434 protein-coding genes, 2 tRNA genes, 3 other RNA genes, 11 pseudogenes and 1 other annotated feature (2 of these 451 running past the window's edge) are annotated in these 461,373 nt (G+C 53.1%); of the genes and pseudogenes, 268 read left to right on the plus strand and 182 right to left on the minus strand.

Features of this window, described 5'->3' with window-relative positions; translation table 11 throughout:
* The 4 genes from HV107_RS22995 to rimL form a co-directional block, all read left to right on the plus strand.
* Positions 1-880, plus strand: the 3' portion of a protein-coding gene (locus HV107_RS22995; protein ID WP_182061056.1) for a pyridoxal phosphate-dependent aminotransferase. It extends 290 nt beyond the left edge of the window; 880 of the gene's 1,170 nt are visible here — the last part of the coding sequence; its start codon lies off the left edge, out of view; it ends in the stop codon at positions 878-880.
* A gap of 10 nt (positions 881-890) precedes the next feature.
* Complete coding sequence (locus HV107_RS23000) at positions 891-1,664, plus strand: ABC transporter substrate-binding protein (RefSeq protein ID WP_182061057.1); 774 nt, start codon at positions 891-893, stop codon at positions 1,662-1,664.
* A 285-nt stretch (positions 1,665-1,949) separates the two neighbouring features.
* On the plus strand, positions 1,950-3,605 hold the full coding sequence (locus tag HV107_RS23005; RefSeq protein ID WP_182061058.1) for a glucan biosynthesis protein D: 1,656 nt from the start codon (positions 1,950-1,952) through the stop codon (positions 3,603-3,605).
* Between the two features lie 65 nt (positions 3,606-3,670).
* Positions 3,671-4,210, plus strand: a complete 540-nt coding sequence (rimL, locus tag HV107_RS23010; RefSeq protein WP_182061059.1) for a 50S ribosomal protein L7/L12-serine acetyltransferase — start codon at positions 3,671-3,673, stop codon at positions 4,208-4,210.
* Here the strand turns inward: rimL and ydcK are convergent.
* Entirely contained in the window at positions 4,205-5,185 is a 981-nt protein-coding gene (gene ydcK / locus HV107_RS23015; RefSeq protein WP_182061060.1) for a YdcK family protein, read from the minus strand. The genes rimL and ydcK overlap by 6 nt on opposite strands.
* Positions 5,186-5,307: 122 nt before the next feature.
* Between ydcK and tehA the strand changes: the two genes are divergently transcribed.
* Together tehA and tehB are read left to right on the plus strand one after the other, a co-directional pair.
* Positions 5,308-6,312: a dicarboxylate transporter/tellurite-resistance protein TehA gene (gene tehA / locus HV107_RS23020; RefSeq protein WP_182061061.1), complete on the plus strand. Its 1,005-nt coding sequence runs from the start codon at positions 5,308-5,310 to the stop codon at positions 6,310-6,312.
* Positions 6,309-6,902 (plus strand): tellurite resistance methyltransferase TehB, encoded by a 594-nt coding sequence (gene tehB, locus HV107_RS23025; RefSeq protein WP_182061062.1) that lies wholly within the window; start codon positions 6,309-6,311, stop codon positions 6,900-6,902. Before tehA ends, tehB begins: the two co-directional genes overlap by 4 nt.
* On the opposite strand, the gene pepT is transcribed toward tehB, so the two are convergent.
* Positions 6,899-8,128, minus strand: a complete 1,230-nt coding sequence (gene pepT / locus HV107_RS23030; protein ID WP_182061063.1) for a peptidase T — start codon at positions 8,126-8,128, stop codon at positions 6,899-6,901. The genes tehB and pepT overlap by 4 nt on opposite strands.
* Positions 8,129-8,239: 111 nt before the next feature.
* On the opposite strand from pepT, the gene HV107_RS23035 reads away from it, so the two are divergent.
* Entirely contained in the window at positions 8,240-9,835 is a 1,596-nt protein-coding gene (locus tag HV107_RS23035) for an ABC transporter substrate-binding protein (protein WP_182061064.1), read from the plus strand.
* A gap of 133 nt (positions 9,836-9,968) precedes the next feature.
* Entirely contained in the window at positions 9,969-10,643 is a 675-nt protein-coding gene (locus tag HV107_RS23040) for a DUF3313 domain-containing protein (protein WP_182061065.1), read from the plus strand.
* 36 nt (positions 10,644-10,679) lie between these two features.
* On the opposite strand, the gene HV107_RS23045 is transcribed toward HV107_RS23040, so the two are convergent.
* On the minus strand, positions 10,680-11,576 hold the full coding sequence (locus tag HV107_RS23045) for a DMT family transporter (protein ID WP_182061066.1): 897 nt from the start codon (positions 11,574-11,576) through the stop codon (positions 10,680-10,682).
* Positions 11,577-11,750: 174 nt separating this feature from the next.
* Between HV107_RS23045 and HV107_RS23050 the strand changes: the two genes are divergently transcribed.
* Positions 11,751-12,623, plus strand: coding sequence for a helix-turn-helix domain-containing protein (locus HV107_RS23050; protein WP_182063576.1), 873 nt, complete (start codon positions 11,751-11,753; stop codon positions 12,621-12,623).
* Here HV107_RS23050 and HV107_RS23055 read toward each other — a convergent pair.
* Positions 12,603-13,790: a benzoate/H(+) symporter BenE family transporter gene (locus tag HV107_RS23055; RefSeq protein WP_259349715.1), complete on the minus strand. Its 1,188-nt coding sequence runs from the start codon at positions 13,788-13,790 to the stop codon at positions 12,603-12,605. The genes HV107_RS23050 and HV107_RS23055 overlap by 21 nt on opposite strands.
* A gap of 71 nt (positions 13,791-13,861) precedes the next feature.
* Between HV107_RS23055 and HV107_RS23060 the strand changes: the two genes are divergently transcribed.
* The gene (locus HV107_RS23060) at positions 13,862-14,389 is read left to right on the plus strand and encodes a helix-turn-helix domain-containing protein (protein ID WP_182061068.1); all 528 of its coding nucleotides are present in this window, start codon (positions 13,862-13,864) and stop codon (positions 14,387-14,389) included.
* A gap of 80 nt (positions 14,390-14,469) precedes the next feature.
* Positions 14,470-16,434, plus strand: coding sequence for a U32 family peptidase (locus HV107_RS23065; RefSeq protein WP_182061069.1), 1,965 nt, complete (start codon positions 14,470-14,472; stop codon positions 16,432-16,434).
* Here HV107_RS23065 and HV107_RS23070 read toward each other — a convergent pair whose 3' ends face one another.
* Together HV107_RS23070 and HV107_RS23075 are read right to left on the minus strand one after the other, a co-directional pair.
* Positions 16,435-16,665, minus strand: coding sequence for a DUF2554 family protein (locus HV107_RS23070; protein ID WP_182061070.1), 231 nt, complete (start codon positions 16,663-16,665; stop codon positions 16,435-16,437).
* Positions 16,666-16,806: 141 nt separating this feature from the next.
* A complete protein-coding gene (locus HV107_RS23075; RefSeq protein WP_182061071.1) occupies positions 16,807-17,112 on the minus strand; it encodes a hypothetical protein in 306 nt (101 codons plus the stop codon).
* 327 nt (positions 17,113-17,439) lie between these two features.
* On the opposite strand from HV107_RS23075, the gene HV107_RS23080 reads away from it, so the two are divergent.
* Positions 17,440-17,817, plus strand: coding sequence for a hypothetical protein (locus HV107_RS23080; protein WP_182061072.1), 378 nt, complete (start codon positions 17,440-17,442; stop codon positions 17,815-17,817).
* Between the two features lie 171 nt (positions 17,818-17,988).
* On the opposite strand, the gene ftrA is transcribed toward HV107_RS23080, so the two are convergent.
* Positions 17,989-18,996: a transcriptional regulator FtrA gene (gene ftrA / locus HV107_RS23085; protein WP_182061073.1), complete on the minus strand. Its 1,008-nt coding sequence runs from the start codon at positions 18,994-18,996 to the stop codon at positions 17,989-17,991.
* A gap of 73 nt (positions 18,997-19,069) precedes the next feature.
* Between ftrA and HV107_RS23090 the strand changes: the two genes are divergently transcribed.
* The 8 genes from HV107_RS23090 (at position 19,070) to zinT (ending at position 27,090) form a co-directional block, all read left to right on the plus strand.
* A complete protein-coding gene (locus HV107_RS23090; protein ID WP_182061074.1) occupies positions 19,070-19,483 on the plus strand; it encodes a rhodanese-like domain-containing protein in 414 nt (137 codons plus the stop codon).
* A 157-nt stretch (positions 19,484-19,640) separates the two neighbouring features.
* Complete coding sequence (locus HV107_RS23095) at positions 19,641-20,744, plus strand: cobalamin-independent methionine synthase II family protein (RefSeq protein ID WP_182061075.1); 1,104 nt, start codon at positions 19,641-19,643, stop codon at positions 20,742-20,744.
* 203 nt (positions 20,745-20,947) lie between these two features.
* A complete protein-coding gene (urtA, locus tag HV107_RS23100) occupies positions 20,948-22,219 on the plus strand; it encodes an urea ABC transporter substrate-binding protein (protein ID WP_182061076.1) in 1,272 nt (423 codons plus the stop codon).
* A gap of 24 nt (positions 22,220-22,243) precedes the next feature.
* Complete coding sequence (gene urtB / locus HV107_RS23105) at positions 22,244-23,818, plus strand: urea ABC transporter permease subunit UrtB (protein WP_182061077.1); 1,575 nt, start codon at positions 22,244-22,246, stop codon at positions 23,816-23,818.
* On the plus strand, positions 23,818-24,891 hold the full coding sequence (urtC, locus tag HV107_RS23110; RefSeq protein WP_182061078.1) for an urea ABC transporter permease subunit UrtC: 1,074 nt from the start codon (positions 23,818-23,820) through the stop codon (positions 24,889-24,891). Before urtB ends, urtC begins: the two co-directional genes overlap by 1 nt.
* Complete coding sequence (gene urtD, locus HV107_RS23115; protein WP_182061079.1) at positions 24,891-25,688, plus strand: urea ABC transporter ATP-binding protein UrtD; 798 nt, start codon at positions 24,891-24,893, stop codon at positions 25,686-25,688. Before urtC ends, urtD begins: the two co-directional genes overlap by 1 nt.
* A 9-nt stretch (positions 25,689-25,697) precedes the next feature.
* Entirely contained in the window at positions 25,698-26,396 is a 699-nt protein-coding gene (gene urtE / locus HV107_RS23120; protein ID WP_182061080.1) for an urea ABC transporter ATP-binding subunit UrtE, read from the plus strand.
* 52 nt (positions 26,397-26,448) lie between these two features.
* Positions 26,449-27,090, plus strand: coding sequence for a metal-binding protein ZinT (gene zinT, locus HV107_RS23125; protein ID WP_182061081.1), 642 nt, complete (start codon positions 26,449-26,451; stop codon positions 27,088-27,090).
* Between the two features lie 23 nt (positions 27,091-27,113).
* On the opposite strand, the gene ydeE is transcribed toward zinT, so the two are convergent.
* Positions 27,114-28,319: an efflux MFS transporter YdeE gene (ydeE, locus tag HV107_RS23130; RefSeq protein ID WP_182061082.1), complete on the minus strand. Its 1,206-nt coding sequence runs from the start codon at positions 28,317-28,319 to the stop codon at positions 27,114-27,116.
* A gap of 191 nt (positions 28,320-28,510) precedes the next feature.
* On the opposite strand from ydeE, the gene eamA reads away from it, so the two are divergent.
* Complete coding sequence (gene eamA / locus HV107_RS23135; protein WP_182061083.1) at positions 28,511-29,410, plus strand: O-acetylserine/cysteine exporter; 900 nt, start codon at positions 28,511-28,513, stop codon at positions 29,408-29,410.
* A gap of 37 nt (positions 29,411-29,447) precedes the next feature.
* On the opposite strand, the gene marB is transcribed toward eamA, so the two are convergent.
* From marB to marR, 3 genes are read right to left on the minus strand one after another with little or no spacing between them, the layout of a single operon-like run.
* A complete protein-coding gene (gene marB, locus HV107_RS23140; protein WP_182061084.1) occupies positions 29,448-29,666 on the minus strand; it encodes a multiple antibiotic resistance protein MarB in 219 nt (72 codons plus the stop codon).
* Between the two features lie 45 nt (positions 29,667-29,711).
* The gene (gene marA / locus HV107_RS23145) at positions 29,712-30,092 is read right to left on the minus strand and encodes an MDR efflux pump AcrAB transcriptional activator MarA (RefSeq protein ID WP_001303241.1); all 381 of its coding nucleotides are present in this window, start codon (positions 30,090-30,092) and stop codon (positions 29,712-29,714) included.
* Between the two features lie 19 nt (positions 30,093-30,111).
* Positions 30,112-30,546 carry a multiple antibiotic resistance transcriptional regulator MarR gene (marR, locus tag HV107_RS23150; RefSeq protein ID WP_014070273.1) on the minus strand — a complete coding sequence of 145 codons (435 nt, stop codon included), beginning with the start codon at positions 30,544-30,546 and terminating at the stop codon, positions 30,112-30,114.
* A gap of 254 nt (positions 30,547-30,800) precedes the next feature.
* Here marR and HV107_RS23155 point away from each other — a divergent pair, with 254 nt between their 5' ends.
* Positions 30,801-31,466 carry a MarC family NAAT transporter gene (locus tag HV107_RS23155; protein WP_182061085.1) on the plus strand — a complete coding sequence of 222 codons (666 nt, stop codon included), beginning with the start codon at positions 30,801-30,803 and terminating at the stop codon, positions 31,464-31,466.
* Between the two features lie 42 nt (positions 31,467-31,508).
* On the opposite strand, the gene HV107_RS23160 is transcribed toward HV107_RS23155, so the two are convergent.
* Positions 31,509-32,705 (minus strand): sugar transporter, encoded by a 1,197-nt coding sequence (locus tag HV107_RS23160; protein WP_182061086.1) that lies wholly within the window; start codon positions 32,703-32,705, stop codon positions 31,509-31,511.
* A 175-nt stretch (positions 32,706-32,880) separates the two neighbouring features.
* Between HV107_RS23160 and HV107_RS23165 the strand changes: the two genes are divergently transcribed.
* Both HV107_RS23165 and HV107_RS23170 read left to right on the plus strand, forming a co-directional pair.
* Entirely contained in the window at positions 32,881-33,669 is a 789-nt protein-coding gene (locus HV107_RS23165; RefSeq protein ID WP_182061087.1) for a PhzF family phenazine biosynthesis protein, read from the plus strand.
* A 27-nt stretch (positions 33,670-33,696) separates the two neighbouring features.
* Positions 33,697-34,488, plus strand: a complete 792-nt coding sequence (locus HV107_RS23170) for a PhzF family phenazine biosynthesis protein (RefSeq protein ID WP_182061088.1) — start codon at positions 33,697-33,699, stop codon at positions 34,486-34,488.
* A gap of 36 nt (positions 34,489-34,524) precedes the next feature.
* Here HV107_RS23170 and HV107_RS23175 read toward each other — a convergent pair whose 3' ends face one another.
* Both HV107_RS23175 and HV107_RS23180 read right to left on the minus strand, forming a co-directional pair.
* Positions 34,525-35,469: an L-lactate dehydrogenase gene (locus HV107_RS23175; RefSeq protein ID WP_182061089.1), complete on the minus strand. Its 945-nt coding sequence runs from the start codon at positions 35,467-35,469 to the stop codon at positions 34,525-34,527.
* A 174-nt stretch (positions 35,470-35,643) separates the two neighbouring features.
* Positions 35,644-36,341 (minus strand): IS1-like element IS1B family transposase gene (locus tag HV107_RS23180; RefSeq protein WP_095033700.1). Its coding sequence is split into 2 segments (ribosomal slippage): positions 35,644-36,092 and positions 36,092-36,341, totalling 699 coding nucleotides; the frame shifts between segments, so codons are not numbered across the junction.
* A 65-nt stretch (positions 36,342-36,406) separates the two neighbouring features.
* On the opposite strand from HV107_RS23180, the gene HV107_RS23185 reads away from it, so the two are divergent.
* Positions 36,407-36,889 carry a GNAT family N-acetyltransferase gene (locus tag HV107_RS23185; RefSeq protein WP_182061090.1) on the plus strand — a complete coding sequence of 161 codons (483 nt, stop codon included), beginning with the start codon at positions 36,407-36,409 and terminating at the stop codon, positions 36,887-36,889.
* On the opposite strand, the gene ptrR is transcribed toward HV107_RS23185, so the two are convergent.
* Positions 36,843-37,721, minus strand: coding sequence for a putrescine utilization regulator PtrR (ptrR, locus tag HV107_RS23190; protein WP_182061091.1), 879 nt, complete (start codon positions 37,719-37,721; stop codon positions 36,843-36,845). The genes HV107_RS23185 and ptrR overlap by 47 nt on opposite strands.
* A 99-nt stretch (positions 37,722-37,820) precedes the next feature.
* Here ptrR and sad point away from each other — a divergent pair, with 99 nt between their 5' ends.
* The 10 genes from sad to HV107_RS23240 all read left to right on the plus strand — a co-directional run bounded on the left by sad (position 37,821) and on the right by HV107_RS23240 (position 49,380).
* Positions 37,821-39,209: a succinate-semialdehyde dehydrogenase gene (gene sad / locus HV107_RS23195; RefSeq protein WP_182061092.1), complete on the plus strand. Its 1,389-nt coding sequence runs from the start codon at positions 37,821-37,823 to the stop codon at positions 39,207-39,209.
* A 139-nt stretch (positions 39,210-39,348) separates the two neighbouring features.
* A complete protein-coding gene (locus tag HV107_RS23200; RefSeq protein WP_182061093.1) occupies positions 39,349-40,938 on the plus strand; it encodes a methyl-accepting chemotaxis protein in 1,590 nt (529 codons plus the stop codon).
* A gap of 62 nt (positions 40,939-41,000) precedes the next feature.
* On the plus strand, positions 41,001-41,927 hold the full coding sequence (glsB, locus tag HV107_RS23205) for a glutaminase B (RefSeq protein WP_182061094.1): 927 nt from the start codon (positions 41,001-41,003) through the stop codon (positions 41,925-41,927).
* A complete protein-coding gene (locus HV107_RS23210) occupies positions 41,927-42,289 on the plus strand; it encodes a DUF4186 domain-containing protein (RefSeq protein ID WP_182061095.1) in 363 nt (120 codons plus the stop codon). Before glsB ends, HV107_RS23210 begins: the two co-directional genes overlap by 1 nt.
* A 108-nt stretch (positions 42,290-42,397) precedes the next feature.
* Entirely contained in the window at positions 42,398-43,843 is a 1,446-nt protein-coding gene (locus HV107_RS23215) for a GGDEF domain-containing protein (protein ID WP_182061096.1), read from the plus strand.
* A 189-nt stretch (positions 43,844-44,032) separates the two neighbouring features.
* Positions 44,033-45,025: a sensor domain-containing diguanylate cyclase gene (locus HV107_RS23220; RefSeq protein WP_182063577.1), complete on the plus strand. Its 993-nt coding sequence runs from the start codon at positions 44,033-44,035 to the stop codon at positions 45,023-45,025.
* 53 nt (positions 45,026-45,078) lie between these two features.
* On the plus strand, positions 45,079-46,044 hold the full coding sequence (locus HV107_RS23225; RefSeq protein WP_182061097.1) for a diguanylate cyclase: 966 nt from the start codon (positions 45,079-45,081) through the stop codon (positions 46,042-46,044).
* 82 nt (positions 46,045-46,126) lie between these two features.
* A complete protein-coding gene (locus HV107_RS23230) occupies positions 46,127-46,654 on the plus strand; it encodes a GNAT family N-acetyltransferase (RefSeq protein WP_182061098.1) in 528 nt (175 codons plus the stop codon).
* Between the two features lie 117 nt (positions 46,655-46,771).
* Positions 46,772-48,223, plus strand: coding sequence for a tagaturonate reductase (locus HV107_RS23235; RefSeq protein ID WP_182061099.1), 1,452 nt, complete (start codon positions 46,772-46,774; stop codon positions 48,221-48,223).
* Between the two features lie 242 nt (positions 48,224-48,465).
* The gene (locus HV107_RS23240; RefSeq protein WP_182061100.1) at positions 48,466-49,380 is read left to right on the plus strand and encodes a bestrophin family protein; all 915 of its coding nucleotides are present in this window, start codon (positions 48,466-48,468) and stop codon (positions 49,378-49,380) included.
* On the opposite strand, the gene HV107_RS23245 is transcribed toward HV107_RS23240, so the two are convergent.
* On the minus strand, positions 49,368-49,916 hold the full coding sequence (locus HV107_RS23245; protein WP_182061101.1) for a GNAT family N-acetyltransferase: 549 nt from the start codon (positions 49,914-49,916) through the stop codon (positions 49,368-49,370). The genes HV107_RS23240 and HV107_RS23245 overlap by 13 nt on opposite strands.
* A gap of 118 nt (positions 49,917-50,034) precedes the next feature.
* Between HV107_RS23245 and HV107_RS23250 the strand changes: the two genes are divergently transcribed.
* The 7 genes from HV107_RS23250 (at position 50,035) to ompC (HV107_RS23280) (ending at position 56,858) form a co-directional block, all read left to right on the plus strand.
* Entirely contained in the window at positions 50,035-50,505 is a 471-nt protein-coding gene (locus HV107_RS23250) for a GNAT family N-acetyltransferase (RefSeq protein WP_182061102.1), read from the plus strand.
* A 12-nt stretch (positions 50,506-50,517) separates the two neighbouring features.
* On the plus strand, positions 50,518-50,958 hold the full coding sequence (locus HV107_RS23255; RefSeq protein WP_182061103.1) for a GNAT family N-acetyltransferase: 441 nt from the start codon (positions 50,518-50,520) through the stop codon (positions 50,956-50,958).
* Positions 50,959-51,109: 151 nt separating this feature from the next.
* Positions 51,110-52,105, plus strand: a complete 996-nt coding sequence (locus HV107_RS23260; RefSeq protein WP_182061104.1) for an alpha/beta fold hydrolase — start codon at positions 51,110-51,112, stop codon at positions 52,103-52,105.
* Positions 52,106-52,149: 44 nt separating this feature from the next.
* Positions 52,150-52,890: a response regulator gene (locus tag HV107_RS23265; protein WP_182061105.1), complete on the plus strand. Its 741-nt coding sequence runs from the start codon at positions 52,150-52,152 to the stop codon at positions 52,888-52,890.
* Positions 52,887-54,185 (plus strand): ATP-binding protein, encoded by a 1,299-nt coding sequence (locus HV107_RS23270; protein WP_182061106.1) that lies wholly within the window; start codon positions 52,887-52,889, stop codon positions 54,183-54,185. Before HV107_RS23265 ends, HV107_RS23270 begins: the two co-directional genes overlap by 4 nt.
* A 137-nt stretch (positions 54,186-54,322) precedes the next feature.
* Entirely contained in the window at positions 54,323-55,513 is a 1,191-nt protein-coding gene (locus HV107_RS23275; RefSeq protein WP_182061107.1) for a cytochrome c biogenesis protein/redoxin, read from the plus strand.
* Positions 55,514-55,730: 217 nt separating this feature from the next.
* On the plus strand, positions 55,731-56,858 hold the full coding sequence (gene ompC, locus HV107_RS23280; protein WP_182061108.1) for a porin OmpC: 1,128 nt from the start codon (positions 55,731-55,733) through the stop codon (positions 56,856-56,858).
* Between the two features lie 8 nt (positions 56,859-56,866).
* On the opposite strand, the gene tam is transcribed toward ompC (HV107_RS23280), so the two are convergent.
* A complete protein-coding gene (gene tam, locus HV107_RS23285) occupies positions 56,867-57,625 on the minus strand; it encodes a trans-aconitate 2-methyltransferase (RefSeq protein ID WP_182061109.1) in 759 nt (252 codons plus the stop codon).
* Between the two features lie 84 nt (positions 57,626-57,709).
* Positions 57,710-58,345 (minus strand): GDP-mannose pyrophosphatase, encoded by a 636-nt coding sequence (locus HV107_RS23290; RefSeq protein ID WP_409050289.1) that lies wholly within the window; start codon positions 58,343-58,345, stop codon positions 57,710-57,712.
* Positions 58,346-58,381: 36 nt separating this feature from the next.
* On the opposite strand from HV107_RS23290, the gene HV107_RS23295 reads away from it, so the two are divergent.
* The gene (locus tag HV107_RS23295) at positions 58,382-59,155 is read left to right on the plus strand and encodes a DeoR/GlpR family DNA-binding transcription regulator (RefSeq protein WP_182061111.1); all 774 of its coding nucleotides are present in this window, start codon (positions 58,382-58,384) and stop codon (positions 59,153-59,155) included.
* Here the strand turns inward: HV107_RS23295 and HV107_RS23300 are convergent.
* The gene (locus HV107_RS23300) at positions 59,127-59,615 is read right to left on the minus strand and encodes an ATP-binding protein (RefSeq protein WP_182061112.1); all 489 of its coding nucleotides are present in this window, start codon (positions 59,613-59,615) and stop codon (positions 59,127-59,129) included. The two genes, HV107_RS23295 and HV107_RS23300, sit on opposite strands and share 29 nt — an antisense overlap.
* Before the next feature lie 101 nt (positions 59,616-59,716).
* Here HV107_RS23300 and HV107_RS23305 point away from each other — a divergent pair, with 101 nt between their 5' ends.
* Complete coding sequence (locus HV107_RS23305) at positions 59,717-60,070, plus strand: hypothetical protein (RefSeq protein WP_182061113.1); 354 nt, start codon at positions 59,717-59,719, stop codon at positions 60,068-60,070.
* Positions 60,071-60,211: 141 nt separating this feature from the next.
* A complete protein-coding gene (locus HV107_RS23310) occupies positions 60,212-61,504 on the plus strand; it encodes a glycoside hydrolase family 28 protein (RefSeq protein ID WP_182061114.1) in 1,293 nt (430 codons plus the stop codon).
* Between the two features lie 21 nt (positions 61,505-61,525).
* On the opposite strand, the gene HV107_RS23315 is transcribed toward HV107_RS23310, so the two are convergent.
* Both HV107_RS23315 and HV107_RS23320 read right to left on the minus strand, forming a co-directional pair.
* Positions 61,526-62,515, minus strand: coding sequence for a zinc-dependent alcohol dehydrogenase family protein (locus HV107_RS23315; RefSeq protein ID WP_182061115.1), 990 nt, complete (start codon positions 62,513-62,515; stop codon positions 61,526-61,528).
* A gap of 116 nt (positions 62,516-62,631) precedes the next feature.
* Positions 62,632-63,534 (minus strand): LysR family transcriptional regulator, encoded by a 903-nt coding sequence (locus HV107_RS23320; RefSeq protein WP_182061116.1) that lies wholly within the window; start codon positions 63,532-63,534, stop codon positions 62,632-62,634.
* 196 nt (positions 63,535-63,730) lie between these two features.
* Here HV107_RS23320 and hipB point away from each other — a divergent pair, with 196 nt between their 5' ends.
* Both hipB and HV107_RS23330 read left to right on the plus strand, forming a co-directional pair.
* Positions 63,731-64,000: a type II toxin-antitoxin system antitoxin HipB gene (gene hipB / locus HV107_RS23325; RefSeq protein ID WP_182061117.1), complete on the plus strand. Its 270-nt coding sequence runs from the start codon at positions 63,731-63,733 to the stop codon at positions 63,998-64,000.
* The gene (locus tag HV107_RS23330) at positions 64,000-65,319 is read left to right on the plus strand and encodes a type II toxin-antitoxin system HipA family toxin (protein ID WP_182061118.1); all 1,320 of its coding nucleotides are present in this window, start codon (positions 64,000-64,002) and stop codon (positions 65,317-65,319) included. Before hipB ends, HV107_RS23330 begins: the two co-directional genes overlap by 1 nt.
* Before the next feature lie 43 nt (positions 65,320-65,362).
* Here HV107_RS23330 and HV107_RS23335 read toward each other — a convergent pair whose 3' ends face one another.
* Positions 65,363-65,725, minus strand: coding sequence for a DUF4406 domain-containing protein (locus tag HV107_RS23335; RefSeq protein WP_182061119.1), 363 nt, complete (start codon positions 65,723-65,725; stop codon positions 65,363-65,365).
* A 349-nt stretch (positions 65,726-66,074) separates the two neighbouring features.
* On the opposite strand from HV107_RS23335, the gene HV107_RS23340 reads away from it, so the two are divergent.
* Genes HV107_RS23340 through HV107_RS23365 form a run of 6 tightly spaced genes read left to right on the plus strand, consistent with a single transcriptional unit; the run spans position 66,075 to position 70,946 of the window.
* The gene (locus tag HV107_RS23340) at positions 66,075-66,509 is read left to right on the plus strand and encodes a nuclear transport factor 2 family protein (RefSeq protein ID WP_182061120.1); all 435 of its coding nucleotides are present in this window, start codon (positions 66,075-66,077) and stop codon (positions 66,507-66,509) included.
* Positions 66,506-67,225, plus strand: a complete 720-nt coding sequence (locus HV107_RS23345; RefSeq protein ID WP_182061121.1) for an SDR family NAD(P)-dependent oxidoreductase — start codon at positions 66,506-66,508, stop codon at positions 67,223-67,225. The genes HV107_RS23340 and HV107_RS23345 overlap by 4 nt, the downstream gene beginning before the upstream one ends.
* Positions 67,222-68,478, plus strand: a complete 1,257-nt coding sequence (locus tag HV107_RS23350) for an NAD(P)/FAD-dependent oxidoreductase (RefSeq protein ID WP_182061122.1) — start codon at positions 67,222-67,224, stop codon at positions 68,476-68,478. The genes HV107_RS23345 and HV107_RS23350 overlap by 4 nt, the downstream gene beginning before the upstream one ends.
* 1 nt (position 68,479) lies before the next feature.
* Positions 68,480-69,196, plus strand: coding sequence for a DUF1365 domain-containing protein (locus HV107_RS23355; RefSeq protein ID WP_182063578.1), 717 nt, complete (start codon positions 68,480-68,482; stop codon positions 69,194-69,196).
* Between the two features lie 2 nt (positions 69,197-69,198).
* Positions 69,199-70,419 (plus strand): cyclopropane-fatty-acyl-phospholipid synthase family protein, encoded by a 1,221-nt coding sequence (locus HV107_RS23360; RefSeq protein ID WP_182061123.1) that lies wholly within the window; start codon positions 69,199-69,201, stop codon positions 70,417-70,419.
* Positions 70,416-70,946, plus strand: coding sequence for a DUF3833 domain-containing protein (locus tag HV107_RS23365; RefSeq protein WP_182061124.1), 531 nt, complete (start codon positions 70,416-70,418; stop codon positions 70,944-70,946). Before HV107_RS23360 ends, HV107_RS23365 begins: the two co-directional genes overlap by 4 nt.
* A gap of 434 nt (positions 70,947-71,380) precedes the next feature.
* On the opposite strand, the gene HV107_RS23370 is transcribed toward HV107_RS23365, so the two are convergent.
* The 4 genes from HV107_RS23370 to HV107_RS23385 all read right to left on the minus strand — a co-directional run bounded on the left by HV107_RS23370 (position 71,381) and on the right by HV107_RS23385 (position 75,471).
* Positions 71,381-72,328, minus strand: a complete 948-nt coding sequence (locus tag HV107_RS23370; protein WP_129942733.1) for a hypothetical protein — start codon at positions 72,326-72,328, stop codon at positions 71,381-71,383.
* 812 nt (positions 72,329-73,140) lie between these two features.
* Positions 73,141-73,500, minus strand: a complete 360-nt coding sequence (locus tag HV107_RS23375; protein ID WP_063078926.1) for a hypothetical protein — start codon at positions 73,498-73,500, stop codon at positions 73,141-73,143.
* A 20-nt stretch (positions 73,501-73,520) separates the two neighbouring features.
* A complete protein-coding gene (locus HV107_RS23380; RefSeq protein WP_072855034.1) occupies positions 73,521-74,456 on the minus strand; it encodes a hypothetical protein in 936 nt (311 codons plus the stop codon).
* A 400-nt stretch (positions 74,457-74,856) separates the two neighbouring features.
* The gene (locus tag HV107_RS23385; RefSeq protein ID WP_044715444.1) at positions 74,857-75,471 is read right to left on the minus strand and encodes a TIR domain-containing protein; all 615 of its coding nucleotides are present in this window, start codon (positions 75,469-75,471) and stop codon (positions 74,857-74,859) included.
* A 218-nt stretch (positions 75,472-75,689) separates the two neighbouring features.
* Here HV107_RS23385 and HV107_RS23390 point away from each other — a divergent pair, with 218 nt between their 5' ends.
* Both HV107_RS23390 and HV107_RS23395 read left to right on the plus strand, forming a co-directional pair.
* Positions 75,690-76,883 (plus strand): toll/interleukin-1 receptor domain-containing protein, encoded by a 1,194-nt coding sequence (locus HV107_RS23390; RefSeq protein ID WP_044715445.1) that lies wholly within the window; start codon positions 75,690-75,692, stop codon positions 76,881-76,883.
* Positions 76,883-77,695, plus strand: a complete 813-nt coding sequence (locus HV107_RS23395; protein WP_044715446.1) for a hypothetical protein — start codon at positions 76,883-76,885, stop codon at positions 77,693-77,695. The genes HV107_RS23390 and HV107_RS23395 overlap by 1 nt, the downstream gene beginning before the upstream one ends.
* 38 nt (positions 77,696-77,733) lie before the next feature.
* On the opposite strand, the gene HV107_RS23400 is transcribed toward HV107_RS23395, so the two are convergent.
* Positions 77,734-78,129 carry a helix-turn-helix domain-containing protein gene (locus HV107_RS23400; RefSeq protein WP_044715447.1) on the minus strand — a complete coding sequence of 132 codons (396 nt, stop codon included), beginning with the start codon at positions 78,127-78,129 and terminating at the stop codon, positions 77,734-77,736.
* Positions 78,130-78,181: 52 nt separating this feature from the next.
* Entirely contained in the window at positions 78,182-79,579 is a 1,398-nt protein-coding gene (locus HV107_RS23405) for an ISNCY family transposase (RefSeq protein ID WP_044715449.1), read from the minus strand.
* Positions 79,580-79,813: 234 nt separating this feature from the next.
* On the opposite strand from HV107_RS23405, the gene HV107_RS23410 reads away from it, so the two are divergent.
* Entirely contained in the window at positions 79,814-80,446 is a 633-nt protein-coding gene (locus HV107_RS23410; RefSeq protein WP_001567369.1) for a DUF6904 family protein, read from the plus strand.
* A 28-nt stretch (positions 80,447-80,474) separates the two neighbouring features.
* On the opposite strand, the gene HV107_RS23415 is transcribed toward HV107_RS23410, so the two are convergent.
* Positions 80,475-81,878 carry an ISNCY-like element ISKpn21 family transposase gene (locus tag HV107_RS23415; RefSeq protein WP_001567368.1) on the minus strand — a complete coding sequence of 468 codons (1,404 nt, stop codon included), beginning with the start codon at positions 81,876-81,878 and terminating at the stop codon, positions 80,475-80,477.
* A 218-nt stretch (positions 81,879-82,096) separates the two neighbouring features.
* Here HV107_RS23415 and HV107_RS23420 point away from each other — a divergent pair, with 218 nt between their 5' ends.
* Positions 82,097-82,729, plus strand: a complete 633-nt coding sequence (locus HV107_RS23420) for a DUF6904 family protein (RefSeq protein WP_001567369.1) — start codon at positions 82,097-82,099, stop codon at positions 82,727-82,729.
* Between the two features lie 28 nt (positions 82,730-82,757).
* Here HV107_RS23420 and HV107_RS23425 read toward each other — a convergent pair whose 3' ends face one another.
* Positions 82,758-84,161: an ISNCY-like element ISKpn21 family transposase gene (locus tag HV107_RS23425; protein WP_001567368.1), complete on the minus strand. Its 1,404-nt coding sequence runs from the start codon at positions 84,159-84,161 to the stop codon at positions 82,758-82,760.
* 218 nt (positions 84,162-84,379) lie between these two features.
* Between HV107_RS23425 and HV107_RS23430 the strand changes: the two genes are divergently transcribed.
* On the plus strand, positions 84,380-85,012 hold the full coding sequence (locus HV107_RS23430) for a DUF6904 family protein (protein WP_001567369.1): 633 nt from the start codon (positions 84,380-84,382) through the stop codon (positions 85,010-85,012).
* Positions 85,013-85,040: 28 nt separating this feature from the next.
* Here the strand turns inward: HV107_RS23430 and HV107_RS23435 are convergent, their stop codons facing one another.
* The 4 genes from HV107_RS23435 to HV107_RS23450 form a co-directional block, all read right to left on the minus strand.
* Positions 85,041-86,444 carry an ISNCY-like element ISKpn21 family transposase gene (locus HV107_RS23435; RefSeq protein WP_001567368.1) on the minus strand — a complete coding sequence of 468 codons (1,404 nt, stop codon included), beginning with the start codon at positions 86,442-86,444 and terminating at the stop codon, positions 85,041-85,043.
* A gap of 323 nt (positions 86,445-86,767) precedes the next feature.
* Positions 86,768-87,139, minus strand: coding sequence for a DUF2255 family protein (locus HV107_RS23440; protein WP_182061125.1), 372 nt, complete (start codon positions 87,137-87,139; stop codon positions 86,768-86,770).
* A 239-nt stretch (positions 87,140-87,378) separates the two neighbouring features.
* Positions 87,379-88,428 (minus strand): NAD(P)-dependent alcohol dehydrogenase, encoded by a 1,050-nt coding sequence (locus tag HV107_RS23445; RefSeq protein WP_182061126.1) that lies wholly within the window; start codon positions 88,426-88,428, stop codon positions 87,379-87,381.
* Between the two features lie 110 nt (positions 88,429-88,538).
* Positions 88,539-89,621 carry an alpha/beta hydrolase gene (locus tag HV107_RS23450; RefSeq protein ID WP_182061127.1) on the minus strand — a complete coding sequence of 361 codons (1,083 nt, stop codon included), beginning with the start codon at positions 89,619-89,621 and terminating at the stop codon, positions 88,539-88,541.
* A gap of 293 nt (positions 89,622-89,914) precedes the next feature.
* Between HV107_RS23450 and HV107_RS23455 the strand changes: the two genes are divergently transcribed.
* Positions 89,915-90,829 carry an AraC family transcriptional regulator gene (locus tag HV107_RS23455; protein WP_182061128.1) on the plus strand — a complete coding sequence of 305 codons (915 nt, stop codon included), beginning with the start codon at positions 89,915-89,917 and terminating at the stop codon, positions 90,827-90,829.
* A gap of 189 nt (positions 90,830-91,018) precedes the next feature.
* Here the strand turns inward: HV107_RS23455 and HV107_RS23460 are convergent, their stop codons facing one another.
* Positions 91,019-92,068 carry an alpha/beta hydrolase gene (locus HV107_RS23460; protein ID WP_182061129.1) on the minus strand — a complete coding sequence of 350 codons (1,050 nt, stop codon included), beginning with the start codon at positions 92,066-92,068 and terminating at the stop codon, positions 91,019-91,021.
* A gap of 262 nt (positions 92,069-92,330) precedes the next feature.
* On the opposite strand from HV107_RS23460, the gene HV107_RS23465 reads away from it, so the two are divergent.
* The 6 genes from HV107_RS23465 to HV107_RS23490 all read left to right on the plus strand — a co-directional run bounded on the left by HV107_RS23465 (position 92,331) and on the right by HV107_RS23490 (position 97,450).
* Positions 92,331-93,011 carry a heavy metal response regulator transcription factor gene (locus HV107_RS23465; protein WP_182061130.1) on the plus strand — a complete coding sequence of 227 codons (681 nt, stop codon included), beginning with the start codon at positions 92,331-92,333 and terminating at the stop codon, positions 93,009-93,011.
* Between the two features lie 15 nt (positions 93,012-93,026).
* Positions 93,027-94,484 (plus strand): heavy metal sensor histidine kinase, encoded by a 1,458-nt coding sequence (locus HV107_RS23470; protein ID WP_182061131.1) that lies wholly within the window; start codon positions 93,027-93,029, stop codon positions 94,482-94,484.
* Positions 94,485-94,549: 65 nt separating this feature from the next.
* Positions 94,550-95,029 (plus strand): cupin domain-containing protein, encoded by a 480-nt coding sequence (locus HV107_RS23475; RefSeq protein WP_182061132.1) that lies wholly within the window; start codon positions 94,550-94,552, stop codon positions 95,027-95,029.
* A complete protein-coding gene (locus tag HV107_RS23480; RefSeq protein ID WP_182061133.1) occupies positions 95,007-95,768 on the plus strand; it encodes a carboxymuconolactone decarboxylase family protein in 762 nt (253 codons plus the stop codon). The genes HV107_RS23475 and HV107_RS23480 overlap by 23 nt, the downstream gene beginning before the upstream one ends.
* Before the next feature lie 9 nt (positions 95,769-95,777).
* Complete coding sequence (locus tag HV107_RS23485; RefSeq protein ID WP_182061134.1) at positions 95,778-96,362, plus strand: flavodoxin; 585 nt, start codon at positions 95,778-95,780, stop codon at positions 96,360-96,362.
* Between the two features lie 23 nt (positions 96,363-96,385).
* Positions 96,386-97,450, plus strand: a complete 1,065-nt coding sequence (locus HV107_RS23490; protein WP_182061135.1) for an alpha/beta fold hydrolase — start codon at positions 96,386-96,388, stop codon at positions 97,448-97,450.
* A gap of 364 nt (positions 97,451-97,814) precedes the next feature.
* Here the strand turns inward: HV107_RS23490 and HV107_RS23495 are convergent, their stop codons facing one another.
* From HV107_RS23495 to HV107_RS23510, 4 genes are all read right to left on the minus strand, one after another.
* Positions 97,815-98,645 carry an oxidoreductase gene (locus HV107_RS23495; protein ID WP_182061136.1) on the minus strand — a complete coding sequence of 277 codons (831 nt, stop codon included), beginning with the start codon at positions 98,643-98,645 and terminating at the stop codon, positions 97,815-97,817.
* Positions 98,646-98,910: 265 nt separating this feature from the next.
* A complete protein-coding gene (locus HV107_RS27135) occupies positions 98,911-99,213 on the minus strand; it encodes a hypothetical protein (protein ID WP_220458421.1) in 303 nt (100 codons plus the stop codon).
* Position 99,214: 1 nt separating this feature from the next.
* Entirely contained in the window at positions 99,215-99,889 is a 675-nt protein-coding gene (locus HV107_RS23505; protein WP_182061137.1) for an NAD(P)H-binding protein, read from the minus strand.
* An 11-nt stretch (positions 99,890-99,900) separates the two neighbouring features.
* Positions 99,901-100,908, minus strand: a complete 1,008-nt coding sequence (locus tag HV107_RS23510) for an AraC family transcriptional regulator (protein ID WP_182061138.1) — start codon at positions 100,906-100,908, stop codon at positions 99,901-99,903.
* 250 nt (positions 100,909-101,158) lie between these two features.
* Here HV107_RS23510 and HV107_RS23515 point away from each other — a divergent pair, with 250 nt between their 5' ends.
* Together HV107_RS23515 and HV107_RS23520 are read left to right on the plus strand one after the other, a co-directional pair.
* Complete coding sequence (locus HV107_RS23515) at positions 101,159-102,010, plus strand: aldo/keto reductase (protein ID WP_182061139.1); 852 nt, start codon at positions 101,159-101,161, stop codon at positions 102,008-102,010.
* A 28-nt stretch (positions 102,011-102,038) separates the two neighbouring features.
* Positions 102,039-103,028 (plus strand): aldo/keto reductase, encoded by a 990-nt coding sequence (locus HV107_RS23520; protein ID WP_182061140.1) that lies wholly within the window; start codon positions 102,039-102,041, stop codon positions 103,026-103,028.
* Positions 103,029-103,062: 34 nt separating this feature from the next.
* Here HV107_RS23520 and HV107_RS23525 read toward each other — a convergent pair whose 3' ends face one another.
* Complete coding sequence (locus tag HV107_RS23525) at positions 103,063-103,956, minus strand: LysR family transcriptional regulator (protein ID WP_182061141.1); 894 nt, start codon at positions 103,954-103,956, stop codon at positions 103,063-103,065.
* A 148-nt stretch (positions 103,957-104,104) separates the two neighbouring features.
* On the opposite strand from HV107_RS23525, the gene HV107_RS23530 reads away from it, so the two are divergent.
* Together HV107_RS23530 and HV107_RS23535 are read left to right on the plus strand one after the other, a co-directional pair.
* Complete coding sequence (locus HV107_RS23530; RefSeq protein ID WP_182061142.1) at positions 104,105-104,896, plus strand: SDR family oxidoreductase; 792 nt, start codon at positions 104,105-104,107, stop codon at positions 104,894-104,896.
* A gap of 125 nt (positions 104,897-105,021) precedes the next feature.
* Positions 105,022-105,273: a DUF1471 domain-containing protein gene (locus tag HV107_RS23535; protein ID WP_182061143.1), complete on the plus strand. Its 252-nt coding sequence runs from the start codon at positions 105,022-105,024 to the stop codon at positions 105,271-105,273.
* A gap of 140 nt (positions 105,274-105,413) precedes the next feature.
* Here the strand turns inward: HV107_RS23535 and HV107_RS23540 are convergent, their stop codons facing one another.
* Complete coding sequence (locus HV107_RS23540) at positions 105,414-106,313, minus strand: LysR family transcriptional regulator (protein WP_182061144.1); 900 nt, start codon at positions 106,311-106,313, stop codon at positions 105,414-105,416.
* 96 nt (positions 106,314-106,409) lie between these two features.
* Here HV107_RS23540 and HV107_RS23545 point away from each other — a divergent pair.
* From HV107_RS23545 to HV107_RS23585, 9 genes and pseudogenes are all read left to right on the plus strand, one after another.
* Positions 106,410-107,834: pseudogene (locus tag HV107_RS23545) on the plus strand (coniferyl aldehyde dehydrogenase); the annotation flags it as partial.
* Positions 107,835-107,872: 38 nt separating this feature from the next.
* Positions 107,873-108,550, plus strand: a complete 678-nt coding sequence (locus tag HV107_RS23550) for a type 1 glutamine amidotransferase domain-containing protein (RefSeq protein WP_182061146.1) — start codon at positions 107,873-107,875, stop codon at positions 108,548-108,550.
* Positions 108,551-108,693: 143 nt separating this feature from the next.
* Entirely contained in the window at positions 108,694-109,434 is a 741-nt protein-coding gene (locus tag HV107_RS23555) for an NADPH-dependent oxidoreductase (RefSeq protein ID WP_182061147.1), read from the plus strand.
* Between the two features lie 429 nt (positions 109,435-109,863).
* Positions 109,864-110,118, plus strand: coding sequence for a DUF1471 domain-containing protein (locus HV107_RS23560; protein ID WP_182061148.1), 255 nt, complete (start codon positions 109,864-109,866; stop codon positions 110,116-110,118).
* Between the two features lie 71 nt (positions 110,119-110,189).
* A complete protein-coding gene (locus HV107_RS23565; RefSeq protein ID WP_182061149.1) occupies positions 110,190-110,531 on the plus strand; it encodes a helix-turn-helix domain-containing protein in 342 nt (113 codons plus the stop codon).
* Between the two features lie 29 nt (positions 110,532-110,560).
* A complete protein-coding gene (locus tag HV107_RS23570; protein WP_182061150.1) occupies positions 110,561-111,736 on the plus strand; it encodes an efflux RND transporter periplasmic adaptor subunit in 1,176 nt (391 codons plus the stop codon).
* Entirely contained in the window at positions 111,736-114,864 is a 3,129-nt protein-coding gene (locus HV107_RS23575) for an efflux RND transporter permease subunit (protein WP_182061151.1), read from the plus strand. The genes HV107_RS23570 and HV107_RS23575 overlap by 1 nt, the downstream gene beginning before the upstream one ends.
* A gap of 135 nt (positions 114,865-114,999) precedes the next feature.
* Positions 115,000-115,287 (plus strand): VF530 family DNA-binding protein, encoded by a 288-nt coding sequence (locus HV107_RS23580; RefSeq protein ID WP_182061152.1) that lies wholly within the window; start codon positions 115,000-115,002, stop codon positions 115,285-115,287.
* Between the two features lie 7 nt (positions 115,288-115,294).
* Positions 115,295-116,587: a glycoside hydrolase family 10 protein gene (locus HV107_RS23585; protein ID WP_182061153.1), complete on the plus strand. Its 1,293-nt coding sequence runs from the start codon at positions 115,295-115,297 to the stop codon at positions 116,585-116,587.
* A gap of 90 nt (positions 116,588-116,677) precedes the next feature.
* Here the strand turns inward: HV107_RS23585 and dsbG are convergent, their stop codons facing one another.
* From dsbG to HV107_RS23620, 7 genes are all read right to left on the minus strand, one after another.
* Positions 116,678-117,439, minus strand: coding sequence for a thiol:disulfide interchange protein DsbG (gene dsbG, locus HV107_RS23590; protein WP_182061154.1), 762 nt, complete (start codon positions 117,437-117,439; stop codon positions 116,678-116,680).
* Between the two features lie 145 nt (positions 117,440-117,584).
* Positions 117,585-118,166 carry a cytochrome b/b6 domain-containing protein gene (locus HV107_RS23595; RefSeq protein ID WP_182063579.1) on the minus strand — a complete coding sequence of 194 codons (582 nt, stop codon included), beginning with the start codon at positions 118,164-118,166 and terminating at the stop codon, positions 117,585-117,587.
* 146 nt (positions 118,167-118,312) lie between these two features.
* Positions 118,313-118,873, minus strand: a complete 561-nt coding sequence (locus HV107_RS23600; RefSeq protein WP_182063580.1) for an RNA polymerase sigma factor — start codon at positions 118,871-118,873, stop codon at positions 118,313-118,315.
* A gap of 5 nt (positions 118,874-118,878) precedes the next feature.
* Positions 118,879-119,292, minus strand: a complete 414-nt coding sequence (locus HV107_RS23605) for a hypothetical protein (protein WP_182061155.1) — start codon at positions 119,290-119,292, stop codon at positions 118,879-118,881.
* A gap of 132 nt (positions 119,293-119,424) precedes the next feature.
* A complete protein-coding gene (locus tag HV107_RS23610) occupies positions 119,425-120,975 on the minus strand; it encodes a methyl-accepting chemotaxis protein (protein WP_182061156.1) in 1,551 nt (516 codons plus the stop codon).
* Positions 120,976-121,169: 194 nt separating this feature from the next.
* Positions 121,170-122,384 carry a diguanylate phosphodiesterase gene (locus HV107_RS23615; RefSeq protein WP_182061157.1) on the minus strand — a complete coding sequence of 405 codons (1,215 nt, stop codon included), beginning with the start codon at positions 122,382-122,384 and terminating at the stop codon, positions 121,170-121,172.
* Between the two features lie 166 nt (positions 122,385-122,550).
* Entirely contained in the window at positions 122,551-124,035 is a 1,485-nt protein-coding gene (locus HV107_RS23620) for a carboxylesterase (protein WP_182061158.1), read from the minus strand.
* A gap of 266 nt (positions 124,036-124,301) precedes the next feature.
* On the opposite strand from HV107_RS23620, the gene HV107_RS23625 reads away from it, so the two are divergent.
* Genes HV107_RS23625 through HV107_RS23660 form a run of 8 tightly spaced genes read left to right on the plus strand, consistent with a single transcriptional unit; the run spans position 124,302 to position 132,113 of the window.
* The gene (locus HV107_RS23625; RefSeq protein ID WP_182061159.1) at positions 124,302-125,156 is read left to right on the plus strand and encodes a MurR/RpiR family transcriptional regulator; all 855 of its coding nucleotides are present in this window, start codon (positions 124,302-124,304) and stop codon (positions 125,154-125,156) included.
* Between the two features lie 12 nt (positions 125,157-125,168).
* Positions 125,169-125,744 carry a D-alanyl-D-alanine dipeptidase gene (gene ddpX / locus HV107_RS23630; protein WP_182061160.1) on the plus strand — a complete coding sequence of 192 codons (576 nt, stop codon included), beginning with the start codon at positions 125,169-125,171 and terminating at the stop codon, positions 125,742-125,744.
* Positions 125,745-125,759: 15 nt separating this feature from the next.
* Positions 125,760-127,292 carry an ABC transporter substrate-binding protein gene (locus HV107_RS23635; protein ID WP_182061161.1) on the plus strand — a complete coding sequence of 511 codons (1,533 nt, stop codon included), beginning with the start codon at positions 125,760-125,762 and terminating at the stop codon, positions 127,290-127,292.
* A gap of 23 nt (positions 127,293-127,315) precedes the next feature.
* Positions 127,316-128,338, plus strand: a complete 1,023-nt coding sequence (locus HV107_RS23640) for an ABC transporter permease (RefSeq protein WP_182061162.1) — start codon at positions 127,316-127,318, stop codon at positions 128,336-128,338.
* Positions 128,335-129,228 carry a D,D-dipeptide ABC transporter permease gene (ddpC, locus tag HV107_RS23645; protein WP_182061163.1) on the plus strand — a complete coding sequence of 298 codons (894 nt, stop codon included), beginning with the start codon at positions 128,335-128,337 and terminating at the stop codon, positions 129,226-129,228. The genes HV107_RS23640 and ddpC overlap by 4 nt, the downstream gene beginning before the upstream one ends.
* On the plus strand, positions 129,228-130,214 hold the full coding sequence (locus HV107_RS23650) for an ABC transporter ATP-binding protein (RefSeq protein WP_014070331.1): 987 nt from the start codon (positions 129,228-129,230) through the stop codon (positions 130,212-130,214). The genes ddpC and HV107_RS23650 overlap by 1 nt, the downstream gene beginning before the upstream one ends.
* Positions 130,207-131,136, plus strand: a complete 930-nt coding sequence (locus HV107_RS23655; protein ID WP_182061164.1) for an ABC transporter ATP-binding protein — start codon at positions 130,207-130,209, stop codon at positions 131,134-131,136. Before HV107_RS23650 ends, HV107_RS23655 begins: the two co-directional genes overlap by 8 nt.
* Positions 131,136-132,113: a mannuronate-specific alginate lyase gene (locus HV107_RS23660; RefSeq protein WP_182061165.1), complete on the plus strand. Its 978-nt coding sequence runs from the start codon at positions 131,136-131,138 to the stop codon at positions 132,111-132,113. The genes HV107_RS23655 and HV107_RS23660 overlap by 1 nt, the downstream gene beginning before the upstream one ends.
* On the opposite strand, the gene HV107_RS23665 is transcribed toward HV107_RS23660, so the two are convergent.
* The gene (locus HV107_RS23665) at positions 132,110-132,859 is read right to left on the minus strand and encodes an SDR family oxidoreductase (protein WP_182061166.1); all 750 of its coding nucleotides are present in this window, start codon (positions 132,857-132,859) and stop codon (positions 132,110-132,112) included. The genes HV107_RS23660 and HV107_RS23665 overlap by 4 nt on opposite strands.
* Positions 132,860-133,016: 157 nt before the next feature.
* On the opposite strand from HV107_RS23665, the gene HV107_RS23670 reads away from it, so the two are divergent.
* The gene (locus HV107_RS23670) at positions 133,017-133,922 is read left to right on the plus strand and encodes a LysR family transcriptional regulator (RefSeq protein ID WP_182061167.1); all 906 of its coding nucleotides are present in this window, start codon (positions 133,017-133,019) and stop codon (positions 133,920-133,922) included.
* Between the two features lie 22 nt (positions 133,923-133,944).
* Here the strand turns inward: HV107_RS23670 and HV107_RS23675 are convergent, their stop codons facing one another.
* The 3 genes from HV107_RS23675 to HV107_RS23685 form a co-directional block, all read right to left on the minus strand.
* Positions 133,945-134,373 (minus strand): OsmC family protein, encoded by a 429-nt coding sequence (locus HV107_RS23675; RefSeq protein ID WP_182061168.1) that lies wholly within the window; start codon positions 134,371-134,373, stop codon positions 133,945-133,947.
* A gap of 133 nt (positions 134,374-134,506) precedes the next feature.
* Positions 134,507-135,553: an NAD(P)-dependent alcohol dehydrogenase gene (locus HV107_RS23680; protein WP_182061169.1), complete on the minus strand. Its 1,047-nt coding sequence runs from the start codon at positions 135,551-135,553 to the stop codon at positions 134,507-134,509.
* A gap of 112 nt (positions 135,554-135,665) precedes the next feature.
* Positions 135,666-136,541: a LysR family transcriptional regulator gene (locus tag HV107_RS23685; protein WP_259349658.1), complete on the minus strand. Its 876-nt coding sequence runs from the start codon at positions 136,539-136,541 to the stop codon at positions 135,666-135,668.
* A gap of 111 nt (positions 136,542-136,652) precedes the next feature.
* Here HV107_RS23685 and HV107_RS23690 point away from each other — a divergent pair, with 111 nt between their 5' ends.
* From HV107_RS23690 to HV107_RS23715, 6 genes are all read left to right on the plus strand, one after another.
* A complete protein-coding gene (locus tag HV107_RS23690; RefSeq protein WP_182063581.1) occupies positions 136,653-137,504 on the plus strand; it encodes a Vmh family MBL fold metallo-hydrolase in 852 nt (283 codons plus the stop codon).
* 100 nt (positions 137,505-137,604) lie between these two features.
* Complete coding sequence (gene sra, locus HV107_RS23695; protein ID WP_182061171.1) at positions 137,605-137,742, plus strand: stationary-phase-induced ribosome-associated protein; 138 nt, start codon at positions 137,605-137,607, stop codon at positions 137,740-137,742.
* A 174-nt stretch (positions 137,743-137,916) separates the two neighbouring features.
* Positions 137,917-139,614: an NAD-dependent malic enzyme gene (locus HV107_RS23700; protein WP_182061172.1), complete on the plus strand. Its 1,698-nt coding sequence runs from the start codon at positions 137,917-137,919 to the stop codon at positions 139,612-139,614.
* 261 nt (positions 139,615-139,875) lie between these two features.
* Positions 139,876-140,361: an Hcp family type VI secretion system effector gene (locus tag HV107_RS23705; RefSeq protein ID WP_182061173.1), complete on the plus strand. Its 486-nt coding sequence runs from the start codon at positions 139,876-139,878 to the stop codon at positions 140,359-140,361.
* On the plus strand, positions 140,358-140,840 hold the full coding sequence (locus tag HV107_RS23710) for a DUF2778 domain-containing protein (RefSeq protein ID WP_182061174.1): 483 nt from the start codon (positions 140,358-140,360) through the stop codon (positions 140,838-140,840). The genes HV107_RS23705 and HV107_RS23710 overlap by 4 nt, the downstream gene beginning before the upstream one ends.
* 631 nt (positions 140,841-141,471) lie before the next feature.
* On the plus strand, positions 141,472-143,181 hold the full coding sequence (locus HV107_RS23715; RefSeq protein ID WP_182061175.1) for an ABC-F family ATP-binding cassette domain-containing protein: 1,710 nt from the start codon (positions 141,472-141,474) through the stop codon (positions 143,179-143,181).
* A 37-nt stretch (positions 143,182-143,218) separates the two neighbouring features.
* Here HV107_RS23715 and HV107_RS23720 read toward each other — a convergent pair whose 3' ends face one another.
* Positions 143,219-143,818, minus strand: a complete 600-nt coding sequence (locus tag HV107_RS23720) for an inorganic diphosphatase (protein WP_182061176.1) — start codon at positions 143,816-143,818, stop codon at positions 143,219-143,221.
* A 276-nt stretch (positions 143,819-144,094) separates the two neighbouring features.
* Between HV107_RS23720 and adhP the strand changes: the two genes are divergently transcribed.
* From adhP to HV107_RS23755, 7 genes are all read left to right on the plus strand, one after another.
* Positions 144,095-145,105 (plus strand): alcohol dehydrogenase AdhP, encoded by a 1,011-nt coding sequence (gene adhP, locus HV107_RS23725; RefSeq protein WP_182061177.1) that lies wholly within the window; start codon positions 144,095-144,097, stop codon positions 145,103-145,105.
* 192 nt (positions 145,106-145,297) lie between these two features.
* Positions 145,298-146,917, plus strand: a complete 1,620-nt coding sequence (locus HV107_RS23730; protein ID WP_182061178.1) for a TIGR04028 family ABC transporter substrate-binding protein — start codon at positions 145,298-145,300, stop codon at positions 146,915-146,917.
* A 10-nt stretch (positions 146,918-146,927) separates the two neighbouring features.
* Entirely contained in the window at positions 146,928-147,872 is a 945-nt protein-coding gene (locus HV107_RS23735) for an ABC transporter permease (RefSeq protein ID WP_182061179.1), read from the plus strand.
* The gene (locus HV107_RS23740; protein WP_182061180.1) at positions 147,869-148,720 is read left to right on the plus strand and encodes an ABC transporter permease; all 852 of its coding nucleotides are present in this window, start codon (positions 147,869-147,871) and stop codon (positions 148,718-148,720) included. Before HV107_RS23735 ends, HV107_RS23740 begins: the two co-directional genes overlap by 4 nt.
* The gene (locus HV107_RS23745; protein WP_182061181.1) at positions 148,717-150,324 is read left to right on the plus strand and encodes an ABC transporter ATP-binding protein; all 1,608 of its coding nucleotides are present in this window, start codon (positions 148,717-148,719) and stop codon (positions 150,322-150,324) included. The genes HV107_RS23740 and HV107_RS23745 overlap by 4 nt, the downstream gene beginning before the upstream one ends.
* Positions 150,321-151,310, plus strand: a complete 990-nt coding sequence (locus HV107_RS23750) for a putative FMN-dependent luciferase-like monooxygenase (protein ID WP_182061182.1) — start codon at positions 150,321-150,323, stop codon at positions 151,308-151,310. Before HV107_RS23745 ends, HV107_RS23750 begins: the two co-directional genes overlap by 4 nt.
* 10 nt (positions 151,311-151,320) lie before the next feature.
* Positions 151,321-152,412 (plus strand): alkylhydroperoxidase domain protein, encoded by a 1,092-nt coding sequence (locus tag HV107_RS23755; protein ID WP_182061183.1) that lies wholly within the window; start codon positions 151,321-151,323, stop codon positions 152,410-152,412.
* Positions 152,413-152,418: 6 nt separating this feature from the next.
* On the opposite strand, the gene araJ is transcribed toward HV107_RS23755, so the two are convergent.
* Positions 152,419-153,594 (minus strand): MFS transporter AraJ, encoded by a 1,176-nt coding sequence (gene araJ, locus HV107_RS23760; protein ID WP_182061184.1) that lies wholly within the window; start codon positions 153,592-153,594, stop codon positions 152,419-152,421.
* Positions 153,595-153,758: 164 nt separating this feature from the next.
* On the opposite strand from araJ, the gene ppk2 reads away from it, so the two are divergent.
* From ppk2 to HV107_RS23795, 7 genes and pseudogenes are all read left to right on the plus strand, one after another.
* On the plus strand, positions 153,759-154,580 hold the full coding sequence (gene ppk2, locus HV107_RS23765; protein WP_182063582.1) for a polyphosphate kinase 2: 822 nt from the start codon (positions 153,759-153,761) through the stop codon (positions 154,578-154,580).
* Between the two features lie 149 nt (positions 154,581-154,729).
* The gene (locus HV107_RS23770) at positions 154,730-154,918 is read left to right on the plus strand and encodes a hypothetical protein (RefSeq protein WP_182061185.1); all 189 of its coding nucleotides are present in this window, start codon (positions 154,730-154,732) and stop codon (positions 154,916-154,918) included.
* Positions 154,918-155,241, plus strand: coding sequence for a CcdB family protein (locus HV107_RS23775; protein ID WP_182061186.1), 324 nt, complete (start codon positions 154,918-154,920; stop codon positions 155,239-155,241). The genes HV107_RS23770 and HV107_RS23775 overlap by 1 nt, the downstream gene beginning before the upstream one ends.
* 58 nt (positions 155,242-155,299) lie before the next feature.
* Positions 155,300-155,997 (plus strand): IS1-like element IS1B family transposase gene (locus tag HV107_RS23780; protein WP_095033700.1). Its coding sequence is split into 2 segments (ribosomal slippage): positions 155,300-155,549 and positions 155,549-155,997, totalling 699 coding nucleotides; the frame shifts between segments, so codons are not numbered across the junction.
* 16 nt (positions 155,998-156,013) lie between these two features.
* Positions 156,014-156,178: pseudogene (locus tag HV107_RS23785) on the plus strand (EamA family transporter); the annotation flags it as partial.
* 627 nt (positions 156,179-156,805) lie between these two features.
* Positions 156,806-157,888 carry a porin OmpC gene (gene ompC, locus HV107_RS23790; RefSeq protein WP_182061187.1) on the plus strand — a complete coding sequence of 361 codons (1,083 nt, stop codon included), beginning with the start codon at positions 156,806-156,808 and terminating at the stop codon, positions 157,886-157,888.
* A 79-nt stretch (positions 157,889-157,967) separates the two neighbouring features.
* The gene (locus HV107_RS23795; protein ID WP_182061188.1) at positions 157,968-158,408 is read left to right on the plus strand and encodes a GFA family protein; all 441 of its coding nucleotides are present in this window, start codon (positions 157,968-157,970) and stop codon (positions 158,406-158,408) included.
* Here the strand turns inward: HV107_RS23795 and HV107_RS23800 are convergent.
* Positions 158,398-159,342, minus strand: coding sequence for a LysR substrate-binding domain-containing protein (locus tag HV107_RS23800; RefSeq protein ID WP_182061189.1), 945 nt, complete (start codon positions 159,340-159,342; stop codon positions 158,398-158,400). The genes HV107_RS23795 and HV107_RS23800 overlap by 11 nt on opposite strands.
* Positions 159,343-159,513: 171 nt before the next feature.
* On the opposite strand from HV107_RS23800, the gene HV107_RS23805 reads away from it, so the two are divergent.
* The 7 genes from HV107_RS23805 to HV107_RS23835 are packed head-to-tail and all read left to right on the plus strand — an operon-like array spanning position 159,514 to position 165,963.
* The gene (locus HV107_RS23805; protein WP_182061190.1) at positions 159,514-160,464 is read left to right on the plus strand and encodes a branched-chain amino acid ABC transporter permease; all 951 of its coding nucleotides are present in this window, start codon (positions 159,514-159,516) and stop codon (positions 160,462-160,464) included.
* A gap of 8 nt (positions 160,465-160,472) precedes the next feature.
* A complete protein-coding gene (locus HV107_RS23810) occupies positions 160,473-161,579 on the plus strand; it encodes a branched-chain amino acid ABC transporter permease (protein WP_182061191.1) in 1,107 nt (368 codons plus the stop codon).
* Positions 161,576-162,343, plus strand: coding sequence for an ABC transporter ATP-binding protein (locus HV107_RS23815; protein ID WP_182061192.1), 768 nt, complete (start codon positions 161,576-161,578; stop codon positions 162,341-162,343). Before HV107_RS23810 ends, HV107_RS23815 begins: the two co-directional genes overlap by 4 nt.
* Positions 162,336-163,055: an ABC transporter ATP-binding protein gene (locus HV107_RS23820; protein ID WP_182061193.1), complete on the plus strand. Its 720-nt coding sequence runs from the start codon at positions 162,336-162,338 to the stop codon at positions 163,053-163,055. The genes HV107_RS23815 and HV107_RS23820 overlap by 8 nt, the downstream gene beginning before the upstream one ends.
* Before the next feature lie 27 nt (positions 163,056-163,082).
* On the plus strand, positions 163,083-164,240 hold the full coding sequence (locus HV107_RS23825; protein WP_182061194.1) for a branched-chain amino acid ABC transporter substrate-binding protein: 1,158 nt from the start codon (positions 163,083-163,085) through the stop codon (positions 164,238-164,240).
* A gap of 17 nt (positions 164,241-164,257) precedes the next feature.
* A complete protein-coding gene (locus HV107_RS23830; RefSeq protein ID WP_182061195.1) occupies positions 164,258-164,740 on the plus strand; it encodes an L-2-amino-thiazoline-4-carboxylic acid hydrolase in 483 nt (160 codons plus the stop codon).
* The gene (locus HV107_RS23835; protein ID WP_182061196.1) at positions 164,737-165,963 is read left to right on the plus strand and encodes a Zn-dependent hydrolase; all 1,227 of its coding nucleotides are present in this window, start codon (positions 164,737-164,739) and stop codon (positions 165,961-165,963) included. The genes HV107_RS23830 and HV107_RS23835 overlap by 4 nt, the downstream gene beginning before the upstream one ends.
* A gap of 39 nt (positions 165,964-166,002) precedes the next feature.
* On the opposite strand, the gene HV107_RS23840 is transcribed toward HV107_RS23835, so the two are convergent.
* Together HV107_RS23840 and HV107_RS23845 are read right to left on the minus strand one after the other, a co-directional pair.
* The gene (locus tag HV107_RS23840) at positions 166,003-167,886 is read right to left on the minus strand and encodes a potassium transporter Kup (protein WP_182061197.1); all 1,884 of its coding nucleotides are present in this window, start codon (positions 167,884-167,886) and stop codon (positions 166,003-166,005) included.
* Between the two features lie 70 nt (positions 167,887-167,956).
* Positions 167,957-169,444 (minus strand): MFS transporter, encoded by a 1,488-nt coding sequence (locus HV107_RS23845; RefSeq protein WP_182061198.1) that lies wholly within the window; start codon positions 169,442-169,444, stop codon positions 167,957-167,959.
* Between the two features lie 116 nt (positions 169,445-169,560).
* Here HV107_RS23845 and HV107_RS23850 point away from each other — a divergent pair, with 116 nt between their 5' ends.
* From HV107_RS23850 to narI (HV107_RS23875), 6 genes are all read left to right on the plus strand, one after another.
* Positions 169,561-170,136, plus strand: coding sequence for a TetR family transcriptional regulator (locus HV107_RS23850; RefSeq protein ID WP_182061199.1), 576 nt, complete (start codon positions 169,561-169,563; stop codon positions 170,134-170,136).
* A 211-nt stretch (positions 170,137-170,347) separates the two neighbouring features.
* Positions 170,348-171,733, plus strand: coding sequence for a NarK family nitrate/nitrite MFS transporter (locus tag HV107_RS23855; protein WP_182061200.1), 1,386 nt, complete (start codon positions 170,348-170,350; stop codon positions 171,731-171,733).
* Positions 171,734-171,800: 67 nt separating this feature from the next.
* Positions 171,801-175,541 carry a nitrate reductase subunit alpha gene (locus HV107_RS23860; RefSeq protein ID WP_182061201.1) on the plus strand — a complete coding sequence of 1,247 codons (3,741 nt, stop codon included), beginning with the start codon at positions 171,801-171,803 and terminating at the stop codon, positions 175,539-175,541.
* Positions 175,538-177,082: a nitrate reductase subunit beta gene (gene narH / locus HV107_RS23865; protein WP_182061202.1), complete on the plus strand. Its 1,545-nt coding sequence runs from the start codon at positions 175,538-175,540 to the stop codon at positions 177,080-177,082. Before HV107_RS23860 ends, narH (HV107_RS23865) begins: the two co-directional genes overlap by 4 nt.
* The gene (narW, locus tag HV107_RS23870) at positions 177,082-177,777 is read left to right on the plus strand and encodes a nitrate reductase molybdenum cofactor assembly chaperone (protein WP_182061203.1); all 696 of its coding nucleotides are present in this window, start codon (positions 177,082-177,084) and stop codon (positions 177,775-177,777) included. Before narH (HV107_RS23865) ends, narW begins: the two co-directional genes overlap by 1 nt.
* The gene (gene narI, locus HV107_RS23875) at positions 177,774-178,454 is read left to right on the plus strand and encodes a respiratory nitrate reductase subunit gamma (protein ID WP_014070379.1); all 681 of its coding nucleotides are present in this window, start codon (positions 177,774-177,776) and stop codon (positions 178,452-178,454) included. Before narW ends, narI (HV107_RS23875) begins: the two co-directional genes overlap by 4 nt.
* A 79-nt stretch (positions 178,455-178,533) precedes the next feature.
* On the opposite strand, the gene nhoA is transcribed toward narI (HV107_RS23875), so the two are convergent.
* From nhoA to HV107_RS23895, 4 genes are all read right to left on the minus strand, one after another.
* Positions 178,534-179,379: an N-hydroxyarylamine O-acetyltransferase gene (nhoA, locus tag HV107_RS23880; protein WP_182061204.1), complete on the minus strand. Its 846-nt coding sequence runs from the start codon at positions 179,377-179,379 to the stop codon at positions 178,534-178,536.
* Between the two features lie 73 nt (positions 179,380-179,452).
* Complete coding sequence (locus tag HV107_RS23885) at positions 179,453-181,108, minus strand: iron ABC transporter permease (protein ID WP_182061205.1); 1,656 nt, start codon at positions 181,106-181,108, stop codon at positions 179,453-179,455.
* 39 nt (positions 181,109-181,147) lie between these two features.
* A complete protein-coding gene (locus HV107_RS23890; protein ID WP_182061206.1) occupies positions 181,148-182,116 on the minus strand; it encodes an ABC transporter substrate-binding protein in 969 nt (322 codons plus the stop codon).
* Positions 182,113-182,805, minus strand: coding sequence for an ABC transporter ATP-binding protein (locus tag HV107_RS23895; protein WP_182061207.1), 693 nt, complete (start codon positions 182,803-182,805; stop codon positions 182,113-182,115). The genes HV107_RS23890 and HV107_RS23895 overlap by 4 nt, the downstream gene beginning before the upstream one ends.
* A 136-nt stretch (positions 182,806-182,941) precedes the next feature.
* Here HV107_RS23895 and HV107_RS23900 point away from each other — a divergent pair, with 136 nt between their 5' ends.
* The 3 genes from HV107_RS23900 to HV107_RS23910 all read left to right on the plus strand — a co-directional run bounded on the left by HV107_RS23900 (position 182,942) and on the right by HV107_RS23910 (position 184,463).
* Positions 182,942-183,514 carry a flavin reductase family protein gene (locus HV107_RS23900; RefSeq protein ID WP_182061208.1) on the plus strand — a complete coding sequence of 191 codons (573 nt, stop codon included), beginning with the start codon at positions 182,942-182,944 and terminating at the stop codon, positions 183,512-183,514.
* 126 nt (positions 183,515-183,640) lie between these two features.
* Positions 183,641-184,003: a CHAP domain-containing protein gene (locus HV107_RS23905; protein WP_182061209.1), complete on the plus strand. Its 363-nt coding sequence runs from the start codon at positions 183,641-183,643 to the stop codon at positions 184,001-184,003.
* Position 184,004: 1 nt separating this feature from the next.
* Positions 184,005-184,463 carry a DUF3828 domain-containing protein gene (locus tag HV107_RS23910; RefSeq protein WP_182061210.1) on the plus strand — a complete coding sequence of 153 codons (459 nt, stop codon included), beginning with the start codon at positions 184,005-184,007 and terminating at the stop codon, positions 184,461-184,463.
* Between the two features lie 110 nt (positions 184,464-184,573).
* On the opposite strand, the gene fusA is transcribed toward HV107_RS23910, so the two are convergent.
* On the minus strand, positions 184,574-186,673 hold the full coding sequence (fusA, locus tag HV107_RS23915; RefSeq protein ID WP_182061211.1) for an elongation factor G: 2,100 nt from the start codon (positions 186,671-186,673) through the stop codon (positions 184,574-184,576).
* Positions 186,674-186,834: 161 nt separating this feature from the next.
* On the opposite strand from fusA, the gene HV107_RS23920 reads away from it, so the two are divergent.
* Both HV107_RS23920 and HV107_RS23925 read left to right on the plus strand, forming a co-directional pair.
* Positions 186,835-187,134: a helix-turn-helix transcriptional regulator gene (locus HV107_RS23920; protein WP_014070388.1), complete on the plus strand. Its 300-nt coding sequence runs from the start codon at positions 186,835-186,837 to the stop codon at positions 187,132-187,134.
* Positions 187,135-187,169: 35 nt separating this feature from the next.
* Positions 187,170-187,538, plus strand: a pseudogene (locus tag HV107_RS23925) (GNAT family N-acetyltransferase); the annotation flags it as partial.
* Between the two features lie 13 nt (positions 187,539-187,551).
* Here HV107_RS23925 and HV107_RS23930 read toward each other — a convergent pair.
* Entirely contained in the window at positions 187,552-188,154 is a 603-nt protein-coding gene (locus HV107_RS23930) for an XRE family transcriptional regulator (RefSeq protein ID WP_182061212.1), read from the minus strand.
* Between the two features lie 43 nt (positions 188,155-188,197).
* Here HV107_RS23930 and HV107_RS23935 point away from each other — a divergent pair, with 43 nt between their 5' ends.
* Both HV107_RS23935 and HV107_RS23940 read left to right on the plus strand, forming a co-directional pair.
* Positions 188,198-188,884, plus strand: coding sequence for a B3/4 domain-containing protein (locus HV107_RS23935; RefSeq protein ID WP_182061213.1), 687 nt, complete (start codon positions 188,198-188,200; stop codon positions 188,882-188,884).
* 27 nt (positions 188,885-188,911) lie between these two features.
* On the plus strand, positions 188,912-189,805 hold the full coding sequence (locus tag HV107_RS23940) for a dihydrodipicolinate synthase family protein (RefSeq protein ID WP_182061214.1): 894 nt from the start codon (positions 188,912-188,914) through the stop codon (positions 189,803-189,805).
* A gap of 10 nt (positions 189,806-189,815) precedes the next feature.
* Here the strand turns inward: HV107_RS23940 and HV107_RS23945 are convergent, their stop codons facing one another.
* Entirely contained in the window at positions 189,816-190,709 is an 894-nt protein-coding gene (locus HV107_RS23945) for a PhzF family phenazine biosynthesis protein (RefSeq protein WP_182061215.1), read from the minus strand.
* A 254-nt stretch (positions 190,710-190,963) separates the two neighbouring features.
* Here HV107_RS23945 and HV107_RS23950 point away from each other — a divergent pair, with 254 nt between their 5' ends.
* Positions 190,964-191,173 carry a YdgH/BhsA/McbA-like domain containing protein gene (locus tag HV107_RS23950; RefSeq protein ID WP_182061216.1) on the plus strand — a complete coding sequence of 70 codons (210 nt, stop codon included), beginning with the start codon at positions 190,964-190,966 and terminating at the stop codon, positions 191,171-191,173.
* A gap of 119 nt (positions 191,174-191,292) precedes the next feature.
* On the opposite strand, the gene HV107_RS23955 is transcribed toward HV107_RS23950, so the two are convergent.
* Positions 191,293-191,982 carry a VIT family protein gene (locus tag HV107_RS23955; RefSeq protein ID WP_182061217.1) on the minus strand — a complete coding sequence of 230 codons (690 nt, stop codon included), beginning with the start codon at positions 191,980-191,982 and terminating at the stop codon, positions 191,293-191,295.
* 157 nt (positions 191,983-192,139) lie between these two features.
* Between HV107_RS23955 and HV107_RS23960 the strand changes: the two genes are divergently transcribed.
* The gene (locus HV107_RS23960) at positions 192,140-193,048 is read left to right on the plus strand and encodes a cation diffusion facilitator family transporter (protein WP_182061218.1); all 909 of its coding nucleotides are present in this window, start codon (positions 192,140-192,142) and stop codon (positions 193,046-193,048) included.
* A 148-nt stretch (positions 193,049-193,196) separates the two neighbouring features.
* Here HV107_RS23960 and HV107_RS23965 read toward each other — a convergent pair whose 3' ends face one another.
* Positions 193,197-193,778 (minus strand): cytochrome b/b6 domain-containing protein, encoded by a 582-nt coding sequence (locus HV107_RS23965; RefSeq protein WP_182063583.1) that lies wholly within the window; start codon positions 193,776-193,778, stop codon positions 193,197-193,199.
* Between the two features lie 250 nt (positions 193,779-194,028).
* On the opposite strand from HV107_RS23965, the gene HV107_RS23970 reads away from it, so the two are divergent.
* From HV107_RS23970 to HV107_RS24000, 7 genes are all read left to right on the plus strand, one after another.
* Positions 194,029-194,946 carry an aminoimidazole riboside kinase gene (locus tag HV107_RS23970; protein WP_182061219.1) on the plus strand — a complete coding sequence of 306 codons (918 nt, stop codon included), beginning with the start codon at positions 194,029-194,031 and terminating at the stop codon, positions 194,944-194,946.
* A gap of 171 nt (positions 194,947-195,117) precedes the next feature.
* Positions 195,118-196,635, plus strand: coding sequence for a carbohydrate porin (locus tag HV107_RS23975; RefSeq protein WP_182061220.1), 1,518 nt, complete (start codon positions 195,118-195,120; stop codon positions 196,633-196,635).
* Between the two features lie 137 nt (positions 196,636-196,772).
* Positions 196,773-198,143, plus strand: a complete 1,371-nt coding sequence (locus HV107_RS23980) for a sucrose-specific PTS transporter subunit IIBC (RefSeq protein WP_182061221.1) — start codon at positions 196,773-196,775, stop codon at positions 198,141-198,143.
* Entirely contained in the window at positions 198,143-199,543 is a 1,401-nt protein-coding gene (locus tag HV107_RS23985; protein WP_182061222.1) for a sucrose-6-phosphate hydrolase, read from the plus strand. The genes HV107_RS23980 and HV107_RS23985 overlap by 1 nt, the downstream gene beginning before the upstream one ends.
* Positions 199,544-199,573: 30 nt before the next feature.
* Positions 199,574-200,578, plus strand: a complete 1,005-nt coding sequence (locus HV107_RS23990) for a LacI family DNA-binding transcriptional regulator (protein ID WP_182061223.1) — start codon at positions 199,574-199,576, stop codon at positions 200,576-200,578.
* Between the two features lie 614 nt (positions 200,579-201,192).
* Positions 201,193-201,471 carry a hypothetical protein gene (locus HV107_RS23995; protein WP_182061224.1) on the plus strand — a complete coding sequence of 93 codons (279 nt, stop codon included), beginning with the start codon at positions 201,193-201,195 and terminating at the stop codon, positions 201,469-201,471.
* A 52-nt stretch (positions 201,472-201,523) separates the two neighbouring features.
* On the plus strand, positions 201,524-201,763 hold the full coding sequence (locus HV107_RS24000; protein WP_259349659.1) for a hypothetical protein: 240 nt from the start codon (positions 201,524-201,526) through the stop codon (positions 201,761-201,763).
* A 92-nt stretch (positions 201,764-201,855) separates the two neighbouring features.
* On the opposite strand, the gene HV107_RS24005 is transcribed toward HV107_RS24000, so the two are convergent.
* Entirely contained in the window at positions 201,856-203,181 is a 1,326-nt protein-coding gene (locus tag HV107_RS24005; protein WP_182061225.1) for a 2-hydroxycarboxylate transporter family protein, read from the minus strand.
* A gap of 452 nt (positions 203,182-203,633) precedes the next feature.
* Here HV107_RS24005 and HV107_RS24010 point away from each other — a divergent pair, with 452 nt between their 5' ends.
* Entirely contained in the window at positions 203,634-204,581 is a 948-nt protein-coding gene (locus HV107_RS24010; protein WP_182061226.1) for an AEC family transporter, read from the plus strand.
* 34 nt (positions 204,582-204,615) lie between these two features.
* On the plus strand, positions 204,616-206,301 hold the full coding sequence (locus HV107_RS24015) for an NAD-dependent malic enzyme (protein WP_182061227.1): 1,686 nt from the start codon (positions 204,616-204,618) through the stop codon (positions 206,299-206,301).
* A gap of 43 nt (positions 206,302-206,344) precedes the next feature.
* Here HV107_RS24015 and pptA read toward each other — a convergent pair whose 3' ends face one another.
* The 10 genes and pseudogenes from pptA to HV107_RS24070 all read right to left on the minus strand — a co-directional run bounded on the left by pptA (position 206,345) and on the right by HV107_RS24070 (position 215,427).
* Positions 206,345-206,575: a tautomerase PptA gene (gene pptA / locus HV107_RS24020; RefSeq protein WP_014070406.1), complete on the minus strand. Its 231-nt coding sequence runs from the start codon at positions 206,573-206,575 to the stop codon at positions 206,345-206,347.
* A gap of 37 nt (positions 206,576-206,612) precedes the next feature.
* Entirely contained in the window at positions 206,613-207,230 is a 618-nt protein-coding gene (locus HV107_RS24025; protein ID WP_182061228.1) for a glutathione S-transferase family protein, read from the minus strand.
* Between the two features lie 39 nt (positions 207,231-207,269).
* Positions 207,270-208,157 (minus strand): transporter substrate-binding domain-containing protein, encoded by an 888-nt coding sequence (locus tag HV107_RS24030; RefSeq protein WP_182061229.1) that lies wholly within the window; start codon positions 208,155-208,157, stop codon positions 207,270-207,272.
* Positions 208,158-208,166: 9 nt separating this feature from the next.
* A complete protein-coding gene (locus tag HV107_RS24035) occupies positions 208,167-208,940 on the minus strand; it encodes an amino acid ABC transporter ATP-binding protein (protein WP_182061230.1) in 774 nt (257 codons plus the stop codon).
* Positions 208,924-209,850, minus strand: a complete 927-nt coding sequence (locus HV107_RS24040) for an amino acid ABC transporter permease (RefSeq protein ID WP_166715394.1) — start codon at positions 209,848-209,850, stop codon at positions 208,924-208,926. Before HV107_RS24040 ends, HV107_RS24035 begins: the two co-directional genes overlap by 17 nt.
* Positions 209,851-209,859: 9 nt before the next feature.
* Positions 209,860-210,369, minus strand: a complete 510-nt coding sequence (locus HV107_RS24045; RefSeq protein ID WP_182061231.1) for a GNAT family N-acetyltransferase — start codon at positions 210,367-210,369, stop codon at positions 209,860-209,862.
* A gap of 9 nt (positions 210,370-210,378) precedes the next feature.
* Positions 210,379-212,642, minus strand: a pseudogene (locus HV107_RS27425) (NtaA/DmoA family FMN-dependent monooxygenase).
* Between the two features lie 15 nt (positions 212,643-212,657).
* Positions 212,658-213,779, minus strand: a complete 1,122-nt coding sequence (locus HV107_RS24060) for an amidohydrolase (protein ID WP_182061234.1) — start codon at positions 213,777-213,779, stop codon at positions 212,658-212,660.
* Entirely contained in the window at positions 213,776-214,777 is a 1,002-nt protein-coding gene (locus HV107_RS24065; RefSeq protein WP_182061235.1) for an MsnO8 family LLM class oxidoreductase, read from the minus strand. Before HV107_RS24065 ends, HV107_RS24060 begins: the two co-directional genes overlap by 4 nt.
* A gap of 65 nt (positions 214,778-214,842) precedes the next feature.
* Positions 214,843-215,427, minus strand: a complete 585-nt coding sequence (locus HV107_RS24070) for an AAA family ATPase (RefSeq protein WP_182061236.1) — start codon at positions 215,425-215,427, stop codon at positions 214,843-214,845.
* 350 nt (positions 215,428-215,777) lie between these two features.
* Here HV107_RS24070 and HV107_RS24075 point away from each other — a divergent pair, with 350 nt between their 5' ends.
* Positions 215,778-217,313 carry a methyl-accepting chemotaxis protein gene (locus tag HV107_RS24075; RefSeq protein WP_182061237.1) on the plus strand — a complete coding sequence of 512 codons (1,536 nt, stop codon included), beginning with the start codon at positions 215,778-215,780 and terminating at the stop codon, positions 217,311-217,313.
* On the opposite strand, the gene HV107_RS24080 is transcribed toward HV107_RS24075, so the two are convergent.
* On the minus strand, positions 217,310-217,708 hold the full coding sequence (locus HV107_RS24080; protein WP_182061238.1) for a cupin domain-containing protein: 399 nt from the start codon (positions 217,706-217,708) through the stop codon (positions 217,310-217,312). The genes HV107_RS24075 and HV107_RS24080 overlap by 4 nt on opposite strands.
* Before the next feature lie 112 nt (positions 217,709-217,820).
* On the opposite strand from HV107_RS24080, the gene HV107_RS24085 reads away from it, so the two are divergent.
* The gene (locus HV107_RS24085; RefSeq protein ID WP_182061239.1) at positions 217,821-218,711 is read left to right on the plus strand and encodes a LysR family transcriptional regulator; all 891 of its coding nucleotides are present in this window, start codon (positions 217,821-217,823) and stop codon (positions 218,709-218,711) included.
* A 375-nt stretch (positions 218,712-219,086) separates the two neighbouring features.
* The gene (gene ansP / locus HV107_RS24090; protein ID WP_182061240.1) at positions 219,087-220,583 is read left to right on the plus strand and encodes an L-asparagine permease; all 1,497 of its coding nucleotides are present in this window, start codon (positions 219,087-219,089) and stop codon (positions 220,581-220,583) included.
* A gap of 68 nt (positions 220,584-220,651) precedes the next feature.
* On the opposite strand, the gene arsC is transcribed toward ansP, so the two are convergent.
* The 4 genes from arsC to HV107_RS24110 form a co-directional block, all read right to left on the minus strand.
* The gene (gene arsC, locus HV107_RS24095) at positions 220,652-221,080 is read right to left on the minus strand and encodes a glutaredoxin-dependent arsenate reductase (RefSeq protein ID WP_182061241.1); all 429 of its coding nucleotides are present in this window, start codon (positions 221,078-221,080) and stop codon (positions 220,652-220,654) included.
* 9 nt (positions 221,081-221,089) lie between these two features.
* Positions 221,090-222,382 (minus strand): arsenic transporter, encoded by a 1,293-nt coding sequence (locus tag HV107_RS24100; protein ID WP_182061242.1) that lies wholly within the window; start codon positions 222,380-222,382, stop codon positions 221,090-221,092.
* A 45-nt stretch (positions 222,383-222,427) separates the two neighbouring features.
* On the minus strand, positions 222,428-222,748 hold the full coding sequence (locus HV107_RS24105) for a metalloregulator ArsR/SmtB family transcription factor (RefSeq protein WP_182061243.1): 321 nt from the start codon (positions 222,746-222,748) through the stop codon (positions 222,428-222,430).
* A 126-nt stretch (positions 222,749-222,874) separates the two neighbouring features.
* The gene (locus HV107_RS24110; RefSeq protein WP_182061244.1) at positions 222,875-223,936 is read right to left on the minus strand and encodes a YncE family protein; all 1,062 of its coding nucleotides are present in this window, start codon (positions 223,934-223,936) and stop codon (positions 222,875-222,877) included.
* A gap of 242 nt (positions 223,937-224,178) precedes the next feature.
* Here HV107_RS24110 and pqqU point away from each other — a divergent pair, with 242 nt between their 5' ends.
* Entirely contained in the window at positions 224,179-226,293 is a 2,115-nt protein-coding gene (gene pqqU, locus HV107_RS24115) for a TonB-dependent receptor PqqU (RefSeq protein ID WP_182061245.1), read from the plus strand.
* 37 nt (positions 226,294-226,330) lie between these two features.
* Here the strand turns inward: pqqU and HV107_RS24120 are convergent, their stop codons facing one another.
* The 4 genes from HV107_RS24120 to HV107_RS24135 form a co-directional block, all read right to left on the minus strand.
* Complete coding sequence (locus HV107_RS24120) at positions 226,331-227,872, minus strand: methyl-accepting chemotaxis protein (RefSeq protein ID WP_182061246.1); 1,542 nt, start codon at positions 227,870-227,872, stop codon at positions 226,331-226,333.
* Between the two features lie 186 nt (positions 227,873-228,058).
* Positions 228,059-228,727: a GntR family transcriptional regulator gene (locus HV107_RS24125; RefSeq protein ID WP_182063585.1), complete on the minus strand. Its 669-nt coding sequence runs from the start codon at positions 228,725-228,727 to the stop codon at positions 228,059-228,061.
* A gap of 248 nt (positions 228,728-228,975) precedes the next feature.
* The gene (locus HV107_RS24130; protein ID WP_182061247.1) at positions 228,976-230,016 is read right to left on the minus strand and encodes an NADP-dependent oxidoreductase; all 1,041 of its coding nucleotides are present in this window, start codon (positions 230,014-230,016) and stop codon (positions 228,976-228,978) included.
* 65 nt (positions 230,017-230,081) lie between these two features.
* Positions 230,082-230,657, minus strand: coding sequence for a helix-turn-helix domain-containing protein (locus HV107_RS24135; protein ID WP_182061248.1), 576 nt, complete (start codon positions 230,655-230,657; stop codon positions 230,082-230,084).
* A 150-nt stretch (positions 230,658-230,807) separates the two neighbouring features.
* On the opposite strand from HV107_RS24135, the gene HV107_RS24140 reads away from it, so the two are divergent.
* Together HV107_RS24140 and HV107_RS24145 are read left to right on the plus strand one after the other, a co-directional pair.
* Positions 230,808-231,326 (plus strand): GNAT family N-acetyltransferase, encoded by a 519-nt coding sequence (locus tag HV107_RS24140; RefSeq protein ID WP_182063586.1) that lies wholly within the window; start codon positions 230,808-230,810, stop codon positions 231,324-231,326.
* Positions 231,323-231,772, plus strand: coding sequence for a DMT family transporter (locus HV107_RS24145; RefSeq protein ID WP_182061249.1), 450 nt, complete (start codon positions 231,323-231,325; stop codon positions 231,770-231,772). Before HV107_RS24140 ends, HV107_RS24145 begins: the two co-directional genes overlap by 4 nt.
* Here HV107_RS24145 and HV107_RS24150 read toward each other — a convergent pair.
* Positions 231,769-232,002, minus strand: a complete 234-nt coding sequence (locus tag HV107_RS24150) for a YdcY family protein (protein ID WP_182061250.1) — start codon at positions 232,000-232,002, stop codon at positions 231,769-231,771. The genes HV107_RS24145 and HV107_RS24150 overlap by 4 nt on opposite strands.
* A 96-nt stretch (positions 232,003-232,098) precedes the next feature.
* Positions 232,099-233,697 (minus strand): ABC transporter substrate-binding protein, encoded by a 1,599-nt coding sequence (locus HV107_RS24155; protein ID WP_182061251.1) that lies wholly within the window; start codon positions 233,695-233,697, stop codon positions 232,099-232,101.
* Positions 233,698-233,980: 283 nt separating this feature from the next.
* On the opposite strand from HV107_RS24155, the gene HV107_RS24160 reads away from it, so the two are divergent.
* The 3 genes from HV107_RS24160 to HV107_RS24170 are packed head-to-tail and all read left to right on the plus strand — an operon-like array spanning position 233,981 to position 240,484.
* Entirely contained in the window at positions 233,981-235,327 is a 1,347-nt protein-coding gene (locus HV107_RS24160) for an SrfA family protein (protein WP_182061252.1), read from the plus strand.
* 4 nt (positions 235,328-235,331) lie between these two features.
* A complete protein-coding gene (locus HV107_RS24165) occupies positions 235,332-238,313 on the plus strand; it encodes a virulence factor SrfB (RefSeq protein WP_182061253.1) in 2,982 nt (993 codons plus the stop codon).
* Positions 238,310-240,484: a virulence factor SrfC family protein gene (locus tag HV107_RS24170; protein ID WP_182061254.1), complete on the plus strand. Its 2,175-nt coding sequence runs from the start codon at positions 238,310-238,312 to the stop codon at positions 240,482-240,484. The genes HV107_RS24165 and HV107_RS24170 overlap by 4 nt, the downstream gene beginning before the upstream one ends.
* A 29-nt stretch (positions 240,485-240,513) precedes the next feature.
* Here the strand turns inward: HV107_RS24170 and HV107_RS24175 are convergent, their stop codons facing one another.
* Together HV107_RS24175 and HV107_RS24180 are read right to left on the minus strand one after the other, a co-directional pair.
* The gene (locus HV107_RS24175; protein WP_182061255.1) at positions 240,514-241,272 is read right to left on the minus strand and encodes an alpha/beta fold hydrolase; all 759 of its coding nucleotides are present in this window, start codon (positions 241,270-241,272) and stop codon (positions 240,514-240,516) included.
* 86 nt (positions 241,273-241,358) lie between these two features.
* Entirely contained in the window at positions 241,359-241,532 is a 174-nt protein-coding gene (locus HV107_RS24180; RefSeq protein WP_182061256.1) for a GhoT/OrtT family toxin, read from the minus strand.
* 206 nt (positions 241,533-241,738) lie between these two features.
* Here HV107_RS24180 and HV107_RS24185 point away from each other — a divergent pair.
* Positions 241,739-241,994: pseudogene (locus HV107_RS24185) on the plus strand (DUF1971 domain-containing protein); the annotation flags it as partial.
* Positions 241,986-242,060 (plus strand): annotated as a pseudogene (locus HV107_RS24190) (DUF1869 domain-containing protein); the annotation flags it as partial. The pseudogenes HV107_RS24185 and HV107_RS24190, both read left to right, overlap by 9 nt.
* 108 nt (positions 242,061-242,168) lie before the next feature.
* Here HV107_RS24190 and HV107_RS24195 read toward each other — a convergent pair.
* The 8 genes from HV107_RS24195 to HV107_RS24230 form a co-directional block, all read right to left on the minus strand.
* Entirely contained in the window at positions 242,169-242,558 is a 390-nt protein-coding gene (locus tag HV107_RS24195) for a hypothetical protein (RefSeq protein ID WP_182063587.1), read from the minus strand.
* A 183-nt stretch (positions 242,559-242,741) separates the two neighbouring features.
* Positions 242,742-244,166 (minus strand): aminobutyraldehyde dehydrogenase, encoded by a 1,425-nt coding sequence (gene patD, locus HV107_RS24200; RefSeq protein ID WP_182061258.1) that lies wholly within the window; start codon positions 244,164-244,166, stop codon positions 242,742-242,744.
* A gap of 24 nt (positions 244,167-244,190) precedes the next feature.
* On the minus strand, positions 244,191-244,997 hold the full coding sequence (locus HV107_RS24205; RefSeq protein ID WP_182061259.1) for an ABC transporter permease: 807 nt from the start codon (positions 244,995-244,997) through the stop codon (positions 244,191-244,193).
* On the minus strand, positions 244,987-245,931 hold the full coding sequence (locus HV107_RS24210) for an ABC transporter permease (RefSeq protein ID WP_182061260.1): 945 nt from the start codon (positions 245,929-245,931) through the stop codon (positions 244,987-244,989). Before HV107_RS24210 ends, HV107_RS24205 begins: the two co-directional genes overlap by 11 nt.
* A 1-nt stretch (position 245,932) precedes the next feature.
* Entirely contained in the window at positions 245,933-246,946 is a 1,014-nt protein-coding gene (locus HV107_RS24215; RefSeq protein WP_182061261.1) for an ABC transporter ATP-binding protein, read from the minus strand.
* A gap of 17 nt (positions 246,947-246,963) precedes the next feature.
* Entirely contained in the window at positions 246,964-248,109 is a 1,146-nt protein-coding gene (gene ydcS / locus HV107_RS24220; RefSeq protein WP_182061262.1) for a putative ABC transporter substrate-binding protein YdcS, read from the minus strand.
* A gap of 303 nt (positions 248,110-248,412) precedes the next feature.
* Complete coding sequence (locus tag HV107_RS24225) at positions 248,413-249,822, minus strand: PLP-dependent aminotransferase family protein (RefSeq protein ID WP_182061263.1); 1,410 nt, start codon at positions 249,820-249,822, stop codon at positions 248,413-248,415.
* A gap of 83 nt (positions 249,823-249,905) precedes the next feature.
* The gene (locus HV107_RS24230; RefSeq protein ID WP_182061264.1) at positions 249,906-250,094 is read right to left on the minus strand and encodes a cold-shock protein; all 189 of its coding nucleotides are present in this window, start codon (positions 250,092-250,094) and stop codon (positions 249,906-249,908) included.
* A 432-nt stretch (positions 250,095-250,526) separates the two neighbouring features.
* Between HV107_RS24230 and HV107_RS24235 the strand changes: the two genes are divergently transcribed.
* The 4 genes from HV107_RS24235 (at position 250,527) to hslJ (ending at position 253,628) form a co-directional block, all read left to right on the plus strand.
* Complete coding sequence (locus HV107_RS24235; protein WP_182061265.1) at positions 250,527-251,924, plus strand: cytochrome ubiquinol oxidase subunit I; 1,398 nt, start codon at positions 250,527-250,529, stop codon at positions 251,922-251,924.
* The gene (gene cydB, locus HV107_RS24240; RefSeq protein WP_182061266.1) at positions 251,924-252,934 is read left to right on the plus strand and encodes a cytochrome d ubiquinol oxidase subunit II; all 1,011 of its coding nucleotides are present in this window, start codon (positions 251,924-251,926) and stop codon (positions 252,932-252,934) included. Before HV107_RS24235 ends, cydB begins: the two co-directional genes overlap by 1 nt.
* Positions 252,934-253,062: a DUF2474 domain-containing protein gene (locus tag HV107_RS24245; RefSeq protein ID WP_182061267.1), complete on the plus strand. Its 129-nt coding sequence runs from the start codon at positions 252,934-252,936 to the stop codon at positions 253,060-253,062. The genes cydB and HV107_RS24245 overlap by 1 nt, the downstream gene beginning before the upstream one ends.
* A 125-nt stretch (positions 253,063-253,187) precedes the next feature.
* Positions 253,188-253,628, plus strand: a complete 441-nt coding sequence (gene hslJ, locus HV107_RS24250; RefSeq protein WP_182061268.1) for a heat shock protein HslJ — start codon at positions 253,188-253,190, stop codon at positions 253,626-253,628.
* Here hslJ and HV107_RS24255 read toward each other — a convergent pair whose 3' ends face one another.
* Positions 253,629-253,895 (minus strand): DUF333 domain-containing protein, encoded by a 267-nt coding sequence (locus HV107_RS24255; protein WP_182061269.1) that lies wholly within the window; start codon positions 253,893-253,895, stop codon positions 253,629-253,631.
* Positions 253,896-254,165: 270 nt separating this feature from the next.
* Here HV107_RS24255 and nifJ (HV107_RS24260) point away from each other — a divergent pair, with 270 nt between their 5' ends.
* The 7 genes and pseudogenes from nifJ (HV107_RS24260) to ttcA all read left to right on the plus strand — a co-directional run bounded on the left by nifJ (HV107_RS24260) (position 254,166) and on the right by ttcA (position 262,854).
* Positions 254,166-257,690 (plus strand): pyruvate:ferredoxin (flavodoxin) oxidoreductase, encoded by a 3,525-nt coding sequence (gene nifJ / locus HV107_RS24260; RefSeq protein ID WP_182061270.1) that lies wholly within the window; start codon positions 254,166-254,168, stop codon positions 257,688-257,690.
* A gap of 410 nt (positions 257,691-258,100) precedes the next feature.
* Positions 258,101-259,210, plus strand: coding sequence for a porin OmpC (gene ompC / locus HV107_RS24265; protein ID WP_182061271.1), 1,110 nt, complete (start codon positions 258,101-258,103; stop codon positions 259,208-259,210).
* Positions 259,211-259,411: 201 nt separating this feature from the next.
* On the plus strand, positions 259,412-259,624 hold the full coding sequence (locus HV107_RS24270; protein WP_182061272.1) for a KTSC domain-containing protein: 213 nt from the start codon (positions 259,412-259,414) through the stop codon (positions 259,622-259,624).
* Positions 259,625-259,658: 34 nt separating this feature from the next.
* Complete coding sequence (locus tag HV107_RS27430; RefSeq protein ID WP_259349660.1) at positions 259,659-259,784, plus strand: hypothetical protein; 126 nt, start codon at positions 259,659-259,661, stop codon at positions 259,782-259,784.
* A 194-nt stretch (positions 259,785-259,978) separates the two neighbouring features.
* Positions 259,979-261,592, plus strand: a complete 1,614-nt coding sequence (locus HV107_RS24275) for a mechanosensitive ion channel family protein (RefSeq protein WP_182061273.1) — start codon at positions 259,979-259,981, stop codon at positions 261,590-261,592.
* Between the two features lie 77 nt (positions 261,593-261,669).
* Positions 261,670-261,912, plus strand: a pseudogene (locus HV107_RS24280) (tyrosine-type recombinase/integrase); the annotation flags it as partial.
* Between the two features lie 6 nt (positions 261,913-261,918).
* Entirely contained in the window at positions 261,919-262,854 is a 936-nt protein-coding gene (ttcA, locus tag HV107_RS24285; RefSeq protein WP_182061274.1) for a tRNA 2-thiocytidine(32) synthetase TtcA, read from the plus strand.
* Between the two features lie 46 nt (positions 262,855-262,900).
* On the opposite strand, the gene dbpA is transcribed toward ttcA, so the two are convergent.
* From dbpA to zntB, 3 genes and pseudogenes are all read right to left on the minus strand, one after another.
* Positions 262,901-264,274: an ATP-dependent RNA helicase DbpA gene (dbpA, locus tag HV107_RS24290; RefSeq protein WP_182061275.1), complete on the minus strand. Its 1,374-nt coding sequence runs from the start codon at positions 264,272-264,274 to the stop codon at positions 262,901-262,903.
* Between the two features lie 27 nt (positions 264,275-264,301).
* Positions 264,302-264,430: pseudogene (locus tag HV107_RS27555) on the minus strand (hypothetical protein); the annotation flags it as partial.
* Positions 264,431-264,758: 328 nt separating this feature from the next.
* Positions 264,759-265,742, minus strand: coding sequence for a zinc transporter ZntB (zntB, locus tag HV107_RS24295; protein ID WP_182061276.1), 984 nt, complete (start codon positions 265,740-265,742; stop codon positions 264,759-264,761).
* A gap of 197 nt (positions 265,743-265,939) precedes the next feature.
* Between zntB and HV107_RS24300 the strand changes: the two genes are divergently transcribed.
* Complete coding sequence (locus tag HV107_RS24300; RefSeq protein ID WP_182061277.1) at positions 265,940-267,067, plus strand: GGDEF domain-containing protein; 1,128 nt, start codon at positions 265,940-265,942, stop codon at positions 267,065-267,067.
* A 34-nt stretch (positions 267,068-267,101) separates the two neighbouring features.
* Here HV107_RS24300 and HV107_RS24305 read toward each other — a convergent pair whose 3' ends face one another.
* Positions 267,102-268,097, minus strand: coding sequence for a methyl-accepting chemotaxis protein (locus HV107_RS24305; RefSeq protein ID WP_409050237.1), 996 nt, complete (start codon positions 268,095-268,097; stop codon positions 267,102-267,104).
* Positions 268,098-268,710: 613 nt separating this feature from the next.
* Between HV107_RS24305 and HV107_RS24310 the strand changes: the two genes are divergently transcribed.
* From HV107_RS24310 to HV107_RS24320, 3 genes are all read left to right on the plus strand, one after another.
* A complete protein-coding gene (locus tag HV107_RS24310) occupies positions 268,711-270,840 on the plus strand; it encodes a bifunctional diguanylate cyclase/phosphodiesterase (protein ID WP_182061279.1) in 2,130 nt (709 codons plus the stop codon).
* Between the two features lie 92 nt (positions 270,841-270,932).
* On the plus strand, positions 270,933-272,165 hold the full coding sequence (locus tag HV107_RS24315) for a sensor domain-containing diguanylate cyclase (RefSeq protein WP_182061280.1): 1,233 nt from the start codon (positions 270,933-270,935) through the stop codon (positions 272,163-272,165).
* Between the two features lie 75 nt (positions 272,166-272,240).
* Positions 272,241-272,381 carry an Ecr family regulatory small membrane protein gene (locus HV107_RS24320; RefSeq protein WP_166715499.1) on the plus strand — a complete coding sequence of 47 codons (141 nt, stop codon included), beginning with the start codon at positions 272,241-272,243 and terminating at the stop codon, positions 272,379-272,381.
* A 205-nt stretch (positions 272,382-272,586) separates the two neighbouring features.
* Here the strand turns inward: HV107_RS24320 and HV107_RS24325 are convergent, their stop codons facing one another.
* Positions 272,587-274,203 (minus strand): ABC transporter substrate-binding protein, encoded by a 1,617-nt coding sequence (locus tag HV107_RS24325; protein ID WP_182061281.1) that lies wholly within the window; start codon positions 274,201-274,203, stop codon positions 272,587-272,589.
* A 181-nt stretch (positions 274,204-274,384) separates the two neighbouring features.
* On the opposite strand from HV107_RS24325, the gene mpaA reads away from it, so the two are divergent.
* Positions 274,385-275,098, plus strand: coding sequence for a murein tripeptide amidase MpaA (gene mpaA / locus HV107_RS24330; RefSeq protein ID WP_182061282.1), 714 nt, complete (start codon positions 274,385-274,387; stop codon positions 275,096-275,098).
* On the opposite strand, the gene ycjG is transcribed toward mpaA, so the two are convergent.
* Positions 275,089-276,054, minus strand: coding sequence for an L-Ala-D/L-Glu epimerase (ycjG, locus tag HV107_RS24335; RefSeq protein WP_182061283.1), 966 nt, complete (start codon positions 276,052-276,054; stop codon positions 275,089-275,091). The genes mpaA and ycjG overlap by 10 nt on opposite strands.
* Positions 276,055-276,162: 108 nt before the next feature.
* Here ycjG and tpx point away from each other — a divergent pair, with 108 nt between their 5' ends.
* Together tpx and HV107_RS24345 are read left to right on the plus strand one after the other, a co-directional pair.
* Entirely contained in the window at positions 276,163-276,669 is a 507-nt protein-coding gene (tpx, locus tag HV107_RS24340) for a thiol peroxidase (RefSeq protein WP_182061284.1), read from the plus strand.
* Between the two features lie 275 nt (positions 276,670-276,944).
* Positions 276,945-278,153, plus strand: a complete 1,209-nt coding sequence (locus HV107_RS24345) for an aldose 1-epimerase family protein (protein WP_182061285.1) — start codon at positions 276,945-276,947, stop codon at positions 278,151-278,153.
* A 71-nt stretch (positions 278,154-278,224) separates the two neighbouring features.
* Here HV107_RS24345 and tyrR read toward each other — a convergent pair whose 3' ends face one another.
* The 7 genes from tyrR to pspA all read right to left on the minus strand — a co-directional run bounded on the left by tyrR (position 278,225) and on the right by pspA (position 283,980).
* The gene (tyrR, locus tag HV107_RS24350) at positions 278,225-279,766 is read right to left on the minus strand and encodes a transcriptional regulator TyrR (protein ID WP_182061286.1); all 1,542 of its coding nucleotides are present in this window, start codon (positions 279,764-279,766) and stop codon (positions 278,225-278,227) included.
* Positions 279,767-279,886: 120 nt separating this feature from the next.
* Complete coding sequence (locus tag HV107_RS24355; protein WP_182061287.1) at positions 279,887-280,933, minus strand: YcjF family protein; 1,047 nt, start codon at positions 280,931-280,933, stop codon at positions 279,887-279,889.
* On the minus strand, positions 280,930-282,327 hold the full coding sequence (locus HV107_RS24360; RefSeq protein ID WP_182061288.1) for a YcjX family protein: 1,398 nt from the start codon (positions 282,325-282,327) through the stop codon (positions 280,930-280,932). Before HV107_RS24360 ends, HV107_RS24355 begins: the two co-directional genes overlap by 4 nt.
* Before the next feature lie 115 nt (positions 282,328-282,442).
* On the minus strand, positions 282,443-282,661 hold the full coding sequence (gene pspD, locus HV107_RS24365; RefSeq protein WP_014070474.1) for a phage shock protein PspD: 219 nt from the start codon (positions 282,659-282,661) through the stop codon (positions 282,443-282,445).
* A 12-nt stretch (positions 282,662-282,673) separates the two neighbouring features.
* A complete protein-coding gene (pspC, locus tag HV107_RS24370; protein WP_166715505.1) occupies positions 282,674-283,033 on the minus strand; it encodes an envelope stress response membrane protein PspC in 360 nt (119 codons plus the stop codon).
* The gene (gene pspB / locus HV107_RS24375) at positions 283,033-283,257 is read right to left on the minus strand and encodes an envelope stress response membrane protein PspB (protein WP_014070476.1); all 225 of its coding nucleotides are present in this window, start codon (positions 283,255-283,257) and stop codon (positions 283,033-283,035) included. Before pspB ends, pspC begins: the two co-directional genes overlap by 1 nt.
* Positions 283,258-283,311: 54 nt before the next feature.
* Positions 283,312-283,980, minus strand: a complete 669-nt coding sequence (pspA, locus tag HV107_RS24380) for a phage shock protein PspA (RefSeq protein ID WP_182061289.1) — start codon at positions 283,978-283,980, stop codon at positions 283,312-283,314.
* 166 nt (positions 283,981-284,146) lie between these two features.
* Between pspA and pspF the strand changes: the two genes are divergently transcribed.
* From pspF to pdeR, 10 genes are all read left to right on the plus strand, one after another.
* Positions 284,147-285,124: a phage shock protein operon transcriptional activator gene (gene pspF / locus HV107_RS24385; protein WP_182061290.1), complete on the plus strand. Its 978-nt coding sequence runs from the start codon at positions 284,147-284,149 to the stop codon at positions 285,122-285,124.
* A gap of 88 nt (positions 285,125-285,212) precedes the next feature.
* Complete coding sequence (gene sapA, locus HV107_RS24390; RefSeq protein ID WP_182061291.1) at positions 285,213-286,853, plus strand: ABC transporter substrate-binding protein SapA; 1,641 nt, start codon at positions 285,213-285,215, stop codon at positions 286,851-286,853.
* Positions 286,850-287,815, plus strand: coding sequence for a putrescine export ABC transporter permease SapB (gene sapB, locus HV107_RS24395; protein WP_182061292.1), 966 nt, complete (start codon positions 286,850-286,852; stop codon positions 287,813-287,815). The genes sapA and sapB overlap by 4 nt, the downstream gene beginning before the upstream one ends.
* Complete coding sequence (sapC, locus tag HV107_RS24400) at positions 287,802-288,692, plus strand: putrescine export ABC transporter permease SapC (RefSeq protein WP_182061293.1); 891 nt, start codon at positions 287,802-287,804, stop codon at positions 288,690-288,692. Before sapB ends, sapC begins: the two co-directional genes overlap by 14 nt.
* On the plus strand, positions 288,692-289,684 hold the full coding sequence (sapD, locus tag HV107_RS24405) for a putrescine export ABC transporter ATP-binding protein SapD (RefSeq protein ID WP_182061294.1): 993 nt from the start codon (positions 288,692-288,694) through the stop codon (positions 289,682-289,684). The genes sapC and sapD overlap by 1 nt, the downstream gene beginning before the upstream one ends.
* A gap of 1 nt (position 289,685) precedes the next feature.
* Positions 289,686-290,492, plus strand: coding sequence for a putrescine export ABC transporter ATP-binding protein SapF (gene sapF / locus HV107_RS24410; RefSeq protein WP_182061295.1), 807 nt, complete (start codon positions 289,686-289,688; stop codon positions 290,490-290,492).
* A 124-nt stretch (positions 290,493-290,616) separates the two neighbouring features.
* The gene (gene fabI / locus HV107_RS24415; protein ID WP_014070484.1) at positions 290,617-291,405 is read left to right on the plus strand and encodes an enoyl-ACP reductase FabI; all 789 of its coding nucleotides are present in this window, start codon (positions 290,617-290,619) and stop codon (positions 291,403-291,405) included.
* Positions 291,406-291,560: 155 nt separating this feature from the next.
* Positions 291,561-292,565 carry a CMD domain-containing protein gene (locus HV107_RS24420; RefSeq protein WP_182061296.1) on the plus strand — a complete coding sequence of 335 codons (1,005 nt, stop codon included), beginning with the start codon at positions 291,561-291,563 and terminating at the stop codon, positions 292,563-292,565.
* An 88-nt stretch (positions 292,566-292,653) separates the two neighbouring features.
* A complete protein-coding gene (locus HV107_RS24425) occupies positions 292,654-294,588 on the plus strand; it encodes an exoribonuclease II (protein ID WP_182061297.1) in 1,935 nt (644 codons plus the stop codon).
* Positions 294,589-294,913: 325 nt separating this feature from the next.
* Complete coding sequence (gene pdeR, locus HV107_RS24430) at positions 294,914-296,905, plus strand: cyclic di-GMP phosphodiesterase (RefSeq protein WP_182061298.1); 1,992 nt, start codon at positions 294,914-294,916, stop codon at positions 296,903-296,905.
* Here the strand turns inward: pdeR and HV107_RS24435 are convergent.
* Complete coding sequence (locus HV107_RS24435) at positions 296,902-297,771, minus strand: crotonase/enoyl-CoA hydratase family protein (protein WP_182061299.1); 870 nt, start codon at positions 297,769-297,771, stop codon at positions 296,902-296,904. The genes pdeR and HV107_RS24435 overlap by 4 nt on opposite strands.
* A 193-nt stretch (positions 297,772-297,964) precedes the next feature.
* Here HV107_RS24435 and HV107_RS24440 point away from each other — a divergent pair, with 193 nt between their 5' ends.
* From HV107_RS24440 to osmB, 3 genes are all read left to right on the plus strand, one after another.
* Positions 297,965-298,147, plus strand: coding sequence for a hypothetical protein (locus HV107_RS24440; RefSeq protein WP_014070489.1), 183 nt, complete (start codon positions 297,965-297,967; stop codon positions 298,145-298,147).
* Between the two features lie 44 nt (positions 298,148-298,191).
* Positions 298,192-298,944: a DNA-binding transcriptional regulator YciT gene (locus tag HV107_RS24445; protein ID WP_182061300.1), complete on the plus strand. Its 753-nt coding sequence runs from the start codon at positions 298,192-298,194 to the stop codon at positions 298,942-298,944.
* 263 nt (positions 298,945-299,207) lie between these two features.
* Positions 299,208-299,426, plus strand: coding sequence for an osmotically-inducible lipoprotein OsmB (osmB, locus tag HV107_RS24450; RefSeq protein ID WP_182061301.1), 219 nt, complete (start codon positions 299,208-299,210; stop codon positions 299,424-299,426).
* Between the two features lie 105 nt (positions 299,427-299,531).
* Here the strand turns inward: osmB and yciH are convergent, their stop codons facing one another.
* The 5 genes from yciH to pgpB all read right to left on the minus strand — a co-directional run bounded on the left by yciH (position 299,532) and on the right by pgpB (position 303,182).
* On the minus strand, positions 299,532-299,858 hold the full coding sequence (yciH, locus tag HV107_RS24455; RefSeq protein WP_182061302.1) for a stress response translation initiation inhibitor YciH: 327 nt from the start codon (positions 299,856-299,858) through the stop codon (positions 299,532-299,534).
* On the minus strand, positions 299,858-300,595 hold the full coding sequence (pyrF, locus tag HV107_RS24460) for an orotidine-5'-phosphate decarboxylase (RefSeq protein ID WP_182061303.1): 738 nt from the start codon (positions 300,593-300,595) through the stop codon (positions 299,858-299,860). The genes yciH and pyrF overlap by 1 nt, the downstream gene beginning before the upstream one ends.
* A gap of 186 nt (positions 300,596-300,781) precedes the next feature.
* The gene (lapB, locus tag HV107_RS24465) at positions 300,782-301,951 is read right to left on the minus strand and encodes a lipopolysaccharide assembly protein LapB (protein WP_182061304.1); all 1,170 of its coding nucleotides are present in this window, start codon (positions 301,949-301,951) and stop codon (positions 300,782-300,784) included.
* Positions 301,952-301,957: 6 nt separating this feature from the next.
* Positions 301,958-302,266 carry a LapA family protein gene (locus tag HV107_RS24470; RefSeq protein ID WP_182061305.1) on the minus strand — a complete coding sequence of 103 codons (309 nt, stop codon included), beginning with the start codon at positions 302,264-302,266 and terminating at the stop codon, positions 301,958-301,960.
* A 148-nt stretch (positions 302,267-302,414) separates the two neighbouring features.
* A complete protein-coding gene (gene pgpB / locus HV107_RS24475; RefSeq protein WP_182063588.1) occupies positions 302,415-303,182 on the minus strand; it encodes a phosphatidylglycerophosphatase B in 768 nt (255 codons plus the stop codon).
* A 197-nt stretch (positions 303,183-303,379) separates the two neighbouring features.
* Between pgpB and ribA the strand changes: the two genes are divergently transcribed.
* A complete protein-coding gene (ribA, locus tag HV107_RS24480; RefSeq protein WP_182061306.1) occupies positions 303,380-303,970 on the plus strand; it encodes a GTP cyclohydrolase II in 591 nt (196 codons plus the stop codon).
* A gap of 43 nt (positions 303,971-304,013) precedes the next feature.
* On the opposite strand, the gene acnA is transcribed toward ribA, so the two are convergent.
* From acnA to topA, 6 genes and pseudogenes are all read right to left on the minus strand, one after another.
* Positions 304,014-306,689 (minus strand): aconitate hydratase AcnA, encoded by a 2,676-nt coding sequence (gene acnA, locus HV107_RS24485; RefSeq protein WP_182061307.1) that lies wholly within the window; start codon positions 306,687-306,689, stop codon positions 304,014-304,016.
* 175 nt (positions 306,690-306,864) lie between these two features.
* Positions 306,865-306,954, minus strand: a pseudogene (gene ymiC, locus HV107_RS27435) (small membrane protein YmiC); the annotation flags it as partial.
* 138 nt (positions 306,955-307,092) lie between these two features.
* Entirely contained in the window at positions 307,093-307,263 is a 171-nt protein-coding gene (locus tag HV107_RS24490; protein WP_182061308.1) for a hypothetical protein, read from the minus strand.
* A gap of 2 nt (positions 307,264-307,265) precedes the next feature.
* The gene (locus HV107_RS24495) at positions 307,266-307,406 is read right to left on the minus strand and encodes a YmiA family putative membrane protein (protein ID WP_220458422.1); all 141 of its coding nucleotides are present in this window, start codon (positions 307,404-307,406) and stop codon (positions 307,266-307,268) included.
* A 338-nt stretch (positions 307,407-307,744) separates the two neighbouring features.
* Positions 307,745-308,719 (minus strand): HTH-type transcriptional regulator CysB, encoded by a 975-nt coding sequence (gene cysB / locus HV107_RS24500; protein WP_006175683.1) that lies wholly within the window; start codon positions 308,717-308,719, stop codon positions 307,745-307,747.
* Positions 308,720-308,906: 187 nt separating this feature from the next.
* Positions 308,907-311,504, minus strand: a complete 2,598-nt coding sequence (gene topA, locus HV107_RS24505; protein WP_182061309.1) for a type I DNA topoisomerase — start codon at positions 311,502-311,504, stop codon at positions 308,907-308,909.
* Positions 311,505-311,903: 399 nt separating this feature from the next.
* Between topA and HV107_RS24510 the strand changes: the two genes are divergently transcribed.
* The gene (locus tag HV107_RS24510; RefSeq protein WP_014070502.1) at positions 311,904-312,155 is read left to right on the plus strand and encodes a YciN family protein; all 252 of its coding nucleotides are present in this window, start codon (positions 311,904-311,906) and stop codon (positions 312,153-312,155) included.
* Between the two features lie 34 nt (positions 312,156-312,189).
* Here HV107_RS24510 and sohB read toward each other — a convergent pair whose 3' ends face one another.
* Complete coding sequence (sohB, locus tag HV107_RS24515; RefSeq protein WP_182061310.1) at positions 312,190-313,236, minus strand: protease SohB; 1,047 nt, start codon at positions 313,234-313,236, stop codon at positions 312,190-312,192.
* Between the two features lie 251 nt (positions 313,237-313,487).
* Between sohB and HV107_RS24520 the strand changes: the two genes are divergently transcribed.
* Positions 313,488-314,249: a YciK family oxidoreductase gene (locus HV107_RS24520; protein WP_182061311.1), complete on the plus strand. Its 762-nt coding sequence runs from the start codon at positions 313,488-313,490 to the stop codon at positions 314,247-314,249.
* Positions 314,246-314,836, plus strand: a complete 591-nt coding sequence (cobO, locus tag HV107_RS24525) for a cob(I)yrinic acid a,c-diamide adenosyltransferase (protein WP_166715519.1) — start codon at positions 314,246-314,248, stop codon at positions 314,834-314,836. Before HV107_RS24520 ends, cobO begins: the two co-directional genes overlap by 4 nt.
* Before the next feature lie 36 nt (positions 314,837-314,872).
* Here the strand turns inward: cobO and rluB are convergent, their stop codons facing one another.
* The 3 genes from rluB to rnm all read right to left on the minus strand — a co-directional run bounded on the left by rluB (position 314,873) and on the right by rnm (position 317,343).
* Positions 314,873-315,748: a 23S rRNA pseudouridine(2605) synthase RluB gene (rluB, locus tag HV107_RS24530; RefSeq protein WP_014070506.1), complete on the minus strand. Its 876-nt coding sequence runs from the start codon at positions 315,746-315,748 to the stop codon at positions 314,873-314,875.
* 96 nt (positions 315,749-315,844) lie between these two features.
* A complete protein-coding gene (locus HV107_RS24535) occupies positions 315,845-316,465 on the minus strand; it encodes an L-threonylcarbamoyladenylate synthase (protein WP_182061312.1) in 621 nt (206 codons plus the stop codon).
* Complete coding sequence (gene rnm, locus HV107_RS24540) at positions 316,462-317,343, minus strand: RNase RNM (RefSeq protein ID WP_182061313.1); 882 nt, start codon at positions 317,341-317,343, stop codon at positions 316,462-316,464. The genes HV107_RS24535 and rnm overlap by 4 nt, the downstream gene beginning before the upstream one ends.
* A gap of 139 nt (positions 317,344-317,482) precedes the next feature.
* On the opposite strand from rnm, the gene trpL reads away from it, so the two are divergent.
* The 6 genes from trpL to trpA all read left to right on the plus strand — a co-directional run bounded on the left by trpL (position 317,483) and on the right by trpA (position 324,156).
* Positions 317,483-317,527, plus strand: coding sequence for a trp operon leader peptide (gene trpL, locus HV107_RS27560; RefSeq protein WP_106993556.1), 45 nt, complete (start codon positions 317,483-317,485; stop codon positions 317,525-317,527).
* Positions 317,504-317,598: a sequence feature (Trp leader region), on the plus strand. Its footprint overlaps the gene before it by 24 nt.
* A gap of 25 nt (positions 317,599-317,623) precedes the next feature.
* On the plus strand, positions 317,624-319,186 hold the full coding sequence (locus HV107_RS24550) for an anthranilate synthase component 1 (protein ID WP_182061314.1): 1,563 nt from the start codon (positions 317,624-317,626) through the stop codon (positions 319,184-319,186).
* On the plus strand, positions 319,186-320,781 hold the full coding sequence (trpD, locus tag HV107_RS24555; RefSeq protein WP_182061315.1) for a bifunctional anthranilate synthase glutamate amidotransferase component TrpG/anthranilate phosphoribosyltransferase TrpD: 1,596 nt from the start codon (positions 319,186-319,188) through the stop codon (positions 320,779-320,781). Before HV107_RS24550 ends, trpD begins: the two co-directional genes overlap by 1 nt.
* Before the next feature lie 3 nt (positions 320,782-320,784).
* On the plus strand, positions 320,785-322,143 hold the full coding sequence (gene trpCF, locus HV107_RS24560; protein WP_182061316.1) for a bifunctional indole-3-glycerol-phosphate synthase TrpC/phosphoribosylanthranilate isomerase TrpF: 1,359 nt from the start codon (positions 320,785-320,787) through the stop codon (positions 322,141-322,143).
* A gap of 10 nt (positions 322,144-322,153) precedes the next feature.
* On the plus strand, positions 322,154-323,347 hold the full coding sequence (gene trpB, locus HV107_RS24565) for a tryptophan synthase subunit beta (RefSeq protein WP_182061317.1): 1,194 nt from the start codon (positions 322,154-322,156) through the stop codon (positions 323,345-323,347).
* Complete coding sequence (gene trpA / locus HV107_RS24570) at positions 323,347-324,156, plus strand: tryptophan synthase subunit alpha (protein ID WP_182061318.1); 810 nt, start codon at positions 323,347-323,349, stop codon at positions 324,154-324,156. Before trpB ends, trpA begins: the two co-directional genes overlap by 1 nt.
* Before the next feature lie 40 nt (positions 324,157-324,196).
* Here the strand turns inward: trpA and HV107_RS24575 are convergent, their stop codons facing one another.
* Complete coding sequence (locus HV107_RS24575; RefSeq protein ID WP_014070514.1) at positions 324,197-324,535, minus strand: SMR family transporter; 339 nt, start codon at positions 324,533-324,535, stop codon at positions 324,197-324,199.
* A 221-nt stretch (positions 324,536-324,756) separates the two neighbouring features.
* Between HV107_RS24575 and HV107_RS24580 the strand changes: the two genes are divergently transcribed.
* From HV107_RS24580 to HV107_RS24595, 4 genes are all read left to right on the plus strand, one after another.
* The gene (locus HV107_RS24580) at positions 324,757-325,092 is read left to right on the plus strand and encodes a colicin E1 family microcin immunity protein (RefSeq protein WP_182061319.1); all 336 of its coding nucleotides are present in this window, start codon (positions 324,757-324,759) and stop codon (positions 325,090-325,092) included.
* 399 nt (positions 325,093-325,491) lie between these two features.
* Positions 325,492-325,788, plus strand: a complete 297-nt coding sequence (locus tag HV107_RS24585) for a chorismate mutase (RefSeq protein ID WP_182061320.1) — start codon at positions 325,492-325,494, stop codon at positions 325,786-325,788.
* A 4-nt stretch (positions 325,789-325,792) separates the two neighbouring features.
* On the plus strand, positions 325,793-326,602 hold the full coding sequence (locus HV107_RS24590; RefSeq protein WP_182063590.1) for an AraC family transcriptional regulator: 810 nt from the start codon (positions 325,793-325,795) through the stop codon (positions 326,600-326,602).
* Between the two features lie 96 nt (positions 326,603-326,698).
* Complete coding sequence (locus HV107_RS24595; protein WP_182063591.1) at positions 326,699-327,313, plus strand: LysE family translocator; 615 nt, start codon at positions 326,699-326,701, stop codon at positions 327,311-327,313.
* A 158-nt stretch (positions 327,314-327,471) separates the two neighbouring features.
* Here the strand turns inward: HV107_RS24595 and HV107_RS24600 are convergent, their stop codons facing one another.
* Entirely contained in the window at positions 327,472-328,404 is a 933-nt protein-coding gene (locus HV107_RS24600; RefSeq protein WP_182061321.1) for a LysR family transcriptional regulator, read from the minus strand.
* Positions 328,405-328,523: 119 nt separating this feature from the next.
* Here HV107_RS24600 and HV107_RS24605 point away from each other — a divergent pair, with 119 nt between their 5' ends.
* The 8 genes from HV107_RS24605 (at position 328,524) to uspF (ending at position 334,363) form a co-directional block, all read left to right on the plus strand.
* Positions 328,524-329,963: an NAD-dependent succinate-semialdehyde dehydrogenase gene (locus HV107_RS24605; RefSeq protein ID WP_182061322.1), complete on the plus strand. Its 1,440-nt coding sequence runs from the start codon at positions 328,524-328,526 to the stop codon at positions 329,961-329,963.
* A 41-nt stretch (positions 329,964-330,004) separates the two neighbouring features.
* A complete protein-coding gene (locus HV107_RS24610) occupies positions 330,005-330,331 on the plus strand; it encodes a carboxymuconolactone decarboxylase family protein (RefSeq protein ID WP_182061323.1) in 327 nt (108 codons plus the stop codon).
* Positions 330,332-330,371: 40 nt separating this feature from the next.
* Complete coding sequence (locus tag HV107_RS24615; RefSeq protein WP_182061324.1) at positions 330,372-331,352, plus strand: NAD(P)H-quinone oxidoreductase; 981 nt, start codon at positions 330,372-330,374, stop codon at positions 331,350-331,352.
* 279 nt (positions 331,353-331,631) lie between these two features.
* Positions 331,632-331,871: a DinI-like family protein gene (locus HV107_RS24620; protein ID WP_182061325.1), complete on the plus strand. Its 240-nt coding sequence runs from the start codon at positions 331,632-331,634 to the stop codon at positions 331,869-331,871.
* Positions 331,872-331,960: 89 nt separating this feature from the next.
* Positions 331,961-332,179, plus strand: coding sequence for a hypothetical protein (locus tag HV107_RS27565; protein ID WP_182061326.1), 219 nt, complete (start codon positions 331,961-331,963; stop codon positions 332,177-332,179).
* A 160-nt stretch (positions 332,180-332,339) separates the two neighbouring features.
* Positions 332,340-333,551, plus strand: a complete 1,212-nt coding sequence (gene yedE / locus HV107_RS24630) for a selenium metabolism membrane protein YedE/FdhT (protein ID WP_182061327.1) — start codon at positions 332,340-332,342, stop codon at positions 333,549-333,551.
* On the plus strand, positions 333,548-333,781 hold the full coding sequence (gene yedF / locus HV107_RS24635; RefSeq protein ID WP_166715534.1) for a sulfurtransferase-like selenium metabolism protein YedF: 234 nt from the start codon (positions 333,548-333,550) through the stop codon (positions 333,779-333,781). The genes yedE and yedF overlap by 4 nt, the downstream gene beginning before the upstream one ends.
* 147 nt (positions 333,782-333,928) lie before the next feature.
* Positions 333,929-334,363, plus strand: a complete 435-nt coding sequence (gene uspF, locus HV107_RS24640) for a universal stress protein UspF (RefSeq protein WP_182061328.1) — start codon at positions 333,929-333,931, stop codon at positions 334,361-334,363.
* A gap of 55 nt (positions 334,364-334,418) precedes the next feature.
* Here the strand turns inward: uspF and ompW are convergent, their stop codons facing one another.
* Positions 334,419-335,054 carry an outer membrane protein OmpW gene (gene ompW, locus HV107_RS24645; RefSeq protein ID WP_182061329.1) on the minus strand — a complete coding sequence of 212 codons (636 nt, stop codon included), beginning with the start codon at positions 335,052-335,054 and terminating at the stop codon, positions 334,419-334,421.
* Between the two features lie 278 nt (positions 335,055-335,332).
* On the opposite strand from ompW, the pseudogene HV107_RS27445 reads away from it, so the two are divergent.
* From HV107_RS27445 to yciA, 4 genes and pseudogenes are all read left to right on the plus strand, one after another.
* Positions 335,333-335,506, plus strand: a pseudogene (locus tag HV107_RS27445) (YkgJ family cysteine cluster protein); the annotation flags it as partial.
* A 25-nt stretch (positions 335,507-335,531) separates the two neighbouring features.
* Entirely contained in the window at positions 335,532-336,275 is a 744-nt protein-coding gene (locus HV107_RS24650) for a YciC family protein (RefSeq protein WP_014070522.1), read from the plus strand.
* Between the two features lie 57 nt (positions 336,276-336,332).
* Positions 336,333-336,872, plus strand: a complete 540-nt coding sequence (locus tag HV107_RS24655) for a septation protein A (RefSeq protein ID WP_014070523.1) — start codon at positions 336,333-336,335, stop codon at positions 336,870-336,872.
* A 105-nt stretch (positions 336,873-336,977) separates the two neighbouring features.
* Positions 336,978-337,373: an acyl-CoA thioester hydrolase YciA gene (yciA, locus tag HV107_RS24660; protein ID WP_014070524.1), complete on the plus strand. Its 396-nt coding sequence runs from the start codon at positions 336,978-336,980 to the stop codon at positions 337,371-337,373.
* A gap of 38 nt (positions 337,374-337,411) precedes the next feature.
* On the opposite strand, the gene tonB is transcribed toward yciA, so the two are convergent.
* On the minus strand, positions 337,412-338,134 hold the full coding sequence (tonB, locus tag HV107_RS24665) for a TonB system transport protein TonB (protein ID WP_259349661.1): 723 nt from the start codon (positions 338,132-338,134) through the stop codon (positions 337,412-337,414).
* Between the two features lie 221 nt (positions 338,135-338,355).
* Between tonB and HV107_RS24670 the strand changes: the two genes are divergently transcribed.
* Both HV107_RS24670 and catA (HV107_RS24675) read left to right on the plus strand, forming a co-directional pair.
* Positions 338,356-338,652 carry a YciI family protein gene (locus HV107_RS24670; RefSeq protein WP_166715541.1) on the plus strand — a complete coding sequence of 99 codons (297 nt, stop codon included), beginning with the start codon at positions 338,356-338,358 and terminating at the stop codon, positions 338,650-338,652.
* Between the two features lie 389 nt (positions 338,653-339,041).
* Complete coding sequence (gene catA, locus HV107_RS24675) at positions 339,042-339,719, plus strand: type A chloramphenicol O-acetyltransferase (protein ID WP_182061331.1); 678 nt, start codon at positions 339,042-339,044, stop codon at positions 339,717-339,719.
* Between the two features lie 39 nt (positions 339,720-339,758).
* Here the strand turns inward: catA (HV107_RS24675) and leuE are convergent, their stop codons facing one another.
* The 4 genes from leuE to HV107_RS24690 form a co-directional block, all read right to left on the minus strand.
* Entirely contained in the window at positions 339,759-340,394 is a 636-nt protein-coding gene (gene leuE / locus HV107_RS24680) for a leucine efflux protein LeuE (protein WP_182061332.1), read from the minus strand.
* 70 nt (positions 340,395-340,464) lie between these two features.
* Positions 340,465-340,875 carry an Exc2 family lipoprotein gene (locus HV107_RS24685; RefSeq protein ID WP_182061333.1) on the minus strand — a complete coding sequence of 137 codons (411 nt, stop codon included), beginning with the start codon at positions 340,873-340,875 and terminating at the stop codon, positions 340,465-340,467.
* Between the two features lie 11 nt (positions 340,876-340,886).
* Positions 340,887-341,015 (minus strand): KPN_01571 family protein, encoded by a 129-nt coding sequence (locus HV107_RS27570; protein WP_210434728.1) that lies wholly within the window; start codon positions 341,013-341,015, stop codon positions 340,887-340,889.
* 117 nt (positions 341,016-341,132) lie between these two features.
* Positions 341,133-341,306, minus strand: coding sequence for a YciY family protein (locus HV107_RS24690; RefSeq protein WP_182061334.1), 174 nt, complete (start codon positions 341,304-341,306; stop codon positions 341,133-341,135).
* A 143-nt stretch (positions 341,307-341,449) separates the two neighbouring features.
* On the opposite strand from HV107_RS24690, the gene cls reads away from it, so the two are divergent.
* Both cls and HV107_RS24700 read left to right on the plus strand, forming a co-directional pair.
* Positions 341,450-342,910 carry a cardiolipin synthase gene (gene cls / locus HV107_RS24695; RefSeq protein ID WP_182061335.1) on the plus strand — a complete coding sequence of 487 codons (1,461 nt, stop codon included), beginning with the start codon at positions 341,450-341,452 and terminating at the stop codon, positions 342,908-342,910.
* 33 nt (positions 342,911-342,943) lie between these two features.
* The gene (locus tag HV107_RS24700) at positions 342,944-343,273 is read left to right on the plus strand and encodes an HI1450 family dsDNA-mimic protein (protein WP_003856748.1); all 330 of its coding nucleotides are present in this window, start codon (positions 342,944-342,946) and stop codon (positions 343,271-343,273) included.
* A 31-nt stretch (positions 343,274-343,304) separates the two neighbouring features.
* Here HV107_RS24700 and HV107_RS24705 read toward each other — a convergent pair whose 3' ends face one another.
* From HV107_RS24705 to HV107_RS24735, 7 genes are all read right to left on the minus strand, one after another.
* Positions 343,305-344,174: an ion transporter gene (locus tag HV107_RS24705; RefSeq protein WP_182061336.1), complete on the minus strand. Its 870-nt coding sequence runs from the start codon at positions 344,172-344,174 to the stop codon at positions 343,305-343,307.
* 14 nt (positions 344,175-344,188) lie between these two features.
* A complete protein-coding gene (gene oppF / locus HV107_RS24710; RefSeq protein WP_182061337.1) occupies positions 344,189-345,193 on the minus strand; it encodes a murein tripeptide/oligopeptide ABC transporter ATP-binding protein OppF in 1,005 nt (334 codons plus the stop codon).
* Entirely contained in the window at positions 345,190-346,203 is a 1,014-nt protein-coding gene (locus HV107_RS24715; protein ID WP_014070537.1) for an ABC transporter ATP-binding protein, read from the minus strand. The genes oppF and HV107_RS24715 overlap by 4 nt, the downstream gene beginning before the upstream one ends.
* An 11-nt stretch (positions 346,204-346,214) precedes the next feature.
* The gene (gene oppC / locus HV107_RS24720) at positions 346,215-347,123 is read right to left on the minus strand and encodes an oligopeptide ABC transporter permease OppC (RefSeq protein WP_182061338.1); all 909 of its coding nucleotides are present in this window, start codon (positions 347,121-347,123) and stop codon (positions 346,215-346,217) included.
* A gap of 14 nt (positions 347,124-347,137) precedes the next feature.
* Positions 347,138-348,058, minus strand: a complete 921-nt coding sequence (gene oppB, locus HV107_RS24725) for an oligopeptide ABC transporter permease OppB (RefSeq protein ID WP_182061339.1) — start codon at positions 348,056-348,058, stop codon at positions 347,138-347,140.
* A 123-nt stretch (positions 348,059-348,181) separates the two neighbouring features.
* Positions 348,182-349,816, minus strand: a complete 1,635-nt coding sequence (oppA, locus tag HV107_RS24730) for an oligopeptide ABC transporter substrate-binding protein OppA (RefSeq protein WP_182061340.1) — start codon at positions 349,814-349,816, stop codon at positions 348,182-348,184.
* 772 nt (positions 349,817-350,588) lie between these two features.
* The gene (locus HV107_RS24735) at positions 350,589-351,236 is read right to left on the minus strand and encodes a YchE family NAAT transporter (protein ID WP_014070541.1); all 648 of its coding nucleotides are present in this window, start codon (positions 351,234-351,236) and stop codon (positions 350,589-350,591) included.
* Positions 351,237-351,716: 480 nt separating this feature from the next.
* On the opposite strand from HV107_RS24735, the gene adhE reads away from it, so the two are divergent.
* Positions 351,717-354,395 (plus strand): bifunctional acetaldehyde-CoA/alcohol dehydrogenase, encoded by a 2,679-nt coding sequence (adhE, locus tag HV107_RS24740; protein WP_182061341.1) that lies wholly within the window; start codon positions 351,717-351,719, stop codon positions 354,393-354,395.
* A gap of 80 nt (positions 354,396-354,475) precedes the next feature.
* Here adhE and tdk read toward each other — a convergent pair whose 3' ends face one another.
* Positions 354,476-355,090, minus strand: a complete 615-nt coding sequence (tdk, locus tag HV107_RS24745; RefSeq protein ID WP_182061342.1) for a thymidine kinase — start codon at positions 355,088-355,090, stop codon at positions 354,476-354,478.
* Between the two features lie 551 nt (positions 355,091-355,641).
* On the opposite strand from tdk, the gene hns reads away from it, so the two are divergent.
* On the plus strand, positions 355,642-356,055 hold the full coding sequence (gene hns / locus HV107_RS24750; RefSeq protein WP_008502781.1) for a histone-like nucleoid-structuring protein H-NS: 414 nt from the start codon (positions 355,642-355,644) through the stop codon (positions 356,053-356,055).
* 205 nt (positions 356,056-356,260) lie between these two features.
* Here the strand turns inward: hns and galU are convergent, their stop codons facing one another.
* The 3 genes from galU to rssA form a co-directional block, all read right to left on the minus strand.
* The gene (gene galU / locus HV107_RS24755; RefSeq protein ID WP_182061343.1) at positions 356,261-357,169 is read right to left on the minus strand and encodes a UTP--glucose-1-phosphate uridylyltransferase GalU; all 909 of its coding nucleotides are present in this window, start codon (positions 357,167-357,169) and stop codon (positions 356,261-356,263) included.
* 197 nt (positions 357,170-357,366) lie between these two features.
* Positions 357,367-358,380, minus strand: coding sequence for a two-component system response regulator RssB (gene rssB, locus HV107_RS24760; RefSeq protein WP_182061344.1), 1,014 nt, complete (start codon positions 358,378-358,380; stop codon positions 357,367-357,369).
* Positions 358,381-358,472: 92 nt separating this feature from the next.
* Complete coding sequence (gene rssA, locus HV107_RS24765) at positions 358,473-359,375, minus strand: patatin-like phospholipase RssA (protein WP_182061345.1); 903 nt, start codon at positions 359,373-359,375, stop codon at positions 358,473-358,475.
* Positions 359,376-359,489: 114 nt separating this feature from the next.
* Here rssA and HV107_RS24770 point away from each other — a divergent pair, with 114 nt between their 5' ends.
* The 7 genes from HV107_RS24770 to HV107_RS24800 all read left to right on the plus strand — a co-directional run bounded on the left by HV107_RS24770 (position 359,490) and on the right by HV107_RS24800 (position 361,727).
* Entirely contained in the window at positions 359,490-359,948 is a 459-nt protein-coding gene (locus tag HV107_RS24770; protein ID WP_182061346.1) for a YchJ family protein, read from the plus strand.
* A gap of 48 nt (positions 359,949-359,996) precedes the next feature.
* Positions 359,997-360,839 (plus strand): formyltetrahydrofolate deformylase, encoded by an 843-nt coding sequence (purU, locus tag HV107_RS24775; RefSeq protein ID WP_182061347.1) that lies wholly within the window; start codon positions 359,997-359,999, stop codon positions 360,837-360,839.
* 156 nt (positions 360,840-360,995) lie between these two features.
* A tRNA-Tyr gene (locus tag HV107_RS24780) sits at positions 360,996-361,080 on the plus strand.
* Between the two features lie 43 nt (positions 361,081-361,123).
* Positions 361,124-361,255, plus strand: a non-coding RNA gene (locus HV107_RS24785) — RtT sRNA.
* Between the two features lie 35 nt (positions 361,256-361,290).
* Positions 361,291-361,375: transfer RNA gene (locus HV107_RS24790), tRNA-Tyr, on the plus strand.
* Positions 361,376-361,420: 45 nt separating this feature from the next.
* Positions 361,421-361,551: non-coding RNA, RtT sRNA (locus HV107_RS24795), on the plus strand.
* 45 nt (positions 361,552-361,596) lie between these two features.
* Positions 361,597-361,727, plus strand: a non-coding RNA gene (locus HV107_RS24800) — RtT sRNA.
* 198 nt (positions 361,728-361,925) lie between these two features.
* Here HV107_RS24800 and HV107_RS24805 read toward each other — a convergent pair.
* A complete protein-coding gene (locus HV107_RS24805) occupies positions 361,926-362,369 on the minus strand; it encodes an Lrp/AsnC family transcriptional regulator (protein WP_182061348.1) in 444 nt (147 codons plus the stop codon).
* Between the two features lie 107 nt (positions 362,370-362,476).
* On the opposite strand from HV107_RS24805, the gene HV107_RS24810 reads away from it, so the two are divergent.
* Entirely contained in the window at positions 362,477-363,373 is an 897-nt protein-coding gene (locus HV107_RS24810; protein WP_182061349.1) for a DMT family transporter, read from the plus strand.
* On the opposite strand, the gene narI (HV107_RS24815) is transcribed toward HV107_RS24810, so the two are convergent.
* Genes narI (HV107_RS24815) through HV107_RS24830 form a run of 4 tightly spaced genes read right to left on the minus strand, consistent with a single transcriptional unit; the run spans position 363,370 to position 370,029 of the window.
* On the minus strand, positions 363,370-364,047 hold the full coding sequence (gene narI, locus HV107_RS24815) for a respiratory nitrate reductase subunit gamma (RefSeq protein ID WP_182061350.1): 678 nt from the start codon (positions 364,045-364,047) through the stop codon (positions 363,370-363,372). The genes HV107_RS24810 and narI (HV107_RS24815) overlap by 4 nt on opposite strands.
* The gene (gene narJ / locus HV107_RS24820) at positions 364,047-364,757 is read right to left on the minus strand and encodes a nitrate reductase molybdenum cofactor assembly chaperone (protein WP_182061351.1); all 711 of its coding nucleotides are present in this window, start codon (positions 364,755-364,757) and stop codon (positions 364,047-364,049) included. The genes narI (HV107_RS24815) and narJ overlap by 1 nt, the downstream gene beginning before the upstream one ends.
* Positions 364,754-366,289 (minus strand): nitrate reductase subunit beta, encoded by a 1,536-nt coding sequence (gene narH / locus HV107_RS24825; RefSeq protein WP_182061352.1) that lies wholly within the window; start codon positions 366,287-366,289, stop codon positions 364,754-364,756. Before narH (HV107_RS24825) ends, narJ begins: the two co-directional genes overlap by 4 nt.
* On the minus strand, positions 366,286-370,029 hold the full coding sequence (locus HV107_RS24830) for a nitrate reductase subunit alpha (RefSeq protein WP_182061353.1): 3,744 nt from the start codon (positions 370,027-370,029) through the stop codon (positions 366,286-366,288). The genes narH (HV107_RS24825) and HV107_RS24830 overlap by 4 nt, the downstream gene beginning before the upstream one ends.
* Before the next feature lie 353 nt (positions 370,030-370,382).
* Here HV107_RS24830 and HV107_RS24835 point away from each other — a divergent pair, with 353 nt between their 5' ends.
* Positions 370,383-372,662, plus strand: a complete 2,280-nt coding sequence (locus HV107_RS24835) for a patatin-like phospholipase family protein (protein ID WP_182061354.1) — start codon at positions 370,383-370,385, stop codon at positions 372,660-372,662.
* Between the two features lie 44 nt (positions 372,663-372,706).
* Here the strand turns inward: HV107_RS24835 and HV107_RS24840 are convergent, their stop codons facing one another.
* Positions 372,707-374,104 (minus strand): NarK family nitrate/nitrite MFS transporter, encoded by a 1,398-nt coding sequence (locus HV107_RS24840; protein WP_182061355.1) that lies wholly within the window; start codon positions 374,102-374,104, stop codon positions 372,707-372,709.
* Between the two features lie 309 nt (positions 374,105-374,413).
* On the opposite strand from HV107_RS24840, the gene narX reads away from it, so the two are divergent.
* Together narX and narL are read left to right on the plus strand one after the other, a co-directional pair.
* A complete protein-coding gene (narX, locus tag HV107_RS24845) occupies positions 374,414-376,210 on the plus strand; it encodes a nitrate/nitrite two-component system sensor histidine kinase NarX (protein ID WP_182061356.1) in 1,797 nt (598 codons plus the stop codon).
* Positions 376,203-376,853 (plus strand): two-component system response regulator NarL, encoded by a 651-nt coding sequence (gene narL, locus HV107_RS24850; RefSeq protein ID WP_003856701.1) that lies wholly within the window; start codon positions 376,203-376,205, stop codon positions 376,851-376,853. The genes narX and narL overlap by 8 nt, the downstream gene beginning before the upstream one ends.
* Positions 376,854-376,855: 2 nt before the next feature.
* Here the strand turns inward: narL and HV107_RS24855 are convergent, their stop codons facing one another.
* From HV107_RS24855 to nasR, 7 genes are all read right to left on the minus strand, one after another.
* Positions 376,856-378,262, minus strand: coding sequence for a YchO/YchP family invasin (locus HV107_RS24855; RefSeq protein ID WP_182061357.1), 1,407 nt, complete (start codon positions 378,260-378,262; stop codon positions 376,856-376,858).
* A 164-nt stretch (positions 378,263-378,426) separates the two neighbouring features.
* Positions 378,427-380,925, minus strand: a complete 2,499-nt coding sequence (locus tag HV107_RS24860; RefSeq protein ID WP_182061358.1) for a nitrate reductase — start codon at positions 380,923-380,925, stop codon at positions 378,427-378,429.
* The gene (gene nirB, locus HV107_RS24865; protein ID WP_182061359.1) at positions 380,922-384,908 is read right to left on the minus strand and encodes a nitrite reductase large subunit NirB; all 3,987 of its coding nucleotides are present in this window, start codon (positions 384,906-384,908) and stop codon (positions 380,922-380,924) included. Before nirB ends, HV107_RS24860 begins: the two co-directional genes overlap by 4 nt.
* 13 nt (positions 384,909-384,921) lie before the next feature.
* A complete protein-coding gene (locus HV107_RS24870) occupies positions 384,922-385,710 on the minus strand; it encodes an ABC transporter ATP-binding protein (protein ID WP_182061360.1) in 789 nt (262 codons plus the stop codon).
* A gap of 9 nt (positions 385,711-385,719) precedes the next feature.
* A complete protein-coding gene (ntrB, locus tag HV107_RS24875; protein ID WP_182061361.1) occupies positions 385,720-386,601 on the minus strand; it encodes a nitrate ABC transporter permease in 882 nt (293 codons plus the stop codon).
* 2 nt (positions 386,602-386,603) lie between these two features.
* Positions 386,604-387,851, minus strand: coding sequence for a CmpA/NrtA family ABC transporter substrate-binding protein (locus HV107_RS24880; protein ID WP_182061362.1), 1,248 nt, complete (start codon positions 387,849-387,851; stop codon positions 386,604-386,606).
* A 229-nt stretch (positions 387,852-388,080) separates the two neighbouring features.
* Positions 388,081-389,265, minus strand: a complete 1,185-nt coding sequence (nasR, locus tag HV107_RS24885) for a nitrate regulatory protein NasR (protein ID WP_182061363.1) — start codon at positions 389,263-389,265, stop codon at positions 388,081-388,083.
* A gap of 73 nt (positions 389,266-389,338) precedes the next feature.
* Here nasR and HV107_RS24890 point away from each other — a divergent pair, with 73 nt between their 5' ends.
* The 3 genes from HV107_RS24890 (at position 389,339) to HV107_RS24900 (ending at position 392,036) form a co-directional block, all read left to right on the plus strand.
* Positions 389,339-389,692, plus strand: a complete 354-nt coding sequence (locus tag HV107_RS24890; protein ID WP_182061364.1) for a DsrE/DsrF/TusD sulfur relay family protein — start codon at positions 389,339-389,341, stop codon at positions 389,690-389,692.
* A gap of 106 nt (positions 389,693-389,798) precedes the next feature.
* Positions 389,799-391,583 (plus strand): methyl-accepting chemotaxis protein, encoded by a 1,785-nt coding sequence (locus HV107_RS24895; protein WP_182061365.1) that lies wholly within the window; start codon positions 389,799-389,801, stop codon positions 391,581-391,583.
* 213 nt (positions 391,584-391,796) lie between these two features.
* Positions 391,797-392,036: a DUF1883 domain-containing protein gene (locus HV107_RS24900; RefSeq protein ID WP_182061366.1), complete on the plus strand. Its 240-nt coding sequence runs from the start codon at positions 391,797-391,799 to the stop codon at positions 392,034-392,036.
* Between the two features lie 42 nt (positions 392,037-392,078).
* On the opposite strand, the gene HV107_RS24905 is transcribed toward HV107_RS24900, so the two are convergent.
* Entirely contained in the window at positions 392,079-392,774 is a 696-nt protein-coding gene (locus tag HV107_RS24905; RefSeq protein WP_182061367.1) for a gamma-glutamylcyclotransferase, read from the minus strand.
* 447 nt (positions 392,775-393,221) lie between these two features.
* Between HV107_RS24905 and chaA the strand changes: the two genes are divergently transcribed.
* Complete coding sequence (gene chaA, locus HV107_RS24910; RefSeq protein ID WP_182061368.1) at positions 393,222-394,322, plus strand: sodium-potassium/proton antiporter ChaA; 1,101 nt, start codon at positions 393,222-393,224, stop codon at positions 394,320-394,322.
* Positions 394,323-394,411: 89 nt separating this feature from the next.
* Here the strand turns inward: chaA and kdsA are convergent, their stop codons facing one another.
* Genes kdsA through hemA form a run of 6 tightly spaced genes read right to left on the minus strand, consistent with a single transcriptional unit; the run spans position 394,412 to position 399,715 of the window.
* Positions 394,412-395,266 (minus strand): 3-deoxy-8-phosphooctulonate synthase, encoded by an 855-nt coding sequence (kdsA, locus tag HV107_RS24915; RefSeq protein WP_148241874.1) that lies wholly within the window; start codon positions 395,264-395,266, stop codon positions 394,412-394,414.
* A gap of 36 nt (positions 395,267-395,302) precedes the next feature.
* A complete protein-coding gene (sirB1, locus tag HV107_RS24920) occupies positions 395,303-396,112 on the minus strand; it encodes an invasion regulator SirB1 (RefSeq protein ID WP_182061369.1) in 810 nt (269 codons plus the stop codon).
* A gap of 3 nt (positions 396,113-396,115) precedes the next feature.
* Positions 396,116-396,508 carry an invasion regulator SirB2 gene (sirB2, locus tag HV107_RS24925; protein WP_182061370.1) on the minus strand — a complete coding sequence of 131 codons (393 nt, stop codon included), beginning with the start codon at positions 396,506-396,508 and terminating at the stop codon, positions 396,116-396,118.
* A complete protein-coding gene (gene prmC / locus HV107_RS24930; RefSeq protein ID WP_182061371.1) occupies positions 396,505-397,335 on the minus strand; it encodes a peptide chain release factor N(5)-glutamine methyltransferase in 831 nt (276 codons plus the stop codon). The genes sirB2 and prmC overlap by 4 nt, the downstream gene beginning before the upstream one ends.
* Positions 397,335-398,417 carry a peptide chain release factor 1 gene (gene prfA / locus HV107_RS24935; protein WP_182061372.1) on the minus strand — a complete coding sequence of 361 codons (1,083 nt, stop codon included), beginning with the start codon at positions 398,415-398,417 and terminating at the stop codon, positions 397,335-397,337. The genes prmC and prfA overlap by 1 nt, the downstream gene beginning before the upstream one ends.
* A gap of 41 nt (positions 398,418-398,458) precedes the next feature.
* Positions 398,459-399,715, minus strand: a complete 1,257-nt coding sequence (gene hemA, locus HV107_RS24940; protein WP_166715684.1) for a glutamyl-tRNA reductase — start codon at positions 399,713-399,715, stop codon at positions 398,459-398,461.
* Between the two features lie 234 nt (positions 399,716-399,949).
* Between hemA and lolB the strand changes: the two genes are divergently transcribed.
* The 4 genes from lolB to dauA all read left to right on the plus strand — a co-directional run bounded on the left by lolB (position 399,950) and on the right by dauA (position 404,318).
* Complete coding sequence (gene lolB / locus HV107_RS24945) at positions 399,950-400,561, plus strand: lipoprotein insertase outer membrane protein LolB (RefSeq protein WP_182061373.1); 612 nt, start codon at positions 399,950-399,952, stop codon at positions 400,559-400,561.
* Positions 400,558-401,427 carry a 4-(cytidine 5'-diphospho)-2-C-methyl-D-erythritol kinase gene (gene ispE, locus HV107_RS24950; protein WP_182061374.1) on the plus strand — a complete coding sequence of 290 codons (870 nt, stop codon included), beginning with the start codon at positions 400,558-400,560 and terminating at the stop codon, positions 401,425-401,427. The genes lolB and ispE overlap by 4 nt, the downstream gene beginning before the upstream one ends.
* A gap of 124 nt (positions 401,428-401,551) precedes the next feature.
* Positions 401,552-402,499, plus strand: a complete 948-nt coding sequence (prs, locus tag HV107_RS24955) for a ribose-phosphate diphosphokinase (protein ID WP_003856663.1) — start codon at positions 401,552-401,554, stop codon at positions 402,497-402,499.
* Positions 402,500-402,623: 124 nt separating this feature from the next.
* Positions 402,624-404,318, plus strand: a complete 1,695-nt coding sequence (gene dauA / locus HV107_RS24960; protein WP_182061375.1) for a C4-dicarboxylic acid transporter DauA — start codon at positions 402,624-402,626, stop codon at positions 404,316-404,318.
* On the opposite strand, the gene HV107_RS24965 is transcribed toward dauA, so the two are convergent.
* Entirely contained in the window at positions 404,301-405,347 is a 1,047-nt protein-coding gene (locus tag HV107_RS24965; RefSeq protein ID WP_182061376.1) for a MerR family transcriptional regulator, read from the minus strand. The genes dauA and HV107_RS24965 overlap by 18 nt on opposite strands.
* A 105-nt stretch (positions 405,348-405,452) precedes the next feature.
* Entirely contained in the window at positions 405,453-405,728 is a 276-nt protein-coding gene (ychH, locus tag HV107_RS24970; RefSeq protein WP_182061377.1) for a stress-induced protein YchH, read from the minus strand.
* Between the two features lie 273 nt (positions 405,729-406,001).
* Here ychH and pth point away from each other — a divergent pair, with 273 nt between their 5' ends.
* Both pth and ychF read left to right on the plus strand, forming a co-directional pair.
* A complete protein-coding gene (gene pth, locus HV107_RS24975) occupies positions 406,002-406,586 on the plus strand; it encodes an aminoacyl-tRNA hydrolase (protein WP_182061378.1) in 585 nt (194 codons plus the stop codon).
* Between the two features lie 126 nt (positions 406,587-406,712).
* On the plus strand, positions 406,713-407,807 hold the full coding sequence (gene ychF, locus HV107_RS24980; protein ID WP_182061379.1) for a redox-regulated ATPase YchF: 1,095 nt from the start codon (positions 406,713-406,715) through the stop codon (positions 407,805-407,807).
* 137 nt (positions 407,808-407,944) lie between these two features.
* Here ychF and HV107_RS24985 read toward each other — a convergent pair.
* Both HV107_RS24985 and nifJ (HV107_RS24990) read right to left on the minus strand, forming a co-directional pair.
* Positions 407,945-408,064 (minus strand): annotated as a pseudogene (locus HV107_RS24985) (IS3 family transposase); the annotation flags it as partial.
* Between the two features lie 103 nt (positions 408,065-408,167).
* Complete coding sequence (gene nifJ, locus HV107_RS24990; protein ID WP_182061380.1) at positions 408,168-411,680, minus strand: pyruvate:ferredoxin (flavodoxin) oxidoreductase; 3,513 nt, start codon at positions 411,678-411,680, stop codon at positions 408,168-408,170.
* Between the two features lie 386 nt (positions 411,681-412,066).
* Between nifJ (HV107_RS24990) and nifH the strand changes: the two genes are divergently transcribed.
* From nifH to nifM, 14 genes are all read left to right on the plus strand, one after another.
* On the plus strand, positions 412,067-412,948 hold the full coding sequence (gene nifH / locus HV107_RS24995) for a nitrogenase iron protein (RefSeq protein ID WP_182061381.1): 882 nt from the start codon (positions 412,067-412,069) through the stop codon (positions 412,946-412,948).
* A 27-nt stretch (positions 412,949-412,975) separates the two neighbouring features.
* On the plus strand, positions 412,976-414,424 hold the full coding sequence (gene nifD, locus HV107_RS25000) for a nitrogenase molybdenum-iron protein alpha chain (protein WP_182061382.1): 1,449 nt from the start codon (positions 412,976-412,978) through the stop codon (positions 414,422-414,424).
* A gap of 55 nt (positions 414,425-414,479) precedes the next feature.
* Positions 414,480-416,042, plus strand: coding sequence for a nitrogenase molybdenum-iron protein subunit beta (nifK, locus tag HV107_RS25005; RefSeq protein ID WP_182061383.1), 1,563 nt, complete (start codon positions 414,480-414,482; stop codon positions 416,040-416,042).
* A 40-nt stretch (positions 416,043-416,082) separates the two neighbouring features.
* Entirely contained in the window at positions 416,083-416,301 is a 219-nt protein-coding gene (gene nifT / locus HV107_RS25010; RefSeq protein ID WP_182061384.1) for a putative nitrogen fixation protein NifT, read from the plus strand.
* Between the two features lie 11 nt (positions 416,302-416,312).
* Entirely contained in the window at positions 416,313-416,975 is a 663-nt protein-coding gene (locus HV107_RS25015; RefSeq protein ID WP_182061385.1) for a NifB/NifX family molybdenum-iron cluster-binding protein, read from the plus strand.
* A gap of 156 nt (positions 416,976-417,131) precedes the next feature.
* Positions 417,132-418,505, plus strand: coding sequence for a nitrogenase iron-molybdenum cofactor biosynthesis protein NifE (gene nifE, locus HV107_RS25020; protein WP_182061386.1), 1,374 nt, complete (start codon positions 417,132-417,134; stop codon positions 418,503-418,505).
* A 10-nt stretch (positions 418,506-418,515) separates the two neighbouring features.
* Complete coding sequence (gene nifN, locus HV107_RS25025; RefSeq protein WP_182061387.1) at positions 418,516-419,901, plus strand: nitrogenase iron-molybdenum cofactor biosynthesis protein NifN; 1,386 nt, start codon at positions 418,516-418,518, stop codon at positions 419,899-419,901.
* Positions 419,888-420,352: a NifB/NifX family molybdenum-iron cluster-binding protein gene (locus tag HV107_RS25030; protein ID WP_182061388.1), complete on the plus strand. Its 465-nt coding sequence runs from the start codon at positions 419,888-419,890 to the stop codon at positions 420,350-420,352. The genes nifN and HV107_RS25030 overlap by 14 nt, the downstream gene beginning before the upstream one ends.
* Positions 420,353-420,559: 207 nt before the next feature.
* On the plus strand, positions 420,560-421,399 hold the full coding sequence (gene nifU, locus HV107_RS25035; RefSeq protein WP_182061389.1) for a Fe-S cluster assembly protein NifU: 840 nt from the start codon (positions 420,560-420,562) through the stop codon (positions 421,397-421,399).
* Positions 421,400-421,414: 15 nt separating this feature from the next.
* Positions 421,415-422,617, plus strand: coding sequence for a cysteine desulfurase NifS (gene nifS / locus HV107_RS25040; protein ID WP_182061390.1), 1,203 nt, complete (start codon positions 421,415-421,417; stop codon positions 422,615-422,617).
* A gap of 10 nt (positions 422,618-422,627) precedes the next feature.
* Entirely contained in the window at positions 422,628-423,767 is a 1,140-nt protein-coding gene (nifV, locus tag HV107_RS25045) for a homocitrate synthase (protein WP_182061391.1), read from the plus strand.
* Between the two features lie 2 nt (positions 423,768-423,769).
* Complete coding sequence (locus tag HV107_RS25050; protein WP_074779443.1) at positions 423,770-424,027, plus strand: nitrogenase-stabilizing/protective protein NifW; 258 nt, start codon at positions 423,770-423,772, stop codon at positions 424,025-424,027.
* On the plus strand, positions 424,024-424,467 hold the full coding sequence (locus tag HV107_RS25055; RefSeq protein WP_182061392.1) for a nitrogen fixation protein NifZ: 444 nt from the start codon (positions 424,024-424,026) through the stop codon (positions 424,465-424,467). The genes HV107_RS25050 and HV107_RS25055 overlap by 4 nt, the downstream gene beginning before the upstream one ends.
* Complete coding sequence (gene nifM, locus HV107_RS25060; protein WP_182061393.1) at positions 424,464-425,258, plus strand: nitrogen fixation protein NifM; 795 nt, start codon at positions 424,464-424,466, stop codon at positions 425,256-425,258. Before HV107_RS25055 ends, nifM begins: the two co-directional genes overlap by 4 nt.
* Before the next feature lie 87 nt (positions 425,259-425,345).
* On the opposite strand, the gene HV107_RS25065 is transcribed toward nifM, so the two are convergent.
* Positions 425,346-425,876 (minus strand): flavodoxin, encoded by a 531-nt coding sequence (locus HV107_RS25065; protein WP_182061394.1) that lies wholly within the window; start codon positions 425,874-425,876, stop codon positions 425,346-425,348.
* 357 nt (positions 425,877-426,233) lie between these two features.
* Here HV107_RS25065 and nifL point away from each other — a divergent pair, with 357 nt between their 5' ends.
* The 14 genes from nifL (at position 426,234) to HV107_RS25135 (ending at position 447,346) form a co-directional block, all read left to right on the plus strand.
* Entirely contained in the window at positions 426,234-427,721 is a 1,488-nt protein-coding gene (gene nifL / locus HV107_RS25070; protein WP_182061395.1) for a nitrogen fixation negative regulator NifL, read from the plus strand.
* On the plus strand, positions 427,718-429,292 hold the full coding sequence (gene nifA / locus HV107_RS25075; RefSeq protein ID WP_182061396.1) for a nif-specific transcriptional activator NifA: 1,575 nt from the start codon (positions 427,718-427,720) through the stop codon (positions 429,290-429,292). Before nifL ends, nifA begins: the two co-directional genes overlap by 4 nt.
* Before the next feature lie 166 nt (positions 429,293-429,458).
* Entirely contained in the window at positions 429,459-430,865 is a 1,407-nt protein-coding gene (gene nifB / locus HV107_RS25080; RefSeq protein ID WP_182061397.1) for a nitrogenase cofactor biosynthesis protein NifB, read from the plus strand.
* Entirely contained in the window at positions 430,865-431,374 is a 510-nt protein-coding gene (locus HV107_RS25085) for a nitrogen fixation protein NifQ (protein ID WP_182061398.1), read from the plus strand. The genes nifB and HV107_RS25085 overlap by 1 nt, the downstream gene beginning before the upstream one ends.
* Positions 431,375-431,956: 582 nt before the next feature.
* Complete coding sequence (gene evgA / locus HV107_RS25090; RefSeq protein WP_182061399.1) at positions 431,957-432,586, plus strand: acid-sensing system DNA-binding response regulator EvgA; 630 nt, start codon at positions 431,957-431,959, stop codon at positions 432,584-432,586.
* A 2-nt stretch (positions 432,587-432,588) separates the two neighbouring features.
* Positions 432,589-435,771, plus strand: coding sequence for a response regulator (locus HV107_RS25095; protein ID WP_182061400.1), 3,183 nt, complete (start codon positions 432,589-432,591; stop codon positions 435,769-435,771).
* Between the two features lie 458 nt (positions 435,772-436,229).
* A complete protein-coding gene (locus tag HV107_RS25100; RefSeq protein ID WP_182061401.1) occupies positions 436,230-436,748 on the plus strand; it encodes a LuxR C-terminal-related transcriptional regulator in 519 nt (172 codons plus the stop codon).
* A 107-nt stretch (positions 436,749-436,855) separates the two neighbouring features.
* Positions 436,856-437,374: a fimbrial protein gene (locus tag HV107_RS25105; protein ID WP_182061402.1), complete on the plus strand. Its 519-nt coding sequence runs from the start codon at positions 436,856-436,858 to the stop codon at positions 437,372-437,374.
* 45 nt (positions 437,375-437,419) lie between these two features.
* Complete coding sequence (locus HV107_RS25110; RefSeq protein WP_182061403.1) at positions 437,420-438,097, plus strand: molecular chaperone; 678 nt, start codon at positions 437,420-437,422, stop codon at positions 438,095-438,097.
* 11 nt (positions 438,098-438,108) lie between these two features.
* The gene (locus HV107_RS25115) at positions 438,109-440,610 is read left to right on the plus strand and encodes a fimbria/pilus outer membrane usher protein (protein ID WP_182061404.1); all 2,502 of its coding nucleotides are present in this window, start codon (positions 438,109-438,111) and stop codon (positions 440,608-440,610) included.
* A 17-nt stretch (positions 440,611-440,627) separates the two neighbouring features.
* Entirely contained in the window at positions 440,628-441,641 is a 1,014-nt protein-coding gene (locus HV107_RS25120; protein WP_182061405.1) for a fimbrial protein, read from the plus strand.
* Positions 441,642-441,836: 195 nt separating this feature from the next.
* Positions 441,837-443,348: an EAL domain-containing protein gene (locus HV107_RS25125; protein ID WP_182061406.1), complete on the plus strand. Its 1,512-nt coding sequence runs from the start codon at positions 441,837-441,839 to the stop codon at positions 443,346-443,348.
* Positions 443,349-444,049: 701 nt separating this feature from the next.
* Positions 444,050-446,338: an FdhF/YdeP family oxidoreductase gene (locus HV107_RS25130; protein ID WP_182061407.1), complete on the plus strand. Its 2,289-nt coding sequence runs from the start codon at positions 444,050-444,052 to the stop codon at positions 446,336-446,338.
* A 105-nt stretch (positions 446,339-446,443) separates the two neighbouring features.
* Positions 446,444-447,346, plus strand: a complete 903-nt coding sequence (locus HV107_RS25135) for a LysR family transcriptional regulator (protein WP_182061408.1) — start codon at positions 446,444-446,446, stop codon at positions 447,344-447,346.
* A 17-nt stretch (positions 447,347-447,363) separates the two neighbouring features.
* Here the strand turns inward: HV107_RS25135 and HV107_RS25140 are convergent, their stop codons facing one another.
* Positions 447,364-447,678: a cupin domain-containing protein gene (locus HV107_RS25140; protein ID WP_182061409.1), complete on the minus strand. Its 315-nt coding sequence runs from the start codon at positions 447,676-447,678 to the stop codon at positions 447,364-447,366.
* Between the two features lie 120 nt (positions 447,679-447,798).
* On the opposite strand from HV107_RS25140, the gene HV107_RS25145 reads away from it, so the two are divergent.
* The 7 genes from HV107_RS25145 (at position 447,799) to HV107_RS25175 (ending at position 454,162) form a co-directional block, all read left to right on the plus strand.
* Positions 447,799-448,539 carry an AzlC family ABC transporter permease gene (locus tag HV107_RS25145; RefSeq protein ID WP_182061410.1) on the plus strand — a complete coding sequence of 247 codons (741 nt, stop codon included), beginning with the start codon at positions 447,799-447,801 and terminating at the stop codon, positions 448,537-448,539.
* Between the two features lies 1 nt (position 448,540).
* Complete coding sequence (locus tag HV107_RS25150) at positions 448,541-448,861, plus strand: AzlD domain-containing protein (protein ID WP_182061411.1); 321 nt, start codon at positions 448,541-448,543, stop codon at positions 448,859-448,861.
* Positions 448,862-449,481: 620 nt separating this feature from the next.
* Positions 449,482-450,570, plus strand: a complete 1,089-nt coding sequence (locus tag HV107_RS25155) for an ABC transporter ATP-binding protein (RefSeq protein ID WP_182061412.1) — start codon at positions 449,482-449,484, stop codon at positions 450,568-450,570.
* Complete coding sequence (locus tag HV107_RS25160) at positions 450,563-451,192, plus strand: ABC transporter permease (RefSeq protein WP_182061413.1); 630 nt, start codon at positions 450,563-450,565, stop codon at positions 451,190-451,192. The genes HV107_RS25155 and HV107_RS25160 overlap by 8 nt, the downstream gene beginning before the upstream one ends.
* Complete coding sequence (locus HV107_RS25165; protein ID WP_182061414.1) at positions 451,192-451,869, plus strand: ABC transporter permease; 678 nt, start codon at positions 451,192-451,194, stop codon at positions 451,867-451,869. The genes HV107_RS25160 and HV107_RS25165 overlap by 1 nt, the downstream gene beginning before the upstream one ends.
* Positions 451,870-451,899: 30 nt before the next feature.
* Positions 451,900-452,790 (plus strand): ABC transporter substrate-binding protein, encoded by an 891-nt coding sequence (locus HV107_RS25170; protein WP_182061415.1) that lies wholly within the window; start codon positions 451,900-451,902, stop codon positions 452,788-452,790.
* A 55-nt stretch (positions 452,791-452,845) separates the two neighbouring features.
* The gene (locus HV107_RS25175) at positions 452,846-454,162 is read left to right on the plus strand and encodes an LLM class flavin-dependent oxidoreductase (RefSeq protein ID WP_182061416.1); all 1,317 of its coding nucleotides are present in this window, start codon (positions 452,846-452,848) and stop codon (positions 454,160-454,162) included.
* A 4-nt stretch (positions 454,163-454,166) separates the two neighbouring features.
* On the opposite strand, the gene HV107_RS25180 is transcribed toward HV107_RS25175, so the two are convergent.
* The 9 genes from HV107_RS25180 to HV107_RS25220 all read right to left on the minus strand — a co-directional run.
* Positions 454,167-454,967: a phosphate/phosphite/phosphonate ABC transporter substrate-binding protein gene (locus HV107_RS25180; RefSeq protein ID WP_182061417.1), complete on the minus strand. Its 801-nt coding sequence runs from the start codon at positions 454,965-454,967 to the stop codon at positions 454,167-454,169.
* Positions 454,960-455,931, minus strand: coding sequence for a fatty acid desaturase (locus tag HV107_RS25185; protein ID WP_182061418.1), 972 nt, complete (start codon positions 455,929-455,931; stop codon positions 454,960-454,962). Before HV107_RS25185 ends, HV107_RS25180 begins: the two co-directional genes overlap by 8 nt.
* Positions 455,932-456,063: 132 nt before the next feature.
* On the minus strand, positions 456,064-456,990 hold the full coding sequence (gene catA, locus HV107_RS25190) for a catechol 1,2-dioxygenase (RefSeq protein WP_182061419.1): 927 nt from the start codon (positions 456,988-456,990) through the stop codon (positions 456,064-456,066).
* A 35-nt stretch (positions 456,991-457,025) separates the two neighbouring features.
* On the minus strand, positions 457,026-457,313 hold the full coding sequence (gene catC, locus HV107_RS25195; RefSeq protein WP_182061420.1) for a muconolactone Delta-isomerase: 288 nt from the start codon (positions 457,311-457,313) through the stop codon (positions 457,026-457,028).
* Positions 457,314-457,322: 9 nt separating this feature from the next.
* Entirely contained in the window at positions 457,323-458,438 is a 1,116-nt protein-coding gene (locus HV107_RS25200) for a muconate cycloisomerase family protein (RefSeq protein WP_182061421.1), read from the minus strand.
* Positions 458,422-459,201, minus strand: coding sequence for a 3-oxoadipate enol-lactonase (gene pcaD / locus HV107_RS25205; RefSeq protein WP_182061422.1), 780 nt, complete (start codon positions 459,199-459,201; stop codon positions 458,422-458,424). The genes HV107_RS25200 and pcaD overlap by 17 nt, the downstream gene beginning before the upstream one ends.
* Before the next feature lie 12 nt (positions 459,202-459,213).
* Entirely contained in the window at positions 459,214-459,876 is a 663-nt protein-coding gene (locus HV107_RS25210) for a 3-oxoacid CoA-transferase subunit B (protein ID WP_182061423.1), read from the minus strand.
* Entirely contained in the window at positions 459,873-460,556 is a 684-nt protein-coding gene (locus HV107_RS25215; protein ID WP_182061424.1) for a 3-oxoacid CoA-transferase subunit A, read from the minus strand. Before HV107_RS25215 ends, HV107_RS25210 begins: the two co-directional genes overlap by 4 nt.
* Positions 460,553-461,373: the 3' portion of an MFS transporter gene (locus HV107_RS25220; RefSeq protein WP_259349662.1), read on the minus strand. Its footprint extends 493 nt past the window's final position; the window shows 821 of its 1,314 coding nt (coding positions 494-1,314); its start codon lies beyond the right edge, outside the window; it ends in the stop codon at positions 460,553-460,555. Before HV107_RS25220 ends, HV107_RS25215 begins: the two co-directional genes overlap by 4 nt.

The raw sequence follows: 461,373 nt of genomic DNA on the forward strand, positions 1-461,373 counted from the left end.
CACGGCCAGCGCCAGCGAAGGGCTGTATTCGGCGATAAGTGGGCTGGTGCATCCGGGTGACGAGGTTATTTACTTTGAACCGTCGTTTGATAGCTACGCGCCTATCGTGCGATTACAGGGTGCAACTCCTGTTGCCATTAAACTGACCGTGCCAGATTTTGCCGTGAACTGGGATGAAGTGCGCGCCGCCATCACCCCGAAAACACGGATGATCATCGTCAATACTCCGCACAACCCAAGCGGGCAGGTCTTCTCTGCGAACGATCTGCAACAGCTGGCGGCAGTCACACGTAATACCGATATCATTATTTTGTCTGACGAAGTGTACGAACACGTCGTCTTTGATGGCGAGCCACATCACGGGATGGCCACACACCCGCAGCTGGCGGAGCGTAGCGTCATTATTTCATCCTTCGGAAAAACCTATCACGTCACCGGATGGCGCGTCGGTTACTGTGTTGCACCGGCAGGGCTGATGGAAGAAATCTGCAAGGTCCATCAATTTTTAATGTTTTCTGCCGATACCCCAATGCAGCACGCATTTGCAGAACACATGACCGATCCGCAAACCTGGCTGTCACTGGCCGCGTTTTATCAGCGTAAACGCGACCTGCTGCAATCGCTGCTTGCAGAATCACCGTTCCGCTTGCTGCCAAGCGCCGGTTCATTCTTCCTGCTGGCGGATTACAGCCATTTTAGTGATGAAAGCGACAGTGACATGGTGAAGCGGTTGATTACCGAGTGCGGTGTTGCAACCATTCCGCTGTCGGCGTTTTATGCTGATGGCACAGATAATAAATTGATCCGTCTCTCTTTTGCGAAAGATGAGGCAACGTTACGGGCAGGTGCCCAGGCCCTGTGTCGGGTTAAACCACGCTAAGGAGTTTTACATGAAATTACGCGCGTTAGTTGTCGGCATGGGATTGCTGTGTACGTTCTCTTCTTTTGCCGCCACGGAGCTGCGTTACGGGCTGGAAGCAGAGTATCCACCGTTTGAAAGCCGTAATGCCTCAGGCGAGCTGGAAGGGTTCGACGTTGAGCTGGGCAATGCCATCTGTAAAGCGGCAGCGCTGAAATGTACCTGGGTTGAAACCTCGTTTGATGCGTTGATCCCGGGCCTTGTGGCGAAAAAATTTGATGCCATCAACTCGGCTATGAACATTACCGAACAACGCCGCAAAAGCATTGATTTTACGCAGCCGATTTATCGCATTCCGTCACAGCTGGTGGGGAAAGCGGGCACGGCGGTAGAAGCAACGCCTGAAGGGCTGAAAGGTAAAACCATCGGGGTGTTGCAGGGCTCTATCCAGGAGACATACGCCAAAGAGCACTGGGAAAAGCAGGGTGTCACCGTGGTGTCTTATAAAGATCAGAACATGGCGTGGGGAGATTTGCTGAATGGCCGTATCGATGCCTCGTTAGTCATGTCCGCGGCCGGGCAGGCAGGTTTCCTGAGCAAGCCTCAGGGGAAAGGGTTTGGCTTTATCGGCAAACCGGTGTCTGACGACACTATCCTGGGCAGTGGGATCGGTTTTGGATTGCGCAAGGGGGATGAGGCCACCCAGAAGCAGCTTAATGCCGCGATTGATAAAGTACGTGCCGATGGCACGATCGCTAAACTCGCTGATAAGTACTTCCCGGGTATCGATGTCAGCGTAAAATAACCGCCTCGTTTTGCCCCGGCTGTCGATGTCCAGCCGGGGCATTTTTCTTCCTGCCACTCTCATTTCCCCTCAGACCTGCCGCCTTGCGTGTTTAATGACGTTACCTTTCTTTACGCCTTTTTCAGGCTGTTCCGGTCGACAGAAAATATTTCTCACTTTGCTCATATAATCACCCGGCAACAATTGGATTCTTAACCGTTTTTGTTTAGGCTGTGCGTTCTTTCTTGCCGTCATTTCGCCGAGTGCGAAACACATTCACACGACCATAAGGACGTTTTTCCAGGCATGAATCGCAGACGTTTTTTAAAAGGTTCGCTGGCAATGGCTGCCCTGAGCGGCACATCAGGCCTTGCTTCACTGTTTTCTAAAGCGGCATTCGCTGCTGACTCTGACATTGCTGACGGTCAGAGCCGACGTTTTGACTACTCCGTACTGCAATCCATGGCACATGACCTGGCAAAAACCCCGTGGGGTGGAGCACCGCGTCCGCTGCCGGAAACGCTGGCGAACATGACCCCGCAGGCGTACAACGCCATTCGCTACGACGAAAAGCAGTCGCTGTGGAACAACATTGAAGGCCGTCAGCTCGACGTGCAGTTCTTCCATATGGGGATGGGTTTCCGCCGCCGTGTGCGTATGTTCTCGCTGGACCCGTCTACGTCTCAGGCGCGTGAGATCCACTTCCGTCCTGAGTTGTTCAGCTATAACGAGACGGACGTCGATACCAAACAGCTGCAAGGGCAGAGCGACCTCGGTTTTGCGGGCTTCCGCGCGTTCAAAGCGCCAGAGCTGGCACGCCGCGATATCGTTTCGTTCCTCGGCGCGAGCTATTTCCGCGCGGTTGACGACACCTACCAGTACGGTCTTTCTGCCCGTGGTCTGGCGGTTGATACCTTTACGGATACGCCGGAAGAGTTCCCGGATTTCACCTCATTCTGGTTTGAAACCGTGAAGCCTGGCGACACCACCTTTACCGTCTATACGCTGCTGGACAGCCCAAGCATTACCGGTGCCTACAAGTTTGTGATCCACTGTGAGAAAAGCCAGGTGATCATGGACGTCGAAAACCACCTCTATGCACGTAAAGACATCAAACAGCTTGGCATCGCCCCGATGACCAGCATGTTCAGCTGTGGGAATAACGAGCGCCGCATGTGCGACACCATTCACCCGCAAATCCATGACTCCGACCGTCTGGCGATGTGGCGTGGTAATGGCGAATGGATCTGCCGCCCGCTGAACAACCCGCAGAAACTGCAGTTCAATGCCTACATGGATAAAAACCCGAAAGGGTTCGGTCTGCTCCAGCTTGACCGCGATTTCTCGCACTATCAGGACATCATGGGCTGGTATAACAAACGCCCAAGCCTGTGGGTAGAGCCGCGTAACAACTGGGGTAAGGGGGCTGTTGGCCTGATGGAGATCCCGACAACCGGTGAAACACTGGATAACGTGGTCTGCTTCTGGCAGCCCGAAAAACCGGTGGAAGCGGGCGATGAGCTGGACTTCAAATATCGCCTGTACTGGAGCGCACAGCCTCCGGTGCGCTCGCCGCTGGCCAACGTCTTCGCGACCCGCACCGGTATGGGTGGGTTCCCTGAAGGCTGGGCACCGGGCGAAAACTACCCGAAAACCTGGGCGCGTCGCTTTGCCATTGATTTTGTCGGTGGCGATCTGAAAGCCGCAGCGCCGAAGGGGATTGAGCCTGTGATTACACTTTCAAACGGTGAAGCGAAGCAGATTGAGATCCTCTACGTTGAGCCGTTCGATGGGTATCGTATCCTGTTTGACTGGTATCCAACGTCCGACTCAACGGAGCCGGTGGATATGCGGATGTTCCTGCGCTGCCAGGGCGATGCTATCAGTGAAACCTGGCTCTACCAGTACTTCCCGCCAGCACCGGATAAACGTAATTACGTTGACGACCGGGTTATGCGTTAGTCCTTGTGGGATTGTGCCGGGTTGCGTTAACGCTTACCCGGCCTACCAGACCATTGAGAGTGATCATGTCTTCTGAAATCATCCCCGTTACCCACAACATCGAGCTTCGTGCCGTCGAAGATCGCTACGCAGCCGAGTTGCACAACCTCGTCATCAAAAATAGAACCTTTCTGCAAACTGCATTCGACTGGGCGCAGCACGTGGGGACTGAAGACGACACCCGGCGCAACGTGCAGAGTAACCAAATGCTGCACGCACGCGGTTACGCCAAAATGTTTCTTATTTTTCAGGACGATATTCTGGTGGGCGTGTTGTCGTTTAATGCCATTGAGCCGACCAACAAAACGGGCTACATCGGTTACTGGCTGGACGAGCATCACCAGAAGCAGGGGATTATTTCCCGGGCGTTACAGGCGTTTATGCACTATTACGCCAGCCGGGGCGAAGTCCGTCGCTTTGTGCTTAAGTGCCGCGTAGACAATGTCAGCAGCAATAAAGTCGCAATACGAAATGGCTTTACGCTTGAAGGTTGTCTGCGAGAGGCGGAATACCTTAATGGCCGCTTTGACGATGTGAACAGCTACGCCAGACTATTCCCGCTATAGCGCGCCCAGAAGCGGCGTGCGGGTAATTCGCTGATTGCCGTTAATCACCTTTTCGCCGCGCAGGTGGATGTTTTCCCCGGCAAAGGCTTCAATCACGGCATCATCGGTTATCTCTATTCGATGCTCGATCAGCACATCTCCGCTGATGCGTACGCGCCCCTGGATAACCACCTTGTCGTCAATCATGATCGGCCCGCCCCGTAACCAGGCCTGGCCGCCGATAAGCACATGATGTTTTATCACGCAGTTGCCTTCGATGACGGCGTTTTCCGCCACCTGCGAGCTGTAGCGCAGCGTGGGGATGGCATCATCGTCTTTACCGGCAATCAGGCGGGCATTGCCGTACACTTTTGCACAGTCGCACACCCAGACGTTATTCAGGTCATTGCCTTCCAGAATGGCGTTTTCAAACACCTCGGCGCGGTGCTCAATGAAGGCGTAATTCACCAGGGCGTCTCCGTAGATTTGCGCCTGATGAACTACCCGGGACTGGCTCACGGTGGCGTTGCCGTAAATCTGTAAAAGCTGATCGTTGTCGGGGGTTAAGCCTTTTGCTGCGATGACCTGGCTGTGATGAAGGACACGGGCATTGCCAAATATGTGGCATTCACCACGAATATCAGAATGCTGAATGGTGACGTTGTCACTTATTCGTGGGCCGTGGCTGATTTGCGCGCCATCGACCCAGCAGTCGCCGCCAATCCAGGCGTTATGGCTTATCACGCAGGGCTGGGTTATCCGCGCATTGCCGAGCACTCTGGCGCCGCCAAAGACCACGCTGTTTTCGTCGTAGATCCAGCAAAGGCCCTCCTGAGCGAGCGCGCGCTCATCGTCGACCCATCCGCCTTTTGTCCCGCTGACGATATCGTTAAAATCAGTGGTCGCGATAATCTGCCGCAGTGGGGTTGTGGTTTTGCTTTCGCCGTTTTGCCATTGCCAGAGGCGGATTTCGTCGCCAAGCCGATACTTTTTCATCGTATTATCCCTGATAAGCGTCTTAACTAAACGTAGCAAAGTTTAGGCGTTTCGAAATGCTGGCGCTCACCGCTTAAACCTCATAAAATGGCATTTAAAATACATTTTATAATTTAAAATAAATGCGTAAAAGTAACAGAACTCAACAAGTCCTTAACTTACCCTCGGGTTACTTCGGTATGGTGCTGGGGACGATTGGTATGGGGTTTGCCTGGCGTTATGCCAGCACTCTCTGGCCAGTGACGCGCTGGCCGGGCGATATTCTGGTCGGGCTGGCGGTGTGTATCTGGTTTTTGCTGACGCTGGCATTTATTACCCGCGCCATTCGTTTTCCGCACAGCATACTGACTGAGATGCGCCACCCGGTGATGAGCAGTTTTGTGAGCCTGTTTCCCGCGACCACTATGCTGGTATCAATTGGATTTGTTCCCTGGTTTCGACCCATTTCGCTGGTGCTTTTCGGCATAGGTGTGGTGATGCAGCTGAGCTACTCTGCCTGGCAGAGTGCCGGTTTATGGCGGGGTAATCACCCTGAAGAGGCCACCACACCAGGGCTCTACCTGCCGACGGTCGCCAACAATTTTATCAGCGCCATGGCCTGTGGCGCGCTGGGATTTACCGATGCCGGTTTGGTGTTCCTGGGGGCGGGCGTTTTTTCATGGCTCAGCCTGGAGCCGGTTATCCTGCAACGCCTGCGCAGTGCCGGGGAGTTACCCTCAGCTCTGCGTACTTCGCTTGGCATTCAACTGGCCCCGGCGCTGGTGGCCTGTAGCGCCTGGTTCAGCGTGAACGGTGGGCAGGCCGATACCTTCGCCAAAATGCTGTTTGGTTACGGGCTGTTGCAGCTGCTGTTTATGCTGCGTCTGATGCCATGGTATCTGTCACAGCCGTTTAATGCCTCTTTCTGGAGTTTCTCGTTCGGCGTTTCGGCGCTGGCGACCACCGGATTGCATCTGGGGCAGAGCAGTCCGTCGGGCTTCTTCCACGCGATTGCCGTCCCGTTGTTTATTTTTACTAACATTATCATTGCGATGCTGCTGGTTCGTACGTTTATCTTGCTGATGCAGGGCAAACTTCTGGTACGCACTGATAAGGCACTGCTTATGCTTCCTGAGGAAAAACAATGACTGTTGATGAGAACTACTTCACTGATAAATATGGTCTGACCCGCACGCACTCAGAGGTGCTGTACAGCGCAGATATTGTCAAACCGGGTAAAACCCTGGATTTGGGCTGCGGAAATGGCCGTAACAGCCTTTATCTGGCTGCCAACGGCTACGATGTGACGGCGTGGGATAAGAACCCAATGAGCATCGACAATATCGAACGCATCAAAGCGGTAGAAGGGATCGTCAATTTGCAGGCAGCGATCAAAGACCTCAACAGCCTGAGCTTTGACGGCGAGTATGATTTTATTCTCTCAACCGTGGTGTTGATGTTTCTGGAAGCGAAAACCATCCCTGGCCTTATCGCCAATATGCAGCGCTGCACTAAACCGGGCGGCTTTAACCTGATCGTTGCCGCGATGGATACCGCAGATTATCCGTGCACCGTTGGCTTCCCGTTCGCGTTCAAAAGCGGTGAGCTGAGCAATCACTATGAAGGCTGGGAATTGCTCAAATACAACGAAGAGGTGGGTGAACTGCACCGCACCGATGCCAACGGTAATCGCATCCAGTTGCGTTTTGCCACCATGCTGGCGCGTAATCCCGCTTAACGGGCGGCCAGCAGACAGATTTGCAGGGCTGTCTTGTAAGACGCCTCGAACGACGACAACGGTAAAAACTCAAACTTCGAATGGAAGTTATGGGCGCCAGTGAAGAAGTTCGGGGTGAGCAGCCCTTTTGCGGAGAGCGCCGCACCGTCTGTGCCCCCGCGCATTGGCGTCGGTTTTGGCGTGATCCCGAGTGACTCCATCGCGGCAAACATCAGGTCAATGGCGCGGCGGTCTTCGCCAATCGCATTGCTGATATTGCTGTAAGTGTCCTCAATGCGGTATTCCACTTTTGCGGCAGGGTGCTGTGCGGCAATCAGTGCCACCACATCGGCAATCTGCTGCTTACGCGCGGCAAAGTTGTCTTTATCAAAATCACGAATGTTCGCTTTCAGCACTGCGTCATTTTGCCCGGCCTGAATACCGTTAAACCAGATATAACCTTCGCGGCCTTCGGTGCACTCCGGCGTTTGCTGACGGTCGAAATGGCTGATGAAGTCTGTCGCCATCAATAACGGATTCACCAGCACGCCTTTGGCGGACATCGGGTGCGCGGTGACGCCGGTAAAGCGGATTTCGGCCGCCGCGGCGTTGAAGTTCTCGTAAACAATTTCTCCAATTTCGCAGCAGTCGATGGTCCAGGCAAAGTCGACGTCGAAGCGCTTAAGATCCAGCGCTTTGGCGCCATTCAGACCGATCTCTTCATCCGGTACAAACGCCACCACGATATCGCCATGCTGATGTTCGGCTTTCAGATTTTCCAGCACCGTCATCACCACGGTTACCGCAGATTTATTATCTGCGCCTAATACGCTGGTTCCATCGCTGAAAATAATCTCTTCATTGGGATACGACAGAATTTCCGGGTGATCTTTTACACGTAACCAGATGTCTTTCTCTTTATTCAGACAGAGGTCTTCTCCGGTAAACGTTAATATTTGTGGACGAATATCCGGTGATAATCCCACATCGACGGTATCGATATGCGTAATAAAACCAATACGCGGCGCGCCTGCCACATTGCCTTTTTTAACTGCGGTAACGGTCGCGAACTCATCGATGACGATATCCTCTAAACCCAGCTGTGCCAGCTCTTTCGCCAGTTCACGCGCCATGTCGTGCTGCCCGGGTGTGGAGGGGAGTGTTTTGACTTTAGGATCGCTTTGGCTGGTGATGGCGAGATAGCGGAAAAAACGATGGGTTAATTGTCTGGAGAGTTCTGAAGCCATAGTGATTCCTTCTTATTTTGTATTATCAGGTGTTTGCAATGTCACTTTAATGTTATTTATGAAATGGCAAAAGAATTAATTAGCCGTCGAATTAAAAAGACAGGAAAAAAGATGAAAAGCAAACTCACCATGTTAACGCTGGCGCTTGCCGCGCTGACGGCCAGTTCCGCCGTCAGTGCGAAAACGCTGGTGTATTGCTCCGAAGGATCGCCGGAGAACTTCAATCCTCAGTTGTATACGTCTGGCACAAGCGTAGATGCCAGTGCTGTATCGGTCTATAACCGCCTGGTGGACTTTACACCCGGCACAACCAAGCTGGTGCCGAGCCTGGCAGAAAGCTGGGATGTGAGTGAAGACGGCAAGGTCTATACCTTCCATCTGCGCAAAGGTGTTAAGTTCCAGAGCAACAAGTCCTTTACGCCAACGCGTGACTTTAACGCGGATGATGTGATTTTCTCGTTCATGCGCCAGAAAGACGTTAATCACCCTTATCACAATGTCTCTAACGGCAGTTATTCCAACTTCGAAAGCCTGGAGTTTGGCAGCCTTATCACCGCCATTGACCGGGTGGATGACCATACGGTGCGCTTTACCCTGGCGCACCCGGAAGCCCCGTTTGTGGCCGATTTGGCCTGGTATTTTGCCTCGATCCTGTCGGCTGAATATGCCGATGCGATGCTCAAAGCTGGAACGCCAGAGAAGGTCGATATGGATCCGATAGGCACCGGGCCGTTCCGGCTGGCGCAGTATCAGAAAGATTCACGCATTCTGTTTACCGCATTCCCGGAATACTGGCAGGGTAAATCAAAGCTTGATCGCCTGGTGTTTAGCATTACGCCGGATGCCTCGGTGCGTTTTGCCAAAATTGAGAAAAACGAGTGCCAGGTGATGCCGTTCCCGAACCCGGCTGAGCTGCCGCGCATGAAGGCCAACAAAGACATCAACCTGATGAGCAAGGCAGGGCTGAACACCGGATTTCTGGCGTTTAATACCCAAAAACCGCCGCTTGATAACGTGAAAGTGCGTCAGGCACTGGCGATGGCCATCAACAAACCGGCGATTATCGATGCCGTGTTCCACGGTACCGGCACTGCGGCGAAAAATCTGTTGCCGCCGGGCGTCTGGAGTGCGGACAGCGAACTCAAGGATTACGACTATTCTCCTGAAAAAGCCAAAGCCCTGCTCAAAGAGGCGGGATTTGCCAACGGTATCAGCATTGATTTGTGGGCGATGCCGGTACAGCGCCCGTATAACCCGAACGCTAAGCGCATGGCTGAGATGATTCAGGCGGACTGGGCGAAGATTGGCGTGCAGACCAAAATCGTCACCTACGAGTGGGGCGAATACCTCAAGCGAGTGAAAGGCGGTGAACATCAGGCGGCGTTGATGGGCTGGACTACGGCGACGGGCGATCCTGATAACTTCTTTGGCCCGCTGTTTACCTGTACGTCCGCCAACGGCGGATCGAACTCCGCGAAATGGTGTTATAAGCCGTTTGATAAAATTATTGCTGAAGCTAAATCGATAACCGATCACGATAAACGTGTGGCGTTATACAAAGAAGCTCAGCAAATGATGCACGATCAAATGCCAGCGGTAATGATTGCGCATTCCACTATTTTCGAGCCGGTACGCAAAGAAGTGACAGGCTACGAAATCGACCCGTTTGGTAAGCATCTCTTCTGGCAAGTGGATATTAACCAGTAATTTTTCACTGCCCGAAGCCTTTCGGGCAGTTTTTTTCAATTTGTGCTCTCAACAACATTTTTTCCCACCACATACTTGCCAATCTTTTGCTATAACTTCAAATGCATACTTGCAGATAACATGGAATATCATCATGCGTACTCAAACTTTCTTTAGGGTTGCAGTGCTTACTGGTCTGTTGGCGTTGGCGGGTTGCTCCTCAAAAGTCGCTGCTCCTGAACAATACTCAGGCTTTTTAAAAGACTATTCTGGCTTGAAGGAAACGACATCTGCGACGGGTAAACCAACTTTGCGTTGGGTTGACCCGTCTTACAATGAAGCGAATTATGACAATATTGTCTGGAATCCGATTACCTATTATCCGGTGCCAAAACCTACGACCCAAATTGGTCAAAAAACGCTGGATGAACTGCTGAGCTACACCAACAACAAAATGAAAACCGCGATTGGTCAGCGTAAACCGATCGTCGCTACGGCAGGGCCACGTAGCCTGATCTTCCGTGGTGCCATTACGGGTGTCACCTCTAAACAGGAAGGTTTACAGTTCTATGAAGTGGTGCCAGTGGCGCTGGTGGTTGCAGGTACGCAAATGGCGTCTGGCCACCGTACCATGGACACCCATCTGTACTTTGAAGGTGAGCTGATCGATGCGAAAACCGGCAAACCAGTTATGAAAGTGGTTCGTAAAGGCGAAGGTAAAGAGCTGACAAACGAAAATACGCCGATGGGCTTCGCAACCCTGAAACAGGTTGTGGATGACATGGCAACCGATGCCACCATGTTTGATGTGAAAAAGACAATGAAATAATTCTGAAGACGGCCTGCATTACGCAGGCCGTTTTTTTTATGCCGTACGCAGACGTCTGAACCAGGTTTCCGGCTTTGTAAACATCACCATATTTCCCCCCAGAATCAGCAACAGACCAATAATCCCGTTAATATGCCACACGTAACCTTCGTAAACGGTTGAGATAGACAACGCAACCAGTGGGAACAGAAGCGTGCTGTAAGCCGCTTTTCCCGCGCCAATACGGCCCACCAGGGTGAAGTAAGCGCCAAAGGCAATCACCGAACCAAACAGCGCCAGATAAAGCAGCGCACCGATATAGCTCACCGTCCACTCAGGTGCAAAGCTGTCTCCCCGGATCAGGGCAATACAGCCCATTACCAGCGTCCCGTAGAGCATCGCCCAGGCGTTGGTGGTCATGGTTTCCAGACCGTTTCGCTGGTGGCGGATACTGATCATATTCCCCAGAGAGAACCCGTAAGTGCCCAGCGCGGAAAGGCCAATTCCCGTCAGCAGTGAGGCGCTCCAGCCGCTTGCCAGCAGGTCGTCCCAGAAGAGGGTGATAATACCGATTAAACCCAGTGCCGCTGCCGTCCAGAAGCGGGCTGGTGGTCGCTGGCCGAAGAAGATAAAGCTGTTGATGGCGTTATAGAGCACCGCCATGCTGAAAATCACAGACTCCAGCCCGGTGTTAATGTGCGCCGCCGCGGTGTAGAAGCACCAGAAGTTGAAGCAGAACACGCAGCAGCCCTGAATGATGCAAAAAAGATGGTCCCGCAATGACAGTTTGCGCAGACGACGCAGGGCAACTAAGACAATCATCATAATGGCGCAGGCAACGGCAAAGCGCCAAAAAATGGACACGGGGGCCGCGACAGGCCCTTGTTGCAGAAAAATCGCAATCCAGGTGGTTCCCCAGATGACCACCACCAGCCCGTATAACAGTGCGTTCATGTTCTCTCTCTTCTCAAACCGCGAAAACCCTCAGTCTGACGGTTGTCTGCCCGGCACGCTTTCACCTGGTTGCGGCGGACTTGCAAATTCTTGCGCTTTTTTATCGTCAGGGCACTGGCAACAGGGGGCAACAATTCTTAGACTGATACTCTGATTAATGACGTGTTGATGGTTATGTCCCACGCTTACGAAACCTTTGAAACGCTACGCCAGCAGAACGCGGTGCTCCGGGAGACCGTTGCGCTTAACTCCGGTATTCAGCTGGCGGCGTGGTACAACAAGCACGACACCATAACCGTTAAGAGCGATCACCATACCCTCAGCCTGTACGTGGCTGACGGCTACGAGAGTTATCAAAAAACACCCGGTGGCTGGAAAAATGGCGGCGGCCCTGACCGTTTTTGCCTGATGCCGAAAGAGAGTGAATCCACCTGGGATATCCGCGACGACCTGTCGTTTGTCCATCTTTACTGTACCGATGAGCATTTGCGCGATATCGGCGAGAAGATCTGGGATAAGCGACCGGTATCCCTCACGCTTGATGAAAAAATCTTTGGCAGCGACCCGAAAATTACTGCGCTGTATCGCCAGTTTTTGCTCGGCTGCGACTGGCAGCAAAAAGCGAATCAACTCACGCTGAGCACGGCATCAACGATGTTGCTGACGCATCTGCTGCAAAACTACGCCAACGTGCAGTGGAAACTGCCGGTAGTGACGGGGGGATTGTCGCCATTTGTACTGCGAAACGTACTGGCATTTATTGAAGAAAACCTCGCGCAACCGCTGACGCTGGCTGAGCTTGCCGCCCAGGCCGCGCTCAGCGAGTACCACTTTGCCCGCATGTTCCGCCAGTCAATGCAGCAAGCGCCGCATCAGTACGTGATGCAGCGCCGGATGGAAAAAGCCAGAGAGCTGGTCACACAAACCAGCCAGCCGCTGACCGATATCGCGCTTGCCTGCGGCTTTAACTCTGCCAGCCATTTCAGCAACCGCTTTCGCAGCGTAATGGGCGTGACGCCATCTCAGTTACGTGCGGCGAGCGCGTAGAAAAACGCTGTAGCAAAGCCCACCGACAACCAGCCCCCAGAACGCTGAACCAATTCCCAGAATCGTTACCCCGCTGGCGGTCATCAGGAAAGTGACAATCGCCGCGTCACGCTCCGCTTCGTTATTCAATGCCTGATACAAACTGCCGCTAATAGTGCCAAGTAGTGCCAGCCCTGCCAGTGTCTGGATCCAGCTCAGCGGCAGGGCGGCCATTAGCCCGGTAATGGAGCCGCCGAACACGCCCGCCAGAAGATAAAAAATGCCCGCAGCTGCGGCGGCAATCCAGCGTTTACTGGCATCAGGGTGTGCATCAGGGCTCTGGCAAATGGCGGCGGTGATCGCCGCGATACAGATGGAATAGACCCCAAACGGTGAAAACAGTAATGCAATCCCGCCGGTGATGATGATGAGCGGTGACACCGACAGCGGATAGCCGGAAGCTTTCATGGTGGCAAAGCCGGGGGCGTTCTGCGAGGCCATGGTCACCAGGAAAAACGGCAAGCCGATGCTGACCAGGCTAGTAAAGGTAAATGCAGGGGCAATAAATTGCGGCATAACAACCGAAAGCGTAATTTTGTCCGTGACAACGTCACCACCAGCCCAGGCAACGATACCGCCGACCAACAGGGTGGCCACAATGGCATAGCGCGGCGCAAACGCTTTGGCTATTAACCACGCCGCCAGCATACTGCCGCACAGCAGAAAATGACCGTCGAGATGGCTGAATGCCTGAAGCCCAAAACGCAGCAGTACCCCGGCCAGCATGGCTGCCGCCAGGGAGTGCGGGATTAGCTTCATCAGGCGGGCAAACAGCCCGGTTAGCCCGCACAACAGGATGAGTGCGTTGGCAAAAATAAAAATACCGATCGTTTCTGCCAGGGTTACGCCATGCAGGCTGGTGGCCAGCAGAGCGGCACCCGGCGTGGACCAGGCGGTAAGCACCGGTGCTTTATACCACCAGGAGAGCGCAAGCGTACTGACCCCCATCCCAAGGCCAAGCGCGGTCATCCAGCCAGCAATCTGCTGGGCGTTTGCCCCTGCGGCGGCGGCAGCCTGCCAGATAATTGCCGCTGAGCTGGCGTAGCCCACCAGCACGGCAACAAATCCGGCCAGAATGGCAGGAAAGAGAGGCGTTGAACTGCGCATAAAAACTCCACTGTGCGTTATAGCGTCCGAAGCAATGTAACACTGTGCGCTATAGCGTACAAGTGGTACACTTTTCGCCAACGGGAGGATTTATGGACATTACTCAGCATCTTGCATCCACACTGAAGACCCTGCGCCAGACACGCGGGTGGAGTCTGTCAAAGCTTGCAGAAGAGACGGGCGTGTCAAAAGCGATGCTCGGACAAATTGAGCGCAACGAATCCAGCCCTACGGTTTCGACGCTCTGGAAAATAGCAACCGGACTGAACGTGCCGTTTTCCGTTTTCATCACCCCGCAGGCCAGCCCGGAAGCGGTGTTCGACCCGCAGCAGCAGGCGATGGTGGTTAAACCGTTATTCCCCTGGGACGAGGCGCTGAAATACGATCATTTCTCGATAACCCTTGCACCCGGCGCGATAAGTGAATCCACGCCGCACGAAGCGGGCGTCATTGAGCATGTGGTGGTGATAAGCGGTGAGCTTGATATGCACATCGACGGAGAGTGGCGCACCATTCAGGCTGATTCTGGCGTGCGTTTTGCGGGCGATAAACCCCACGCGTACCGTAACAGCAGCGCCCTGACGGTGCACTTTCATTCACTGATTCATTATCCCCGCTGAAGGTACGCAAAACTGTTTCGCTGACGCATACTTCTGACTACAATAGCCGCCATTTTGACCATAACGGATAACGACGAAGTATGCGCCTGCAATCCCATCATCTTGAACTTTTAAGCCCGGCCCGCGATGCCGCCATTGCCCGTGAAGCGATCCTTCACGGTGCCGATGCCGTCTACATTGGCGGCCCTGGCTTCGGTGCCCGCCATAACGCCAGCAACAGCCTGAGCGATATTGCCGAGCTGGTACCGTTCGCCCATCGCTACGGGGCGAAAGTGTTCGTGACCCTGAACACCATTCTTCATGATGATGAGCTGGAGCCTGCGCAGCGTCTGATAACTGACCTGTACCAGACCGGCGTTGATGCACTGATCGTCCAGGACATGGGCGTGCTGGAGCTGGATATTCCGCCGATTGAGCTACACGCCAGTACCCAGTGCGACATCCGCACGGTAGAAAAGGCCAAATTCCTCTCCGACGTCGGTTTCTCCCAGATAGTGCTGGCGCGTGAGCTAAACCTGAACCAGATCCGCGATATCCACCAGGCCACAGACGCTACCATTGAGTTCTTTATCCACGGTGCACTGTGCGTTGCCTATTCCGGGCAGTGTAATATCTCCCATGCCCAGACCGGGCGTAGCGCTAACCGTGGCGATTGCTCTCAGGCGTGCCGTCTGCCCTATACCCTGAAAGACGATCAGGGCCGCGTGGTGGCCTTTGAAAAACACCTGCTTTCCATGAAAGATAACGATCAGACCGCCAACCTCGGTGCGCTGATCGACGCTGGCGTGCGCTCCTTCAAAATCGAAGGGCGTTACAAAGACATGAGCTACGTGAAAAACATCACCGCGCACTACCGTCAGATGCTGGATGCCATTATTGAAGATCGCGGTGACCTGGCGCGTGCGTCTGCCGGACGTACCGAGCACTTCTTTATCCCGTCGACAGATAAAACCTTCCACCGCGGCAGCACCGATTACTTCGTGAATGCCCGTAAAGATGACATCGGTGCGTTCGATTCGCCGAAGTTTATCGGTCTGCCGGTAGGCAAGGTGCTGAAAGTGGCGAAAGATCATCTGGACGTGGAAGTGACGGAGCCGCTGGCGAACGGTGATGGTCTGAACGTGATGATCAAGCGTGAAGTGGTTGGTTTCCGTGCCAACACTGTCGAAAAAACCGCTGAGAACCGTTATCGCGTATGGCCGAATGAGATGCCAGCCGATCTGTATAAAGCGCGTCCTGACGCAGCGCTTAACCGCAACCTGGACCACAACTGGCAGCAGGCGTTACTGAAGACCTCCAGCGAGCGTCGCATTGCGGTAGATATTGAACTGGGTGGCTGGGAAGAGCAGCTGATCCTGACCATGACCAGTGAAGATGGCGTCAGCGTGACCCATACCCTTGACGGCCAGTTTGAAGTCGCCAACAACGCGGAAAAAGCGCTGAACAACCTGAAGGATGGGGTGGCGAAGCTGGGGCAAACCCTTTACTACGCGCGTAATATCGACGTTAACCTGCCGGCAGCACTGTTTGTGCCAAATAGTCTGCTGAATCAGTTCCGTCGTGAAACGGCAGAAATGCTTGATGACGCGCGTCTGGTTAACTATCCACGCGGCAGCCGTAAAGCTGTTTCTGTGCCTGCGCCAGTCTATCCTGATTCGCACTTATCCTTCCTCGCAAACGTCTACAACCATAAAGCCCGCGAGTTTTATCATCGCTATGGCGTGCAGCTGATTGACGCGGCGTATGAAGCGCATGAAGAGAAGGGCGATGTACCGGTGATGATCACCAAACACTGTCTGCGCTTTGCGTTTAACCTGTGCCCGAAACAGGCGAAGGGAAATATCAAAAGCTGGAAAGCGACCCCTATGCAGCTGGTGAACGGGGACGAGGTGTTGACCCTGAAATTTGACTGCCGTCCTTGTGAGATGCACGTCATTGGTAAGATGAAAAACCACATCTTCAAAATGCCGCAGCCGGGCAGCATTGTCGCCTCTGTCAGCCCTGAAGATCTGATGAAAACCCTGCCAAAACGTAAAGGCAGTTAATTAACGAAAGTGAGTATCGGGTTTGCGTGATTTCTGCCAGTGATGGTGTTCGCGCAAGCCCTCTGCGGAATCCTCTGCCACGCTGCGTAGTTCGTCACTGTCGGCTTCATGACGAAGCTGATGGTCGACATTCTTCACCCATAAAAAGGTGTGCCCTTTGTGTCCCGCCATCAACTGACCCGAAAATAATGCGCAGATCAACATTATTGCTGATAACCCTTTTCTAAACATTATTTCACCGCTGAATGACATTTCACGGCTATGATGCAGATAGTTTTATTAAGTTATTATTCCGATGATCAAATTAACGCAAAGGGATTGTCAGTTTCTGTGGTAACCGGAAATAAAACAGGGGCATAACGCCCCTGTTTATTAATTACGCTGGTCTTGCGGTGGTAATGGTTTTTTACCGTCTTTTGGCGGTTGTTTACCGTCATTATGCTGCAGGCGTTTTCCGTTGTGTTCTGGTTTATCACCACGGTGCTGAGACTTATCGCCATTCATATTATGCTGCGATGTTTTACCTTCGTGCTGAGGTGGTTTGCCATCACGTGGAGGCTGTTTTTGATTGTGTTCAGTTGGCTGCTTTTCGAACGGCATAGGTGGTTTGTTATCCGCAAACGCGTAAGACGACAGGCCCAGCACGATGACCGTAGCAAGTGTAGTGATGTTTTTCATTTTGTTGTTTCCTTTCTCTTTGTTTAACGCCGCTGATTTGAACACCGAAAAATGGAGAAAGTGTGGATGCGTACTGAGATTAAGAATCTGCCTGGATAACTTGAAAAGTTAGAGAGTAGATCAAGGAATAATCTGAAAAAATAGGCCTGGTATGATTCCGGATATAGGCGGTTAATTGAACAATTAAGCCCGTAGAATCAGGTCTGGGGGTGTAGTATCAATATAAATCTAAAAAACCAACCATTTTTGGTAAATAAAGATAAATGAGGATTCAAGATAAATCTTATATAATGGCTTTCTTGTGGCTTAGGAATGGGATCTTCCAAAATGAAAAAATCACTCTCTGTGGCTATTGCGGTTTTCGCTGTAGCGGCAACAGCGTGTGCGAGTTACGCCTATAATAACAAACCTGACTTTATGGAATCTGCCGAATCCCGAGTGGGTTCATATCTGACCAGCGATTACGGTAAAGTTTCCTGCACCAGCATCCAGATTGACGAACAACGTTGGGAGCTGGATTGCCTGAATCAAAAACGCGGAAAAAGCTTCCAGTTTGCGGTCTATTCGGCAGAACAAGCTCCTTACGATGTTTCTCGCTCTTTCTATCTCGAAGCCATCAACGACGATGCAAAACAGAGCGCAAAACAGGGGTTGATGAAGTTTCTGCAAATCAACACTAAAGACGCGGACGTCACCCAGTCCTGATCGTTAAGCAGGGTTAATTGCGTTGTTTAGCATTTGTTGAGACGACCCGTGATAGGGTGATCGCAGTACACAACCCGTCATGGAATGGCGAGGATGTTGATACCTAAATACAAATCTATCCATGCAAGCATTTACCGCCATTCAATGGCGGTTTTTTTTGCCTGTCCGCCATCAGGGCCGTTCAGATGAAAGGGCGAACTGTTTGCGATACTGCGCCGGAGAAAGCGCGAAATGCTGGCGGAAATGGTGACGCAGCGTAGCCGCTTGCCCAAACCCGGTCTGTTCAGCAATGCTGTCGATGCTTAACCGGCTGTTTTCCAGATAATCTTTTGCCCGCAGTAGCCTTTCGTTGAGCAACCAGCGCGCGGGCGTTGTGCCTGTTGCGTCCTGAAAGCGGCGCAGAAAGGTGCGCTGGCTCATTCCCACGCGCTGCGAGAGTGAATCGACGCTGTGTGGCAGTGCCAAATGCTGATGAAGATAATCAAACAACTTGCCAAAACGCTGGCTTTCGCGCAGTTGCGCCACCGGGCGGTTCAACTGCTGCGTCTGCGAACCATCCCGATGAGGTGGAATGACAAGACGGCGGGCGACACGATTCGCCGCTTCCATGCCGTAGTCCCGGCGGACCACGTGCAGGCATAAATCAATGCCCGCCGCGCTGCCGGCGGAGGTCAGAAGATCCCCCTCATCCTGATACAGCACGTCTTCAACCACATCGATGGACGGGAAGCGGGATTTCAGCGTCTCAATATAGCGCCAGTGGGTTGTGGCGCGACGTCCGTCGAGTAACCCGGCGGCGGCCAGCACGAACACGCCGGAGCAGATAGACATCACCTGGCACCCCCGGGCGCTGGCCTGGCGCAGCGCGTCGCACAGAGCCTCCGGCACCGGCGAGTCTACTCCTCGCCAGCCTGGCACAACGACCAGGTCGGCGTGTTCCAGCAAGCTGAGATTGCAGTCGGCCAGAATGCGGATCCCGCCGGTCGCACGAAGCTCACCTTCATCAACCGCCGCCACGGCAAAACGATACCAGTCGTCACCCATTTCGGGACGCGGAAGCCCGAAAATTTCAACCGCTACGCCAAATTCAAAGGTACACAGCCCGTCATAGGCCAGTACGACCACCCGTGGGGAGGAAAGCTGTCTTAACTTTGTCATCTTTTTGCGGTTTTCTGGCATGAGCGGACGCATTCAGTGGAGGAATTTGTGGATAGAGTAGTGTTAACACAAACACCTTAGAGGAGAAAGATTCATGAATTATGTTACGGAATTTCCGGCAGCCGGGCCACAAGAAGCCGTTGCCCATTTTCTGCGTCGCCTGAGTGTGGAAACAGACTGCGCCGATGTGCATCACGCCATGACCAATAACGATCAGGACTTTGTTTTGCTGCACGTGGTGGGCAAACCCGAGCAGTTTGCCCGTCGTCATGTTCCGGGCGCTATCCATTTGCCCTGGAGCCAGATCACAGCGGAGCGCATGGCGCAGTGGCCAGAAGACACGGTCTTTGTGGTCTATTGTGCCGGGCCGCACTGTAACGGCGCCGACAGAGCCGCGCTGAAACTCGCCCGGCTGGGGTTGCCGGTAAAAATCATGCTCGGCGGGATCACCGGCTGGCAGGATGAAAACTTCGACTTTGCCGGGCAAATTTCAGCGGTACTCGGCTGAAGATGAATTTTTTTCAACACAGGTGAAATTTTCTCGTTTGTCGTGACGCGGCGGGTATGACATCTTTTTTGGACATTTAGACATCCAGAAGTCTAAAAGTTCAAGAAATGAATTATCACTGTCGGCAATTATCTGCCGGCAGAAACAGGAGATTTCCATGCAGCGACAACATGCCCCGTACCGCGCCGATGTAGTAGGCAGTTTTTTACGCCCGGATGCCATCAAACAGGCTCGTCTGAAATTTGCCAGCGGTGAGATTGATGCCGGGCAGCTTCGTGCTGTTGAGGACGAGGCGATCCGCCATGTTGTCGAACAGCAATGCGCCTGTGGTTTGCACGTAGTCACCGACGGGGAGTTTCGTCGCGCCTGGTGGCATTTCGATTTCTTCGACGGGTTGCAGGGCGTTGAACGTTATGATTCTCAGCAGGGTATCCAGTTCAATGGGGTACAGACCAAAGCCCACGGCGTGCGTGTCACCGGTAAGCTGGGCTTCGGTGACCATCCCATGCTGGCTGATTTCCGCTACCTGAAGAGTATCAGCGGGAATGCGCAGCCGAAGATGACCATTCCAAGCCCAAGCGTGCTGCATTTCCGTGGCGGCCGCAAAGATATCGACGCAACGGTCTACCCGGATCTGGATGCCTATTTTGACGACCTGGCGACCACTTGGCGCGATGCTATCCATGCGTTCTATGCCGCAGGTTGCCGCTATCTGCAACTGGACGACACCGTCTGGGCGTATCTCTGCTCTGACGATCAGCGTCGTCAGATCCGCGCACGTGGGGATGACGCCGACGAGCTGGCGCGCATCTATGCTCGCGTGCTGAATAAAGCGCTGGAAGGGAAACCCGATGATCTGACCATCGGCCTGCATGTCTGTCGCGGCAATTTCCGTTCAACCTGGATTTCCGAAGGCGGCTACGAGCCAGTGGCGGAAGTGCTGTTCGGCACGGTCAACGTCGATGCCTTCTTCCTGGAATACGATAACGATCGCAGCGGTGATTTTGCGCCATTGCGCTTTATCCGCCCGGGTAAACAGCAGGTGGTGCTGGGCCTTATTACCACCAAAAATGGCGAGCTGGAAAACCCGCAGGGCGTGAAGGCGCGTCTGGAAGAGGCGGCAAAATATGTCGCGAAAGAGCAGATTTGCTTAAGCCCGCAGTGCGGTTTTGCCTCCACTGAAGAGGGCAATACCCTGAACGAAACCCAGCAGTGGGACAAAGTGCGTCTGGTGACACAAATCGCCAGCGAAGTCTGGTAACACTTCTGACACAGCGCTGCATTATTAAAGTGCAGCGCTGTACCATTCTGAGTCGTTTTCCCCGCAGGCCTTCATTCCGCCCCCGAAAATCCACGTTTTTCATCCTGGCATCCTTTTTGCTCCTCCTAAGCTGACACATGTTTATTTTCTGCGTCCAGTCGGTCACGGACGTTTAGCACAGCTTTCTTTTCAGGAGTGAAAATATGCACCGTCGTACCTTGTTAAAAGCTTTTGCACTGTCGGCCTCTGCGGTCGCAATGGGAATGAGTTTTGGTGTTCAGGCTGCGGATACTATCAAAGTGGGGATCATGCACTCGTTGTCCGGCACGATGGCCATTTCTGAAACGCCCCTGAAAGATGTTGCCCTGATGACGATCGATGAGATCAACGCGAAAGGTGGCGTGCTGGGTAAAAAGCTGGAGCCAGTGGTGGTAGACCCGGCGTCTAACTGGCCGCTGTTCGCGGAAAAAGCCCGTCAGCTGTTAAGCCAGGATAAGGTGGCTGTGGTGTTTGGCTGCTGGACATCGGTATCACGTAAATCCGTATTGCCGGTCTTTGAAGAGCTGAACGGTCTGCTGTTCTATCCGGTGCAATACGAAGGCGAAGAGATGTCGCCAAACGTCTTCTATACCGGGGCAGCGCCAAACCAACAGGCCATCCCGGCGGTGGAGTATCTGATGAGTGAAGACGGCGGCAGTGCCAAACGCTTCTTCCTGCTCGGCACCGATTATGTCTACCCGCGCACCACCAACAAAATCCTGCGCGCGTTCCTGCACTCCAAAGGGGTTCAGGATAAAGACATCGAAGAGGTGTACACCCCGTTCGGGCACAGTGATTACCAGACCATTGTCGCCAATATCAAGAAATTCTCTGCGGGCGGCAAAACGGCCGTGGTTTCCACCATTAACGGCGATTCCAACGTTCCGTTCTATAAAGAGCTGGCAAACCAGGGGCTGAAAGCGACCGATGTTCCGGTGGTAGCGTTCTCCGTCGGTGAAGAGGAGCTGCGCGGCATCGATACCAAACCGCTGGTGGGTAACCTTGCAGCGTGGAACTACTTTGAATCCGTCGATAACCCAACCAACCAGGCTTTTGTGGCGGATTACAAAGCCTATGCCAAAGCGCACAAGCTGCCTAACGCCGATACCGTAGTCACCAACGACCCGATGGAAGCGACCTACGTGGGGATCCATATGTGGGCGCAGGCGGTAGAAAAAGCCGGAACCACCGATGTGGATAAAGTCCGTGCGGCGATGGCGGGGCAATCCTTCAAAGCGCCATCTGGCTTTACGCTGACCATGGATGCTACCAACCACCATCTGCATAAGCCGGTCATGATTGGCGAAATTGAAGGTAACGGGCAGTTTAACGTGGTCTGGCAGACAGAACAGCCTGTACGTGCGCAGCCGTGGAGTCCGTTCATTGCCGGTAATGACAAAAAACCTGATCAGCCAATGAAAACGGCCAGCAACTAAGTCATTGTCAAAGGGAGAAAAGCCATGAATATCATGCGCGTTATTGTCGCTGTTGTATGGCTTACCGGACTGCTGCCAGGGATGGCGCAGGCATCGGATGCTGATGATTTTGTTGCCGCCAACCGTAGCCAGCAGGCTGCGATGCTGGAACAGTGGGCGGCCTCGCCGGAAGCGGCGCGGCTGCCGCTGTTGCAGGCGCTGCAAAAGGAAAATCTCTATCTCGACAGTCAAAAACATGCGTTTACCCGCAGCAACGGTACGATGGTGGCTCTGGGTGATGCAACGAACGCAGAGGGGCAGACAAAAGCCGTTCGCCTGACCAATCGCCTGCGGGTTCTGGCGACCACTGCGCTCGCCACGCATCAGCTTGTGAGTGACAGTGTCACGCAAAGGCGCGATGCCGCAAGACAACTTCAGCGCGACGCGCAGCCCGATATGCTCGATTTCCTGCAAAAGCGGGCGGGCAGTGAAACAGATGATGTCGCACGCCAGGCGCTGTTACTGGCGCTGGCGAATCTGCAACTGACCAGCCCACAGGCTGATGTGCGTCTGAAGGCCGTGGAGCTGCTGGGGCAGTCTGACGATCCTGATGTTCAGGCAAAACTGACGCCATATGCTCAGGCGCAAACTGAACCGGATGCCAGAGTGCGTGCCGCTGCCGAAGAGAGCCTTAATCACATTAAACACCGCCTGATGTGGGGCGATTTACTCGGCCAGGCTTTTATGGGGTTGTCGCTGGGGTCCGTATTACTGCTGGCCGCGCTGGGGCTGGCCATCACCTATGGATTACTGGGCGTCATCAACATGGCCCATGGCGAGATGTTGATGCTGGGAGCATATGCCACCTGGATGGTGCAACAGGTCATGGCGCAATTTACCCCGCAGTGGCTGGCACTCTATCCGGTAGTGGCGCTACCGGTGGCCTTTATGTTGACAGCCTGTGTTGGCATGGTGCTTGAACGTGCTGTTATCCGCCATCTGTATGGCCGCCCACTGGAAACCCTGCTGGCAACCTGGGGGATCAGCCTGATGATTATCCAGCTGGTGCGGATGACGTTTGGCGCGCAAAACCTCGAAGTGGCAAACCCGGCATGGCTTTCCGGCGGGGTGCAGGTTTTTGCCAACCTGACGCTGCCGTGGAACCGCATTGTGGTGCTCGGTTTTGTGCTGCTGGTGCTGTTCTTTACCTGGCTTACCCTGAATAAAACCCGTCTGGGGCTGAACGTGCGCGCGGTAACACAAAACCGCAGCATGGCGGCCTGTTGCGGCGTGCCCACCGGACGCATTGATATGCTGGCCTTTGGCCTGGGGTCGGGTATTGCCGGTCTGGGCGGAGTGGCGTTATCACAGCTGGGCAACGTGGGGCCGGAACTGGGTCAGGGTTACATTATTGACTCGTTCCTGGTAGTGGTGCTTGGTGGTGTCGGTCAGCTGGCAGGTAGCGTGGCTGCCGCCTTTGGCCTTGGGATCTTCAATAAAATCCTCGAACCGCAGATGGGCGCTGTTCTGGGCAAAATCCTGATCCTGGTGGCGATCATTCTGTTCATTCAGAAACGTCCGCAGGGGCTGTTTGCACTTAAAGGGAGGGTTATTGACTGATGAGCCAGCCACTTACCTTAACGCTGGCGCGTAAAGCGCCGCGTACCACGCAAATTCTCGGCAGCCTGCTGGTGACACTGCTGCTGGTGTTGCCTTTCCTGGCACTGTTGCCCGCCACGCACCCTCTGGCGTTATCCACCTGGATGCTCACCCTGGTGGGCAAAATTCTCTGTTACGCCATTGTAGCCGTCGCCCTGGATCTGGTGTGGGGCTATGCGGGGATGTTGTCGTTAGGACATGGCATTTTCTTCGCATTGGGCGGCTATGCGATGGGGATGTACCTGATGCGTCAGGCCGCGGGTGATGGGCTGCCCGCGTTTATGTCGTTCCTTTCCTGGAGCGAGCTGCCCTGGTTCTGGTGGGGCACCCAGCATTTTGCCTGGGCATTAGTGTTAATTGTGATGATCCCGGGTCTGCTTGCCCTGGTGTTCGGCTGGTTTGCGTTTCGCTCAAAAATTAAAGGGGTCTATTTCTCGATCATGACCCAGGCGCTGACCTACGCAGGCATGTTGCTGTTCTTTCGTAATGAAACCGGCTTTGGCGGCAATAACGGCTTTACGGGGTTCACAACGCTGCTCGGGTTTTCTGTCACCGCAACGTCCACGCGCATTGCGCTGTTCCTGGCTACCGTTGTGCTGTTATTGCTGACGCTGGGCATCGGTTTTGCGCTGGCGAAAAGCAAATTTGGCCGCATTCTGACCGCCGTGCGTGATGCGGAAAACCGCCTGACGTTCTGTGGCTACGATCCGCGTGGTTTTAAACTGCTGGTGTGGACGCTGTCTGCCGTGCTGTGCGGCCTGGCGGGCGCGTTGTATGTCCCGCAGGTGGGTATTATCAATCCGGGCGAAATGTCGCCCACCAACTCGATTGAAGCCGCTATCTGGGTGGCACTGGGTGGACGTGGCACGCTGATTGGCCCGGTGATTGGCGCTGCGCTGGTCAACGGCGCGAAAAGTGTGTTCACCGTGGCAATGCCGGAGTACTGGCAGCTTTTTCTGGGGCTGATTTTTATCGCCGTCACCCTGTTTTTACCGCGCGGTGTCTACGGCCTGTTTCGTAAGGGAGAGAAATAATGCAGCCAGCCGAAGGACTCTTTACCCGCCAGTTGCCCGGCGATCGCTACCGCGATCAGACCGACCCGGTACTGCAACTTGAGGCCATTAACGTCAATTTCGACGGGTTTCAGGCGCTAACCGACCTGTCATTAAACATCGGCGTAGGCGAATTACGCTGTGTGATTGGCCCCAATGGTGCCGGTAAAACCACCCTGATGGATGTGATAACCGGTAAGACACGGCCGCAAAGCGGGCGGGCGGTGTACGACCAGTCGATTGATCTGACTGCGCTGGATCCTGCGGCTATCGCCCGTCAGGGTATTGGCAGAAAATTCCAGAAACCCACGGTGTTTGAAGCGCTGACGGTGTGGGAAAACCTGGAGCTGGCCATGAAGTGTGATAAATCCGTGTGGGCAAGCCTGCGGGCAAAGCTCAGCGGCGAACAGGCTGACCGCATCGACGAGATGCTGGTGCTGTTACGTCTGAGCAGTGAACGTGACAGGCGTGCGGGTCTGCTTTCCCACGGGCAAAAACAGTTTCTGGAAATCGGTATGTTGCTGGTGCAGGACCCGCATTTATTGCTGCTCGACGAACCCGCAGCCGGGATGACGGATGCAGAAACTGAATACACGGCAGAGCTCTTCAGGACGCTGGCGGGTAAACATTCGCTGATGGTGGTTGAGCATGATATGGGCTTTGTTGAAACCATTGCCGATCACGTGACGGTACTGCATCAGGGACGGGTGCTGGCGGAAGGTTCGCTTCGCGAGGTGCAGGCCAACGAGCAGGTGATTGAAGTGTATCTGGGGCGCTAAGGAGCATTGATGTTACAGGTCAACGAACTGAATCAGTATTACGGCGGAAGCCATATTCTGCGCGGTGTCAGCTTTGAAGCGGTAACGGGCGAAGTCACCTGCCTTTTAGGGCGCAACGGTGTGGGGAAAACCACGCTGCTGAAATGCCTGATGGGGCTTATTCCGGCCAAAACGGGCGAGGTGCTCTGGCAGGGGAAAAAAATCACGCACAGCAAACCCCATCAGCGCGTGCAGTCAGGCGTGGCGTATGTGCCACAGGGCCGGGAGATCTTCCCGCGTTTAACCGTTGAAGAAAACCTGCTCCTGGGGTTATCGCGCTTCTCTGCGCGTGAGGCGAAAAACGTCCCGGACGAGATCTGGCAGCTCTTTCCGGTGCTTAAAGAGATGAAACATCGCCGGGGCGGCGATCTTTCCGGTGGGCAACAGCAACAGCTGGCTATTGGCCGTGCGCTGGCGAGCCGCCCGCAGCTGCTTATCCTGGATGAACCTACCGAAGGTATTCAGCCCTCGGTTATTAAAGATATTGGGCAGGTGATCCGCCAGCTTGCCGACCGGGGCGATATGGCCATTCTGCTGGTTGAGCAGTTTTACGACTTTGCCGCTGAACTGGCCGACAGCTATTTACTGATGTCGCGCGGAACCATCATACAGCGTGGTCGTGGCGAAAATATGGAACAAGAAGGCGTTCGCGGTCTGGTTGCGATCTGAAATGTTATAATATAACATTCTCATTCTTATAAAACGGAGTGAGGGTATTGTTTTGTCTGCACATATTGGAAAATTTGCGATGACTCTGGGGGCGCTGCTGGTCAGTGGCCAGCTTTTTGCTCATTCACACGGTCACCAGATGACGGAAGCCGAACAGAAGGCGGCGAACGGCGTTTTTGCTGACAAAGATGTGAAGGACCGAAAATTGTCCGACTGGGACGGCGTCTGGCAATCTGTCTATCCGTTCCTGCTGGACGGTTCGCTGGATCCGGTCTTTAAACAGAAAGCCGCAAAGGATAAAAGCAAAACGTTCGACCAGGTCAAAGCGTATTACCGCACGGGCTACGCCACGGATGTCGACAGCATTGGCATTGAAAATAACGTCATGGAATTCCACACAGGCAGAGAGGTCAGTAGCTGTCACTACGATTACAGCGGCTACAAGATCCTGACTTACGCATCAGGCAAGAAAGGCGTTCGCTATCTGTTTGAGTGTAAGGATGCCAGCAGCGGCGCGCCGAAGTTTGTGCAGTTCAGCGACCACATCATCGGGCCAAAAGCGTCCTCGCATTTCCATATCTTTATGGGCAACACCTCCCACGAGGCGCTGCTTAAAGAGATGGATAACTGGCCAACCTATTATCCTAACGAGATGTACAAAGATCAGGTGGTCGACGAGATGTTGCACCACTAGAATTTGCTGTTGCCGGGTGGCGGCTACGCCTTACCCGGCCTACAGGCTAACACGCTAGCGCCACTTTTCACGCTCATCCCGCGCAGGATCATCAGCCAGGCCACCACAATCGCCGCCATCATAATGGCAAACAATGACCAGTGCGGCAGATGGCTCAGGATGATACCGGTGATCATCGGGTTTGCCGCCGCGCCGAGCCAGCCCAGTGCCTGAGCCGAGAAATAGCTCGCTTTCATCCCCGGCGGGGCAATGTTATCAATGAGCATGTATTCACCCGGCGCATAAATAATTTCACCCAGCGTAAAGACCCCTGCGGCGATCCCCCAGTAGATAAGGTTATCGCCAGAGAACATAAACCCACCCAAGCCGAGAACAAAAAAGAGCGTGCCAACTGCCATTAACGGGCGGATGTTTGCAGCAGTCAGCTTGCGCCCGATGGCATATTGCAGCGTCACCACCACGGCGGCGTTTACCGGTAACACCACCGCAACCACATTCTGCGCAAAATCGCTGTCGGCGTTAGCGGCCAGCACGTACTGGGAAATACAGGTGGCGAATGAACCACCCACGTAGGAGGCGAGCAGGCCGGAAAGCGTATACCACATCAGCGTCCGGTCTTTCAGCAGGATCGAGGGTTGCCACGGGGTGGTCACCTGCGATGTGTCAGACGCAATGCTTTTCTGGACGTAAAACTGAATAAAGACCAGCGGCAGCGCGGCGCAAACCGCGGCCAGCCAGAACGGCAGTTGCAGGCTGTACATCACAAGCCAGGTGCCAATCGGCGGCCCGATAGTCCAGCCGATGTTGAGAAAACTGTAGTTCAGCGAGAACACGCGGGCCTTTTCGCTCGATGTCAGCACATCGGCAAACCAGGCTTTCAGTACCGTCGAAAATACAGAGTAGGCGCAGTTGATAAGCGAGAAGAACAGCACCACCAGGGTAACATTATCCACCAGCGGGATCGCCACAAAGCCCACAATAAAGGCCGTAATGGAGATCAACATATAGCGTTTCTTATCGAATTTATCCGCCAGAATGCCAAATCCCATGCTGAACACCACGCCGATAGTCAGCGCCACGGTCAGTGCATAACCGATATTCTCTACGCTCATGTTATACATGCGCGTCAGATAGATGGTCATAAACGGCAGTGTTGCCCCGCGACCGATGGTTAATAACAATGATGATGCCAGCAGCGCTGTGGTTGAGCGCCTGAGAGATGGTTTCATATTCCTGTCCGACATTAGCTTATGATTTATTGTTGTGTCTTATCAGGATTATCACGCCATAAGGGGCTTGTATAGCACCTAATTTATCCGTAAGTGCTTCCACTGACTGCCAGAATTAATGATCTTTTCCTCTGTGCTTTTTTTCGTTACCTTGAATCTGTTTACAAAAATTTAATAATCAGGGGCAGGGTATGACGCGTAAAGACGGGCTACTGGCGTTGCTGGTAGTCGTAGTGTGGGGGCTCAATTTCGTTGTAATCAAAGTCGGTTTGCACAACATGCCGCCATTAATGCTGGCGGGGTTGCGCTTTCTGCTGGTGGCCTTCCCGGCAATCTTCTTTGTTGCCCGTCCTAAAATCCCGTTCACCTTGTTGCTGGGTTACGGCCTGACCATCAGCTTTGGTCAGTTCGCCTTTCTGTTCTGCGCCATCAAATTTGGGATGCCCGCCGGGCTGGCGTCACTGGTACTTCAGGCGCAGGCTTTCTTCACCATTATTCTGGGTGCCTTTGTCTTTGGCGAACGCTTGCAGGCCAAACAGCTGGCGGGGATTACCCTTGCTGTGTTTGGCGTTCTGGTGCTGGTTGAGGCCAGCCTGAACGGGCAACATGTGGCGTTGCTTGGTTTTATGCTGACCCTGGCGGCGGGGCTGAGTTGGGCCTGCGGTAATATTTTTAACAAACTGATTATGCAGCACGAAGCACGCCCACCGGTGATGTCGCTGGTGGTCTGGAGTGCGCTGATCCCTGTCGTTCCGTTTATGGTGGTATCAGCTATTCTTGATGGCCCGACCGTCATGCTCGATAGCCTGATGAATATCGACCTGACCACGATTTTGTCGCTGGTCTACCTGGCCTTTGTGGCAACCATCATTGGCTACGGTATTTGGGGATCACTCCTGGGCCGCTATGAAACCTGGCGTGTGGCGCCGCTCTCTTTGCTGGTTCCGGTGGTTGGTATTGCCAGTGCCGCAGTATTGCTGGGGGAGAAACTCAGTGCGTTACAGCTGCTTGGCGCGGTGCTGATTATGGCCGGGCTGTATATCAACGTGTTTGGCTTGCGCTTGCGTCGGGTGACGCGGGTGAGAAGTTAACGCTAAAAAAAGCCCCGCATCAGCGGGGCAAAACGAATCAGTGGTCGCGCTGGTTGTAATACGGCACGCCTAATTCGTCGGATTTGTCGCTACCAGCACCCATATGGTTGAAATCAAAAGGTGACTGGTTATTGGCAGAGGGCATGAACATCGCATTGCGATTATTCTGCTGAGCTGCTTGTGGGGTTTGCTCCGCGAAGGTCTGGCTGGAGACAAGCACCAGCAAGGCGAGGGCGGCGGAGACGGTGAATTTCATGATTTCCTCGGTTACGTCTTAAAGGCGATGGTTAGCTTTATTCATTCAGCTGCAATGTTTCAGCGGATACAGGTACCGGGATTCACCCGGCATACTGGTGATTCGATACTTATGAGGCGGCACGTCGAAGTAGTTCTTAAACGTACGCGTTAAGGTCTGTTGCGATTCAAACCCATACCGCTCCGCCAGATAAAGGATCGGTTCATTGCTTTCTTTGAGCTTCTGGGCAATTTCCGTCAGCTTGCGGCTGCGAATGTATTGTCCTAATGAATGACCGGTCTCTTTTTTAAACATCCGTTGCAGGTGCCATTTTGAGTAACCTGAACGCTCTGACACTTTTTCAAGGGAGAGCGGTGATTCCAGGTTATCTTCGATCCAGTCCAAAATGCTATGAATGGTGATAGCGTCAGTATTGCGTCTGGACATCGTCATACCTCTTTCTGTATTACGGCAGTATTTTCTTAAGCAAGTGCTCAAGCGTTGCCACTTCATCCGCCGTTAAGTTTTTTGTTAGTTCCTGGTGCGTTGTTTGTCCTACTAATTGATGACATTGCTCACACATCGCCGCGCCGTCGCTGGTCAGTTTCACCAGTACGCCGCGTTTGTCATTCGGGTTAGGGCTTCGTTCTATCCATCCTTTGCAGACGAGTCGATCCAGCATTCGAGTCAGGGCACCGAGATCTACAGAGAGCACCTTTTTCAGCTCTACCGGCGTGATACACACTTCGCAGCGAATGGAACACAGCACTTTGAACTGCGTTGCGGTGATATCCAGCGGAGACAGGTATTCATTAAGCAGGCGATCTTTTTTCTGATTAACCATATGAATAAGGCGACCCAGCGGAATAATTTCGTTAAAGAGATCACTGGTGCTTTTCACAATGGTTGCCCTGGCAAGTAGTTAGTCACGGCAGATATTATTGCTCAGGCAAGTATAAGTCAACTGAATGAATTAGCCGATGCCACGAATTGCTAAAACGATTCATGGACTCTTTTTGCGGCTTTCAAATCATAAACATAACGAGTAGTTATGATTCAGCAGCGAAAATAATCCTTACGTTGTGACCATGGCTGAAATGTGCAATTTCACCCTATAATTGCGGTGTTGAATATGGATAAGGACAACGACGCACTATGTTGGATTTGATTAAAGCAATTAGTCTTGGGCTGGTGGTCTTGCTGCCGCTGGCTAACCCGTTGACGACGGTTGCGCTGTTTTTAGGGCTGGCAGGGAATATGAACAGTGCAGAGCGCAATCATCAGTCGATGATGGCCTCTGTATATGTTTTTGCGATCATGATGGTTGCGTATTACGCCGGACAGCTGGTGATGAACACCTTCGGGATCTCGATTCCGGGTCTGCGTATTGCGGGTGGGCTGATTGTTGCGTTTATCGGTTTTCGGATGCTGTTCCCGGCGCAAAAAGCGCATGAGTCGCCGGAAGCAAAAAGCAAATCCGAAGAGCTGGAAACTGAGCCTTCCGCCAACATTGCTTTCGTCCCTTTAGCGATGCCAAGCACCGCAGGGCCAGGGACGATAGCCATGATAATCAGTTCTGCCTCAACGGTGCGTGACGGCGCTACTTTCCCGGACTGGGTTATCACGGTGGCACCGCCAATCATCTTTGCGCTTATCGGGATTATTGTGTGGGGCTCTTTGCGCAGTTCTGGCGCGATTATGCGTTGGGTGGGCAAGGGCGGTATTGAAGCTATCTCTCGTCTGATGGGCTTCTTGCTGGTCTGTATGGGCGTGCAGTTTATTATTAACGGCGTGCTCGAAATTATTAAGACCTACCATTAAAAACGATGCCGGGTGGCGCTGTCGCTTACCCGGCATCAATCACTAACCGTGATGCGCCTGTTCTTCCATCGCCACTGGCCATTTACGGAAAATCAGAACCGACCAGATAAACGCCGCCAGCGCCGGGATTGCGCCAATATAGCCAATCGACGCCATCGAAAAGTGCAGGCTTATCTGATTGCCTACCAGCGCACCCGCGCCAATCCCAATGTTAAATATCCCGGAGAACAGCGCCATTGCCACGTCGGTAGCGTCGGGTGCAAGCGCCAGAACTTTGACCTGCATTCCCAGGCCAATAATCATGATTGCCACGCCCCAGAAAATGCTCAGCACGGCAAGATGCATTTCACTGTCTGCTGCAGGCATAAGCAGAAGCAGGCACGCCAGCAGCATGCCAATGGCGCTGCTCACCAGCAGCGACGCGTGCTGATTACCCAGTTTCCCGAACAGTACGCTGCCGATGATGCCCGCGCCACCCAGGATCAGCAGTAGCACGGTGGCAAAGTTCGCACTAAATCCGGCCACGGTCTGCACAAACGGCTCTATATAGCTGTAGGCCGTATAGTGCGCTGTAACCACCACCACGGTGAGCAGATAGATACTCATCAGCGCAGGACGTCGGAACAGCAGCGGCAGGCTTTTCAGTGAACCCGAGTGTTCGCTTGGCATTTTTGGCAGCAGTTTGATCAGGCACAGCAGCGTAACCAGGGCTCCCACGCCAATGGCGAAGAAGGTGGTACGCCAGCCAAAGTATTGCCCCACCACGCGACCAATCGGCAAGCCTAAAACCATCGCCAGCGCTGTGCCGGTTGCAATCAAGCTTAAGGCCTGGGCGCGTTTACCGGCAGGGGCGAGTCGAATGGCTAATGAGGCGGTGATTGACCAGAAGACCGCGTGGGCAAAGGCAATCCCGATGCGGCTTATCACCAGCACGGTAAAGTTCCAGGCCATAAACGACAGCACATGGCTGGCGATAAATAAGGCGAACAGCCCAATCAGCAGTTTGCGCCGCTCCATCTGGCTGGTCAGCAGCATAAACGGCAGCGACATCATACCGACAACCCAGGCGTAAATGGTCAGCATGATGCCAACCTGAGCAGTTTCCATCCGGAAACTCTCAGCGATGTCGGACAACAGCCCAACGGGGACAAATTCAGTGGTATTGAAGATAAACGCTGCAATGGCAAGCGTGACCACACGTAGCCAAGCAACCTTGCGGGAAACCGTGTTTGTTGTCATAGGGATGTCTTGATCCGTTGCCTGGAGGATGTGACGGGGATCTTAAAGCGTGAAACGGCTAAAACTCAATCATTATGTGATTCAGATCTCAAAATTTACCTTGTGACAGCGGTAGCGAAGGCGGGTGTTTTCCTTGAATATAAAGAACAGCACAACAAAAACAGGGGGGAAGACAATGCAGGAGATTGATTTTTATCTGGTTGATGCGTTCAGCGATACCGCGTTTGGGGGTAATCCGGCAGCAGTCTGCCCGTTAAAGGAGTGGCTGCCGGATGAGACATTACTCAGGATGGCGCAGCAGCATAACCAGTCAGAAACCGCGTTTTTTGTGTGCAGCAAGGGCGGCATCGAACTTCGCTGGTTCACCACGGTAACGGAGGTCAATCTCTGCGGTCATGCAACGCTCGCCAGTGCTTATGTATTGTTTAACGAACTGGGTTACCCCGATTCACGCATTCATTTCGACACCGCCTCAGGCCGGTTGACCGTCAGCCGCGAGGGTGGCTGGATGACGCTGGATTTCCCGGCCTGCCTAACCCAGGTACAAATCCCGCCGCCAGAGTTGCTTTCAGCGCTTGGGATAAGCCACTATGTTGAAGCCCGCAAAGGCCGGGCCTGGGTCATTGTGCTGGAAAATCAGCAGCAGGTGGAAGCGGTCACGCCGAATATCTCAGCGATGACGCCCGGTGAACATAAGGTGGCCGTTACCGCGCGCGGCAACGGTGATTACGATTTTGTCAGCCGCTTTTTCTCGCCGGGCGTTGCCGTCTGGGAAGATCCGGTCACTGGCTCATCGCACACCATGCTTATCCCATACTGGAGTGAGAAACTGGGGAAATCCACGCTGTTCGCACGCCAGGTATCAGCCCGCGGCGGTGATGTCCGCTGTGCACTGAACGGGCAACGCGTACTGATGAGCGGCAAGGCGTCGCTCTATCTGAAAGGCACGGTATTTTTGCGCTAAAAACATATAACAACAGGGGAAGAGACAATGCAGGAAATCGATTTTTATCTGGTAGATGCCTTTAGCGACACCTCCTTTGGCGGAAACGCAGCAGCCGTTTGCCCGCTTGAAACGTGGTTGCCGGACGAAACGCTGCTCAAAATGGCGCAACAACACAACCAGTCGGAAACCGCGTTCTTTGTGCACACGGATGATGGATTTGAGCTGCGCTGGTTCACCACGCTGGATGAGATCGACCTCTGTGGACACGCCACGCTGGCCGCCTCCCATGTCATTTTTGAATATCTCAACTATCCGCATACAGAAATTAAATTCTCCACTCGTTTTGTTGGCAACCTGACGGTAAAACGTCACGGTGACTGGCTGACACTGAACTTCCTGGCGTGGTCAACGGAGGTGGTAGATAATCCGCCAGCGTTACTCTTCAGCGCCCTGGGCATCAGCAGTGCCAAAGAGGTGCGTGTCGGGCGTGATTATATGGTGGTGCTGGAAAACCAGCAGCAGGTGGAAGCCGTGACGCCAGATATCTCGGCGATGATCCCGCTGGATAAAATGGTCTGCATCACCGCGCCGGGTGACCAGTACGATTTTGTCAGCCGCTTCTTCTGCCCGGGAGAAGGGGTGCCGGAAGATCCGGTGACCGGGTCAGCGCACAGCATGTTGATCCCGTACTGGAGCGAGAAGCTGGGCAAAACCCAGTTAAACGCCCGCCAGGTATCCCGGCGGGGCGGGGATTTGCGCTGCGAATTGCAGGGCGATCGTGTGTTGATTGGCGGACAAGCCACACTGTATCTGAAAGGCCGTATTTATCTGCGTTAACTGAGTGATGCTCCGCCCGTCATCCCTGTGTTCTGGTCAGGGCAGGCGGGCGATATTGTTTTTAATCACCTCAACAGAGTGGCGGAATTTGGCCTGTTCTTCTTCTGCCAGCTGCAATTCAATAATCTGCTGTACGCCGCCCTGTGCCAGTACCGCAGGCACACCAATCGCCACTCCGTCTACGCCGTATTCACCATCCAGAACGCAGGAGATCGCCAGCGCACGGTGACTGCCGGTAAAAATGTTGCGGCAAATCTCGGCAATGGTTCCGGCGATCCCGTATTCCGTGCAGCCCTTACGATTGTAAATCTCAAACCCAAGTTTGCGGACTTTTTCCGCCAGTTGCTCTTTGTCGAGCACTTTCCCGGTGTGGCGCTGATAGACCCCGGCAATGGGGGAGCCGTAAACCGATGAGTGAGACCAGACCGGGAACTGGGTATCCCCATGCTCACCCAGAATAAAGGCATCGATACTTTGCGCGCCGATATCCAGCTCCTGCGCCAGCGTGCGGCGAAGACGGGTGGTATCCAGCCACACGCCGGTGCCGATCACCTGGTTGCGCGGTAGGCCAGAGAGCTGCCACACCTGCCAGGTAATGATGTCGCACGGGTTGGTGGCTATCAGGAAAATGCCCTTAAAGCCGTTGTCCATCATCTGCGGGACAATGCTTTTGACTATACGCGCGGTATTGTTCAGTTCATCAAGACGGGATTGCCCGGGCTGTAACGCACCGCCCGAAACGGTGATCACCGCGATATCGACATCGGCGCACTCGCTGGCATCACGGGTTGAGATAGTCATCATCCCCGGCATATAGGCTGCCGCATCGCTAAGATCCTGTGCATGGCCCTGGGCACGCTCGCGGTTTAAGTCGACCAGAATCAGCTCTTCACAAATGTTCTGGTTGAGCAGGGCATAGGCGGCAGAGGCGCCAACGTTACCTGCACCAATAATCATCACTTTACGGGCTTTGGTGTTCATTCGTTTTCCATTGTGATTTAACGGCTTCTGCGCACAAAATTACTGCCGGATGGAACGGCGTGCAACAGGTGAAGAGACGCATAAGTTAATCCTATGAAGCACCCTTAAGTGGCTGGGCTATTTTGAAATAAAGATGAAATAAAAAGATAAGGATCCGGCGGTAATGACTCCAACTTATTGATAGTGTTTTATGTTCAGATAATGCCCGATGACTTTGTCATGCAGCTCCACCGATTTTGAGAACGACAGCGACTTCCGTCCCAGCCGTGCCAGGTGCTGCCTCAGATTCAGGTTATGCCGCTCAATTCGCTGCGTATATCGCTTGCTGATTACGTGCAGCTTTCCCTTCAGGCGGGATTCATACAGCGGCCAGCCATCCGTCATCCATATCACCACGTCAAAGGGTGACAGCAGGCTCATAAGACGCCCCAGCGTCGCCATAGTGCGTTCACCGAATACGTGCGCAACAACCGTCTTCCGGAGCCTGTCATACGCGTAAAACAGCCAGCGCTGGCGCGATTTAGCCCCGACGTATCCCCACTGTTCGTCCATTTCCGCGCAGACGATGACGTCACTGCCCGGCTGTATGCGCGAGGTTACCGACTGCGGCCTGAGTTTTTTAAATGGCGGAAAATCGTGTTGAGGCCAACGCCCATAATGCGGGCGGTTGCCCGGCATCCAACGCCATTCATGGCCATATCAATGATTTTCTGGTGCGTACCGGGTTGAGAAGCGGTGTAAGTGAACTGCAGTTGCCATGTTTTACGGCAGTGAGAGCAGAGATAGCGCTGATGTCCGGCGGTGCTTTTGCCGTTACGCACCACCCCGTCAGTAGCTGAACAGGAGGGACAGCTGATAGAAACAGAAGCCACTGGAGCACCTCAAAAACACCATCATACACTAAATCAGTAAGTTGGCAGCATCACCGGATCCGGCTATGTACTCTATTACCTCTGAATCGTCACACCATCCTGACATCATCAATCTGATTGCGGCGCTTGATCGTTATCAGAGCGAACTCTATCCGGCGGAAAGCAACCATCTGCTTGATTTATCAGAACTGACCGAAGAGAACCTGATCCTGATGGTCATTCGTGACCAGCAGTTGACCGCCGTGGGTTGTGGCGCGGTGGTGCTCAACGGTGACGGCACCGGCGAAATGAAACGGGTGTATATCGACCCCACCCATCGGGGGCAACATCTGGGGGAAACCCTGTTAGCTGCGCTGGAGGACGAGGCGTTAAGCCGCCACTGCCATACTGTGCGTCTGGAAACGGGGATCAAACAACATGCGGCTGTGCGGCTTTATGAGCGCTGCGGCTACGAAATGCGCCCGCCGTTTGCCCCTTATACTGCCGATCCCCTGAGCCTGTTTATGGAGAAGGCGCTGGTGGTTGACGTTCGTTTAGCAGCGCTATAAACGCCTCCAGCTGGCGGGTCATTGCGCCGCGTCGCCACACCAGCCAGGTGGTGAGCCAGCGCCAGTTTTCCGCCAGCGGCCACGCCTCAACCTGATGATGCCCCGGCATACTTTCCAGCATCGAGCGGGGCATCAGCGCAATACCCGCGCCAGCGATAACGCAGGCCAGCATCCCGTGATAGGACTCCATCTCATGAATGCGCCCTGGCATCGCCCGGTCAGCATGGAACCAGCTTTCCAGATGCCGCCTGTAAGAGCAGTTGGCACGAAATGCATACACGTCACTGCCGTTCACCTCCGTGGCCCGCGAAACCTCAGGATGGCCCGCCGCGGCAACCAGCATCATCTCTTCCCGGTAGACCGGCATTCCTTCCAGTTCAGGGTGCGATAACGGCCCGTCGACAAAGGCGGCGCTTAGCGTGCCCTCCAGAACACCATCAATCATGGTCCCGGATGGCCCGGTGGAGAGGGCAAACTGAATGCGCGGGTAGCGTTGGTTAAACTGGGCAAGACTTTCCGGGATGCGCACCGCAGCGGTGCTTTCCAGCGCGCCAAGCGCAAATAATCCCTGGGGTTCATCGCCCGCCACGACCATGCGCGCTTCGTCAACAAGCGCCAGGATCTGCTTGCTGTAGCGCAGGAAGTTGTGCCCGGCGGGGGAAAGCCGCAGGCGCTGGTTCTCACGAATAAACAGCTCAACGCCCAGATCCGCTTCAAGCTGGCGGATGCGGGTGGTGAGGTTAGATGGAACGCGATGCACCTTTTGCGCGGCCTGGGTAATGCTGCCGGTCTGCGCAACGGCGTTAAACATTTCAAGCTGAGTTAAGTCCATGCCATTCTCGATTCGTGAATAAGGTGGTTAGTATTATTCATTTTTAAGAAATAGCAGAGTGGGCCACAATGAATCAACTGTTATTGCATGGAGATAATCATGATTCATTCACCTGCCACACATGCACTGTCTGTTAACCCGGCCACCGGCGAAACCCTGGCAACCTATCCGTGGGCAACACAAGACGACGTAGAACAGGCGATTGCACTGGCCGATGCCGGTTTCCGTCAATGGCGCAACGAAACGATAGCCCACCGAGCGCAAAAACTGCGCGACTTAGGTGCAGCACTTCGCCAGCGCGCCGAAGAGATGGCTCAAATGATGTCCCGCGAGATGGGTAAGCCCATTACCCAGGCTCGCGGTGAAGTGACCAAATCAGCCAACCTTTGCGACTGGTATGCCGAACATGGCCCGGCAATGCTGAAAACGGAAGCTACTCAGGTTGAAAACCACAACGCGGTCATTGAATATCGCCCTCTGGGACCTGTCCTGGCCGTGATGCCGTGGAACTTCCCGCTGTGGCAGGTTCTGCGTGGCGCGGTGCCCATTCTGCTTGCCGGTAACAGCTATCTGCTTAAACACGCCCCGAACGTGCTGGGATCTGCTTCGCTTATCGCCGACATTTTTGCCGATGCTCGCTTCCCGCAGGGCGTGTTTGGCTGGGTCAATGCCACCAACGAAGGTGTAAGCCAGGCGATTAACGATCGTCGTATTGCAGCCGTAACCGTGACCGGTAGCGTGCGCGCCGGGGCAGCGATTGGTGCGCAGGCCGGGGCGGCACTGAAAAAATGCGTACTGGAGCTGGGGGGATCGGATCCCTTTATCGTCCTGAACGACGCGGATATGGACCTGGCGGTGAAAGCAGCGGTGGCCGGGCGTTATCAAAATACCGGACAGGTGTGCGCGGCGGCGAAGCGTTTTATCGTGGAAGAGGGCATTTCCGATGCCTTTACCCAACGTTTTGTTGCAGCCACATCAGCGCTGAAGATGGGCGCACCGGATAAAGAAGAAAACTATGTTGGCCCGATGGCGCGTTACGATCTGCGTGATGAGCTGCATCAGCAGGTTCTTGCTTCCCTTGCTGAAGGCGCAACCCTTCTGCTGGGCGGTGAGAAAATCGCAGGTGAGGGTAACTATTACGCGCCGACAGTGCTGGGCAATGTTACCCCTGAAATGACCGCGTTTCGTCAGGAGCTGTTTGGCCCGGTAGCAGCCATTACGGTGGCGAAAGATGCCGCTCATGCCCTGGCGCTTGCTAACGACAGCGACTTTGGTTTGTCGGCGACAGTATTTACCGCAAGCGTTGCACTGGCTGAAACATTCTCCCGCGAGCTGGAGTGCGGCGGCGTGTTTATCAATGGCTATAGCGCGAGCGACGCCCGCGTGGCCTTTGGCGGCGTGAAGAAGAGCGGTTTCGGCCGTGAGCTTTCTCACTTCGGTTTGCACGAATTCTGTAATGTGCAGACGGTGTGGAAGGATCGCGTGTAATTTAATCAACACCTTATCAAGCCGGGCGGGCATTATCGCCACCCGGCAATTCCTGCCCCCTGTCATTTTTCTGCAATGGTTCTGTCATTTTCGTTTCGTAGACTTCTTCGCGTCTAACGTATTGTTACAGAAGAAAATTATGAACCTAACGCAAATTTTTCGCCGTATTGCGCAGCGTATTATTCCTCGTCAGTTTGGATTGCTGGCCGGCATCTTTTGTATTATTGGGCTTTTCTCCGCACTGCAACTCTCCTCTTCATTTTTGCTCACCGCTTCTCTTCGTGAAGCACAGCGCAACGAACAACATAATCAGCTCGCATACCAGCAGCAGGGGAAACTGGATCAGGCGCGCGTGTCATTGCTGGCCGCAAGCGATTTACTGAACCGCTCGGGTGTGTATTTTATGCAGGATAAAGAGACCGGCTCTGACGGCAGCTGGCACAGCCTGATGGATGAAGCGCAAAAGGCGCTCGATGCGTCCCGGCAGGCGTGGAAGGCATGGCTGGCACTGAATCCGCCGAAAGATGAGGCGCTGGTGAACAGCTATCAGCTTTTCTATGGTGCCATCAAAGAACAGGCCGAAGGGCTTATCAAAACCAATTCCATCGATGCCTTTTTTGCTGTACCCGCGCAGGCCTTTCAGACTGATTTCAACGATAACTATGCCCGCTACCAGCAGATAAGCGAAAAGCAGGCGACAGAGGGACGACAATCCTTAATGGAGCGACTCTCCGGGCTGCAAACGCTGTTCCTGTTTGCCCCGCTGGTGTTGCTGGCGATTGTTATTGTGGTCTGGTTTGGTATGGCGAAGTGGGTCATTACCCCGCTGCGTCGTCTGATTGGTCATATTAATCAGCTTGCGGCGGGGGACTTGTCTGCCAGCCCGCCGGGTGTGACGCGTTTTAACCGTGAAATAGGGCAACTGGGCGACAGCATTTTCACCATGCAGCAGGGATTACAGCAGTTGGTCACGCAGGTGAGTGAGGCCACCACCTCAATGGTAGAGAATATTGGATCGCTTGCGCAGGGTAATCAGAAGCTGTATCAGCAGTCGGCACGCCAGGCAAAAGAGCTGGAAGAGGTGACGGCGCATATTGCGTCGCTGGAAACCCATGTAGAAGGCAATACCGGCTATGCGAAGCTTGCCAGTTCACGCGCTGACGAAGCGCGGGAAGCGGCAGCCGGCGGCGACCAGATGATGTCCACGGTCAATGCCTCAATGCAGGCGATCGTTGAGCGATCGTCAGAAATGCGCGGGATCGTCTCCCTGATCGACAACGTGGCGTTTCAGACCAACATTCTGGCGCTGAATGCGGCAATTGAGGCGGCTCATGCGGGTAATCAGGGGCGGGGCTTTGCAGTGGTGGCCCGAGAAGTGGGATTGCTGGCCCGTAAAAGCAGCCATTCGACCCAAACGATTCAGGAGCTGATTAACCACTCCTTGCAGGGCATAGAAGACGGTTCTAAAGCGGTGACCCGTCTTGAGGACAATCTGCAACAGGTGACCGGCCTGGTGGGGAATTTAAGCAGTTTGCTGAATGATATCTCGGTGGCAACCCTGAGCCAGGGGGAGAGTATTCATCAGATGACACGTCAGCTTCAGGCGCTGAACCAGGTGTCACGTCAGACGGATGTGCTGGTGTCTGGCGCGTCACAGGCTTCCGAACGTTTGCATCAGGAGTCCGACATTTTACTCCAGGCGGTATCGCGTTTTCGTCTTCCCGCCTGACGCAATCGATAAGCCTCTGTTATACTCGCAGCCCGTTTTAGCCTGAGGGCAAGGAGCAAAATGTGGCTGCGGTCATCCATAATGAGATGCTGGAAGAGATTCTGGCGCAGGTTCGTCCATTACTGGGACAGGGGAAAGTTGCCGACTATATTCCGGCGCTGGCATCCGTCAGCGGCAATAAGCTTGGTATCGCCATTTGTACGGTGGATGGACAGCGCTATCAGGCCGGAGACGCCACTGAACGCTTCTCTATTCAGTCAATTTCGAAAGTGCTGAGTCTGGTGGCGGCAATGCGCCAGTACGAGGAAGAGGAGATCTGGCAGCGCGTGGGTAAGGACCCGTCCGGGCAGCCCTTTAACTCACTGCTTCAGCTGGAAATTGAACACGGAAAGCCGCGTAACCCCTTTATCAATGCCGGGGCGCTGGTGGTGTGCGATATGTTGCAAAGCCGCCTGAGCGCGCCGCGTCAGCGAATGCTCGAAATTGTCCGTTTGCTCTGTGGCGAGCAGGATATTGCCTACGATCCCGTCGTGGCACGCTCTGAGTTTGAGCATTCCGCCCGCAACGCCGCTATTGCCTGGCTGATGAAATCCTTCGGCAATTTTCATAATGATGTTGCAACGGTTCTGCAAAATTACTTTCATTATTGTGCGTTGAAAATGAGCTGTGTCGAACTGGCCCAGACGTTTTTGTTCCTGGCGCATCAGGGTTACGCATCGCATCTCTCTCAGGAAGTGGTTTCGCCAATGCAGGCGCGTCAGATTAATGCCTTGATGGCGACCAGTGGCATGTACCAGAATGCGGGTGAATTCGCCTGGCGCGTTGGCCTGCCTGCAAAATCTGGTGTTGGCGGAGGTGTGGTGGCGATTGTGCCGCATGAGATGGCGATTGCTGTCTGGAGCCCTGAACTGGATGAAACGGGTAACTCGCTGGCGGGAGTCGCGGTACTGGAGAAACTCACGCAACGGCTGGGGCGCTCTGTGTACTGATGTCGACACATGATCCGTTATTTACCCGGCTGGCGCGTTCCACATTTCGTTCGCGCTTTCGCCTGGGGCCTAAAGAGCGGCAATACTGCTGGGATAAAGGTGCCGACACCATTGACCAGCACGCCGCTGACTTCGTCGCTAAAAGGCTGGCACCTGCTTATCCGGCGAATGACGGAAAGCAAACGCCCATGCGCGGCCATCCGGTGTTTATCGCGCAACATGCTACAGCGACCTGTTGTCGGGGGTGCCTGGAAAAATGGCACGATATTCCGCAGCGTGTTGTGCTTGATGCACAGCAACAGCACTATATTGTCGGCGTAATACATCACTGGCTGGTATTGCAGATGAACCCCCAAAATTGACGAGTTATTATCCGGTTCTATATGTGCTATAGATGGACTTTGAGTTATTCTCATTCATGCCGATGACCACAAATAATTGCGAAAAGCAATTATATGGATTGATATTTAATGTCTTCTGCAGTCGCGTCGTTCAAGCTTTTTCATCCAGATAGCCCCCTGCGAAATGCGGTGGGGATATTCGTGCTCACCACCTTGTTTTATTTTGTGGGGGCAGAGTTACGCCTGGTGGAAGCGTTATCTCTATTCTGGCCGCTGAATGGCGTGATGGCGGGGGTATTTGCCCGTTACGCGTATCTTAATCGTCTGCATTATTACGCGGTATCGTATGTCGCCATGCTGATGTACGACGCGGTCACCACCAACTGGGGCGTTGCGTCGGTGGTGATCAACCTGTCGAATATGGTCTTCATTGTTATCGTGGCCTTGCTGGTCATGCGCGACAAACGGCTGCTGAAGAGCAGACCAGACCCGATTAATGCGCTGCGGTTGTTTAATTATTGCCTGATCGCGGCCGTATTCTGTGCATTGTTGGGGGCGTTTGGTTCGGTCGGGATTGACAGTAAAACCTTCTGGCCACTGTTTGCGGACTGGTTTAGCGAGCAGTTTTCCACGGGCGTGTTAATTGTGCCGTGCATGTTGACGGTGAAAATGCCGCAGCGGTTTATCCCGTCCTGGCCCGCACCTGAAAAATGCTTACCGGTGGTGGCGCTGATCGTTTCGGTTGTGGCATCGGTTGTCATTGGGGGGGCTGGTAGCCTCGCCTTTCCGCTGCCTGCACTTATCTGGTGTGCCGTGCGCTATTCGCTGCCCGCGACCTGTCTGCTGACCTTCCTGACGGGGGCCGTTGAAGTTATCCTGGTGGCGAACTCGATTATCAATATTGCCGTTGCGACGCCGCTTTCCACGCCACAGATGTTTTCTGCTCGTCTTGGTATCGCGACCATGGCTATCTGCCCGGTGATGGTTTCCGTCAGCGTGGCGGCCATTAATTCGCTGATTAAACAAGTTTCGCTGCGTGCCGACTTCGACTTCCTGACCCATGTCTATTCCCGTTCTGGCCTGTATGAAGCGCTTAAACGGGAAGAGGCCCATCGCCATCCTCGTTACCTGACGGTGATGCTGCTGGATATCGATTACTTCAAGAGCATCAACGATAACTACGGCCATGAGTGCGGGGACAGGGTACTGGCGGCCTTTGCCCAGAAGGTGCAGAAAGTCGTGGGGGAAGAAGGGCTGGTGGCGCGCATGGGGGGCGAAGAGTTCGCGGTTGTGGTGAACTCCGGCGACGCCAGTAAGGGAATTGAACTGGCCGAACGTATTAGAGTTTCGATAGCAAATCATCCGTTTATCTGGCGGCAACAAACACTTTTTTTAACCGTGAGCATTGGTCTGGGGAGTGGTAAATCGGAATCCTGGCAGCTGACTGAAGTCTTTACCCGGCTGATGGCCGAGGCGGACGATTATCTCTATCGTTCGAAAAAAGCAGGGCGAAATCGTACCAGTGCACGTTTGTCAGACGATTTAATCGTGGCGGGACCTGAGAGTGGAACATAACCGGTGTAAGCGTAACCACATTAGGTAGAATGCGACATTGATGTTAACAATTCGCTGATAAATTGCTTGCTACACATTTTTAAGCTCAATAAGATACCGCAAGAAATATATCGGAAAAATCGTGGCATGAACGGAACTGGCAAACTCAGTAAAAATCCTCGCTTATCAGGAAGTCGGTTTGTCAAACGTATGTACCTGATGCGTATTCTTGGTACGCTGCTCTGTTTTATTCCGATCCTCTGCGTGTTGATTGAACATCAACGTTCAGTCTGGCTAATGATTCTGCTGGGGGTGAATGCCTTTGTCTGGCCGACTCTTGCGTGGTTTCGTTCCCGAAAATCACCCGCACCTCTGAGGACTGAACATCAAAATCTGGTGTTTGATGCCGGCGCGGGGGGCTTTTGGATCGCCATGATGGCAGTCAATCCGCTGCCTTCGGTGGTGATTGCCACCATTTTGCTTGCCGACCGACTTTCTGCGGGCGGTTTTACGCTGATGAAGAAAGCCGCCGCTGCGATGCTTGGCGTGTTTCTGTTGAGCTGGCTGACCCAGGGAATGGCGGTCGATCTGTTTGTCTCCCAGCAAACCATGTTCGCGACGTTACCCCTGATTGCCATTTACCTTGTCGCCCTGAGCGTGCTCACCGACAGTATTGCGCTGCGTTTACGGATTAAAAGCCGTGAGCTTGAGCGGATAGCCATGATGGATCCACTGCTGGATATTGCTAACCGACGTTTGCTCGAAAAACGTATCGAGAATGAGCTGAAAAAGCTGCAGCAGGCGTGCCGTGAATCGGCACTGATGTTTATCGACATCGATAATTTTAAGGAAGTGAACGACCGGTTTGGCCACAAGGTAGGCGATGCCATGCTGGTGACCGTTTCACAAATATTGCATGTGGCGACGCGGCCCGCAGACACCCCGGCACGGCTGGGGGGTGACGAGTTTGTTATCCTGCTGCCTGATACCACCCTCGATGAGGCCCATATTGTTGCAACACGCATTATGGAGGCCACCGCGATAATGAAAGATGAGGTGCAAGAGGCCGTGCATTGCACGCTCAGTATTGGTATAGCGTGTGCCACGCGCGACATGAGAAGCGTTACAGACTGGCTACAGGCCGCAGATAGCGCGCTTTATCAGGCCAAGCGTGAAGGCAAGAACAGAATATTCGCACACTGAAAATGTCTCTGTTTAGGCTACGCTTTTAAGAGAACTAAGCGTCAGGAGACAGTATGAAAGCACCTGAATTCCCTGCAAGTGAAAAGGAACGTCTGAACTCTCTGCGAGAGTCCGGGCTACTCGATATAGATGGCTCAGAAAGCTTTGACCGGTTAACCCGGCTGGCTAAACGTTTCTTCCAGGTCCCACTGGCGATGGTCAATGTGGTGGCCGAACACGAGCTGGTGGCCAGATCTATCGATGGCACAGCCAACTGTACCTATCCCCGCAATATCTCGTTTTGCGGGCACACCATTCTTCATTCTGCGCCGCTGGTGGTGGCTGATACCCATCAGGATGAGCGCTTTGCCGATAATCCGCTGGTGACCGGGCAGCCGGGTATCCGGTTTTATGCCGGGATGCCACTGCGTTTGCGTGATGGTGCCAGTGTGGGATCGCTGTGTCTTGTCGATTACTCGCCGCGCGAGTTTTCAGACGCCGACCTTTCCGTGTTGAGGGACCTCGGTGCGCTGGTGGAGGATGAGTTTGCGGCCATCAGTGCGGCAACAACCGATGAACTGACCGGGTTATATAACCGTCGCGGGTTTAATCAGTTCGTCAATTTTGCGCTTTCTGTGGCCCGGCGCCGCGCAGCGCCGGTTACGCTGGGCTGGATAGATCTGGATCAGTTCAAACAGATTAACGATCGGTTTGGGCATGAAGAGGGCGATAAAGCGTTAACTGCGATGGCCGACATCTTGCGGGCATCGTTCCGTGAAGCTGACCTGCTGGTACGTTTTGGCGGCGATGAGTTCGCCGTGCTGTTCGCCGACACGGATGAGCAGGGGGCGTGGATTGCCATGCAGTATCTTACCGAGCAGGTTGCCCAGTACAATGACCGCAAGTTACACCCCTGGTCACTGATGTTCTCCTGGGGCGTGAGCGAATTTGATCACAACCGCAACGATCAGCAGCAATGGCTGAAAGATGCCGACGACAAGATGTTCACCATGAAGCGTCAGCGAGGGCATTCCCGGTAACATAATAAAAGCCTATGTTTACGCGCATTGCGTTAAATTATTGTTAAATGCAAAGTGAGGGGACTCAATACAAGGAAATACAATGACAACCTCACTGACTCTCCACACACTCACCCGGGACGACGTGCTTTTGCATATTGATGCGCTGGCCGAGATCCTCGAAAACTGCGTTAACGGCGGTGCCTCCGTCAGCTTTATGCTACCTTTTACCCACGAAAAAGCCCGCGTATTCTGGCTTGGCGTCGCTGAAAGCGTTGGCCGCCAGGAGCGCACCGTGCTGGCCTGTGCCGATGAGCAGGGTGAACTTATCGGTACGGTTCAGCTGATAACCGATCAACCCGAAAACCAGCCCCACCGTGCGGATGTCGCAAAATTACTGGTCCATGAGAAAGCACGGCGTAAGGACGCAGCGATGGCCCTGATGGAAGCCCTGGAGGCAGAGGCCAGAAAGCATGGTATATCGGTGCTGGTACTGGATACTTCCACAGGTAGCGGGGCAGAGACGTTCTACCAGCGCGCAGGCTGGCACAAAGTGGGTGAAATCCCGCGCTATGCCTTGATGCCTGACGGGGCGATGACGGCTACTTCGGTGTTCTATAAATTCTTGTGATTATTTTTCACAATTGCTTCATGAATTGATCAAAACAGGGGTCGCGGTCGAAAAGTTTTGATAAGTTATTACACCAATCTTATCAGGCTGTATGACTAATCAAAAAAGGACCCCATAGTGAACACACTCAACCGTCGTGATTTCCCCGGAGCTCTCTACCCAGAACGTATCATTCAGTTTGGTGAAGGCAACTTCCTGCGCGCCTTCGTAGACTGGCAAATCGACCTGCTTAACGAACATACCGATCTTAACTCTGGCGTGGTGATTGTCCGCCCAATCAAGAGCGATTTCCCGCCGTCACTGAGCACTCAGGACGGCCTGTACACCACCATTATTCGTGGCCTGAACGAGCATGGCGAAGCTGTTAGCGATGCGCGTCTTATCCGCTCTGTTAACCGCGAAATCAGCGTTTACGACCAGTACGATGAGTTTCTGAAGCTGGCGCACAACCCGGATATGCGTTTTGTGTTCTCTAACACCACGGAAGCGGGCATCAGCTACCATGCGGACGACAAGTTCGACGATGCTCCGGCCGTGAGTTATCCGGCGAAGCTGACGCGTCTGCTGTTCGAACGTTTCAGCCACTTTAATGGTGCGGCGGATAAAGGCTGGATCATCATTCCTTGTGAGCTGATTGATTACAACGGCGACGCACTGCGTGAACTGGTGCTGCGCTATGCACAGGAGTGGGCGTTACCGGCGGCATTTACCCAATGGCTGAATGATGCAAACAGCTTCTGCTCCACGCTGGTTGACCGTATCGTGACCGGTTATCCGCGTGATGAAGTGGCCGCGCTGGAAGCACAGCTCGGTTATCACGACGGGTTCCTTGATACCGCTGAGCACTTCTATCTGTTTGTTATTCAGGGGCCTAAATCCCTTGCCAGCGAACTGTGTCTGGATAAACTGCCGCTTAACGTACTGATTGTTGACGACATCAAACCGTACAAAGAGCGTAAGGTTGCTATTCTGAACGGTGCGCACACGGCGCTGGTTCCGGTTGCATTCCAGGTCGGGCTGGATACGGTGGGCGAAGCAATGAACGACACCGAAGTGTGCGCGTTTGTTGAAAAAGCCATTTACGAAGAGATCATTCCGGTACTAGATCTGCCGCGTGATGAGCTGGAATCCTTCGCCAGCGCGGTAACCGGGCGTTTCCGTAACCCGTACATCAAGCACCAGCTGCTGTCTATCGCGCTGAACGGCATGACGAAATTCCGTACCCGTATTCTTCCGCAGCTGCTGGCAGGGCAGAAAGCCACCGGTAAACTACCTGCGCGCCTGACCTTTGCCCTTGCGGCTTTGATTGCGTTCTACCGCGCTGAACGCCAGGGCGAAAACTACCCGGTTCAGGACGATGCTCACTGGCTGGAACGCTATCAACAACTGTGGACGCAGCACCACGACAAACAGATCAGCACCAGTGAACTGGTGAAATCTGTGCTCAGCGTCAGCGAACACTGGGAGCAAGATCTCACTCAGGTTAGCGGATTGGTAGAACAAGTTACGCTGGATCTGGATGCCATTCTGCATCAGGGGATGCGTGACGCGGTAAAACCGCTTTGCTAAGACCTTTAGCGCTCTAGTATTGAGCGGGTAGAAGCGAGGGGAACAGCGCTTTTGGCTTTCCCCTTTATTTGAACAATGCATTAGTTACAACATACTATTTGCTGTTTTTTTAAAAAACAGACTTCAGCACCGTGCGGTTTAAGCTATTCAGTACAGAAAAAGCAATGTTCTATTAACATGCTTGCAACCATGAGGGGGATCACGTTTAATAGCTGCGCTCTTTATCTTTTCTGAAGCTGACTATGATTGTTCGTCCTCAACAGCACTGGCTGCGTCTTATTTTTGTCTGGCACGGCTCAGTACTGCCTAAAATATACACCCGGTTGTTTCTAAACTTCCTGCTTTCCATCGCTGTGATCATAATGCTGCCGTGGTATACCTCGCTTGGCATCAAATTCACCGTTGCGCCGTTTAGCATCCTGGGTGTGGCCATCGCCATATTTCTGGGTTTCAAAAATAACGCCTGTTATTCGCGCTATGTAGAGGCTCGCCTGCTTTGGGGGCAACTGATGATAGCGGCACGCTCGCTGTTTCGCGAGGTAAAAAACACCTTGCCGGACGATCCGCATCTGGGGGAGTTTGTCCGCCTGCAAATTGCCTTTGCGCATTGCTTAAGAATGACCCTGCGACGTCAACCGCAGGCAGAGCAGCTTGCAGGCTATATGTCCGCTGACAATCTGCGTCGGGTGATGGATTCCAGTTCCCCGGCCAACCGCATTCTGCTGTTAATGGGAGAATGGCTTGCCGTAAGACGCCGGGAAGGGCAGCTTTCCGACATACTGTTCCACAGCCTGAATAACCGCCTCAACGACATGTCGGTTGTGCTTTCCGGCTGCGAGCGTATCGCCACCACACCCGTCCCGTTTGCCTATACGCTTATCTTGCACCGTACGGTGTACCTGTTCTGCATTATGCTGCCGTTCGCGCTGGTTGTGGATCTGCACTACATGACGCCGTTCGTCTCTGCGCTGATTTCCTATACCTTTATCTCGCTGGATACGCTGGCAGAAGAGCTGGAAGATCCGTTTGGTACCGAGGACAACGATTTGCCATTAAACGCCATCTGTAACGCGATGGAACGTGATCTGTTACAGATGAACGATGAAGAGGCAATACCGGAAAGAATGCTGCCGGATAAGCACTATCAACTGATGTAACGGGCGTTCCACTCGTCGCGGGTGATCTCCCACAGCTCAGAGTCCAGCAGGCCGCTGACGTACTCTTTCTTTTCTGTTCTGATAAGTCTCATGCCGCTACTGGCAGAAATTCGCTGAGAGCGGCTGTTGTCCGCCGCTTTCGGCGCACGCAGCACCGGCTTATTCAGAGTGTTAAACCAGAAATCCGTTGCGGCAATGCTGGCTTCACGCATGTAACCCTGGCCTTGCCACTCCGGTGCTAGCCAAAAACCACGGTTGTTATCTTCTACGTCATACAGACAGATAAGGCCCATCAGCTCATCAGGGGCTTCGTGGCGGCGAAGCGTCCAGAACCAGGCCACGCCTTTCTCCACATCCGGTAACGCAACATTATTCACGTAGTTTTCCGCGCCGTTATCCGGATAAGGCCAGGGAACCGTGGCTACCATATAACGCACAATTTCCCAACGCGGATAGAGCCGCTGGATCTGCGGTGCATCTTCCGAAACCAGCGGTTTTAGCAACAAACGCTCCGTTTTTAACGTGGGTGTCGTCATCCATTGATCTCCTTTTTTAAGCGTTATGCTTTTGTTTGTCTTCTGGTATTTTCATCTTTACCACATTCCATCATGGCGTGCTGTGTTTCATTCACTACTACTCTTTGCAGGGGGCGCAATGACGTTAAGACAGGCTGAGCCGAAAGAGGCTGAAATACTCTGGAACGTTCGCAATCAGGCGATCCGTTTTGGCTGCAAATCCAGTTACGACGCGGACGTGATTGCCCGCTGGACGCCGGAACTGATGCCAGGGCACTACCGACATATGGTAGAGATAAACCCGTTTTATGTGGTCGAAGATGACACCGGGGAGATCGTTGCTACGGGGTATCTGGACCTGGAAACCCAGAGTGTCGAGGCGATATTTACTTTGCCTGGCGCATCAGGAAAAGGGTTGGCAACGCAGATTATCAATGCCTTAATTTCAGAGGCCAGAACGCGCGGAATAGTACGTATAAACCTCTCTTCAACGCCAAACGCACACACGTTTTATCAGAAGCACGGCTTTGTCACGCTCAGGGAGAGTCGTCATCTTTCCCGCATGGCGGGGGCGGAGTTGCGCTGTTTTGAAATGGTTTTAGATCTGTAATATGAGGAAAATATGGCAGTCATTGTAAGAGCAATACGTGCAGAAGATTACCCACAGTGGCGCCCGCTCTGGGACGGGTACACGCATTTTTATGACTGTGTACTGGATGAATCTGTCACTGCATCCACCTGGGAGCGGGCGCTAAACCCGCACTCATCGATGTTTTGTCGGGTGGCAGAAAAAGAGGGGCGCGTGATTGGGTTTGCGATGTGTGTTTTGCACGAGGGCACATGGTCGACGGCACCCATTTGCTATCTCGAAGATTTGTTTGTAGATGCCGCGGTGCGTGGTGCCGGAACTGGCCAGGCACTGATCGATGCGCTGATGGAAGAGGGCAAGCGCGAAGGATGGTCAAAACTCTACTGGGTAACAAGGCAGAATAACCCTGCGCGAAAACTGTATGACCGCTTTGGCGAAGCCGATGACTATGTTCGCTACCGTATTTCGCTGTAACGCCCCGCTGAATGAGCCTGTGTTTGTATCACACTGTATCGGGTATTGAGATACATACACAGGCTTGCAAAAAAGCCGTTTTCACACATATCCCCTATACATAAATTTGTTGTGATATCCCCGTCAATCGTACTCAACCGGAGATACCAACATGTTTACTCAACTCACTTCCTCAGCATTAGCATTGACCGTTTCTCTTGGCACTGTGATGTCCTGCCAGGCTGAAGTCACCGGCAAAGATTACTCCGCCGCGTTTAACCAGGTTCATCAGATTAACGCAGGCGATCTGAACGTGGGTTATGTGGATATCGGCCCGAAAGATGGACAGCCCGTTATCCTGTTACACGGCTGGCCGTACGACATTCACAGTTACGCGGATGTAGCTCCGGCGCTGGCGGCAAAAGGTTATCGCGTCATTGTGCCTTCTCTGCGTGGTTACGGTACCACCCGTTTTCTGTCAGACAAAACGCCGCGCAACGGCCAGCCCTCTGCCCTGGCAAAAGACATTGTGAATCTGATGGACGCACTGAATATCAAACAGGCCGTTTTCGCCGGTTACGACTGGGGTGCCCGCACCGCTGATATTGTGGCGGCACTGTGGCCAGAACGTGTGAAATCGCTGGTTTCCGTTAGTGGTTATCTGATTGGCAGCCAGGCCATCGGCAAACAGCCGCTGCCGCCGAAAGCGGAGCTGCAATGGTGGTATCAGTTCTATTTTGCGACCGAGCGCGGTGCGCAGGGCTATGCAAAAAACACCCACGACTTCGCCCGTTTAATCTGGTCCCAGGCATCGCCTGACTGGAAATTTAGCGATGCCACATTTAACGCCAGCGCCAAATCACTGGACAACCCGGACCATGTCGCTGTCACCCTCAGTAACTACCGCTGGCGTTTAGGCCTGGAAAAAGGTGAACACAAATACGACAGCTACGAGCAAAAACTGGCGACGTTACCGACAATCAGCGTGCCGACCATCACCATTGAAGGCGGCAACAACGGCGCGCCGCACCCGGCACCCGAAGCGTACGCCAGTAAGTTTACCGGCAAATATGAGCACCGCACCTTTGGGGCAACCGTTGGCCACAATCCTCCACAGGAAGATCCGCAGGATTTCGTGAAAGCAGTCGTCGACGCGGATAAGCTCTGAAATGTGCTATTTTCAATACGTTACCCTTCATTCAGGAGCGTTCGGTGGAGCATATTGATCATATCCTTGTCGTCGATGACGACAGGGATATTCGTGAGTTAATCGTCGATTATCTTGTGAAGTCGGGTTATCACGCGTCTGGTGCCGCCAATGGTAAAGAGATGCGTGTGATCCTGGATAAACAGCATGTCGATTTGTTGGTACTGGATGTAATGATGCCCGGCGATGACGGGCTCACGCTTTGTCGCCAGTTGCGCAGCAGTAAGCATAAAGACCTGCCAATTTTGATGCTGACCGCGCGCAATGAAGATACCGACCGGATACTCGGGCTGGAAATGGGGGCTGACGACTATGTGGTTAAGTCCTTCGTTGCCAGGGAGGTACTGGCGCGAATCAAAGCCATTTTGCGCCGTTTCCGAACCATGCCGCCCAATTTACAGGTGACGGAAGCCGGACGGTTAGTGGTGTTTGGTGAATGGCAACTGGACACCGTTGCCCGCCATCTGATTGATAACGAAGGCATGATAGTGGCGTTAAGCGGGGCGGAATACCGGCTATTACGCGTGTTCCTTGACCATCCCCAGCGCGTGCTGACGCGGGATCAACTGCTCAATCTGACTCAAGGGCGCGATGCCGAGTTGTTTGAACGTTCAATTGATCTTCTGGTCAGCCGCGTGCGCCAGCGCCTTAACGAAGACGCCCGGACACCGGCCTACATCAAAACCGTGCGCAGCGAAGGTTACGTATTTACGATGCCCGTCACCATCAAAGAGGCCAATGAATGAGGCTCTGGCCGCGCTCATTACTTTCGCGCCTGCTGATCATTGTCCTGATGGGGCTTCTGCTGGCGAACTCTCTCAGCCTGACGCTGGTTATGTATGAGCGAATGCGCAGCGCCCGTACCGTGATGCTTGGCAACCTTGAATACGATGTCGCCACCAGCGTGGCGATCCTCGACCGTCTGCCAGCGAATGAGCGCGCAGCCTGGCTGCCACGGCTCGAACGTGGTAATTACCGTTATATCCTGGGCGAGGGCGAGGCAGGTGCAACTCCGCAGGATAAACGCTCTCAGGATGCGATCCGCACATTAACTGATACGCTTGCTGCCCAATACCCGCTGCGTTTCACAGCCGTCCCCGGGCCGGTTTCACATATTCAGGCCCACCTGCAACTGCACGACGGCGCGCCGCTGACGATCGACCTGATCCCGCGAATGCCGCCAGTTGCCAGTTGGCTGCCTGTGGTGCTGGTTATGCAATTGCTGCTTGTCGCGTTGTGCTCCTGGATTGCGGTTCGCCAGGTAGTGCGGCCATTTTCGCTGTTCACCCGGGCGGTTGATACGCTCGATCCTTCGGCCAACACCCCGATGACGGAGCAGGGGCCGATCGAAGTTCACCGCGCGGCGCACGCCTTTAATGCCATGCAATCCCGTATTCAGGCTTATCTTCGCGAGCGCACGCAAATTCTGGCTTCGATCTCGCACGACCTCCAGACGCCAATCACCCGGATGAAGCTGCGAGTTGAAATGGCAGACCAACCCGAACTGCGCGATAAGCTATTAAATGATTTAGACAATATGTCTCGCCTGGTGCGGGAAGGCATTGCCTATGCCCGGTCATCAGAACCTCTGGAAGAAACCTCGTTAAAACTGGAGCTGAACGCCTGGATTAACAGCATCGCGTGTGACTACCAGGATATCGGTAAAAACGTGCAGTTTCAGGCAACAGACACACACCTGCCGCTGACAACACGCCCGCAGGCCTTGCGGCGTGTGATGACTAACTTGCTGGATAATGCGCTTAAGTTTGGCGATTATGCGGTTATCACCCTCAATGACCATGATCCTGAGCACGTCGTCATTCATATCAGTGACAACGGCCCTGGCATTCCTGAGGCCGAGCTGGAAGCGGTATTGCAGCCATTTTACCGGGTCGAAACGTCGCGCAATCGCGATACCGGCGGCACCGGGCTGGGGCTGGCCATTGCCGCGCAGTTAACCGCCCAGCTTAATGGCACTCTACAATTGAATAACTGCGCGGAAGGCGGGCTGGATGTTGTTATCACCTTACCCCGCAGTTAATTGTACGGCTTTGTATCAAACAGGGAACGGGATACAGGGCCTCACAAAACGCGTTGTTTTGCACATCGTCTGAACACATCAGCACGCTGAAATGTCCTCACTGCAACGTCGCAGATAATCTGTCCTGTGAGGTCATTATGTTTCTGATTATCGCTTTTCTGGGCGGGATGATAAGCCTGCTCAGCCCCTGTACGCTCCCCGTGATCCCGCTGCTGTTTGCCGGATTTCAGGGGCAACGCCCCCATCTCCTTGCGCTATTTGCCGGTATGATCGTGATGTTCACTCTGGTTGCCATGCTGGTTACGGTGGCAAGCGAGTGGATTGTGAATGCCACCCTGATTGGGCGCTGGATAGCGCTGCTGGTTCTGGCGATTGCGGCGCTGGCGTTAATCTTCCCGCAGTTCGCCCTGCGCATTGCCGGGCCTGCGGTCAGTGCGGGGAATGCCCTGAATAATCGCAGTACGCAGACGCGCGGGTTGTTGTCTGCATTTCTGGCCGGGCTTTCGGTTGGCTTACTGTGGTCGCCCTGTGCCGGGCCGATCCTGGGGGCGATTTTCAGTATTAATATCGCCGGACATTCATCTATTACGACCGTCGCGCTGCTGGTTGCTTACGGCAGCGGATGCGCCCTGATGCTGGCTCTGCTGGCGGCTGGAGGGCGCACGCTGATGGCACCGCTGAGAGCAAAATCGGCGCTGATGGCAAGGTTACGCCAGGGGGCGGGCGTTGTGATGCTGGCAGCCGTTGTATTCAATGCCACAGGGTTTATCACGACCTTAAAAGGGGCGAATGGTCTTGCCGATAACCTTGAAAATTCGCTGCTGAGTCTGGCTAAAACAGCATCAACCCAGCCGAAATTACAGCCTGTTGTGCAGGAGATGCCACGTAGCGACCTGCCTTCGTTGAGTGGCGGCACTGACTGGATAAATGGCGACCCGGTTACCCCAGAATCTTTAAAAGGGAAGGTGGTTCTGATCGATTTTTGGACGTGGGATTGCATCAACTGCCAGCATACGTTGCCTTATGTTCGCGATTGGGCGAATAAATACCAGTCTCAGGGCCTGGTGGTCATTGGGGTACACACACCGGAATATCCCTGGGAGAAACCGCTCTCCTCGGTGAAAGATGCGGTGAATAAATGGCAGCTCCCGTACCGCGTTGTGGCAGACAACAACTACCAGATCTGGAACGCATTTGGGAACCAGTACTGGCCGGCACATTACTATTTCGATGCTAAAGGCCAGCTTCGTTATACCTCATTTGGCGAAGGGAATTATGACAAGCAAGAACAGGTGATTCAGCAACTGCTGAAAGAGGCCAGATCATAAATTGATGGCGTGTCGTTTTAATATCTTTCTTTAAAACGATACGCCTTAACAATATGTGCTTTTTAAATATTGGTTTTATTTTATTCATTCTTGGCGATTTGTGCGCTAATGATTTAATCGTTTTACATAGATTTACAACGATGGTAACTATATTACCCTGCAACTGCTTTTGGTGTTGCAACAAATATAATAAGTGGCATATGACAGGGTATATTAAATGAAAATTAATCAACTGAGCGTGCTGATTGGCGCGGCGCTGCTCGCGACAACCGCACACGCAGCCGAAATTTATAATAAAGATGGTAATAAACTGGATCTGTATGGCTTAGTTTCTGCCGAACATTATTTCTCCGATAATAACAGCAGCGACTGGAATGGCGACCAAACCTATATGCGTCTTGGTTTCCGTGGTGAAACCCAGGTTAACGATCAAATCACTGGTTATGGTCAGTGGCAGATGCATATTAATGCTAACGGCGCGGAATCAGAAAGCAACAATCCACGAACCCGTTATGCGTTTGCTGGCCTGAAGGTGAAAGACTACGGCTCCATCGATTACGGTCGTAACAAGGGCGTACTGTACGATTCCCTTGGCTATACCGACATGCAGCCTGAGTTCGATGGCATGACCTATGGCTCAGACCAGTTCATGTTTAGCCGTGCCAACGGTCTGCTGACTTACCGTAATACCGATTTCTTCGGTGCTGTTGATGGTCTCGATTTTGCCCTGCAATATCAGGGTAAAAATGACGGTGGCGGTGAGCCTGGCGTGCGCGACGTGTTGCGCCAGAATGGCGATGGTTTCGGTGCATCTATTACTTATGATATCGGCGCAGGTTTCAGCATTGCCGGCTCCATGATGAGTGCTGATCGCTCTAACGAGCAAAATAACACCAGCGGTATTATGGGGCAGGGTAAACGCGCTGAAGCGTATTCCGGCGCAATTAAATATGATGCCAATAATATCTATCTGGCCGCTATGTTTACCCAGGCATATAATGCATCGCGCTTTGGCTCTCATTCCAGCGACAGTGCCTATGGCTATGCGAATAAATCGCAAATCATGGAATTCTACGCGGGTTATCAATTTGATTTCGGTCTGCAACCATTTGTGGCGTATGACGTCCTGAAAGGTAAAAACCTGGGCAAAGCAGCTACAGGAAATACTTATGGTGACGAAGACCTGATCAAATATGTTGATTTTGGTGCAACGTATAACTTCAACAAAAACATTAATGTGTTTGTTGATTATATGGTTAACCTCGTCGATGAAGATAAATTTACCCGTGAAGCCGGGATCAACACCGACGATGTTGTCGCTGTAGGCGTCGTTTATCAGTTCTGATAAACGCCTCAGGGTACACGTTTAGCGATAATAAACAGTCGCGGAAAAGCCAGCAGTATCTGCCCATTTTCCTGGAGCGGATACTGCTCTTCCAGCAACTGAAGGTAACGCTTCAGGAAATTATTCTGCTCGCTCTCGTTTAACTCCTGCAACCACGGGCGCAACCCGGTAGCGCTAACCCAGTCAATAATCGCCTGGTGCGAACTCATCTTGTGAAAATAGGTTGTCCGCCAGATATCCACTTCACACCCGGTATCGCTCAAAATATCGTAATACGCATATACGCCCGGTAAGGGTTCACGGCCACGGTCAGGATAACCTTGCTCGTACGCCACTTCGCGCATCGCGACGTGCGTTGGCTCAAGCCAGTTATCAGGCATTTGAATGGCCAGAACGCCGTTTAAACGCAGTAGCGAAACAAGGTGGGGCAAAAGCGTGTAATGGTCAGGGACCCACTGCAAAGACGCATTGGCGTAAATCAGGCTCAGTGGCAGACCTGGTTTGTATTGCCGGATATCGGATTCAACAAAACGACACTCTGGCAGCGCATGGCGCGCCTCTTCAAGCATTGCAGGGGAATTATCAACGCCGGTAATGTCGGCGGCAGGCCAGCGTTGTTTTAACAGTGCTGTGCTATTACCCGGCCCGCAACCGAGATCAACGATTGATGTGACATTGTCAAGGGTGATTCTGGCGAGCAGTTCAATGGCGGGGCGCGTGCGTTCTGCACCGTATTGCAGATAAAGCGAGGGGTTCCAGTCAGCCATTTGCGCATCTCCTGTTTTATTCTTCAGCAAGAATAGCATAGGCAGATACCTGTGCGGCGCGCAGGTATCTGTTGAGATTTGATGTTATACAATACCTTTCAGTGCAACGTGATAGAGCAGTATGATGGTTTTACCATCGACGATAAGCCCGGTTTCAATTCCGCGCAAAGCATCTTCAAGCGTCAGCTCAAGCACTTCGATATCTTCACCTTCCGCTTTTATACCCCCACCAGCACTTGCCCGGTCGTGGGGCTGATATTCAGCAAGATAGAAATAGAGTTTTTCGGTAACAGAGCCGGGACTCATGTACGCCTCGAAAACCTTCTGCACGCGGGAGACACGAAAGCCGGTCTCTTCCTCTGCTTCGGCTTTGATTCTGCTTTCAGGATCCATGTTGTCCAGAAGCCCAGCTGCAGATTCAATCAGATAGCCATTATGTCCGTTGATAAACACCGGGAAGCGGAACTGGCGGGTCAGGATCACCGTTTTTTTATCGCGGTTATAGAGCAGGATCGTTGCGCCGTTTCCCCGGTCATAGACTTCGCGCTGCTGTCTTTGCCATTCACCGTCGTGGCGTTGCAGGTCAAATGTGTATTTTTTCAGGATGTACCAGTTATCGGACAACGTCTTCGTTTCGATGATGCGTATTTCTGCATGTTTGGTGTGCACGATTGTATCTCCTCGCGTTGAGCTGTTATCATAATCAGCATAAACGCGCATTTTCAAGATAAAACGTGCAATATCAGGAAAACGACTATGCTAACCAGCCAGAGAAAGCAATTGATCCTTGAAAAACTTGGCGCGGAGGGACAGGTTCTCTCCAGGGAACTGAGCCTCCATTTTGATGTGTCCGAAGATACTATCCGCCGCGATTTGCGCGAGCTTGCCGCAGAAGGGCGTCTGCAACGCGTCCACGGCGGCGCATTGCCATCTTCCACTGCGATTGCTCCGTTTGCTGAACGTAAGACGCTGAAAATTGACGCTAAAAAGAGTGTCGCCAGAAAAGGGGCTCAGCTGATTTCTGCGGGGCAAGTGGTGATTGTGGATGGTGGGACAACCACCTCCGAACTGCTGACCTTTTTACCACGGGATCTGCGCATTACCGTGGTGACGCACAGCCCGGGAATTGCGTTGGGTCTGGTCGATCATCCGTGTGTTGAGGTTATCCTGATTGGCGGGCGACTGTATAAGCACTCGATTGTTACCGTGGGTGCCGCGGCCATTGAGGGTATCGGTAACATTCATGCCGATCTGTTCTTTATGGGTGTCACCGGTATTCATCCTGATGCCGGCCTGACGACGGGAGATTATGAAGAAGCGTGCATCAAACGTGCATTTTCCGGCAGAGCGGCTGAAACCATCGTTCTGGCTTCACCGGAGAAAATTAATGCCGCATCGTCTTTTGTGATTGGCGACCTGTCGCTTATCAACACTGTCGTGGTTGAAAGCGACACCGATAAGACCTGGATAAAAGCGATCAAAGAAAAGGGTGTTTCCGTGATTACGACGGCTGACCCTGATAACGAATGATGTTGAATCCTTCCTGTTCTTCCGGGGCGACAAAGTAACGGGTGATCAGGTCGAATTGCTCATCGGAGGCTGCAAAATCATGCTCGCCAGAAGCATTTCTGGCGCGCAGCCTGGTTTTACAAATATCGTCCGCCACATCCAAAAAATGCAGCTGATGCGGCACCCCGGATTCACGGATAACCGTCATCATCCACTGGCGGTTAGCAACGGTGTTCGCCGGGAAATCGAGCACCACTGAGACTCCCGCTTTCAGTAACGCCACAAGATGCGGCGTGAGTGCCAGACGTAATTTTCCTGCGCAACGAACATAGTCTGCCACGCTTGCCATCTGGTCGGCGTAAAGCGCCGCAAGCCAGGTATCCTCACTTATCACCAACGTGCCAGGCGTTTCGCTCAGGCTCGCGGCCAGCGTGGATTTTCCGCTGGCGATTTTCCCGCAAAGAAGATGCAGCATTGACATAATATGCTCCGCTATTGACATGAAAATTCAGGATAACGTGACTACGCTTAGGTGGAAACTGCCAAAAACGGTGAGCAGATTTTACGCTTAAGGAACAGACCATGTTTCAGAAGATGTGTGTAGCAACCCTGGCATGTTTTGCCGTGGTGAGTTGCTCGTCTCAGGGGTATTTATCCCCTCAGGAAAAGAAATACCAGCGGGTTGATGCGGCGGCGCATCAGTGTTCGGAAGAGGTAAAAGAGAAAACGATTGATCTGGTGGCTAAGGGGAAATCAACCAACAGCCGCTGGACGACGGTGAAATATGTTCTTCCGCTGGATGAGGAATTCACCACCCAGCGGGTACGCGTTGTTGAATACAGAACATCCACAATTTTGGATAACGGCGACCCGGGACGGGCATGGAAGGCGTGTATGCACAGCAAAGATGCCCTGGTGCCTGAACTCGCTTTCTGACCGGGGCTTGCGTTCACCGTTCCTTTCATTGAAACCATTACCGTATTTTTGCCAGCTTTCACGGTTGGGTGTCGGTGACAAAAAGGTTATGTCACTGGCGGCTACGTATACTCATGATTTTTATCCGAATCAGGAAAAAATATGACGATACGTAATGTGTGTGATTTTGGGGCAGATCCCAGCGGGCGACAGGTATCAACGACCGCCATTCAGCGGGCAATTGCCGAGACGGGCCACAACGATACCCTGGTGATCCCGGCAGGCCGTTTCCTTACAGGCTCCCTTTTCCTGAAAAGTGGAATGACCCTGCACCTGGAGGCAGGCGCACAGCTTCTTGGCAGCCAGCGCCTGGATGACTATCCGCTGATTGATACCCGCGTGGCGGGCATTGATATGCGCTGGCCTGGGGCGATTATCAATATTATTGATTGCCATGATGTCCGTATCACCGGCAGCGGCACAATCGATGGTCAGGGGCTTGTCTGGTGGCAACGCTTCTGGGGGGATGACGAGCAGAGTGGCATGTTGGGAGATTACAGCGCCAGAGGCCTTCGCTGGGTGGTGGATTATGACTGCCAGCGACCGCGTAACATTCTGGTGTATGAAAGTGAGCGCATCACGCTGCGTGATTTCACCAGCCGCGAGTCGGGCTTCTGGAATGTGCATCTCTGCTATTCACGGCATATTACGCTCGACAGCGTTCAGATAAGCAATTCAGCAGGGCCAAGCACCGATGGCATTGATATCGATTCCTGCGAACAGGTACGGGTGGAACGCTGTGTCGTTTCCTGTAATGACGACAATATTTGTATCAAAGCAGGGCGAGGACAGGAGGCCGCGTCAAAAGCCCGCAGCGCACGGGATATTGTCATTCGCGACTGTACGCTGAACAGTGGTTCCGGTATTACCCTTGGCAGTGAAACTTCTGGCGGGATTGAACGGGTATTGATTGAACATAATCGCTTCAACGGCACGGGCGTGGGCTTTCGCATTAAGTCTGCCCGTAATCGCGGTGGCTTTATTCGCGATATCAAGGTTCGCCATCTGCAACTCGTTGATGTGCGTTTCCCGGTGATGATCCAGCTGAACTGGTTTGCACAATACAGCTATGGCGAGCGAGGGGACCTGACGGATAAACCCGACCACTGGCGCAAACTGGCGGACGATGTTCAGGGAGAGGCGGGTCTGACGTATGTCAGTAATCTGTCGCTGGAGAATATCTCTGCGCGCCGCTCAGAAAACAGTGTATTTTCCCGCGCCTTCTTTATTGAGGGCTATCCAGACCGACCAATTTCGACGTTAACGCTGGCATCCGTTGTGATAGACGCCAGCGAGTTCGGCAAAATATCCGGCGTGAATGGCCTGGTGTTACGTGATGTGCAGGTGACGGCCACAGACACCACGCAGGATGTTAACGACATTTATGAACGATAACCACGCCCTGCATAAACGGGCTTAAACCGTAACGATAATTTTGCCGGTCTGGTTATTCGATTCCATATAACGGTGTGCCTGTACGATGTCATCGAACGAAAATACCTTATCAATGACGGGTTTTAATTTCCCGGAACGCAACCCGTCGTAGACAAAGGCTTTTGCTCTGGCCATTTTTTCCGGGTTCGTGGTGATTTCAAACAGCTCGTAGCCCCGGAAGAGAAGGTGTTTCACCAGAATATCCATCACCGGGATCGACAGGTTACGTTCGTCCAGTGCGCCGTACTGGAAATACACGCCGTCTTTCGCCATTCCGCTGGCCAGTTTTGCCACATCAGGGCCGCCGACCGGGTCGAACACAATATTTACCCCTGCGCGTTGAGTCAGCTTGTTTAGTTCTTCGGCAACGTCTTGCTCGGTGGTGGCAATCACCGCTGACGCGCCCGCATCCATCAGTAGCGCATTTTTATGGCGGGTACGTGAAAGTGCGATCGGATAAGCCGCGACCATATTTGCGATTTGCATGGCGGCAATGCCCACGCTGCTTGATGCCGCGCCAATCGCGACATATTGCCCGGCCTGCAAATTGCCGTACTCAATCAGCGCGCCGTAAGCGGTAACAAACATCATCCAGCTGGCGGCAGCCTCTTCGAAGGAGAGATTCTCAGGGTGTTTTACCACGGCATGAACGGGGGCATTTACCCGCTCGGCGTACATGCCATATTCGCTGAACATAAAAGAGGGAATAACGCTGACGCTATCGCCCGGGGCAAAATCCGTGACGCCGGAGCCCACGGCTTCGACAATCCCGGCGGCTTCGTATCCCAGGCGGGCAGGAAACTGCGGCTCAATCACGTATTGCCCGGTGCGATACATCACTTCGGCCCGGTTAATACCGATGGCCTTCACGCGAATTTGCACTTCATGGCTTGCTGGCGCGGCGACTGTCATGTGAGTGATTTCCAGCACGTCTGGCGCACCGGTACGATTAAAAGTGACAACTTTAGACATAGTAAACCCCACGATAAAACGACTTAATGATCCGATGGGGTTACTGTAAGAGGTTGTTCGTGAAGGATAAAGCACCACTCAGGCACCTCAGTGTTGCCTTTAAATTACCAATCGAATCAGCCCTGATAGCGAGAAAAGACGTCACTGAACCAGTCAATAAAGACCCTGACTTTTGGCGGTAAATAGCGTCTGTCCGGGAACAACACAGACACGTCTTTTGGGGCGCAGAGGTACTGCGACAGAACCGGGACCAGCGCCCCGGAGGCGATATGTGGAGCAAGCGCAACACTAATGCCCTGGATCAAGCCCAGCCCATTAAGCGCCGAGGTCAGAAAGGTATCTGAATTATCCACCAGAATACTGCTTTTGACTTTCTGGTTAACTACTTTGCCCTCAACAATAAATTGCCAGTCCATCACTTCACGGCTGTTCCGGCTGAAGAAATTGACGGCTTTATGATCCTGGAGTTGGTCCAGTGTCTGAGGTTGACCATATTTTTCCAGATAAGAAGGGGCGGCACAGGTCATCAGCTGGACACTGCCCAGACGGCGGGAAATAAAGCTTGAGTCTTCCAGTTTGCCCAGGCGAATAACGCAGTCGATCCCTTCCGACAGAAAATCAATTTTGCGATCTGTTGAGGTTAAAACAACATCAATATCGGGATAGCGCTGCTGAAAATCGCCCATCGCAGGGATCAGCACTGTATGGGTGAGCGCGAGAGGGGAATCCACCCTTAATCGCCCGTGTGGGTGCTGCCCGGACGAGTAGGACGCCATCAGTTCGGCAGCTTCGTTTAACAAGAGTTTTGACCTTTCGTAAAATGCGTGCCCCTCGTCAGTCAGCTGGAGCTTTCGGGTAGTCCGGTGCAATAACTTTACCCCCAGCTCGTTTTCCAGCCGGGTGCTCGCTTTACTGATGGATGGCCGGTGTGTTTGCAACTGTTCGGCCGCGCGGGTAAAGCTGTTTAGCTCAACAACCCGGACAAAGATATCCATATATTCAAGCATGTTAGGGCGCATATTTTGATCTCGTCGTCATGGTAACGTTGCTCTTTGATTGTATCAGACGGGAAAGTGAGAAGAACGGGCTTATTTATCCCCTGCAAGGGATAAACGCCGAAATATCCCTTGCAGGGGATAAAGCATTGACAATATCCCCTGCAAGGGATAATACTGACAATATCCCTTTGAGAGGATAAACCACGGGCGTGAACAGATGAAACCACCAATGATTTATAGTCCGGTCCAGTTGGCAAATACCATGAAACTGGTGCGTCAGAAAAATAACTGGACGCAAAGCGACCTGGCCAAAAGAATCGGCATTAAGCAGGCCACCATCTCAAATTTTGAAAACAACCCGGATAACACCACGCTGACAACGTTCTTCAGGATCTTGCAATCCCTTGGAATGACAATGGCGTTGTATGAAAAAGACGATGCGGCGTCGGGGTCAGACAATAACAGCCAACAGGGCCTGGACTGGTAATGCCAAAATTAGTGACGTGGATGAATAACGAGCGGGTCGGCGAACTGACAAAGCTTACCAACGGGGCCCATACGTTTAAATACGCCAATGAATGGCTAATGAACCGGTATGCCAGGCCTTTGTCGTTATCGCTTCCGCTGCAATTTGGTGAGATTACCTCCGATGCGGTGTTCAATTTCTTTGACAACCTGCTCCCGGATAGCCCTGCGGTCAGGGATCGTATCGTGAAGCGCTACCATGCCCGTTCTAAGCAACCCTTTGATTTACTGGCTGAGGTAGGGCGTGACAGCGTTGGCGCGGTAACGTTATTACCCGCGAATGAAAACAGTACGACACCGGAAATGACATGGGAGACGCTGAGCGAAGAGAAGCTCGAGACGGTGCTGACGGCTTATCAGTCAGACATTCCGCTGGGGATGATTAATGAGGAAAATGATTTCCGCATTTCCGTTGCCGGTGCTCAGGAAAAAACCGCGCTCCTTAAAGCCGGCGACGACTGGTGTATCCCGAAAGGGATCACGCCGACCACGCACATCATCAAACTGCCGATTGGCGAGATTAAACAGCCCAATGCCACGTTGGATCTGAGCGATAGTGTGGATAATGAATACTTCTGTTTAGAGCTGGCGAGAGCGCTGGGCCTTGATGTGCCGAAGGCGGAAATCATCAGAGCGGGCAGGGTGAGAGCACTCGCCGTCGAGCGTTTTGACCGCCGCTGGAACGCGAGCCGCTCCGTTTTATTGCGATTACCGCAGGAAGATATGTGTCAGACTTTTGGTCTTCCTTCGTCCGTGAAGTATGAATCTGATGGCGGTCCAGGTATTCCACAAATCATGGCATTTTTACAGGGCTCCAGCGAAGCACTTACCGACCGTTATAATTTCATGAAATTCCAGCTATTTCAGTGGATAACGGGCGCAACGGATGGACATGCCAAGAACTTCTCGATATTCATCCAGCCTGGCGGAAGCTATCGACTGACCCCGTTCTACGACATCATATCGGCGTTTCCTGTGCTGGGCGGCACCGGGATCCACATCAGCGATCTGAAACTGGCCATGAGCCTGAATGCCTCAAAAGGTCGTAAAAACGATATCGACAAGATCTATCCGAGACATTTTATGGTGACAGCCAGGGCCGTCAGGTTTCCTGAAAACCAGATGACCGAGATTATGCAGGAATTTATCGACCATGTGCCGCAGGCACTGGATACGGTGATGGCGTCTTTACCCACGGACTTTTCGCAAAAGGTCGCGACCTCGATATACAAGAATGTGCTCAGGCTACACGGCCGGTTGAGCAAAAGTGCAGGGGCCTGAGCCTGAAACCTGCCTGAAAATACAGGCAGGCTTGCGACTATCCTCAGGCCTGAGGAATGCTGTCGAGGGATGTGTACACCGCTAATCCCAGTTTCTGCGCCACTTCAATATCCAAATCAGCCCCTCTCGATTCTCCGGCAATACGATAAATGGCATCGCATTTTGCAATGAGCCGGTGAGCAACGGGATAAAGCATCGCTTCACTGATTTCATCACCCACGGATTGAGATCCCGCTGCTTTTGCCAGCGGCAGAGCCAGCCACTCACCGATAACCGGAACATGCCCACGCTGGTAAACCGCCAGTGCGGCATTTTCCAGCCTGACAAGATTCTCATCAATGCGGGCCTGTACGCCGTCAGTTCCACTGCGATAAGGGCCAGCGATTAAGATCAGTTGTTGTGTCATACATACCTCATTCTTTGTCGTAGGTCCTGCAAACCTGCTTAACCGTTTTATTGCGCGAGACTGCACGATTAAGCATGTATTTGCATGTTTCAAAATGAAGAATGCATGTTAATACGCACTATCGTGCAGTTTCAAGTGAATTTGTGCATGTTGGCAGGAGAGTGGGTCTGATGAACAGCAGCTATAGTACACCATCGCCCCTTGAAGATTGGTCACAAAAAACATAATCATAATTAATTGAATAAAAATGAATTTAAAAAATTCATTGCCTTTAACTTGGACAAATAAACGTGTTTGTGTAAGTTTTAATTATGTACCACACGACGTGGTTCTCGTAAGGGTAGGATTTATGCGCGAACAGCCATCCGTTATTGACAGGTTCGTTGATTACTATGCCGGTCTGGATAACAAGTCCATTCCGGCACTTGCCAGCCTGTACGACAAGCACGCTGTGCTTATTGATCCCTTCGGGGACCATAATGGACTGTTTGCAATCCAGCGCTATTTCACGCATCTGCTGGCAAATGTAAGCGCCTGCCGTTTTGCCATTGATCCTCCGCTGTATGATACCCAACGTTTTGCTGTGACGTGGACCATGCACTGGTCTCATCCGCGTATAGCCAGTGGCGAAATACGCTCTTTACCGGGATGTTCAATGGTTGAGATTCAGGGTGAAAAGATATTCCGACAGCGTGATTACTACGACGCCGGACAGATGATTTATGAGCATTTGCCTTTGTTGGGATGGGCCATTCGGGGCATCAAAAGGAGGGTAGGCGCATGACAACCGTCCTCATTACCGGCGCCAGCTCAGGGATTGGGGAAGGGCTCGCAAAATCATGGGCTGCTGAAGGCTGTGATGTTATTGCCTGCGGTCGCGATCCTGACCGGCTGGAAAATTTGCGTCGGTATAACCCAAAAATCACAGTACGGCTGTTCGATATGACAGACAGGGACGCCTGTCGCCTGGGCCTCGCAGACTGCCAGCCCGATCTGGTTATTTTCTGCGCCGGGACTTGCGAATATCTGGACGATGGATGGGTGGACGCTGCTTTGGTCGCACAGGTCATGATGACGAACTATTTGGGCTGTGTGAACTGCCTTGAAGCACTCCAGCCACAGCTGACTGAGGGTAACCGTGTGGTGTTCATCAGTTCGATGGCGCACTGGTTGCCTTTCCCAAGGGCCGAAGCTTACGGTGCATCCAAAGCCGCATTGACCTGGTTTGCTAACAGTCTGCGTCTGGACTGGGAACCGAAGGGTATTGCGGTGACCGTTGTTTCACCGGGGTTTGTCGATACACCTCTCACGCGTAAAAACGATTTTCCCATGCCGGGCCAGGTGAGCGTTGAATATGCGGTGAAGGCAATTCGCTGCGGCCTGGCAAAAGGAAAAAATCATATTGCCTTCCCGACAGGCTTTAGTGTGATGTTGCGAATGTTGGCAGGGCTACCTGAGGGGCTTCAGCGCTCAGTGCTGCGCAGGATGGTGCGCTCATGAATATCGCGATCATTGGCAGCGGTATTGCCGGTTTGACCTGCGCCTGGCGTCTTGCCGGGTACCATCAGGTAACTCTTTTTGAAGCGGAGTTGGCCCCTGGCGGACACACCGCCACAGTAGATGTGGTTACACCTCAGGGACGTTTTGCGATTGATAGCGGCTTTATCGTCTATAACGACCGGACCTATCCGCGTTTTATGGGATTGCTGAGTGAACTTGGCATCCATGGGCAAAAAACGCAGATGAGTTTTTCGGTGCATAATCCGCAAAGCGGTCTGGAATACAGCGGTCATACGTTGACTTCACTGTTTGCACAGCGTCGTAACCTGATTAATCCTGCATTTTGGGGAATGTTGAAAGAGATTGTTCGCTTTAACCGTCTGGCAAAACAGTCACTGAATGAGATCGATCCTTGCGCGACGCTACAGACATTCCTTGACCAGCATCACTTCAGTGCGTTTTTTGCGCGTCACTATATTCTGCCGATGGGCGCGGCGATCTGGTCATCATCGCTCCAGGAGATGCGCCGTTTCCCGCTACCCTTATTTTTACGCTTCTTTGAGCATCATGGACTGCTGGATATCAGGAACAGACCCCAGTGGTACGTGGTGCCGGGCGGATCACGGGAATACATCCGCGCGATGCTGGCACTGCTGGGCGATCGTTTGACGCTGCGCCTCAATACCCCGGTTCAACAGGTGACGCGTAACGACAACAGCGTCAACATCACGCTGGAGGCATCAACATATCATTTCGACCAGGTGATCTTTGCCTGCCATTCCTCACAGGCGCTGGCCATGCTTGAGGATGCAACCTCCGTCGAGCGCGACGTATTGGGTTCGTTTGGCTGGCAGCGTAACGAAGTCGTGTTGCATAGCGATCGCCGCTGGTTGCCGGTACGCGAACGTGCGTGGGCAAGCTGGAATTATCGTCTTAGCGGACAGGATCTGGCCAGAGCCTGTGTCACCTATAACATGAACATTCTCCAGGGATTGCCTGAAGGAAGCCCATTATTCTGCGTGACACTCAATCCGGACATTCCTGTTGAAGAGAAATACGTCTGGAAACGCTTTGTTTACGAGCATCCATTATTTAATCCTGAAAGCTGGCAGGCGCAGACTCGCCGCAATGAGATAAGTGGCCTGCGCCGCAGCTGGTACTGTGGTGCCTACTGGTATAACGGCTTTCATGAAGATGGAGTGCGGAGTGCACTGGATGTGGTTCAGGGCATTGGCGCAGGAGCGGGGCGCTAAAATGAACAGTTGCCTTTATCAGGGCCTTTTGCGCCACCGCCGCCTTCATCCTAAAACGCACCAGTTTTGTTATCAGGTGTTTATGGCCTGGCTCGATTTGGATGAACTGGAGCAACTCCCTGGCGTAGGTATACGAAGAAATCACTTTGCGACAGCGGCTTTTCATGATGTCGATTATCCGCTGGGAACACCGTTAAAAGAAAAAGTGTTAAATCAACTTACTCGTCTGACAGGGGCTCGGCCTGATGGTCGTGTGATGCTGTTGACACAGCTGCGCTACTTCGGCTTTCATTTCAATCCAGTTAATTTCTACTACTGCTATGATCGCGCGGACATACTGCGCTGGGTAGTGGCGGAGGTCCGCAATACGCCCTGGAATGAGCGTTATTACTACGCCATAGACGCACAGAAAAGGTATCCGCTGGATAAAGCCTTCCATGTATCACCTTTTAACCCAATGGACATGGTCTATCACTGGCGGTTTAACCCGCCCGGTAAAACGCTGCATATGCATATTGAAAACCATCAGGTAGCGAAAGTATTTGATGCCACTCTGATGCTCAAGCGTGAGCCTTTGACGAAGGCGAGTCTGCACGCACTGCTGTTGCGCCTGCCATTTATGACACTTAAAACGGTGTTCGCTATTTACTGGCAGGCTCTGCGGCTGTGGCTCAAGCGAGTTCCACTCTACAACCATCCCGCCAGCAGGAGTGAATGATCATGACCGATCCCGTCTTTGCGCTTGAACCTGATGTTTCGTGCACACTGCGTCTGGCGCGTTGGCTCGTTTTTCGCGTGTTAAGTGGCCTTCGCGAAGGTTCACTTACCGTACGGGAAGGGGCGCAGGTCTTTCATTTTGGCGACATGTCGGCTGAATTACGCGCCGACGTTCATATTATTTCCCCAACGGTGTACTGGCGGGTGCTGACTGGTGGAAGTCTTGCTGCGGCAGAAGCCTGGATTGATGGGGAGTGGGAAACGCAACAGTTAACCACGTTGCTTCAGATATTTGCACACAACCGCATTATGCAGAGGCGACTGGAAAACGGTTTTCGCCTGCTGAGCAGACCCGTTGAGCGTATACGCCACTGGACACGTCGCAACCATCGTCAACAGGCGCGAGAAAATATTGCTGCTCATTACGATCTTGGCAATGCATTTTATGCGCACTTTCTTGATGAGGATTTACTCTACTCAAGCGCATTGTTCACCCGTCCAGAACTGACGTTAATACAGGCTCAGCAGGCCAAAATGGCGCGACTTTGCGAACAGTTGGCGCTGACCTCTGATGACCACCTGCTGGAAATCGGTACTGGCTGGGGGGCGATGGCGGAATACGCCGCGCGTCATTACGGATGCCGGGTGACCACCACCACGCTGTCGCAGGAACAGTTTGCATGGGCTAACGCCCGCATTGCCCGCGCGGGTTTACAGGACAGAGTGAAAGTGCTATTGAGCGACTACCGCGATCTGACCGGGGAATTTGACAAACTGGTGTCAGTTGAAATGATCGAGGCAGTAGGGCGACGCTACCTGCCTGAGTTTTTCCGTACCTGTCAGGCTCGCCTGCGTCCCGGGGGAAAAATGGCGATTCAGGCCATTACCATTCAGGATCAGCGCTATCACGATTACAGTAAAAGCGTCGATTTTATACAGCGTTATATTTTCCCTGGGGGATTTTTACCCAGTATCACTGCGATGAGCAGTCTGATGACAAAGCATACCGATTTTGTCGTGCGCAATCTTTTCGATATGGGACCTGACTACGCCCGGACGCTTGTTCACTGGCGGCAACAGTTCGCTCATGCCTGGCAGGATATTGAAAAGCTGGGGTTTGATGAACGTTTTCGTCGCATGTGGCTGTACTATTTCGGCTACTGTGAAGCGGGATTTAACGCTCGCACTATCAGCGTGGTGCAACTGACGGCGGAACGCGTATGAAACGTTTGTTGACGCTGAGCCTGCTATTGATGATGCAGCTGGCAGGTTGTAGTGGAGACATCGCTGACTATCGCCAGCAGCAGCCGACACTGGATATCTTTCAGTACTTCCAGGGAGAAACGCAGGCGTGGGGAATGGTTCAGGATCGCAGCGGCAAACAGCTTCGCCGTTTCCATGTCAATATCAACGGTGATGTGGTAGGCGACACGTTAACTCTCAATGAACGATTTGTGTATGACAACGGAGAGAAACAGCAGCGGGTATGGCACATCCGTCGGGTCAGTGCCGGTAATTACGAGGGCACTGCTGGCGATATTGAAGGTGTCGCAAAGGGCGGCGCAGCAGGTAATGCTTTTAACTGGCATTACAGCATGAATGTGAAGGCCAACGGCAAAACCTGGTTGTTAAACTTTGATGACTGGATGTACTTGCAGGATGACAACCATCTGTTTAATAAAACCGAGATGAAGAAATTTGGCATCACATTCGGCACGGTGACGCTCTTTTTCTCCCGTAAAGCTCAATAACAAAAAGGGTGTACATACTGAGACAGGAATGAGCTTCGGACGTTGGTGATTCGATGATTGCCCTGGAGAGATTGCTGAAGGCAAATTTGGCAGAACTGGATTTCTTTCACGGTGAACATCCCGGCATCAGATGTTGACCAGGCATACAGGCTTTAAAACTATAGCCAGGACATTCCTGGTAAATGAGCACAAATAGATATCAATATTGAGTCTCTACGACTTTAGTGCGCATAATGTGTTGAACATGTTAAATGACTGCACGAAGTGCTGGCATTTAGCCTTCTGCAATGAACTGCCAGACGTTGTTACTTGTTTTCTGGCATAGAAAATCACTGCAACAGCGGAATTACAGATACATCCTGAATGTTCGTTTTTTCTTATTAATAGATAGCATTGTGAAATGCCGGTTATTTTATGACTATTTTATAGCATCATCAACAGGTTGTAGCAACACAGTTTATGTCGGGATTTCTGTTTTCCCACTGAAGTATGAGCCAGCGCAGGTAATGAACATAAACCTGTACATCACCATCAATCATGTAGCAATTACGCTGAATCTTTTTTGTGAGAGGCCAGAACAACACTGTGCCATAAGGAGTTTCACACAGGATTACTTTCATATTCCCGTCAAGAACAACTTCATAATGAATTTGATTGTTTTTTAATTCATCTTCAGCCTCCATTAATATCTCATCTCGAATTTTATTTATTTCATGATAATGTCCGGAAGGAATCTTCATGGCAACGCGTCGTAATCCAGCTTCCCTGGCATTTTCTTCTGTGCTGATAAATGCCACCGTGTCAGCAGAATAAATCCGGCGATGTGAGTAATCCTTATCGAGCTCATACTCTCCCGGATTATCCTTCCATTTGTTGTAGCCATGCAATTTTGGAAGGTCATTGCAGAAGTTCTGAAAGTTATGCCATCGCTCGCATACAGTGACACCTTTGTAGCCTTTAAAATACTGCTTCCCTTTGGTTGTCATGTAGCACCTTGCCAGCATGTTATGCCAGAGTATGAATGCTCTCGTTCTTTGGTGTGTTCGGGTGTTTTCAATAGTTGAATGACATCCATTACCAATATATCCGACGCCGTAATATTTTGGTGTCATCAGTAACTTTCGTCGTTCTTCCTCCGATGATGGAAAAGCTTCGTCTGATACAGAACCAGTTTTAATATGCGAGCCATAGGCTTCCTTGATGATGCCACTGTCTTTGAATTCCACGACATAATAGCCTCGCCTTGATTTATCATCAGAGCGGCCAAGAATGGCGCATTCTCCATTATGTCGGGTTCTGAATGTTGCGCCGGGGAACAATACGTCATGAGTATAATTTTGATGAAAGCAATTATTACGGATACCTTTTTTGTAGCGGGGCATAATATTTCTCCTGCGTGATTTAACTGAAAGGGAAGGGAGCAAAAAGAATCGGGGCGGGTCCTTCTTTTTCGATTCACCTTCAGCCAGGCACTCATGCCGGAGAGATGGATTATATTTATGTAATCACTTCAAAAAATAAAATATAAAATTTTTCAAACAATGAATTGTGACAGATGATGGTACAAACCGTCAGGCGCTCTGTGTGGCATCATTAATACGGCACATGCAAATGCGTCAGGTTGCAGCCGGATACGCTCAGATGGCTGTACAGATGCAATAAACAGGGCGGAACAGGGGGTTGCCAGTGTGAGAGGGCGCATATGCCTGACAATTGCAGGGCTGTTTATTTATACAGTATCTGGTATTTTGCTTACATCGTGACCGCTGACTGCCTGTATGCGGTTTTGGGGTGATTTTGCCCTTAGCCATGGTTTTGCATTGCCACTGACTCTGGCGTTGCGCATGGTGCATTACAGGGAGCGCACTCAGGGTCAGGACTGCGCCGGAATCACCCGACAGGGTGGGGGAATAGAAAAATAAATATAACCGTTTTACAGATTTAAATATCCGTGCTACCATCGCCAAATCGCCAACCGGGGTTAATTCTTTTATATATGTTCTGTTATTCTCTTATACAGACTTACTGTTTAATTGTTATTATCGGTTTTCTGTACTTATCTGCATCTGTCTTTGATGTTTCAATATTATCCCAATATTAAGCCCTCCGCAGGAGAGCCATGCGGCTTGAGCTGACAATAATAAGAACAGAAAAATAAGAATCCCCACAGAAGTGAGGACTCATCAGATAGCTATCAGTAATCTACTTTGTCAAAGTCTATCCTGAAGTTATCTCCCGCTGTATCCGCATTATGCATTTCCTTGCTGTTTCTTAATGCCCGCAACTCTTTAAGAATTTCCTTTTGAATATCAGCCTGAGTAAATAACACCGTTTTCAGTTCATAGTCCGTAATGCTTCTGACTATCCAGACAATACAGATAACAGTGATGATGATTTTCGCCGTATCGAAACTGATGAAAACATAACTCTGAATTATCGAATACCATATCGGGTTGTCAGTTCCGATTAGATAGAACCATGTCATCACGGTCAGAATTATGTTAATGGTGAGCGTCAACTTTGACAGGTATTTTGTTAAAAATGAAGAATTCATTTCCTTTCTTGCTTTCCTTATTAGTTTTTCACGTCAAGATTAATTATTGTTGATGCATTTTTCGAAGGTGAGGGGAGCCGAATGCCACTCAACCTATTAATGATGGATTCGCAGAATACAATGTCATTATCTTTCTGACTTGCATCAAATGCAGATATGCCACCATAACCGTCTGCGAATATCCTGGCATGACACACCGCATCATTAGCACCATCGATTCCGGAAATGGCTTTTGATAATGCATCCGTAATTATTTTAGTGTCATGCACTAATTCCTTCTTGCTTCGTCCATCCTGAGTGGCGAATGAGTATTCTTTCTTTACAGTTTCATCACAATATAATGCTGCACTTTCAGGTGAGTACATTCTCAGTTCCAGCCAGCTTGAGCTTGCACTCGAACCGGCGCTATTCACCCATGTCATTAACATGCTTTCTTTTTTGACTACCCTGACGACGTACACATCCGTAGTATTCGGACCACCCGCTATGGTTGAGCAGATTTTATGAAACTCAATGCCTCTCTTCGTGAGTGATGAGGCAGGATTGAATGTACAATTCTCATTCAGATATCCACCACATTTTGATGGTGCCATTGATATATATTCAGGGCCGAACTTGGCTGGCATTGACGTTCCAAGGGAAACCTCCCAGCCTAATTCTTTTTTCCTTTTCTCCAGCACTGTTGATTTAACGCCCATAACATTGATGCGAGCAAATCCAGTGCGGAGTGACATTCCGGAAGCTGTTTGCGTAACACCGTCAGCCCAAACAATATCTGAGTTTGACTGCCAGTCCCACGACAAGCCGTGACCAGCATCCGGCATTGCTGAATAAACAAAATCACCCAACTCAGAACTGGGCTTTCCCGAAAGAGATTCGGGGGAAATATCTTCAGCGGATATAGCGTAAGGCGGGAGCGTCGCAACCATAACAGATAACAGTATTAATCGTTTCATTTGAATCAGTTCCTGAAGCGAACATTCAGAACACTCAACAAGCCCAGTGAAGGCCGCAAGACATTTCAACCGTTAGGCGAACCAACCAGACTCAGCACATCCATATTCTGCGAGAACAAGGATGCCCACAAATCACTAGATTCTCCCTTGGTTTATGTTTGTCAAGGCTCAGTAGAAATGTCTAATCACTGGCTCGTTAGAAATGTCTATTGGGTGCCAAGTTTTAATATTATAAAAAAAGATTTAGATGTGATGACTGGGAATGTGCAACGAAGGTTAAGAGTTACCATTTTTTTCGTATCAGGATTTGATGCTTATATCAAGCTGGTAACTCTGAATCATTTAAACCAACAATTTGACAGGTTTTAAAATAATACTCTAAATTATTTACGCCCTACATCTAACCGTTACGCATCCTCATGGTTCGGGTCATATCATACGAGCATTTATCTCTGTCATTATATGTTAACTCTATGAGTTTTTCCAAATTTTCAGGATTCCAGCATATCTGATCCCAATTAACGACTGAAATGTAAGAATCCTTTTTCATAAAATTATCAATTATCCTTGCTGGCATATATGGAAATCTTTCTTCAAATGTTGATCTTTTATCAATGTTTGTCCATGAAGAGATTCCTGGGTGTATTTGCTCTTTTTCACTTTCCCCATGAGTAGACCTGATATAGGTCGTTCCTGTGCTCGGTAAATTGACAACTAATATGCCTGATTTTTTGTTTTTTGGGCTATCTCTCATACTGGAGAATACCTCCCAATCAATATGTTTTCTGTTTTTTGTTTCCAATCCAACAAGTAATATTAGAACCGAAGTATCTCTAAGGTAATCATCCCTAATTATTTCTCTTATTTTTTGAGCCTCTTCATCTTCGTCAATATCGCCAAGTGAGACTGAGCGATTTATGAATATATCATGCTCTTTATTCATTTCTTCTAAGCGATTTTTGTACAGCTGATCATTTGCATGATGATAGCTGATGAATACATTATGCTTCCCCATTACTTTTATCCTTTAGCTGTGTGTACCTCTTTCATTTTGCACCATAATCCATATCATATAACAGCACTTTTTTTGAGTACATCGTTTTGTCATGGCATTCGATTATGGCATACTAAAGAAGACCTAGACGCCTTAAAACCCCGTATCTTGCACCTCTATCTCGCTATACGTGTCCGGGTCACGCGCCCATAGCAGCAGTGGACTAAGGAGTATGTAATATGTCTGACCCAAGTCTAGCCAAGCCTTTTCTGGTTATTTATATTGTCTGGCACCCAATGTTTTCCGGTGGAGCTGCATTAGCAGAAACACTTCGTAGTCATTTTCGTCGTGAACTTTACAAGAATATTGCGGGTGGAACCGGTTTGAGTGTTATTTTTCGGTTTGAAGTATTGCCTGAAACAGGGAAGCCACTGGCAATTAACTTTTCTGAATCAGAAACGACGGCGGTTATCGTACTTGCCGAATCAAATATGGCAAAGGACCACGATTGGAACATTTGGCTTCATGAACTCTCGGCGGAGACAGTAAACGCTGGATTGGGCACTCACATTTTTCCTGTGGCGATTGAACATGAAGGATTATCAACTGGCCTTGAGGAACAGGCCGTACGTTGGGATCTTTGGCTTCAAGAAGATAGCAACGATGTAGCATCGATGCAGCTTCGATTAATCAGCACCCTAACTTATGAATTTTGTCGGATGTTGCGCCACTATCTTGAACATCTAAAGCAACCAGACAAATCTGATGATGAACTGCTTCAATACCTTCGAAAAGTCCAGATATTCCTTAGCCATTCTAAACATGATTCGGATGGTGAGCGGATTGCATACTTAATACGAGATCAATTGCACAAGGGGAATGGGCTTAGCTCATTTTTTGATGTCCATGACATCCCAGTCGGGCTTCGTTTTAATGAAGTACTGCTTAAGCAAGTTGCGCAAAGTGCTGTCGTCGCTATTCACACTGACACTTATTCTTCACGTGAGTGGTGTCGGAGAGAAATTATTGAAGCTAAGCGTTACAGCGTACCATTAGTTGTCGCAAACTGTATCAATGAGCTTGATGAGAGGGGGTTTCCCTATATGGGGAATGTACCAATCGTTCGGATGGACCCTCAACAAACAAATCGTATTAGTATAATTATTGCGCGTTTGTTGGATGAGGTTTTGAAGGATTTTCTATGGCGTTGCCGTGTTCAATTGGTTGATTGCAATGAATCTAATATTCGGTTCGTTCCACGAACGCCTGAATTAATTTCGCTTGCAGGCCTATCGTTTTCAGGGAATGGGCAACCGTTGATTATTTATCCTGATCCACCTTTAAGTGCTGAAGAGGAACGCTTATTTGAAGAAATTAAACCAGAAATTAAATTTCGCAGTTTTACTGAGTGGATGGCAGGAGGGATTGCATAATGGCTTATCGGGAAGCACTGAGTCAGCAAGTAATTGCAATTTCAATATCTGATAGCCCGGATATGCCGCTACTGGGGCTGAGTGAGCAACACTTATCTGATGCCATGACAGAAATATCAAGGCATCTTTTGGCGCTTGGATCCAGAATTGTGTATGGAGGAGATCTACGCATAAATGGTTTTACCTCATTATTGTTTGAACTGGTATCCCGACACCGTAGGGATGCGGATGAAGGAGATGAACGTCCGAGTGTATTGAATTATCTTGCATGGCCAGTTCATATGCAAAAAGATGAAGCTGAATTAATCGCCCTTAGTAATCATCTTAGTGGAATGGCGGAACTAGTTTTGTTTGACCGCGATGGTTCACAATTGCAACTGCAAGAACGAATACAGCGAGCAGTGGTAACTCCACTAGAAGATGACTGGAGAATAGGGCTGACTGCTATGCGTAATGCTATGTTACGTGATACGCATGCCAGAATAGTTCTAGGGGGACGCATTGAAGGTTACAAAGGAACAATGCCGGGTATTGCCGAGGAAGCGTTGATGTCAATTAAAGCGAAGCAGCCGCTTTTTATTATGGGTGGTTTTGGTGGATGTGCTAGAGATGTTGCTGAATCGCTCAACATTGCCTCCCCGATTAGTTCTGCTGAAAAACATTGGCCAGGCCGTGAAATGTTTAATGGCTTTACTTTTGACGATCTCAATAATGGTTTGTCACAAGAAGAAAATATTATACTAGCTCAGACACCCCATGTAGATCAGGGCATAACAATGATCTTGAGGGGACTTTTCCGTAAATACAGTTGAATATGCTTATAGTTTACAGCTACACAGAGACAACTTGATTATGAGGTTTTCGATGTTTGTTGCCATAATTTCTCTGCAAGCATCAATTGCCTTACCGTTTCGACTGACAGGTTGATACTCTCAGACGTTATCAGCATTCTTTGTGCCTGTGTCGGCCCCACGCTCTGGCACTCAGTTTTCAGAAAATGAATAACGCGGGCTTTAAGCTCTACCTGAAGCCGGTGATTACTGGGTTTTCCGCGCCGCTGGCTGACTAACCCGACAGGTCCTGCCTGTAGGTATTGCGCAATCAGACGGCGGCAGTGACGTGGCGTTATCTCCATTGACGCAGCCGCTTCCGTCAGACTTAATTCACTGGCCAGCACAGCCTCAATGAGTTCCAGTCGGTAGCGTTCCCTGAGAGACATCATCACTTTTTCATCTGTTTCTGGCATATTTGGCCTCTTTTTCAGGATTTTTTACTCGTTGTTGCTCGTTTGCCTCGGTTCATCTTTTACCAAAAATGGCCTCCGAGCTACCCTGAAGCTTTAACATGGCTTCAAGCATGTCATCTTCGTTCAGTGAACGCTGAGATTTGTTAATACTGGGTGCATGCCGTCTGCGGGAAGGTTCATCGCCAGCAGGTACCGACTGTGACCGGTTATTGTCACGTTTTCTCTGGACCTGCCTGGCAACGTCCAGCACATGGCCCAGTCTTTTATTATCTGCAATCGCGACGGGGTCAACTTCCGACAACCGGTCATAGGTGGAATAGGGGAGCAGCACATCATTCAGGCGCAGTTCCTTATGCCCGTCAGGATAATGCCAGACATCGATATACTTACCGATGGCCCGACGGCTGTACTCACTGTCTTCAATCAGATAAAGCAGTTTATCGTACTGTACTGTAAGGTTTTTTGAAACTCGCCGGGGTTCGCGCCAGGTAAATTCCGCATCAAGATCATCGGTTAATGTCAATGGCCGGTGAGCATTGAAATCATGCCGGGGGGCTTTGGCAAACCGCTTGTTGTAATCGGTCATGTATTCTTCGGCAAACGCATTTGCTGCTTCTATCGTACTGATCCCTTTTAACCTGAGCTCTTTAACCAGCCGGTCCTGAAGTGTCAGATGGGCGCGTTCAACGCGGCCTTTTGCCTGACTGGTTTCCGCGCACAGAGGGGTGATATTAAGGCAGCGCATGGCCCTGGCAAACTGGGTTTCACCGGGACCTGTGGTGGCGTGTTTATTATTGACTCTGAACACGCTGGCTTTATCGCTGTAGAGGATCATGGGTTTACCGTATTTCTCGATATAGCCACGGGTCGCTTCAAAATAGGTGAATGTGGATTCAGATTTCACAAACAGCAGGTGCATCAGGCGACTGGTGGCATCATCAACATAGACCAGAGCAGTACAGGGCCGACCCCGATTTTCAAACCAGTGATGGTCGCAGCCATCAATCTGGATCAGCTCGCCGGTACAGGGGCGTCGATAACGGGGCTGGTGAATTTTCGGCGGACGTTGTCTGCGGGGGATCCAGAGTCCGGATTTTATCATGAGGCGTCTGATGGTTTCCTTGCCAAGGACGAGACCGTGAACTTCTTCCAGCTTTTCCCGTGCCAGTGTCGGACCAAAATCAGAGTAGCGTTCCCGAATGATACTCAGCGCCAGCTCAGTCAGTGATGTGGGCAGCAGGCGGTTTCCGGTGCGACCGCGACTCTGGTTGTTCATACCAAGCGGTCCGGACTGACGATAACGTTTCAGCAGACGGCTGCAATGGCGTGGCGTGATGCCGAGCATCTCCGCAGCCTGGCCAGGACGCAGGTTGCGATCGATGACGTCCTGAAGGATTTTTAGGCGGTTAATTTCTTTCACGGTGAACATCCCGGCGTCATGTATAGCCATAGAAAACTCCTCATCAGGAAAAAGCGAGTCGTTGACTAGACATACAGGTCTGAAAACTATAGCCTGGACATTCCTAATGAGCCACAAATAGACATTAGCATTGAGCCCCTACAATGTTTGTCAAGGCTCAATTGAAATGTCCGTTATCCAGCTCAATTAAAATGACCACTTTGATCTCTCATTCTCTTTACTGATAGACTTTCCTCCGACTGAAACAACAGGATGATTGAGCCCATGCTTCGATACGAGTTAACGCCGAACAATGCAGGTTTTATACTGTGGGGAGATTCAGAAGCCCTGAATGAATTACATGAACTCATTCATTACATCGTGGATGAAAGCCCACTGATTAAAGTTAAAGACGGATTTATGTTATCCCTTGCCTATGATATTCGTAAAGCACGGGAAGGTAATCGTCGTGTTGAGCAACATCAGTATGATCAACATGATACATATAAGCTTTATGGTGTTGAGCTTTTATGGCCTCTGGTCCTGGTACAGTCCTCAATACTCAGAAACTCAATGGGTTATATTCAGACAGACAAAAACCAGCTGTCTGTCATGTATGCCTTTGAATACCTGATAGAATCAGCATTAACAGAGTCTGAGAGAACAACGTCGAATGATATTATGCTAACAGTAAAATATGCATCAGACTCTGATTTTAATTTCATTGAGGATAATATTGACAGCAGGTGCTGCTATTTTATCAGCCTATCTCCGGAGCAAAGAAAAAAGCAGTTAATCAGTATTGTTCGTTCTTTTCATTCATTATGGGGTAAGTATGCCCGTGAAAAGCAGGACATAAAGATGCTGAACGAAATGAATAATACATCATGGGTCTGGCCGGACAATATCAACTGGTGAGCAACCACTGTCCGGCCAGTGAGTACCATCAGCGGGCTCTTTTACCAAAAATGTCCTCTGAACGTGACTGAAGCTGTTTGAGTGCTTCGAGCATGTCATCATTATCCAGTGAGCGCTGGGATTTCTTCCCTTCCTGCTTTGGCCGTCGTCGGGAAGGGCCATCTCCAGCGGGAATTGACTGAGAGCGCGTGTTATCCCGCTTGCTCTGCACCAGACTGATAAACTCCAGGGTTCGGCCAAGACGCTTGTTATCGACAATCGCGCCCTGGTCGATTTCTGACAGTCGGTCGTAGGTAGAGTAGGGAAGTAGCGTACCGTTCAGGCGCAGCTCTTTTCTGCCATCAGGATAGTGATACACATCGATATATTTACCTATTGCACGGCGACTCAGTTCGCTGTCTTCAATCAGGTACAACATTTTATCATATTGTATCGTCAACGATTTTGAGACTTTACGTTTTTCACGAACAGTGAAAATAAGCCCCAGGTCCTCATCATGTTCTACAGCACGGTGTACGTCAAAATCATGTCGCGGTACTTTGCCAAAACGGCGGTTATAGTCAGCCATATAGGCCTCAGCGAAGTCATTTGCAGCCTCCATTGAACAAATGCCCTGTAACCGCAGCTCTTTGACCAGACGATCCTGTAAAGTGAGGTGAGCTCGTTCTACACGCCCTTTGGCGGGACTGGTTTCTGCACAGATAGTCTGGATGTTCAGTTCATGCATGGCTCGCCCAAACTGAGTATGCCCGTCTCCGCCTGTGGCGTGTTTATTGTTAACACGAAAAACACCGGCTTTATCGCTGTACAGTGCCAGCGGTTTACCATGCTTATCGATATAGCGCCGCGTGGCTTCGAAGTAAGAAAACGTGGACTCCGATTTAACAAACAACAGTTCCATCAGTTTGCTGGTTGCATCATCAACATAGACCAGCGCGGTGCAGGCCGGGCCACGGCCTTCAAACCAGTCGTGATCACAGCCATCTATTTGTATCAGCTCACCAGTACACGGACGCCGGTACCGTGGTTGAGGGATCCTTGCGGCACGTTGTTTACGGGGAACCCATAAGCCAGCCCGCACCATGATGCGCCGGACAGTTTCTTTGCCAAGAAACAGTCCGTGGAGTTCTTCGAGCTTTTCACGCGCCAGAGTCGGACCGAAATCAGCATAACGCGTCTTGATCAGTTCCAGAGCCTGATCTGCGAGCCCGGGTGGCAACTGGCGGTTACCACGCATGCCACATCGTCTGCTGGCCATACCAAGCGGTCCGCCTTCACGGTAACGGGCAAGAAGTCTGCGGCATTGCCTGTCGCTGATACCGAGGTGCTCGGCCGCACGGCGCGTTGTGATGCGACGTTCAATGACGTCCTGTATAATCTTGATCCGGTTGATCTCTTTCAAAGTAAACACTCCTGAGCTTTCTGCGCTCATGATATGCCTCCCGGTAGTTTAAACGGACCAGTGAAGCTTACCATAGCGCGGACATCTGAATTGAGCCACAGGCGGACATTACTATTGAGCCATTACAATGTTTGTCAAGGCTCAATTGAAATGTCCGTTATCCAGCTCAATTAAAATGACCACTTTGATCTCTCATTCTCTTTACTGATAGACTTTCCTCCGACTGAAACAACAGGATGATTGAGCCCATGCTTCGATACGAGTTAACGCCGAACAATGCAGGTTTTATACTGTGGGGAGATTCAGAAGCCCTGAATGAATTACATGAACTCATTCATTACATCGTGGATGAAAGCCCACTGATTAAAGTTAAAGACGGATTTATGTTATCCCTTGCCTATGATATTCGTAAAGCACGGGAAGGTAATCGTCGTGTTGAGCAACATCAGTATGATCAACATGATACATATAAGCTTTATGGTGTTGAGCTTTTATGGCCTCTGGTCCTGGTACAGTCCTCAATACTCAGAAACTCAATGGGTTATATTCAGACAGACAAAAACCAGCTGTCTGTCATGTATGCCTTTGAATACCTGATAGAATCAGCATTAACAGAGTCTGAGAGAACAACGTCGAATGATATTATGCTAACAGTAAAATATGCATCAGACTCTGATTTTAATTTCATTGAGGATAATATTGACAGCAGGTGCTGCTATTTTATCAGCCTATCTCCGGAGCAAAGAAAAAAGCAGTTAATCAGTATTGTTCGTTCTTTTCATTCATTATGGGGTAAGTATGCCCGTGAAAAGCAGGACATAAAGATGCTGAACGAAATGAATAATACATCATGGGTCTGGCCGGACAATATCAACTGGTGAGCAACCACTGTCCGGCCAGTGAGTACCATCAGCGGGCTCTTTTACCAAAAATGTCCTCTGAACGTGACTGAAGCTGTTTGAGTGCTTCGAGCATGTCATCATTATCCAGTGAGCGCTGGGATTTCTTCCCTTCCTGCTTTGGCCGTCGTCGGGAAGGGCCATCTCCAGCGGGAATTGACTGAGAGCGCGTGTTATCCCGCTTGCTCTGCACCAGACTGATAAACTCCAGGGTTCGGCCAAGACGCTTGTTATCGACAATCGCGCCCTGGTCGATTTCTGACAGTCGGTCGTAGGTAGAGTAGGGAAGTAGCGTACCGTTCAGGCGCAGCTCTTTTCTGCCATCAGGATAGTGATACACATCGATATATTTACCTATTGCACGGCGACTCAGTTCGCTGTCTTCAATCAGGTACAACATTTTATCATATTGTATCGTCAACGATTTTGAGACTTTACGTTTTTCACGAACAGTGAAAATAAGCCCCAGGTCCTCATCATGTTCTACAGCACGGTGTACGTCAAAATCATGTCGCGGTACTTTGCCAAAACGGCGGTTATAGTCAGCCATATAGGCCTCAGCGAAGTCATTTGCAGCCTCCATTGAACAAATGCCCTGTAACCGCAGCTCTTTGACCAGACGATCCTGTAAAGTGAGGTGAGCTCGTTCTACACGCCCTTTGGCGGGACTGGTTTCTGCACAGATAGTCTGGATGTTCAGTTCATGCATGGCTCGCCCAAACTGAGTATGCCCGTCTCCGCCTGTGGCGTGTTTATTGTTAACACGAAAAACACCGGCTTTATCGCTGTACAGTGCCAGCGGTTTACCATGCTTATCGATATAGCGCCGCGTGGCTTCGAAGTAAGAAAACGTGGACTCCGATTTAACAAACAACAGTTCCATCAGTTTGCTGGTTGCATCATCAACATAGACCAGCGCGGTGCAGGCCGGGCCACGGCCTTCAAACCAGTCGTGATCACAGCCATCTATTTGTATCAGCTCACCAGTACACGGACGCCGGTACCGTGGTTGAGGGATCCTTGCGGCACGTTGTTTACGGGGAACCCATAAGCCAGCCCGCACCATGATGCGCCGGACAGTTTCTTTGCCAAGAAACAGTCCGTGGAGTTCTTCGAGCTTTTCACGCGCCAGAGTCGGACCGAAATCAGCATAACGCGTCTTGATCAGTTCCAGAGCCTGATCTGCGAGCCCGGGTGGCAACTGGCGGTTACCACGCATGCCACATCGTCTGCTGGCCATACCAAGCGGTCCGCCTTCACGGTAACGGGCAAGAAGTCTGCGGCATTGCCTGTCGCTGATACCGAGGTGCTCGGCCGCACGGCGCGTTGTGATGCGACGTTCAATGACGTCCTGTATAATCTTGATCCGGTTGATCTCTTTCAAAGTAAACACTCCTGAGCTTTCTGCGCTCATGATATGCCTCCCGGTAGTTTAAACGGACCAGTGAAGCTTACCATAGCGCGGACATCTGAATTGAGCCACAGGCGGACATTACTATTGAGCCATTACAATCTTTGTCAAGGCTCAATTGAAATGTCCGTTATCCAGCTCAATTAAAATGACCACTTTGATCTCTCATTCTCTTTACTGATAGACTTTCCTCCGACTGAAACAACAGGATGATTGAGCCCATGCTTCGATACGAGTTAACGCCGAACAATGCAGGTTTTATACTGTGGGGAGATTCAGAAGCCCTGAATGAATTACATGAACTCATTCATTACATCGTGGATGAAAGCCCACTGATTAAAGTTAAAGACGGATTTATGTTATCCCTTGCCTATGATATTCGTAAAGCACGGGAAGGTAATCGTCGTGTTGAGCAACATCAGTATGATCAACATGATACATATAAGCTTTATGGTGTTGAGCTTTTATGGCCTCTGGTCCTGGTACAGTCCTCAATACTCAGAAACTCAATGGGTTATATTCAGACAGACAAAAACCAGCTGTCTGTCATGTATGCCTTTGAATACCTGATAGAATCAGCATTAACAGAGTCTGAGAGAACAACGTCGAATGATATTATGCTAACAGTAAAATATGCATCAGACTCTGATTTTAATTTCATTGAGGATAATATTGACAGCAGGTGCTGCTATTTTATCAGCCTATCTCCGGAGCAAAGAAAAAAGCAGTTAATCAGTATTGTTCGTTCTTTTCATTCATTATGGGGTAAGTATGCCCGTGAAAAGCAGGACATAAAGATGCTGAACGAAATGAATAATACATCATGGGTCTGGCCGGACAATATCAACTGGTGAGCAACCACTGTCCGGCCAGTGAGTACCATCAGCGGGCTCTTTTACCAAAAATGTCCTCTGAACGTGACTGAAGCTGTTTGAGTGCTTCGAGCATGTCATCATTATCCAGTGAGCGCTGGGATTTCTTCCCTTCCTGCTTTGGCCGTCGTCGGGAAGGGCCATCTCCAGCGGGAATTGACTGAGAGCGCGTGTTATCCCGCTTGCTCTGCACCAGACTGATAAACTCCAGGGTTCGGCCAAGACGCTTGTTATCGACAATCGCGCCCTGGTCGATTTCTGACAGTCGGTCGTAGGTAGAGTAGGGAAGTAGCGTACCGTTCAGGCGCAGCTCTTTTCTGCCATCAGGATAGTGATACACATCGATATATTTACCTATTGCACGGCGACTCAGTTCGCTGTCTTCAATCAGGTACAACATTTTATCATATTGTATCGTCAACGATTTTGAGACTTTACGTTTTTCACGAACAGTGAAAATAAGCCCCAGGTCCTCATCATGTTCTACAGCACGGTGTACGTCAAAATCATGTCGCGGTACTTTGCCAAAACGGCGGTTATAGTCAGCCATATAGGCCTCAGCGAAGTCATTTGCAGCCTCCATTGAACAAATGCCCTGTAACCGCAGCTCTTTGACCAGACGATCCTGTAAAGTGAGGTGAGCTCGTTCTACACGCCCTTTGGCGGGACTGGTTTCTGCACAGATAGTCTGGATGTTCAGTTCATGCATGGCTCGCCCAAACTGAGTATGCCCGTCTCCGCCTGTGGCGTGTTTATTGTTAACACGAAAAACACCGGCTTTATCGCTGTACAGTGCCAGCGGTTTACCATGCTTATCGATATAGCGCCGCGTGGCTTCGAAGTAAGAAAACGTGGACTCCGATTTAACAAACAACAGTTCCATCAGTTTGCTGGTTGCATCATCAACATAGACCAGCGCGGTGCAGGCCGGGCCACGGCCTTCAAACCAGTCGTGATCACAGCCATCTATTTGTATCAGCTCACCAGTACACGGACGCCGGTACCGTGGTTGAGGGATCCTTGCGGCACGTTGTTTACGGGGAACCCATAAGCCAGCCCGCACCATGATGCGCCGGACAGTTTCTTTGCCAAGAAACAGTCCGTGGAGTTCTTCGAGCTTTTCACGCGCCAGAGTCGGACCGAAATCAGCATAACGCGTCTTGATCAGTTCCAGAGCCTGATCTGCGAGCCCGGGTGGCAACTGGCGGTTACCACGCATGCCACATCGTCTGCTGGCCATACCAAGCGGTCCGCCTTCACGGTAACGGGCAAGAAGTCTGCGGCATTGCCTGTCGCTGATACCGAGGTGCTCGGCCGCACGGCGCGTTGTGATGCGACGTTCAATGACGTCCTGTATAATCTTGATCCGGTTGATCTCTTTCAAAGTAAACACTCCTGAGCTTTCTGCGCTCATGATATGCCTCCCGGTAGTTTAAACGGACCAGTGAAGCTTACCATAGCGCGGACATCTGAATTGAGCCACAGGCGGACATTACTATTGAGCCATTACAATGTTGGTGCGCATAATGTATATTATGTTAAATGCAATATCGCCAACCGTACTGCACCAATCCCTGAACCATTCCCTGCCGTTTTGCTATCTGAACCGCTCAGGTTTTCATTATTGCTCCGTAAAATGCATTCTGGTGATTTACGAACATGAGTGACCAACAAAAGCTTTCTCGTCGCTGAGAAAGCTTATATTGTTCTACTCGCAATATTTCAATGAAATGAACGTCAGGCTGGTAATATCTCGACTGTTGCCGCTCTGGCTCGCGGCCCTGTCATGGCGGATACATAGGAGCTGCTGGCATATTTTGAACGATAGGCTTGATCTATTTTGCTTTCCAGAACGGGCTCTGAAACTGCTGCAAACACAACGTCAAATTCCTGCCCAATAGCCAGAATCTTACCCGCCCGTTGAGCTAGCGCGGCCTGATACCATTTTGATGCTTTGCCATTGTATGCGCGTACAAACAGTCGGTTATCTACAGTCACTTCCCAGATCCATGTTGGCGTACCGGTGGTCGTCATATCAGGATGGAATGGCGCAATTTTGAGGTCATCAGCCTCATCAATTTTTGCTAACAGGTTAAGTTTCCAGGACATAGCCCTTCCCTCTTTCCAGATCCAGAACAATGTGCTGATTCATCAGAGATGCCAATTTTCTAACGCAGCGGCAAGATCAATCATGGATCCTGACGCCAAGACAACCGCGAACAAATTCAGGATAATAGCGGTTATCAGAATAGAGAAATGAATAGAATTCATTAATTGTAGCTTTGATTACTGCCATTCCGTGTTGAATAAGCGGTAGCAAGCATGCGCCACCGCTTCATTACATATGCTTATTCTGCGCTCAGTGATGCCATATCAATAACAAAACGGTGCGCCATATCACCCTGTTCAAGACGAGCGAAAGCATCGTTAATCTGATCGATTTTAATCATTTCACACTCAGGGTAGACATTATGTTTCGCACAGAAATCCAGCACTTCCTGGGTTTCTGTAATGCCACCAATCAGCGAACCGGCAACACGGCGGCGTCCCATTACCAAAGGGATCGTCAGCGGTTCATCCATCAGACCAATTTGGCCGACAATGACTAACGAGCCATCAATATCTAACAGCGGTGTGTAGATATTCAGATCATGCTTAACGGGCGCAGTATCAATAATTAAATCGAATGCGCAGGCCGAGCCCTGCAATACCTGCGCATCTGAAGAAGGCAGAATGCCTTTCGCACCTAGCGCTTTTGCCTCCTCCTCTTTGTTTTTGGTTCGACTGATGACGGTCACCTCGGCCCCCATCGCCACGGCCAGCTTAACCGCCATATGGCCCAGGCCACCTAATCCGATCACGCCAACGCGGCTGCCTGGGCCAATATTCCAGGTACGCAGCGGAGAGAATGTCGTGATACCGGCGCACAGAATCGGCGCGGTTTTCGCCAGATCCATATTTTCCGGTACGCGCAGCACAAACTCTTCACGCACAACAATATGTTTGGAGTAACCGCCCTGAGTGACTTCGCCGCTAATGCGATCCGGTGCGCCGTAGGTCGGCGTCATCCCGTTACGACAGAACTGTTCTTCACCATGTTCACACTGATCGCAGTGCATACCACTGTCCACCATACAACCAACAGCGACATGATCGCCCACATGATACTTTTTGACGTTCTGTCCTAGTGACGTCACAATGCCAACAATTTCGTGACCCGGGATCAACGGGTAAAGCTGTGGCCCCCAGTCTCCATTAACCGTATGCAGGTCTGAGTGACAAACTCCGCAGTAGAGAATTTCAATGGCGACGTCGTTTTCACGTAAATCGCGACGCTCGAAATGATAAGGAACCAGTTTCGCATCGGAAGCGTGCGCGGCATAACCAACCGTTTTCATAAATACCTCATGGAGTGATGGATTCGGCGTCATTGTTTTTGCAACCGAATAAAAATGACTAAATTACTATTGGTTTTTTCCTGTGTTTATTTCTTAAAAATAGATGGTGATTATTGTTTATTTAGATACTTATTGAAGAATTCCGTTATGCCATTGAACGGGATTTTATCCATTCGATCATACAAATCAACATGAGTAGCACCCTTGACAATCAGAAGCTCTTTTGGCTGATTTGCCGCTTCATATGCTGTTTTGGAGAAATAAAGCGAATGCGCTTTTTCACCATGGACAAATAAGATAGGACGCGGAGAGATTTCCTTAATATAGGTCATCAGAGGGAAATTCATAAATGACATCGGCGTTGTCACTGACCATGAATTTCCTGAGTTAACGGCGCGTGGATGATATCCTCGTTTGGTCATATAATAGTCCGCATAGTCCACGAGGAACTGCGCTTCGCCGCCCTTCAGTTTATTGTAAGCTGGCTGATAAGCCGGTTTACCGTTTGCCGCATCTTCCCAGCGTTGAAGGCTCAGCTTCTCAAGTGTCTGCTCACGTTGCACCGGGGTTACGCTGTCATTGTACCCTTTCGACATAACGCGGCTCATATCATACATGGTGCTGGCGACAACAGCTTTTACGCGTTTATCAACAGCAACAGCGTTCAGTGCAATCCCGCCCATACCGCAGATACCGATTACGCCGATACGTTCCCGATCCACATAGGATTGTAATCCAATGAAATCCACCGCAGCCATAAAGTCTTCGGTATTAATATCCGGGGAGGCTATATTGCGTGGTTCCCCACTGCTTTCCCCTGTATAAGAAGGATCAAAAGCCAGCGTCACGAATCCGCGCTCGGCTAACGTTTGTGCGTAAAGGCCTGATGCCTGCTCTTTTACTGCGCCGAAAGGCCCGGAAATAACCAGTGCCGCAAACTTCTTATTACCGCGATCTTTAGGCAGATAAACATCTGCGGCCAGCGTAATACCATAACGGTTTTTAAACGTTACCTTTTGATGTTCCACCTTGTTACTCCTCGGGAAGGTTTTATCCCAGGTCTGAACCAGAGGTAATGAAGAATCTGCTGCACCAGCTATTGACTGGGCGACCGCAGATTCTGCTGAAAGCAGAGCCAACGCTCCGGCAAGGAGTGCACCATTAAAAAAGCGATTTGGGGATTTAATTGTCATGATATTAAAAACCTTTCATTTGTAGATAAGGATTCTGTTTTTAAACATCTCGCATGTGTATTTCAATAATGCTCGTTGCATGAGCAGTTTTAATATATTTACCGTCTGTGCCGTCTTACTCATCCAGGGGTTTGTTGGAGTGTTGCTATTTTGGATGTCGGAGAGGAAATGTGTTATTAAAATACTCTGTGATTTTTGCCTGATCCTATGAATCTGTAGTGAAAGCGTGTATTTCAGTTTTTTAAGCTGGTAAGTTAGCCTCAGAGAGATATAGCAAATTTGAGGTGTTCAAAATGGTGTCAGACAGATCGGTTGAGGAATTACTCGGTGCGCTTACCCGGGATATCGCACTGCGTACGCCAGGCACCGGTGATTTCCCCACAGCATTAGACGGACTGGAATTATTCCGGCGAAATGAGCCTGCTTCCCCGGTAAGCTGCCTGGTTCCTCCCAGCGTCGTACTGGTGACCGATGGTGCGAAGATCATGTGGGTTGGGGGTCAGCCTTATAAATATGATACGGAAAAATTCCTGATCACCTCTCTCGACCTGCCCGCAAGTTCAGAAGTGCTTAAAGCATCGTCATCCCGTCCGTGCGTCGGCATAGCCTATAAACTCGACCAGCGTGTATTGATGGAGTTAATTGCGCAGGGAAGTCTGCCGCCTGTCAAAAAGCGAGATTTGGGGGCTGGTGTCGGAATAGGTACCGTTACCGATGTCCTGCTTGAGACTTTTTGCCGTCTGCTTTCATTGCTTGACGAGCCAGAAGCAATCCCGATTCTTGGTCCACTTATTCAACGGGAAATACATTACCGGCTGCTGATGAGTGACCAGTCCGATCATCTCAGACAGATTGCAGCCGTTGACGGGCATGGCTACCGTATCGGCAAAGCAATTGACTGGCTGAAAACCAATATCTCATCACCTTTACGTATCGAGGAGCTCGCGAGTCGTGTGCAGATGAGCACGCCCTCTTTCCACCATCATTTCAGGCAACTTGCGGGAATGAGTCCGCTCCGTTATCAGAAATGGCTGCGTCTTAATGAAGCACGACGGCTGATGCTCAATGAGCATAATGATGTCACCACGGCGGCGTTTACTGTTGGCTATGAGAGCTTATCTCATTTCAGTCGCGAATATACGCGGATGTTTGGCGTATCACCAAAAAGAGATATTACTGTGCTGAGGCAGTCAGCCAGTAAGCGCTAATATCCCGTCGAACTCGTTTCATCCCCCTGCCCCTTATCTGGTCTATGAATTTCATTCATAGCACCTATTTAAGTAGCGTAATTATCTTTAACCGCAATTTCGTTAATCTGGGTGCATCAGGAGAGTCAGCACCGCGAAGATGGTGGGGATCCCCCAACCTTAATGGCGGGGGGTGTTATTAGTGTCTAACTAAATGTTTTTATCGAAGAATACGTCTAACTTTTGCAAAGCCTGGTCAACATATTTTGGCACCCAGTAAGTCTCGATATGAGTAGCACCATCGATCAGGAAGAGTTCTTTGTCCTTCGTACCGGTGGCCTTAGCGAACGCATCTTCAGTCATATAGAGCGTATCCGCTTTTGTACCGGCAATCATCAGCAGTGGTTTATTGATGAGATTGATATGGTCCGTTACGTCAAAGCTCATCAAATCTAACAGGCTGCTTGTGGTGTATTTAAACGTTGAGTTCGGGTGTGCGTGGGTTTTCCAGTAGTACTCGTAGCCCTGCCGATATAAGGCAAAGGGTAATTTAGCAATCTGTTCATTAGTCAGGTTGGCATCACCGGAATAAAGCACTTCGCCTCCGGCGGCCTCCTGAGTTCGTGCGTCTGACGCCTGCTGAAGGCGCTGCTGGACAGTATCCAGCTGTGAATTCTGCATCCCATTACGGCGTACAAGACCGGAATTAAACATGCTGATGGTTGCAATGGATTTGAACCGTTTGTCCGTCTCGGCAGCAACGAGTGAATAACCACCACCACCGCAAATGCCAAGCAAGCCGAGGCGGGAAGTATCAACCCCCGGATACTGGCTGATGTAGTCAGCCATACCGTGAACGTCCTCAATACGGTTAGCCGGTTTATCCACGCTGCGAGGCATCCCGCCGCTGGCACCCTGATAAGCCGCGTCGGCGGTAATCGTGATGTACCCATGCTCAGCAAGGCGCTGTGCATACAACCCGGCGACCTGTTCTTTTACACCACCATTAGGATGCGCGACCACTATGGCAGGATATTTTTTGGCAGGATCATAGTTAGCAGGGGTATAGACATTCGCAGCAATCTGGATGCCATGCAGATCGTATTTCACCGGATGAATATTGACCTTGCCTTTGACGTTCTCAGTAATTGCACCTTCATAGACCAGTGTGAATGGATTCTTTTTGTAATCAGCCGCATTGACTGAGCTCACGCCAGCCATTGCCGTGAGCAGAATTGCACTTATAAGTGTGAATTTCATGGTTTCCCCCGATGAGTGTCGGCCTCGTTAAGCAGGCCCGCGGATTTAAATTTGCAGGCTCAGATTAGGGTGAAAGGACTGTCAGCAGGGTGACAGGGAAATAACATTTTTGTCAGGAAACGCGCTGGGATGGCTAAGCAATTCTGACAATGCTGTCAGGTAACCGTCAGCTTTATGTTGGCAACCAGGGGGCAAAATGGTCTCGGTAACAGGGTTGTTCAGGTATTGAAGCGCCGATGAAAAATTAAGAGGAAGTTCCGTTATGCGCCTGTTGTTAGTCGAAGATGAAGAAAAAACGTCAACCTATCTCAACCGTGCGTTGAGCGAGTCCGGTTTTACGGTAGATGTCTCTGCAGATGGCGCTGAAGGTCTTCATTACGCGCTGGAGTTCGACTACGACGCGATAATCCTGGATGTGATGTTGCCGGGGATGGATGGCTACCGGGTACTTGAGGGGGTGCGAGCGGCTAAACAGACACCGGTGCTGATGCTCTCGGCTCGCGGATCGGTCGATGAGCGCGTCAAAGGGCTGCGTCTTGGCGCGGATGATTATCTCCCCAAGCCCTTCTCTCTTATTGAACTGGTGGCACGTATTCAGGCCCTGGTGCGTCGCCGCTCGATGGATGGTGCAGACATCACCCAACTGCAAATTCACGATCTGCATCTCGACTTACTGGCTCGCCGCGTTTTTCGCGCCGGAACACGGCTGGAGCTGACCGCGAAAGAGTTTTCCCTGTTGAGCCTTCTGGCCCGGCATCAGGGGGAGATCCTGTCAAAGATGATGATTGCTGAACAGATATGGGACATGAATTTTGACAGCGATGCCAATGTGGTTGAAGTCGCCATTAAACGACTTCGTGCAAAAGTGGATGCCCCGTTCGACGTCAAACTGTTACATACCGTTCGTGGCATGGGTTATGTCCTCGAAGTCCGTTCTGAATAAATGAAGGGGATAATCATGCCTAAGCGTTCCATCTCAGTTCACCTGGCGCTGATGTTTGCTTTATCCGCGCTGCTGATTGTGTCCGTAATCGGTATCCTCCTGAGAAGCTCCTTGCATGATTCTTTGCAAAAGCAGATGCACAACGAGCTGTTGTTCCGGGAATCATTAATGAGCCCGTGGATCACCGCACGAACCTCGGCTGAAGGCTGGTCTACGCTTGCCAATAAATTCACCGTATTAACCAATTCTGAAGGTGAGCGCGTTCGCTACTGGATCGTGAGCGATAACCCGCGCTTTAGCGTAGGAGGAACGCCACCAGTAGGCGTTCAGTGGTCTTCTTTGCAGGAAGGTTTTAATAAAGTGCCTGGCGCATCGGAAGGCGCATGTTCACTGTTCCTGTTAGTGAAAACTATCCCCGCCAATGGAGAAAGACCCGAGCTGCGCTATGTCGTTGCCATCGACTCAACACCCTACATGGGCACACTGAATGCCTTCACCAGGACGCTGCTTATCATAGCCGCACTGGGCGTCGTTATTGTCGCCATACTGGGCTACGTTGTTTCAAGGATTGGTCTTCGTCCAGTTGGCACCCTCAGTAGACAGGCCCAACAACTCGCTCCGGGGGACCATGGTCAGCGTCTGAATACCTGCGCGTTACCCCAGGAACTCCAGCAACTGTCATCATCATTTAATGGCGTGTTAGAGCGTCAGGAAATTGCCTGGCGTCAGCTCGACAGTTTTAATGCCGATGTTGCTCATGAACTCCGTACCCCGCTGACAAACCTTATCGGCCAGACGCAACTGGGGTTATCACGCCGACGTTCGCAGGATGAGCTGGAAGAGCTATTGGGTTCCAATCTGGAAGAGCTTGAACGCATGACGTCGATCGTTAACGACATGCTGTTCCTGTCTCATGCCCATGCGGGTGAACATGCCTCTCAGCTCACAAAGGTGTCCCTGCGAGAAGAAACCCTGAAAACAGCAGAGTATGTTGAACCTTCATTTGCTGAAAAACACCTCTCTCTGGATGTTCAAGGCGACGTCACCGCGCACATCGACCGACGACTGTTCCACCGCTCACTGGCCAATTTACTGGAAAATAGCACAAGACATTCGCCCTCCAATAGCACGGTTACAGTGCGGTTAAGCGAAAAAGGTCATCAGGCCTGGATAGAAGTTTCGAACCCGGGCGATCCGATAGCGCCAGCGCACTTACACCGGCTTTTCGAACGCTTTTATCGCGTCGACACCTCCCGGGCCAGGAGTGATACCCATCATGGGCTGGGCCTGTCGATCGTACGCGCCGTCGCCATTATGCACCGGGGAGATGTCTTTGCGCGCAGTGAGAATGGCATCAATACATTTGGCCTTACCTTTGAGAAACAAGCGGATAAAACAGCGAGCAATGTTCACTCCGGCACTGATACGGGACCAGAGTTAACTGACAGAATTGTCAGGGGGGTGTCAGCCTGAGGACATGACGCCCTCGTTAAAATCATCACAGGCAATCCCCCTCTTCATTGATAAGGACGCTATGTATGATCAGACACTTACGTTACCTCGGGCTATTTATTCCCCTCTTTGCGTTTTCATCCTGGGCTGCGGAGCAAAATACCACTGTCCATATCGCCCCCGCAGGAAGCCAGAACGCGGTGTACGGGCCAGCGGAGAACTTTACCGGTCGCGTCCGGGTTGATCCTCTCTTCAAGCCTGATAACGACATCCGTGTTTCCGGGGCTTATGTCACCTTTGAGCCTGGCGCCCGCTCCGCCTGGCATACGCATCCGGCAGGTCAGCGACTGATTGTGACCTCTGGTGTTGGGCTAACCCAACAAGAAGGCCAGCCGGTGCAGATTATCCGCACGGGTGACGTTGTCACTTGCCCGGCAGGTGTAAAACACTGGCACGGGGCCACACCGGATAGCGCGATGACGCATCTGGCAATAACCGGGGTTGTGGATGGCAAAAGCGTTAACTGGATGGAGAAAGTGACAGATGAACAATACCACGCCCATTAAGGCATTAACGGCAGGGGTGCTGCTGACCTTCGGTTTTGGTCTTACGGCACATGCTGCACCCGCCAATACAGGAGCTTCAGAAATGAACCATGAACAAACAGTTTCAGAAACACTGTCAGCCCGCCAGCAGGCCATCCCGTTGATTGCGGCATCGATGGCCAGCAGTCAGATGGATAAGCTGAATAAGGTCCTTAATCAGGGACTTGATGCCGGGCTCACGATAAACGAAACCAAAGAGATACTCGTCCAGCTTTATGCCTACACGGGATTCCCCCGGAGCCTGAACGCGCTAAGCGAACTGATGAAGGTCGTCGAAGCACGTAAGCAACGTGGCATTGAAGACGTTGAAGGAAAAGAACCCGCCGCCCCGATCCCTGTCGGGGATGAACTTCGCCGTATCGGTACCGCAAATCAGACGAAAATCTCAGGTGCCCCGGTTCAGGGGCCGCTGTTTGATTTTGCACCGGTCATTAACCAATTCTTGCAAACGCATTTGTTCGGCGACATTTTTGCCCGCGATAACCTCGACTGGCAAAGCCGGGAGCTGGCAACGGTTGGCGCATTAGCAGCCACGCCGGGCGTTGAATCACAACTGCTGTCACATACGCGAGCAAGTATGCGGGTTGGGCTAACGGCAGCGCAGCTTCGCCAGCTGGCAGAGGTTCTGCGTGAACATGGCGAAAAAGATGCAGCGACACGAGCTGAAAAAGCGCTGCAACAGGCGCTTGCAAACCATTAGGAGTGGACTATGGAGCATGATCCCAACCGCAGAATGTTGATAACAGCCCTTGCCGGGCTGACGCTGGCGAACGTCTCCCTGGCGACAGCTGCCACCGGAAATGCAAATGTGCAGGGTAAGAGTCGAATTCTGGTAGCGTATTTTTCTCGCAGCGGAAATACACGGGTGATTGCGGGCGTCATTCACCGCAGCCTGAATACCGATCTGTTTGAAATCGAACCGGCTACACCTTATCCGGAAGATTATTTTCGGACCGTTGAACAGGCGAAAAATGAGCGTGAGCGAGGAGTAAAACCCGCATTAAAAAATAGCGTCGCAGATATCTCACGCTATGAAACCCTGTATTTAGGTTTTCCTGTCTGGGGGACCAGCGTGCCGCCCGTAGTGCAAACGTTTCTTAGCAGCCACAACCTTGCGGGCAAATTACTCATCCCTTTCATTACTCACGGTGGCTACGGTAAAGGAGACAGCGACGACATCCTTGCCAGCCTCGCCCCAACTGCGCGCCGGGAAAAACCGCTGATCATTGAATGTGATCAGGAGCGAAGAACGACAGAAACGGTCACCCGTTGGTTAGAGACAATACGCAGCTGATTTATTAATAAGAGGAAATACCCTTGAAGACACTTTTAAAAGCACTGTCCGTCTGCGTTATAGCGAGTGGTCTGGTGGCTCAGTCGGTATACGCCGAGCCACTGGTCATTCAGGAACAGGGGAGCTTTTCTGCTGGCGGGACGATCATCACCGCTCCCGGGAAATTTGACGCGAAAAAACCGCTGGACTCTGCTGGTCAAACTTATCACGGCGATCATGCATCGGTGTTCTACCAAATCCCGGTGAATCCGCATAAATACCCTATCGTCATGCTGCACGGTGCAGGCCAGTTCTCTCGTACCTGGGAAAGCACTCCAGATGGTCGCGAAGGATTCCAGAACATATTCCTGCGTCGCGGATTCTCAACTTATCTTGTCGATCAGCCTCGTCGGGGCAGCGCCGGGCGCACGACTGTAGAAGGAACTGTTTCGCCAAAACCGGATGAGCAACTGTGGTTTAATCAGTTCCGCGTTGGCGTGTGGCCAGAGTATTTTAAAGGCGTTCAGTTCTCTCATGACAAAGAAGCGCTGAATCAGTATTTCCGTCAGATGACCCCAAATACCGGGCCGTTTGATATCAATGTTATCTCTGATGCGATGTCCGCCGTCGTGGATAAATCCGGACCGGCGATCCTCTTCACCCACTCTCAGGGCGGCGGACCAGGCTGGTACACGGCGATGAAAAACGACAAGGTCAAAGCCATTGTCGCCTTCGAGCCTGGCAGCAGTTTTGTCTTCCCGGAAAAAGAGCTCCCTGCCTCTATGCCAAGCGCGTTCGACACGCTGAAGGGTGAGCCAGTGCCAATGGAGCAATTTATGGCCCTGACCAAAATCCCGATTCTGATTATTTACGGCGATAACATACCGGATAAACCTGTCGCCATGCCCGCGCAGGACAGCTGGCGCGTAAGACTGGCGATGGCCCGTGAGTGGCGTGACGTGGTGAACAAGCATGGCGGGGATGTCACTGTGACGCATCTGCCTGAAGTGGGAATCAAAGGTAATACCCACTTCCCATTCTCTGATTTAAATAATGTGCAGATTGCTGATTTGGTGAGCAAATTCCTGAAGGAAAAAGATCTGCAGTAGGACGAGATAATAGCGAGCCTTCATTAATGAAGGCTCAAAACAAATATAAGCTTTATAAAATTAAAAAGGCCTAATCCTGGCGGTAAATTGTTGAACGTGACTGAATGCATCAGGGTGTAATATTTAATTTAACGGATAATCGGTAACATCCATCTGTAAAGGAAGCACCCTGTCACCATACCGCTCAACAAGTGTTTCCAGGGAGCCTGTATTACGTGCGGTTGCCGCAACCTTATCCCCCCCGGGCCAGTGCCGCTTCAGCCCAGATATGACCAAACCCTCTTGCTGCACCAGTGATGAACCAGATTTTCGCTGTCATGACCTTTACCTCATGTGATGAAAATAGATCTGCGCTGATTGTCTGTCAGCGGGTCTGGCTGAGAATAATTCGGTCGAATATACGATCGCCCAGCCAGACGCGCATGAGGATGAGCATCTTTGCAAACTTACCGGCCGCATACCGTGTACGCGGGTTACTGCTTTTCACTGCACGGGATACCACTTCCGCAATAACCTCAGGTGAGCTGCCTGTGCCCTGCCCGTACGTTTTTTTTATCGACATGGCCACCATTTTCACCAGGTGACCATACGGACCACTGGCCGAACGTTTGACAATGGTGTCACTGGCGGCGTCGCCGAAGCCTGTCTCTATCACGCCCGGTTCAACGATCACCACTTTAATCCCGAATCCGGCAACTTCCAGCCTGAGGCAGTCTGACCAGCCTTCCAGTGCATGTTTGGTTGCATGGTACCAGGCCCCCAGAATGCTGTACATCTTTCCGCCCATGGAGGTGATATTGACAATGTGTCCGGAGCGTCTGTCCCTCATCGCAGGGAGCAGCAACTGCGTCAGCCGCGCGGCACCAAACAGATTGACCTCAAACTGATAGCGGGCTTCGTCAATCCCGATCTCTTCTACCGGGCCGTAGAGACCAAAACCTGCGTTATTGACCAGGACATCGACACCGCCAGTCTCAGCCAGAATGGTATTTACGCCGGAGACAATCTGCTCATCGACAGAAATATCCATCCGTAGAGGCTGTGCTCCAAGCCTGGCAAGGTCAGCCATCTTTTCGACAGTGCGAGCGGCAACGTAAACCTGATAACCATCCTGTATTAGACGGCGGGCAATGGACTTGCCCATCCCGGACGATGCGCCGGTGACCAGCGCGGTTTTCTTTTCCTGAGTAAACATAGGCACCTCAATGAATGAACTGCGTTCAGTTTGCCTGAGCCGGTGCCGAGAATATCTTGCTCTGTGCGCCAGAGTGCTTGCTGAAGGTGCCTTCGGTGCAGAAAGCGAGCCTCTTTCAGATAAACGGGAATGCTCTAACACCGACCTGATGAGCGGTAGTTTTTCAACAGTGGCCTGATAGCCCAACTGCCGTGCGGTTTCGCGCCCTTCAGAGTCGTAGATTCCTGCGGGTTTGACTGCCGGGGGGATGAGAACATCTACAGAGTCAGCTTCTTGTCTGGCGAGCAGACAAGTTTGCGCCTGCGACACGCGTACCCGCGTCTTCCAGAGCCTGCAGCACGCCTATGTGTGCATAGCCTCTGAGACCACCACCGCCGAGAACCAGCGATATTCTGGGGCGGGTGGATACCGCAGCAAGGGGGGCCACACCAGGATCCTGAAGATGACCGTCGCTCAGCAGACTTCCTGAAATGCTTTTACTGGCGGAATGATCAGCAGTACCGCAACCTAAGAGCGAGCAGACCATCAACAGCAGCGACAAACATCGACAGGGTTTTCGTGTTGTCATCTCACCCGGCACCGGTTCCCAGCTCTATCAACTGGTCAGAGGACAGGATCATCATCCCCTTCTTGATAGGGACCGTCTGCGTCAGCGCCCGGGCAACAGCCAGAGCCCTTACTGGCTTGTAAGCTCCGGGAAGAACGGGAGATAACAGCCTGGCTATCGGTATAGAAATTATTTCACCCAGGCGAACCGGCTGCCCCAGTCCTGAACGGTAGTCGAGCAATAAAGAAGGCCTCGCAATGACCAGCGTGGTTAACGGCAGTGCTCTGAGCGCCTCTTCCAGTTCACCTTTAACGCGGGTGTAAAACATAGACGACTTCACGTTCGCTCCGCCAGCGCTTACCAGTCCTATACGTCTGACCCCGGCCCGTATAGCGGCCTGTGCAACAGCCAGATTAGCGTCAAAATCCACTGCCCGGAACGCCTCTTTACTGCCTGCCACTTTGATTGTTGTCCCCAGTGCAAGGTAGGCTTCATCCGCATGAGGAAGCTGTGGCAATGATGCGAAATCAACCAGATGGACCTGTAACTTTGGATGGCTGACTTTGAGTGGCTTGCGACTCAGGGCATGAATGCGGATTACTCCTGGATCATTCAGCAGGAGCTGAAGTAAATGTCCACCTACAAGGCCTGTGGCACCTGCCAACAATACAACGCGATGATTTTCGGGTGTTGTCATGATGATCTCTTTTAATTAAAACGCATGGCTTCTCTGACTGTTTCAGGCGTCTGGCCTGTCCAGGCCATAAAAGCACGGTAGAAAGAATTCGGATCTTCAAAGCCCAGCAGGAATGCAATTTCGTAGCCGGGCAGGCTGGTATTGCGCAGATAGTGGCGGGCCAGATTTTCGCGGCAGGTATTGATGAGAGCGCGAAAATTCTCTCCCTCATCCTCAAGTCTGCGCTGTAATGTTCGCTTACTCATACCCAGACGCTCTGCTGTTTTCTCGATAGTGGCTTCGTTACCCGGCAGCAACTCCAGAAGTACCGCACGCACACGTTCAGAGGTTGAAGCCGTTACATCTAATTGACTGAGGCGACGACGCAGCTCAGGCTCAAATACCTGCCACATCCCTTCATTTACCGTTAAAAATGGCCTCAGGGCATCAGTGGCGGAAAAGCTGATAGCAGGCTTTTCTCCATGCGAGATGCCGGTACCAAAGAACCGGGTAAAGTGACCAGCCTGTGCACCGGAGGGAAGCTGCGGGAGCAGGACGTTTAATGCCCTGATCGGTTCACGTGTTGCAAGTCGTGCCAGTTTCAGTAAGAAAGCCAGCTCTGCGACCTGCAAAGATACAGGGATGTCTGTGGCTGACAACCAGCGCGGTGAAACAGTCAGAATGCCGTTATGATCGACTGCCGTCTCCAGTACCATTGGGGCAATGAGCAGCTTATACCTTGCCAGTCGCTGTACGGCCTGCATCATATTAGTGCTGCACAAGGCGGCAAAAAGCGGTGGATCGAAAACTTCAGCTGAAACCTTTTCAACAAGAGGTAGGGGGAAAGCAGGACTATTCATTCCTGTCTCGATCGCATGCCACAAACGCATGTATTCTTCTGTATCAAGGCCGCTTTCGGCCCTGGAGAATGTGTCGTCTGGCAGGTGTGCTTTTCGCAATATGTCTGGTGGTGTAAGCCCGGCGTCTTTGAGTAATGCTCTCCAGCCGATGTTGAGAGAAAAAGTACGGTTACGTGCCATTTTCTGGTTCCTGACGTAAATTATCTACCGGGATAGAACGGGTATCATATTCTTTTAAACCTCAAATAAGCATTCAAAATACGCCATGGTTGTGGCAAATCGCGCCATTGAACTCACAGCACAAAGCCGACCTTCAGCCCTCTCTAAAAATTAATGAACATTCCTAATAAACCCTAGCTAATTACCCCATCTAATCGAATAAATCTCTTTGCGTTATGCTTTTCCTACACAACAGCTGAAGGATAACGTCATGCAAACTGTAAAACTGAACAATGGTATTGAAATGCCCCTGCTGGGCTTTGGTGTGTTTCAAATGTCTGATGCCGCTGAATGCGAAAGAGCCGTTATTGATGCCATCGATACGGGATACCGCCTGATCGATACCGCCGCGTCTTACCAGAATGAAACCCAGGTCGGGAACGCACTGAAACAGACCGGCATTGCCCGTAACGAGCTCTTTGTCACGACCAAACTGTGGTTGCAGGATACGAATTACGAAGGCGCCAAAGCACAATTCGATCGCTCCCTTAATCGGCTGCAACTGGATTACGTTGACCTGTACCTGATTCACCAGCCTTACGGTGATGTTCATGGAGCATGGCGTGCCATGGAAGAATTTCAACAAGCGGGCAAAATTCGCGCGATTGGTGTCAGCAACTTCCAACCTGACAGACTGGCCGATCTTATCGCTTTCAACAACGTTGTCCCTGCGGTAAACCAGATTGAAGTTAACCCCTTCAACCAGCAGTTACATGCGGTTCCATGGAATCAAAGCCGTGGCATTCAGCCGGAAGCCTGGGCACCGTTCGCGGAAGGCAAAAATGGTCTGTTCCAGCATCCCGTGCTAATGGCTATTGGTGAGAAGTACGGCAAAAGCGTGGGTCAGGTTGTACTGCGTTGGATCTTCCAGAGAGGCATTGTTTCACTGGCGAAATCTGTGCGCAAAGAACGCATGGAAGAGAACATCAACATTCTCGATTTTGAACTCAGTCATGACGATATGCTGCAAATTACCGCACTCGATACCGCAACCAGCGCCTTCTTCTCTCACCGCGACCCGGCGATGGTGGAATGGCTGACTGGCCGCAAACTTGATGTTTAAGGCGCGATTTAAAAGAGGTAGTCATTCAATGCAAAAACGTTATCTGGGTAAATCCGGGCTCGAAGTCTCTGCTCTTGGGCTTGGCTGCATGGGCTTAAGCCACGGCTACGGCCCGGCGACCGATACCCGTCAGGCTGTCGAGCTCATTCGCGCTGCGGTCGAACGTGGCGTTACCTTCTTCGATACCGCAGAAGTATACGGCCCCTTTCTTAATGAAGAGGTTGTAGGCGAAGCCTTAAAACCGTTTCGTGACCGCGTGGTCATCGCCACAAAGTTTGGTTTTACCTTCGGTGATGACAACAAGCAGCAGATTTTAAACAGCCGTCCGGAGCATATTCGTGAGGCTGTGGAAGGATCACTTCGCCGTCTTAAAACTGATGTCATTGATCTGCTGTATCAACACCGTGTCGACCCGGATGTGCCCATTGAAGATGTTGCGGGAACAGTGAAAGACCTGATTACTGAAGGCAAAGTTAAGCATTTCGGTCTGTCTGAAGCGGGTGCACAAACCATTCGTCGTGCACATGCGGTACAACCGGTCACAGCCCTGCAAAGCGAATACTCTATGTGGTGGCGCGAGCCTGAACAGGAGATCCTGCCATTGCTGGAGGAACTGGGCATCGGTTTTGTACCTTTCAGCCCATTAGGTAAAGGCTTCCTGACGGGTTCAATTAAGCCAGGAACGACCTTTGGGAAAGATGATTACCGCAGCACCGTGCCGCGTTTCGCCGAACAAGCGATAGAAGCCAATGAAAAGCTGGTCTCGTTGCTGGGTGAACTGGCTGCACAGAAAGGCGTGACGTCCGCGCAAATCGCGCTGGCATGGCTGCTGGCGCAAAAGCCATGGATTGTTCCTATCCCTGGCACCACTAAACTGCACCGGCTGGAGGAAAACCTGTGCGCCGCCGACATCATTCTTTCGCTGGATGATTCTCATCAGATAACCCAGGCACTTGAAACGATTAAAATCGTTGGCGAACGTTACTCTCCTGAGCATCAGGCACGCGTAGGCCGCTAATACCCGGGCGGGTCCGCAGCAAGTTGCGGACCCGTTATTCCGAGTAGCGAAGCGCATCGATCATCAGCGCAAAAGCGGGCGGATGCTGCTTACGGCTCGGGTAGTAAAGATAATATCCGGGGAAAGAGGGACACCAGTCCTGGAGAACCTGAATAAGCTCGCCTGACTGTATATACTCCAGCACCCTATCCTCAGGGATACAAGCGATACCAAAACCGGATAACGCGGCATCGATCCTTTCTGCCTGCATATTAAACGTTACCTGCCCGTCAACTCTGACCCGTAACGGCTTCCCTTCCCGCTCAAACTCCCAGTGGTAAAGTCCACCAGCTGTCGGAAGGCGCATATTGATGCACCGATGATTTTGCAGATCGTGAGGCGTTTCAGGCACGGGGTTCGCTGCAAAATATGACGGTGCGCCAATCACTGCCATTCGCATATCTGGCCCAATTCTTACGGCAACCATATCCTTATCCACGCTTTCGCCCAAACGGATCCCGGCGTCAAAGCGCCCTTCAACAATGTCGACAAAGCCGTTATCAACTACCAGCTCAACGTTGATTTCCGGATATTCCCTGAGGAAGGGTTTTAACTTCGGCCATACCACACTTCGCGCGGAATGCTCCCCGGCGGATAAACGGATATTGCCGGAAGCAGTGCCATTGAGTTGAACAAGTGATTCCAGTTCCTGTTCAAGATCGGCGATCCGGGGTTCAAGGCAGGCAATAATACGCTCCCCCGCTTCTGTTGGGGCAACGCTTCGGGTCGTGCGGGTCAGAAGGCGGATTTTCAGCCTCTCTTCCAGTGCCTTGATCGCATGGCTGAGGGCTGACTGTGAAACACCAAGTTTGCCCGCGGCTTTCGTAAAACTACGCTCCCTTGCTACCACAAGAAAGAGTTGAAGTTCGTTGAAGTTTTCTTTGAGCATTGGCGATTTCCTTATGGATGTATTCCCCTCAACGCTCACTCATGAAGGGCGTTCATAGACACAATCATTTTAGCCCCATTACTGACAATAATGATAATTGATATTCTGACGCTATCGAAAATTAGTCTGAAGTATCAGAAGGTTTATCATGAAAATACTCGTTGCTGGTGCGACAGGAAGTATTGGTCTTCATGTCGTGAATACCGCTATTGAAATGGGTCATCATCCCGTGGCCCTTGTCAGAAATAAGCGCAAAGTTAAATTACTTCCTCGTGGAACCGATGTTTTCTACGGCGATGTCTCAATGCCTGAAACACTCACCGATTTGCCGAGAGATATTGATGCCGTGATCTTCACTCTTGGCTCCGATGGTCAGGGGCGCATTGGTGCCAGAGCGATAGATTACGGCGGTGTGCGTAATATTTTACGTATATTCAAGGATACGCCTGTTCGTATCGCCTTAATGACCACGATTGGCGTGACTGAACGGCTCAGCACATGGAATCAACGCACTGAGGTTCATGACTGGAAAAGACGTGCCGAACGTGTGGTCAGGGCCAGTGGTCATCCCTATACCATCGTCAGGCCAGGCTGGTTTGATTACAACAATGATGATGAGCACAAAATCGTTATGCTTCAGGGGGATCGTCGCCATGCGGGAACGCCGGAAGATGGTGTGATATCCCGCGAGCAAATCGCCCAGGTTCTGGTCAGTGCCCTGAGCAACGATGTGGCAAAAAATAAAACGTTCGAACTGGTGGCTATACGAGGCGAAGCACAGCAGGATCTTACCCCTCTGTTTGCACAATTACAGGCAGACAATCCCCAAAAGTATGATGCCATTTTAGATTTGGACAATATGCCTCTCAGTGAAGAGCCTGAGTGCATTATTAATGAGCTAAACCAGTATTCAAAAAACTTAGCACATCTAAAACCCTGACATTTTTGTCATATAGCGGTCAGTCTTATGACAGCTTAGGAACTGTATATTTGATTATACAGACAGAGGAAACCCTCCTGATACAAGCCCGGTTTCAAAGATAGCGTTTAAAAGAGGTACCAGATATGAAAGCACTGCTTATTGCAACATTGGTTATGGGATCCATTTCAGCGAATGCCGCATTTGCGGCTCAGGAAATTAACCATGCTGATGCCAAAGAAAAAATTGGCGTAGTCTCAGCCAGCAATGCCTATACGCTTGATGATTTATCAAATGCACTTTCTCGTAAGGCTGATGAGCAAGGTGCTACGTCCTTCAAAATCCTGTCTACGTCAGGGAATAACAAACTGCACGGAGTTGCGGAGATATATAAATAGCACTTTAATCTAGTGTAAGTAGTCAGTACCCTGTTTTTATCACTCGCACGCGACTTGTGGCACGCTACATGTTTGGGCATGACACCAGTGGTTACGGGATTGGCCTGGCGATGAGTTTTTGAATGCAGTGCGTTTGCGCGTTACACCAGTCCCCCGGCTCCGCCAATGCGGTCAATCAGGATCTGTTTTGCATATGCCACGCGTGGTTGTCGCATTGAGGCTGGCAACCATATCAGGCTGTAACTGATCGTTGTGTTACCCACTGGCGCCGGAAATTCCAATAACTCGTTGCGATTCAGCTGGTCTGCACACAGATATCGCGGCATTACCGTCCAGCCGAATCCCTTTGTCAGCAGGCTTCTGAGCGCCCGCAGATCCTGGCCAACCGCAGCGGGCAGCGTGTCGGGTACGGTAATGCCATTCTTCTGCATCCAGTTATCAATCAGGGACAATTCCAGATTGTAGGCCAGCAGCGGTTCGCGGCTTAATGCATCAGCCAGCGATTCAGCCTGCTGCACGCGGTGAACCACCGCCGGGCTTGCCACGGCCAGAACACTGTCGGTATAAATCACCTCGTTCTTCAGGCGGCTGTCCGTAACCGGATGGGCCGAAATCCCCAGATCACAGTGGCCTTCAAGCAGCATATCAATGACCATTGGACCATCCCCGGAATGCATCCGCACCCGGACATCCGCCTCCAGTAACGGCACCAGCCCTTCCGGGAGTTTTTCAGCCATAAAATCAGCGTGGCCGATTATCTGGAGCGTGCCGGCAACCCCGGATGAACGCGCCCGCGCGGTGGCAAGTGCGGCCTCTGCTGCATCCAGTTTATTACCGATATCAGCCGCCAGCTCATCTGCTGCTGAGGTGGGAAGCACACCGTGAGTCTGGCGTTCAAATAACGTCTTCCCTACCGCTGATTCCAGCCCGGCGATGTGTTGCGATACGGCGGGTTGCGTCAAATTGAGTGCTCTGGCAGCACCGGTTATTGAACGTTGACGGTAAACCTCAACAAATGTTCTCAGTCGAATCAGAGACATATCCAGCCCATAAATAAATTTATACCCCTGACAAAATAGCGTTGTTAGCGCCGGTAAACAAGATCCGTCAAGCTTCCTCCATCGCAACGAAACACGGAATTTACCATGTCTACTATCATCAAAGCCGAACTGCACGCGCAGCTCTCTACAATGAAAAACAGCCATTTACAGGCTGGGCCAGCCAGCGCTGCCCAGCGGAAAGATCGCCTTATGCGTGCCGCCAGATTGCTGACCGAGAACCACCAGGCGATTAAGGTCGCGCTCAACGACGACTTCGGTCACCGCAGTGAATATCAGTCGCTGGCCGTTGATGTCGCAACCACCGTCACCATGCTGCGTCACGCCGCAGAACAGGTCAGCGAGTGGATGAAACCGGAACACATCGCCGCGCCCTGGCCGGGGATGCAGGCATGGATTGAACAGCAGTCGCTGGGCGTTGTGGGGATCATCTCTCCGTGGAACTTCCCGATTAACCTCGCATTTGGGCCGCTGGCGGGAGTATTTGCCGCGGGCAACACTGCCATGCTGAAGCCCTCTGAGCTGACACCTCACACCTCTCAGCTGATTGCCGATCTGGTCCCACAGTATTTTGCCGCGGACGAACTGCACGTGGTTCTGGGCGATGCGGATGTTGGCCAGGCCTTCAGCGCCCTGCCATTTGACCATCTGATCTTTACCGGCAGCACAGCCGTCGGAAAACATGTGATGCGCGCAGCGGCAGAAAACCTGGTGCCTGTCACGCTTGAGCTGGGCGGGAAATCGCCAGTGTTTATTGATAAAGATGCCGATATGGCGCAGGCCATCACCCGCACGCTGACCATTAAAACCTTTAACGCCGGTCAGATCTGTCTGTCACCTGATTACCTGCTGGTACCGCAGGATAAAGTGCAGGACCTGGTGGATGCGGCCCGTGGGTTTATGGCTGACAGCTTCCCGACGGTGCGGCTGAACCCTGACTACACCGCGATCATCAGCCCGCGCCATTTTTCACGTCTGGTGATGTTGCTGGAAGATGCGCGAACCAAAGGCGCGACGGTTATTAGCCTCGCACCAGAGGGCGAAGCGGATTTCGATGCCGAAACCCGCAAAATAGCCCCGCACCTGGTGCTGAATGTGGACGACTCCATGCTCATCATGCAGGAAGAGATTTTCGGCCCGCTGCTGCCGGTGAAAACCTTCACTGAAAGTCACGACGCCCTGGCCTGGATCAATGCCCATCCGCGTCCGCTGGCGGCGTACTACTTCGGGAACGATAAGGTGAACCAGGCTACCTTTATAGCAAACACCACATCCGGTGCCGCAGTGATTAACGATGTGATGACGCACGCCGCCATCGATAGCCTGCCATTTGGTGGCGTCGGGGCATCCGGGATGGGGGCGTATCACGGGATACACGGTTTCAGGCGTTTTAGTCATCAGAAACCGATCGTGGTACAGAGCGAAGATGGCGCCTCTAACCTGCGCCTGCGGGCCCCTTATCAGGCAAAAACCGCTAATATCCTCGCATTTTTACAAAACTGATTTCGCCCCCTGTCTTACAACATTATCGGGAGATAGCAATGAAAGTATTAATGGTTCTGACCTCTCACAGTGAACTGGGTAACACCGGTAAGAAAACCGGCTTCTGGCTTGAAGAGTTTGCCGCCCCGTATTACGTGTTCAAAGATGCTGGCGCCGATATCGTGCTGGCCTCTCCGGCCGGTGGGCAGCCACCGCTGGATCCGAAAAGTGATTTAGCCGATTTTCAGACCGAACTGACGCATCGTTTCAAAGCCGACCTGGCAGCGCAGCATGAACTTGCCAACACAGTGAAACTCGACACCGTTCGACAGGAGGATTTTGACACCGTGTTCTATCCGGGCGGCCACGGCCCACTGTGGGATCTGGCTGAGTCGAAGACTTCCATTGCACTTATTGAAGCCTTCACCCGCGCCGGTAAACCAACGGGCTTCGTCTGCCACGCACCGGGGGTGCTGCGTCATGTGAAAGCCGCTTCTGGCGAGCCGCTGATCAAAGGCCGACAGGTGACGGGCTTTACCAACGGCGAAGAGGCCGATGTAGAGCTGACCGATGTTGTGCCTTTCCTGATTGAAGATGCCTTTATCGCACTGGGTGCACACTACCAGAAAGGCCCGAACTGGGCACCGTTTATTGTCGAAGACGGCAAACTGATCACCGGGCAGAACCCGGCCAGCTCCGAAGGTGTCGCCAAAGCCCTTGTTTCGCAGCTGAGTTAACCACCACCCCGGCTATCAATCCCCGATGGCCGGGATCATCGTGGCCAATGTGCGCCAGTACTTTACGCCTGCATTCCGCAAAGAGTGTTAAATGAAAAACGGCGAAGGGCTGTTAGGATTTTGCGATTAACACCGGAGAATGTATGAACACCATTATTGACCTGTTTAACGACCATAAGAGCGAACGTAGTTTTACCGATAAAGCCATCGATGACGCCACGCTCGACCGTATTATTAGCACCGCCTGGAACGCCCCTACCTCAGTCCATTCCCAGCAGGTTTCAGCGATCGTCACACGCGATGCACAGAAACGTGCAGAGATCTCCCGTATTGCGGGCGGCCAGCCGTGGATTGCCAAAGCACCGGTATTCGTCACCTTCGTGCTGGATATGCATAAAACCGAAGTTGGCATGAACCTGGCTGGCAAGGAGCAAGTAGCCCATCAAAGTATCGAGAGCCTTGTTGCCGGAGCGACCGACGTGGGTATAGCGTTGGGTTCGGTAATGGCAGCAGCCCGTTCTGAAGGCCTGGGGATCGTGCCGATTGGCGGTATCCGCCTGCATCCTCAGGCGCTAATTGATCTGCTCGAACTGCCGGAGCACACTTTCCCGGTTGCTGGTGTGGTGATTGGACACGTCGATGTTCCGTCACATCATAAACCGCGTCTTCCGCTGGAGACGTTTCGCCATGACGAAACCTATGCCACTGATGGGCTGGAAGAGAAAATCGCCCGCTACAACCAGCAGATGACCGATCACTGGCAGGCCATTAATCGCACCGACGGTGAAACATGGAGTGAAAGCGTGAGCGGTTATTACCAGCACGTTTATTTCCCGGACGTGCTGCCTTCGCTGCTCAAACAGGGATTTGGGGTGGATAAATAGATGACACAAGGCTGGATGATGCGTGTCTACGTATTACCTGCTGCACCAATAACCGAAATGACTCTGGTATAACGAAATGAAAACCAGGAGCAGAAGATATTCTGCCCCTGGTAAATGACCAGACTCCACATTATGGCATTTTTGCTCACAGTTACCTCTCCTGGCATCCTGACCAGGGGCATATAACGCTTTTCCAACCCCTCGCAATCATCGGTTATCTCCCGTACCAACTTATATTTTTAATTAATCAATAAAAGCACATTTTGTGATAAGAATCGCATAAATGGTTAAATAATAGATTTTTCAAGTGCTGATTAATGCTAAAAATTCATAAGTGTTAGTAACGAGAGTGTCTTAATCACGTTAACGGAAATCGTTACTATGTTCCCGTTCCGTAATATTTTCTTAGATAGACTTCCGAGGTTACAGATGAAATCCATTATTATCACTTTGTCCGCTCTTTGTGCGCTCTTTACCGCAAGCAGTGCCTTCTCTGCACAAATAGTGAACAGCGATGCCGGAAAAGTAAAAATTGGTGTTGTTTCAGCTGGCGGTGCAACAACACTTGACGAGCTGGTTGCCAGACTTTCTGCTCAGGCAGATAAACAAGGTGCAACGTATTTCAAAGTTATTTCCACTTCAGGTGCCAATAAAATGCATGGCGTAGCAGATATCTACAAATAATTTAGAAACCCACTCTCCAGTGGCAATCATTTTACTGAGTGTTTTAGTTGATTTAACAAATGAGACTGTAAATGATTAGACTGGATGATTTAATATCTGAAATTACACAATGGATAGATGATAACATTCACCAACCATTAAGCATCGAAGATGTTGCGGCGCGCGCTGGATATTCAAAATGGCATCTTCAGCGCGTCTTCGTTCAAATGAAGGGCGAAAACATTGCCGCATATATCAGGGACAGAAAACTGACGTTAGCTGCAAACGATCTTGTTAAAAGTCGTGATAAGATCCTTGATATTAGTTTTCGCTATGGTTTTGATTCGCAACAATCATTTACCCGATCATTCTCCAGAAAATACCGAATCCCACCGCAAAAGTATCGCCGTTTGTATGCCGAAAGGTATTACTAATACTGTACTAATAATAAGAGTCAACATTTATGAAAAGTTCGGTGGCTTATACGCCTCTGGCTATGCTATGCATTTGTGCTTTATCTACGGGGCTAGCTGGGTGCGATAATAATGCTGTTTCCTCTTCCGGCAAAGATGAGAATCCGGAAGTGGTTGTCGAAACCCTAAAGTCCGCTCCTCTCTCCATGACACGCGATCTTCCTGCCCGTACGGTGGCCTCACGCATTGCGGAAATTCGCCCGCAGGTGTCAGGCATTGTGTTGTCCAGGGATTTTACAGAGGGAAGTGACATCAGGACGGGTCAGCCGCTTTATCATATCGACCCCGCGGTATTTCGCGCAGCGGTGGATAACGCCAGAGCGGCTGTTAACCAGGCTACAGCACAGTCACAACTCGCCCAGGCTACGCTCTCTCGCTATCGCGCATTGAGCGGCAAAAATTATGTCAGTCGTCAGGATCTCGATCAGGCTCAGGCTACCGCTCAGCAATCCCATGCAGCGATTGAAGCTGCCCGTGCGTCACTTCGCTCTGCTGAAATAGACCTTAAACACAGCATTGTTACATCGCCTGTGGATGGCCAAATTGGTCTGTCGAGCATAACTGAAGGGGCTCTTGTTCAGAACGGACAAGCAACCGCGTTAGCGACGGTACAGCAGTTAGATCCGATTTATGTCGACATCCCCCAGCCCAGCGAAGATTTTTTGCGTCTGCAACAGGCGCTGGCAAATGGCCAGATTAAGCAGGCAAACGGTAAAGTCCTGGTTCATTTACTCATGCAAAACGGTACGCCGTACCCTTTAAGCGGAATGCTGGCGTTCTCGGATGTCACCGTCGATCAGACAACGGGCGCCATCACGTTACGCGCCATTATTCCTAACCCGGAACATCAACTGTTACCCGGAATGTTTGTCCGCGCGCGGCTTGATGAAGGTACCACCCCCAACGCACTGTTAATTGCTCAGCAGGCCATTTCCCGCACACCGCGTGGCGATGCGATTGCTCTCGTCGTCGACCACGAAAATAGGGTTCAACGCCGCACAGTGGTCGTATCTCAAACCATAGGTGACCGCTGGCAGGTCACCCGCGGTTTAGAAGCAGGTGAACGCGTCATTGTCTCCGGTAGCCAGCGCGTTAAAGAGGGAGAAACCGTAACGCCACATGAGCGTGCTATCTCCTCAGGTTCGTCTTCTCAGGAATCATTCTGATGTCTAAATTTTTTATTAACCGCCCTATTTTCGCCTGGGTGCTGGCAATCATTGTGATGATTGCCGGGGGCATTGCGATCCTGGGATTACCCGTAGAACAATATCCTGATGTCGCCCCAACGGCAGTGCAGATCCGGGTGAATTACCCGGGTGCGGATGCCACCACGCTTCAGAATAGCGTAACCCAGGTCATTGAACAGAATATGACGGGCCTTGATGGCCTGATGTATATGTCCTCCACCAGTGATTCCTCAGGAACGCTACAGCTGACCTTATCCTTTAAAAATGGTACAGACCCGGATATCGCCCAGGTCCAGGTTCAGAACAAATTGCAAGTTGCCACCCCGTTGCTGCCTCAGGAAGTGCAGCAACAAGGGATCACAGTGATGAAATCATCCAGCACGTTTTTCCTTGTCCCCGGGTTTGTAGACGAAAGCGGGCGCATGAGTATGGAAGACATTGCTGATTTTGTGGCCTCCACAATTAAAGACCCCATCAGCCGTATTGAGGGTGTAGGTGATACCACATTGTTTGGCTCACAGTATGCCATGCGTGTCTGGCTTGATCCGAATAAGCTTAATAATTATCAGCTTACTCCTGTTGATGTGACCAATGTAATTAAGGTGCAGAATGCGCAAATCGCGGCCGGACAGTTAGGTGGTGCCCCTGCGGTTAAGGGCCAGCAACTCAATGCGTCGATAATCGCCCAGACTCGACTCTCCTCTCCTGAGGCGTTCGGGGATATTTTACTGAAGGTCAACAACGATGGATCGCAGGTTAAATTACGCGATGTCGCGAAGATTGAACGCGGAGGCGAAAACTATCAGTTCGTGGTGAAAATTAACGGTAAGCCAGCATCAGCACTTGGGATCCAGCTCGCGAGCGGCGCCAATGCGATGGATACCGCCAAAGCCATTCGTGCCAAACTGAAAGAACTGGAACCTTATTACCCGGAAGGCCTGAAAGTTGTTTATCCCTATGATACGACGCCGTTTATCAGCATCTCGATCCATGAAGTGGTGAAAACACTTTTTGAGGCGATTATTCTCGTCTTCCTGGTCATGTATCTCTTCCTGCAAAGCTTCCGGGCGACGTTGATACCCACAATTGCCGTGCCGGTGGTTCTGCTGGGTACGTTTGGGATCCTCAGTGCGCTGGGTTACTCCATTAACACCCTGACAATGTTTGGAATGGTGTTAGCCATTGGTTTACTGGTTGATGACGCAATTGTCGTGGTGGAAAACGTAGAGCGAGTGATGGCTGAAGAGGGACTCAAGCCCCGCGCGGCAACACGAAAATCCATGGAACAGATCCAGGGTGCTCTCGTCGGGATAGCACTGGTGCTGTCGGCAGTCTTTGTTCCCATGGCCTTTTTCGGTGGCAGTACGGGGGTTATCTACAGACAGTTTTCCATCACCATTGTCTCAGCGATGGTTCTGTCGGTACTGGTTGCCCTGACCCTGACACCCGCACTCTGTGCCACCCTTTTGAAACCGGTTAAACCCGGCGAGCACACAAAAGAGCGCAAATTGTTTGGCTGGTTTAACCGCCGCTTCGAGGACAGTAGTTCGCATTATTCTCGCGCTATCGCACGGATGCTGAACAGTACAGGTCGCTACTTGATCGTCTACGGCGTTATTGTCCTGGGCCTGGCCTTCTTGTTTGCTCGTCTGCCAACGGCCTTTCTTCCTTCTGAAGATCAGGGTGTCCTGGCAACACAGGCTGTTCTGCCCGCAGGTGCCACGCAGGAACGCTCCCAGCTTATTTTGGATCAGATCAATGACTGGTATTTGAATGAGGAAAAACAAAACGTTGCCAATGTACTGACTGTAAACGGCTTTGGTTTTGCCGGTCGTGGGCAGAATATCGGTATCGCCTTTATCGGCCTGAAAGACTGGTCTAATCGTGAGGGAAGTGAAAACAGCGTTGACGCAATTGCGGCAAGAGCTAATCAGGCCTTTTCAAAGCTAATTGATGCCCAGATCGCCGCGTTCAACCTGCCCCCGATTATTGCACTGGGTAACGCAACCGGCTTTGACTTTGAGCTGACGGACCAGGCCGGGGTCGGACATGAAAAGTTAATGGAAGCGCGAAATATGCTGCTTCAGATGGCTCAGCAGCACCCTGATGTATTGATGGCTGTGCGACCAAACGGACTGGAAGATACACCACAATATCGGGTAAATATTGATCAGCATAAAGCGTCAGCTCTGGGGGTATCGCTGGACGATATCAATACTACCCTCAGCACCGCCTGGGCGGGGAGTTACGTGAATGATTTTATGGATCGTGGCAGGGTTAAAAAAGTCTATGTGATGAGTGACGCAGCATGGCGCATGATGCCTGACGATCTGAACAACTGGTATGTCCGCGCAAGCAACGGCAAGATGGTTCCCTTTGCCAGTTTTGCTGATGCACAGTGGGTTTATGGCTCACCGCGTCTTGAACGTTATAACGGTTTGTCATCCCTCGAAATTCTTGGGCAACCAGCACCAGGGCGAAGTTCAGGTGAAGCGATGGCGCTTATGGAGCAACTGACATCCAGATTGCCTAAAGGCATTGGTCATGACTGGACCGGAATGTCTTATCAGGAACGCCTCAGCGGAGAGCAGGCTCCGGCACTATATGCGCTGTCACTGATTATCGTCTTTCTGTGTCTGGCAGCGCTGTATGAAAGCTGGTCAATACCCTTCGCGGTTATGCTGGTCGTTCCGCTAGGTGTCTTTGGCGCTTTGCTGGCGACGACGCTACGCGGGCTAAACAATGATGTTTACTTCGTTGTCGGTCTGTTGACGACCATTGGACTATCAGCTAAAAACGCCATCCTGATCGTTGAATTTGCCAACGACCTGATGATGAAAGAAGGCAAAGGATTGATTGACGCAACTCTCGAAGCGGCACATATGCGCCTGCGGCCTATTCTTATGACCTCACTGGCCTTTATTCTGGGAGTGTTACCACTGGCATTAGGGCGTGGTGCCGGGTCGGGTGCGCAGAACGCGGTCGGTACTGGCGTCATTGGTGGGATGGTCGCAGCAACGCTGCTGGCTATCTATTTTGTACCGGTCTTCTTCGTGGTGGTACGACGCCGTTTCACCGGTAAACGTATTACTGAGGATGTTGAGTAACGCATCTTTCCGCCGGAGGGTCTAGCCTCCGGCGGCTACCTTATTTCTGTCGGTGACATACGCCATTTCATTGCCGCTTTCTCTGCTTTCTTGTACCCTTTTATTGTTCACCCCTCCCCGTATATATGAGACAACATGACAGAGCACACTTCGAAAGATCCTTTGCACGGCATAACGCTGGAAATGCAAGTCAATGCGCTGGTTGCACGCTATGGCTGGAGTGAGTTGGGCAAAATCATCAACATCAACTGTTTTAAAAACGATCCAAGTGTCAAATCGAGTTTAAAATTTCTGCGCAGAACGCCCTGGGCGCGCGCAGAAGTTGAAGCCCTGTATCTCGATTCTCTCAGTGATGATGCCACCGAAGAACCGGATGTTCTCGCCTTTAACCCTTGGGCAAATAGTCGGATTACTAAGAGCTAAAACGTAAATGTCGCTACACGTAAAACGGATAGGTGCGCTTGTTGGCTGCGCACTTTTACTTGTTAGTTGCTCCTCTAAACCACCAAAATCACTCGTTACTCCCCTTCCTCCGGTGAGTAAACCGGGTCAGCAGGCAAACGAACCGATGCGCGGCATCTGGCTGGCCACCGTTTCGCGCCTGGACTGGCCGCCGGTAGCATCGGTTAATGTCAGCAGCGCAGACCGACGCATTGATATGCAAAAGCAGGCGCTTAAAGACAAGCTGGATAAGCTGAAAAGCCTCGGGATCAACACCGTGTTTTTCCAGGTTAAACCCGACAGCACCGCGCTTTGGTCATCAAAAATCCTCCCCTGGTCCGATATGATGACCGGCAATATTGGCGAATACCCAGGATACGATCCGCTGCAATTTATGCTCGATGAAGCGCATAAACGCGGGATGAAAGTCCACGCCTGGTTTAACCCGTATCGGGTATCCACCAACACAAAACCGTCTACCGTCGCTGCGCTTAACAGAACCGCATCGCAAAGCCCCGCCAGCGTGTTTGTACAGCATCCTGACTGGATCCGAACAGCCGGCGATCGCTTTGTGCTCGACCCGGGCATCCCGGCAGTGCGCGACTGGATAACTGCGGTGGTGACTGAAGTTGTCGCCAACTACGCGATAGACGGCGTGCAATTCGATGACTATTTCTACACCGAAACACCAGGTTCCGCCCTGAATGACAGCCAGACCTTCCGGCAATACGGCCAGGGTTTTGCTTCCAGGGCAGACTGGCGCAGGCACAATACGCAGCAGTTGATTGCGCAGGTGTCTAAAGCGATCAAGCAGCAGAAACCGGATGTTGCGTTTGGCGTTAGCCCTGCCGGGGTGTGGCGTAACCGTTCGTTCGATCCTGCGGGTTCAGACACCCGTGGAGCCGCCGCTTATGATGAGTCTTACGCTGATACCCGTCTTTGGGTACAGCAAGGTTTGCTGGATTACATCGCACCACAGATATACTGGCCGTTCTCCCGCAGTGCGGCTCGTTATGACGTGCTGACGAAGTGGTGGGCTGAGGTGGTAAAACCCACCCATACGCGCCTGTATATTGGTATCGCGTTCTATAAAGTGGGCGAGCCGTCTAAAAATGAGCCGGACTGGACGGTAAATGGCGGTGTACCGGAGCTGAAAAAACAGCTCGATTTGAACGAATCTCTGCCTAACGTCAGCGGCACGATCCTTTTCCGGGAAGATTACCTTAATCAGCCTCAAACCCAGGACGCGGTCAGCTACCTCAGGACCCGCTGGGGAAGTTAATCCATCAGGCAGAAACCTGGTGTTTCTGCCTGTTTACCTGCGCTCACCCGAATATCTGTACAGACAAGACGGGTTTCTGGATTAAGACCGTTACTGGGGTTTTGGTCCAAACATCTCCAGCAGCTGTTTTTCGTCTGGCATGCCGACCACCTGCTGAAGTTCGTTTTTAGCATTCAGATAATAAATAGCTGGCGTGGCATTGGCCCCCAGCGAATCCATGATCTTCTGATGCTGTTGCAGGATGTTAAAGGTTGCGTGCGAGGTATCGCCGTGTGTTTGTGGCAGCGTTTTACCACCTGAAAGCTCATAGTCCCGCCATGCGCTGACCGGATCTTTCGCATTCAAAATGGCGGAGGCATTACGCCCACTGTTCGGATTGAGAAACGCCACCAGCAGCGTATTCAGCTGGACCTTGCCCGCTTTCACCCAGGGCTGAGCCTCAGACCAGAACGTCTTGCAATACGGACAGAATGGATCGGCAAAGACGAACACCTTACGCGGGGCGGTATCCGCACCCTCTTTCAGCGGATGCGCCGCATTGAGCGTTTTCCACATCTCTTTGCCCAGCGGAATGTAGATTTCCTTCTGGAAGTACTCTTCGCTCAGGTTTTTACCTTTATCATCATAAAGATAACCAGATATCACATGCTTGCCGTCTGGGGTCAAAAAAAGCGTGACGCCCATGTCCTGATATTGCCCCAGCCAGCCAGATGCCCCACCAGGGGCATCAATTTTCTTTATGATTTTAATACCCTGCTGCTCACTGAAGTTCTTCACCACGTCAGGAACGGCTTCTGTTGCGTGTGCCAGCCCGGACACCGCCAGCACTGAAAGTAACAGTAATTTCTTCATTCTCATCTCCGGCATTATCAGGGGCCGCCGTAGACCCCTTTAGCTTAGGGTTATCCAGCGCGTACTGTTCCGCAAAAGCGCGGCAGAATCAACCCGCCGTAATGGAAGTGTGAGATTGAAATTGAACGGAATTTAATGATGGGCTTTACCCGTTAACGGAATTTTTCCTTTGGCTACGAACGATAAGGAATATATGAATCAGCCCCATCGCACCATGCGCCCAGAAATAAGCCTCAATAAATACCGTCAAAAATTTATGAAAATGCAGCATGCTTTCTGTCAGCGCTGATGACGGCCCGTAAAGGGTATTAAGTACAAACCAGAGCCCACCACACATGGCAACGCCCAGCAGTGACAGCACGCCAAGCCCCTGAATTAATGCCGCAATTCCGCCGGCATGAGCGTCAGGAAGACGGAATGAGAAAAGCACTTTGATGTCTTCAATTACCCCCTTAAAATCAAGGGCAAGCCAGGCAAAATAGTAACGAAATCCTCGCTGTTTCAACATCCAGCCAAGCATGATGACGCCAAGAACAATCAGTGCCAGGCCAGATATAATATGGAACCATGTGACGATGCCAGTCAGCGATAAACTGCTCAGTGCCTCGCGCTCTGTAAGGTTCGAGTTAACTATCTGCAACAGGACCAATACGGCCACAATAATATGCAGCATGCGGAAAAAGGGAGTGTCCTGATGCGGAAGTGCATTTCGTAATTGTTCGTTCATCATTCAGCCCTTCTGTCAGGGATTAACCTTATCAGTATTGCGCCTGTTAATTAACGAAACCTTAACCTCTGAACGGATTAAACAACGAATAATGATCCTGAAAACACCGGCATCGTCATACCCGACAGCCCCTTCTTCCCACGACCTCACTCCCCTGTCAGGGCATCATAAATATCCCGCAAACGGGTACGTAGATACAACACGGCTTTATGCTTGCGGGATAAAAGCGTCTGCACACTGACACCCGACTCATCCGCCAGCGCTTTCATGCTATAGCCCTGAAGTTCCGTTTTCTCAAATACCTCTCGCTGAAGCGGCGGCAGTTCAGACAATGCCTGCCCGAGTTCTTCCCACAACAGCGTTTTCAGGTACTCCTCTTCCGGGGTGTTCGGCACACCAAAGAGTGTTTCTGCAATCTCATCTTCAGCGAATTCCCCATCATCATCTGCCGTAAAATAGCCTGAAAGCGGTGATTCCCGTTTCTTGCGCGCCCGGTCGGTCATTTCATTACGCGCCGCGCGAAACAGCCACGCGGCGACATTCTCGACCGGCTGCTCAACGTTTATCAGCTGGTAAGTCACTTCCTGCACAATATCGTCGGAATCCTCGCGTACGCTACTCCGCCCGCGAATAAAGGCTTTCAACCGTGCACGACAGGCATTGAGCGCCGACACCAGCAATGATTCGCCTGCCATCCCGGTTTTCATCTCACTCACTCGGCGTCCGGCGTTTTTGCCGCACTGTCATCCCGTTTATCTTCACGATGACCGCGCCAGCCGCAATGACCGTGGCGTCCAAAACCTTCGCGCCGTTGCTGGATAAAGGCTTCACGCTGCTCAGGCGTCATGTTCATCCAGCGCTCGTGCATCCGGCGATGCGCACCAAACATCCCGGGGCGGAAACCAAGGCCACCAAACAAAATACGGCACAGAACCAGTAATCCCAGCGCCTGCCAGAATCCAATGGCTTTAACACCCAGAATGGCAGGCAGAAGCGCGTTCCACAGGGACATCACCAGCAGGCCAAGCACCACAAACAACACCGCGCCAATCACCAGGGCTTTACCCATACGATGACGACCAAAACCGCGCCCATGACCTCTTGCGTGCATATCAAAATCTCTCATTGTTTTTACCTCATTACAGTAACTGATTATGGCTTGTGATGAGGTAGACGAATGAGCGAGAAGAATATTGCTAAAAAAATGAAAAAATATCTGAGGGTGTGTTCAGGGGGATCGCTCCCCCCGACAGGAGTGTTACGCCCGCGCAGGCAGGCTAAAGCTTGAAATGCTATGCGACAGATGTTGCGCCTGCTCTTCCAGAGACGCGGCAGCGGCTGCAGACTCCTGCACCAGCGCGGCGTTTTGCTGCGTGACGCCATCCATCTCGGTCACCGCCTGGCCCACCTGGCCAATACCCCGGCTCTGCTCTTCAGAAGCAACTGAAATCTGCTCCATCAGCGTATTTACTTTATTAACCGACGTGATAATCGAGTCAATCACGTCACCTGAGCGGTGCACCAGCTCTGCGCCATTCTTAACGCTGGCGACCGACTGGGCGATCAGGCTTTCGATATCTTTCGCAGCAACCGCACTCTTCTGGGCAAGTGTGCGGACTTCACTGGCGACAACCGCAAATCCGCGCCCCTGCGTTCCGGCGCGCGCCGCTTCAACCGCCGCATTCAGCGCCAGGATGTTGGTCTGGAATGCGATGCTGTTAATGACGCTGGTAATATCTTCAATACGTTTCGAGTTGGCCGCAATGGTGTTCATCGTCTCGATAACTTCACGCGTTACGGCTTCACCGGTATGGGCGTTTTTCACTGCGTCCTGCACCAGCTTGCCCGCCTGATTCACGTTTTCAGTGTTATTGGCCACGGTCGCACTCAGTTCTTCCATACTGGCGGCGGTCTGTGTCAGGGCGGAAGCTTGTTGCTCGGTACGTGAAGCAAGATCAATATTCCCGGAAGCAATTTCCTGCGCGGCATGAGTTACCGTATGGCTGGCGTCGCGAACCTGAGAGATGGTATCAAGCAGCGCGAGGCGCATCTGCTCCATCGAGCCCATCAGGTTGTCAATTTCATTGCTGGAGTTGGCTTTCACCGGGACAGGGTGAGTCAGCTCACCGGCGGCAATCTGACTACAGTGTTCACGGGCCAGGTTTACTGGCGCAAAAATGAAGCGTTTCATCAGCAGGCTGACCGCAATAACCACCGCCACAAACAGGATCGCGAATGTAGCGATAAGCCAGAGACCAGAAACAAAATTACTGCTCGCATCTTCATTCAGGCTTTTGGCGTATTTCTGGTGAACCGACAGCACCTGATCAAGCACGATTTCGTATTTACGGTCGAGTTGAGAAACCGTGGTGATGAGTGCGTTGAATTTCGTCACATCATGCGCTTGCGCGGCGTTAATCAGCGGCTCCAGCCCCTGATTACGGTAGTTTTGCCAGGCTTCCTGATACGCGCTCACCAGTGGGGCTTCATCTTGCAGACGCGGTGCGTCCATAAAGGCGGCAAAGGCGTTATCGGCTTTGCTCAGTGCCGCTTTAACAGACGACAGCTTCTCAGCCTGATCGGCTGAATCCCCTGCTTCCACCATTTTCACATACTCCATAACCCTTACACGCAAAGTACGGCTATGGTTGATAGGGTCAATAATGGACAACACGACATGGATTTCTTTGTTCACATCATCCAGCGAGTTATTACTTTTAATGATAAGGCCGACGCTTGTGAACGTGCTGGCTACAAAGAAAAACAGCAGGGAGAACAGTATAAAGAGGGATGATTTTTTCAACGACATGGGCAGATACCTTAGGGATAGACATTACCTATGGTTATCGGCTAATTCATAACATTATTTAATTAAAATTATTGTATTATTAAGTAAAGTCACCAGACCATCACTCTGTTTAATATCAATCTGTTATCTATAAAAACGTGCAGGAAAAGCATTTATTTTAGTATCCAAAATTAATCTGTTTGTCGGCTAATGAATTAGCAGGCAATCTGCGGCCAGTGGATATCACCGACACCATTAAGCTGAGGCCGCGCAAACAAGAATCCCTGGAAACGTCGGATACCGGCAGACTCTAGCCAGCACCACTCTTCTATCTTCTCGATCCCTTCCGCCACCAGCGAAATTTCCATGTCGGTACAGCAGCTGACAATCGATTTCACAATCGCCTGCTTCGGGCCACTTAAATGGATATTGCTGACAATTTCCCGGTCGATCTTGATCTTATCCGGCTGGAACCGGGTCAACAGAGAAAGCCCGGCATAGCCGGAGCCAAAATCATCAATCGCCAGGCCAATACCTTCGGCACGCAGTTGTTTAATGGCGCTGTTAAACTGATTAAAGCCGGAGATCATCTCGTTTTCCGTAACTTCGATAACCACCTGCTCGGGCTGGAGTCCGTGAAGCTTGATTTGATCCACCAAAAATTCCACCGCACCTGGCACATTCACCAGCGACATGGGCAGAAGGTTAACTGCTATTTTATGGCCGCCAATGCCAATTTTTTCGGCCAGCGCGAACGCATACGCCTTGGTCTGTAGGTCCACTTCGTAGACTTTATCCTGATCGAGAGCCTTAAAGAAATGCTCCGGACTTCCGCCGTCATTACTGCGGATCAGGGCTTCAAGTGAGGAGATTTTACCTTCGCCAGGTTCGACAATGGGTTGCAACGCAAACTGGCAAACTTGATTGGCAATCGGCACGCCAACACTCCCGCCAAAACGGGTATTTTCTTTTGCGAGCGTCCATTTATCGGCATTTAACGCTGTGCCTGAATGTGCGGATTTTTTCCTGGTAATAAACGACTGGATAAATTTAAACACTCGATCATCAGATGCCAGATAGTTTTCCAGTTTGCTGTAATACAGGACGGATTCCAGCACCGCACTGGGGGATTCAATGCGCAAATCAAAAAGCAACATACCGACATTTTCGAAGCGTCTGCGCGGACCGTAGTCCCGCATCAACTCAACCACATCATTGTGCCGTTTATCGTCACGGATCCGATGAAATAGCTTAACGACATCCTCTTCCGCGCCTTCCAGAATTTGCAGAATGTTCTGTCCATTGAACAGCAAAATCCCGGTGATGTTCAGCAACGCATTGCGATGTCTGGCTTTCTTTACCAGAGCGCTAAGTTGAGTAGATTTACAGGATGAATTTAACTGGCTTCGGTAAATGAGTGTAGTAAGCACAGAAACTGTTCCCGATGTAATTTTTACGCCTGTAACCTCTTGTTTAGCATAAATTCTAAATGCCGACTAATTATATTGCTTCTATAAATTGTTTTAAGATTTTCCCGGTTAAGCATAAGTAAAATTGATTAAATCTTTGCTTATTTCGTCGTCTGTTATGGCCTGGTTACTTTGTATCTTCCCCACCAATAAGCCTGTCGATCCGCTCCTGCATATAGTCATAAAAAGGATTCGATGTGACCCGCATCAGCGTATCTTTGCCAACGCTCAGCACCGATGTCTCCCCCCACAGCGAAACGGTTCCCAGACTGATACCATACTGGTTTTTCACCTTCGGACGGCTGCCGTACAGCGAGTCATCGGGCGGGAATGGCACCGCGATATGCGACAGTGAGTACACATCCTGCGGATAAGGTGTGGTCAAGGGCACAACCTGTGCTTCCAGGCTTCCGGCTGGTGTGGTTCTGGCAATGGTGTCGAACGAGTGGGCGCTGGCGTTTGTAATAATTGTGACACTGTAACGCCTTACGGCAGCGGGCAGCAGCTCAGAGACAGCCGTCCACGACGATGCCCTGAACAGCGGACGGAAAATGGCGGCCTGGTTAATATCAAACATCACCAGTTCGCTGCCGTTTGCAGGGAGCTGGTCGAATAGCTCGGTAACCACAGCCCGGGTACTGACCGTTGAATCCATGACTGACTGAAATGCCATGACAGGTGGTAATGCGACTAGCCTGTTCTCTCTTGCGTCGCGGCTGAGCTGTTGTTGCAGCGCCTGGGTCAGTAACCAGGACTGACGCGCGGCGTTAACCGGGAATGAATTGTATTTATAGGGGTTATACTCCGGGGCGATATTCAGCCACGCTGCTTTAGCAAATGCCGGGAGCATCGCGGGTAAACCGGCAAGCCCGGCAAAACGCGCAAACGCCGTGACGCCGATCATCGGGGAAAGTAATACCAGCTGCTGCGGCTTACGAAGCTGCGGGGAATCCAGGCTATCGAGTGCATATTTCATGGCCAGCGCCCCGCCGTTGGAATATCCCACCAGATGCAGCGGCACATTATCACCCGCCAGACGTGTCGCCTCCCTCACCGCAAGACGCGCCACGGCAAGCCAGGTTTCCCACTCCACATCGGTGAGCGCGCCCGGCGCAGTGCCGTGCCCTGGCAGGCGCGGGGCGACCGCCACAAATCCCCGCTGCTGGTAATCAACCGCAAGATGCCGGACGCTATAGGGTGAATCCGTCAGCCCATGCAGCAGCACCACGGCCCCGCGCGGCTTGCCGGTGGGCATCAATACAAACGAACGGTTAGCGTCAGGCGAGAACTGACCGGGCCACACCAGGCTGTGACGGTAAAAACGGTTAAGCGGCGTACGTTCGCTCACCTCGGTTTTGTCCGTCACCTGACTGCGCAGGTCACTAAATATGGCGTTTTCCCGGGTGAGGTATTGCGCAAAGCTGGCGTGGTCAATCTCTGCGACCGACATCTCATCTGCAGTCCAGGTATGCCATACGTGCAGTGCCGGCCCTTTTTGCGAAGCATAAATGCGGATCGCGAGCAGTACAATCAGCACCACGCCGATCACCAGCGCAATTTTCTTTGCAAGAACCATCAGACGCATACTGATGCGCCACGGCAGGTTAGCCATGCCGATATCCTTTTCCTTTCACAATTCCTTTTATCTTAACAAAAATGTGAAGGCACTGACGTATTCACCAAAATCATACCCTGCCCTCCGCTCGCTGCACCAAAAGTGAACTACGCTGCACAAATGTTGATCATTGGTTAAGCAAATATTGCATTAACTTTGCAGCGCAGGCGGAAAATCACGCCATGCGAACATGGCACGCGCCGTGCATTGTTAATCAGGTAACAACAACCAGGCGTTTGACAGCCTGTTAACAGCGAGGCGGCATGACGATAAAACCAGAGATGATGAGCCGCATTGAAGCGACCTTCAGCCAGCTCACGCCAAGTGAAAAACGCGTGGCGAGCTGGATGCTGGCGCATGGCGCGCAAATCCCGTTCGAAACAGCGGAAAGCGTTGCCCTGGCGACCGGTACCAGCGGGATCACCGTGGGCCGCTTCCTGCGTAAGCTCGGCTATCGCAATCTGGAAGACGCCAAAAAAAGTCTGCGCGATCCTTATCAGCCCTGGGGAATGAACGATCGCCTCGACTCCTGGCAACAGCAGCGCCCGCTCTCTGACCGCGTTCAGCATTCGTTATCGCTCGAAGTGGACGCCATTACCCAGGTTTATCAGCTGGCGCAAAGTGACACCTTTAAACAGGTCGTTCACCGTTTAACCCATGCTGATGCCGTATTCGTGCTGGGGATCCAGTCTACGCGCGGGATAGCCAACGCTTTCTTCAGCCATCTGGAATATCTGCGCCCGCGCGTCAGCTATTCGGAAGGGTTATCCGGCAGCTGGGTTGAGTCACTGAACTCCGGGTTTGCGCACCCCTATATCGTGCTCACCGATACCCGCGCCTATTCTGCCATCGCCCGTCAGTACTGCCGCGTGGCGAGTGAAAAGAACATTCCCATGGCGCTTATCACCGACATCTGGTGCCCGTGGGCGCGGGATTATCCTGTCGATCTGCTCCAGGTGAAAACCGATACCGGTCATTTCTGGGATTCGCTGGCACCGGTGAGCTGTTTGTTCAACCTGCTGCTGTCGGGCGTGGTGGAAGCGCTGGGTGATGCGCTCCCGGCGCGTCTGGCAGTCAACCGACAATTACAACAAGAGTTTGGTCAATTCGAACGCTAAAGGAGCGGAGCTATGCCCGAAGAGTGTCAACTGGTTGATGTGGCGAAAACCTTCCCCACGCTGCATATCGATCTCAAATACGCGACGGCCGACAACATTACCGGCCACCCTATCTATCGGGAAGCCTTGTGCCTGCTACATCCCGATGCCACTACCGCGCTGGCGAAGGCGATCAGCATCGCCACGCTCGCCGGGCTGAAACTGGTGGTGTACGACGCCTACCGGCCACAGCAGGCTCAGGCGCAACTCTGGGACGCATGCCCGGACCCGGAATATGTGGTCGATGTGGCCATTGGCTCTAATCACAGTCGTGGTACCGCCATCGATGTCACCCTGATGGACGAGCGCGACAACGTACTGGATATGGGGGCCGGTTTTGACGAAATGCACGACCGCTCACACCCCTATCACCCCTCAGTGCCACCGCAGGCACAGCGTAACCGACTGCTGCTCAACGCCATTATGTTTGGCGGCGGCTTTGTCGGGATCAGCAGCGAATGGTGGCACTTTGAGCTACCGAACGCCGCCAGCTACCCCCTTCTTGACGATCGTTTTGACTGTTTTCCGTTGACGCACACATCCCTTTAAATCTGGAGCTTTGCTATGAAAACAACGATTCTGACCACTTTGATCGCCGCTACACTGGCCATGAGCGCCCCCGCAGTGCTGGCTGCAGTGCCAAAAGATATGCTGGTGATCGGTAAGGCTGCCGACCCGCAAACGCTCGATCCTGCAGTAACCATTGATAACAACGACTGGACCGTGACCTATCCGTCATATCAGCGTCTGGTAAAATATAAACCCGGAACCACCGAGATTGAAGGCGATCTGTCGACCGGCTGGAAAGCCTCCGACGACCAGAAAGAGTGGACTTTCACCCTGACGGATAACGCAAAATTTTCCGACGGAACGCCAGTCACTGCCGAAGCGGTCAAGCTCTCCTTTGAGCGTCTGCTGAAGTTAAGCCAGGGGCCGTCTGAAGCCTTCCCGAAAGATTTAAAAGTGGATGTGGTGGATGAGCACACCGTGAAATTCACCTTAAGTCAGCCGTTTGCGCCATTCCTGTATACCCTGGCGAACGACGGGGCGTCGATCATTAACCCTGCCGTACTCAAAGCCAATGCCGCCGATGATGCGCGCGGCTTCCTGGCGCAAAACACTGCAGGCTCCGGGCCGTTTATGCTGAAAAGCTGGCAAAAAGGTCAGCAGCTGGTGCTGGTGCCGAACCCGCACTGGCCGGGAAATAAACCGCACTTTAAGCGAGTCTCAGTGAAGATTATCGGTGAGAGCGCATCGCGTCGCCTGCAACTTTCTCGCGGCGATCTGGATATCGCCGATTCCCTGCCGGTAGATCAGCTTTCCGCCCTGAAGCAGGAAGGCAAAGTGGCTGTCGCGGAATACCCCTCTCTGCGCGTGACCTATCTGTATCTCAATAACAGCAAAGCGCCGCTGAACCAGGTGGATCTGCGTCGTGCTGTCTCCTGGGCGACGGATTATCAGGGCATGGTGAAAGGCATCCTTAGCGGGAATGGTAAGCAGATGCGCGGCCCAATCCCGGACGGCATGTGGGGCTTTGACGCAACTGCCATGCAGTACAGCTTTGATGAAGCCAAAGCCAAAGACGCGCTGGAGAAGGTTAAAGACAAACCGGCCAGCCTGACCTTCCTCTATTCCGATAACGATCCGAACTGGGAGCCTATCGCCCTGTCCACCCAGGCCAGCCTCGGTAAGCTCGGGATTAACGTCAAACTGGAAAAACTGGCTAATGCCACCATGCGTGACCGCGTCGGAAAAGGCGATTACGACATTGCTATCGGCAACTGGAGCCCTGACTTCGCCGACCCGTACATGTTCATGAACTACTGGTTTGAGTCGGACAAAAAAGGGCTGCCAGGTAACCGCTCGTTCTATGAGAACAAAGAGGTCGATTCCTTGTTGCAGGCAGCGCTGAAAACCACCGACCAGGCGGAACGCACCAAAGATTACCAGCAGGCGCAAAAGATTGTGATCGACGAGGCCGCCTATGTGTATCTGTTCCAGAAGAACTACCAGCTGGCGATGAACAAAGAGGTGAAAGGCTTCACCTTTAACCCGATGCTTGAGCAGGTGTTCAACATCGACACCATGAGCAAGTAACTGTCCGGGCCGGGGAGAAGCATATGACGTTCTGGAGCATTGTGCGCCAGCGCTGCTGGGGATTACTCCTGGTAGTGGCAGGTGTCTGTATCATCACTTTTATCATTTCGCACCTGATCCCCGGCGATCCGGCTCGCCTGCTGGCCGGTGACCGCGCCAGCGACGAAATTGTGCAGAGTATTCGTCAGCAGCTTGGGCTGGATCAACCGCTCTATATCCAGTTCGGTCGCTATGTGGATGCCCTTGTACACGGCGATTTGGGGACATCTATCCGCACTGGTCGCCCGGTAGCGGAAGATTTAAAAGCCTTCTTCCCGGCTACCCTTGAGCTGGCATTTTGCTCCTTACTGCTGGCGCTGGTTATCGGTGTCCCACTGGGCATTTTATCGGCGGTTTACCGTAACCGCTGGCTCGACCATCTGGTGCGCCTGATGGCGATGACCGGGATCTCCACCCCGGCATTCTGGCTCGGGCTTGGCGTCATCGTGCTGTTCTACGGGCATCTGCAAATCCTGCCCGGTGGTGGCAGGCTGGACGACTGGCTCGACCCGCCCGCACACGTAACCGGATTTTATCTGGTGGACGCGCTGCTCGAAGGCAACGGCGAGGTCTTTTTTAATGCCCTGCAACACCTGATTTTACCCTCGCTGACCCTGGCATTCGTGCATCTGGGAATCGTGGCGCGCCAGGTACGTTCCGCCATGCTGGAACAGCTGAGTGAGGATTACATTCGTACCGCCCGCGCAAGCGGGTTACCGGGATGGTACATCGTTTTACGTTACGCCTTACCCAACGCGATGATCCCGTCCATCACCGTGCTTGGTCTGGCCCTTGGCGACCTGCTCTATGGCGCAGTATTAACCGAAACCGTCTTTGCCTGGCCGGGTATGGGCGCATGGGTAGTGACCTCTATCCAGGCGCTCGACTTCCCCGCCGTGATGGGCTTTGCCGTAGTGGTGTCGCTGGCTTACGTTTTCGTGAATCTGGTGGTTGATCTTCTCTATCTGTGGATTGATCCCCGCATCGGGCGCGGAGGTGCCGAATGATGTTAACCCAGGAAACGCCCGTCCCCGTTAAAAGCAACAAACCGCGCATCGACTGGGCAAAACTGTTCTGGTTGCTGCGTAAAAGCCCGCTTACGATGATTGGCGGAATGATTATGTTCCTGATGCTGGCGTTAATGCTCACCTCGCCGTGGCTTGTGCCTCACGATCCTAATGCCCTGGATCTGACCGCACGATTACAGGCACCTTCGGCGCTACACTGGTTTGGCACCGATGAAGTGGGCCGCGATCTGTTCAGCCGCGTGCTGGTGGGAAGCCAGCAGTCAATCACTGCCGGGCTTGCCGTGGTGGTGATTGCCGGCGGGATTGGTTCGCTGCTGGGCTGTTTATCCGGGGTGCTGGGTGGACGAGGAGACGCCATCATCATGCGGGTCATGGATATCATGCTGTCGATCCCTTCCCTGGTCCTGACCATGGCGCTGGCAGCGGCACTTGGCCCCAGCCTGTTTAATGCCATGCTGGCCATTGCGATTGTGCGCATTCCGTTTTACGTGCGCCTGGCACGCGGGCAGACGCTGGTGGTGCGCCAGTTTACCTATGTGCAGGCTGCACGGACGTTTGGCGCATCGCGCTGGCATCTGATCAGCTGGCATATCCTGCGTAACGCCCTGCCGCCGCTGATTGTCCAGGCCTCGCTGGATATCGGCAGCGCGATCCTGATGGCGGCCACGCTGGGGTTCATTGGTTTAGGTGCCCAGCAACCCACGGCGGAATGGGGGGCGATGGTGGCTGTGGGCCGTAACTATGTCCTCGACCAGTGGTGGTACTGCGCGTTTCCCGGGGCGGCCATTCTGATCACCGCCGTGGGCTTCAACCTGTTTGGCGACGGTATCCGCGATCTGCTTGACCCGAAATCAGGAGGGAAACAGTGATGAGCGAATCAGTTTTATCCATTGACGATTTACACCTCAGCTTCCCGGTGTTTCGCGGTGAAGTCCACGCGTTAAACCATGTGTCGCTTGAGATCAAACGCGGCGAAATTGTCGGCGTGGTGGGCGAGTCCGGTTCCGGGAAATCGGTGACGGCGATGCTGGCCATGCGGCTATTGCCGGAGGGGAGCTATCACGTTCACCACGGGCAGGTGACACTGCTGGGTGAAGATGTGCTGAACGCTTCGGAAAAGCAGCTGCGCCAGTGGCGCGGGGCAAAAGTAGCGATGATATTCCAGGAACCGATGACGGCGCTCAACCCTACAAGGCGCATTGGCAAGCAGATGGTGGAGGTTATCCGTCAGCACCAGCCTCTGTCGCGCCGCGACGCGCAGAAGAAAGCCATTTCGCTGCTGGAAGAGATGCAAATCCCGGATGCAGGCGAAGTGATGGATCGTTATCCGTTCGAGCTTTCCGGCGGGATGCGCCAGAGGGTGATGATTGCCCTTGCCTTTTCCTGCGAGCCAGAGCTGATTATTGCCGATGAACCCACTACCGCGCTGGACGTAACCGTACAATTGCAGGTGTTGCGGTTGCTTAAGCATAAAGCCCGCGCCAGCGGCACGTCGGTGCTGTTTATCAGCCATGATATGGCGGTGGTGTCGCAACTCTGCGATCGTCTGTATGTGATGTACGCCGGCAGCGTCATTGAGAGCGGAACCACCCAGACGATTATCCACCACCCGGTTCATCCGTATTCCATTGGGCTGTTGCAGTGTGCGCCGGAAAACGGTGAACCGCGCGACATGCTGCCTGCCATTCCCGGTACGGTGCCGAATCTGACCCGTTTACCGCAGGGCTGTGCTTTCCGTGAACGCTGTTTTGCCGCGGGAGCAAAATGCACCGACACGCCACGTTTAACGCCAAATGGCGCACAGGGCCAGCTGGCAGCGTGCTGGTATCCACAACTGGAGGAACGCCATGTCTGACATTTTGCTCGAACTGGCCCATGTGCACGTGAATTTCCCGGCCCGTAAAAACTGGTTGGGCCGCGTAACGGAACAGGTTCACGCTCTCAACGGGATGGATCTGCAAATCCACAAAGGAGAAACGCTGGGCATTGTTGGGGAGTCCGGCTGCGGGAAAAGCACTCTGGCACAGTTACTGATGGGGATGCTCAGACCAAGCACAGGAGATTGTCACCGGACCAACAGCGCCAGCGGGATGCAGATGGTGTTTCAGGATCCGCTCTCGTCTCTCGACCCGCGCCTGCCGGTCTGGCGCATTATTACCGAGCCCGTTTGGGTACAAAAACGCAGCAGCGAGCGCGAACGCCGTCAGCTTGCGGAAAACCTGGCCCAACAGGTGGGCATTCGCGCGGAATATCTCGACAGGCTGCCACATGCGTTTTCCGGCGGGCAGCGTCAGCGCATCGCCATTGCCCGTGCGCTCTCATCCGATCCGGATATCATCGTGCTGGATGAACCCACCAGCGCGCTGGATATTTCCGTCCAGGCGCAGATCCTGAATCTGCTGGTCAGGTTGCAACAGCAGCGTAATCTCACCTATGTGCTGATCTCACATAACGTCTCCGTCGTGCGGCATATGAGCGACCGGGTAGCAGTGATGTATCTGGGGCAAATTGTCGAGTTAGGCCCTGCACAGCAGGTGCTGAACCAGCCGTGCCACCCGTACACCCAGCTGTTGCTCGATTCCGTCCCCAGAACCGGCGAACCGCTGGATGACAGCCTGGCGCTGCGAAAAACGGAGCTGCCAGGTAACCGGCATCTTCCTGCAGGCTGCTATTTTCGCGATCGCTGTCCACTGGCGACCGAAGGTTGCCAGGTGCCGCAGTCGTTGCAACCCGCCGCCGATGGACGCGCCGTGCGTTGCTGGCGTAAAGTCACCTGATGCGAATTGTTCTTTTTCTGGTCTGTTTACCCGTTTATGCCTGTGCGGCACAGCTTGTGCCGCCGCCGGGTTTTGCCAAACCGTTACCCCACACCGGGCACGGTAACTGTGTCACGCTCCCTGCGCCTTACACCGCAGATCTGGTGTTTCGTAGCAAATACGAAGGATCTGACAGTGCCCGCGCCACGCTCAATCCTGAAGCTGAAAAAGCCTTTCGTGACGAAACCAAACCGATAACCGATTTTGAACGCGGCATTTCGCAGATGATCTGGCGCTATAAATACACCGGTGATGCGAAAACGCGGGACTGTATCCTGAGCGGCTTTAAACAGTGGGCTGACGCCAACGCCCTGACCTCTGCGCACACCAACCATACCGGGCGGTCGATGCGTAAATGGGCGCTGGCAACCCTTGCTACCGGCTGGGTTGAACTGAAATTTATGCCCGGTTCGCCGTTAAAAGAGAATGCAGATATTGAACGCTGGTTAGCCTTGCTGGCCGACAAGGTTGTGCAGGACTGGGACGGGGTGCCGTTGGCCAAAACCAATAACCACAGCTACTGGGCCGCCTGGTCAGTGATGGCCGCGTCAGTGGCGTTAAACAGGCGGGATTTATTTAACTGGTCGGTAAAAGAGTACCGCATCGCCGCCGGGCAGATTGAAGCGGATGGCACCTTACCCAACGAACGTAAACGCCGCGAGCGGGCGGCGGCGTACCACAATTACGCCCTGCAACCGCTGGTCATGATCGCAAGCTTTGCGCAGGCCAACAGAGTTGACCTGTTACCTGAAAACCAATACGCCCTGCAACGCCTGGCAAACTGGGTTTTGCAGCATGATAACCGCAATGTGGTCTGGCTTGCGCCTTACTGCACCCTGACAAAATGTGACAGCGTCACGCTTTCACTGCGCGATGCCAGTCATACACAAAAAAATCGCCGCATGGGCGGCGATTTAACAGTGCTTTACCAGCCTTAAATCTGGGCCATACCGCCGTCGACAAACAGTTCAGTGGCATTGATAAAGCTGGCGGCATCAGAGGCCAAAAACGCCACCGCTTTACCCACTTCCCCAGGCGCACCTAAGCGACCCAACGGAACTTGCGCGGCAAGTGCATCGTACAAGCCCTGGCGGTGTTCTTCCGGAACTAAATCGCCAAGGCCAGGCGTTTTGATTGGGCCAGGGCTCACCACATTGACGCGGATCCCACGGCCTTGCAGATCCAGCGCCCACGAGCGGGCAAAGTTACGCACGGCCGCTTTACTGGCGCTGTAGACGCTGAAGTTTGCCGTACCTTTAATCGACACTGTAGAGCCTGTCAGAATGATGGACGAGCCGGTTGAGAGCAGCGGCAGCGCTTTTTGCACGGTAAACAGCACGCCACGCACGTTAGTGCCAAATATTCTGTCAAACTGCTCTTCAGTGATGGCGCCTAACGGCAGCATGTCACCACCACCGGCGTTGGCGAACAGGATATCAAGGCGGCCAGCCTCTTTGGCAATCTGCGCATACACCAGGTCGAGGTCAGACAATTTTGAAACGTCAGCACGGATACCCACCGCAGCGGCACCAATTTCGGCGGTCGCCGCATCCAGTTCTGCCTGACGGCGGCCAGTGATATAAACTTTTGCGCCCTGTGCTGCCAGCTCCTGTGCGGTGGCCAGACCAATACCTGTGCTACCGCCAGTGACCAGTGCAATTTTACCTGAGAGATTTTTATTCATGTGATTCACCTTCTGTTATGTGGGGTAGATGCCAGCAAAAACGGTTGAAGGGGCTTTCGCTTGCGTTGAAATCACTTTAGCGCTTGCGTGATTAGTGAAAAACCAGCAAAAATGAAAATGACTATTCACACACAGAAATAATCAGGGGGATTGCAGAGTGGATCAGTTAATGGCTATGCGCGAGTTTACCCGCGTGGTAGAAACCGGGAGTTTTACCCAGGCAGCAGATTCACTGAACATGCCCATTGCGACCCTGAGCAAGCTGGTGAAGTCGCTTGAAACCCATCTTGAGGTGCGTTTGCTGCACCGTACTACGCGTCGGGTGGTGAGCACACCGGAGGGCGAGGAATATTACGAAAAAGCCCTGCGCGTGCTGATTGATATCGAAGATATTGACACCTCGTTTCGCGTAACACGCAGCACGCCGAAGGGACATCTGCGCATTGATGTCGGGGGCTCAACCGCCCGGGATGTTCTGATCCCCCTGCTGCCCGATTTTATGCAACGCTACCCGGATATCCGCATTGATCTGGGCGTGGCGGATCGCCCTGTCGATTTGATTAGCGGCAATGTGGACTGCGTGATCCGTGGCGGCCCGCTCAATGACTCCACCCTTATCGCCCGCCATATTGGTGATGCTGAAATGGTCACCTGTACCACGCCAGATTATCTGAAAAAATACGGTATCCCGGCGTATCCGGAGGAACTGCGTAATGGCCACAGGCTGATCAGTTATTTATCACCGGCAACTGGCAGACCCTTTCCGTTCCGTTTTCGCGAAAACGGCGAGGCGCGGGAAATTACTGCCCCACACTATCTGGGAGTGAATGAAAGCAACGCCCACCTCGCGGCATCGGTCGCCGGCTTAGGCATTATCCAGACCTTTGCTTATTCCGTTAAAACACATCTGAAAGACGGCTCGATGGTTGAAATCCTCCAGGCATGGCGCCCGGCAGCGTATCCATTTCATGTGGTCTATCCGCAAAACAGACACCTGACGCATCGTTTACGCGTATTTATTAGCTGGCTTGGTGAGGTATTCCCGACGGGGTTAAAGGGATAGCCGGGGTGGCCCCGGCTCTTACTTAGTTAAGCTTATAATCCAGCGAGATCTCTGCTTTCAGTACCTGTGATACAGGGCAACCCGCTTTGGCTTTCTGGATAATGCCGTCGAACTGCTGCGGATCAATGCCTGGCACCGTAACCTGACTTTGCAGCGCAATTTTGCTTATTGCAAAACCACTGTCTGTTTTATCCAGCGACACATCCGCTGTGGTTTCGATGGAATCTGCGGTGTAGCCCGCTTCACCCAGCATCAACGACAGCGCCATAGAAAAACAGGCTGCGTGCGCTGCACCAATCAGCTCTTCCGGGTTGGTACCTTTGGCGCCTTCGAAACGGGTGTTGAAGCCGTAAGGTTGTTGGTTAAGAACGCCACTCTCTGTAGAAACCGTCCCTTTTCCGCGTTTAATGTCGCCAGACCAGTGTGCCGAACCGTGTTTATGAATCGTCATCGTCGCTCTCCTTTTGCCTACAAAGGGTTAAGTATAGACAACGCATTTTTCGTAATGCCGAACACGGAATATTCTCACTTCGCATGTAAACAAACCGCATCCGGCCGGGATAGCGTGAAGCAGGAACAGGATATCAGGCGCTTAAGGTGCTCATGTCGATGACAAAACGGTACTTCACATCACTTTTCAGCATTCTTTCGAAGGCATCATTGATCTCATCCATTTTGATCACTTCCACATCGGCAGTAATTCCGTGTTCACCACAGAAATCGAGCATCTCCTGAGTTTCGGCAATGCCGCCAATGCACGAGCCTGCCACTGACTTGCGCCCCAGGATCAGCGGCAAAGTGCTTACCGGTGGGTTATCGCCAAGGAAGCCGACAAACACCAGGGTGCCATCGAGCGTTAAGGTCGACATATAAGGGTTAATATCGTGAACGTACGGCACGGTGTCGATAATCAGGTCGAACTGATTCGCCACCGACTGCATCTGATCTGCATCCGTTGAGTAGACGATATGGTCAGCTCCAAGTCGGCGGGCGTCCGCTTCTTTCCCGGGTGAACGGGTAAAGAGCGTAACCTCTGCGCCCAGACCATGCGCCAGCTTGATGGCCATATGCCCAAGCCCGCCCAAGCCAATAACGGCGACTTTACTGCCCTTGCCAACATTCCAGTGGCGCAGCGGCGACCAGGTAGTGATCCCTGCACAGAGTAACGGTGCTGCGCCTTTCAGGTCGATACCTTGCGGGATGTGAAGCACAAAGGCTTCGCTGGCGATAATCGTTTGGGAATAGCCGCCGTAAGTGGGCTGGTGATCGTGACGATCGTGACCGTTATAGGTTTGAACATTGCCCTCTTCACAATACTGCTCAAGCCCCTGTTGACACGGATTACATTCACGGCAGGAATCAACCATGCAACCAATACCGGCCAGATCTCCCGCTTTAAATTTTGTGACACTGTCACCTACAGAGACAACCCGGCCGATAACTTCATGGCCCGGCACGATAGGATATTCGCTGAATCCCCAGTTGTTACGCGCCTGATGCAAATCGGAATGACAAACGCCGCAGTACAAAATCTCGATAACAACGTCGTCAGGACGTGGCTCGCGGCGGTCAAAGGTGAAGGGAGCCAGTGGCGCGGTTGGTGTTTTTGCTGCATAACCCAATACTTTCATCTCTTTACCTCATTTCATGGCAATGCGCAGAAGGAACCGTACAACGCTACTGCCCCCCCGGCGCGCTGACTATGGATAAAAGTGGCATAGCGTAATGAGCGTAGCTCATGAATTAGCGCAGGTTGCGGGTAAGCTCATCAAGAAACACGCGTAATGCCGCAGGCTGATATTCACGTGACTGATATATACCGTAAATAGCGAGCGACTTAGGCGTGAAGGACGTAAGCACCGGCACTAACCGCCCTGATGCCAGCGCGGCCTGGGCTTCTCGTTCCGGCAGCATGGCGATGCCACAATGCTGAATCGCCGACTCCATCAACAGCGACGAGATACTTGCGCTAAGATTCCCGCTAACAGCCACGCTCACCGGTTCACCCTCGTCAGTGACAAAGTGCCAGGATTGCCCGGCAAAGAAGCTGTAATGCAGGCAGTTATGCTCCGCCAGTTCCTCCAGACACTGCGGCGTGCCCCGCGCGGCCAGATATTGCGGTGAAGCACACAGCACCGAGCGACACTCCCCCAGACGCCGGGCAATCATTCCGGGCTCGGGGTTATCGGTTATGCGGATAGCCACATCAATACGCTCACCCACCAGGCTCACCGGGTGGTTATTCACATCCAGCTCGACTCGCAGTTGCGGGTAGCGTGCCAGCAGTTCAGGCAACACAGGGGCAATCATATGCATTGCGGTAAAATGCGCGCAGGCGACCCGTAGCGTGCCCGACGGTAAATCTTTGGCGGACTGATCTTCTATTTCCTGGGAAATTTGCGAGAGCGAGCGCGTTTTCAGCAACACTTTTTCCCCCGCCGCCGTCAGCGTCAGTTTGCGCGTGGAACGGTTTACCAGCCGTGTTCCGGCCCACTTTTCCATCTGTTCCAGATAACGGCTGACCATCGGACGTGAGATCCCAAGCGAGCGCGAGGCGGCGCTCAGACTTCCCAGTTCGCATATCCGGTTATAGACCTGGGCGGCGATAACGCGATCCATGTAGTACTCCATCTGCTCGATTTATGAAACTAAGCATGTCTTGTTTCAGGAATTCTGGCAAATGCAGAAATCCATACAATAGAGACTTTCCTGAATAACAGAGACATGATGATGAAGCTCACCCGCCTTGCTGTACTGTGCACCCTTTTTACGCCGGCTGTTTTCGCCGCGCCGTTAACCATTGATAGCTACAACCCGCAGGAAAAAGGCATTTTTGCCGTCTCTTCCACGCTGGTGTCCGGGCCAACTGAAGCGGTGTTGTTTGATGCCCAGTTCAGCGTGAAAGACGGCGAGCAACTGGTCGACAAAATTCGTCGCAGCGGCAAAACGCTCAATAAGATTGTGATCACCTCCGGTGATCCTGATTTCTATTTTGGCCTGCAACCGCTGGTAAAAGCCTTCCCTGACGCCAAAGTAGTGGCGACGCAAAAAGTGGTTGATCACATTAAGGCCACCAAAGACGCCAAACTTGCGTTCTGGGGCCCGCAGATGAAAGACGGTGCGCCAACCACGCTGGTGGTGCCGCAGGTTATCGCCTCGACAACCTTTATGGTTGATGGCGAAAAAATCGATATTGAGCAACCCGACAGCTATGCAGCATATGTGTGGATCCCGTCAGCAAAAACCATACTGGGCGGCACTGGGGTTTCATGGGGAATTCACGTCTGGACTGCCGATACCCAGAGCAAAGAGAGCCGTCAGCAGTGGCAACAGACGCTGGACAGCATGGCTGCACATAAACCTGAGCGCGTGATCCCTGGGCATTATCTTGGCACACCGCCGGTCGGAAGCGAGGCCATTGCCTTTACCCGTCAGTATCTGGCGCAGTTTGAACAAGCACTGGCGCAACATAAAGATTCCGCAGGCGTGATTAATGCAATGAAAACCCAGTGGCCAAACCTGGCCGAAGCCAGTTCCCTGGAGCTGAGCGCCAAAGTGAATACCGGCGAAATGAAGTGGTAATGTGAAAATCTGCTAAGCTGGATTGGCAACCTAAGGGGTTACATTTCTTCCGCACACGCGGAGTTGTCCTTAAAACTATCAACAGGATTGAGGAGTACGCATGAAATCGAACCGTAAGGCACGCCATATTCTGGGACTGAACTACAAGATTTCTAACCACAAAAAAATGGTTATCGAAGATAGCCATGAAACGGTTATCGCTCATGCAACGGGCAGAAAACGCCACGCTGACAAGTAAGTTTCCGCTTATGACGCACAACACCATCGGCAACACCGATGGTGTTTTTGTTTATGTGTTGCGGTAATTAACATTCAGCTCCTCTATAATACTGCCCGACCGAAACCCGCAGCACAGGCCAGAAAGATGACAACCGCAGTGTCAGGGACGGATCTTCAAAAAAGAGTGAGTGACATGGACAATAAACTGAAAAAACATCGTTCCCTATATATTCCCTATGCCGGACCCGTTCTGCTTGAATTCCCCCTGCTTAACAAAGGCAGCGCCTTCAGCATGGAAGAGCGCGGCAGTTTCAACCTGCTCGGCCTGTTACCAGAAGTGGTTGAAACTATCGAGGAACAGGCTGAACGCGCCTGGATCCAGTATCAAGGCTTCAAAACCGAAATCGATAAGCACATCTATCTGCGTAACATCCAGGATACTAACGAAACCCTGTTCTATCGTCTGGTGCAAAACCATCTCGAAGAGATGATGCCGGTTATCTACACCCCAACGGTGGGTGCGGCGTGTGAGCGTTTCTCTGAAATCTACCGTCGTTCCCGCGGCGTGTTTATCTCTTATCAGAACCGTCACAACATGGATGACATTCTGCAAAACGTGCCAAACCACAATATCAAAGTGATCGTGGTAACTGACGGCGAACGTATTCTGGGCCTGGGTGACCAGGGCATCGGCGGGATGGGCATTCCAATCGGTAAGCTGTCGTTGTACACCGCGTGCGGCGGTATCAGCCCGGCGTATACCCTGCCAGTAGTGCTGGATGTCGGAACCAACAACCAGCAGTTGCTGAACGATCCGCTGTACATGGGCTGGCGTCATCCGCGTATTACCGACGACGAGTACTATCAGTTTGTCGATGATTTTATCCAGGCCGTGAAGCACCGCTGGCCGGATGTGCTGCTGCAATTCGAAGATTTTGCGCAGAAAAACGCCATGCCGCTGCTGAACCGCTATCGCGATGAGATTTGCTCTTTCAACGACGATATTCAGGGTACTGCGTCCGTGACCGTTGGCACGTTGATCGCCGCCAGCCGTGCGGCAGGCAGCCAACTCAGTTATCAGAAAATCGTCTTCCTGGGAGCAGGTTCGGCGGGTTGCGGTATCGCCGAACAGATTATCGCCCAGACCCAGCGTGAAGGCTTAAGCGAAGAGCTGGCGCGCTCCCGTGTCTTTATGGTCGACCGTTTTGGCCTGCTGACCGACGCAATGCCAAACCTGCTGCCGTTCCAGACCAAGCTGGTGCAAAAACGCGATAACCTGAAAAACTGGGATACCAATAGCGAAGTGTTGTCCCTGCTGGACGTGGTACGCAACGTGAAGCCGGATATTCTTATCGGCGTTTCCGGGCAAACGGGTCTCTTCACCGAAGAGATTATTCGTGAGATGCACAAACACTGCGAACGCCCTATCGTGATGCCGCTCTCTAACCCGACCTCACGCGTGGAAGCAACCCCGCAGGACATCATCGCCTGGACCGAAGGCAATGCGCTGGTTGCCACCGGTAGCCCGTTTGATCCGGTGGTGTGGAAGGATAAAACCTACCCAATCGCCCAGTGCAACAACTCCTACATCTTCCCGGGAATTGGTCTGGGGGTTATTGCTTCCGGTGCATCGCGCATTACCGACGAAATGCTGATGTCTGCCAGTGAAACGCTGGCGAAGCACTCGCCGCTGGTCAATAACGGTGAAGGCCTGGTGTTGCCAGAGCTGAAAGACATTCACAAGGTGTCCCGCGCTATCGCCTTCGCGGTGGGCAAAATGGCGCAGCAGCAAGGCGTGGCGATCAAAACCTCTGCCGATGCGCTGCAACAAGCCATCGACGATAACTTCTGGATGCCGGAATACCGGAGTTATCGCCGTACCTCCATCTAAATATACCCCTTCCCCCTACCTCTCTCCCCAAAGTGGAGAGAGGTAGGGGGAACACCCCCACCCTTTTTGGGCGAACATCAATTCTCTTCGCATCTCCCCCTGCCTCATCGGTTATTGAAAAAATCAATGCCAAACAGCAATACATATCTAATTGAAATATAACTATTTTGCATAACACTTTTGGCCTAATAACTTGATTCTTTTAAGAGTTTAGTAACGTTTTTTATCACTAAAATCATTAATTGAAAAAGGAGTTTTGAAATGGCAATTCCGGCATATCTTTGGCTAAAAGATGACGGCGGCGCAGATATTAAAGGCGCTGTTGATGTGCAAGACCGCGAGGGAAGTATTGAGGTGTTGGGGTTCGGACATGGCCTGCATCTGCCGACAGATAACATGACGGGAAAAATAACGGGTACACGCGTGCATAGTGCGCTGGTATTTGAAAAGGAGTTCGATAGTTCCAGCCCTTACTTATACAAGGCAGTTGCAAAAGGCCAAACGCTGAAAAGTGCCGAGTTTAAGTGGTATAAAATCAACGATGCGGGTCAGGAGGTAGAATACTTCAACATGTACCTGGAGAACGTTAAAGTTGTCTCAATATGCCCGGTGATGCACGATGTAAAAAATCTGACAATGGAAAAACACAACCATCTTGAAAATATTTCCCTGCGTTATGAGAAAATCACATGGCGGCATTGCGATGGTAATATTATCTTTGCTGATTCATGGAATGATAGATCATGAATCTTCTACAGTGCTATTTCTACCTCAACGGCGGTAAGTACGCAACATTGTCTGTGCCAGGAGTGGGCTTTTTTCCTGCCTTTTCAGGGAATGGTAACGCAACAAATCATCCAGAAAGCGCGAATATTCCCGACATCGGGCCTTTGCCACCTGGCCGCTATTACATACTATTACGTGGATTAGGTGGTTGGTATACTCAAACAAAGGACAGTGTTAATGCATTTTTCACTGGTTCGAATCGGAGCGAGTGGTTTGCATTGTATCGCGATGACGGATTGCTGAACGATGAGACTTTTGTGAATGGGATAAGGCGAGGTGAATTCAGATTACACCCTATCGGGCCATCTGGATTAAGCAAGGGGTGTATCACGCTTTATAGTCAGAGCGATTTTAAGATTCTGGCATCAGCCTTACTTCGAACGGGAGGGCAGCAATTGGGAAATTATATGATTGCTCACGGCGTTGTGCAGGTATATTAATGAAGGTGGCACTCCTGGTATTTCTATGGTTTACAGTAGTATTTCTGTCACTACTGGTACTATATAAAGCTATTCCACCGGAAACGCAGTACTCTTTTGCGGAGCATTTTGAAATATATGGTGACGAATTGATCATGGATTTTGTTTTGTATCTTTTTTTTGGTATAGCCATATTCATTGCATCAATAATCACTTTAGCCTTATATTTTCTTATACGGAAAAGATAATTCAGGGCAGCGATGCTGCCCTTCTTTCAGTTCCCAGAACTGCTTCACGTAAGCATTTTCCGGTGCAATGGTTCATTTCGCGCTGCATCAGTTGCGCGTCAGTCGCTGTAACGCTAGAGCGATTGCCCCAAAACTAGGTTTACTCTGAAAAGAGTTGTATAGTGTTAGTTACTTACAAACTCATAATATATAAGGAGGCCAATTATGCTGTACTGTGAAATTTTCAATGTTTCACATACATTTGGTGATCGCACCAGCTCAAGCGTTATCGATATCGTGCTGCGATAACTTCGGCTTGAGCGAAGACACCAATTCCTGAAATCCCTTCTCTCGGGCTTACTGAGTTATCGTCAGCGATGTTTGACGAGGCATAAACATGCCTGTAACTCTTGGGTAAGCAACAAATGAGCACTTTACTCACTGCACAATCTTTACGTGTTGATACGGCGTTTGGCACGCTCTTCGACTCACTCTCCTTTACGCTGAAAAAAGGCGACCGCATCGGCCTGCTGGGCGATAACGGCTGCGGTAAAAGTACGCTGCTGAAGGTGCTGGACGGCACAGACGCCCCCGCTGCGGGCAACGTCGCGCTGGCCGGACACTGTATGATGGCGCGTGTAGAACAACATCTGCCGGAAGCAATTTATCCGCTAACCATGCTGGATGCCGTACTGGCGCAGTTGCCCGCGGCTGAACGTGACAGTCTTCGCTGGAAAGCGGAAACGCTGCTGGCCGGCATGGGCTTTACACCGCAGGACACCGCCCTGCAATCGGCTACCCTTAGCGGTGGGCAACATACCCGCCTGCTGCTGGCACGCGCGCTAATCAGCGAGCCGGATCTGCTGCTGCTGGATGAACCCAGTAACCACCTTGATCTGCCGACGATGCTCTGGCTGGAACAGTTTTTACAAAACTGGTCCGGTAGCTTTGTGCTGGTATCCCACGACCGACAATTGCTGGATGCCGTCACCAACGGAAGCTGGATCCTGCGAGACAAAACGCTGCACTACTTTGCGCTCCCCTGTACTGCGGCACGCAAAGCGCTGGTCGCAAAGGATGAAAGCGATGCTCTGCGCCACAAGGCAGAGCAAAAGGAGATCGACCGCGTCGCGGCCAGTGCTAAACGGCTGGCGACCTGGGGCAAGGTTTACGATAACGAAGATCTCGCCCGCAAAGCCAAGCAAATGGAAAAACAGGTCGAACGGCTCAAAGAGAGCCAGACGGAAGTCACAGCCGGTAGTCAGTGGACGTTAACTCTGCGGGGTGATGCACTACGTGCCGACCGTCTGCTGGAGTTGGATAACCTCGACGTTCCACCGGCGCCGGGTTTACCTGCCCTGTTCAGGGTGGACATCGCACGGCTGAAAAGTGGTGATCGGGTTGCCATAATCGGGCGTAACGGCTGCGGAAAATCATCCCTGATGAAGCTTATCTGGCAGCAATTTAGTGCTGAGCAATCAACGGATACGCTGAAACTCCACCCACGTGTTGCGCCGGGTTATTACGACCAGACGCTACACCAGCTACCGGACGATGCCCCTCTGCTGGACGCGCTGGAGCCCTTTGCGCCAAACCCACAGGATCGCAAAATGGCGCTGATAAGTGCGGGTTTCCCGTGGGCGCGTCATGGGCAGCAGGTCAGCACACTCAGCGGAGGCGAGCGCTCTCGCCTGCTGTTTGTCGGGCTGACGCTCGCCCGCTATAGCCTTCTGATGCTCGATGAACCGACCAACCATCTGGACATGGAGGGCAAAGAGGCGCTGGCTGACACTCTGCAACAGTTTGAAGGCGGTGTACTACTGGTTAGCCACGACCGACAGCTGATTAGCCAGAGCTGCAATCGTTTCTGGCTGATTGAAAACGGTAAGCTCAGTGAATGGCACGATGCCGACGCCGTGTTCGAACGTCTGCGTGAAAGCTCGGGGCTGACGAAACCGGTCGATACCGTGCAACCACGGGAGGAAGCCCCGTCGCCGTATGACGATGTGCTGGAAAAACTGGTGGCGCTGGAGACACTGCTTGCAGATGACTTAGCACGCAAGCCGAAGCACCAAAAGCCGCAGTTGCAGGCGCAATGGCGTAAAGAAATTGAGGAGCTGGAAGCACAACTGTAAGTCTGCGCCCGGCGGTTAACCCCGCCGGGCCAGAGTATTACTGCGGGTTTTTCTCTTTCCAGGCATCCCATGCCTGTTTAATTTCCTGCTTCGCGGTCGCCGCATCGTTAAAGCCGCTCAGCTCAACTTTTTTGCGCCCTTCTGGCAGCTGTTTGTAGACGCGGAAGAACGACTCCAGACGCTGCACTTCGATTTTCGGCAGGTCTTTCAGTTCTTTAATATCATCGTAAGTTGGGTCGATTTTACTCGCCGGAACCGCGACGATTTTATCGTCCTTCTCACCGCCATCCACCATCTTCAGCACGCCAATCGCACGCAGCTTAATGAGCGTACCCGGTGCCATTGGCGCACGGGTATAGAAAATCACATCCAGCGGATCACCATCACCGGCCAGAGATTGTGTCAGGGAACCATAGTTAGCCGGATAAGCCACAGGCATGGACTGGAAACGGTCAGCAACGATAAAACCGGTCCTGGCGTCGGTTTCATATTTGATAATGCCGCCTGCGGGGATTTCCGTAACGGCATAGAACTCTTCCGGGTTGTTCTCCGGCTGAGGGAATTCAAGAATGTTTTGCGCCTGAACGGAAGCGGACAGGAGAACGCTGATTGCGATAAGTTTTTTCACCAGATGCATTGTCTTTTAACTCTTCGGTTATTAGGAAGACAACACGTTACGTTTGGTTCATGTCAGAACCATGACAGTTTTTTGTCAGTTTTTTACCGCCCCCCAGAATTGAGGGGAATGATGCTGCTTTGCCGCATTAATGAACAAAAACTGAATAAAATGATGACATTATGTTGCTGCGGCCTTGCATAACACCGACAAAACTCTAATTCTTAAGGAGTAAGACGTATTCTCATATACGCCGTACCTGCTATGCAGAATCTCATAATGAATAAGGAGAAACATATGAAGGCTGCTGTTGTCACCCACGATCATCACGTGGATATCGCTGAAAAAACCCTGCGTCCACTGCAACACGGCGAAGCCCTGCTGACGATGGAATGCTGTGGCGTTTGCCACACCGACCTGCATGTTAAGAACGGTGACTTCGGGGATAAGACCGGGGTTATTCTGGGCCACGAAGGGATTGGCATCGTGAAAGAAATTGGGCCGGGCGTCACCTCACTGAAGGTTGGCGATCGGACAAGCGTGGCGTGGTTCTTCGAAGGCTGCGGACATTGTGAATACTGTAATACCGGTAACGAAACCCTGTGCCGTGATGTTAAAAACGCCGGTTATTCTGTAGACGGTGGCATGGCACAAGAGTGCATCGTGACCGCCGATTACGCGGTAAAGGTCCCGGATGGCCTCGATTCTGCCGCCGCCAGCAGCATCACCTGTGCCGGGGTTACCACCTATAAAGCAGTGAAAATCTCCTATATCAAACCAGGCCAGTGGATTGCCATTTACGGCCTCGGCGGGCTGGGTAACCTTGCACTGCAATACGCCAAAAATGTGTTCAACGCCAAAGTCATCGCCATCGACGTTAATGATGAACAGCTGAAATTAGCCGCCAGCATGGGTGCTGATTTGACCGTGAACTCGCGAAGTGTTGATGCAGCAAAGGTTATCCAGGCGAAAACCGGTGGCGCACATGCGGCAGTGGTGACCGCAGTGGCAAAAGTGGCGTTCAACTCTGCAGTGGATGCGGTTCGCGCGGGTGGCCGCGTGGTCGCCGTCGGTCTGCCGCCTGAAGCGATGAGCCTGGATATTCCGCGCCTGGTGCTGGACGGCATTCAGGTTGTGGGATCGCTTGTGGGTACCCGTCAGGATCTGCTGGAAGCGTTCCAGTTCGCCGCTGAAGGTAAGGTTGTCCCGAAGGTGACGATGCGTCCGCTGGAAGATATCAACGCTATCTTCAAAGAGATGGAACAAGGGCAAATTCGTGGCCGTATGGTGATTGATTTACGTTCGTAATGTATATGCTTCCCTCTCCTCACTGGGGAGAGGGAAGGCAAAATTTGTGTAGCACGCTTTCAACGCCCCGCTGATGGGGCGTTTTCATTTTCAGTTTCCGGCAAACCTTATCTCAATTCCTTTGTTCCCTTGTTTTCCCCCGCACCCGATGATGAATCCGACGCTAACAAGAAGATAACAAAGGAATTCACCATGCAAACCCCATTTCGCCTGCCGCTGCTGACAGCGCTGATTCTGGCTACCACGGCGACTTACGCGGCTGATACGCCAGTTAAAGGCGGCACGCTTATCTACCTGGAACAACAGGCGCATACCAACCTTTATCCGCCCGCCGGGGGATTTTACCCTAACGGCGGCATTCTGAATCAGATAACAGACAAACTGACCTGGCAGAACCCGCAGACGCTGGAGGTTGAACCCTGGGTAGCGGAAAGCTGGAGCACAAACGCCGATAAAACCGAATACACCTTTAAGATCCGCCCGGGGATCACGTTCTCGGACGGCACTCCGCTTGACGCTAACGCCGTGGCGAAAAACTTCGACACCTATGGTCTGGGGAATAAGGCACAACGCCTGCCGGTTTCTGAGGTAATCAACAACTACGATCACAGCGAAGTGGTCGACCCGCTCACCGTGAAGTTCTTCTTTAAAAAGTCGTCACCGGGATTCTTACAGGGTACGGCCACCATCGGCTCGGGCCTGGTGTCGCTCAGTACGCTGAAGCGTAATTTCGAAGAACTGGGTGATGCCCGCCATATTATTGGTTCCGGGCCGTTCGTGGTGAAAGACGAAAAGCTGGGGCGCGAAGTGACGCTCGAGGCGCGTAAAGACTATCAATGGGGGCCAAAAAACCTGGCCCAACAAGGCCCGGCCAACCTCGATGGCATCAAGTTTATTGTCACCCAGGAAGACAGCGTTCGCATTGGCGCCTTGCTGGCAGGCCAGGCAGATTTGATTCGCCAGGTGCAGGCGTATGACGAAAAACAGACCACGGATCAGGGTTATCACATCTACGCCGCACCGACTCGAGGTGTGAACGACAGTATCAGTTTCCGCCCGGATAACCCGCTGGTTGCCGATGTTCGGGTCCGCCAGGCGCTGCTCCATGCCACAAACGCGAAACAGGTCGTCGACACCCTCTTCTCACCCAATTACCCGCAGGCAAAATCCGTTATTGCAGGTTCCGCCGCAGGCTTTGTTGATCTGAGCGACAAACTGACCTTCGATGCGGCCAAAGCCAACGCATTACTCGATGATGCTGGCTGGAAAACGGGCAGCGACGGGATCCGCGCCAAAGACGGGCAACGCCTGGCGCTGACCATTTATGAATCTCTGCCTCAGCCGCAAAACAAAGAGGTGTTACAGCTGGTAGCCCAGCAATGGCGTCAGGTTGGCGTGGTGCTGAACGTCAAAGCCGGTGACGCAGGAAGCCGCACGCTGGATAACCTCGACCCGTTAAAAACACCGCTGACGGTATCTGAAGTGGGTCGCGCCGACCCGGACGTGGTGAAAAGCATGTTCTATCCCGCTAACCGCGATGCACTGCTGCAAAAAGGCGGTTCCAGCGACAAGGTCAAAAGTTTCCGCGACGACAAGCTGAACGAACTGCTGGTAAATATTTCCGCAGAAGTGGACCCGCAAAAACGACGTCAGCTGACAGGGGATGCACAGCGCTACCTGCTGGACAACGCCTATGTGATCCCGATCTTCGAAGAGCCGCAGGTCTTTGCCGGTGCGCCCTGGCTTAAAGGGGTGAACTTTGAAGCCGTTGGCCGCCCGTCGTTCTACGGCGCATGGATTGAGAAACATTAAGGAGTCGAACATGAGCCACGCACTGCTTCGACGTTCAGGCCATGGGCTGCTGGTGTTATGGGCCGCCTTTACCCTGTCGTTCGTGCTGCTTCAGGTGCTGCCGGGTGATGCGGTGCTGATCAAATTTCAGAACCCTGATCTTGGTTTAAGCCCGGCGCAAATTCAGGAGATGCGCGTGGCTTACGGGGCAGACAGCCCACTGTGGCAGCAGTATGGCCATACGCTGTTTGCCATGTTACGCGGAGATTTCGGCTACTCGCTCCAGGCGGGTGTCCCGGTCAGCGAGCTGATTACCAGCAATCTGCCGGATACCCTGAGCCTGGCGCTCCCGGCGTTTGCGCTAGCGGTGTTGCTGGCTTTCGCACTGGCTTTTGCTTCGCGCCTGCCGGGTTTGCGCTGGCTCAGCAATACCATTCAGTCTTTGCCGGTGCTGTTTATCTCTCTGCCGACATTCTGGCTGGGTATCGCCTTAATCCAGCTCTTTTCGTTCCAGTTGAAGTGGATACCGGTCATTAACCCAACGCCCCTGCAAGGCCTGATCCTGCCGATCGTGACCGTCGCCATTCCGATCTCCGCCCCACTGGCACAGATTTTAATGCGCAGCCTGGACCAGGTGGCATCCCAGCCTTTTGTGGCCGTAGCGCGTGCCAAAGGCCTGAGCGAAACCGCCGTTCTGTGGCGCCACGTCACGGGTAACGCCCTGCTACCGGTGCTGAATATTGCCGGTTTACTGCTGGGCGAACTGATTGCCGGGGCGCTTATCACTGAAACCGTCTTCGGGCGCAGCGGCCTGGGCCAGCTGACCCAGCAGGCGGTGAATAACCAGGATATTGCCGTGCTCCAGGCGGTGGTGATGATTTCAGCCCTGGGGTTTGTCCTGATTAACCTGCTGGTGGATCTGCTGATGCCGCTGTTCGATCCTCGCCTGCAAACCGTCACCGGAGGTGCCCAATGAGTCTTGTTGATTACGCCGCGGCCGCACGAAAACGCGTGCCCCGGTTGCCCGGTATTTCGTGGCAACCCGGATTATGGCTGGCATGGGCCGTAATTGTGCTTGCCGCATTTGCTGCCTTCGCGCCGGGCCTGCTCACCCACTACAGCCCGATTGAAGGCATCGCGGGTGCGCAACGTCTGGCGCCGCAGTCGGGCCACTGGCTCGGTACCGACCAGCTTGGCCGGGATGTGTATACGCGCATTATTTACGGTGCCTCACACTCCCTGAGCGCTGCGCTGGCTGCCGTTACCATGGGATTAGTCGCCGGAACAGGGCTTGGCGTCATTGCCGGCGCGTTTGCCGGGCGTGTTGAGTCGTTGCTGATGCGCTTTGTCGATGTCCTGCTGTCTATTCCGTCTCTGCTGCTCTCGCTGACGGTCATTATTCTGCTCGGTTTTGGTACCGTAAACGCCGCCATTGCCGTCGGGGTGGCCTCCATCGCCAGCTTCGCCCGGCTGGCGCGCGGTGAAGTGGTCCGTATTCGCCATACGGATTACGTCGAAGCGGCGTTTGGCAGCGGCGGCACATTCCTGGCCGTGCTGTGGCGACACATTCTTCCCAATTCACTCACTGCGGTACTGGCATTTGCCACCTTACAGTTTGGCCAGGCGATTCTGGCGCTCTCTACGCTGAGTTTTCTCGGCTATGGCACGCCGCCGCCCGTCCCGGAGTGGGGACTATTGATCGCTGAGGGACGTAACTATCTCTCCACCGCCTGGTGGTTAACCACCTTCCCGGGCATTGTCGTCATCGCGGTAGTGCTTGCCACCAACCGTATTAGCCAGCAGTTCAGCGGAGGCCGTATATGACCGTTCTCAGCGTGGAAAACCTCAGCCTCAGCTACCGCACCGGCCGCCAGTGGCGGGAAGTGGTCCATAACGTCAGCTTTAGCTTAAAACGGGGAGAAATGCTGGCGTTTGTAGGCGAGTCGGGGTCGGGCAAAACCACGACCGCACAGGCGATTATTGGCCTGTTGGCAGACAACGCCCGCCGCGATGGCGGTAGCATTCTGCTTAATGGTGAAGAGATCAGCCTCTGGTCTGCTAAACGGCTCGATGCCCTGCGCGGCACGCGGATTAGCCTTGTCCCGCAAGACCCCGGTAACTCACTGAACCCGGTTCAGACTATCGGCGCGCAGGTGGGGGAAATTATTCAGATCCATCAAAAAATCACTGCCGCCCAGCGGGATGAACAGGTGTTAGCCCTGTTAACCAAAGTGGGGTTAAGCCACCCGCAACAACGCATGAAACAGTACCCGCATCAACTTTCCGGGGGAATGAAGCAACGCGTTCTGATTGCCATCGCCATTGCCCTGCGCCCCGATGTGATCATCGCCGATGAACCGACCAGTGCGCTGGACGTCACGGTACAAAAGCGCATTCTTGATTTACTGGATGTGCTGCGTCGCGAGTCCGGTACGGCGGTGCTGTTTGTCACGCACGACCTGGCGCTTGCCGCACAGCGCGCCGACAGACTGCTGGTGTTCCGTCACGGAGAGGTGCAGGAGCACGGTGCCACAGCAGATATCGTGCGTGCACCGCAGCACGCCTACACTCGCCAGCTGTTAAGCGATCTCCTGGGACAACGGCTGACCATTGCCCCGGTGTCAGGTTTACCGCTGGCGTCGCCAGCCATACGCGCGCAGGGGATCAGCAAACAATTTTCGCTGGGTAAAGGTCATCAGCTTCAGGCCCTGGATCAGGTTAGTTTCGACGTGACGCGCGGCAGTACGCACGCCCTGGTGGGCGAATCGGGTTCCGGGAAAACCACCCTCGCCCGCATTTTACTGGGATTCGAACAAGCCGACAGCGGTCGCGTGGTGATTGACGATATCGACGCCACCACCTTAAGCAATGAGGCGCGCCGCCAGCTGCGACAGAAAATCCAGTTTGTGTACCAGAATCCGTTTGCTTCACTGGATCCGCGGCAAACCCTTTTTGAGATAATCGAAGAACCACTGAAAAACTTTGCCTGCCTCAGCAAAACGGAACGCAAGACGCGCGTCGAGAACGTTGCCCGGCGTGTCGCGTTGCCCGCAGAGCTTCTGAGCCGGACGGCACGCGAACTGTCCGGCGGGCAGCGTCAGCGCGTAGCCATTGCGCGGGCACTGATCCTTGAACCGACCATCCTGGTGCTGGACGAAGCCACCTCGGCGCTGGATGTCACGGTACAGGCGCAAATCCTGGCCCTGCTTCAGCAGTTACAGCAACAGCTGGGGCTGACCTATCTCTTTATCACTCACGATCTGTCGACCGTTCGCCGCATTGCGCACAGCGTGACGGTGCTGCGTAGCGGCCAGGTTGTAGAGCATGGCGCGGTAGAAGCGCTGTTTGCCACACCGCAGAATAGCTACACCCGTGAACTGATTGACGCCATTCCCCATTTTTCACCCGTTACGGAGGAGTTCGCATGACGCGAAAACGCCTGGGATTTTTCACCCGCCTGCTGGATGACGCCACGCCGAAAGAACGTTACCGCCTGGCAACAGAACAAATACAGCACGCGGAGCGCCACGGTTTCGACAGCGCCTGGATTGCGCAGCACCACTTTCATGAGCACGAAGGCGGGCTGCCCTCTCCGCTGTTATTCCTGGCACATGTGGCGGCGCATACGCGCAACATTCGTCTGGGAACCGCCATCATCACGCTGCCGATGGAAAACCCGCTGCGAGTAGCGGAAGATGCCGCCGTGCTGGATCTGCTGGCGAATGGCCGCCTGGAAGTGGGCTTTGGCTCCGGGGGTACACCCACCTCATTCCTGCCGTTTGGCCTGACGTTCGAGGAACGTTCCGCCGTGTTTGCTGAACATCTGCATGTTATCCAGAGCGCCTGGGGCGGGGATTCGCTCACCCATCCCGACAACCATCTTTATCCACCCTCCCCACAGCTCAACCAGCGGGTATGGATTGCGACCTTTTCGGTGGAAGGAGCCATACGCGCGGCACAGGCCGGGCACGGTCTGATGCTCTCACGCACGCAACCCCGCCCGGCAGACAGGCTGGATTTAACGCTGGATGAAATCCAGAACCCTATTATTGATGCCTATCTGGATGCCCTGCCTGCGGGCGTCGCGCCACGTATTCTGGCCTCGCGTACGGCATTCGTCGCCGACAGCGATGACTATGCGCTAGCGGTGGCAACCCCCGGGCTGACAAAACAGGCTCAGCAGCATCGCGCGACCGGGTATCAGGTAACAGGCGATAGCGTGGCGGATTATCGCCGTCAGTTTGACGCCCATATTGGCGCGCCTGAAACCGTTCTCGCCTCGCTGCAAGCCGATTCCGTCCTGGCGCGCGCGACGGATATTTCATTCCAGGTGCATTCGGTGGAACCCTCGCACCCGGATACCCTGCGTTCGATTGAATTGATTGCAGCACATATCGCCCCCCACATTCTTTGAGGAGTCACAGATGGCATTAAGTCAGGATATTCTCGCCGAACTGGCAGAGATCGCCCCAGGTTCCGCTCTGGCGCAGGCCCGCGCCACGCGTGATGCCGCAACGCGTCATGCCCAGGGGAGTTACGAAACGTTGTTCAGCCAGCAGGACACGGCATTTCCGCTGGATGAACGTTTTGCCGTGGCGGCAAAAGTCGCGAAATGGCATAACGCAGACGCACTTGCGGCGCACTACGCCGGATTTGGGCTGGCTGACCCGACCTCTGCGCGTCTGACTCCGGCCCTTAATTTCGCCCGTTTGTTGACCTTTTCTCCGGTAGAAGCCACCCCGTCGACCCTGAAAACACTCACTCAGGCAGGCTGGAGCAAAGAAAGCATTGTGACGCTGGCGCAGCTTATCGCGTTTGTCAGCTTCCAGAGCCGGCTTATTACCGGGCTACGTTTGCTGAACGATAAACCGGTAACAGCCAGTGATACACCGGCTGTGGCGGGCATCTGGCACACAACAAACACCACCGCAACGGGCAAAGCCGCGCCAGTGGCCTTCACCCAGGCGGAACTCGGCTGGGAGCCGTGGATTGCGGCAAAACCGCTGGCCGATTTTACCGACGATGAGGTGGCAATCCTCGCGAAGTTTGGCCACACCGACTCTGACTATTTCCGCCTGCTGGGGCGCAATTTGCCGGTACTGGAACAACGCACACTCACGGATAAAGGGATTTTTTATACGTCGGGCGGCCTTCCCCGCGCCGAACGCGAGCTTGCGGCAACGGTCACCAGCAAGGTTAACGGCTGCATTTACTGCGCATCTGTCCATGCGCGTAAAGCCAGTCAGTTATCTAAGGATGACAACGCCGTTGAAGCGCTGCTGGCCATCCGCCCCGGACAGTCGCTGAGTGAAGGGCAGTCTGCGCGCTGGCAGGCGGAAATTGAATTTGCGGCGGCGCTGTCCGTCACGCCACCGGCTGTGACGCCACATCACCTTGCGGCACTGGAAAAACAGTCGCTGGATACGCTGGAACAACTCGATTTGATTCAGTCTGCCGCCTTCTTCGCCTGGGCCAACCGGTTGATGTTGACCCTGGGCGAACCCTGGCTGTCCTGATGGGTATCAGGCTAACGCGTGTGTGTTAGCCTGATTTCGTTTGGCTTTCAGGTAGCCATACATCAGCAGAGACGTCATGGCGGAGAACGAAAGAATGGCCGCGGGCAAGGTGACGTAGCTCCAGCTAAAGCCAAGCGTTATCATCATCCCGCCAAAATAGGCACCAATTGCACTGCCCAGATTAAATGCCACCTGACCACCCGCAGCACCCAGCAGTTCCCCACCTTTTGCATTTTGCAGCAGCAGTATTTGCAGTGGTGCCGAGAGGGCAAACAGCCCAGCGCAGCAAATAAAGCCCATCACCAGAGAAGCTGTCTGGTGCTCCCCAAACGCAAAGAGCAGTAACAATGAGGCGACAATCACCATATCGGTCGTCGCCGCGATGCGCAGCGGGCTATAACGCCCGGATAATTTACCGCTCAGCATATTACCCAACACCATGCCCAGCCCCATCAGCATCATGATCACGGTCATCAGCCCTTCTGAAAAACCAGAGACATTTACCATAAACGGCTTAACAAAGCTGAACCAGGCAAACACCCCGGCGTTGCCAAACATGGTGGCGGCAAAAATAAGCCAGGGTTCCGGTTTTTTCAGAAAATGAAACTGCTCGCTGAGCCGGGTTTCCGTTTTATCGTAGAGTGTTGGCACCCAGAAAATGACGGACAGGATCACCAGCGCATCGAACACGGCAATCAGTAAGAAGGTGTAGCGCCAGTTGTATTCATGCCCAAGCCACGTCCCTAGAGGGACACCCACCAGATTGGCGACCGTCATCCCGGCAATCATGCCTGCGACCGCAAGCGTTACCTTACCCGGAGGGGCGATTTTCGAGAGGATGATGGCACCCACGCCAAAAATGGCCCCGTGCGGAAAACCGGAAATCAGGCGCCCTATCGCCAGCCCGGTATAGGAGGTCGAAAAGGTAAAGATGGCATTCCCGACCGCGCACATCGCCACTAAAAACAGCAGCGTTGATTTCAGCGAGAACTTACCGGAAAACAGCGCCACAATCGGCGCACCGATCACTACACCGAAGGCATAAAACGAAATCATATTGCCGGCGGAAGGAATTGAAATCCCCGTATCTTTCGCCAGCTCGGTTAACACACCCATAATGCCAAATTCAGCCATGCCAAGGCCGAATGTGCCAAGTGCTAACGAAAAAATAGTCTTTTTCATACCGCAACCACTTGTTAAAAATTTGCAACAGCTATTATTAAATAATCTTGTATGGTGAGCCAGTTCAAAACGGCTCGCTGACAGGTTAATCCATTAATTCAGGTAGATTACACTTCAAAGCACGGCCCTTTATTCCGCGACCGGACAATAAGAGGATGACAATGATGGTCAGTAAAAAAAAGAAAGCCAGTGTCGTTGTTGATGTCGTTAAAGATGCACCTCTCAAAACCAAAGAGTATGAAAAAGAGCTGCGCCGTCTCCATGTTGAGCTGGTTAAGCTCCAGCAATGGGTCGTCAGTAAAGGCTTGAAAGTGTGCATTGTCTTTGAAGGACGTGACGGCGCAGGTAAAGGCGGTACGATTAAAGCGATCACCGAGCGCGTCAGCCCGCGAGTGTTCCGGGTGATTGCTTTACCAGCCCCGACCGAGAAAGAAAAAAGTCAGCTCTACTTCCAGCGTTACGTGCCCCACCTGCCTGCAGCGGGTGAAATAGTTATCTTCGATCGCAGTTGGTACAACCGGGCAGGCGTTGAACGGGTGATGGGCTTTTGCACCCCGGAACAGGTAGAAAAGTTTCTGGATGGCACACCAGTGATGGAAAAAGCGATGGTGGATGCCGGGATCATCCTGGTGAAATACTGGCTGGAGGTGACACCAAAAGAGCAGGAACGCCGTCTGCGCGATCGCATTAACGACGGGCGTAAGATCTGGAAATTATCCCCAATGGACATTAAGTCCTTCACTATGTGGGATGATTATACCGTCGCACGCGATGCCATGTTTGCCGCTACCGACACCGCCTGGGCGCCCTGGTTTGTCGCCCGCTCTGAAGATAAGAAACGTGTTCGCCTGAATATTATTTCTCACCTGCTTACCCAGATCCCATATAAAGAACTGCACGTTGAGTCTGTTGAATTGCCGAAACGTAAAATCGGCAAAGTCAAACCGACAAAATACCCCTTCAGGTATGTCGCGGAACGCTTCTGATATTCCCGGCCTCTTTGTTGAATGCAAAGAGGCCATTTCATTCACTGTTGTCTGGAATACTGCTCGCAATATTAATATTGCCAGGGGAAACAGTATTGTTTTTGCGCGGCAGAGGTTGATAATGAGCGCACCCACACAGGAGGTGAAAAATGAAAGATTCAGCAGCAGTACATGAACATCAATCCAGTCCGTCTCAAAGCCATGTAGCCCTTACTCACAGGCGCTCAAGCTCTCAGCGTAAGCTATCAGAGCATGACCGGCAGTTTATTCAAGCAATGAATGATTTTGTCGAAAAGAACGGGACGATTACCGATGATGAATTTTTCAGGGTGCTTTAATGCTTAAACAATTTAACGTTTATCGTAACCCCTCTACGATGACCCGGGATAAACTGCCTTATTACATGCTTATTCAGGATGATTGCTATGAGGATCTGGCAACACGTGTAATTTTGCCCTTAATGCGAAATCATCAGTTACCCTTATGGCATAGCCCTCTTGCGCCAGGCATAAATATAGAATTCGAATCATTCCTTATTTATGCACCCATGATCACCAACATCAACACTAATAAAATTAACCGAAAAGACTTTATCTGTAATTTACGCGATTCACGTCATGATGTTATTTCAGCCATTGACAGGCTGTTAACCAATACCTGACCAGGTGATGCTGCCAACTTACTGATTTAGTGTATGATGGTGTTTTTGAGGTGCTCCAGTGGCTTCTGTTTCTATCAGCTGTCCCTCCTGTTCAGCTACTGACGGGGTGGTGCGTAACGGCAAAAGCACCGCCGGACATCAGCGCTATCTCTGCTCTCACTGCCGTAAAACATGGCAACTGCAGTTCACTTACACCGCTTCTCAACCCGGTACGCACCAGAAAATCATTGATATGGCCATGAATGGCGTTGGATGCCGGGCAACCGCCCGCATTATGGGCGTTGGCCTCAACACGATTTTCCGCCATTTAAAAAACTCAGGCCGCAGTCGGTAACCTCGCGCATACAGCCGGGCAGTGACGTCATCGTCTGCGCGGAAATGGACGAACAGTGGGGATACGTCGGGGCTAAATCGCGCCAGCGCTGGCTGTTTTACGCGTATGACAGGCTCCGGAAGACGGTTGTTGCGCACGTATTCGGTGAACGCACTATGGCGACGCTGGGGCGTCTTATGAGCCTGCTGTCACCCTTTGACGTGGTGATATGGATGACGGATGGCTGGCCGCTGTATGAATCCCGCCTGAAGGGAAAGCTGCACGTAATCAGCAAGCGATATACGCAGCGAATTGAGCGGCATAACCTGAATCTGAGGCAGCACCTGGCACGGCTGGGACGGAAGTCGCTGTCGTTCTCAAAATCGGTGGAGCTGCATGACAAAGTCATCGGGCATTATCTGAACATAAAACACTATCAATAAGTTGGAGTCATTACCAAATGTCACGGTACTTGCTGCGGTATCCTATTTTACCCCCGTATTATCCGCCGCGCTGGCCGCCGCGCTACTCAACGCACCACTCTCTTTCGCCTTCTGGCAAGGCGCTCTGATGGTTTGCGCCGGTTCTCTGCTGTGCTGGTATGCCACGCAAAATAGAGCCTGATGCCCCTTCTGCCGGGCAAACTCCCTGCCCGGCAAAATACCTGTGAAAATAAAACGTGATCGCACCTCAGAATATTTACACGACTCGTAGTTAAGAGGTTTAGATTCTGTTTATATTTATCTCCCTTCGTAAATTCCTCTTCGCACTTATTGACACAAATTGACAACGGCATGTAACTAATTCCCTGCGAATATTCACATTGTATATAGCACTTATTGCAATAGTTTATTTCTGGATGTTTCATGGGTTTTTGCGCAATGATTATGCGAACAATCTCATAACCCACTGTTTTACCGCCATCAATTACGCAGCGCATCTAATATCTATCGCGTCATCGCCATTAATTTCAGTGAAAAATAGAACCACAAAACAACTATACCTATGACAATTATTTGCGGCTGTAAATAGTGTTTACCTGTGCATTAATTAGTCAAAACCGCGCTTTTAACGGCAATTTTTCAGATCAGGATCACACTAATTGAAATTATCTCTAATATTTTGAAACTTATTATTGAAACGAAGCTACAAGATTTTTAAAAATAACGTGCCATTGACGAACAGCCTCGTTTAGAAATCGTTCAATTTGGCTCAGGATATACCTAAAGAAAATTATAAGGATTATTTGAGATGAAACTTAAATTAGTTGCAGTGGCAGTGACTTCCATGTTGGCAGCGGGCGTTGTAAACGCGGCTGAAGTTTATAACAAAGACGGTAACAAACTGGATCTGTACGGTAAAGTAACAGGTCTGCACTATTTCTCTGATGATTCCAGCAACGACGGTGACAAAACCTACGTTCGTCTGGGCTTCAAAGGTGAAACTCAGATCAACGACCAGATGAGCGGTTACGGCCAGTGGGAATATGAGTTCAAGGGCAACCGCTCTGAATCTCAGGGTTCTGACGGCAACAAAACCCGTCTGGCATTCGCAGGTCTGAAATTCAACGAATTCGGTTCTTTCGACTACGGTCGTAACTACGGTGTTGCTTACGACATCGGCGCATGGACTGACGTTCTGCCAGAGTTCGGTGGCGATACCTGGACCCAGACTGATGGCTTTATGACTGGCCGTACCACTGGCGTTGCAACCTACCGTAACACCGACTTCTTCGGTCTGGTTGACGGTCTGAACTTCGCTGCTCAGTACCAGGGTAAAAACGACAACCGCGACATCACCGAAGCGAACGGTGACGGCTGGGGTCTGTCTTCTACCTACGAAATGAACGGTTTCGGCGTGGGTGCGACCTATGCGAAATCTGACCGTACTGACGACCAGGTTCGTGCTGGCCGTGTAGCGGGCACCATCAATGCGGGCGGCGAGAACGCAGAAGTGTGGGCAACTGGCCTGAAATACGATGCGAACAACATCTACCTGGCAACCACCTACTCCGAAACTCGCAACATGACCAACTTCGGTGACGGTTATATCGCGAACAAAGCACAGAACTTCGAAGTTGTTGCTCAGTACCAGTTCGATTTCGGTCTGCGTCCATCCATCGCATACCTGAAATCCAAAGGTAAAGACATCGGTTCTTACGGCGACCAGGATCTGGTTGAATACGTAGACCTGGGTGCGACCTACTACTTCAACAAAAACATGTCTACCTATGTTGATTACAAAATCAACCTGGTTGACGACAACAGCTTCACCAAAGCTGCTGGTGTTTCTACCGACAACATCGTTGCACTGGGTCTGACCTACCAGTTCTAAGATTTGTCAGTATAAAAAGGCCAGCCCTTGTGGCTGGCTTTTTTTATCCGGTTTTACTGGCGTGATAAAGGAGTACGCCATGCACATATTCAAAGGACGCTGTTTGTGTGGGATGAGTCAGTTCAGTGTGAGTCTCACCAATTTCGACGTGTATGCCTGCCATTGTACGCTGTGCCAGAAATGGTCCGGCGGTATCGCCATGTATCTGGAAGCGCAAGGTCATCCTCTGGTCGAGGACGATTCCATCGCCCCTTCTCATTTTTCGTCCTCCCCGCGTGGTGAACGCTGGTTCTGCCCGGGTTGCGGCTGCCCACTATGGTTTGAGTTAACCTCATCAGCACGCTACTTAATTCCCTGGACGCTGCTGGAGATGAGTGAAGACGAACGTCGTCGCCTGGTGCTGGCCGCCGAAATTTATACCGAAACCCAGCCCGCTTTCTGGGGGCTGACCGGGCAATACGCACGCTATAGCGGGACGGAAATCGAAGCGCAGGATAAAAGCTGTCTGCTCACGCCGTAGGCTGTTCACTGCCCGCAGCACGGCGCAGCCAGTTTTGCAGGAGCTTACCGTCCTCGGTCATTTCTGTATCTGAACGCACGCACAGGTAATAGTCGCGACCATCATCAATAGGCAAATCGAAAATTTTGACCAGTTCCCCACTTTCAAGATACGGCGCGATAAGCGGTTCGCGCATCAGCGCACAGCCCAGCCCGGCCTGAACACCCGCCAGCGTCAGCAGGCCATCTTCAAACATCGGGCCGCTTTGTCGTGGCGGGCGCTTTACCCCTTGTAGCATAAACCACTGCTGCCAGGTACTGCGTTCCTCATCATGCAACAGCGGCATTTGCAGCAGCTGTTCCGGGGTGTCGATGTGCCCGTGAATGCGCAAAAAAGCCCGGCTGCATACCGGCACCATCTGCCCGGAAATCAGTTTTTCACTCTGATAGCCCGCCCACTGCCCATTGCCAAAACGAATCGACATATCTGAGGCATCACTCAGGTAGTTGCGGTGGTTGGCATACACCACATTGATTTCAGTCTGTGGGTTAGCCCGCATAAAAGCAGGCAGACGCGGGATAAACCAGCCCATGCCAAACAGCGGGATCAGGCTGATGGTGACCTGCCGCGTTTGTGATTGTTCTACCAGATGTTCCGTGGCCTGGCGCAGCACGTTAAATGCTGCCCGGATCGAGCGGTAGTAATCGCGCCCTTGCTGGCTCAGCACCAGCCTGCGTCCCTGACGCTCTGTAAGCGGCATTTGCAGATACCCTTCCAGTACACGGAGCTGGTGACTCACGGCGGATGGTGAAATCGCCAGCTCCTGCGCGGCCAGCGTCACGCTGCCGAGCCTGGCAATGGCTTCAAACGCGCGTACGGCCCGCAGGGGTGGATCGTTAGCAAGACGGGTTTCAGCAAAGAGAGGCTGGCCTTTCAATTGTTCTGTTTTATTCATATGTTGACTTCTTTAGACCATTTACCCGATCAGGTAAGTTTATTAAAACCATATAAATCATAAAGATAAAACGATACCGGTTTTTCATAAGAAATAATATATGCGTATTTTACAATTTAATTCAATTATTAGATGGTAGCCGCTGAAAGAGCAATTTGTCGGGTACGAACGTTGGACACACTCATACAACAACTGATCAACGGTGTGATGCTGGGAAGCATCTACGCGCTGATCGCGCTGGGCTATACCATGGTGTATGGCATCTTGCGCATTATTAACTTTGCCCACGGCGATATTCTGATGGTTGGCGCGCTTACCACGCTTTCTGCCATTAATGTCCTGAATAATACCTTTCCGCATCTGCCGCTGCTGCTTCAGCTGGGCTGCGCGCTGGTGATTGCAATGGGCGTCTGCGCCCTGCTGGCAATGGCGGTTGAACGCTTTGCGTATCGCCGCCTGCGCAACGCGCCACGTCTGGCGCCGCTGATCTCCGGGATTGGCGTTTCGGTATTGCTGCAGACCGTGGCGATGATCGTCTGGACACGAAATCCGCTGATGTTCCCGCAGATCTTGCCAATGGACCCGATTGCCGTCACCGCAGGCAGTGAAGCCCACCCTCCAGCCATTGTCACCGTCACCGGTATTGTGACCGTGGTGCTGGCGCTGGTCGTCATGACCGCGCTGTGGCTGCTGGTTGAATACACCCGCCTTGGAAGAGGAATGCGTGCGGTTGCCGAAAATCCCCGTGTCGCCACGTTGATGGGCGTTAACCCTAACGCCATTATCACCCTGACCTTCGCTATCGGCGGTGTGTTTGCCGCGCTGGCGGGCGTGATGATGGCCAGCAACTACGGCAACGCCAGTTTCTCGATGGGCTTTTTACCGGGGATCAAAGCCTTCACGGCGGCTGTTCTGGGCGGTATCGGCAATATCCGTGGCGCGATGGTAGGCGGGATTTTACTCGGCATCATCGAAGCACTGGGCGCGGGCTATCTCGGTGAACTCACCAACGGCGTATTCGGCAGTAACTACCAGGACGTGTTTGCGTTCATGGTGCTGATCCTGGTGCTGGTCTTCCGTCCGGCGGGCCTGCTCGGCGAACGTGTGGCACACAGGGCGTAAGGAACACTATGACAACCGTACAATTACAGACTCCTGTCGCCCCCCGTAAATTCTGGTCAGGAATGACCCTGTTTTGCCTCGCCCTGTTGCTTGCACCTATTATTGCCAGCCAGCTTGGCGGCAACTACTGGGTGCGGGTAATCGACTTTGCTCTGCTCTACATCATGCTGGCGCTGGGACTGAACATCGTGGTCGGCTACACCGGGCTGCTGGATATGGGCTTTATCGCCTTTTACGCCGTGGGGGCTTATCTGGCCGCCCTGCTGGCCTCACCGCATCTGCTTGAGGTTTTCCCAATCCTCGCCGTGTGGTTCCCCGACGGACTGCATACATCCTATCTGCTGATTATTCCGGTCGCGGCCCTCGTCGCCGCGGTGTGCGGCATCGTGCTCGGCGCACCGACGCTTAAGCTGCGCGGGGATTATCTGGCGATCGTAACGCTGGGCTTTGGCGAGATTATCCGCATCCTGATGCGTAACCTCGACCGCCCGGTCAATATCACCAACGGCGCGAAAGGCATTACCGGCGTGGATACGCTGAACCTTTTCGGCCTGAAGTTCAGCGGTGTGTACCACTGGTTCGGCGTTAAAGTACCTGCGCTCTGGCTGTGGTACTACCTGCTGATGCTGGTAATTGTGGCGATCATTTTTGTCTGCGTGCGCCTGCAACACTCACGTATTGGCCGCGCCTGGCACGCCATCCGTGAAGATGAAGACGTGGCCCGCGCGATGGGGATCAACGTGCGCAACTATAAACTGCTGGCCTTTGCCATGGGCGCCTCTTTTGGCGGCGTGGCGGGCGCGCTGTTTGGTGCGTTTCAGGGCTTTGTCTCGCCAGAATCCTTCACGTTGCAGGAGTCTATCGCCGTACTGGCGATGGTGGTGCTGGGCGGTATGGGGCACATCCCCGGCGTTATCCTCGGCGCTGTGCTACTGACCGCACTACCGGAGCTGTTGCGCAGCCAGGCTGCCCCTGTACAGCAGGCGTTGTTCGGAACGGTGCTGATTGACCCGGAAATTCTCCGTCAGCTGTTTTACGGCCTGGCGCTGGTGCTGGTGATGCTCCTTCGTCCATCCGGGATCTGGCCGGTGCGTCACAAGGAGGTAAAAGCATGAGTCTGCTCACCGTTCGCAACATGTCCAAACGCTTCGGCGGCCTGACCGCCGTGGACGATGTTTCACTCTCAATCAACAAGGGTGAAATCTACGGCCTGATTGGCCCTAACGGCGCGGGTAAAACCACCTGTTTTAACCTGATAACCGGGTTATACCCGGCCGACAGCGGCGAATTTCTGATTGCCGATAAACCCTATTACCCGAAGCAGATTGAGAAAGTCACTGCTGCCGGGATCGCGCGCACCTTCCAGAACGTGCGCCTGTTTAACCAGATGTCGGTGCTGGAAAACGTGATGGTCGGCCGCCATGTACGCACCCGCAACGGGCTGTGGGCTGCACTCAGTCGCCACAAGCGCGCACGGGCGGAAGAAACCGACACCCGCGAACAAGCCTGGCACTGGCTGGAATATACCGGCATTGCAAAATTCGCCCACTACCGCGCCTGCGATCTGGCTTACGGCCACCAGCGTCGGCTGGAGATTGCCCGCGCGCTGGCAACCGATCCGCTGCTACTGGCGCTCGACGAACCGGCCGCCGGTATGAACGCGGCAGAGAAAGTGGCACTCGGCGAACTGCTTACCCGCATTCGTGACGACGGTAAAACCCTGCTGATGATCGAACATGACGTCAAGCTGGTGATGGGCATCTGCGACCGTCTGACGGTTCTTGATTATGGCAAAACGCTCGCCAGCGGCACGCCGGACAGCGTACGCCGCGACCCGGCCGTGATTGCCGCCTGGTTAGGAGGCAATGCGCATGTCTGAGTTATTAAAGGTTGAGCGTCTTGACGTGCATTACGGCGGCATTCAGGCCGTGCGCGATGTCTCCTTTACCCTGCATGAAGGCGAACAAGCAACGCTGATCGGCGCCAACGGCGCAGGGAAAAGCTCCACCGTGCGGGCCATTACCGGGCTGGAAAGTTTCACCGGCAGCATCACCTTCAGCGGCAAAAATGTGCGTAAACACAAGCCGGAAGCCCTGCTGCGTGACGGGCTGGTGATGGTGCCCGAAGGTCGTGGCATCTTTGCCCGCATGACGGTACTGGAAAACTTGCAGATGGGAGCCTGGCTAAGACGTGACGCCGTCACAGTAAAACATGAAATGAATGCGATATTTGAACGCTTCCCGCGCCTCGGCGAGCGCCAGCACCAGCTGGCGGGGCTTCTTTCCGGCGGTGAACAACAGCTGCTGGCGCTTAACCGCGCTCTACTAAGCCGCCCGCGTTTGCTGATCCTCGATGAACCGTCGATGGGGCTGGCACCGAAAATGGTAGAGAACATTTTTGCCGTCATTTCCGGGCTGCGTGAACGCGGCGTGGCCCTGCTGCTGATTGAACAAAACGCGCGCCTGGCACTGGAAGTGACCGACAACGCGTGGGTGATGGACAGCGGCAGCATCGTTCATCACGGCGCGTCGAAAGCCATGCTGGACGACGACCAGATAGCACAGATTTATTTGGGCGAAATGCCCCTTTAACCACACCAACCAACATCAGGGAAAACAATGAAAACAGTAAAAATCAGTGCGCTCAGCGCCGCCATTCTGCTCAGTGGTTTTGCCTCAACGGGCGCATGGTCAGCAGATAGCGAAACCGTTGTTATCGGCCTGGCGGGCCCGTTAACCGGCCCGTCTGCCCGTATCGGTAAGGATCTGGAAAATGGCGCTCAACTGGCCATCGACGATATCAACAAACAGCATCCGACCATCGGCGGCAAAGCCGTTACCTTCAAACTGCAATCCGAAGACGATCAGTCTGACCCACGCACCGCTGTAGCGGTTGCGCAGCGTCTGGTCGACAGCGGCGTGGCTGGTGTGGTGGGCCACTGGAACACCGGCACCAGTATTCCGGCCGCGCGCGTGTATCACGATGCCGGTATCGCTCAGGTTGCCCCTGTCGCCACCGGTCACGCCTATACCAAACAGGGCTTCGACACCAGCTTCCGCGTGATGGGCCATGACGATGACGGTGGCCAGTTTGCCGGGCAGTACGCGGTAAACACCCTGAAAGCAAAACGCATTGCGGTGATCGACGACCGTACCGCATTTGGTCAGGGTCTGGCCGACGAATTTATCAAATCGCTGGAAGCCCAGGGCGTGAAGATTGTTGACCGCCAGTACGTTGATGACAAAACCGTGGATTTCAGCGCCGTTCTGACGGCCATCCGCAGCAAAAATGCTGACCTGATCTTCTTCGGCGGCGTAGACAGCCAGGCCGCACCGCTGGCGCGCCGTATCAAACAGCTCGGCATGAACGCCACACTGATGGGCGCAGGCGGATTCGTCAGCCAGACCTTCCTGCAACTGGCGCAGAAAGAAGGCGAAGGTGTTGTGGCGCTGGAGCCAGGTCTGCCGGTTGATCAGATGCCGGGCGGTAAAGCCTTCGAGCAGGCGTATCAGTCCCGTTATCACACCCATATCGAATTACACGCGCCGTTCGCCTATGACGCCACCCGTGTACTGGTTGCCGCGATGGAAAAAGCCAACTCCGTTGACCCGTCTGAATACCTGCCCGCCCTGCGCGCCATTAACTACTCTGGCGTCACCGGACAGATTGCGTTTGATAAAGAAGGCAACCTGAAAGCGCCGTCCTTCACCGTGTACAAAGTGGTGGATGGCAAATGGCAGCCGCAGACCATACTGGGCGGCACCAAAGCGAAGTAACGCAGTGAGGCAATGTGATGAGTGATAATAATGAGCTGGGCATTCTCGCCCGCCGCAAAATTGAAGCAGAAATTATTAAGCCAATTTATGAAATCCTGGTGCGCGAGATAGGGAAAACCCGCGCCCAGGCGGTGATTGGCGAGGCCATTGAACAGGCCGCTATCGATGCGGGCAAAGAATTTGCCAGCAAAGAGCCCAACGGCGCGGATGTGAAGAGCTTTATCGCCCTGCAATATCTGTGGGAGAAAGACAACGCACTGGACGTCAAAGTGATCGACGCCGACGAGCAGCAGTACAACTACAACGTGACCCGCTGCCGCTACGCCGAGATGTATCACGAGATGGGGCTTGGCGAAATCGGGCATCTGCTCTCCTGCGCCCGCGATGAAAAATTCATTGTCGGTTATGCACCGGATGTGGAGCTGACCCGCACATCCACCATCATGCAGGGTGGTTCATGCTGCGACTTCCGCTATCGCAGCACAAAGGACAAAGCATGATGCGCGTAAACGCACAGCGCCTGTGGGCTACGCTGGAAATGATGGCACAAATCGGCGGCACGCCCGCCGGTGGCGTTACCCGTCTGGCGTTAAGCGAAGAAGACCGGATAGCACGCAACCTGCTGCGCGACTGGGCGCTTGACGCCGGTTTTACCTGTGATGTGGACAGCATGGGCAACATGTTTATCCGCCGCGCCGGGAAAAACCGGGCTCTGGCTCCGGTGATGACCGGATCGCACGTTGATTCCCAGCCGCTTGGCGGAAACTACGACGGGATTTACGGCGTGATGGCCGGGCTTGAGCTGCTGCGTACCCTGAACGATAACCAGCTGGAAACCGAGCGCGATATCGTGCTGGTAAACTGGACCAACGAAGAAGGCGCGCGCTTTGCTCCGGCGATGCTCTCTTCCGGGGTCTGGACCGGGCAGTTTAGCGAAGCCTATGCCCACGCCCGGGCCGATAACGCGGGGATCACCGTTGGTGAAGCGCTTGACGCTATCGGCTATCGCGGTGAACAACCGGCACAGGCATTTCCGGTTCACGCCTGTTACGAACTGCACATCGAACAGGGGCCGATTCTGGAAGATGAAGCCATTGATATCGGGCTGGTGCGGGCCGCAATGGGCCAGCGCTGGTTTACGATAACCCTTGACGGCTTTGCCGCTCATGCGGGTACGACCCCAATGCACAGCCGACGCGATGCATTAACCGCCTTTGCCGAACTGGCATTAAAGGTGGAAGAGATTGGCTATCAGCATCAGCCGGATGGCCGTGCCACTATCGGCATGGCGCAGGTCACGCCGAACTCGCGCAACGTGGTGCCGTCTCGCGTGGTGTGCAGTGTGGAGTTTCGCCACCCGGCGCAGGATGCGCTTGAAGCGATGGAGTCGGCACTGCATCAGGCGGCGGAATCACTCGCTGCACGCGGCGTCACCGCCATTGTTGAGCGCATTTTTGACTACGCGCCGATCGCATTTAACCCGCAGTGTCTGGCCCGTACCGAGCAGGCCGTGGCGGCACTGGGTTATTCATCAAAACCGATGGTATCCGGCGCGGGGCATGACACCTGTTATGTCAGCAAAATTGCCCCGGCGAGTATGATTTTCATTCCGTGCGTGAAAGGCATCAGCCATAACGAAGCAGAAAAGATCCTGCCGGAATGGTCAGAGAAAGGGGCGAATGTGCTGCTGCACAGCGTGCTGGCGGCGGCTCAGGAGCAATAACACTGTGCGAAAGCAGATGTGCTCTGCTTTCGCCAGAACCTATATCGCAACGCGTCGGCTGATTTCGACCACCCTGTCGCTGGGCAGATGGTAGTGATTGATAACATGCGTACAGTTGCGCTTCATAAAGGCAAAGATGTGGCGCTGCCAGACCGCCATCCCCGCAGTGCCTTCACCCGCGACAATGGTTTCATGCCCGACGTACCAGGTTGCATCATCGGTCGCAAATATCGCGTTGATTTCACTTACCCCTTGCAGCAAATGCGGGATGTCCGGGTGCTCCATAAAACCGTATTGCGCGATGCCATGCCAGTATCCCGGGGCGCGTTGGATCACTTCGATTCGCTGTTCATCATCCACGTAAGGCACGTTGAGAATATCAATCGTCAGGGAGAGCACTTCGCGCTGTAAGGCGCGGTTTCGTGCCACATGCCAGCGCATCACGGGCGGGATGTTATCCCGGGTGCGCGTCAAAAAGATGGCCGAGCCCGCCACTCTGGGCACCTCTTTTTGCGAAAGTGCCGAAAAGAAACCATCGACACTGATCCCTTTCTCGCCAATCGTCTTTGCTACCGCCTTAATCCCGCGATTCCAGATCAACATAACGGTGCAGATGGCAGCGGCCAGCAACAGCGGGATGTACCCCCCTTCAAGGACTTTAATCATATTGGCGAATAAGAAACTGGTATCGATGACGAAAAACAGCATGGCTATCAATGCACTGCTGAACAGGCTCCAGCGCCAAATTTCACGCATGGCGACAAACAGCAAGCCGGTTGTCATCAGCATGGTTAACGACACGGCGATACCATAAGCGGCAGCAAGTTTATCGGACGATTTAAAGAACACGACCAGCCCGATGGTCACCACCATCAGCAGCCAGTTGATCGCACCGATATAAATCTGCCCGTAGCTTTCAGCGGCAGTCTGCTTGATCCGCAAGCGCGGCAGCCAGCCAAGTTGGATCGCCTGTCGGGTCATCGAGAAAGCGCCGGTGATAATCGCCTGGCTGGCAATAATGGTCGCCAGTGCGGCAAGAACAATCAGCGGAACCTGGAGTGCGCCGGGACACAGCATAAAGAAGACGTTTTTAGTGCTGTCTGCACCCGCCAGTATCAACGCCGATTGCCCGGCGTAATTGAGCAGCAGCGCGGGAAAGACCACCCCATACCAGGCCAGCCAGATAGGTTTTTTACCAAAATGACCCATATCCGCGTACAGGGCTTCCGCGCCGGTGACGCAAAGGAAAACCCCGCCTAACACCAGAAAACTGGTAAAACCATTTGAGAGCAAAAAAGTGATGCCGTAGTACGGATTCAGGGCCAGCAGTACCGCCGGGTGCTGCGTTATACCCCATACGCCCAGCGCGGCGATGGTGAAAAACCACAACGCCATGATCGGGCCAAAAATTTTGCCAATTCTGGCGGTGCCAAAAGGCTGAATAAAAAAGAGTGCCAGTAAAATGGCAACCGTTGCAGGCAGGATGAAGGGTTTAGACGCCGGGATAACAATTTCCAGGCCTTCTAACGCTGAGAGCACGGAGATGGCCGGGGTGATTGCCCCGTCACCGTAAATTAATGCCGCGCCAACCAGCGCCGCGAATATCACCCAGCGCCCGCCTTTCCCCTTTTCAACCAGCAATGACATTAATGCCATGATGCCACCCTCGCCGTGGTTATCAATGCGCATGGCGAACGCGGCATATTTAACTGAAGTGACCAGGATAAGCGTCCAGGTAATCAGCGAGAGCAGGCCTAAAATGACCGCGGGCGTCGGGTCATGCCCGGACAACGACAGCACCGTTTTGAAGGTATAAAGAGGGCTGGTGCCGATATCACCGAACACCACACCAAGCGCACTACCTGCCAGCAAGACTCCCCGAGGGGATGCGGACGATGTTTCACTGCTGTTGAGCAGGTTCATAAAATCCAGCTTGAGTCTAATAATCCTTTAAAAATCATAGCCCACATCCCTTTTTCACGCCAACACGCTGCTAGCTTTGATTCACCTTTGAGAGGCTGAACCAGATCCCGATGGCAAGCAGCAGCAACATGCCGCCAGCACTGCCCAGCGCCACGCTGTGTGACGTAATAAACGCCGTTTTCGCCGCGGTGATCACGGAATCTCCCAGCGCTGGCGTCAACTCCTGGGCGACTTTCACCGCTTCACCAATTGACGATGAGGCTTTGTCGGTCAGCGCCGGGGTTAACCCTTCCGGCAGAGTTATCGATGCCGAAAAACTGCGGGTTAACAGCAGGCCAAAAATGGCAATCCCCAGCCCGGCCCCCAGTTCATAGGACATGGTTTCGATGGCCCCTGCGGCAGCGGCTTTCTCTTTCGGCGCGGCAGCCATAATGGCGGACGTAGACGCCAGCAGCGCGCTGGCGGCGCTAAACCCCAGCAACACCATCAGGCTCCACGCTTGCCACTGCTGGGTACTGAAATCAAGCAACGACAGGCCAATAAAACTTATCGCGCTCAGCCCCATGCCCCCAGCGGCCACAATCCGCAGCCCCAGACGCCCGACCAGCACCCCGGCAACAGGGCCGCTGAACCCGCTGGCAACCATCAGCGGCAGCATAAACATCCCGGCCTCAAATGGCGTAAAACCGTGAACGAACTGGAGCTCCTGGGCCATCAGCAACTCGAATCCCACCAGCGCAATCATAGCAGTCATTGCCATCACCACACCGCTTAAGATGATGCGATGGCAGAACAAGCGCATGTCAATCATCGGTACACGGGCGCGCAACTGAATGCGCACAAAAACAAACAACATCACCGCGCCGGTAAGCAGCGTACACGCCACCATCCACGGGGCAAGCGCGCCTTTCAGCGCAGTTTTGGCGCTATACACCAGCAGTAAGATGGCGACAATCAACATGATGGCATGGCTGATATTCAGCGGCTGCTCCGGTCGCCCTTGTTGTGCCGGGACAAATCGCGCCGCCAGTGAAACCACCACCACCACGATCGGTACGTTGATCAAAAAGACCGAGCCCCAGTAAAAATGCTCAAGCAGCATCCCGCCAATAAGCGGCCCAAACGCGGCACCGCCTGAACCGACGGCGGCCCATACCCCCAGCGCGATATTGCGATGCCGGGCATCGATAAACAGCGTGCGGATCCCGGCAAGCGTGGCCGGAATGATCATCGCCGCCCCAATCGCCAGAGAAGCCCGCGCGGCAATCAGCCAGCCCGCAGAGGGCGCAAACGCCGCAGCCAGCGACGAGAGGCCAAACAGCGTACTGCCGATCATCAGCAGGCGCTTAAAGCCGATGCGGTCACCCAGTGCGCCCATCGGCAGCACCATCCCCGCCATCACCAGCGAGTAAATATCAATAATCCACAGCAATTCATTGCCGCTTGCGCCAAGCGTCATGCTCAATGTCGGTGCCGCCACGTGCAGCACCGTTGCGTCAATCGCCACCGGAATATAGACCAGCACGATAATCACTAACGCTAACCACTGACGAAACATAAATGTCCTTTTCATTTTAAACCTGGACACATGTCCAGAATGCGATCCTACGTAAAGTTGAACGCATGTCCAGCTCTTTGTTACACTCGTTTCATCCCCATTAAGAGTGAGTAAAAATGCGTTATCTGAGCAAGGACGAACGGCGGGAAGATATTCTTCAGGCGGCAATGCGCGTGGCGCTAGCCGAAGGGCTGTCCGCGATGACGGTAAGGCGCATCGCCGCCGAAGCGGGCGTTGCCACCGGGCAGGTTCACCACCATTTTGCCTCTGGCGGCGAATTAAAATCATTAGCCTTTGTCCGGCTTATCCGCGCCTTGCTGGATGCCGATGTGGTCGCTGAAAACGCCAGCTGGCGGGAGCGCCTGCACGGGATGCTGGGCAGCGATGACGGCGGATTTGAACCCTACATCAGGCTATGGCGGGAAGCGCAAATCCTCGCAAGCCGTGACCCGGAAATCAAAAGTGCGTACATCATGACGATGGAAATGTGGCACCAGGAAACGATGGCCATTATCCGGGGCGGCGCGGAATCAAAAGAATTTACCCTGACAGATCGGGCAGAAAATATTGCCTGGCGTTTGATTGGGCTGGTCTGCGGCCTGGACGGTATATACGTTTTAAATATGCCTGAAATGGACAATGCCGCATTTAATAAACATCTTGATAAATTAATCACTCTGGAATTGTTTTAATACCCACTATGGAGTATTAAATCCAGCAAAGGTTACAATTAGTAACACATAAAGCGAATCCACTATTCCATTCCCGGGTCGTGGGTTCGCTTTTTTATCTATCCTTTCAACTGCATCCCAATAATTCCAATAACCCCACACAACGCACCACAAGATATCTGTTTGTTTTCAATTCACTTTTCCATTCATTGTGCGTAAGCAAGAGGGCGATATGTCACAACAAAGTGAGAAAAATAATCATTATCTACTTAGTAACTGGAAACCAGAAAACAGCGATTTTTGGGAGAACAAAGGAAAAGGGATTGCCCGAAGAAACCTTGTTATATCTGTCGCTTGTCTGCTTTTAGCTTTTTGCGTATGGATGTTATTTAGCGCCATTACGGTGAATCTTAATAAAGTCGGATTTAATTTCACCACCGACCAGTTGTTCATGTTAACCGCATTACCTTCGCTTTCGGGTGCCATATTACGCGTTCCCTACTCCTTTATGGTGCCGATATTTGGCGGCCGTTACTGGACGATATTAAGCACCGTAATTTTGATTGTTCCCTGCGTCTGGCTGGGCATCGCCGTGCAGAACACGGCCACCCCCTACTGGATCTTTATTGTAATCGCCCTGCTGTGCGGCTTTGCCGGGGCAAACTTTGCTTCCAGCATGGGTAACATCAGCTTCTTCTTTCCGAAAGCAAAACAGGGCAGCGCGCTGGGTATCAACGGCGGGCTGGGGAATCTGGGCGTCAGCGTGATGCAACTGGTCGCACCGCTGGTCATTTTCCTGCCAATGTACACATTTCTCGGCGTGGATGGCGTGCCTCAGGATGATGGCTCGACTCTGTGGCTGGCCAATGCCGCCTGGATATGGGCGCCGCTTCTGCTGCTGGCTACCATCGCCGCCTTCTTTGGTATGAACGATATCGCCAGTTCTAAGGCCTCTATCGCCAGCCAGCTTCCGGTGCTGAAACGCTTTCACCTCTGGCTGTTAAGCCTGCTTTACCTGGCAACGTTCGGATCGTTTATCGGTTTCTCCGCAGGCTTTGCCATGCTGTCGAAAACTCAGTTCCCGGATGTGAACATCCTGCACCTCGCCTTCTTTGGCCCCTTAATTGGTGCGCTGGCCCGTTCTGCCGGCGGGATGATATCTGACCGGCTTGGCGGCGTGCGCGTTACGCTGATTAACTTCGTGTTTATGGCGATTTTCAGCGCCCTGCTGTTCCTGACGCTGCCCGGTTCAGGTTCCGGCAGCTTTGTCGCGTTCTATCTGGTGTTTATGGGCCTGTTCCTGACCGCCGGACTGGGCAGTGGCTCAACCTTCCAGATGATTGCCGTCATCTTTCGCCAGATAACCATTACCCGCGTGAAGCAACAAGGTGGCACTGACGAACAGGCCCAGCATGAAGCCGTCACCGAAACGGCGGCCGCGCTGGGCTTTATTTCGGCCATTGGCGCGGTGGGCGGGTTCTTTATCCCTAAAGCCTTTGGCACTTCGCTTGCCATGACCGGCTCGCCGGTTGGCGCCATGAAAGTTTTCCTCGTGTTTTACATCGTCTGCGTATTCGTCACCTGGCTGGTTTATGGCCGTAAATCCTCACAAAAATAACTAATAGCCTTTCGCCGGCGAGCGGTGCAGTGCTTTCCGGCAATGTTATCGGAGCAGGAGAAATGTCATGAGTAAACTGTTGGATCGCTTTCGTTATTTCAAACAAAAAGGCGATACGTTCGCCGATGGACACGGGCAGGTGTACAACACCAACCGTGACTGGGAGGACAGCTACCGCCAGCGCTGGCAGTTCGACAAAATTGTGCGATCCACCCACGGCGTGAACTGTACCGGCTCCTGTAGCTGGAAAATCTATGTCAAAAACGGGTTAGTGACCTGGGAAACGCAGCAAACCGACTACCCCCGCACCCGCCCGGATTTACCGAACCACGAACCACGCGGCTGCCCGCGTGGCGCAAGCTACTCCTGGTATCTGTACAGCGCCAACCGCCTGAAATACCCGCTGGTGCGCCGTAAGCTGATTGAACTGTGGCGCGACGCGCTGGCGCAGCATAACGATCCGGTGCTGGCGTGGGATGCCATCCAGCGTGACCCGCAAAAGAGCCAAAGCTATAAACAGGCGCGCGGGCGCGGCGGGTTTATCCGCTCGAACTGGAAAGAACTGAACCAGCTGATCGCCGCCGCCAACGTCTGGACTATCAAGAATTTTGGCCCGGATCGCGTGGCCGGTTTCTCACCTATTCCGGCGATGTCGATGGTTTCTTACGCTGCCGGGACACGCTATCTCTCGCTGTTAGGCGGAACCTGCCTGAGCTTCTATGACTGGTACTGCGATTTACCGCCCGCATCGCCGATGACCTGGGGCGAGCAGACCGACGTACCGGAATCTGCCGACTGGTACAACTCCAGCTATATCATCGCCTGGGGCTCTAACGTGCCGCAGACCCGCACGCCCGATGCCCACTTCTTTACCGAAGTCCGCTACAAAGGCACCAAAACCGTTGCCATTACCCCGGATTTCTCCGAAGTTGCGAAACTCAGTGACCAGTGGCTGGCGCCAAAACAAGGCACCGACAGCGCCCTGGCCATGGCGATGGGGCATGTGATCCTCAAAGAATTCCACCTGAATAACCCAAGCGACTATTTTCTGAACTACTGCCGCCGTTACACGGACATGCCGATGCTGGTTATGCTGGATGAGCGGGACGATGGCTATGTGGTTCCTGGCCGAATGTTGCGCGCATCAGACCTGGCTGACGGGCTTGGTGAAGCCAATAACCCGGAATGGAAAACCATCGCCTTTGATATCGCCGGTAACCTGGTCGCACCGAATGGCTCAATTGGTTTTCGCTGGGGCGAAAAAGGCAAATGGAACCTCGAGCCGCTGGCGGCCGGTCATGAAACGGAGCTTACGCTCTCTTTGCTGATCACCCACGACAGTATCGCCGATGTCGCCTTCCCCTACTTCGGTGGCAACGAGAACCCGCATTTCCGCAGCGTGAAACAAGAGCCGGTCCTGGTTCGCCGCGTGCCCAGCAAAACCCTGATGCTGGCCGATGGCAGCCAGAAACGCGTGGTCAGCGTGTATGATCTGGTGCTGGCAAACTACGGTCTTGATCGCGGTCTGGAAGATACCAATGCCGCGAAAGAATACGCTGAAATCAAAGCCTACACCCCTGCCTGGGGCGCGCAGATTACCGGCGTACCGGCGTATCTGATTGAAAAAATTGCCCGCGAGTTTGCCGATACCGCGAACAAAACCCATGGCCGCTCCATGATTATTCTCGGGGCTGGGGTGAACCACTGGTATCACATGGACATGAATTACCGTGGGATGATCAACATGCTGGTCTTCTGCGGCTGTGTCGGGCAAAGCGGCGGCGGCTGGTCGCACTATGTCGGCCAGGAAAAGCTGCGCCCACAAACCGGCTGGCTGCCGCTGGCCTTCGCGCTGGACTGGAACCGTCCGCCGCGTCAGATGAACAGCACCTCATATTTCTACAACCATGCGAGCCAGTGGCGCTACGAAAAACTGACCGCGCAGGAACTGCTCTCTCCGCTGGCGGATGCCTCTAAATTCACCGGGCATCTGATCGACTTTAACGTGCGCGCTGAACGCATGGGCTGGCTGCCGTCTGCACCGCAGCTTAACCTCAACCCGCTGCACATCAAGGCCCGCTCGGATGCTGCCGGAATGACACCGCAGGAGTACACCGTCCAGGCGTTAAAATCGGGTGATATCCGCTTTGCCTGTGAACAACCAGACAACGGCAAAAACCATCCGCGTAACCTGTTTGTCTGGCGCTCTAACCTGCTTGGCTCGTCCGGTAAAGGCCACGAGTACATGCTCAAATATTTGCTCGGTACCGAAAGCGGAATTCAGGGCGAGGATTTAGGCTCAACGGATGATGTCAAACCCGAAGAGGTGGAATGGCAGACGAAAGCCATCGAAGGCAAGCTTGACCTGCTGGTGACGCTTGATTTCCGTATGTCGAGTACCTGCCTGTTCTCGGATATCGTCCTGCCAACCGCCACCTGGTATGAAAAAGACGACATGAATACCTCGGATATGCATCCGTTTATTCACCCACTTTCAGCCGCCGTTGACCCGGCGTGGGAATCCCGTAGCGACTGGGAGATCTACAAAGGCATCGCCAAAGTTTTCTCTGAAGTATGTGTCGGCCATCTGGGCAGCGAAACGGACGTGGTGCTACAACCGCTACAGCATGACTCCCCGGCGGAGCTGTCGCAGCCGTTTGATATCCAGGACTGGCGCAAAGGGGAATGTGACCTTATCCCCGGTAAAACTGCTCCGAGTATTGCGGTGGTGGAACGTAACTACCCGGATACCTATGAACGCTTCACTTCCCTCGGCCCACTGCTGGATAAGCTTGGCAACGGCGGGAAAGGCATTTCGTGGAACACGCAAAACGAGGTCGATTTCCTCGGCAAGCTGAACTACGTCAAACTCGACGGCCCGGCAAAAGGTCGCCCACTGATTGAAACGGCGATTGATGCCTCTGAGGTGATCCTCGCCCTGGCACCAGAAACCAACGGCCAGGTGGCGGTAAAAGCCTGGGAAGCGCTCGGGCAACTGACCGGACGCGATCACACGCACCTGGCAATCAACAAAGAAGACGAGAAAATCCGCTTCCGTGATATCCAGGCCCAGCCGCGCAAAATCATCTCCAGCCCGACATGGTCTGGTCTTGAGAGCGAGCATGTTTCTTATAACGCCGGGTACACCAACGTACACGAACTGATCCCGTGGCGGACGATTTCCGGGCGTCAGCAGCTGTATCAGGATCACACCTGGATGCGCGCATTCGGGGAGAGCCTGGTGGCCTATCGTCCGCCAATTGATACCCGCAGCGTCACCCACATGCGCGAGATCCCACCGAACGGCTTCCCGGAGAAAGCGCTGAACTTCCTGACGCCGCACCAGAAATGGGGCATTCACTCCACCTACAGCGAAAACCTGCTGATGCAGACCCTGTCTCGCGGCGGGCCGATTGTCTGGATAAGCGAGATGGACGCCAAAGAGTTAGGCATTGAGGATAACGACTGGATCGAAGCTTTCAACGCCAACGGCGCCCTCACCGCCCGCGCAGTGGTCAGCCAGCGCGTGCCGCCAGGCATGACCATGATGTACCACGCTCAGGAGCGCATTCTGAACATTCCGGGTTCAGAAGTGACCGGCCGTCGTGGCGGTATTCACAACTCGGTGACGCGCGTCTGCCCGAAACCGACGCACATGATCGGCGGTTACGCGCAGCTGGCGTACAGCTTCAACTACTACGGTACCGTCGGCTCCAACCGCGACGAATTCATCATGATCCGCAAAATGAAAAACATTAACTGGCTGGACGGCGAAGGTCGGGATCAGGTTCAGGAGGCGAAAAAATGAAAATACGCTCACAGGTTGGAATGGTACTGAATCTCGATAAATGCATTGGCTGCCACACCTGCTCGGTCACCTGTAAAAACGTCTGGACCGGGCGTGAAGGCATGGAATATGCGTGGTTCAACAACGTCGAAACCAAGCCGGGTATCGGCTACCCGAAAAACTGGGAAGATCAGGAGGAGTGGCAAGGCGGCTGGGTACGCGGTATTACCGGCAAACTGACGCCACGCCTCGGTAGCCGCGTGGGCGTTCTGTCGAAAATCTTCGCTAACCCGTCCCTGCCGGGCATTGACGATTACTACGAACCCTTCACCTTCGACTACCAGGATCTGCACCGCGCACCGGAGGGAGACCACCTGCCCACCGCCCGCCCGCGCTCGCTGATTAGCGGCAAACGGATGGACAAAATCGTCGGCGGCCCGAACTGGGAAGAGCTGCTGGGCGGTGAGTTCGAAAAACGCGCCCGCGACCGCAACTTCCAGAAGATCCAGAAAGAGATGTACGGCCAGTTTGAAAACACCTTCATGATGTACCTGCCGCGCCTGTGCGAACACTGCCTCAACCCGAGCTGTGTCGCCACCTGCCCGAGCGGCGCTATCTACAAGCGTGAAGAAGACGGCATTGTGCTGATAGACCAGGACAAGTGCCGCGGCTGGCGCATGTGTATCAGCGGCTGCCCGTACAAAAAAATCTACTTCAACTGGAAGAGCGGCAAGTCAGAAAAATGCATCTTCTGCTATCCGCGCATTGAATCAGGCCAGCCGACCGTCTGCTCGGAAACCTGCGTCGGGCGTATTCGTTACCTCGGCGTACTGCTGTATGACGCAGACCGCATCGAAGAAGCGGCGAGCACCGAGCATGAAACCGATCTCTACGAGCGTCAGTGCGATGTGTTCCTCGACCCGCACGATCCCGCAGTGATTGAAGAAGCGGTGAAACAAGGCATTCCGCAGAACGTGATTGATGCCGCCCAGCGTTCACCGGTTTATAAAATGGCGATGGACTGGAAGCTGGCCCTGCCGCTGCATCCGGAATACCGTACCCTGCCGATGGTCTGGTATGTGCCGCCGCTGTCGCCGATTCAGTCTTACGCTGACGCGGGGGGCCTGCCGATGAACGACGGCGTGCTCCCTGCCGTAGAAAACCTGCGTATTCCGGTGCAGTACCTGGCGAACATGCTCAGCGCAGGCGATACCGGGCCGGTGCTGCGCGCCCTGAAACGCATGATGGCGATGCGCCATTACAAACGCTCCCAGACCGTTGAGGGCGTGACCGATACCCGCGCCATCGAGGAAGTGGGCCTGAGCGTGGAACAGGTTGAGGAGATGTACCGTTATCTGGCGATTGCCAACTATGAAGACCGCTTTGTGATCCCAACCAGCCACCGCGAAATGGCGCAGGACGCCTTCCCGGAGAAAAACGGCTGCGGCTTTACCTTTGGCGACGGCTGCCACGGCTCCGACACCAAATTTAACCTCTTCAACAGCCATCGCATTGATGCCATCAACATCTCCGAGGTGCGCGAACATGGGGAGGGAGAATAATGCAAATCCTTAAAATCATCGCGCTGCTGATTGAGTATCCCGATGAAACACTGTGGGAAAGCCGTGACGAAGCGCTTTCGCTTATTGCGCAGGATGCGCCCGTGCTGCTGCCGTTTGCCCGGCAGCACCTGGGCGCAAACCTGCTGGATAAACAGGCTGAGTGGTGTGAAGTGTTTGAGCGTGGCCGCGCAACCTCACTGCTGCTGTTTGAACATGTTCATGCGGAATCCCGCGATCGCGGACAGGCAATGGTTGATCTCATGGGGCAATATGAGAAAGCCGGGCTTCAGCTGGACTGCCGCGAGCTGCCGGACTATCTGCCGCTGTATCTGGAATACCTCAGTATCGTCACCAATGACGAGGCGAGCGAAGGGCTGCAAAACGTGGCGCCGATCCTGGCGCTGATTGGCGGTCGCCTGAAACAACGCGGTGTGGCGCATTATCAGCTGTTTGATGCCCTGCTGTCGCTTGCCGGCAGCCGCCTTACCAGCGACAGCGTGGCAAAACAGGTTTCAGGTGAAAAACGGGATGATACCCGTCAGGCGCTGGACGCGGTCTGGGAAGAGGAACAGGTTAAGTTTATTGAGGACAACGCCACATCGTGCGACAGCTCGCCGATGCAGCAATATCAACGACGCTTTAGCCAGGACGTCGCCCCGCAGTACGTCGACGTCAGCGCCGGAGGCCCAAAATGATCCAGTATCTGAACGTCTTTTTCTATGATATCTACCCCTACCTGTGCGGCACGGTTTTCCTGGTGGGAAGCTGGCTGCGCTACGACTACGGGCAGTACACCTGGAGAGCCTCATCAAGTCAGATGCTGGATAAACGCGGGATGGTGCTGTGGTCGAACTTGTTCCATATCGGCATTCTGGGGATCTTCTTCGGCCACCTGTTCGGGATGCTGACACCGCACTGGGTTTATTCGTGGTTCCTGCCGATGTCGCAAAAACAGCTGATGGCGATGATTGCCGGTGGCGTGTGCGGTGTACTGACGCTGGTGGGCGGTGCGGGTCTGCTGGTGCGCCGGCTGACCAACCCGCGGATTCGGGCGACCTCATCAACCGCCGATATCCTGATCCTCTGCGTGCTGCTGGTGCAGTGTATTCTCGGTCTGACCACGATCCCGTTTTCAGCTCAACACCCGGACGGCAGTGAAATGCTGAAACTGGTGGACTGGGCGCAGGCGGTCGTCACCTTCCGCGGTGGGGCGTCAGCGCATCTGGACGGTGTGGCGTTTATCTTCCGCGTTCACCTGGTGCTGGGGATGACCATCTTCCTGCTGTTCCCGTTCACACGTCTGGTGCACGTGTGGAGCGCGCCGGTGGAGTATCTGACGCGCAGGTATCAGGTGGTCCGATCGCGCCGCTGATGGTGCCGGGTGGCGGCTGCGCCTTACCCGGCCTACGTTCGGGGATTTTGTAGGCCCGGTAAGCGCTAGCGCCACCGGGCTATTTTCCGGCCTGTGGATGTGTTTCAAACCCGGCCATTACCGCCGTCAGTTCTGCCAGCGAAAAACCGTGTTTTGGGTCGTCCACACCCAGCCCAAACCGTTCTGTCATCAACGCATACAGCGCTTCTGCATCCGCCAGATGGACTTGCTCTTCCACATGCCCGCTCTGCCAGTGGGTAAAGTTAAAGTTGGTCAGGGTCAGTTTGCCGCCCTCCGGCAGATGGCGACACATCAGCAAATGATGGCGGAAATGCGATTGCGGCCAGTGCGCCGACCAGAAATTCCCCATCACGTAATCACTGAAATACTGCGCCGTCAGGTCAAAATGGTACATCGACTGCCAGTGTTCGTGATGGCGGAACTGGAGCACCCAGTCGTTGCCTTCGCTAAGCAGGCGATACAGCCCGTGCGGCGTGGCTTGCTCTTCATTGGCGATTAAGCGAATCGGTGCCGTCAGCGTCTGCCCGCCAAAACCTACGTCAGCAATCCAGCGCTCACCGTTCAGCTCAACCAGCAGCAGGCGGTGCGTGCGCGGCGGCATTTGTGGCGGATTAGATAACACCACGCGCCCCAGCACGCTGCGTACCGTAAAGCCGATTTCACGCAGTACGCGTTCGAACAGGCCATTTTGCTCAAAGCAATAACCGCCGCGGCGCGCCGTCACCAGTTTGTCGACCAGACTCTGGTCCTCAAGATGGATTTCGCGCGGCAACACGACGTCGATATTTTCAAAGGGGATGGTGCAGTTATGCTGCAAATGCAGCGCACGGAGGGTGTCGATATCAACCGATACAGGCTGTTGCCAGCCTGTTCGCGCAAAATACGCACTCAGAAATGGAGACATGTCAGGGGTTCCTTGTTCAGTGATTCCCTGTTTATAAACTATTTTTGTCTGCCCACTGGTGCAAAAGTGCTTTTTATCTTTGGGTATTGCGCTGCATGATGCCAAGCGCAACCAGCATCAAAATCAGCCCGGTGATGAGTGTCAGGGTTGCCATCGCCATCCCTTGTCCGACTGAACCTTGTTCAAACTGCCGCCAGATAAAGACCGAGACGGTCTGCGTTCCCGTTGGCGCAAGTAATAACGATGTCACCAGCTCACGCGAGGCGATAGCAAACACCATCAGCATCGCCGCCAGCAGTGCAGGCGACACCAGCGGCATCACAATAAAACGTAACGCCTGAAACGCCGACGCCCCGTGAACCCGCGCGGCAGGCTCCAGATTACCGCCAAGCTGGCGTAAGGCACTGCCCACATAACGCACCGGCCGCGGCAGGAGCAAACAACAGTACGACAGCAGTAAAATGACCCAGGTGTTATAGGGCGAAACGGGCCAGAAGCGCTGATTCCACAGCAGGATCAGCCCCACACCCACCACAATTCCTGGCAGCGCGGCAGGCATCAGCGACAGCGCATCCAGCGCCGCGCGCCCTTTTATCTTCTGCACAACCACCAGCCAGGACGCCAGCAGCCCCAACATCCCGGTGATACACGCGGCACCCAACGCCAGCGACAGACTGGTGCCCAGCGCAGAAAGCGCGTCACCCTGCTGGCTAAACAGCGCCACATAATGTGACATTGTCACGTTAGACAGCGTCACCCCACCGGATAAGGTTCCTAACACCCCGGATAACGCCATCGACGCGCCCGGCAGGATCACCGCAATACCGCCCACAAGTGCCATCAACACCACTATCGGCAGTGTGAATACGCCCGCATTCGCCCCGCTATTTTCCGTTGGTTTACCGGTCACGCTGGTGACATCATGATGTCCGGTCAGCTTTTTCTGTAAACCCCACGCCGACAGCGCGATAACCACCAGCACGACAGAAAGCATCGACGCCCCGGAAAGATCCACCGGCCAATCTGCCAGTTTCTTTTCGATATCCGTGGTTAGCATCAGCACGCCCGCACGGGTGCCAAGCGCCGCTGGCACGCCAAACTCCTCAATGGCCAGGGTAAATGCAAGCAGCATTCCTGCCGCCAGCGCCGGTGACAACATCGGCAAGGTGATATGCCAGAAAGCCCTGGCTGCACTCGCGCCGTGGACACGAGCCACCAGCGCCAGACGCTGCCCACTCGCCAGCAGGCTGCGCGACACAGCAAAATAGACCACCGGGAAAATATTCAGCGCCATCACCAGCACAATACCGGTTTTACTGAACAGCACATCGTTGAGATTGATGCCGGTTATTTGCTGGAGATAGCCGTTAGTTTGCAACACCAGCATCCACGACAACGCCGCAATATAGGGCGGCGTCAGGAACGGGATCAAGAAAAGCAAATCCCACAGACGCGGTGCAGGCAGGTTCAACAGCCCTCTCGCAACGCCAGGCGGAAAACCGATTAAGGCACTCACCAGCGCAACGCCGATGGCGATCTGAATCGTTCCACCAAGCATCGCGGGTAGTTGTGGCTCAGCCAGTAGCGTGCGAACGCCGCTAAAGGCACCACCAAAGTCACCTGCGTTAAATTGCGGGAACACCGCCTGTAAGGCGATAAACGACAACGGAAACGCCACCAGGATAACCAGCAGCATCAGCGTCATCGCGGACAAGAGTCGTTGATTCACAAGAGGTTCCTGAAGACGGGGTTGCCCCCGTCAGATGGATTACAGAGCGAAAATCGCGTTGAAACGCTTGAGAATATCGCCACGCGCGCGGGTTCCATCGCTTTTGGTTGGCAGCACTTTCAGCTCGCCTAACAGCGGACGTTTCGCTTTCACATCATCGCGGGCAGGCATCAGCCAGGCGTCGGCCACCATCGCCTGACCTTCTGGCGACAGCACGTAATCCACAAAGGCTTTCGCATCGTCGGCATGTTGCGTCGATTTAAGGATCATCATCGGACGCGGCGCAATCACCGTACCGCTGGCCGGGAAGATGACCTTCAGGGATTCCCCCTGGTTGATGTTGCCATAAGAGACATAATCCACTGCGCCGAACACGGCCGCCTTCGCGCCCTGCATCACCGGCGTGACGGCCTGTGCGTTCGGGCCGCTTACCACCATGCCGTTCTTTTTCAGCTCATCAAACAGCGCCCAGGCTTTATCGCCCATCCCGTTTTGCAGACCGATCAGCAAATCCAGCGATGCACCGGACAGCGCCGGGTCTGGCGTGGTGACTTTGTCTTTAAAGGCGTCGGTCGTCAGGTCTTGCCACTCTTTCGGCTCTGGCGTCCCGCTTTTGGTGTTCCAGACGATCCCGAGCGCCGACACCCCTTGCGCGACGAAGTCGGTAGATTTGAGGTCCGCCGGGACTTTTTCCGCATTGGTGCTCTGGTACGGCAGCAACCAGCCACGGGTATGCAGATCTTCTGCGGTATCCCAGGATGCGGAGATCAAAATATCCGCCTGCGGGTTAGCTTGTTCTGCTTCCAGACGTGCCATCACCTTGCCGGTCGTGGCCTGGAAGATATCCACTTTCACGCCAGTTTTCTTTTCAAATCCCGTTGCCAGATTTTTAGCAAGCGATCCCGGGCCTGCGGTATAGACAGTCAGCGCGTGGGCGCTGGACATCATGACGGACGATAACGCCATTGCGAGCAGAACTCCTTTTTTCACGGACATTGTGGCTTTCATGCAAACTCCCCTGAGGATGAAATCAAACGATCGGCAGCAACGCTGCCAGCAGATAAATGCACGATGCGATCGGCCAGGATTTCAGCCTCCCGACGGTCGTGGGTAACGTACACGGCAGTCGTCCCGAGCTGGCGCAGCAGTGCGGCCATCTCCTGACACAGTGATTCACGCAGTTCGCTATCGAGGTTGGAGAGCGGCTCATCAAAGAGCAGCACACGGGGTTCGGCGACAATGGCGCGAGCAAGCGCCACGCGCTGCTGCTGGCCACCAGATAACCCGGCCGGTTTACGCCCGGCAAAATCCCCCAGCCCCACGCGCGACAAAGCCTTCGCTACGCGGGATTCACATTCCGGGCGAGGGATATTACGCATCTTTAACGGGAAGGCGACATTCTGCGCCACGGTCATGTGCGGCCACAGGGCATAGTCCTGAAAGACCATACCGATATCGCGCGCGTCAGGCGGTAATGACCACCCTGCTTTCGCGACCAGGCGTTCACCAAACCAGAGTTCGCCCGAGGCAGGCTGTGTCAGCCCGGCGAGCAGACGGAGCAATGTACTTTTGCCGCACCCTGATGGCCCTAACAGCGCAACCACACTGCCAGCCTCAATGTGCAGATCTATCTGATTCAATACAGTATTCGCGCCAAAAGCGTACGACACGCTTTTGAGCGTTATGGAAGTGAGCATATTGTTATCCTCTTTGGGATTTACTGTCGGCCACTGTAGGGAGCGAGTGTGACGAAAACATGACGATCATGTTGCGTCTTGATTTCTTATGCGCTTCAGTCGTTTAATGCCGATAGCCACGTTGAGAGGAATATCTATGAGCGCGTTTCGCCCTGTTGAGTTAAAGCACGCCAGCCGTCTGCTGAATCACGGCCCTACGGTGTTGATCACCAGCCGTGATGAATCGATCGGTCGCCGCAACGTGATGGCCGCGGCCTGGTCGATGCCCGTCGAGTTTGAACCGCCGCGCATTGCCATCGTGGTGGATAAAAGCGCCTGGTCGCGTGAATTAATTGAGCGCAGCGGTAAATTTGGCATCGTGATCCCGGGCGTGGCGGCAGCAAACTGGACTTATGCGGTCGGCAGCGTAAGCGGGCGCGATGAAGATAAATTCAACTGCTATGGCATCCCGACGATCAACGGCCCGGTGCTTGGTCTGCCGGTAATTGAAGAGAAGTGTCTGGCGTGGATGGAGTGCCGGTTATTGCCGGTAACCTCCGCCGCAGAAAAATACGACACCTTGTTTGGAGAAGTGGTTTCCGCTGCAGCGGATGAACGCGCATTTGTGGCCGGTCGCTGGCAGTTTGACGGGGATAAGCTGAATACACTGCACCACCTCGGCGCCGGAACGTTTGTAACCAGTGGGAAGATGGTGAAGGCACCGGATTGATTTAATTAATCATATCATGATGAATTATATCGATTTTTGATGACATTTTATGCTTAGCATCTTATCGCGAAAGGGAGGATATTTCTGACGCTGTTGCAATAACAGCCTCTCGATAAGGAAATATCTATGTCATGGAATAAGCATGAAGCAGTGTCATATGCGCGAAGTCACGCGAGTCTTCGTAGTGGTGGTTATTGTGCCCGTGCTGTAGCAGCAGCTATACGAGCGGGCGGATTGAAAATTGAAGGTGCTGATGCCAATGACTTCTGGCGTTCGCTTGAAAAAGCCGGATTTTCAAAAGTGTACGGTAACCCGATTGAAGGTGATGTGGCTGTTATAGATGCGTTACCTGGTCCACATCAGCATGGGCACGTATGTATTTACGATGGCTCCGGTACCTGGTATTCCGATTTCAAACAGAACAGTCTTTACCCGGGGCCAACATATCGAAAGATCCAGCCTAAAATCACTATTTACAGGCACCACTAATATGAGAAATATCTTTCTACTTTTACTGTTGTCTTCTTGCGCTGCTATGTCAGCTCAGAACGATCCGGTTAAGCAAGCAGTTGAATTCAACAATTGGTATATAAACCAAATCAGCAAGGATGTATTTCCCATTACTGCCGGAAACGAAATCGACAAGTACGTTACAGCTTCAACAATGAAGAAGTTGCGGCATACACAGGATCCTGATTACGGTGAAAACGGAGAAGACTTTTACGACGCGGATATTTTTCTAAAGGCTCAGGATATTGGTGATGACTGGCCCGGTAATGTAAAAGCCATTGCTGGAGATACCGACCCTGTCTGTGTGAACGTATACATCGCATTCGGAAAAAAACAGGATCATATAGTCATTGACTGTATGGTAAAAGAAAATGAAATCTGGAAGGTGCAGTCAGTCGCCAGTGTTGAATTTTTAAGAAATCTAGATGTTCCGAAATGACCCAATCGACGATATGGCGGGAATGCTGATGCAATTCATTTTTTGCGAATCTCCTGTCGTAGCAATAATGCACACGGCAACCATTTAGCTGCCGTGTGCATTTAATTATCTTACTTCGTACGCCCTGCTATGATTTCATCCGCCACATTACGCGGTGCTTCAGCATAATGATGGAACTCCATCGTGTAGGTCGCGCGACCCTGCGACATCGAACGCAGCGTGGTGGCATAGCCAAACATCTCAGCGAGCGGCACGTCAGCTCGAATAATCTGGCTACCGTACTGTTCTTCCATGCCCTGCACCATACCGCGGCGGGAAGATAAATCCCCCATGATATTCCCGGCGTAGTCTTCCGGCGTTTCCACTTCGACGTGCATCACCGGCTCAAGAATGACCGGATCCGCTTTTCGCACTCCATCTTTAAAACCGAGGATTGCCGCCATACGGAATGCCATCTCCGAGGAATCGACATCGTGATACGAACCAAACGTCAGGGTCGCTTTCACATCCACCACCGGATAACCCGCCAGCACACCGGTGTTCATGGCTTCGCGCAGTCCTTTTTCCACTGAAGGAATGTACTCGCGCGGCACCACGCCGCCTTTAGTGGCATCTTCAAATTTGAAACCACTTCCCGGCGCTAATGGTTCAAGGCTCAGCACCACATGGCCGTACTGACCTTTACCACCAGACTGGCGCACAAACTTGCCTTCGATATCTTTCACCGCTTTGCGCAGGGTTTCGCGGTACGTTACCTGCGGCCGACCGATGTTCGCCTCTACGCCAAACTCACGCTTCATACGGTCGACGATAATTTCCAGATGCAACTCACCCATCCCGGAGATAATCGTCTGCCCGGACTCTTCGTCTGTGTGCAGACGGAACGACGGATCTTCCGCCGCCAGACGCTGCAACGCGATACCCATTTTTTCCTGGTCCGCTTTGGTTTTCGGCTCGATCGCAAGGGAGATCACCGGGTCCGGGAACTCCATACGTTCAAGCGTGATCACCGCATTCGGGTCAGTCAGCGTGTCGCCGGTCGTGACATCTTTCAGGCCGACACAGGCTGCGATGTCACCCGTTCGCAGTTCATCCACTTCGTGCCGGTCATTGGCGTGCATCAACACAATACGCCCGATGCGCTCTTTTTTGCCTTTCACCGGGTTGTAGACCGCATCGCCTTTCCTCAGCACGCCAGAGTAAACGCGGATAAAGGTCAACTGCCCGACATACGGGTCGCTCATCAGTTTGAACGCCAGCGCTGAGAACGGTTCTTCATCGCTTGGGTGGCGTTCTGCGTGTTGCCCTTTTTCATCCACCCCATCAATGGCCGGAACGTCCAGCGGCGATGGCATCAGCTCGACAATGGCATCAAGCATTCGCTGCACCCCTTTATTTTTAAAGGCGCTGCCACATAGCATCGGCTGGATCTCCCCTGAAATGGTGCGTTTGCGCAGGCCACGGATAATATCGGCCTCATCAAGCTCACCTGTTTCAAGGTATTTATCCATCAGCTCATCGCTGGCTTCCGCCGCCGCCGACACCATTTTTTCCCGCCATTCCTGTGCAGTACTCAGCAACTCTTCAGGCACTGGTGCATAGGTAAACACCATGCCCTGAGTGGCGTCGTCCCAGACGATAGTGCGCATCTTGATGAGATCGACCACTCCGCTGAAATGATCTTCTGCGCCAACCGGGATCACAATCGGCACCGGATTGGCTTTCAGGCGATCGTGCATCATCTGCACAACGCGGAAGAAATCAGCCCCCGGGCGGTCCATTTTGTTGACGAACGCCAGGCGCGGCACATGGTATTTATTCGCCTGGCGCCAGACAGTTTCCGACTGCGGCTGTACACCACCTACGGAGTCATACACCATCACCGCGCCGTCGAGCACACGCATGGATCGTTCCACTTCAATGGTGAAATCCACGTGCCCGGGGGTGTCGATGATATTGATCCGGTGCGGCTCAAACCCTCTGTCCATACCCGGCCAGAAGCAGCTAACGGCTGCGGACGTAATGGTAATTCCGCGCTCTTGCTCCTGCGCCATCCAGTCAGTGGTTGCCGCGCCATCGTGTACTTCACCCAGTTTATGACTCATCCCGGTGTAAAACAGGATGCGTTCAGTAGTGGTCGTTTTACCGGCATCGATATGCGCGGAGATACCGATGTTGCGATAACGTTCGAGAGGGATGGGTCGGGGCATGATATTTCCTTAAGTCTCAAAGACTGTGTTGTGAAGGCCAGGATGGCCGCTTATTCATTCGTTTGCTATAATAGTCCTATTGTACGAGTATTATCGAACTATTTTTTCGTGATTGACCTATTGTTGATATAGCTCAATCTGATGACTGACGCAGGAAAACTATGATCCCAAACCACCCGGAACCTGAACAAATACTGCTGGAAAATGTGTTGTTTGCCCTCGGCAACCCGCTACGCTTATCGATAATCCGCCGTCTTGCCGATGGCGAAGAGCTGAGCTGTAATGCTCTGCGACCAGAAGACGTGGTGAAGTCCACCATGACCCATCACTGGCGCGTTTTACGCGACAGCGGCGTGATCTGGCAGCGCCCCCAGGGGCGAGAAAACATGATTTCACTGCGAAGAGACGATCTTGACGCCCGCTTTCCGGGGCTGATGGCAATACTGTTGCAGGTGAAGTGAACCACGTGTAGCCATTTGTCGATAAGGAGCCCAGTTTGCCCGTTGAAACGAAACGCCTGTACCTTCGCCCCGTTGTGGCATCCGATGCAGACGCCCTGTTCCGCATTTACGGCGATCCGGCCACCAACACCTTTAGCCCTTCCGGCCCCTATCCTGACCTTCATTATGCGAAAACGGTGCTGGAACGCTGGATACGCCACCGTGAACAGCACGGATTTGGCAACTGGGCCATTTCACTTCTCGATACCCCTGCAAGCATTATCGGCTTCGGTGGCCTGAGCATTCTTAGCTATGACGGCATCACGATTAATAATCTCGGATACCGTTTCGCCACCGAAGCATGGGGAAAAGGGCTGGCCACCGAATTTGCTGAAGGCGCGCTGAAATACGGATTTGACGTGCTCTATCGCGCATCACTCAGGATGCTTTTTCATTTACCGTCATGATGAATATCAATGTGTGCTCGGCCCGGTTCTCATAGAAATGAGGGACATCGGTCCTGGCGGTTGCCGAACAACCGGTATTCACCGTGTACAGATGATCCAGTACCCCAAGCGTAAGCGCCCCGGATTGCACGTAGAACAGTTCGAGGGTTCCTTCAGGGTGCCCGGGTGAGGCGAACTTTTCTCCCGGCTGCATTTCCCACATCCAGAGTTCCGTCATATCGGGGCCACCGGACCCCGCCAGAAGCCGCGCCCGTCCACCGTTATCACCTTTCCATAGCTCAGGGATTTCATCTTCCGCGATAAGATGCACCGTCGGTTTTGAACTGACATCAACAAAATCAGCCACTGAAACACCCATCGCCGCAGCCAGGCGGCATAACAGCGCAATACTCGGGTTTGCCTTACACCCTTCGATCTCAACCAGTGCGCCTTTGCTGACCCCGGCCCTGCGGGAGAGCTCATCGAGTGACATTTTCTTTTGCTTGCGATACAGCTTAATCCGCTGAGATACGGCTTCATTCACAGAGCTGGCAATGGAATTTGCATCGGTCACTAAATTGACTTTTTTGGTCATAGGTCATTATCATGAAATAAATTGGTCATTACAGGATTATCCCGTGCTAACAGTATCTCCGTCAATTGCCCCTGAAATTTATCGTATTGCGCCTGGTTTTCGGGCACTGAGTATCCACGTAAAAGCCGCGCCGGTATTAAACCCTGGTGCTGGAGAACTAGCACTACGAGAAGCCTGCGAGGCCGTTCTGGCAGGCGGGCCTGCGTGGGCAGAATCTCATCTGGCGGCATGGGCCGATGTTTTTCAGAAGTTTGGTGCCAAACCCAAGCGTACCCCGTGTTCCGCTGAGGCATTGCGCAAGCGCGTACTGCGTGATGGAATGATGCCGGCACTCGATCCTGTTGTTGATCTGTATAACGCCGTGAGCCTCCGGTACGCCATTCCCGTTGGCGGCGAGAATATTGCGGCTTACCAGGGTGCCCCGTGCCTGACGATTTCAGAAGGCACAGAACCTTTTGATACGGTGAAAGACGGCGAGACTGCAATTGAGTACCCTTCCCCCGGAGAAATTATCTGGCGGGACAACACTGGCGTGACCTGTCGCCGCTGGAACTGGAGACAGGGAATAAGAACGCGTCTGGATGTGCAAGCCCGGCAGATGTGGTTCATTCTGGAAAGCTTGCCACAAATGCCACTGGAACAACTTCATGAAGCCGGAAGAATGCTGACGGATGGCCTTGAAAATATGATGCCCGGCCTGTGGTTTGACGTGGCGCTTCTTACGGAATAACACCCGATATTTTACAGGAGAAACAACATGTTTACTGGTTTGTGCGCTTTCCCGTTAACCCCAGTCACCCGCAACGGTGTCGATGAAGCAAGCTTCATGAAGATCATGTCGCGTCTCACTGACGCGAGGGTCGATTCCCTGGGGATTTTGGGCTCGACAGGAAGTTATGCCTACCTGACACGGGAACAACGCAAACGCGTCGCTCTCCTTGCTCGCGAACTGGCCGGGGACATTCCGATGATGGTCTGTGTCGGCGCCGTCAGTACCGATGCCATTCTGCGTCTTACGGAAGATGCCCAGCAGGCAGGTGCTGATGCCTTACTCCTGCCCGCAGTCAGCTACCAGTCGCTCAGAAATGAGGAAGTGTTCAGCCTCTTTGAAACGGTGAACCGACATACGTCACTGCCGATATGCGTGTATGACAATCCTGGTACAACGCATTTTACGTTTTCTGATGAGCTGCATGGTCGTTTGTCATCGCTGGATGCCGTTGGTTCGGTCAAAATTCCAGGCGTACCTGATACAGCGCAAGCGGCCGCTGAACGCGTCAGGAACTTACGTAATCAACTCAAGCCTGGTGTGACCATAGGAATCAGTGGTGATGCTTTTGCTGGCCTGGGGCTTAATGCGGGGTGCGAGATTTGGTATTCCGTCTGCGGTGGACTATTCCCGGAAACCGCAAAACAAATCACCCAGGCGGCGGCGATGAAAGATCATGCCCGGGTTACCGCCCTGGTTGCGCGCCTGGAGCCCTTGTGGGCGCTTTATCGCAAACATGGCGGCAGTATCCGCGTGGTAGCCGCTGCGGCGGGTGTTCTGGGGCTGGCTGACATTGACTGCCTGCCTCACCCGCTTCATTCATTACCCGCGGGCGATATTGCAGAGATTGCCAGCGTAATCACGTTGTTAGATCTGAAATAATCTGTTTGGGTCAGAGGCTAAATGTGCCTTCCATGGTAATTACGCTCTTGCCCCCCACGCTGACCAGCGGCTCACCGGACGTCGCATCGTAGTGGGTATATAGCGAGCTTGCGCGCCCCATATCCACGCCCTGACGGATGTGCAGAGCAAGCGTCGTTTTATCCCAAAGCGTTGCCAGCAGGGCCGTAACGGCGGCGGTTGCGCTGCCCGTTGCCGGGTCTTCGGTCATACGCGGCGTAAACATCCGCGCGTGAAGATCGCATGGCGCGTCGGGATCGGTTTCTGCGGCCCAGGCATAAACAGAGACCGCCCCATCAAGCGGCAGGAGATCCCGGAATCCCTGTAAATTTGGCACACACTTACGCAACGCATCGTGTGATGCCAGCTCCACCACCAGGAATGGCAGCCCCACCGAGGCGACAAGCGGCTTATGCGTTTTGGTGCTGATCTCCTCTACGCCCAGAGACAGGCAGGCGGCGACTTTTGCAGGACTCACCTCAGAGCGGCAGGATAATGCTTCGGGTACAAGCAGTTGGGCACCCGCAATCTTGCCGTCTTCTTTCAGGATCGTAATCGGGACCAGTCCGGCAGTTTCTTCGAACCGCAGGGTTTCAGGCACCACGTCACCTCCCAGAGCGGCATACTGCGCCAGTACATAGGCAGTGCCTATATTGGGATGCCCGGCGAAAGGAATTTCACGCGAGGGGGTAAAAATCCTGACTCGCGCAGTGTTTACCTCCTTATCAGGAGGCAGAACGAACGTTGTTTCGCTGTAGCCGAACTCAACCGCAATCCGTTGCATCTGTTCGGTGCTCATACCTTCAGCATCTAAAACAACGGCAACGGGATTGCCGAGAAAAGGGGTATCGGTAAAAACATCAGCAATGGCATAACGTCTTTTCATTATTGGTCCTGAAGTCAATGAGGCAGCGCCACTTCATCATTACACAGTCAAACCCCGGAAAGGTATTTTTTACTCAAAGCAGGCAGTTACGGAATTCCGATATGTGGTGGATTTACGAATCATTAAAATCATTCTATTTTTTTGAACGATGCAAGCAAATTGTTTCGATTTTAATCACTTCATGTTCGTCCTATTATTTATCACATCAGGGCAACACAGCCCCATACAGAACAAAATAACTTAGGAATACGACCATGAAAACCATCAAAACTTTAGTTGTAGTTTCCGCTCTTTCTCTGATGTCTTTCGGTGCTTTCGCACAGAGCATTAGCGCTAACGCATCAACCCTGGATCGTGCAGAAGCCAAAATTGCCGCACAAGCAGCTGAACAGGGTGCGTCATACAAAATTACCAGCGCTCAGTTTAATAACCGCGTTCATATGACAGCTGAACTGACCAAATAAGAGGATCAGGGGTTGCCGAAATATCGCCCCTTTCATCTCTTTGTAGCAAAACCCTTTAGCCCCCTCGGGGGCTTTTTTGCGTTTATTATCAGGTTCTCTCCTGAGAATTAAACGGGTTTTTAAAGCAACGCGCGTCCGGCGAGATGCCCAACCCCCATCGACAAAACCATTGCCATAGTGCTCCAGAAAGTAATTCTGATGATCGCCCTGACAGGAGACGCTTTGCTGACAACTGAAGAGATATACCCCAGCGCAGCCAGCGAACAAAGGGTAGACAGGATAATAAACACAGAAACCCGCGTTGCTGGTGCTAGCCAGGCAACCAATAAAGGTAACACCGCACCGGCAGAAAAACTCAGTGCTGAAAAGAGGGCTGCCTGTAGCGGCCGCGCAGAATTCGTGCCTGTTAGCCCGAGCTCTTCCCGGGCATGAGCATCCAGTGCATCCTTCACCATTAATTGCTCTGCAACCTGGTGAGCGAGTGCCGGCTCTACCCCACGTTGTATATACAGTGTCGTAAGCTCCCGCACCTCGCCCTGATAATCTGTTTCCAGTTCCTTTTGTTCCTGCGCCAGAGCGGCGTTTTCTGTATCCGCCTGTGATGAAACAGAAACATACTCCCCTGTCGCCATCGACATCGCTCCCGCAACCAGGCCAGCAACCCCCGCCAGTAAAACGCCAGAGGGACCTGTATTTGCCGACGCGACGCCAAGGACAAGGCTTGCTGTCGACACAATACCGTCATTTGCCCCCAGCACGGCGGCCCTTAGCCATCCAACGCTTTCAATACTGTGTCGTTCAAGATGCATGTTTCTGTTTTCCTGTGAATTAGATAATGAATATCACTGGCATTGCGGATATATAAAAACTGCATTAACAGATATTGTATTTATTTGTTCTTTCCATTGCATTAATATTGAATAAGTTTAGCCCATAATTTGGTTTTTTGTTTATTCGGAATATTTTATGCGAAATGATAATAAATATCATGAACGTTCAGTTGCTGCGAAAAAAAGCACGTTAATTAGCGTCGTTGTAAATTTCTTCTTATCCTTTACACAGATCCTGACGGGTTTATTTTCAGGTTCACAAGGGTTAATTGCTGATGGGATTCATTCTCTTTCCGATTTAATAGCTGATTTTGTTGTGTTGTTTGCCAATAAAAAAAGCCGTAAACCTTCAGACAATGATCACCATTATGGGCACTGGCGCTACGAAAACGGCGCGTCGATGATTCTGGGAATGCTGCTGGTGGCCGTGGGTGCCGGAATGTTGTGGTCTGCAATCGGGAAATTGATGCATCCTGAGCAGCTTACTGAAGTTCATTCAGCCGCGCTCTGGGTGGCACTAACAGCGCTCATAGTAAAAGAATCGCTTTTCAGGTACATGCTCAGTGTTGCCAACCGTGTTCAGTCCTCACTCCTTGTGGCAAATGCATGGCATGCCCGTTCTGACGCAGCATCATCGGTCGTTGTAGCGATTGGCATTATCGGGACTCTGGCTGGATATCCCTGGTTTGATCCTGTTGCTGCGTTTGTGGTCGGGGTCCTGATATTACGTATGGGTTACTCATTTGCTTCTGATGCATTGCACGACCTGATGGACCGCTCTGCCGATCAGGAAAAAGAGCATGAAATAAAAGCTATTCTTCTCTCAACGCCTGGTGTTGCCGGGCTCCATGACCTTAAAACGCGTAAGGCGGGAGATCTGATCCTGGTCGACGTTCATCTGGAAGTTCCGGAAAACTTATCCGTCAGGGATGGACATGATATTGCGATTGCTGCACGGGAACGGGTGTTAAAAAATAACGATGTCCTGAATGTTATGGTGCATATCGATCCATTTTCCGTAAAAGAACCGGATTTTGGTATTTAGGATACTGGCCGTAGTTAATGGAGGGTTATTCTTCCCTCCTTTGGAACAACGCGGCCGATTGATACATTCTGGCACCCAATAATAACGCTGTAGAAGTCAGTTTAGCCCGCCACTACAGCGTACCTTTTTCATAATCATCTCAACCGTTTTACTCGGTAACGGGATTTTTCCTTTGGCTGCGGGCGGTGAGGAATATATGAAGCAAACCCATCGCCCCATGAGCCCAGAAATAAGTCTCAATAAATACCGTCAGAAACTTATGTAAATGCAGCACACTTTCTGCCAGCGCAGATGATGGCCCGTAAAGGGTATTTAGTGCGAACCACGCCCCACCGCACGCTGCAACGCCCAACAATGCCAGCACGCCAAGCCCCTGGATCAATGCCGCTATTCCACCAGCATGGGCTTCAGGTAGACGGAATGAAAATAGCATTTTAACGTCTTCAATCACCCCCCGAAAATCAAGGGTCAGCCAGGCAAAATAGTAACGAAATCCTCGTTGCTTCAGCATCCATCCAAGCATGACAAGACCAAGAACAATCAGTGCTAATCCGGAGATAACATGGAACCATGTGACGAAACCGGTCAGTGATAAATCGCTAAGCGCCTCGCTTTCTGTAAGATTAGAATTGATGATCTGCAATAAAACCAGTACAGCTACGATAATATGCAGCACACGGAGAAAGGGAGTGTCTTTGTGAGGAAGTGCATTTCGTAATTGTTCGTTCATCATTTGACCATTCGGTTAGTGGATTTGACCTTATTAGTATCATGTCTATTAATTAACGAAACCTTAACGTCTCACAGAGATGTATTCTGCTTTAAACATTGGAACAATCGCCAACAGCGTCTCCCTGTCAGTTCCCTCTTTTGCCCTGACTCGCACTTTTCGGCTCATGGCATTTCACTTACTTTATCCCTGTGCTTTAATAAGCTAAACCGGTTTAATTTAGTTTAGCAATGAGAGGGGAAATACCAACATGAATGCAAAAATCTGGGTTCTGGGCGACGCGGTGGTAGACCTGTTGCCGGAAAGCGAGGGCCGCCTGCTACAGTGTCCCGGCGGTGCACCGGCTAACGTAGCGGTAGGCGTTGCTCGCCTTGGCGGTAACAGCGGGTTTATCGGACGCGTGGGCGACGATCCGTTTGGTCGTTTTATGCGCAACACCCTGCAACAGGAGCAGGTTGATGTCAGCCATATGCGCCTTGACGGTCAGCATCGCACCTCCACTGTGGTTGTCGACCTTGACGAACAGGGAGAACGAAATTTTACCTTTATGGTGCGTCCCAGCGCGGATCTGTTCCTGGCAGAAGAAGACCTGCCGGAGTTTAGCGCCAACCAGTGGCTGCACGTCTGCTCTATTGCCCTTAGCGCAGAACCCAGCCGCAGCACCACTTTTACCGCGATGGAAAAAATCAAACGTGCCGGTGGCCGGGTGAGTTTTGACCCTAATATCCGCCTGGATCTCTGGCAGGATCAGGACCTGCTGCACAGCTGTCTCGATCGCGCCCTGCGTCTGGCAAACGTGGTGAAGCTGTCTGAAGAAGAGCTGATATTCATCAGTGGCAGTGATGATATCGCACTGGGGATCGCCAGCGTTACCGAGCGCTATCAGCCTGAATTACTGCTGGTGACCCAGGGCAAAGCGGGCGTTATCGCCGCATTCCAGCAGCAGTTTACCCATCTCAGCGCTAAGCCGGTTGTCAGCGTGGATACCACCGGCGCGGGCGATGCTTTTGTAGCCGGCCTGCTCGCAAGCCTTGCTGCCAACGGAATGCCGACGAATATCAATGCGCTGGAACCAACACTTACTCTCGCGCAAACCTGCGGCGCCCTGGCAACAATGGCGAAAGGCGCGATGACTGCCCTGCCATACCAGCGCGATCTACATCGCTAGTTTTGATCCTAAAGGCCGCCACGCGCGGTCCACTTTGTTGCATCCATCACACTTATTAAACCGGTTTAGCAAAATAAATTTCAAAATGTTAAATGTCATGCTTAACATAGCAACTAAACCGGTTTAGCAAAAACACACAATTTTAAATTTTTCTTTTGGGATGCAATCTATATGTTCAGAAAAAGCACACTCGCGGTTCTCATCGCTTTGCTAACCGGCGCCGCCTCAGCCCATGCACAAACGGATCTCAGCAGTATCGAAGCCCGTTTAATTGCGCTGGAAAAACGCCTGCAGGATGCAGAAAACAGAGCGCAAACGGCAGAAACCCGCGCCGATTCTGCAGAGAAAAAAGTTCAGCAGCTCACCACTCAGCAGCAAAAAACCCAGGACAGTACTCAGGAAGTGGCTCAGCGTACTGCCAAACTGGAGAAAAAATCCGATGAGAAAAGCGGGTTTGAGTTCCACGGCTACGCCCGCTCTGGCGTGATAATGAATGACTCCGGTGCCAGCACCAAATCCGGGGCCTACATGACGCCAGCAGGGGAAACCGGCGGGGCTATCGGTCGTCTGGGAAACCAGGCCGATACCTATGTCGAAATGAATCTTGAACATAAGCAGACCCTGGATAATGGGGCGACGACCCGCTTCAAAGTCATGGTCGCCGACGGTCAAACCACTTATAACGACTGGACGGCGAGCACCAGTGATTTGAACGTTCGTCAGGCCTTTGTCGAGCTGGGTAACTTACCGACCTTCGACGGGCCGTTTAAAGGCTCCACCCTGTGGGCCGGGAAACGCTTTGACCGCGACAACTTTGATATTCACTGGATCGACTCGGATGTCGTGTTCCTCGCCGGTACCGGCGGCGGTATTTACGATGTCAGGTGGAACGACAGCATTCGAAGCAACTTCTCTCTGTACGGACGTAACTTCGGTGATATTGCTGATTCGAGCAACAGTGTGCAGAACTACATCGTCAGCATGAACAATTTCATTGGTCCTGTGCAGGTGATGGTCAGCGGGATGCGGGCCAAAGACAACGACGAACGCCAGGATACCAACGGTAATCCGGTCAAAGGCGATGCGGCAAATACCGGGGTACATACGCTGCTCGGGTTGCACAACGACAGTTTTTACGGCCTGCGTGAAGGCGCCAGCAAAACCGCCCTGCTCTACGGTCACGGCCTGGGTGCAGAAGTTAAAGGTGTCGGCTCCGATGGTGCGTTACGCTCGGGGGCCAACACCTGGCGCTTCGCCAGCTACGGCACCACGCCAATTAGCAAGAACTGGTTTATCGCCCCGGCGATACTGGCACAAACCAGTAAAGATCGTTATGTCGATGGCGACAGCTACCAGTGGGCAACCCTCAACATGCGCCTGATCCAGGAGATCAATCAGAACTTCGCCCTCGCTTATGAAGGCAGCTACCAGTATATGGACCTCAAGCCTGAAGGTTATAACGATCGCCATGCGGTAAACGGTAGCTTCTACAAGCTCACCTTCGCCCCGACCTTTAAGGTTGGCGACATCGGTGATTTCTTCAGTCGTCCTGAAATCCGCCTTTACACCTCATGGATGGACTGGAGCAAAAAACTCAATAATTACGCCAGCGATGACGCACTGGGCAGCAGTGGTTTTAAATCGGGCGGCGAATGGTCGTTCGGGATGCAGATGGAAACCTGGTTTTAACGGTTAACACCTGATAACAGTAACCGCCGGGGCGACAAAGTATGCTTCGTCGCCCCGGACACAATAACAACGAAGAGAATGCGCCCCGGCTACCACGAGGCGACAACTCGAAAATCAACACGCATTCAGAGGGTACTATGGATTTTGAACAGATTTCCCACTCGCTGCTTCCGCTTCTGGGAGGCAAGGACAATATTGCCAGCGCCGCGCACTGCGCCACACGCCTGCGCCTGGTGCTGGCCGATGATTCACTGGCAGATCAGCAGGCCATTGGCAAAATTGATGGTGTTAAGGGCTGTTTCCGTAACGCCGGACAGATGCAGATTATCTTCGGCACCGGGGTGGTGAATAAAGTCTACGCCGCCTTTATCCAGGCGGCAGGGATTGGCGAGTCCAGCAAATCAGAAGCTGCCGACATTGCGGCGAAAAAACTGAATCCTTTCCAGCGCATCGCCCGCCTGCTGTCGAATATCTTTGTGCCGATCATCCCGGCTATTGTCGCCTCCGGTCTGTTGATGGGCCTTCTGGGGATGGTCAAAACTTACGGCTGGGTCGACCCGGGCAACGCTATCTACATCATGCTGGATATGTGCAGCTCGGCGGCGTTTATTATTCTGCCGATCCTGATTGGCTTCACCGCCGCCCGCGAATTCGGCGGTAACCCCTATCTTGGTGCGACGCTTGGCGGCATTCTGACTCACCCGGCGCTCACCAACGCCTGGGGTGTGGCCGCGGGTTTCCACACCATGAACTTCTTCGGCCTTGAGATTGCCATGATTGGCTATCAGGGAACGGTGTTCCCGGTGCTGCTGGCAGTGTGGTTTATGAGCATGGTTGAGAAACAGCTGCGTCGCGTTATCCCGGATGCACTGGATCTGATCCTGACGCCGTTCCTGACGGTGATCATTTCCGGTTTTATCGCTCTGCTGATTATTGGCCCGGCCGGTCGCGCGCTCGGCGACGGTATTTCGTTAGTCCTCAGCACCCTGATTACCCATGCAGGGTGGCTGGCCGGACTGCTGTTTGGCGGTCTCTATTCGGTTATTGTTATTACCGGTATTCACCACAGCTTCCATGCCATCGAAGCCGGGCTGCTGGGCAACCCGTCCATTGGCGTCAACTTCCTGCTGCCGATTTGGGCGATGGCCAACGTCGCTCAGGGCGGAGCTTGTCTGGCGGTATGGTTTAAAACTAAAGATGCAAAAATCAAAGCCATTACCCTGCCCTCGGCGTTTTCTGCCATGCTCGGCATCACCGAAGCGGCGATTTTTGGTATTAACTTACGCTTTGTAAAACCGTTTATCGCAGCCCTGATCGGCGGCGCGGTGGGCGGCGCGTGGGTGGTATCCATGCATGTTTACATGACCGCGGTAGGCCTGACGGCTATCCCTGGCATGGCTATCGTGCAGGCCAGCTCACTGCTGAACTACATTATCGGGATGGTTATCGCCTTTGGCGTCGCCTTTGTCGTCTCCCTGGTACTGAAATACAAAACGGACGCTGAATAATGTCACTTCCATCACGCCAGCCTGCGATTTTGCAGGCTGTTATGCAGGGCCAGCCGCGCGCGCTGGCCGACAGCCACTATCCCCGCTGGCACCATGCGCCGGTGACCGGGCTGATGAACGATCCCAACGGCTTTGTTGAATTTGCCGGACGTTATCACCTGTTCTATCAGTGGAACCCGCTCGCCTGCGATCATAAGTTCAAGTGCTGGGGGCACTGGAGCTCTGCCGATCTGCTGCACTGGCAACATGAGCCAATCGCACTAATGCCCGATGAAGAGTATGACCGTAACGGCTGCTACTCCGGCAGCGCAGTGGTAAACCTGGGTACCCTCACCCTGTGCTATACCGGCAACGTCAAATTTGACGACGGCAGCCGAACCGCGTGGCAGTGTCTGGCGACGGAAAATGCCAACGGCACGTTTACTAAGCTCGGCCCGGCATTACCGCTACCGGAGGGCTATACCGGCCATGTGCGCGACCCAAAAGTCTGGCAGCATGAAGGTCGCTGGTACATGGTGCTGGGCGCACAGGATCTGCAAAAGCGCGGCAAGGTGCTGTTGTTCAGCTCCGCGAACCTGCATCAGTGGAATAATGAAGGCGAAATCGCCGGTTACGCTATCAATGGCCTGGACGACGCAGGCTATATGTGGGAGTGCCCGGACCTGTTTGCGCTTGGCGACCAGCATGTCCTGATTTGCTGCCCGCAAGGGATTACCCGCGAGAAAGAGCGCTATCTCAACACCTACCCGGCAGTGTGGATGAGCGGCGATTTCGACTACGACCGCGCTGCTTTCAAACACGGCGAACTGCACGAGCTGGACGCCGGGTTCGAGTTCTACGCCCCACAAACCATGCAGGCCAGCGATGGCCGCCGTCTGTTAGTCGGCTGGATGGGGGTCCCCGACGGCGAAGAAATGCTTCAGCCGACGCTGGCTAACGGTTGGATCCATCAGATGACCTGCCTGCGCGAGCTGGAGTTTATCGACGGTCAGCTCTGTCAGCGCCCGCTGCGCGAACTCACTGCCCTGCGTGGCGAAGCACGCGGCTGGCAGGACAGCGCCCTGCCGCTGGAGCCGATGGAAATATCCCTGGAAACCGCCCGTGACGATGCGTTACACATCGATTTTGGTGGCGCGTTAACCCTCGAGCGCGATGCCAGCGGTATCCGTCTGGCGCGACGCAGCCTCGCCAGTGATGAAACCCACTATCGCTACTGGCGCGGCGAAGTTCGCTCGCTGCGGATTTTTATCGACCAGTCGAGCGTAGAAATCTTCATCAACGACGGTGAAGGCGTCATGAGCAGCCGGTATTTCCCGGACTATCCGGCGCAGCTAATGTTCTCCGGCATCACACCTGAAGCATTCTGCTACTGGCCGCTGCGACGATGCATGGTAGAATAAGCGTTTTGCTTTCAGGCTCATGGCGTCGTAATGAAAACCAAACGCGTAACCATTAAAGATATCGCCGAACTGGCTGGCGTTTCCAAAGCAACCGCCAGCCTGGTGATGAGCGGGCGTGGCAAGGAGCTGCGCGTGGCGCAGGAAACTCGCGAGCGTGTGCAGGCGATTGCCCGCGAGCATCATTATCAGCCGAGCATTCATGCCCGCTCGTTACGTGATAACCGCAGCCACACCATTGGGCTGGTGGTGCCGGAGATCACCAACTACGGTTTTGCGGTCTTTTCCCACGAGCTTGAGACGCTGTGCCGCGAGGCAGGCGTTCAGCTGCTTATCTCCTGTACTGATGAAAATCCCGCTCAGGAGAGCATGGTGGTGAACAATATGATTGCCCGTCAGGTTGACGGGCTGATCGTCGCCTCCTGTATGCATAATGACGCCGATTATCTGAAGCTCAGCAACCAGCTGCCGGTGGTTCTGTTTGACCGCTGCCCCAATGAAAGCGCCCTGCCACTGGTCATGACCGATTCGATTACCCCGACAGCAGATCTGATTTCCCGTATCGCACCTCAGCATAGTGATGAATTCTGGTTTTTAGGTGGCCAGCCGCGGCTATCGCCGTCACGCGACCGACTGGCGGGCTTTACGCAGGGTCTGGCCCAGGCGGGTATCGAACTGCGCCCGGAATGGGTGATCAACGGCAACTATCATCCCAGCTCCGGCTACGAGATGTTCGCCGCCCTTTGCGCCCGTCTCGGTCGGCCGCCAAAGGCGCTGTTTACCGCTGCCTGCGGACTACTGGAAGGGGTGCTGCGCTATATGAGTCAGCACAATTTGCTCGATTCCGATATCCATCTGGCGAGCTTTGACGATCACTATCTCTACGATTCGCTGTCGCTGCGTATTGATACCGTGCAGCAGGACAACCGTCAGTTGGCCTGGCACTGCTACGACCTGATAAGCCAGCTGATTGATGGCAATACGCCCGAGCCGCTTCAGCGCTACCTGCCTGCGACACTGCAAATCCGCCATCGGTGATTGCCAAACGTTTTTAAATCAAGGGTTCTGTTGAGATTCATAAAATAAAAATGCGGCCAGTCAAGCGGTAACCCTGGCGGGTGAAGCAGTCGTTATTCAAAGGTTATCTCGAGTCAGGCATTTACCAATTGCCCATTAAAGGCTCTGAATCGCCACGGGTTTAACAGACACCTCAGAGTCATTTTGGCTTTGGTCACCTGCCTTCAGTTTTCCTGCGTATACAAAGTTATCAAGCAGGGATATAGGGCTAGTCGCCGATTTTAACCGCAATGAAATCAACTATTCAGAAAGCGGCCCGGCAAGCAGAGTAAGCTGGCACTGATCTCCATGGTAATTTCAGAAGTCTCCTTCGATTCCGCGGAGTGGTGCTCAAGTTTAAATTGATGCTAACCAATAGTCTTATAATAGTGATTATAATGTAATTAATTAGCTTTACTCCTCTCTTGCTGAACTGACGAAATTGACACAGAACAATATCCAGGCAGATCCTCCCCATTTTAAATGTATACAAACTGCAAATGCAGACCAGAAAGCCTACGATGTTTCGACTCCTGAACGGGTAATAGCCCGGTCTTACTCATTTAACCGAAAGTGCTCAACCGCGAGATAAAGTGATGATGTATTGCATTGAAGAGATTTGGAACAAAACCACCGAAACAGCCGCAGAGCTGGTAGAAGACGTTATGGCAGGCGCAGCCAGTGCTGGGGTACCTGTAGCGGCGGTAGCCCTCGCGGGTGAAACGGGCGTATCTGCTGTGGGGATGACTACTGGACTCGCCGCCCTGGGTTGTGGCTCGATGCTGGCTGGAGTAGCCGTTGTCGGCGGTCTGGGCGTTGTTTCGTATCTGGGTGTGAAATATGCGTTCAACGCCCTCAACAAAGAGAGCGAATAAAGCAAGTCACGCTTGAATAACGATACCAACAAAACTGTCTGAGAAATTAATGATGAATGCACCAAATAAACTGCTGGCACTAGCAGGTACACTGCTGCTTGCGGCCTGTTCAACTTCGCAGGAAATCAAACGTCCTGACGGCTCCAGTGAATACGATATTCAGTGCGGAGCGGCAACCGGCTGGGATATTTGCTACTCAAAAGCCAATGAGGTTTGCCCTGGCGGATACCAGGACTTATCTAAAGACGGTGGATTTAACCGTAAAGAGTTGCATATTCTGTGCAAGCGATAGCATGTCTGCTTATTTCACAGTCTCCAGTCTATTCGAAAGCGGTGAATGCCATTCAGCAAGCCGGGCGTATACCCGGCTTACCTTCGTCAGCACTACATTATCCATCCCAGCAGCAGCGTGGCGAAAATCACCGTCGATGCGCCGCCAATACGGGTGGCAATCTGCGCGAACGGCATAAGCGACATACGGTTAGAGGCGGACAAAATCGCCACATCCCCTGTTCCGCCCAGGCCGCTGTGACAGCAGGTCACAATTGCCGCTTCAACCGGGTACATGTTCAGCCGAGAAGCAATAAAATACCCGCTTAACGCCATCGTAATCACAATCGAGCCGCAAACGACCACGTATCCCACAGAAAAGACCGACACCACGCTTTCCAGTGGTACATACAACATGCCCAGGCCAATCATCAGCGGCCACACCAGCGCTGCGGACACAAACTTATAGCAACTGTGCGCCCCCTGCTCCATTGAGTCCGGGATCAGCCGGAAGTACTTGCACAGCACGGCAATCAGGATCATCAGCACCGGGCCTGGGATATGCACCAGCTTTTCAAACAATCCCCCCACAATGAAGAACGCGCACACCATCAGCAGGCCGCCGCCCATCAGGTGAAAATCGGTCGGCTGCACATGCTGTGCGCCAGCGAACAGGTTATCCTCGCTTTTGCCACGGGTTAACATGCCATTCCCTGAAAGTGAGGGCCGTTTCGCCCCCAGGCGCGCAAAGACGCCAGCGCAGATAATCGCGAAGATATTCCCCACCACCGCGGCCGGTGCCAGCTGCGCCACATAGACGTCCGGTGTTTGCCCCAGTATTGCTGAATACGCCAGCGACAGCGGTAAAATCCCCTCGCCAATCCCGCCCCCGATAATCGGAACGATAATGAAAAAGAACGTGTGATACGGCGTAAAGCCGAACAGTGAACCGACGATTAACCCGCTCAGCACGGCCATCAGCGTGCCGACCACCAGCGGAACAAACATGCGGATCATCCCCTGGATCAGCAGAATGCGGTTCATCCCCAGAATGCTACCCACCACCAGACAGGCGATAACAAAATAGAGCAGGTTCGCCTCTTTCATCAGCAGGTGAACGGTATCAAGCGTATGTTTCTGGAACACCCCGAAATAAACCAGTATCGATGGCACCATCAGGCACAGGATCGCCGGGCCACCGATATCTTTCAGAACCGGGATTTGTCGGCCAATTTTGGCAAACGCAAAACCGAGCGTCATGATCACCGCCAGCCCGCCAATCATATTTTTCGGCAGCAGACCCGCCCACGCGGAAATGGCCACGATAGAGGCAATGCCCACAAACAAGATCAACGGCACAGCCCCAACCTCGGCATTGTTCAGGCTGAAGGTAAAACGGGGTGATGCCGCTGGAGAAGGATGTACAGGATTATCTTTCATATAATCACCTGATTAGTCAGTTCGGGTAAACAGAGAAAAAAGAATAACTTGGTGTTATTCATGAGATTTAAAACGTTCTAAAAAGAAAAATAAAATTCAATAAGGCCATTTGTAAAACTGGCTTAGGGTGAAAATATCATGGTCAAATTCAGTAAGACAGACCACTCATCAACATGGTTGATGGAAATGTGAGCAGCACGATAATTCCATTTTAAATAACTTAAATCATCATTATGTAACTAAAGTTACTGGCAATTCTGTTTTTTATAAATTACTGCATTTTTCTTGTCATTCATCAATATATGAATACATGAAGCCTTATCAAACTAAAACAACCATTTTGAAATTAATAAAACCAGATAGAGTGTGACCGTTATCACTCCTGCCCTGTTTGCTAACCGCTAGATTAGCGCATCAACAAAACCCATAAAATGTACTCGACAGGATATCTTATGCCCTCATTATTATTACAGTCCCTGTTTCCACTCGTCTTTATTATGCTATTAGGGTGGTTAAGCGGAAAACTCGGTTATACCCGGCGTGAAGATGCAAACGTTCTGGCAACGGTAGTCATCCGCTTCGCCCTTCCTTTTCATCTTTTTATTGGTGCATTAAATACTGACCCCAATAAAATTAAGAACCTGACATTTATGGCCGTACTGGTTGTTGGTCTGATGGGGTCTTATTTACTGACGCTATTTATTTCACGCTTTGTTTTCCGTCATGATATTAAAACCAGCGCCATTCAGTCACTGGTGTGCGCCTTCCCGGATATGGCCTATTTTGGTGCCCCAGTTCTGGCGGTATTGATTGGCCCGGAAGGATTTATCGGCGTCCTGATCGGTAACATCATTACCAGCGTCATTATGATTCCATTGACTATCGTATTGATTCGCATGGGAGATAAGAGTGGTGATGAGAGCCTCAACGCGCTGCATCCGGGTGCGATGGTGCTGCAAAACCTGATCAAAGCAGCCCGCAACCCCATCGTCTGGATCCCAGTTTCGGGCGTGTTGTTAAGCCTGGCCGGTGTGCAAATTCCGCATATTCTCAGTATGCCGATTGAAATGGTTGGCAAAGTGTCTGGCGGGCTTTCTCTGTTTGCCCTTGGGCTGCTTTTCTACGGTGAACGTCCAAGACTTAACGTGCAGACATTTACCAACATCAGCATTAAAAATCTTATTCAGCCAGCAATGATGGCAGCCGCCGGCCTGGCATTTGGGCTCAGCCATACGTTATTGCAGCAGGTTGTTATTATTGGCGCAACCCCTTCCGCCATTGCCGCAGGAATGTTTGCGCTGCGCAGCGACACCTATATTGATACGGCCTCATCATCGATTTTGATTGGTACTGCCGTGGGTGTGCTGACTGAAGGCATTATGATTTATTTAATTTCTTAATCTGTTTTAATTCAAATTCGCTCAGGAGTTACCCATGTCTCGCAAAGAAGTGCTTTATACACCGTATAACGGAGCTGTTTTGCTGGAAAACCCACTGTTAAACAAGGGGCTGGCATTTATTAAAGAAGAACGTGACAATTTTAATTTGCACGGCTTATTACCTCACAATGTAGAAACTATCGAAGAACAGACCGAACGCGCCTGGGTGCAATTCTGTCATTTCAAGAGTGATATTTCCCGCCACGTGTATCTGAGAAATATCCAGGACACTAACGAGACATTATTTTACAACCTGTTACGCTCGCACCTTAAAGAAACCTTACCCATTATCTATACGCCAACCGTAGGTGAAGCGTGCGAACACTTCTCTACCATTTATCGCCGTGCGCGTGGTTTATTTATTTCATGGCCTAACCGCCACCGTATTGACGAGATGCTCCAGAGTTTTTCCCGCAATGATATCCGCGTCATTGTGGTCACCGATGGCGAACGTATCCTGGGGCTTGGGGATCAGGGGATCGGCGGTATGGGGATCCCGATTGGTAAGCTGTCGTTGTATACCGCCTGTGGCGGTGTGCACCCGGCCTCTACGTTACCGATTATGCTGGATGTTGGTACCAACAATCAGCAGCACCTGGACGACCCGATGTATATGGGCTGGCGTCACCCACGTATCAGCGATGACCAATACGCCGAGTTTATGGACATGTTTATCAACACCGTTAAAGCGCGCTGGCCGGATGTTCTGCTCCAGTTCGAAGATTTTGCGCAAAAGAACGCGACCAAACTGCTCCAGCGCTATCGTGACCAGCTTTGCTGTTTCAATGACGACATTCAGGGCACGGCGGCAGTCACCTCCGGCACGCTGATTGCCGCCGCTCACGCTGCGGGAACTCGCATTCGCGACCAGCGTGTCGTCTTTTTAGGCAGCGGCTCGGCGGGATGTGGCATCGCGGAAAAAATCGTGGCGCTGATGGTGGAAGACGGACTGACCGAGGCGGAAGCCCGCAGCAGGATCTTCATGGTCGATCGCTTTGGTCTGTTGACGGATGACATGACCAACCTGCTCGACTTCCAGAAAAACCTGCTTACGGCGCGGGTAAACCTCCAGGACTGGCAGGTTGAAACGAACAATATCTCACTGCTGGAGGTGGTGAAAAACGCCAGACCAACGGTGATGATTGGGGTTTCAGGGCAGCCAGGGCTGTTCAGTGAAGAGATCGTCAAAGAGATGCATCGCCACTGCCCACGCCCGATTATTATGCCGCTGTCTAACCCGACATCGCGCGCAGAAGCGCAGCCGAAGGACCTGATTGAGTGGACGCAGGGTGCCGCCCTGATTGCCACCGGCAGCCCGTTCGCACCAGTGTTCTATCAAAACGAGCAGTATGAAATTGCCCAGTGCAACAACGCGTATATCTTCCCGGGCCTCGGTTTAGGCATCATGGCCTGTAACGCACGCCGGGTTACGGAAGAGATGCTGATGACCGCCAGTCGCACGCTGGCCGCGCAGTCTCCGCTGGTCACCACCGAAAAAGGTGGCCTGCTGCCTCCGGTGGATCAGATTGAGTCGGTTTCCCGAACGATTGCGTTTGCCGTTGCGCGCACAGCCATTGACCAGGGGGTTGCCCCCGCCATCTCTGAGGACGAATTGATGGCGCGTATTGAGAAGACCTGGTGGCAGGCGGATTACGCGCCGTATCGTCGCTCGGCGCTGTAATGCTATGGCCGGGTAGCGGCGTCGCCTTACCCGGCCTACAAACTTACATCGAATACCCAGGTTTCTTAATCAACTCATCCATCTTCGGGCCTATTTCCGTGTCCCAGACCTGAGCTTTCCAGTCTTCCGGCTGTACCTGATTCAGGGCTACAGACACTGAGCTGTCTTTGCTGTCGAAGTGGCGAATTATCACCTGAGCAATATCTTCCGCCAGCGCGGCTTTTTGTTCATCGTTCAAATCGCGAGGGAAACATTTGATATCTACGTGTGGCATGTGCAGGCTTCCAGTTGTGAGTTAGCAGTCCACGTTATCAGATAATTTCGTTCACCTTTAACACCTTGTGCAGTTCAGGCAGTGCGCACACAGCATCCGCAATGGCAGTTATCTTTGGCGTATTAGCAGCAAACCACGCGTGGCGCGGCCCCCAGGATCGCATCACCGCGAGATACACATCAATCAACGTTAGCTGTTCGCCAAAGGTATAGGGCGCGGGATTGAGCTGATTTTCCAGCCACAGCCAGAGGGATTTCCGGTATTCGAGGCAGTTCTCCCTGAGCTGTTCCGGTGCATCAGGAACCCAGCGTTCGGGATAATCTGCATAGGTGAAGGTGGGATAGACATTGGCCACCAGCCAGATCAGCAGACGCTGAAACTGGCGGCGTTCAGGCTGGCCAACGGGCGGCGCGAGATCCGGGCATCTGTCGAGCACCATCAGGGCGATGGCCGCCGTTTCAGTCATTATCTCACCGTGCTCCAGGGCCAGCGTCGGCACCTGACACAACGGGTTAAGCGTTTCGAGTAAAGACCGCTGTGGGCCGGGTGCATCAAAACCGTCAACATTGACGAACTGATAAGGGATGTCGGCCAGGATCAGCATCACTTCACTGATTGCCGAACCCCAGCCGGGTACGCCATAGAGCTTAATCATGTTGCACCTCAGGAATAAAACCCTAAGTGTAGAGCAGCATTAGTAAGTTATCCCCGGCGGGTTGACCTCTGATTGCGCCACCGCTTCGCCCTGTTCGCCCCAGCGCCCCAGCACCTTCTGGTACTCACCGCGCTGAATGGCACCGTCCAGCGCTGCCTGTAGCGCATACACCAGCTCGTTGCCTTTTTTGGTGGTGGTGGCGACATAAGCCTTCTTCGGCCCTAAGCCCACCACGCGGGTTTTGCCGATTAACGCGGCTTTATACGCCGACACGGACTGCGGGCCAAAAAAGACATCCGCCCTGCCGGACTGAATGTACAGATTACCCGACGCATCATCGGTCAGATATACCGGCAATGCAGGTTCGCGCCCGGCGCGTTTGTTCTCTTCATTCCAGCCGAGCAAAATACGCTCCTGGTTCGTCCCGGAGCCGACAATCACCTTTTTGCCCGCCAGATCGACTGCACTTTTTATCGACTGAATATCACTGGTGGATTTCACCGAAAAGGCCAGGGAGTCAACACGATAAGTAGCAAAATCAAACTTCTCTTTGCGCTGTTCGGTAACGGCGATATTCACCAGCGCCACGTCATAACGCCCGGAAGAGATCCCCAGCGGCCAGTCTTCCCAGGCGGTGGGCACCAGTTTCAGTTTTAACCCCAGGCTGCCCGCCAGCAACCTGGCGATATCCGGGTCGCTGCCGATACGCGTACGGTTATCACTGGCAAGCAGCGCAAGCGGTGGTGAATTGAGCGCAGAAATCGCCACCGTCAGCGTTCCCGGCTCGACAAACTGATAGCCTTTGGGGATTTTCGCCACTGCCTGCTGATCCACCGTAACCGGCAGCGGTTGTTCATTGGCTTTTAAATCAATGCTGGCGTGGCTCGCCGTGGTCAGCACCAGACCGGCCAGAACTCCATATTTCATCTGCACTCCTTACAGCACTTTTGACAGGAACTGGCGCGTTCGCGCGTGGGACGGGCGGTTTAATACCTCGTCGCTGCTGCCTTGTTCAACAATTTTACCATCGACCATAAACACCACCTGATCCGCCACTTCGCGGGCAAAACCAATCTCGTGGGTCACTACCACCAGCGTTGTCCCGGAACGGGCCAGCTTTTTGATAACGTCCAGCACCTCGCCCACCAGTTCTGGATCGAGTGCAGAAGTGGGTTCATCAAACAACATCACCCGTGGACGCAGCGCCAGCGCGCGGGCAATGGCAATGCGCTGCTGTTGACCACCGGAAAGATGGCGCGACCAGGCATCGGCTTTTTCGCGCAGCCCCACCACGTCCAAAAGCCCATGTGCCCTTTCGATGGCCTCTTTGCGGCTCAGTTGTTTATGGGCAATCGGGGCTTCAATCAGGTTTTCCAGCACCGTGAGATGCGGGAACAGATTAAAGTTCTGGAACACGTAACCCACGTTTACGCGCTGCTTAAGGATCTCTTTTTCCTTGAGTTCATACAGCTTATCCCCCTGACGACGGTAGCCAATGTAGTCCCCGTCTATCTGGATAAAGCCTTCATCCACCCGCTCCAGATGATTAATGGTGCGCAGCAGCGTGGATTTCCCGGAGCCGGATGGCCCGAGGATCACCGTGACGGAACCGGGAGGGATCTCAAGCGAGACGTTATCCAGGGCTTTATGGCGGCCAAAGAACTTACTGACGCCGGTAATTGAAATGTGTCCTTCAGGAGAGGCTTGCATGGACAGGCTCCTGTACTTGAGTGGTGGTCACGGAACGGGTACGGCTACTGGCGCGGTTCTGATTAACCGCCGAACGGCGTTCGCTACGGGCAAGACCACGTTCCACTAAATGCTGAATGGCGGACAACACCGTGGTGATCACCAGATACCACACTGCACCGACCATCAGCAGTGGGATCACTTCCTGGGTGCGGTTGTAGATCATCTGAATGGTGTAGAACAGCTCGGGCATCGCCAGCACGTAGACCATCGCGGTGCCCTTCGCGAGGCTGATGATTTCGTTGAATCCCGCCGGCAGAATGGTGCGCAGCGCCTGGGGCAGAATAATGCGCAGGGTACGACGCCACGCGGGCAATCCCAGTGCGGCGGCCGCTTCATACTGGCCGTGATCGACCCCAAGGAAACCTCCGCGAATAATTTCAGCGGTGTAAGCACTCTGGACCAGCGTCAGCCCCACCACGGCGGTGGAAAATTGCCCCAGCACGTTGATGGTTTCAAAGCTTCCCCAGGTGATGCCGGTAAAGGGCACGCCAAGGGAAAGCGTGTCGTAGAGATACGAAAAGTTGTAGAGGATGATCAGCACCACAATCAACGGCAACGAGCGGAACAGCCAGATATAGCCCCAGGCCAGGCTGCTTAACAGCCATGAAGATGACAGCCGCGCCAGCGCCAGCATCCCGCCAATCACAACGCTTAAGACGGTACCAATCAGCGTCAGCAACAACGTCTGGCCTAACCCTTCCAGAATAACCGGATCAAAGAACCAGCGGGCAAACACCGCCCACTCCCAGCGCGGGTTAAAGGCCACGGACTGAATAACCACGGCCAGCACAAACAGCGCCGCCACGGCACCGACGGCGCGCAGCGGGTAACGCGCCGGGACCACCTTTATGGTTTCAACGTTTCTCATCGTCGTTCCTCATGCGGTTTTACTGAACGCTTCGCGTACCAGCGTTTTGGTGAATCGCAGCCGCCCGTCAAACGGGGGCTGGCTGTACTCTTCCGGGTCACGGTTAAGATCGAACTGCGGCTGATAGCCCTGGCTGATATAGAGCCTGACGGCCTCCGGCTGACGAAAACCGGTGGTGAGGTAAATCTGGCTATACCCCGCCAGCACCGCCCGGCGTTCCAGCTCCTGTACCACGCGTGCAGCCAGCCCTTGCTGGCGTAGCGCCTTATTCGTCCAGATGCGTTTGATCTCGGCAGTGCGTTCATCAAAGGGTTTGTAGGCCCCGGTGGCGATGATCTCACCGTCACGCTCCAGCACGATAAACAGCCCCTGCGGCGCTAAGTACCACTGCGTCAGCTCCACTTCCGCGTCTTTTGAGAAATAGTCCCCGTAGCGGGCGGCGTATTCACCGAACAACCCATCAATGATGGGCTGAAGATCGGCGTCTTCCGGCGAAACATCGCGAAATTGTTCGCTCATACGGCCTCCTTAGTCACCCAGACCTGCGGGGTTCACTTCTGATTGCGGGATACGTTCAACCCCTTCACCCCAGCGGTTCAGCACTTTGTCGTAGTCGCCGTTTTTAATCACGCCGTTAAGCGCGGTCTGCACCGGCTCCGCCAGACCACTGCCTTTTTTCAGCGTGACCGCAATGTGCGCAGCCTTCGGCCAGCCACCGTCTACGCTACCCACCAGTTTGGTTTTACCGGTTAACGCCGCTTTCCACGCCCCGATCACGTTCGGCCCGAAGAAGGCATCAGCCCGCCCGGACTGAATCGCCAGGGTTTGCGCTGCATCGTCTTTGGTGTAGACCGGGGTAAAAGGCTTAAGCCCTTTTTTGAGGTTTTCGGCGTCCCATGCCAGCAGGATCGATTCCTGATTGGTGCCCGAGCCCACGATAATGCGCAGTCCGGCGATATCTTCCGCTTTCTCAATAGACTTAATCGGGCTGGTGGATTTCACGTAGAAGCCCAGAGAGTCTTTCCGGTAAGTTGCAAAATCAAACTTCTCTTTGCGCTCTTTGGTGACGGTGATGTTGCTGATTGCCGCATCGTATTTGCCGGACGCCACACCCAGCGGCCAGTCTTCCCAGGAGGTTGGCACCACGTTCAACTCCAGCCCCAGGCTGTCGGCCACCAGTCGCGCCACGTCCACTTCGCTGCCGAGCAGGGTTTTGTTGTCGTCAGAAAAAACCGTCAGCGGCGGCGAATTAAGCGCGGCCACCGCCACGGTAAATTTACCCGGCACGGCGAAGCGATAATCTTTTGGCAACTGCGACACGGCAGCGCTGTTTTTCGCCGTATTAACCGGCGCTTTATTGGCTTCCAGACTCACGCCCGTGCCGTTAATGTTCACATTTTCTGCCCAGACGGCAGGGGTAAAGGCCAGCGCAAACGCCAGAATAAGCGATGTTTTCTGCATAGCGGGGTTCTCTTTTATTGTTGTGTAAACTGATTTTCAGGTTGTGCTAATCCCAGGCTCTCGCGAAGCGTGGTGCCAGGGTATTCCGTGCGGAATACACCGCGTGCCTGTAATACCGGCACGACTTGCTCAACGAAGCGCGGGAAGGTCTCCGGCGTACCGCCCTGAATGATGAATCCGTCAGCAGCAAAGCCGTCGAACCACGCCTGTAGTCCGTCTGCCACCTGTTCCGGGGTACCGGAGAAGCGTGGGCGCGGCGAGGCGGCTTCCAGCGCCACCTGACGCAGGGTTAAGTTGCGCTCCCGGGCATTACGCTTAATTTCATCCGTGGTGCTGCGGAAACTGTTTTTGCCTAAATCGCCAATATCCGGGAAGGGTTCATCGAGTGGATACTGACTGAAATCGTGATGCTCAAAATAACGGCCGAGATAATTCAGCGCGTCTTTAACAGAGACCAGTGCCGCGGTGGTTTGATACTGGTTTTCCACATCATCGGCATCTTTGCCGACAATAACGCTGACGCCCTGGAATATATGTAAATCCGTTGCGCGGCGACCATGACTTTCCAGCTGTTGTTTCACGTCGTGATAAAAGGCCTGCGCCTCTTCTAACGATTCGTGATGGGTAAATATGGCATCGGCATGTTTCGCTGCCAGTTTTTTCCCGTCATCGGATGCGCCAGCCTGAAATACAATCGGCCGTCCTTGCGGTGTGCGACCAATATTCAGCGGCCCGGCGACCTTAAAGAAATCGCCGTGGTGATCCAGGGTATGCAGTTTTGCAGGATCAAAGAACTGACCGCTCTCTTTATTACGCACAAAGGCATCGCCTTCCCAGGAATCCCACAACCCTTTCACCACATCCAGATATTCATCGGCAATGCGGTAACGCAGCGCGTGTTCCGGGTGTTTTTCGCGGGAAAAATTCTTCGCTGAACCTTCCAGCGGTGAGGTCACCACGTTCCAGCCCGCACGGCCATTGCTCAGATGATCCAGGCTTGCAAACTGGCGCGCCACGGTGAATGGCTCGCTGTACGAGGTGGATAATGTTCCCACCAGCCCCAGACGCGTGGTGATGCTCGCCAGCGCGGATAATACGGTGAGCGGTTCAAAGCGATTTAAAAAATGCGGAATGGATTTTTCATTAATATAAAGGCCATCAGCGACAAATAAAAAATCGAGCTTACCCTCTTCCGCCTTCAACGCCGTGTCTTTAACGAAATTAAAATTAATACTGGCATCTGCGGCAGCCGCCGGATGACGCCACGCAGACATATTTCCGGATGCACCATGCAATATGGTTCCCAGCCGCAATTGTCGGGTTGCAGACATATTCACCTCTTATGTTTAAACGTGTTGGAGTGCTTTTTCCGCAAGCTGTGCAAAATAGCGGGCAGCGGGCTCGATCAATGCTTCATCTGGGTTAAATGCCGGATGGTGTAAGCCGAAGGGGCTGGCGCTGCCAATACTGACAAATGCACCCGGAATATTCTGGAGATAAACCGCAAAATCTTCCCCGCCCATATGCAGCTCTGCGTGCCGGGTTTCATAACCTGCTTCCCGGGCAACCGAGGTGGCGAATTCAGCCCAGCGTTCGTCGTTCACCAGCGCTGTTGGCCCGGCGTACCAGGTAATATCGATCTGCGCGCTAAAGGCGCTGGCAAACCCGGCCGCGATTTCACCCACCCGCGCTTTGACGTTCTGCTGTACCTCGGTGCGGTGAGTACGCAGCGTACCTTCCAGCTCGACACTCTCCGGCAGGACATTCCAGGTGTTCCCTCCGGCGATGCGCGTGACGCTAAGCACCACGGAATCCAGGGTATTCACGTTACGGCTGGCCACGCTTTGCAGCGCCGTCACCAACTGGCTGGCCAGCACAATGGCATCATTTCCTTCGTGCGGGCGTGCCGCGTGCGCGCCTTTACCGGTGATGCGAATAACAAACCGATCGACGTTGGCATAAAACGGCCCGCCGCGAGTGGCGAATTCACCGACCGGCAGCCCCGGCTCGTTATGCATCCCGAAGATGGCGCTGACATCATGTAACGCCCCGGCGCGCACCATGCTTTTTGCCCCGCCGAAATTTTCCTCCGCAGGCTGGAACAGGATCCGCACGCGTCCGTTGAGCGCGTCTTCACGCTCTTTCAGCTTCAGCGCCGCCCCCAGGATCACGCTGGTATGGATATCGTGTCCGCAGGCGTGCATCACGCCCGCGCGCTGTGAGCTAAATGACACACCGCTGCGTTCCTCTATCGGCAAGGCATCAATATCTGCACGCAGGGCAATCAGCTTTTTGCCAGTACCAATTTCCGCGACCAGACCCGTTGGCAGTTCATAAGGCAGCGGCGTGATGCCCGCGCGGGTCAACCACTGGCGTAAACGGGCGGTGGTTTCCACTTCCTGCCCCGACAATTCCGGGTTCTGGTGCAGCTCGCGACGCCAGGCAATCAGTTGTTCACCAAAACTCATGCTGTAACCTCCTTGTTAAGTCGCGCCTGCGCCAGCAGACGCAGGGACTGAATACGCGTTGCGCCATCCGCAACTGGTGTATCAATAATGAATTCGTCGATGCCCCACTGCTGGTGCAGCGCGTTAAGTTGTGCCAGTACCGATTCCGCCGTCCCCGCCAGCAAAGACTGCGCGCGACGAGCAATACGTACCGGCTCGCTCCCGGCCTGGCGGGCAAAGGCATAGGCCTGCTCTTCGCTTGCTACGGTCACACGCTGACCATTTGCCAGCTCAACACCCCACACTTCCACTTTTTGCGCCAGGGCATCGGCCTGGGTCTGCGAAGAGGCAACAATCACCTGTACCGCAACGATGACGTCACGGGCGCTGTTAGCACGCCAGGTTGCAATCACATTGCGCAGCAGGTCGGGATCACCGTTCAGGTGCGCGGCAAAGACAAAATGCCAGTCAAGTTTTGCCGCTAACAGCGCGCTTTCGGTGCTCGCTCCCAGCAGGAATCCCTGAGCCGGAACCTGTGGCAGCGGCGTGGCACGCACGGCATCATCCTGCGACGGGTTTTCATTGCGTAACCAGCCATCCAGTTGCGTCAGTTGGTCGGCAAAACTGCCCTTTTGTTGCGGGTTCTGACCCTGCTGTAACGCACGGGTAGAGAGCGGCAGGCCGCCGGGGGCTTTACCCACGCCCAGATCCACGCGTCCGGGAGCAATAGCCGCCAGGACGTTAAAGTTTTCCGCCACTTTGTACGGGCTGTAATGCTGGAGCATGACGCCGCCAGAACCAACGCGAATGCGCTTTGTTTGCCCGAGGATCCAGGCAATCAGCAGCTCCGGCGAGGGGCTGGCCAGTTGAGGAGTATTGTGGTGTTCGGCAATCCAGAAGCGGTGATAACCCAGGTTTTCTGCCTGTTGGGCCAGGCTTAAGGTGCGCGCCAGCGCATCGGCCGCCGTTTCATTTTCGGCTATAGGGCTTTTATCCAGAATGCTGATTCGCCAGGACATGTTGTTATCTCGTTTGACTTAACATGTCGTCATTATTAAAGGCGGATTTCACCACTGAGAAACAATTAATTTACATTTGGATTGCCGGAAACTGGGAATGCAAAACCCTTTTCAGACTGTGCCTTTAGCGAAGAAATCAGCGTTTCCGCGTCCTGTCGCCGGGTGATGCGCACAAAACGGATATGGTCATATTGCGGGTTTCGCATATCAGCTTCGTAACGTTCGCGGTTACTGCGCCAGGTTTTGATTGTCCAGATGATGATGGATTTACGGCTGAAAAACGATCGACGAAAACTTTCACAATTTCCCGTGCCGGGCCACAGCTCCTGTTTATGCCACGCGCGCCTGAATGCTCTGCTCACAGCCTGATACAGGGTGCGGGTAAACCCGTAATCCACCCACACCACCAGATCCACATTGCGCCACTTAACGGGGCGCGTACGGTTATAGTTGCCGTCTAACACCCAGTTCTCAGTGGCGGTTAAGGTGTTTTCAAGCTTAGTCCACAGCGCGTCGTCCTCTGTTCCCTGCCAGTTCGGGCGCCAGTAAAGCTGGTCCATCTCAATGTACGGGATAGCAAGCTCGGCGGCGATCCGCCTTGCAAGCGTACTTTTTCCGCTCCCGCTGGTACCAATCAAATTGATTTTCACCGTTCCTCCTGGTCTGTAAGAAGAAAAACTGAGCAAATCATAGCGTTTAAATCCTGTTAATAAAACGCTATTTCGGATTATCAGTTTACCCGGGGAGTCTACGTATCACTGTTTATTTGGCTTAAGTCACTTATTTGCAGGGGGGCGTTACTCTGAACCTGTTAATATTTTCATTTTTATTACACAACAAAAATAAAACAGGTAAAAAATAGTTAACTTAGGGTGTTCCGAATATCTTTACTTTCAGGGAGAATACACTCGCTGTAAAACAAAAGAATAAAACTTCATCTCTTGCCTGTGTCTTTATCGGGCGGCTTCTCTTTTACATATTCATCACTATGGAGTTACTCATGAAGCGTAACACCCCCGTTACACAAAACGAGTATTTACTTAACGAAGGCTCGACGTTAATGTCGACAACCAATACACATAGTCATATTACCTATGCGAATTCGGCCTTTATTGAAGCCAGTGGATATAAAGAAGAAAATCTTATGGGTGAACCTCATAATGTTATACGCCACCCGGATATGCCAGCTGAGGCATTCGGGGATATGTGGTTTACATTACAGCAAGGAGAGAGCTGGACCGGGCTTGTCAAGAACCGCCGCCACAACGGGGATCACTACTGGGTGCGAGCCAACGTTACGCCGGTTTACCAGAATGAAACATTAACCGGTTATATCTCTGTGCGTAATATTCCCGCACGTGAAGAGATCGAAGCCAGTGAAAAACTCTATGAGAAAGTGCGAAATAACGAATTAAAACATCATCGCTTTTATAAAGGGTTGTTGGTCCGCCGCGGCATATTCTCTTTCACTTCTGTTTTTAAACGGCTGAGCATTACCCGGCGCGTTAATATCGGAATATCCATAACCGCCCTGTTCTCTTGTTTACTTTTACTGATATTACCCAAAGGTATAAGTCAACTGGGTGGCGTAATTCTGCCGTTAATTAGCCTGACGCTATATCTTAATGCACAAATATCACGTCCGGTAAAAACCATTGTCAGCCAGATGCAACGCGTAGTTTCCGGGCGAAAAACAGACTATTTCCATTTCGATCGGGTTGACGAAATTGGCCTGATGATGCGCCTCGTTAATCAGTCGGGTTTAAACCTGAACTCGCTGGTGGATGATGTTGGCACCCAGATTGGCGGTATCGGCAATATCAGTCAGCAGGTGGCAAAAGAAGGCGCGGCGTTGCAGGCGCGTTCCGAAGAGACAGCAGACGACTTGCAACAAACCGCCGCGGCGGTAGAAGAAATTGCCAGTGCAGTACAGCAGACAGCAGAAACTGCGAAAGAAGCCATTCAGATGGCAGACCGGACCAGCGACAGCGCCCACAGCGGTGAAGCGATGATGAAACAGACCATCGGCATGATGCAGTCGGTGTCGCAAGATAACAGCCAGATTGTCGACATCATCAGCGTGATTGACCGCATCGCCTTCCAGACCAACATCCTGGCACTGAACGCCGCCGTCGAAGCAGCACGCGCCGGTGAAGCCGGGCGCGGTTTTGCGGTGGTAGCGGCTGAAGTGCGTAACCTGGCGCAGCACTCTGCCACGGCGGCCAAAGAGATCAAAACCCTGATCGAGAAAAACGTCGCCAGCGTGAACAACGGTGTGGAAATGGTGGAACAGACCGAAACGCACCTGACGGTGATGATAGGCAATGTGTTGCAGATGACCTCCCTGATTAAGGAAATAGGCCATGCCACGCAGGAACAGACGCAGGCGCTTTCGCTGATTAACGAGTCCATCTCTCGTATTGGCGTGATGACCAGCAACAACACCGGAATGGTGGATAATGTCGCCAATGCCGCCAATCACCTGACGCAGCGCACCACGCGTCTGCAACAGGCGATAGCGGTTTTTGGCGGCTAGCTGTTCTGATACTGCTCGTCGGTCACTTTTTCCATCCACTCTACCGGGCTACCGTTCACCGATTCGGCGATGGCAATATGCGTCATCGCCGTTTGCGCGCAGGCCCCGTGCCAGTGTTTTACGCCAGGCGGGATCCACGCGATATCGCCCTGATTCAACGGCTCTGCCTCTTTACCCCACTCCTGTAACCAGCCGCGCCCCTGAGTCACGATAAGCGTTTGTCCCAGCGGATGCGTATGCCAGGCGGTTCGCGCGCCGGGTTCAAAGGTCACCGTTGCCCCACCCACAGCAGCGGGCTCGGTCGCCTGGAAAGGCGCATCAATACGGACAGTGCCGGTAAACCAGTCTTCCGGGCCACGGATGGAGGGTAATGAACCGCTGCGGATAATTTTCATGTTGTACTCCTCGTTTGCTGTTGCGCTAACAGTAGCGCAAAGGTGCACAGAGCATTAGACTGCATAATCAGAAAAGAACCATGAATGCAATTCATGAATCGGATAACTGACGATGCTAAAAGACAATTTCAACGACCTGCTCTCTTTTATGGTGGTCGCCCGCGAACGCAGTTTTACTCGTGCAGCCGCCCAACTGGGTGTTTCGCAGTCGGCATTAAGCCACGCGATGCGTAATCTGGAGGCGCGGCTGGATGTGCGGCTGCTGACCCGTACCACCCGCAGCGTTGCGCCGACCGAAGCCGGTGAACAACTCTTCATGCGCCTTAGCCCGCACCTTCTGGAGATTGAACAGGAGCTCACCGCGCTGCGTGACACGCGTGACAGGCCAGCCGGAAATATCCGCATTACCGCTGGAGAACACGCCATGACCTGCGTGCTGTGGCCAGTGCTAAAACCCTTTATGGCGAAATATCCTGACATTCATATTGAAGTGACCGTGGATAACGGCCTGACGGACATCGTTGATGGGCGGTTTGATGCCGGTGTACGCCTGGGTGAACAGGTCGCCAAAGACATGATTGCCGTACGCATTGCGCCGGATATGCATATGGTAGTGGTCGGTTCACCCGACTATCTTGCGCGCTCTGGTGTGCCGGAAGAGCCAGAACAGCTTGCGCAGCACAGTTGCATCAATATACGTCTGCCCACGCGGGGAGGATTGTATGCCTGGGAATTTGAACGTGACGGACGTGAGCTGCACGTGCGCGTTGAAGGCCAGCTGACGCTGAATAATCTGCCGCAGCGCATCGATGCCGCTGAATCCGGTCTTGGCCTGGCGTACGTGCCGGAAGATACCGTCCGTGAGGCCATCGATCAGGGGCGCTTGATTCAGGTGCTTAAGGCGTGGTGCCCGGTCTTTCAGGGCTATCATTTGTATTATCCCAGCCGCCGCCAGCACACCACCGCCTTCGCATTACTTGTAGATGCCTTGCGTAATGCGTGAATGACTTCCCGCCTGGCGGTTCAGGATTGTCCCTATTAATTCAAGCCATCAATACCAGTCGGTAACTATTAAGTGAATCTGATGATTAAAGCACCACTACACTTACTGGTTTGCCTGGAAAATCGCCACGATTCAGCGTGTTGTGATCCCCGTCTGCTCTGACCACACAATTTCCTTCGACAGACATCACTTTCGGCGCGGTTATATTTTGCGTCGCTTATCAATTGCAGGTAGGATGCCTCGCCATGTTCGCCTTATCCATACGCAGAAAGACTGGAAAGGTGACATGTGTCTGTGCAAAGGCAATCGTTTGTATTGCCAGCTGCCAGACGGGACTATCACGACAATGGTTCAGACAGGCAAACAGGTAACTCAATGAAAACAAGCAATAAAAGCGCAGCCGATCATCATGCTGCGAAACGTCGCTGGTTGAACTCTCATGAAGAGGGCTACCACAAAGCGATGGGCAACCGTCAGGTTCAAATGATCGCCATCGGCGGCGCTATCGGTACGGGTTTGTTCTTAGGTGCAGGCGCACGTCTGCAAATGGCAGGCCCGGCTCTCGCACTGGTGTATCTGGTGTGCGGCATTTTCTCTTTCTTTATTCTTCGTGCGTTGGGCGAACTGGTTTTACATCGCCCTTCCAGCGGCAGTTTTGTCTCTTATGCCCGTGAATTCCTCGGCGAAAAAGCGGCCTACGTTGCGGGCTGGATGTACTTCGTCAACTGGGCGATGACCGGTATTGTCGATATCACCGCTGTTGCGCTGTATATGCATTACTGGGGTGCGTTTGGTGATGTACCACAGTGGGTGTTTGCCCTTGGTGCCCTGGCTATTGTCGGAACCATGAACATGATCGGCGTGAAGTGGTTCGCCGAAATGGAATTCTGGTTTGCGCTGGTCAAAGTTCTGGCAATTGTGGTGTTTCTGGTGGTCGGTACGGTGTTCCTCGGCAGCGGTAAGCCGCTGGATGGTAATGCCACGGGCTTCCACCTGATAACCGATAACGGCGGTTTCTTCCCGCACGGGCTGCTGCCTGCACTGGTGCTGGTACAGGGTGTGGTGTTCGCGTTTGCCTCTATCGAGCTGGTTGGTACGGCTGCGGGCGAATGTAAAGATCCGCAGACCATGGTGCCAAAAGCGATTAACAGCGTTATCTGGCGTATTGGTCTGTTCTACGTGGGTTCTGTGGTACTGCTGGTACTGCTTCTGCCGTGGACTGCATACCAGGCAGGTCAGAGTCCGTTTGTGACCTTCTTCTCTAAACTCGGCGTGCCTTATGTTGGCAGCATTATGAACATCGTGGTGCTGACCGCAGCCCTCTCAAGCCTGAACTCCGGTCTGTACTCCACCGGCCGTATTTTGCGCTCGATGTCGATGGGTGGCTCTGCACCGAAATTCATGTCGAAAATGAGTAAGCAGCAGGTACCTTACGCGGGTATCCTCGCCACGCTGGCGGTCTATGTCTTTGGCGTGTTCCTGAACTATCTGGTGCCGTCTCAGGTGTTTGAGATCGTCCTGAACGTTGCTGCACTGGGCATAATCGCCTCCTGGGCCTTTATCGTGGTTTGCCAGATGCGTCTGCGCAAAGCGATTAAAGAAGGTAAAGCCGCAGAAGTCCGCTTTAAGCTGCCTGGCGCACCGGTAACGTCCTGGCTGACCCTGCTGTTCCTGTTCAGCGTGCTGGTGCTGATGGCGTTCGATTACCCGAACGGCACTTACACCATCGCCACCATTCCACTGCTGGCTGTGTTGCTGATTGCAGGCTGGTTTGGCGTGCGTAAACGCGTTCACGAAATTCACAGCACCGCGCCTGTTCATCCTGATGATGAAAAGCAGGACGGCCCGCTGATTGAAGAGACGTCGCGTTAATACCACACGGCGGTCATAAAAAAAGGGAAGGCATTTTGCCTTCCCTTTTGCTTTGCGGCGACTAAACCTCAGGGTTTGACTCGCTTGCCCTGCACGTCAACGACCTGCTCCCCGTCCTCTTTCGTAAATGCCCCTTGCTGTGACTCAGGGAGGATATCCAGCACCACTTCGGAAGGCCGGCACAAGCGGGTGCCAAGCGGAGTCACCACAATCGGGCGATTAATCAGGATCGGATACTGGAGCATAAAGCCAATAAGCTGTTCATCCGTAAAAGCAGTATCTGCAAGACCCAGCTGTTCGTAAGGCTCCACGTTTTTTCGCAGCAATGCGCTCACCGTGATGCCCATCCCGGCAATCAGTTTCACCAGTTCATCCCGCGTGGGAGGCGTGTCGAGGTAATAGATAATTGTCGGTTCGATACCGCTATTGCGGATCATTTCCAGCGTATTGCGCGACGTGCCGCAGGCCGGGTTGTGATAAATTGTAACGTTGCTCATTGTAGTGTCTCACGACAAAGTGACAGAGAGCCGCAGCGCCAGCGCGGCAAGTGTGACAAACAGCACGGGCAGGGTCATGATGATGCCAGTACGGAAGTAATATCCCCAGGTGATGGTCATATTCTTCTGCGACAGCACGTGCAGCCATAACAGGGTTGCCAGGCTCCCGATAGGGGTAATTTTAGGACCTAAATCGCAGCCGATGACGTTGGCGTAAATCATGGCCTCTTTCACTACGCCAGAAGCCGTACTTCCGTCGATGGATAATGCGCCAATCAGCACTGTAGGCATGTTATTCATTACAGATGATAAAAATGCCGTTATAAAGCCGGTGCCAAAGGTTGCCACCCATACTCCTTTATCGGCCAGTACGCTCAGGATCCCGGAAAGAGAGTCAGTCAACCCGGCGTTTCGCAGACCGTATACCACCAGATACATTCCCAGTGAAAAAATAACAATCTGCCACGGGGCACCGCGCAATACTTTGCCGGTATTAATAGCATGGCCTCTTTTGGCTACAGCAAACAGGATCAGCGCACCAATGGCTGCAATTGCGCTGACGGGAAGCCCGAGAGGTTCAAGCACAAAGAAGCCAACCAGCAGCAGGATCAGAACAATCCAGCCGGCTTTAAAGGTTGCGGCATCTTTGATTGCGCTGGCGGGAGCTTTTAGTCGGGCAATGTCATAGGTCGCCGGTATATCCCGACGAAAGAACAGGTGCAGCATCACAAGCGTGGTGGCGATGGCCGCGATATCAACCGGGATCATGACTGATGCGTACCGGGTAAAGCCCAGAGAAAAGTAATCCGCAGAGACAATGTTCACCAGATTCGAGACAATCAGCGGCAGGCTGGCTGTATCTGCAATAAATCCCGCAGCCATCACAAAGGCGAGTGTCGTCCCTTTGCTGAATCCAAGAGCAAGGAGCATGGCTATCACGATAGGTGTCAGGATCAGCGCTGCGCCGTCGTTGGCAAAAAGCGCCGCAACGGCTGCGCCAAGCAGCACTATCCAGGTGAACAGCAGGCGACCCCGGCCATTTCCCCAGCGCGTAACATGTAATGCCGCCCACTCGAAAAAACCGGACTCATCCAGCAGCAGGCTGATGATAATCACCGCAATAAAGGTTGCGGTGGCGTTCCAGACAATATTCCAGACCACCGGAATATCATCAATATGGATAACGCCCCCCATCAATGCCAGCGCGGCACCGATGCTCGCGCTCCAGCCAATACTAAGTCCCCTGGGCTGCCAGATGACCAGAATCAGTGTCAGAACAAAAATACTCCCTGCCAGTAACATTTCCCACTCCGTTACATATGACTAAATGAATGTGTTATTTGTTATCTAACAGGATGACGGTGCGGCGTTTTCCCGCCACAGACGGATCTCCTCACGCATACACAACCAGGCTGTTGAAATGGTTTCGGCGGCCCAGGCAGGCATATGCGGAGACAGGCGGTAGTAAACCCACTTCCCTTCCCGGCGGTCGAGAACCAGCTCTGCATCCCGCAGAATGGCGATATGTCGGGAAATTTTAGGCTGAGATTCCGCCGTCACGCCGCAGATATCGCACACGCAAAGCTCACCGGACTCTCTGAGGAGCAATACGATGGCCAGCCGGGTTTCATCGGACAAAATTTTGTATAGCTGAACGGGCTGTAGCATGTTGCATCCTGCCTCTTACGCATTCATATATGATTTTCCATATATGTTAAGGCGGAATTCAGCTGCTTTCAATAATTAACGCGTGGCAGATAAAAAAGCCCTGCACATGCAGGGCTTGAGGAGCGGTTACAGCGCGATACGGATCACGTCGTCCGGCTGGGTGGCTTCCTGCTGGCGGGTGGATTTCTGTTTCACCGTCACGTACAGAGTTTTACCGTCGGCAGAGAGCGCCAGGCTGTTTGGATAGACCGGCGTATCGTACGTTTTAGTGACTTTATAGGTCTTCGCATCAATCACGCTCACCTTGCCCGCTTCGCGGTGGGTCACGTAGGCTTCGTTACGCGCCGGGTTAAACAGCACGGCCAGCGACTCAGGCGTGGTGATTTTCTCGATAACGCTGCCATCTTTCAGGCTGACCACCAGCACTTCCGGCTGTTTCGAATCGGTAAGGAATGCGCGCTGTCCGGCGGTGTCCAGGCTCAGGTTCAGGTAGAAATGCTCTTTTCCGTCATCCTGCACTTTTTTACGGCTGAGGATTTTATGGGTTGTGGTATCAATCGTCACCAGTTCGCCATCTGCGTTGGTGGTGTACAGGCGTTTTGCCTGAGCATCCAGCGCCAGACCCGTGCTGAACGTACCGGTGTTGGCGATGGTGTCTTTCAGCTTCAGCGTTGCGCCATCAACCACCCAGATAACGCTCTCTTTGCCAATGCCGGTGATGTAAACGGTATTGGTGGTGTCGTCTGCTACCAGTTGTCGCGGCTGCAACGGTTTCACCGTTTCGCTGCGCTTGCGGTCATCCAGTACCAGGCGCCCTTTCACTTCGCCTGTTTTTGCATCAATGGCCGTCACCGCACTGCTGGTGGTGTTGCCAAACCACAGCGTCTGGGTGGCACTGTCGATCGTTGCGCCAAACGGTTTGAGATCGTTATGAATCGCTTGCGTCACTTCCAGCGTAACCGGGTCAAGGCGATAAACCACGCCACCTTTATCAGTTTTACGGCTTAATGATGTCGCAACCCACAGCGCATTCTCCTGCTGGCTTACGGCCATCTCATACGCGCCCTTGCCGACTGCTTTACGCAGCATCTCTTCGGCGGCATGAACCTGGAAGCTTCCGGCAAACAGTAAGGAGCCTAACAGCAGAGAACTCCGCAGGCGCGGCGAGCACAGGTGACGTAAAGACATAACAATTCCTTTTTAAAAGAGGGGGGTGTACTGCTGACATCGCTTCCGGCAGGCAAAGTCATGGCTTCGCCATCATTTTAATGAGAATAGTAATCATTAATCCACTGAATGTGGAGTTTTTCTTACCCTGCCCCCCTTTCATTAACGCAATGTGCGGTTATAGTTTTCAAAAGATTTACAAAAGATTTAACATGTATGCACATGTTCCATTTGGTTCGTATTTTTCCTCAAGCGGTTTACTCATGAAAATCTTTTCTGCCTCTAAGGCAACTTTCCCGCTGTTGCTGGTTCCTGTCGTGTTAGCCCCTGCCGTCTCGATGGCCGCAGAAGAACAGACCATGATCGTCAGCGCCACTCCGCAAACCGTATCGGAACTCGATACCCCGGCGGCAGTCAGCGTCGTCAACGGGGACGATATGCGCCAGGCAACCCCGCGCATTAACCTTTCGGAATCACTTGGCAGCGTGCCGGGTCTGCAAATTCAGAACCGCCAGAACTATGCGCAGGATTTACAGTTATCCATGCGTGGCTTCGGCGCACGTTCAACCTTCGGCGTGCGCGGGATCCGTATGTATGTTGACGGTATCCCGGCCACCATGCCTGACGGCCAGGGCCAGACATCTAACATTGACCTCACCAGTGTGGACACCGTTGAAGTGTTGCGCGGTCCGTTCTCGGCGCTCTACGGCAATGCCTCTGGCGGCGTTATCAACATCAACACCCAGACCGGGCAACAGCCGCCAACCATTGAAGCCAGCAGTTATTACGGCAGTTACGGCACCTGGCGATATGGTATGAAAGCCACCGGTGCTATGGGTGATGGCACGCACGCCGGCGATGTGGATTACACGGTATCGACGACCCGTTTCACCACCAAAGGCTACCGGGACCACAGCGGTGCGCGGAAAAACCTCGCCAACGCCAAACTGGGCGTGCGAATTGATGACGTCAGCAAACTGACGCTGATGTTTAACAGCGTGGACATGAAAGCCAACGATCCGGGTGGACTGGACTATCAGGAGTGGCGGAACAATCCGCGCCAGTCTCCGCGTGGGGATCAGTACAACACGCGTAAAACCATCAAGCAGACGCAGGCCGGGTTACGTTATGACCGCCAGTTGAGTGCCCAGGACGACCTCAGCGTGATGATGTACGCGGGTGAACGTGAAATGACGCAGTATCAGTCCATTCCGTATCAGCCCCAGCTAAAAGCCACCCACTCTGGCGGCGTGATTGACATGCAGCGCCACTACCAGGGCATTGATACCCGCTGGACGCACAAAGGCGAGCTGCTGGTTCCGGTTACTTTCACCACCGGGCTGAACTACGAAAACATGAGCGAAGATCGCCGGGGTTATCAGAACTTCGTCATGGATAACGGCGTGCCAGACTACGGCGTAAAAGGCGAAAAGCGCCGCGACGAACGTAACCTGATGTGGAACGTTGACCCTTATCTGCAAACCAGCTGGCAACTGACGCAAAAGCTCTCTGTGGATGCAGGTGTGCGTTACAGTTCTGTGTGGTTTGACTCTAACGACCATTACATTACCCCGGGAAATGGCGACGACAGCGGCGATGCGAGCTATCACAAGTGGCTTCCGGCCGGTTCGGTTAAATATGCGCTGACCGACGCATGGAACCTGTATGCCGCGGCGGGACGTGGGTTTGAAACCCCAACCATTAACGAGCTCTCTTACCGTTCAGATGATAAAGGCGGGCTGAATATCGGCCTGAAGCCATCGACCAACAACACCTATGAAGTGGGCAGCAAAACGCGTATCGGCAATGGCCTGCTGACAGCGGCGTTGTTCCGTACCGACACGGATGACGAAATTGTGGTGGATGCCAGCTCCGGTGGCCGCACCAGCTATAAAAACGCCGGGAAAACCCGTCGTCAGGGTGTGGAAGTCTCCCTTGATCAGCAGTTCGCGGAAAACTGGAAGCTGAAAATGGCGTGGACGTATCTGGACGCCACCTACCGCACCAACGTCTGTAGCGATACCGACTGTAACGGCAACCGGATGCCGGGTATCGCCCGTAACATGGGTTATGCATCCTTTGGCTGGCAGCCTGAAGAAGGCTGGTATGCCGGTACCGATGTGCGCTACATGAGCGATATCATGGCCGACGACGAAAACACGGCGAAAGCCCCGTCTTACACGGTTGTGGGCCTGAATACCGGGTATAAATTCAATTACGGTAACTGGGGAATGGACGTGTTTGGGCGCGTTGATAACCTGTTCGACAAAGAGTATGTCGGCTCAGTGATTGTGAACGAATCTAACGGGCGGTATTACGAACCAGCTCCTGGCCGTAACTACGGTGTCGGGATGTCAGTCTCCTACCGCTTCGAGTAAGCAAACACCCGGCAGCGTCCTGCTGCCGGGTTGTTTATTATGCCACCTGCGCGCTCTGTTCGAGGCGGAACGCTGCTACCAGATCCTGCAACACGCGCGCCTGATCTTCCAGCGCCCCTGCCGCCGTAGACGATGCCCCCACCAGCGAGGCATTTTGTTGCGTGGTGGTATCCAGCTCCATCACTGCCCGGGAAATCTGTTCGATACCACGGCTCTGTTCTTCAGACGCTGACGAGATTTCGCCCATGATGTCATTCACTCGCGTGACGGACTCCACCACCTGCTCCATCGTCTGCCCGGCCTTCACCACCAGGTCGCTGCCCGTGGTGATGCGGTTGACGGATTCACTTATCAGCAGTTCGATATCCTTCGCTGCCTGCGAACTGCGCTGGGAAAGGCTACGCACTTCGCTGGCCACCACCGCAAATCCACGCCCTTGCTCACCCGCCCTCGCCGCTTCCACCGCGGCATTCAGTGCCAGAATGTTCGTCTGGAATGCGATACTGTTGATAACCGCGGTGATGTCGGCAATTTTTTGCGAACTGGTGTTGATATCGTTCATGGTGTTGACTACATCGCGCATCACACGACCGCCGTGGGTGGCGGTCTGCGACGCTTCCGCTGCCAGCTGGCTGGCATGGCGGGCGTTGTCGGCGTTGTTTTTCACCGTGGCCGTTAACTCTTCCATGCTGGCTGCCGTTTCCACTACTGCGGCGGCCTGCTGTTCAGTGCGCGAAGAGAGATCGGTATTCCCCTCAGCAATATCGCTCACCGCCAGAGAAACCTGCGCCACGCTGTTACGCACATCGCCAATCATCGAGCGCAGCGTGTCGTTCATGCGCCCCATCGCACCGGTGAGCTTGCCCAGTTCGTCATTGCCATGCGCGCGGATATCAGAACTAAGGTCGCCACTGGCGATACGTTCAGCCAGTAACAGGTTATGTTTTACCGGACGGGTAATTTGACGGGTCACCCACCATGACACCAGGATGCCAAAGAGGATGGCAATCACGCCAACAATCGCCGTAATGGTGCTGGAACTGTAGGCCAGTGCATCATTATGGGCTTTTACCAGGGCGATGATATCCCGGATGGCGGCACTGCTGTTATCGCCCGCAGTTTTAACGTTATCTTCGGCTTTTTTCAACGCCTGCTCCGCCGCCGTATCACCCTTATTGGCTTTTACTGCGGCCATCGCTGTCTGCATGTCTTCCACACCGCTACCAAACTGCGCCAGGTGTTCGCCAATCGCGTCAACGATAGGGGCTTCTTTTGCCGTCCAGCTCAGTTTTTTGGCTTCTGCCGTTAATTCTTCGGCATGTTTCACATACCCGGCCAGAAGCTGACCCGATTTTTCATCCCCGTTATAGAGATACTTGAGCCGGTTAATCTTTGCCTGGAATACTTCAATATTGATATTGTAGATAAGGTTGGTTTGTTGATATACATCGCGGATTTCTTTGAAGCGCAGCACACTCATGACGGTTGATACCGCCACCAGCAGCAATACCACGCCAAAACCCGCTGAAAGCTTTTTGCTCATTTTTATATTACGTAATCGAAGGCTAATACTAAACATCCTGGACTCCTTAAAAGGCAATTGTGCCTTTACCTGTTATCGGCAAGATCCAAGGTTATTTCATAGTAGCGTTAGTTTTACCTGTTGAAAAATGAAATAACGTTCCCGGTGACATCGTGCCACCAGGGAATTATTTATATAATGAATATTTGAAATTAAATGATGTGATCTGTAGTTAATAATCCCTTAACTAAAATATTGCCGCTGTAAAAGTACATCCGCTTCATCAATCAGAGTATCAATCGCTTCCTGGCAGGCTTTTGCATCCCTTCGTTCGAGAGCCGACAGTAGCTCAGCATAGTGGTACGCCGAGGTGGTGATGTCGTTCAGCCCCTCATGCAGGTAGTTGATACACGGACCTATTCGTACCCACAACTGCTCAATAAGTGCGCTGAGGGTTGGCATTTCGGCATATTGATAGAGTGTGAAACGGAAAACACGGTTGGCATTTAGCGCCTGCTGAACATTTCCAGTGCGCATGGCCTGATGGAAAAGATCCGACAGTTCACGCAATGCCGCAAGCCTTGCATCCGACATGCGTTCGCAGGCCGCGGCGACTGCCATCGGTTCAAGCTGTTTTCTGATGGCGTTGATTTCGTTATAGCGTTCCAGCGTTACTTCAGGCACGAGGAACGCCTGAGCCGGCGTGGCATGAAGCGCGCCAGCTGACACCAGTCGCAACAGCGCCTCGCGAACCGGAGTAATGCTGGTGCCTAATTTATCTGCGATCTCTTTTGTAATCAGCCGGGCACCCGGTTTCAACGAACCGCTAATTAATGCCCCTTTCAGACTGATTTCAACCTGCATGGTAAGACTGACCCGCTGTGCCTTTTCTAAATTATCCAAATCAAGCATGTTCAATTCCCGTAGCCAAAACAATACGCTATTTTCAGCGTCCATGAAAAAACGACGCCGCTAGATATATCCTGTATCATGGTACCTGGTATTGGGAAATGCGCTAAAAACGCAAATATTACATATTTTATTTTTTTACTCTCCCCGCTCAGCAATGCTGGTGGTGAAGAGGATGTGCTGGTTTAATTAAAGACAATATATCGTATCTTCACAAATATTTATGGCGGGTAATCCCGCCATAAGTGGGTTTATTTGTTTTCAGTCGCGACACGTATCACGACTTTGCCGAAGTTTTTCCCTTCAAGCAGACCAATCAGCGCCTGGGGAGCATTTTCCAGCCCGTCAATCACCTGTTCACGATAGTGGATTTTACCTTCCTGCACCCAACGCCCCATTTCCGCCTGGAACTCCTGGACACGGTGACCGTAATCCTGCCCGATGATAAAGCCCTGCATCCGGATGCGTTTCTTGAGGATAGTCGCCATTAACAGCGATAAACGGTCCGGGCCGTCCGGTAATCCGGTGGCGTTATACCCGCTCACCAGGCCACACACCGGCACGCGTGCCGAGGTATTCAGTAATGGCAACACGGCATCAAACACTTTGCCGCCGACGTTTTCGTAATAAACGTCAATCCCGTTCGGGCAGGCTTTCGCCAGCTGCGCCGCAAAGTCATCTGCATAGTGATCCAGGCAAAGATCAAAGCCTAAAACCTCGGTGGCATAGCGGCATTTCTCTGCACCACCCGCAACGCCAATGACCCGGCATCCCTTAATTTTACCAATTTGCCCGACCGTGGCGCCAACCGGCCCGGTGGCCGCGGCAACCACCAGCGTTTCGCCTTCTTTTGGTTGCCCAATATCCAGTAACCCCATGTACGCCGTAAAACCTGGCATCCCCAGCACGCCAAGCGCCCATGACGGGTGCGCCGGATTTTCACCCAGTTTCACCAGACCGCTGCCGTCGGACAGCTCATACTCCTGCCAGCCGCTGTAACCCAGCACCCACTCACCCGGTTTGAAGGCCGGGTTATTTGACTGCTCAACGCGGCTGACGGTGCCGCCTACCATTACCGCGCCAATCTCTACCGGCGGCGAATAAGACGGGGCATCGCTCATGCGACCACGCATGTAGGGATCAAGAGACAGCCACTCTGTGCGCAGCACTATCTGCCCCGCGGCAGGTGTCGGAACTGGCTGCGTTTCTGAACGGAAATTGTCAGCGACCGGTGCGCCATGCGGACGAGAGGCCAGAACCCAGCGATGATTTTGCAGTGGAGATTGACTCATATCGTGTTCCTTTTTGTGCAAATGTCATTAGAGACTAGTCCCTTATGTTGCGGGCCGCTTTGGCATTACGAGCCGGACTGATTAAGCCGAACGACCAGATAAATACAGGAACTCTCGGTTTCATTGATAAACCGACAGTCGTTGGGCGGCCCCAGCTCCAGGCAGTCTCCGGCTTTCATTTCGTGGCGAGTATCGCCCTCCTGAAATACCAGTTCGCCTTCCTGTAACCAGATAAGCTGACGTGCCAGCGCATAGGACGAAGCAGGCATGGGCACATCACTGCCCGCAGGCAATTCCACCTGTACCAGGTCGATGGGAAGATCGGTTCGCGGTGAAACGTGGCGGCGAAGATAGTGCGTTTGCGGATCGCGCCAGACCGGTTGATTCGCCAGGCGCAGCAGTTTTCCTTCCTGCATTTCGGCTCTGGCAATCAAAGTAGACATGCTGATGCCGAACGCACCGGATAAACGAGCAAGCAAGGTCGCCGTTGGGCTACTTTCCCCACGTTCAATCTTGTGGATCATGGCGCGCGAGACACCAGCCCGGTCGGCAAGCTCGCTTAGTGACCAACCGCGCGACTCGCGTTCAATGCGAATTCGTGCGCTAATCCGTTGATTCATATTGTCTGTAATAGTGTTCATGACGTCATACTATAGTGTATGAACGGCAATTCAATGCTGTTTTCATAACAAAAAAATATGGCTTATGTCGTAGCGATTTGGTGAGACTATTGTGTAATATCGTGTCAAATACGTACTACTATAGTGAACAACGCATTCAGAGGTTTAATGATGATAATCCGCCACGCCAGCAAAGAAGACTGCGCCGCCATCGGTGAGATCTACAACCACGCGGTAGTGCATACCGCCGCAATCTGGAACGATAAGACCGTAGATACCGATAACCGTATCGCCTGGTTTGAAGCGCGCATTCTGGTGGGCTACCCGGTGCTGGTCAGTGAAGAAAACGGTGTGGTAACGGGGTATGCCTCATTCGGCGACTGGCGCGCCTTCGATGGTTTCCGCCATACGGTTGAACACTCGGTTTACGTTCACCCGGAACACCAGGGTAAAGGTATTGGCCGTCAACTGATGAAAGCCCTGATCATCGAGGCGCGTAATATTGGCAAGCATGTGATGGTGGCCGGGATTGAAGCACAAAACCACGCGTCTATTCATCTGCATGAGACGCTCGGCTTCATCACCACCGGGCAAATGCCGCAGGTCGGCACCAAGTTTGGCCGCTGGCTGGACTTAACCTTTATGCAATTGCAGCTGGACGAGCGCACCGACCCGGACGCCATTTCATGAATCAATCACTGACGCTGGCATTTCTGGTGGCGGCAGGTATTGGCCTGGTGGTGCAGAACACCTTAATGGTGCGCATCACCCAGTCCTCTTCCACGATCCTCATCGCGATGTTGCTGAACTCACTGGTGGGGATTGTCCTGTTCGTCAGCATCTTACTGATTAAGCAAGGTACAGCCGGGTTTAGCGAGCTGGCATCAACCGTACGCTGGTGGACGCTGATCCCCGGTTTGCTGGGCTCGTTTTTTGTGTTTGCCAGTATCAGTGGGTATCAGAACGTAGGCGCGGCCACCACCATTGCGGTGCTGGTAGCCAGCCAGCTTATTGGTGGGCTGGTGATGGATGTGCTGAGAAGTAACGGCATTCCACTGCGCGCACTGATTGGCCCGGGATGCGGCGCAGTGATGCTGGTCGTGGGGGCCTGGCTGGTGGCCAGACGCCAGTTTTAAAGGATAGTACCGCCCTTCGCGAGGTGCTCGTGACGCGCTTCCATCTCTTCTTTGTGCTGTTTACCGTGATGCGCAATCGCGGTACGCAGACGCTGCTGCTGGGTAAAGCGCTCTTCGCGGCTCAGCTCAGCATCATCGCTCAGTTCGATAAGCAGTTCATTCATGTGAGTGATTACGCTCTCTTCAAGCGCGGCGTCTACACGGGCAGTCACTTCGTTTAAATGTGACATTGTCACTCCTTGAGAATTGCCGGGTGACGGCTACGCCTTACCCGGCCTACAGGGGGAACCGTAGGCCCGGTAAGCGCAGCGCCACCGGGCATAAGATCAGTTCAGCTTCGCTTTCGAGAAATCGCTTCCCATCAGGCTCACGCTGTATCCCGTAATATTACTACGGGTAGCATAGAACGTCTTCCCGTTTGCCAGCGCAATCCACGGCGCCTGCTGGTAGAAGATCTCCTGCGCCTGGCTGTAGAGCTTCGCGCGTTCGCCCGGGTTGCTGGCAAGCTTGGCTTTCTGTACCAGGTCATCATAACCCTTGTCGCACCAGCGCGCGGCATTTGAGCCAGTCTTGATGCTGTTACAACCCAGCAGCACGTCGGCAAAGTTATCCGGGTCACCGTTATCAGACATCCAGCCAAACAGCGCAGAATCGTGTTCGCCTTTACGCATTCCGGAGAGGTACTCGCCCCACTCGTAAGAGACGATTTTCGCCGTCACGCCCACTTTCGCCCAGTCGGCCTGGATCATCTCTGCAATACGGCGAGAGTTCGGGTTATACGGACGCTGTACCGGCATTGACCACAGCGTCACCTCGGCGCCCTTCTCCAGCCCGGCCTGTTTCAGCAACGCTTTCGCTTTCTCAGGGTCGTAGCTGTAATCTTTCAGATCCTTGTTATAGCCCATCATATTCGGCGGAATAGGTGATTTTGCCACCGTACCGGAACCCATAAAGACGGCATTAACGATCGCTTTTTTGTCGGTCGCATAGTTAAGTGCCTGACGCACAAGCACGTTATCAAACGGCTTTTTCTCGGTGTTAAACGCCAGATAACCCACGTTCAGCGCATCGACGGAATGCAGGGTCAGATCTTTATTGTTTTTGATAACATCAAACTGCACCGGCGATGGCGCAGGGATAATCTGGCACTCGTTGGTTTGCAGCTTCGCCAGTCGCGTTTCCACATTCGGCGTGATGGAGAAAATCAGGTGTTTTGTCGGAACTGCGCCATCCCAGTAGTTCGGGTTAGCAATGTAGCGGATCAGCGAGTCCACTTTGTACTGCTGGAGCACATATGGCCCGGTACCAATCGGCCAGGTATCCACGTTCTCTGGCGTTCCTTTTTTCAGCATCACATCCGCGTATTCCGCAGACAGAATAGAGGCGAAATCCATCCCCCAGTCTGCCAGGAATGCTGCATTAGGCTCACTCAGGGTGAACTGAACGTGGTAATCATCAATCTTTTTGACGTCCTGAATCAGCTTATCCAGACCCACGTCATTAAAGTATTCGTAATTGCCCTTCGACACATCGTGATACGGGTGTTTAGGGTCTTTCTGGCGCATAACGGAGAAAATAACGTCATCGGCATTAAAATCGCGGGTCGGTTTGAAGTATTTATTACTGTTGAACTTGACCCCTTTACGCAGCGTAAAGGTATAGGTCTTGCCGTCCGGGGAAATGGTCCATGACTCCGCCAGTGACGGAACCGGGGTATTTTTTACCGGGTCAAAATTGATCAGGCGGTTATACAGCACCTGAGAGCTGGCCACGAAGGAGGGGCCGGAGCTGGCAATCTGTGGGTTGAACGACTCAGGCGACGCCTCAGAACAGTAAATAATGGTATCGTTATTCGCCGCCCAGGCGGCACTTGCCGGTAAAAGTGTGCTCAAGACAAGCGCGAGCAGCGTTTTCCCTGTAGACATGGTTATAACCCTTTCGATTTTATTATATAGAACAGTAATAACAGCACAGCCCGGAATGCCTGGCAAATAACGAAAAACTATCAGGTTATTCTAAAGCAGTGCATTTCGCTGGTTTTACAGCCACTGGCTCTGAAATTGATTTGCCTTAAGTGCCATTATTCGTCAAGCACAACCGTCACGATCAATGCCGCAAGAAATCCCCCCTTTTAGCCTCTCTTCCCCCGTTTGCTTGATGAGCAGTTTCGTTAAAGTAACGGTGTGAAGAAGTATATGGGACCAAATCGTGGCAAAAACTCTTTTACGCAGCGGTAATCTGGATGACTTTCAGGCCGTTGGCGGCGGCGGACAGGCCGTTTTTGAATCAGCGTTGCAAATCCGTGAAGCACTTCGCCTGCGCAAACAGCAGGCCATTGTCGATTGTCTGGCTATCCCTCAGGTCAATGATGGCGGCGACCGCGTCGACTGGTACTCACCGGTTGACGGAATGGTCACCAGCTGGAAAGCTGCCGACGAAGATACCCGCTTCCGCGCCTTGCGCTACCTGGAAAACACCCTCGCGAGCGTTGAGTCGCTGAGTAAAAAGTGCCTCCAGTCGCCTAAAACTGCGCAACAGCTTTTTGGCTCCCTGCTTTCTAAAGCCTTTCAGTTTCCTGGTGAAAACTTCCTGTTTTTGATTGATGGCAAACCGGTTATCACGTTCTGGGGCTTTGTGAATCTTAACGAGAACGCCCGCGATGACGTTCTTGAGTGCCTGCGCGAGTCGCTTATTCCTGAGCCTGCACCCGTGGTGATTGAGGATCCAGAACCCGAGCCTGAACCCGCGCCGGTCATCACGTTCGAACAGGCCGATGAGCCGCTGGTGACACCGGCGACGGTTGTACGTATTACGCCAGAAGATCTGTATGAGCCGGAGCCAGCACGGGTGGTTATTCCTGACGTCGAGGAAGCCCAGCCAGCGCCGGAAATCGTACGCAAAAAGCGCCGTGTCCCGCTGTGGTCACTCCCGGTTGCGGCAGTGCTGGTTGCCGCAGTTGCCGCTCCGCTGCTATGGCCAAAACAGGCGCCATCTGCACCGGCTGAACCTGCGCCTGCGCCGGTGCCTGTGGCTATCGCCCCGCAGCCGGTGAAAGCTGTTGAGCCGCTGGCAATGAATCTGCCTCTGCATCAGGCTGAAGTGTTGGTGGCAAAGGTCAAAGAGCCAGAGCCTGCTCCGGTGCAGGCCACGGTGGTGATTGCCGCTATCCCGAAAGATGCCATGGTGATGGACGCCAACCAGGTGAAAGCCGGTTCAACCCGTTTCCTCAACGGGAGCTGGCGCGCCATTCTGGATGTAAAAGATCCGGTTACGGGTAAACCACCGTCGTTGCGCTTCCAGATCCAGAACAACAAGGGCTTTGCCCGTGTGGTACACGGCGACAATATTGTGTGTCGGACTGACGTATTTTCCGGGTTACACAGTAATGGCGAGCTGATGATCAAAAGCCGTGGCAACGCGCGTTGCACCGATGGCTCGCGCTATCCGATGCCTGAGATCGCCTGTAAAGCCGGGACCAGCGATGTGGCGGAATGCAGTGCACGTTACGATGCCAAAACCGTCGTTCCATTGACGTTCAAGAAAGCAGGTGCATGACCCTATGCTGGTAAATCTTTGCGACTATAAACAAAGCGTTACGCTTATTGCCAATAGCGGCGTGCAATTCCTTGATTTCGGCTTGACCCCGCAGGACACCGCCAGCAACGGTCGGTTTGTCCGCAAGACGGCCAATGGTCCCCTGCTGCGTCTGGACTTCGATTTGGTTAATGGCCGCTACACGCTGCCAGGCACAGGGGGCGCTCAGCCTGAAGTGGTCAAGCCGGAAAGTACTATCCCACTGCATCAGTCCCTGACGGTTCTGGATGGCGTGTGGCTTCCGGTGCCTTTCCTGCGCTTTAACCCGCCGCGTACCTTTGTTGATGGCCCGGATAACTGGGCGCGCGTGCAGGTACGTAAGCTTGATGAGCCAGACAGCGCCGGTAATACCCACCGGGTGACTTTCGCGCTCGACAGTCAGATTGCGGAACACGCAACATCCGCCCTTTCACCCGTCGGTAACGATATCCTGAACGGCACACGCTTTGCGCTGGCCTGGCGCGATGGCGAAGTAGACAGTTTCCTCGACCAGACCTGGATTGACGGCTGGCTGCGTGAAGCGTTTAGTCAGTTCGCGACCGGCGTGGAAAACCGTTCTGAACGCGACCTGCAACAGGCGATGCGCGGCTTTGAATACCAGGCCCACTGGCTGAACCTGCTGACCATGCTCGGTGAGCAGATCACCGTGCCAGAAGTGAAGTTTGTTACCCACACGCTCAGCACGCCAGCCATTCCGGTCGACCTGATCCTGGACGTCGGTAACACCCATACCTGCGGCGTTGTCATTGAAGATCACGGCGATGCCAACGACGGACTGCGCCAGACTGCAGAGCTCCAGGTACGTTCCCTGAGCGAACCGCAGTTCCTCAATGAACCGCTTTTCACCAGCCGCCTTGAGTTTTCTGAAGCGCGTTTCGGCAAGCAGCATTTCTCGGTTGAAAGCGGCCGTGAAGATGCCTTTGTCTGGCCCTCTATCGTGCGCGTGGGTGATGAAGCCCGCAAACTGGCGATGCAGCGCCTGGGAACCGAGGGCAACAGCGGGATCTCCAGCCCGCGTCGCTACCTGTGGGATGAAACCCCGGTGGTACAGGACTGGCGCTTTAGCCAGATGAACAGCAAAACCCAGCGTGAACCGTTAGCCACCGCTTTCCCGCTGATGAATCTGATGAACGACGACGGCGAGCCGCTCTTTACCCTGCCACAGGATGAGCGTCTGCCGGTGTTTTCGCCGCAGTACAGCCGCAGCACCCTGATGACGCACATGCTGTGCGAACTGCTGGCCCAGGCTCTGGGGCAGATCAACAGCGTGGCAACGCGTCTGCGCCTGGGATTCCCGGCATCGCCTCGCCAGCTTCGCACCCTGATCCTGACACTGCCTTCCGCGATGCCAAAACAGGAGCGCGAGATTTTCCGACGCCGCATGTTTGAAGCCATCGCGATTGTGTGGAAGGCAATGGGCTGGCACCCGCAGGACGAAGATTTTGCCAGTCGTAAGCAGCAAGAAAAGAGCGTTGTTCCGGTCCCTGAGATCCAGATGGAGTGGGACGAAGCCAGCTGCGGCCAGCTGGTGTGGCTTTACAACGAAGCTATCTCCCATTTCGGCGGGCAAACTGAAGCGTTCTTCGCCTCTCTTGCTCGCCCGGACAGAGCGCCAGAACCCGGCGTGGATCCCGGCCGCTCCTTACGCGTTGCTTCCATTGATATTGGCGGCGGCACCACGGATATGGCGATCACGCATTATGCGCTGGACGATGGCTCCGGTAACAACGTCAAAATCACGCCACAACTGCTGTTCCGTGAAGGCTTTAAAGTGGCGGGTGATGACACCCTGCTGGATGTTATCCAGCGCTATGTCTTACCTGCCCTGCAAACTCAGCTTCAGAAATCCGGCATCGCCGATGCCTCTATGCTGATGGCGTCGCTGTTTGGTGACTCCGGGCGTATCGACACACAGGCGGTGTTACGCCAGCAAACCGCGCTCCAGCTGTTTATGCCGATCGGCCACGCCATTCTTGCCGCCTGGGAAAGCAGCGATATCGACGATCCGCTTGCAGGGCTGCACGCAACATTTGGCGATTTGCTGAACCAGAAACCCACCCGGAACGTGATGGGTTATCTGCAACAGGCCATTGACCACGCCCTGCCTGCTGGCTCGGCGGAATTTGATCTGTTCGCTGTGCCGCTGCACGTTAATTTCCGCGAAATGCAGGATGCGATGCTGGCAGGCCAGTTTACGCTGGCGGCCCCGCTCCATGCCGTTTGCGAAGCCATTTCGCATTACAGCTGCGATATTTTGCTGATCACGGGCCGTCCGGGCTGCCTGCCAGGTGTTCAGGCGTTGATTCGCCACCTGCAACCTGTGCCGGTTAACCGCATTGTCTGGCTGGATAAGTATCAGGTACATGAATGGTATCCGTTCAGCCAGCAGGGTCGTATTGGTAACCCGAAATCCACCGCCGCAGTGGGCGCGATGCTGTGTAGCCTGGCGCTTGACCTGCGCTTGCCACGCTTTAATTTCAAAGCGGCCGACATTGGTGCTTACTCCACCGTGCGGTATCTGGGTGTGCTGGATAACACGGTGAACACGCTGCGCGAGGAAAACGTCTGGTATCAGGATATCGACCTCGACAAACCGGGGGCGAAACTGGACGCTCGCCTGCACTTCCCGCTGCGCGGGAACGTGACACTGGGCTTCCGTCAACTGGCGAACGCGCGCTGGCCAGCAACACCTCTGTATACCCTGAGCATCAACTCTGCCGAGCTGGCAAAAGCCATTGCCGGAGATGGCGTGCTGAATGTACGTCTGAAACTTCGCGGAGGGAGTAAGCACGAAGGGCCAGAATCCTTTGAGCTGAGCGACGCCTGGCTCCAGGATGGCACCCCGGTTCCGGCTGATGCCTTAACGTTTAAACTGAATACCCTGGCCGATCGCCGTCATAGCGGAAGCCACTACTGGATCGACAGCGGGAGCGTATACCTGAAATGACTGCGATGACTGCCACCACTCAGGCCATAATCGAGTGGATTAACGACACGCGCCAGCACGCTCCTGTTCTGGATAACGATGCAGACGCACTGCTGGCGCGGGTAAACGCCGCCCAGGCACGCGAGCAGGCTATCGATCGTGCGCTGGCAAGCCGCAGCAGCATCGGGCTTTACGGGCATTCCCAGGCGGCAAAAGCGCATCTGCTGGCCTCCCTGTGTGGTAGCGGTAACGCCCGCCTGAATGTCGTTCCGGGACAACGTACCTTTGATTATTTCACGCATATCAACCCAGGCCACGCGCTGACCAATATGGCCGTGCGCTTCACCAGAGAGAGCCGCGACATCGCCGATGAGGCGTTTCCGCTGCGTCTGAGTCTGGTGACAGAGGCAGAGCTGGTGCAACTGTTTATTGCCCGCACCACGCTGCACCCGCAGATCCGCCCCGTCGATAAATCCGTTATTGAGACACGCCTGGAAAAATGGCGCGCACTTCGCCAGCCTCAGGGCGTGCCGGGCATTACCGCTCAGGAAGTGGGCGCCATTGCACGCTTCTGGCAAAGTACGGTGCCAGGCGCTAAACAACAAATGGATGATGCGCTGTGGCATCAGTTTGCCCTTCTGGTGCCGTCTCTTGATTTAAGCACCCGCGCAAGCGTCTGGTCATTGCTGTGGGGCGAGCAACAAGAGCTGACTCAGCAGTGGCTGAAACTGGCTCATGTACTGCATCAAACCAGCCATGCCAGCGAGCTTGCCGCGCCGCTCAGCCTGCTGGTGGATAATTTCGGTCTGCCGAGCGAGGGTTTTCTGACTCACGGCGCGTTGACGTCACCTGAGTCGCAGGAAACGCTGCTTCACCCGCTTAACAACGGTGAGATACTCAACGCTATTAGTATTCCCGTGGATGTGCTCGCCTTCCTGACCCGCGAACTGGTGCTCCCGGTCGAAAACGCGGTTCTGGATAACGTGGATATCATTGATATCCCGGCGTTTTCAGACAGCAGTAGCCCACTGTTGACTCAGGCAAAATGTCTGTGGCTGTTGGAGCATTATCGTCAGCAGCTTCAGCCGGATGTGCTGGTTATCTGTAACGCCACAGCGCAACATGAGCAGACGGCAAAAACCGCAAAATTACTTCTTAACTGGGTTAAGGAGACGCAGCCGTCCGTTGAATCCGCCCTGCCGGGGCTGGTCTGGGCGATTACCCCGCATGATGCCCGCTTTACCACCAAACAAAACCTCGACGAAGCGGTCCAGCAATTGCTTGGCAAACCAGGTCAGCGCTGGGGCACATTACAGGCGCTGGACAGCCACAGTCTACAGCGCGTAGTTGAGTGGTTGTCTCAGGCAACACTGCCAGCACAGCGTCAGACCCGTCTTCGCACCCTGAAAACGCTGTTGCAGCAGGAGTTATCCGCCTTGATGCAAAGCTATCTGGCGCCTGTGACGCTGGAGCCAGGAGCAAGACGCGCTCAGGCGGAAAACATGGTACGAATGCTCCAGGCCAGTGCCGCGCGCCACGGCGAGTTGCTGGAAGGCCTTCTGCCGCCGCTAAAAGCCTTCGAAACGCTGTTAGCCGTTCAGCAACCTCGTGAGGAGCAAGTCAACGGGTTGTTTACCGATGTGATTGACCTGTTCGCAGAAAATGCCCAGGAGAATAGCAGCCCGTACCAGACAAAAGACAAAGCCAGGCTGGCACACAAGGTGTGGATCAATCATCTGCGCCAGTGGAGCAGGAATGAAGCCGCTGCCGCCCGCTTAGGTCTGGAGCCTGCGGTGTTGCAGCAAATTGCGGATGTTCTGGTCACCAGCAGCTACCGTCTGGATCTGGCGCAACAACTTCAGCGTATTGTCGAGGCAGATAAAAGCAGCGCGGCGCAGTTACATGCCGTGTTGGGGAATTTCATCGGCTGGCTTGGTTACGAGCAGACACCTGTTACAGAACGTCCTGCCAGCCGCGTGCGCAAAGGCCAGCCCATCTTTGTCACGCCAGTGGTTAACAGCGCGACACCGCGCCTGACACATCTGGGTGAACAACCCGTTCACGCTGCAACCGTCTACGTTTACGACTGGCTGGTTGCTCTGTACAGCCGGGCCACCGAGAACATCGATTACCAGAGCCCGCACGATGTTCAGGCCAGCGCCCGCCGGGCCTTACAGGCCATATTGCGCTAGCCCTCGTCAGCCCGCAGTCATGCGGGCTGCTATTTACCCGTCATGCAGTCAGATAACGCCAGGGCCAGCGCCGAAGGATTTTCCCACGACATCGAGTGCCCCGCCGCAGGGATGATTTTCACCGCAACACCTTTACCTTTGAGCGAATCCACATCCTTATCAGGCAATGAGTGTTCCCCAAAAATAAGCGTAACCGGGCAACGTAATGACAGGAACTGCGCTTCCCAGTCAGGGCTAGTGCCCTCAACCAGACTCGTGGCACCGCGCCACACAGCGTAAGGCGCATTACTTTGCAGGCTACCGGCCCATGCAGAGGTTTCGGCGGCAAGTAACTGATCATAACCGTGTTCAACAAATTGCGTTTCCGACTGTGCGGCAATGCTACGGCTGAACATACCGCCGCCACCATGAAAATTAGGCTCAGATACCATTAAACCGTTGAGGCGCGTCTGCATCAAAACCGCGGTTTCGATGGCAATGCTGCCGCCCATACTGTGCCCGTAAAGCCAGAAAGTATTGATACCAATATTGTCCAGCAATTCAGTAACCACCCGGGCCTGATCGCCTGTCTGATAGCGATAGTGCTCGGGTTTATCGCTGTATCCACTGCCGGGGAGATCGATAAGAATGGCTCTGCGCGCACCAAAATTCGGGTCACAGACAACTCGCGGATATTCATAGGACGAGGCGCACCCCAGGCCGTGGATAAACACGACGGGATCACCAAAACCAGGGAGGTCTTGCCAGCGCACACTGCAACCCGCGCGCCGAGAGTAGAAACTGTTCATGAGCACTCCTTTTTCAATGCACTGTTTATTTATACAGTCACCAGTAGCGGAATGCTATGTTCATCTTTTAAAACTGGAAGCTTGCTTCAGAAAAGCGATATCAGAAGCGCGACAGGAAAGCTCATCGGCCAGGTAGAACCCACGAGAAAAGCGCTCAGGAGGCGGATGCGTTTACGGTCTTTAGACAGGAACCAGGTGATGAGCGCACTGATGGATGCCATGATTGCGTAAAAAACCAACATTTTTTGATACAACGTCATCCTGCTTACCCAAACTGTCAAAAATAACCGCACGCAATATGCGTCATATGTTGATACAGATCAAGTTTTTTCGTTACATAATAACCACTTAAAAATAACGGGTAATAACAATTAGGTATTTTGCGTTACATCTCATGAGGATGAGAGAACATCTTTTTTGATAACATGCATTATAAATGCACATTTTTATAAATTCTAAGTCGCAGAAAACGCTCTTCACTCATCACAATACGAAAGCGGGTGTTTACGGCCGTTTGTCTGTGATGCAGGGCACCGTGTGCTATTTCGGCTTCCCGGATGGTAACGCCACCGAACCCGATCTGGAGCTGATAATTGAAGCCGGTTCATTTGGTATTTCCCCACCCCTAAAATGGCATCGTATTGAGCTGTTGACCGACGATACCTGGTTTAATATCGACTTTTTCGGTCACCCTCCAGGGCGCGGGCATCGGAAAAGTGGTTAAAGACCTGGTGAATACCGTACATGCTTACGATACGGAAAATGAGCACGAGGTTTGTGGTTGGTAGATAATTGACTGGGGCATATACCACTACAAATGGTTTTGCCCCAAATATTAATCACAATGAATATATTAATCATAGTTTATAAAATATAGCCCTTTTAGGGTTTTATTTTTACTGGACTGAGGCAAGCGTTGGATTTATTTCTTTAGGTTTTAATGTATACATTCCACCGTTGAAAGGATCGACAGCTAACCATCCAATCAGACCGCCAAAGACAATATTCCCGCCTATATACCAACCGTTAGCACTCGCTTTTATCGGCAGTGTTACAGGCTGAACGCCTTCTTTAGTGAACGTGATTTGATAACTTTTCTTACCAAAGTAACTGCCGTCAGACTTCGCCAGGGTCACGCCTTGCGGTGTCTTTCCCTGCGCAACGACTCTGCCTGAATCATCTTTAATTTCAAAGGCTGCCCCAGCTGGGTTACTATTAACCTGAACCAGCTGAGTATCGTCACCAACAATGGTAGCGCAACCTGTCATTACAAAAACACCAAGCATAATAAAAAAAGCGAATACCTTATTCACAGATACCTACTGTCTAAATAACGTTAGCCGAAATTGGCCGGCAAACAGTAGATGTCCTCAATGTATACAGCCATGCGCGAGATCAATAAATAACACGACGGTCATACAGCTCCCTAAAAGTTATCTTATTAACTTTTAGGGAGCAGATAAAATTAATTAATGTTTAATCATCACATGCCGCACAACCGTATAATCCTCCAGCCCATACACCGACATATCTTTCCCGTAGCCTGACAGCTTCATCCCCCCATGTGGCATTTCGCTGACCAGCATAAAGTGGGTATTGACCCAGGTGCAGCCATACTGCAAACGCGCGCTGAGACGGTGGGCGCGCCCCACGTCTTTGGTCCACACGGATGACGCCAGGCCATACTGAGAGTCGTTCGCCCAGCCCAGCACCTGCGCTTCGTCGTCAAATTCGGTCACGCTGACGACCGGGCCAAAAACTTCACGCTGCACGATGGCATCGTCCTGTTTTGCACCCGCCAGCAGGGTTGGCTGGAAGTAATATCCTGCCCCCTCTTTTTTACTGCCGCCAGTGACAACGCGGATATGGCTTTGGGATTTTGCCTCGTCCACCGCCTTACAGACGCGTGACAGATGCGCCGCTGAGCTCAGCGGGCCAAGCTCTGTAGACTCATCCTCCGGTGCGCCCATATTCAGAGTGGCAACTGCGGCACCGAGTTTTTCCACCAGCGCGGCGTAAATGCCCTTCTGAGCATAGATGCGGCAGGCAGCAGTGCAGTCCTGCCCGGCGTTGTAAAAACCAAAGGTACGCACGCCCTCCACGACCGCGTCCAGGTCCGCATCATCAAAAACGATAACCGGCGCTTTGCCGCCCAGTTCCATATGAGTGCGCTTAATCGACGATGCCGTATGGCCGATAATGTGTTCCCCGGTGGCAATCGAACCGGTCAGCGACACCATGCGTACCTTTTCATGCCCGGTCAGTGGATCACCCACGGTTTTGCCCCGCCCGAACAGTACGTTCAGAACGCCTGCCGGGAAGATATCTTTTGCCAGCTCTGCCAGTTTTAAGGCCGTCAGCGGGGTGATTTCAGAGGGTTTAATCACCACGCAGTTCCCTGCTGCCAGGGCAGGCGCCAGTTTCCATGCGGCCATCATCAGCGGGTAGTTCCACGGCGCAATGGACGCAACGACGCCGACCGGGTCACGACGGATCATTGAGGTGTGGCCATCAAGATACTCTCCGGCGGCCAGCCCGTTCAGGCAGCGCGCCGCGCCGGCAAAGAAGCGGAACACGTCAACCACCGCCGGGATTTCATCTCCCGCCACACAGTGCAGCGGCTTCCCGCAATTAAGGGATTCCAGCCTGGCGAAGGTTTCTGCATGTTCTTCAATAACGTCTGCAAGTTTCAGCAAACACTCTGAACGGGTTTTCGGCGTGGTTTGCCCCCATTCAGCAAAAGCACGATCGGCTGCCTGCACGGCAGCATCAACCTGCGCGGCAGAGGCTTCGGCGATTTCCAGCAGTACCTCTCCGGTGGCAGGATTAAACACGGGCTGTTTCTCGCCTTCGCCCGTAATCAGTTCACCATTAATGAGCAGTTGATTTTGCATAGCGTTGTCCTGTTGAAATCGGAGTTATTTCCCGCTGCCGGCAATCGTTTCGCCGTCGCGGGTAAGCCACCAGGCTCCCAGAATAGGAATGGTTGTCACCAGCATCACCAGCAGGGCCACCACGTTGGTAACCGGTACGTCACGTGGGCGACCAAGCTGGTTCAACAACCACAGCGGTAACGTGCGCTCGTGTCCCGCCGTAAATGTCGTGACGATGATTTCGTCAAACGACAGCGCAAACGCCAGCATTCCCCCCGCCAGCAGCGCCGACCCAAGATTGGGCAGCACCACATAACGGAAGGTTTGCCAGCCATCCGCACCTAAGTCCATCGACGCTTCCACCAGGCTCCACGAGGTGCGCCGGAAGCGGGCAATCACGTTGTTAAAGACCACCACCACACAGAAAGTGGCGTGCCCGACAACAATGGTGAAAAAGCCCGGTTCAAGATTGATGGTTTTAAATGCGGTCAGCAGCGCCAGGCCGGTTATGATCCCCGGCAGCGCTATTGGCAGCAGCAGTAACAGCGAGATGGCATTTTTGCCAAAAAACTCACTGCGCCATAACGCCGCAGCAGCAAGCGTGCCAAGTATCAACGCGATACCCGTCGATAACGCCGCGATTTGAAGTGACAATGTCACGGATTCAATAATATCCCCACGCGCGGCCGCGATGCTAAACCACTTCAGCGTTAGCCCCTGCGGGGGAAAGCTAAACGCAGCATCTTCGGTATTAAACGCATAGGTTGCGATGATAAGCAGCGGGAAGTGCAGGAAAATAACCCCACCCCAGGCTGCCACTTTCAGGAACAATGGTGCGCGTTCAGAGTGCATCGAACGCTCCCAGACGTTTCACGAACGCCAGATAGAGTGAAATAAGAACAATAGGAACCAGCGTGAACGCGGCCGCCATTGGCATATTGCCAATGGCCCCTTGCTGGGAATAGACCATATTGCCAATAAAGTAGCCCGGAGGCCCCACCAGCTGCGGAACGATAAAGTCACCCAGCGTCAGCGAGAAGGTGAAAATCGACCCAGCGGCAATGCCAGGGATCGCCAGCGGCAGCACCACATAGCGGAAGGTCTGGCGCGGTCGGGCACCGAGATCGGCAGACGCCTGCAATAAAGAAGCAGGTAACCGTTCCAGCGCCGCCTGCACTGGCAGGATCATAAACGGCAGCCAGATGTAGACGAACACCAGAAAACGCCCAAGCCCGGAGGTCGAGAGCGTATTGCCGCCAATCGCAGGCAGCGTGAGAATCGAGGTTAAAATAGGCTCCAGCCCCATATGACTGAGAAACCACTGCGCCACCCCGTCTTTTGCCAGCAGCAGCGTCCACGCGTAGGCCTTAACGATATAGCTCGCCCACATCGGCAGCATCACGGCGATATAGAAAAACGCCTTCCACTTACCGCTGGTGTAACGGGCCATATACCAGGCCATCGGGAACGCCAGCACAGCACTGGCAAGGGTGACCGCGATCGCCATGACCAGCGTCCGCACAATGATGTCGTAGTTGGCGGGGTTGAAAAGTGCCTGGAGGTTCGCAAAAGTGAGATCCGGCGTAACCGACATGGTGAAGTCGTCAAAGGTATAAAACCCCTGCCACAGCAATGTCAGCAGCGATCCTAAATAGACGATACCAAACCACATCAACGGAGCAAGCAAGAGCAGGAACAGCCCGAGTGACGGTTTGCGCCAGAACAGCGCGGTAATGCGGCTTAACCTGCCGTGGTGTGACGGAGTGTGTGAAACGCTCATATCCATTTCACCTCTCCTCATGCAGCAGGACCATAGCCTCGCGTGACCACGACGCCAGTACCTGCTGCCCCGGCTCCACGCCCGCAGGCACCGTTGCATCACTAAGGTTTGCCTGGCTCACCAGCAGTTTTTCACCGTCGGCCAGTTTAAGTTCAAAACGCGTTGCCGCCCCCTGATACTGTATCGCCTGTACCACCCCCTTCACCTGCACTTCACCGCTTTCATTAAGGCGAATATGTTCCGGGCGTAGCGAATACATGCCTTCCATACCGCAAACGCGGTGCGCGATACCGGCATCAAATACGTTTGAGGTGCCGACAAAACTCGCCACGAACGGTGTACGTGGGCGCATGTACAGCTCACGCGGTGTGTCGACCTGCTCGATGCGGCCATTATTGAAGACCGCCACCCGGTCAGACATCGACAGGGCTTCACCCTGATCGTGGGTGACAAAAATAAAGGTAATACCCAGCTCTTGCTGGAGCTTTTTAAGCTCAAACTGCATCTGCTCGCGCAATTTGAGATCGAGCGCGCCTAAGGGTTCATCCAGTAGTAGCACCCGCGGTTCATTGACCAGCGCACGCGCAATCGCCACGCGTTGACGCTGCCCACCGGACAGTTGCGAAGGTTTACGGGCGACGGCAAAACTCAACCCGACCTTGTCCAGCGCTTCGCGCGCCTGAGCATGACGTTTTTTCTTATCGATACCTTTGACCATCAACCCGTAGGCGACGTTATCGAGAATAGACATATGCGGGAACAGTGCGTAATCCTGGAACACTGTGTTCACATCGCGCTCCCACGGGGGCAGTTCGCTGGCCTCTTTACCGAAGATTTTTATCGCGCCACCGCTTAACTGCTCGAACCCCGCAATCAGGCGCAGGCAGGTAGTTTTGCCGGAGCCCGAAGGCCCCAGCATGGAGAAAAATTCCCCGTCACGAATACCAATGGTGACACCATCCACCGCCCGCACGTCACCGTACAGACGGGAAACATCATTGAACTCTACTGCGTACGTCATGTTCTGCTCCCGGGCGATTAACGGCCGCCCATGATGGCGATGTAATCCTGCGTCCAGCGGCTGTACGGAACATACTTGCCCCCTTCTGCAATCGGCGTTTTCCAGAACATAATTTTATCGAAATAGTTATAGCCGTTGGTTTCGCAGCCTTTATCACCCAACAATGAGCTGGCCTTACAGCCTTCAGCAACAACCGGTAACGAGCCAAACCATGCCGCCAAATCCCCCTGCAATTTCGGCGTCAAAGACCAGTTCATCCATTTATAAGCGCACATCGGGTGTTTCGCCTGCGCGTGAAGCATGGTGGTGTCCGCCCACCCGGTCACGCCTTCTTTCGGGAAGACGGTGGCAATAGGCTGGTTTTCACCTTTCAGGGCATTCGCCTGATACGGCCAGGCGCTCGATGCCACCACACCTTCGTTTTTGAAGTCACTCATCTGAACCGTGGTGTCATGCCAGTAGCGGTGGATAAGCGCATGTTGATCGCGCAGCACTTTCAGGACCGCGGCATACTGTTTTTCCGTCAACTGGTACGGATCGGAGATCCCCAATGCCGGCTGGGTGGCTTTCACAAACAGCGCGGCGTCAGCGATGTAAATCGGACCGTCATAGGCTTGTACGCGGCCCTGGTTGGTTTTACCGTCCGGCAGGTCTTGTTTCACGAAGACCACATTCCAGCTATCCGGCGGCGTCGGGAAGGTTTTGGTGTTGTACATCAGCAGGTTCGGCCCCCACTGATACGGTGTGCCATACACTTTGCCGCCCACGTTAAACCATTCACCCTTTACAATTCGCGGGTCGATGGTTTTCCAGTTCGGGATCAAATCAGGATTAATCGGCTGTACGCGTTTACCCATAATCAGACGTAACGAGGCGTCACCGGATGCGGTAACCAGGTCATAGCCGCCCTTCGCCATCAGGCTGACCATTTCATCAGAAGTGGCAGCAGTTTTGACGTTCACCACGCAGCCGGTGTCTTTTTCGAACTGTGTTACCCAGTCGTAATTTTTATCGGTCTGACCGCGCTCGATATATCCCGGCCAGGCAATAATATCCAGTCGACCTTCCCCTTCGCCGATCGCCTTGGGTGGCTCAGCGGCTTGCGCTGTCATGATAGTCATACCGAGCGCGCACAGGCTGCTGCGGGCAAATTTTTTGCTCATTAGATTTACTCCTGTCGCAATGAAATTTAGCGGCAGCCGTGCCGTAAAAATATCTCCCTAATTAAACGTAGACCGCGCAAATGGGCCTCACCCTGCGGCTTAAGGAAATTTCATCAGGTTGTGACCGAGGGCGCATTCCCCGTTAACTGGATTATAGACAAGGGGTTAGCAGTGAGAGGCTGTATGCAGATTTCCTATGATGCAAAAGAAAAAGCACCGCGGGATATTCGCAGTGCTTTACGTGAGATAAGGATTGTTTATTTTTGAGGGGACATTATTCCCCCGGAAATCTGGCGATAACTATTATTTCATCATCGCGCTTATTAATTTCCCCAACTGACTTACCGCCTGCTCCTCTCGCTCGCCCCACGCCCATGAGGTATTAAAACGGAAAAACGGTGTCCAGACGTCAGAGGTTGAAAACATTTTGCCCGGCGCAATGCTGATATGGTTCTCCAGCGCTCTCTCGCTCAGTACCCCGGCATCCAGCGGCGCAGGTAGTTCCAGCCATAAGAAGTAGCCGCTGTCGTTATGATGGATTTTCACCCCCGCCGGCATATGGCGTAAAAGCGATTGCCATGCCAGCTGTTTACGTTCGGCCAGCGTGCGCCGCAGGCGGCGAAGATGGGCGTCATAGCGTTTTGTCGCCAGATAATCCACCAGCGCCAGCTGCACGGGTGAACTGGTGGATAACGTACTCATCAGCTGCAACTGTTGAATGCGCCGGGCATGTTTTCCGGCGGCCACCCAGCCGATACGAAAGCCAGCCACCAGGCATTTTGAAAATGAGGAACAGTGCAGCGTCATGTCCTGGGTGTCCCACGCTTTGGCCGGAAGCGGTTTTTCACGGCCGAAATAGAGCTCGCTATAGACGTCATCTTCAATCAGAGTGACGTTGTAACGGGTCAGCAGCGCCACTAAATGCGCTTTTTTCTCCGCGCTTAGCGTAAACCCAAGCGGATTCTGGCTGTTGGTCATCAGCCAACAGGCTTTGACCGGATACTCATTCAGCGCATGTTCAAGCGCGTTCAGATCGATCCCTTCGCGTACGTCAGTGGCAATGGACAGGGCTTTTAATTTCAGGCGTTCTAGTGCCTGAAGCGCACCGTAAAAACAGGGGTTTTCGACAATCACCCAGTCGCCAGGCTCGGTCACCGCCTGCAAACTGAGGTTGAGCGCCTCAAGCGCCCCGGCGGTGATGACAATTTCTTCCGGTGAGATGTTCATCCCCTGCTGAGCGTAGCGACGGGCAATGGCATGACGTAAATCGACGTTTCCCGGCGGCAGGTTTTCAATCACACTCATGGCGGTGGCTGTTTTACTGACGTTAGCAAGTGAACGGTTGAGTTGCTGGAGCGGGAAGAGCCGGGGATCAGGGAACGCAGAAGCAAATGGCACCACAGAAGGATCGCGGCTGGCCTGCAACACGTCGAAAATATAGGTGTTGATGTCCACCACTTCATCGCGCATCACCTGAGCGGGCGGCGAAGGCTGTGATGGCGTCGGGCGCGAGGCAACGTAATAGCCCGACTGCGGTCTTGCGACAATCCTTCCCTGGCTTTCCAGCATCTGATAGGCATGGCCAACGGTCATAAAACTCATGCCGCTGCTCGCAACCTGCTCACGCAGGGAAGGCAATTTATCGCCCGGCAGCCATGCGCCAAGCTCTATTTGCGAGATAATTTGTTGCGCCAGACGCTGGTATTTTTTCATCAGATTCTCCTTGCTGAACAACAGTGTATATCAGAAGAAGAAAAAGAGAAGAATTTGCTAACTGTTATGGTTTAACGGTGTAATTACTTGCGGTACTCAGTGACTGCGCTTTGGGTAAAGCGAGCAGCCGCTAAATGATCGAGCGTAATCATGGACGATTTGCAGAAAATGCATTTCGCACCGTGTGGATTTTTTTCCGACACGTCAAAGACTGAGGTGCGGTACTGCGAGCCATGACAGCATGGGCAGCGGAAATGGATATAAGAAGTCATAAGATTCTCCTGTAAACGTAAAAAACGTAAATTGCTAATGGGCCATTCAGGCGATAGTGGTATGAAACAAAACTTATCGGAGTGTAGAAAAAGACCCAAGAGAGGCTGCGGAGAGGCACAACGTGATGAGAACTGCTTTATAAAACTACGTCAGATATTTATTTGAAATCAAAACCAGAGGGACATTAACGCACGACGATGACCATAAAGCAAGCTAATTAATAAATAAAATGCATAAGAATAATCTTTTTATAATCCATCGAATTATGTCTTCTCTGCGTGGGATGCCCCTCTGAACACACCGGCTATATCAGATGCCGAAAAAACATATCTTTAGCAAACTGTTATACATAAATTTCATTTTTCTGCGTCTGATACTCTTCCTCGCAACCCCATACCATAACAGCACACCGTTTGACATTGAGGCTGTGCATGTTTGGTTTAGATGCTTTTCATCTTGCGAGGATACAATTCGCATTTACCGTATCCTTTCACATTATTTTCCCGGCAATCACCATTGGCCTGGCGAGCTACCTCGCCGTGCTGGAAGGGTTATGGCTGAAAACGAAAAACCCGGTCTGGCGTTCGCTTTACCATTTCTGGTCAAAAATCTTCGCCGTTAACTTTGGCATGGGGGTGGTTTCAGGCCTGGTGATGGCGTACCAGTTTGGCACCAACTGGAGCGGATTTTCCCAGTTTGCCGGGAGCATTACCGGCCCCCTGCTCACCTACGAAGTATTGACTGCCTTCTTCCTTGAAGCGGGTTTCCTCGGGGTGATGCTGTTCGGCTGGAACAAAGTCGGGCCGGGGCTGCACTTCTTTTCAACCTGTATGGTGGCGCTCGGCACTATCATCTCAACCTTCTGGATCCTGGCCTCGAACAGCTGGATGCAAACCCCGCAGGGCTATGAAATCGTTAATGGGCAGGTTGTACCCGTCGACTGGTTTGCGGTGGTATTTAACCCTTCCTTCCCGTACCGCCTGCTGCACATGTCGATAGCGGCATTTCTGAGTAGCGCGCTTTTTGTCGGCGCGTCTGCGGCGTGGCATTTATTGCGCGGCAACAATACGCCGGCTATCCGCACCATGTTCTCGATGGCGCTGTGGATGACCCTGATTGTTGCCCCCATTCAGGCGATGATTGGCGATATGCACGGTCTGAATACCCTTAAGCATCAGCCAGCGAAAATCGCGGCCATTGAAGGCCACTGGGAAAATCTACCCGGCGAGCCAACACCGTTGTTACTGTTTGGCCTGCCAGATATGGAGCAGGAGCGCACGCGCTTTGGGTTTGAGATCCCGGCGCTGGGCAGCCTGATCCTCACGCATAGCCTGGATAAACAAGTTCCGGCGCTGAAAGAGTTCCCGAAAGAAGATCGCCCTAACGCCACCATCGTGTTCTGGTCTTTCCGCATTATGGCCGGGCTGGGCATGTTGATGCTGTTGCTCGGAGTGGTGGCCGTCTGGCTGCGTTACAAGAAACGCGTTTATTCCTCACGCCCCTTCCTGTGGTTTGCCCTGCTTATGGGGCCGTCCGGGCTGATTGCCATTCTGGCGGGCTGGGTGACGACTGAAGTGGGTCGCCAGCCGTGGGTCGTGTACGGGCTTCAACGCACAAAAGATGCAGTCTCCGCGCACGGCGATTTGCATATGAGCATCAGTTTGCTGGCGTTCTTTGTGGTCTATACCTCCGTCTTTGGCGTGGGATACAGCTATATGGTGCGGCTGATTAAGAAAGGCCCTCAGGCGCACGAAACCTTTGCCACAGAATCCGATGGCCGCCCTGCGCGCCCGCTTTCTGCGGTTACTGAACTGAAGGAGAAACCATAATGGGTATCGATCTTTCCGTTATCTGGTTTGTCATCATCGTTTTCGCCACGCTGATGTATATCGTGATGGACGGCTTTGATCTGGGGATTGGCATTCTGTTCCCGGCAACGCAAAACGCCGACGATCGTGATGTGATGGTCAACAGCGTTGCGCCGGTCTGGGATGGCAACGAAACCTGGCTGGTGCTTGGCGGGGCGGCGTTGTTTGGTGCTTTCCCGATGGCCTATGCGGTGATTATTGATGCTCTGACCATCCCGCTGACATTAATGCTGATCGGACTTATATTCCGCGGCGTTGCCTTCGAGTTTCGTTTTAAAGCGACGCCCGCGCACCGTCCTTTCTGGGATAAAGCCTTTATTGGCGGGTCGATTCTGGCAACCTTCACCCAGGGCGTGACGGTGGGTGCGGTGATCAATGGGTTTACGGTAACCGGGCGCACCTACACCGGCGGGCCATTCGACTGGTTCACGGTGTTTAATCTGTTCTGTGGCGTGGGTCTGGTGGCGGCGTACGCCCTGCTAGGGTCAACGTGGCTGGTGATGAAAAGTGAGAACGCGCTTCAGCAGCGGATGCGACAGGTGTCGAAACGCCTGCTGCTGGCGCTGCTGGTGATTATCGCTGTGATTAGCGCCTGGACTCCACTGACGCACTCCGACATTGCCGCGCGCTGGTTTACACTGCCGAACCTGTTTTTCCTGCTGCCTGTACCGGTGCTGGTCGTGGTGTTTAGTCTGTTCCAGTGGCGCAGCCTGAATAACCCGGCGAGCCATAATCTGCCGTTTGTTTTGACGCTGGGGCTGATTTTCCTCGGCTTTAGCGGGCTTGGGATCAGCATCTGGCCGCACATTATTCCGCCATCAATTACCCTGTGGCAGGCCGCAGCGCCAGCGCAAAGTCAGGGCTTTATGCTGGTGGGCGCGCTGCTGATTATCCCGGTTATTTTGGTCTACACATTCTGGAGCTACTACGTCTTTCGTGGAAAAGTTCAGCATGGGGAGGGTTATCATTGATGCAACAACTGGTCTGGAAACGCCTGATGTGGCTGGTACTCATCTGGGGTGGCAGCGTCCTGGCACTGGCGGGGGTGAGTATGGTCTTTCGCCTACTGATGGCCGCCGCTGGGTTTAAGTCACATTAACCGGCAAACCGGGTTGCATCCTGCGGCCCGGTTTCTTCTCGCACTTTCAGATAAACCCCATTAACTCGCGCAGGAGTATCGTTACACTGTAATTGATTCACAGCATTGATAGTTTGAGAATAAATATGAAAAAGCTCGTTGCGTTAAGTCTGTTCAGCCTGGTTCTCGCCGGCTGTGTTAATCCCGGCAAAGCCTCCGTTCAGGCAGATCAACTCCAAAACCATCGCTTTATTCTGGAAAATGTGGACGGTAAAGCCGTGACAACCACAGCAACGCGGCCTGAAATTAGTTTCAGTGGTGCGCAGTCAGATATTAGTCTTACCAAAAACATTACTGTTTCCGGCGTGATGTGTAATCGCTTTAACGGCGAGGGGAAATTGGCCGAAGGCGAGCTTAAGGTTAAGACGCTGGCCATGACCCGCAAATTATGTACAGAGCCGCAGCTTAACGAGCTGGATCAGGCGATCGGCAACATGCTGCGCAAAGGGGCGCAGGTCGACCTGACTGAAGACCAGTTAACGCTGGCAACGGCTGATAAAACGCTGACCTTTAAGCGGGCAGAATAATCAGTAGTTTCCGCATGTTCCAACGGCAAGCGACTGTTCACTGCAACGTTTGCCGTTAGGCAGTGCGCACATCCCTATCGCGGAGCCGTCTAGCTGACGGGCAACGGATAGCGATCCGCCGATCATCGCACAATTAGCCTGTCCTGAGCTGGACATTGCCGCTTTCATCCCTGGCGTCACGTGCGCGGCAGTAGCTTGCTGCACAGGTTCACTGCTACACGCCGACAACAATAATGCGGCACATCCTACCCATAATGCTGAACGCATACTTTATTCCCCATCAACGGTAACGAAACCTAAGCATAATAGGCATCCCACCGCGTTGCGTCGAGAGCCAGAATGCGTATTTATGCACTCTGGAAACAAATGCTCACGCTTTTTTTGCCAAAAAGTTGATCTACTCATTGATGCAGAGAATACCGAGGACACAAAAGCGAAAATCGAAAAACCCGACCTTTGCTAAAATAAGGGAATAATTATCAGACCCGTAGCGGTTTCGCGGGTCCCCTTTTTTGCGCAATGTAAGGGTGTCGTCTTATGCAAACTATTGACGGTAATGGTGCTGTCGCGTCAGTCGCGTTCCGTACCAGCGAAGTTATCGCCATCTACCCAATTACGCCAAGTTCTACGATGGCTGAACAGGCAGATGCCTGGGCGGGAAACGGGTTAAAAAACGTCTGGGGCGATGTTCCCAGAGTGGTAGAAATGCAGTCAGAAGCCGGGGCCATTGCTGCCGTGCATGGCGCACTGCAGACCGGTGCTCTGTCTACGTCGTTTACCTCCTCCCAGGGCTTGCTGTTGATGATCCCGACGCTGTACAAGCTGGCAGGACAACTGACTCCCTTTGTATTGCACGTGGCGGCGCGCACCGTTGCCACGCACGCGCTCTCTATTTTTGGCGATCACTCTGATGTCATGGCCGTACGACAGACCGGCTGCGCCATGCTATGTGCCAGCAGCGTTCAGGAAGCACAGGACTTCGCGCTGATTTCCCATATCGCCACCCTCAAGAGCCGCGTACCGTTTATTCATTTCTTTGATGGTTTCCGCACGTCGCATGAAATCAACAAAATTGTTCCTCTGGCGGATGACACTATCCTGAACCTGCTGCCGCAGGCGGAGATTGACGCCCATCGCGCCCGCGCCCTGAACCCGGAACACCCGGTTATTCGCGGCACGTCCGCCAACCCGGACACTTACTTCCAGTCACGTGAAGCGACGAACCCATGGTACAACGCCGTTTACGACCACGTTGAACAGGCGATGAACGACTTTGCTACCGCTACCGGGCGTGAATACAAACCGTTTGAATACTATGGTCACCCGCAGGCAGAACGCGTCATCGTGCTGATGGGGTCTGCAATCGGTACCTGTGAAGAAGTGGTGGACGAACTCCTGACGCGTGGCGAAAAAGTTGGTGTGCTGAAAGTGCGCCTTTATCGCCCGTTCTCGGCAAAACACCTGCTCTCTGCCCTGCCGGAAAGCACCCGTAGTGTTGCGGTGCTCGACCGTACCAAAGAGCCAGGCGCACATGCCGAGCCGCTGTATCTGGACGTGATGACCGCCCTGGCGGAAGCCTTCAACAGCGGTGAACGTGAAACCTTACCGCGTGTCATTGGCGGCCGGTACGGTCTTTCCTCTAAAGAATTTGGCCCTGACTGCGTGTTCGCGGTGTTCAATGAACTGGCTGAAGCGAAGCCAAAACCGCGCTTTACGGTCGGCATTTATGATGACGTTACTAACCTTTCGCTGGTGTTACCGGAAAACACGCTGCCATCAAAAGCGAAGCTTGAAGCGCTGTTCTATGGCTTAGGCAGTGACGGTAGCGTCTCGGCAACCAAGAACAATATTAAGATCATCGGTAACTCGACGCCGTGGTACGCGCAGGGTTATTTCGTGTATGACTCGAAAAAAGCCGGTGGGCTGACCGTTTCTCACCTGCGCGTCAGCGAACACCCGATTCGTTCGGCGTACCTGGTGTCGCAGGCAGATTTTGTCGGCTGCCATCAGTTGCAGTTTATCGATAAATACCAGATGGCCGAACGCCTCAAACCTGGCGGTATTTTCCTGCTCAATACGCCGTACAGCGCAGATGAAGTCTGGTCGCGCCTGCCGCAGGAAGTGCAGGCGGTTCTTAATCAGAAAAAAGCCCGCTTCTTTGTGGTCAACGCGGCAAAAATTGCGCGTGAGTGCGGGCTTGCAGCGCGTATTAATACCGTCATGCAGATGGCCTTCTTCCACCTGACCAACATCCTGCCAGGCGACAGCGCGCTGGCGGAGTTGCAGGGTGCGATTGCCAAAAGCTACAGCAGCAAAGGCCAGGAGCTGGTTGAACGTAACTGGCAGGCGCTGGCGCTGGCACGCGAATCATTGTTCGAAGTACCGTTACAGCAGGTGAACGCCGCCAGCCCGAACCGGCCGCCAGTAGTGTCTGACGCTGCCCCTGACTTTGTTAAAACCGTTACCGCTGCAATGCTGGCAGGTCTGGGTGATGCCCTTCCAGTTTCGGCGCTGCCGCCAGACGGAACCTGGCCGATGGGCACCACGCGCTGGGAAAAACGCAACATCGCCGAAGAGATCCCCATCTGGAAAGAAGAGCTGTGTACTCAGTGTAACCACTGCGTTGCTGCCTGCCCGCATTCTGCCATTCGCGCCAAAGTGGTGCCTCCGGAAGCGATGGAAAATGCACCAGCCAGCCTGCATTCTCTGGATGTAAAATCCCGCGATATGCGCGGACAGAAATATGTTCTCCAGGTGGCACCGGAAGATTGCACCGGCTGTAACCTGTGCGTGGAAGTTTGCCCGGCGAAAGATCGTCAGAACCCGGAAATTAAAGCCATCAATATGATGTCGCGTCTGGAGCACGTGGAAGAAGAGAAAGTGAATTATGATTTCTTCCTGGACCTGCCAGAAATCGATCGCAGCACACTGGAACGTATCGACATCCGTACTTCGCAGCTGATTACCCCGCTGTTCGAGTACTCCGGCGCCTGCTCTGGCTGCGGTGAAACCCCGTACATCAAACTGCTGACCCAGTTGTATGGTGATCGCATGTTGATTGCCAATGCCACCGGCTGTTCATCTATTTACGGGGGCAACCTGCCATCAACGCCGTACACCACGGATGCCAACGGGCGCGGCCCGGCATGGGCGAACTCCCTGTTTGAAGACAACGCAGAGTTCGGCCTGGGCTTCCGTCTGACGGTCGATCAGCATCGTGCCCGCGTGATGCGCCTTCTGGAACAGTTTGCCGATAAGATCCCGGCGGAGCTGAACGATGCCCTGCATGCTGACGCGACGCCAGACGTGCGCCGCGAGCAGGTTGCAGCACTGCGCAGTGCACTCCAGGGCGTTGACGGTGCAGAACAGTTACTGACTGATGCCGATGCGCTGGTTGAGAAATCTATCTGGCTGATTGGTGGTGACGGCTGGGCTTACGATATTGGATTTGGCGGCCTGGATCATGTGCTGAGTCTGACTGAAAACGTCAATATTCTGGTGCTGGATACACAGTGCTATTCCAACACCGGTGGACAGGCCTCAAAAGCTACCCCGCTGGGTGCGGTCACCAAGTTTGGCGAACACGGGAAACGCAAAGCGCGTAAAGATTTGGGCGTCAGCATGATGATGTATGGCCATGTCTATGTCGCCCAGATTTCACTGGGGGCACAGCTTAACCAGACGGTGAAAGCCATTCAGGAAGCGGAGGCCTATCCAGGCCCGTCGTTGATTATCGCCTACAGCCCTTGTGAAGAGCATGGTTACGATCTGGCGCTCAGCCACGATCAGATGCGCCAGCTCACAGCCACCGGGTTCTGGCCGCTGTATCGCTTCGATCCACGTCGGGCTGATGAAGGCAAATTGCCTCTGGCGCTGGATTCGCGTCCGCCGTCAGATGCGCTGGCCGAGACACTAATGCAGGAGCAGCGTTTCCGTCGCCTGAATGCGCAGCAGCCTGAAGTGGCAGAGCAGCTCTGGAAAGATGCGGCAGTCGACCTGCAAAAACGCTATGACTTCCTGGCCCAGATGGCAGGTAAAGCGGAAAAATCTACCAACGACTAACCACACAAGCCCGGTATGTGGACTGACCCCATATGTCCGGGCTTTTTTTATTCTGCGCAAAAAAATGCCCGATGCATTCGCATCGGGCGTATCCAGTTTATTCCCGAAAACTCTTTATTTAAGTAAAAAGGATTCACCGAAATAATGAATAAAACATCTTAAAGGCATATAACGGCGTAGAGCCTACCCTCTTTCCCATCACATTAATAATTTTAATTTTGTATGTTTTGCACTCATATATTCATGAAGGTTATCGTCATTTCAGCAGCATTATTCTGTTGATATTTTACTTAATCAGTAACAATTATATTTTATTACTCTCAACTCAGAGTGATTTAGCATGGGACATCTTTCCAGTCAGGAAAGTTCAATCAGTAATTAAATAAAAACAACTGCAAAGGAATATCACAATGCAAAGAAAAGTACTGGCTCTTATGATTCCGGCCCTTTTAATGGCTGGCGCAGCGAATGCAGCTGAAATTTACAACAAAGATGGCAACAAATTAGATCTGTACGGAAAAGTAGACGGCCTGCATTACTTCTCTGACGATAAAGGTGCGGATGGCGATCAGACGTACATGCGTCTGGGCTTCAAGGGTGAAACCCAGATCAACAACATGATGACCGGTTACGCGCAGTGGGAATACAACGTTCAGGCTAACAACACTGAAAGCTCTGACAACCAGTCCTGGACGCGTCTGGCGTTCGCAGGGGTCAAAGTTGGTGATTACGGTTCATTCGACTACGGCCGTAACTATGGCGTGCTGTACGACGTGGAAGGCTGGACCGATATGCTGCCAGAGTTCGGTGGCGACTCTTATACCAAAGCAGACAACTTCATGACCGGCCGTGCGAATGGTGTTGCAACCTACCGTAATACTGACTTCTACGGTCTGGTACAGGGTCTGAACTTTGCCTTGCAGTACCAGGGCAAAAATGAGAGCGCCAGCAACAACCAGGAAGGGACGAACAACGGTCGCGACACGCGTCATGAGAACGGCGACGGTTTCGGTATCTCCACTACCTATGACTTCGGCATGGGCTTTAGCGCCGGTGCAGCTTACGCCTCTTCTGACCGTTCCAACGATCAGGTGCGTTACACAACGGCGGGCGGCGATAAAGCCGATGCCTGGACTGCTGGCCTGAAATATGATGCCAACAATATCTACCTGGCAACCATGTATTCCGAAACCCGTAATATGACCCCATACGGTGACAACGAAAACGCGGTTGCTAACAAAACGCAGAACTTCGAAATCACTGCACAATATCAGTTTGATTTCGGCCTGCGCCCGGCCATTTCTTACCTGCAATCCAAAGGTAAAGACCTGGGTAACGGCGAAGGCGATAAAGATCTGGTTAAATATGCTGACGTAGGCGCAACCTATTATTTCAACAAAAACATGTCCACCTATGTTGATTATAAAATCAACCTGCTGGATGAAGATGATGCATTCTACAAAAACAACGGTATCGGCACGGATGATATCGTAGCGTTAGGTCTGGTTTACCAGTTCTAATTTGTCTGGCCCGCGTGCAAGCGCGGGCTATTAATTTATCATCTCAAAGTGTTTAATTGAAATCACGCCCTCCTCATTATCATTTCTTATTTCCCCTGATATCTGATTCTTTGCATCACTGATTTGAATTTACTTATTGCGCCCTGCACCTCTAATGGAGGATGATGTCTCTCCCCGTTACGCTGTCAGGGAGAGCCCATCATGACCCATCACCCAGTAAGATCATCACGCATCTCGTCGATTGCTTATGATGAAGGCAGTGCCACCCTCGAAATACGGTTCCATGATCGTTCCGCTTTCCAGTATCAGCGTGTCCCCGCTCGCATTTTTCGGGATTTTCTGAGTGTAGTGTCTAAAGGTCGCTTTTACGACGGCGTCGTTAAAGGTAAGTTTAAAGAGGTCAAAGTATATTGAGCCGGACCTTTCAGCATGAATAAGGACATTCACATTGTTTAGTCGTATATCTGTTGTTGTGCTCGCCCTCCTCGCCTTCCTGTGGATGGCGTTAATTTTTGATATTGGCGATATCGTTAGCCATCTTGGCAACCTTCTGAACCATTTAGACAGCTATTAACCCCCTCTGCCTTTACCTGCCTGACGCACTCTTACCCTCCTGCATCATTATCGATGTACATCCGGGCGGTCATAGCATCGCTTGAGGTGAATGTTGCACAACCGGGCAACTGGTCTATGCTCAGAAAGTTCATGTCTGCCGGTTAGCTGGTTGCCTGAAAAATAATGATAATTTCGCGTTATCGGGTGAAGAGTATGAATAAGAGAGTGCTCGTTTTTCTGGCGTGTGTGATATCGCTTTTCACCTTTAGTTCTTTTGCGGCGGAACCGCGTCAGGAGCCAACTGACCAGGAGCAAGCCCGCACGGTTTATATCTTCCATCATCCCATTGTTATGCTTCAGGCTAAGTTCGGGCTCACTACGCCAGAAGAGCGCGTGCTACGCATCCGCAACACGCTGCGTCATTTCGAACATGCGGATCTGCTCGAACCCCTGAAAATCGTCCCTGTCACCCGCTATAACCAGCCGGGAAGACTGTTCGTTATGAATGGCAAACCTGTCATGCTTCTGGCGCAGGCGGATCTGGATGAGGGGGATGATCTTACCCTGGATCAGGCTGCGCAACGTGTGCTGGTACGCCTTGAAGCACAGCGCACCGCACTTCGCGATCAATTCAATACCGGCTGGCTTGTCCTCTCTTCGGTGAAGACGGTTGCAGGTCTGGCAGTCTTTTTGCTCTTTGGCTATGTTGCGTGGCGCTCATGGCGCCGGGTGCGGCAATATTATCGCCGCCAGATTGCTGAAAACCGGGGTTGGCTCCCCAAAAGCTGGCGCCGTTATACGGGGGCAATTGAAGCACGCCTGTATGGCTTACTAATGATATTACTGGGGATTTTAGCTTTTTACGTCTGGTTAAGCTGGGCATTAAGTTTGTTCCCCTGGACGCGGGTCTGGGCTACGTCGCTGGGTGACTGGTCACTGCGTGTCGTACGTCAGATAGCCCTGTCTATCGTCTCTGCGTTACCGGGCCTGATGATTGTTTTGATTATTTTCATCATCACCGCCTTTATTCTGAAGTTGCTCAAAATGGTGCTCCGCCAGGTTGAAGCTGGTCGTTTACAGTTTCCGGGGCTTCACCCTGAGACTGTCGGGGCGACCCGCAAGCTTATCTCCGTGATGGTGTGGTTATTTGCTCTTTCCGCCGCATACCCTTTCCTTCCTGGCGCAAATTCCCTGGCCTTTAAAGGCATTAGCGTCTTCTTTGGCCTGATGTTAACGCTGGGTTCGGCTGGGGTGATGAATCATGCCATGAGTGGCCTGGTGCTTATTTATTCTCGAGCGCTGCGAAAAGGGGATGTTATTCGGGTAGCGGATAACGAAGGCCAGGTCAGCGAAATCGGGATGCTCGCCACCAAAATTATCACACGCGAAAACTACGTGGTGACGGTACCCAATGCGGTTGTGGTGAGCGGCAAGATTGTTAACCTCAGTGCGCAAAATAAAGATGGCAGCATCAACTTAACCGTCGGCGTGACCATAGGGTATGACACCCCGTGGCGGCAGGTTCACGCAATGCTTGAGCTGGCAGCCAAGCGAGCACGGTGTGTCGATCTCACGCATCCACCGCTTGTACGCCAGCTGGAACTGATGGACTGGTACATAGCCTATGAGCTACAGGTGAGACTGTTTCCCGGGCAGTCCCTGGCCATCGCGCGCAACGAGTTGTACAGCAACATTCAGGATGTATTCAATGAATTCAACGTTCAGATCATGTCGCCGAATTTCGTTATGCAGCCTGAAGGGAACATCATGGTCGCGCAAGAAAACTGGTATGCAGCCCCCGCAGAGCCACCAAAGCGTGAAGGGTAAAACGGCGTAGTCAGCACTGCGTTGGAGTATCAAATAATGCCTTCTGTTTCCGTGCCTGCGCTGCGTAAGGCACCTAAAAAGCCGACTACGCTTTATCAAGTACTGATGCCAGATCAAACGCCGCTGTAAAACGTGCTGGAATTCGTCGCCGGAATCCGTACCATACGCGACATACTTTTGCCTGCTGGCTTTTATCCGCTGGCGCTAACCCCTCTTTCATCGTGAGCCAGACAGGGCATGAAAACGCGCAAATGGTTTATGACGTCTGCGATGCGTGGTTTAAAGAATTGAATAAATGCCCCTTCTGGTTCCATAGGTAGTAATAAATGCAACAAAATCAAGATATTAACAAGAAAGAACAATACAACCTGAACAAATTACAAAAGCGTCTGCGCCGTAACGTAGGCGAAGCTATTGCTGACTTCAATATGATTGAAGAAGGCGATCGCATCATGGTCTGCCTCTCCGGGGGGAAAGACAGTTACACCATGCTGGAGATCCTGCGCAATCTTCAGCAGAGCGCGCCGGTGAATTTCTCACTGGTGGCGGTAAACCTCGACCAGAAACAGCCGGGTTTCCCGGAGCATATTCTTCCTGAGTATCTGGAGAAGCTGGGCGTCGAGTATAAAATCGTCGAAGAGAATACCTACAGCATCGTGAAAGAGAAGATCCCTGAGGGCAAAACCACCTGCTCTCTGTGCTCTCGTCTGCGCCGCGGGATCCTCTACCGTACGGCAACCGAACTGGGCGCAACCAAAATTGCGTTGGGCCATCACCGCGATGACATCCTGCAAACTCTGTTCCTGAACATGTTCTACGGCGGCAAAATGAAAGGGATGCCACCAAAACTGATGAGCGATGACGGGAAACACATCGTTATCCGCCCTCTGGCATACTGCCGCGAGAAGGACATCGAGCGTTTCTCCCAGGCGAAAGCGTTCCCGATAATCCCTTGTAATCTGTGTGGTTCACAGCCAAACCTGCAACGTCAGGTGATTGGCGACATGCTGCGTGACTGGGACAAACGCTATCCTGGCCGTATCGAAACCATGTTCAGCGCCATGCAGAACGTTGTGCCTTCGCATCTGGCGGACATAGAGCTGTTTGACTTTAAAGGGATTAACCACGAGTCAGAAGTGGTGAATGGCGGCGATCTGGCCTTTGATCGTGAAGAGATCCCAATGCAGCCTGCTGGCTGGCAACCGGAAGAAGATGACGCCCAGCTTGATGAACTGCGTCTGAACGTCGTCGAAGTGAAGTAATCCGTTAGCGTCCCGAACAGGTTTCGGGACGCTATCTTTCTGCCGCTTACTTAAGCAGGCGAACCCGACAGGCTTTGCCTTTAATTTTGCCGTTCTGCAACTGCTTCCAGGCTTTGTGCGCCACTGACTGGCGAACAGCGACATAGACATGTGCCGGATGCACGGCAATCTTCCCGATATCAGCCCCGTCCAGACCAATATCCCCGGTCAGCGCACCCAACACATCACCCGGACGCATTTTGGCTTTTTTACCGCCATCAATGCACAGCGTAGCCATTTCAGCATCCAGCGGCACAACGCTGACATTGCCTGGCGCACTGACCCAGTTCAGCTTCAGCTGCAGCATTTCAGACAGAATGTTTGCGCGCTGCGCCTCTTCCGGCGCGCAGAAGCTGATTGCCAGACCACTGTTCCCGGCGCGGGCAGTACGTCCGATACGATGTACATGCACTTCAGGGTCCCAGGCCAGCTCAAAGTTAACAACCAGCTCCAGTGATTTGATGTCCAGGCCACGAGCCGCAACATCGGTCGCCACCAGCACGCGCGCACTGCCATTGGCAAAACGCACCAGCGTTTGATCGCGGTCGCGTTGCTCAAGATCGCCATGCAGCGATAACGCACTCTGCCCGGCAGCATTCAGTGCATCGCATACGGACTGACAATCTTTTTTGGTATTACAGAACACCACGCAGGACGCAGGCTTATGCTGGCTCAGCAGCTTTTGCAGTAGCGAAATTTTGCCCTGCTGCGAGGTTTCGAAAAACTGTTGCTCAATAGCGGGCAACGCATCGACGCTATCAATTTCAATGGTTAATGGATTTTTCTGTACCCGGCCGCTGATAGCCGCAATAGCTTCAGGCCAGGTCGCAGAAAACAGCAGCGTCTGACGATCGGCAGGCGCAAAGCGAATAACCTCATCGATGGCGTCGCTAAAGCCCATATCCAGCATACGATCGGCTTCATCCATAACCAGCGTTTGCAGCGCATCAAGGGATACGGTGCCTTTTTGCAGGTGATCCAGTAAACGCCCCGGGGTTGCCACGATAATGTGCGGAGCGTGCTGGAGCGAATCGCGCTGGGCACCGAAAGGTTGTCCACCGCACAGCGTCAGAATTTTAGTGTTCGGCAGAAAACGCGCCAGTCGACGCAGTTCACCGGCGACTTGATCCGCCAGTTCACGGGTCGGGCACAGCACTAAAGACTGGGTCTTAAACAGTGCGACATCAATATGCTGCAGCAGCCCAAGACCAAATGCAGCCGTTTTCCCACTGCCCGTTTTTGCCTGTACGCGTACATCACGGCCTTCAAGAATGGCGGGCAGCGCAGCCGCCTGAACAGGGGTCATAGTGAGGTAACCCAACTCGTTAAGGTTATCGAGTTGGGCAGCGGGCAGAACATTCAGGGTAGAAAATGCGGTCACAATATACTCTCGCGGTCATCTTTGCAGTCAGATGGCGCGTATCCTCGCAGATCTCGGGGTTTGATGCGACATTTTAATCGGTTCTTCATCGGGTGGCGGGTCAGGCATCGGCTGCGGACGTGGGATGGGGTCCGGCATCGGTATAGGATCGTTAGGTTCAGAGCCAATCGGAATGGAATTTAATCGTTGAAGTGTGGGTAGGATGCTCATCTTTCCCTCCAGGTTTGGGCGTTCTCCCTTTTTAGGGTAGACGCTGAAGAACAGGAGGCAAAAAAAAGCCGACTATTAAGTCGGCGTCGTACGAATCAATTGTGCTATGCAGTAATTCAAAAAAGGAAGTAAGACAATATGGAGCGCAACGCCCATCGCTTGACGTTGCATTCACCTGCGGGAGTAATATTGCACCTTACGGGGTATGTGTTTATTGACTTCGCTCAAATAAAATAGCGTTTTGAGGCGCTCAACGAAGCGAAAAAACGTAATTTTACAACCATTTACTACGATGCAACCACCACGCAACACCGCCTATCAAAACGACTAACATGATGCAAAACGTAATAAATCCGTACGGGTAGGCGCCGCCGGGGATCCCGCCCAGGTTCACACCAAACAGCCCGGTCAGGAAGGTACTCGGCAAAAAGACCATCGCCATTAACGACATCGTATAGGTTCTTCTTGCCAGGGATTCTTGCATCACCTGTGCGATTTCATCGGCCATCACCGCCGTTCTGGCGATACAGGAGTCAATTTCGTCCAGACCTCGCCCTAGCCTGTCAGCGATATCCTGCATCCTGCGGCGCTGATCATCGTTCATCCAGTTAAGGCGCTCGCTGGCCAGACGCGCGTAGACATCTCGCTGGGGCGTCATGTAGCGGCGCATCACAATCAGCTGCTTTCGCAGCAGCGCGAGAAAACCGCGCGGGGGTATCTGCTGATCGAGCAAATTATCTTCCAGGTCGATAATTTTATCGTGCAGTTCCTCGATAAACTCACTGGCGTGATCGGTCAGGGCATCACAGACATCCACCAGCCATCCACCACAATCCGCCGGACCAGTGCCCTCTTTCAGATCGTTAACCACATCATCCAGCGCCAGCACTTTGCGCTGGCGCGTAGAGACAATCATTCGTTCATCCATATACACGCGCATCGCCACCAGCTGGTCGGGGCGTTCATCGGTACTGCCGTTAATGCAGCGCAGCGTAATCAGCGTACCTTCGCCCATCCTGCTGACTCGTGGACGCAGACTCTCTCCCGACAGAGCATCCCGCACATTGTTCGGCAACAACGGGGTCGTCGCCAGCCACTGAGCGCTATCCGGGTGGGTGTAGTTCAGGTGCAGCCAGCAAGGATGCTCATTGTCGATGTCATCACCGTTTTCCAGCGGCCTCGCGCCGCCGCGACCATCGAGCAGCCACGCAAAAACCGCGTCAGGAACGTTAACCTCAGACCCTTTAATGCTATCCACAGCACCTCCACCTTTTTGACTCTTTGGTTGTCAGTCTAGCTTTCGCCTAACGTTAAGCAATAACTATGTCCAGCATCGCGCTGAATTAGCTCAGGAATTGCTCATTATCCTTCAGGTTTCAGTAGACAGGTACATGTAAATCGTTAGAGTTAATGAAATGCTGCCGTTTTGATCTAAATGTATCCCGGAGTGAGCTGGTGACAACAAAAAAGACCTGTGCTGCATTCGATGTACGCCTGGCTGAAATGCGTGCAATTGCGATCAAAACCAGCATGACCTGGTTCCTGTGGGTGAACATTTTATTCTCGTTGTTCCTGCTGGGACGGCGCTATTTTTCTACTTTCGATACCTTAACTACGCCCCTGAATCCAGCCGGATTGCTGGAAACCATGATGGTTATTGATCTTACGCTTTCAGCAGGGGTCCTTTTTATCCTGAGAATGGCGCCACTGCAGAACGCGTCCTGGCTTCGAAATCTGGCAAAAGGCGTCGTCGTCGGGATAAGCCTCTGTTGGTCGGTCTGTTTTTACGTTCTGATTGCCAGCGGAGATATGCGTTTAATATTTCCGTTTGCTGCCCTGCTGCTTTTTACTGCGCTTATTTCGCTCTATTTCGACCCGAAAGTGTTATTGAGCTTTATCGCGCCAGTGTGGCTTACCATCCTGGTCACCAGCCTTTTTCATCCCTCCAGCCTTACCGTGCTGAACGCGCTGTTGTGGATACTGCTGGCAGGGATGATTGAATCCGGCCGCCGGATCCTCAACAGCTGGTTTATCCTCGCACTACGCCGCGAGCAGGAAAATGCGGATCTCATTCAACAGCTGGGGCAGCTTGCCAGCAAAGACCCCTTAACCGGTATCGCAAACCGCCGCACATTTGAAACACGCATGGATCAGGAAATTATCGGCCACCAGCGTGACGGCACCGAATTCGGGCTGATTATGCTCGATGTCGATCATTTCAAGCTTTACAACGACTATTACGGTCACCAGGGCGGTGACCGCTGCCTGATGATGATTGCCCGCGTACTTGAAAGCGCCACGCAGGATAGCCACGGCGTTGTCGGGCGTTTTGGCGGCGAGGAGTTTATAGTGCTATTGCCCGATCCCGGCCAGTTGCAGAGCACAGCGGCGGCGATAGCCAATACGCTGCAATCTCAGGCACAAGCCCATGCCCTTTCCCCGGTCAGCTCACTTGTTACAGTAAGCCAGGGGTTAGCGACATGGAAAGTTGGGCAAACGGCCCAGTCGGTAATTGCAAGGGCTGACAAGGCGCTTTACAGCGCTAAGCAGCAGGGACGAAATCGCTGGGTGTTGGCGCAATAAAAAAAGAGCCTGGGATCCAGGCTCTTTTTTACGGTTAGAGGGAGTGCTTAGCATGCGGTGCAAACATCGGGGAATGGTGAGGTTGCGGCGAGTACAGGGGTTTCTGGAATCCCTCTTCGAGCCTGAAATTTCGTGTCCGGGCCTGTAATTCAATGACCTGATTTTTCAGCACATCTGATGAACCACTCAGCTCCTCCACCATCGCAACGTTACTCTGGGTAACTTGTTCAAGCTCAGAAAGTGCCAGCGTAATTTGCGAGATCCCTTTCTCCTGCTCTGATGTTGATGAAGAGATATCGTCCATCAGTCTGCTCACCTGGCCCGAACCCGCCACAATTTCGTGCATGTTTTTTTCAGCTTGTGCAACCACGGTAACGCCCTCCGTGACGTTAGAGCTTGTCTCGTCGATCAGGGATTTTATGTTTTTCGCCGCTTCTGCACTGCGATGCGCCAGATTTCTGACCTCACCGGCCACCACGGCAAAACCTTTACCGTGTTCACCTGCGCGTGCCGCTTCAACGGCTGCATTCAGAGCCAGGATATTGGTCTGGAACGCAATACCGTCAATCAGCGTGATAATCTCTTTCATTTGTTGCGCGCATTCGGTGATGGATTGCATGTTGTGGGCAACCTGCCCCATCAGCTCTCCGCCCTTACGCGCCTGCAACGTTGCGGCATTAGCCTGCTCACTGGCTAAACGGGTGTTATCGGCGTTGTTTTTCGTGCTTGCGGCCATCTGTTCCATACTGGCTGCAGTTTGCACCAGCGAGGCTGACTGCTGTTCTGTTTTCACAGAAAGTTGTGCGCTGCGCTCTGAAAGCTGCCCGGACAACGTCATAGCCGATTCGGACGATGCCCTAATTTCCCGCACCAGCGTTGCGATGTTGCTCGACAATGTATTAATACCCGGGATCAGACGCCCGGCACAGTTATTGCCAAACTCGGGGATAGAGATGGCAAGATTGCCTGACATCACTTCTTCAATACTTTTTTTCACCGTGTTGATGGGCGTCACAAGATATTTTGTCATGTAGGCCCAAAGTAAAAACAATGCAAGTAAATTAACAATAATTACAGAAACAAAAAGAGTAGTGTTATGAGATAACAACGCAATCAAACCATCAATTAACAAAAAGGCGCTCACCAGAAAATAGATAATAAAAGTTCTGACACTAATATTTTTTAGCATGTTTTTTTCCCACTATTTGATATTTTTGTCGGCATTAAAATATATAGCATTGCCTCAGCACTTTTTCATCACTATCCCCCAACTCCTTTTGTTTTGCATCTTGCGGTCAGTAATTTCACTTAAGTTGATATAAAAACCCATATTATGATAAATGTTATGAACTTCATCCCGAAACACTGGTTTTTATGACACTAAAGCGATAGCATCTTTTTTTGTGAACTAATATGATCGCACTCGTATTTTAAGGAACAGTATTGCTCTACTGCATCAGTGTTTAGCGAAACTTAACTAAATAATAAAAGAATATATTCTGTTCTTTGATATGAGTGAAAAAAGCAATGCCCCTGGTCTTTTTTCGCGATTAATAACTAATATTGTTTGAACGAGTTCGCAGCTAGCTGATGCAGGGCGTCCGCAGGCGACCTCAGTAACCTTTTTGGCTTGGGATTGCATAATGCTCAATGTATCTTGGGACCCAGTGTTAATTGCCATCTCTTTTCTGGTGGCGTTTATCGCCTCATTTGTTGCACTGGACAGCGCGGGTAAAATCCCCCTTTCCAGCCGAAAAGCCGCGTTATTCTGGCGGATTGCCGGAGGCGTAACGCTGGGTATCGGGGTCTGGTCAATGCATTTCATTGGCATGTTGTCGATGGAAATGCCGATGACCATGAGCTATGACCTGTGGCTCACACTCGCCTCAATGGGCGCTGCCGTCCTGGCTTCTACCGTAGCCATTTATATTGCCGTCACCGCTAAAACCCTTTCCCCTTTCCGGTTGATCCTTGCCACGCTCATCCTGAGCGCAGGCGTGGCTTCCATGCACTATATCGGCATGGCTGCATTGATGCTTGAAGACGGAATTATCTGGGATCATCGTATTGTGCTGTTGTCGGTGGTGATTGCCGTTATCGCCTCAGGTGTTGCCCTGTGGTTAGCATTCCACCTGCGGGAAAATCGCAAAGGTATCTTTATTAATCGCGTAATGGCCGCGCTGGTGATGGCTGTCGCTATTTGTGCCATGCACTACACCGGGATGAGTGCCGCCCATATTCATGAAATGGAACAGACCCGGTCAGGCGGGGTCAGCGAGCTGGGGCTGTCGATTTGGGTGTCGGTCACGACCCTGTGCCTGCTTGGTCTGATGCTTATTATCTCCCTGGTGGATTCCCACTGGCGTACAACGCGGCTGACGGACAATCTGCGCCAGCTTAACCGCCAGCTAGAGTTGCAGGCGCGTTTTGATACCCTCACCGGGCTTGCTAACCGGCATCAGATGGATATTCGGTTACAGGATTGTTTGCGCAGTTCATTACTGAACAAGAAGCAATTTGCGCTGATTTTCTTCGATGTCGACCACTTCAGGCGGGTGAATGACACCTGGGGACATCAGGTTGGTGATGAACTGCTGATTAACGTTGCCCAGCGTATTACGGCCAGGCTGACCCGCGAAATGACGCTGGCGAGGCTGGGTGGCGATTCGTTTATGTTGCTGGTCCCGGAATGCGATGACGATAAATTAAACACCCTGCTATCGACGCTGGTTGAAGATATGCGCCGTCGCCAGCCCATCTGCGGACACGCGCTGAGTACCACACTCAGCGTAGGTGTCAGTCTCTATCCTCAACACGGTGAAACATTGCATGAGCTCAAGCTCAAGGCTGATGCCGCCATGCAGTACGTCAAGCAAGAAGGACGCAATGACTGGGCAGTCTACCGCCGTGAGATGTCCACCACCGCGCCAGCAGAGCCGGGTTTCTTGCAGGAGCTGACCCAGGCTCTCGAACGCGATCAGTTTGAACTTTGGTATCAGCCGACCTATATCGCCGAAGAAAATACCATCCACGGTTTTGAGGCGCTTATTCGCTGGCGCCACCCGGAACAAGGTGTTTTACTGCCGAATGTGTTTTTACCTTCTCTTGAGCAAACCGGCTTAATTATCCCGGTGGGAAACTGGGCAATTGAAGCAGCGTGCCGTCAGCTCAATTTCTGGACAGAACAAGGCTTCAGTCAGTGGACGTTATCCTTTAACTTGTCGCCAATCCAGTTTGAACAACAGGATATATTCCATGTTATTTCGTCCATGCTGGAAAAATACAATCTGGCACCGTCCAGATTGATTCTTGAGGTGACCGAAAGCACCGCGCTCAAAAATCTCGATCGCAGTATTGAGTTACTCACCGCCTTTAACCATGCCGGAATAACGGTTTCTATCGATGACTTTGGCACAGGCTATTCAAACCTGCTGATGCTCAGCGTGCTTCCTGCGAAAGAACTTAAAATCGATAAAAGTTTTGTGAGCTCAATGCTGGAAAATGAGAAAAGCCGGAAACTGGTGGAAACCATCATAAATATCGCGCGCACGATGGAGATGAATGTCGTGGCGGAAGGAATTGAAACAGAAGAACAACAGGCAGCGCTTACCGATTTAGGCTGTGATTTCCTTCAGGGTTTTCTTTTCTCTCGCCCGTTACCTGCGGAACAAGTCCCCTGGTTGTTGTTACAAAAAAAATCCGCCAAACAGATTATACCAATCGGTAAAATTCATACGGAATCCCCATTTGTTTCACAAAAAAATCATGCCTGATGTGGTGAAGTAGAGTATGTTTCAAAGGAGCCCACGCGAGTCAATTCCGTCGTGATCGTCAGGCACACTGTGTCGATGGATAGGAATTCCCTATGTCGCTAAATTGCTTCGATGCACTGAATTACATAAAAACGCCAGTGTGGCTGATTTCCCCCGTCTCAGAACAAATTATATTTGCAAACGCCGCAGCTACCGATGTCATGCGGACTAAAACAGTCAATGAAATGCGTACGGGGGTCTACTCCGCTAATGCGCAATCCGCACTTTCAATGTATGTTCCGGACCTCAAAACCGACCAGGAAATAATCGAAATCTGGACGGTCTGGCGTAATGAGCAAGAATCAACATTAATCTGCCGCCTGTCACTCATCCAGTGTGAGCCTTACGGTGATGTCATCATTTTTGAGGGGCTCGCCCAGCAAACCACAGCGGGCCTTAAAGCCAGTCGCTCGGCAACCTATCAACGAAAAAAACAGGGTTTTTACGCACGATTTTTCCTGACGAACAGCGCGCCAATGCTGCTTATCGACCCGGCGCGGGATGGTCAAATTGTGGATGCGAACCTGGCCGCATTGAATTTTTACGGTTATCAGCACGATGAATTGTGCAGCAAACATACCTGGGAAATTAATACCCTCGGTCGTGACATCATGCCGGTAATGACAGAGATAGCGAGCCTGCCTGGTGGGCATAAACCGCTTAACTTTGTCCACCGACTCGCCGATGGCTCAACCCGGCATGTGCAGACATATGCCGGGCCAATTGAAATTTACGGCGATAAGCTGATGCTGTGCATCATTCACGATATTACGGAGCAAAAGCGGTTAGAACAGGAACTGGAACATGCGGCACTGCGAGATTCCATGACAGGCCTGCTTAATCGTCGTCAGTTTTACATTATCACCGAACAAACAAACCCTTCTCACCTGCCCGCTCAGGAGCAGTTCAGCCTGTTGCTGGTGGATACCGACCATTTTAAAAATATCAACGATGTTTTTGGCCACCTCAAAGGTGATGAAGTCCTGATCTCGCTCTCCCGTACGCTGGAGGCCTGTAGCCGTAAAGACGACTTTGTTTTTCGCTGGGGGGGTGAGGAGTTTGTGATTTTGCTACCCAGAACCTCGCTTGATGCCGCCATGCAGGTCGCCGAAACGATCCGCGCCGCCGTTGCGCACATTACCATCCCGGGGCTTCCGCGCTTCACGGTCAGTATCGGCGTCGCGCGCCATAATCCGGGAGAGAGTATCGACGACCTGTTTAAACGTGTCGATGATGCGCTGTACCGCGCCAAGAACAATGGGCGCAATAAGGTGCTGGCTGCGTGAAACTGGAGTATTTATTCAAGCCTCGCTACAATGCCCGCCTCGAAGAAACAGACTTCAGGTGGGTAGTATCCAGCAATGGGAAAGACAGAATTAATACTCATCTTAATTATTTTAAGCCTTATTATTTTTGGCTATTGGTTTATCTTCAGCGGTGAGATTTGGCAGCTTGTAGAATATCTTGAAAACAGTGTGTACCCGTCCATTGAAGCCCCGTAACGCATGTTTAATGCTTTGTTTCACCTACCGAATTTGTCAGCTACACGCAAACATAACTGACGCGTAATATACGCGCTGTTAGCCACCGTGATGGCGGATAACGAATCAATAAATCATTTGCTTATTTCGCCCGTTCTCTGACGGGCTTTTTTTATTTTTTTGATGAGCGGAACAGTAATTTAGGTTATGTCCCGCCCGACATTAATTAATGTTTCTCGATATACATCGTACGGCTGTAAGCAACATCTTCCGGGTTATTAACAGGATAGCCCTTGACCCACGGTTTAATCAGACGGCCATTGGTGTACTGGTAAATCGGCGCAATAGGGGCTTTTTCGGCGAGGATCTTCTCGGCTTTATTGTAATCCGCATTACGCGCTTTCTCGGTTGTCTCAAGCGTCGCCTGATTGATTATCTTATCGTACGCCGGATCGTTAAACCGTGAGATATTGCCGCTGTGTGTAGAGGTCAGTAGCGACAGGAAAGTGGACGGCTCATTGTAGTCCCCAACCCAGGACGCGCGGATCACGTCGAAATTCCCGGTATTACGGCTATCAATGTAGGTCTTCCACTCCTGGTTTTGCAGTTTGACGTCAACACCCAGATTTTTCTTCCACATCGACGCCACGGCGATCGCTATCTTCTGATGGTTCTCTGAGGTGTTGTACAGCAGATTCAGGGTCAGAGGGCGCTGGGGGCCATAACCTGCCGCCTGCAACAACATCTTCGCCTGCGCATTCAGCTCCTGCTGCGACATCTGTTCAAACACGGACGCTTCCGGGGTAAAGCCGGCGGTCACGTCAGGTGTAAAGTGCCAGGCCGGTTTCTCACCCGTGCCTAACACTTTTTCTGCCATGATTCGGCGATCGATGGTCATACTCAGCGCCAGACGCACGCGTGCATCTGCGGTTGGCCCTTTTTGGGTATTAAAGGCGTAATAGTAGGTCCCGAGCTGAGGTGGGGTGTAAACCTGTCCCGGAATATCTTTCAGCAGTTTCTGGTACATGTTTTTCGGGAAAGATTCAGTGATATCGATATCACCTGCCAGGTAGCGCTTGGTCGCGGAAGACTCCTGATTAATGGGCACAAAGGTGACTTTTTTCAGTACCGTTTTGGCGCTATCCCAGTAGTGCGTATTAGGTTCGACAACCAGCTTTTCATTCACCACGCGGTCTTTCAGGACGTAGGCACCGTTACCCACCAGGGCACCCGGGCGAGTCCACTCTTTCCCGCTTTCAACATTTGCTTTTTGCACCGGATAAAACGCAAAGCTCGCCGTCAGGCTGGCAAACCACGACAGCGGTTTATCCAGCTGTACGCGCAGGGTTTTATCATCGACGGCCGTTACGCCAAGCGTATCGGGTGCCGCTTTACCATCAATAATGGCCTGGGCATTGTTAATGCCCGCCAGGGCCGCAAACCAGGCGAAAGGCGATGTGGTTTTCGGATCAACCAGACGCTGCCAGCTATAAACAAAATCCTGTGCGGTAACGGGGGAGCCATCCGACCATTTTGCATTATCGCGCAAGCTGAACGTCCAGACGCGGTTGTCGTTACTCTGCCAGCGCGTCGCGACACCCGGCGCTAACTCCCCTTTTTCATTTTGATTGACCAGCCCCTCAAAGAGATCGCGAATTACCTGGATTTCGGGCAAACCCACGGCTTTTGCGGGATCAAGCGAGGCAGGTTCATCTTTTATATGACGTACAAGTTCCTGCTTTTGTGCCAGAACGGTTCCCTTTGGGATGTCAGCAGCATAAGAAAGTGAAGAAAGTCCGCACAGCCAAAGTGCAGAACAAAGCAGCGAAACAGGATGCTTCATGAGATCCCCTTAAGATGTCAGGTAACACAGATGCGTAATTATTTGTTTCGAAACGGAGAAATGCAAATACCTTAAATCGGAAAGTTGATATCTGGCAATTTTCCACAGCGACGGAAACTATTTGATTAACCGCGAGTTTTGCACAACACTGCCAGTAGAGACTTCTTCATCAGGATTTCCTATGTCACTCACCCGACCAAGAACGGAACGTGGCGCTTTCCCGCCAGGAACCGAACACTATGGCCATTCATTTTTAGGCGCGCCGTTAATCTGGTTTCCCGCCCCGGAGGCTGACCGCAATAGCGGGTTAATCATCGCAGGCACGCATGGTGACGAGAACTCCTCGATTGTGACGTTGTCCTGTGCGCTACGTACCCTGGCACCTGAATTACGCCGCCATCACGTCATTTTGACCGTTAACCCGGATGGTTGTCAGCTTGGGCTTCGGGCAAATGCGCGAGGCATCGACTTAAATCGTAATTTCCCGGCGGCTAACTGGCGCGCGGGAGAAACGGTGTATCGCTGGAACAGCTCCGCAGAAGAGCGCGACGTGGTGTTACTGACGGGAGAAAAGCCGGGTTCAGAGCCGGAAACACACGCCCTGTGTCAATTGATCCATCGATTACATCCGGCCTGGGTCGTTTCGTTTCACGATCCGCTTGCCTGCATCGAAGATCCCCGCCACACCGCGCTTGGGCAGTGGCTGGCCGATGCCTTTGCCCTTCCGCTGGTCACGAGCGTGGGTTATGAGACGCCCGGCTCGTTTGGGAGCTGGTGTGCCGATCTGGGGTTACACTGCATCACTGCAGAATTCCCCCCAATCTCATCCGACGAAGCGAGCGAAAAGTACCTCAAAGCGATGGTCGGTCTTCTCCGCTGGCAGCCTCAGAGATGAAGCGTGCCGGTGGTGAAATGCAGGGCTGGCGAGACGTCCACCGCCAGCCATGTCGGGCCATCCAGATCGGCAAAACTCACCTGTTGAACCAAAGGTAACGCGGCACTAATTGCACGTGATGTGCACAGCATACAGCCCAGCATCAACGAGAACCCTTGCGCACGCGCCTCTTTCGCCAGAGCCAGCGCTTCGGTCAGCCCACCCGTCTTATCGAGTTTAACATTCACCATCTCATAGCGGCCTTTTAAGCCTGCGAGGCTTTCGCGCGTATGGCAGCTTTCATCGGCACATACGGGCAGCGGATGGATAAAGTTTTCCAGCACGGCGTCGTCCTTTGCCGGAAGCGGTTGTTCCAGCATGGCCACACCCAGATCTGCCAGCAGCTGACAGCGGGCTGCCAGCCCTTCGCTATGCCAGGATTCGTTCGCATCGACAATCAGCGTGGCGTCCGGCACGGCAGCGCGAATTGCAACCATTCGCTCGCTGATTAGCCGGTCATCAAGCTTCACCTTTAATAAGGTTGCCCCGGAGGCGAACAGTGCTTTTGCGCTGGCAGCCATCTGTTCTGGCTCACCAATCACTACCGTTTGCGCCGTAACAACTGATGCCGGTAACGTGATATCCAGAAGCGATGGCAAAGAGCGGTGCTGTTGCGCAGCCTCCAGATTCCAGAGTGCACAATCAATCGCGTTACGCGCAGCCCCCGCCGCCAGATGCTGTTGCAATGCCGCTCGGGTTAGTCCTTTTTGCAGCTCAGGAACCAGCGCCATCACCTGAGCCATCACAGATGCAAGGCTCTCTCCATAACGCGGATACGGGGTACATTCCCCCACGCCTTTCACCCCGTCTTCTTCTATTTCAACCACCACAACGCAGGCTTCGCTGCGACTGCCACGTGAAATGACAAATGGGGAATGCAATGGCCAGGCTTCTTCATAGACTTTCACGCTTCTCATTGACTGTCTCCTTTCGGCCCGGTGAGGCGCTAAATTTGGTTTGCCGTGCTGTCCGCAGTTGGCATACACTAGCCCTGACGTTAACTATATGTAAACAGGAAGATATCTATGTCACAACTCGTTCATTTCCAGGGCAACCCGGTTGCTGTTGCAGGTTCCATTCCGCAGGCTGGTAGCAAAGCACAGGCATTCACTCTGGTGGCTAAAGATCTGTCTGACGTCACGCTGGCCCAGTTTGCTGGCAAACGTAAAGTCCTGAACATTTTCCCAAGCATTGATACCGGTGTTTGTGCCGCGTCTGTGCGCAAATTCAACCAACTGGCAACCGAAATGGACAACACCGTTGTGCTGTGCATTTCTGCGGACCTGCCGTTTGCCCAGTCTCGCTTCTGCGGTGCAGAAGGCCTGAGCAACGTGATCACCCTTTCAACCCTGCGTAGCCCGGACTTCCTCGAGAAATACGGCGTGGGTATTTCTGAAGGCGCTCTGAAAGGCCTGGCAGCACGCGCGGTGCTGGTTATCGATGAGAATGACAACATCGTCTTCAGCGAACTGGTTAACGAAATCACCACCGAACCAGATTACACCGCTGCGCTTGATGTGCTGAAAGCATAATAAGTACTGAGCATTCTATACAATTATTTATCAACCTCGCCACAGCGGGGTTTTTTATTAATCAAAAGCTGAATCGTTAAAGCAATAATAGTCATAAATCACATTAATGATGCAATAAAAAATGTAATGCGCAACATTAACGTGATATTTAGCACATTATAATCGTTAAAAATCCCTATTTTTGTCCCAAGTGAAGCACATCACATTTCCCTTTTTCCCTAAACATTAAATTTTCTTGTGAAAGACAATAATCGTTTCAGCAAAAAGGATAAAATATGAAGATTAAATTCGCTTTCACGCTCCTTGCGGTACTGATTTCTGGCAATGCAGTGGCTAAAACCTGGGTGCTGACAAACGCTGAAAGCAGCGTAGAAAAAGGAAACTGGAAGATTTCCAGTGATGAGCTGAACGTTAAGATTCACCCGTTCAGCATTGAGCAAAAGGTCTTGCACGGTGGTAAACAGGAAGGCAGTAAAATCATCGTTATTAGCAGCAAAGATGGCCTGACCATAACCCTGAGCCCGACGCGCGGAATGAACCTTCTGCACGTTGAAGGATTTGGCACCCGACTGGGGTGGAATTCTCCCGTCAAAGAAGTTGTGAACCCGGCTTATATTAATCTGGAAAGTCGAAACGGTCTTGGCTGGCTGGATGGTTTCAACGAGATGATGGTGCGCTGCGGCTACGAGTGGACAGGACACCCGGTCACTGCGGACGGGCAAATTTACACCCTTCACGGCAAGGCCGGTAATACCCCTGTATCGCAGGTAGAAGTCGAGGTCGCAGACACCGCCCCTTATGAAATCCGCGTTCGGGGTTTAATCAAAGAGAGCACGTTTAAAAAAGCGGATCTGCAAACCATGACCGAACTGCGCTACGTTCCTGGAACCAACCAGTTCAGCCTGCACGATGTGCTGACAAACCATGCAGATTACCCTCATGATTACCAGATAATCTATCACAGCAACTTCGGAACGCCGATCCTCGAAGAAGGCGCTCGTTTCCTTGCGCCGGCGGTGAGCGTTAGCCCGTTCAATGACTACGCCAAAGCAGGCGTTAACGACTGGCAAACCTATGCCGGGCCGACAAAAGGCTTTGATGAGATGGTCTTTAACATCAAACCGCTTGCGGACAATAACCATGAAACGCTCGCGGCAGTAGTCAATAAAGCCGGAGATAAAGGCGCGTCAATCCAGTTTGATACCCGCCAGCTGCCCGTGCTGACATTATGGAAAAATACCGACACGCTGAAGCAGGGGTATGTCACGGGTATTGAGCCAGGTACAAGCTACGCCTACCCCGTCACGATTGAACGCGAGCAGAAGCGCGTTAAGCAGCTACAGCCTGGTGCCAGCGCGCAGTTTGACCTGACGTATACCCTGCTTCACAGCCCGCAGCAGGTAAAAGACGTCGAAAGCAGGATTGCGTCGATTCAGGGAGAGACAAAAACAGAAATCGTGACCACGCCTCTGGCGAAGGAATAAGCATAAAGTAAAAAAGCCTCTTTATGGACTGACCCCCACAAAGTTGGACAGTCCATTACAGAGGCTTTTTGTTATTCGTCACCCTTCTTATGATTCAAACCGTACTCACGGAGCTTATTCGCAATCGCGGTGTGCGAGACGCCAAGACGTTTCGCCAGTTTACGTGTACTCGGGTAACTGCGATAAAGCTGCGTCAGCACCGAACGCTCGAAACGGCTGGTAATATCATCCAGAGAGCCTTCCATCGCCTCTTCACCTACCGACACCGTCCCGGCATCATAATCCGGTAATAAGATATCCTGTGGACGCAGCTCGTATCCTTCAAGCTGAGTCAGCGCGCGATAAACGGCGTTCTTAAGCTGGCGAATGTTACCCGGCCAGCCGTAACGCGTGAGCACTGTCCCCAGGTCGGCGGACAGTTTCGGGCGCGGAACACCTTGTTCGTCGGCGAAGCGTGCCACAAACAGCTCGGTCAGCGGCATAATATCCTGAGGACAATCCCGCAGCGGCGGAATATTGAGAGTCAGCACGTTCAGGCGATAGTAGAGATCCTCGCGGAATACCCCTTTCTGCACCAGCTCCACCAGGTTTTTCTGCGTGGCGCAAATCACGCGCACATCCACATGGACTTCATGATCTTCCCCTACGCGACGGAAGGTTCCGTCATTGAGGAAACGCAGCAGTTTAGCCTGCATCCGTGGCGACATTTCGCCGATCTCATCCAGCAGAACCGAGCCGCCATTTGCCTGCTCGAAGAAACCTTTTTTACCTTCAGGCGCATGGCCGAAAAGCTCGCTCTCAACCGCATCTTCAGGAATTGAGGCGCAGTTCAGTGCCAGATATGGTTTTGCTGCCCGCGGGCTGGACAGATGCACGGCATGAGCCAGCAGGTCTTTCCCGGTTCCGGTATCCCCGGTGATCAGCAGCGGCGCCGTCAGATTCGCAAGCTTGCGCGCCTGATCGACCACATGGCGCATTTTCGGGCTGACAGCGATTATCTGGCTAAACGCGCCAACATCCTGACTTGAGAGATTTTGCAGCTGACGGCCCATCCGTACGGTAGAACGCAGCATGATCACCGCCCCGGTCAGCACGCGGGCATCGTTTTCCCCTTTCAGGTACACGGGGGTGATTTCCATCAGGAAATTCTGCCCGTTGATCACCACGTGTTCGCTGTGGGTGTTTTGCGGGTTGCTTTCCAGCCAGCGCTGGAAGTTGAAGCCGGGGATAAGCTGCGTTGCATGATGAGTGCTCAGCTTCTCCTGGCCCTGTGCAAACAACTGACAGCTGGCCTGGTTTACACGTTCGACCTTACTTTTCAGATCCAGGGATAAGAATGGCTCTGGCATCGCTTCAAGCAAGGCGCTCAGCGCCAGGTGTTCACGCTCTGATGGCATCCACGGAATGGTTCGGACATCCGTAACGCCAGCGATACGGCGGATCTCAGCCATAAGACTACTGAATGTATTGAATTCAATTTCGGCAAAGTTGAGGTAAATTCGCCCGATAGGATCGATCTCAATGCCACGCAGATCAATACTACGTAAAACAAGCAGATCGAGTAATTCGCGGGTCAGACCGAGTCGGTCTTCACAAAAGACTTCCAGACGCATGGGAAATTCACCGTTTAAGCCAATAACATTAAAATAATATGTCAGAAAGCGGTGATCGGGAAGATGGCTGTCAACAAATATTGACAGCCTGTTGGTTAATTAGCCGATGATGTGAGCCAATTACGCTTTTTTGCTCAGCGTATCTTTAAGCTGGCCAATTAACTCGCGGCGGAAATCACCCAACCGGGGTTTGTCGCCGTCTATCCACGGCAGCGGACGGCAAATTTCCATCGCTTTGATCCCCAGACGTGCCGTCAGTAAACCGGCCCCCAGACCCTGCGCGGCTCGTGCCGACAAGCGCGCGGCCAGATCCTGAGACATCCAGTCCATACCGACTTCCCGCACCAGTTCGCTGGCACCGGCAAAGGCAATATTCAGCAAGACCAGGCGGAATAAACGCAGGCGGCTGTAATACCCTAGCTCAATGCCATACAGCGTGGCGATACGGTTAATCAGGCGCAAATTGCGCCACGCAATAAACGCCATGTCCACCAGCGCCAGCGGGCTGACGGCAATCATCAGTGTGGATTCCGCGGCCGACCGGCTGATTTCCCGACGGGCCTGCGCATCCAGTACCGGTTGCACCATATGGGAATAGAGTGCGACCACTTCCCGATCGTTTTGGGTTTCATGGATAGCGGCGTACCAGCGCTGGAGCGCCGGATGTGACTGATCGATACCCGCCTGGCTTGCCAGTTTTTCACAAAATGCACGCCCTTTACCGGTGGCGTGGCTGTGCAGCAGATCCCGTGCCTCATCGCGCTCATGTGCGCGCTGGCGTAAGCGCCACAGACGACGCCACTCTGTGACCAGCGAGCCGACGCCCGCACCGATGATCAGCGCTCCCGCAGCGCAGCCGCCCATCGCCACCCAGTCCTGGGTTTGCCAGGCATTTACAGCCCACTGGACACCCTGCCCAAGCACGCTGACACCAAACAGTGCCAGCCCGGCGGTCACCATTTTGCGCCACAGGCTACGTTTAGGGCGCAGCGCGGATTCAACGACTGCTTCTGCTTGCCCTTCATCAGCAAGCGGCTCTTCCGACAGCACAGGCGCAAAATTATCGGCCTGAGTCCCGCTGAATGTTTGCGCGGTCCTGAATGCGTCGAGCGGCTCTTTCTCAAGCTGGCCCGTAAAATCAATGCGCGGTTTTAACGGTTCCGTCATCGCAATTTATCTCCAATCAAAAATTCCAGCGCCGCATCAAGACGAATATGCGGTAATGGCTGGTCAACGTTCATTGCCTGCGGGCGAAACGCTTCAAACTGGAATCCCTGGTTTTGCCAGAACGCCTGCCCGGGCAGACGCGCAGGCACTTCGCCGGGATAGACCGTCAGCGGCTCGCCATCGCTTAAGCGGTTGCCGCGCAGCGCCGGGATCTTCTCGCCATTCACGTCAATTAATCCACTCTGGGTCGCCTGAACCGACGCAAGCCCCAGGCAGTCCATGCTAATTCCTTCAAACGCTGCGTTTTGCCACGCATCCTGTACCAGTTGCTGCAACAACGAGACCATATTGGCGTGCTGGTCGACAGTGACATGATCGGCCTTGGTGGCGGCAAACAGCAGCTTGTCGATAACCGGTGAAAACAGCCGACGAAACAGCGTGCGTTGTCCGTAATGGAAACTTTGCATCAGCTGCGTCAGCGCCAGGCGCATATCATTAAATGCTTGCGGCCCGCTGTTGAGCGGCTGAAGACAATCCACCAGCACAATCTGGCGGTCGAAACGTAAAAAGTGATTTTTATAAAAACCTTTCACCACTTTTTCGCAGTAGTAGCTGTAACGTTCGCGCAGCATCCCGGCATTGGTGTGTTTATCGGCCTGCGCCAGTTTCGACTCCCCGCTTGCGTCGACATCCGGCCATGGGAAAAACTGCAACGCCGGCGCACCCGCCAGATCGCCCGGCAGGACAAAACGCCCTGGCTGAATAAAATGCAGCCCTTCCTGCTTACATTGGTGCAGATAGTCGGTCCAGGCTTCAGCAATTACCGCCAGGCGGTTTTCATCCGCAGGCGCCAGTGGATCGAGCCCTTCGCAAAGCTGCCGCCATTTTGCCGACCATTCCGCGCGGTGACCCTGTAACAAACCGGTCATTTGCCGTGACCAGCTCAGATAATCCTGGGCCAGCATGGGTAAATCCAGCAGCCACTCGCCCGGATAATCCACAATTTCGAGATACAGAGTGGAGGTATCCTTAAAGTGGCGCATCAGGGAATCATTCGAACGAAAACGCAGCGCGAGACGAATTTCACTGACCCCGCGCGTGGGCGTCGGCCAGGCGGGAGGGTCGCCGTACAGCTGCGCCAGCCCCTCGTCGTAGGTAAAACGCGGGATGCCAAAATCTCGCTGCGGAACACGCTTCACGCCAAGCAACCGCTCTTCCCGTACCGCACTGAGCAGCGGTAGCCGTGCACCCGCGTGCAGGTTAAGCAGTTGGTTTACCATCGCCGTGATAAAAGCCGTCTTGCCGCTGCGGCTGAGTCCTGTCACAGCAAGTCGCAAATGGCGATCGACGCCACGGTTCACCAGTGAGTTGAGTTCGTTTTTAAGTCGCTTCATCGCCGTCCTTTTTGCCTGAAGGCGTTTATATTCTTAAAAATATGACATGGGGACAAAATGAAAGGAATAAAACCTTAGAGCAAAACGACACGCCAGTCAGCGTGCCGTCTGGAGATTATTTCAGTTTTCCTGAGAGCCGCCCGGCTAATTTTCTCAGCAACGGCTCCAGCGCCACGGCCAGTAACATTTTGACCGGCCTGCGGGCCACGGATTTCACCGCCCAGCCAGCCACACCTGCCGGGCCGTAACGTAAGGCAGTAAACAAAACCAGCTTCCCTGCTAACTTCAGGCCGGGTTTCACCTTTTGCCCCGCCTGTTGCCAGGAGTGATTCATTCGTATTCTCTCTTAAAGCTGACGAAAACGGCTTCGCAACGTAAAGGTATCAGACGTGACATAGCGCTCCATCTCGCGCAAGCGCGTCTCACCGGCGGCCAACTGGGCATCCACCGCATTGAGCAAATCGTTGGTGGTTGGCGCATTTTCGCTCGCCAGTTCACCTTCCGGCATCGGGTCGAGCACAAACGATAAAATGATGTACGCCACCAGCGTAATAAACGCCAGGCCAAAGAAAATCGACAGTACCGTTACCACACGCACCAGTTTCACTGGTACATCGAGATAATGAGCCAGCCCGGCACATACACCGCGAACCATGCCCTGCTGGGGGATTCGCCACAATTTTTTATTCAGGTTCAGCCCGGACATTAACGATCCCTCCAGTTTGGATGTTCCGCATCGAGGATCGCTTCCAGCGCCTGAATGCGTTCGCCCATTTTGTTTGCGTCTGCCGAAAGCTGCACCAGACGCTGTTGTTCACTCTGGGAAAGCTCACCACGAGAAGAACGGTTGCTGTAGTGCAGCCATAACCAAATCGGCAGAACGAACAGCACGAAAATAGTCAGGGGAATGGCCAGAAAAAGCGCGCTCATAGGTACTCCTTTTTTTATGATGCGTGGCGGCACACTCATGTGCCGCACAATTTATTATTGGTTGTCTTGCTTCATTTTGGCTTTAAGCGCCGCCAGTTGCTCGCTGATTTCGTCATCCGCTTTCAAATCTGCAAACTGCTGGTCCAGCGTCTTTTGTTTGCCAATGCCGTGGCTCTCGGCTTCCGCTTCCATCTGATCGATACGACGTTCGAAGGATTCAAAACGAGCCATTGCTTCATCCAGCTTGCCGCTGTCCAGCTGACGGCGCACATCGCGTGATGAACTGGCCGCCTGATGGCGTAACGTCAGCGCCTGCTGGCGGGCTCGGGTTTCGCTGAGCTTGTTTTCAAGCTCGCCAATCTCTTTCTTCATACGCGTAAGCGTGTCGTCGACAAGCGTAGCTTCATGCTCAAGCGCTGTGATGAGATCCGCAAGTTTCTGCTTTTCAATCAGCGCGGCGCGAGCCAGGTCTTCTTTATCTTTACGCAGTGCCAGCTCGGCTTTTTCCTGCCATTCATTGAGCTGCGCGGTAGCCTGTTCAATACGACGTGTCAGCTGTTTTTTCTCAGCCAGCGCGCGTGCAGACGTTGAGCGGACTTCCACCAGCGTGTCTTCCATTTCCTGAATCATCAGGCGCACCAGCTTCTGCGGATCTTCTGCTTTCTCCAGCAGAGTGTTGATGTTGGCGTTCACGATATCGGCAAAACGAGAAAAAATACCCATAATTCGATCCTCATAGTTCTGTTATCGGGCAATGCCCTGCTGAACAGATAATACAAATCCCATGCCAACTTTTTATCTTGTTGATTTAACTGATTCTGTTTGATTTTAAACCAACAACACTCTACTCTCACCTGGTGAATATCGCTAACGAGTGGTGAATTTAACTATGGCCGAATTTAAAGATAACCTCCTTGGTGAAGCAAACAGCTTTCTTGAGGTCCTGGAGCAGGTATCGCGCCTGGCACCACTCAATAAACCGGTGCTCATCATTGGGGAGCGCGGAACGGGTAAAGAGCTTATCGCCAACCGATTACATTTTTTATCCGGACGCTGGGATGGCCCTTTTATCTCCCTGAACTGCGCAGCGCTGAATGAAAACCTGCTGGATTCAGAGCTGTTCGGCCACGAAGCCGGGGCATTTACCGGCGCACAAAAGCGCCACCCCGGCCGTTTTGAGCGTGCGGATGGTGGCACACTGTTTCTGGATGAGCTGGCAACCGCGCCAATGCTGGTACAGGAAAAACTGCTGCGCGTTATTGAATATGGTGAGCTGGAGCGTGTTGGCGGGAGCCAGCCATTACAGGTCAACGTGCGTCTGGTCTGTGCCACCAATGCTGACCTGCCGCAGATGGTTGCGCAGGACAAATTCCGCGCCGACCTGCTGGACAGGCTGGCGTTTGATGTTGTGCAATTGCCGCCACTGCGTGAGCGCCAAAGCGACATCATGTTGTTGGCTGAACAATTCGCCATACAGATGTGTCGTGAACTTGGGTTGCCACTGTTCCCCGGTTTTAGCGATTACGCCCGGGAAACGCTGCTGGGATACCACTGGCCGGGGAATATCCGTGAGCTGAAAAACGTGGTGGAACGGTCTGTTTATCGCCATGGAAGCAGTGAAATGGAGCTGGATAACATTATTCTCGATCCTTTCCAGCGCGCGGAACCGGCACACATAACGCCTGCCATCAGCAACAATTCACCGACGCTGCCGCTGGATCTGCGTCAGTTCCAGCATCATCAGGAACAACAGTTGCTGGAACAGAGCCTGAAACAGGCAAAATATAACCAGAAACGAGCGGCTGAACTGCTGGGTCTGACCTACCATCAATTAAGGGCATTGCTCAAAAAGCATCAAATGCGCTGACAATATCAGCACTTACCCGCAGACATTTTTACGAAGCAGGCGTAAGTGCGATACACTTTGCAGATCGAACCTAAAAACCTTAAAAATTATGCGTCTGGTTTTATCGTCCCTGTTTGCGCTCGGCCTGTTCAGCAATACGGTCTTTGCTGCGCCTGAGCGTGCTACGCTCCCTGATATTCGCGATAGCGGCTTTGTCTATTGTGTCAGCGGGCAAGTTGACACCTTTAACCCTCAAAAAGCGGGCAGCGGCCTGATTGTCGACACCCTTGCCGCACAGCTTTACGACCGCCTGCTGGATGTCGACCCTTATACTTACCGCCTGGTGCCGGAACTGGCCGAAAGCTGGGAAGTGCTTGATAACGGCGCGACCTACCGCTTCCATCTGCGCGACGATGTCTCTTTCCAGCGCACGCCCTGGTTTACGCCAACACGCAAACTGAACGCGGATGATGTGGTCTTTACCTTCCAGCGCATCTTTAACCGCAATCATCCGTGGCATAACGTTAATGGCGGGAGCTTCCCCTATTTCGACAGTTTGCAGTTTGCCGATACCGTCAAAAGCGTACGTAAGCTCGACAACAGAACGGTTGAATTTAGCCTGGCGCGCCCGGATGCCTCTTTCTTATGGCACCTGGCAACCCACTATGCCTCAGTGATGTCGGCAGAATACGCGGCGAAACTCACCAGTCAGGATCGTCAGGAGCTGCTCGACAGGCAGCCCGTCGGTACAGGGCCATTCCAGATGGCGGAGTATCGTTCGGGTCAGTACATTCGCCTGCAACGCCACGAACACTTCTGGCGCGGCACACCGCTGATGCCTCAGGTGGTGGTGGACCTCGGCTCCGGCGGTACGGGCCGACTCTCTAAACTGCTTACCGGCGAATGCGACGTGCTCGCCTGGCCTGCCGCCAGCCAGTTAACCATTCTGCGTGACGACCCGCGTTTGCGTTTAACACTGCGTCCGGGCATGAATATCGCCTATCTGGCCTTTAATACGGATAAACCACCGCTCAATAACCCGGCCGTGCGTCATGCGCTGGCCTTAGCGATTAACAACCAGCGCCTGATGCAGTCGATTTACTACGGTACAGCAGAGACTGCGGCTTCTATTTTACCGCGAGCTTCCTGGGCCTATGACGGTGAAGCTAAAATTACGGAATACAATCCGGCAAAATCGCGTGAGCAGCTAAAAGCTCTGGGGGTAGAAAACCTGACGCTCCAGCTCTGGGTGCCAACCAGTTCACAGGCATGGAACCCAAGCCCGCTGAAAACCGCTGAACTGCTCCAGGCCGATATGGCTCAGGTGGGCGTCAAAGTAGTGATCGTGCCGGTCGAGGGGCGTTTCCAGGAGGCGCGACTGATGGACATGAACCATGATTTAACGCTGGCAGGCTGGGCGACCGACAGTAATGACCCGGACAGCTTCTTCCGCCCGCTCCTGAGCTGTGCGGCGATCAACTCGCAAACCAACTATGCCCACTGGTGTAACCGCGAATTTGATGCCGTGCTGCAAAAAGCCCTCGCGTCACAACAACTGGCCTCCCGTATCGACGCCTACGATGAAGCGCAAAACATTCTGGCGAATGAACTTCCCGTGTTGCCGCTCGCCTCGTCCCTGCGCCTTCAGGCTTATCGCTATGACATCAAAGGGCTGGTGCTGAGTCCGTTTGGTAACGCCTCCTTCGCGGGCGTCTCGCGTGAAAAAGAACAAGAGGTGAAAAAACCGTGATTATTTTTACCTTGCGTCGCCTGTTACTGTTGCTGGTAACCCTCTTCTTCCTGACCTTTGTGGGCTTCAGCCTGAGTTATTTCACGCCGCACGCGCCGCTTCAGGGTTCCTCACTGTGGGATGCCTGGTCGTTCTGGTTTAACGGCGTGCTGCACTGGGACTTTGGTGTATCCAGCATCAACGGGCAGTTGATCTCCGAACAGCTGAAAGAGGTTTTCCCGGCCACCATGGAGCTGTGTATTCTGGCCTTCGGATTTGCCCTGCTGGTCGGTATTCCGGTGGGGATGCTGGCGGGGATTTATCGCAATAAATGGCAGGACAAATTTATCAGCGCCCTCGCCCTGCTTGGCTTCTCGATCCCTATTTTCTGGCTGGCGCTGCTGCTGACCCTGTTCTTTTCGCTGACTCTGGGCTGGCTGCCGGTGTCGGGTCGTTTCGACCTGCTCTATACGGTAAAAACGGTGACCGGGTTCGCGATTATTGACGCCTGGCTTTCAGATTCGGTCTGGCGCCATGAAATGATCATCAGTGCTCTGCGCCATATGGTGCTGCCGGTGTTGACGCTGGCCGTTGCACCCACAACCGAAGTGATCCGCCTTATGCGTATCAGCACTATCGACGTGTTTGATCAAAACTACGTTAAAGCGGCGGCCACTCGCGGGCTGTCTCGTCTGACGATCCTGCGCCGTCACGTACTGCATAACGCCCTGCCGCCGGTCATCCCGCGTCTTGGGCTGCAATTTTCGACCATGCTGACCCTGGCGATGATCACTGAGATGGTCTTTAGCTGGCCAGGACTTGGCCGCTGGCTGATTAACGCCATTCGTCAGCAAGACTATGCGGCTATTTCCGCAGGCGTCATGGTGATTGGCTCGCTGGTCATCATCGTTAACGTTATTTCCGATATTTTGGGTGCAATGGCTAACCCACTGAAGCATAAGGAATGGTATGCCTTACGATAACGTATACAGCGAAAAGCGCACACCCGGTGTGCTGCGTACCGTGTGGCGTAAATTCTATGGTGACACCACAGCTATGATTGGCCTGTATGGCTGTGGCGCACTGGTGTTGTTGTGCATTTTTGGTTCGTGGTTTGCGCCTTATGGAATCGACCAGCAGTTTCTCGGTTATCAGCTTTTACCGCCTTCCTGGTCGCGTTATGGTGAAGTGTCCTTCTTTTTAGGCACTGACGATCTGGGCCGCGATGTATTAAGCCGCCTGCTGAGCGGCGCAGCACCAACGGTGGGTGGTGCGTTTGTGGTTACGCTGGCTGCAACCATTTGCGGCCTGGCGCTGGGGATTTTTGCCGGTTCAACCCACGGCTTGCGCTCCGCCGTGATGAATCACATTCTGGATACGCTGCTCTCTATTCCTTCCCTGCTGCTGGCCATTATCGTCGTGGCCTTTGCTGGCCCGCATCTGACTCATGCCATGTTCGCCGTCTGGCTGGCTATCCTTCCGCGTCTGGTACGTTCGGTCTATAGCATGGTGCATGACGAGCTGGAAAAAGAGTATGTGGTAGCCGCGCGTCTGGATGGTGCAACCACATTCAATATCTTGTGGTTTGCCGTGCTGCCAAATATTGCGTCCGGGCTGGTCACGGAGATCACCCGCGCCCTGTCGATGGCAATTCTCGATATCGCCGCGCTGGGCTTCCTCGATCTTGGCGCTCAGCTTCCGTCACCCGAATGGGGAGCAATGCTGGGCGACGCGCTGGAACTTATCTACGTCGCCCCCTGGACCGTGATGTTACCCGGGGCCGCGATTATGGTCAGTGTGTTACTGGTCAACCTGCTTGGGGATGGTATTCGCCGGGCAATTAATGCGGGAGTGCAATAATGCCGTTACTCGATATCCGCAACCTGACGATTGAATTCAAGACCGGTGAAGGTTGGGTAAAAGCCGTTGACCGCATCAGCATCACGCTTGCGGAAGGTGAAATCCGGGGGCTGGTGGGTGAATCCGGTTCCGGTAAAAGCCTGATTGCGAAGGCCATCTGTGGTGTTGCGAAAGACAACTGGCGCGTTACCGCTGACCGTATGCGTTTTGATGATATTGACCTGCTACGTCTTTCTCCGCGTGAACGCCGCAAGCTGGTGGGACATAACGTGTCGATGATTTTTCAGGAGCCACAATCCTGTCTTGATCCCTCCGAGCGTGTGGGTAAACAGCTGATGCAAAATATCCCCGGCTGGACGTACAAGGGCCGCTGGTGGCAACGCGTTGGCTGGCGCAAGCGCCGTGCCATCGAACTGCTGCACAGGGTCGGCATCAAAGATCACAAAGATGCGATGCGCAGTTTCCCTTACGAACTGACCGACGGCGAATGCCAGAAAGTGATGATTGCCATCGCCCTGGCGAACCAGCCGCGTCTGCTGATTGCCGATGAACCCACAAACGCGATGGAACCCACCACCCAGGCACAGATTTTCCGCCTGCTGACGCGTCTTAATCAGAACAACAACACCACCATTTTGCTGATCAGCCATGACCTGCAAATGCTGAGCAAATGGGCCGATAAGATTGATGTGATGTACTGTGGTCAGACGGTAGAAACGGCCATCAGCGAAGAGCTGGTGAACACCCCGCATCATCCTTATACCCAGGCACTGATCCGCGCTATTCCTGATTTTGGCAGCGCCATGCCGCACAAAAGCCGACTGAATACCCTGCCTGGGGCAATTCCGTTGCTGGAATCACTGCCCATCGGCTGTCGTCTTGGCCCGCGCTGCCCTTATGCCCAGCGTAAATGTATTGAGACGCCACGGTTATCAGGGGCCAAAAACCATCTTTATGCCTGTCATTTCCCGTTGAACATGGAGAGAGAGTGAAATGGTCGAAACTTTGCTGGAAGTTCGCAACCTGAGTAAGACCTTTCGCTACCGGACAGGGTTATTTCATCGCCAGACCGTCGAAGCGGTTAAACCCCTGAGCTTTACGCTGCGCGAAAAACAGACGCTGGCCATTATCGGCGAGAACGGCTCCGGAAAATCCACGCTCGCGAAAATGCTCGCCGGAATGGTTGAGCCCACTGCAGGGGAAGTGCTGATTGACGATCATCCGCTGGAATTTGGTGATTACTCGTTTCGCAGCCAGCGCATCCGTATGATTTTTCAGGATCCGTCCACATCCCTCAACCCGCGCCAGCGCATTTCGCAAATTCTGGACTTCCCGCTGAGATTAAACACGGAACTGGAGCCGGAAGAGCGCCGCAAGCGGATTATCGAAACCCTGCGCATGGTCGGCCTGCTGCCTGACCACGAGAGTTATTATCCGCATATGCTTGCTCCGGGGCAGAAGCAGCGTCTGGGTCTGGCGCGCGCGTTAATTTTACGCCCGAAAGTGATTATCGCCGACGAAGCGCTGGCTTCGCTGGATATGTCGATGCGTTCGCAGTTAATTAACCTGATGCTGGAATTGCAGGAAAAACAGGGTATCTCTTATATCTATGTAACCCAGCATCTTGGCATGATGAAGCACATTAGCGATCAGGTGCTTGTGATGCATCAGGGCGAAGTGGTTGAACGCGGAAGTACTGCAGATGTGATGGCCTCCCCGCTTCATGAGCTGACGAAAAGACTGATTGCCGGGCATTTTGGTGAAGCCTTAACCGCCGATGCATGGCGAAAAGACCGTTAACCGCGCGTCAAAAGAGTGGTCGGATTAACTAAGCACGCGACACGTGATATTATCGCCGCGTTTTAACGACGATTGTCCCAAGAAGATGACGATCGCCACAACAATGAATATAAGGATTAAAGCTATGGGTTTTCTTTCCGGTAAGCGCATTCTGGTGACCGGCGTTGCCAGCAAACTGTCCATCGCATACGGCATCGCACAGGCTATGCATCGCGAAGGCGCTGAGCTGGCGTTCACCTACCAGAACGACAAGCTGAAAGGCCGTGTTGAAGAGTTTGCCGCGCAGCTGGGTTCCAGCATTGTTCTGGAATGTGACGTTGCACAAGATGAAAGCATCGATGGCATGTTCGCTGAACTGGCAAAAACGTGGGAAAAATTCGACGGTTTCGTTCACTCCATCGGCTTCGCGCCTGGCGACCAGCTGGACGGTGACTACGTGAACGCGGTAACCCGTGAAGGCTTCAAAATCGCTCACGACATCAGCTCTTACAGCTTCGTGGCGATGGCTAAATCTTGCCGCACCATGCTGAACCCGGGCGCTGCACTGCTGACCCTGTCCTATCTGGGCGCAGAGCGTGCAATCCCTAACTACAACGTTATGGGTCTGGCTAAAGCATCCCTGGAAGCAAACGTGCGCTACATGGCGAACGCGATGGGTCCAGAAGGTGTGCGTGTTAACGGTATCTCTGCTGGCCCAATCCGCACCCTGGCGGCGTCTGGCATCAAAGACTTCCGTAAAATGCTGGCACACTGCGAAGCGGTAACCCCGATTCGCCGTACCGTTACCATTGAAGATGTGGGTAACTCCGCAGCATTCCTGTGCTCTGACCTTTCCGCGGGTATCTCCGGCGAAGTGGTTCACGTTGATGGCGGCTTCAACATCGCTGCAATGAACGAGCTGGAAATCAAATAAGTTGTCACTCTCTTCCCGCCCGGGAAGAGAGTTTTTCCTCTCCTGCAAGACCTTTCGTTATTCCGTTCTGCTATTTATTATCACCTAACAATATTTTTCCCCTCATCCGCCTTACGCCAGGATATTGATCGCCATTTTGAGATCAAGGAACGCCCATGGAACAACGCCGTTTTTCTGGCAAAGGCCACTGGTATCATGAAACCCAGTCAAATCATTCGCAGACGGATGTTCTGCCTCTGGTACCCGAAGCCGCTTACGTTGACGATCGTTTTTTGCTCGATTTAGCCCTTCCCGAAGAGATTGTCACCGGATGCGAAAGCTGGCTTGCCCCTGCCAGAGCGCTCTGTCACCAGTTGTTTCCGCTCAACGTCGCCGTAAGCCGTCTGCGGACACTCAGCGCGTACGACAGGCTGAGCACTGCATTGACCGTTGCTCAGGCGTGCGGCGTTCAACGGCTCTGTAACCACTACGCTGCCCTGCTCGCCCCGCTTCCCGGCCCGGATTCCTCACGAGAAAGCAATCGCCGCCTTGCCCAAATTACCCAATATGCCCGCCAGCTTGCCAGCTCTCCTGACGTTATCGACGATAAAGCGCAGCAACAACTCGATGAAGTCGGTCTGACAACCTACGACATTGTGCTGATCAACCAGATAATCGGCTTTACTGGATTCCAGGCACGCGTGGTGGCGGCGTTTCAGGCCTTACTGGGGCATCCTGTGCGCTGGCTGCCGGGGCATCATATCCAGCCTCATGCGCTAATCAGTGGCACGAACAGGCTTCCGGGCGAATGGGAGTGCAACCTGCCCGTTGTCGAATTGCGCTATGCCAGTGCCCAGCAGCTTGAACTGCTCGCCCGCTGGCAGGCGCAACCTGAACTTCAGGCGCTGACGCCCGTTCTGTGTCATGAGCCGGCCCTGCTTGCCCTGACCGGGGAGATCCTGACCGGCGGTATTCATTCGTCTGTCGATGATGCATCCTCTGCGGCACTGGCTAGTGCAACTGTGCTGCTAAACTGCTCCCCAGACCGGTTCAGCGCCGCACAGTTTACCCCTCTGACCCAAAGTGGCCTGAGCGAAGTTCAGGCAATTAATCTTCTTACCTGGAGTGCATTTAACGGCTGGCTTGACCGTCTTGGCATCGCCTTCGGTAAAGGGGAATAACCATACTAATTACCTAAAGAGCGCTTGCTGTAGCAGTGAGAATCGCGTAAAACTGTCAGCCGCTCAATGGCTACGAAAATAGAACATTATGTTTCAGGACAACCCGCTGCTAGCGCAGCTAAAACAGCAACTGCATTCCCAGACGCCGCGTGCAGAAGGGGTCGTAAAAGCCACGGAAAAGGGCTTTGGCTTCCTTGAAGTCGATGCGCAGAAAAGCTACTTCATTCCGCCTCCGCAGATGAAAAAAGTGATGCACGGCGATCGCGTCACTGCCGTCATTCACACCGAGAAAGAACGTGAGTCCGCCGAGCCGGAAGAACTGATCGAACCTTTCCTGACCCGTTTCGTGGGTAAGGTACATAAAAAAGACGACCGTCTGTCTATCGTTCCGGATCATCCCCTGCTGAAAGATGCCATTCCGTGCCGCGCTGCGCGTGGTGTTGAGCATGATTTTAAAGAAGGTGACTGGGCCGTTGCTGAAATGCGCCGTCATCCTCTGAAAGGCGATCGCGGTTTCTATGCGGAACTGACCCAGTTCATTACCTTTGGCGACGATCATTTCGTCCCATGGTGGGTGACGCTGGCACGCCATAATCTTGAAAAAGAAGCGCCAGATGGCGTAGCAACCGAAATGCAGGACGAAGGTCTGGCACGTCGTGACCTGACTGCTCTGGATTTTGTCACTATCGACAGTGCCAGCACTGAAGATATGGATGATGCCCTGTTTGCTGAAGAGTCAGCTGACGGCAAAATGCATCTGACCGTAGCGATTGCCGATCCAACGGCATGGATCGTTGAAGGCAGTAAGCTGGACGATGCTGCGAAAATTCGCGCATTCACCAACTACCTGCCGGGCTTCAACATCCCGATGCTGCCACGCGAACTGTCCGACGATCTCTGCTCGCTGCGTGCAAACGAAATCCGTCCTGTTCTCGCCTGCCGCATGATCATTGCTGCTGACGGGACCATTGAAGACGATATCGAATTCTTTGCCGCCACCATCGAGTCTAAAGCCAAACTGGCCTATGACGACGTTTCTGACTGGCTGGAAAATTCCGGCAGCTGGAAACCAGAAAGCGAGGCTATTGCCGCGCAGATCCGTCTGCTGCATCGCATCTGCCTGAGCCGTAGCGAATGGCGTACCACTCACGCGCTGGTATTTAAAGACCGTCCTGATTACCGCTTTGTTCTCGGTGAAAAAGGCGAAGTGCTGAATATCGTCGCAGAGCCGCGTCGCATCGCGAATCGCATTGTTGAAGAAGCCATGATTTCCGCCAATATTTGTGCCGCGCGCGTGCTGCGCGACAAATTAGGTTTTGGCATTTACAACGTGCATACCGGTTTTGATCCGGCAAACACCGAAGCGCTGGCTGCCCTGCTGAAAAACCATGATGTTCACGTTGATCCAGAAGAAGTGCTGACGCTGAACGGCTTCTGCAAACTGCGCCGCGAGCTGGATGCACAACCATCCGGTTTCCTGGACAGCCGCATTCGTCGCTTCCAGTCCTTCGCTGAAATCAGCACTGAGCCAGGGCCGCACTTTGGTCTGGGCCTTGAAGCCTACGCAACCTGGACTTCTCCAATCCGTAAGTATGGCGATATGGTTAACCATCGCCTGCTGAAAGCGATTATCAAAGGCGAGTCCATTGCGCGTCCGCAGGACGATACCACGGTACAGATGGCGGAACGTCGCCGCCTGAACCGCATGGCTGAGCGCGATGTCGGTGACTGGCTGTATGCGCGTTTCCTGAACGACAAAGCAGGTACTGACACCCGTTTCCCGGCAGAGATCATCGATATCAGCCGTGGTGGGATGCGTGTACGTCTGGTTGATAATGGCGCGGTTGCCTTTATCCCTGCGCCATTCCTGCACGCTGTTCGTGATGAACTGGTTTGTAGCCAGGAAAACGGTACCGTGCAAATCAAAGGCGAAACGGTTTATAAAGTCACAGACGTGATTGACGTAACCATCGCTGAAGTTCGCATGGAAACCCGTAGCATTATCGCGCGCCCTGCTGCCTGATAACTTATTAAAATGTCGGTCATTTCCTTTTTGGAAAGGCCGACATATCTTCAACCCGTCTTATTTCGCCAAATCATCATTTTTTCTTATTATTTTCCTCTTCTGCCCGCCAAAACTTGCCAGAATTATCTACATTAAAAGAGAGCCGTCATATCCGGTTACGTGAATTTTTATACCGCACGTATCCTTTTTGACGCGACTCGTTTTAATATAATAAAACTGGGAAAAAACAATAAGTTCACTTCGGTTTTGCCGCTGTCTCACTACGGAAAAGTCGACTGCAATTGAATAATGTTTGCGCTAATGAGCAGCCGCAGGAGAAAACATGATGGATGATCTGGAGCAGAATTTGCTGTTTCGTTACATGGGTACGCACAGCCCCTGGTGGCGACTGACAGCCGATAGCAATGCTCTGCATCTGGCCACCAGCGAAAGTGCCGATGTTATTCAGGTCGTTGCGCTGAGTGATGAGCAGGCCGATCTCATTCGTCAACTTACCGTTATTACCTCCAGCATTACGATGACGTTGCCACTGTATGGTGTTGATGTCCCTGTTCATTTGGTCGGCCGTAAAATCAATAAAAAAGAGTGGGCTGGCACAGCATCGGCCTGGAACGATACCCCTTCTGTTGCCCGCGACCTGCTCCAGGGACTCTCATTTGCAGAGCAGGTTGTCTCCGAAGCCAACTCCGTGATTGTCATCCTCGATCAAAACGGGAACATTCAGCGTTTCAACCGTCTTAGCGAAGAGTATACCGGTCTGAAAGAACAGGAAGTAATCGGCCAGAACGTCTTTAAGCTGTTCATGAGCCGCAGTGAAGCGGCCGCGTCCAAACGCAACATTACCGGTTTTTTTCGTAACGGCAGTTCCTATGAAGTCGAGCGCTGGATCAAAACGCGCAAGGGACAAAGATTGTTTCTGTTCCGAAACAAATTTGTTCACAGCGGCAGCGGTAAGAATGAAATTTACCTTATCTGTTCAGGAACCGATATCACCGAGGAACGCCGCGCCCAAGAGCGCCTGCGCGTGCTGGCGAATACCGATACCATCACTGGGTTGCCTAACCGGAATGCTATCCACGAACTGATATCCGACGCCATAGAGGCGCGCGGAGAAACCCAGGTCGGCGTGGTGTATCTCGACCTGGATAACTTCAAAAAGGTAAATGATGCCTACGGGCATATGTTCGGCGATCAGTTATTACAGGCGGTTGCCCTGGCGATCCTGAGTTGTCTGGATGATGGGCAAATCCTCGCCCGTCTCGGTGGCGATGAGTTTATCGTGCTGGCAACGGACACTTCGCAAGGTACGCTGGAGGCGATGGCCTCGCGGATCCTCACCCGCTTACGCCAGCCATTCCGCATCGGACTGATTGAGATTTATACCGGCTGCTCGCTCGGTATCGCCCTTGCGCCTCAGCACGGCATCGATCGCGAAAGCGTCATTCGTAACGCAGATACAGCAATGTATACCGCCAAAGAGAGCGGCCGCGGTAAGTTCTGCGTCTTCTCGCCAGAGATGAACCAGCGCGTTTTCGAGTACCTTTGGCTTGATACCAACCTGCGTAAAGCGCTGGATAACGATCAGTTGCTAATTCACTATCAGCCAAAAATGACCTGGCGTGGCGAAATCAGAAGCCTGGAAGCGCTGGTACGCTGGCAGTCACCGGAGCGCGGCCTTATCCCGCCGCTGGAGTTTATCTCCTATGCCGAAGAGTCGGGGCTGATTGTGCCGCTTGGCCGCTGGGTTATGCTCGATGTGGTACGCCAGGTTGCCAAATGGCGCGATAAGGGCATTAATCTGCGCGTCGCAGTTAACGTCTCGGCGCGTCAGCTTGCCGATCAGACCATTTTCAGCGATTTAAAACAGGCGCTGAAGGATTTAAACTTTGAATACTGCCCTATCGATGTGGAATTAACCGAAAGCTGCCTGATTGAAAACGAAGAACTGGCGCTTTCGGTTATCCAGCAGTTCAGCCAACTCGGGGCGCAAATCCACCTGGATGACTTTGGTACGGGGTACTCGTCACTTTCGCAGTTAGCGCGTTTCCCAATCGATGCGATTAAGCTCGATCAGTCATTCGTTCGGGATATTCATAAGCAGTCGATTTCACAATCGCTGGTGCGTGCGATCGTTGCGGTGGCACAGGCGCTGAATTTACAAGTTATTGCCGAAGGTGTAGAGAGCGCAAAAGAAGACGCCTTTCTGACTAAGAACGGCGTCAATGAACGGCAGGGATACCTGTTTGCTAAGCCTATGCCCGCTGCCGCATTCGAGCGATGGCTAAAGCGTTATCAGGCGCGAAAAATGCGTTAACTGGCTTTGCGTAAACCCGCAGCGTGGTGGCGGTCCTGCAGCATAACCAGACGCTCCATATAGGCAATATCTTTGGGTTCGAGGCAAAACGCAGCGTCGACCCAATCTTCAGTAATGTCCATCAACTCGCTACGCGGAAGTTGCAGCACGCGTGTACGGGCGCGCAGCATTGCCCTTACCCCGTTCATCTTCGGCTGTAATGTGTCGATAAACGTACGTACCGCCATATAGCTTTGTCCTGGCTCGAAAAGGACATCCACTAACCCGTGCTGTTCGTACCACTCCGCAGTATGAGACTCCCCTTTGTAGATAAGTTCCTCCGCCAGTTTCATACCTGAACGACGGGCAACCAGCGAATACCCCCCCATACCCGGGAACAAGTTGAAGGCAATTTCAGGAAATCCTAAACGTGCATCGCGCTGGCCAAGAACAAAATGGTGCGCCAGGGCCGCCTCAAATCCACCACCTAAGGCGCTGCCTTCAACCATCGCCAGTGTAATAGCGCCAGTATCAAAACCGCGTGATGCGGCGTGTACGCAATCGACACAAGCTCGGGCATAGGCACGTAATGCCTCGCGACGCCCGTTCTGTATGCAATCGACAAAGAACTTCAAATCGCCCCCCGTGTTGTACATATCAGGAACAAGCGAGCCGGTGACCCAGAAGTCGACAACAAAACCAGACTGCCGCACCAGCCAGGACAAGTTCATGATCTCCTCAATCAACGCGTGGTTGAAGCAAGGTCGTGGCTGGGACTTCAACATCATCCAGACGGTGTGGCGTTCCTCCTCATAATACGCAGCGAGTTGGGTAAAACGTTCAGCATCAGTGAACAGTGTGCAAGTAGCTTGATTGATAACTGTCATAGTCTAATTCCTCATATAAAAAAGCGCCTTGCGCGCAGAATTAGCCTAATCCACACATTCAACTCACTGCATGAGGAGGGATAAATTTATCACTTTCATTTATGTAATTTCCTTATTGCATTTTTTCCCTTCTCTTTTGATCCTATTTTCTGCATCATTGAAAATATTAACTTTTCGCTCCAGGGGTGAAATTATGTCCAACATTGATGCACTGACCGTGGCACAACGTATTGATACCGTGCTGGATATCCTGGTTGCGGGCGATTATCACTCTGCTATCCGTAATCTTGAGATCTTAAAATCCGAATTGCTGGCTCAGAATGGCGCCGACACCGCACCAGAAAGCGCGCAACCTAAAGCCCCGTGGGAAGTGTAACCACCACGTTTCCGACCTCGTTCAGTTTTTTTTAAATGGATGCTATGAATTCCCGACAACAACTCATTTTACAGATGGTCATCGATCAGGGACGCGTGAGCGTGGTCGACCTCGCTAAAACCACCGGCGTATCTGAAGTCACAATCCGTCAGGATCTTAATCTGCTGGAAAAACAGAGTTACCTGCGTCGTGCGCACGGGTATGCCGTTCCTCTTGATAGCGAAGACGTCGAAACGCGCATGATGAACAACTATGCGCTGAAGCGTGAACTCGCGGAGTTTGCCGCTTCTCTGGTGAATAATGGTGAGACGGTGTTTATCGAGAACGGCAGCAGCAATGCGCTACTGGCGCGTACGCTTGCCGAACAGAAAGACATCACAATCATCACCGTCAGTAGTTATATCGCTCATCTGCTTAAAGAAACCCGCTGCGAAGTGATTCTGCTCGGGGGTATTTATCAGAAAAAAAGCGAGAGTATGGTTGGGCCTCTAACCCGGCAATATGTTCAGCAAGTGCACTTCAGTAAAGCCTTTATCGGGATCGACGGCTGGCAGGCAGAGACAGGTTTTACCGGCCGGGACATGATGCGTTCAGATGTGGTTAACGCGGTACTTGAAAAAGAGTGTGAAGCCATTGTTCTCACCGACAGTTCAAAATTTGGCGCGGTTCACCCTTATATGATGGGGCCGATTTCCCGTTTCAGTCGCGTAATTACCGATGATAGGTTAAGTAACGAACATCGCCAGCAACTCGAACATACTGGCCTGACGGTCGATATTGTCAAAAACCCCGCATAATATCTTTTCTGCGCCCGGCTCCCGGGCGCCGTCAATTTCATCTCTGAGAGAATTCCTGGACTCCCTTTAAGACTTTTTACCTGTTTAACCAGCGTTAAAATCGTAAAATTAATATTAGCGATATAACAGGAAGTGACTATCACCTGCGTGATTACGTAACGCCTGCGCGACCAGCTTTCACGGGAAACGGAATTTAAGTATGCCAATGGTCTATACTTAAAGTGTATTTCTTTCCGTGAATCGATAATTCAGGAGAAAGTATTATGTCTTTAACCAGCAAAAAATTAACCGCAGCTGTTCTGGCTGTTGCTCTGGCAATGTCCCTGAGCGCATGTTCCAACTGGTCGAAACGCGACCGTAACACTGCCATTGGTGCCGGTGCCGGTGCAATCGGTGGTGCGGTCTTAACTGACGGTAGTACGCTGGGTACGTTAGGTGGTGCTGCTGTTGGCGGTATTATCGGTCACCAGGTGGGCAAATAATCTCCATAACGGCAGCCACCGATATAAAGATAATTTTGAATATATTTCAGGTCTGACTTACGCACGTAAAAATAGAGCCACGGTATTTACCGTGGCTCACTTATTTTAACCGCCCGCCAGTTTTACTTTCATACCTTTGGCTTCGAGCAGTGATTTAATTAAATCTCGTTTGTCGCCCTGAATTTCAATAATACCGTCTTTCACAGCGCCGCCACATCCGCATTTCTTTTTAAGCTCAGCTGCAAGTTTCGCCAGTTCAGCATCGTCTGCATCAATACCGGTAATCAGGCAAACACCTTTACCCTTTCTGCCACTGGTCTGACGCTGGATGCGCACTACACCGTCGCCTTTCGGGCGCTCTGCCGCAGCTTTGGGTTCATCGATGCGGCCGGTTTCAGTGGAGTACACCAGGCGGCTGTTAGAATCGCTCATTACGCGCCCTTCTTCAGTGAGGCATTGATGGCCTTCAGCGTTTGAGCCGGGTTAGCCGATTGCGTTATCGGGCGACCGATAACCATATAGTCAACACCCGCCGCCAGCGCCTGCTCAGGCGTCATGATGCGGCGCTGATCGCCCACGTCACTTCCTGCCGGACGAATACCCGGTGTGACAAGCTTGAACGCCTGACCCAGTTCAGATTTGAAGCGTACAGCTTCCTGCGCGGAACAGACCACCCCGTCCAGACCACAGTTTTGTGTCAGGCGCGCAAGACGTTCAGCATGCTCAGCAGGTGACAACGTCACGCCAAGATCGCGCAGGTCACTTTCGTCCATGCTGGTCAGAACCGTTACGGCAATCAGTAATGGCGCGTCTTTGCCAAAAGGTACAAGCGCTTCACGCGCGGCAGTCATCATACGCGCCCCGCCCGATGCATGGACGTTTACCATCCATACACCCAGTTCGGCAGCCGCGGCAACCGCATGTGCCGTGGTGTTGGGGATATCGTGAAATTTCAGGTCGAGGAAGATTTCAAAGCCCCGCTGTTGGAGGTCACGCACGATTTGTGGCCCAAACAGCGTGAACATTTCTTTGCCGACTTTCAGGCGGCAGTCACGCGGATCAATGCCATCGACGAAGGCAAGTGCAGCATCGCGGTTATTGTAATCGAGAGCAACAACAACAGGAGAATCAGTAACTACGCGGGAAGCGGAGGAAGTAACAGACGTCATGACCAGCCCTTTTTCGTCTATGGGCGCACAGCGGCGCGGAACAGATAAACGGCCAGCATTCTACCTGCCGGCGCCACAAATGAACAGAATCGATTTCTTTTCCTGCCAGGCTAATGACTGCACGGTGCTGACAATATATAAAACACACATTAGTATGTTGTAACTAAAATAATGCGTTTTAAAAAATTACTGCCCGTCAAGGCCGCGAATAGGCTTAATCGTGGACCACGCACGGCACGAAGGACAGTGCCAGTAAAGCGTATAAGCGGTGAAACCGCATTTCTGGCAGCGATAGCGCGGCTTACTGCGCACCTGTTCACCCACCATGTCGCGCAGCACCATCAGGCTCTCTTTAGCGCGCCCTTCTTCCGCATCATTCAGGTGATAGTCCATCAGCTTATGGAAGACCCGCATTGTTGGATGGCGCTGAAGCTGACGGGTGATATACACCTGCGCCGTGTCACTGCCTTCGTGCTGTTCAACAACGTCAGACAGCATCAGCTCGGCGGTAGCTCCGGTGTTTTCCTCGACACAGCGACGCAGGAAGGTGACCCACTCATCTTGTTTATTCAACTGCTGGTAGCAGGTTTGCAGCATTTCCAGCGTTTCGCTAACCAGCTCTTTATCCTGATCAATCACCCGCAGCAGGCATTCAACCGCTTTGGCAAACTCACCGTTTGCCATAAAGACGCGACCCATCATGATGGAAATACGCGCACTGTTACGGTCAGCCGCGGCACCTTTTTTCAGCAATGTCATGGCTTTATCCATGTCATCGCTACCCATCTGTTGCAATGCGAGTTCACAGTAGAAATGGGCTATCTCAACGCGCTGTTTGTCTTTACCCAGCTTCACCAGACGTTCAGCAGTATCAATGGCCTTCTGCCAGTCGCTTGTCGCCTGGTAGATCTGTAACAGCTGCTGCAACGCGCTGATTCGAAAATCGGTTTCATCGACCAGTTGCGTAAACATGTCTTCGGCACGGTCGTACAGACCGGCGGCCATGTAGTCACGGCCCAGTTGCTGAACCGCGAGTAAGCGCTGATCGTAGGTCAGCGAAGCGCTTTCCATGAGGGTCTGGTGAATGCGGATCGCGCGGTCAACTTCGCCTCGCGAGCGGAACAGGTTTCCGAGGGTAAGATGGGCTTCAACGGTACCGGTGTCCTCTTTAAGCATATCGAGGAACAGGTCTACCGCTTTATCCTGTTGGTTGCTCAGCAGGAAGTTCACCCCCGCAACATAGTCACGGGAGAGTCGGTTTGCTTCATCCTGCTTTGTTTGTTGCGCACTTCTGCGGCCCATATACCAGCCATAGGCTGCGGCTACAGGCAAAAGCAGAAACAACAACTCCAGCATATTCGATTATTCCTTGGCTACCGGCACACCAGAACGCTCTGGAATGTCAGCCGCGGGCGCAATTTGAAGTTCAAGGCGTTTGATTTTACGTTCAGCGCGCGCAAGAGAAACACGAACTTTAAGCCAGAACAGACCGCAAACCAGCCAGCCGATGATAAATCCCGCAGCGAACAACACCGCGAGCAGGCTTGATACCCGGTACTCACCTTGTGCCAGCAGATAGTTAAACGTCACCTGTTGGTCGTTCTGCGCACCCAATGTGACTGAAATGACAAAAATCGCCAATACCAGTAAGAAAATGAGTAAATATTTCACATTACTTCCCGTTATGTGGTTCAAGCGAATAAAGTGTGTTCAACTTACCGCAATCAGCCTTATAAACTATCATTTTAGTGACGGGCGCGATACGGAAAAAGTAACGCGCCAGCATGGGATTTATGGGCTAAATGCAGAATATCAACCGTCAGACCCCGCTTTGCTCTCTTTCCGCGATTTCTTTCTTCTCTTCCGGTGGCGGCGTCAGCGGCCCACACACTCTCTGGGCAAGCCAGGTGGCGAAGGTCACCAGCACCCAGGAGATAAGCGTGGCAACAATCAAATCACGTGGCCAGTGCATACCCAGCAGCAGACGGCTTCCCATCACAGCCGTTGCCCACACCAGCAACACAGCTATCGTCGCCGTCCGGCGACGTGGCCAGAGTAACCCCACACCAAGTAACGCCCAGCTGGCAGCAAACATCGTATGACCGGAAGGGAACGCGAAGCCAGCTCCTTTTTGCCAGTGCTTACGCAAAAACTTGGGAATATCCTGTTGTTCCGAAAGTTGTTCTTTGACCAGCGCGCCACGGTCCTTACGCTTTAAATTGTAGAACTCATCCACCGGGATATGGTGCGTTTTTTCCAGCCAGACAACGAACGGGCGCGGCTCCTGCACATGGTCTTTCACCCAGGACTTCACCCCTTGCCCGACGACAATTGCCGCCGCAAGAATGGCAAATAGCATTACTGCAGGGCGAAGACGAAAACGCAGGCACCACAGGAACCATGCACACAGCAGTACATGGGTAATGATCCCCCAGGGTTGAGAAACCGTTTCTGTTATCCAGTACAGAACTTTAAGCCAGGCAGTATGTTGTCCGGGCTGCCATGTCCAGCCGGAAATCCACACGGCCAGGGGCATGATAAGTAAGATGGCCGCACCTGCTGCCGTTCGTCGGGCAATTGAAAGCATGTCTTCTCCTTGTTCGCTAAGCGTCACAATCATAACTGAATTTAGCCCGGCAGGTGGATATGTCGGATCGTGCGTTTAACGTTCGTATAGCATGGCGGCGATTAGGTGAAGTTGCTGAGCTTGTGGCAAAATGAACAGATACAGAAAGCCAAACAGGCGAAAGACACGAAACGTGTCAGCATACTCTGGAGAATCACATGCAGCTTAAACGTGTGGCAGAAGCCAAACTGCCAACCCCATGGGGCGATTTCCTGATGGTGGGATTTGAAGAACTGGCAACCGGACAGGATCACGTCGCCTTAGTGTTTGGCGACATTTCAGGGCAGACGCCGGTGTTGTCTCGCGTCCATTCGGAGTGTCTGACTGGCGATGCCTTGTTCAGCCTGCGCTGCGACTGCGGTTTCCAGCTGGAAGCGGCCCTGACGCACATCGCGGAGGAAGGTCGCGGGGTTCTGCTCTATCACCGCCAGGAAGGTCGTAATATCGGTCTGTTGAATAAAATCCGTGCTTACGCCCTTCAGGATCAGGGTTACGATACGGTCGAAGCTAACCATCAACTCGGTTTTGCCGCCGATGAGCGTGATTTCACCCTGTGTGCAGATATGTTCAAGCTGCTGGGTGTGGATGCAGTGCGTCTGCTGACGAACAACCCGCGTAAAGTTGAGATCCTGACGGAAGCCGGCATCAATATTGTTGAACGTGTACCGCTGATTGTGGGGCGTAATCCGAAAAATGCCCACTATCTCGACACCAAAGCCGCGAAAATGGGCCATCTGTTAAGCGAATAATTGCTGTAAGCCCGGCGCGATAATTCGCGCCGGGCACGTTCAATCAATCCAGCATCTTCCGAATCACATAATGCAGGATGCCGTCATTCTGGTAATACGTCAGCTCTGTTGCGGTATCGATGCGACACCGGCAATCAAGCATTTCTGTTTTCCCGTCAGCACGAGTAAGCTTCACCGGCACAGTTTTACCCGGTTGCAGATTTTGCAATCCACTGATGTCTATCTGCTCCTCCCCGGTCAACCCCAGCGTTTTGCGCGTCATGCCCTGCGGGAACTCAAGTGGCAAAATCCCCATACCAATCAGATTCGAACGGTGAATACGTTCAAATGACTCGGCAATAACCACCCGTACACCCAGCAGACGCGGTCCTTTTGCCGCCCAGTCACGGCTTGAGCCGGAACCGTACTCTTTACCGGCGATAACCGCGAGTGGAACACCCGCCTGCTGATAACTGACCGCCGCATCATAAATCGATACCACTTCCGTTCCTGGCAGATAGCGAGTCATGCCCCCTTCCACGCCCGGTACCATTTCATTGCGGATACGAATATTGGCAAACGTACCGCGCATCATGACCTCATGGTTACCACGACGCGAACCGTACGAGTTAAAGTCCCTGCGCTCCACACCACGTCCTTGCAGATAGCGCCCTGCAGGGCTGTCGGCTTTTATACTGCCTGCCGGAGAGATATGGTCTGTGGTAACGGAGTCGCCCAGCATTGCCAGCACGCGCGCCCCCTGGATATCTTTCAGCGGCGCAGGCTGAGCCTGCATCTCATCAAAGAAAGGCGACAGGCGGATATAAGTCGAATCATCCTGCCAGGCGTAGGTGTCAGACCCCTCTACCGCAATGGCTTTCCACTCAGGCGTGCCTTCAAACACTTCCGAGTACTCTTTATGGAACATTTCGGTAGAAACCTGCTCAACCGCGCGCGCAATTTCCTGCGATGTCGGCCATATATCTTTGAGGTAAACCGGCTGGTTGTTCCTGTCCTGGCCAAGCGGGTCGGAAACCAGATTGATGTTCATGTTGCCGGCCAGCGCATAAGCCACAACCAACGGAGGTGATGCCAGCCAGTTAGTTTTCACCAGCGGGTGAATACGGCCTTCGAAATTGCGGTTACCGGACAAAACAGCCCCAACCGTCAGATCACCCTGTTTTATCGCCAGCTCAATAGGCTCAGGCAGGGGCCCTGAGTTCCCGATACAGGTGGTACATCCGTATCCCACAAGATTAAACCCAAGTTCGTCCAGATACGGTGTGAGCTTTGCCTTGGCCAGATAATCGGATACCACTTTCGACCCCGGAGCCAGCGACGCTTTCACCCACGGTTGCGGTTTTAACCCTAGCTCTACGGCTTTTTTCGCCAGCAGACCCGCGGCCATCAGCACGCTCGGGTTAGAGGTATTGGTACAGGAGGTAATTGCCGCAATGACAACTGCGCCTTCCGGCAACTGCCAGGTTTGCCCGTTCAGAACATAATCTACCGGGCGATGATCTTTTTGCGCTGCGTTAAGCTCCAGCTCGTTACTGGCCGCAAACGCTTTTGGTACGTTTTGTAGCGCCACCCTATCCTGCGGACGTTTTGGCCCTGCCAGGCTTGCCTCTACGGAGCCCATATCAAGCTCCAGCGTGCTGGTAAAGACCGGCTCATCGCCCGGGTTGCGCCACATCCCCTGCGCTTTGGTGTAAGCCTCTACGAGCGCCACCTGCTCTTCTGTGCGCCCACTCAGGCGTAAATATTCCAGCGTGACATTATCAACCGGGAAAAAGCCGCAGGTTGCACCATACTCTGGCGACATATTGGCAATAGTGGCACGGTCGGCAAGCGGCAGTGAATCAAGGCCGTCACCGTAGAACTCAACAAATTTGCCGACCACACCATGCTGGCGCAGCATCTGAGTGACTGTCAGCACCAGATCCGTGGCAGTAATACCCTCAGGGAGCTTGCCGTTGAGTTTAAAACCCACTACGTCGGGTATTAGCATTGAAACCGGCTGCCCGAGCATCGCGGCTTCAGCTTCAATCCCCCCAACACCCCAGCCCAGCACACCCAGGCCATTAATCATGGTGGTATGCGAATCGGTGCCCACCAGCGTATCGGGGTATGCGATCCACTCTTTACCCTGTAACTCGCTCCAGACGGCTTTCCCCAGATACTCCAGGTTAACCTGGTGGCAAATGCCGGTGCCGGGTGGCACGACACTGAACCGACTGAAAGCTTGTTGTCCCCACTTCAGAAAGACATAGCGCTCGTGATTTCGCTCCATCTCCAGACGCACGTTCTCATCGAACGCACCCTCGTCACCAAAGCGGTCGACAGTGACGGAGTGGTCAATAACCAGATCCACCGGGGATAGCGGGTTTACTTTCGCCGTATTTCCACCAAGACGTTTTACGGCTTCCCGCATGGCGGCTAAATCAACAACGGCAGGTACACCCGTGAAGTCCTGCATCAGCACCCTCGCAGGGCGATAGGCAATTTCCCGGTCAGCGTGGGCATGTTTTAGCCAGCCTGCCAGTGCATGAATGTCATCCGCAGTGACAGAATCGTCATCCTGCCAGCGTAAGAGGTTTTCCAGTAAAACTTTCAGCGACTTGGGTAACCGCGAAATGTCCCCAAGGCTTTTGGCAGCCAGCGGCAAACTGTAGTAATACCAGGTTTTGTTTTCTGCCTGCAACGTGTCCTTACTGGCTTCGCGTAGGGTTAACGACATAAGCTCCTCCTTAATTACAGAGATACCCTGATAAATTCCAGGGCCGTAATTAAAGATAACACATGGTGGATGTAACGTTTTGATAACAACCCAAATTGATAAATTGTCGCGAGTGAAGAAGGCGGGTAAAAAACAAAAAACCCCGCCGTAGCGAGGTTTTATCAATCAGTAAAAAGGTTAGCCAGACAAGCTGACACCAGAAGAGAATCGACAACGAAAAAACGCCTATCCACGACCAGTATTTGAGAGTTCTCACGTTATTCATCATAGCAACACCAGACTTTATTAATTAGTGATCCTGAGTGAGTTCCTCAGTACTATATTGCTGATGTGTATTTATAAAAGAGTACAAAAGCGCAGAGACATTCTTCGGACTATTCGCGTAATAACGCTCAAAACCAAATTATTGTTTTTTAGGTTCGTCTTCAGCGAAGATATCAATAAAGGCCTTCTGCTGGGGAGTGAGTTCCCATGAGGCTGGAACACTGGTAGCCGGCTCTTTACGCGCTTTGCGGCGACTGTCACGATGCTGACACATCTGTTTGACCGATTCTGTACGTACCGTCACTGTCATAGTTAACCCCAATATTTCCAGGCCAGGAGAGCAACCACCACCCAAAACAGGGCAGAGACAACAAAGACCGTCAGCCAGGCTTTGCGTTTAAGCGCAGGGTCCCTTTGCGGTTCTTCACTTCCTGACGGCATTGCTAACCTCATACAATCGACATCGCTTATCATTTTGATACCAAACAATTGGTACAAGTAATTATCAGTTGAGATAAATCCTAAAGAAACTTTAGCTGAAAAGCCAGTGAATTTACGCAGCGGCGCAGGTTAAATATTCAATCTTTTGACCAGAAATAAATAATTGAAAAGAATTATTTGCGCAGTCGGAATTTACTTTCTACATTTGTCGCAAATTCGCGACAGTAAAGCCTTATAAATAAAATGGGTTATGACATTATATGTCAGCGAAGTGCAGATGATGATAATTCTGATTTAGGTTTAAGCGGATATATCGGTATCTTTCCGTAATGGAAAGATACCGGGAGTGATTATTTGGCAGGGAGCTTAATGTCTTTAAACATCTCTTCGATGTCTTCATTGGAACGCAGAGCTACGGCGGTATCTACGACATCGCGCGTTAAATGCGGCGCAAAGCGCTGAATAAAATCATACATATAGCTGCGCAGGAAGGTGCTGCGGCGGAAACCAATTTTGGTTGTGCTATGGCTGAAAATATCATGCGCATCAAGACGGACTAAATCAGGGTCGGATACCGGATCAACCGCCATGCTGGCAATGACCCCTACCCCAAGCCCCAGCCGGACATAGGTTTTAATCACGTCTGCGTCAGTGGCCGTGAAGACGATCCGCGGCGTTAAACCTGCACGGTTAAATGCAGTGTCCAGCTCAGAACGACCGGTAAACCCGAAGGTATAGGTCACCAGCGGATATTGCGCCAGCTCTTCAATAGTCACCGAGCCCTTACCGGCCAGCGGGTGGTCGGGCGTAACCACAATCGAGCGATTCCAGTGGTAGCACGGCAGCATCACCAGGTCGTCGTAAAGATGCAGCGCTTCTGTGGCAATGGCGAAATCTGCGTTGCCCTTTGACACCGCTTCAGCGATTTGCGTGGGTGAGCCCTGATGCATATGCAATGATACGCGCGGGTAACGCTCGATAAAGCCCTTAATCACCCCTGGCAGGGCATAACGCGCCTGCGTATGGGTGGTGGCAATGTACAACGAACCTTTGTCAGGCCAGGTGTGCTCTCCTGCAACCGATTTAATTGCATCGACTTTAGAAAGCACTTCACGGGCAATACGGATTATCTCCTGCCCCGCGGGCGTAACCTGAGTGAGGTGTTTACCGCTACGGGCAAAAATCTGAATACCGAGTTCATCCTCCAGCATTCGAACTTGCTTACTGATGCCGGGTTGAGAGGTATATAGACCTTCAGCGGTAGAAGAGACGTTAAGGTTGTGATTTACCACCTCAACGATATAGCGAAGCTGCTGTAGTTTCATGCCGGACCATCCGATTTAGCGCACGCGGTCAATCGTTTAAGACGATTTGATAATAAGAAACGGGTTAACTATAACCACTATATCATTTATAGCCTGACTGTATAGTACGGAACAAAAAATAATAACGACGTAATAAAAAAGGGCCGGAAGACCGGCCCTTTTACAGGTAAGTTACGGTAAGTGCAGATTATTTTTTGCCTTCAGCCCATTTACCGTCAACAAAGAAGGCTGACCAGCCAGTCGCTTTACCTTCTTTCTCAGCGGCAACATACTGCTGTTTGGTTTTACGGCTAAAACGCACAACTGTCTTATTACCTTCGGGATCCTGCTGAGGCGCATCGGCCAGATAACGCAGTTTCTCCGGCAGGCGATCGCGGAAGCGATACAACTCTTCCACCAGTGGCGCACGGGTTTCACGCGATTTCGGGAAGGTATTCGCTGCAAGGAAGACCCCAGCGGCACCGTCACGCAGTACGAAGTAGGCGTCTGATTTCTCACACGGCAGCTCTGGCAGCGGAACCGGATCTTCCTTCGGCGGTGCAACTTCGCCGTTACGCAGGATCTTACGGGTGTTCTTACACTCGTCGTTGGTACAGGCCATGTACTTACCAAAACGCCCCATTCTCAGGTGCATTTCGGAGCCACATTTTTCACACTCAACGATTGGGCCGTCATAACCCTTAATGCGGAACTCGCCCTCTTCGATCTCATACCCATCACACGTTGGGTTATTACCGCAGACGTGCAGTTTACGTTTCGGATCGATCAGATAGCTGTCCATCGCGGTGCCACATTTCTTACAACGACGCTTCGCACGCAAGGCGTTTGTTTCAGCATCGTCGCCCTCAAGAATGTTGAGCACTTCGTTCTCTGGCACCAGGTTAATGGTCGTTTTGCAACGCTCTTTCGGTGAAAGCGCGTAGCCTGAACAGCCCAGGAAGACGCCGGTCGTGGCAGTACGGATACCCATTTTACGACCACAGGTTGGGCAGTCGATACTGGTCAGCACCATCTGGTTCGGCAGCATTCCGCCTTCTTCTGGATCTTTCTCGGCTTTATCCAGTTGATGGGTAAAGTCGCTAAAGAAGCTGTCGAGTACCTTTTTCCACTCAGCCTGATGGCTGGCGACCTGGTCAAGGCTGTCTTCCATCTGCGCGGTGAAATCGTAGTTCATCAGCTCGCGGAAGTTAGCTTCCAGGCGGTCAGTAACAATCTCACCCATCTTTTCTGCATAGAAACGACGGCTTTCAACGCGGACGTAACCACGATCCTGGATTGTCGAGATAATTGACGCATACGTTGATGGACGGCCAATTCCACGTTTTTCCAGCTCTTTAACCAGTGACGCTTCACTGAAACGCGCAGGCGGTTTGGTGAAGTGTTGCGCCGGTACCAGTTCGACCAGAGACAGTTCATCGCCCTTGTTCACCGCAGGCAAGGTTCTGTCTTCATCGCCTTTACGCAGCGCAGGCATCACTTTCGTCCAGCCGTCAAAGCGCAGGATACGCCCACGCGCTTTCAGGCGGAAATCACCTGCACCCACAGTCAGAGTGGTGGAGTCGTACTGGGCTGGCGTCATCTGGCACGCCACAAACTGACGCCAGATCAGCTGATACAGCTTCTGCGCATCGGCTTCCATATCTTTCAGCGATTCAGCCAGTACGGACACGTCAGAAGGACGAATCGCTTCGTGCGCTTCCTGGGAGTTTTCCTTGCTGGCGTAATGATTTTGACCTTCCGGCAGATATTTTTTGCCGAAGTTGTCGCTGATATAACCACGCACCATGTTGACTGCATCCTGGCTCAGGTTGGTAGAGTCAGTACGCATATAGGTGATGTAGCCCGCTTCATACAAGCGCTGCGCCATCATCATGGTTTTCTTCACGCCATAGCCCAGACGCGTGCTCGCCGCCTGTTGCAATGTAGACGTAATAAAAGGAGCACCAGGCTTACTGCTGGTCGGTTTATCTTCGCGCTCCAGAACCTGATAGCGTGCTTTTTCCAGCAACGCGACGGCAGCCATTGTCTGCTCGCGATTTTCAGGGCGGAACGGTTTGTCGTTGTGATGGCTTACCTGCAACGGCAGCGCATCACCGCCTGGTGTGGTGACGTTGGCGTCAACTTCCCAGAACTCTTCTGGTACAAACGCTTTGATTTCGCGCTCGCGTTCAACAACCAGACGCACTGCAACGGACTGAACGCGCCCTGCTGACATACCACGGGCAATCTTTTTCCACAGAAGCGGAGAAACCATATAGCCCACAACACGGTCCATAAAGCGGCGTGCTTGCTGAGCATTTACGCGGTCGATATTCAGCTCACCTGGCTTTTCAAACGCCTGGCGAATCGCATTTTTCGTAATTTCGTTAAACACTACACGGCTGTAGCGTTTTTCGTCGCCACCGATGACTTCCCGCAGGTGCCATGCAATGGCTTCCCCTTCGCGGTCAAGGTCGGTTGCGAGATAGATGTGGTCGGCTTTTTCAGCAAGCTGCTTCAGCTCATTGACGACCTTTTCTTTCCCTGGCAGCACTTCATATTGTGCATCCCAGTTGTGCCACGGGTTAACACCCATGCGGTTGACAAGCGCGCTACGTTCATCCTTTTTAGGCTTTTTAGCCCCTTTGGTGGAGGTAGAGTCTGCGCTCTTTTTGCTGGCTGAGCCACTGGTCGGCAAATCGCGGATGTGACCAACGCTGGATTTAACCACGTAGTCATTACCCAGATACTTATTGATCGTTTTGGCTTTTGCCGGGGACTCAACGATGACGAGAGCTTTACCCATATTCACCTTTACCTAATTTAATTCTTCCAGGAATACGCCGCACGTTGATTTCCCTTCCGCTGACGACGAGCTCTTGATATTGAGACTGCGTCAGGGGATATCAACCCCTTTGTCTTACCCTGCGTCAGAAAGATGACGTCCAGGTGATTGAGTTATCGGGTATTTTTCTCAGATAGACGTTAATTCGTGACGAATTCCCGCTCGAATGTCAAGCAATTCTGTTGCCAGAATGACGAAAGCGCACACTGTACCTGATAAAATTCGTTACGCAACTTTATTAGCATGTAATAGCGATTCCCGCCAGCCACCGCAACCGTGCTTACCCCCTCAGATAACAGGGAAAATTTGCCCCCAAAGCCCCTCCGGCGTAGACTATTGTCACTGTTTAAGGAGTGGATTATGCAGAATACAACCCAACCAATTGACCGAGCATCTCTGCTTATTGAAGCGAACAAGCTGATTCGCAACCATGAAGACACCCTCGCTGGCATCGAAGCGACCGGTGTAGAGCAACGAAATGGCGTACTGGTGTTCAGCGGCGAATATTTCCTTGATGAGCAAGGGTTACCCACCCCGAAAAGCACCGCGGTGTTTAACATGTTTAAATACCTGGCGCATACGCTTTCCGAGAAGTATCACCTGGTCGATTAACGCAAAACGCGAGGCAGATGCCTCGCGTTTTCGTTTACAGCAGCGGTTTTTGTCCGCGTTGTAACCAGCGTAACAACAGGCGGTCTGCGCTCTCTGCGGCGCTGTTGGTAAACCGGTCGAGCAGTCGTTTACGCTGTGCGAAGCGCACGCCGACCAGCTCGCGGCCATTCATCAGCCCTAACAACAGATCGTCGCTGGTGCCGACATCATCCACCAGTCCTTTTTCCTGAGCCTGCGTACCGTACCAGTGCTCCCCGGTTGCAACCTGATCAATATCCAGGGTTGGGCGCATACGCTGCACAAAGTCTTTAAAAAGATGATGGGTTTCATTAAGGTCTTCACGAAACTTCTGACGCCCCTCTTCGGTGTTTTCACCCAGCAGCGTTAGCGTGCGTTTGTACTGTCCGGCGGTATGCAGCTCAATGTCGATCTCTTTGTTTTTCAGGAAGCGGTTAAAATTCGGAATTTGCGCCACAACGCCAATGGAGCCAATGATTGAAAACGGCGCAGCAACAATTTTGTCGGCCACACATGCCATCATGTAGCCACCGCTCGCAGCCACTTTATCCACGGCAACAGTTAACGGAATCTGTTTATCCCGCAGACGCTGGAGCTGAGACGCCGCCAGGCCGTAGCCATGCACAACGCCACCCGGGCTTTCAAGACGCAATACCACCTGGTCTTTTGGCTTCGCAACAGCAAGTACTGCCGTTACCTCTTCGCGTAAGGAAGACACTTCATGTGCATCCATACTGCCTTTAAAATCGAGAACATAGACACGTGGTTTAACATCATCCTGCGGGAGATGTGATTTTGCTTTCGCTTTTGCCGCTTTAGCTTCCTGCTTGTGCTTTTTCTTTTGCACTTTTGCCCACTGTTTTTGCTGATGGCTATCCAGCAACGCCAGAGACATCTCTTCTTGCATCTCCTTATACTGTTCGCTTAAGCGGGTGATCCGCAATTCGCCACGCTGACGTTTACGCTGGGTCAGGTTAACGAGTAATACCGCGATTACCGCAATGGCAATCACCACCGTCGCGATTTTGGCTAAAAACAACCCATATTCAGAAAGTAATTCCACGTGTTCCACCTTGATTTAACCACGATTCTTCCCCGCCAGTGTACAACAGCCATTGTCAGGCGTCTTGCTCGTGACAATACCTGTGCGAGCCGCCTTCAGGAATCTCCGTTACTGGATGAAATATTTGCAAATTGTTAATTTCACAGAGAAGCGTCCTGTAGACTGATTGAATTCTCATGCTATTTCGGGCATAAAGCCGAAAAGTGATAAAAAGCAGGCGCTACCGACGTGCAGCGTCCAGAGGAGTCACCGTGCACTATCAACCACAAAAAGATTTACTACAAAACCGCATCATTCTTGTCACCGGTGCCAGCGACGGGATTGGTCGTGAAGCTGCGCTGACCTACTCCCGCTACGGGGCACACGTCATCCTGGTGGGTCGAAACGAAGACAAACTGCGCGGCGTGGCGCAAGAAATAGAAGACGAAGGCGGCGCGCCAGCCCCCTGGTATACGCTCGATTTACTGACCTGCACGCCTGATTCGTGCCAGGAGCTTGCACAGCGGATAGCAACACACCACTCACGCCTCGACGGTGTGTTACACAACGCCGGGCTTCTCGGGGACGTTCGTCCCATGGATGAACAAAAGCCGGAGATCTGGCAGCAGGTGATGCAGGTTAACGTCAACGGGACATTTTTCCTGACACAAGCATTGCTTCCTTTATTACTCAAGTCTGATTCAGGATCGCTGGTCTTCACATCCTCAAGTGTTGGCCGTCAGGGACGCGCGAACTGGGGAGCTTACGCGGTATCGAAATTCGCCACAGAAGGCATGATGCAGGTGCTGGCCGAGGAGTACCAAAGTCGCCATCTGCGCGTAAATTGCATTAACCCGGGCGGAACACGCACCAAAATGCGCGCAAGCGCATTCCCGGGTGAAGATCCGCAAAAACTGAAAACACCGGCAGAAATTATGCCGCTCTATCTTTGGCTCATGGGCGATGACAGCCGCCGTAAAACAGGTATGACGTTTGACGCACAGCCAGGCCGTAAACCGGGGATTTCGCAATGAGTGAAGAACGCCATCAGCAACGCCAGCAACGTCTGAAAGAACAGGTCGATGCACGTGTCGCCGCAGCCCAGGACGAGCGCGGGATTATTATTGTCTTCACGGGCAACGGGAAAGGTAAAACCACCGCCGCGTTTGGTACGGCAACCCGTGCAGTGGGCCATGGTCAGAAAGTGGGTGTTATTCAGTTTATTAAAGGTGAATGGCCTAACGGAGAGCGTAACCTGCTGGAGCCGCACGGCGTCGAATTTCAGGTTATGGCGACCGGGTTTACCTGGGACACGCAAAACCGTGAAACAGATACAGCCGCGTGTCTGGCCGTCTGGGAACACGCGAAAAGAATGCTGGCGGACCCCACGCTGAACATGGTGTTGCTGGATGAAATCACCTATATGGTGGCCTACGACTACCTGCCACTGGATGCCGTACTGGCTGCATTACAGGCTCGCCCTGCGCACCAGACGGTGATTATAACGGGGCGCGGTTGCCATCGGGACATTCTGGAAATAGCCGATACCGTCAGCGAATTACGCCCGGTAAAACACGCTTTCGATGCAGGTATCAAAGCCCAGATCGGGATTGATTACTAAGAAAAAAGCCCGGTTGATAAGACCGGGCTTTAGATGTTAACCGTTGTTATTACGGCTGCCAGAACGGCGATTATTGCTCACCTGGCTGTGACGTTTTACCGCACGGCGGATCTGGTTCGCCTTCATGCGACGACGATCTTTTTCAACCGCCACTTTAGAGGTGGTTTCCGGCGTCAGGCCGACCAGTTCACGCAGGTAGTTAGTCTGGGTTAAATCCAGCTCAGTATAACCACCACGCGGCAGACCTTTTGGCAGCAGGATGTCGCCATAACGTACGCGGATCAGGCGGCTCACCTGCACACCTACCGCTTCCCACAGACGACGAACCTCGCGGTTACGGCCTTCAGTCAGGGTGACGTTGTACCACTGGTTAATCCCTTCACCACCGGTAAATTTGATGGTCTTGAACGCCGCCGGGCCGTCTTCCAGTTGCACGCCACGCGACAGGTCGCGCAGTTTGTTCTCATCAACCTGGCCAAAAACACGCACCGCATATTCACGTTCAACTTCACGGCTTGGGTGCATAAGGCGGTTTGCCAGTTCACCATCAGTGGTAAACAGCAGCAGACCGCAGGTGTTCACGTCCAGACGACCCACGGCAATCCAGCGAGCGCCGCGCAGCTTAGGCAGACGGTCAAACACTGTCGGGCGACCTTCCGGGTCATTACGGGTACACAGCTCACCTTCTGGCTTGTAATAGGCCAGCACGCGGCAGATCTGTTCAGCGGACTCTTTTACCGAGATAAGATGACCGTCAATACGGATCTTCAGTCCCGGTACGATTTCTACGCGGTCGCCCAGCGTGGAGACTTTACCGTCCACACTCACGCGACCGGCTTCAATAATGGCTTCGATTTCACGGCGTGAACCGTGGCCGGCGCGCGCCAGCACTTTCTGTAACTTCTCGCTCATTGAGCTTCCTCAGGTGTCGCCTTCACAGGCGTCGAATCAGGTCAAAACACGGCTGCGCCCCGTTTTGATGGCCGCGTAGTATAGCTGCTTACACCTTTACAAGAAAGGTTTAACATCACCCACGCCTTCGCGAATCACTTCCGGCGCATCGTCAGTCAGATCAACAACAGTTGTCGGCTGCTGTCCGAGGTATCCGCCGTGAATCACCAGGTCAACCACCTTCTCCAGCCGATCCTTGATTTCATCCGGGTCGGACTCGGTAAATTCGCTGCCAGGCAGCATGAGTGACGTTGACAGCATCGGCTCGCCGAGCGTCTCCAGCAACGACTGCGCAATCGGATTAGAAGGAACGCGCATCCCGATGGTTTTTCGTTTTTCCTGCAACAGACGGCGCGGAACCTCTTTTGTCCCTTTAAGGATAAAAGTGTAGTTACCCGGCGTGTTGTTTTTGATCAGACGAAACGCCACGTTATCAACATAAGCATAGGTGGACAGCTCAGAGAGATCGCGGCACATCAGCGTAAAATTATGGCCGTCTGGTAACTGGCGAATGCGGCAGATACGCTCCATCGCCCCTTTGTCTTCAATTTTGCAGCCAAGCGCGTAACCAGAATCGGTCGGGTAAACGATAACGCCCCCCTTGCGGACAATCTCCACAGCCTGATTAATCAGACGAGGTTGCGGGTTATCTGGATGAATATAGAAAAACTGACTCATACTTCCCTCTCTTCAAGTTGCTTTGGCTGTTCCCAGAGCTGCCAGACAGGCTCTACGCCTGCGGGTAGCCAGAGCTTGCGACCCAGCTCTATCCACGCACAAGGCTGATGGAAATCAGAGCCCTGTGACGCAAGCAGCCCAAACTGGCGGGCATAGGTCGCGAGCTGCGAACGCTCGTTGGGTGCCTGCTGGCATTGTGCGACTTCCATCGCGTCTCCTCCGCGCTCGGCGAAGTGAGCCAACAGTCTTTTCAGCCATTTAGCAGAAAGATTATACCGCCCAGGATGGGCCAGCACTGCCTTGCCACCAGAATGATGAATCACATCAATAGCTTGTTCTATTGTACACCACTGTGGCGGAACGTAACCGGTTTTCCCACGCGCCAGGTATCTTTTAAACACGTCGGCCATGGTGGTGGCTTTACCGGCCTCAACCAGAAAACGGGCAAAATGACCGCGCGTAACGGCACCGCCGTTCGCCAGCTTCTGAGCCCCTTCCAGCGCCCCCGGGATATGCGCCTTTTCCAGGCGCTCGCCAATCATCTCTGCGCGCAGGTTACGGCGCGTTTTTTGTTCTTGCAAAAATGCGCACATTGCAGGATGTTCTGTATCGATGTTCAGGCCAACGATATGAATCTCATGGTTTTCCCAGAGAGTTGAGATCTCCACACCTGCGACCAGGTTTAGCGGTAAACCGCTGCGGGCAATTTCGGCCCGCGCCGCAGGAATGGCGTCTGTTGTGTCGTGATCGGTTATCGCCAGCGTGCCAACGCGCATTTCAACGGCACGGTGGACGAGATCTTCGGGCGTCAGCAGGCCATCAGAAGCCTGAGTGTGGCTGTGTAAATCGTAAATTACGGCGTAGGTGTTGTCGCTCAAAGCACATCCCATCACAGGTTAATAACATCTTAGAGACCTATGATAACGGCTTGCCGCGAAATTCTGAAATCAAGGGTTGACAACACGCCATCGAACCAGTTAACTAGTACGCAAGTTCACACGAGAAAGGTATCTGAAAATGACAGCACATTTCACTCTGCATGGTTGGTGGCGCACTTCCTGATTATCGGGCAGTGTCACTCGTCTGCGAAATGCAAACAGATACCAGGCCCGCGCTAAAGCGGGCTTTTTTTTGAACAGCATAAATGAGAAGAACATCATGCAAACAGCCAAACCACACCTCGAATTGCTGACCTGCGAGGCGGCCTATCGCCATAACCCTACCGCGCTGTTTCATCAGGTATGCGGTGCGCGTCCGGCCACCCTGCTGCTGGAATCAGCGGATATCGACAGCAAAGACGACCTCAAGAGCCTGTTGCTGGTCGACAGCGCGCTGCGTATTACCGCATTAGGTGACACCGTCACGATTAAAGCCTTATCTGACAACGGCGCATCCCTGCTGCCGCTGCTGGATGCCGCGCTGCCTGCCGGCATCGAAAATGAACATCACCCGGAGATGCGTGTGCTGCATTTCCCACCGGTCAGTCAGCTGCTGGATGAAGACGCCCGCCTGTGCTCTCTGTCCGTTTTCGATGCCTTCCGTCTGCTGCAAAATCTGGTTTCAGTACCTGAAGATGAACGTGAAGCCATGTTCTTTGGCGGGCTGTTTGCGTATGACCTGGTCGCGGGTTTTGAAGATTTACCGGAAACCGAACAAGGCAATCGCTGTCCGGACTACTGCTTCTATCTGGCCGAAACATTGCTGGTGATCGACCATCAGAAAAAATACACCCGCATCCAGGCAAGCCTGTTCACGCCGTCAGCATCTGAAAAGAAACGCCTTGATCACCGCATCGCGCAACTTCAGCAGCAATTGACCGAAGAGCCACCCGTGCTGCCAGTTCAGCGCGTGGAAAAAATGCAATGCGATGTTAATCAGACTGACGATCAGTACGGTGCCGTCGTTCGCCAGATGCAAAAAGCGATTCGTGTCGGTGAAATTTTCCAGGTTGTTCCGTCCCGTCGTTTCTCGCTGCCTTGCCCGTCGCCGCTGGCAGCCTACGATGTACTGAAAAAGAGCAACCCGAGCCCGTACATGTTCTTTATGCAGGACAATGATTTCACCCTGTTTGGTGCCTCCCCGGAAAGCTCCCTGAAGTACGATGCCACCAGCCGCCAGATTGAGATCTACCCGATTGCCGGGACGCGCCCACGTGGCCGCCGTGCCGATGGCTCGCTTGACCGCGATCTCGACAGCCGTATTGAGCTGGAAATGCGTACCGACCATAAAGAGCTGTCCGAACACCTGATGCTGGTTGACCTGGCGCGTAACGACCTGGCGCGAATTTGTACCCCAGGCAGCCGCTACGTCGCAGACCTGACCAAAGTTGACCGTTATTCATTTGTGATGCACCTGGTGTCCCGCGTGGTCGGTGAACTGCGCAGCGACCTGGACGTGCTTCACGCCTACCGCGCCTGCATGAACATGGGCACCCTGAGCGGTGCGCCAAAAGTTCGTGCTATGCAGCTTATCGCCGAAGCCGAAGGCCGTCGTCGCGGTAGCTACGGCGGTGCGGTGGGTTACTTCACCGCTCACGGTGATCTCGATACCTGCATCGTTATCCGCTCTGCGTATGTGGAAGATGGCATTGCCACCGTCCAGGCAGGCGCAGGTATCGTTCTGGATTCTGTTCCGCAGTCTGAAGCTGACGAAACTCGCAGTAAAGCTCGCGCGGTATTGCGCGCCATCGCTACCGCACACCATGCACAGGAGATTTTCTGATGGCTGACATTCTGCTGCTCGATAATATCGACTCCTTTACTTACAACCTGGCAGATCAGCTGCGTGCGAATGGCCACAACGTCGTTATTTACCGTAACCATGTTCCGGCGCAGACCCTGATTGAGCGTCTGGGCACCATGCAAAACCCGGTGCTGATGCTCTCCCCTGGGCCTGGCGCACCAAGCGAAGCGGGCTGTATGCCAGAGCTGCTGACCCGGATGCGCGGCAAGCTGCCTATCATCGGCATCTGTCTTGGTCATCAGGCGATTGTTGAGGCTTACGGCGGCTACGTCGGCCAGGCCGGTGAAATTCTGCACGGTAAAGCTTCCAGCATTGAACATGACGGCCAGGCGATGTTTGCCGGGTTGCCAAACCCGCTGCCGGTTGCGCGTTATCACTCGCTGGTTGGCAGCAATATCCCGGCAGGGCTGACGATTAACGCCTCTTTTGAAGGCATGGTGATGGCGGTGCGCCACGATGCCGATCGCGTCTGCGGTTTGCAGTTCCACCCTGAATCAATCCTGACCTCCAACGGTGCGCGTTTGCTGGAGCAAACCCTCGACTGGGCGTTACAGAAACTGGAGCAAACCAATACGCTCCAGCCGATTCTGGAAAAACTGTACCAGGCGCAGACGCTGAGCCAGCAGGAAAGCCACCAGCTCTTCTCCGCCGTGGTTCGCGGTGAGCTGAAGCCTGAACAGCTGGCGGCCGCGCTTGTCAGCATGAAAGTCCGCGGCGAAAGCCCACAGGAGATCGCCGGTGCAGCAACCGCACTGCTGGAAAACGCCGCACCGTTCCCGCGCCCGGATTATCCGTTTGCCGATATCGTCGGCACCGGCGGTGACGGCAGCAACAGCATAAATATCTCCACTGCCAGTGCATTTGTAGCGGCAGCATGTGGAATGAAAGTGGCGAAACACGGTAACCGCAGCGTATCCAGCCGCTCGGGGTCGTCTGATTTACTGGCGGCCTTTGGCATCAACCTGGACATGAAAGCCGAACGCTCCCGTGAAGCGCTGGATGATTTGGGTGTCTGTTTCCTGTTTGCCCCGAAATACCACACTGGTTTCCGCCATGCGATGCCAGTTCGCCAGCAGTTGAAAACCCGCACCCTGTTTAACGTGCTGGGTCCACTGATTAACCCGGCGCATCCGCCCCTGGCGCTGATTGGCGTTTACAGCCCGGAACTGGTACTGCCGATTGCCGAAACCTTGCGTATGTTGGGTTATCAGCGTGCCGCAGTCGTACACAGCGGCGGCATGGACGAAGTGTCTCTTCATGCACCAACGCTGGTTGCAGAGCTGCGCGAGGGAGAAATCCAGAGCTACCAGCTTGAAGCTGAAGACTTTGGATTAGTGCCCTATCGTCAGGAAGCGCTGGCAGGCGGCACACCGGAAGAAAACCGTGACATTCTGACGCGCTTACTACAAGGTAAAGGTGAGTCCGCTCATGAGGCTGCCGTTGCCGCCAACGTTGCCATGCTGATGCGTTTACACGGTGAGGAAGACCTGAAGGTCAACGCACAAAAAGTTCTGGACGTACTGCGCTCTGGTGCAGCATACGATCGCGTTACCGCACTTGCGGCGAGAGGGTAAAGAATGCAGACCGTTTTAGCGAAAATTGTTGCCGATAAGGCCATTTGGGTAGAAGCACGCAAACAGCAGCAGCCGCTTGCCAGTTTTCAGAATGATGTCGTACCAAGCAGCCGCCGTTTTTACGATGCCCTTCAGGGTGCGCGCACCGCGTTTATCCTGGAGTGCAAAAAAGCTTCTCCGTCAAAAGGCGTTATCCGTGATGATTTTGATCCTGCACGCATTGCAGGCGTCTACAAACATCATGCGTCAGCCATCTCCGTGCTGACGGATGAGAAATATTTCCAGGGCAGTTTTGATTTTCTGCCGATTGTCAGCGGCATCGCGCCGCAGCCGATCCTGTGCAAAGACTTTATTATCGACCCGTACCAAATCTGGCTGGCGCGGTTTTATCAGGCCGATGCCTGCCTGCTGATGCTCTCCGTGCTTGATGACGAACAGTATCGCCAGCTCTCTGCCGTGGCACACAGCCTGAACATGGGCGTACTGACCGAAGTGAGCAACGAAGAAGAGCTGGAACGCGCCATTGCGCTGGAAGCCAAAGTGGTTGGCATTAACAACCGCGACCTGCGTGACCTGTCCATTGACCTCAACCGCACGCGTCAGCTTGCGCCGCGCCTCGGCTCTGGTGTGACAGTTATCAGCGAATCCGGTATCAATAGTTATGCGCAGGTGCGCGAACTGAGCCATTTTGCCAACGGCTTCCTGATTGGCTCCGCCATGATGGCGTATGACGATCTCAACGCCGCCGTGCGCCGGGTACTGCTTGGGGAAAACAAAGTTTGTGGATTGACCCGTGAACAGGATGCGCAGGCAGCCTGCGAAGCCGGAGCGATTTACGGCGGGCTAATCTTCGTCGAAACCTCCCCTCGGGCCGTCACCGTCGAGCAGGCTCGTGCGATTATCGCGGCGGCGCCACTCAGCTACGTGGGCGTTTTCCGCAACGCGAATATTGCTGATGTAGCCGCTAAAGCCGAAACCTTATCGCTGAGCGCAGTCCAGCTGCACGGTAGCGAAGACCAGGCGTATATCGATGCCCTGCGGGAAGTTCTTGCGCCACAGGTGCAAATCTGGAAAGCCCAGAGCGTAGGCGATGCTCTGCCAGCGCGTAATCTTAATCATGTTGATAAATACGTACTCGACAACGGCCAGGGCGGTACAGGCCAGCGTTTTGACTGGTCATTGCTGAATGGTGAAGTACTGGACAACGTGCTGCTGGCAGGCGGGCTGAGCCCGGATAACTGTGTAGAAGCGGCGAAAACCGGCTGTGCCGGCCTCGATTTCAATTCAGGCGTAGAGTCCCAACCGGGTATCAAAGATGCCAGCAAGCTGGCCTCGGTGTTTAAAACTCTGCGTGCATATTAAGGAAGAGAAGATGACGACATTACTAAACCCTTATTTTGGTGAGTTCGGTGGTATGTATGTACCGCAAATTCTGATGCCTGCGCTGCGCCAGCTGGAAGACGCGTTCGTCAGTGCGCAAAAGGATCCGGCATTTCAGGCTGAATTTACCGACCTGCTGAAAAACTACGCAGGCCGCCCGACGGCACTGACCAAGTGCCGTAACCTGACCGAAGGCACAAAAACCACGCTGTACCTTAAGCGTGAAGATTTACTGCACGGTGGCGCGCATAAAACCAACCAGGTGTTGGGTCAGGCGTTACTCGCCAAGCGCATGGGCAAAACCGAAATCATCGCTGAAACCGGTGCGGGTCAACACGGTGTGGCGTCGGCACTTGCCAGCGCCCTGCTCGGCCTGAAATGCCGTATTTACATGGGTGCGAAAGACGTTGAACGTCAGTCGCCGAACGTGTTCCGTATGCGTCTGATGGGTGCTGAAGTGATCCCTGTACACAGCGGCTCGGCCACGCTGAAAGATGCCTGTAACGAAGCGCTGCGCGACTGGTCTGGCAGCTATGACACCGCGCACTATATGCTGGGTACCGCGGCGGGTCCGCATCCGTTCCCGACTATCGTACGTGAATTCCAGCGCATGATTGGCGAAGAGACCAAAGCTCAGATCCTCGACAAAGAGGGGCGCCTGCCTGATGCGGTGATCGCCTGCGTGGGCGGCGGTTCTAACGCCATTGGGATGTTTGCAGATTTCATCGACGACACCAGCGTAGGGTTGATTGGCGTTGAACCTGCTGGTCACGGTATCGAAACCGGTGAACACGGTGCACCGCTCAAGCATGGCCGCGTTGGGATCTACTTCGGTATGAAGTCCCCGATGATGCAAACGGATGAGGGCCAGATTGAAGAGTCTTACTCTATCTCTGCGGGCCTTGATTTCCCGTCCGTTGGGCCGCAGCACGCGTATCTGAACAGCATCGGTCGTGCGGATTATGTTTCTATCACCGATGACGAAGCGCTGGAAGCATTTAAAACGCTGTGTCGCCACGAAGGGATCATCCCGGCGCTGGAGTCCTCTCATGCGCTGGCACACGCGCTGAAAATGATGAAAGAAAACCCGGAAAAAGAGCAGCTGTTGGTGGTTAACCTTTCCGGTCGCGGTGACAAAGATATCTTCACCGTTCACGATATTCTGAAAGCACGAGGGGAAATCTGATGGAACGCTATGATAACGCATTTGCACAACTGAAAGCCCGCAAGGAAGGCGCGTTCGTTCCCTTCGTCACCCTTGGCGATCCTGGCCCGGAACAGTCACTGAAAATCATCGACACCCTGGTGGAAGCCGGTGCCGATGCGCTGGAACTGGGTATCCCGTTCTCAGACCCACTGGCGGATGGCCCAACCATTCAGAATGCCACCCTGCGCGCCTTTGCTGCGGGCGTAACGCCAACCCAGTGCTTTGAGATGCTGGCCGCCATTCGTCAGAAACACCCGACAATCCCGATTGGCCTGCTGATGTATGCCAACCTGGTGTTTAACCGCGGTATTGATGAGTTCTATGCCGAATGCGCGCGCGTGGGTGTTGATTCCGTACTGGTTGCAGATGTACCGATTGAAGAGTCTGCCCCGTTCCGCCAGGCAGCGATGCGTCATAACGTTGCGCCGATTTTCATCTGCCCGCCAAACGCCGATGACGAACTGCTGCGCCAGATTGCCTCTTATGGCCGTGGTTACACTTATCTGCTTTCCCGTGCAGGCGTAACCGGAGCCGAGAACAAGGCGGCGCTGCCGCTACATCATCTGGTGGAAAAACTGGCGCAATACAATGCAGCGCCTCCGCTGCAAGGCTTTGGTATCTCCTCACCAGAGCAGGTGACTGCGGCGATTGACGCCCAGGCTGCCGGGGCTATTTCAGGCTCCGCAATTGTGAAAATCATCGAGAAGAACGTTGATAAGCCAGAGCAGATGCTGGCCGAGCTGAAAGCCTTCGTGATTGCGATGAAAGCCGCTACACGTAAAGCGTAATCGGTGTCACCCGTCTGGCCCACTGCCAGACGGGTATCCCTTAGTGGGCCACGCTTTTCGAAAAGAGATTAATGACCACCACCCCTCCGATAATCATCAACATCCCCAGCATGGCCGGGAAATCCAGTTTTTGCCCCAGAAACAGCCAGCCAACCGCGCCGATCATGACGATACCCACCCCGGACCAGATAGCATATATAATCCCCGTAGGAATGCTTTTCATCGGGATAGTCAGGCACCAGAAAGCAATACAGTACCCCAGAATGGCCACCACGCTCGGTAACAGACGCGTAAAGCTGTCAGAGAGCTTGAGCGCCGTGGTGGCAATGACTTCCATCACAATGGCAATCGCCAGAAAAAGAACAGCCTGTTGGTTCATAGAGTCCTCAGTAAAAAGCCAGCAAACCCGACATTGTAAAGCGCTTTTATGACGGTTCAGAGAAGTCTTTGGGGGAGTATTAATCATGCCGGAATTCTGTTTCTGAATGGAGCAGGATTTTGGGTCAGGGTCACTTTTGCATTCAAGCTGTAATTGTGAGAAGCAGGAAGGCGAAAAACAGACGAAACTTCGACAGGGCTGTTTAGATTTATAAGGTAAGCATGACACTTAAATACTATCTGGGTAACTTATGTTTGGGTTTGGTCGTATTCGGGATTATCGCCTTTGTCTGGCATGATGAACCTCAAACAACCACAATGAGGACATTGATGGGACTGGGTTTGCTAAGTGGGTTGATTTTCCCCTTTGCAAAAAAAGCGATTGAGCGGATTGTCCTGAAATATTCAACACGCAAACAGTGGACTACAGGTTTCTATACTGAAACGCCGATGAAGAGCGGGTTGTATGCAGTCTACTTCATGCTGATTTTCGTCGTGGCCATACCAGTAGGCGTAATCTATCTGCTGTACCTTGCCGTATCAAAAAAGGCCACATGACGCGGCCTTTGTGGTTTTTATTGGCCGCTAGTAATGTAATTCATTACATTGCCCGGCAACTTCTCATCAATGCCGTTTTGCAGTCGAAACATGTGGTCACTTCTGGCTTCCAGACCACCAACAGAACACCGATGTTCGTCACTGCGGGCTCTGATTCAGGAAGATGGCCGCCGGGAAACTACGTTAAGCCTGTTTCTTAATCAGGCATGACAGGCTGCTGTGAGTGAAGAGCAGACGTTAAGCCTCACAAATTCATCGCTATACCAATAGCAGCGAGCTTCTGGATAAGTTTTACTTCATATATCGTCCTTTCAGCCAGAATCTTATAGGTTAAAAACTGTATTTAATCGAAATTTTATGTAAGCTATCGCACTCACGTACTAGCCAGGTGGATTGAAGATGAATTTTTCCTCAATAGAAGATGTTAGACATCGAATCGATCAAATTGATCGAGAACTGGTTAAGATGATCGCGCAACGCAGCGAATGTGTTAAAGCTGCGGCAGCTTTCAAAATTGACCACTCAGCCGTTCGCGCTCCAGACAGTGTGCAACAGGTAATCGACAAGGTATGTAAACAGGCAACTGAAGCAGGACTTCCCGAAGTGATTATCGAAAAAGTCTATCGGACAATGATCGGTGAGTTTATCGATTATGAACTCGGGCAACACGACCAACTGCAACAGGAAAAACGCTGACATCGTGCGCCAACATTCCATTCAGCTTTTCCCAATTACTGTAGCGGGTATTGAGGCGGTAAACACCAACAGCGATATCTCTTTTGGGCGGCATACTCACGACCAGTTCGGCATTGGTTTGATGGACAGCGGCGGGCAAAAATCCCTGAGTGGCCGTGGGTATGTCGAGTCGAATGCGGGTGACATCATCACGGTTAACCCGGGGGAAGTTCACGATGGGACACCTCTCTCCGGTCCGCGAGCCTGGCGGATGCTTTATTTTGATACTGAGCTCATCAATCGCTGCTTTAGCGATATTTCCGATGGGAAATTTTCTAGCGGCGAGTTTTCTCTGCCTGTATCGACGAATGCTGGCATAGCAGAAAATTTTAACCACTTATATCAATCCATTATCAGCGGTAGTGGCGATGTAGAAAGGTTGGCTGCGGATGAAGCGATGTTAGTCATGACCAAAGCATTGGCTCAAATGCCCAGACTTCAGATGAAAATGCCCTTAAAAGGAGTGTTGTACGCAAAGGAAAAAATGGATGACGCGCCGGGGAATGCCGTATCCCTTACTGAGCTGGCGGCGATTGCAGGACTCGGTCAGTTTACGTTTTTACGCGCTTTTGCGCATTATACTGGAATGACTCCTCACACCTATCTTTTGCAACGACGCCTGTCCTTGGTTCGAAAGCTTATTACCGGTGGAATGAGCCTTGTTGATGCAGCCATTGCCAGTGGATTTGCGGATCAAAGCCACATGACCCGCCTGTTTGTCCGCAGTTATGGCTATACGCCGGGCCTCTATGCGCGACAGATTTCAAGAACCTAGCTGTCACTACCTCTGCAATTTTATTCAAGACATAAAAAACCTCTTAATCAAATACTGAAGCGATTATTTTCAGCTTCCGATGAGGGGTAAACTTTGATTCTTTATAATGATTTTCTGGTGACATCTCTGCTAATCGTTATATCACCCGGTACGGGTGCCATCATTACGCTTTCTGCCGGTCTGAGGCAGGGAAAGCGTAGTGCGATAATTGCCGCTGCAGGATGTACCCTGGGGGTGTTGCCACATATGCTGGCTGCTATTACTGGCCTTGCCGCATTATTACATACCAGTCCGTTGCTATTTTCCCTTGTGAAATTTACCGGTGTGGCTTACCTGCTGTTTATGGCGTGGCAAACGCTACGGGATAAGACACTTTTATCTGCTGACTGCCTAGGGTCGGCGTTATCTCATCGCGCCCTGATACAGCAGGCTGTGGTTGCCAATATTCTTAATCCTAAGCTTTCGCTATTTTTCCTGGCATTTCTTCCGCAGTTTATCGCCACCAGGGACGTACACCCCACACAGAGCATGTTGATTCTTTCTGCTATTTTTGCGGCCATGACTTTTGTTGTATTTTCTCTGTATGGCATTTTTGCTTCGGCTGTTAGCCATCGTGTATTAGGAGATCACAGGATGATGACCGGCATTCGTTGGAGTGTCGCGCTGGCCTTTACTGCAGTTGGGATTCGGCTGGCGATGGCCGTGCAATAGCGAGATTCTTCTTGGATAGCACTTGAAAAAGGTGTGCTTATAAGGGTTATTGGATGTCCGATGTTGGCACGAAGCGGACTAGTTATACAAGCTGAAGGTCCGCTGCGAGCGAACAGTGGACGCTCATATAGTGCAAAACGGCAATGTTGCTTATGTCGTCAGAGCTGACTGCGAAGTGTTGACCATTTTGCAGGATGTCCGATGAATTCACGCAATGTGTCGAGAAATACCGTGACTCTGGCAGGCGGATGACGTAACGCGCGTAGCGCATATATTCCTGTAGATACATGTGGTTGCGATGACATTTCCGGGAAGAGTTGTACCAGCGCGCCACTGTTAATGTCATCTCCCGCCACCCAGTCTGGCAGGAACGCGATCCCCAGCCCATCAACCGCAGCCTGACGCATCGCTTCAAAATCATCACAGCCAAAGATGGGCTGGCTAGTGTTTTCTCTGGCCGGATGGCCAATCACGCTCGACCAGCAAAGCAGATCAGCACCGTGCAGCTTATCGATTAAACGATGTGAGGCGATGTTATCCAGCGAGACGGGAATTCCCGCGTTTTCCAGGTATGCTGGGCTTGCGCACAGCACGCGTATTTGCGTTGCTATTTTGCTGGCAATCAACGTGCTGTCGGCCATATCACCAATACGGATGACAACATCAAGGCGTTCAGCGACAGGATCTGCCAGCCGTTCGGTCAGATCCAAATCGAAGCCCAGCGCCGGATACTGTCGGGAGAGTTTTGCCATCACCGGCAGCACATAGCGTTTACCAAATGTGGGATAACACGCCACTCTCAGCACACCGGTTACTTCGCCCTTCATCGACGCCAGTTCCTGCTGCGTATCTACCAGTGAATCGAGGATCTGTCTGGCGCGAATCAGCAGTATTTCCCCAGCATCGGTCAGGGTTAAATGCCGTGTAGATCGCAAAAAGAGCGGGGTATCCAGGTACGCTTCCAGCGCATCAATCTGCCGTCCTATCGAGGAGGGGGTGCGTCCGCGACGGCGACCAGCACCCGAAAAACTGCTTTCACGGGCGACATCGACAAAGACTCCAAGGAACTCGGCAAATTTCTCTGATTGCATCTGTGCATTTCTTGCATAGCTGTTGTGGTGAGAAGCCATCTTATCAGTTATGTACGCTGAACTTAATATCCCCTCAGCCGAATGACATTACACAAACACACACACTGAGGATAACGACCATGCAAAATCATCAATATGATCCCCTTTATCTTTTTATCGACGGTGACTGGATTGAAGCGGGTAATCGCGACACTGTCGCTGTGATTAACCCCGCAACCGAAGCCACTATCGGCCGCTTGCCGCTGGCGACCGCCGCCGACCTTGAACGTGCCCTGTCAGCCACCCGTTCTGGCTTTGACGTCTGGCGCCATACCGTGCCTGCTGAACGCGCCCTCATCATGAAGAATGCCGCTGCCCTGATGCGCGAACGCGCTGAACATATTGCCTCGTTGATGACGCTGGAAGAAGGGAAACCCCTGGCTGAAAGCCGCGACGAAGTACTGCGTGCAGCCGACTATTTTGAATGGTTTGCGGAGGAAGCCCGCCGCATTGATGGACGCGTTGTACCGTCAAATCGCCCCGGTGTACTGCAACTGGTCAAAAAAGAGCCCATCGGCCCGGTCGCCGCCTTCACTCCGTGGAATTTCCCGGCCATTACCCCGGCACGCAAATTATCAGCAGCACTGGCCGCAGGTTGTAGCGTGATCCTGAAACCCGGTGAAGAGAGCCCGGCGACGGCGCTGGCGCTGGCACGTTGCCTGGATGATGCCGGTTTGCCTAAAGGCGTACTGCAAATTGTGTTTGGCGTGCCAGATCAGGTTTCCGCCACTCTTATCGCCTCACCGGTTATTCGCAAAGTGGCATTCACCGGTTCTGTACCGGTAGGTCGACTACTGTCTCAGCGTGCCGCCGCTGGTGTTAAACCGATTACCCTGGAACTGGGCGGCCATGGGCCGGTACTGGTCTTTGCAGATGCTGATATTGACGCGGCGGCGGCTGGCGGGGCGGCTAACCGGTTCCGGGGCACCGGCCAAATCTGTATATCTTCAACCCGCTTTCTGATTCAGCGTGGTGTTTACACGCAGTTTGTCGAACGCTTCGTGAGTGCGACGGAGCAACTCGTTATCGGCGATGGCATGGCGGAAAACACGCAGGTGGGGCCACTGGCGAATCTCCGCCAGCTGGAAAAAATGGAAGCGCTGATTGCCGATGCTGTCGCGCAGGGCGCGAAAGTGCTCACTGGCGGGAAACGGCTCAACCGTCCGGGCTTTTTCTTTGAACCCACGGTGCTTGCCGATGTGCCGATGGAGGCGCGGATCATGCACGAAGAACCCTTTGGCCCGATTGCCGTTATGCGTCCGTTCGACGTGCTTGAGGATGGGCTGGCAGAAGCAAACCGCCTGCCGTATGCCCTGTCAGCTTACGCTTTTACGCGTGACGCCCGTACCGTGCTGGATGTTGGCGATGGCCTTGAAGCCGGAATGATCGGCATTAATCAGTACCGCATGGTGGCGACGGAACTGCCTTTCGGCGGCATGAAAGAAAGTGGGCATGGATCTGAGGGTGGCCGGGAAGGTATCGGCCATTACCTGGTGAATAAATTCATCAGCCAAATCTAAAACACACTGGCATTAATTACAGATTATAAGAGGAACTGACCATGAAACCTGTTGATTTTACTCGTCCGCGCGAAGCTGCCCGCGCATTTACCCCTAAACTTTCCGACTTCGTTGAGCAACCGCTGTATTCCGATGTCTGGACAGATCCGGACCTGGCACCGCGCGACCGTAGTCTGGTTACCATCGCCTGTCTCATTGCGCTGAATCACTCCAATGAGCTACCGGCCCACTTGCGTCGCGGCATTGAAAACGGTCTGACCAAAACAGAAATTTCCGCCCTGATTACGCACATGGCGTTTTACGCAGGCTTTCCGGCAGCGATTACCGCGTCTGGCTATGCCAATGCCACGTTTGACGAACAGGCCTGAATGACGGGTTATCCATCTTCTTATTTCAGGAAACAGAACCATGAAAGCAATCACTTTTGATCAATTCGGTCCGGCAGATGTACTTCACATCAGTGAAGTCGCAGACCCACAGTTGCGCCCCAATGATCTGCTGGTCCGCACGCGGGCCGCGGGAGTTAACCGGGCCGACCTCACCCACAGACGCGGCGGGTATGGCCGTCCTGATTTTGGAGACTCGACGATTATGGGGTTGGAAATCGCCGGTGACGTTATTGCCGTCGGGGAGAATGTAAAAGGCTATAACGTGGGTGACCGTGTTATGGGTATCGTCGGGGGCGGGGCTTACGCGGAAATGGCCCGTATCGATTACCGGATGGCTATGCCAGTGCCGGAAGGTATGGACTATATCCATGCGGCGGCCATTACCGAGGTCTTTGTAACCGCCCATGAAGCACTTATCCATCTGGGGAAACTGAAACCCACGGAAACGGTACTGATCCACGCCGGGGCCGGCGGTGTGGGAGGTGCCGCCGTGCAACTGGCGCACGCGACAGGCGCGACGGTAATCACCACCGCGAATGCTGCAGCACACGATCTCGTTCACCATCTGGGTGCTGATCACGCCATTGATTACGCGACAGAAGACTTCTCGGAAGTTGTCGCCAGCATTACGGATAACAAGGGGGTTGATCTTATTCTCGATTTTATTGGCGCGCCTTATTTTGAACGAAACGTGAATGCACTCAACTTTGGTGGACGTCTGGTGCAGATTGGCATCATGGGGGGGATTGAAAACGCGAAGATACCGCTGGATCGGGTGTTGTACCGCCATCTGCAGATTATCGGTACGGTAATGAAATCGCGTTCGCAAGAAGTGAAACATGAGATGTCCCGCCGCTTTAGAGAGTGCTGGTTAACTCGCTTCGGTAAGGATGGGCTGAACCCGGTGATTGACAGCGTATTCCCGCTGGCGGAAGCCAGTAAAGCTCACCAGCGTATGGAAGATGGCCTTAACGTCGGAAAAATTGTGCTGACGATGTAGATGACGCGAACGAGAAGGCTTTTTTCCTGCCTTTTCGTCGCACCCCCTTGGCTGTTCGATGTCAGAGGATGAATCAAGTACTGCCATAAAAAACATCACTATAGGGCTAAAAGTGATATCAGAGTATTGCTGTTACTCTGCTTGTCAAAGCGAAGTTCGGATGTCAGGTGGGGTGGGTACGAGTTGTTTCCTTACCCACCCATTGACTGTATACATGTACAGTGGTATTTTTAGGGTTACAGATCAAGCCAAGACTATTTCACATTCTAAGGAAAGGTTATGTTCGTAGAACTCGTTTACGACAAACGCAATTTCGAAGGCCTGCCAGGTGCAAAAAACATCATTCTGGATGAGTTAACAAAGAGGATTTGCCGCGTTTTCCCGGATGCAGACGTTCGCGTTAAACCAATGATGACGCTTCCAGCGATCAACACTGATGCGAGCAAGCATGAAAAGGAGCAGATAAGCAGGGTCGTGCAGGAGATGTTTGAAGAAGCTGATATGTGGCTTGAAGCTTAGTCTTCACTTGATGGTCTTCAATACCAGCAGGCAGTCAATTGATGATATGCCTGCCTGTAAACCGTGACTTTCCGCCCGCCGGAAATTTCTTGTATAAAGTGCAAAACGGCAACATCGTAAATGAGCGCCATCTGTTTTCTATCCAGTCCGTTGGCAATCAGCCTACCGGCCAGCGCCGGGATGATATTGCAAAAATGAAATCCTCAGATATCAAAGACGGTTACCTGCATAGTTTCACGAACAGCATTCATTATCAGAGCGTCTTGAGCGAGGGAAAGAGTTTACCAGGCTTGTCATTTAATTTTTGAATATCCCTTGCGTACCAGAGCATGAAGTTTTGATGATTGAGGTCATTAAAAAGGCAGGTATTTTGGAGAAAAGTTTTGGAGAGGTTTTGGAGAAAGAAAAAGAACTATATATTCCAGCCCGTTAAATCCACATACACCTTCTGAGTTCAGAGGCACAGTCATGACATGGCATCATTTCAAACAGACTTACCTGGTTAAGTTCTGGTCTCCGGTTCCGGCGGTTATCGCCGCGGGCATTCTCTCTACCTACTATTTCGGGATCACCGGCACCTTCTGGGCGGTAACGGGTGAGTTTACCCGTTGGGGTGGGCAATTATTACAGCTCGCGGGCGTGCATACCGAAGAGTGGGGCTATTTTAAACTGATTCATCTGGATGGTACTCCCCTGACCCGTATCGACGGGATGATGATTATCGGCATGTTTGGGGGCTGTTTTGCTGCCGCGCTGTGGGCAAACAACGTGAAGCTACGAATGCCAAAAAGCCGGATCCGCATTATGCAGGCCGTCGCAGGCGGTATTATCGCAGGCTTTGGCGCCCGCCTGGCGATGGGCTGCAACCTGGCAGCCTTCTTTACCGGTATTCCTCAGTTTTCACTTCATGCCTGGTTCTTTGCCGTGGCAACGGCCATTGGCTCTTACTTTGGCGCGCGCTTTACGCTACTGCCCTTCTTCCGCATTCCGGTGAAAATGACTAAAGTCAGCGCCGCCTCGCCACTGACACAAAAACCCGATCAGGCGCGTCGTCGATTTCGACTCGGGATGCTGGTCTTTTTCGCCATGCTGGCCTGGGCATTATGCACCGCCCTTAACCAGCCGAAACTGGGCCTGGCAATGCTGTTCGGCGTTGGATTTGGCTTACTGATAGAACGTGCGCAGATCTGCTTCACTTCAGCATTTCGCGATATGTGGATAACCGGCCGTACAATGATGGCAAAAGCCATTATTGCCGGGATGGCGGTCAGCGCTATCGGTATTTTCAGTTACGTGCAGCTCGGCGTTGAACCGAAAATCATGTGGGCTGGTCCCAATGCGGTGATCGGCGGTTTACTGTTTGGTTTCGGGATTGTGCTGGCCGGTGGATGTGAAACGGGCTGGATGTATCGTGCGGTAGAAGGCCAGGTGCATTACTGGTGGGTTGGACTGGGCAATGTGATTGGCTCTACGGTGCTGGCGTACTTCTGGGATGATTTATCCCCGGTTCTGGCAACCAACTGGGACAAAGTTAACCTGCTGAACACCTTTGGTCCGCTGGGCGGTTTACTTGTGACATACGCCCTGCTGCTGATTGCATTTCTGCTGGTTGTCGCCCAGGAAAAACGCTTTTTTCGCCGCAAGGCCACTAAGACTCACCCCCAGGAGAATATCGCATGAAAGAGATTGTACCTGACTATCGCCTGGATATGGTCGGCGAGCCTTGCCCTTATCCGGCTGTCGCAACGCTTGAAGCCCTGCCTCAGCTTAAGAAAGGGGAAATTCTGGAAGTGGTGAGCGATTGTCCGCAATCCATTAACAACATTCCTCTGGATGCCAGAAACCACGGCTATACGGTGCTGGATATTCAACAGGATGGTCCTACCATTCGCTATTTGATTCAGAAATAATCCCTTCGCGCCCCGTTCCGGGGCGCACTGAATTTTACCTGAACACACCTGAAAAATGCCCTGGCTCCCATTTTGCGCGCTAATCTCACCGGCGATGTTTCGGCGGGCTAGACTTAAAGCGGACAAAAAACAAACAGGAGGTGCGGCATGTTTCATTCCATTTTGGTTCCTCTCGATATTTCCGAAAATCGCCTGACCGATCGGGTGATCCCCTATGTTCAGGCGAACGCAGCAATCGGCAACGCAAGTGTGCATTTTCTGACGGTTATTCCGTCTATGCCTTATTACTCGTCACTGGGGCTGGCTTATTCGATTGAAACGCCGAAACTGGCGGAGATACAGCAACAAGCGCTTGCTAAGCTGGATGAGGTGGTTAAACAGTTCAACTTGCCCGCAGACAAAGTGCATACCCATGCCATTTCAGGCTCACCTAAAGATCAGATACTGAAGCTGGCGGATTCCATCAGTGCCGATTTGATTATCATTGCCTCTCATCGCCCTGATATTTCGACCTACCTTTTAGGGTCAAATGCGGCGGTTGTTGTTCGTCATGCCACCTGTTCGGTGCTGGTTGTTCGATGAGGTGTTGTGCTACAAAGCGTAGATCAACCACCTGCCTGGCAGGTGGTTGTGATACTCAGAAACGATAACCCGCCGAGAACATAAATACCCACGGATCCAGACGGGTGCTAACGCTCTGTTGTTCGCCGCCTGCTTTAAAGCGCACATCCGTGTCGATATCCATATACCAGACGGACATATTAATCAGCCAGTCGCGGTTAATCAGGTAATCCAGCCCGACCTGTCCCGCCACACCCCAGGAATCTTTCAGGCTGAGATCTGAAAGACCCGCATCTTTACCGGTATCGTTAAACTTCTCATTAAAGAACGTGGTGTAGTTTACGCCCGCACCAATATAAGGACGCGCCTTGCTGCTGGCATCACCAAAATACCATTGCGCCATTAAGGTTGGCGGCAACAGGTTAACCGTCGCGATATTACCGGTAGGCCCGGTGCCAACGTGATGACGGAATGGTGTTGCGGCTAACAGTTCTACCCCGATATTTTCGGTTGCCATATAGGTAAACGTCAGGCCCAGTTGGGTGTTGTTACTGACGTTAAAGCCACCCAGTTTACCCAACACATTATCGGAACCTTCCGTTGGTCGAACCGTTGCCGAACCTGCGCGAATAAAGAATTCGCCTGCTTCATGCGCGTACGCGCCGCCAGAGATACTGCTTAAGATAAGGGCTGCCACTGCTAATTTTTTCATATCCGCTCCATCGTTGTGGTTTTATTTCGGAGCAGAATATACTCACAAATGAGTAATAAGTGATCTAACACAGATCACATAAAAACCAGTAATTTAACATTCATTGATCTGAGTTAATTTTTCATAACTAATCAGAAAGGAGTAAATCGTCTCTAAGTCAATTTTTGCCTTTTCACAGTAACAAAATATTCCGCTTTCCCCCTCTTGTTCTCTTTTCAGCGGCTGGATAATTGAGCTGTTTCACAGTTTGATTTGATGCGCCCTTATTTGCAGATGTGCCGACACACTGCCGCGAACTTTCAATGTCTGGCGAGGATGGGCAGGTCAATGAGGCCTGTAATCGAGCCAGAGCACGCTACGGATTACCTCCGCTTTACAAAGATATGCTTTTCCATACAAGGCTTGATGCTGCCACCGCAGACTTATCCGGTGTACAATTGCCGGCTAATTAACACCTGCAATACTCAAGGAGAGTGCATGTCTATCACGGCGAAGTCTGTCTACCGTGACACGGGGAATTTTTTCCGCAATCAGTTCATTACCTTTTTACTGATAGCGTTGCTATGTGCGTTTATCACGGTGGTGCTTGGCCATGCGTTTTCACCCAGTGATGACCAGATTGCCAGCCTGAGTCAGGGCGACAATCTTGCAGGCAGCGTGGGCCTATTTGAACTGGTGCAAAACATGACTCCCGAACAGCAGCAAATCCTGCTGCGGGCATCTGCTGCATCAACCTTCTCCGGCCTGATTGGCAACGCCGTTCTGGCAGGCGGGGTTCTGCTGATGATCCAGCTGGTGTCTGCGGGACAGCGTGTTAGTGCCCTACGCGCTATCGGTGCCAGCGCACCGGTTTTACCGAAGTTGTTCATCCTTATCTTTTTAACCACGATGCTGGTTCAGATTGGCATTATGCTGGTCGTTGTACCTGGCGTTCTTCTGGCGATTGTTCTTTCCTTCGCACCCGTGATGGTTGTGCAGGATAAAATGGGAATATTCGTCGCTATGCGCAGCAGCATAAAACTGGCATGGTCTAATATGCGCCTGGTTGCTCCAGCAGTAATCGGCTGGTTGCTGGCCAAAACGCTTTTGCTGCTGTTTGCACCAAACTTTGCCGTACTCACGCCAAACGTTGGCGCGGTAGTGGCCAATACGCTGAGCAATCTGATTTCAGCGGTATTGCTGGTCTACTTGTTCCGCCTGTATATGTTAATTCGTCAGTAATCATGATGGCCGGGTATGTCGCTGTACCCGGCTCAACGAAGAAGATGGAATCACAGAATGAAGCAGTTTCTTGATTTTTTACCCCTTGTCGTATTTTTCGCGTTTTATAAGCTCTACGACATTTATGCCGCCACAACGGCGCTGATCGTCGCAACCGCTATCGTGCTTATCTACAGCTGGGTGCGTTATCGCAAAGTTGAAAAAATGGCGTTGATCACGTTCGTTCTGGTCGCCGTGTTTGGCGGGTTAACCCTGTTCTTCCATAACGATGAATTTATTAAATGGAAGGTCACGGTCATTTATGCCCTCTTTGCTGGTGCGCTGCTGATCAGCCAGTGGGTCATGAAAAAGCCTTTAATCCAGCGTATGTTGGGTAAAGAGTTGACGCTCCCGCAGGAAGTGTGGTCGCGACTGAATATCGCCTGGGCGGTGTTCTTCATTCTTTGTGGCCTGGCCAATATCTACATCGCCTTCTGGCTGCCGCAGAATATTTGGGTCAACTTCAAAGTCTTCGGCCTGACCGCCCTGACGCTTATTTTTACGCTCTTAAGCGGTGTTTATATTTACCGCCACATGCCTCAGGACGATAAGCACTGACAGTTTTTTACCAGAACGCTCGCCCTACGGGCGTTCTGGTCTATTCTCACCAGCCGAAAATCATAGTAGCATCCCGCCTGAAGTCTTCAGTTACGAGTTAAAACAATGACAACAAATGACGCCCCTCAGGGCGAAATGGTATTACGCACACTGGCAATGCCCGCGGACACCAACGCCAATGGCGATATTTTTGGTGGATGGTTGATGGCACAAATGGATATGGGCGGCGCGATCCTGGCAAAAGAGATTGCTCACGGACGCGTGGTGACCGTTCGGGTAGATGGCATGACATTCCTTCGCCCGGTTGCCGTGGGTGATGTCGTCTGCTGTTATGCGCGCTGCGTGAAACGCGGTAACAGCTCAATTTCGATCAACATTGAAGTGTGGGTGAAAAAAGTCTCTTCCGAGCCTATCGGTCAGCGTTATAAAGCGACCGAAGCGCTGTTTATTTATGTGGCAGTCGATAGCCAGGGCAAACCCCGCCAGCTACCTGCAATTTAATGCCAGACAAAAAAAGCCTCCGTTCTGGAGGCTTTTTTTTATTCCATTTGTGCCCCGCCATTCATGCGGAACACGATATTCACAACCAATCCACTGCCGGGCTTGCCTGCTTCATAACGCCACTTGCGCATGGCGTCTTTCACATCGCGTTCGAACATGTTAGAAGGCTGCGCAGATAATATTTCGATGTTATCAAGGCGGCCATCTGGCGTAACGTCAAATTTCACGCGAACACGCCCTTCAATACGCAGCGCCCGAGCACGCTGCGGATACTGTGGCTGGTTGCGGCTCAATGCGCGCGGGCCTGCTGGCGCGGCTGGTGTCGGTTTTGCCACCGCTGGCGTATTGTTGGCCACTGCGCGCGCAGGCGCAGCGTTTTCAACCGGCTGAGTGGTACGCGTCTCAACAGGGCGTTCTTCACGTTTAGGACGCTCTTCAACCTTTTTCACCGGTTTTGGCTTCGGTTTGGGCTTAGGTTTTGGCTCAGGCTTGTGGATCACCACTGGCGCTTCTTTTGGCGGCTCCGGGACAACCTCTGGCTCAGGTTCCGGCTCAGCAACCGGTTGTGGCGGTGGTGTGACAGCCTGCGGCGGCTCAAGCTCCGCTGGCGTTACCATGGTCACAGAAATAGGCTGCGCGGGCGCTGGCATTTCAATAACCTGATGAACCGAGGTGTACAGCAGACCCGCCACAACAGCACCGTGAATAACGACGGAAAGCAACGTCGGCCAGGGAAAGCGGCGAGGTAAATCTAGGGTCATCGAAGTCATAATCATCAGAGTTAAAAAACCAGACGTTGATTTTAAATGCAAATAGCAATCATATTCAATAAGACACTTTATCTTCACGCGATTTAAGCGCATAAGAGGCCAAAAAAGGCGCATTCAGATCAGGGTTTTAACATTGTCGTTATCTTTACATTGCAGTCAATTGTGCTTTCACATAACGTAATTGCCACTTTTACTGGTTAAGGAGCTCCGCCGTGCTTTATGTGATTTATGCAGAAGATGTAGCTGATTCCCTGGAAAAACGCCTTTCTGTGCGCCCTGCCCATCTGGCGCGTTTACAGCTGTTACACGATGAAGGCCGTTTGTTAACCGCAGGCCCAATGCCCGCGGTAGACAGCAACGATCCTGGCGCGGCAGGTTTTACCGGTTCAACCGTTATTGCAGAGTTCGAATCCCTGGAAGCGGCCAAAGCCTGGGCTGACGCTGACCCGTATGTGGCGGCTGGCGTTTACGCAAAAGTCACCGTGCGTCCGTTCAAGAAAGTGTTCTGATGCACTAAAGGCTCCGAAAGGAGCCTTTTATTTATGCGTTTCGGCCTGCCATAACACTGCCATCGACATCCCAGTTCGTGCAGGACTTGCTTTCTGGCGGGTGATGTAAAACCTCGCTAAGGCAATTTTTCACACATACGATATTCGACATCTGCCAGGGCGGTAATTCTACGAAATTATCAATTCAGAAAAACACCTGTAGATAGCACAACCTACCTTTATTACCTTAAAAATTAAATAGTTAACATCCACTTCCCTACTGTATAAGGATGCGCTAATCTCACGATCGCGATTACGCCCCAAACGGCTCGCGGCCTGTAGGGTTACGTCATTCATGAGAAGAATTTAGGCTAACATTTGATGTGTTATTGCTAATCAAAGGGTAAGAAATGAAAAAAACAATCCCGGAATATACCCCTGTTGACATATCTCATTGGGCCAGGAAGGAACATTTTGAGGTATTTCAGGGCTTTGCTCAAAGTACTATTAACCAGACGGTGCTGATAGACATTACTGCCCTGCTAAAAAATATCAAAGAAGCCGGCTGGAAATTTTACCCTACGATGATTTTCCTTCTTTCTAAGATCGTAAACAGCCATACCGAATTCCGTATGGCGATGAAAAACAATGAGTTAGTTATCTGGAATGAAGTACATCCAAACTATACGATTTTCCATAATGAAACGGAGACCTTTTCATCATTATGGAGCCACTACGATGGCAATATTCATCACTTCCAGAACGTTTATTCAGAAGACGTCGCACGCTATGGTGATAACCTTGCATACTGGCCTAAAGAAGAGTCGCGCGAAAATATATTTTTCGTATCGGCGATTCCCTGGGTAACCTTTACCAGTTTTAATATCACCGTTGCTGACATGAAAAACTTTTTCGCCCCGATGTTCACGCTTGGTAAATACTACAATCAGGATGGAAAAGTATTGTTGCCTGTCGCCCTTCAGATACACCATTCTGTGTGTGATGGTTTCCATATAGCAAGACTGTTCAATGAGTTACAAGAGTTGTGTGATGATTTGCCGCGTCAATCAGAGGGAATGGATGATTGATGTGCCAGACATTAAAAAGGCTCCCTCAGGAGCCTCATCTCAGTGCAGCGATGCAAGTCGCGCTGCAAATCCTACAAACAGCAGCCCTATCAGGCCATTACCCAGCTTCGCCAGTTTCTTCTTGGTTTTCAGGTAGCGAGTGACAAACGCGCCAGAGAAAATCAGGAAACTCATGTAGGTAAAGCTGATCAGCTCAAGCGTGGTGGCGAGGATCAGGAAAGAGGTTCCGGTATTTTCCGCACGCACATCAATGAACTGCACAAAGAATGACACATAAAACAGGATCGCTTTCGGGTTCGTCAGGCTTAACACCAGAGAACGCTTCATGATCATACTTGCTGGTTCAGCAACCGCATCATGGGCATTGTTCTTGCGGGTGATAACCGACCATAACATTTTGCCGCCAAGCCACAGCAAATAGAATGCGCCTAAATAACGCACAATATTAAATAACACAGGTGTGGTCTGAATTAACGCAGCGACCCCTGCCCATGCCAGAAACATCAATACGGCATCACCAATAAAGACACCGGTCGCGGCCAGATATCCTTTTTTGACGCCATGACCAATGCCTGTTTTCAGCACAAACAGTGTGTTTGGCCCTGGAACCAGGACAATAAAAAATGCGCCTACCACATAGGTCCAGAAATTAAGCACACCAAACTCCGCAAACACAGCTCCCTCCTTTTGCTATAAAACAAAGGAAATAGCGCTGCAACGGCGCTATTCCCGACAGTGAATCGGCTTATTGTACGCCGTTAAAGCCATCAAGATAAGTCGCGGCTAATTCGTTACCAAACAACAGGGCATCTTTCTGGTCCATATCTGAAGACCATTGGTCATTCGCATTGCCCGAGAAAGATTGTTTTGTCACGGCACTTTTCTTTAGCTGATCGCGAATACTTTGCGCATACGCATTGGCCTCGGCTTCCGTGCGTCCGGCCGCGCGGTCGGCTTTGCCACTGGCATAAATCTCGCGAAACTGCGGTACGTTCAGACGATAATTCACGGGTACGCTGGCAGCAAAATTCCCGCCAGTGAAACTCGATTTATGTGAGACGAAATAATACGCATGTCGTTCCGGTGCTGTTTTTGTACTGGCACACCCGCTCAACACAGCAATGCTTAAAATAGCAGCAACAACTTTTCCGTTCATCTCTTGTTCCCTTAGTAAAACCACTGTGACACCCAGGCAAATATAAAATCTGCCAAAGAGGAAAATGACGACAGCCCTAAATTTTCTCTGAGCGCATCCAGCGCAAAAAGCACAATAAATACCCAGAGGTATGGATTCATCTTTTATTTCATAATGTTAAATAGATGCAGTATATCGCGGAATCACGTCGGGGGAGACTGCGAAAATTAATAGCCGTTATATAAACATCGGGCACCTTAACGGTGCCCTCGTGGTTTTCAGAGTTCCGGGAACGCAAACAGTAACGCGTTACGGTGTTTGCTTAACCCACATTTTCTGATGGCGTGGATACGCATATTGCGGCGGGATTGTGCTTCCAGCCAACGAGCCTTACGACGACTCACCTGTCGCAACATGCGCCAGCGCCCTACTTCTGTTCTACTGCGCTTCATGTCTACAACTCTTTCTCTAACAGAAACGCCATTATAAACCCAACCCTGCGGCAAACCAGCGCTTTTATCTGCCGTTTTTATTTGCCAGATGAACCCGGATGCGTACACTCATAACAATACGCTTTCAAAAGGATTTTTTATTTATGACAACCTTCTACACCGTGGTGAGTTGGCTGGTCATTCTGGGATACTGGCTGGTCATCGCGGGGGTGACGTTACGCATCCTGATGAAGCGCAGAGCCGTACCCTCTGCCATGGCCTGGCTTTTGATTATCTATATCCTGCCTCTGGTCGGGATTATTGCATATCTGTCCTTCGGTGAACTTCATCTTGGTAAGCGTCGGGCGGAACGTGCACGCGCCATGTGGCCCTCTACGGCGAAATGGCTGAATGACCTTAAAGCCTGCAAACATATCTTTGCTGAGGACAACAGTAGCGTCGCCTCTTCACTGTTTAAACTGTGCGAGCGCCGTCAGGGGATTGCCGGGGTAAAAGGCAACCAGCTTCAACTGCTGACCACCTCAGACGATGTGATGCAGGCGTTGATCCGCGATATCCAGCTGGCTCGTCATAATATCGAGATGGTGTTCTATATCTGGCAGCCGGGCGGTATGGCAGACCAGGTTGCAGAATCACTGATGGCGGCAGCCCGTCGCGGCATTCACTGCCGGCTGATGCTGGACTCCGCTGGCAGCGTGGCGTTTTTCCGCAGCCCGTGGGCCGCGATGATGCGCAACGCGGGCATCGAAGTAGTCGAGGCGCTGAAGGTTAATCTCCTGCGTGTATTTCTGCGCCGTATGGATCTGCGCCAGCACCGCAAAATGATCATGATTGATAACTATATTGCCTACACCGGCAGTATGAATATGGTAGATCCCCGCTTCTTCAAGCAAGATTCAGGCGTTGGACAATGGGTTGACCTGATGGCGCGTATGGAAGGCCCAATCGCCACCTCCATGGGGGTTGTCTATTCCTGTGACTGGGAAATCGAAACCGGGAAACGTATTCTTCCACCGCCGCCAGACGTCAACATCATGCCGTTTGAAGAGGCCAGTGGACACACCATCCATACCATCGCTTCTGGCCCGGGCTTCCCGGAAGATCTTATTCACCAGGCACTCCTCACTGCAGCATATTCCGCCCGTGAATACTTAATAATGACCACGCCTTACTTCGTCCCGAGCGATGACCTGCTGCACGCCATTTGTACCGCTGCGCAGCGAGGTGTGGATGTCAGCATCATTATGCCGCGTAAAAACGACTCGGTTCTGGTGGGCTGGGCTAGTCGCGCATTCTTTACAGAGCTGCTGGCCGCAGGGGTAAAAATCTATCAGTTTGAAGGCGGCCTTCTGCATACGAAAAGTGTGCTGGTCGACGGTGAATTAAGCCTGGTCGGCACCGTGAATCTGGATATGCGCAGCCTGTGGCTAAACTTTGAAATTACGCTGGTGATTGACGATGCCGGTTTTGGTGGCGATCTGGCGGCCGTTCAGGATGACTATATTTCCCGTTCCCGCCTGCTGGATGCCAAACTGTGGCTGACACGACCGCTATGGCAGCGAATTGTCGAACGACTGTTTTACTTCTTTAGTCCGTTGCTGTAAAACGTGCCCAACGATGTTAAACAGGTAGTCATCATGGAAATGGATCTGAACAATCGCCTGACCGAAGACGAAACGCTCGAGCAGGCCTATGACATTTTTCTCGAACTGGCGGTTGATAACCTCGATCCCGCAGACGTGATCCTCTTTAATCTGCAATTTGAAGAGCGCGGCGGTGCCGAGTTGTTCGACCCTGCAGAAGACTGGGCAGAACACGTGGATTTCGACCTCAACCCGGACTTCTTCGCCGAAGTAGTGATTGGGCTTGCTGATGAAGATGGCGGTGAAATTAACGACATCTTCGCCCGCGTGCTGTTGTGTCGCGAGAAAGACCACAAGCTGTGCCATATTCTCTGGCGCGAATAATAAAAAAGGCTGCGATTGCAGCCTTTTTTATTTAATCCGGCAGTTCGTTACCACACCGGTTGCAATACCGGGCGCTGTGCTCATGGCCGCGTTGCTGGCACTTCGGGCACCGTCGTTCAAATTGCCGTTTCTGAAATGCGGAACTCATGTGGGTGGTAATCAGCCCGGTGGGAATAGCAATCACCGAATAACCAATCAGTATCAGTACCGACGCAACAATGCGCCCGAGTGGTGTATGAGGTGTAATATCGCCATACCCCACCGTCGTGACGGTAACAATAGCCCAATAGACGGACGCATTCAGCGTGGTGAATCCATATTTTGGCCCCTCGATTAAATACATCAGCGCGCCAAAAACGATCATCACGATGGCGATAAACGAATAGAAAAGTACCAACTGATGACGTGCGCTTATTATCGCCTGCCAGAATACCCGTAACGACGGCATAAAGCGCAGGAGCTTGAGGATGCGCAAAACCCGGATCGCGCGCATGGCCCGCCAGGCGAAAACGTAGTCGAGGCTGATTTCCGGCCACAGCCACATCACATACAGCGGCAGGATCGTCGCAAGATCGATAAATCCCCAGAAGCTAAAGACATATTTTGCCGGGTTCGGCCAGCAGAATACCCGCAGCAAATATTCACAGGTAAAGACCAGAGTCACCATTAACTCCAGCCAGACAAACACGTGCCATTCGTCAAATGTCAGGTGGTACTGCGTCCCGGCACCTGATTCGACAAAAATAATAATCACACTCAGCAGCGCAAATAAGCCGCAAATCCCTTCGGATCGACGGCCTGAGCGCGTTTTAAGATCGAACAAATAATGATAAAGCCGCTGACGGGCAGAAATGGATAATCGCGACACATTAACCTCGCAAAAAATAAGGGCTGACATCATGTCAGCCCTTGCGATTATAACGGGTCTACTTTAAGGCAGGAAACCGCATGTCGGAAACTGCCTTCCAGTACCGGTCGAGTTTGCGCGCATTCCGGCCCAGCCATCGGGCAACGGGTGCGGAAAACACAGCCCGAAGGCGGGTTAATTGGTGATGGCAATTCACCCTCAAGAAGCTGGATGGTTTTGTTCTTTTCCAGATCCGGATCGGGAACCGGCACAGCTGACATCAGCGCTTTCGTATAGGGGTGCAACGGATTGTGGTACACCTCATCGTAAGTGCCAAGCTCAACTGCATGGCCCAGATACATCACCAGAACACGGTCAGAGATGTGTTTTACCACCGCCAGATCGTGCGCGATGAAGATAAGAGACAGACCCATCTCGCGCTGCAATTTTTGCAACAGGTTAACCACCTGCGCCTGAATCGACACGTCCAGTGCTGATACCGGCTCATCACAGATAATCAGCTTCGGCTCAAGGATCAACGCACGCGCGATACCAATACGCTGGCACTGGCCGCCGGAGAACTCGTGCGGATAGCGGTTGATGAGGTTAGGCAACAGGCCCACTTTCATCATCATCGCTTTTACGCGATCGCGAACTTCCTGGCGCGGCATCTTTGGATGGTAGGTCCGCAGCGGCTCAGCAATGATTTCGCCAATGGTCATACGCGGGTTCAGCGATGCCAGCGGATCCTGGAAAATCATCTGAATATCGCTACGAACATCGCGCCACTCGGCTGGCTTCATACCCAGCAGATCTTGACCCAGCCAGGCGACTTTACCGCCGGTGGCTTTCACCAGACCGATAATCGCACGGGCAAAGGTAGATTTACCGCAGCCAGATTCGCCCACCACGCCAAGTGTTTCCCCTTCGTACAGACGCAGTGTCACGCCATCAACGGCCTTAAGGGTTTTAGGCGGTTGCCAGAACCACTGCTTGCCATCTTTGATGTCGAAATGCACTTTCAGATCGGCAATTTCGAGCAGCACATTTCTTTTTTCGTCTAACGCGTTCATACCAGCTCCTCATGCGACTTAAAGCAGGCGCGCAGGCGGCCTGGTGCAAACTCTTCCAGTGGCGGAGCACTGTTACAGATTTCCATCGCATGTGGGCAGCGAGGCTGGAACGGGCAACCTTTTGGCAGACGCAGTAAGTTTGGCGGGTTACCCGGGATGGTCAACAGCGATTCCCCTTCCGCATCAAGACGCGGAACGGCATTCAACAGGCCAATGGAGTAAGGATGTGCCGGGTTATAGAACACGTCACGGGCTTTACCGTACTCCATAGTACGACCAGCATACATCACCAGCACCTTGTCGCAGATACCTGCAACAACGCCAAGGTCGTGGGTAATCATGATAATGGCGGTATTGAACTCGCGCTTAAGCTCATTCAGTAGCGTCATGATCTGCGCCTGCACGGTAACATCCAGCGCGGTGGTAGGTTCGTCGGCAATCAGCAGCTTAGGACGGCAAAGCAGCGCCATTGCAATCATGACGCGCTGACGCATCCCGCCAGAGAATTCGTGCGGGAACATGCGCATACGCTTACGCGCTTCAGGCATTTTCACCGCATCCAGCATTTTCACAGATTCTTCAAAGGCTTCGGCTTTACCCATGCCTTTATGCAGCATCAGCACTTCCATCAGCTGCTCACCCACACGCATGTACGGATTGAGAGACGTCATCGGGTCCTGGAAGATCATGGAGATCTGTTCAGCACGCAGCTTGTTCAGCTCCTGCTCTGGCAGGTTAAGGATCTCTTTACCGTTAAAGGTTGCCGAGCCCCCAATACGGCCGTTTTGTGCCAGAAGCCCCATCAGTGCAAAAGCCGTCTGCGACTTGCCTGAACCCGACTCGCCAACGATCCCCAGCGTTTCACCTGCGCGCAGGTTGAAATTGAGGTCGTTTACCGCCGTTACATCGCCATCTGGCGTTTTAAAGGTTACGCGGAGATCTTTCACATCCAGCAGGATTTTGCCCTGCGCTTGCGCCGCCGGCGCAGATGCCGTTTCAATAATAGTCATCACGGCGCTCCTTAACGATCTTTCGGGTCGAGGGCATCACGCAGGCCATCGCCGATAAAGTTGAAACAGAACAGGGTTACAACCAGGAATCCTGCCGGGTAAAGCAGCAACCACGGTGAAACTTCCATCGAGTTAGCGCCATCACTGAGCAGCGCACCCCAGCTACTCAGCGGCTCTTGCGTACCAAGACCCAGGAAGCTCAGGAAGGATTCAAACAGGATCATGCTTGGCACCAGCAGAGAGGCATACACCACTACCACGCCCAGCACGTTAGGAACAATGTGGCGAACCACTATATTGCCGGTTGAAACGCCGCCGACCTGTGCCGCTTCGATAAACTCTTTGCGTTTAAGGCTCAGCGTTTGACCACGCACGATACGCGCCATATCCAGCCAGGACACCATCCCGATTGCCACGAAGATAAGAAGGATGTTCTGACCGAAGAAGGTCACCAGTAGGATGACGAAGAACATGAACGGGAAGGAGTTTAAGATCTCCAACAGGCGCATCATGACCGAGTCAACTTTACCGCCCAGGTAGCCGGAAAGTGAGCCATACAATGTCCCGAGGATCACCGCCACCAGCGCTGCGGCAATACCCACCATCAGTGAGATACGGCCACCGATGGCGACACGTACCAGCAGGTCGCGGCCAGATGAGTCAGTACCAAAATAGTGCCCGGACGCCATATCAGGCGCACTGGACATCATGCCCCAGTCGGTATCGAAGTAGGTGAACTGCGACAGCATTGGCGCAAGGGTCACGAACAACGCAATGATCACCAGAACAATCAGGCTGGCAACGGCTGCGCGGTTATGCATAAAGCGACGGCGGGCGTCTTGCCAGAGGCTACGTCCTTCCACTTCCAGTTTTTCACTGAAGTTTTCCAGCGCCTCGCTGTTTTTCTTACTCAACATCATGGCGTGCTCCAGTGTTAGTAACGGATTTTCGGGTCGATAACGGCATACAGCACATCGACAACTGCGTTAAAGAGAATGGTTAATGCACCGACCAGAATAGTCAGGCTCAGTACCAGCGAATAGTCGCGGTTGAGCGCGCCGTTAACAAACAGCTGACCAATTCCCGGCAGACCATAAATGGTCTCGATAACCATTGAACCTGTAATGATACCGACGAATGCTGGCCCCATATAAGACAACACCGGTAACAGCGCAGGTTTAAGCGCATGGCGCAGAATAATACGGCGCATCGGTAACCCTTTGGCACGCGCAGTACGGATGAAGTTTGAATGCAGGACTTCAATCATCGAGCCACGGGTAATACGCGCGATACTGGCGATATACGCCAGAGATAATGCCACCATCGGCAAAATCATGAACTTAAGCGCCCCGCCGTTCCAGCCGCCCCCAGGCAACCATTTCAGCGTTATGGCAAATATCATCACCAGCAATGGCGCGACAACGAAACTGGGTATAACCACCCCGGTCATTGCGACCCCCATTACTGCATAATCCCATTTGGTATTTTGTTTAAGCGCGGCGATAACACCCGCTGCCACTCCGAGAACCACAGCCAGGAAGAATGCCGCAGCACCTAATTTAGCCGACACCGGGAAGCTCGATGCCACCAGGTCGTTAACGGAATAGTCTTTATACTTGAATGACGGTCCAAAATCGCCGTGCGCCAGCTGCTTCAAATAATTGAAGTACTGCGTGGAGATAGGATCGTTTAAATGGTATTTCGCTTCGATATTCGCCATTACTTCTGGCGGCAGCGCGCGCTCGCTGGTAAACGGACTACCGGGAGCAAGACGCATCATGAAGAATGAAATAGTAATAAGAATAAAGAGCGTCGGAATCGCTTCAAGACAGCGACGTAGGATAAATTTCAACATTGCCCGTACCTTCTGGCGTGTGCCTTTTACACCTGAGCTTTCAGGAAACCTGAAAATTCGGGTGTATATAGTGCGATGAGTTAAGACACAGTGGGGCAAATGACTTTGCCCCACGGATTGCCATTAATGCTTAATGATGTACAGATCTTTAGTATAGATGTTGTCCATCGGGTCTTTACCGGTATAACCGCCAACCCAAGGTTTCACCAGGCGCGCGTTCACGTAGTAGTAAACCGGTACAATCGCAGAATCTTTGCCTAACTGCTGTTCTGCTTTGTCGTACAGGGCAGTACGTTGCGCTTCATCAGTCACTTTCAGCGTGTCTTTCATGATCGCATCAAACGCCGGGCTCTTATAATGCGCGGTGTTCATGGAGCTGTCAGACAGCATGGTGTTCAGGAAGGACGTAGGTTCGTTGTAGTCCGCACACCAGCCAGCACGCGCCACGTCGTAGTTACCCTGGTGACGGGTATCGAGGAAGGTTTTCCACTCCTGGTTCACCAGTTTCACATCCACACCCAGGTTTTTCTTCCAGATGGATGCAGCAGCGATCGCCAGTTTCTTGTGCAGATCGGAGGTGTTGTACAGCAGGTTAAACGTCAGCGGCTTGTCTGCGGTGTAGCCGGCTTCGGCCAGCAGTTTCTTCGCTTCTTCGTTACGTTTTTCCTGAGTCCAGGTGAACCACTCTGGTTTGGTCAGTTTTGCACCGTCCGCGTACGGCGGCGTGTAACCGAATGCCGGCAGGTCACCCTGTGCTTTCACTTTGTTTACGATGATATCGCGGTCCAGACCCAGTTTCAGCGCGGTACGAACGCGAGCATCGGTAAACGGTGCTTTCTGGTTGTTGATTTCATAGTAATAAGTACACAGGTACGGGTCGACGTGAACTTCGGTCGGGATCTCTTTTTTCAGTTTCTGGAAGAGTTCGATCGGCAGGTTGTTATAGGTCATGTCGATCTCACCGCTGCGGTAGCGGTTAACGTCTGTCACTTCAGATGAGATCGGCAGATAGGTAATCTGGTCTACGATGGTTTTCGCGTTATCCCAATAGTTGGTATTACGCTCCATTACGATACGTTCGTTAACAACCCAGTCTTTCAGTTTATACGCGCCGTTGCTCACGATGTTAGCAGGCTGAGTCCATTTCTCACCGAATTTCTCAACAGCGGTTTTGTTAACCGGAGACATTGCCGGGTTCACCAGCAGTTTGTAGAAATACGGGACAGGCTCGCTCAGAGTCACTTCCAGAGTATGATCATCAACGGCTTTGACGCCGAGTTCTGATGGGGCTTTTTTACCGTCGATGATTTCATCAACGTTCAGGATGTGGCCGTACTGCGGATAGCTGGCGTATGGGGAAGCGGTTTTCGGATCAACCAGACGCTGCCAGCTATATACGAAATCTTGTGCGGTGACAGGTTCACCGTTGGACCATTTTGCATCTTTACGCAGATGGAATGTCCAGACTTTAAAGTCTTTGTTATCCCAGCTTTCAGCAACACCCGGAATTGGGTGACCGTCTTTAGTTGACGTAATCAGCAGACCTTCGAACAGGTCGCGGCTGATGTTTGCTTCAGGTACGCCTTCAATTTTGTCCGGATCCAGAGACTGCGGCTCAGCGCCGTTGTTACGGATCATGGTTTGCTTTTCTGCCAGCGTAACGCCAGCAGGCACATCGGCAGCCATTGCCATATTACCCGCGATTAGCGCAGTCAAAATTCCCGCGGCAATCAGACTTTTTTTAGTGATGATGGACATTGTGTTGATACTCCACTCATTATAATTACTGGCTTTGCCAGCTGTGTAATCCCCTGTTGGGGCCTGTACAGCGCAGGAGTTTTTTTTGCTACTGTCAGGTTCTTTTTTTACTTCTTGCTATCACCGACTTCTTTATTACTGACCGCTCGTATGGCCGTCTTGCGTCGATTCTTAACACGCCTCCCCTGTTATGAGGCGTGCGCTGGATATCTGAGATGAACACTATATGAAAGTAATTCTCATCTACTTGTTTAGTGTGCAAAATATAAGGCCGGAAAGTACCAAATGGCGTAATCTCGCGCCAATACATTTTGCAAATTTGTTAAGCAATTCTCTTTTACGGTGATTACCGTTTCTTTGGGGGCAGCCCTGCCAGGCACTGAAAATCAAGGAAAGCAATTGATATTCAATACGATAGAGGAATTTTCCTCTCCAAGCGCGTCGCTGCGCTATCATTGACTGGTTTTGTACGAAAATTTAACAACTGGTTATTATTTAGCACATTCCTCTAGGGGAACGTTGAAATTACTAATATCATTTCGGTTATCTCTCAGCAAGCCCCAGAGTATCATGTGAGTAAAATAACAGACCGTTTGGATGGTTTCTGTGCAGGCACGTCAATGGAAAATAGCTAACGTGTTGAAATTAAAGAAAAGGACATTATTAGTAGAATTTATTATGACGCATCGCCATTTCAATTTTATTTATATGATTTGCTGATAATCACGTAAAAAAAACGGAGCCACAGGCTCCGTTCTTTCATATGAAGAATTCAGTGCAATAGCCCGGGGAAAATGCTCTTTATCCCGGTGACGATAAATTCGATCCCCAGCGCCATCAGCAGCAGCCCCATGATACGGGTAATGACGTTAATGCCTGTTTGGCCCAACAAGCGAACCAGCCAGGGTGCCATACGGAAAACACCCCAACAGCACAACGCAAAAATAGCAATGGCGACAGAGAAACCAATAAGGTGCATCAGATTGTGGTAACGCGTGCCCCACACGATCGTTGAGCTGATTGCCCCAGGGCCGGCCATCAATGGCAACGCTAGCGGCACGACACCGATACTTTCACGGACAGACGTTTCTGACTTCTCTTGTTTGTTTTGCTTATCTTCACCTAATTTGCCGCTGATCATCGACATGGCAATGGTGACAACCAGGATCCCACCCGCTATACGGAATGAATCGATAGAAATGCCGAATATCTGCAAAATGCCGTCGCCCAAGTACAGTGACGTCAGCAGGATAATGGCAACAGACATGTTGGCCGTCAGATTGGTTTTGTTCCTGGCCGCTGCCGTCTGGTAGCTGGTCATACTAATGAAGACAGGAATAATCCCCACGGGGTTGACCAGGGCGAACAAACCAATAAAAAACTTAAAATATGTTGGAAAATCAAAGAGCGTTTGGATCACGTTTAGCTCCGCCTATGAGCATGGCCAGGGACTTACAGTGTGTCATGATAACACCGCGCTGAAGATACGCTTTTTATCAGCACACTTCACCAGAAATCTATGTCAAAACGCTATCATTTCATGATGTTAAACATTTGTATTCTCAATGATATCGCCACTTCCAATAGTTACTTAATTATTTAACACTGGAAAATTCTCAAAGAAATAACCCTGCTGAAAGGTATCAGCTTGGAGTAAAATTGATGTAGATCATGATTTTCGTACTCAGAAGTGAGTAATCTTGATTACGCCCCCAGGGAGATCACCTATCAAAAAGGGATGATGCTAAGGTAAGGCTCTTTTAGTAAATTAGTGTGTTAGAGCGGCAAGTAACCCTTTGTTTTATTATGTGTTACGCAAGTATTATCGGCTCTGACTATACTGTCTCTCGTATCGAGCGCTGGTTTACTAATAGAGTTTAAACATTATCAGGAGAGCATTATGGCTGTTACTAACATCGCTGAACTGAACGCACTCGTCGAGCGCGTCAAAAAAGCCCAGCGTGAATATGCCAATTTCACCCAAGAACAGGTTGATAAAATCTTCCGCGCGGCCGCTCTGGCTGCTGCAGATGCTCGAATCCCTCTCGCTAAAATGGCCGTTGCCGAATCTGGCATGGGTATCATTGAAGATAAAGTGATCAAAAACCACTTTGCTTCTGAGTATATCTACAACGCCTATAAAGATGAGAAAACCTGTGGCGTCCTGTCTGAAGACGACACCTTCGGTACTATCACTATTGCTGAACCAATCGGCATTATTTGTGGCATCGTTCCAACAACCAACCCAACGTCTACCGCAATCTTCAAATCGCTGATCAGCCTGAAGACCCGTAACGCAATCATCTTCTCCCCGCACCCACGTGCTAAAGATGCAACGAACAAAGCTGCTGATATCGTATTGCAGGCGGCTATCGCTGCGGGCGCACCAAAAGACCTGATTGGCTGGATCGACCAACCTTCCGTTGAACTGTCCAACGCACTGATGCATCACCCTGACATTAACCTGATTCTGGCGACCGGTGGTCCTGGTATGGTTAAAGCAGCTTACAGCTCCGGTAAACCAGCAATCGGCGTAGGTGCAGGTAACACTCCTGTCGTTATCGACGAAACTGCGGATATCAAACGTGCTGTTGCTTCTGTACTGATGTCTAAAACCTTCGATAACGGCGTTATCTGTGCATCTGAGCAGTCCGTTGTTGTTGTTGATTCTGTGTACGATGCGGTTCGTGAACGTTTCGCAAGCCACGGCGGCTACATGCTGCAAGGCAAAGAGCTGAAAGCCGTTCAGGACATCATCCTGAAAAATGGCGCGCTGAACGCCGCTATCGTTGGTCAGCCTGCGTATAAAATCGCTGAACTCGCAGGTTTCACCGTTCCGACCACCACTAAGATCCTGATCGGTGAAGTGAAAGTTGTTGATGAGAGCGAACCATTTGCTCACGAAAAACTGTCACCAACTCTGGCAATGTACCGTGCGAAAGATTTCGAAGACGCGGTAGAAAAAGCAGAGAAACTGGTTGCCATGGGTGGTATCGGTCACACCTCATGTCTGTATACCGACCAGGACAACCAGCCAGAGCGTGTTGCTCACTTCGGTCAGATGATGAAAACAGCACGTATCCTGATTAACACCCCTGCTTCTCAGGGTGGTATCGGTGACCTGTACAACTTTAAACTCGCACCTTCCCTGACTCTGGGTTGTGGTTCCTGGGGTGGTAACTCCATCTCTGAAAACGTTGGTCCAAAACACCTGATCAACAAGAAAACCGTTGCTAAGCGAGCTGAAAACATGTTGTGGCACAAACTTCCGAAATCTATCTACTTCCGCCGTGGCTCCCTGCCAATCGCGCTGGATGAAGTGATTACTGATGGCCACAAACGTGCGCTCATCGTGACTGACCGTTTCCTGTTCAACAACGGCTATGCAGACCAGATCACCTCTGTTCTGAAAGCGGCTGGCGTCGAAACTGAAGTCTTCTTCGAAGTTGAAGCTGACCCAACACTGAGCGTTGTTCGCAAAGGTGCTGAACTGGCGAACTCCTTCAAACCAGATGTGATCATCGCACTGGGTGGCGGTTCCCCAATGGACGCCGCGAAAATCATGTGGGTAATGTACGAGCATCCAGAAACTCACTTCGAAGAACTGGCGCTGCGCTTTATGGATATCCGTAAACGTATCTACAAGTTCCCGAAAATGGGCGTAAAAGCGAAAATGATCGCCGTTACTACCACTTCCGGTACCGGTTCAGAAGTGACTCCGTTTGCAGTTGTTACCGATGATGCAACAGGTCAGAAATATCCACTGGCTGACTATGCACTGACTCCAGATATGGCCATTGTTGACGCCAACCTGGTAATGGACATGCCGAAGTCACTGTGTGCGTTCGGTGGTCTGGATGCAGTGACTCACGCCCTGGAAGCTTACGTTTCTGTACTGGCATCTGAGTTCTCTGACGGTCAGGCTCTGCAAGCGCTGAAACTGCTGAAAGAAAACCTGCCAGCGTCCTACAACGAAGGGTCTAAAAACCCTGTAGCACGTGAACGTGTACACAGTGCAGCAACTATCGCGGGTATCGCGTTTGCTAACGCCTTCCTGGGTGTTTGTCACTCAATGGCGCACAAACTGGGTTCTCAGTTCCACATTCCTCACGGTCTGGCGAACGCCCTGTTGATCAGCAACGTTATCCGTTATAACGCGAACGACAACCCAACCAAACAGACTGCATTCAGCCAGTACGACCGTCCGCAAGCACGTCGTCGCTACGCTGAAATCGCAGACCATCTGGGTCTGAGCGCTGCGGGTGACCGTACTGCTGCGAAAATCGAGAAATTGCTGGCATGGCTGGATAGCATCAAAGCTGAACTGGGTATTCCTAAATCTATCCGTGAAGCTGGCGTTCAGGAAGCTGACTTCCTCGCTCACGTAGATAAACTGTCTGAAGATGCCTTCGATGACCAGTGTACCGGTGCTAACCCGCGCTACCCACTGATCTCCGAGCTGAAACAGATCCTGCTGGATACCTACTACGGTCGCGAGTTCAAAGAAGATGACGTTGTAGCAACTAAAGTTGAAGCTCCTGCGGCAAAAGTTGACAAAAAAGCGAAGAAAAGCGCTTAATTGACAGCCTGATAAAAAACCCGCCATTGGCGGGTTTTTTTATGTCTGCCGGTCGGGCAATTAAAAGAACAGACCTTCTCTTATTTCCGGTTCTCGCTTTGAATGGCCGTCAGCGAACCCACAACCAACGCTTCTTTATAGTGTTTACGACAAACCGAAACATAGCGTTCATTCCCCCCTATCACCACCTGCTCACCATCGGCGTAGGGTTTTCCTGACTGATCAAGGCGCAGTACCATGCTGGCTTTACGGCCGCAGAAACAGATTGTTTTTAATTCGACGAGTTTATCTGACCACGCGAGTAAATATTGGCTACCGGCAAATAGCTCTCCGCGGAAATCTGTTCGCAGGCCATAACAGAGCACCGGGATATCCAGATCATCAACGACATCTGAAAGGGCATGTACCTGCTGGCGCGTCAGGAACTGGCTCTCGTCCACCAGGACGCAATGTACAGGCCGTGAAGCATGTTCTGCACGTATATCCGCTAACAGGTCAGTCTCGGGGTTATACAGCTTTGCAGGTGACGAAAGACCTATCCTTGAACTCACTTTCCCTGCGCCAAAGCGATCATCAATTTCGGCTGTGTAAACCACCGTATGCATCCCCCTCTCCTGGTAATTGTAGGAGGACTGGAGTAACGCGGTCGATTTCCCTGCATTCATTGCCGAATAGTAGAAATAAAGTTGTGCCATTGGCCGTAAAACCTTAATCAATGTGTAATATTCCCGATGGTTCATTGTACCATATTTTGTCTCTCCATCAGCGACACGCCGCACAGAGTATGGGTTTCAGGGGGAAGGCATCAGCAGGCAGGTTAAGAAAATAATCCGTTAAAACATGAAGTAAACGCATTTCTCAGCTTAGTAAGGTCAAGCGTTTAGTCAAAGATAACACTTCTTTTTATACTGGATTCAGCATTCATTAAAATTCACTATTTATTAACTATTGTCGACAACACTCTGCTTTTCTGGAGTAATACAAAAGGCTGATATTTATCCGCCGCAACTATAATTCCTGCGGTAAATGTCACAAAAACAAACATGTGTTCGGTAACCTTATGAACTATGACGTGATAAGAAACCTCTCAGGTAAGGCATGAAATTTAAGTTAGCGTAATTAATAATAGCGTCTCATATTTAGTATTTTTTGAATTCCTTACATTCTCACCTATTGCACAAGTCAATTTATGGCTCTATTATTAGGACAACAAACCACCCCCCATTATAAGTTTGAGATTACTACAATGAGCGAAGCACTTAAAATTCTGAACAACATCCGTACTCTTCGTGCGCAGGCAAGAGAATGCACCCTTGAAACGCTTGAAGAAATGCTGGAAAAATTAGAAGTTGTAGTTAATGAACGTCGCGAAGAAGAAAGCGCAGCTGCTGCGGAAATCGAAGAACGCACTCGCAAACTTCAGCAATATCGTGAAATGCTGATTGCTGATGGTATCGATCCAAACGAATTGCTGAACAGCATGGCTGCTGCTAAAACCGGCACCAAAGCGAAACGCGCTGCGCGTCCTGCTAAATATAGCTATGTCGATGAGAACGGAGAAACTAAAACCTGGACTGGCCAGGGTCGTACTCCTGCTGTTATCAAGAAAGCAATGGATGAGCAGGGTAAACAACTGGATGACTTCCTGATCAAGGATTAATCAGGACGCATTCTAAAAAATCCCGCTAAATGCGGGATTTTTTGTATCTGTAATACATGCCGAACATCCTCTTACACTCTGTCATATAGCGACAAGACACTATTTATAAACCCTTACAATCCGCGTCAGGCGACCCCGCCTGCGTTATGGGCATAAAAAAACCGGTGGGCATTGCCACACCGGTTTAGTGCATCCGGGAAACAGATTATTTTTTAATACCCATGCTCTCCTGGAGCCAGGATTTAAATTCTTCACCCAGAGTATTGTGACGAATGCCATATTCAACAAACGCCTGCATATAACCGAGTTTATTACCGCAGTCATGGCTCTTACCTTTCATATGGTAAGCCTCGACGGTTTCTTTCTCGATCAGCATATCAATGCCATCAGTCAGCTGGATCTCATCACCCGCTCCTGGAGGGGTTTTCGCCAGCAGCGGCCAGATTTCTGCGCTCAGGACGTAACGACCCACAACGGCCAGATTAGACGGTGCAACATCCGCTTTTGGCTTTTCAACAACGCCAACCATCGGCACGCTTTCGCCAGGCTCCAGATTAACCCCTTTGCAGTCTACAACGCCGTATGCGGTTACATCCGCAACAGGCTCAACCATGATCTGGCTGCTGCCGGTTTCATCGAAGCGTTTAATCATCTCTGCCAGGTTATCCCGGGACAGATCGGATTCGAATTCGTCCAGAATAACGTCTGGCAGAATAACCGCCACTGGCTCATCACCCACGACAGGGTGTGCGCACAGTACCGCATGACCCAGGCCTTTCGCCAGACCCTGACGAACCTGCATGATGGTGACATGTGGAGGGCAAATAGACTGAACTTCCGCTAACAGCTGACGCTTAACGCGTTTTTCCAGCATGGCTTCAAGTTCAAAACTTGTATCGAAATGGTTTTCGATAGAGTTTTTGGATGAATGCGTAACCAGCACAATTTCGGTAATTCCGGCAGCGATACATTCATTAACGACATACTGGATTAATGGCTTATCAACCAACGGCAGCATCTCTTTAGGGATTGCCTTCGTTGCGGGTAGCATCCTGGTTCCCAATCCCGCTACCGGGATAACGGCCTTTCTGACTTTCGAATTTAGGGCAGCCATTGAAATTCTCCTGAGCTGTTCAAGTTTTGAACTTATTCAATAAATAACGCGTTGAGTATATCAGCCTCACCATACAGTCCGGGTCTGAAAAGGACGCGTTGCCGATCAATTAGGATAAATACGCATGAATCTGGCGGTGATAGTAGCACTGTCAGCAAAACACCGGAAAAGCAATCTGACGAATAAAAGTCAATTGCTTATTCCGTGGACAACATTAAGCGTAACCGCCCCCCTGCTCCCCAAATTTGGCACTGCCATGAGGAACAGCGTTGGCTAATTTGATTAAGATAAGCTGTTCCTAATGTCCCCAAAGGAACACCGTTGCTTACCTGAATATGATGCTCCCCCGTATTGAGCGATGCGTTTAGCCCGGCAGATACGAGGATAAGGTTTTTGAGACCGCTGTGGTAATAACCGACCAGCAGCGGAAATTGCCCCGGCAAATTGGCCTGGCGAAAGAGATGATTTACCTGTTTAAGTAAACTGCCTAATTCAGGAAGTCGTTGACCCTGATGAGATAACTGCTCCTGCAAGAGCCCATTAAATAGCGCCCGAAGTAACAGTGCAGCTAATACACCGTTGTCACCTGCCCGCGTAACATCCAGACAATAAAACGCGAGGTCGGAATCAGATAAAGGGGCAATATCAAGCACCAGTCCGGGTTCGTCTGCGGCGACCAGTTGGCGATAATTTATACGGCAATGAGAAATAGTCTGTTGAACCGGTGGCTGGAGTTCCTGCAACAATTTTGAGGCCGCCAGCGGATTACTGACTAACGCATCCCAGTCCTGGAAAAGGCGCTCTTCTTCCTCAACCCGAGAATTAAACATATTGGGATACAGGCAAGCCAGTACCGTTTCACGCAGGCGATTCAAATCTTTAACTGGCTTTAACAAAATATCCTGCACGCCTAAACGCAATGCCCGGGCAATATCAGCCATGTTTTCGGTGGCAGAAATCACCAGAATCGGGATCTGGTCACCCTCGTTTCGAAGATGTTCGACCAGCTTGAGTCCGTTCATACGTGGCATGGCAATGTCACAAATCATCAGATCAGGGGTGATAGTGTCCATTTTTTCCAGGGCTTCAATACCGTCCTCGGCAAGCGATGTCATCGCCCCCAACGAGGATAACCACGAATCCAGCAGCGAACGGAAAACGGGCTCGTCTTCAACTATCAAAATGTGTTTTCCGGCCAATGGCTGCGTCATGGTTCCTCCCCTGGCTGACAGTTACTAAATAGTGGCATGTGATCGGCACTATCGCCTGTCAGATTTTGCTGAAGTAATCAAAAAAAGGGTGTTCAGGCGGATGTCCGCACAAACGGCAACAGCTCATCCATTTTCTTCTCAACGGCTAACGAACCCGCCGCAATTGCGGCTTCAGCACGATGGAAGTCCAGGGTAGCGATTTGAGGGCAATACGGTTGAATAAGGATATCAGGTGGGTCACCCGCCATGCGGTTACGCTTAAGGCGGTTTTCAAGCACCTGGATAGAGGTCGTCATGATTTCGATTGCCGTCGGTGCGGCAACCGAACGACGCGCCGCCATTCGCCCTATTTGCCCACGTAAGCGTTCATGCCAGGCGAGTTTTTCCCCTTCCGCATCCTCACTTTGAAGATTGACGGGCAAAAGCTCCTGCTGCATCAGGTGCGCATCGTGTTGCAAATCTACGGCAATCACGATGTCTGCGCCCATCGCACGGGTGAGTGAGATAGGGATTGGGTTCACCACTCCGCCATCAACCAGCCAGTAGCCGTTATGCGGAACGGGAGCCATTAAACCAGGCATACTACAGGATGCGCGCACGGCGAGATGGATATCTCCTTCGGTAAACCAGAGTTCCCGACCTGTGCTGAGGTTTGTCGCTACAGCGCCGAAAGGCAACTGACAATTGCTGAAGTCTTCAAGAGGCATTATCTGGCGGAACTGATTAAACACCCGTTCGCCACGCAGCAAACCGCCGCGTTGCCAGGAGAGATCCATCAGACGCAGAACATCCCAGTAACTGAAGGAACGAACCCAGGTTTCCAGCTCCGGGAGCTTCCCACAGGCGTACGCAGACCCAACCAGCGAACCGATAGAACACCCTGCAACGATATCAATATTAATGCCCATCTCTTTTAGGGCATTAATTACGCCGATATGTGACCATCCGCGAGCCGCACCTGAGCCCAGCGCCAGTCCAATTTTTACCTTTCTCATTAGCCCTGATTTACTTCCCCTGGATTCTCAACATAGCGTCAACGCAACTGCTCAGTTAACATGGTGCTACCCGAAGCGTTTTACGCCCTTAATTTTTGTTCCAGGAAGAGAATCGTGTCTCAACTCTGCCCCTGTGGTAGCGCTCTGGATTATAGCCTATGTTGCCAGCGATATCTTTCTGGCGAGCAGGTTGCACCAGACCCGTCACACCTTATGCGTTCGCGTTATACTGCTTTTGTGATCAAAGACGCAGACTATCTGATTAAGACCTGGCACCCGTCTTGCCATGCCGCCGATTTTCGTCAGGACATTGAAGCTGGCTTTGCCAACACACAGTGGCTTGGCCTGACCGTTTTTGAAGCATCGCCCGGAAGCAACGACAATGAAGGCTACGTCAGCTTTGTTGCCCGCTTTACCGAGCGCGATAAAACGGCTGCCATTATCGAACGCTCCCGTTTCTTAAAGGAAAGCGGGCAATGGTATTATATTGACGGTACGCGCCCTCAAATCGGTCGTAACGATCCCTGCCCTTGTGGTTCAGGTAAAAAATTTAAAAAGTGTTGCGGGCAGTAACGCCTGACAACTCAGATTTCGCAAATACTCAAACAGGATTTCCCGGCGATGCAATCATTACAACGTAAAGTTCTGCGCACCATCTGTCCCGATCAAAAAGGGCTGATCGCACGAATTACCAACATTTGTTACAAGCATGAACTGAATATCGTGCAGAACAACGAGTTCGTTGACCACCGTACCGGTCGCTTCTTTATGCGTACCGAGCTGGAAGGCATTTTCAACGACACAACCCTGCTTGCCGATCTTGATAGCGCATTACCTGAAGGTTCTGTTCGTGAACTGACGCCTGCAGGCCGTCGTCGCATCGTGATTCTGGTCACTAAAGAAGCGCACTGCCTGGGCGATCTGCTGATGAAGGCAAACTACGGTGGGCTGGATGTGGACATTGCTGCCGTTATTGGTAACCACGACACGCTGCGTACGCTGGTTGAACGTTTCGATATTCCGTTCGAACTGGTGAGCCACGAAGGTCATACCCGTGAAGAGCATGACGATTTAATGGCGCAGGCCATTGAAGCGCATAACCCGGACTACGTGGTGCTGGCAAAATACATGCGCGTGTTGACCCCAACCTTCGTGTCACGTTTCCCGAACAAGATTATCAACATCCACCACTCGTTCCTGCCGGCCTTTATCGGCGCTCGTCCATACCACCAGGCGTATGAGCGCGGTGTGAAAATCATCGGTGCAACCGCGCACTACGTGAATGACAACCTGGACGAAGGTCCAATCATCATGCAGGACGTGATTCATGTGGATCACACCTACACAGCAGAAGACATGATGCGTGCCGGGCGTGACGTAGAGAAGAATGTACTAAGCCGGGCGCTCTATCAGGTATTGGGTCAACGCGTCTTTGTTTACGGTAACAGAACCATCATTCTTTAATCTTTTGGAAAATGAATTGATTAGCTTTGCGCCTTTACGGATAAAAAGCAGGCAAACAACTTCATTTCGCTAAAGGAATACTTTACAGGGGCGTCTCATTTGATATGATGCGCCCCGCTTCCAGACGAAGCAGGCCAGTAAAAAGCATTACCCCGTGGTGGGGTTCCCGAGCGGCCAAAGGGAGCAGACTGTAAATCTGCCGTCATCGACTTCGAAGGTTCGAATCCTTCCCCCACCACCATTATTCACCACAGTGATGTGGTAAAACCGATGAGATAATGTGAAGTTTGCACTCATCGGGAAGGGTGAGAACCTTCGATTAAGGTTCGACTCTCGCGAAAGCGAGAGAACGTTGCCAAAGGCAACGGCCCGAAGGGTGAGGAGCGAAGCGACGAATAATCCTTCCCCCACCACCATCTTCAAGCTGTACCTCAAAATTAGCATTACCCCTGGTGGGGTTCCCGAGCGGCCAAAGGGAGCAGACTGTAAATCTGCCGTCATCGACTTCGAAGGTTCGAATCCTTCCCCCACCACCATCACTTCTAAGTCAACCCGCATTCACTCTTTGCACCATGCCACATGTATTTCCGATGCAGGGAAGGATGAGAAGCTTCGACTAAGGTTCGATTCGAGCGTAGCGAGAAAGCGTTGCCGCAGGCAACGACCCGAAGGGCGAGGCGCAACGCGCCGAGTAATCCTTCCCCCACCACCATCAATTTTAAATCACTCCGCATTCACTCTTTGCACCATGCCACATAGACTTCCGATTCAGGGAAGGATGAGAAGCTTCGACTAAGGTTCGATTCGAGCGTAGCGAGAAAGCGTTGCCGCAGGCAACGACCCGAAGGGCGAGGCGCAACGCGCCGAGTAATCCTTCCCCCACCACCATCACTTCTAAGTCAACCCGCATTCACTCTTTGCACCATGTCACATACTCTTCCTGTGCGGGGAATGATGTATACCAATGCCTGTATCTGGCATCTGCACACCTGCTTTCCCCGGTGGCGCTTCGCTTACCAGGGCTACAAATCGTACTCCCCCCCTTGTAGGCCGGGTAAGGCGCAGCCGCCACCCGGCAACAGACAGCTACATCGGTGGCAACCGTCGCTTCACCGGAGAACTCTTCACAATCGATGTATTGCACTGGGCATGTTCAGCAAGACCATCCAGCAATAGATCAAGCTGCTCAATTGAACGCACTACCAGCCTGATCACAAAACAATCCTCACCCGTCACTTTGTCGCTCTCAATACACTCCGGCATGGCCTGGATGTATTTATCCACCTTATGTAACAACCCCGGTAACGGCCGCACACGCACCAGCGCCTGCAAGGTATACCCTAGCGCGGCTAAATTCACGCGCGCGCCATACCCCTGAATCACGCCCCGCTCCTCCAGCCTTTTCAGACGCTCTGCGGTGCTTGGTGATGTCAGCCCGATACGGCCACTCAGCACTTTCAACGACACGCGCGCATCCTCCGCCAGGCAGGCTAATATCTGGCGGTCGATATCATCGAGAAGGTAATCCATAGCATTCACCTAATTTAAAAACGCCATAACTGTATTTCACCTTATATCACCTCTGTAAAAGCCAACACGCTTTTTCGACAATAGAGCAATTAATCAGGAGGTGCATAATGGGTGATAGACAAAAAGGCGTCTGGCAAATGAGCCTGGCGATGCTTATTTCCGGCTCAATCGGGGCCTTTGTATTACTCTCCGGTTTACCGGTCACAGAAGTCGTGTTCTGGCGCTGCCTCATCGGCGCCGTTGCTCTCTTTCTTTTTATCCGTATCAGCAAACAGCCTTTTAGCCCATTAACCAAAGTCACGTTGGGGTTGGCAATTTTTGGCGGCATCGCGCTGGTCGTTAACTGGATGATGCTCTTTGCCGCCTACGCGCGCATTTCGATAGGTCTGTCGACCGTGGTCTACAACACGCAGCCGTTTATGCTGGTAATGATGGGGATGTTACTGGGTGAACGTGTGAGTCTGGCAAAATGGGGATGGCTCCTGCTTGCCTTCGGCGGCGTGGTGGTTCTGCTCTCAGGCGAGCTGACCAGCAAACACGAGGCTGGCTGGCTTAGCGGTATTGCGCTGGCGCTTGGTGCCGCGTTCTTTTACGCGCTGACGGCCATTATCACCCGCAGGCTCAGAAGTATTGCGCCACAACATATTGCGTTTATTCAGGTCTTAACCGGGGTGGTTATGCTATTGCCGTTGGCGCACATGCCCACGTTTTCCGGGCAATTCCCGTGGGGAATACTATTAACGCTGGGGATTGTGCACACAGGCATAATGTACCAGCTGCTCTATAGTGCCATTCAGAAGCTCCCTACCCCTGTCACCGGCTCCCTTTCCTTTATTTACCCGGTGGTGGCGATTGTGGTTGATAATCTGGTCTTCGGGCATTCGCTGACCGCGACGCAACTGGCGGGTGGCGCGCTGATCCTGGTTGCCGCCGCGGGCAACAACCTGGGCTGGGGCGAAAAAAAACCCCGCTCGTGCGGGGTTGGTATCAAAACGGCAAATTAGCGGCGGGCACGCACAATCTGGTATTTGCGCGTCAGGTACTCTACTGGCGCGCTCCAGATGTGGACCAGGCGAGAGAACGGGAACAGCACAAACAACGTCATCCCCAGCACCAGGTGCACGCGGAACACAAACGCCACACCGTCCAGATGCTCAGACGCACCGCCGAGGAACGTCACCACCGACTGTGCCCAGCCAACCAGTTTCATCATTTCGCTGCCGTCCATATGCTGTGCAGAGAACGGAATGGTCAGCAGACCGAGCGCACACTGCACCATCAGCAGAGACAGGATCAGAATGTCGGCCCCGGTAGTGGTTGCACGCACTCGTGGGCTGAACAGGCGACGTTTAAGCAGCAGCAAGCCACCCACCAGCGTCATCACACCGCACGCGCCACCGGCAATCATCGCCATTTTTTGCTTCACTTCAATCGGCAGGAACGACTCATACATCCAGTGAGGCGTCAGCATCCCGAGAAAGTGACCGGCAAAAATCCCCAGGATCCCGATGTGGAACAGGTTAGAGGCCAGGTTCATCCCTTTGCGATCCAGCATCTGGCTGGACGCCGCACGCCAGCTGTACTGACCGTAGTCGTAACGCAGCCAGCTTCCCACCAGAAACACGGTGCCCGCAATGTACGGGTAGATATCAAAGAAGAACATATTCAGGAAGTGCATTATTGCTGTCCTCCGTTAGAGATATTCAAATATTGCGGGGCAACAGCTCCGGCAAAACGACGCTGGTGAGCCGAGATTTCCGACTCGCCGCAATTCTGGTCAGCAAAGAATTTAACTTGCTCTTCTTCCCAGACCGCATCCAGCGCCTGCGGGGTATCGTCGCGCGCTTCATCGGCAATTTTTTCTGCCACTTTCTCACTGTCGATGGCCGCATTCGCGAGTTTTACCAGCAGGTCGAACAGCGCCGCATAGCGGCTCTCACGCTGTTGCAGTCGCGCACTGAGCAGCGCCAGAATCGGCGCAATGTCCTGTAACCCATCAAGCGCCTCTTCTTTTGGCAGCTGCGCCAGATATTCGAGGTACAGCGGCAGGTGATCCGGCAGCTCGCGGCTATCAAGTTGCAGACCGTGCTGTTCGTATTGCGCCATCAGGTCGACCATCGCCTGACCCCGGTCGCGGGATTCGCCGTGAACATGTTCAAACAGCAGCAGTGAAGTGGCGCGGCCACGGTCAAACAGCTGGCTGTAGTCGGCCTGTGCATCCAGAAGATCGCGCGCTAACAGGTCGCGCAGGAAAACGCCCAGGCTATGGGCATCTTCTTTATCCAGGTTTTCAGATGACGCGAGTGCATCGAAAAGTTCCTGTTGATGCTGCGCAAGCGCAGCATCCGGGTACTCGAGCAGACGCGAAACAATGACGAGTTCAATCATTGGTGCGGCTCCGTTTTGCTGGTCACATCCATGGCATCGATGCGGCGGCTGTTGAAGAGGTTGAATTTGGTGTCTGACCCGTGGCAACCATCGCCGAAGGTAAAACCACAACCGCTTTTTTCCGGGAAGGCTTCGCGAGCCAGTTCGCGGTGACTGCCTGGTACCACGAAACGATCTTCGTAGTTGGCAATCGCCAGATAGCGGTACATCTCCTGCGCCTGTGCTTCGCTCAGCCCCACCTCTTCCAGCGCACGGGTATCAATCACACCGTCTACCGTTTCCGCGCGTTTGAAGTGGCGCATCGCCAGCATCCGTTTCAGCGCCAGCAGCACAGGTTGCGTGTCGCCGGCGGTCAGCAGGTTCGCCAGGTACTGAACCGGGATACGCAGGCTTTCTACGTCTGGCAGAATGCCGTTACTGCCCAGTTCACCGGCATCTGCGGCAGACTGAATCGGTGACAGTGGTGGCACATACCACACCATCGGCAGCGTGCGGTATTCCGGGTGCAGTGGCAGCGCCAGCTTCCAGTCCATCGCCATTTTGTACACCGGAGACTGCTGCGCAGCGTCGATCACGCTCTGCGGTACGCCGTCTTTCAGCGCCTGCTCAATCACTTTCGGGTCGTTCGGATCGAGGAACACATCCAGCTGACGCTGATACAGATCTTTTTCGTGCTCGGTGCTGGCTGCATTTTCAATCGCATCTGCGTCATACAACAGCACCCCGAGGTAACGGATACGGCCTACGCAGCTTTCAGAACAAACGGTCGGCATCCCCGCTTCGATACGTGGATAACAGAAGATGCACTTCTCGGATTTCCCGCTCTTCCAGTTGAAGTAGATTTTTTTGTACGGACAACCGGTGATGCACATACGCCAGCCGCGGCATTTGTCCTGGTCGATAAGCACAATGCCGTCTTCTTCACGCTTATAGATGGCACCGCTCGGGCAGGTGGCAACACAGGCCGGGTTAAGACAGTGTTCACACAGGCGCGGCAGATACATCATGAAGGTATTTTCGAACTGACCGTACATCGCCTTCTGCATATTTTCGAAGTTCTGATCTTTGGCGCGTTTTTCAAACTCTCCACCCAGAATTTCTTCCCAGTTTGGCCCGCTGGTAATTTTGTCCAACCGCTTCCCGGTGATCAGCGAGCGTGGGCGGGCAATCGGCTGGTGTTTGCTTTCTGGCGCGTTGTGCAGGTTCTGGTAGTCGAAATCAAACGGCTCGTAGTAATCGTCAATGCCCGGCAGATGCGGGTTAGCGAAGATTTTGCCCAGCAACATCGCGCGGTTACCCATGCGCGGTTGCAGTTTACCGTTGATCTTGCGGATCCAGCCGCCCTTCCATTTTTCCTGATTTTCCCAGTCGGTCGGGAAACCGGTGCCTGGCTTACTTTCAACGTTGTTGAACCAGGCGTATTCCATACCTTCACGGCTGGTCCAGACGTTTTTACAGGTGACTGAGCAGGTATGACAGCCGATGCATTTATCCAGATTCAGCACCATGCCGACTTGTGAACGAATTTTCATTTTACGCTCTCCTGTACCTGGTCATTACCTTCGCCGTCTAACCAGTTAATATTCTTCATTTTACGAACCACCACGAACTCATCGCGGTTAGATCCTACGGTGCCGTAGTAGTTAAAGCCGTATGCCAGCTGCGCATAACCGCCGATCATGTGGGTCGGTTTTGGCGTAATACGGGTCACGGAGTTGTGAATACCGCCGCGCTGCTCGGTGATTTCTGAACCCGGCAGGTTAACGATACGTTCCTGCGCGTGGTACATCATGGTCATCCCGGCAGGTACGCGCTGGCTCACTACCGCACGCGCCGTCAGCGCACCGTTGCTATTGAACACTTCGATCCAGTCGTTATCTTCAATACCCAGATCTTTGGCATCCGCTTCGCTCATCCATACAATCGGGCCACCACGTGACAACGTCAGCATCAGTAGGTTGTCGCTGTAGGTGGAGTGGATCCCCCACTTCTGGTGTGGCGTCAGGAAGTTCAGCGCTTTTTCCGGGTTGCCGTTGGATTTCTTGCCCATCACCCCTTTCACTGAACGGGTGTCGATTGGCGGACGGTAAACCAGCAGGCTTTCACCGAAATCACGCATCCACTGGTGATCCTGATACAGCGATTGACGACCTGTGAGCGTACGCCATGGGATCAGCTCGTGAACGTTGGTGTAACCGGCGTTATAGGACACATGTTCGTCTTCCAGGCCTGACCAGGTCGGGCTGGAGATAATCTTGCGTGGCTGGGCCTGAATATCGCGGAAGCGAATTTTCTCTTCCTCTTTATTCGTCGCCAGGTGCGTATGGTCACGACCGGTGAATTCACTCAGTGCCGCCCAGGCCTTCACGGCCACATGGCCGTTAGTTTCAGGCGCCAGGGCCAGGATCATCTCTGCCGCATCAATGGCCGTGTTCAGCATTGGCTGGCCTTTGGCCGGGCCGTCTGCTTTGGTGTAATTGAGCTTACGCAGCAGATCCATTTCGCTCTGGGTATTCCAGGCAATGCCTTTACCGCCGTTACCGATTTTCTCCATCAATGGGCCGATAGAGGTAAAGCGTTCATAGGTAGCCGGGTAGTCACGTTCAACCGGAATAATGTGCGGTGCCGTCACGCCCGGGATCAGGTCGCATTCACCTTTTTTCCAGTCTTTCACGTCAAGTGGTTGCGCCAGTTCGGCAGCGGAGTCGTGCTGAATCGGCAGGGTTACAACGTCCGTTTCTTTACCCAGATGGCCCACGCAGACTTCCGAGAAAACTTTCGCGATATCTTTGTAGATATCCCAGTCGCTTTTGGATTCCCATGCAGGGTCAACGGCGGCAGACAGCGGATGAATAAACGGATGCATATCCGAGGTATTCATATCGTCTTTTTCATACCAGGTAGCCGTTGGCAGCACGATGTCGGAATACAGACAGGTGCTGGACAGACGGAAGTCCAGCGTCACCACCAGATCCAGTTTCCCGTCCAGACCGTTGTCTTTCCATTCCACTTCTTCTGGCTTCACGCCGCCCTGCTTGCCAAGATCTTTACCCTGAATACCGTTCTCAGTACCGAGCAGATACTTCAGCATGTACTCGTGGCCCTTACCGGATGAACCCAGCAAGTTGGAGCGCCAGATAAACAGGTTACGCGGATGGTTTTTACCGTTTTCTGGCTGTTCCGCCGCAAAACGAATGGAGCCGTCCTTCAGGGATTTCACGGTGTAATCCGCCGGGGTCATACCGGCTTTTTTCGCTTCTTCGGCGATGCGCAGGGGGTTGGTTCCCAGCTGCGGTGCAGATGGCAGCCAGCCCATGCGTTCGGCGCGCACGTTGAAGTCAATCAGATGACCGGTGTAGCGGGATTTATCCGCCATGGGTGACAGCAGCTCTTGCGCATTAACCGTTTCATAGCGCCACTGGCTCGAGTGGTTATAGAAGTAAGAGGTACTGTTCATGTGACGCGCAGGACGCTGCCAGTCAAGGGCAAACGCCAGCGGCTGCCAGCCGGTCTGTGGACGCAGTTTTTCCTGGCCCACATAGTGCGCCCAGCCGCCGCCACTCTGCCCTACACAACCGCAGAAGATGAGCATATTGATAAGACCGCGATAGTTCATATCGAGGTGATACCAGTGGTTCAGACCTGCCCCGACGATGATCATCGAGCGGCCATGAGTTTTGTCGGCGTTCTCGGCGAACTCACGGGCAATACGGGTGATCTGCGCACGCGGCACGCCTGTTACCTGTTCTGCCCAGGCTGGGGTATAGGCTTTCACATCGTCATAGCTGGTAGCGCAGTTTTCATCATTCAGACCGCGCTCCAGGCCGTAGTTCGCCATGGTCAGATCGTAAACGGTAGTAACCAGCGCCGTTGAGCCATCCGCCAGTTGCAGGCGTTTGACCGGCAGTTTGTGCATTAAGACGTTTTGCAGTTCAACTTTGTTGAAGTGTTCGGAACCTTCGCCCCCGAAGTACGGGAAACCGACATCAGCGATATCATCCTGGCTGCCCAGCATACTCAGGCGCAGTTCAGTCTCTTCGCCGGTTGTACCGTTACGCTGTTCCAGGTTCCATTTACCTTTCTCACCCCATCGGAAGCCGATAGATCCGTTTGGAGCCACCAGTTCGCCATTGCTGTTACAGGCCACGGTTTTCCATTGTGGGTTGTTTTCCTGGCCCAGGGCATCCACCAGGTCGGCAGCGCGCAGCATTCGGCCAGCAGCATAGTAGCCGTCACGCTCTTCCAGCATGACCAGCATCGGGAAGTCGGTGTAGCGACGGACGTAGTCGGTGAAGTACTGGCTCGGTTTATCCAGGTGGAACTCACGCAGCATGACGTGGCCCATCGCCAGCGCCATCGCCGCATCGGTACCCTGTTTCGGAGCTAACCACAGGTCGCACAGTTTGGCGATTTCTGCGTAGTCCGGAGTGATAGCTACCGTTTTGGTGCCTTTGTAACGCACTTCAGTGAAGAAGTGGGCATCCGGTGTACGGGTCTGCGGAACGTTAGAACCCCACGCCAGAATGTAGCTGGAGTTATACCAGTCGGCAGATTCAGGAACGTCGGTCTGCTCACCCCAGGTCTGCGGAGACGCAGGTGGCAGGTCACAGTACCAGTCGTAGAAACTCAGGCAGGTACCGCCGATAAGGGACAGGTAACGTGCGCCCGATGCGTAGGACACCATCGACATCGCCGGGATCGGCGAGAAGCCCGCCACGCGGTCCGGGCCATAGGTTTTGACGGTATAGACGTTTGAGGCGGCAATCAGCTCGTTCACTTCCTTCCAGGACGAACGCACAAAACCACCGCGGCCACGCGCTTGCTTGAAACTTTTGGCTTTATCGGCATCTTCAATAATAGAGGCCCAGGCATCAACCGGATCGCTGTGCTGAACTTTAGCTTCGCGCCACATTTTCATCAGGCGTTTGCGCATCAGCGGATATTTCAGGCGGTTGGCGCTGTACAGATACCAGGAGTAGCTTGCACCACGTGGGCAGCCGCGCGGTTCGTGGTTTGGCATATCCGGGCGCGTGCGCGGATAGTCGGTCTGCTGCATTTCCCAGGTCACCAGACCATTTTTAACGAAAATCTTCCAGCTACACGAACCGGTGCAGTTTACGCCGTGGGTGGAACGAACGACCTTATCATGCTGCCAACGTTGACGGTATCCATCTTCCCAGTCCCTGTTGGTATCCAGAACCTGGCCGTGCCCATCGGCAAAGGTTTCGCCCTTCTGCTTGAAGTAGCGAAACCGGTCCAAAAATTTGCTCATCGGGTATCTCCTGTGTGGAGCCTGTGGCTCTCTAAATCGACATTGCTGATTTGCAGCGAAGGTAACGCTCTGATAGATGACGAGAATTGATAACGATCAAGGGCAACAGGGTTGGCAAAACGAGTGGATGCGCAAAATACCACCAAAGAAGTAGTATTTTATATTTTTTAATTGATTGTTTTTTATAGGTATTTATTAACTTTCATCGAGGAAGGCGTAAAACCCTAACAAGATTAGTTATTAAGTGGTAGGTGTTTTTGGCTGTTTAAGAACAGTGCATGAGTCTCATTTTTTTACGCCTGGTCTAGAGTCATTTTATATCACCCTAAATTTTACCTGGTAAGGACACAACGATGAGCGAAGCGTCAGATGTTCATAACCTCTCACCTGATAACGAAACAGATGCCATTAAAGAACGCCGGGAAAAATGTAAACTTCAGAACATAGAATACACGGGTACGCTGGGGCTGGCTTTATCAGGTGGGGGTATTCGCAGTGCAACCTTTTGTTTAGGTCTGGTTCGTGCGCTCGCTAAAAATGGACTTCTGAAAAAATTCGATTATCTGTCGACTGTATCTGGTGGTGGTTATTTAGGCGGAATGCTGGGCCGCTTATATACAAAGAATAACGAGAAGTATTCGATTGAAAAAGCACTCGCCAGCGACGATACCATTTTACTGGCATGGTTACGGAATAACGGTCGGTATCTTACACCTGCGGGGTTTCTCGACAAGTCACTGGCAATTACCCAAATCTTTCGCTCTTTTATTGCGGCATTATTTCTTCTGACGCTAATGTGTCTCGTCGTAAGCGGTATTGCCATCAGTCTTAATACAATGTTAGTTCTCCAGCCAAATTTTCTCGAAACAACGCCCTGGCTGATAGCGCTCTCTGTCCCGCTCTATTTTTCTGCCGTGATGGCCTTCTCTTACTGGATACTGGATGAAGAAAAACCCAGGGAATCCTTAAAATTCGCCCTTACTGTGGTGACAATCTCTTATGCATGTTTAGCATGGATAATCGATTTTCCTGATTACTTTCTACAATCATACTTGCCTCCGGTCGCCCTTATCATTATTGCGGTCACAAATGTAAAGCTCATTCACTCTGCATTAAAAACGCTCAGTTCCACTTCAGGGAAACTGAGACAACAGTTTACCCGGGCGATGACAAACAGCCTGTGGCTGGCAGGTGCCATACTTATTTTATGGGGGGTATACGCTCTGGGGCTGCTATGGTCCAGAGAAAGTTCTGCTTCGGGTACGCTACTCCCTCCAGCATTACTCGCGTTGCTAAAAGCAAGCTGGGAGCTCACCGCCGTCAAAAAACTGTTCAGTAAAATGAAAAACAGCCACTCTTTTATATCCATCAGTTTGATGCAAGGTGCGAACATTCTTGGCTATCTGTTGTTAATTTTTTCGCTGATAACGGTCTGCGCCGCTGAGATCAAAATCATCAGGTACGATTCACTTTTCCACTACACTCTCTATCCTTCACTGTTCGCTTTTGCGGTGGTGTTATTCTTCATTTACCTCTGCCAGCCAAAACGAATAATTACGTTCCTGAATTTAAGTTCTCTGCATAATTTCTACCGTTCACGTATTGAACGCGCCTGGCTTTCTGTTACAAATGTAGGCTCTCCGCCAAAACACCGCTTTCCACAGAACCCATTAGAAGACCAGTTAAACAACAAGCTTGCCAATATCGAGAAAGTCACGGACTCCTTGCACTGCGATGACGTTAAATTTAAAGACTATAACCCGCATAGCCATCTGGGGCCGATTCACCTGATCACCTGCTGTATAAACCAGACAGTTGACGATCGCTCAGGAAACTATAATGCCGACAGAAAGGGAATTGCGCTGACGGTCAGCTCATTTGGTGTTGAAACAGGCACGCATTTCCCACGCCCTTCCAAAGCATTAAAAGACAGTACGTTATCGAAGTGGATTGCCATATCGGGAGCCGCAGCCGCAACAGGAATGGGCTCTCTGACATCCCCTGGTCTGGCATTTATTCTTTTCCTGATTGGAGGCAGGCTGGGTTTTTGGGAAAAAAACCTCAATCCGAAAGATGACGTGACCGCTTCACTACCTGCCCTGTTTGCCGAAATGTTTGCCCGATTTCCCGGCAAAAACAGCGAATACTGGTATCTCTCTGATGGCGGACATTTCGAAAACACCGGTGTATACCCCCTGCTAAAACGGCGGGTAAAAACGATCGTTGTGGCTGACTGCGGTGCTGACCCAGAATACAGGTTTGACGATCTTGAAAATCTGGTGCGTAAAGCCCGCATTGATTACGGCATTATCATCACTTTTGATACACCAGCCCAGCCGATGTTTATTCCTCTCTACGACCTGAAAAAAGGGGAAGCAGCAGCACCGCTTATCAAAGCGACAATATCGTACCCGAAACAAGGCCCCTTGCCTGAAATGCAAGGCACATTGCTGATTGTAAAACCTCATTTGCTGGAAAACATGGGGCTCGATACCGAACGCTACGCAAAACGACATGATGATTTTCCGCAGCAAACGACGGGCGATCAATTCTTTGATGAGGAGCAGTGGGAAGCCTACCATCAGCTAGGTTTGCAGGCGGGTAAAGCGATTACAAGGAATATGCTGTCATAGTAAAAAAAACGCGGCCCTAAGGCCGCGCAAACGGATAATCAAACTTACTTATTTTTCTTGGTATTACGGCCATATACCAGCCACGTGATCACAACGCAGGCGATATAGAATACGAGGAACACTTTCATTGCTCCTGCCGGAGAGCCGGTCAGGTCAAGCGAAATACCGAACGCTTTCGGAATGAAGAAACCACCAATCGCGCCAATGGCAGAGATAAAGCCCAGTGCCGCTGCGGTATCGGTCGCGGCTTCGCGCATGGCCTGTGCTTCGTTGCCGCCCTGCGCTTTTACGCGGTCCATCGTCAGCTTACGGAAGATAATCGAGATCATCTGGAAGGTAGAGGCACTACCCAGCCCGGCCGTCAGGAACAGCACCATAAACACGCCGAAGAACGCGGTAAAGTTTCCGCCCTGGCCGTTGGTTGGCAGCGTCAGGAACAGCAGCGCACAGAAGATAGCCATCACCACAAAGTTCACCAGCGTCACACGCGTTCCGCCCAGACGGTCAGAAATCATCCCACCAGTAGAACGGGCCAGCGCACCAATGAACGGACCAAAGAACGCATAGTGAAGGATCTGCAATTCCGGGAACTGCGTTTTTGACAGCATCGCGAAGCCTGCGGAGAAACCGATAAAGGATCCGAAAGTGGCAAGGTATAACAGCGCCATCACCCAGAGGTGTCCGCGTTTCAGCACCGGCAGCTGCTCGCTGAGGGAAGCTTTCGAGGCCGACAGGTCATTCATAAAGAACCAGGCCGCCAGCGTTAATACCACCAGGAATGGCACCCAAATCCACGCCGCGTTCTGAAGGTACAACAAAGAGCCATCCGGTTGCTGCGCACCCGTACCACCAAAGGCAGCAAAGACAGAAACAGAGATAACCAGCGGTGCAATCAGCTGCATCACGCTCACGCCCATATTCCCCAGACCGCCGTTAATACCCAGCGCACCGCCCTGTTTCGCTTTCGGGAAGAAGAAACTGATGTTGGCCATGCTTGAGGCGAAGTTTGCGCCAGCAAAACCGCACAGCAGAGAAATAATCACGAACACACTGAACGGTGTAGAGGTATCCTGCACGGCAAAACCGAGCCACACGCAAGGCACTATCATGATGCCGGTACTGAACGCCGTCCAGCGGCGACCGCCAAACAGGGGAACCATAAACGCGTAAGGAACACGCAGTAATGCGCCCGACAGCGCTGGCAGCGCCGTCAGCATAAACAGCTGATCGGTGGTAAATTTGAACCCGACTTTCGGCAGGTTCACCGCCACCGCACTAAACAACATCCATACGCAAAACGCTAACAACAGGCACGGAACGGAAATCCACAGATTACGACTTGCTACACGGTGGCCGCGTTGTTCCCAGAACGCCGGATCTTCCGGACGCCATTCTGTAATTACGGCACCATTATCCCTTTCGGGGGCGGATGAGTGACTCATAGACACCTCTGATTCTCGAATGATGCTGCAAACATTAGGGTTTTAGGCCGGCGGTAAGTTGATATAAATCAAAGGAAAAGTGGGCAGTTTTATGGCGAAAAAAAAGCCATTACTCTAAGTGAGTAGACTTTTACGGTAAAAAAGGTGTGGTTTTTCACGGTACTGACGCTTCCCCGTACTCCCTTCCCCCCAGACATCACCCGACCGGCAATTTAGGGGTAATCCTTTATTGGTATGGGTATACTCCAGGGTATGCATGAAAATAGCGCCATTCCTGCAAGCAGGCCACGTCAGGAGCCCGGCAACCCTATGTTAAAAAAATGTTTATCCCCGCTGACACTCGTTAACCAGTTGGCATTGATTGTCTTGCTGTCCACCGCTATCGGTGTGACCGGCATGGCTATCTCTGGCTCGCTGGTACAGGGTGTGCAGGGTAATGCACATGCCATTAACGAGGCAGGCTCGCTACGTATGCAGAGTTATCGCCTGCTGGCGGCCGTTCCCCTTACGCACAACGATCAGCCGCTGATCGACGAAATGGAGCGCACGGCATTTAGCCATGAACTGGAAAGAGCCGCCACCCGCGACGGACAAGAGTCGCAGCTTAAGTCGCTCCAGGGCTACTGGCACTCGCAGTTAAAACCCGGCCTGGAAGGTGCGCAACGTGCAGACGCCGTATCGCAGGACGTCGCCGGTTTTGTCGCGCGCATCGATGCGCTGGTCTCCTCTTTCGACCAAACCACCGAACACCGTATTGACCGGGTAGTGGTTGTCCATCGGGCGATGGCGATATTTATGGCGTTACTGCTGGTGTTCACCATCGTCTGGCTACGTGCGCGGCTGCTCAACCCATGGAAACAGCTGCTGGCGATGGCGCGCGCGGTCACGCAAAGAGATTTTACCCAGCGTACCCACATCAGCGGCCGCAATGAAATGGCGATGCTCGGACAAGCGCTCAATACCATGTCGGAAGAGCTGTCTGAAAGCTATGCGGTGCTGGAAAAACGCGTCCAGGAAAAAACGGCCGGTCTTGAGCAGAAAAACGAAATCCTCTCGTTTTTATGGCAGGCTAATCGCCGCCTGCATATGCAGGTGCCCCTGTGTGAGCGTCTCTCACCGGTGCTTAACGGCCTGCAAAATTTAACCCTGCTGCACGATCTGGAACTGCGGGTTTACGACATCGAAGATGAAGAAAATCATCAGGAGTTTACCTGTCAGTCGGACATGTCCTGTGATGATAAAGGTTGCCATCTTTGCCCACGCGGATTACCGCCGCTTACCGGCAGTGGTACCACGCTCAAATGGCGTCTGACAGACAGCCACACGCAGTACGGCATTTTGCTGGCTACCCTGCCAGCCGGGCGTCACCTTAACCATGACCAGCAGCAACTGGTGGACACGCTGGTTGAACAGCTGACCGCCACACTCGCGCTCGATCGCCACCAGGAAAAACAACAGCAGCTGATCGTTATGGAAGAGCGTGCCACCATTGCCCGCGAGCTTCACGATTCAATTGCCCAGTCGCTTTCCTGTATGAAGATGCAGGTCAGCTGCCTGCAAATGCAGGACGACGGGCTGCCGGAAAGCAGCAAACAGCTCCTCAGCCAGATCCGCAACGAGCTTAATACCTCCTGGGTACAGCTTCGTGAACTGCTGACCACCTTCCGTTTGCAGTTGACCGAGCCAGGCCTGCGCCCGGCCCTTGAGTCCAGCTGCCACGAATTTAGCGCCCGACTGGGGTTCCCGGTGAAGCTCGACTACCAGCTTCCACCGCGTTTTGTCCCCTCTCATCAGGCCATACATTTACTGCAGATAGCCCGTGAAGCCCTGAGCAACGTGCTCAAACACGCGGGTGCGACGGCAGTAACCGTGACCGTCCGCCAGCACAATAATCAGGTGAGGCTTACGGTCCAGGACAACGGCTGCGGCGTGCCGGAAAATGCCGAAAGAAGTAACCACTATGGTTTAATTATCATGCGAGATCGCGCACAAAGCCTGCGCGGAGATTGCCAGGTTCGCCGGGGAGAGTCTGGTGGCACCGAGGTAGTGGTCACCTTTATTCCCGAAAAGCCCCTTATAACTGCCCAAGGAGAAAACCATGACTAACCAGGAACCGGCATCCATCCTGTTGATTGACGACCATCCGATGCTGCGCACAGGCGTGAAGCAACTTGTCAGCATGGCACCAGATATCACGGTGGTTGGCGAAGCCAGCAACGGCGAACAGGGTATCGAACTTGCCGAATCGCTTGATCCTGATTTGATCCTGCTCGATCTCAATATGCCGGGTATGAACGGTCTGGAAACGCTCGACAAACTGCGTGAGAAATCACTGTCTGGCCGGGTAGTTGTGTTCAGCGTTTCGAATCATGAAGAAGACGTCGTGACCGCGCTGAAACGGGGTGCCGATGGCTATTTACTGAAAGATATGGAGCCGGAAGATCTGCTCAAAGCGCTGCAACAGGCCGCAGCTGGTGAGATGGTGCTGAGCGAAGCCTTAACGCCCGTGCTGGCCGCCAGCCTGCGCGCCAACCGTGCCACTTCTGACCGCGATGTCAGCCAGTTAACGCCACGCGAGCGTGACATTCTCAAGCTGATTGCTCAGGGCCTGCCAAACAAAATGATCGCCCGTCGTCTGGATATCACCGAAAGTACGGTCAAAGTGCATGTGAAACATATGCTCAAGAAAATGAAATTAAAATCCCGCGTTGAGGCGGCGGTTTGGGTACATCAGGAACGTATCTTCTGATTTCATTCATCCGGCAGCAGCTTCCAGCGTGGGTCGTCGTTAGGTAATGCCACCAGCGGTTGTGCCACAGCAAGCGTGATCTCATTGGAAGAGACACGCTGCCCGTCTTCATCTTCTACCACCACCGATAATTTCCAGCTATTGCGTGCGCCGCTCTGCTCACTCCAGGCGGGCATAATGACGCTCCAGCCATCGCTGCTGTTATTTTTTGTCGGCGACGTCAGGCTCAGGGCCAGCGTATCACCCTGCCAGTGTAGCTTGCGGATACCGTGAGTACTGCGCACTTGTAGCTTCAGCATCACCGTTTCGCCCCCTTTCAGATCCCAGGGCGGCGTCGCCAGATACACCGATAAGGTTTTGCGCTGGCGGTACTCCATCACTGGCAGGTTATCCCGCTCTGGCGAATCGTAACGACTGCCGCGCAGCGAGCGTGTGGCGGCCACTTCACCGGCAGAGAGCTGTTTAACCAGCGGAACCCCGAAACGGTAATTGACCTTAAGGCCCAGATTGTTCTGGCTGACGCCACTTTCGCCCTGCTTGTGTGCAGCCGAAAACGTCAGCAACGGCACAGGGGTATAATCCAGCCCCAGATTTACCGCCATCGGGTTGTGGTAGCCGGTTCCACTGTCGAACAGATCCACGCTATCGCCAAAATACTGTTCAAAACTGACGCTGGTGTTCAGGTGATGGAACCACGGCAGCCATGCTTTCGCCGTGACATCGTAGCCACGGGCCATGCGCTGCTCCTGAACATCCGAGTGGTTGCGCCAGCTGGCAAACGGCTGGTAGTAGTTTGCCGACAAGCGCAGATTCTCGCCCCAGGCTTCGGCGCCCAGCCCCGCACGCTGCAAGTTTTCATCCAGCAGGTTGTCGTAGAAGGTGTTATAGCCCAGCAACCATGTCCCGGCCAGCCAGCGTTGCCCAATGCCGGCATTGCTGACCAGCCCGTCCGTCTGCTGAGTTAGCCCAAGCTGGCTCCAGCTCAGGTAGCGGTTATTATCCTGCCAGGGCACAAACCATCGCCCGCTGCTGCCGGTGAATTTCCCCTCCTCGTCCACCAGCAAATCCACGCTGGCGCTACCCCAGGGCGAGAGCCAGGTTTCAATTTGCTGATTCACCTCACCGCTTAACGCATCACGTACCTGGCCAAAGGCGAACTGGCGGGCCTGCTCGCCGGTCGTCAGGCCATTATCGGTCATGCTCGCTTCACCGAATGCTTTCGCCATCTCCGCCAGATGTTTTTCCCTTGCGGACGACGGTGCCGCCAACCCAAGGTCGGGTAGACCATCACCGTTGTTATCAAAGGGATTCTGCGCCTGCTGGATAAAGGAATTCGGCGCACCGTAAACGGCTCCGGCCGAAATAAGGGGGAGTAAAAACAGCGGACGAATGCGGGACGATACAGCCATCAACGTCGTAAATAAGAACCTGTGTTTATGAATAAACTCTTATTATGTTAACGCGATAAGCAGTGAAATGCAGTCTTAGCCGAAATTTCAGGATTATCCTGAACATATTCGTCGGGCGGCGCGCATTTGTAGGTCGGGTAAGGCGAAGCCGCCACCCGACGCCGTTACACCGTCACCCTACACAACCCTTTCAGCTCCGGCACGCAAGAGCCGCAGTTGGTGCCACAGCGCAGCTTCGCTCCCAACGCTGCCGCTGAATCACACCCTTCAGCAATCGCCTCGCGTATCGCATTTTCACCCACGCTAAAGCAGCTACAGATAATCCGCCCCGGATCCACCCGCTCACCCGGACGTTGCCCGTTCAGGATCGCATGTCGTTCGGCCAGCTCCACGGGCGCGACACGAAAAGCCTCCTCAATAAACGAATGCGCCAGCTCTGGCAGCGCACTGCCTTCCCAGAACCCCAGCATTAATGCGCCATTTTGCCAGGCCAGGACACTGCTCCGCTCACCCATCTGCGCAATTTGCAACTGCCAGCCTTGCCCGGTGCAGTGCGCCATGACCCACTCCAGCAGCGATTTATCCCCTGCCACGGTGATGCGCTGCACATCCTGCGCGGCTTTGCGCCACCAGTAGGCCGATAGCGGTAGCTCCGGCACGTCACGGGCGTATAGCTCCCCCTGCCTGGCGGGTTGCCAGGGCATGACTCTGACCGCCGTCTGCTTACTTTCGGGCTGGCCTGAATGTGGATCGCAACGCCCTTCCACCAGAGCATTGACCTTCCCCTGACGGGCAAAGCAGCCGTTCCAGTGCATCGGGGTAAACAGCTCTCCGGCCCGCTGACCATTGTTTATCTTCACTCTGACAACCATCACCCCACGCGGTGAACTTACGCGTGCCAGCTGGCCATCGCACAGGGCAAAATGCGCCGCATCCTCTGCACTTATCTCAAGGTACGGCTCATCCATATGTTGCATCAGCCTGGGTACATAGCCGGTGCGGGTCATGGTATGCCACTGATCGCGGATACGCCCGCTGTTCAGCAGCAGCGGATAAAGCGCATCCACCCTGGCACCGTGCTTTTCTGGCGACACCGGGATTATCTTCCGTTGCGGAAAATCCCCCGCCGCCCACTGGTACGGGGCCAGCGCATCCCACTCTTCACGGCTCAGCGAAGCCAGCTCTTTCAGGTTAAAAGCCCGCGCACCGTCATTCTCAAACGCCGAGAGCGCCGCATGTTCACAAAAAATCTCCTGCGGATGCTGCCAGGAAAACGCCTCTGCGTAGCCAAGCTGTTTTGCCACCTGGGCGATTATCCACCAGTCCGGTCTGGCTTCTCCGGGCGCGGGCAGAAAGGCACGCTGGCGCGAGATACGTCGTTCCGAGTTGGTGACAGTGCCGTTCTTTTCTCCCCAGCCGAGTGCCGGAAACTGGATATGGGCGAAGCGACTGGTGTCCGTCTCACGCATCACTTCCGAGACAATCACCAGCGGGCAGGATGCCAGCGCCTGACACACCGCGTGGCTGTCCGGCAGCGATACGGCAGGGTTAGTCCCCATAATCCACACCGCTTTGACCTCTCCGCGCGCGATGGCATCAAACAGCTCGACGGCCATCAGCCCCGGCGTTTGCGCCAGCCGTTCAGTTCCCCAGAAACGCGCCACGCGCGATAAGTCGTCCGGTTCAAAATTCATATGCGCTGCCAGCTGATTCGCCAGCCCGCCCACCTCTCGCCCACCCATCGCGTTGGGTTGCCCGGTCAGGGAGAACGGGCCGCAGCCCGGCCGGGCGAACTTCCCGCAGGCCAGGTGGACATTGATGATCGCATTACATTTATCGCTGCCGCTGGAGGACTGATTAATCCCCATGGTGTAGAGCGTGATCGCCCGGGGGGCGGTGATAAACCAGTCATAAAACGTGCCGATATCCTCTACCGGCAAGCCACAAAATTCTGCCACCCGCGCGAGCGTCCACTCCGTAGTCCCCTGAATCATATTCAGCAGGCCGACAAACAGCCCGGCATCGCTGCCGGGAAGCAACGGCAGATGCAAATCCGCGATATCGCAGGTGGCCGTCCTGCGCGGATCGATTACCACCACTTTCATCGCCGGGTTCTGCTGGCGCGCCTGCACCAGCCGCTGATAGAGCACCGGGTGCGTCCATGCGGCGTTCGAGCCCACCAGCACCACCAGATCGCTGTTTTCAACGTCCTCGTAACTGCACGGCACGATATCTTCGCCAAACGCGCGTTTGTACCCCACGACCGCCGACGACATACACAGCCGGGAGTTGGTGTCGATATTCGCCGCACCGATAAATCCCTTCATCAGTTTATTGGCAGCGTAGTAATCTTCGGTCAGCAGTTGGCCGGAGGCGTAAAACGCCACCGCCTGTGGCCCCCAGGTATCTATGATCTCCCGCAGGCGCTCACCCGCCACGTCCAGCGCCTGCGGCCACGTCGTCTCGTCGCCATCCACCACAGGGCGTAACAAACGCCCCGCTAATCCCGTGGTTTCACCCAGCGCCGAGCCTTTAACACACAGCCGCCCCAGATTCGCAGGATGGGTTTCATCCCCCCGCACGCTCACTGTCTCGCCCTCAACGCGGGCAACGACACCGCAGCCTACGCCGCAGTAAGGACAGGTTGTACGGGTTTCATTCATGAGGCCTCCGCGCGCATCACCAGCTCTTCGTTTCCGACCCACACCTTGCCGTTTTCAATTTTCACCGGCCAGGCGCGCACGGCAGGCTCACCGTTTTCAGCCTGACGCCCGTCGCGCAGACGAATACGTTGCTTATAGAGCGGCGAAATAACAACAGGCTCGCCCCCGGCATCACCCAGAATGCCGCGCGAAAGCACGCGTGCGGTGCTGCCGGGCTCAAGATCGTCAAGGGCATAGACGGTTTTGCCAAAGCGGAACAGCGCAATGTGTTTGCGGCCAAGTGTCGCGCCAATGCCCGCTTGCTCAGGAATCTCATCAATGCCGCAGATTTCCTGCCAGCGTTTGTCCTCATCCGCTGGCGTGCCGTTCACCGCAGTGCGGAACAGCGCCAGACGGTCAGGATCGTTAAGCGTGGTTTGCCATTCGCACTGGTAGGTATCCACAACCCGCGCCATCTCCTGCTCAAGCTCGTGGGCAATGCCCAGGCTGTCGTCCAGGATCACCTCGCGAAGGTAATCAAGGCCGCCTTCCAGGTTATCCATCCAGGTACTGGTACGTTGCAAGCGATCCGCGGTTCGGATATAGAACATCAGAAAACGGTCAACCGTGCGGATAAGCGTTTCGTCATCCAAATCGCTGGCGAACAGGTCAGCGTGGCGAGGCTTCATGCCGCCGTTACCGCACAGGTACAAGTTCCAGCCTTTATCGGTTGCGATAACGCCGACATCTTTGCTCTGGGCTTCCGCACATTCGCGGGTACAGCCGGAGACGGCCATTTTGATTTTATGCGGCGCGCGCAGCCCCTTGTAGCGATGCTCCAGCCTGACGGCGAGCCCGGTGGAGTCTTGCACGCCGTAGCGACACCAGGTTGAGCCGACGCAGGATTTTACCGTCCGCAGGGATTTGCCGTACGCGTGCCCGGTTTCAAAGCCCGCTTCCACCAGCGCCTGCCAGATCTCCGGCAGTTGTTCGAGGGTGGCACCAAACAGGTCAATTCGCTGCCCGCCGGTAATTTTGCTGTAAAGCTGATAGCGTTTGGCAATCTGGCCGATGGCAATCAGCCCGTCGGCGGTGACTTCACCAGCCGGCATTCGTGGCACGATGGAGTAAGTCCCATCCTTCTGGATATTGGCGAAGTAACGGTCGTTGGTGTCCTGAAGCGGCAAATGCGCAGGCTTAAGCAGATACTCGTTCCAGCAGGACGCCAGCACGGAGCCCACCAGCGGCTTACAGATTTCACACCCGTGCCCTTGTCCGTAGCGGCTGATCAGCTGATCGAAAGTGTGGATGTGGTTAACACGTACCAGGTGATAAATCTCCTGGCGCGAATACGGGAAGTGTTCGCAAATGTCCTTTTTCACCTCCACGCCCTGCTCAGCAAGCTGGAACTCCATCACCTGTTTGACCAGCGCACTACAGCCGCCGCAGCCGGTGGCCGCTTTGGTGCACTGCTTGATGGCGCCGATATCCGTTGCCCCGGCACTGACGGCCTGGCAGATGTCGCCTTTGCTGACATTATGACATGAGCAAATCTGCGCACTCTCGGGCAGCGCAGCCACGCCGAGCGCTTTGGGCGCACTGCCCGCAACGGCTGGTAAAATCAGCGTTTCAGGCTCTTTTGGCAGGCTGATGCCGTTCAGCATCATCTGCACCAGGGTGGCGTATTCGCTGGCATCGCCCACCAGCACACCGCCAAGTAACGTTTTACTGTCGTGGCTGACGACGATTTTTTTGTAGATCTGCTGCGGGCCGTGGGTCCACTGGTAGCTTAATGCCCCTGGCGTGCGGCCATGCGCATCGCCAAACGAAGCAACATCCACCCCGAGCAGCTTCAGTTTGGTGCTCATATCGGCACCGGCAAAGGTCTTCTCTTCGCCCGCGAGACAGGCTGCCGCCACGCGCGCCATCTGGTATCCCGGGGCCACAAGGCCAAAAATTTTTCCTTCCCACAGGGCGCACTCGCCGATGGCGTACACGTTTTCATCGGAGGTCTGACACCGGGCATCAATGCAGATCCCCCCGCGATCACCCACCGCCAGACCGCTGCTGCGCGCCAGTGCATCCTGCGGACGGATCCCCGCAGAAAAGACCACCATATCGGTATCAAGCTGCTCGCCATCGGCAAAGCGCAGTACCAGGCCTGCATCGGTAGCGGCGATTTCGGTCGTCGCTTTGCTGGTATGCACACCCACGCCAAGCGCCTCAATCTTTTTACGCAGCATTGCTGCGCCGTCGTTGTCGAGCTGTACCGCCATCAGATTTGGGGCGAACTCCACCACATGCGTTTCAAGCCCGAGCTGCTTCAGGGCATTTGCCGCTTCCAGCCCCAGCAGGCCGCCGCCGATCACCACCCCACGGCGGGAACCCGTGGCATGAGCCGCGATATTGTCCAGATCGTCGAGCGTGCGGTAGACAAAGCATCCTGGCTGGTCATTGCCCGGCACGGGTGGCACGAACGGATAAGAACCGGTAGCCAGCACCAGTTTGTCCCAGTGGGTTTCATGCCCGCTGGCGGTGCGTACCACCCGGGACTCCCGGTCGATAGCAGTGATCTGCTGGGATAAACGCAGTTCGATACCGTTGTCGGCAAAGAAATCGCCCTCGACCAGTGAGAGGGAATCTGCGCTGCGCCCGCCAAAATACTCGGAAAGATGTACGCGGTCATAGGCAGCATAGCGCTCTTCACCAAAGACGATAATCTGGTATTGCTGATGCAGATTGCGGTTTACGCAATCCTCAAGAAAATGGTGGCCGACCATACCGTGCCCAACCACCACCAGAGTAGGTTTTGTCATAGCTTTCTGTCCTGCAACCTGCGGTTGCGTAGTGAAACGATCGAACAGCCAGTCCACGTGCGCGGGAACAGGCGTTGCCAGTAAATCGGTAAATGTCGCCGCGCTGCGGCAATCTCCCATCAGCAGCACGCCTGTAAGGGTGCCGCGATCAATTAATAAACGGCGATAATGCCGGGTCAGCGGATCCCACGAACTCCAGACCACATCATCCGGCATTGCCTGGGCGCGCCCGGCGCTGAAAAGCTCCACGCCTGTCACCTTGAGACGCATCCCGCTGTCGCGATGGCTCAAGGCCGGGGGTGTCTCCCCGGCCAGGCGTGCGGCGAGAATATCCGCGTGCGCCAGACAAGGGGCGACCAGGCCAAACGTCTGACCGTCAATCTCGCAGCACTCGCCGATGGCGCTAACCTGCGGGGCGGAAGTCTGCATCTGGTGGTTAACCAGGATGCCTCTGACGCAGGCAATACCGCTCTCGTTCGCAAGACGGCTGTTGGGGATAACGCCTGTGGCCATCACCACCCGTGCTGCCGGTAGCTGACGACCATTCGCCAGCGTGACCGAATCCTCCGCAATCGCCGTAATACCGGACGACAGTTCACAGCGAACCCCTCGCTCTGCCAGCGCTTCTTCCAGAAGCAATCCCGCCTGCTGATCCAGCTGCTGTTCCATCAACCATTCCCCGCGATGCACCAACGTGACGTTGTCACCTGATAGCGCAAGAGCTGCGGCAGCCTCTACACCCAGCACCCCACCGCCCAGCACAACAGCCGGGCCGGCGATCCCCTGAATGGCACGGGTATCTTTCAGGGTGCGGAAGGTAAAAACATGCGGCGCCTGGTTTCCAGGAATCGGCGGTACAAAGGGGCTGGAACCGGTAGCAAAGACCAGCTCATCCCACGGCAGCGTCCGGCACCGGGTGTGGATTTCGCGGCCTGCCACATCCACTGCCGTGACTTTTTCGCCCCGCAATACCGTGACGCCCTGTGCGCGATACCCGTCGTCATCCTGAAGACGGATTTTCGCTGCCTCTTTTTCGCCACCCAGCACCGGAGAGAGCTGAATGCGGTTATAGGCATGTTCTGGCTCATCACCGATGACGGTGATAACAAAACGGCCCGGTGCGCGCTCAGTGAGGGCGGTTATCAGTCGTGTTGCTGCCATGCCGTTGCCGATAATGACCAGACGCATCGTGACCTCCTCGTTACGCCGCTTTCGGCTGTTTTTCGTAGAGGAAATGCAGGATCTGCTGGCGCATGTGGTGATAGCGGCTGTCGTCAGCAAGCTGTACCCGGTTACGCGGGCGCGGCAGATCAACGTTGAGGATCTCGCCGACAGTAGCCGCCGGGCCGTTGGTCATCATCAATACGCGGTCAGACAGCAACACCGCCTCGTCCACGTCATGTGTAATCAGCACGATGGTGGTGTTCAGCGCCTGCTGGATTTGCATCACCGAGTCCTGAAGATGGGCGCGCGTTAGCGCATCCAGCGCGCCGAACGGCTCGTCCATCAGCAGGACTTTCGGCTTCATCGCCAGCGCGCGGGCGATACCGACACGCTGTTTCATGCCACCGGAGATCTCCCCCGGGCGCTTGTGCAGGGCATGTCCCATCTGTACGCGATCAAGGTTGTGCTCAATCCACTCTTTACGCTCTGCCTTACTCATGGTGCGGCGAAACACCTGATCCACCGCCAGCGCCACGTTGTCAAAGCAGGTCAGCCACGGCAACAGAGAGTGGTTCTGGAAGACCACCGCGCGCTCCGGTCCGGGGCCGGCAATTTCGCGGTTATCACAAATCAACCCGCCTTCTGTCGGCAGCGTGATCCCGGCGATAAGGTTCAGTAGCGTCGACTTACCGCAACCGGAGTGGCCAATCAGGCTCACGGTTTCGCCCTCGTGAATATCAAAAGAGACATTTTGCAGCGCCAGGAACTCACCGCTGGCGGTGGAAAAACGCTGGCTCACGGCCTGTACCTGAATTAACGGTTTCATAGTCACTCCTTATTTTTCCTGCCAGCTAAAACGGCGGGCGATCAGCATCAACCCCTGCTCCAGCAGCAACCCGACCACGCCAATGATCACAATGGCGATGAGAATGTTTTCGACGTTGAGGTTGTTCCACTCATTCCAGATCCAGAAACCGATCCCCAGCCCCCCGGTGAGCATTTCGGCGGCGACAATCACCAGCCAGGCGATCCCGATGGAGAGACGCACCCCGGTCAGCACGGCAGGTAATACCGCCGGGAACAGAATTTTGCGCATGATGGTCCACTCGGAAAGCTGCAATACGCGGGCAACGTTGAGGTAGTCCTGCGGAATTCGGCGTACGCCCTCGGCGGTGTTAATGACCATCGGCCAGATAGAGCAGATAAAAATGGTCCAGCTGGAGGCAGGCTCCGCTTTCTGGAACAACAGCAATCCGATAGGCAGCCACGCCAGCGGGCTGACCGGGCGCAGTAACGCAATCAGCGGCGTAAACATGCGCGAGATAAAGGTGAAACGGCCAATCAGGAAGCCCAGCGGAATACCCGCCAGCGCCGCCAGGCCAAAGCCCACCGCCACGCGTTGTAACGAGGCCAGCACGTTCCAGCCAATCCCCATGTCGTTTGGCCCGTCGCGGTAAAACGGGTCGGCAAACAGCGTTAGCGCGGAATCCAGAGTGCTGAGCGGCGTAGGGAAACCTTTGCTGCTAATTGCCGCAAGTTGCCAGAGCACCACCAGCAACCCCAGCCCCAGAAATGCAGGAATAATGCGTTGTAACAGTGCATTGATCCTGCGGGCCAGTGCCGGAGCACGGCGGCGAACCTGAACAGGCGGCAGGGTGATCACTTCCCCACTCAGTGGCTTTTCTTCAACATGTCTGGTGTTTTGCAGATGCTTCATAATCAAGCCCCTTTACGATGAATGGCGAAGCGGTTTGCGTAACCTTCCGGGTCGGTACCGTTCCAGACGGTGCCGTCCATCAGGGTGCTGCTACGTACAGGTGATGATGGCGCAGAGATCCCGCCCACTGCCGTGGCGGCGTCCTGCCAGACCGAGGTCTGATTAATGCGTGCGGCAATGGCCGCGTAGTCCGGTGCGCTTTTGAGTAATCCCCATCGGCGGAACTGAGTCAGGAACCACATGCCGTCTGACAGATACGGATAGCTGACCGCCCCGTCGTTAAAGAAGCGGATGGGGTTGGCGTCCTGCCAGCGCTTGCCAATTCCGTTGTCGTATTCGCCAAGCATTCTCCCGGTGAGGTACTGCTCTTTGGTGTTAAGCCACGCCCGACGCGAGAGGATCTGCGCGGTTTCGCGTTTGTTTTCTGGTGAGGCATCTATCCAGCGAGACGCTTCCAGCACGGCACTCACCAGCGCACGGGCGGTATTGGGGTTTTTATCCACCCACTCCCGCCGTGTGCCGAGGATCTTTTCAGGATGTTCCGGCCAGATGGACTGTGACGTTGCGGCGGTAAAACCGATGCGGTCGTTAATGGCGCGCGCATTCCACGGTTCCCCCACACAAAAGCCGACCATGTTGCCAATACGCATGTTCATCACCATTTGCGGTGGCGGTACCACCACGGTGCGCACATCGTCGAATGGATTAATGCCCGCACTGGCAAGCCAGTAGTACAACCACATGGCGTGCGTCCCGGTCGGGAAAGTGTGTGCGAAGGTGTAAGTGCCCGGGGCCTGCTGCCCGACCAGCTTTTTCAGCCCGTCGAGATCGCGCACGCCCTTCTCCGCCAGATCGGCTGAAAGCGTAATCGCCTGGCCGTTATGGTTGAGGGTCATCAGGTTTGCCATCTGCTGCGGCTTACCGGCGATGCCCAACTCCAGCCCGTACAGCAGGCCGTAAAGGATATGTGCCGCGTCCAGTTCACCGGCAACCAGCTTGTCACGCACTGCAGCCCAGCTCGCCTCTTTGGTGGGCACAATGGTGATGCCATATTTTTTATCAAACCCTTTCAGCGCCGCGATCACCACCGGGGCGCAATCGGTCAGAGGGATAAACCCGATGCGAACTGTGTCTTGTTCTGGTTTATCCGAACCTGCGGCCCATGCAGCCTGCATAACGCCCGGTAACAACATTGCGCCACTCGCCAACATGCTGGCCTGCAAAAACCGCCGTCTCGACAAATCCGCCATGACCCACTCCTGAAAAAAAGACAAAAAAAAGCGCCCTACAGTGCCGAAGCACCGCTGGACGCCTTTATCCCGCAGACGATTGCACCGCCGTTGGCGCATCGTCAAAAATGGTTAATTAGTTAATGCAAAGTCGATGCCAGCTTTTAAGCCCCTGTTTTTCTACTCTTCGTCGGGTTCACGGCAACTTTACGCACCTCAATCAGGCACAAAATGCCCACTGATTGTGCAACTACTCCTTTGGTGTTATCTGCCATAAAGTCTTCACGGTGAGCAGTGCCCGGGCGATATCCACCATGCGCTGATTCTTGTCCATCGCCATTTTGCGCAGGGCATACCATGCCTGTTCTTCATTCATATTCTGGTGGCTCATTAATACGCTTTTGGCTTTATCAATGGTTTTACGCTCTTCCAGCGTGTCGCGAAGCGATGCCAGCTGGCGGGACAGTAGCTCTATTTCCCGCGCCTGCTGGCGTACCAGAGGCAGCAAGGGTTTGTCCGGGTAACACGCAAGGGGATCGTCGTGTTCATCCCCGGCGAGGGTAAACTCATCGTCACTGTGAATACGTGCATCCACGGCGACCATCAGGTCGGCGATGACCATCTCTTCCAGCGTGCGCAGGTGCTCAAGACGCGCCGTTTGCAGGGCAAACCAGTTGAGGGCCGTCTGGCCATTATCTTCCGCAGGTTGACGCGTGCAGGCCACGCGCCGCAGCTGTTCTGTTTCCAGACACGGCTGGCAGTTGAGGGTAAAAGTCTGGCGGATGTCATCGCCGCTGCGCGACAAAAAGACCTCAAAACAGGCCTGCTGGCCATCAATACGGTCAACCAGCTTTTGACGAGTCTCATCGCTAAAAAATCCCTGCGTGAAGCCAATCGCCCCTAATGCCCGCTCTTGCCCCACCAGCTCTTTGCCCTGCATCAGGCTATAGAGCGCGACAAATCGCCCGGCGATTTGCGGATCATCAATACTGTCATTCAGTTGCGGTACAATACTGAGCAGCTGGCGCAGCATCCGGCTGTAGTGCTCCATCGCCATCGGCGCTGCAATGTGTTGTGCGCTCACCCCGTCACGCAGGGCGATAAGACCTTCCAGGCTTAACAACGCGCTGGCGATGCGTTCGCACACGGCGCTGCCCGGCATCGGGGATTGTTCGTTAAGCATCCGGTGAAGTGCGGTAAGGTTTTCGTCCACCAGCGCCCGGCTGGCCTTGCATTCGGGGGCATAGAGTTGCCCCTGCGAGCAGAGCCAGACGTTTGACGCACCGCGCTCGCACTGAAGCATATGCACCAGCTGGCTGATGCCGTTCACCAGCTCGCCCAGTTGTGCGAGCTTGTTGAGTTGCAACTGACGCAACTGTTTTGCACGCTGAAACCATTCGGTTGCGCCGGGCGAACTGCCAGCCATTAACGTCATACTTATTCTCCCGGATAGGTTCTATACAGAGAAATAAGCAAAATTCGTGCCTTTTCAAATAACAGGAGTCAACATGCAGAAGATTGTGATCGTCGCTAACGGTGCGGCATACGGAAGTGAATCTCTTTTCAACAGCCTGCGTCTGGCCATTGCCCTGCGCGATCAGGACAGCGAGCTTCAGTTACGTCTCTTTTTGATGTCGGATGCCGTGACTGCCGGGCTGAAGGGACAAAAACCCGCCGAGGGCTACAACATTCAGCAGATGCTGGAGATCCTGACGGCGCAAAACGTCCCGGTGAAGCTGTGCAAGACCTGCACCGACGGGCGGGGAATTACTGCCCTGCCGCTGATTGACGGGGTAGAGATTGGGACACTGATTGAGCTGGCGCAGTGGACACTGACCGCCGATAAAGTATTAACGTTTTAATAATAAACCCGTAAAAATATTATTTTCTTATGGACGCGGTTTCAGCATCAAGTTTACCTGCAAGGTTGCCGATAGGCATGAAAACAACACAGCAGGTATTTCACTTATGTTCAGGTCCATTCGTGCACGCATCATTGCCGCGACGACAGGTTGTCTGATCGTCGCACTCATTCTTAACACCATTATTAACTTCCAGGTCACCCGCCAGGATAACCAGCAGTCGCAGCGCGATAGTCTGACCAGCACCAGCGCCAGTCATAACATGGCTATTGCTGACTGGGTAAACAGCAAAATGATGGTTATTTCTTCCGCACAAACGGTTGCCCTGAGCGATGATCCGGTGCCGGCATTCAAACAGCTGGCTCAGGCTGGCGGGTTCACCAACGTTTATGTGGGTTACGCCAGCAAGACGGCGAAATTCTCTGATCCTGCGGGTGTGCCTGCGGATTACGATCCTACCGTGCGTCCGTGGTATCAGCAGGTGGTCAGCACCGATGCGCCGGTGGTGACCGCGCCTTACGTTGACGCAGGCACCGGAAAGCTGGTGGTGACCTTTGCCGTACCGGTTAAAGACAACGGGACACTGAAGGCCGTTGTTGCGGGTGATGTGGCGATGGATAGCGTGGTGTCTAACGTGCGCGGCATTCACCCGACACCGGCGAGCAGCGGGCTGCTGGTTGACAGCGATGGCACCGTTATTGCCGCCAACGATCCGGCCCTGACCCTGAAACCCTTCGCTGAAACCATCAAAGGCGTTGATTTTGCGGCGCTGAAAAACGGCAACCCGCTTGACGGCACCTTTAATGGCGCAGAAAAGACTTTTGTGGCGACGCCGGTTAACGGGACGCACTGGATGTTAATTGTCGCGCTCGACAACAACGATGCCACCTCCGGGATGCGTGCCTTACTCAAGGCTTCTGCGCTGTCGTTGGTGATCCTTGCTCTGCTGAGCGGTGCCATTGTCCACTTCCTGATTGCCCGTCTGCTGAAGCGCCTGTCTGATATTCGCGATGCCATGCACAACATTGCCAACGGCACTAACGACCTGTCACAGCGTCTGCCAGATAATGGCGATGATGAAGTAGCGCAAATTGCGCAGGCGTTTAACGCCTTCAGCGATAAGTTGTCGGTGGTGATGGCGCAGTTGCGTGATGCCAGCGCCTCGGTGAAAAATGCGGCCCAGGAGATTGCCGCAGGCAACCACGACCTTTCCGGGCGAACCGAGCAGGCGGCATCCAGCCTGCGCGAAACTGCCAGCGCCGTTGAGGAGATCACCGCATCCGTTACCCAGTCGAATGAATCCGCTGCGGAAGCCAACGACCAGGCCAGCAAAGCCTCGGCTGCCGCCTCTCGCGGGGGGGACGTGGTGTCTCAGGCCATCAGCACCATGCAGTCAATCGAAGTGGCGTCGGCAAAAATTGGCGATATCACCAGCGTGATTGACGGCATTGCCTTCCAGACGAATATTCTGGCGCTAAACGCCTCGGTAGAAGCCGCCCGTGCGGGGGAACAGGGGCGCGGGTTTGCCGTGGTAGCCGGCGAGGTGCGTAACCTTGCCAGCCGCAGCGCTCAGGCCGCGAAAGAGATCAAATCCCTGATTGATTCCACCACCGACAGCGTGGCAACGGGCTCCCGCTATGTGCATCTGGCCGGTGAAAGCATGGATGAAATCCGCTCCAGCATCGGTAACGTGTCGGGGATTATGCGTGAAATCTCTATTGCAACCAGCGAGCAGATGAAAGGTATTCATGAGATTAACCACGCAGTAACACATCTCGATCGTATGGTGCAACAAAACGCCGAACTGGTTGTACAATCAGCCGCTGCGGCCAGTGCATTGCAAAGCCAGGCGGGCGACCTTGCTGAAACGGCGGGGCATTTCCGCATTTAATGTTCCACCCGCGGGCATTTACCTGGTTAAATGCCCGCAGGCTGAAAGCTTTCAGGTGTTTTGTCATTTTTGTTTAATCGTTATGCCATTTTTTGATCAAAATCAGCATCCCGTACCCTCCCCTTTGGTGTTATGCAATGAGTGAATTGTGAACAACATCACGCTCAGGATTGGCTGCAAGGAGAGCGTTGTTTAAGACTACGGGGTTTAAAAATGGCACTGGTAAAAACAAGTTTGAAACTGTTTGGCGGGGATACTGTTGTGGTGCGTTGCTCAGAGCGTTGCCGCATTCATCTGATGAGTTCTAAAGAGCAAAAGCAATCGCAGGCCGATATTCTGACCGTGCAGGATGATAAAGCGTGGCTGACCGTGCCATACACCGGCACCTGGGATGTGCTGATTGACAGCCACAGTCAGTCTCTTGAGCATTCCGTAAGCTACGTTGCCGCGTAATAAATGAACGCCCGGTTTGCCATCTGGCAACCGGGCGTTTTATCAGGCAAAACCCGGGCGCAACGGGTTATTCAGCAGGTTCCCTTCCAGTAACGCTTTCACCTTCGTCACTAGCTCATTCAGGCAATCGTCCTTCATGCCAAGGCGAGTCAGCTCTTGATCCAGTGAAAAGAGATACTGGGCGTTGGTGCCAAGCGGCCCACTGGCAGCGGCAATCAACGGGGCAATAACTTGCGTACGGGTATCGGCTTCGTACAGGGGATGGCGCGGGTCCATAATAAACACCAGCGCATTGACGGTACGACCGTCGTCGAGTTCAAGCTTGCACCAGCTCGGCATATAGCAACCAGTGATCATTTCGCGCTTCCAGAGCAACGTCAGCTCGTCTTCCAGGGATGCATCCGGCAACCGGTATGCCACGCCCGTGGTGCGTCCGCCCTCTTTCAGTGCAAGCATCCGTCCAGGCTGACATGCACTGCCCCGCCCGGCGGTCAAACGCAAACAAAATGCACGATGCCAGCCAGGGAGTGTCCCTGTCGCTGATTCTACAAATTCAAGCGCCGGGTTCCACATCAGGGAGCCGTAGCCAAAAATCCATACCGGGCCATCATCCGGGCGGCAGGAAAGCGTAGCAGCAAGCGATGCCGCACGTTGTTCAGCCGACCAGAGAAGCGATTCCTCAATAGCACCAAATGCCGTCTTACAATCTGCCTTCATTAAGAAATCACGCGTTAACACTTTACACCTCCGCCACTGCATGCTTCCTTGCGACATCTGTAATTCGCCTTCCCGGCATTATGTGCTGGTCATTTTGCCAGCAGTTGATTAACGATAAGCAATTCATGGGCCAGTTGCAATACAACGAAAGTTCAACCGCCTGAAAAGTCAAAATGCAGGAGGCTAATAATTTGCCTGCAATAGACTCACCAGGCGATAGCTGCTCTGATATTTTGGCGATTTCGCCCACATACCTTCTCATTACGAGAGTGCAAAACGTCCATTCATAATGCTTTGTTATTTAGGTTTTATTTAGCAAAAACACGTCATTACAGATAATTCGATAAAAATAATGGCCATACAGTAAAATTAAGTAAAAGATAACTGGATTTAAATTGTTATCTGTTAGTTTAATGACCTCAAATTTTCTATCTATAATTACAAGCACCTGCATTGAGGGAGAAGAACATGACAGCAACACATGAGGCGGTGAAAACCCGCCACAAGGAGACATCACTCATTTTCCCGGTTCTGGCGCTGGCTGTGCTGCTCTTCTGGGGAAGCAGTCAGTCACTGCCAGTGGTCGTTGGTATCAATATTCTTGCACTTATTGGTATTTTATCCAGTGCATTCAGCGTTGTTCGCCACGCTGATGTATTAGCTCACCGCCTGGGCGAGCCGTACGGATCCTTAATATTAAGCCTTTCCGTCGTTATTCTTGAGGTCAGCCTTATTTCTGCCCTGATGGCAACCGGTGACGCTGCGCCTACGCTGATGCGCGACACGCTCTATTCCATCATTATGATTGTAACGGGCGGCCTGGTTGGTTTTTCCCTGTTGCTGGGCGGGCGTAAATTCGCCACCCAATATATGAACCTGTTCGGCATTAAGCAGTACCTGATTGCCCTGTTTCCGCTGGCGATTATCGTGCTGGTGTTCCCGATGGCGCTGCCGGGCGCGAACTTCACCACCGGCCAGGCACTGCTGGTTGCGCTTATTTCCGCGGCCATGTACGGCGTATTCCTGCTGATTCAGACCAAAACGCACCAGAGCCTGTTTGTCTATGAGCACGAGGATGACAGCGACGATGACGACCCGCATCACGGTAAACCGTCTGCGCATAGCAGTGTGTGGCATACCATCTGGCTGATCGTACATCTTATTGCGGTTATCGCGGTGACCAAGATGAACGCTAACCCGCTGGAGACACTGCTGACCGAACTGAACGCGCCGGTGGCGTTTACCGGTTTCCTGGTTGCGTTGCTTATCCTTTCGCCGGAAGGCCTTGGGGCGCTGAAAGCGGTGCTGAACAATCAGGTACAGCGTGCAATGAACCTGTTCTTTGGTTCCGTGCTGGCGACGATTTCACTTACCGTACCGGTGGTGACGCTGATTGCCTTTATGACGGGTAACGAACTGCACTTTGCGCTGGGCGCGCCAGAGATGATTGTGATGGTGGCGTCGCTGGTGTTGTGCCATATCTCATTCTCAACCGGGCGCACTAACGTGCTTAACGGTGCGGCGCATATGGCGTTGTTTATTGCGTATCTGATGACGATATTTGCGTAGTTTTTTTGCCCAGCGACGCTTCGCTTGCAGGGCCTACACGCCACCCGGCAATATGCCCCATAAAAAAACCCGCCGAAGCGGGTTTTTTATTAGTTGCTGGTATCCAGCTCGTCGAAGCTTTTCACCAGATCGTCAATCGCTTTAATCTGTTTCAGGAACGGCTCCAGCTTATCCAGTGGCAGCGCAGATGGGCCGTCGCATTTCGCGTTAGCCGGATCCGGGTGCGCTTCAATGAACAGACCAGCCAGGCCAGTTGCCATACCGGCACGCGCCAGCTCGGTAACCTGCGCACGACGACCGCCAGACGCGGCACCAAACGGGTCACGGCATTGCAGGGCATGGGTCACGTCGAAGATAACCGGAGACTGGTTAGACACGTTCTTCATCACGCTGAAGCCCAGCATGTCCACAACCAGGTTGTCGTAACCGAAGTTTGCGCCACGGTCGCACAGGATAATCTTGTCGTTACCGCCTTCGATAAACTTATCGACGATATTACCCATCTGACCCGGGCTCACGAACTGTGGTTTCTTCACGTTAATAACCGCACCGGTTTTCGCCATCGCGGCAACCAGGTCAGTCTGGCGCGCCAGGAAGGCCGGAAGCTGAATCACGTCAACCACGTCAGCCACTGGCTGCGCCTGAGAGGCTTCATGCACGTCGGTGATCACTTTCACGCCAAAGGTCTGCTTCAGCTCCTGGAAAATCTTCATCCCCTCTTCCAGGCCTGGGCCACGGTAAGAGTTGATAGAGGAGCGGTTGGCTTTGTCAAAAGAGGCTTTAAACACATACGGGATGCCCAGCTTCTGGGTCACGGTCACGTAGTGCTCGCAGATGCGCATCGCGAGATCACGGGATTCCAGCACGTTCATACCGCCAAACAGCACGAACGGCAGGTCGTTTGCTACCTTGATATCACCAATGCTAACCACTTTTTGTTTCATAGGATCGCCTTATTCAGGTGTGAATCGGAATTAAATTTAATGCAGTGTAATTTGTTTATGCGCGATCGAATTGATCTGCGCACGAATCATTTCGCTAATCGGATCTTCCGGGCATTGCTCGACGAAATAACTCAAATCATTCAGCGCCACATGCTCGCAGTCGAGCTGAGCATAGATAAGACCACGGTCGCGAATTTCGTACGGATCTTCCGGGTTAAATTGCAGCAACACTTCACTGGCACGCAGCGCCAGCTCCATCTGCCGCTCTTCCATCAGCGCGGCTTTCAGCGTATCCAGCAGCTTGCGGATAACTTCTGAGTTATCCGCCTCGTCGAGATCTTCGTTGAAGAGCTCAGCCACCGGGCTAATGTTACCTTTCAGCCAGACATCCAGCGTGTGTTCGTCCAGCGTGTCACCGTTGAAGGGGTTAATTAACCACATCTCACCGTCCAGCCATTCCGCACGCAGGATCATCTGCGTCGGGAAAATAACCGGCACCAGTGGAATATCAAGACGGTGGGCAACCCACAGTAAAATAGCGCCCAGCGCAACCGCGCTACCCTGGCGATTTTTTAAAACCTGATCCAGCCATAACGCATCAGAAAGACGGTACACGCCGCGCGTGTCGCAAAAGCCCCATTCGCCATAGAAAAGCTCAACCAGCTTCTCTAATTGCCAGTCCTGAGGACGCGCCTGATTAATCTCTTCTCGCGCCAGGCTAACCAGGCTTTCCAGCTCATCGTAGACAAAGCGTGACGAAAAGTCGTCGCGGATCATCTCCGAAATCTGGACCATCCCATCGCAAAGCGGCACTTTGTTAAATTCGAAATCGGCTAAGGACCTCATGACTTACCCCAGTAACGGTATTCTTGTGGTGGCGAGTTTAATGATGATGTACAGCACCACCAGACCCAGCAGAAAGGCAATAAACCCCACCTGCTGGCTGCGCGGACGACGACGTCCAAGCGCGATAAAACCCAAAACGATGTAGATGATAACGCCAAACAGCTTTTCAGTCAGCCATGCGCCTTTATCAGTAAATGGCAGATAGCCGGTCTTCCACATTAATCCTGCGCCAGACAGGAACAGCACCGTATCGATACAGTGCGGCGCAATGCGCACCCAGCGCGCGTCAATCAGTGGATTATTGCTGTAGCGCCACCAGTAACGGACGATGAAAAACCCGATGGTCAGTGCCACCGACACCAGGTGAGCGGTAATGAGAACGTAAAACAGGCTCATAGCCACTGTCCTAGTGTCAGGCGGTCATTGCCGCCATAGTCACGACAAGTTTCCACCGCGGTGTACCCTGCCGCACTAAACAGCGCGCGAACCGCTTCGCCTTGTGTCCAGCCGTGTTCGACCAACAGCCATCCACCCGGCAGCAAATGCTGGCGCGATGTCGACACAATATGATCCAGGTCGGCCAGACCTTCATTGGCGGCAACCAGCGCTGTCAGTGGTTCAAAGCGCACGTCACCCTGCGCCAGATGCGGATCGCGCTCGTCGATATAGGGCGGATTGCTGACTATCATTGCAAACGTACGGTTCGACAGCGCGCTAAACCAGCTGCTTTGCAGTACCGTCACGTTGCTTAATCCGAGGCGTTCCTGATTACGCAGTGCCAGCACCACGGCATCAGGCATGACATCCACCGCCGTTACGTCGCAGTCCGGGCGTTCGCTGGCAAGCGCCAGCGCAATCGCGCCGGTTCCGGTGCCAAGATCGAGAATGCTACAGCGAGTTGCCGGTAAACGCGCCAGCGCCTGCTCCACCAGACACTCGGTGTCAGGGCGCGGGATGAGCGTGGCCGCGGAGACGTACAGCGGTAATGACCAGAATTCGCGCTCACCCACCAGATGCGCCACCGGCTCGCCGGTTTTACGGCGTGAAAGCAGCGCCGCGAGCTGTGTTTCCTGTTCAGCAGTGAGCACCGTTTCGCCGAAAGCCAGCAGGTAAGTGCGGGTTTTACCCGTCACAAACTCAAGCAATATCTCGGCATCACGCTTCGGGCTTTCACTCTCTGAAAGCGCGCTGACGGCATGACGTAACCAGTGCTGAAAATCCATTATTCCTGCTCGGACAATGCCGCCAGTTGGTCGGCCTGGTATTCCTGCACGATAGGCTCAATCAGCATATCGAGTTTCCCTTCCATCACTTCGTCCAGACGGTACAGCGTCAGGTTGATGCGGTGGTCGGTAACGCGGCCCTGCGGGAAGTTATAGGTACGGTTACGATCGCTGCGATCGCCGCTACCCAGCAGGTTACGACGGGTCGAGGCTTCCGCCTGCTGGCGTTTGGCCACTTCCGCGGCACGAATGCGCGAGCCGAGCACAGAAAGCGCTTTGGCTTTGTTTTTGTGCTGGGAACGTTCGTCCTGACACTCCACCACAATGCCAGTTGGCAAGTGGGTGATACGAATTGCGGAGTCGGTGGTGTTAACGTGCTGACCACCCGCACCGGAAGAACGGAAGGTGTCGATACGCAGGTCACCCGGGTTGATGTCCGGCAGTTCTGCTTCCGGCAGCTCTGGCATCACCGCAACCGTACACGCGGAGGTGTGGATACGCCCCTGCGATTCGGTGGCTGGAACACGCTGGACGCGGTGGCCACCGGATTCAAATTTCAGACGACCGTAAACACCGTCACCACTGATTTTGGCGATCACTTCTTTAAAACCACCATGTTCGCCTTCGTTGGCGCTCATGATTTCGACACGCCAGCGGCGGGTTTCTGCGTAGCGGCTGTACATGCGGAACAGATCGCCTGCAAACAGCGCGGCTTCATCACCGCCGGTCCCGGCGCGGACTTCCACAAACGCGTTGCGCTCATCGTCCGGATCTTTTGGCAGCAGCAGAACCTGGAGCTGTTGCTCCATCTCTTCTGAACGCGTTTTTGCTTCCTGTAACTCTTCCTGCGCCATTTCGCGCATTTCAGGATCGTCGAGCATCATCTGCGCGGTTTCGATATCTTCCTGGACCTGTCGCCAGTCGGTAAAGCATTTAGAAACATCACTTAACTGCGCGTACTCGCGCGACAGCGCGCGAAAACGGTCCTGGTCTGCAATGGTCCCGGCATCGCCGAGCAGCGCCTGGACTTCTTCATGGCGCTCGTGCAGAGCTTCCAGTTTGGCGACGATAGAAGGCTTCATAGGCGTAAGTGCACCTTGTAATAGAAAATGGGTATGTGGCGCTATTCCAGCCCGAGGCTGTTGCGCAGAATAGTCAGGCGTTCGTCATCCCCGTCTCGGGCTGCCTGCTGAAGAGATTTGGTTGGTGCATGGATCAGGCGGTTGGTCAGTTTCCAGGCCAAATCCTGCATGATTGCTTGTGCGTCGCCACCCTGTTCAAGGGCAGCCAGCGCTTTGGCAGTCAGATCGTCACGCACCTGTTCTGCCTGCCCGCGATACTCGCGGATAGTCTCGCTGACGCTTTGCGCGCGCAGCCAGGCCATAAACTCACTGGTTTCCTGCTCAACTATCGTTTCTGCCTGAACCGCTGCGGCTTTACGCTGCGCCAGGTTGTGCGAAATGATGCTTTGCAGGTCATCCACGCTGTAAAGATAGGCGTTAGCCAGTTTGCTTACTTCTGGCTCAACATCGCGCGGAACGGCGATATCCACCAGCAGCATTGGCTGATTACGACGGGATTTCAGGGCACGTTCTACCATCCCTTTACCGATAATCGGCAGCGGGCTGGCGGTGGAGCTGATAATGATATCCGCCTCTTTCAGGCGTTCATCGATGTCGCTGAGCGCAATCACTTCTGCGCCCACTTCGTCTGCCAGCACCTGCGCACGCTCACGGGTACGGTTGGCGATAATCATCTTTTTCACTTTATGTTCGCGCAAATGACGCGCCACAAGTTCGATGGTTTCACCCGCACCGACCAGCAACACCGTAACGGTGGAGAGCGATTCAAAGATCTGACGCGCAAGCGTACAGGCTGCGAAAGCAACAGAAACCGCACTGGCACCAATGTCGGTTTCGGTTCGCACTCGCTTCGCCACAGAGAAGGATTTCTGGAACATACGCTCCAGTTCACTGGCCTTAAGGTGCCCTTTTTGTGAATCGGCAAAGGCTTTTTTTACCTGGCCCAGGATCTGCGGTTCGCCCAGCACCAGTGAATCCAGGCCACTGGCCACGCGCATAAGATGGCTGACGGCGTCGTTGTCCTGATGCCAGTAAAGACTTTTACGCAGCTCTTCTTCGTTCAGATTGTGGTAGTCGCATAACCAACGGATAAGCGCTTCGTGCAGGTTGTCTTGCTCTTCCACGCTTAAGTACAGCTCGGTACGGTTGCACGTCGACAACACCACGCCGCCCTGCACCATTGGCTGTGCAAGCAAGCTGTCCAGCGCCAGGTCGAGCGTATCTGGCGAAAACGTTACGCGTTCTCGCAGAGAAACCGGGGCTGTTTTGTGGTTGATACCGAGTGCTAAAAGGGTCATATGAGCGGGAGTAGTACCAGCGTTAATAAGGTTAGCAGGTCGCATCATACAGGATGCGCGAGATCAATAAAAGAGACTGCACCCTTTCGGAGTAATAGCTTATACCGGTCAAGCAACTCACATTATTTAGGGTAGATACAACGCTTTGAGATAATTTGAACGTAGACGGTGGCACCCTGTGACGCTAGCATTAACAGTTATAACTGCAACGTATCTCAAGGATTTGTCATTATCATGACCCGACTGATTCGCCTTCTGCCGCTGGCGGCACTGGTTCTGACCGCATGTACCGTCACCCAACCAAAAGGACCAGGCAAAAGCCCGGACTCTCCGCAGTGGCGTCAGCACCAGCAGGACGTACGTAATTTGAGCCAGTATCAGACCCGCGGTGCCTTTGCTTATCTGTCTGACGAACAAAAGGTTTATGCGCGCTTCTTCTGGCAGCAGACGGGCCAGGACAACTATCGCCTGCTGTTGTTGAACCCGCTGGGCAGCACTGAACTGGAGCTTATCGCCAAACCGGGTGAAGCGCAGATAACCGACAACAAAGGCCAGCACTACACCGCGACCGATGCCGAAGAGATGATTGGCAAACTGACCGGAATGCCAATCCCGCTGAACAGCCTGCGTCAGTGGATCCTGGGCTTGCCGGGTGATTCGACCGACTACACGCTCGACGACCAGTATCGTCTGAGCCAGGTCAACTACACTCAAAACGGTAAAACCTGGAAAGTGGTTTACAGCGCCTACGACAGCAATACCAAACCGTCTCTGCCATCCAGTATGGAGCTGACGCAGGGTAGCCAGCGTATCAAGCTGAAAATGGACAACTGGATCGTTAAATGATGACCCAATGGCCCTCACCCGCAAAGCTGAACCTGTTTTTATACATCACCGGGCAGCGTGCTGACGGTTATCACACGTTGCAGACGCTGTTTCAGTTTATCGATTATGGTGACACGATTTCGATTGAACTGCGCCGCGATGGCCAGATTCACCTGCTCACTGCGGTGGAGGGTGTGGCGCACGAAGACAACCTGATTGTGCGCGCCGCGCGTCTGTTGATGAAGGCAGCCGCCGACTCTGGTCGTTTGCCTGCCGGAAGCGGTGCAGATATCAGCATCGAGAAGCGTCTGCCGATGGGCGGCGGTTTAGGTGGTGGTTCATCCAATGCTGCAACCGTGCTGGTTGCGCTAAATCATCTTTGGGGATGCGGGCTGTCGCAAGACGAACTGGCCGCCTTAGGGTTAACGCTGGGCGCGGATGTTCCGGTGTTTGTTCGTGGTCATGCGGCGTTTGCTGAAGGCGTAGGGGAAATCCTCTCCCCCGCAGAGCCACCAGAAAAATGGTACCTGGTTGCCCACCCGGGGGTCAGTATTCCGACACCGGTCATCTTTAAAGATCCTGACCTGAAAAGAAATACCCCGGTGCGGTCAATAGAAACGTTATTAAATTGTGAATTCAGCAACGATTGCGAGGATATCGCAAGAAAACGTTTTCGCGAGGTTGATGAGGTGCTTTCCTGGCTGTTAGAATACGCGCCGTCGCGCCTGACTGGTACAGGGGCTTGTGTCTTTGCTGAATTTGACACTGAGTCCACTGCTCGTCAGGTGCTTGAGCAAGCGCCGGTTTGGCTGCATGGTTTTGTAGCACGCGGGATGAACACCTCCCCCCTACAGCAAGCCATTCTGGCGCAGACTGAGTTTCGGTGACAACGTCACCCTGTTCCAGACGTTGCATCGCGCTCTTTAATACACGCCTGGATAGCGTTCGCCTGGCCCGCACAGTTTTTGGCGAAGGTTATCCACCACTGGACGCATGCCTGAGGTTCTTCTCGTGCCTGATATGAAGCTTTTTGCTGGTAACGCCACCCCGGAACTAGCACAACGTATTGCCAACCGCCTGTACACTTCCCTCGGCGACGCCGCCGTAGGTCGCTTTAGCGACGGCGAAGTCAGCGTACAAATTAACGAAAATGTACGCGGTGGTGATATTTTCATCATCCAGTCCACCTGTGCTCCAACGAACGACAACCTGATGGAATTGGTTGTTATGGTCGACGCCCTGCGCCGTGCTTCCGCAGGTCGTATCACTGCTGTAATCCCTTACTTTGGTTATGCCCGCCAGGACCGTCGCGTCCGTTCCGCGCGTGTGCCAATCACTGCCAAAGTTGTCGCTGACTTCCTGTCAAGCGTAGGCGTTGACCGCGTACTGACCGTTGACCTGCACGCAGAGCAGATCCAGGGCTTCTTCGACGTTCCGGTTGATAACGTATTCGGCAGCCCAATCCTGCTGGAAGACATGCTGCAACTTAATCTGGATAACCCGATTGTGGTTTCCCCGGACATCGGCGGTGTGGTACGTGCTCGTGCTATCGCGAAACTGCTGAACGACACCGACATGGCGATCATCGACAAACGTCGTCCACGCGCTAACGTTTCTCAGGTGATGCACATCATCGGTGACGTTGCTGGCCGTGACTGCGTGCTGGTTGACGACATGATCGATACCGGCGGCACGCTGTGTAAAGCAGCTGAAGCGCTGAAAGAACGTGGTGCTAAGCGCGTATTTGCTTACGCAACTCACCCGATCTTCTCCGGTAATGCCGTGAACAACCTCCGTAACTCCGTTATCGACGAAGTTGTGGTGTGCGATACCATCCCACTGAGTGACGAAATCAAAGCACTGCCAAACGTGCGTACTTTGACCTTGTCCGGGATGCTGGCCGAAGCGATTCGTCGTATCAGCAACGAAGAATCCATCTCTGCAATGTTCGAACACTAATCGAACACGGCCAAAAAACCCGCTGCGGCGGGTTTTTTTGTCTCTGGTTTTAATTTGTATGACTAATGCCTCCTTCACCTGCCATTCATATGACAGATGATGCGCACACGGATGATAGATAATTGTGAAAAACGTAGCCTCGTCACATGTTCTGCCCTTTCGCGCCCTCATCGACGCTTGCTGGAAAGAGAAGTACACCTCGTCACGCTTTTTGCGCGACGTTATTGCCGGGATAACCGTTGGCATCATCGCTATTCCCCTGGCAATGGCGCTGGCTATTGGCAGCGGTGTGGCGCCACAGTACGGTCTGTATACCTCGGCTGTTGCCGGGATTGTCATCGCACTGACCGGCGGTTCGCGCTTTAGCGTGTCAGGCCCGACCGCCGCGTTTGTGGTCATTCTCTATCCGGTTTCTCAACAGTTTGGGCTGGCAGGCCTTTTGGTTGCGACCCTGATGTCCGGCGTCTTTTTGATTTTGTTCGGGCTGGCCCGTTTTGGCCGCCTGATCGAGTACATACCCCTTTCCGTGACGCTGGGGTTTACTTCCGGGATAGGTATCACCATCGGGACGATGCAAATCAAGGATTTCCTCGGTCTGCAAATGGCTCACGTTCCTGAACACTACCTGCAAAAAGTGGGTGCGCTGTTTATGGCGCTGCCGACGGCGAACCTTGGGGACGCTGCTATCGGGGTGGTGACGCTGGGTACGCTGATTATCTGGCCGCGCCTGGGTATTCGTCTGCCCGGGCACTTACCGGCACTGCTGCTGGGTTGCGCGGTGATGGCCATCGTCAATATGCTTGGCGGCCATGTGGCAACGATTGGCTCTCAGTTCCATTACACGCTGGCAAACGGTTCTCAGGGGAGCGGGATCCCGCAGCTGTTACCGCAGCTGGTGCTGCCGTGGGATATGCCGGGCTCAAGCTTCACCTTAAGCTGGGATTCTCTGCGAGCCCTGCTTCCTGCCGCCTTTTCTATGGCGATGCTGGGGGCGATTGAGTCTCTGCTGTGCGCCGTGGTGCTGGACGGCATGACGGGCACCAAACACAAAGCAAACAGCGAACTGGTGGGCCAGGGACTGGGGAATATCATTGCCCCGTTCTTTGGCGGCATTACCGCCACGGCGGCGATCGCTCGCTCTGCGGCTAACGTGCGTGCGGGAGCCACGTCTCCTGTTTCGGCGGTCATTCACTCCGTGCTGGTGATCCTCGCCCTGCTGATCCTCGCCCCGCTGCTCTCCTGGCTGCCGCTCTCGGCAATGGCGGCCCTGCTGCTTATGGTGGCCTGGAATATGAGCGAGGCGCATAAAGTGGTGAACCTGTTACGCCGAGCGCCGAAAGACGACATTATCGTGATGCTCATCTGTATGTCGCTGACTGTATTATTCGATATGGTTATCGCCATCAGCGTAGGTATCGTGCTGGCTTCCCTGCTGTTTATGCGTCGCATTGCGCGGATGACCCGTCTGGCCCCGGTAAACGTTGACGTCCCGGACGATGTGCTGGTGCTGCGCGTGATTGGCCCACTTTTCTTTGCTGCCGCAGAAGGTTTGTTTAGCGATCTGGAGTCACGTATCGCAGGCAAGCGGATTGTGGTGTTGAAATGGGATGCGGTGCCGGTGCTGGACGCGGGGGGGCTTGATGCCTTCCAGCGCTTCGTGAAACGCCTGCCGGAAGGCTGTGAATTGCGGGTAAGTAATCTTGAGTTCCAGCCGCTGCGTACGATGGCGCGAGCTGGCGTGCAGCCGATCCCTGGCCGCCTTGCCTTCTATCCTGACCGTGCCGCCGCGTTAGCCGACCTGTCACCGACCCTGCGCTGACATTCGTCTTTGCATCATGAAACCAATCGCCTGCTGTAGCCATTCGAGCACGGCAGGCGTCATCCAGGTCCCTTTCATCAGGTGCGGCTCATGCTGCATCGCTACGCGAAACTTTTGCTGTGTCGCAGGATCAGTTCCGGCATAAGACTGGAACAGCGCCAGCCAGTTCTCTGCCAGTTTTTGCGCCGCTTCTGATGAGGGTTCCAGGCACTCACTCTGCGCTTGGTGCAGTTTTGCCACCAGCGGCGGCCACTCCATCATGCGGTCAAAATAGTGCGCGCGGGTGAATGCCATCTCTTCCGGCGACAGATAGCTCTGCCAGATAACGAGCTTTGTTTCCGCGAATGCCCGGGTAATGTAGTCCGTCATTTCCGCGGTGATCCCCGTTTGCTCACGCATCTGCGGTTCGACGCTGTGCATCTCGTTCAGGCGAGTGAGAAACTCAGGTTTTCCCGCTGTATCCTGTTCCAGGCGCACCATCCAGCGTGTGGCCAGATCCATGGCACGTGGGTCTGATACGTCGGCGCGTTGTTCCAGCAGGGCTTTTGCCTCTGTAACCAGCCCTGCCCAAATGACGCCCAGTTCATCTTTCTGTATCGCGAACGGCAACTGTTGCAACTCTTCTTTGCTAAACCAGCGATCGTACATGTTCATTAACTCCAGAGTCTGTAGCCAGGACTCAAGATCGGGGTCTTCATCTGCGGTAAGCCCGGTACGCAAATCCACCAACCTGTCACGCAGCGTTGTAATGCTGCGCGCCTGTTTTTCCAGCAACGTGATTTGTGCGTCGAGCAGTTCCGCCAGAGAGAGTGACTCCTTTTCCAGAAAGTCCCTGATTTCAGCAAGTTCCAGCCCCGCTTTTGCCAGCGCCTGTATCATATGCAAACGCTGAACATCGTGCAGATTGTAGAGCCGATAACCTGCCTCGCTTCTGGCAGAAGGCAGCAACAGCCCTGTTTGTTCATAGTGATGTAATGTGCGTACGGTGATCCCGGCACGCTTTGCCAGTTCCCCCACCTGAATCAACATAGCAGCTCCTTTCCTTTGCCAGTTGCCCCACTCTGGAGCCTTACGTTACGTGAGGGTCAAGATGATATGCAAAAAAAAACGGCTCCTGAAGGAACCGTTTAACCGCTAACTGTGTTTATGCTGATCGCGGCGGCAGCGTTTATCATAGTGGCGCACCCACCAGTACCTGTCGCTGACCTGTTCATGGCCGCTCACACGCGCACCTGCCAGCCACAAAACCGCACCGAGGAAGATACTTAGCACCGCGCCGTGTGCGAAATATTGTGGAAGGTCAATCTGTGGCAACTGGTTTAAAATAGAATAACCCACCCCGGCCACCATCACGAACAGTCCCAACCCCATTAGCACGTTACCGAGCATCGAAGCGTTTTTGCGTTTCATATGTCACCTCCGGAACTTTGGGTTGCAAGGGGAAAGCCCCTAATCCTTGTGTGTAAAGTATAGACAACGCCCATTTTATGAGTTGCGTGAATGATCACATTTACGGATCGCTCCCAGACAAAAACTTACAAATAACGTCTTGAACAGCTTGAAATTCTAATTGTTCAGATAAGCAATTATTCGTATTTCGTGGTTGCTGTCGCAGAATTTTGTCAACCGGCTCGCCAGACAGTAAACTACGCGCCAGATCTGGAACCCTTTAGGAATTACATCGTGACGATTAAACTGATTGTCGGTCTTGCCAACCCAGGCGCAGAGTACGCAGCAACTCGCCATAACGCGGGTGCCTGGTATGTTGATTTGCTGGCCGAACGGTTGCGTGCTCCCCTGCGTGAAGAACCGAAATTCTACGGATATACCTCACGTATTAACCTTGCCGGGGCGGATGTGCGGCTGCTGGTCCCGACCACCTTTATGAACCTGAGTGGTAAAGCGGTTTCTGCAATGGCGACGTTCTATCGCATCAATCCTGACGAAATTCTCGTCGCCCACGATGAGCTTGATCTGCCGCCGGGCGTGGCAAAGTTTAAACTCGGCGGTGGTCATGGCGGCCACAACGGTCTGAAAGACATTATCAGCAAACTGGGTAATAACCCGAATTTCCATCGTTTGCGCGTCGGAATTGGCCATCCGGGCGATAAAAACAAAGTTGTCGGTTTTGTGCTGGGTAAACCTCCGGTTTCTGAGCAGAAACTGATTGACGAAGCGGTAGACGAAGCGGCCCGTTGCACCGAGATCTGGCTCAAAGACGGTTTAACCAAAGCCACAAATCGCTTACACGCCTTCAAAGCGCAATAATCCGCACATTACGGCTTTTTTGCCGCGCAGCGTACGGGTTACGTGTATAATAGGCAGAGTTATTTACTTTTCTTCAGTCGGTTAACGCTAACGGATTGATTATCAAGATATTAAGGTGATTTAGAAATGGGATTCAAATGCGGTATCGTTGGTCTGCCTAACGTTGGCAAATCCACCCTGTTTAACGCGCTCACCAAAGCGGGCATCGAAGCAGCAAACTTCCCGTTCTGTACCATCGAGCCAAACACCGGTGTTGTACCGATGCCCGATCCACGTCTGGATCAGCTCGCTGAAATCGTTAAACCGCAGCGCATTCTGCCAACGACGATGGAATTCGTGGATATCGCGGGCCTGGTAAAAGGCGCATCTAAAGGTGAAGGCCTGGGTAACCAGTTCCTGACCAACATCCGTGAAACCGAAGCCATCGGCCACGTTGTACGTTGCTTTGAAAACGACAACATCATCCACGTAAACAATAAAGTGGATCCGGCTGACGACATCGAGGTTATCAACACCGAGCTGGCATTGTCTGACCTGGACACCTGCGAACGCGCCATTCACCGCGTGCAGAAGAAAGCCAAAGGCGGCGATAAAGACGCCAAAGCTGAGCTGACCGCACTGGAAAAATGTCTGCCACAGCTGGAAAACGCCGGCATGTTGCGTGCGCTGAAAAACCTGACTGAAGAAGACAAGGCAGCCATCAAATACCTGAGCTTCCTGACGCTGAAGCCAACCATGTACATCGCTAACGTCAACGAAGACGGTTTCGAAAACAACCCGTACCTGGACAAAGTGCGTGAAATCGCTGCTGCAGAAGGTTCTGTGGTTGTTGCTGTTTGCGCAGCCGTTGAGTCTGATATCGCCGAGCTGGACGACGCAGACCGTGATGAATTCATGGCTGAGCTGGGTCTGGAAGAGCCGGGTCTGAACCGCGTGATCCGCGCAGGCTACGAACTGCTGAACCTGCAAACTTACTTCACCGCTGGCGTGAAAGAAGTACGCGCATGGACCATCCCGGTGGGCGCCACTGCGCCACAGGCTGCAGGTAAAATCCACACCGACTTCGAAAAAGGCTTCATCCGTGCGCAGACTATCGCGTTTGAAGACTTCATCACCTATAAAGGTGAGCAAGGTGCGAAAGAAGCCGGCAAGATGCGTGCAGAAGGTAAAGACTACATCGTTAAAGATGGCGATGTGATGAACTTCCTGTTCAACGTCTAAATAAAATTTGTTGTCTTATGAGGTTTCATTGAATCTCATGAGCATCGAAAAAACTATAAAATCCACGCAATTGCGTGGATTTTTCATTTCATATTGTCTCAATTCATCTTGACCTGCCTCCCGAATCAGTTCCCCCCTTAGTTAGTCATGTCGGTTGGCTTTTCCTCAGATCCCCCATTTTGCCAGTCTGCTGCAAATTCAGCTCGAGTCTGGTAATCCAGCGATGAATGTGGGCGACACTCGTCATAATCCTGTCGCCTGCATCGCTTCGGCAAGAAGCTTCTTGAGGCGGGCGTTCTCATCTTCAAACGACTTGAGCCGCTTCACCTCAGAAACTTCCATGCCGCCAAACATTACCGTTTACTCCCCTGCCATTCGCTGATACTGCGCTAAACGCTGTTTCGCGTCCTGCTCGGTTTGCTCGAAGAGTTGATCCGCCAGTTCCGGTGCAGTGCGGCCCAGCGCTGCGTAGCGCACTTCACCCATCAGGAAGTCGCGGAAGCTCTCCTCTGGTTCGTCGGAGTCGAGAATAAACGGATTCTTACCCTTCGCGATCAGCTGCGGGTTATAGCGCCACAGATGCCAGTAGCCCGAGTCCACCGCGCGTTTTGCTTCGCGCATACTGCATCCCATCCCGGCTTTCAGGCCGTGGTTGATACAGGCCGCATAAGCGATCACCAGCGACGGGCCAGGCCACGCTTCCGCTTCAGCAATCGCCCGCAGCGTCTGGGCTTTATCCGCGCCCATTGCCACCTGCGCGACATACACATTGCCGTAGCTCACCGCCATCATGCCGAGATCCTTCTTGCGCGTCCGTTTGCCTTCGGCGGCAAACTTGGCAATCGCCGCAACCGGCGTCGATTTCGACGACTGACCGCCAGTGTTAGAGTACACCTCAGTATCAAACACCAGGATATTCACATCCTCGCCGGAAGCCAGCACATGATCGAGGCCGCCAAAACCGATGTCATACGCCCAACCGTCGCCGCCAAAAATCCACTGCGAACGTTTAGCGAAATAGTCGCGGTTCTGGTACATGCGGTTCAGCAGCGGATCATCGCCCTTCTCCTGCGCCAGCAACGCGCTCAGTTGCTCGCCGCGCTCGCGCGTGCCTTCACCTCGATCTTTGCTTTCCAGCCATTGCTGCACCGCCTGCTGTAACGCCTCGCTATGCGGCGCAGCCAGTGCATCCATCGCATCACTGGCGAGCTGTTCACGTACCGCGCGCCCGCCAAGCATCATCCCCAGACCAAACTCGGCGTTATCTTCAAACAACGAGTTAGCCCATGCCGGGCCTTGCCCTTTATGGTTGGTGGTCCACGGAATTGACGGCGCGCTGGCCCCCCAGATAGACGAACAACCCGTGGCATTCGCGATCATCATGCGATCGCCGAACAACTGCGTCACCAGCCGCGCATACGGGGTTTCACCGCAGCCCGCACAGGCACCTGAAAACTCCAGCAGTGGGGTTTCAAACTGGCTGCCTTTAACCGTGGTTTTGTTGAACGGATTGCTTTTTGGCGACAGCGCCAGCGCATAGTCCCACACCGGTTGCATCGCTAACTGACTCTCCAGCGGCTGCATCGTAAGGGCTTTCCCCTTCGCCGGGCAGATATCGACACAGTTGCCGCAGCCGGAACAATCGAGCGGCGAAATGGCCAGATGATAGTCGTAATCCTTCGCCCCCTGCGCCGCTTTACTCAACAACGCTACCGGCGCCACATCGCGCTCTTCCTGATTCAGCAGTGCCGGACGAACGGCAGCATGCGGGCAGATAAAGGCGCACTGATTGCACTGGGTACAGCCTTCGGGGTTCCACACCGGCACCTGCAAAGCAATGCCGCGTTTCTCCCACGCCGCGGTTCCCGTCGGGAATGTCCCGTCCTCCATACCGACAAAGGCGCTGACTGGCAGTTTGTCGCCGTTCTGCCGGTTCATCGGTTGCAGAATGTCGCGGATAAAATCCGGCATCATCCGCGTATCTTCCACCGCGTCATCTTCCAGCGTCGCCCAGCGTTCCGGCACCATCACTTCCTGGATGGCTTCCATCCCCAAATCAATGGCGGCATTGTTCATATCCACCACTTTTTGCCCTTTACTGCCGTAGGATTTCTCGACTGCCTGCTTCAGGTAATCGGATGCCGCTTGCGGTTCAATAATCCCCGCCAGTTTGAAGAATGCCGACTGCATCAGCATGTTAAAGCGCCCGCCCAGCCCCAGCTTACGGGCAATTTCCACCGCATTGAGGGTGTAAAAACGGATCCCCTGGCGGGCGATATAACGCTTCATACTGTTTGGCAGCCGCGCTTCCAGCTCTTCACCAAACCAGGTGCAGTTCAGCAGGAATGTGCCACCAGAGTTCAACCCCTCCAGCAGATCGTACTTGTCGACGTAGGATTGCTGCGAGCATGCGATAAAATCCGCGCGGTGGATCAGGTATGGCGAGGTAATCGGCCGTTCACCAAAACGCAGGTGCGAAACGGTAATGCCGCCGGATTTTTTCGAATCGTAGGCAAAGTAGGCCTGCGCATACATCGGCGTTTTATCACCGATGATCTTGATGGCGCTCTTGTTAGCGCTGACCGTACCATCTGAACCCAGCCCCCAGAATTTACAGGCGGTGATCCCCTCGCGGGAAACGTGAACCTCATGAGAAGGCACCGGCAGCGAGGTGTGCGTGACATCGTCGAAAATCCCCACCGTAAAACCATCTTTCGGAAGCGGTTTTTTCAGGTTCTCAAACACCGAGACAATATGCCCCGGCAGCACATCTTTACCGCCCAGCGCATAGCGCCCACCGACAATCAGCGGCGCGTCATGCTGGTGATAAAACGCATTTTTCACATCCAGGCACAGCGGTTCTGCCTGCGAGCCCGGCTCTTTGGTGCGATCGAGCACCGCAATACGTTTAACGCTTTTCGGGATTTTGGCGAAGAAGTGCGACAGCGAAAAAGGCCGGAACAGATGCACCGTCACCAGGCCAACTTTTTCACCACTGTCGATTAGCGCATCCACCACTTCGGAAATGGTGTCGCATACAGACCCCATCGCCACAATGATCTGTTCAGCATCGTCTGCGCCGTAGTAATCAAACAGGTGGTATTCGCGACCGGTCAGGCGATAGATGTCCGCCATATAATTTTCGACGATTTCCGGCAGCGCATCGTAGTAGCGGTTGGCAGCTTCCCGCTCCTGAAAATAGATATCGGGGTTTTGCGCGGTGCCGCGAATCACCGGATGATCCGGGTTCAGGGCGTTACGGCGAAAGCGGTTCAGCGCGTCGGTATCAAGCAACGGCGCCAGATCGTCATACTCCAGTACTTCAATTTTCTGGATCTCGTGAGAAGTACGAAAGCCATCAAAGAAGTTAATAAAAGGTACGCGGCCTTTAATGGCGGAGAGGTGTGCTACCGCCGAGAGATCCATCACCTGCTGAACGTTGCTCTCCGCCAGCATCGCGCAGCCGCTCTGGCGAACCGCCATCACATCCTGATGATCGCCGAAAATGTTCAGCGAGTTGGTTGCCAGCGCGCGGGCGCTGACGTGAAACACACCGGGCAGCAGTTCACCGGCGATTTTGTACAGATTGGGGATCATTAACAACAACCCCTGCGAAGCGGTATAAGTGGTGGTCAGCGCCCCGGCCTGCAACGCGCCGTGTACGGCACCGGCCGCGCCCGCTTCTGACTGCATCTCCATTAAACGCACCGGCTGGCCAAACAGGTTTTTCTTGCCGTCAGCCGCCCACTGATCGACGTTTTCCGCCATCGGCGTTGAGGGGGTAATGGGGTAAATCGCGGCAACATCAGTAAAGGCATACGAAATCCATGCCGCTGCCGCGTTGCCATCCATTGTTTTCATCTTTCCGGACATTGCTCATTCCTCGACTGTAAGAGGTCATCTCCCTGACGACGTTGCACAGCCTGTGCCAGCTCATTTATCCCTTTATAAACAATGCATTAAAGGCAACCACAACAAAACGGTTGCATGAAACAAGACAGTAGACGCGACATCCTGTTGAACTGCCGACAAAGTGTCGCACGCCGTGGGTTATCCCCCGATGTACAGAAACGATGTGCGGAATTGTTCTGTTTCGAACAATTGGTAAGGCGATTGTTTACTCTTTGTCCCTTCCTTTGCGACAGCGAAAAAATCAACACCTTTAAAATCAATAAATTAAATGAAATGGCACGGCTGGTATGTTCCCTGCAAAACAGAGTGAGGCAATCGCCACTCACACAACCAACAGGAGAAACACCATGACCATGCGTCAATGCGCCATTTACGGCAAAGGTGGTATCGGTAAATCCACCACCACGCAAAACCTGGTCGCCGCGCTGGCGGAGATGGGCAAGAAAGTAATGATCGTCGGCTGCGACCCGAAAGCAGACTCCACCCGTTTGATCCTGCATGCGAAAGCGCAGAACACCATTATGGAGATGGCGGCTGAAGTCGGCTCCGTGGAAGATCTGGAACTGGAAGATGTGCTGCAAATCGGTTACGGCGACGTGCGCTGCGCAGAATCCGGCGGCCCGGAACCAGGCGTAGGCTGTGCCGGTCGCGGGGTAATTACCGCCATCAACTTCCTTGAAGAAGAAGGCGCCTATGTTCCCGACCTCGATTTCGTCTTTTACGACGTGCTGGGCGACGTGGTGTGCGGAGGGTTCGCCATGCCAATTCGCGAAAACAAAGCGCAGGAGATCTACATCGTCTGCTCCGGCGAAATGATGGCGATGTACGCCGCCAACAACATCTCTAAAGGCATCGTGAAATACGCCAAATCCGGCAAAGTACGCCTTGGCGGGCTGATCTGTAACTCCCGTCAGACAGACCGTGAAGATGAACTGATCATGGCGCTGGCGGAAAAACTCGGCACCCAGATGATCCACTTCGTTCCGCGCGACAACATTGTACAGCGCGCAGAAATCCGCCGTATGACGGTGATTGAGTACGATCCGAACTGCAACCAGGCCAACGAATACCGCTCGCTGGCGAACAAGATCGTCAACAACACCAAAATGGTGGTACCAACGCCCATCACCATGGACGAACTGGAAGAGCTGTTGATGGAATTCGGCATTATGGATGTGGAAGATACCAGCATTATCGGTAAAACCGCCGCAGAAGAAAGCGCGGTTTGATGCACGCCCGCCAACAGGAAGACAACTATGAGCAATGCAACAGGCGAACGTAATCTGGAGATCATCCAGGAAGTGCTGGAGATCTTTCCGGAAAAAACGCGCAAAGAACGCAGAAAGCACATGATGGTGAGCGACCCGGAGTTGGAAAGCGTCGGGAAATGCATCATCTCCAACCGTAAGTCGCAGCCCGGCGTGATGACCGTGCGCGGTTGCTCTTACGCCGGTTCTAAAGGGGTGGTATTCGGGCCGATCAAAGATATGGCCCATATCTCCCACGGCCCGATCGGCTGCGGTCAGTACTCCCGCGCCGGGCGGCGTAACTACTACACCGGCGTCAGCGGTGTTGATAGCTTCGGTACGCTCAACTTCACCTCCGATTTTCAGGAGCGCGATATCGTGTTTGGCGGCGATAAAAAGCTGGCCAAACTGATTGAAGAGATGGAGACGCTGTTCCCGCTGACCAAAGGGATCTCCATTCAGTCTGAATGCCCGGTCGGCCTGATTGGCGATGACATTGAAGCCGTTGCCAACGCCAGCCGCAAAGCCATCAATAAACCGGTTATTCCGGTGCGCTGCGAAGGTTTTCGCGGCGTTTCCCAGTCACTCGGTCACCACATTGCCAATGACGTGATCCGCGACTGGGTACTGGATAACCGTGAAGGCAAGCCGTTTGAAGCCGGTCCTTATGACGTGGCGATCATCGGTGATTACAACATCGGCGGTGATGCCTGGGCTTCGCGCATTTTGCTCGAAGAGATGGGCCTGCGCGTGGTGGCGCAGTGGTCCGGCGACGGCACGCTGGTTGAGATGGAGAACACGCCGTTCGTCAAACTCAACCTTGTGCACTGCTACCGCTCGATGAACTACATCTCCCGCCATATGGAGGAGAAACACGGTATTCCGTGGATGGAGTACAACTTCTTCGGCCCGACCAAAGTCGCCGAGTCGTTGCGCAAAATCGCCGACATGTTTGATGACACCATTCGCGCCAACGCTGAAGCGGTGATCGCCAAATATCAGGCGCAGAACGACGCCATCATCGCCAAATACCGTCCGCGTCTGGAAGGCCGCAAAGTGCTGCTGTATATGGGCGGTTTACGTCCTCGCCATGTGATTGGCGCTTATGAAGATCTGGGGATGGAAATTATCGCTGCGGGTTATGAATTCGCCCATAACGATGACTACGACCGTACCCTGCCGGATCTGAAAGAAGGCACCTTGCTGTTCGACGATGCCAGCAGTTATGAACTGGAAGCCTTTGTCAAAGCGCTGAAGCCGGATCTGATCGGCTCCGGTATTAAAGAGAAGTACATCTTCCAGAAAATGGGCGTGCCGTTTCGCCAGATGCACTCCTGGGATTACTCCGGCCCCTATCACGGTTATGACGGCTTTGCCATCTTCGCCCGCGATATGGATATGACGCTCAACAACCCCGCGTGGGGCCAGTTGACTGCGCCGTGGCTGAAATCCGCCTGATTTTAATCCTGCTATCCCGTCTGTTCACCGATTTGTGGCGCGGGAGGAGAACACCATGAGCCAAAGTGTTGAGAAAATTCAAAACTGTCATCCGCTGTTTGAACAGGATGCGTACCAGATGCTGTTTAAAGATAAACGGCAACTGGAAGAGGCCCACGATCCGGCGCGCGTGCAGGAGGTCTTTCAATGGACCACCACGGCAGAGTATGAAGCGCTTAACTTTCAACGCGAAGCGCTGACTATCGATCCGGCAAAAGCCTGCCAGCCTCTGGGCGCGGTACTTTGCGCGCTGGGCTTTGCCAATACCCTGCCGTATGTTCACGGCTCCCAGGGGTGCGTGGCCTATTTCCGCACCTATTTTAACCGTCACTTTAAAGAGCCGATTGCCTGTGTTTCCGACTCGATGACGGAAGATGCGGCAGTATTCGGCGGCAACAACAACCTGAACACCGGGTTGCAGAACGCCAGCGCCCTCTACAAGCCGGAAATCATTGCCGTCTCCACCACCTGTATGGCGGAGGTCATCGGCGACGACCTGCAGGCGTTTATTGCTAACGCCAAAAAAGACGGCTTTATCGACGCGGCGATCCCGGTGCCTTACGCGCATACGCCGAGCTTTATCGGCAGCCATATCACCGGCTGGGACAATATGTTTGAGGGCTTCGCCCGTACCTTTACCGCCGATTACAGCGGGCAGCCGGGCAAGCTACCGCGTATCAATCTGGTTAGCGGATTTGAAACCTATCTCGGCAATTTCCGCGTGCTGAGACGCATGATGGAGCAAATGGAAGTGCCGTGCAGTCTGCTTTCCGATCCCTCCGAAGTACTGGATACTCCGGCTGACGGGCATTACCAGATGTATGCCGGCGGTACGACCCAGCAGGAGATACGCGAAGCGCCTGACGCTATCGACACCCTGCTACTGCAACCCTGGCAGCTGGCGAAAACTAAAAAAGTGGTGCAGGAAAGCTGGAACCAGCCCGCCACCGAGGTGCAAATCCCGATGGGGCTGGCCGGAACCGACGAACTGCTGATGGCAGTAAGCCAGTTAACCGGCAAAGCCATTCCGGATAGCTTAGCGCTGGAACGCGGCCGGCTGGTGGACATGATACTCGACTCCCACACCTGGCTGCACGGCAAGAAATTCGGCCTGTTCGGCGACCCGGATTTTGTCATGGGGCTGACCCGCTTCCTGCTGGAACTGGGCTGCGAACCGACGGTGATTCTGTGCCATAACGGCAACAAACGCTGGCAGAAAGCGATGAAGAAAATGCTTGAAGCCTCGCCGTACGGTAAAGAGAGCGAAGTCTTTATCAACTGTGATCTGTGGCATTTCCGCTCGCTGATGTTTACCCGTCAGCCGGACTTTATGATCGGCAACTCCTACGCCAAGTTTATCCAGCGCGATACGCTGGCGAAGGGTGAGCAGTTTGAAGTGCCGCTGATCCGCCTCGGGTTCCCGCTGTTCGATCGCCACCATCTGCACCGCCAGACCACCTGGGGTTACGAAGGGGCCATGAGTATCCTCACCACGCTGGTTAATGCGGTGCTGGAGAAAGTCGACAGAGAGACCATCAAGCTCGGCAAAACCGACTACAGCTTCGATCTTATCCGTTAACCATCACAGCCCCGCCTTGCGCGGGGCTCAGGGAGGCACTATGCCGGTCGTTATTATTCGCCAGCGCGGCGCGGATCTCTACTGCTATATCGCTAAACAGGATCTGGAAGCGAAAATCCTGGTCGTTGAGCACGACACCCCGGAACGCTGGGGCGGTACGATTTCTCTTGAGGGCGGTCGCCGCTATTACGTCAATGTGCAACCGGGACGGCCCTCATTTCCCATTAGCCTGCGCGCCACCCGCGACGCCCTGGTGTAAGGAGACGAGCCATGTCCGAAAACGATACCCTTTTCTGGCGGATGCTGGCGCTGTTCCAGGCGCTGCCGGAACTGCAACCCGCGCAAATCATGGCGTGGCTGACCGGTGACTGTGATGAACCGCTGACGCCGGAACTGTTGGCCTCGCTGGATCAACACCATCTGGAGCAGCGTTTTCCTCATGAGGAAGCATTAATGTCCGCCGGGCGCTGGGCACGGGTAAACGCGTGCCTGAAAGGCGATCTGCCTGCCCACTTGCGCGTTATCGACTACGCGGCACGTCGCCCGCAGTTGATTGTCGCCTTCTGCTCGCAGGATGGACTGGCAATCAACGGTCATTTCGGCCAGGGGCGGCTGTTTTTTATTTATGCCTTTGATGACCAGGGCGGCTGGCTGTATGACTTACGTCGTTACGCCGCCAGCCCGCAGGACAAAGAGCCCAATGAGAGCCGCGCGCAATTGCTCGGCGATTGCCATCTGCTGTTTTGCGAAGCGATTGGCGGCCCCGCCGCTGCCCGCCTGATCCGCCACAATATCCATCCGATGAAAGTCACCCCCGGGCAGACCATTACCTCGCAGTGCGACGCCATCAAAACGCTACTCAATGGGCAACTGCCGCCGTGGCTGGCAAAACGCCTTGAGCGCGCCAACCCGCTGGAAGAACGGGTGTTCTGAATCAATCCCCTTCGGGGGATTTTTTTTGCGTGAACATTGCGCCAATTGTCTGCTTTGTTGCAAAAACGACACTTTTTTTCTCTTAAAAATCAATCACTCATTACTGGCTCGCGAATTGCACCTTCTGCAACAACCCAACCAGATGATGAGGTGAAGATGAAGGGGAACGAGATCCTGGCTTTGCTCGATGAACCTGCCTGCGAGCACAACCACAAACAGAAATCCGGCTGCAGCGCGCCGAAACCCGGCGCGACGGCGGGTGGCTGCGCCTTTGACGGTGCGCAGATCACCCTGCTGCCACTCTCCGATGTTGCCCACCTGGTGCACGGCCCCATTGGTTGTACCGGTAGTTCATGGGATAACCGTGGCAGCTTCAGCTCCGGCCCGACGATCAACCGGCTGGGTTTTACCACCGATCTGAGCGAACAGGATGTGATCATGGGGCGTGGCGAGCGCCGCCTGTTCCATGCCGTGCGCCACATCGTCAACCGCTACCACCCGGCCGCCGTTTTTATCTATAACACCTGCGTACCCGCAATGGAGGGCGACGATATCGAAGCCGTCTGCCAGGCGGCAGAAACCGCTACCGGCGTACCGGTGATTGCCGTTGATGTCGCCGGCTTTTACGGCAGCAAAAATCTCGGCAACCGGCTGGCCGGTGAAGTGATGGTGAAAAAGGTAATTGGCGGGCGTGAACCCGCACCGTGGCCCGAAGATACCCCTTTTGCCCCGGCGCACCGCCACGATATCGGGCTGATTGGCGAATTCAATATTGCCGGGGAGTTCTGGCACATTCAGCCGCTGCTCGATGAGCTGGGTATTCGCGTGCTCGGTAGCCTTTCCGGCGACGGGCGTTTCAGTGAGATCCAGACGCTGCACCGGGCGCAGGTCAATATGCTGGTCTGCTCCAGGGCGCTGATCAATGTCGCCCGCTCGCTGGAGCAGCGCTACGGCACGCCGTGGTTTGAAGGCAGTTTTTATGGTGTTCGCGCCACTTCCGACGCTCTGCGTCAACTGGCGGCACTGACCGCAGACCGCGATCTGATGCAGCGCACTGAACAACTCATTGCCCGCGAAGAACAACGAACAGAGCAGGCTCTGGCCCCGCTGCGCGAGCGCCTGCGCGGGCGCAAAGCGCTGCTCTATACCGGCGGCGTGAAATCCTGGTCGGTGGTCTCGGCTCTTCAGGATCTGGGCATGGAAGTGGTGGCGACCGGCACACGCAAATCCACCGAAGAGGATAAACAACGCATCCGCGAACTGATGGGCGCCGATGCGCTGATGCTTGATGAAGGCAACGCCCGCTCGCTTCTGGACGTGGTTTACCGCTACCAGGCGGACATAATGATCGCCGGGGGACGCAATATGTATACCGCCTACAAAGCGCGGCTGCCGTTCCTCGATATCAATCAGGAGCGCGAGCACGCCTTTGCCGGCTACCGCGGCATTGTCACGCTGGCTGAACAACTCTGCCTGACCATGGAAAGCCCGGTCTGGCCACAAACCCATTCCCGCGCACCGTGGCAATAAGGATCACACAATGGCAGAAATTATCCGTAGTAAAAAGCCGCTGGCCGTCAGTCCGGTAAAAAGCGGCCAGCCGCTGGGCGCGATTCTGGCGAGCATGGGCTTTGAACAGAGCATTCCGCTGGTTCATGGTGCTCAGGGGTGCAGCGCCTTCGCAAAGGTCTTTTTTATTCAGCATTTTCACGATCCGATCCCGCTGCAATCGACGGCAATGGACCCGACATCCACCATTATGGGCGCCGATGGGAACATCTTTACCGCACTGAATGTGCTGTGCTCACGTAACAACCCGAAAGCGATTGTTCTGCTGAGCACCGGCCTTTCTGAGGCGCAGGGCAGCGATATTTCACGTGTGGTGCGCCAGTTCCGCGATGAATTCCCGCGCCATAAAGGGGTGGCGCTGCTGACCGTTAACACACCGGATTTTTATGGCAGCCTGGAAAACGGCTACAGCGCGGTACTGGAGAGCATGGTTGAACAGTGGGTGCCGGAAAAACCGCAGCCGGGCGTGCGCAATCGCCGCGTGAACCTGCTGCTCAGCCACTTGCTGACGCCGGGCGACGTCGAGCTGCTGCGCAGTTATGTCGAGGCATTTGGCCTGCAACCGGTGATTGTGCCGGATCTCTCCCAGTCGCTGGACGGCCATCTCGCCAGCGGGGATTTCTCACCTATTACCCAGGGCGGCAGCAGCCTGCGGCTGATTGAACAGATGGGACAGAGCCTCGGCACGTTCGCCATTGGCGTTTCCCTCTCCCGCGCCGCGCAGTTGCTGACGCAGCGCAGCCATGCAGAGGTCATCACGCTGCCGCACCTGATGACCATGAGCCAGTGCGATACGTTTATTCATCAACTGAAGCGCCTCTCCGGGCGTGATGTTCCGGCGTGGATCGAGCGCCAGCGCGGGCAATTGCAGGATGCGATGATCGATTGCCATATGTGGTTACAGGGCGCGCCTGTCGCGCTGGCCGCCGAGGGCGATCTGCTCGCCGCCTGGTGCGATTTCGCCCGTGATATGGGCATGGTTCCCGGCCCGGTGGTGGCGCCAGTGAGCCAGAAAGGGTTGCAGGATCTGCCGGTCGAAAACGTCATCATCGGCGATCTGGAGGATATGCAGGATCTGTTGTGCAAAACGCCTGCATCACTGCTGGTGTCCAATTCTCACGCTGCGGATTTGGCCAGGCAGTTCAACATTCCGCTGGTGCGCGCCGGTTTCCCCCTGTTCGACCGTCTGGGCGAATTTCGCCGCGTGCGCCAGGGTTACGCCGGGATGCGCGACACCTTGTTTGAGCTGGCGAATGCACTGCGCGATCGCCACCATCATCTTGCCGCTTATCACTCGCCGCTGCGCCAGCGTTTTTACGAACCTGCATCTTCGGGAGGTGACTATGCAACATGTTAACCGACAATTCAGCACCATTTGCGACAGTGAATGGTCGATGAGAGTGGCCTTTGCCAGTTCCGATTACCACCATGTCGATCAGCATTTCGGCGCCACGCCGCGGCTGGTGGTGTACGGCGTCAAAGAGGATGACGTCACCCTGCTACGGGTGGTGGATTTCTCGGTACTGCCCGGCCATCAGCAGGAGAAACTGACCAGCCGGATTAGCGCGCTGGAGGATTGTGTGACGCTCTACTGCGTGGCGATCGGCGAGACGGTTTTTCGCCAGCTTTTACAGGTCGGCGTGCGCGCGGTGCGCGTTCCGGCAGATACAACGATTGTCGGGCTGTTGCAGGAAATCCAACACTACTGGTACGACAAAGAGCAGCGAAGAAGTGCGCGCAGCCGCAATACCGATCGCTTTGCCGGGCTACTGCTGGAAGATGAGTGGCAGGAAGAGGATGAGCGCTGATGCCTTTTCTGTGTCAGCTCTGTGACAAAGCCAACATAAAACTGCGACATAGTTCGCAGTTTTATGTCAGGCTCCAAAATCATCTTATTGAAATATAACGGTTTCATCTTCTGGTACTGCTTTTGCTTCTACGATATTACCCGCTGTTGATTGACGCGGTGTAATGCGCTCCGGCGCGTTCCGTCATACATCCTGGGAGCCAAAAGCATGTGGAATTACTCCGAGAAAGTGAAAGATCATTTTTTTAATCCCCGTAACGCCCGGGTGGTGGAAAACGCCAACGCCGTGGGTGATGTGGGATCGTTAAGCTGTGGCGATGCGTTACGGCTGATGCTGCGAGTGGATCCGCAAGATGAAACCATTCTTGAGGCCGGGTTTCAGACCTTTGGCTGCGGCAGCGCAATTGCCTCTTCTTCCGCCTTAACGGAACTGATTATCGGCCGCACGCTGGCGCAGGCCGAACAGGTCACCAACCAACAAATTGCCGATTATCTTGACGGTTTACCGCCGCAAAAAATGCACTGTTCGGTCATGGGCCAGGAAGCGCTACGTGCTGCCATCGCCAACTACCGCGGCGAAACGCTGGAAGATGACCACGAAGAAGGCGTGCTGATTTGTAAGTGCTTTGGCGTGGATGAAGGACAGATTCGCCGCGCGGTGCTAAGCAATGGGCTGACCACGCTGGAAGAGGTGATCAACTACACCAAAGCAGGCGGCGGCTGTACTTCGTGTCATGAAAAAATCGAACTGGCGCTGGCGGATATTCTCGCGCAGCACCCACAGGTCGCCGCGCCGGTTACGACAACCAAAGATCCGCACTGGCAGGAAGTGGTTGATGCCATCACTGAACTGCGCCCGCATATTCAGGCTGATGGAGGCGATATGACGCTGCTCAGCGTGGCAAATCATAAAGTCACGGTCAGCCTCTCCGGCAGTTGTAGCGGCTGCATGATGACCGACATGACGCTCGCCTGGTTACAGCAAAAACTGATGGAACGCACCGGCTGTTATATGGAAGTCGTGGCTGGTGAAGCCGCAGTGTATTAACAGAGGGGAAAGAGCATGAAACAGGTATATCTGGATAACAACGCCACCACGCGAATCGATCCAATGGTGCTGGAAGCGATGATGCCCTTTCTGACCGAGCATTATGGCAACCCCTCTTCGATTCATGATTTCGGCACGCCTTCCCGTGAGGCCCTTGAGCGCGCGCACCAACAGGTTGCCGCCCTGCTTGGGGCCGATCATACCAGCGAGATTATTTTCACCTCCTGCGCAACCGAAGCCACGTCAACCGCGCTGCACGCCTGTGTTGAACTGATGCCGGAGCGCCGGGAAATTATCACCACTGCAGTGGAGCACCCGGCCACGCTCGCCGTTTGTGAACATCTGGAGCGTCAGGGTTACCTTATCCACCGCATTGGTGTGAATAGCGACGGTGCGCTGGATATGGAGCAGTACCGCCAGGCGCTCAGCACGCGAGTGGCGGTGGTGAGCGTGATGTGGGCAAACAACGAAACCGGCGTGCTGTTTCCGGTGATTGAAATGGCGGCCATGGCCCATGAATACGGCGCGCTGTTCCACTGCGATGCGGTACAGGCGGTCGGCAAAATTCCGCTGGATATTGGCCGCACGCAGATCGATATGCTCTCCTGCTCGGCGCACAAACTGCACGGGCCGAAGGGTGTCGGCTGCCTCTATCTGCGGCGCGGAACGCGTTTTCGTCCGCTGCTACGCGGCGGCCATCAGGAGCGCGGACGCCGTGCAGGGACGGAAAACATTGCCGGGATTGTCGGCATGGGTGCAGCCTGCGAACTTGCGCAGATCCATCTGCCAGGTGCCTCCTCGCTGGCACACCTGCGCGATCGACTGCAGGAAGGGCTTATTGCGCAGGTGCCTTCCGTGATGGTAATGGGCGGCAACCAGCCGCGCGTTCCAGGCACCACCAATCTGGCGTTTGAGTTTATCGAAGGGGAAGCCATTTTATTACTGCTCAACCAGGTGGGAATTGCGGCATCAAGCGGCAGCGCCTGTACCTCCGGTTCGCTGGAGCCTTCGCATGTCATGCGGGCGATGAACATTCCTTACACCGCCGCGCACGGCAGTATTCGTTTCTCGCTCTCGCGCTACACGCGTGAGAAGGAGATCGACTACGTGATCGACACCCTGCCAACGATTATTGCCCGCCTGCGGATGCTCTCGCCCTACTGGCAGGAGGGAAAACCCGGGGCGGCTGAATCAGCATTTGCGCCGTTATACGGCTAAGGCGGCGAGTATGAATGTGCTTATCAACGACACCACCCTGCGTGACGGCGAACAGAGTCCGGGCGTCGCGTTTCTCGCCAGCGAGAAAATCGCCATCGCCGAGGCGCTGTTTACTGCGGGCATTACCGCGCTCGAAGTTGGCACGCCAGCGATGGGCGACGAGGAGCGCCAGCGCATTTTGCAGGTGCGCCGGCATGTGCCCGCCGCAACGCTGATGTCCTGGTGTCGGATGAACCACGACGAGATCCGCCAGAGCGCGGATCTCGGTATGGACTGGGTGGATATCTCCCTGCCCGCTTCGGATAAGCTGCGCCAGTACAAGCTTCGCGAACCGCTACCGCAGTTGCTCGATAAACTGGGTACGCTGATTGCACAAGCGCGGACGCTGGGAATGCAGGTCTGTGTCGGCTGCGAGGATGCCTCACGCGCCAGCGATCAGACGCTGAACCAGATTGCCGATATCGCCCGCGAAGCGGGCGCGAAACGACTGCGTTTCGCCGACACTCTCGGCCTGCTCGATCCCTTTACCACCACCACCCGCATTCAGGCGCTTGGTGAATACTGGCCGGGCGAAATCGAAATGCATGCGCACAACGATCTGGGGCTGGCGACCGCCAATACGCTGGCGGCGGTGCGCGCCGGAGCCACCAGCGTCAACACGACCGTGCTCGGGCTGGGCGAACGCGCAGGCAATGCCGCGCTGGAAACCGTTGCTCTGAGCCTGAGCCGCTGCCTGCAACAGGATTGTGGTGTTGATTTTACGCGCCTGCCGTCCCTGTGCCAGACCGTGGCCGACGCGACACAGCGGGCGATTGACCCGCAGCAACCGCTGGTAGGTTCACAGGTTTTCACCCATGAATCCGGCGTTCATGTCGCCGCGCTACTGCGCGATCGCGAAAGCTATCAGGCGATTGATCCGGCACTGATGGGGCGCGAGTATCGGCTGGTGCTGGGTAAACACTCCGGTCGCCAGGCGGTGGATGGCGTCTTCGCCCGCATGGGGTATCACCTCGATACCCTACAAATCGATCTGCTGCTGCCGGAGATCCGCCGCTTTGCCGAGCGCTGGAAACGCACGCCGAAAGAGGAAGAGCTGGTGGCAATTTACGATGCGCTGTGCGGGGAATCCGCACACTTTGCGAGGGGCTGACGATGGAGTGGTTTTATCAAATTCCCGGCGTGGATGAGCTCGATACCGCCGAGTCTTTTTTTGAATTCTTTAGCGTGCCATATGACCCGCTGGTGCTGCGCCACTGCTGTCTGCCGGTGCTGCGGGAGTTTCACCAGCGGCTGCGGCAAAACGTACCGCTGCGCAATTTGCTTGAAGAGGCGCCCCGCGCCCCGTGGCTGCTGGCGCGCCGGTTGCTGACGGAAAGCTATCAGCACTACCTTCCGGAGCATACCTCATGAGACAAAAATTCGATTTTGGCGAAGAAGTGCGCGTTACCCGCGCCATTCGCAATGACGGCACCATGCGCGGCTTTGCGCGCGGCGACCTGCTGGTGCGTCGCGGCAGTACCGGTTTTGTCCGCGAATGGGGCACATTTTTGATGGATCAGATTATCTATCAGGTGCATTTTCTCGATGATGATTTGGTGGTTGGCTGCCGCGAGCAGGAGCTACTGCCGCTTTCCGTGCCGTGGCACGCCGGGCAGTTTCAGTATGGCGATCGGGTTGCCTGCCGCCACGCGCTGTCGGTAAATGGCGAAGTGGTGATCGCCGCCGGAGAGCATGGCCGTATTGAAGGAACAGACCAGGGCGAAGATGGGGAGAGTTACACCGTCACGTTTTCCGGGCGCTGGTTCCTGGTCCCCGCTGGCGCCATTACCCTGCTGGAGGATGACGCATGACGCCGTGGCAACGCTTCGCCCGGCGGCGGCTGGCGATAACACGCTGGCAGTGCGAACCGGAACACATTCCTGCCGATCAACAAACCGCGTTTGACGATGCCTTCGCCCGCCAGTGCCAGCTGGAAAAGGCTGTGGTGGAGGTTGCCGCTGGCACCTCCCTGCCGGATAGCGTGTTGGAGAGTGTCGCAACCTCGCTGGCAAGCTGGCTGGATGGTGGGCATTTTTCTGCTGACGAACGGCAGACAGTGGTCCGGCATCATGCCCGCATGGAGTGGCAGTTCGCCGAGATTGCCGGGCGCGCTCCTCTGCCGGACGATTTACAGGTGCTGGCCTGGTATCAGCAACATCAGGCGCAGTTTATGCGCCCGCCGCAGCGGCTGACATCTCACCTGTTGCTGACGGTCGATAACGACGATGGCGCAGTGCAGCGCCAGATCCGCCATTTTCATCAGGATATTAGCATCTCGCGTCAATACTTTGCCCGGCTGGCGCAGCGCTACTCCCACTGCCCCAGCGCGCTTGAAGGCGGACGTTTGGGCTGGATAAGCCAGGGGTTGCTCTATCCCGAACTCGACGCCGCGCTGTTTGCGCTGGCGGAAAATGGCCTTAGCACCCCTATCGAAACCGGCCTCGGCTGGCATCTGTTATGGTGCGAAGCGATCCGTGACGCCGCGCCAATGCCGCAAGAGGAAGCGCTGGAAAAAGCACGAAGCTATTTGGTTCGTCAGAACCAGCAGCAGTACCAGCGCACGTGGCTGGCAGCGTTAACCCGCAGCGTGATGGCGGATTAATTTCACCTTCAGAACAAATACCGGTAACAGACCTTCCTGTCGAACCGGTTATGTTGCCGGGTAACGCGTGTTACCCGGCAACATCACTTACAACAATATCGGTTTAAGCGTTTCCAGCCAGGCATCCAGGCGCTCGTCGGTCAGGTCATACTGATTGTCCTGATCGATCACTAATCCGACAAATTTATCCGCTTCCAGCGCCGATGAGGCATTGAATTCATAGCCTTCATTCGGCCAGTGGCCGACAATCTGCGCGCCGCTGTTTTTCAGCGCGTCATACAGCGGGCGCAGGCCGCTGACAAAGTTATCCGGGTAACCCACCTGGTCGCCAAGACCGAAGAGCGCCACGGTTTTACCGCTCAGGCTGTTGATCTCAAGCTGAGCGACAAACTCTCTCCATGACGCGTCCTCACAACCCGCATCCAGCCCTGGCAGTTGCCCGTCGCCGAGCGTCGGCGTCCCTAACAGCAGGACCGGATAAGAAAGAAACGTGTCGAGGTCGGTACGGTTGATATTCACCGGCACATCGGCCGCTGCACCCAGTTTTTGGTGGATCATTTTGGCAATCTTGCGGGTTTTACCCGTGTCGGTACCGAAAAAAATTCCAATGTTAGCCATCGCATGCTCCTGTGAGAAAAAGTGTGAATCCGCCCTGAACAGGCAGCTATCACCGAAGATATTGCGAAGGCTGTGCCAGCTTTTTTGCCGGGCAATCGCTGCACTGTATTGGCCCGTTATGCACCAGAGCGGCGCTTTTTTATCCACCCTATTGGGCGTTGCCACGCACAGCCAGAGGGCAAAAGGGTAAAAATCGGCGGCAAACAGGGATCTGGATCAATCTTACAGCGAGTAACAAGGACCAAAGGCGCACCCTTTGCATGGTTAATGATTGTCCGTTTATGTTCGGACGAAAGTCGACAGGTGGCACAAATTGTCATAACTGCGACATTCCCATTTTGACCACAGGAGTTTGTGATGACCCTGAATATGATGATGGACGCCGCAGCGCCCGCCGAGATCGCCGGAGCGCTCTCACAACAGCATCCCGGGTTGTTTTTCACCATGGTTGAACAGGCTCCCGTTGCGATTTCCCTGACTGATGCCGATGCCCACATTCTGTATGCCAACCCGGCGTTTTGCCGCCAGTCGGGGTATGAGCTGGAAGAGTTGTTGCAGCAAAACCCGCGCCTGCTCGCCAGTAAACAGACGCCGCGTGAAATCTACCAGGATATGTGGCACACCCTGCTGCAACACCGTCCGTGGCGCGGGCAACTGATCAATCGTCGCCGCGACGGCAGCCTGTTTCTGGTGGAGATCGACATCACCCCACTGTTTAATACGCTCGGCAAACTCGAACATTACCTGGCCATGCAGCGCGACATCAGTACCAGCTACGCGCTGGAACAACGGCTGCGTAATCATATGACGCTGACTGAAGCCGTTTTGAATAATATTCCGGCGGCGGTTGTAGTGGTGGACGAACGCGATCAGGTAGTGATGGATAACCTCGCCTATAAAACTTTTTGCGCCGATTGCGGCGGTAAAGAGCTGCTGACCGAACTCAATTTTTCCGCCCATAAAGCGGAGCTGGCGCAGGGCCTGGTGCTGCCGGTAGCGCTGCGCGGCACAGTACGCTGGTTGTCCATCACCTGCTGGGCGCTGCCGGGCGTCAGTGAGGAAGCGGGCCGCTACTTTATTGATAGCGCCGTGCCGCGCACGCTGGTGGTGATCACCGACAATACCCAGCAGCAGCAACAACAGGAACAGGGGCGTCTCGACCGTCTGAAGCAGCAGATAACCAGCGGTAAATTGCTGGCGGCGATCCGCGAATCGCTGGACGCCGCGCTGGTGCAACTCAATTGCCCAATTAATATGCTGGCCGCCGCCCGTCGTTTAAATGGCGACGATCACAGCAATCTGGCGCTGGATGCCGCCTGGCGTGAAGGCGAAGAAGCGATGGCGCGGCTGCAACGGTGCCGTCCGTCGCTGGAGCTGGAAAGCCCGGCAGTCTGGCCGCTCCAGCCGTTCCTTGACGATCTGCTCGCTCTGTATCACCTCCGATATAACCAGGGCGAAAACCTGCAAATTGAGCTGGAATCGCCCTATCTGGTGGGCTTTGGTCAGCGAACACAACTGCTTGCCTGCCTGAGCCTGTGGCTCGACAGAACGCTGGATATTGCCGCTGAGCTACGTGATTTCACGGTACAGACTCAGCTTTACGCCCGCGAAGAGAGCGGCTGGCTGTCGTTCTATTTAAACGACAATGTACCGCTGACTCAGGTGCGCTACACCCATTCCCCCGATGCGCTCAATGCCCCCGGTAAAGGCATGGAGCTGCGGCTGATCCAGACGCTGGTCGCCCACCATCGCGGCGCAATTGAATTGACCTCCCGCCCTCAGGGAGGCACCTGCCTGACCCTGCGTTTCCCGTTATTTCACTCTCTGACCGGAGGCTCACTATGACTCAGCGAACGGAGTCGGGTACAACCGTCTGGCGCTTTGACCTCTCCCAGCAGTTTACCGCCATGCAGCGTATCAGCGAGGTGCTAAGCCGGGCGACGGAGGTCGGGCAGACGCTACAGGAAGTGCTGTGCGTGCTGCACAACAATGCCTTTATGCAGCACGGGATGATCTGTCTGTACGACAGCCAACAAGCGATCCTTAACATTGAAGCCCTGCAGGAGGCCGATCAGCAGCTCATTCCAGGCAGTTCGCAGATTCGTTACCGCCCGGGTGAAGGGCTGGTAGGCACGGTGCTGTCGCAGGGGCAATCTCTGGTGCTGCCCTGCGTTTCCGACGACCAGCGTTTTCTCGATCGCCTTGGATTGTATGATTACAGCCTGCCGTTTATCGCCGTGCCGCTGATAGGACCAAACTCGCAGCCTATCGGCGTGCTGGCAGCTCAGCCGATGGCCCGCTACGAGGAGCGGCTGCCAGCCTGCACTCGTTTTCTGGAAACTGTCGCCAATCTGGTGGTGCAAACCGTCCGCCTGATGACGCCGCCCAGCGTCGCGCCCTCACCCCGAGCGGCCGCCGCGCAGATCGCCAGTCAGCGTGGGTGCGCACCGTCGCGATCGTTTGGTTTTGAAAACATGGTCGGTAAAAGCGCGGCCATGCGCCAGACGCTGGAAATTATTCGCCAGGTATCGCGCTGGGACACCACCGTGCTGGTGCGTGGCGAAAGCGGGACCGGTAAAGAGCTGATAGCCAATGCTATCCACCACAATTCACCGCGCGCTGCTGCACCGTTCGTCAAATTCAACTGCGCGGCGCTACCCGACACGCTGCTGGAGAGTGAACTCTTCGGCCATGAAAAAGGTGCGTTTACCGGCGCGGTACGCCAGCGCAAAGGCCGCTTCGAACTGGCGGATGGAGGAACGTTATTTCTTGATGAGATCGGCGAAAGTAGCGCCTCGTTTCAGGCGAAATTGCTGCGTATTTTGCAGGAAGGCGAAATGGAACGCGTCGGCGGTGACGAAACGCTGCGGGTGAATGTACGGATCATTGCCGCCACCAACCGCAATCTGGAAGAGGAAGTGCGGCAGGGGAATTTTCGCGAAGATCTCTACTACCGCCTCAATGTGATGCCCATCTCCCTGCCCCCGCTCCGCGAGCGCCAGGAGGACATTGCCGAGCTGGCGCACTTTCTGGTGCGCAAAATCGCGCAAAACCAGAACCGCACACTGCGTATCAGCGATGGCGCGATCCGTTTGCTGATGAGCTATAGCTGGCCCGGAAACGTGCGTGAACTGGAAAACTGCCTTGAACGTTCGGCGGTGATGTCGGAAAGCGGGCTGATCGATCGCGACGTGATTTTGTTTCATCACCGTGAAACTCTGCCAAAACCGCCGCAACCCAGCGCACCGCGCGAAGAGAGCTGGCTTGATCAGAATCTCGACGAGCGACAAAGATTGATCGCCGCGCTGGAGAAAGCCGGTTGGGTACAGGCAAAAGCCGCCCGCCTGCTGGGAATGACCCCGCGCCAGGTGGCTTACCGTATTCAGACGATGGACATCACCATGCCGCGAATGTAGCGCTGTTTTTTGTGACATTCAGCACATTGTCAGCCAAACGCCACAAACTCGACAAACAGACAATGACGCGCTGAATTTAAAACATTAATTTTCAGTAAGTTACAATGATGGCAAGCGGTACAGGTTTTGCAACAGGAGGTTATGACCACACAACCAAGGTACGCCCATGACTTCCTGCACATCCGCCGCTGGCGGTTCACGCTGTCACACCGGGCAGCGTGAACCTTTATCTGATGTCGTTGCCGGTAAGGTGGCGTCGCACCCCTGCTACTCGCAAAACGGCCATCATCGTTATGCCCGTATGCATCTGCCAGTCGCGCCTGCCTGTAACCTGCAATGCAACTATTGCAACCGCAAATTTGATTGCAGTAATGAATCGCGCCCCGGCGTCTCGTCATCGCTGCTGACGCCGGAACAGGCGGTAGCCAAAGTGCGCCATGTGGCTGCGGCGATCCCGCAATTGTCGGTGGTGGGCATCGCCGGGCCTGGCGACCCGCTGGCCAATATTCAACGCACATTTACCACCCTGGAAATGGTGCGCGAACAGCTCCCCGACCTGAAACTTTGCCTCTCCACCAACGGGCTGATGCTACCGGATGCGGTAGAGAGACTGGTGAATGTTGGCGTTGACCATGTCACGGTGACGATCAATACGCTGGATGCCGATATCGCGGCGCAAATCTACGCCTGGCTGTGGCTCGACGGTGAACGCTACAGCGGACGTGAAGCCGGTGAGATCCTGATTGCCCGCCAGCTTGAAGGCGTGCGTCGCCTGACAGCCAAAGGCGTGTTGGTGAAGATCAACTCGGTATTGATCCCCGGCATCAACGATGGCGTTCTGATCGATGTCAGCCGCGAACTGCGTGCCAGCGGCGCCTTTATTCACAATATTATGCCGCTGATCGCCCGCCCGGAGCACGGTACGGTGTTCGGTCTGAACGGACAGCCGGAGCCTGATGCGCAGATGGTAGCCCAGGTGCGTGAGCGTTGCGGCGAGGTGATGCCGCAGATGACGCACTGCCAGCAGTGCCGCGCTGACGCGATCGGTATGCTCGGCGAAGATCGCAGCCAGCAGTTTTCCCTGACGCCGGTTGAAGAGTTACCGCAGCCGTGGTTGCCAACGCTTTACCACCGGGCGCAGTTGCATGCCAGCATTGCCACGCGCGGCGAATCGGAAGAGCCGGATACCTGTCTGGTGGCGGTTGCCTCCATGCGTGGCGATGCGATTGATTGCCACTTTGGTCATGCCGATCGCTTTAGCATATACAGCCTGTCGGCGGCGGGTGCGGTGCTGGTCAACGAACGCTTTACGCCGAAATTTTGTCAGGGAAGCGACAACTGCGAACCGCAGGACAGCGACGCGCGGATGGACGCGGTTCTGGATCTGCTGGCCGATGTGAAAGCCGTATTTTGCGCCCGTATCGGCTACGGGCCGTGGCAGAAACTGGAAGCGCGCGGCATTCAACCCTGCGTCGATCACGCCTGGGAGCCGGTTAACGAGGCGCTGACCAGCTGGTGGCAGCAGTGGCGGAAAAAGGTGCAGTCCGATCCCGCGTCAATGGGGGTGGCATAATGCCTGTTCACGACTGGCTGCGGCGTTTGCTGTGGCTCTATGCACACGGAGAAGGCTGTTATCCGCTGATGATGGGCTTGCAGGTGACCGAATGGCATGCCCTGCAGGCGCAGTTCGATCCCCCCACGCAGCCGATGCCCGCCGATTGTTTGCTGCGCCAAAAACTGATGAGCGAGCTGAATGCCACCCGTAGCGACGAACAGCAACAACTGGCGCAGTGGCTGGCGGGCTATATGGTGTCAGGCGCGGCACCGATGCACAACATTATCGCCAGTGCTTCGCTGGCGTTTAACCATCTGTGGCAGGATCTGGGGTTAAGTTCGCGTCAGGAGTTGCGCGAGTTAATGAGTGACTGTTTTCCTCTGCTGGTAGAAATGAACAGTGAAAATATGCGCTGGAAAAAGTTTTTTTATCGTCAGCGCTGCCTGCATTCTGCTGGGGAGCTTATTTGCCGCTCCCCAAGTTGCGACGCCTGCTGCGAACGCGAAATCTGTTTTTCAGATTCCTGAAATATATGTTTCACGAAACCCAGGTTGCAAAGAGATATGAGTGGACATCTATCGAGGTCTGAATTTAATTCGCCGTCTCATGAGAATATATAAACCCATAAAAACCAATCACTTACGTTGTTTTTATCCATTTCATGGGGTCTCAACTCATCCCGGAACAACGCTGTCAAAAATGAGTACATGGATGAGTAAAAACAGCGTAATAGTTAAACAAGAAATGGTTATGCTCACTGAGAATTAATATCGCATTGCCAAACCAAAAGAGAAGTTGTGACCTGTTCGGCGGAAAATCGCTTCTTCATGGGGATGTCCTCATGTGACTTATGGAGACATTTCTAACACCGGGGTGTACTAATCAATGGCGAGAAGGTCAGAATACTGGCATACGAGTATAATGGCCAGGTACAAACAGAGGAGTTAGTTAATCATTACTGGGAAAATGCTCAAACGAAAATGCGTTTTAATTGACCGGTACAACGTGAGCTGGTACAAAAAAAATTAATTTATAAATCAGTAAGCCGTATCGTTAGGATATCATCCTGTGTATGTTGTCTTCGACGATTTACAGCGTTCAGGTAGCCTATGAATGAGCCTTTGTTTCCTACCGCCGTTATTGTGGATGACCATCCCCTGGCGCGCATGGCCATACGTGGCGTGTTGGAAAAACAACACATTATCATTATCAAAGAGTTTGAGCGTGGGGATGTGGCCCTAAAGGAGTTGACGAAAACAGCGGTGGATATCATCGTTGTAGATGTCGAAATCCCCGGCATAAATGGCGTTGAGCTCGTGGAGAAACTCAGGGCGCAGCGTTTTACCGGTGTGTTAATCGTAGTATCTGCAAAAAACGATCGATATTACAGTAAACGCTGTGCGCAAGCTGGCGCGAATGCTTTTATTAGTAAAAAACAGGATATGGAAAATATTCTTGCAGCGATTAATGCGGCGCAAAATGGTTATAGCTACTTTCCTTTTTTCCTGGAAGAACCGTCTGCGACACTCACGGATAACCAGCGTCTTGAATCTCTCTCCGCACAGGAGATGAAAGTAATGAACTATATGCTGAGCGGCCTTGATAATACACAGATCGGCGAAGCGATGTATATTAGCAGTAAAACGGTAAGCACCTATAAAACAAGATTAATGGAAAAATTAGGCTGCAAATCGTTAGTCGAACTCCTCTCTTTTGCCCATCAGAATAAGCTGACCTGAACATGGATCTACGGCTTGTAATACTCCTACTCCTCTGGGTTTTCAGCGGATGTACTGCTTATGCTCAGGATACCCCCTCCATTGAGCTGGAGCTGTCGGGATATAGTTACATTACGCCGGTACCGGTTTACTTGAGCGAGGATGACAAACGCTGGTTGTTGCAGAAAAGAGTGCTACGCGTCGGGGTTTATCAACCGGAACAGGCTCCGTTGGTGCAAACCACGCTCAGCGGGCGCTACAGGGGGATGAATGCTGACTATCTGATGCTAATTCATTACTCGCTAAATATCCGCATCGCCGTGTTGAGCTATAAAAATCGCGCTGATGCGATCCGCGCACTGCGTGCGGGTGAGATTGACACGGTGTTGACCGGTCTTGATACGTTTCCGTTTGCTGAGGAGGGTATTCAGCTCTCGGAGCCTCTGGTGCATTCCTGGCCCGTGCTGGTGACCTCGCTCTCTAACGTTATGAGTCCCTTGCAAAGTCCGCGAACTAGTCGCATTGCTGTTGTTGAGGGCTATCCTGGCGCTGATTTCATCCATGAGGCGTTTCCGAATGCCGAAATAGCCAATTACGCCAGTTATCAGGAGGCGCTGAACTCCGTTATTACCGGGCAGAATAGATGGTTTATGGGGGATTCGCTGACCACAAGCACCTGGCTTTCCCAGGAGTTCAGCCAGGCATTGAGTACGGTTAAATACTGGCCTTCGCCGCAGAAAATGAGCCACTTTTTATTCTTACCGGCACAAGACCGCTTGCTGAACATCATTAATAGCACCGTCAATGCAATAGATGAAAATCAGCATGGACAAATTGCGCAGTCGATGATCGACAAAGGCAATCTCTCTTTTTTGCTCAAACCGCTCAATCTGACGCCTCGTGAAAAACAGTGGCTAAAAAAACATAAAACGCTGCGGGTAATTATTAATCCGTGGTTTGCGCCTTACACCATGGCCGACAATAATCAGGAAGTACGGGGGATTGTAGGGGATATTCTTAATCTGATTAGTCTGCAAACCGGCCTGCAATACGAAACAGTTGTCGTCAACTCGCGTGAAGATATGCTTTCGGAGATGAAAAAGGGCAACTGGCATATTGTACAGGCAGCCGCCTATGATTTGAGCCTCCAAAACGCCCTCACCTTCACTCATCCTTTTATTACTACCCAGTTTGTCACCGTTGTCAGAAAAGAGGACGCTCAGGCGATAGGGTTAAAGGCAGGGGCTCGCGTGGCGATAAGCGCGGATCATCCGCTACTGATGCAAATGAAAGCCCGTCATCCGGATATCCATTGGCAAGAAGTAGAAAACTCCAGCGTGGCATTAAATCTTGTTGCAACGGGGAAAGTGGACGCGGCGATCTCTAATCAGCTGACGGCCCGCTACCTCAGCGAACATTATTATCCCGATAGGCTGGCATGGCTCCCGTTACCGGAAGTGCAACCAGCGGCAATCAGTTTTGCTGTTCCCCGCTCAGAGCCTGAATTAAGGCAGATCCTTGATAAGGCTCTTGACGATATCCCCCAGAAGGAAGTTTTACAGATTGTCGGTAAATGGGTACGTCTGCCGGACGTCCAAATAGATACCTGGGAGTTGTATAACCGGCCCTTCTACCTGGTAGCGACCCTCGCTACGCTGCTGGTGGTCAGCACCTTACTCTGGGTGCTCTACCTGGTACGGCAGGCACGTAGAAGAAAAGAGTCGCAGCGTTTATTGGTGATAGAAAAGAACAAGGCGCAGAAAGCGAATGAAGAGAAACGAAACTTCCTCTCTCATATGAGCCACGAGATCCGCACCCCAGTAAGTGCCATTGTGGGATTTCTGGAACTGCTGCAAAACTCAACGACAAACCTCAGCCCTGAAGATAAAACCTCGGTCGATCATGCCGTAATAGCTTCGCGCTCACTCTTGAAACTAATTGGTGAGATCCTCGATCTGGAGAAGATTGAGTCCGGTTTGCAGGAAGTGATGCCGAAGTGGGTGCATGTTGATGCGATGATCAAAGAAAAAGTACTACTTTTTACCGCGCTTGCCGGGCAGAAAGGGATAGGACTGCGCTATAACTCGCATCTGGATCCAAAAGAAGCTATGCAGCTAGATCCACAGATGTTGGGACAGGTACTGATTAATCTTATCGGCAATGCGGTGAAATTTACCCGTCATGGACACGTTCAGATCTCGGCGAAGAAGCTGAATCAGATACTGGTAATATCTGTAAACGACACGGGACCCGGCATCAGCGGCGAAGAACAAAAGTCGCTTTTTATGCCCTTCAGTCAGGGGAAAATGGGGGAATTTCATCGCGGATCAGGGCTAGGATTGGCTATTGCAAAAGCATTGATGAAGCAGATGGGGGGCACGATAGATCTGCAAAGTGAACTTAATCAGGGAACCAGCGTGACGCTGAGCCTGCCAGTGCAAATTTCATATGATGCACTCGCTGAAGTCCTTGAAACCGACCCCTCACCGCCTCCGTTTATTGGCAAAGCGTTGCGAGTATTAATTGCCGACGATCACCCTTCCAGTCGTCTACTGTTGAAACGTCAGCTCGACTCACTGGGAATTACTGTGGATGAAGCGGAAAACGGCGAAGAGGCATTAAACTATCTTCATCAGGACCGTTACGATTTATTGATTACCGACCTTAACATGCCCGTGATGGACGGTATTGCGCTTACCCGTGAGGTGAGAAGATTTGAGAGCGACCTTCCCATCTGGGGTCTGACCGCTACAGCGCAGCAGCATGAGCGTGAGCGCTGCCTTGCGGCGGGAATGAACGATTGTCTATTTAAGCCAATTACTCTCGCGCAGATCTCTAGCCTGCTAGCCGGAGTAGGCCAGACGAATGGAGCTGTGTTCGATGAGAAGCGTCTGGCGGTGCTGGCGCAAGGCAATCGGGGGCTTATGCTCGCGGCACTGCATGATGCGCAGCGTGAAAATCGACACGATTTAGAAGCAGCCAGAGCAGCCGCACGTGACGAAGATTATCCATCAGTGAAATATCATATTCATCGCCTTAACGGTACAGCCCAATTGCTGGGAATTAATGAACTCATCACTGTTGCCCATATGCTAGAAGAACGATTGCCTGACGCTGTTTCTGCGGCGGAACTGCTCGACTTTTTGAACCGCATCGAAAGCTCGCTCAATAAGCTGGACCAATCCATTGAACAATTTCAACAATAACCCCTTTTCCTACATATGTAGGCACTTGATGACAGAATAATAAGCCCTCGCTGATGTTGATCTACTGTTAACCAGGTAAAATTAGCCCTGTTCCGGTGCAGTATCTTTTGTTAAGTGACAATAGAATATTGCCTAAGAAAAATCTAAATTGATGGTTATTACAAGTTTTGGCTATCAAACAACCATAGATCATTAAGTTGCACCTATGTTTCATGGTAGCTTTAAATTCCATATTTTTATTTTTAACTGGTGCTTTAATTCGTTTTCACCGGCTTTTTATGGATTAATGTTCTTTTAATTCTGAAAAGATAGTAGAAACGATCGTTTTTAACCTCTGGTCTGAAATCCATTACTTTTGTGCTGTTATAAACATATAATTTCTGTAAATTTCACACTGAAACATGAGAGGGATTACTGACGCTAAATAATAAAGAGGATTATGCCTGGAAGGTAATTTTATGGATTTGTCAGGTTCCATTTTTTCTGATGATTATTTTTTTATCATCGGCATGAGTGAGTTGTTAACGCCGGAGTTGATTGATGAAAATTATTGTATTATAGACATTGAAACGATATGCATATCCGAGGTGCGCAAAAACATAATACCAGGGAAAAAAGTTATTCTTTTTATCAGCAACGATCTTGACTACTATGCCTTAAAGCATATGCCTGACTTTGTCTTTATTGACAAGAAGTGTCGACTGAATGAAATTCTCTCCTGTTTGCTGGTAAAGAACTCACAATATAATTACAGAGTGAAATATTCACTTTCTCAGCGTGAGGAAGAGGTGCTCTCTTGTATGCAAAAAGGGCTGGATGTCAAAGAGATTAGCCAGCAATTAGGCATGACAATAAAAACGTTTTATGCACATCGTCGCAGTCTGATTTTTAAACTACAGCAAGGTAATCGTGTTGCGCTGTATCAGAACATTGCGCGCAGTGAGCTCTATAAACAGAGCTCTTATGAATATGAGTGATTAATATGCTTTATTAGAAATGGTTTTATGAATGTAACATTCACATGGCTTTTTTAGAGTTTCACATTTGTTTTCTTAAAATTTAATTAACTATATGGGATTTATATATGAAAAAGATTGCACTGATTTCTGCTCTTGTGTCTCTGTCTGTTTTTCAGGCTGTAAATGCTGCTGATGGGGTAATTAATTTTACCGGCACTATCACGGGAACGGCATGCGTGGTCGACACAACGTCTATCGCTCAACCTGTTGAACTCGGCACCATTTCAACCGCAGCCTTTGCCGGAGGTAATAGCGCTACGGCGGCGGCGAAACGTTTTAACATTGTGCTGAAATCCTGCCCGGCCAGTATTTCCAGCGCCAGTATTCGCTTTGATGGCACGACCAACACCACGAATCCCTCCATTCTGGCACTGAGCAACGGGCAAACTGCAACTAACGTCGGGGTTGCTCTCTATGAGCAGGACAGTACGACGCTGATTCCGGTTGGTTCCTCCTCAGCAAGGGTGAATCTGTTGGAAGATGTGAATAACACGCTGACTTACTTTGCTAAATATATGGCAACGGGAGTCGTTGGTGCAGGAACAGCAAACTCTTCGACATCATTTACCGTGACTTACCAGTAAAAGTAGGGCCATTTGTGGCCCTTGTTATTCTCTCAGGACCTCTTCATGTTACAGAATGTATTTAAAAAAATCGCCGTGAGTTTATTCCTTATCTCTACCGCGGCAATCAGTGGTGTGGAAATAGGCGGCACCCGACTTATTTATAATGGTAGCGGTAGTCAGTCGGCAATCAGCGTGAGTAACCCGGACAATACACCATATCTAATTCAGTCATGGGTAAGTAACAATGAAAACAGTGACGATGGTGATAGCCCATTTATTACCACGCCGCCTTTATTTAAACTAAATCCACATGCACAGAATTCGGTTCGCGTAATGTTAATCGGTAATTCTGTGCCTCAGGATCGGGAAAGCGTGTATTGGCTAAATATTAAATCAATACCGTCATCATCGGCGGATGCTAAAAACGAGTTGCTGATTGCGGTAAAGAGTAAAATGAAGATTTTTTATCGCCCTGCGGGCCTAAAAGGAGATCCTTCACTGGCATATCAACAATTAACTTTTTCAGTCGCTGATGGGAAACTGAATGTGCATAATCCGTCACCTTACAGCGTGTCGCTTTATCATGTGAAAGTGAATGGAAAAGAATTAGCTAAACCTCCAATGGTTTTACCATTTCAAACCGTATCGCTATCTCAGTCGGCGTTAACTGGTGGTGAAATATCATGGCGTGCGATCAATGATTTCGGAGGTATCACGGCTGAACATAAATTTAATTTTTAGGTTAATCATCCATGTCTCAGGTCAATGTGGTGTCAGGTTTTGCGAAAACAACTCAGTTATCTTTGATTATTTTTTTGTGTTTACGCGTTCAACCAGGGTTGGCTGAGGATTATTTCTCGCCAGACTTTATTGAAACTCGCGGAAATATTCCACGAGAAATTGACATCTCCCTTTTTAGCAAAGCCAACGGGCAGGTTCCCGGAGTCTACCATGTAGAAATTTATCTTAATGGTAGCTACGTGGAAACACGCGATATCTCATTCGTCGGGAATGAAAGTGCCTTATCACCGACTCTGAAACGGGAAGATTTTACGCGCTGGGGAGTAAAACCCAACGCACAGCCCGGCTGGATGGATATGGGTGAATCGGCGACGATCGACAATATCAGCGAGCTCCTGCCGGGGAGTCAGATCCATTTTCAGTTTGACGGCATGCGGCTTGAAATCTCGGTTCCGCAGGAGTATCTGCGGCGAGATCCTCAGGGTTCTGTATCGCCGGAGCAGTGGGATGACGGATTGAATATGCTGTTTGTAAATTACAACTTTTCAGCTGCGAATAACCGTGGTGATACCGCATCGCACAACGACAGTTATTTAAATCTGCGTAACGGTATCAATGCAGGTCCCTGGCGGCTCCGTAATTATTCAACTTATAACAACAGCAATGGAATGAGCCGCTGGAACACAATTAGCACCTCGCTTGAGAGAGATATCAAGTTGCTGAAAAGCCAGTTTAGCGTTGGCGATGGTTATACCCAGGCTGGAGTCTTCGACAGCGTGAATTTCCGTGGTGCGCAGCTTTATTCAGATGACTCGATGCTGCCAGAAAGCGTACGCGGGTTTGCACCTGTGGTTCGCGGTATCGCGCAGAGCAACGCTCAGGTGACCATACGTCAGGCCGGGAATATTATCTGGCAGTCATATGTTCCCCCGGGACCTTTTATGATCGACGATCTTTATCCCACCGCCGCCAGCGGCGATCTCGAAGTTTCGGTTCGTGAAGCGGACGGCTCCGTGCATCAGTTTATCCAGCCGTTTTCTGCGGTACCGGTGATGCAGCGCGAAGGTCAATTCAGGTATGCGCTAGCTGCGGGGAAATATCGCGCGGCAAGCTACCAGGATAAGGAACCGATATTCCTGCAAAGCACCCTGGGCTACGGCTTGCCGTGGGATACAACGGTGTATGGCGGGATAATAGTTTCTGAAGATTACTGGTCCGGCGCATTGGGTATAGGTAAGGGATTTGGGGATATTGGTTCACTCTCTTTTGACACCACGTTTGCTCGTTCGCAGTTGCCTGAAAAGACGCAAGAAGGTGTTTCGCTACGCGCGCAGTATGCCAAAGATTTCGCGACGACGGGAACGTCTTTGAATTTGACCGGTTATCGTTATTCTTCATCGGGCTTTCGCGATTTTCAGGAAGCAAACGGAGATGTGAATCCGTTTCGTATTGCAAACGATGAGATGCAGCTTGATGACAATTGGCGCTATCAGCGAAATAAACGCAGTAAGGCCCAGATAACACTGAATCAACGGCTTAGCGACTGGGGCAACCTGAATCTCTCAGCCTGGCAGCAGGATTACTGGGGAGGCGATAGCGAGCGTAGCGTTAACGTGGGATACAACACCAGCGTTAACAATATTAATTACGGCCTGAACTACAGCTACTCAAGGGGGCCATGGCGCAATGAAAACGATCATATCGTCGCTTTAACGATGCAGATCCCGCTATCGCGTTTTTTGCCAAACAGTTGGATGACCGTTTCTGCTAACGGCAACAAAAAAGGCGATAGCGTTTCACAGATGGGATTATCCGGTTCTGCGCTGGAAGATAAAAAACTGAGCTGGAACGTGCAGCAAGGTTATAACAGCAAAGGCTCCGACGTGATGGGCAGCGCTTCCGCCAATTATAAAGGCAACCACGGGGAGTATCAGCTGGGCTATAGCTATTCCCGTGATAACCGCCAGTTTTCCGTTGGCGCGATGGGCGGATTGGTGGTTCATCCATACGGCATCGCCGCGACTCAGCCTCTTGGCGAGACCCTGGCGTTGGTGAAAGCGGATAACGCTGCCGGAGTGAAAGTGGCAAACAATAGCGGTATTTACACCGACAGCAAAGGTTTCGCGGTGGTGCCGTACGTTACGCCATATCGACAGAACAACCTTTCGCTGGATACCGCAACGCTGAATAACAATACCGATGTGCTCAATGATACGCGAACGGTAGTACCAACAAAAGGTGCTTTGGCGCTAGCGGATTACCCCACCGTAACGGGTTACAAAGTCTTGCTGCAATTGACTGGAAGTGAGATCCCGTTCGGGGCAACGGCCATTATTAAAAATCGAGATAACGTGGCGAATGGCATTGTGGACGATCACAACAGGGTCTGGCTAAACGGCGCGCCAGAAAAAGGTACCGTTGAGGTTCGCTGGGGTGGCCAAAGCTGCAGTGCGACCTATCAGATAACACAGACCTCTGACAAAACGCACAACGTTACTGCGCAATGTCATTGAGCCGGAGAGAAAGAAAAATGAAACCTATTTTAACTGCCCTGATTTTTGCTGCACTGGGGATGTTTTCTCGTACGGTCCTTGCCTGGGATTGCACAACAACAACACCGTCAACCGCTGTCTCGCCACAGAATATTACGATATCGCGCAATCTTCCTGTAGGCGCGGTTATCGGGACACAGCTCGTGACACCAACGATCAATGCGTTTAGTTGTTTCAATTCAGATCAGGGCGTGATCTCTAATCAGGTTTTTGGCTTGATGGCGAACGGCACATTTGATTCGATGGTGAACGGCCGGCGGGTGTATAAAACCAATGTCGCCGGTATTGGTTATGCCATCTCGGGTTCCACGACAAAATGTGCTGGCGGCAACGCAGCAGTAACCGGAAGTAATACTATTCGGGGCGATCTCAATACCGCTAAGCTCTGTGAGAACACGAGTGGAATGGTCAGCCCGACGTTGAATGGCTCCGTGACAGTCACGTTTTATAAAACCGCAACGGAAACGGGATCCGGAACGATAACTGCGAAAACGGTAGGTGCGCTGGTTTTGCTGAACAACTCGCTGCTGTGGCAATCCCCCGACGCTGATGTCAGTATCAATGCGTTCACGGTAACGACCCCGGCCTGTAATCTAACCACGACATCAATACCTGTTGATATGAGAGAGGTGGATAAAAACGCATTTAGCGGCAAGGGTTCCACGCCCGGGGATGCATATACCCAATCGTTCAGCCTGCCAATGGCCTGCAACGCCGGAACAAAGGTTAGCGTGAAAATGGAGGGGAGTATTTTTGATGCCAGCAGAGGGGTAATCAATACTACCAGCGGCAATAACGCGGCGACTGGCGTGGGGATACAGCTGCTTTATAACAATCTGCCGATGGCGTTGGGTTCCGATATCGCCGTTGGGACCTCCGCAACAGGCGGTAGTTTCAGCGTACCGCTAAAGGCGCGCTATTATCAGACCGGAGATACGATCACTACTGGTACTGCTAACGGCGTGCTGTCATTTACCATGACGTATCAATAGCAATATTAACGCCAGAGGAAATCAGGGGTCTCAGCGGGTCACACCGAAAATTAGCATCAGCAGTGGCTTATTATTATTTACGTCTTTGCCTAAAGATGTAGTTGCCTTCTGATAATTACAGACCGATGGGGGGCATTATTTATCAAATAAATTTCATTTACGACTTTCATTTCGAATGAAAACATCTGGAGCCGTATGCGTTACCATAATAGACTTATTATTTGCATAGTACTTTTTTTTATTCTCTGTGCAGTCGGTTCGGGTTTTCTTTTTTATCAATTTTTGATAAATCAAAAAAAACATACCCTGGGCCATCTCCAGACTATCGTTGCTGAACTGGACAGCATTATTAGCAATGCCAAAATAGCCGGTGATCGTGCGACAGGCCTACTCAATGGTCAATGCAGTAAAAAAGTTCAGACTGAAATACGTAAGCTGGTTGCTACGATACCGGATGTAACAACCATTAATTTACTGCACGGGAAACACCTTTATTGTTCTTCAATTTTTGGCGGTGTGAAATTCGCATCCGATGCACATTCGCCCCCGGCTAAATCACTCTTTTTGATGAGCGACAACTCCGTCAAGCCTTCTAAATCACTGTTGGTCTACCACGCGCTCCGTGGAGAAAGCAGTGTCATGGTAGGCCTGGATAATTATTATGTCCAAAATGAACTTAAAAAATATCGCGAAAGTTACTCTTATATCATGACGGTGAATGGTGTTTCACTGGATGCTAATGGAAATATTTTCACAAATCTGTTACCAGAAGATCAGATCACATATTCTTCCACACAATTTAAATATAGTGTCAGTGCGCTACCATTAGCACCACTTGATTTTGTCACTTTCTGGCAGAATGAGCATGACAGACTCTTAATAACCTTTTTAATTCCTGGGGTATTCTCTGTGTTATTTTTCAAATACCTTATCCATCGTCAATCTATGTTTTTTATGTTACGAGAGGCGATCGATAATAACCAGCTAAAGCCTTTCATCCAACCGATTGTAGAGGCTCGCAGCGGCAATATTGTTGCAGGTGAGATTTTGATGAGGTGGCAGCACCCTAAATGGGGTAATATTTCGCCGGATCGGTTTATTCCTCTGGCTGAAAAAAATGGGCTGATAAGCCGCATCACCGAATTAGGCATCCAATCGGTAATTCGAAGCTTTGAGTCGCTGGATTTGAAATCGCTTCCATTAACGACGTTATTTTTCAACGTCTCGGCTGCGGATTTTACAGACCATGGCCTGTTAAACGCATGTCATTCGTTCAGGGATAAAACGGTGGATACGGCATTACGTATTGGGCTAGAGATTACCGAAAGAGTCGCCATTGAAGATTCCGAGTTCGTCAGAGAAATTTGTCAGCAACTTGATATGCTGGGGGTGACTCTGTCGGCAGATGATTTTGGTACAGGCCACTGCAACTATAAGCTGTTGATGCAGCTTCGCCCACGCTACATCAAGATTGATAAACATTTTACCCAAGAAATTGAAACAGACGAGGGCAAAGAGGCCATCGTCCGCAATATCATCGCTATTGCAAAAGACAGGGGCTGCCTGACCATTGCAGAAGGAGTGGAAAGCGCCTCGCAGCGAGAGAAACTGGTCGCAATGGGGGTCAGTTTTTTACAGGGTTACTTCTTTTCCAGACCCATTGAGGCCGCAGTTTTCTTTGACAAGTTGCAGCACTCAACCCTGTGAAAAGAAGGAATGACCAGCGTGACGATACTTAAATCCCGCAGTCACAGGTCATTTCGCTGCCACAGTTCGCTGGCGATCACATCATTACCAAACCGGGCAAGTGCGAGTGAAACCGACTGAAAATACGGCTTTCCATTGCAGAATGGGAAATACCATTATTAATAAGCACGGTCTGGTGAACTTTTATTATGTCAGACTGTAAGATTTCAGCGCCGACATTGAAATATAATTAACATATTCCCCTGCACATAATAATTCCTGCAGAGAAATCGCCATCGCTCTCTTTTCGGGCTTTCGGAACAGCGCCATTTTGTCACCCCCTGACTTTATCGCTTAACGCTGATTTTATTCATATTTCACCCCGGCTGTAGAAAGGGATTTTGCGCGCTGAATACGACTCTGAAATCCGCTGTAAAGTGCAAATAGGTTAAATTTAATAAGTGATAGATAACATTTATTATGAAGATGATAAATTCCTGTTATAATTTCTTTAAATCAAAGGCATTGATTTTGTTAACCGCTGCAAACGGTGTGTTTTAAATGAAATTTATCATCGGTTATGTAATGAGTTACACAACGATTATTCATTGCTTCTGTTTATTACCCCAATCCACTGCCTTAGTGGCCCTCTTAATTAACCACAATTTATTTATGGTTAATCTGGCCGCGCTTTGTCATGACCAGAATAGTCAGGAGTTCGCATGAATAAGAAAAGACGTTCAGTTCCCGGGATCAGACATTATGACGGGCCTGCCGGTGGCTGGGGTGCCTTAAAAGCAACAGCAATAGCCATACGCACGCAGATGGATGCGCTGGACGCTCCCGTCACGTTGCTGCGCACCAACCAGCCCGATGGATTTGACTGCCCGGGCTGCGCATGGCCGGATAAAGAGCACAAATCCACGTTCCAGTTCTGTGAAAACGGCGCAAAAGCCGTGACGTGGGAAGCCACCAGTAAGCGCGTCACCCCGGAATTCCTGGCGAAAAACACCGTCACCTCCCTGCTGGCAAAATCCGATTACGAACTTGAAGGCTATGGTCGTCTGACCCGCCCGCTGCGTTACGACCGGGCAAGCGACACGTTCCGCCCTGTTGAGTGGGAAGACGCCTTCGAGCGGATCGGCGAAGTCCTGCGCGGGCTTGAACCAGACCAGGTTGAGTTTTATACCTCTGGCAGAGCATCTAACGAAGCGGCTTATCTGTTCCAGCTGTTTGCCCGTGAATACGGTACGAACAACTTTCCTGATTGTTCCAACATGTGCCATGAAGCCACCAGCGTCGGCTTACCGCGCTCAATCGGTATCGGGAAAGGCACCGTTTCACTGGATGATTTCGACAAAACAGAACTGGTTATCTCCATTGGTCACAACCCGGGCACAAACCACCCGCGCATGATGGGTACGCTTCACGAACTGGCGCGCCGCAATGTGCCGATTATCGTCTTTAACCCGCTGCGTGAAAGAGCCCTTGAACGTTTCGCCGACCCACAAAGCGTCATTGAAATGGCCACCTACAGCTCCACCGATATCGCATCGACTTATTTCCAGGTGAAAGCAGGTGGCGATGCCGCGGCATTAAAAGGGATCGCCAAACATCTTCTGCACATGGAACAGGAACGCGGTGGCGTGCTGGATAGTGAATTTATTGCCGAACACACCCAGGGGTTTTCTGCTTTTGCTGACGATATCGCGCAAACCTCCTGGGAGGCCATTGAGCGCGAGTCCGGGTTAACACCGGACGCGTTGAAAAGTGTGGCTGAAGCCTATGCGAAATCGAACGCCACCATTATCACCTACGGTATGGGGATCACCCAGCACAACAAAGGTACGGCGAACGTGCGGCTGATTGCCGATGTGCTGTTAATGCGCGGTAATATTGGCAAACCCGGCGCGGGGATCTGTCCGCTTCGTGGCCACTCTAACGTGCAGGGCAACCGCACAGTGGGGATCACCGAGAAACCTACGGCAGCGTTTATTGAACGCCTTAAGGACGTTTTCGGCTTCGACGCGCCAGCCAAACATGGCCACGATGCCGTGCAGGCCACGCAGGCGATGATCGACGGCCATGCAAAAGCCCTTATCTGCCTCGGCGGTAACTTTGCGGTTGCGATGCCCGATCACGAGAATGGATTCCCGGCGATGCATACTCTGGATTTGAGTGTGCACGTGGGCACCAAACTGAACCGTACTCACCTGCTGGTAGGCAAAGAAACCTATATCCTGCCGTGTCTTGGCCGTACCGAGCTGGATATGCAGCAGACGGGGCGTCAGTCCATTACCGTAGAAGATTCCATGTCGATGGTTCATGCCTCCTCCGGTAAGCTGAAACCCGCCTCCCCGCTGATTCGCTCTGAACCGGCAATCGTTGCGGGTATGGCCCGCGCAACGCTGAAACAGACCAAAGTAAACTGGATGGAACTGGTGGCGGACTACGATCTGATCCGTGAGTTAATCGAGCAAACCATCCCCGGTTTTGACAACTATAACGACCGCATTCGTGTGCCGGGCGGCTTCCGGATGCCGCTGCCGCCAATCCAGCGCATCTGGCCTACCGCTACCGGTAAAGCAATGTTCTCGGTGTTCGATGGCGTGGATGAGAATGCCAAAGGCGAAGGCGACAACGTTCTGCGCCTGATTACGCTTCGCAGCCACGACCAGTACAACACCACTATCTATGCGCTGGACGATCGCTATCGCGGCGTCTTTGGCCGCCGGGATATTCTGTTTATGAATGAAGGCGATATGGATAGTCTGGGTCTGGAGCACGGCGATCGCGTGGATATCGAAACCGCGCTGGCGGGGAGTGTTCAGCGCCTGGAAGATATTACCGTAGTAGCCTACAGCATTGCTTCGGGTTCCGTTGGCGCATACTACCCGGAAGCTAACGTGCTGGTCCCGCTTAACTATCTCGATAAAGACAGTGGTACTCCGTCCTATAAGTCCGTGCCTGTTCGCGTGACCCTGCGTTCAAAAGAAATCCGGATGCTCTGATCTCAATCCCCCTTATTCAACGCTCCGGTAATGAATAAGGGGGATTTCTCAATTCCTTCCGCATTTATGTAATACTCGTAGCACCTGCCCGATCAGAGAAAAATAATGGACATAAAACAATTAAAATATTTGATCGCCCTGGATCAAACCCGTCACTTTGGTAAGGCGGCATCGCAATGCAATATCACTCAGCCGACGCTTTCCATGCGTATTCGCAGCCTGGAAGAGGAACTGGGTCTGGTATTGATCGTCCGTGGGCAACGTTTTGAGGGCTTTACGCCTGAGGGAGAACGGATCCTGGCCTGGGCGCGCGCCCTGCTTGCCGCACACGATGGGCTTCAGGCGGAGGCCGCCCTGTGCAAAGGGCAAGTGGTGGGTGAACTGCGTCTTGGCATGGTTCCGCTGGCAAGCGTTGACCCGATGATCTTTATTCGCCTGCTGACGCAAAAATACCCTGAACTGAAATTTAGCCTGTATTCCATGTCGTCAGAACAAATCGCCGAAGGAGTAAACAGTAATCAGCTGGAATTGGGGATTTGCTATCTGAATAATATTAACACCAGCGTCTTTAATGTTATTCAGCTGCCGAAAACCAAAATGGGCTTATTGCACGACTCCCGCCATTTCCAGATGGATAAAACAACGCTCAGCTGGCAGGACCTGGTGAATTTCCCGCTGGGTTTCCTGAGCAAAGGGATGCACTATCGCGACCATATGGACGTCAGTTTTAAGTCCGCCGGGATCACCCCGGACTATGTGTTTGAGAGCGACTCAACGTTTCAGATAATCCAGGCAGTAGAAAGTGGCATCTGCTGTGCCGTCATGCCGCTGAATAACGGGCTTGAGAACTTAAACAGCCACTTTTTGATTACCCCGATAACCGACTCGAATATCGACGCCCCTATTGGCCTGATTATGCGTAAGCAGGAGCCGGTGTCATCCCTGGCGCTGCGCTGCTTTGCCGACGCTCAGGAGATTTATACGGAGGGAAATGAGAGTTACGAATAGCGGAGTGCGGGCGAGCATTACGGTCCCGGTGCGTTAATATCCACCAGCAACAGCGTGCCGACACTCCCCGCAGGGACATGGTGCGTTACGCCACGCGGCACAACGATATACTCTCCGGCAGCCAGGGTGAACACGTTTTCCGCCACCACCAGAGGCAATTCACCCTCCAGTACCAGCAGCCACTCATCGAAATCGTCATGCACTTCCGGGGGGATCCCCTCTCCGCCCATCCTGATAACTTTAATGCTGGCATCGCCAACCTGCCCCAGAATGCGCGACTGCCAGAACTGCGGCAGCCCTTCTACCACACTAAAAATTGAACTCTTTTTCATCGGAACACTTCGGCCAGGACATGATAAGTTAGTTGTACCTCACCGTTTGATGTTCACAAATATCAATAGATCAAATGATTATCACGATTCTGACTTAATGCACTGGTACAGGAAATACTGATGTTGATGAAAACAAAGGCCTCACACAAAGATGAGGCAGGCGCGGAGTTTCGCGCAGGGATCACCGCCTGCCTGCCCACGATCCCTGGCTACTGGAGTATTGGTTTCGCCGCTGGCGCTATCGGCACCCTTTCCGGGTTTACCACTCTGCAAACCGCACTGCTGGCAAGCGTGCTATATACCGGCTCGGCACAATTTCTGTTCTATTCACTGTGGGCTGCAGGAGCAGAAGTGGCCTCGGTGGTGTTCAGCGTCTTTCTGGTGAATTTGCGTTATCTGCTGATGAGCTCCGCAATGAGCGTTTTCTTTCGCGAACACAGCACCCTGCAAAAACTGATCAGTGGCCTGTTACTGACCGATGAAACATTCGGCGTTGCCGTGCAGCGCGGCAGCCAGCACAGCACCGTTCCGTTTGCCTGGATGCTTGGGCTTAATGTCGCCGCCTGGCTTAACTGGATCCTCGCCTGCGTGGTCGGCGCCTGGCTGGCCTCTGCCCTTCCGCCATCGCTGATGGAAGGCCTGAGCTTTAGTCTGGTATCGATGTTTATTGGACTGGTGCTGATGCTGTGGTTTGCCAGCCACCGAAAAGCGCTGGAGACATTCAGCATCGCCGCCGCCGTGGTGATTACGCTGCTGACCGCCCGCCAGATGGATATCAGCCTGGTGGTGATTATCGCGGCATCAGTTTCGGCCACGCTTGCCACCCTGGGATTGCGCCTCTTCAGCAAGGGAGGGAAATAAGATGGAACGAAATATCCTGCTGGCGATTTTTATCTCTGCGCTGGTTACCGCACTGATGCGCACCGTGCCTATTCTGCTGCTTTCCCGTTTTCGTCTTGCTCCGGCGTTGCAGCAGTGGCTGAGCTTTATTCCAGCCGCCATTATGGCCGCCATTATCACCGCCGAGCTGCTGGGTAAACCGGCGCTGACACCGTCCGGGGTCAGCATTTCGCTGCTGGCGGCGACGGTTGCTGCATTAGCCGGGATAGTGACGCGCAGCCTTTTCGCGACGGTGCTTGCGGGAATGGTGGCGTTTTCAGGTCTGAGCTATTTTTTGATGTGATGCTCCCCCCTCTCCGAGAGGGTTCCCCAGTAATTTTTGTCTTTATTCAGCGATGATATTACGCCATTGAAATAAAAGGATTACAGCGATGCCATGGTCCGGCTGAAAATCGCCGAAGCGTTTACGGAAGGCCGGGGCGACGCGCATGGATGCGCGCCGAGGGCGGCTTTACAGGGACGTTTCATCCGCCCGTCCCCGATTAGCCTGGAGCAAACGCTGAGGACAAAATTGCCGGGAGCAATTTTGGACAGCGCTCGCGCTGGCCCCGAAGGGGTGAGCCCCAGGGATGGGGCGAACAATTCGCGAAGCGACGATTTTCTTGCCGGGAGCCCGGGTCGCCAGGGTGGTGGCGGTGAGCCACCCTGGCACGTTCACGGGTATTGTGGTGACAGAGTAGCAAGGAACATAAAGTGAACGGAATGACCACCACAGCCGTATGTTCCCCCTCCCCCCAACCCACTCCCCAAAAAGGAGAGAGGGTTATTACTGCCCGCTATCCCCCTTTAACAAAATCCAAATACCTGCAATACAAATACAAATATCATATTTGCGCCCTGTTCATCGCCTCTGTAATTTGTGTTTGATATAAACGCAATAATTTCAGGGCGCTATTGTTTCATATGATCAGACTCGAAAACATAAACAAAACGTACCCTGGTAGTACGCACGCCGCGATCGGCAAATTAAATATCGTTATCAATGAAGGTGAATTCTGCACATTCGTTGGCCCCAGCGGCTGCGGGAAAACCACCCTGTTACGTATGATTAATCAACTGGATATCCCGGATGCCGGTTCGGTTTATGTTCAGGGTATTAAAATAGCCGATGCCGATATTATTCAGGTGCGACGTAAAATCGGTTTTGTGATGCAAAGTGCAGCCTTATTCCCTCACCGGACTGTTGCCCAGAATATCGCAACCGTTCCGCGTTTACTTGGCTGGAATAAAAAACATATTCAGGCGCGTATTGATGAGCTGGTGGAGGTCATGTCCCTCGACCCGAGCCTGCTTGCGCGCTACCCTCACCAGCTTTCAGGCGGGCAGCAAGGGCGGGTGGCGATTGCCCGTGCGTTGGCGGCCGATCCCCCTATTCTGTTAATGGATGAGCCCTTTGCGGCTATCGACCCGGTCGTGCGGGAAAAGCTCCAGGATGAGCTGTTGCAGCTCCAGCAGCGCCTGCACAAAACTATCGTGCTCGTCACCCACGACATCAACGAAGCCATTCGTCTCGGCGATAAAATCGCCATCTTTCAGGAAGGTGGCGTCCTGGCTCAGTTTGATACGCCCGACCATATCCTCGCCCAGCCCGCCAGTGAGTTCGTGGCGCGATTCATCGGGCCTGAGCCCAACTTAAAACGCCTCGCCAGGCTTCAGGTTGGGCAGCTTCCGCGTCACGATGTTCCCCTGGTGGACGAGGCGCTGACCCCGATATCCAGCCAGCATCCGGCGGTTGCCAGCCCGCTGCGGCTGGTACTCGATAAACAGCAGCGTCCGTTGTACTGGCTCGATCCTGAGCGGCGTACCACCCTGCCCGTTTCACTCACCCTGAAGGCACTTCACACTCTGCGTTTCGCCTACAGCGCGCTTCTGGATGCCCCGGGGGGCGTGCTGGTGCACGTCAACGGCGACGGTCAGTATCAGGGCAGTATTTCCCACGGGCTGCTCCAGCGCGTGCTGGACGGGCATGTGGATGTGCGCCGCTATGATTGACTGGCAATGGATTGTGGATAATCAGGGCCCGATTGCCGCCCTACTCTGGCAGCACACACTGCTGGTGGCGATATCGCTTTTTTTCGGCACGGCGCTCACAGGGGTGTTGATTGGCCTGACCCTGCGCTGGCCCGCATCGGCTCCGGCACTGCTTGGTCTGTGCGGGGTGCTGTTTACCATTCCTTCACTGGCGCTGTTTATTCTGTTGATCCCGTTTACCGGCCTGTCGCTCACCACGTCAGTGATCGGCTTAACGCTCTATTCGCTGCTGATCCTGCTGCGTAACGTGGTTGTCGGGATCGAAAAACTGCCGTTCGACGTGCTGGAATCCGCCCGTGCGCTGGGTTACACCCGCTGGCACCGTTTTGTTGATGTTGAACTGCACCTGATTATTCCGTCTTTGTTTGCCGGGCTGCGTATTGCCTCGGTCACGCTGGTGGGGCTAGTCACGGTCACGGCGCTGATAGGTCAGGGCGGGCTTGGGCAACTGCTTCTGTCAGGCTTTAACCAGGATTTCCTGACGCCGATTGTGGTCAGCGTGGTGCTTAGCCTGGTGCTGTCGTTTCTTTTTGACTCTCTGATAGCGCGCGTGGGCTATTGGATTACTCCGTGGGCACGCTAATGGACATATTAACCGCAACCTGGCACTGGTTAATTCAGCCAGAACACTGGCTTAGCGATACGGGGATCCTGCTGCGCTTACGCGAGCATCTCTGGTATGTGCTGGTGAGCATGGTCATCGCTTCGGCCATTGCGTTACTTCTGGGAGTAGCGTTGGGCTACTGGCGCAAAGGGGCTTTCCTGGTCATCAACCTGTTTAACATTGGCCGGGCGATCCCGTCTCTGGGCCTGATTTTATTGTGCATTATCCTGTTTGGTTTCAACGATGTGCCGGTGTTTGTAGCGCTGATCGCGTTGTCTGTCCCGCCGATCCTGACCAATACCTGGGTGGGGATTTACCACGCCGACCGCATCCTGTGCGACGCCGCCACCGCGCTTGGCATGACGCCCATACAAAGCCTGTGGCAACTGCGCATCCCGCTGGCAATGCCGCTGATCTTCGCCGGGGTTCGCACCGCGCTGTTGCAGCTAATCGCCACGGCGGTGGTCGCCGCCTATGCCGGCATGGGCGGGCTGGGCCGCTTCCTGATTGATGGTCTGGGTCAGCGCGATATCCCGCAGGTCATTTCCGGCTCCCTTGTGGTAACACTGCTGGCGCTTGCCTGCGAGGGGATATTTTCACTTATCAACAATGTGTTATTTCAGCCACAGGCCGCACCCGCAATAACGGAATCATGATAAAAACCACCTGCAAATAAAAGAGGCATTATGAAGCAATCATTATGGCACGCGTTTAACCGCCGTGGATTTAAATTATCCCTTCTGGCGGCAGGATTATTCAGCTTAAGTTTTACCACTCTGGCGGAAACCGTCACCATTGGCGGGGCGAATTTTACCGAAAGCTCCATTCTTGCCAATATTTACGCCAGCGCATTAAAGAAAAATAATATCGATGTTAAAACACGGCTTAATCTGGGTAACCGCGAAATTATTATTCCGGCGCTGAAAAGCGGCGAAATAGATATTGTCCCGGAATATCTCGGCGCACTACTGAATTATTATGACGGGAAAACGCTGGCAACCACCCAGAGCGACGTTAGTGCCGGGCTTGCAAAAGTGCTGCCGGCAGAATTCACGCTGCTGACCCCCTCTTCCGCCAGCTCGGTCACGGCCTGGGCCGTTCGCGCCGAGACGGCCAAAAAATACGGGTTAACCAAACTCTCCGATCTGACGCCAGTGGCACACGAGCTGGTGATCGGCGGCCCGCCGGAGTTTCCGGTTCGTGCCCTCGGCCTGCCGGGCCTGAAGCGCGTCTACGGTCTGGAGTTTAAAGAGGTGAAATCCCTCGACATGGGCGGGCCGCTGTCCCGCCTGGCGCTGAACTCCGGCAAAATTGATGTGGCAACGGTGGTCTCCACCCAGGGTTCGCTCGCTAAAGAGGACTGGGTCGTACTGGAAGATGACAAACATGAACAGCCAAGCCAGAACGTTGTTCCGCTGGTGCGCAAAGCGGCACTGACGCCAAAAATCGACGGCATCCTCAACCAGGTGTCTCACAAGCTGGATAACACCGCCCTGGTCGAGCTGAACAAGCAGGTTGACCTCCAGCACAAAGATCCTGCTGCCGTGGCAGAACAATGGGTCAACGCCAACCTGTAACGCTTTTTATTATTCAATGGCCAGGGATCGGCCACAACCTGACACAGGCCTCACAATGTCACACAACTCCATGATCCTGAATCTGTTTTTTTTCAATCCACAGGGTGATTACCGGTTCTCATGGCGTCACCCTGACACCCCCGAACACGAGGTTTTCACCCTCAGCTACTACACCGCCCTTGCCCGCAAGGCCGAAGCCGCCACGCTTGATGCCCTGTTCATTGCCGACCATACCGGGATTTGGGACAGTGGCCTTGCCCATTACGCCAATGCCCGGCTTGAACCGCTGACGCTACTCTCGGCGCTGGCGGCCGTAACGGACAATATTGGTCTGATGGCAACGGCTTCAACGTCTTATACCGAGCCCTATAACCTGGCGCGCTATTTCGCCTCGCTCGATTTTCTGAGTAACGGGCGTGCAAGCTGGAACATTGTGACTTCCTGGCTGGAAGAGGAAGCCGCCAATTTCGGTCTGGATCAGATCCCGCAGCACGGTAATCGTTACCAGCGCGCCGGGGAGTTTATCGATGTGGTCACCCGTCTGTGGGACTCATGGGAAGATGGCGCGCTCCTGTTTGATAAACCGCACGGCCTGTTTGCCGATGCCGACAAAGTGCATCATCTTAACCATCACGGGGATTTCTTTAAGGTGCGCGGCCCGCTTAACGTGCCACGTCCGCCGCAGGGGCACCCGGTTCTCGTTCAGGCGGGCTCTTCCGAAGCCGGTAAGCAACTCGCGGCCAGCCGGGCGGATATGCACTTCGTGTTTATCAAATCCATCGAGCAGGGAAAAGCCTACCGCGAAGAGATGAATCAGCGCCTGAACGCGCTCGGACGTTCGCCTGAAGAGTTTAAAATCATCGCCGGGGTGCTGCCGGTGGTGGTGAATTCCGAAGCCGAAAAAGCCGAGCGTCAGCAGCTTAACGCCGAACTGATGAGCGATCGGATGGCTATCGATCTGCTGTCGGCCTATCTGAAACTGGATCTGAGTCCTTATCCGCACGATGAACCGCTGCCGCCGCTGCCGGATGAAGCAAACTTCGACGGTATTCGCACCACGCTGCAACTCATCCGGGATTACGACCCCGCCCTGACCATTCTGGAACTGGGTCGTCTGTTGCTGCAAAGCTCCGACAGCTGGCTGGTGATTGGCACTGCGCAGGAGGTTGCCGATACGCTGGCGGAAATCTATCTTTCCGGGGCCGCAGACGGCTTTAACCTGATGTTCCCGCTGCTGCCGGGTGATTTTGATCGCTTCACGGAACAGGTTGTCCCTGTTCTGAAAGCCAAAGGAGTGATGAAAACCGACTATGCACCGGGCACCCTGCGGGAAAAACTGGGCCTTCCACTGGCAAAAAACCACTTTGCCTGAATGGCTACAGCCGGGCGATCCCGGCTGTTTGCGCCGCCTTGCGCCAGTCCAGTAACCGCGAATAAGGCTGGCGCGTCACTTCGCTAAACCCGCCAATCAGCAGCGCGGCACAAATTTCCCGGTATTCCGCCGCGCTCACCAGCGTATGAAGCACCTCGCTCAGCGCAGCAAGCATGTCGGGAGAGGTTTCACCTGCGGTGATAAGCGGTAATCCTGGCGCCAGCGGGCTTTGGTCGATGATCGCCAACCCGTCCAGTAACGTGGGTTCATGGCGTTGTAATAACGCCCAGGTTACGCAGTCGATAGCCGCGATATCCCCTTCCCCGCGCTTCACGTCGTGAAGCGACTGTCGATGGCTACCGCTCAGGACAACGCGCGAGAAAAAGCGCCCATTCACAGCCAGTGGCGTCACCATTTTCATCAACACGTTGTAGCCTGACTGTGAATCGGTGGAATTGCACACTACCGGCCGGTCGCGAAAATCAGCAAAGGTTTGCTGTTTATCCTCTTCACGCACCACCAGCACGCTGCGGTAATAGATGCTTTCGCAGCCCGGCGCGGTGTAGTGAAAACAGCCAACCACCTGAACATCCAAAAGCTGCGTCACCAGCGGGTAACCGCAGGTCTGGCTCAGGATCAGTTGCGGGTTTTGCCAGTGTGCCATCAGCTCCTCCTGAGGCAACACGGGCGTAAGGCTTCCCACCGGCACGCCCCGGGCAACCAACAGCCCCTGTATCGCCAGCCACAGGGCATTGGTGTCACGGTGGTTAACGGCATACATCGGGAATGCCAGCGGGTCACGCATGACCGTCTCCTTTATTAATGCCCGGATGCACCGTCACATCCACCGGTTTGCCCCAGAAATGGCGTAACCATTCGCCGTATCCCTTCACCAGAAAACCGTGGTTGCGCTGCTGATAAGCGTCGCGATTGTGCAGGTAAACCGCCTTCAGCCCGTACCAGGGTACACCCGGCAGATCGTGATGTACGGAATGATAGTTAAGATTCAAAAACAGGACCCGCCAGAACAACCCGGCCTCGTTGATAACCGACCGCGCCAGCGGATCGTCCGCCGCCCTGTGCTCAAGAAAAGATCGCACTTTGGTCAGCGCCAGTGCGGGATAACTCACCGCCAGAACAAACCACAGTGGGGAGAATCCAAGGTGCGACATCCAGACAAAAAGCATGGCGAGTAAGGCTCCGTGGATTATCCACATCAGCATGGCGGCAACCTGCACGTGGCGAAAGGCCGACACAGCACTGCCCAGCGTCAGCACAATATCAATTAACGGCGCCAGCAACAGCCGTCCGATGAAGGTGTTACGCAGATGAATCACCCGCTTCTGCCACGGGCGAAGCCGCGCCCAGCTTTCATCGCTAAAGTAATACGACTCAGGATCATCCACCGGCACGGTCAGGTGGTCGTTACGGTGATGCGCCAGATGGGAGTCCCGATACAGGCCATACGGATACCAGACCGCCAGCGGCAGCGTGCCGAAAAGCTGGTTCAACCAGGGAAAGCGCGTGGGATGTCCGTGGATCAACTCATGCTGTAGCGACATGTACCAGGCAGTAAACCCGATAAGCAGCAAAGTGGCGGGATATAAACCCAGCGCCTGCCAGTTCGCCAGGGTCGCAAACCAGCCGCCATAAATGGCCATCATGAGTATCCAGGTCGGGAGTTCGCTGCGCCACAGGATGCTGGTTGAAAGCTGGTGAATATGTTCTCGTTGTTGTTGATGTAGATAGAGGGAGTTTCGTTTACCCATTCCTTCAGACGCCCTTTCCGCCAGTGACTCTATGGCATGAAGATCCGGGATAACGCCTGAAATAACAAAGAACTTAAATCGCTATGCTTTGCCAGAAAAACAGGGGCAGCACCGGGATGCTGCCCGCCGGTGTTACTCTTTCACGCGCGAGCGTTTCCCCCTCGACTCCTCAGCATTTTCGGCTGCCTGCACCAGCGAAAAGTTAAAGCTCACCTCCGTATGCGGCGCGTTGATATCGCGCTCGCGGGCGAGTTTGCTGTCGGTAATTTTCACCGGGTCAGCAATCAGCTCTTCACGGGTTGCAAAGGCAAAGTCGTCCCACAGGTATTGATCACCATTGAGGTTGATCTGGGTGGTCAGGTGTTTGAAGCCTGGTGCCGAGACAAAGAAATGCACGTGCGCCGGACGATTGCCGTGACGACCAAGGCCGGTCAGCAGTTTTTGCGTTGGGCCATCCGGCGGGCAGCCATAACCGCATGGCACAATGCTGCGCACCGCGTAGCGGCCGTCCGCGCCGGTTTTAACACGGCGACGCAGGTTGTACTCGCTTTGTGACGGGTCGAAGAACGAGTAGCCGCCATGCGTATTGGCGTGCCAGATATCGACAATCGCCCCCGCAACCGGCTTACCGTCAAGGTCAGTCACCTTGCCGTGCAGCCACATGGTTTCTGCTTTTTCGCTGCCATCATCCATGCGCGCAAACCCCTCGCTCAGTGGCGCATTGGCCACATACAGCGGCCCTTCGATCGTGCGAGGGGTGCCCACCTCAGTTCCGGCTGCGGTCTCTTTTTCATCGGCGCGCATATCCAGATAGTGCTCAAGCCCTAACCCTGCCGCCAGCAGCGCCGCCTCTTTGCGCTCACCCAGTTCGTTCAGGTAGTTCACCGCCACCCAGAACTCTTCGTCGGTGATGTCGAATTTTTTAATGGTCTGGCACAGGTCGCTCAGGAGCTGGTGCATGATGTTCTTAAAACGATCGTTTCCGCCGTCGGCATTCAGACCGCTGCTGATGGCGAGTAAGGTTTCCAGTTCAGACTGATGTGCAGGATTTTTGGACATTGCATGTTCCTCGTTATTGTAGGGTACGGTTTTTACTATTTTTCGTTATCAATCGACGACGGATGCGCACATAACGGCTGCACGGTAATGTCCATATACGGGTAGAGCGGTAACTCTGTTAATAGCGTGTGCAGCTCCTGATTGTCCGCAACGTCAAAGATGCTGACATTGGCGTATTGCCCCACCACCCGCCAGATATGCAGCCATTTGCCTTCGCGCTGTAACCGTTGCGAATAGGCTTTCTCTTTGGCTTTAATTTCATCCGCCTGCACCTTTGGCAGTGAGGCGGGAATGTTGACCGTCATTTCCACTTTAAACAGCATATGAACCCCTTACTGACGCGCGTAATGGCGCAATTTATCGTCATCAATCTCAATACCCAGGCCCGGGCCTTGCGGTACGCTCACCTGCCCCTGGCTAAAATCGAGCGGGCGCACCACGATGTCGTCTTTTAGCAGCAGCGGGCCAAACATCTCCGTGCCCCACTGCATCCTGACCGTTGACCAGGCATGGAGTGAGGCAACGGTTCCCAGCGTGCCTTCCAGCATGGTGCCACCATAGAGCGCCACGCCCGCCGCCTGGGCCACCTGTGCCAGCTTCAGCGCCTGCACCGGGCCGCCCGCTTTGGCAATTTTCAGCGCGTAAGCGCCCGTGAAGCCGCCACGCGCCAGGGCGTAACCGTCGTGGCGAGTCGCCACCGCTTCATCAGCCAGAATCGGCACCTCAAAGCGCTGGCTGAGGGTGATTAACCCCTGCATGTCCCACAGCGGAATGGGCTGCTCCACGAGGTCTATCCCCCCGTCCTGCAACTGGCGCATTCCTTTCATTGCGGTAGTGAGATCCCAGGCCTGGTTAACGTCCACCCGAATGCTGACTTCATCCCCCAGCGCCGCCTTGATCGCCAGGGCGTGGCGAACATCTGTTGCCAGTTCGCGGGCGCCAATTTTGAGTTTGAAGGCGTTGTGTCGGCCTTCCGTCAGCAGGCGTTTGCCCTCTTCGATGTCTTTGTCGGTATCACCACTCGCCAGCGTCCAGAGCACCGGCAGCCGTTCGCACAGCGCGCCCCCCAGCAATGTGCTGACGGGCACGCCAAGTGTTTTTCCCTGCGCATCAAGGAACGCGGTTTCGAGGGCGGACTTCGCAAAGGTGTTGCCCTTCACGCTGGCGTTCATGGTTTCGGCCAGCACAGCCGGGCCGCTGAAACTTTTGCCGCACAGCAGCGGTGCCAGGTAGGTTTCAATGGCCGATTTAATGGCCTCCGGGCTTTCGGCCCCGTAACTCAGGCCGCCGATGGTGGTGGCCTCGCCCCAGCCCACCACGCCCTGCGCACAGGTCATGCGCACGATGGCGAGCGTCTGGCAGCCCATCGTGGTCATCGACAGCCTGTGTGGCCGAATAGTCGGGATATCCACCAGCCAGCAGGCGATGGATTCAATCGTGATGTTCATGTTCTGCTCCGGTAGTTAAGAAAGAGATGACGTGCTGACTGAATGCCTGGGCACAGGCGACGTTAGACAGATGCGAAGCAGGCAACGCCAGGTAGTGCGCGTGCGGGGCTTCCACCACCAACCATTCGGCATCGTGCGTGGTGGTTACCGGATCGTCTTCTCCGGCAATCACCAGCATCGGGCGCTGCATGGCTGGCACCTCATCGCGCAGGTCGGCGCGCGCCAGCGCTTCACAACAGGCGGCATAACCCTCTGTGGGCGTGTGGGCCAGGGCGGTCACCAGGTTTTCCACCACCGCCGGATGAGCCTGTCGAAATGCTGGCGTAAACCAGCGGTCGGCAGCACTGCCGGCCACAGGTGCCATACCCTGCTCACGCACCAGCTTTGCGCGCTGCAACCACCCGCTTGTTTCACCGATTCTGGCGGCGGTGTTCGCCACCACCAGACGATGAAAACGCCCCGCCGCGTGGCTGTTGAGCCATAGCCCAGTCAGGCCGCCCAGGGATATCCCGCAGAAAAAGGCGCGCTCCACGCCAAGATGGTTGAGCATCGAAATAACATCCTGCCCAAGCGTGGCCAGGCTGAGGTCATGCTGCGCTAACGGTGAACGACCATGTCCGCGCGTGTTGTAACGCAGCACGTGAAAATGTTCTGTCAGGGCGGGCAGCTGCGCCTGCCACATCTCCCAGGTGGTGCCCAGCGAGTTCGAGAGCACCAGTAACGGCAGCGTGCTGTCGCCATCCAGTCGGTATTCGAGATCCATCGTCACCCTCCGTTACGCCGTGGCTTCGTCAGTCTGTAACGCGAACGTCAGTGCAACGGGCGTGACAGATTGCAGATAGTCGGCAGTGATATCGCCGAACAGCTCGCGGACCACCACGCCGCTGTCGGTGATATCCATTACCGCCATGTCGGTATAAATGCGGTCAATACAGGCCATCCCGGTAAGCGGATAAGTACAGGCGTTGACGATTTTGCAGGCACCGTTTTTGGTCAGGTGTTCGGTCATCACAAACACTTTTTTCGCACCAATCGCCAGATCCATCGCCCCGCCCACGGCAGGAATAGAGGAAGGTTCACCAGTGCTCCAGTTCGCCAGGTCGCCACGTTCGGACACCTGATACGCCCCCAGCACGCAGATATCGAGATGTCCACCGCGCATCATGGTGAAGGAGTCGCCGTGGTGGAAATAACAGCCGCCCGCCAGCAGCGTGACGGGCTGTTTTCCGGCGTTGATGAGTTCGGGGTCTTCCTCTCCCTGTGCTGGCGCAGGCCCCATGCCGAGAATACCGTTTTCGCTGTGCAGGAAAATTTCGCGGTCTGGCGGAAGGTAATTCGCAATTTGCGTGGGCATCCCGATGCCGAGATTGACATACGCCCCTTCCGGGATATCGCGCGCAATACGCTGCGCCAGCTGCTGATGGGTTAATTTATTCACGCAGACTCCTTAAGCGCCGTCGCGACCGTTACCACGCGCTGCACAAAAATCCCCGGCGTGACCACGGCTTCGGGATCAAGCTCGCCAAGCGCGACGGTTTCACTCACCTGCGCAATGGTGCAGGCCGCCGCGGTGGCCATAATCGGGCCGAAGTTACGCCCGGTTTTGTCGTACACCAGATTGCCCCAGCGGTCTGCCTTCAGCGCTTTGATCAGGGCAAAGTCGGCTTTCAGGGGTGTTTCAAACACATAATCTTTGCCGTCGATACGGCGAGTCTCTTTGCCTTGCGCCAGCTCCGTGCCGAACCCGGTTGGCGTGAAGATGCCCCCCAGACCCGAACCGCCCGCCTGGATCCGCGCCGCGAGATTGCCCTGCGGCACCAGTTCCAGCTCCACTTCCCCGCGACGATAGAGGTCGTCGAACACCCAGGAGTCCACCTGGCGCGGGAAGGAGCAAATCACCTTTTTCACGCATCCGGCTTTCAGCAGCGCCGCCAGGCCGTAGTCGCCATTGCCTGCGTTATTACTGATGAGCGTCAGCCCCCGGGGTTTGCAGCGGATCAGCGCGTCCAGCAGCGCCGACGGTTGCCCCGCCGGGCCAAAGCCGCCCACCATCACCACCGCGCCATCGAACACGTCCGCCACCGCGCTGTCGATGTCCGACATCCTTTTATCAATCATTGTTTTTCCTCGTGTTGAGACGGCAGGCTACGTAGCGCAACCCACGCCAGAAGTGCGTAGACCACCAGCAGAATGGAAACCGGCCAGGCAGCGTCGAACTCGATAAGCAACGCCACCGCCAGCATCGGCCCTAATCCGCCGGAGAAAATCGACCCCACCTCATGCCCCAGCGCCAGCCCGGAATAGCGCACCCGCACCGGGAAGAGATCGCTCATGATGCAGGGCTGTGTGCCGATCATCGCTCCGTGGCAAAACGGCAGGCCGAGGAACATGGCCAGCATGATCGCGCCGTAGCTCCCCGTAGAAAGCAGCCAGAAAAACGGAAAAGCCATCACCAGCAGACCCATCACGCCGATGTAATAGACCGGTTTTAGGCCGATGCGATCCGACAACGCGCCCCAGAACAGAATGGAGAAAAACTCCACCAGCATCGCCAGGGTCACGGCGCTGATGATGTCCCCGGTGCTGATGCCAATGTGCCTGGCATACACCACGGAGAAGGTGAAAAAGATGTACGACGCGCCGTTTTCCGGCAGGCGCAGGGCGATGGCCTGTAGCAGCGCTTTCGGGTGTTCACGCACCAGGACCAGCAGGGGGATTTTTTCGTGTTTATCTTCCGGCTTCGCCTGGGTAAACGCCTTGCTTTCGCGGATGTTTTTACGGATGTAAACCCCGACCAGAAAGATGACAATGCTCAGCAGGAACGGTACACGCCAGCCCCAGGACATAAAGTCGGACTCCGGGAGTTTTTGAACCAGCCAGAAGGCAAATGCCGACAGCACGAACCCGCCCGAGACGCCCATCTGGCTCCACGCGG

The sequence above is a fragment of the Enterobacter sp. RHBSTW-00175 genome, from assembly GCF_013927005.1.
Lineage (GTDB): Bacteria > Pseudomonadota > Gammaproteobacteria > Enterobacterales > Enterobacteriaceae > Enterobacter.

Bases quoted from the DNA above. Each gene is read 5' to 3' on its own strand.
- HV107_RS23000 (WP_182061057.1), top strand. From the start codon at position 891: ATGAAATTACGCGCGTTAGTTGTCGGCATGGGATTGCTGTGTACGTTC.
- HV107_RS23005 (WP_182061058.1), top strand. From the start codon at position 1,950: ATGAATCGCAGACGTTTTTTAAAAGGTTCGCTGGCAATGGCTGCCCTG.
- rimL (WP_182061059.1), top strand. From the start codon at position 3,671: ATGTCTTCTGAAATCATCCCCGTTACCCACAACATCGAGCTTCGTGCC.
- ydcK (WP_182061060.1), bottom strand. From the start codon at position 5,185: ATGAAAAAGTATCGGCTTGGCGACGAAATCCGCCTCTGGCAATGGCAA.
- tehA (WP_182061061.1), top strand. From the start codon at position 5,308: ATGCGTAAAAGTAACAGAACTCAACAAGTCCTTAACTTACCCTCGGGT.
- tehB (WP_182061062.1), top strand. From the start codon at position 6,309: ATGACTGTTGATGAGAACTACTTCACTGATAAATATGGTCTGACCCGC.
- pepT (WP_182061063.1), bottom strand. From the start codon at position 8,128: ATGGCTTCAGAACTCTCCAGACAATTAACCCATCGTTTTTTCCGCTAT.
- HV107_RS23035 (WP_182061064.1), top strand. From the start codon at position 8,240: ATGAAAAGCAAACTCACCATGTTAACGCTGGCGCTTGCCGCGCTGACG.
- HV107_RS23040 (WP_182061065.1), top strand. From the start codon at position 9,969: ATGCGTACTCAAACTTTCTTTAGGGTTGCAGTGCTTACTGGTCTGTTG.
- HV107_RS23045 (WP_182061066.1), bottom strand. From the start codon at position 11,576: ATGAACGCACTGTTATACGGGCTGGTGGTGGTCATCTGGGGAACCACC.
- HV107_RS23050 (WP_182063576.1), top strand. From the start codon at position 11,751: ATGTCCCACGCTTACGAAACCTTTGAAACGCTACGCCAGCAGAACGCG.
- HV107_RS23060 (WP_182061068.1), top strand. From the start codon at position 13,862: ATGGACATTACTCAGCATCTTGCATCCACACTGAAGACCCTGCGCCAG.
- HV107_RS23065 (WP_182061069.1), top strand. From the start codon at position 14,470: ATGCGCCTGCAATCCCATCATCTTGAACTTTTAAGCCCGGCCCGCGAT.
- HV107_RS23070 (WP_182061070.1), bottom strand. From the start codon at position 16,665: ATGTTTAGAAAAGGGTTATCAGCAATAATGTTGATCTGCGCATTATTT.
- HV107_RS23075 (WP_182061071.1), bottom strand. From the start codon at position 17,112: ATGAAAAACATCACTACACTTGCTACGGTCATCGTGCTGGGCCTGTCG.
- HV107_RS23080 (WP_182061072.1), top strand. From the start codon at position 17,440: ATGAAAAAATCACTCTCTGTGGCTATTGCGGTTTTCGCTGTAGCGGCA.
- ftrA (WP_182061073.1), bottom strand. From the start codon at position 18,996: ATGCCAGAAAACCGCAAAAAGATGACAAAGTTAAGACAGCTTTCCTCC.
- HV107_RS23090 (WP_182061074.1), top strand. From the start codon at position 19,070: ATGAATTATGTTACGGAATTTCCGGCAGCCGGGCCACAAGAAGCCGTT.
- HV107_RS23095 (WP_182061075.1), top strand. From the start codon at position 19,641: ATGCAGCGACAACATGCCCCGTACCGCGCCGATGTAGTAGGCAGTTTT.
- urtA (WP_182061076.1), top strand. From the start codon at position 20,948: ATGCACCGTCGTACCTTGTTAAAAGCTTTTGCACTGTCGGCCTCTGCG.
- urtB (WP_182061077.1), top strand. From the start codon at position 22,244: ATGAATATCATGCGCGTTATTGTCGCTGTTGTATGGCTTACCGGACTG.
- urtC (WP_182061078.1), top strand. From the start codon at position 23,818: ATGAGCCAGCCACTTACCTTAACGCTGGCGCGTAAAGCGCCGCGTACC.
- urtD (WP_182061079.1), top strand. From the start codon at position 24,891: ATGCAGCCAGCCGAAGGACTCTTTACCCGCCAGTTGCCCGGCGATCGC.
- urtE (WP_182061080.1), top strand. From the start codon at position 25,698: ATGTTACAGGTCAACGAACTGAATCAGTATTACGGCGGAAGCCATATT.
- ydeE (WP_182061082.1), bottom strand. From the start codon at position 28,319: ATGAAACCATCTCTCAGGCGCTCAACCACAGCGCTGCTGGCATCATCA.
- eamA (WP_182061083.1), top strand. From the start codon at position 28,511: ATGACGCGTAAAGACGGGCTACTGGCGTTGCTGGTAGTCGTAGTGTGG.
- marB (WP_182061084.1), bottom strand. From the start codon at position 29,666: ATGAAATTCACCGTCTCCGCCGCCCTCGCCTTGCTGGTGCTTGTCTCC.
- marA (WP_001303241.1), bottom strand. From the start codon at position 30,092: ATGTCCAGACGCAATACTGACGCTATCACCATTCATAGCATTTTGGAC.
- HV107_RS23155 (WP_182061085.1), top strand. From the start codon at position 30,801: ATGTTGGATTTGATTAAAGCAATTAGTCTTGGGCTGGTGGTCTTGCTG.
- HV107_RS23160 (WP_182061086.1), bottom strand. From the start codon at position 32,705: ATGACAACAAACACGGTTTCCCGCAAGGTTGCTTGGCTACGTGTGGTC.
- HV107_RS23165 (WP_182061087.1), top strand. From the start codon at position 32,881: ATGCAGGAGATTGATTTTTATCTGGTTGATGCGTTCAGCGATACCGCG.
- HV107_RS23170 (WP_182061088.1), top strand. From the start codon at position 33,697: ATGCAGGAAATCGATTTTTATCTGGTAGATGCCTTTAGCGACACCTCC.
- HV107_RS23175 (WP_182061089.1), bottom strand. From the start codon at position 35,469: ATGAACACCAAAGCCCGTAAAGTGATGATTATTGGTGCAGGTAACGTT.
- HV107_RS23185 (WP_182061090.1), top strand. From the start codon at position 36,407: ATGTACTCTATTACCTCTGAATCGTCACACCATCCTGACATCATCAAT.
- ptrR (WP_182061091.1), bottom strand. From the start codon at position 37,721: ATGGACTTAACTCAGCTTGAAATGTTTAACGCCGTTGCGCAGACCGGC.
- sad (WP_182061092.1), top strand. From the start codon at position 37,821: ATGATTCATTCACCTGCCACACATGCACTGTCTGTTAACCCGGCCACC.
- HV107_RS23200 (WP_182061093.1), top strand. From the start codon at position 39,349: ATGAACCTAACGCAAATTTTTCGCCGTATTGCGCAGCGTATTATTCCT.
- HV107_RS23210 (WP_182061095.1), top strand. From the start codon at position 41,927: ATGTCGACACATGATCCGTTATTTACCCGGCTGGCGCGTTCCACATTT.
- HV107_RS23215 (WP_182061096.1), top strand. From the start codon at position 42,398: ATGTCTTCTGCAGTCGCGTCGTTCAAGCTTTTTCATCCAGATAGCCCC.
- HV107_RS23220 (WP_182063577.1), top strand. From the start codon at position 44,033: ATGTACCTGATGCGTATTCTTGGTACGCTGCTCTGTTTTATTCCGATC.
- HV107_RS23225 (WP_182061097.1), top strand. From the start codon at position 45,079: ATGAAAGCACCTGAATTCCCTGCAAGTGAAAAGGAACGTCTGAACTCT.
- HV107_RS23230 (WP_182061098.1), top strand. From the start codon at position 46,127: ATGACAACCTCACTGACTCTCCACACACTCACCCGGGACGACGTGCTT.
- HV107_RS23240 (WP_182061100.1), top strand. From the start codon at position 48,466: ATGATTGTTCGTCCTCAACAGCACTGGCTGCGTCTTATTTTTGTCTGG.
- HV107_RS23245 (WP_182061101.1), bottom strand. From the start codon at position 49,916: ATGACGACACCCACGTTAAAAACGGAGCGTTTGTTGCTAAAACCGCTG.
- HV107_RS23250 (WP_182061102.1), top strand. From the start codon at position 50,035: ATGACGTTAAGACAGGCTGAGCCGAAAGAGGCTGAAATACTCTGGAAC.
- HV107_RS23255 (WP_182061103.1), top strand. From the start codon at position 50,518: ATGGCAGTCATTGTAAGAGCAATACGTGCAGAAGATTACCCACAGTGG.
- HV107_RS23260 (WP_182061104.1), top strand. From the start codon at position 51,110: ATGTTTACTCAACTCACTTCCTCAGCATTAGCATTGACCGTTTCTCTT.
- HV107_RS23270 (WP_182061106.1), top strand. From the start codon at position 52,887: ATGAGGCTCTGGCCGCGCTCATTACTTTCGCGCCTGCTGATCATTGTC.
- HV107_RS23275 (WP_182061107.1), top strand. From the start codon at position 54,323: ATGTTTCTGATTATCGCTTTTCTGGGCGGGATGATAAGCCTGCTCAGC.
- ompC (WP_182061108.1), top strand. From the start codon at position 55,731: ATGAAAATTAATCAACTGAGCGTGCTGATTGGCGCGGCGCTGCTCGCG.
- tam (WP_182061109.1), bottom strand. From the start codon at position 57,625: ATGGCTGACTGGAACCCCTCGCTTTATCTGCAATACGGTGCAGAACGC.
- HV107_RS23290 (WP_409050289.1), bottom strand. From the start codon at position 58,345: ATGCGCGTTTATGCTGATTATGATAACAGCTCAACGCGAGGAGATACA.
- HV107_RS23295 (WP_182061111.1), top strand. From the start codon at position 58,382: ATGCTAACCAGCCAGAGAAAGCAATTGATCCTTGAAAAACTTGGCGCG.
- HV107_RS23300 (WP_182061112.1), bottom strand. From the start codon at position 59,615: ATGTCAATGCTGCATCTTCTTTGCGGGAAAATCGCCAGCGGAAAATCC.
- HV107_RS23305 (WP_182061113.1), top strand. From the start codon at position 59,717: ATGTTTCAGAAGATGTGTGTAGCAACCCTGGCATGTTTTGCCGTGGTG.
- HV107_RS23310 (WP_182061114.1), top strand. From the start codon at position 60,212: ATGACGATACGTAATGTGTGTGATTTTGGGGCAGATCCCAGCGGGCGA.
- HV107_RS23315 (WP_182061115.1), bottom strand. From the start codon at position 62,515: ATGTCTAAAGTTGTCACTTTTAATCGTACCGGTGCGCCAGACGTGCTG.
- HV107_RS23320 (WP_182061116.1), bottom strand. From the start codon at position 63,534: ATGCGCCCTAACATGCTTGAATATATGGATATCTTTGTCCGGGTTGTT.
- hipB (WP_182061117.1), top strand. From the start codon at position 63,731: ATGAAACCACCAATGATTTATAGTCCGGTCCAGTTGGCAAATACCATG.
- HV107_RS23330 (WP_182061118.1), top strand. From the start codon at position 64,000: ATGCCAAAATTAGTGACGTGGATGAATAACGAGCGGGTCGGCGAACTG.
- HV107_RS23335 (WP_182061119.1), bottom strand. From the start codon at position 65,725: ATGACACAACAACTGATCTTAATCGCTGGCCCTTATCGCAGTGGAACT.
- HV107_RS23340 (WP_182061120.1), top strand. From the start codon at position 66,075: ATGCGCGAACAGCCATCCGTTATTGACAGGTTCGTTGATTACTATGCC.
- HV107_RS23345 (WP_182061121.1), top strand. From the start codon at position 66,506: ATGACAACCGTCCTCATTACCGGCGCCAGCTCAGGGATTGGGGAAGGG.
- HV107_RS23350 (WP_182061122.1), top strand. From the start codon at position 67,222: ATGAATATCGCGATCATTGGCAGCGGTATTGCCGGTTTGACCTGCGCC.
- HV107_RS23355 (WP_182063578.1), top strand. From the start codon at position 68,480: ATGAACAGTTGCCTTTATCAGGGCCTTTTGCGCCACCGCCGCCTTCAT.
- HV107_RS23360 (WP_182061123.1), top strand. From the start codon at position 69,199: ATGACCGATCCCGTCTTTGCGCTTGAACCTGATGTTTCGTGCACACTG.
- HV107_RS23365 (WP_182061124.1), top strand. From the start codon at position 70,416: ATGAAACGTTTGTTGACGCTGAGCCTGCTATTGATGATGCAGCTGGCA.
- HV107_RS23370 (WP_129942733.1), bottom strand. From the start codon at position 72,328: ATGCCCCGCTACAAAAAAGGTATCCGTAATAATTGCTTTCATCAAAAT.
- HV107_RS23375 (WP_063078926.1), bottom strand. From the start codon at position 73,500: ATGAATTCTTCATTTTTAACAAAATACCTGTCAAAGTTGACGCTCACC.
- HV107_RS23380 (WP_072855034.1), bottom strand. From the start codon at position 74,456: ATGAAACGATTAATACTGTTATCTGTTATGGTTGCGACGCTCCCGCCT.
- HV107_RS23385 (WP_044715444.1), bottom strand. From the start codon at position 75,471: ATGGGGAAGCATAATGTATTCATCAGCTATCATCATGCAAATGATCAG.
- HV107_RS23390 (WP_044715445.1), top strand. From the start codon at position 75,690: ATGTCTGACCCAAGTCTAGCCAAGCCTTTTCTGGTTATTTATATTGTC.
- HV107_RS23395 (WP_044715446.1), top strand. From the start codon at position 76,883: ATGGCTTATCGGGAAGCACTGAGTCAGCAAGTAATTGCAATTTCAATA.
- HV107_RS23400 (WP_044715447.1), bottom strand. From the start codon at position 78,129: ATGCCAGAAACAGATGAAAAAGTGATGATGTCTCTCAGGGAACGCTAC.
- HV107_RS23405 (WP_044715449.1), bottom strand. From the start codon at position 79,579: ATGGCTATACATGACGCCGGGATGTTCACCGTGAAAGAAATTAACCGC.
- HV107_RS23410 (WP_001567369.1), top strand. From the start codon at position 79,814: ATGCTTCGATACGAGTTAACGCCGAACAATGCAGGTTTTATACTGTGG.
- HV107_RS23415 (WP_001567368.1), bottom strand. From the start codon at position 81,878: ATGAGCGCAGAAAGCTCAGGAGTGTTTACTTTGAAAGAGATCAACCGG.
- HV107_RS23420 (WP_001567369.1), top strand. From the start codon at position 82,097: ATGCTTCGATACGAGTTAACGCCGAACAATGCAGGTTTTATACTGTGG.
- HV107_RS23425 (WP_001567368.1), bottom strand. From the start codon at position 84,161: ATGAGCGCAGAAAGCTCAGGAGTGTTTACTTTGAAAGAGATCAACCGG.
- HV107_RS23430 (WP_001567369.1), top strand. From the start codon at position 84,380: ATGCTTCGATACGAGTTAACGCCGAACAATGCAGGTTTTATACTGTGG.
- HV107_RS23435 (WP_001567368.1), bottom strand. From the start codon at position 86,444: ATGAGCGCAGAAAGCTCAGGAGTGTTTACTTTGAAAGAGATCAACCGG.
- HV107_RS23440 (WP_182061125.1), bottom strand. From the start codon at position 87,139: ATGTCCTGGAAACTTAACCTGTTAGCAAAAATTGATGAGGCTGATGAC.
- HV107_RS23445 (WP_182061126.1), bottom strand. From the start codon at position 88,428: ATGAAAACGGTTGGTTATGCCGCGCACGCTTCCGATGCGAAACTGGTT.
- HV107_RS23450 (WP_182061127.1), bottom strand. From the start codon at position 89,621: ATGACAATTAAATCCCCAAATCGCTTTTTTAATGGTGCACTCCTTGCC.
- HV107_RS23455 (WP_182061128.1), top strand. From the start codon at position 89,915: ATGGTGTCAGACAGATCGGTTGAGGAATTACTCGGTGCGCTTACCCGG.
- HV107_RS23460 (WP_182061129.1), bottom strand. From the start codon at position 92,068: ATGAAATTCACACTTATAAGTGCAATTCTGCTCACGGCAATGGCTGGC.
- HV107_RS23465 (WP_182061130.1), top strand. From the start codon at position 92,331: ATGCGCCTGTTGTTAGTCGAAGATGAAGAAAAAACGTCAACCTATCTC.
- HV107_RS23470 (WP_182061131.1), top strand. From the start codon at position 93,027: ATGCCTAAGCGTTCCATCTCAGTTCACCTGGCGCTGATGTTTGCTTTA.
- HV107_RS23475 (WP_182061132.1), top strand. From the start codon at position 94,550: ATGATCAGACACTTACGTTACCTCGGGCTATTTATTCCCCTCTTTGCG.
- HV107_RS23480 (WP_182061133.1), top strand. From the start codon at position 95,007: ATGAACAATACCACGCCCATTAAGGCATTAACGGCAGGGGTGCTGCTG.
- HV107_RS23485 (WP_182061134.1), top strand. From the start codon at position 95,778: ATGGAGCATGATCCCAACCGCAGAATGTTGATAACAGCCCTTGCCGGG.
- HV107_RS23495 (WP_182061136.1), bottom strand. From the start codon at position 98,645: ATGTTTACTCAGGAAAAGAAAACCGCGCTGGTCACCGGCGCATCGTCC.
- HV107_RS27135 (WP_220458421.1), bottom strand. From the start codon at position 99,213: ATGACAACACGAAAACCCTGTCGATGTTTGTCGCTGCTGTTGATGGTC.
- HV107_RS23505 (WP_182061137.1), bottom strand. From the start codon at position 99,889: ATGACAACACCCGAAAATCATCGCGTTGTATTGTTGGCAGGTGCCACA.
- HV107_RS23510 (WP_182061138.1), bottom strand. From the start codon at position 100,908: ATGGCACGTAACCGTACTTTTTCTCTCAACATCGGCTGGAGAGCATTA.
- HV107_RS23515 (WP_182061139.1), top strand. From the start codon at position 101,159: ATGCAAACTGTAAAACTGAACAATGGTATTGAAATGCCCCTGCTGGGC.
- HV107_RS23520 (WP_182061140.1), top strand. From the start codon at position 102,039: ATGCAAAAACGTTATCTGGGTAAATCCGGGCTCGAAGTCTCTGCTCTT.
- HV107_RS23525 (WP_182061141.1), bottom strand. From the start codon at position 103,956: ATGCTCAAAGAAAACTTCAACGAACTTCAACTCTTTCTTGTGGTAGCA.
- HV107_RS23530 (WP_182061142.1), top strand. From the start codon at position 104,105: ATGAAAATACTCGTTGCTGGTGCGACAGGAAGTATTGGTCTTCATGTC.
- HV107_RS23535 (WP_182061143.1), top strand. From the start codon at position 105,022: ATGAAAGCACTGCTTATTGCAACATTGGTTATGGGATCCATTTCAGCG.
- HV107_RS23540 (WP_182061144.1), bottom strand. From the start codon at position 106,313: ATGTCTCTGATTCGACTGAGAACATTTGTTGAGGTTTACCGTCAACGT.
- HV107_RS23550 (WP_182061146.1), top strand. From the start codon at position 107,873: ATGAAAGTATTAATGGTTCTGACCTCTCACAGTGAACTGGGTAACACC.
- HV107_RS23555 (WP_182061147.1), top strand. From the start codon at position 108,694: ATGAACACCATTATTGACCTGTTTAACGACCATAAGAGCGAACGTAGT.
- HV107_RS23560 (WP_182061148.1), top strand. From the start codon at position 109,864: ATGAAATCCATTATTATCACTTTGTCCGCTCTTTGTGCGCTCTTTACC.
- HV107_RS23565 (WP_182061149.1), top strand. From the start codon at position 110,190: ATGATTAGACTGGATGATTTAATATCTGAAATTACACAATGGATAGAT.
- HV107_RS23570 (WP_182061150.1), top strand. From the start codon at position 110,561: ATGAAAAGTTCGGTGGCTTATACGCCTCTGGCTATGCTATGCATTTGT.
- HV107_RS23575 (WP_182061151.1), top strand. From the start codon at position 111,736: ATGTCTAAATTTTTTATTAACCGCCCTATTTTCGCCTGGGTGCTGGCA.
- HV107_RS23580 (WP_182061152.1), top strand. From the start codon at position 115,000: ATGACAGAGCACACTTCGAAAGATCCTTTGCACGGCATAACGCTGGAA.
- HV107_RS23585 (WP_182061153.1), top strand. From the start codon at position 115,295: ATGTCGCTACACGTAAAACGGATAGGTGCGCTTGTTGGCTGCGCACTT.
- dsbG (WP_182061154.1), bottom strand. From the start codon at position 117,439: ATGAAGAAATTACTGTTACTTTCAGTGCTGGCGGTGTCCGGGCTGGCA.
- HV107_RS23595 (WP_182063579.1), bottom strand. From the start codon at position 118,166: ATGAACGAACAATTACGAAATGCACTTCCGCATCAGGACACTCCCTTT.
- HV107_RS23600 (WP_182063580.1), bottom strand. From the start codon at position 118,873: ATGAAAACCGGGATGGCAGGCGAATCATTGCTGGTGTCGGCGCTCAAT.
- HV107_RS23605 (WP_182061155.1), bottom strand. From the start codon at position 119,292: ATGAGAGATTTTGATATGCACGCAAGAGGTCATGGGCGCGGTTTTGGT.
- HV107_RS23610 (WP_182061156.1), bottom strand. From the start codon at position 120,975: ATGTCGTTGAAAAAATCATCCCTCTTTATACTGTTCTCCCTGCTGTTT.
- HV107_RS23620 (WP_182061158.1), bottom strand. From the start codon at position 124,035: ATGGCTAACCTGCCGTGGCGCATCAGTATGCGTCTGATGGTTCTTGCA.
- HV107_RS23625 (WP_182061159.1), top strand. From the start codon at position 124,302: ATGACGATAAAACCAGAGATGATGAGCCGCATTGAAGCGACCTTCAGC.
- ddpX (WP_182061160.1), top strand. From the start codon at position 125,169: ATGCCCGAAGAGTGTCAACTGGTTGATGTGGCGAAAACCTTCCCCACG.
- HV107_RS23635 (WP_182061161.1), top strand. From the start codon at position 125,760: ATGAAAACAACGATTCTGACCACTTTGATCGCCGCTACACTGGCCATG.
- HV107_RS23640 (WP_182061162.1), top strand. From the start codon at position 127,316: ATGACGTTCTGGAGCATTGTGCGCCAGCGCTGCTGGGGATTACTCCTG.
- ddpC (WP_182061163.1), top strand. From the start codon at position 128,335: ATGATGTTAACCCAGGAAACGCCCGTCCCCGTTAAAAGCAACAAACCG.
- HV107_RS23650 (WP_014070331.1), top strand. From the start codon at position 129,228: ATGAGCGAATCAGTTTTATCCATTGACGATTTACACCTCAGCTTCCCG.
- HV107_RS23655 (WP_182061164.1), top strand. From the start codon at position 130,207: ATGTCTGACATTTTGCTCGAACTGGCCCATGTGCACGTGAATTTCCCG.
- HV107_RS23660 (WP_182061165.1), top strand. From the start codon at position 131,136: ATGCGAATTGTTCTTTTTCTGGTCTGTTTACCCGTTTATGCCTGTGCG.
- HV107_RS23665 (WP_182061166.1), bottom strand. From the start codon at position 132,859: ATGAATAAAAATCTCTCAGGTAAAATTGCACTGGTCACTGGCGGTAGC.
- HV107_RS23675 (WP_182061168.1), bottom strand. From the start codon at position 134,373: ATGACGATTCATAAACACGGTTCGGCACACTGGTCTGGCGACATTAAA.
- HV107_RS23680 (WP_182061169.1), bottom strand. From the start codon at position 135,553: ATGAAAGTATTGGGTTATGCAGCAAAAACACCAACCGCGCCACTGGCT.
- HV107_RS23685 (WP_259349658.1), bottom strand. From the start codon at position 136,541: ATGGATCGCGTTATCGCCGCCCAGGTCTATAACCGGATATGCGAACTG.
- HV107_RS23690 (WP_182063581.1), top strand. From the start codon at position 136,653: ATGAAGCTCACCCGCCTTGCTGTACTGTGCACCCTTTTTACGCCGGCT.
- sra (WP_182061171.1), top strand. From the start codon at position 137,605: ATGAAATCGAACCGTAAGGCACGCCATATTCTGGGACTGAACTACAAG.
- HV107_RS23700 (WP_182061172.1), top strand. From the start codon at position 137,917: ATGGACAATAAACTGAAAAAACATCGTTCCCTATATATTCCCTATGCC.
- HV107_RS23705 (WP_182061173.1), top strand. From the start codon at position 139,876: ATGGCAATTCCGGCATATCTTTGGCTAAAAGATGACGGCGGCGCAGAT.
- HV107_RS23710 (WP_182061174.1), top strand. From the start codon at position 140,358: ATGAATCTTCTACAGTGCTATTTCTACCTCAACGGCGGTAAGTACGCA.
- HV107_RS23715 (WP_182061175.1), top strand. From the start codon at position 141,472: ATGAGCACTTTACTCACTGCACAATCTTTACGTGTTGATACGGCGTTT.
- HV107_RS23720 (WP_182061176.1), bottom strand. From the start codon at position 143,818: ATGCATCTGGTGAAAAAACTTATCGCAATCAGCGTTCTCCTGTCCGCT.
- adhP (WP_182061177.1), top strand. From the start codon at position 144,095: ATGAAGGCTGCTGTTGTCACCCACGATCATCACGTGGATATCGCTGAA.
- HV107_RS23730 (WP_182061178.1), top strand. From the start codon at position 145,298: ATGCAAACCCCATTTCGCCTGCCGCTGCTGACAGCGCTGATTCTGGCT.
- HV107_RS23735 (WP_182061179.1), top strand. From the start codon at position 146,928: ATGAGCCACGCACTGCTTCGACGTTCAGGCCATGGGCTGCTGGTGTTA.
- HV107_RS23740 (WP_182061180.1), top strand. From the start codon at position 147,869: ATGAGTCTTGTTGATTACGCCGCGGCCGCACGAAAACGCGTGCCCCGG.
- HV107_RS23745 (WP_182061181.1), top strand. From the start codon at position 148,717: ATGACCGTTCTCAGCGTGGAAAACCTCAGCCTCAGCTACCGCACCGGC.
- HV107_RS23750 (WP_182061182.1), top strand. From the start codon at position 150,321: ATGACGCGAAAACGCCTGGGATTTTTCACCCGCCTGCTGGATGACGCC.
- HV107_RS23755 (WP_182061183.1), top strand. From the start codon at position 151,321: ATGGCATTAAGTCAGGATATTCTCGCCGAACTGGCAGAGATCGCCCCA.
- araJ (WP_182061184.1), bottom strand. From the start codon at position 153,594: ATGAAAAAGACTATTTTTTCGTTAGCACTTGGCACATTCGGCCTTGGC.
- ppk2 (WP_182063582.1), top strand. From the start codon at position 153,759: ATGGTCAGTAAAAAAAAGAAAGCCAGTGTCGTTGTTGATGTCGTTAAA.
- HV107_RS23770 (WP_182061185.1), top strand. From the start codon at position 154,730: ATGAAAGATTCAGCAGCAGTACATGAACATCAATCCAGTCCGTCTCAA.
- HV107_RS23775 (WP_182061186.1), top strand. From the start codon at position 154,918: ATGCTTAAACAATTTAACGTTTATCGTAACCCCTCTACGATGACCCGG.
- ompC (WP_182061187.1), top strand. From the start codon at position 156,806: ATGAAACTTAAATTAGTTGCAGTGGCAGTGACTTCCATGTTGGCAGCG.
- HV107_RS23795 (WP_182061188.1), top strand. From the start codon at position 157,968: ATGCACATATTCAAAGGACGCTGTTTGTGTGGGATGAGTCAGTTCAGT.
- HV107_RS23800 (WP_182061189.1), bottom strand. From the start codon at position 159,342: ATGAATAAAACAGAACAATTGAAAGGCCAGCCTCTCTTTGCTGAAACC.
- HV107_RS23810 (WP_182061191.1), top strand. From the start codon at position 160,473: ATGACAACCGTACAATTACAGACTCCTGTCGCCCCCCGTAAATTCTGG.
- HV107_RS23815 (WP_182061192.1), top strand. From the start codon at position 161,576: ATGAGTCTGCTCACCGTTCGCAACATGTCCAAACGCTTCGGCGGCCTG.
- HV107_RS23820 (WP_182061193.1), top strand. From the start codon at position 162,336: ATGTCTGAGTTATTAAAGGTTGAGCGTCTTGACGTGCATTACGGCGGC.
- HV107_RS23825 (WP_182061194.1), top strand. From the start codon at position 163,083: ATGAAAACAGTAAAAATCAGTGCGCTCAGCGCCGCCATTCTGCTCAGT.
- HV107_RS23830 (WP_182061195.1), top strand. From the start codon at position 164,258: ATGAGTGATAATAATGAGCTGGGCATTCTCGCCCGCCGCAAAATTGAA.
- HV107_RS23835 (WP_182061196.1), top strand. From the start codon at position 164,737: ATGATGCGCGTAAACGCACAGCGCCTGTGGGCTACGCTGGAAATGATG.
- HV107_RS23840 (WP_182061197.1), bottom strand. From the start codon at position 167,886: ATGAACCTGCTCAACAGCAGTGAAACATCGTCCGCATCCCCTCGGGGA.
- HV107_RS23845 (WP_182061198.1), bottom strand. From the start codon at position 169,444: ATGTTTCGTCAGTGGTTAGCGTTAGTGATTATCGTGCTGGTCTATATT.
- HV107_RS23850 (WP_182061199.1), top strand. From the start codon at position 169,561: ATGCGTTATCTGAGCAAGGACGAACGGCGGGAAGATATTCTTCAGGCG.
- HV107_RS23855 (WP_182061200.1), top strand. From the start codon at position 170,348: ATGTCACAACAAAGTGAGAAAAATAATCATTATCTACTTAGTAACTGG.
- HV107_RS23860 (WP_182061201.1), top strand. From the start codon at position 171,801: ATGAGTAAACTGTTGGATCGCTTTCGTTATTTCAAACAAAAAGGCGAT.
- narH (WP_182061202.1), top strand. From the start codon at position 175,538: ATGAAAATACGCTCACAGGTTGGAATGGTACTGAATCTCGATAAATGC.
- narW (WP_182061203.1), top strand. From the start codon at position 177,082: ATGCAAATCCTTAAAATCATCGCGCTGCTGATTGAGTATCCCGATGAA.
- narI (WP_014070379.1), top strand. From the start codon at position 177,774: ATGATCCAGTATCTGAACGTCTTTTTCTATGATATCTACCCCTACCTG.
- nhoA (WP_182061204.1), bottom strand. From the start codon at position 179,379: ATGTCTCCATTTCTGAGTGCGTATTTTGCGCGAACAGGCTGGCAACAG.
- HV107_RS23890 (WP_182061206.1), bottom strand. From the start codon at position 182,116: ATGAAAGCCACAATGTCCGTGAAAAAAGGAGTTCTGCTCGCAATGGCG.
- HV107_RS23895 (WP_182061207.1), bottom strand. From the start codon at position 182,805: ATGCTCACTTCCATAACGCTCAAAAGCGTGTCGTACGCTTTTGGCGCG.
- HV107_RS23900 (WP_182061208.1), top strand. From the start codon at position 182,942: ATGAGCGCGTTTCGCCCTGTTGAGTTAAAGCACGCCAGCCGTCTGCTG.
- HV107_RS23905 (WP_182061209.1), top strand. From the start codon at position 183,641: ATGTCATGGAATAAGCATGAAGCAGTGTCATATGCGCGAAGTCACGCG.
- HV107_RS23910 (WP_182061210.1), top strand. From the start codon at position 184,005: ATGAGAAATATCTTTCTACTTTTACTGTTGTCTTCTTGCGCTGCTATG.
- fusA (WP_182061211.1), bottom strand. From the start codon at position 186,673: ATGCCCCGACCCATCCCTCTCGAACGTTATCGCAACATCGGTATCTCC.
- HV107_RS23920 (WP_014070388.1), top strand. From the start codon at position 186,835: ATGATCCCAAACCACCCGGAACCTGAACAAATACTGCTGGAAAATGTG.
- HV107_RS23930 (WP_182061212.1), bottom strand. From the start codon at position 188,154: ATGACCAAAAAAGTCAATTTAGTGACCGATGCAAATTCCATTGCCAGC.
- HV107_RS23940 (WP_182061214.1), top strand. From the start codon at position 188,912: ATGTTTACTGGTTTGTGCGCTTTCCCGTTAACCCCAGTCACCCGCAAC.
- HV107_RS23945 (WP_182061215.1), bottom strand. From the start codon at position 190,709: ATGAAAAGACGTTATGCCATTGCTGATGTTTTTACCGATACCCCTTTT.
- HV107_RS23950 (WP_182061216.1), top strand. From the start codon at position 190,964: ATGAAAACCATCAAAACTTTAGTTGTAGTTTCCGCTCTTTCTCTGATG.
- HV107_RS23955 (WP_182061217.1), bottom strand. From the start codon at position 191,982: ATGCATCTTGAACGACACAGTATTGAAAGCGTTGGATGGCTAAGGGCC.
- HV107_RS23960 (WP_182061218.1), top strand. From the start codon at position 192,140: ATGCGAAATGATAATAAATATCATGAACGTTCAGTTGCTGCGAAAAAA.
- HV107_RS23965 (WP_182063583.1), bottom strand. From the start codon at position 193,778: ATGAACGAACAATTACGAAATGCACTTCCTCACAAAGACACTCCCTTT.
- HV107_RS23970 (WP_182061219.1), top strand. From the start codon at position 194,029: ATGAATGCAAAAATCTGGGTTCTGGGCGACGCGGTGGTAGACCTGTTG.
- HV107_RS23975 (WP_182061220.1), top strand. From the start codon at position 195,118: ATGTTCAGAAAAAGCACACTCGCGGTTCTCATCGCTTTGCTAACCGGC.
- HV107_RS23980 (WP_182061221.1), top strand. From the start codon at position 196,773: ATGGATTTTGAACAGATTTCCCACTCGCTGCTTCCGCTTCTGGGAGGC.
- HV107_RS23985 (WP_182061222.1), top strand. From the start codon at position 198,143: ATGTCACTTCCATCACGCCAGCCTGCGATTTTGCAGGCTGTTATGCAG.
- HV107_RS23990 (WP_182061223.1), top strand. From the start codon at position 199,574: ATGAAAACCAAACGCGTAACCATTAAAGATATCGCCGAACTGGCTGGC.
- HV107_RS23995 (WP_182061224.1), top strand. From the start codon at position 201,193: ATGATGTATTGCATTGAAGAGATTTGGAACAAAACCACCGAAACAGCC.
- HV107_RS24000 (WP_259349659.1), top strand. From the start codon at position 201,524: ATGAATGCACCAAATAAACTGCTGGCACTAGCAGGTACACTGCTGCTT.
- HV107_RS24005 (WP_182061225.1), bottom strand. From the start codon at position 203,181: ATGAAAGATAATCCTGTACATCCTTCTCCAGCGGCATCACCCCGTTTT.
- HV107_RS24010 (WP_182061226.1), top strand. From the start codon at position 203,634: ATGCCCTCATTATTATTACAGTCCCTGTTTCCACTCGTCTTTATTATG.
- HV107_RS24015 (WP_182061227.1), top strand. From the start codon at position 204,616: ATGTCTCGCAAAGAAGTGCTTTATACACCGTATAACGGAGCTGTTTTG.
- pptA (WP_014070406.1), bottom strand. From the start codon at position 206,575: ATGCCACACGTAGATATCAAATGTTTCCCTCGCGATTTGAACGATGAA.
- HV107_RS24025 (WP_182061228.1), bottom strand. From the start codon at position 207,230: ATGATTAAGCTCTATGGCGTACCCGGCTGGGGTTCGGCAATCAGTGAA.
- HV107_RS24030 (WP_182061229.1), bottom strand. From the start codon at position 208,157: ATGAAATATGGAGTTCTGGCCGGTCTGGTGCTGACCACGGCGAGCCAC.
- HV107_RS24035 (WP_182061230.1), bottom strand. From the start codon at position 208,940: ATGCAAGCCTCTCCTGAAGGACACATTTCAATTACCGGCGTCAGTAAG.
- HV107_RS24040 (WP_166715394.1), bottom strand. From the start codon at position 209,850: ATGAGAAACGTTGAAACCATAAAGGTGGTCCCGGCGCGTTACCCGCTG.
- HV107_RS24045 (WP_182061231.1), bottom strand. From the start codon at position 210,369: ATGAGCGAACAATTTCGCGATGTTTCGCCGGAAGACGCCGATCTTCAG.
- HV107_RS24060 (WP_182061234.1), bottom strand. From the start codon at position 213,779: ATGAGTTTTGGTGAACAACTGATTGCCTGGCGTCGCGAGCTGCACCAG.
- HV107_RS24065 (WP_182061235.1), bottom strand. From the start codon at position 214,777: ATGTCCTGGCGAATCAGCATTCTGGATAAAAGCCCTATAGCCGAAAAT.
- HV107_RS24075 (WP_182061237.1), top strand. From the start codon at position 215,778: ATGAAGCGTAACACCCCCGTTACACAAAACGAGTATTTACTTAACGAA.
- HV107_RS24080 (WP_182061238.1), bottom strand. From the start codon at position 217,708: ATGAAAATTATCCGCAGCGGTTCATTACCCTCCATCCGTGGCCCGGAA.
- HV107_RS24085 (WP_182061239.1), top strand. From the start codon at position 217,821: ATGCTAAAAGACAATTTCAACGACCTGCTCTCTTTTATGGTGGTCGCC.
- ansP (WP_182061240.1), top strand. From the start codon at position 219,087: ATGAAAACAAGCAATAAAAGCGCAGCCGATCATCATGCTGCGAAACGT.
- arsC (WP_182061241.1), bottom strand. From the start codon at position 221,080: ATGAGCAACGTTACAATTTATCACAACCCGGCCTGCGGCACGTCGCGC.
- HV107_RS24100 (WP_182061242.1), bottom strand. From the start codon at position 222,382: ATGTTACTGGCAGGGAGTATTTTTGTTCTGACACTGATTCTGGTCATC.
- HV107_RS24105 (WP_182061243.1), bottom strand. From the start codon at position 222,748: ATGCTACAGCCCGTTCAGCTATACAAAATTTTGTCCGATGAAACCCGG.
- HV107_RS24110 (WP_182061244.1), bottom strand. From the start codon at position 223,936: ATGTCTTTACGTCACCTGTGCTCGCCGCGCCTGCGGAGTTCTCTGCTG.
- pqqU (WP_182061245.1), top strand. From the start codon at position 224,179: ATGAAAATCTTTTCTGCCTCTAAGGCAACTTTCCCGCTGTTGCTGGTT.
- HV107_RS24120 (WP_182061246.1), bottom strand. From the start codon at position 227,872: ATGTTTAGTATTAGCCTTCGATTACGTAATATAAAAATGAGCAAAAAG.
- HV107_RS24125 (WP_182063585.1), bottom strand. From the start codon at position 228,727: ATGCTTGATTTGGATAATTTAGAAAAGGCACAGCGGGTCAGTCTTACC.
- HV107_RS24130 (WP_182061247.1), bottom strand. From the start codon at position 230,016: ATGAGTCAATCTCCACTGCAAAATCATCGCTGGGTTCTGGCCTCTCGT.
- HV107_RS24135 (WP_182061248.1), bottom strand. From the start codon at position 230,657: ATGAACACTATTACAGACAATATGAATCAACGGATTAGCGCACGAATT.
- HV107_RS24140 (WP_182063586.1), top strand. From the start codon at position 230,808: ATGATAATCCGCCACGCCAGCAAAGAAGACTGCGCCGCCATCGGTGAG.
- HV107_RS24145 (WP_182061249.1), top strand. From the start codon at position 231,323: ATGAATCAATCACTGACGCTGGCATTTCTGGTGGCGGCAGGTATTGGC.
- HV107_RS24150 (WP_182061250.1), bottom strand. From the start codon at position 232,002: ATGTCACATTTAAACGAAGTGACTGCCCGTGTAGACGCCGCGCTTGAA.
- HV107_RS24155 (WP_182061251.1), bottom strand. From the start codon at position 233,697: ATGTCTACAGGGAAAACGCTGCTCGCGCTTGTCTTGAGCACACTTTTA.
- HV107_RS24165 (WP_182061253.1), top strand. From the start codon at position 235,332: ATGCTGGTAAATCTTTGCGACTATAAACAAAGCGTTACGCTTATTGCC.
- HV107_RS24170 (WP_182061254.1), top strand. From the start codon at position 238,310: ATGACTGCGATGACTGCCACCACTCAGGCCATAATCGAGTGGATTAAC.
- HV107_RS24175 (WP_182061255.1), bottom strand. From the start codon at position 241,272: ATGAACAGTTTCTACTCTCGGCGCGCGGGTTGCAGTGTGCGCTGGCAA.
- HV107_RS24180 (WP_182061256.1), bottom strand. From the start codon at position 241,532: ATGACGTTGTATCAAAAAATGTTGGTTTTTTACGCAATCATGGCATCC.
- HV107_RS24195 (WP_182063587.1), bottom strand. From the start codon at position 242,558: ATGCTTGGTGTTTTTGTAATGACAGGTTGCGCTACCATTGTTGGTGAC.
- patD (WP_182061258.1), bottom strand. From the start codon at position 244,166: ATGCAAAATCAACTGCTCATTAATGGTGAACTGATTACGGGCGAAGGC.
- HV107_RS24205 (WP_182061259.1), bottom strand. From the start codon at position 244,997: ATGCACTCTGAACGCGCACCATTGTTCCTGAAAGTGGCAGCCTGGGGT.
- HV107_RS24210 (WP_182061260.1), bottom strand. From the start codon at position 245,931: ATGGATATGAGCGTTTCACACACTCCGTCACACCACGGCAGGTTAAGC.
- HV107_RS24215 (WP_182061261.1), bottom strand. From the start codon at position 246,946: ATGACGTACGCAGTAGAGTTCAATGATGTTTCCCGTCTGTACGGTGAC.
- ydcS (WP_182061262.1), bottom strand. From the start codon at position 248,109: ATGAGCAAAAAATTTGCCCGCAGCAGCCTGTGCGCGCTCGGTATGACT.
- HV107_RS24225 (WP_182061263.1), bottom strand. From the start codon at position 249,822: ATGAAAAAATACCAGCGTCTGGCGCAACAAATTATCTCGCAAATAGAG.
- HV107_RS24230 (WP_182061264.1), bottom strand. From the start codon at position 250,094: ATGACTTCTTATATCCATTTCCGCTGCCCATGCTGTCATGGCTCGCAG.
- HV107_RS24235 (WP_182061265.1), top strand. From the start codon at position 250,527: ATGTTTGGTTTAGATGCTTTTCATCTTGCGAGGATACAATTCGCATTT.
- cydB (WP_182061266.1), top strand. From the start codon at position 251,924: ATGGGTATCGATCTTTCCGTTATCTGGTTTGTCATCATCGTTTTCGCC.
- HV107_RS24245 (WP_182061267.1), top strand. From the start codon at position 252,934: ATGCAACAACTGGTCTGGAAACGCCTGATGTGGCTGGTACTCATCTGG.
- hslJ (WP_182061268.1), top strand. From the start codon at position 253,188: ATGAAAAAGCTCGTTGCGTTAAGTCTGTTCAGCCTGGTTCTCGCCGGC.
- HV107_RS24255 (WP_182061269.1), bottom strand. From the start codon at position 253,895: ATGCGTTCAGCATTATGGGTAGGATGTGCCGCATTATTGTTGTCGGCG.
- nifJ (WP_182061270.1), top strand. From the start codon at position 254,166: ATGCAAACTATTGACGGTAATGGTGCTGTCGCGTCAGTCGCGTTCCGT.
- ompC (WP_182061271.1), top strand. From the start codon at position 258,101: ATGCAAAGAAAAGTACTGGCTCTTATGATTCCGGCCCTTTTAATGGCT.
- HV107_RS24270 (WP_182061272.1), top strand. From the start codon at position 259,412: ATGACCCATCACCCAGTAAGATCATCACGCATCTCGTCGATTGCTTAT.
- HV107_RS24275 (WP_182061273.1), top strand. From the start codon at position 259,979: ATGAATAAGAGAGTGCTCGTTTTTCTGGCGTGTGTGATATCGCTTTTC.
- ttcA (WP_182061274.1), top strand. From the start codon at position 261,919: ATGCAACAAAATCAAGATATTAACAAGAAAGAACAATACAACCTGAAC.
- HV107_RS24305 (WP_409050237.1), bottom strand. From the start codon at position 268,097: ATGACAAAATATCTTGTGACGCCCATCAACACGGTGAAAAAAAGTATT.
- HV107_RS24310 (WP_182061279.1), top strand. From the start codon at position 268,711: ATGCTCAATGTATCTTGGGACCCAGTGTTAATTGCCATCTCTTTTCTG.
- HV107_RS24315 (WP_182061280.1), top strand. From the start codon at position 270,933: ATGTCGCTAAATTGCTTCGATGCACTGAATTACATAAAAACGCCAGTG.
- HV107_RS24320 (WP_166715499.1), top strand. From the start codon at position 272,241: ATGGGAAAGACAGAATTAATACTCATCTTAATTATTTTAAGCCTTATT.
- HV107_RS24325 (WP_182061281.1), bottom strand. From the start codon at position 274,203: ATGAAGCATCCTGTTTCGCTGCTTTGTTCTGCACTTTGGCTGTGCGGA.
- mpaA (WP_182061282.1), top strand. From the start codon at position 274,385: ATGTCACTCACCCGACCAAGAACGGAACGTGGCGCTTTCCCGCCAGGA.
- ycjG (WP_182061283.1), bottom strand. From the start codon at position 276,054: ATGAGAAGCGTGAAAGTCTATGAAGAAGCCTGGCCATTGCATTCCCCA.
- tpx (WP_182061284.1), top strand. From the start codon at position 276,163: ATGTCACAACTCGTTCATTTCCAGGGCAACCCGGTTGCTGTTGCAGGT.
- HV107_RS24345 (WP_182061285.1), top strand. From the start codon at position 276,945: ATGAAGATTAAATTCGCTTTCACGCTCCTTGCGGTACTGATTTCTGGC.
- tyrR (WP_182061286.1), bottom strand. From the start codon at position 279,766: ATGCGTCTGGAAGTCTTTTGTGAAGACCGACTCGGTCTGACCCGCGAA.
- HV107_RS24355 (WP_182061287.1), bottom strand. From the start codon at position 280,933: ATGACGGAACCGTTAAAACCGCGCATTGATTTTACGGGCCAGCTTGAG.
- HV107_RS24360 (WP_182061288.1), bottom strand. From the start codon at position 282,327: ATGAAGCGACTTAAAAACGAACTCAACTCACTGGTGAACCGTGGCGTC.
- pspD (WP_014070474.1), bottom strand. From the start codon at position 282,661: ATGAATCACTCCTGGCAACAGGCGGGGCAAAAGGTGAAACCCGGCCTG.
- pspC (WP_166715505.1), bottom strand. From the start codon at position 283,033: ATGTCCGGGCTGAACCTGAATAAAAAATTGTGGCGAATCCCCCAGCAG.
- pspB (WP_014070476.1), bottom strand. From the start codon at position 283,257: ATGAGCGCGCTTTTTCTGGCCATTCCCCTGACTATTTTCGTGCTGTTC.
- pspA (WP_182061289.1), bottom strand. From the start codon at position 283,980: ATGGGTATTTTTTCTCGTTTTGCCGATATCGTGAACGCCAACATCAAC.
- pspF (WP_182061290.1), top strand. From the start codon at position 284,147: ATGGCCGAATTTAAAGATAACCTCCTTGGTGAAGCAAACAGCTTTCTT.
- sapA (WP_182061291.1), top strand. From the start codon at position 285,213: ATGCGTCTGGTTTTATCGTCCCTGTTTGCGCTCGGCCTGTTCAGCAAT.
- sapC (WP_182061293.1), top strand. From the start codon at position 287,802: ATGCCTTACGATAACGTATACAGCGAAAAGCGCACACCCGGTGTGCTG.
- sapD (WP_182061294.1), top strand. From the start codon at position 288,692: ATGCCGTTACTCGATATCCGCAACCTGACGATTGAATTCAAGACCGGT.
- sapF (WP_182061295.1), top strand. From the start codon at position 289,686: ATGGTCGAAACTTTGCTGGAAGTTCGCAACCTGAGTAAGACCTTTCGC.
- fabI (WP_014070484.1), top strand. From the start codon at position 290,617: ATGGGTTTTCTTTCCGGTAAGCGCATTCTGGTGACCGGCGTTGCCAGC.
- HV107_RS24420 (WP_182061296.1), top strand. From the start codon at position 291,561: ATGGAACAACGCCGTTTTTCTGGCAAAGGCCACTGGTATCATGAAACC.
- HV107_RS24425 (WP_182061297.1), top strand. From the start codon at position 292,654: ATGTTTCAGGACAACCCGCTGCTAGCGCAGCTAAAACAGCAACTGCAT.
- pdeR (WP_182061298.1), top strand. From the start codon at position 294,914: ATGATGGATGATCTGGAGCAGAATTTGCTGTTTCGTTACATGGGTACG.
- HV107_RS24435 (WP_182061299.1), bottom strand. From the start codon at position 297,771: ATGACAGTTATCAATCAAGCTACTTGCACACTGTTCACTGATGCTGAA.
- HV107_RS24440 (WP_014070489.1), top strand. From the start codon at position 297,965: ATGTCCAACATTGATGCACTGACCGTGGCACAACGTATTGATACCGTG.
- HV107_RS24445 (WP_182061300.1), top strand. From the start codon at position 298,192: ATGAATTCCCGACAACAACTCATTTTACAGATGGTCATCGATCAGGGA.
- osmB (WP_182061301.1), top strand. From the start codon at position 299,208: ATGTCTTTAACCAGCAAAAAATTAACCGCAGCTGTTCTGGCTGTTGCT.
- yciH (WP_182061302.1), bottom strand. From the start codon at position 299,858: ATGAGCGATTCTAACAGCCGCCTGGTGTACTCCACTGAAACCGGCCGC.
- pyrF (WP_182061303.1), bottom strand. From the start codon at position 300,595: ATGACGTCTGTTACTTCCTCCGCTTCCCGCGTAGTTACTGATTCTCCT.
- lapB (WP_182061304.1), bottom strand. From the start codon at position 301,951: ATGCTGGAGTTGTTGTTTCTGCTTTTGCCTGTAGCCGCAGCCTATGGC.
- pgpB (WP_182063588.1), bottom strand. From the start codon at position 303,182: ATGCTTTCAATTGCCCGACGAACGGCAGCAGGTGCGGCCATCTTACTT.
- ribA (WP_182061306.1), top strand. From the start codon at position 303,380: ATGCAGCTTAAACGTGTGGCAGAAGCCAAACTGCCAACCCCATGGGGC.
- acnA (WP_182061307.1), bottom strand. From the start codon at position 306,689: ATGTCGTTAACCCTACGCGAAGCCAGTAAGGACACGTTGCAGGCAGAA.
- HV107_RS24490 (WP_182061308.1), bottom strand. From the start codon at position 307,263: ATGACAGTGACGGTACGTACAGAATCGGTCAAACAGATGTGTCAGCAT.
- HV107_RS24495 (WP_220458422.1), bottom strand. From the start codon at position 307,406: ATGAGGTTAGCAATGCCGTCAGGAAGTGAAGAACCGCAAAGGGACCCT.
- cysB (WP_006175683.1), bottom strand. From the start codon at position 308,719: ATGAAACTACAGCAGCTTCGCTATATCGTTGAGGTGGTAAATCACAAC.
- topA (WP_182061309.1), bottom strand. From the start codon at position 311,504: ATGGGTAAAGCTCTCGTCATCGTTGAGTCCCCGGCAAAAGCCAAAACG.
- HV107_RS24510 (WP_014070502.1), top strand. From the start codon at position 311,904: ATGCAGAATACAACCCAACCAATTGACCGAGCATCTCTGCTTATTGAA.
- cobO (WP_166715519.1), top strand. From the start codon at position 314,246: ATGAGTGAAGAACGCCATCAGCAACGCCAGCAACGTCTGAAAGAACAG.
- rluB (WP_014070506.1), bottom strand. From the start codon at position 315,748: ATGAGCGAGAAGTTACAGAAAGTGCTGGCGCGCGCCGGCCACGGTTCA.
- HV107_RS24535 (WP_182061312.1), bottom strand. From the start codon at position 316,465: ATGAGTCAGTTTTTCTATATTCATCCAGATAACCCGCAACCTCGTCTG.
- HV107_RS24550 (WP_182061314.1), top strand. From the start codon at position 317,624: ATGCAAACAGCCAAACCACACCTCGAATTGCTGACCTGCGAGGCGGCC.
- trpD (WP_182061315.1), top strand. From the start codon at position 319,186: ATGGCTGACATTCTGCTGCTCGATAATATCGACTCCTTTACTTACAAC.
- trpCF (WP_182061316.1), top strand. From the start codon at position 320,785: ATGCAGACCGTTTTAGCGAAAATTGTTGCCGATAAGGCCATTTGGGTA.
- trpB (WP_182061317.1), top strand. From the start codon at position 322,154: ATGACGACATTACTAAACCCTTATTTTGGTGAGTTCGGTGGTATGTAT.
- trpA (WP_182061318.1), top strand. From the start codon at position 323,347: ATGGAACGCTATGATAACGCATTTGCACAACTGAAAGCCCGCAAGGAA.
- HV107_RS24575 (WP_014070514.1), bottom strand. From the start codon at position 324,535: ATGAACCAACAGGCTGTTCTTTTTCTGGCGATTGCCATTGTGATGGAA.
- HV107_RS24580 (WP_182061319.1), top strand. From the start codon at position 324,757: ATGACACTTAAATACTATCTGGGTAACTTATGTTTGGGTTTGGTCGTA.
- HV107_RS24585 (WP_182061320.1), top strand. From the start codon at position 325,492: ATGAATTTTTCCTCAATAGAAGATGTTAGACATCGAATCGATCAAATT.
- HV107_RS24600 (WP_182061321.1), bottom strand. From the start codon at position 328,404: ATGCAATCAGAGAAATTTGCCGAGTTCCTTGGAGTCTTTGTCGATGTC.
- HV107_RS24605 (WP_182061322.1), top strand. From the start codon at position 328,524: ATGCAAAATCATCAATATGATCCCCTTTATCTTTTTATCGACGGTGAC.
- HV107_RS24610 (WP_182061323.1), top strand. From the start codon at position 330,005: ATGAAACCTGTTGATTTTACTCGTCCGCGCGAAGCTGCCCGCGCATTT.
- HV107_RS24615 (WP_182061324.1), top strand. From the start codon at position 330,372: ATGAAAGCAATCACTTTTGATCAATTCGGTCCGGCAGATGTACTTCAC.
- HV107_RS24620 (WP_182061325.1), top strand. From the start codon at position 331,632: ATGTTCGTAGAACTCGTTTACGACAAACGCAATTTCGAAGGCCTGCCA.
- yedE (WP_182061327.1), top strand. From the start codon at position 332,340: ATGACATGGCATCATTTCAAACAGACTTACCTGGTTAAGTTCTGGTCT.
- yedF (WP_166715534.1), top strand. From the start codon at position 333,548: ATGAAAGAGATTGTACCTGACTATCGCCTGGATATGGTCGGCGAGCCT.
- uspF (WP_182061328.1), top strand. From the start codon at position 333,929: ATGTTTCATTCCATTTTGGTTCCTCTCGATATTTCCGAAAATCGCCTG.
- ompW (WP_182061329.1), bottom strand. From the start codon at position 335,054: ATGAAAAAATTAGCAGTGGCAGCCCTTATCTTAAGCAGTATCTCTGGC.
- HV107_RS24650 (WP_014070522.1), top strand. From the start codon at position 335,532: ATGTCTATCACGGCGAAGTCTGTCTACCGTGACACGGGGAATTTTTTC.
- HV107_RS24655 (WP_014070523.1), top strand. From the start codon at position 336,333: ATGAAGCAGTTTCTTGATTTTTTACCCCTTGTCGTATTTTTCGCGTTT.
- yciA (WP_014070524.1), top strand. From the start codon at position 336,978: ATGACAACAAATGACGCCCCTCAGGGCGAAATGGTATTACGCACACTG.
- tonB (WP_259349661.1), bottom strand. From the start codon at position 338,134: ATGACCCTAGATTTACCTCGCCGCTTTCCCTGGCCGACGTTGCTTTCC.
- catA (WP_182061331.1), top strand. From the start codon at position 339,042: ATGAAAAAAACAATCCCGGAATATACCCCTGTTGACATATCTCATTGG.
- HV107_RS24685 (WP_182061333.1), bottom strand. From the start codon at position 340,875: ATGAACGGAAAAGTTGTTGCTGCTATTTTAAGCATTGCTGTGTTGAGC.
- HV107_RS27570 (WP_210434728.1), bottom strand. From the start codon at position 341,015: ATGAATCCATACCTCTGGGTATTTATTGTGCTTTTTGCGCTGGATGCG.
- HV107_RS24690 (WP_182061334.1), bottom strand. From the start codon at position 341,306: ATGAAGCGCAGTAGAACAGAAGTAGGGCGCTGGCGCATGTTGCGACAG.
- cls (WP_182061335.1), top strand. From the start codon at position 341,450: ATGACAACCTTCTACACCGTGGTGAGTTGGCTGGTCATTCTGGGATAC.
- HV107_RS24700 (WP_003856748.1), top strand. From the start codon at position 342,944: ATGGAAATGGATCTGAACAATCGCCTGACCGAAGACGAAACGCTCGAG.
- HV107_RS24705 (WP_182061336.1), bottom strand. From the start codon at position 344,174: ATGATGTCAGCCCTTATTTTTTGCGAGGTTAATGTGTCGCGATTATCC.
- oppF (WP_182061337.1), bottom strand. From the start codon at position 345,193: ATGAACGCGTTAGACGAAAAAAGAAATGTGCTGCTCGAAATTGCCGAT.
- HV107_RS24715 (WP_014070537.1), bottom strand. From the start codon at position 346,203: ATGACTATTATTGAAACGGCATCTGCGCCGGCGGCGCAAGCGCAGGGC.
- oppC (WP_182061338.1), bottom strand. From the start codon at position 347,123: ATGATGTTGAGTAAGAAAAACAGCGAGGCGCTGGAAAACTTCAGTGAA.
- oppB (WP_182061339.1), bottom strand. From the start codon at position 348,058: ATGTTGAAATTTATCCTACGTCGCTGTCTTGAAGCGATTCCGACGCTC.
- oppA (WP_182061340.1), bottom strand. From the start codon at position 349,816: ATGTCCATCATCACTAAAAAAAGTCTGATTGCCGCGGGAATTTTGACT.
- adhE (WP_182061341.1), top strand. From the start codon at position 351,717: ATGGCTGTTACTAACATCGCTGAACTGAACGCACTCGTCGAGCGCGTC.
- tdk (WP_182061342.1), bottom strand. From the start codon at position 355,090: ATGGCACAACTTTATTTCTACTATTCGGCAATGAATGCAGGGAAATCG.
- hns (WP_008502781.1), top strand. From the start codon at position 355,642: ATGAGCGAAGCACTTAAAATTCTGAACAACATCCGTACTCTTCGTGCG.
- galU (WP_182061343.1), bottom strand. From the start codon at position 357,169: ATGGCTGCCCTAAATTCGAAAGTCAGAAAGGCCGTTATCCCGGTAGCG.
- rssB (WP_182061344.1), bottom strand. From the start codon at position 358,380: ATGACGCAGCCATTGGCCGGAAAACACATTTTGATAGTTGAAGACGAG.
- rssA (WP_182061345.1), bottom strand. From the start codon at position 359,375: ATGAGAAAGGTAAAAATTGGACTGGCGCTGGGCTCAGGTGCGGCTCGC.
- purU (WP_182061347.1), top strand. From the start codon at position 359,997: ATGCAATCATTACAACGTAAAGTTCTGCGCACCATCTGTCCCGATCAA.
- HV107_RS24805 (WP_182061348.1), bottom strand. From the start codon at position 362,369: ATGGATTACCTTCTCGATGATATCGACCGCCAGATATTAGCCTGCCTG.
- HV107_RS24810 (WP_182061349.1), top strand. From the start codon at position 362,477: ATGGGTGATAGACAAAAAGGCGTCTGGCAAATGAGCCTGGCGATGCTT.
- narI (WP_182061350.1), bottom strand. From the start codon at position 364,047: ATGCACTTCCTGAATATGTTCTTCTTTGATATCTACCCGTACATTGCG.
- narJ (WP_182061351.1), bottom strand. From the start codon at position 364,757: ATGATTGAACTCGTCATTGTTTCGCGTCTGCTCGAGTACCCGGATGCT.
- narH (WP_182061352.1), bottom strand. From the start codon at position 366,289: ATGAAAATTCGTTCACAAGTCGGCATGGTGCTGAATCTGGATAAATGC.
- HV107_RS24830 (WP_182061353.1), bottom strand. From the start codon at position 370,029: ATGAGCAAATTTTTGGACCGGTTTCGCTACTTCAAGCAGAAGGGCGAA.
- HV107_RS24835 (WP_182061354.1), top strand. From the start codon at position 370,383: ATGAGCGAAGCGTCAGATGTTCATAACCTCTCACCTGATAACGAAACA.
- HV107_RS24840 (WP_182061355.1), bottom strand. From the start codon at position 374,104: ATGAGTCACTCATCCGCCCCCGAAAGGGATAATGGTGCCGTAATTACA.
- narX (WP_182061356.1), top strand. From the start codon at position 374,414: ATGTTAAAAAAATGTTTATCCCCGCTGACACTCGTTAACCAGTTGGCA.
- narL (WP_003856701.1), top strand. From the start codon at position 376,203: ATGACTAACCAGGAACCGGCATCCATCCTGTTGATTGACGACCATCCG.
- HV107_RS24855 (WP_182061357.1), bottom strand. From the start codon at position 378,262: ATGGCTGTATCGTCCCGCATTCGTCCGCTGTTTTTACTCCCCCTTATT.
- HV107_RS24860 (WP_182061358.1), bottom strand. From the start codon at position 380,925: ATGAATGAAACCCGTACAACCTGTCCTTACTGCGGCGTAGGCTGCGGT.
- nirB (WP_182061359.1), bottom strand. From the start codon at position 384,908: ATGCGTCTGGTCATTATCGGCAACGGCATGGCAGCAACACGACTGATA.
- HV107_RS24870 (WP_182061360.1), bottom strand. From the start codon at position 385,710: ATGAAACCGTTAATTCAGGTACAGGCCGTGAGCCAGCGTTTTTCCACC.
- ntrB (WP_182061361.1), bottom strand. From the start codon at position 386,601: ATGAAGCATCTGCAAAACACCAGACATGTTGAAGAAAAGCCACTGAGT.
- HV107_RS24880 (WP_182061362.1), bottom strand. From the start codon at position 387,851: ATGGCGGATTTGTCGAGACGGCGGTTTTTGCAGGCCAGCATGTTGGCG.
- nasR (WP_182061363.1), bottom strand. From the start codon at position 389,265: ATGACGTTAATGGCTGGCAGTTCGCCCGGCGCAACCGAATGGTTTCAG.
- HV107_RS24890 (WP_182061364.1), top strand. From the start codon at position 389,339: ATGCAGAAGATTGTGATCGTCGCTAACGGTGCGGCATACGGAAGTGAA.
- HV107_RS24895 (WP_182061365.1), top strand. From the start codon at position 389,799: ATGTTCAGGTCCATTCGTGCACGCATCATTGCCGCGACGACAGGTTGT.
- HV107_RS24900 (WP_182061366.1), top strand. From the start codon at position 391,797: ATGGCACTGGTAAAAACAAGTTTGAAACTGTTTGGCGGGGATACTGTT.
- chaA (WP_182061368.1), top strand. From the start codon at position 393,222: ATGACAGCAACACATGAGGCGGTGAAAACCCGCCACAAGGAGACATCA.
- kdsA (WP_148241874.1), bottom strand. From the start codon at position 395,266: ATGAAACAAAAAGTGGTTAGCATTGGTGATATCAAGGTAGCAAACGAC.
- sirB1 (WP_182061369.1), bottom strand. From the start codon at position 396,112: ATGAGGTCCTTAGCCGATTTCGAATTTAACAAAGTGCCGCTTTGCGAT.
- sirB2 (WP_182061370.1), bottom strand. From the start codon at position 396,508: ATGAGCCTGTTTTACGTTCTCATTACCGCTCACCTGGTGTCGGTGGCA.
- prmC (WP_182061371.1), bottom strand. From the start codon at position 397,335: ATGGATTTTCAGCACTGGTTACGTCATGCCGTCAGCGCGCTTTCAGAG.
- prfA (WP_182061372.1), bottom strand. From the start codon at position 398,417: ATGAAGCCTTCTATCGTCGCCAAACTGGAAGCTCTGCACGAGCGCCAT.
- hemA (WP_166715684.1), bottom strand. From the start codon at position 399,715: ATGACCCTTTTAGCACTCGGTATCAACCACAAAACAGCCCCGGTTTCT.
- lolB (WP_182061373.1), top strand. From the start codon at position 399,950: ATGACCCGACTGATTCGCCTTCTGCCGCTGGCGGCACTGGTTCTGACC.
- ispE (WP_182061374.1), top strand. From the start codon at position 400,558: ATGATGACCCAATGGCCCTCACCCGCAAAGCTGAACCTGTTTTTATAC.
- HV107_RS24965 (WP_182061376.1), bottom strand. From the start codon at position 405,347: ATGTTGATTCAGGTGGGGGAACTGGCAAAGCGTGCCGGGATCACCGTA.
- ychH (WP_182061377.1), bottom strand. From the start codon at position 405,728: ATGAAACGCAAAAACGCTTCGATGCTCGGTAACGTGCTAATGGGGTTG.
- ychF (WP_182061379.1), top strand. From the start codon at position 406,713: ATGGGATTCAAATGCGGTATCGTTGGTCTGCCTAACGTTGGCAAATCC.
- nifJ (WP_182061380.1), bottom strand. From the start codon at position 411,680: ATGTCCGGAAAGATGAAAACAATGGATGGCAACGCGGCAGCGGCATGG.
- nifH (WP_182061381.1), top strand. From the start codon at position 412,067: ATGACCATGCGTCAATGCGCCATTTACGGCAAAGGTGGTATCGGTAAA.
- nifD (WP_182061382.1), top strand. From the start codon at position 412,976: ATGAGCAATGCAACAGGCGAACGTAATCTGGAGATCATCCAGGAAGTG.
- nifK (WP_182061383.1), top strand. From the start codon at position 414,480: ATGAGCCAAAGTGTTGAGAAAATTCAAAACTGTCATCCGCTGTTTGAA.
- nifT (WP_182061384.1), top strand. From the start codon at position 416,083: ATGCCGGTCGTTATTATTCGCCAGCGCGGCGCGGATCTCTACTGCTAT.
- HV107_RS25015 (WP_182061385.1), top strand. From the start codon at position 416,313: ATGTCCGAAAACGATACCCTTTTCTGGCGGATGCTGGCGCTGTTCCAG.
- nifE (WP_182061386.1), top strand. From the start codon at position 417,132: ATGAAGGGGAACGAGATCCTGGCTTTGCTCGATGAACCTGCCTGCGAG.
- nifN (WP_182061387.1), top strand. From the start codon at position 418,516: ATGGCAGAAATTATCCGTAGTAAAAAGCCGCTGGCCGTCAGTCCGGTA.
- HV107_RS25030 (WP_182061388.1), top strand. From the start codon at position 419,888: ATGCAACATGTTAACCGACAATTCAGCACCATTTGCGACAGTGAATGG.
- nifU (WP_182061389.1), top strand. From the start codon at position 420,560: ATGTGGAATTACTCCGAGAAAGTGAAAGATCATTTTTTTAATCCCCGT.
- nifS (WP_182061390.1), top strand. From the start codon at position 421,415: ATGAAACAGGTATATCTGGATAACAACGCCACCACGCGAATCGATCCA.
- nifV (WP_182061391.1), top strand. From the start codon at position 422,628: ATGAATGTGCTTATCAACGACACCACCCTGCGTGACGGCGAACAGAGT.
- HV107_RS25050 (WP_074779443.1), top strand. From the start codon at position 423,770: ATGGAGTGGTTTTATCAAATTCCCGGCGTGGATGAGCTCGATACCGCC.
- HV107_RS25055 (WP_182061392.1), top strand. From the start codon at position 424,024: ATGAGACAAAAATTCGATTTTGGCGAAGAAGTGCGCGTTACCCGCGCC.
- nifM (WP_182061393.1), top strand. From the start codon at position 424,464: ATGACGCCGTGGCAACGCTTCGCCCGGCGGCGGCTGGCGATAACACGC.
- HV107_RS25065 (WP_182061394.1), bottom strand. From the start codon at position 425,876: ATGGCTAACATTGGAATTTTTTTCGGTACCGACACGGGTAAAACCCGC.
- nifL (WP_182061395.1), top strand. From the start codon at position 426,234: ATGACCCTGAATATGATGATGGACGCCGCAGCGCCCGCCGAGATCGCC.
- nifA (WP_182061396.1), top strand. From the start codon at position 427,718: ATGACTCAGCGAACGGAGTCGGGTACAACCGTCTGGCGCTTTGACCTC.
- nifB (WP_182061397.1), top strand. From the start codon at position 429,459: ATGACTTCCTGCACATCCGCCGCTGGCGGTTCACGCTGTCACACCGGG.
- HV107_RS25085 (WP_182061398.1), top strand. From the start codon at position 430,865: ATGCCTGTTCACGACTGGCTGCGGCGTTTGCTGTGGCTCTATGCACAC.
- evgA (WP_182061399.1), top strand. From the start codon at position 431,957: ATGAATGAGCCTTTGTTTCCTACCGCCGTTATTGTGGATGACCATCCC.
- HV107_RS25095 (WP_182061400.1), top strand. From the start codon at position 432,589: ATGGATCTACGGCTTGTAATACTCCTACTCCTCTGGGTTTTCAGCGGA.
- HV107_RS25100 (WP_182061401.1), top strand. From the start codon at position 436,230: ATGGATTTGTCAGGTTCCATTTTTTCTGATGATTATTTTTTTATCATC.
- HV107_RS25105 (WP_182061402.1), top strand. From the start codon at position 436,856: ATGAAAAAGATTGCACTGATTTCTGCTCTTGTGTCTCTGTCTGTTTTT.
- HV107_RS25110 (WP_182061403.1), top strand. From the start codon at position 437,420: ATGTTACAGAATGTATTTAAAAAAATCGCCGTGAGTTTATTCCTTATC.
- HV107_RS25115 (WP_182061404.1), top strand. From the start codon at position 438,109: ATGTCTCAGGTCAATGTGGTGTCAGGTTTTGCGAAAACAACTCAGTTA.
- HV107_RS25120 (WP_182061405.1), top strand. From the start codon at position 440,628: ATGAAACCTATTTTAACTGCCCTGATTTTTGCTGCACTGGGGATGTTT.
- HV107_RS25125 (WP_182061406.1), top strand. From the start codon at position 441,837: ATGCGTTACCATAATAGACTTATTATTTGCATAGTACTTTTTTTTATT.
- HV107_RS25130 (WP_182061407.1), top strand. From the start codon at position 444,050: ATGAATAAGAAAAGACGTTCAGTTCCCGGGATCAGACATTATGACGGG.
- HV107_RS25135 (WP_182061408.1), top strand. From the start codon at position 446,444: ATGGACATAAAACAATTAAAATATTTGATCGCCCTGGATCAAACCCGT.
- HV107_RS25140 (WP_182061409.1), bottom strand. From the start codon at position 447,678: ATGAAAAAGAGTTCAATTTTTAGTGTGGTAGAAGGGCTGCCGCAGTTC.
- HV107_RS25145 (WP_182061410.1), top strand. From the start codon at position 447,799: ATGTTGATGAAAACAAAGGCCTCACACAAAGATGAGGCAGGCGCGGAG.
- HV107_RS25150 (WP_182061411.1), top strand. From the start codon at position 448,541: ATGGAACGAAATATCCTGCTGGCGATTTTTATCTCTGCGCTGGTTACC.
- HV107_RS25155 (WP_182061412.1), top strand. From the start codon at position 449,482: ATGATCAGACTCGAAAACATAAACAAAACGTACCCTGGTAGTACGCAC.
- HV107_RS25160 (WP_182061413.1), top strand. From the start codon at position 450,563: ATGATTGACTGGCAATGGATTGTGGATAATCAGGGCCCGATTGCCGCC.
- HV107_RS25165 (WP_182061414.1), top strand. From the start codon at position 451,192: ATGGACATATTAACCGCAACCTGGCACTGGTTAATTCAGCCAGAACAC.
- HV107_RS25170 (WP_182061415.1), top strand. From the start codon at position 451,900: ATGAAGCAATCATTATGGCACGCGTTTAACCGCCGTGGATTTAAATTA.
- HV107_RS25175 (WP_182061416.1), top strand. From the start codon at position 452,846: ATGTCACACAACTCCATGATCCTGAATCTGTTTTTTTTCAATCCACAG.
- HV107_RS25180 (WP_182061417.1), bottom strand. From the start codon at position 454,967: ATGCGTGACCCGCTGGCATTCCCGATGTATGCCGTTAACCACCGTGAC.
- HV107_RS25185 (WP_182061418.1), bottom strand. From the start codon at position 455,931: ATGGGTAAACGAAACTCCCTCTATCTACATCAACAACAACGAGAACAT.
- catA (WP_182061419.1), bottom strand. From the start codon at position 456,990: ATGTCCAAAAATCCTGCACATCAGTCTGAACTGGAAACCTTACTCGCC.
- catC (WP_182061420.1), bottom strand. From the start codon at position 457,313: ATGCTGTTTAAAGTGGAAATGACGGTCAACATTCCCGCCTCACTGCCA.
- HV107_RS25200 (WP_182061421.1), bottom strand. From the start codon at position 458,438: ATGAACATCACGATTGAATCCATCGCCTGCTGGCTGGTGGATATCCCG.
- pcaD (WP_182061422.1), bottom strand. From the start codon at position 459,201: ATGGATCTCGAATACCGACTGGATGGCGACAGCACGCTGCCGTTACTG.
- HV107_RS25215 (WP_182061424.1), bottom strand. From the start codon at position 460,556: ATGATTGATAAAAGGATGTCGGACATCGACAGCGCGGTGGCGGACGTG.